Raw genomic sequence first — 397,570 nt, forward strand, 5'->3', positions numbered from 1 at the left:
CAACCCATTCCGACCCACCCCATAACAGCTACTTCCTTACCGAAGCTCAGGATTTACTCAAAATCATTGAGCAGGGGGTGTTGAGTCTGCGCTCCAATCGTACTTCAGCCAACGTTCATGAACTCATGCGGGCAGCTCACACGCTGAAAGGAGCCGCTGCCAGTGTTGGACTCAGTGCGATTAATAACGTCGCCCACGTTCTGGAAGATATCTTCCGCGCCTTCTACAATCCAGCGGTCGAAATTGATACCGAGATTGAAGGGCTGCTGTTTGAGGGCTACGAATGCCTGCGTCTGCTGTTAACGGCTCAGCTAGATGGCAGCCAGGTCGATGAGTCGGATACGCTCAACCGGGCAGCCGATGTAATCGCTCGATTACAGGAAAAGCTAGGCGATCGGTTTGACCGCGATACCCCGATTCCCTCATCAGCGGAACTGGGGTTTGATATGGTGCAGTCCATGTTTGAGATTGGTGTGACGCAGCGATTAGAAGAACTGAGCCAGGCAGTTGTTCGCCACGCACCCGATTTGGATGAGGTACTGCGATCGCAAGCTGAGATTTTCCTGGGATTGGCAGAATCTCTGGAGTTGCCGGGATTTGCGGCGATCGCCCAAACGACACTGGCCGCGCTAGAACGCCATCCCGAAGCGACTCACCCGATCGCTCAGATCGCACTCCAAGATTTCACCCAGGGACGAGCCCAGGTATTGGCAGGCGATCGCAGCCAGGGTGGCGCACCGTCTCCCCAGTTGCAGCAGTTTGCTCACTCCAGGTCTGTTGAGCCTGCTTCAATAGGGCATTCAGGTCGTGATGCCAGCACTGCCCCAGAGATGCTCAACGGCAGAATTTCACAACAGCCGAACAATCAGATTCCGGAATCAACCCAATCTGCGCTTTCCCCCACGCTCGCCTCCGCACGGGCATTTTCAGCCCAGATCAACTCACCTCTCGCTTCATTGATCAACCTGCTGCAAACGGAAATTCCCCTCGAAGCCTGGCTGCAACGTCTCAAAACCAAGATCACGTCATCGAAAACATTATCGAGAAGATTCCGTCCTTTATTCCTGCGTCCAACCTTTCTTCCTGCTTCTCGGAATACTCCTGTGGTTTCCCCCTTTGCAGAGAATCTATCTTCGGATCTGCCTCCGACCCTGCCCCTTGAAGCACTGCTCAGTAATCTTGATTCTCCATCCGCCAGTGTAGCCAATGGATTCGCGATCGCCGACTCGAACGCAGCCGAATCCGATTCACCCAGCGAGGCGTGGAACGTTTCCTTTGCAGCAAACAGCTTAGAAAATTTTGAGGAAAGCAGGAGTCCGTGGTGCATTGAAACCCCTGCACCAAACGATACATCAGAAAATATTGATTCTTTTAATCCAGAATTCAACTCGGATCGAGCTTTTGATGTTGCTATTGAACTCAATGATGTGGCTCAATCAATCGCAGAATCGTCTTCTACTTCATTTCCAAACTCATCAATCGAGCTGAATCGATCGCAGTCTCCGAGCATACTGGAAAAAGAATCTTCCCAGCGTTCCTACCCTTCCCCCACTGCGGTTTCGTTTAAATCCTCATCAGCGAATCCTGCGGCTTCCACGCTATCGACTCCTAACGCCTCGGTGCGCGTGGATTTAGAAAAGCTGGAGAAACTTAACTATTTAATCGGGGAACTGCTAATTAATCAGAATCAGCAAACTAGCCAGGATGATACCTTGCGTTTGATGGTGCAGGAACTGCTGGATCGGCTGCAAAAACAGCAGCGAACCATTGATCAGCTTTGTAGCCAGAGCGATCGGTTCCTGCTCTCGCGTCAGCCCCATAACTGCAAAAACACAGAACATGCTTCTTCCATTGTGCAGCAGTTTGATGAGCTGGAAATGGATCGATATAGCGAGATTCATATTTTGTCTCGCTCCACGCTGGATAAAGTCATGGAGCTGAAATCCATTTCAGAAGCACTGGATCAAACCATCCGGCAATCTCGCCGATCGCTAGAAGCACAGCAACGGCTGTTATTTGTCGTGGGTAACGACCTCACCGCGCTCCGAATGCAGCCGCTCGACGCCCTATTTGCTCGATTAACGCAAGTCATTCAGCAATTATCAACGTCCCATCATAAGCCTGTTGAAGTGATTGTCACGGGAACCCAAGTCTTAGTGGATAAAACGATCGTTGAAAAACTCTACGATCCGCTTTTGCATTTGGTTCGCAACGCCTTCGATCACGGGATTGAACCAGCAGAAACCCGACAAGCGATGGGGAAGCCTGCTGTGGGGCGAATTGAAATTAATGCCTATCATCAGGGACATCGCACGATTATTGAAGTGAAAGATGATGGTCCCGGCATTAACCTCCAGCGAGTTGCACAGCGGGCGGTAGAAATGGGTTGGCTTCCCGAAAAGGCGATCGCGACCACCTCTGAAAATACGCTGCTGTCGTATCTGTTTGAGCCAGGTTTTTCAACCGCAACCCAGGTTAGTAGTTTATCCGGTCGAGGGGTCGGCTTGGATGTTGTGCGCTCCCAGATCGGGGGATTCAAAGGTTCGGTTGCCGTCAGTTCTGTTTCCCAGCAGGGCACAACTTTTTCACTGCAAATTCCGCTTTCGCTCACGATCGCCAAGCTGCTGCTGTGCAAAAATCAGGGAATTAGTTACGCCTTACCGATCGACGCCATTGAACAAATTGTGTCCAAGCCTGATGCGCTTTCGCAGGTTGGCAGGCAGCAGGTGTTGCAGTGGCGCAAGGGCGATGAGGAGCAGGCGGTCGTAGTCCGTCCCCTGTCTGCCCTGGTTTCTGATCTCGTCAATGATTCTGAAATTCCACACACTCTAGCCGCAGCCCAGCCCCCTATCCCCACTCCGCTCTCAATTGTCCTGGTACGAACGGACGCTGGATTAATGGGCATTCAAGTGGAGCAGGTGTTGGGCGAACAGGAACTGGTCATTCGACCCTTCGGGCAGGCGATCGCGCCTCCGCCCTACATCTATGGCTGCTGTATTGTGGGCAATAATCAGCTCGCACTGGTGATTGATATCAGAACACTGTTTCAGCAAGTCACCAGCCTTCAGCAAGCCACAGGTTCTCAGCAGGCGACAGAGTCTGCTCGCACTTCCGTTCATCAACCTGGAATTGTACCGACTCGTTCTCCTGCTGATGCTGCTTTCGCCGCAAGCCCATCACCGCAAACTTTGGATCAAGCGTTGCCCACCTCTGCCTCTTTGACTGCCAGCACTCCTGTCGCTCCAGCGTCTAAACGTTCTCCTCGGCATTTTCACATTCTGCTGATCGAAGATTCGCTAACCCTGAGGCAAACCCTCTCGCAGTTACTTCAACAGGAGGGTTATCAAGTTTCACAGGCAAAAGATGGGCTGGAAGGATTGGCATTTTTGCAGAAGCATCCCGGGATTGACCTAGTTCTTTGTGATATTGAAATGCCGCGCATGAATGGCTTTGAATTTTTGAGCCAGCGTCATCAGCATCGCTCTTTAGCAAAAATTCCGGTGGTGATGCTGACTTCCCGCAGCAGCGCAAAATATCGCCAGTTTGCGATCGATCTCGGAGCAACAGATTTTATTACAAAACCCTATGTCGATCAAAATTTGCTATCCACGATCCATCATTTTCTTGTTCACGATAAGGTTTAACCCTAACGGAATTTAACGATGACTGCCATTCCGACTCATACCAACGCTGAGCGATCACTAGAGTCTGAAACCTGTCGCGCTGTTGTATTCACGATCGCCAATCATTTATTGGCATTGCCGCTCACTGCCGTTCTTAAAGTGGTTTCCCAATCGGTTATTCAAAACGATTATTCTAATGTGCAATCTGTTATCTACCTGGAGAATCAACCGATAACCCTGTTGAATCTACATCCCTGTCTATCTACTGTTTCTGGCAACAATGTTTCTAACAAATCAGCTTTATCTGCTGGAACTTCAGGACAGTTTTTGCTGATTACCGGATTGCAGGGGCACGCGCAATGGGCAATCCCAGTGGATCAACCGCCGACGCTGATGGATCTGCCGCTGTCCACCGTTCGCCAACTGCCGATCGCCTATCGCCAGCTCATTCAAAATCTTGCTTGCCATGTTTCAGTCCTCACCAACCAACGTGGACTTTCAACAATTCTTCTGCTGAATCTCAAGCAGGCTTCTGGGTTGGTTCAGTAAGAGCAATCGCCCCTATTCGAGATCAGTATTTTCATCAATGTCCAACGTTGCTATCAACGAAGCACAGGACGAACGACCGTAAGCGCAACAGGGAAAGAACACAAGGACGATCGCCCACTCCATTTTGCTGCCGTTGCTCAGGCTCCCAGTGCCGATCAATGGATGCAGCAAGAGAGAAACATTTGTCCTCATGGATTATTTGCCACACAACCCTTTACTTCAGGTAAGGAGTACCATGTCATTTCTCCCCGCCTGTTGGGGTAGGAACCCATCTACAACTTGCTCTCAGCTTCTCGCTAGTTCATCGGATCTCGTACGATAGGGAAGTTCTCTCAAACTTACTACGTTGCAGAGGTCTTCCAGCCTCATCTTCTAATTCACAGAAAAACAGCCCTGCCACCTGGATGCCGTCAGGAAACTGGACAATTAGCATCGGCTCACCGCCACGCATTATTTTTACGGCAACAATCGTACAATACATACCTTGATACTGAGCTGCATCGGGATGGTTCGTTGCGCTGAGCCTGAAATGATGACCAACTGCTGGGTGAAGCAGCCTTTGAACCGACCTAGAAAAAGCCATGATGAAACGTAAGTCCTTTAGTGATTAAAAAGACTGCCATAAAAACTGTTTAGGTTGAAGGGTAAAGGGTCAGGAAGCAGCAAATGTAGCAGCTAGAGGGTTCCGTAAGCTAATCCACACGCTGTACCGCTGTTTCGAGACACTAATGACCGTTGGAATCCCTTGCCCAATTAACTCACAGCCCAATCGATCAGCTTCTAGCCAATCATCGATTCTGAACTCTTTTGCCAGCCTATACAACTCGTTTCCGTACGTTAGTCCATCTTGTATAGCCTGATCCATGTAGAACTTGAACAAGGTGATTTGCTGCTCTGGGATCACATGAGGAGCAGATTCCAGAGTGGTGGTAGAGGAAGGGGTCAGGGCTAGCATCAATTGTTCCTTGCTGTAGTGATAGTAGGCAGTCAAAGGAATTTGCAGCATGGCTAATCGATAAGAAGCTGATGCTGCCAAAAGGCTAATCCAAAAGCAGGAAATGGATTATTGGTCTAGTCAGTGTTTTTAATAAAAGTCAACCTATATTTATGAACATTTTTGCAGCACTTTGAATAATCGAAGGTGCTCTTTAATACATTTATTCACAAATTTCGCTAACTTCATGCTGTATTCTTTGCTGCAATCTTTTCCTGTACTTCCCTATACTTCAATGCTGGGCTACCTGACCTGCCAGATCCCTGGAGAGAAACGTTTCTTATCAAAACTCCAATGTTTTCAAAACTTAAAAATGTTTCTTAAGCTATGTTTCTTTCGCTGTTTGGCTGGGAACTCTCGCATAGAGCAATTGCTATAGCAAGGACACTGAATCCAAAATTTGCTGGGATAGATGCTCCCATACTCAGGCTATCTAGAGGAGCAAACATACATAAATGAGTAACTCTAATCTGAAACTCTTAGGCAGATGCACGGTTGCTTTGAGCAAATGAAGCGTCTAGATAAACTGCGTGTGAAGAGATGAACCAACCAAGCCTGGAGAACGGAGTGAATAGTCCTTTTATTAAGGATAGAGCACCTAGATATACCAATTTGCCTCTATTCTTCAAATCCTTCGCTAAGAGAGCAAGCGTCCTTGTAATCCTGATTGGTTGTGTTGTTCTTCTGGGTTGGTTCTTCAATATCCCAGCATTGAAGAGCATCCTGCCAATATGGGTGACGATGAAAGCGAACGCTGCCCTATGTTTTATTCTCAGTGGCAGTGCCCTATGGCAACTTTGTAAACGTACACGACGATCTGCTCGTTATGCCCAGATTTTTGCTGCAATCGTTTTGGGTATTGCGCTCCTGACTCTAATTCAATATGGCTTTGCAATAAATCTGGGAATTGACCAACTTCTGTTTCAAGAGTCAGCAACAGCTGTAGCAACTTCTGCTCCAGGGCGGATGGCTGTTAACACTGCCCTAAACTTTTTGTTGCTAGGGTCTGCTCTATTGCTATTAAGCAAGCCACGATCGTTTCAACCCGGTATCCAAACATTTACTGGCATTGCATTTTTGCTCTCCCTCCTGGGTTTGCTTGGCTACATCTATGGCATCCAAGAGTTTTATGGCTTTGGCTCATACACCAAGATGGCAGTTCATACGGCGATCGCGTTCATCCTTCTATGCGCTGGCATCTTTTGCCTGCATCCAGATCAAGGAATTATGAGCATGATTACCAGTCAGCATGCGGGCGGTATCATGGCAAGGCGGTTGCTTCTTACTGCCATTGGAATCCCCCCCCTCTTGAGTGGAATCATTCTAGTGGGCTATCGTGCTCAACTGTATAGCAGTGAAGTGGGTTTATCACTCTCTGCCGTGCTGACCATCATCGTGTTTGCGGTTGTGATCTGGGTGAATGCGAGAGCATTAGGCGAAATAGATATTCGACGGCAGCAGGCAGAAGAACAGCGCAAGAGTGAAGCACGATTTTGCTCTCTCACCACTGCAACGTCTCAAATTGTTTGGACAACTGCTTCAGATGGGCGGGTATTAGAAGATTCTCCCAGTTGGAGAGCGTATACCGGACAAACCTTTGAAGAGTACCGGAACTTTGGCTGGTTGAACGCGGTTCATCCCCATGATCGAGAACAGGCTGCTCAACGATGGTCACAGGCTGTTGAAGCAAAGAGCTTATATGAAGCTGAATATCGTCTTCGATCAGTGGAAGGGCATTATCGATATTTCTGGGTACGCGGAGTTCCGGTGCCCGCAAAAAATGGCAGTATTCATGAGTGGATCGGAACCTGTACTGATATTTACGATCGCAAACAAACCGAAGCGGCACTGCAAGAGCAAACCAACCTGCTGCAGCTCATCCTCGATTCAATGAGTGACGGGATTGTTGTTGCCAACGAGCAAGGACAGTTTCTGGTCTTCAACCCAGCGGCCGAGCAAATGTTTGGCAATGGAGCAACTGCCACCAGCAAGGATGAATGGTCGCAGCAATATGGTGTGTTCCTGCCCGATCGGGTAACGCCCTTTCCGGCAGATGAACTGCCTCTAGTACGGGCAATCCGGGGTGAGGAGCCGAAAGATGTTGAATTCTTTGTTCGCCATGCCCAGGCACCCCAGGGTCGGTGGGTACTTGCTAATGCCAGACCGTTGAGAGATGAGTCTGGTCAGTTAAAAGGCGGTGTAGTGGTTTGCCGTGATGTCAGCGATCGCAAACAAGCAGAGAATGCCCTCAGACAAAGTGAAGAACGATATCGCTCTCTGATAAGCGCAACTTCCCAAATTGTTTGGATGGCAGATGTAGAAGGGCGCATTGCACCTAATCCCGCCTGGAGAGCTTTTACCGGACAGACTGAAGCTGAGTTTGCTGGCTTCGGTTGGTTAGATGCCATTCATCCGGATGACCGAGAACGAACGATTCAGGTTTGGATGCAGTCCGTACAGACAAAGAGTTTGTATGAAACCGAATATCGCATCCGGGCAGCGGATGGAAACTACCGCTATTTTTTGATCCGGGGCGTTCCGGTTCTGAATCAAGATGGCAGCATCCGTGAATGGGTGGGTACCTGCACTGATATCCACGATCGCAAACAAGCAGAAGCTGCGCTCAAGGAGCGGGAAGAACAGTTACGGCAATTTATAGAACACACGCCGATTGCAGTCGTTATGTTTGATCAGGAAATGCGCTACCTGATTGCCAGTCGGCAATGGCTGCAAGACTATAACCTGCAAGCTGAAGACATTGTCGGACGCTCTCACTATGAAATCTTTCCTGAAATTACCGATGAGTGGAGGCAAATCCATCAACGTTGTTTAAGTGGTGTAGTAGAAAGGCGCGAAGAAGACCCATTCCCCCGGACTGATGGCTCATTAGACTGGGTGCGATGGGCAATCCACCCCTGGTATAGAGAAGGAGACGTGGGTGGCGTCATCATGTTTACCGAGATTATTACCGAACGGAAGCAAGCAGAGCAGAAGCTCCGCCAGACGCTAGACATGCTGGATCTAGCCAGCGACAGTATCATCATTCGGGATATGAGCGATCGAATCGTGTACTGGAATCAGGGCGCGGAGAACCTCTACGGTTGGACGAAAGCAGAAGTCATTGGTGAGTATATTCATACGTTCTTACAAACCACTTTTCCAAAGCCGTTAGAAGAAGTTCTAGCAGAGTTTTTAGAGCAGGGAAGCTGGGAAGGCGAACTACAGCATATCACTTGTGACGGACAGCCCATTATTGTGGCAAGCCGTTGGACGCTGCAACGCGATGCCGCTGGGCAACCCTTTGCCCAATTAGAAATCAATAGTGACATCACTCAACGCAAAGAAGCAGAAATTGCTCTACGCCAAAGTGAAGAACGCCTTCAAGCGATTCTCGATAATTCGCCTGCGGTCTTCTACATGAAAGATCCTCAAGGACAATTCATTACCGTCAATCGTCAATTTGAATCCCTGTTTCATCGCAGTAAAGCTGAGATCGTTGGCAAGCGAAATTGCGATCTGTTTGATTCAGAACTAGCAGATATTTTTGATGCCAACGACCAGAAGGTGTTGGAAGCAGGAACCGCAATGCAATGGGAGGAAGTTGCCCCACATGATGACGGGCTGCATACCTATCTATCTCTCAAATTTCCACTTCTAGCTCCCGACGGTTCTCCCTATGCGATTTGCGGTATTTCAACTGACATTACAGAGCGCAAACAAGCGGAGATCGCACTTGAACAAACTAAAGAAGCAGCGGAGGCGGCGAATCGGGCAAAAAGTGAATTCCTGGCGAACATGAGCCACGAGCTGCGGACTCCGCTTAATGGGGTCATCGGCTATGCCCAAATTCTTCAACGTGCCAAAAGTCTGAATGAAGAAGATCGATCGCGGGTTGAGGTGATTCACCAGTGCGGCTCGCATTTGCTGACCTTAATCAATGACATTCTGGATCTGTCAAAAATTGAAGCGCGGAAGACGGAATTGTTGCCCACCGATTTTCACCTCCCGGCATTTCTGCAAGGGGTGGCTGAGATGTGCCGCATTCGCGCTGAACTGAAGGGGATTCAATTTCGGTATGAATCGGCTCCTGAACTGCCGCTCGGTATCCGGGCTGATGAAAAACGCCTGCGGCAAGTCTTGATCAACCTGTTGAGTAATGCCATTAAATTTACCGATGCAGGCAGTGTCACCCTCACAATCAGCTTTGCCAGTGAGGGAAAAATTCGCTTTGAAGTCCGCGATACGGGCATTGGTATTCCGCAGGACAAACTCCAGGCAATCTTTCAACCGTTTGAGCAGGTGAGTGATGCCAAACGACAATCAGAGGGAACGGGTTTGGGACTGGCAATTAGCCAGGAGATTGTGGAATTGATGGGAAGCACAATCCAGGTTCAAAGTGAGATTGGCGTTGGCAGTATTTTCTGGTTCGATGTCAACTTGCCTGAAGCAGCAGAGTGGGTCAAAACGGCTCAAGCCGATCGCCATGGGCAAATTATTGGCATTAAGAACTGCAAGCCCAGGATTTTAGTCGTCGATGACAAATGGGAAAACCGCTCTGTCATTTCTAAGTTGCTTAGTCCGATCGGCTTTGACGTCGTTGAAGCTGCCACTGGGCAGGAGGGCTGGCAGAGAGCGGTAGAATTTCAGCCAGACTTAATGATCACGGATCTAATGATGCCTCATATGGATGGCTTTGAGTTGATTAAACAGATTCGAGGATCAGAAACGCTTAAAGACAAGATCATTATTGTTTCGTCCGCCAGCGTGTTTGAGACAGATCAGTACCGTAGCATCGAAGCAGGTGGCGATGATTTTCTACCCAAACCTGTACTGGCAGCAGAATTACTCCAGAAATTGCAAAAACATTTGCAACTGGAATGGCTCTACGAAGAGCAGCAGTCTTCGATTAGCCCAGTGATGGACAAGGCAGAACTCATTGCCCCCCCCGCATCAGAACTAGAAACGCTGTATGAATTAGCTATGAAGGGCAGCTTTAAAGGAATTTTGAAGCAGGCAGCCCTGCTTGAACAGATGGATCAAAAATACAGCCCCTTTGCCAAAAAACTGCATCAACTGGCAAAAGGATTTCAAGACCAGGAAATCCTAGCACTTATTCAATCCTACCGGTAAGAACCCTTTAATCAGCCCAGCAGTAAAAATTATGAACTCCACCTTTGATCAAAATGCCACCGTTCTAATTGTTGATGATGTTCCTGCGAACTTAGGTGTTCTGTCTGATACGCTGGATCAAGCAGGATTAGAAGTTTGGGTAGCGCAATCAGGCAAAATTGCTCTGGAACGGGTGAAATATGCTTTACCCAGCCTGATCTTGCTTGATGTGATGATGCCGGAAATTGATGGGTTTGAGACCTGCCGCCAACTTAAGGCAAATCTAGAGACCAAAGATATTCCCGTTATCTTCATGACAGCCCTCTCTGACACCGCAAATAAAGTTGAAGGATTTCAACTTGGAGCCGTAGACTACATCACAAAACCCTTCCAGCAAGAAGAAGTGTTAGCTCGCATCAAGCTGCACTTAAAGCTAAATGACCTGACTGAGAAACTGGAAGAGAAAAATGCCCTGTTAGAGCAAAAAGTTGTAGAAGTGGGCAAAGCCTACTCTGAATTGCAACAGATGCAGCTTCAACTGATTCAGAGCGAGAAAATGTCAGGTCTAGGGCAACTGGCAGCTGGGATCGCCCATGAAATCAACAACCCAGTGAATTTTATTTATGGCAACCTCACCCATGCCAAAGACTATATTGAGGATGTTATGGGGCTTCTGAATCTGTACCAAACAGAATATCCCAATCCTACTCCTTGCATTCAGGCAGAAAAGGAAGCGATCGACCTCGATTTCATCCAGAATGATCTGCAAAAGCTTTTCAATTCAATCACTCTTGGCGCACAACGCATTCATGAAATTGTCAAATCGATGCGAATCTTCTCCCGCGTCGATGAAACTGACGTTAAGGTCGTAGACATCCATGAGGGAATTGATAGTACCCTGACGATTTTGCATCATCGATTGAAGCCGACACCAGAACACGCTGCGATCGAAATTGTTAAAGATTATAGTCAACTTCCACCCATTGAATGTTACGCTGGTCAACTGAATCAAGTATTCATGAACATTCTGTCCAATGCGATTGATGCGTTAGAGGAATACAACCAGCACCGAACCTTTGAAGATAGCATTAAACAACCCGGTAGAATTCAAATTAGCACTGAGGTTATCGGCACTAACTGGATTGCGATTCGGATTGCTGACAATGGTTTCGGTGTTGATGAAGACGTAAAAGCAAAGTTATTTGACCCCTTCTTCACAACAAAACCAGTAGGTAAAGGGACTGGATTAGGATTGTCAATTAGCTATGAGATTGTAGTAGAGAAGCACGGGGGAAAACTCTACTGCCAATCAGCACCACAACAGGGTACAGAATTTGTCATCGAAATTCCAATGCAACAACAAATCTCTCTTGCAGCTTGACCTCTTGCGGTTTGATGCGACACTATCAGGTGTGGTTGTGATGCAAAAATTTTCTATTAACGAAGATTCGTACCATTCGTGTTGCACTCAGCAGCAATTCCAAAGATAGCCTCGATAACTTTGGCTTCAGACACACTACTCCCTGGGTCAATTCTCTGCACTTGTCCTTTGCGAAGCTTATTCATCGCTTCAGTCTTGCTCAACGCGCTTCTTGCAGGATTCACGTTTTCAATTCCATCATCGGCTTCATAATGCGCTTGATGCTTTGATGCTCCCGCTTAATGATGTCATTCAAGTATTTGCTTTGCCGTAATTCAGTATCCTGGGCATTTATCTCATCGGCTTTCAACGTCTCGGTGGCTTCAGCTAAGTAAAGCTTCCCGCGACTGGATAAGCCGCATTTGCATTGAGAGTTATAACTCCTAGAGCAGCAGTGTGCTGCCCTTGCAAACCCTAGCGGGAAACCCCTGCCGCTGCCTTGCTATCCCGCTTTGCACTCCGCATCTAGCCGAAGGTATTGCCTTCTAAATGCATGGCTCGATACAGATACTTCCACGCCCCCTTGATTTTGATATAGCCCATTCAACTGTTCACGATTAAGTACTCTGGTGAGTAGGGTTATACGTGCGTTGCAACGGTTGCTTGCACCGGAAGCGTAACGACTAACTCTGCTCCTTGACCCAGTGTTGAATTGACTTCTAGGGTGCCAGCATGTTTCTCAACGACGATCGAACGCACGATCGCCATTCCTAATCCGGTTCCTTTCCCCACTGCCTTGGTGGTGAACAAATGGTCAAACATCTTCTGTTTGACTTCATCAGACATGCCTATACCATTATCTTGAATCCGAATCACAGCCTGCTGACCATCTTCAGTTATAGACGTGCGAATGGCAATTTGATTGCGATTGGCTTCGATCTCGGTAAAGCTGCGCCCTTGATTGGAATCCTCGATCGCATCGATCGCGTTACTGAGGAGATTCATAAATACCTGATTCAGTTGTCCGGCAAAGCACTGAACCAAAGGCAACTGACCGTATTCTTTGATCACTTCAATTTCAGGGCGAGTTTCGTTGGCTTTGAGGCGATGTTTAAGAATCAGAATGGTGCTGTCTAAGCCATCGTGAATATTAAAGGCAATGGGGCGATCGCTGTCAGCACGAGAAAAGGTTCTGAGGCTGGTACTAATGTCTTGAACCCGCTTCACGCCTTCCCGCATAGAACCAATGGCGGCGGGTAAGTCTTTACGGATGTAGTTTAGGTCGATCGCTTCAATCTTATTCTGAATGTCTAGATCTGGATTAGGAAACTTTTGTTGATAGAGATCGATCAACCCAAAGAGATCTTGAATGTATCCTAAAGCGGGCTTAATATTGCCGCTTAGGAAGCCGACAGGGTTATTGATTTCGTGAGCCACCCCTGTCACGAGATTCCCTAAAGCAGACATCTTCTCACCTTGCACAATTTGCAGTTGGGCTTGTTGCAGATCGGTCAACGCCTGTTGGGCTTGCTGGTAAAGCCGAGCGTTTTCCAGGGAGATAGCGGCCTGGGCACAAAGGAGATTGAGTACTTCAATGCGATCGCCTGTGAACGCCCCCGCCGTTAGATGGTTTTCTAGATATAAAATCCCGATTAATCTGCTTTGATTGAAAATCGGAGTACATAAAACGCTCTGGGGAAGCTGTTTCAGGAAATAAGGGTCTCCCGCAAAGGTGGGATGGGCAACAGCCTGATTGATGACCAGGGACTGCAAGGTATGCCTAACCCTGTTGATAACAGAAGTTGGAATTGCCTGACTGGTGTCAAGCGGAAGGGATTTTAGGATGATGGAAGGCTGTCCGATTTGAGCGATCGCCTCGATCACCCACTGATCGTTTTTAGGTAGTAGCAATACACTTCTGTCGGCTCCGGCATTTTCCATCACAACCTGGAGTAGGGCAGAAAGGAGCTTTTCTAACTCAATTTCACTAGAGAGAGCTTGAGAGGCTTTGAGGATACTTCCCAAGTCAAGTGCTGCTGAGAGACTGGTGCTGTCAGAGGTAGAGGTGCTAACGGTGTGTAATATAATCGTCTCAGTCGAAGTGAAGCTTTGCTGCCGTTGTTGCAGAATCAGGGTTAGTAATTTGGGGTATTGCTGTTCTAAAGCATCGACTTTCGCTTTAGCACCCCAGCGACCATAGGCATAATAAGCATCGATGATGTAGGACTGGGCGACTTTTTCTTTACCCCATGCCAAATAGAACTTCGCGGCAAGTTCGTTTGCCAATGCTTCTTCGTTCACGTATTCGTTTTCATTCGCAAGGCTGATAGCCCGATCGTAATGGGCGATCGCTTCTGCATAGTTGCCTAACACCCGATGACGCTCGGCTTCAACCAGATAGTATTTGTGTAAGTGATTCATCGGCGCATATTGTGCCCATTTCTGCACCACCTGTTGATGGGCTGCTACCTTCTCTAAATATTGTTCCTGCTCCAACAATGGAGCATCAGGATACAACGCCAGGAGCGCAAGGGAGTGATACAGGTTATGAGTTGCCGAAGCCAGGGTTCCTGTACCACCGCCCGCGTAGTCTACCGCAGTGATTGCATGCTGTAAGGACTGAGCATAGTCTCCGAAATGGTAAGCCAGCATTGTTTTGGCAACATAAGCGGTAAATAGGGACATACCGTTGTTTGTTGCTTTGAGATGCGCCAACATTTCGGTTTCATCGAAGCTCTCGCCAATTAACCGAATTGGCTCTGGAGACAATCCCTGAAAATTCAAAATTAACTGATGCCAAACCTTATCGTGATAAATGGTAAATTCTTGTTTGAATTTCACCATTAGATCGATATGTAATCGCTGCTTTTGTTCAATCGTTTCCAGATATTGACCAATGCTAAACGCTTTGTCGCAATACAAAAATGTGTTGTAACCTGCGAATTCAATATCACCTGTTTCTAGCCCACTCTGGATTCCTTCTAATAAGGGGAGCAAGCAGTATTTGGCATGTTCTTTCCAATGTCGAGTAAAGCCATTAAACAGACAGTAAACGTTGCTCTTAAATTCATTCGCTCTAAATTTTTCCAGGAGTTTCAAGGCAAGTTGCCCAGAGTGATAGCCTGCATCAATATCGCCCATGCCGCAGAGAATTAAGCCATAGTGACCATAGGCGATCGCCGCCACCCCGGAGTTGCCATGCTCAAGGCACAGATTGACCATCGTTAGAATCACCTGAGCATAGGTCGTAAACGAGGTGACAAATGCCGCAGGATTGATTACCATCAACAACCGCAAGGCTGCTAGCTTGTGAGGATCGCTCATCGTTGGCATCTGATCTAAATCTGCTAAGCTCGGCAACTTCGTCCATCCGTCTGGATTTTCAGGCAGTTGGTAAAGGGAAACGCCCAACTGTTTAACCACATCCAAACCCAGTTCAACTCCCTTCACCATCTGGTTTTGGGCGTTGTAAAATTGCACTTTTAGCTCATACACTCGTGTTTTATCGAGTAGCGTTTGAGCATGTTCTAAAACAACCTCAGACAGTGCTTGTGCTTCTGGAAAGTTAGTATTGAGATACTCTAATTCAACAGTCTGCACATACAAATCCAGCGTCAATGGGTATTGCACAGCCCAACTATCCTGAGCGAGTAGCTTGATTCCCTGGCGCAAATATTTGAGCGCAGGTTCATAAGCAGTTGATGCCTTTGCCTTGCGTCCCGCTGTCAGGTTCAACTGAGCAAGCTGCTCTTGTTCTGCTCGATCTGCAATCAGATCAACCGCAATGTTGAAGTGATTCACAATATCAAAAATCTTTTCTTCCACTCCTGCTGCATCGAGCGAATTCAGCAATAATTGCCCAACCTTCAAATGAGTCTGTTGCTTTTGCGATTCAGGAATCAGGGAATAAGCAGCTTGTTGCACGCGATCGTGCAGAAATCTGTAAAGAGGGTTGGCAACAGATTCAGTTACGGGTGTAGTCAATGAAAACTGCTCGGTAGCAGTAAAAAACTTGTAGATTTCAGTCGTGGGAAGAATAAACCCTTCTTGCAACGCTTTCCAGAGATCGGTTGCAGTTTCTGTCTGGGATTTTTCTAAAACGATCGCCAATGTATTGAGATCAAACTGGGCACCAATACAGGCAGCTAGTTTTAAGACTTCCTGCGTTTCAGGAGGCAGCTTCTGTAGCTGAAGTGCCATAAACTCAACCACATCATTCGTCAAGGCAGCCGCTCTGACCTGAGCAATATCACACTGCCAATGCCGAGCCTCTAAGTTAAAGGTAATCAGCTTTTCGGCATGTAACGCCTTGAGAAACTGGGTCGTGAAAAAGGGATTTCCTTGCGTTTTTTGATCCACTAATTCTGTTAGCGGTTCGGCAATTGCTAGCTCACAACTCAGCGTATCGGCAATCAATTGATTGACATCAAAGCGGCTCAACGGTTTTAGTGTCATCGTATTCACCGTTGCCCCTGTTTGCTGAATCGCATCGATCGTCACCATGAACGGATGCACGGGGGAGACTTCGTTATCTCGATAGGCACCAATAACTAGCAAATGACCTGTATCTTGCATCAGCAGTTGCATCAGCTTGAGCGATGCCGAATCTGCCCACTGCAAATCATCCAAAAACAACACTAATGGATGATCGGCGATCGTGAAGACCTGCACAAACTTCTGAAACACTAAGTTAAAGCGGTTCTGCGCAGCACTGCCAGAAAGTTCTGGAACAGCAGGCTGTTCACCGATGATATGCTCCAGTTCTGGAATCACTTCAATCAGCACTTTGCCGTTTTCGCCAATTGCAGCCAAAATCTTGGTTTTCCACTGCTCGATCTGAGCATCACTCTCACTGAGTAGCTGCCCCATGAGATCGCGAAACGCCTGAACAAAGGCCGAAAAAGGAATATTGCGCTGGAACTGGTCATATTTGCCTTTGATGAAATAGCCCCGCTGACGCACGATCGGCTTATGAACTTCATTCACGACCGCCGTTTTGCCAATACCGGAGAAGCCAGCGACCAAGATCATTTCGGTGCTGCCCGTGCTGACTCGTTCAAAGGCAGCCAGGAGCGTTTCTACTTCTGTTTGCCGACCGTAAAGCTTTTCAGAAATCAGGAAGCGATCGCATACATCGCGCTCACCTAACTCAAACGGCTTAATTTTGCCCGTTTCTTTCCACTGAAAGAGACAAGTTTCTAAATCATGCTTCAGTCCCAATGCGCTCTGGTAGCGGTCTTCGGCATTCTTCGCCATCAACTTGATCACAATCTGGGAGAGGACTTCTGGAATCTCCTCTGCCCCCTTACCTAGTTGATGCGGCGGAATGGGCTGCTTCGCTAAATGACAATGCACTAGCTCCATCAGGTCAGCAGATACAAAAGGCAACTGCCCCGTCAGCAGTTCGTAAAACGTGACACCGAGGGAGTATAAATCGCTGCGGTAGTCAATTCCCCGGTTCATCCGTCCTGTCTGCTCTGGAGACAGGTAAGCAAGGGTGCCCTCCAGCATATTAGGATTCTGAATTTCCTGACTTTCACGGGGTAGCAGCGAGGCGATGCTGAAGTCAATCAGCTTAACCTGTTTGCTGATGGGATGAATCAGGATATTGGCGGGTTTGATGTCTTTGTGGATCACTCGGTAACGAGACAGTCCATCCAAGATCACGGATAGTTGCAGTGCAATGGAGAGAAAATTTGGCAACGAGAAGCTAGACAAGCCTTCTTCCTGTTGTCCTTCTCCTTCTGTTTTTCGATATTCTGAAAGCGAGACCGCACCAAAATCCTCCATCACCAGCGCATAGGCATTTTCATGAAACTCCAGAGCCAATGGTTGGATGATGCCAGGCAGATCGAGATTTTTGGCGATCGTATATTGATTGCGGAACTGTACGAGTTCACTGAGGCTAGGAAATGGATTCCGCAGCAATTTGATGACGACTGGATGTTGATCGCCCTCCCGAACCCCCCGATAAACCAGAGTTCGAGAACCTGAGTAGAGTAGTTCGCTGATGGCATAGCCAGACAGATTAGCGATCGCATCCATGTTCTAGTCCTCAGGGCAAGAAGTCGTTCTGTAGTATGCCCATCGCTAAAGAAAAATATTGCGGTGGCAGCAATATTACTGCTTAAAGGAGGGTAGTCATGAACTGGCAATGTTAATCTCTCAGCATCATGGCTTTACCTGGCTTTCCCACGTCAAAGAAGCCATCTCCGTCACGAGATCACGGTAATCAGCCGGGCGATAATCCTGAAGCCATTCAGTGATCGGATTAGACTTGCGGTACGGATTAATCGAGAGATCACCCAGCAATTCATCGTGATAATGCCACATGTGCGTTTGCAGCAGCGAACCGCGTCCAGCAACAGGCGGGATAAAGCTCCGTTTCCAATGTTTCATTTGGGAAATCTCCTGCCACATCACCTCAGGCTCAGGCAGTTGAATCTTGCCCTTGAGCAAATGAATTAACCAGATAACCTCTAAGTGGGTCGTGAGCGAATTGGAAAATGTCGAAGCCCAGCCGATAAATGCCAAACCCGGTAAGTCAGGGTGAATTATATGGCGGTAAAGATAAGCTCCATCCTCATCCACGGTGGATTGAAATGCTGCCGGCAAAAAGCTGTAGTTGGGCTGCCAACCCGTGCCAAAGATGACAACATCACTCTCCAAGTGAACCCCGTTTGCCAAATCTAAGCCACTGGGTGTAAATTGCTCGATCGTGGTACGTTGCACTTGAATCGCGCCTTGACGCATCAATTTGTAGGTTTCGTTTCGTGGGATAAAACCATGCGCGAACACCCCTGATTCAGCCGGATGAGATGGGGTAGAGTTGGATTCCTTCAGTGAATACTGCAACTGCAATAAAAGTTCTACAAACCGCCAGAAGCCCCAAATCAGCCCGGAAAAATATTTGTGGAAATTTTTCTCCCACTTGTAGGGACGTTGATAGAGCGGTAAAAATCCACCGATTAAACGATTTAAGAAAATCACTCTAAAGTCAATCAGTCCCAACACCCGCAGGGGAACGGGCCAGTAAGCATTACGGAAAACTAAAGTGACATCTGTTGCCCATTGCACAGCATCGGTGGCAATGTCTAAGGCACTCTTGCCAAATCCCACGACTACGACTCTGCGATCCTTCAGCAGGTCAGGTGATTGATAGCCTGAGGAGTGCAAAACCTTGCCAGAAAAAACTTCTCGGTTAGGAATCGGAGGAATATAGGGGTTAGAGTAAAGCCCAGTAGAAACAACCACAAAATCAAACTCTTTTTGAATTGTTTCCCCGGTATCTTGATTCGCGTAGTGCAAAATCCAGCGATTTTCAGGAATTGGTTCAAGCTGCTTAACGATACAGTTGAAACGAATTTTGTCGAAAATTTGGAAATGATGGGCGTAATCTTCTAGATAGGCCCAAACTTGCTCACCTGATGGCAAATTAGGATAGTTTTCGGGCATGGGATAGTCAGGAAATTCATAGAACGAACGGGGAACTTGCAGCCCAAAGGCGTGATATCCTGCCGCCCATACTCCGCCCAATTTCTGGCTTTTCTCAAAAATCTCGCAAGTCAATCCAGCGTTTTGTAGAAATCTCGCGGCTGTTAATCCAGCCACACCGGAGCCAACAATAGCAACGGTTTTGATATCGCCTGAAATAATTTGCATAATTTTTGATGATTCCACTCCGTCGAAGTGATTACCCCTGAGAATACCAAACTTCACTGAGCTAGCAGGTAGTAACCGGGTGAACGGATGGGTATGTTGCAGAAAACAAGTGTGCTACGCCTTAAGCTACCCAGATCTGGAGGAGATAAGGCAGGAACAGGGTGTAGAGGTGGACCCCTCGATAATCAATAATCAATCGTTAATCAATCGTTGGATCTTGAGGTATGCAGTAGAACTGGACAACTGCATTCGATCACACTTAAAGCCCACAAACGATTCGTGGCGGTAGACAAGACTTCCATCCCAGTCAAGGGCGGTATGGTGCCATAGTTTGACCTTTTGAACGGATTGACGGTCAGTTCGGTTGCAGTGCGTGCAGTGTTCAGAAGGTGAGCTAAAAACAACGGTCATCAGTGCTGAAGACGTTGGTAGAACCATTCAGTTAATTATTGCGCCTGTTGTTCTAATGACAGCCTGCGCCCTGATTCAAAATGCGTGGCATTCCAACCGTTGCAACTGACTACAGCCCCCTGTAGGATTTTAACCTGGGCGTGTGGACGCAGGAGGCGATCGATCGCGGCTATCGTTCCCGCCTCTTTTTTTATAAACAGTCGCTTTCTATAAACGCAGTTTATTCAAATTCGAGCAGGAGATTGCTTGTATGCCAATAGAGCAAAGCCCCCGTCTTCGCTGGATTGAACTCGCTCCAACCGAAGCAGCCGTTCATGACATTGATATAATTCAGGGATTGCAGCAGGTTCCGAAAACTCTGCCCTGCCGATATTTCTATGACGATCGCGGTTCAGCCCTGTTTGAGCAAATCTGCGATCTGCCGGAGTATTATCCAACTCGCACAGAGCAGGCAATTCTGGAAGATTGTGCCTTGGAAATCGCGCAGATGACGGGGGCTTGCGAACTGGTCGAACTAGGCAGTGGCAGCTCTCGTAAAACTCGCTTATTGCTGGAGGCATATCAGCAGCTCAATCATCCGTTATACTATGCCCCGATCGATGTTAGTGCGGGCATCCTTCAAGATACTGCACCCATGCTGCTGCGCCAATACCCTACGCTGAATCTGTGCGGCTTGGTGGGAACCTATGAGCAGGCTTTATCGAATTTGCCTCCGGTACAGCTCGATCGGCGGATGCTGATTTTCTTGGGCAGTACGTTGGGCAACTTGAATCCGCAGGAGTGCGATCGCTTCTTCACCCAAATTCAACAGAGCTTGCAGCCGGGGGATTTCTTTTTGCTGGGCGTTGATTTGCAAAAGCCGATCGAGATTGTGGAAGCTGCCTACAACGATGCTCAGGGCATAACGGCGGAATTTAACCTGAATATTCTGCACCATCTCAACGATCGCTTTCAGGGGAATTTTGCGATTGATCAATTTGCCCATTCCGCATTTTATAACGTTCATCGGCATCAGATTGAGATGCACCTCATCAGCTTAAAACCGCAAAAGGTGCTGCTGCAGAAATTGGGCTACCAGACTTCGTTCTATGCACAAGAAACGATCCACACTGAAATCTCTCGTAAGTTTGACTTGCCGACCCTGACCGTTGACCTGAAACAGCGATCGCTCAACTCAGTACACATCTGGACTGATCCTCAGAAGTGGTTCGCTCTGCTATTGTGTCAGCGACAATAACCTGCTGGAGTAGCGTTGCTGAACTGAGTCTAAATTGTTGAGTTTGACATTGCTGGGCAGTCCTCTAAATCTCCCATCAATGGGGGACTTTAAATTCAGACAGAAATTGGAGCGGTTCGGCAGTTCCTCATTATTTCTTACGCAGGAAATTGGGTGGTCGTGGAACCCGATGAAACCTTTGAAAAGGGCGGCAAGAAACGCGGCTTATTTGCCCAACCGCTAGACAGATGGGTGAGCATTAATTGAAGCCGCTAGCACCTTGCGGTAAACGATTTTGTCATCACCCGTTTGATAAAAGTCGCGGATGCGTGCCTCCTCGCCATAGCCGCACTTCCGATAAAACGCTCTTGTGCGATCGAAGTCTGGCAGCCCCGATGTTTCGACGAGCAGTATCCGCCCGCCGCCTATTGCTAACCGTTGTTCAACATGATTGAGTAGGGCGGCCCCCCGTCCCTGTCGCTGGCGATCGGGTCGAACCCCAATCAGTTGTAGATTCCATGTCCCTTCGGTCATCCGCTCCATTTCACAGTAGGCAATTCCCAGGAGTCCGTCATTTTCTTCGGCATCAGTGAGCCAGAAACGATCGCTGTTGTCATGGCTGACAAAGTAATCCCCCAGCATTGTGCTAACCTCATCAAGTTGATCTGGCTGGAATAGTCCGGTTGCCTCTGCCAGGGCAATCAGAGCAGCCGTGTCATCAGATGTTGCGAGTCGAATCATGAGAACTCCACGGAATTGAGGGTGATCATCCGTTGCATCATTTATTGCATCATTGCTGGTATTGCGTCGTTACTCGCACAAGCGAATCCCGGAAAACTGCCAGCGTGTAGAAGGCGGAAAGAAATTGCGATAGCTGGCGCGAATATGGCTGTGAGCGGTGGCACAAGATCCGCCCCGCAACACCATTTGATTACACATAAACTTGCCATTGTACTCTCCCACTGCTCCTGCTGCTGGCTGATAGCGGGGATAGGGCAAATAAGCACTCTGCGTCCATTCCCATACGTCGCCAAAGAGCTGATCCGGCCGGGTACTGGCGATCGCAGTCATAGGGTGAAGCTGCCCCGTTTCGAGCAGGTTTCCCTGGATTGGAACTTGAGCTGCAGCCACTTCCCATTCGGCTTCGGTAGGGAGCCGTTTCCCAGCCCAGCGGGCGTAGGCATCCGCCTCGTAATAGCTCACGTGACAGATTGGCTCATCGGGATTCACAGGACGCATTCCACTCAGCGTCATCATCCACCAGTCGCCGTCGATCCGCTCCCAGTACAGCGGAGCCTGCCATTGTTGCGTTTGAGCGATCGTCCACCCTTCTGCCAGCCAATATTCCGGCTTACTGTAGCCGCCATGCTGCATAAATTCCAGATACTCTCCATTTGTGACTAACCGCGCTGCCAGCCAGTAGTCTTGCAGATAAACCTGATGCCGTGGAGATTCATTATCAAAAGCGAAGTCTGAGCTGTCGTGCCCGATCGTATAGAGCCCGCCCGGATAATCTAACCACTGTTCCTGTGCAGCGACCGGAGGCGGTGCGGCGAGTCGGTTCTGCTGATAGACCGGACGCAGAGGATTGATCGCGAAGATGTGTTTAATGTCCGTAAGCAGTAATTCCTGGTGCTGCTGTTCGTGGTGCAATCCCAGCTTGATTAGGGGGGCTAATTCAGGCTGCGAGAGGAGCGATCGCATCGCGTCATCCACATAGGCTCGATAGCGATAAATTTCCTCGACGGTGGGACGAGAGAGCAATCCGCGTTCAGAGCGAGGGTGTCTAACGCCAATGGCTTCGTAGTAGGAGTTGAACAAGTAGCCAAACTTGGGATGAAACACCTCATATTCGGGCAAGTTGGGCAACAGCACAAAGGTTTCAAAAAACCAGGTTGTATGCGCCAGATGCCATTTAGGAGGGCTGACATCGGGCATACTTTGAATACCGTAGTCTTCGATTGCTAAGGGCTGACAAATCTGTTCACTAAGCTGGCGCACCTGTTGATACAAGCAGGTCAGGGATTGGGTTGTAGTTTGTTGTGAGGTGGAGATAAACATTAGCGGCTTCTAAGGTAGATAGATCAATTAATTTAGTAGAGTTTTTCAAATACTGGTTATAGTCGATCAACAATTCTTCAATGCTAAAGCTTTACCAAATCGTCATCCGCTCCTGCATCCAGCCCCACAACCCGATCGCCCACTTCGTCCTTTGCAGTTAATACGGCGTTTTTCACTCCCGTAAGGCACAGCCCCTGCACCCCGTTTTTTATACTTCAATCGCCTGAACAAGGCTGTAGAATGATTGGTACTTTGTTGCCAGTCGATCGCAGTCTACGGCAGATTTCCAATCCTGTTAAACTGGGCAACGGTGGTCTGGTAACCCTCGCAGTCTAGCTCCAACTGAATAAAGCGTGCTAGCTTGGCTTCATCTTCAATCAAAAGAATAGAGGAACTCATAGATTGGAGAGGGTAACGATAAAAACGCTCAACGATGCCCGCCTGTTGCGCCAGAGGAATGCCAGCCAGAATCGTTCACTTGAATCATGGTCTGAGTTTCAGCCTGGATGAGCTTTATTATAATTGGTGCTTGCGGCTCTGAGGATTGAACTGCATTATCAATTAAGTTCACAAGTATTTGTGCCAAACGATCGCAATTGGTTTTGATATAGATATTCAGATTTATTTCAATTTCAGTCGAATGATGGATACATTGTTGACTTAACTCAGCAATTTCATGTACTAAATCGCTTCAACAAATTTCTCTTTGTGGAAGTGTAAATGACCACTATCGGCTCTTGCCAGATCTAGTCAATCCTGTAATAGCCGGATGATGCGATCGGTTTCAGCCGTTGCAATCTTTAATGCTTCTTTTTGTGACCTGCTGAAGTTAGAGCCACGGCGCAATAAGCTTTGGAGATAACCAGTGCTTGACAAAATCGTTTAGTGCTTTTAATCACTTCAAAGCCAAGCCTTGAATCGTCACGTTGCTTTATTTCCCGATGGCTTTGTTCGATCGGGTTTCCCAACCACCCTCTCACTGGGTGCTCAACGTCTGAACCCAATTCCTCACTCATTGCTCTGGGATACGAAGCTAGCCCCTTCGTTTTTAGCGATGTCCTAGGATGGGATGAGGTTGGTAAGGCTCTTCCAATCGCTGGCACTCTGCGTCGGTTAACTCAATTTCGAGAGCAGCGATCGCATCTTCCAGGTGATGCATTTTGCTTGCCCCAACAATCGGAGCCGTGATGCCCGGTTGATGCAGTAGCCATGCCAGCGCAATTTGTGCCGGAGTCACGCCGCGCTCCTGAGCTAACTGAACGACACGATCCACCACTTCAAAATCAGATTCCTGATAGTAAAGCTGATGAGCAAAGTCATCGGTTTTGGCACGCGTGGTTTCACCCTTCGTTTCCTTCTGCCGATTGCCTGCCAGAAATCCTCGTGCCAGCGGACTCCAGGGAATGACACCAATCCCTTCTGCTCGACACAAAGGCAGCATCTCCCGCTCTTCTTCTCGATACACCAGGTTGTAATGATTCTGCATCGAGACAAAGCGCGTCCAGCCGTGGAAATCTGCCAGGTACAAGGCTTTGGCAAACTGCCAGGCATACATGCTGGATGCACCAATGTACCGAACTTTGCCCAGTTTCACCAGATCGTGCAGGGCTTCGAGCGTTTCTTCGATCGGCGTTTCGCTATCCCAGCGATGGATCTGGTACAGATCTACATAATCCGTTTGCAATCGCCGCAGTGACGCATCAATGCTATCGAAGATATGTTTGCGCGACAGACCGCGATCGTTGGGGTCGTTGCTCATGGGATTAAACACTTTGGTGGCAATCACCACCTGTTCCCGTTTAGCAAATTCCTTCAATGCCCGTCCTAGAATCACTTCGCTTTCGCCCAGCGAGTACATATCCGCCGTGTCAAAGAAATTGATGCCTGCTTCCAGCGATCGAGCAATGAAGGGACGGCTCTCCTCTTCTGGCAAAACCCATTCCCGCCATTGGGGACTGCCGTAGGTCATGGTGCCGAGACAAATGCGTGAAACTTTGAGTCCAGTATTGCCCAGCCGCATATATTGCATAGAAGATTCTGTCCCTAAAGGAGACTCCAACGTTTCAAGCACTCTACAGGATATAGCACCTTCTACAATCCTGCTTCTACCTTGAGTGAAACCCTGCCACAGGACTGATCCAGGAAGCATTGCTCAACGAGGCGCGACTTTTCTGTTTAAGAGACGTTTGAAAAGTCATCATGATGACCTGAACCGCCCCCCTAGGTCTTACTTGTAATGCATGTTCAATAGAATGCAACCTAATAGCAGTTGAGCAATCCCAGTGAAAGGCTTTGGCACAGGATGACTTGTCGCCGTTTTGCTTCGGCTCGATCGATTACTTGCCGCTTGCGTTCGCCCCAGGGAAAGGTGTTAGGCAACTGAGTTGCAGTGTCGATCGCGTTTTGGGGTTCTCCCTGGGCGAGCAGATGCTCAGCCGTGTTCCAGATGTCTTCGTACTGCTGCTGAAGTCGTTTTTCTTCCACCGTTTGAATCAGCGAACTTCGGCTATGGGCCCAGAAGGGATGCTCCTTGATTTGCTGAGCCTGCATTAATGCGACATCGAACTGCTCCAGATTCAGGGCTGCGTGAGCCGTGAACCAGTGCTGGTGATTATCAGCCCAGAGTTGCCGCCACTGCTGCATTTGTGCCTGCGCCTTGGGGTAGATTGGGCTGTTCACCGGAATTGCGCCTGCGATTGTCAAAGCCTGATCAAGCTGATCTATCGGCTGCCAGTACTCGCTCCATGCAATTTCTAAAATCCGTTCTGACCATTGCTGGATGAGTTGCTGTGCCTCATTGTATTGGGCTGCACCCACTGTAATCTGGCTTACTGCTTCGATCGCCTGAGCAAATTCTCCCTGTGCTGCGTTTTGTCTCGCTTGTGCAAGCTGAAACATTGCAAGCTTGGTTTGACAGTTTCTCAGGTGGAGTTGTGTTGCCCAGTAAACATTTGCTTTAGATGACACTTGCTCTGCCTGAGCAATACACCCCTGGTAATCTCCTGCTGTTTCCAAAGCAAAGGCAGTGTTTGCGATCGCCTGCTGCTCCCGCTCGAATTGCTGTCTAGACTGTTGGCGCAAGTAAGCATCCGTAGCGATAAAGCATCCCATCAATCCCGGAATAACCGCTGCAATAGCCGCAAATGTCAGTCCGGTTGTAATGCTCATTCTGAACAGTCGAGGTACTGCATCCCAGATCATGTCCTCATTTCCCTCATGGATCGAGGTTGTGAGTTTTATTAGATGACAGAATTCGGCTGGCTTCTAGCGAAAATCTGGGAGTTAAAAAAGAACTTAAAGGAGTTGCTGTATTGGTTTAGCAACTCATGCGATTACTTAGAATTGAGCGAATTTGCACCTGAAATAACAGTGCATATTTCAGATCAGGAAAAACCATTATCTTCCGGAAATCGAGCTTAACTCCAGGTTCCCGAAGTTAAGGTCAAGCCGCAGCGATGTTGGCGACAACACGCTCATATCACTGGAGCTTGTATTAATGCGAATGCAATCGGCAGCAGGATGGGTTACCCCAATTGCTGTAAAACCCTCAAGTCAACGCTTTTGAATTTAGCTTAGAATCAGGAATAATCACTCTATTTCCTGAAGATTTACCTTGAGTTCCCAAGCTGGAGTTTATCCTCGTAAACCTCGATGACGTTTGGCAGCCCTGGACGAAGAAGACGCGGCCTCATTCTGACGACGCAAGGTCGGCACAAGCTTGAAGCAGCAATTCAAAATGCTTCCGTTCTAGAAGGAGTCAGGCGCATCTCGATCGAAGAGCTTGCTGCTCGTGCCAACCTTGATGCTGGAACGGTTTCAAGGGTTCTGGATCTAGACAAGAGCGATCGCAATTCAATCAAAAAATTATTTGCCGTATTTGCTCTGGAACTTACCCCAGCAGATTTTACAACTCCCAGTCCCCCCATCCCATTCGGGAATGCTGAGAAAAGGGTTGATTGGGGTGATGCTCCTGAAGTTAATACTTTCTATGGACGGGAAGATGAGCTTGCTGATTTGTCGAGATGCATTGTGACCGATCGCTATCGCTTAGTTACCATTATTGGCAGTGGAGGAATTGGTAAAACAACGTTGTCGGTCAAGCTCGCTGAATCAGTTCAGGAGCAGTTTGAGTTTGTGATTTGGCGATCGTTGATTAATGCTCCACCCTTAACTGAATTGGTTGTCGATCTGGTGAAAGTTTTGTGTAAACAGGAAACAACCGATTTGAGCATCAATCGACTTCAGCAGTATTTACGGGAACACCGTTGCTTAATTGTCCTGGATAATATTGAGACTATTTTGCAGGATGGACCCGAACTAGAGGACTACCCGAACGTTCGCCCTGGCTATTACCGCCAGAACTACAGCGACTACGGCAGCTTGTTTAGCTGGGTGGCGACTGGACGGCACAATAGTTGCTTCGTTTTAGCGGGTCGAAAAAGACCCGATGAGTTTGTGACCTTTGATAATGCAAGATTTCGGGTGTATCTCTTGGGAGGGTTAAGTAGCTCAGTCAGCCAACAGCTAATTCAGGATCAGGGTTTACTGGAAGATTCGGAGCAGGATTTAAGAACCCTGGTTCAACGATACACGGGTAATCCCCTGATGCTGAAAATTGTAGTCTCCAACATTCAGCAATTTTTTGGGCGCAGTATTTCCAATTTTCTCAAGGGAAGCAACTTTATTCCACCTCGAATTGGTGATTTACTGGATAAACAGTTTCAAGGACTTTCAAGCTTAGAAAAGCAGGTGATGTACTGGCTGGCGATCGAGCGTGAGCCTGTTTCCGTGAAAGAGTTATACCCCAACTTTGAACCCCCGGTCGATCTTGCAGACCTACTGGCAGCAATCCAGGATTTACAGCAGCGATCGCTGATTGAGAGTTCTCAGAACAAGTTTTTCACACTGCAGCCCGTTGTAATGGAATACGCGATAGACAAACTCAGCAGACAAGTTTGTAATGAAGTCATCACACAAAGCCCAGGACTTTTACAGACCCATGCACTCATAAAAGCGCAAACAGTCGATTATGCAAGAGATTTTCAAACCAGAACAATTCTAGGAATGCTAGAGAGTGCTCTCCTTAAAAGGCTCAGAAACACGCCGAGCATTGTAGAACATTTAACCCGATTAATAGGAACTTTGCAGAGAAATAATTTGACGATGGGCTATACAGCCGGAAATATCATTAACTTACTCTATTACTTGAAAGCAGATTTGACCAACTATGATTTTTCTGGTTTGACCGTTCGTCAGGCTTATTTGCCTGAGGTGAAGTTACACGAGGTGAACTTTGCCGATGCGGATTTAACCGAGTCCGTTTTTTCGGAAACGCTGGGACCCATTTCTGCTGTAGAGTTTAGTCCAGATGGCAAACTGCTCGCCACCGGCGATGCCATTGGAGAAGTACGGTTGTGGCAGGTTGAAAACACTAAACTTTGCTTGATTCTTCAAGGACATGAAGATTGGGTTCGATCGGTTTCGTTTCATCCGACTAAATCCCTAATGGTTAGTGGAAGCGGTGATTATACGCTGAGAATCTGGAACACTCGAACTGGTCAATGTTTAAGGGTTTGTCGTGGACACAGCGCCCGGATTCGATCGGTGAAAATTGACCCAACGGGACGATGGGTTGCCAGTGCTGGAGCGGATCAAACCATTCGCCTTTGGGATGTGGAAACGGGAGACTGTTTGAGGATTCTCGAAGGTCACAGCGATCGGGTTCGTTCAGTAGACATTGTTGCAGTAGACACTGTTGCAGATGCCCAAAATTCTCTGCTCCTGGCAAGTGCCAGTGAAGATCAAACAATTAAACTTTGGGATGCCAATACAGGAGCCTGTTTAAGAACATTAACCGGACATACCAACTGGGTGAGATGTGTTGCGTTTCATCCAGAAGGCAAGTTGCTTGCCAGTGCCAGTTCCGATATGAGCGTTAAACTGTGGAACGTCATGACGGGCGAATGTATCAGAAGCTTGGGTGGACACACAGATTGTGTGCGATCGGTGCGCTTCAGCCCGGATGGAAAAAGACTGGCTTCGGCAAGCTCCGATGAAACGGTCAGACTGTGGGACACGGATACCGGACTTCACCTGCAAACCTTGCTGGGGCACTCGAACTGGGTTCGCTGTATTACTTTTGCTCCTCAAGGTGACGTGTTAGCGAGCGGGAGTGCTGATCGCAGCGTCAAACTTTGGAACGTGGATACAGGGCAGTGTCTTCGTACTCTTCAAGGTCGCGCTCGCTGGGTTCGTTCTGTCGCTTTTAGTCCCGATGGGAATCACTTGATTGCTGGAAGTGCAGATCACGCACTGCGGCTTTGGAATGTTCAGACAGGAGAATGTGTTCGGACGTTTCGTGAACAAACCAATTGGATTCAGTCTGTTGCTTTTAGCCCAAATGGTCATGTGATTGCCAGCGGCAGCGGTGACAAAATTGTTCGAACTTGGGATTGCCGCACCGGGCAATGCTTGAGGCAATTAGAAGGACACACCAAACGCGTTTTGTCTGTGATGTTCAGTCCAGATGGGAGAATCTTGGCAAGTACTGGAGACGATCGAACCATTCGGCTCTGGGATGTACCTTCAGGGGTGTGCTTGAGAGTTCTTGAAGGACACACCGGACGCGTCAGAGCAATTGCCTTTAGCCCAGTGGCTTCTGATCAAAGCCGTCCTCTGCTTTTAGCCAGTGCTGGTGAAGAAGAAATCGTCCAACTCTGGAATGCTGAGACTGGCGAATGCCTCAGATCCTTTATCGGGCACACAAATCGAGTCCGATCGATTGCCTTCAGCCCAGATGCAACTTGGCTTGCCAGCGGTAGCGAAGATAATACGGTTCGACTATGGGATGTGATAACTGGAGAATGCATTGTCGTACTGCTAGGACATACGGGACGAGTCCGCTCTGTTGCCTTTAGCCCAATTGATCTTACCCTGGCAAGCGGTAGCGAAGATAATACAGTCAAGCTGTGGAATACTCAAACCCGTCAGTGTCTGCATTCACTTGAAGGACATACTGAAAAGGTTTGCTCTGTAGCATTCAGCCCGAATGGTCAATTTTTAGCAACTGGCAGCGGAGATGAGTCGATTCGCCTTTGGGACGTGGCTCAAGGCACCTGTTTGAAGGTTCTCAAGACCAAAAACCTCTACGAAGGCATGAATATCACCAGAGCCAGGGGTTTAACGGAAGCACAAAGGATCACATTATTGGCACTGGGAGCAATTGAAGGAAATTGAATCTTGAGCGAGAGGCTCATTCCGATCCCTCTTTTGTTACTACCATAGAAGAGAAGACGTTCAAGGCACATCAAGCTGCTTTCAGGTCTGGGATTGAAAGGATCTGGAAGGTATCCATCCAATCCATTAACTGATGTAAGGCTCGTTTGAGTCCAGGCACTGGAAAAACATGTAACCATTGTTCTAACCATGCCCATAGTAATCTGGTAGAACCGGACTGAGCGACGAGTCCCGAAGATGATTTCGCAGATATCACGGCGTTGAGTGGGCTATCCGGCTAAAGGTTGGTCGTAAGCACGCCAGCAGTTGTAGCGCACTCGTTGTCCTTTGGCATGAGCACGCCATGATTGGAACGAATTGGGACAATATAAGGCAACTTTAATTGATGTAGAACGCCTGTGACATCGCCACTTTCCCCATATCAGCTATCGGCTAACACCCGTTCAATTACAAATCCCATGGCTCGAATTTCACGAATGATCTCCACGGCTATCTGCGATTAGAGGGATCAGTTCTGACAATTTCCTCAACGGCGATCGTTTCCTATTGTTATACGGCGTTGCATAATTAGAGTATGAATTAGGGTTGGTTTTCATGCAATGTCCGGAGTGCGGCTCGACTCACATTCGTAAAAACGGCATCAAGAAGGGTAAACAAAATCACATCTGTGTCGATTGCAAGCGTCAATTTGTTGATCGCTATGAAGCCCACAAAGGCTACAGTGACGAAGTGAAACGGGAGTGCCTCAAACTGTACGTCAATGGCATGGGATTCCGTGCGATTGAGCGTGTTAAAGGAGTTCATCACACCACAATCATCACTTGGGTCAAACAAGTCGGGGAACGGTTGCCTGATGCCTAGGAACCAGAATCAACGCCCCAAGTCGCGGAACTTGATGAATTAGAAACCTTTATTGGCTCAAAAAAACAAGATTTGGCTCTGGACAGTGGTTGACCACTTCCAAGCAGGAATTTTAGGTTGGAGGTTGGGTGACCACAGTGCTGAAACGTTCCGACCCCTCTGGGCGATTGCGAAGCAATGGAGTTGTTATTTCTACGTGACTGATGGATGGAAGGTGTATCCCCAGTTTATTGACGCAGGCGACCAAATTGTGAGCAAGACGTATATGACCAGAATTGAAGGTGAAAACACAAGGTTGCGACATTATCTGGCGCGATTGCATCGCAAAACGTTGTGCTATTCCAAGTCAGTAGAAATGCTGGCACACTCAATTCGGTTGTTACAGCACTATCTCAAGTTCCACGATGTTCCGGTGCCTTGTTGAGTCATACCCTTAATAAGCAACGCCTGTTATACAATCCTCTAGATTTGCAGTGTCAATCTAGGAAGGAGAGTTTGAGGCAAAATAAAGATAAGCTCTCTAGATTTTTGAGCTCTACAAATCTTGATATGTCAATTGTGCATTTGCCCAATCTGTTTCTTCTAGAAATTGGGCAAAGGTGGTAAGAAGCCCGGGAAATGCTTCTCGTAAACGGAGAACATCCGCTTGATAGCCTTGCTTTCGATACCACTGAATTAAATCGAACAACGATTTGCGAAATAGAAGTAGGAAAACCCAGGGAGAGATTTCCTTGTAAATTACAGGACTTCCCTGTGCTCTCGAAAATGCCTCTGCCATTTGTTTAGGGGTTAATACGTCCCCAGCCAGTTCAATGGCTTGCCCCACATACTGAGAACGGTGCTTCATCACATGGGCAGCCACTCGTCCCATATCTTTTGTTGTAATCAGATGCAGCGGCTTATCGGGTTGAACTGCAAAGGGAAAAGATCCTTTAAGAATAGACGGTCGGGTGTATTGCTTCCAAAACTCTTCCATAAATAGGCAAGCTCGCAGCATTGTTGTAGGTAAGTTCGCTTGCTTTAGAATGTGCTCGACTTGATGCTTCTGCTCAATGTGGGGAATGCCAGAATTGCGATCGACTCCTCCCGCAGAATTATAGACAAAATGTCTAATATTGGCTTGCCTAGCAGCTTGTGCAACTCGCTCTGCCCTTGCAATTTCTTGTGAGTCAGGCTTGGCAGAATCTGCAGCAGTTCCATGGCAGTAAACGGCTGAAACCCCTGTAAAGGCTGCTTTTAATGAAGACTCATCATCGAGATCCGCTTCAATTAGCTCAACACCGCTGTTATGCAATTTCAACAGGGAAGGACGCTCAAGGTCAACTTTACGAGTTACAGCCCGCAGATCAGTCACATTTTGTTCAAGCAATCCTTTGACTGCATTGCTGCCCGTTCTTCCAGTTACCCCTATCAATAACACTTTACCGATTGCTGTCCCTGCAGCATCAGACTTTGAAGCGTTCATCTTCGCACACCCTCCAATGCTCTATAACCCAGTTTAGTCCTTGAGAAAAAGCTGTTCCAGGGAAATGGCATCAGAGACAATGCGGTGAGGAAATGATGCAAACTTTGAGGATCCTCGAGCCCCACTGCTATGGTAATGGCAGGCAGAGATTTACGTTTGATGTCTGAGATTAGCCCCAAGTGCAAGAGTTTGAAGGCCTCAAAGCTCTACACTTCGGGAAATAACGATTGAAACAATTGGCAGCACTCATTGAAAAAGGTCAAGGTTGGACGGACTTCACTAGGGGAGGCACAGGGCCTATCTCCGCCCGAGGACTATGCCGTCTCATCTTTCGACATAGACGCTCGCCCCTCCAGCAACAAAGGAAGCAATAAAAGTTCTACCCCAATCAGCAGCACAACAGAGATGCCAAACACGATCGTTCCAATGGCATTGAGCGAAGGGCTAAGATTGGCACCCAGGAAGGTATAGATTGACACGGGTAGCGTGGGTTCAAACCCTGATACAAACCAGGCGATGATAAATTCATCAAAGGAAAAAGTAAATGCTAGCAACCAGGCTCCCGCAATTCCCGGAATCGCCCAGGGTAGAATCACGCGGTAAAGTGCCTGCCACTCATTCGCGCCCAAATTCCAAGCGGCTTCTTCGATATCTTTTGGCATTTGAGCCAGGCGTAGACTGACTAGCGCGATCGCGGTCGGCATCAGAATGACGACATGAGTAAGGAAGACGCTCAGGATTTGCCCTTGCAGATTGAGACGAGATAGTAGCCCCAGAAATGCGACCCCCAGGATTAAGGGCGGCACCAGAATCGGCACAATGAATAGCGTAGACAAGAAGCTCTTGCCCGGAAAGTCAAATCGATTCAGGGCGTAGGCAGCAAAGAAGCCAATCGCCGTTGCGGCTGCCGCTGCCAGAGGTGACACAATCAGGCTGCGCTGAAGGGCTTGCAGCAATCGACCATCCGTCAGCAATTCCTGATACCACTGCATTGTCCATCCTGCCCAGGGCAAAGTTGGAAAACGGGCATCTTCAAAGGAAAACGCGATCAGGGTGACAATTGGCAGCATCAGAAAAATAAATCCTATTAGCAGGTAGCCCCATCCCGCGATCGCCAGCCCTAAGTCAATGCCCCGTTTCTGCGGTGCGCTCATGTTCACTGCTCCGATTCAGCCAGTTTAAATCCAGTTACCAAAATCACAATCATGATGCCAATCAGGAGGGTTGCCAGGGCAGAAGTGCGCGGCAAATTGGTAGAAGCCGCATACTCGTTCAGGATGATGGTCGAGAATAGAGGGAATTTTCCCAAAATCGATTGACCTGTACCGCCGCCCAGAATCGTACCCGATAGCACATCCCCCAGGCTGATAATCAAACCAAAAACTGCGCTGTAAACAATTCCCGGCTTGCTGAGCGGCAGCACGACCCGCCAGAAGGTTTGCCACTGGGTTGCTCCTAAATTACGAGCCGCTCCCATTAAGGTGCGATCGACGTTTCGCAGCACCAGATAGAGAATCAAAATCATAATCGGGGCAAGGTAGTGCAGCAAACCAATGCGAGTGCCCCATTGAGTAAACATGATTTGCAATGGCTCTTTGATCCAGTTCAGTTGCACAAGCAGCGAATTGAGCAAGCCGTTATTGTTGAGGATAGTTTGCCAGGCGTAAAGGCGGAGAATATAGCTTGTCCAGAACGGCGTAATTGCCAGTACCAAAAGCAATCTCTGAAGTCGTTCGGGGACTAGAAACACTAATGCCATCGCAAAGGGATAGCACAGCAGAATACCGACTGCCGCTGTGGTAAAAGCGACCCAGAGCGACTGGGCGATCGCATAGCCATAGCGCGACCGTGTAAAGAATTGACTGAAAATATCCAGGTAATTCGACAGAGAAAAGCCAGGAACTGCTCGATAATTTTCGACGCTCCAAAATCCAATCCAGATGAGAAAGAGCAGGGGCAGCAGGAAAAGAATACTGTCGTAAATAACGGCAGGTGCAAGACAAAAATATTTCAGGAGGCTGGTTTCTTGAGGCAGCCAGCGGGCGCGCGATCGCCGAGGGGAAATCGGAAGTTGCTTGGTCACAATCGTCATTTCCTCACTATTTCCTCACTGAATCCGTTCGCCTAGTAAAACGGTGTCCTGAGTTTTCCAGACGAGTTGCAATCTGGAATTAATCGGAACTGCCAGAGTGTGATCGAGGGCTTCTTGACGAATCATTCGCACTTCGTAGCCCGTGTCGGTTTCCAGAAAATAGATCACCTGCGATCCCATAAATTCAAAGCCTCGCAGTGTCGCATCAATTTTGTTTTCTAGTCTGTTTTCCACTGAACCCTCTGTGGAAGCGAGCGCAACCCGTTCAGCCGGAACCACGATCGTCACCCGGTCGCCCACCTGGTGCGGCTGCTCTCGCCAGAGTGCCTGCATCGTGCCTTGCGGACAGCGAACCGTTACCCGATCTGGACTGACACTGATCACCTCACCGTCAAACAGATTGTTGTTTCCTACAAACTCGGCAACAAAGTGGGTTGCTGGACGGCTGTAAATTTCCGCAGGCGTTCCCACCTGTTCAATCCTGCCCCCATTCATCACCACGACGCGATCTGCCATCGAAAACGCTTCGTTCTGATTGTGAGTGACATAAATAAACGAAATGCCCAACGACTGCTGGAGCCGCTTTAGTTCACCCTGCATCCGCACCCGTAGATGGGGGTCGAGGGCACTCATCGGTTCATCGAGCAGCAGAATTTTGGGTTCGGTGATCAGGGCACGGGCGATCGCCACGCGCTGTTTTTGCCCGCCGCTCAATTGGCTAATCCGGCGATCGAGCAACGGTTCCAGGTGCATCATTGCAGCAATTTCTCGCACTTTGCGCTTGACCTCTGCTTTGCGATGAGTCATCAACGTCAGCCCAAAGGCAATGTTTTGCTGCACGTTAAGGTGGGGAAACAAAGCAAAGCTCTGCCAAACCATTGGTGTATTGCGCTGATGCACCGAAAGAGCAGTAATGTCTTTCTCCTGAAGTCGAATCTCACCCGATGTCATTCCTTCCAGCCCGGCAATGATTCGCAGGAGTGTTGTTTTCCCGCACCCGCTCGGACCCATAATCGCGATGAACTCCCCTGCCTTGACCCTCAAATCGATGTTCTCCAGCACCTTGAGCGAGCCAAATTGCTTTGAGACTTCGCAAATTTCTAAATCGTGAGCAGTCGAAGCCGTTGCGCTCTCCGTTAGCGATGAGCCAAGGTTTGCCCTCGCAGATGGGTTCGATTGCAGCTCGGTCACAGAAGAATGGTTCATAGGAATAAAGATTTGATCGGATGAGGGAATTGGGGAGAAATCAGACATCAACCCGTCGCTTCAGCAAGCTTGCTCTCCACTAGCTGGTCTTAAATTCGTTGTAGAGGTCTTGCCAAACCTTTTCGGGCTGATTGACGGGCAGCTGACGGGCACGGGTGCGCTCTAGTTGCACCTCTACAAGCGTCTTGTTGGGATTGGCTTTATCTGGAACGTACCCCAGCAGTTGCTTCTCCGCATCGCTCATAAACTGAGGGGCTTTCAGGTTCGGTGCTATGCCCTTGTAAGCTTTCGCGTTTGCTAGCTTGGCTTGAGTTTCGGGCAGCGTCATGTACTGCACCCACTTCAGTGCGAGTTCCTTATTTTTGCTTGCAGAGCAGAGCGTTGCGCCTTCGCTCCAGCGAATCGATCCTTCTTGGGGAACGACTGCCGCAAAGTTTGTTTTGCCGTCTGCGATCGCATTTTGAATCAACCAGTCTCCCACGGGGCCTGCAATTACGCTTTCGTTGATAAAGGCATTGGTAATGTCTTGAATATTAGGCGTAATCAGCGCCACGTTCGGTTTGACTTTAATCAGCCAGTCCTTCACTTGCTGCAACTGCTGCTCTGTCAACGCATAGGGATTTGGGTTGTCGGGAAAGAGTGCAAGACTGGCGTTGCCCATGTTGGGAAGATACCAGTCAAAAAAGGCAACCTTACCCTTTAGTTTCGGGTTGGTGAGAAAATTCCAGCTAGTGACTTCTTCGGGCTGAATATATTTGCTGTTGTAGGCAATGCCATAGTTGCCAAAGCGAGTTCCCACTGCCATCATTTGATCTTCCAGAAAGAAGCCAGGAAATTTTTGATAGCCAGCCGTAAAGTTTTGCAGATCGGGAAAATCAGCCGGGTTAAGGGAATCGATCGCGCCTAGCTGCATGAGTTTGGTGACATATTCCCCATCGGAGATAATGCCATCAAATGTGCCGGGCGGAGACTGATTAAAGAACTGAAGCATTTGTTCGCCACCCACATAGGTTTTGAACTCAACCTTGACGTTATTGTCCTGCTCGAACTTCCCAATAATCTCCGGCTCGTCATAGCCTGCCCAGGACAAAATCCGAAGCGTGCCGCCGCCACCCGACGCAGCAGGGCTGGCTCCTGTCGAAGCTTGTTCCTGAGCGTTCGCACAGCTTGTTAGCTTGGTGGTTGCTGCGGTGAGCGTTGCCAGAGACGCATGCTGGATAAACTTACGGCGCGTAATCGACTGCAAAAAAGAGGCGTTAGAAGAATCCGAGTTTCTGTAGTTCATAGCAGTGCTAATGAGAGGAAGGATGAAATCGAACAAAACTTGTTGAACAACTTGCGGTGTTTTCTAGGGCTCAGGAAGATAGGGGTAAAATCACTTCGGCAACATTTGCAGGCGAAGGACTTTGATCGCGATAGGCCGTATTCAATCGCTGAATCGGTAATGGCTGACTCAGCATTTTTTGAAATGCCGTATCCATCATCGGACGCAGCGTTTGGCTTTGTTGATGCCACTGGTCGCGATAGCTGCGATAGGCTGCCAGATGCTCTCCCAGTTCTGCCAAAAGGTCGGACTCATTGACCGTCAAAACCTGTCCATCTTTCACAATCAGTTGTCCGTTCACATAAACCTGACGAATCGATCGCCCCCGCTCCGAATACACCAGATGAATGGGAAGTTGATTGCGCGGGGTAAAGGTCAGGGAGTTGAGGTCATACAGCACAAAATCGGCTTTCATTCCCGGCGCGATCGCCCCGATCTGGTCTTGCAGCAGTGTGGATCTCGCGCCGCCCCTGGTTGCCCATTTGAGCACATCAGCTGCCCTGGGATAAAACTTGCGATCGCCATCGGTTGCAGAATGTACTAAGCCCGCCATTTTGATTACATCAAACAGGTTAAAGCTGTCCATGCCATCAGTCCCCAGCGCAAGATTGACTCCGGCTGCCATCAACTCGCGAATCGGCGCAATTCCACTGCACAAACGATGATTACTGACGACGTTATGAACCACCGTTGCTCCGGCTTCTGCCACTAAATCAATATCCGCCTGCGATAGCCAGACTCCGTGCGCGATCGTTGTTCGGTGCGTCAAAATCCCGTGTCGTTTTGCATAGGCAACGACTGATTCTCCGTAAAATTCTGCGCCGGTCACTGCCTGCATTCGGGTTTCCAGCAGGTGCGTGTGAATGGGCACGTTGAATTCTTCTGACAGGGCGGCAATCTGATGCATCAGTTCAGGGGTAACTCGCTGCGATGCGGAGGGAGCCAGGACGGTGGTAATCAGGTCTGCCTGTCTGTGCCAGTCTCGGTAGAGTTGCCGGAAGACGGATTCCCACTCGGCTGGAGTACAGGTACTTACTGAAATAAAGCTTTGCTTCTGCTCATCGCTCAGGTGGTCAGCCAGATAAGGAACCGTTTCGTGAAGCGGCTTGTTGATGGCGTGAACCGATAAACTTGCCCGCACCCCTAAATCAACGTATGCCTGTGCCACTGCCCCAAACATTTCGGGGGGAGTATAGGGCAATGCGTAGATGTCGTCTTGCATTGTGGTTGTGCCATGCTTCACCGCTTCCAGGGCTGCGACCATTGTGCAGAGGTAATGCAGGCGGGGGTTTAGTCGCTCGTTAGGGGGCAGATACAGCATCCACTGCTCTAAAGGCAATGCTTCATAGCCACACTTTTCTAAAACTCCTACGGTCGTATGGGTGTGAGCATCCACAAAGCCAGGAATTAACAAGAGATCAGTCGCATCGACAATTTGATCGGCAGTAACGTCTAGCTCTGGGGCAATTTGGATAATACGCTCGCCTTCAATGAGCAGATCCACACAGCAAGGCGATAAATCCAAACTGCCATCCGGTTGTTGAACAAAGGGAAGAACAGTTGCGCGACGAATGAGTTTACGAAACATAGTGCCTACGAAACATAGTGCAGGGGACGACTAAAACGATGAATGGATAAAGACTGGCTAACAGCGGTTGACAGCATTTTTTCAACAGCAGGACGAATCCGCTCTGCCTGCTGCAAAATCTGCTTACGATGAACGGCGTATTCGGGCAAACGATCCTGCAACTCTGCCACGATATCGGCTTCGTTGACCGTTAACACCCGTCCCTGATCAACCACTAATTGACCATTGATAAAGACTTTGCGAATCGAACTGCCATTCTCGGCATACACTAGGTGAATCGGTAGTTGATAACGGGGAGTGAAACTGAGGGTATTGAGATCGTAGAGAACCAGATCGGCTTTCATTCCCGGTGCGATCGCCCCAATCTCGTTGTGCAGCAGGGCAGATCTGGCTCCTCCATAGGTTGCCCATTTCAATATATCTGCGGCTTTCGGGTAGCGATCGTAGGAAGTATCCATCGCCGAATGCACCAGCCCTGCGGCTTTAATTACATCAAATAGATTAAAGGAATCATTGGAACTCATGCCGTCTGATCCCAGCGCAATGTTGACTCCCGCATCCATTAATTCTCGAATTGGTGCAATGCCACTGCACAGGCGATGATTGCTGACCACGTTGTGAATCACCGTTGCTCCGGCTTCTGCAATCAGTTCAATGTCTTGTGTGGATAGCCAGACTCCGTGGGCGATCGCCGTTCGATGCGTCAAGATTCCGTGTCGCTTTGCATAGGCAACGACTGATTCGCCATACAGTTCCGGTCCGGTCATTGCCTGGGTTTTGGTTTCCAGCAGATGCGTGTGAATGGGCACATCGTATTCTTCAGATAGGGTGGCAATCCGGTGCATCAAATCAGGCGTGACGCGCTGCGATGCAGAAGGAGCCAAAACAGTTGTCACCAATCCTCGATAGCCCTGCCATTTTTGGTAAACCTGACGAAACAAATCAACCCACGCATCATCAGAAAGTCCCTGAGCCGCTTCTAGATCCTGCTTCACGTCGGCGGGCAGGAAGTCGCTCAAATAAGGAACAGTGTGGTGCAGCGGTTGGTTGATTGTGTGGAGCGAGAGACTGACTCGCATCCCGACATCAACATAGGCTTGGGCAACCGCATCAAAAATTTCTGGCGTAACATAGGGCAGCTCCAGCAAATCATCCTGAATTGTGGTTCCCCCATATTTCACCATCTCCATTGCACCGATTAGCGTGCGGAGGTAGCACAAACGCGCATCAAGGTGCTGGGATTGCAATGGCGGGTAGGTATAAAGCATCCATAGCTCCAGGGGCGATGCTTCATGGTTACCCTTCTCCAAAATTTCCATTGAGTGAGCATGAGCATTGACAAAGCCAGGAATCAAAAGGTGATTTGCTGCATCAATCACTGAGGCGGACGGCGGCGCAGATTCAATGGCAGGAGCAACCTGAGCAATGCGATCGCCCTCGATCAACACATCAGCAATCTGAGGCTCTAAGTTCAGGGAACCGTTCGCTTGTCGCGTGAAGGGAAGAACGGTCGCATTTTTAATTAAAACAGTATTTTCCATTATCCTGATCCTTACGAAGGAGAACACAGAATCGAAGCAAATGGTTTAATCGTCGAAGAATACGGTTCATGATGCACTTGAGAGAAAAGATGAATCAATCCATAGATGCTGAAGAAGAATCAGGTGGAAGTGAGATTTGGAATGAAACCGCATTGCTGCATTAGCAAGTGCCAAACTGAAGACCAAGCTGTTTCAGCCATTTTCGGTAAGCAATCGACATTTTGTCGCAGGGAAAATGGAACTCCTGCTGCAAATTGAGCGGCAGCTGAGCGATCGAGGCTGAAGTTTGAATTGAAAAAACTGCTAAGAATTTAACGAATCACTAAAATCTTAATTGCCTTAGCCTCACTGTAAAGAAAGGAGCAACTCAAAAAAGTTATTTATAATACAACCGTAACTCCCTGAACTAGAGTTGCTATTTTGGTAATTAATACATCGAAAGTTGTGTTTTTCAAAGGCCATGACTCCAACCAATTCCGTTCCTCCAGCATCGATCGCCCTCGACGATCTCGATCGCGCGATTATCGGGCTGCTTAAAACCGATGGGCGCATGTCTTTTGCTGAAGTTTCTAAACGGCTGAATTTGCCGGAAGCAACTGCCCGCTATCGGGTGCAGCGACTCTTGCAGTCCAAGATCGTCAAGATTCACGCTACGCCAAATCCAGAGCATCTGGGTACACCTCGCGTCATGATTGTTCAACTCTTTGTGGAAAACGGCAAGATTGATGCAGTTGCAGCCGCACTGGTTGAAATCGACGAAGTTCAATTCGTTGCGGTTACTGCGGGTCATCACAATATCGTGGTTGATGTTTTCTTTGGAACGCACGATGAGCTGCTCAATTTTTATGCAAAGCTTCACGAAATTCCAGGCGTGATTCGCTATGAGTCGCAGGTCGTGATGAAGCTACTAAAAGCTGAGTACAAATATGTAATGAGCTAGCGTAAATGTTACTTTGCCTTCTCAAAATTGCTCAATTGCCTACTGCATAACGTTTTGGACAACCTGTCTATCTAAAAGTCAGGAAAGCTTGATTTGTGGCAGCATCTTTTTCTTCTGCTAAGGTATTCGTAACTAAAGCAATATGTTTTTGCTAAATTCTTCATCTGAAAATGCAGAAGTATTTTTTCATTGATGAAGAAGCAAAATGAATTGTGGATTTAGTAAGATAAACTCCGATTTTGTATTGAGAGCTACATCAACTGCGGCTTCAGTGCATTTATTCTGAACTCCAAGGCAGCAGAAAACGCAGGTCTTGCAAGATCGCTTGTTAAAAGGCAGAGCTAGTTAGGCAGAGTTAGTTAGGTAGAGCCAGTTAGATTAAAATCGTTAACCTGCACTTTGGCTCTGTAATAGACGCGAAAAAAGACGCGAAGAATCAATACTTTCAGCGATCGTGATTTGCTGCTCAACAGAATTCTTGAAAGAAAGCGAGTCTTCTATGCATCCACTAATGATGGGTTCATTGAGTTGGGTTGAGTACCAGCAGCGGCTTCAGGATGGAAATGCGATCGTCCTGATTCCCTGCGGTGCCCTGGAACAGCATGGTCCTCACTTACCGCTCGGTACGGATGCATTGCTTAGCACCGCGATCGCGCAAAGCGTGGCAGAGCAAATCAGCGGTATTGTTGCGCCAACCGTCAGCTATGGCTACAAGTCGCAGCCTAAGTCGGGCGGAGGACAGCACTTTCCAGGAACGACCAGTTTGGATGGCAACAGTCTGATCCAAATGATTCGAGATGTCGTGCGCGAACTGGCGCGACAGGGGGCAGATCAAATTGTTGTCCTGAACGGTCACTACGAAAATCAGTGGTTTCTCACCGAAGGAATTGAACTTGCCGTGCGCGATATGGGCAGTGCATCAAAACTGCGGGTGATGCGCGTCGAGTATTGGGAGTTTCTGACCGAGAACATTTTGGCTCAAGTCTTTCCAGACGGTTTTCCTGGCTTTGCGCTGGAACATGCTGCTGTGATGGAAACTTCACTGATGGCGCACTATCATCCGAAACTCGTCAGACTCGACCTCATTCCTGACGTTCCCCCTGTGGAATTTCCAGCCTATGACGTCTACCCTCAGCGTCCAGAGTGGGTTCCTGCATCGGGCGTTCTCTCTTCTGCCAAAGCTGCCACTGCTGAAAAAGGGGCACTGATGGCAGACCATCTCACCCGAACCATTGCAGCCGCCGTTCAACGGGAGTTTCAATTGAGTTCAGCCTTAGCTGCATCGAACGGAATGGCTGCGCTTCGCTGAACGATTTATCCGCGCTGATTTTCTCACTTTATTCTCGATTGCCTTTTCTTCATGCAGAATCCTGATATCGTTCCGATTCAGCCGATTAGCGGCACGGTTCTTCCCCGTTATGCGGGTGCCTCTACCTTTGCTCGATTGCCCGAACTGCGCGATGTGAACCACTGCGATGTCGCGATCGTCGGTATTCCTTTTGATGCGGGGACGAGTTTTCGTCCAGGGGCGCGATTTGGACCGCAGGCAATCCGTCAAGCGTCGCGAAATCTGCGGACGCAGTATCATCCTGCCTATAACGTGGAGCCGTTTATGGTGCAGCAGGTTGCCGATGCCGGAGATATTGCCTGTAATCCATATCATATTAATCAGGCAATCGAACAGATTGAAGCGGCTGCGACCGAACTTCTAGCACAGTGTGGGGCGATTGTGAGTTTAGGGGGAGATCATACGATCGCCTATCCGCTGCTGAAGGCAATTAATCGACGTTACGGACCCGTTGCACTCGTTCACTTCGATGCCCATCTCGATACCTGGGACACCTACTTTGGTGCGCCCTACACGCACGGAACCCCATTTCGCCGCGCGGCTGAAGCAGGCTTATTTTTAGACGATGCCTCAATCCATGTTGGCATTCGGGGCCCGCTCTATAGCCGCAATGATTTGAACAAAGATAGTGAACTGGGATTCAAAATTGTCCACTGTGATGAGTTTGAAACGATCGGCATCACTGGAGTTGTCGAGCGAATTCGGGAACGGGTCGGCGATCGTCCTTTGTATTTATCCATTGATATTGATGTGCTCGATCCGGCTCATGCACCGGGCACGGGCACGCCTGAAGTTGCCGGAATGACCAGTCGCGAATTATTGGGCGTGCTACGCGGACTGGCGGGTCTTTCGGTCATTGCTGCGGACGTTGTAGAGGTTGCACCTGCATACGACCATGCAGAGATTACCTCGCTTGCCGCTGCCACAGTGGCTTACGAACTGATAAACCTGCTGGCACTCAGTCCAAAACTCAGTCCAAAACTCAATCCTCAATCAAGTCAGAATAATTCGCTCTCAAGTTCCTACCAGAGCGACGAGAACGTTTTATTGAACGAGTGAATGAATTGCAGAGGTTATTTGAAGCCATTTAATTAAAGATAGGGTGGTGTATTAAAGAATGCAGCGATCGCGGGAGCGGGTATCATTCGCTTACTTGGTTTTGAAGTGAAACAAGCAGTTGAGCAAGGGCATCTCTTGACCCTTACAAATCAAGCTTTGCTCTAACAATAGTCCCCAGGAACTTCCAACTTTGGGCGATCGCCTAAATGGTTTTAATGCAGAAATATTCCGCATTAGTTGGTGTGTTGTAATTCGCTTCAACAATCTCAAAACCTGCTCGCGTTAGCATTGCCTCGATAATCCATCCATAAGTGCTGTGTTCTTCCCGTACGTGCATCTCAAAATCTTTGGCTGTCCACCCTTCTCCAGCGGGTTTAGCAACCTGTTTAATCCAATCATTGATTGATGCTTCGTAGTCTGCGGCTGGAAAGGAGAAGATGACATCTCGCAGATAAAACACGCCGTTCGGCTTTAACATCGCCGCAATTCTCAGGAAAGCTGCCATCTTCCAAAAATCGGGGAGAATGTGCAGTGCATTTTTAGTGACGACGAAATCGACGAATTGGTCTTGATGCTCATAGCTTAGAAAGCCTGCCTGATGAAACTTGAGCGTAGTTACGCCTGCTTTTTGTGCTTTGTTTTGAGCATTGGTGAGCATCGCCTGTGAGATATCGATCGCGTGGACAGAAGCTCCCGTCAGCGCAGCTTGAATGGCAAAATTTCCTGTGCCCGCACCTAAATCAATAACCGTATGTTCCGCAGCAATTCCTAATCGGGTTACTAAAGCCTGTTCCTTTTCGGGTGTGCTCGATGTTTGATTGCGATCGTACACTGCAACCTGTGCAGCATCCTCAAAGTCGATGCCAGCCATAGTGGATTCATCAAAATACCAGGCAGGAAAAGTGGGCATCGGTTTCACCGAGTCGTAAATCGTCCCATTTCCGGCAAGGGCGAGGGACTTTGAATTTCTTTTGGTTCAATGTGGGCTGATCTGGGGTTTCTCATTCAAGATCATCTAGCCCCGATCTCCTGACTCCCGGTGAGCAGCCCGATAATGGGGAAACTGCCCCTTTCCTCCCAACCGTTGATCTGCAAAAGCGGCTCCTTTGAATACCAAAGCATCAATGAGGACAGGGATTGAGGATAGATCTCGTGGTTTTATTGGTTATTTGTCCTCAATCCGATTCAAATCCTTTTGGTTTAAATCCGGCGTTGCCGAATGCAAATACACAAAGTCACTGATTGGAGCAGGGCGGGGAAGGGCGGAAGAATAAGGGCAGTTTTTGTGTTTACACCAGGTCACTTTAATCAATGAAGTTCAATCAGGGTCAATCCATTCAATCGAATGAATTCAATTGAATCGATTCAGATCAATCAATGTTGATCGAGGTGGGACCCGATGAGGAACCGCTAGTTGCCCCTGCCGTTGCCGTGAGCGGAGCTTTGCGAAAATCTGCATAAAGCCGATCGCGCCAGTCCCAAAAAGGCTTGAGCAGCGGATCGTTGATTAGCTCGATCGTTCCTTTGCCTTTAATGGCGGCAGGCAATTCCAGATACGACCCGATCGGAAACTTCACGTACATGGTCATGGCTGCAACTGCAAAATCTGCCAGCGTCGGCTGATCGCCTAGCAAATAAGGCTGATCGCGCAGCATCTCGCTCAGGGATTCCAAGCTGCGGTGCATTTCTTTACGGGCAGACTTGATTGCATCAGGGCTAGCTCCTGCCCCAAACCCTACCAGATCGATCGCCTCACGCGGCACAGACTGAACTAAATTTCTCAAAAATCCGGGGGTTCCAGACGGCAGAGCCGAGGTCAAAAAGGTCGAATCCTGACCGACTGCGCTAATCAGCAGTTTTCGAGCATTGATGCCCACCGAATCGTCTGCCCACTGTTCTAAAATCAAACACTGCGATCGCCGCTGCGGCTCGGTCGGAATCAGCGGGCGTTCGGGATATTTGCGATCGAGGTAAAACGCGATTTCTGTAGAGTCAGCAATCACCTCGTTGCCATCCTTGAGGACAGGAACCTGCCGCTGCCCCGACATCCGAAAAATGTCAAGCTGCCCAATTCCTGGGGTGATCTCGATCTTGCGATAGGCTAAGCCCTTGTAGTCCAGAATTAGCCGCACTTTTTCACAGTAATGGGATAGCTCAAACTGGTAAAGCTCCAGCATGGTCGTCTCCTTGTTGATTGACTGTCGCTTTTAACTTAGCAAGTTTCTTCAGGATTCAGGCGACCCGTTCTGCATAATTTTTGTGCCGCTGAGGAGGAATTCAAGCGAACTTGATAGGATGCAAAGCAACAATACAAGACGAAAATGCAGCGGAAAGGCAGCACAATTCTCGTCATAAAATAAACAATCAATTTTGCGTTTAACTGAGATTTTTGTACCCTTCCCGCCGCATACAGCAAGGCACCTCTGCATTTTTTGTGATTCATTTAGCCAGTCCGGGAACAATGAACTCTGTAAACGCCAGTTTACGAAACAGAAGACACCTTGTAGGGCGATCGGTTCAGGGACAACCTATTCTGGACGGTCGCTTTTCTCACCCTATTTTCGGTCAAATTCTCGTACGGTAATCAAGCGAGCTTTGTAGAAAAACATCGGGTTTGTGCGACAATCGGGATTATTTTATCCCTAAGCAATGAAAGCCTATCTGCAAGCGAGCGAAGTGATTGATCACCAGCATCCAGAGGTTCTGGCACTTGCCAGGAAAATTGCAGCCGTACCGATGAACGAATCGATCGCTCCAGAAGGAAAACTGCTCCGCATTGCAGAAGGCTGTTTTGAGTGGGTGCGAGACGAAATCCATCATAGCTATGACTATCAGCTTAATCCTGTGACCTGTCGCGCTTCAGAGGTGCTTCGGCATCGAACAGGATACTGCTATGCGAAAAGCCATCTCTTAGCCGCACTGCTACGGGCAAACGGCATTCCAGCAGGGTTTTGCTATCAGCGACTGAGTGTGAATGATCAGGGTGCTCCCTACAGCCTGCACGGCTTTAATGCGGTTTATCTGCCCGAATCCGGGTGGTATCGGGTTGATGCCAGAGGCAATCGATCGGGGATTAATGCCCAATTTACGCCACCCCAAGAAAGATTGGCATACAAAATTCGGCTTCCTGAAGAAGCAGATTTTCCGGCAATTCTGCCAGAGCCGCTCCCGATCGTGGTCAACGCTTTGCAGTCCCACAAAACCTGGAATGCACTGCTGAAACAGCTTCCCGACGTTCCCCTGCAAGATGCAAACCGCTATGGATTAAATGCTGAATTACAGCGTTTTTCACTCTTATAAGGTACGGGGGTTCAGGGGCTGCGCCCCATTTTTTGCACTTCAATCGCCTGAACAAGGCTGTAAGCGCTGAATTTATCAAGAATGAAATCCAGCTACAGCAATGACTCAAACTCCGATCGCAACGCCTCCAGATCTGCCAGCCGTCCGACGAGCAAATTTTCACTGCCTGCCTCGGCGAGTCGTTTTTTCCAGCGATTGACCTGCTCTGCGTTGTTCAGCCAGAACTGAACGACTGTGTCCACCACCCGATCGAGGTTCCAGTTTTGGCGCATTGGCAGAGATTCGACAGATTCTAAAAAAGCGTCTAGCGTACAGTGATAGGAGCCGAAATAAGCTGCGCGTTCTGTTAGATCAATTCTGTTCTCCTGGCTCTGAAGCTGATGATTAAAAAAGTATAAAACTGGAGATACACCAATAATCTCGAATGTGTATTCCATACGAGCCTCTGTTGCTTGAGATGATGTAAGTTGTTTTTATTGTTGAGTGATTCTAACAAAGCTAAATTTAGTTTTTCTAGTTCTTCAGATACATTTTTAAATGTCAATCTTCAATCTCAATCTTTCACTCTATTTTTTACAAAAATTCAACCGATGCAGTGTTTATCTTCTAAATCAAGTCTTCTAAATCAAGCCTTCTGAAGAAAGTCTTAAATTCAGCCCGGTTTAACCCATGCCTCACCACTTGACCCTGCTACGCATCCCGCATGACGCAGCCTGACCTCCGCGCCCTCGCACAACAGGGAAATCCTCAGGCGATCGCCCTCTGGTTAAACCAGACCCTTCAGCCACGCGGAGTCACTGCCAAAGTGCTGACCAGAGCAAGCCTGCTCAAGATTTTGCTCATTGCCGATCGCCCTCTGGAACAGCAGGCATTTGTCGAACTGGTCAAGCAGCAGATTCGCGAGCTAGATTTGCCCCATCTTCAGCAGATTAAAGTTTACTGTCAGCTTGCTGGAAACGATCGTCCGACCTGGATTGCTGAGTTTTCTCCTATTCCATCCGAGTCTCAGAGCAGGGCACTCGTTCCCGTTTCTGCCAGTGTTGAGGAACCCAGACTGCCCCCCAAAAATCTTTCCTTCACGGTTCTGTTTCCCTATCGGGAGGTGTTGCGCCCAGAGCGATATCAAAGTGCGATCGTACGGCTGTTGCTGTTTTTGGGGCTTGTGCCGTTGATGATCAATCTGCTAGCGAAACAGGTAAGCCTTGCCCAAACCGCTTGGCTCACGGCAATTTATTATGCGATCGTCTGGGGTCTAGTGTTCTACCACCTGATCAAGCCGAGCCGGGTTTCCTGGGGTTATGCGATCGGGTGTGTTCTATTCACGGTGTTTATTAGTATTCCCGGGCTGCTGCTAGTGCAGCGGATTCCGCCGTTTAGCTTGCTCTATGGGGTAACAGAACAGGGGCTGCCGGGTCGTTTGATCGGGTTTGTGCTGGGGGTGGGGATTTTAGAGGAAGCTTGCAAGGCAATTCCGTTGCTTTTGCCGCTGCTGCACGCTCGCAGGCTCCCTGAGCCGCCCACGATCGCTTTTTATGGGGCGATGTCTGGCTTGGGGTTTGCCGTTGCTGAAAGTGGAGCCTATGCCGTGCAGTATGCGATCGGCTTAACGCGGGGACAGATTGATCTGGGAATGTATCTGGCAACCCATTCGATTCGCTTTGGGTCGCTGCCGCTCTTTCATGCCGTGCTGACGGGCATCGTGGGCTATTTTATTGGGCTGTCAGCTCGTTATCCCAGTCGCCGAGCCGCCCTACTGTTACTGGGTTTGACGATCGCCGCCGTTTTGCACGGACTTTATAATGCGGTTTCCGGCGGACTGCCCGGTTTAGGAGTCGTAGGTTTTAGCATTCTGCTGTTTGTCGCCTACCTCGATCGCAGTTCCCAAATCATGCAGTATCTTGAACAAATTGAGCAGGCCCGATCGCAGCGCCACTCCTTGTAGAAACTAAATGTAGAGTAGAAACTAAATGTAGAACCCCTGAGACTCCTCTAACCTGATCTAACCCTGCTCTTGCGTACAAACCACCAGCAATTCTTCGATCGCCCCCACCTTCAAGATCGGCACATTTAACGCCTGAGAAAGTTCGCTCACGGTCAGGTCATCCAGAAAGCGCTCGTCATCGTGCTTCAGCATCACCGCAGGCAGCAGAATTCCGTCCCCGAGGTCGCGTCCGCGCAGCGCGGTTAAAATGTCCTGTCCGGTAATCAGCCCTGTCACGCTGATCTGCTGTCCCCAATACTGGCTATTCAAGGCAACCAGATCAATCGTCAGTCCTTCCACCTGATTCAATCGCTGGACGATCGGCTGGAAGGCAAACTCCACTGCATTTCCCACAATCCAAGTGTAGCGGCGTGGCGTAGGCACACGGGGCGGAAGCTTTCTGGCAGCGGTCTGAAACTGCTTTAGAAATTGCTGGATTGAACCCACGCCATTCCCTAACTGCGGGTAATCTTCGTAATGCGATTCTGGCGGCAGTTCCTCGCGTCCAATCAAAAACCACTCGTCGGCTAACCAGGCAAAGGTGGTTCCTATCTGCTGACGGAATTTTGCCTGTAAGGGCTGTACCTGAGCAATCACTTCTCGCGCTTTTTCCGGTGTGACGGGCACAAGTTCATCTTCGGCAGGACGAAAGCGAGTTAAGCCAACGGGGACGATCGCCGCCGATGCCACAGTGGGAATCTCGCCTTTGTGAAACTGCGCCAGATCGTGCAAAGTTCGCTCTAGATGCATGCCGTCGTTGATGCCCGGACAAACCACCACCTGAGCATGAATTTGCAGCCGATGCTGCTGAAACCAGCGAAGCTGATCGAGCAATTGTCCGGCACGCGGATTCTTGAGCAGTCGGGTTCGTACTTCTGGCTCCGTGGCATGAACCGAGACAAACAGGGGCGAAAGGCGCATCTGAGCAATCCGATCCCATTCTTTTGAAGTCAAATTAGTCAGCGTCAGATAGCTGCCGTACAGAAAGCTGAGGCGATAGTCGTCGTCTTTCAGATACAGGCTTTGCCGCTTGCCGGGAGGTTGCTGGTCAATAAAGCAAAAGGGACAGCGATTGTTACACTGAATTAGCCCATCAAACAGCGCTGACTCAAACTCCAGTCCCAGATCGTCGTCATAGTCCTTTTCGATCTCAACGATGTGAGCTTTGCCTTTGGCATCCAGTACTTCTAGCTCCAGCACCTCATCTGCGCAGAGAAACTGATAATCAATCAAATCGCGCGGCGGCTGTCCGTTAATTGCCACCAGTCGGTCGCCCGGCTCAAAACCAACCTCGGCGGCGATCGATTCCGGCAGAACGCGGGTAATCAAAGCAGGACGCAGCGTAGACTCACTCATGGATCTTATGAAATTACACCAGCAGCAAAAATAAGCAGCCGTCAGATTCGGTTCTAGATCGACTCAAAATCCCTCAATCAAACCTTTTCCGACCTCTATTTCATAGTAGCGTTCTGGTTAGAGCGAAAGAGGCTTCTGGGCAGCCCGAATTGAATCAGTTGCTGAGTGCAGCAGCTTCCATGCGACGCCGATGCCATGCTGAAAATTAAACTTTTTGCCGAGGCCATCAATCATCGTCAATCTCTGCGGTTGATTGCGATCGCCCCAACCTTGCACCAAAAAATTCTACCGATCGCAAATCTAGCCGCTGCTTAATTGAGTAGAGACAGGCATTACAAACCTAGTTAAAACGACGGTGAGAAACATCTACAAGCTCAAATGCTTTCTTGCTTGTTGAGTAAGGCAACATCCGAGCTAAAAAAATGCCGTGAGTCAATTACTAGCGTCACGCTTTGAGTGCTAATTGACCTGATTTTTGTCAAATTTAAGGAATTTGACAGATTAAAAACGGAAAAATGCCAGTCTGTCTCCGCTCTTTCACTGCCTGTAGCAAATTCACAGCAAAATAAGAGGCTTTGCTTCAATACTTTAAAGCCTCCCGGTTCGTCAAATTACCTTGTCGGGCTTATCTTGTCAGGCTTATTTTGTCAAACTTTTCGCGTTCATCCGTCAGGATGAAGATTAGCTAGAAAAGTGTCATGAGGTTTGACAGAAGCGACCCTCCTGCCAAATTTGCTTTGCCTCAGACACTTCTCAACTTTGCAAGATTTTGTTTTCCAGAATCAAACCTTCAAGGCTTTATTCCTCGAAATCCTCGCCTTCAAGTTGCTTTAAGCGAATGTGTTTCCGACCGAGAGAGATTTCAAATTCATCTCCTGGCTTCAAATCCATTTGCTTGGTATAGGCAGCCCCAATCAGCAGATTACCATTTGCCTGAACCGTAATTCGATAGCTGGCACTGCGTCCACCACGACCGTTGCTGCCCTGCTTGCCATCGAGTTCAATCTCTTTTGCTTCCAGAAGGGCATTGTAGAACTTCATCATGTTGACGCGCTCTACGCCATTTTTGGTAATGGTGTAATAGCCACACTCTTTCGCCTTTTCTTCTTTGCTGACGTGCTCTAGTTCTTTAACCTTCGTCAGAAGGGCTTCTCCGGTTAAAGGCTCTATCTTTTTCTTTTTACTCATTCGTTTGGGCTGGATCATTGATTAGGAACGGTGGCACCTCACAGTGAGATACTGCCATGAGAGACTCCTGTGAGATACTACGATGGAATACAATTTCGCTGATAATCTCGCTATAGATAATTCTGTCATCATTCATCTATCGCTTTGCATCAGCTTTTGAATCTATATTACCGTGGTCAGTCAACTTTTTTCCATGTGATTTGTATTAAAATGCAAGCTTTTTGATCGACTCAAATGATTTTGACTTTACTAATCCTGATCGATCGTTCTAGCATTACAGAGTCATATTACAAATCTGGATCACCCTGCTCAGGAACTAAAAGGTTTCAATATAGCGCAGGTCTGAAAAAGCGGATTACTTTTTTTCTCATGAACTCAGCATCATGCTGCTTGTCCGCCCTCAATAATTTCGGTTTTAAATAGGCAGGGTCAGCGTTCACCCTAGTTCATCGATTCGCTCCAATAGACAACTCCTTGGGGCTGTCCCTTCCAATTGATAATCAAGCGAAAAAACGATTCATTCAGCCTGATCGATAATAGAGTGGCCGCAATCCGATCGCTGCCTTTTCGTAATTGAATTTTATTAAGGATGGCTTATTTAAGGATTGAATGAAGCTCACCACTCGCGGACACTACAGCGTCAAAGCCCTGCTCGACTTAAGCTTTCAGCCCCGATATCAGCCCACTTCTGTTCGGGCAATTGCTCAACGCCAGGACATTCCCGCTCCCTATCTCGAGAAACTGTTAATTGAGCTGCGGCGTGCCGGACTCGTGGAATCGGTGCGCGGGTCTCAGGGGGGCTACAAACTGGCACGTCTTCCCGCCCAAATTTCCCTCGGTCATATCCTGGAAGCCGTCGGTGAAACGATCGAACCCCTGCCGCGCCTCACACCCGAAGCCAATCAGGTAGAAGATTGGGTGACATTTACCCTCTGGCAGCGACTTCACACCAAATTAAAAGAAGCTCTCTATAGCATTACCCTCGAAGACCTGTACTACGATGCCCGCAGTCGGCAGGCAGCTCAGGGCGAATCCGCTAGCTTTGTGGTTTAATTCCGATTTAAACTTGACACTCCCCACTTCAATTCGCGAGAATGGTCTCTTGGCGTTTAATCGCTCGGACCAGGTTTAACGGCAAAATGCCCGGACTGCTTGGCGATCGCTCTGCAAAAAATGCTGAGTAAAAAATGCTGAGTAAAGCGTGTTGATAAGGGAGGGCTGATACCCTGACCGATCGCGCTCCTGGCTACCTGTACGGCAATCTTTGAGGAATATCATGACATACGCAATTATTGAAACGGGCGGCAAGCAGTTTCGGGTCGAACCCGGTCGCTTCTACGATGTTGAGCGGCTCGCCGTTGATACAGATGGGGCAGTGACGATCGATCGCGTTCTCTTTGTCGAAAACGATGGGGAGATTTCGATCGGGCAGCCAATGGTTACAGGGGCAACGGTAGAGGCAACGGTGCTGCGTCATTTTCGCGGACGGAAGGTGCTGATCTACAAAATGAAGCCTAAGAAAAAGACTCGCAAAAAGCGGGGACACCGTCAGGAAATTACGCGCCTGATGATCAATTCGATCTCGCTAAATGGTGCGATCGTGGCGGGAAGGGCAGCGGCTCAAGCAGCATCTGAGGCTGAAGCAGCACCCGAAGCGGTAGCCGCCGAATAATTCGGGCTAAACTCGATCGCAGGCAGTTCGCATTCATTCTGAATCAGGATTTATCCTGGTCAAAGTTCTACCCTAGTCAACATTCGAGGAAACGATGGCTCACAAAAAAGGGACGGGCAGTACCCGTAACGGTCGAGATTCTAATGCTCAACGGCTGGGCGTGAAGCGCTTTGGTGGTCAGGTTGTGCGTGCTGGCAATATCCTGGTACGGCAACGGGGCACGAAGTTTCACCCCGGCGTCAACGTTGGGCGCGGCAACGACGACACGCTGTTTGCCCTGGTCGATGGCGTGGTCACTTTTGAACGCAAAGGCAAGAGCCGCCAAAAGATTAGCGTTTATCCGGCTCCTGCAACGGCTCCGGTTGAAGCGGCAATGGTTTAATCCCAGGCTGTACTGGCTTAATTCTGAGAATTAAATTTCAGTTTGAAATTCAGTTTCACAGCTTGAATACTCACCGCTTGAATACATTTGACATTGGAGGGTAGGCTCATGGGTCTGCCCTTTTTTGTTTCATGAACCTTTATGACAAGAACCTTTATTCAATTTATAAATTGAACAGCCTTCCCCTCATCGCCCAACCCCTTTTCCCGGAGCGTCTACCCCTGTGCCTTGTCCTGAACCTGCGTTGATTGCAGGAAAGTGTCTAGATCCGAGAAGAGCCCGGCATAGGTTTGGGTTGGCAGATCATAACCTTTAAGATGTACCGTTTTGGGGATAAAGACTTCGGGTTTCACTCCTGCCTCAACGAGATAGCGATAGGTCGTTTCTCCTAAGGCAATATCCATCCCAATTTGCTTTGTAGAAGACTCTAGCCGAAAGGCAGCATTTACCGTGTCACCCAGGGCGGTATAGTCGGGTCGATCGCCTGTGCCCGTATTGCCGACCATTGCGTATCCGGTATTCAGCCCTGCACCAATGCGAATCGGAGCAGGAAGCGGATAGGTTTCGTGAAGCTGACTCGTCATTTTGTGTAGAGTACTGAGGGCATGGGCAACCCGCATCATTTCACCCGGACTGATGCCCTGCGCGCCGTGAATCCAAACTGCCATTACCGCATCGCCGATATATTTATCGACCCAGCTTCCATAATCGCGAATAATATCACCTGCACAGCGAAACCAGGTTCCAATTACTTCCGACAGTACTTTTTCGTCAATCTGGCGCGTCATGCCTGAAAAGTTGCGAATGTCTACAACCAGCACGGAAATCAGGCGACGGACATGCAGCGTAGCGGTAGCAGTAAATTCTTGAGAGTCATTGCCCAGAGTTGGGGCACTGGAATCAGAATTGGGAGCAAAAAACTCTAGCTCGGTTTGCCCAAACGTGAGCCGATCACCATTTTGCAGCGTCACAGGAACACTGACTCTCCGCCCATTGACAAAAGAACCATTGCGACTGCCCAGATCGATCAGATAAAAATCGCCAGTTTCCATTTGCTGAAGCAGCGCGTGGTTTCGGGAGATCCAGCGATCGGGCAAGACAAAGTTATTGTCGTCGCCTCGCCCGACTCTCCAGCAGTTGCTCCCAACAAGTGAAAAGTAGCGGTTTCCCGACTCTGTATGCAGGATTAGATGGGGAACAGACTGTCCATTCACAGCAGTTTCACAGACCGTATTGTTGCCGTGTGACGCATTCTGACGCATTTGCTCGGCTACAGGACTCTCAGCCTTTGAATTATAGAGAGCCTTGCGTCAAATATAATCCGCGTTGATCAGGATTTTTCCCCTTTAATCTAACCTACCTATCATTTAGGACTATATTTTTTCTGCGATCGGTTTGATGAGTTGCAAGACAAAGCAATCACAATCGGTTTATACCGAACTTATTGCAAAACCTGAATTATTTTGCTACACGAGCATCACAGTACGGAGATTGCAGCCAGCCAGAATAGCCCATCTACCAGAATCGTACTCAAAACTGCACCGCCTAAAGTCCACCAGTGAAGCTGTTGTGACCGCAGCGGTAAACCTCCGACCAGCAGCAGCACAGATCCCAACCCGATCGCCCAACTTATTCCCCACGGCGTTTGCATTTGAGTGATCGCGCTCTGGAAAATGGGCTCCATTAGATGAGGCTCAACCTGCACAAGCTGCCGCCACTGCGGAATCAGGTTGACTGCATAAAAATAGGCATCGGTCATGGCAGTGCCAAACAGCGACCCTAGATAAAACCAGTTACCAATGCGGTCTTGCCCGCGCCGTAAACCTGCGATCGCAAAAGGCAGCCCGACGGATTCGACTGGCAAATGCAGCAACGGCTCCCATCGCAGCCAACCCCAGTAGATCGAACCTGCTAGCCATGTCCAGGTAAAGCCCATGAGCAGATCCCCCCATTCCGCTGACCGGGGACGCGATCGCAGCCATGCACTGAGCCAGAACCAGCCGCCCGTCATTACCAAACTCAACCAGGGAGCCGATCGCACCAAGGGAGCCTGAAAAAACACCGGGATCGACACCAGGAAGGCAGAAGCCAGCAGGAATCGCCAGGTTAAGGGCAGCCGCTCAATGAGCGGAATTGAAATTGGGAGTTCTTCCAGTCCGGCAGACTCAAGCGGACTCGACAGGGAATACAGCTTTCTTGAAGACAAGGGGGACAACGGCTTTTCTAATCTTTTAGTTCAACTTTTTTAACATATCACAAATTTATCCCCCTGGGGGGCATCCGCGTGAAGATAATTTTGCGATTGCCCTTCGGATTTTTAGGCTGACCTAAAATTTTGCTGAAGACGATCGCGCAAGGCAGCATAAGTACCAGGAAGCCTGTAAGCTGAACGAGAACAGAACTGTTCTTGTACCGCTTTTGATTGCTGCTTTTGCTTGTCTATAGCTGTCCGGAGCTGTCCGGTACGTCAGAACTGATACGAGAGAACTGTTGTGGAACTAATTCAAGAACTTTTTCAAGCCGTGGTTTTGGGTCTTGTGCAGGGAATTACCGAATTCCTACCCATCAGCAGCACTGCCCATTTATTAATTGTGACGCAGTTATTTGGTTGGACTGCCCTCGGACAAAAGTATTTTGTCGATGCAATTCAGTTTGGCAGCGTGATCGCGGTCACTTTCTACTTCTGGAAAGATATTCAGAAAATCCTGTCGGGCGCATGGCAGGCATTTCAGCAGAAAGACTGGGGGCGGGAAGAATGGAAGTTGCTGGTGGGTATTGCGATCGGGACAATTCCCGCGCTGGCAGTCGGCTATGCGGTTAAAGATATTGTGCCGGAAAGCGCGGTTGTGATCGCAATTACGTCGATCGTGATGGCGTTGCTGCTGGGTTTTGCTGAGAAAGTGGGTAGCCGGAAGCGCGGCTTTGACGACCTGCAAACGCGAGATGGCATTCTGGTGGGCTTAGGGCAGATGATCGCGCTGATTCCAGGGGCTTCGCGATCGGGGTCAACGCTCACAACCGCTCTTTTTTTGGGATTAGAACGCCAGACGGCAGCACGGTTTTCTTTTCTGCTGGGTATTCCGACGCTGGCGATCGCGACTCTGTTTCAGGCAAGAAAAGCGTTTGGCAGTCTGGACAGTTTGCTGGCGTTGCTTGTCGGCATTGTCTCGACGTTTATCTTTTCCTACCTGGCGATCGCCTGGTTACTGCGGTATTTGCAGAATAAGAATACCTGGGTGTTTGTCTGGTATCGTCTGGCGTTTGGTGCAGTTTTGCTGCTCTCGGTTGCTGCTGACGTGTTGCAGCGTTAGGTTGTGGGGGTAATCGTGCCGCAGCCGATTCTACCGCCTGCATTGCCCGTCGGCTGTCCAAAATCGTCGGCTTTTTCGTGCAGGATTACGGCTCGTCCGGCGATTGGGTAGTCTCCGTTGCTGAGGGTGAGTCCGGGCAGCGTGGCGCGGTAGGTTGCCCGACCCTGACTGATTTCAACGTTGCCCAGATCCCCAGCATGGGCATTGGCAAAGCCATCCCGAACCAGTAATCCATGCTTAACGTTGTCGGGATTGTAATGTCCCCCGGCAGCATTTCCTTCGTCTGCACAGCTCCCAGACTCATGGACGTGAAAGCCGTGTATGCCGTCAGGAGCCTGAGTCAGGTTTGCTTCAATTTCCAGTCCGGCATCGGTTTCCTTAAAGTTCACAACGCCCGCAACGGTTGCGGGATCGCTTGTACCCTGAAGAATTGCCTGCGCTGTGCCTGCGTTCGGGGTCGGCTGCTGGTTGCAAGCCAGCGTCATCATTAGCAGCAGAACGGTTCCCAGTCTGGTTATCCATCTCCAAATTAAATTTGCCATCGGTTCTTCAATCCTATTTTTAGATTGGTGAACCTATTGTCGATGAGCTGTCGCAGGTTTTCAACCGGGATACCAGATCGACTCTACCTGTCGGGCAACTTGCAAGGCACGATCGCGATTGCCTTCATCGAGCAAAACCGTGACGTGACCTAATTTTCGACCAGGGCGCGATTGCGATTTGCCGTACCAATAAAGGTGCGATCGGGGAATTTGAGCGATCTGCTGCCGTTTTTCCAAGTAATCTGACGCTGCCGTTTCGTAGCCCAGCAAATTCACCATTACCGCTCCATTCACGGTCAGAGCAGGACTTCCAAGGGGCAAACCGCCAACTGTGCGAAGCTGCTGCTCAAACTGCGAGGTGATGCAGGCATCCAGCGAATAGTGCCCTGAATTGTGGGTGCGGGGAGCCGTTTCATTCACCAGCACTTTACCGTCCTGCGTTAGAAAAAACTCAATGCCCATTATGCCCACGTAGTTCAGTGCCTTCAACAGCGATCGGGCGATCGATTCCACCTGCTCCACAACGGATAAATCAAACTCGGGTGTGACAATCACGCGCTGACAGACCTGATTTTCCTGCTGGGTTTCCACCACGGGATAGACAACAATTTCCCCAGTTTGCGATCGAGCCACCATGACTGCCAACTCGCGATCGAAGGGCACAAATTCCTCCAGCACCCAGTGAGACAGCGGATTGGCAACCGAAATTTTTTGCAGGACAGCTTCTAGGACAGCTCGATCGCGGCAGATAAACGTGCCCTGTCCGTCATAGCCCAGTCGTCGGGACTTGAGAACTACGGGGTAGGCATCGGGCAATTGGGCAGGATCAAAGGCGGCAAAGGCGGGCGTGGGAAGACCCCGATCGCGCAAAAAGCATCGCTGCTCATATTTGTCCAGGAGGGGGGCAAGGGAGTCGAGGCTGGGAAAGAACCGCACCTGACTGAGAGAACGCAGTGCCTCTAAATCAACAAATTCGTTTTCAAAGGTGATCACGTCGCTAAACTCTGCCAGTTTTGCAGTTGCAGCAGCATCAGCGATCGGGGCAAAAACGGTGTGAGCGGCGATCGACACGGCAGGATCAGACGGACTGGGAGTTTGAATTGCCAGCGCGAGATTAAGTCGTTGAGCGGCATCTGCCATCATCCATGCCAATTGTCCGCCGCCGATAATGCCGATCCGCTGATTTATGGGCTGATTCACAGATTTTTCCTACTAGCGACAGCCTAAAGATTCGCGGGTCATCACTCCCGTTTTTGGATTAATGCCGCTTGCGGACTCACACAGAGCTTTAACTTGCGCCCTGTCCAGAATGGCATTGGTAAAGTCTGCTCCAGTAATGTCTACGTCCTCCAAGATCGATCGCAGCAAAATCGATTCGACTAATACGGCTTCCCGTAAAGATGCCCCTTTGAAATTCACCTGATCTGCCATTGCATTGGTCAGGTCTGCCCCCCGCAGGTTTGCCTTTGTCATGGTCGAAGCACTAAAGACCGCGCCTCGCACGTCTGCGTCTTCAAAATTGGTCTGCTCCAGGTTGGCATTCGAGAATTCTGACCCCTGAAGCTCTTGCCCGGAAAAGTCGCGCCCTTTGAGCTGAGCATTGCTAAATGACTGCGGTGCTGTCCAGTCTGCCCGGGCAGGAGAACACCAGAGCATGAGCGTCATTACAAACGTCAGCAGAGCAGAAATTAATCGCTTCGCCGTTCCCCGCAGGGGTAATTGCCACATAAAGTTTCGGGAATCAATTTTTCTATCTTGACAGATAGCGCGATCGAATTTTAGCCGATCGGTTAAAGGGAAATTTTCTTTTGCGCTGGTTCTGTCCTGGCAATATTCTAGCGACGCTGTGCCTGCTGTAAAAGCTGAGCCGCACTGTTTGCCCATTGGCGATTACCCTGCATCGAGAATAAATCGGTGGCGTACTGCAATACCCGCCGTGCGTCGGCATAATTACCCTGCCGCAGAAAAACTAACCCCGCTCCGTAGTAGGCATTGGGATAGTTGGGGTTTGCCTCTGCTGATCGCCGGAAGGCGTTGAGCGCGTCATTCAATTTGCCCTGCTGATACAGAATTGATCCCAGGCTGTACTGCGCTTCAGGATAGCGGGGATTGAGCGCGATCGCCTGCTGAAACGCTTTTAGCGCGTCGGGGGTGCGTCCCTGCTGGAGGTAAATTAATCCCAAATAGTAAGATGGCTCTGGCGCATTGGGGCTGAGTCGAACTGCCTGCTGAAAATAGGGCATTGCTGCCTGACTGTTGCCCTGCTGCCGCAGCACCAAGCCCAGATTGTAGTGCGCCAAGCCCAGATTCGGGTCAAGCTGAAGCGATCGCTGCAAATACTGCTGCGCCAGGGGAAAATTGTTGCCTTCTAGCAGAGCCGCGCCTAAATTAGCATAGGCAAGCGACAGTGCTGGATCTACCTGGATCGCCTGGTAAAAAGCGTTTGCTGCATCCTGAAGCAGTCCTTTTTGCCGATAAGCAAGCCCCAAATTGTAATAAGACGCGGCAAAGCGAGGATCAAGGGTGACAGACTGCCGGAACGCTGCGATCGCCTGATCGACCTGTCCCTGCTGGATATATTGCAACCCCAGATTAAGCTGCCCTTCGGGGGTCATGGCTGCGCCGGACTGATTATCAATGCTGAGCGTCGGCAGGGATTGCGTCAGCCCCATCGCAGGGAAAAAACTCAGGAGAATTGCACCCAGCACCGCTGCCCCTGAACTGGTAGGACGTCTGCGCGGCGATCGAATGCGCTTGCTTTGGGGGGTTGCTGAAGCGGAAAGGAAGAGAGGAGCTTGCCAACGCCGATTCATAGAGAATTTGCCTGCACTTTAAGATTGACCAGAATAATTCAAATGATTCAAATGATTCAACAGAACAATTGATCAGAAATTAATTCAGAAATTGATTAGAAACGGGAAGAGACGGTGAAGGAAAGAAAGGTTCAGGATTGCTGAGAGCAGTCGCGATTGGCGATCGATCCATCGGGCAGGGTGGTGCGGCAAAGTTTGACCGTATCAAGGCTGACGCCCTGCAAATTGACACCGCTGAGATCGGCACGCCGCAAATTAACGCCATTCAAGTTCACCCCGCTCAGATTCGCTCCGTTCAGGTTGACCCTGGCAAGATTTGCTCCTTCTAAATTTGCCCCCGATAAGTCGGCGTTACTGAGATCGGCTTCTGCCAGATACGCTTCGCCCAAGTCGGCATTGCTAAGATTGGCATTCGTTAGATTGGCACTGCCCAGGTTGGCATCGCGCAAATTCACCTTGATTAGTCCTGCCCGCGTTAAATCAGCTCTGGGAAGGTTCGCCCGCACCAGATTCGCAGCCTTGAGGTTGGCATTTCGCAAATCGGCACTGCCCAGATCGGCACGGCGCAGATCGGCTTCTTGCAGCTCGGCTCGATTGAGATTGACTTCGCTCAGGGTCGTGTCCTGCAAGTTGGCTTCTTTGAGATTCGCCCGCACCAAATTGGCACCCCGCAGGTTAGCATCCCGCAGATTGGCTTTGCTGAGGTTGCTGTCGCCCAGGTAAGCCAGGCTCAGGTTTGCCCCGGTTAGATTGGCTTCCTTGAGCAGCACACTGTTGAGGATGGCTTCGCTCAGCACTGCCCCGCTTAAATTGGCTTTAGTCAAATCTGCCTCACTCAAAATCGATCGCGTCAGCGTCCCGTTTTGCAGGTTTGATCGCCTCAGGTCGGCATCCCGCAGCGTCGCATCTTCGAGATTGACCGTTTGCAGGTCTGCCTGTTCCAAATCGGCTCCGTCCAGATCGCACTTGGGGCACGATCGATCCTTCAGCAGCGCTCGAATTCGGTAATCCCGTGCGGCTTCGCGAGAGACTGCCATTCCAATCAAACTGGCAAGCAGCAGAAAGAAAATGCCCAGAATCGAAAAGGCTCTGATATCTCGTTTGTCGATCGTGCGGGCTGCCATGAGGATTTAACCGTGAGTGGGTAGCGATTTGTACCGAACGTTGATCAGCGACGATGCCAGGAAACGAACTGAATTGTAGTCTACTGGATTAAATTTGAGACAAAATCCAGTCGATCGCCTCAGACAAATCAGCCGCTACATAGTCAGGCTGGGTCAGATGCTGATAAGTTCCCGTCAAGACTCGATCGCCAAATCCCGTCTGAACAAGAATCCCAGTACAGCCTGCGTTGTGAGCCAGATCGATATCCGTTGCTTTGTCACCAATCATAAAACTGCGGCTTAAGTCTAGATCATGCGTCCAGGCAGCCGCCACCAGCATTCCCGTATTGGGTTTGCGCCAGGTTGACCAGCGATCGAACGGAGATACAATTCCGCCTTCGGGGGGGCTGAGCGTGGGACAAAAGTAAACCGCATCGAGCTTTGCGCCCGCTTCAACATGCAGCAAATGCGCCAGGCGATCGTGCAGTGCCTCGACGTGGGAATCTGAATAATAGCCCCGCGCCGGACCCGATTGATTGGAGACGAGACAGCAAAAAATCTGGCGATCGTTTAACCGCCGCACGGCTGCCGCTACTCCCTGAATCAGGCGCAAATCCTCAACGCGATACAAATAGCCTGCTTCTTCGTTCAGCACTCCGTCGCGATCGAGAAATACGGCAGGTCGAGTCATAGAGCCATATTCCTGCCCTTATTCCATTCCGGGAAGCAAATCCAAAATTTCCCGCGCTGCCCGATCGCTCACGCCCACCTCGCCCAATTGCTGCCGCATTCGCCCATAGTCCGCGAGAATCTGACTGCGGCGATCGGGGTTCAGCAAAAATTCCAGCGATTCCGCCACAATGCAATCGGGGGTTGCCTGCCGCTGGAGCAGTTCGGGGACGATCGGCTGCATCAGCACCAGATTCACCGGAGAGATAAAGGGGGCGGCGTATTTGAGCAAATTCTCAGCAATCCAGGCAGTCATGGGATTGAGCCGATACATTACTACCTGCGGCACATTCAGCAAAGCCAGCTCCAGGTTCACCGTGCCCGATTTGGTAATTGCCAGATCCGAAGCCGCCAGCACTGCCTGGGTTTGATCCGCGACCAGCCGTGCCCGAAGTCCGTAAGATTGGATTGACTGCTCGATCGCCTCCCGGTAGGTTTCCAGCGACAGGGGAATCAAAAACTCAACCTGGGGCAGTTTTGCCTGAAGTTTTTCCTGGAGTTGACGCGCCGCCTCAAACATCACAGGCAGAATGTACTGAATTTCCTGACGACGAGAGGCAGGAATTAGGGAAATCACCGTAGCCTCTGGATCCAGGTTCAGTATCGTTCTTGCTTCTGAACGACTGGGCGCATTTTGCATTCGATCGATCAGGGGATGCCCGATCCAGGCGACCTCGCTGCCCCATTTCCGGTAGTAGTCTGCCTCCGCCGGAAAAATTGCCAGCAGGCGATCGGTGGCTCGCACGATCCGCTGGGTGTTTGCCGAACTCATCGACCAGACCCACTCCTGCGGTGCGATGTAGTAAACCGTGGGCACAGACGGAAAAAAGCGGCGCGTAAAATTGCCGATACCGATATTAGGACCAAAATAGTCAATCATCACCACCAGATCAGGCGGATTCTGGCGTAGCCATCTTTTCACCTGTCGCTGCGCCCGAATCGTCGGCAGCACGTATTGCACTGATTCTAGAATGCCGATCGAGCCGATCGCACTGGTATCCGCCAGCAGTTTCGCCCCTGCCTGGGCCATGCGATCGCCCCCGGTCGCGACAATTTCCAGATCAATTCCGGCGGATTCTGCCTGACGATACAAAGCTTCGACTAGCAGCGCACCTTGCAAGTCGCCCGATACTTCACCTGTACTGATAAAAATTCGCCGTTTGGTTCTAATCATCCTCGCGTCTCTGCATTGCCTTCCCCGGCAGCGAGCCCCGCCGCCCCAGCGAATGACTCAGCCGCAAAAACTGCCGCAGATGCTCGATCGCCTCATGATCTGGCAATAAATCAAGCTGTTCGAGCGCTTGGGTAAAGGGCAAGCCCGATCGATAAAGCGTACGGAAAGCTTTTTTGAGGGACTGCATCGTTTTGCCGCCATCTAAATCAGCAAAGCCCGCGCGCTGGAGCCCGACTTTGTTGAGCGATCGGACTCGTGCCGGATTGCCCTCAACCAGCATAAAAGGAGGCACGTCGCGATGAATTCGACTCATGCCGCCCACCATTGCCAGCCGTCCAATGTGGACAAACTGATGCACCCCCAGCACACCGCTGATTCGTGCCTGGGATTCGATATGGACGTGACCGGAAAGGGCAACGCTATTGGCAATGATTACCTGATCGCCGATCACGCAGTTGTGACCTACATGGGCATACGCCATCAGCAAATTTTGATTGCCGATAACTGTCGCTTCGCCTGCCAGCGTTGCCTGATTGATGGTGACGTACTCGCGAATCACATTGTCATTGCCGATCGTGACCCGATTCAGCGAGCCGTCGTATTTCAAATCTTGCGGTTCTAAGCCAATCGCCGCACCGGGGAAGATTTTGTTGCGTTCGCCGATCTCGGTTTCGCCGTCGATCACGGCGTGATGACTGACGATCGTACCTGCCCCAATCCGTACCCGTTCGCCAATTACCGCATAAGCCCCGACCTGCACCGTGGGATGGAGTTCGGCGCGGGGATGAATCACAGCAGTCGGATGAATCAGAGTAGTCAAGGGTTTTGAGCAGAGGGTAGGGATTGGAAGATGCAGGAGAAAGCCGTGACTCGACGTTCAGGATTGAAGGCGAAAGAATTGACTTCAAGGTCAAACTTAAAGGTCAACCAGAGAAAACATTAGTTCCCCTTCAGCGGCAAGCTGCCCATCGACTTCGGCACGACCCTGCATCCAACCAAAACGACGATGCTTGACCCGCAGCAGTTCCACAGTCATCACAAGTTGATCGCCGGGAACCACCGGACGACGAAACCGAACCTTATCGATTCCGGCAAACATAAACAGCCCTTCGGGCAGATCGGGCATCTGAGTCAGCACCACTCCGCCCACCTGCGCCATCGCTTCCACAATCAACACACCCGGCATAATCGGCTTACCTGGAAAATGCCCCTGAAAGTGCGGCTCGTTAAAGCTGACATTTTTAATGCCGATCGCCGACTTACCAGGAACATACTGAATAATGCGATCGACTAGCGAGAAAGGATAGCGATGCGGCAAAAGCTGGTGAATTTCTTCGATCGATAGCGTGGCACGCGCAGCCGGGGTGTTGTTAGAGTTAGCTTCAGCTTCCGCAGTGAGATGAGCGGTATTCGTCGGGTCGTCAGTCAAAATAGCCATGAGTCAATCCAGGTGTAAGACGGCAAGAAGGGTGAAACGCCCCAGTCAACAATCGGTTGGCAAACAGGTTAAGCAAACAAAAGAGCAGCCAGACGGGCAGCAAACTGAGTGTGTAACTGGTGGCTGGCTTTGTAGGCAAGGATATGAGCGCGGGGGAAAGTTCCCAGCAAACTCAAATCTCCTACTAAATCTAAAAGTTTATGACGGACTGGCTCATTTGAAAATCTTAATGGAGGATTGACCCATCCGTCTCGGCTGCAAACCAGAGCATTGTCAAGACTACCACCTTTGATGAGTCCCTGCTGTCTGAGGGAGTCGATCTGCTCTGCAATCCCAAAGGTTCGTGCCGGAGCGATCGCCTCCCGGAAACTTTCGCGATCGGGCGACCAACTTTGCCACTGATTACCGATCGCAGGCAAATCAAAATCAATGCCGTAGGTAAACCGCAGCTCATTTGCCGGAAATGCTGAGATAAAGGCATCGCCCTGACTCAAGGTAACTGGCTCGGTCAGCACCGATTGGGGACGCTCCGCCTCCTGAGCCATGATTCCGGCTTGCTCGATCGCCTCTACCCAGGGCAAAGCCGAACCATCCAGCAAGGGCACTTCCGCCGCGTCTAGCTCAATCCGGGCATTATCAATCCCCATGCCGCTAAGAGCTGCCAGCAGATGTTCTACGGTTCGCACGGTTGCTGTACCGCTTTCCAGTTCGGTTGAGAGCAGCGTTTGTCCCACGCAATCGATTCGGGCGGGAACCGTGGGGCGATCGGGCAGATCAACTCGCACAAAGCAGCGTCCAGATCCGGGTAGGGCAGGCAACACCCGCAGGCAAACCGAATTTCCCGAATGCAGACCAATCCCAACTCGCTCAAACGAGCGTGCCAGCGTGTGCTGAAACACCTGACCTGGTGAAGCAGGAAAACCGGAAGATAAACGAGACGTGGAGGCTTCAAGCATGTAGTTAAGCAATACAGCAATAAATCAGGCTGATGCAGAGAAATGGCTCGAAACGGAAAATGGCAGATTTTTTAGAATAGTTGGCGGCTGTGAAGTAACTCTCAGCTTGGAGGAATCCTCGTGATCTGTATTGCCTCCCTAGCGGGTCATTTTGGGGAACCGAGCCAAGGGATTTCGACTTTCAAAGTTCCCCAAAAGTGGAGGATTTAGGGGGGCAATGTGGAACATGGAACACTTCTTCGGTAGCCGCCTCCTAAAATCCCTGCCCGATGCCAAACACAATGCGGTTATCCCCCTGGTCGTTGATCGCATAATCCACTCTGACTAAGCCCAGCGGCGTTTGCACCCGAACTCCCAAGCCGTAATCGAAACCTGATCCCGGTTTATCACGAATTCCTGCTGGATCGCCTGGAACATCTGAGGCAGTGCCCAGATCAGAGCCGACATCAAGGAAGAGTGCGCCACTGACGATCGAAAAGACCGGGAAGCGATACTCTGCCGTTGCCTGTAGGAAGCTGCTGCCGCTGCCCAGGTCACCGGGTCCGTAGCCTCGCACCGAGTCTGTGCCGCCCAGCGCGAACGCTTCATAGGGTGGGAAGTCGCCGATAATCGTACCGCCCTGCACGTTGAATGCGAGCGTTTGCGGACATTGTTCTGCCGTCGGATTTTCCTGCTGGCAGCCTTCGGTCAGGCGCAGGAATCGTACTGGAAGGAAGTAGCTGTAGCTGGCGCGCACTCGGTTAAACGTAATTCCCGCGATCGGAATTGCCTGCTCTGTACTAAAGCGCAGCACCGAACCACTGGTGGTTTGAATTGGGTCATTGCGTCGATCGCGCACCGCCGAGAACTGGAGCGTCAGCAGATTATCAATTCCCGACTCGTTGTAGCTCAGCAGGTTGCCAAATTCATCGCGAGGCGTTAGCTCACCGTCTACATCGCGCACTGAGACGTTCTGATACTGCAAACCCAGACTTGCCCGCCAATCATCACCTAGCGGACGGCTGAAACTAATACCGCCACCATAGCGACGAATCCGGGGGCGATCGCCGTTCGGAAGCGTCACTTCTTCGTCGCCTCCGTCAAAGATGAGCGAGATTGACTGTCGCCCAAACGCATTAAGCGTGTAGGAAGTCCGGTTCGGGTCCCCGCCGATCCAGGGATCGGTAAAGCTGAGATCAAACAGCAAATCGCGCTCGCCAAGCTGGACTTCTGCGCTCAAGTCCTGGTCATTGCCACCCAAGTTAGTTTCCTGGAAGCTGACCGAACCGAACAGACCGCTTGCCGAGCTGACGCCAAATCCGGCTGCCAGCGACCCTGTATTTCGCTCTTCGACATTCACCGTAACATCCACAGTCCGTGGATCTTGCCCCGGATTGAGGGCAATATTCAGACTCTCAAAAATGCCTAACCCAAAGGCACGCTGGAGGTCTGCGCGAATCTGGTTCTGGTTAAACACATCCCCCGGCTGCGACTCAAACTGGCGGGTAATGATAAAGTCCCGCGTCCGTCCCTCAACCGGATTGCCTTCTTCGTCAACCGGCTGACCTTCTTCGAGAAACTGGATGCCAATTTGCTCGATCACGCCCTCTGCCACTTCCAGCGTCACTGTTCCATCCGGCAAAATTTGCGGAGCTGAAATGACCTGCGCCAGCACGTAGCCATTGTCCTGATACAGACGGTTCAGGTTTTCAATTCCCACCTGCAACTGCCGCAGATTGACGATCGACCCCACCTGATTGGCAAAAATTGTGTCAACGGCTTCCTGAAGGGGAACCTGCTCGTTTTGATAGGTGACTTCAGTACCCTGCTCTTGCAGCACGCTCCCGCTCAGCTCAACCGATTGAAACAGTGGATTCGGCTGCACCAAAAAAGTAACGCGCACACCGAGGGGGGTATCTTCGGGAACTGCCCGCACGTTCGAGAAAAATCCTGTGGCAAAAATGGCGTTGATATCCTGCTGAAGCTGCGATCGGGTGGTGGTTTGACCAGGAAGGGTCTGGATTGTGCCATACACCTCATTCAGCAAATCGCCTTCTGCCCCGGTTACCAGCACTTCTGACACTAAGACTCTGGGTTCGGGCTGCTCTGCCTGGGGTGGCGTTGCACCGCCCGGCGTTTGTTCCGTTCCAGGAGTTTGCCCGGTTCCAGGAAACGGGGGAAGGGTAGGCGTTGTGCTGTCAGGAGCTTGCTGCGTTCCAGTTCCAGGGAAAGGCGGCAGGGTGGGAATATTGGTTCCGGGAGCGGGGGCAGGGGTTTGAGCATCGGACTGAGCTGGCTCGACATCGACATCAACACCTAATCCAGGCTGAGTGTCGATCGGCACATTAAGCTGGTTGGGGCTTTCCGGCTCCGGCGTCTGGGTTCCCGGTGGGGGAGTCTCCGGGGAACTGGGCGGCTCGTCAATTTGAGCGTCCTGCTGCGAGCCGGGGTTGGGCGGAAGCTGAGAGATGCGCTGCGAAGCAGTTCCCCCTCTGAGGTTATCGGGTGCAAACTCGATTGGCGTTGCCTCAGGCACTGTTCCTGATGGGAAAACGGTAGTTCCAGCAGACCCAGGCGGCATTGCGGCAATCAGCGGCTCTGAATGGGGGGAACCCCCAGCATTGACGCTGGCAGCCTCCGCTGCATTAATCGAGGACGGGTTTGCAGCGATCGAGTTTGCAGGACGCAGGTCTGTTGCTTCGGTTTGCTCCGTAGAAGGCAGCGTTTCAGAAGCCGCTTCGGTCGTCTGCGCCCCAACCGGACGCACAAAGCTCAGGGTTGCTGAAGCAGTCAGGACTGCCAGAAAAAAGGGAGAAAAACGCATACGGGTAAAAGAGTTTGACACTTCCACACACCAGAGCATCGCTCACAGGAGTATATCAGAGCAGCAGACGATCGACTTGAGACGAGCAGCTTATCCTGCAATCAGGAGGCAAAAGCCGTCATCAGTCGAGAAGCACTCTAATGTTTCTCAGTACTGTCCCTCGCTGCCTGGTTTGACACCCTTGCTAAGGGGTTGACTTGTTTGACTGACAGAAATCACGCGAGTTCCGCACAAACGCAGCCATTGTACAGCATTCGGTTTTTTGTGCTCTAAACTGGGTGTGCCAGAACTCGCTCTAGCACCTGGCGATACGCCTCTTCCACATTGCCCAGATCGTGCCGAAAGCGATCCTTGTCCATCACTCGCTGACTGGGATCGGTTGCTGCCTGATTCCACAGCCGACAGGTATCCGGGCTAATTTCGTCTGCCAGGATTAAATTGCCTTCGGCATCCATGCCAAACTCCAGCTTGAAATCAACCAGCGTAATGCCGCACTCCTGAAAAAATGCCGTCAGAATTTGATTGACCTGAAGTGCCATCTGGCGAAGCTGTTCAACCTGTTCAGGCGTTGCCAACTGAAGGAGTCGCAGCCGATCGATCGTCAGCAGCGGATCGCCCAGTTCATCATTTTTGTAATAAAACTCAACGAGCGGCCGGGGTAGTTCCATTCCCACAGCCAAACCCGTTTCGCGGCACAGGCTCCCCGCAGCAATATTTCGCACGACGACTTCTAGCGGCACAATTTTGACTGCTCTTACCCGCATCTCGTTCGCCGCCGGACGATCGATCCAGTGAGTGGGAACGCCTTTTGCTTCCAGCATTTGAAACAGGTGGCTGGAGATGGCGCAGTTCATTTCGCCTTTGCCGACGATCGTGCCGCGCTTCTGGGCATTAAAGGCAGTGGCATCGTCCTTAAAGCGAGTCAACAAAATGTTGGGGTCGTCGGTTGGATAGAGAATCTTTGCTTTACCCTCGTATAAAATTTGAGGTTCTGTCATGGAGGTCAGCCCTGGGTGAGTAGAATCAAACGTGCGATCTAGAACAATCTGCAACAGGACACCATTTTAGCGGCGGTGGGTCAGTTGCTGGCCTTCAATTCGTCCGAACTTGTCCTGGCTGCTCAAACTCAAACTTTGCTAAATACGGGCTGCTGAATATTGGGTTACTAAATACTGGGTTACTAAAATAGGGTCGCTCGATACAGGGTGCGACCTGGTGTTTGATCGGATGTTTGATAAGAACTTTTTGCGGAACGGCTCGCGAAACGACGGCTTGGTAGCTCTCTTTCAAAAAGCAGGAATGAATTTGTTGGAAACCCGAGCGTACTCCCTTAAATTTGGGAAATCATTACTGAGTAGCAAACTTTACTAAGTTCTGTCTTTGTATCCTTTGCTACACAAAACAATCGCAGTGCTTCTTCCCAAAGAAAGAAGTATCAGATTGTTGAGCCCTGCTAGGTTCTCATGATGTTTTCACTCGCTGTTTTTAGGTTAAATTTGGGTTAAGAGCAAATCCCTGTTAGTGTCTCAATCTCCTATGTCAATTATTAGGCGGGTAACATCCGTGAGGAATACCAGCTAAAGCCAGAGCAATTTGAATGTTTAAGGAAGGTGAAGCCATGACCCATCGTACTGAATTTCTCAACGCCAAGAGCCGCTACCGGGGTGAAGTCAAGCCAGAGAATTTGGTGTTTAACGCAAACCTACAGGAATTTTCTCAGCGCGTCAGCTTCATTTCTGGCTTAGAAACCAACGGCAAGATCACGCCCGAAGAGGCATTTACCCAAGTTCGATCGCTCTGGAAGCAACTCAAACGCAGCCGCAAAGCGTTGGGCGTTGGCGAACACCCCTTTCAGTTGCCTGAAGAGTAAACGGGCATGATTTCAGCCTTATTTTTCAGTCAGCGTCCAAACCCCGTCTGCCCATTCAGTTTCAGTCGGGGGATTGGTTAACCAATGTTCACAGCGTTTCAGGTGCATCTGCGCGGCTTTGTCTTTGCAGTCAAAGTCTTCCAGAAGGGTGCCGAATGCCAGGATCGCTCTGGCGAATTTGCGGTTGAGATAAAATTCGCGCGCCTGATGATAGAGATCGATCGCCTGCTTGCGTTCATCAGCGATCGGCTCATCTCGTAGCCCGACCAGCTCATAAATGCCCACGGGCTTGTTTTTGCCCTTCACCCGAATGCAGTCTAGCTCCCTTGCCCAGATGCGATCAGCACAGGGCTTGTAAGTACTTTCGCTAATAATAATGTCGGTTCCGTACTGTTTGCTGGCTCCTTCTAACCGCGAACCGAGATTGACCCCATCCCCGATCGCCGTAAACTCCATGCGGCGGCTGGAGCCAATGTTGCCGCTGATCACCACATCAGAGTTGATGCCGATTCCAATGCTGATTCTGCGCTCTGGCTCTCGATTTTCATTAAACTTTTTCAGTCGCTCACGCATCTCGATCGCACTCTGCACCGCCATCCAGGGATGGTCTTTCAGCGGCACAAGCGACCCAAACACTGCCATAATCGCGTCGCCGATGTACTTATCCAGTGCCCCGTCGTAGCGAAAGATCGCATCAACCATCGACTCAAAATATTCGTTGAGCATATCAACGACCGCATGGGCTTCCATGCTCTCGGTCAGCGTGGTATAGCTGCGAATATCAGAAAATAGTACCGAAACCTCCTTGCGATCGCCGCCCAGTTTCAGTTCGCCGTTGAGTGCCCGCTCGACAAGCTCCTGACTCATGTAGCGCGACATGGCGTTCTTAAATCGCTTTTCCCGGCTGATGTCTTCAATCACGACCAGCCCGCCCGACACCTGTTCAGGATTGGTCGCGTCTGCGATCGGGTTGAGGGTAAGGTTGATGCTGTGGTGCGTCGTTCCATCGGTCGAGAGCAGGGTTTGATCTGCATAGTAGTACTGGCGATTTTGCTCCCTTGCTGCATCAAAGACATTGGCGAACCAGCCTGAAAAGTTGCTTTTATCAATTAGGATCAGATCCGTCACCGAGCGCCCTTCCAAGGAAGCCGATTCTGCAAAGCCGAGCAGCTTTTTCGCCTGTTCGTTGGCAGCAATCACTCTGCCTTCCTTGTCGGTTGAAATCACGCCGTTAGAGAGCGATCGCAGAATGTCGCGCTGGGTCTGCTCCTGCTGCTTCACAGTGGCAAAAAGCTTGGCGTTTTGCAGGGCAACCCCTGCCTGATCGTTAAACGATCGCATAAATTCCTGGTCGCTGCGGTTAAAGCTTGCCCGCCAGCATTCTGGAGCTTCTGGATAAGTTGCCGGATCATAGGGGAAAAAGTTGCCTGTGCGCTTTTTGTTGATGAGCTGCGTTACGGCAATCAGCTCATTATCGGCGTTAAACACAGGCATACAAAGCATACTGCACGTTCGATAGCCCGTCTTTTTGTCAGTTTCCTTCGATTTTGCTGAGTTGGGGTGGTCGTACAAGTCGAACGGAATCAGTACGGGTTCTCCGTTCATTGCGACCTGTCCAGCAAAGCCTGCGCCCATCGGAATTCGGAGTTCGCGCAGTTCCCCGTCACGGTTGGGCAACTTCGTCCAGAGTTCGTGCTTTTCGCGATCGATCAGCCACAGAGTGCTCCGGTCTGCCTGCATCAGCTCTTTCGCCTCGTCCATCACCTTTTTCAGGGTTTCTTCCAGGTCGAGGCTGCTCTGGCTGAGGGCTTTGGTTGCCTTAATCAAGGCAGAGGCGGCACGCTGTTGTTGCGTGGCCTTGTAGAACGATCGCGATGACTCCAGAATCAGGCGAATCGAGGGCGCAAAATCGGAAAACAACTGCTCGTCGTCGGAGGTGAATCCGGCTAAATCGATTTTTTGATCGAGGGAGTCGAGGGGGGCGTGTCCCGGCTTTAGCTTGTTGATAAGCTGCACGACGGCAACCAGATCTCCGCCATCGCTCAGGAGCGGCATCGTCAGCATCGTATAGCTGCGATAGTTGTTTTTCTTGTCGAGTTCCTGTGCTGCTTTAGAACGTGCGTCCTGGTAAAAGTCGTAGGGAATATTTATTGCCTGCTTGGTCGTCGCGACTTCTCCCGCAATTCCCATTGTGCGCGGAATCCGAATTTCCAGGCTCTTGCCGTTGTCGTCACCCTCAGCATGAATCGACCACAGCTCGTCTTTGTCCTCATCCAGCAGAAAAATGGTGGTGCGATCGGCATTGAGCAGTTCCCCAGTTTTCAGGGTGATCGATCGCAGCATTTCATTCAGGATCAGCTCAAACCCCCTCGCGTCGAGCACATTATCCAGCAGGGAAAGGGTCTGATTCACCACATGGAGGCGCTGTTCTACATCCGCAACGACCTGTTTAAACGTCTCCTGCTTGAGTGGAGCCAGGAAGTCTGAGAAAGACTGTTTGCGGGCAGTCAAAGCACTATTGCTGATTCGGGTTATATGACCGGGATCGGAGTTGACAACTCCTTGGGAGGGGATTCCTCCCAGGGGAATGTCTGGCAGCGTTGCTTGGGCATCACAGGGAGGCAGCACCTGATCAGGAACGACAGCCGCAGGTCGATCGATCGCTAAGTGAGGCGTACCAGGATTTGAGTTATTGCCCAGATCATTGCCCGGATCATTGCCCGGATCATTGCCCAAATTATTGCCCGAACTATTGCCCAAGCCGTTGCTCCCTGGCGAGTCCAAATGTGAGTTCAGAGACGGTGGAACGTTCATAGATGCATAAGGAAAGAGAGCGTCCGAGTTAACGATAGCGAAGCAGCCAAGTTTTCTCTAGCAAGATATCCGTGGCTCAACTAAGCTTTTTAACGACAGCCGCTTTTCCGTAGCCGTGAGGTCATACCCACTATATCCGGTTGCTCTATCGCTATCCCGTGACGAACTTAACACTTCATTACAAAACTCTAACAAAAGTTTAAAGCTGTCTACCTTTCCTAAAATTCCCAGCTTCGACCGGAAAATCAGCAAAAAAAAGCCTGAACATTTGACCGTCCAGACTTGGTGATATGCGTTTTGCTCAAGAGAGGATTTAAATTGTGGCTAGAGTTGCAGCGTTTGAGGCTTGGCAACCTAGCCAGGAAATGAGGCGATCGCTTCGACCGCGTTTCCCTTAATCAATCGCTTTCTTCACTTCTTCTTTGGCATCTTCAACCGTGTGGCGAACTTTGGCTTCACCCTGTTTCGCTTGTCCGGCTGCTTGATCTTTAGGATCTCCGGTGATGTTGCCAATGCCTTCTTGAATCTTACCTTCTACGTTTTTTGCGGTTGCTTTTAATCTATCGTCAGCACTCATTTTTATTATCTCCAAGTTTGTAAATCTGATATGAGAAAAGAATACCAATGTGAAGGCACCTTTTTCCTCTGCCAATCGAGAGATCGTTGATCCCCGCCTTTGAATGGAGACGATTGAGACGGGGATCAATCTTATTCAGCTTTTTTCAGCAAGTATAAATAATTCTACGATGGGCAAATTTTTTAGAGAGTGTTTGAAAAGGGCGAATGGCAATGCGAACCGCCTCCTTAATTCTGCAATGTTAGGGGGTTGAGCAGGAATAAAGTTGAGGAACTTGTTAAGCTCAAGTTCTCGACTCCTCCAAATGGGTTTGATTGTGGGTCAATTTCTACTTTGAGTGTTTCTGTTTCTTGCAATATCTCAGCAATAGTCTCAGCGAGGGGTTGATCTCCAATCCAAACTTCAGCCCCAGCATTTTTCCGCTCGGGTAGGCTTGCAATCTGCACAACTTGTTTTATTGCTTTACTCCGAGTTCCACCCTAGTTATTTAACTATCGTGCCTAATTGTGCCTCCTTAATAAACGGCAAGAGAGCGATCGTCCTGATCCCCCTCGTCGCACCATAATCAGTTCTGCCACAATGCTGACAGCGATTTCTTCGGGGGTGAGTGCGCCAATGTCTAAGCCGATCGGAGCATAAAGGGTTTTGAGTTTTGCTGCTTCAATGCCCGTTTGTTCGATCGCTTGATACACTTGCCGTACCCGCTTTTCACTGCCAATCATGCCCAGGTAGCAGCAGGGGATTTGTTTTTGTAGCAAAACAGTGAGGGCTTCCAAGTCAAACCGATAGCCGCGTGTGACCAGTGCCACGTAAAGCTGAGACTGTGGCTGTAAGCGATCGAGGATTTGGGCGATCGGCTCTCGGAAAATTTGATTTGCCTGCGGATAGCGGTCTGGGTTTGCCCAGTCGGGGCGATCGTCCTGCACCCAGATTTGAAAACCTGTCAGGTGAGCGACTTTTGCGAGCTGTTCGCCGACATGACCTGCGCCGATAATGAGGAGAGTGGGTGGAGGGTGGAGAGTTTCAGTATAGGTAGGTGGAGGAGTGAGAGGATGGGGCGACGGGGGAATGAGAGGGGGAGCGGAGGTAAGGTAAGGGGATTGGTGAGGAAACAGGGGGGTGGTGAGGGTAAGGGAGTGACCAGATTGGAGGAGATCGACGATTTGTTGGGCGAGGGTGAGGGATTCGCTGCCTTGCCATCGTTGGAGCCAGATTTGCATTTTGCCGCCGCAGATGCCTTCTTGCAGTTGATTGGGAGAGCCTGTGAGGTCGATTTGAACGAGTTGAGGTTCTCCGGTTTCCAGGACGGTTTTGGCTTGCTGGATGACTTTGCCCTCGCCTGCGCCGCCGCCGATCGTGAAAAAGATGCGATCGAGGGTAAGGATCATTTTTGCGCCTGCTTCTCGCGGTACAGAGCCTTTGACATGGATAACGGTTGCTAGCACTGCCGGGGTGTGGGGGAGAAGCTGCGTGAGTTGACGAAAGCATTCCAGGGACATGGTTTGCCCCTATTCAGCGCTGAGGACTGGAAGCCGTTCTGATGCCAGGATGGAGTTGGCTTTGACTTGCTCGATCGCCCATAGCGTTGCTTCAGGGGTCGCCGGAGCCGCCAGAAGGACTGCATCTGTATTGCCAAATGCCGCTACTGCTGCCCGAATCGCCTCTCGGACGGACATTGCCAGCATGAACGGGGGTTCACCCACGGCCTTGCTGCCGTAAATCACGCCTTCCTGAGCAGCCCGTTGGAGCAAATGCACCTGGAAATGTTCGGGAATCTCGCTGATCGTGGGAATTTTGTAGGTGCTGGGGGCAAAGGTTCGCAGTCGTCCCTCAGTGTCCCAGACGAGTTCTTCCATGGTGAGCCAGCCCATGCCCTGCACAAAGCCGCCTTCGATCTGACCGAGATCGATCAGGGGATTGAGCGATTCGCCCACGTCATGCACAATATCGACCTGCCGCAGCTTAAACGTCCCGGTGAAACCGTCTACTTCTACTTCGCTAACGGCTGCTCCATAGGCATAGTAATAAAAGGGTCTGCCGTGTCCTTTTACTGCGTCCCAGAAAATATTGGGTGTGCGGTAATAGCCTGTGGCAGAGAGGCTGATGCGATCGTTATAGGCACGCTGCACAACTTCATCAAAGCCCACGCGCAAACTGGGATAGCCGCGACAGAAGATCCAGTCTTCGGCAAATTCCAGATCCTCCGGCGCGTCGAGGTTCAGCAGCGGAGCAGCGACAATCGCCAGTCGAGATTTCAGGGTTTCGCAGGCATCTTTCACCGCTTGCCCGTTCAGGTCAGAGCCGCTAGAAGCCGCCGTTGCTGAGGTATTGGGGACTTTATCAGTGCTGGTGGGCATGACGCGGAAGCGATCGATCCGCACCCCCAAAGATTTTGCTGCTACCTGGAGCATTTTCGTGTGGAGTCCCTGCCCCATTTCTGTACCACCGTGGTTGAGCTGAATGCTGCCATCGGTGTAGATCAGCAGCAGTGCGCCTGCCTGGTTGTATTGGGTTTTGTTAAACGAGATGCCAAACTTGACGGGTGTGATTGCCAGTCCACGTTTCAGGTCGGGGTTCGCTTGATTGAAAGCGTTGATCGCTGCCTGTCGTTCTGCATAGTTCGATCGCGCTTTGGCTTCGTTCCAAACGCGCAGAATTCGGTTATCGACAATTTCCTGACCGTAGTGAGTCGTATTGCGATCGCCGTCCGCATCGTCTTCGCGGTAAAAATTGCGTTCGCGCACTTGATCGGGGGATAGGTTCAGCTTGCGGGCGATGCGATCGATGATTTCCTCGATCACGATCATGCCTTGCGGTCCCCCAAAGCCGCGAAATGCGGTATTCGAGACTTTGTGGGTTTTGGCAATTCGTCCCCGCACTTCCACATGGGGTAAATAGTAGGCGTTATCAACGTGTAGCATTGCCCTTAGCAGCACAGGCGGCGATAGATCCAGGCTCCAGCCTCCGTCTGCGTAGAGATCTAGATCCAGCGCGGTGATCTGACCTTCTGGGGTAAAGCCAACGCAGTATTGCCCTAAAAAGCCGTGCCGTTTTCCGGTCAACATCATGTCCTGGTGTCGCCGCAGCCGCACCCGCACCGGACGACCTGTTTTTCGGGCTGCCACTGCTGCGATCGCCGCAAATGGATTTGCCTGAGTTTCTTTACCCCCAAAGCCGCCGCCCATTCGCAGACAGGTAACAGTGACTTGATTGCTGGCAATTCCCAGGACTCGCGCCACAATAATCTGCGTTTCCGAGGGATGCTGCGTTGAGGAATAGACGTGATAGTGCCCTTCGCCGTCCGGGATCACCCAACTCGCCTGGGTTTCCAGGTAAAAATGATCCTGCCCGTTCATCTCAATTTCGCCTTCCAGCACGATGTCCGCTTGCTGAAGGGCGGTTTCAGGCTCTCCTCGGCGGATAACCTGCGGCGCATTGTGAAAGCTATTGGCGTTGATTGCCTCCTGAATTGTGCAGATCGGCTGGAGCAGCTCGTATTCCACCACCACCCTGGCGGCTCCCAGACGGGCAGCTTCTTCACTTTCCCCGGCCACCCAGACGATCGCCTGTCCCCAATAGCTCACGTCCGCCACGGGCAGCAAAACCTCATCCTGCACGATCGCTCCGGTATCGTTTGCCCCCGGTACGTCTTCTGCCGTCAGCACCGTCACCACTCCCTCGATGTCGTAAGCCCCACTCACGTCGATTCGAGTAATCTGTGCCCGTGCATGGGGAGACAGCACCGGAGAGAGCGATAGCATGCCAATCAGCGATCGCTGATCGTCGGTATAGACTGCCTTACCGCTCACATGGGAGACTGCGCTTTCGTGGCTTTTGCGTTGTCCGGTGGGCATTTGCTGACCTTCCTGATGATGTTGTGCCGATTACCCTGAAGCGAGAACTGCTTTGCATTCCACTAAGCGCCAAGGGCAACAGCTTGACGCTCCATTTCCACAAAAAACTTCTCAAACAAATTAGCAATGAGCAGCTTGCGATAGTCCGCACTGGCTCGCAGATCGGTCAGTGGCGTAAAGGCTTCGCGCAAATCGGGCTTGACCTGCTGCACCGTTTCCCTTGTCCAGGACTGACCGATCAATCGCTGCTCCACTTCGATCGCCCGCACCGGAGTTGCTGCCACTCCCCCATAAGCCAGCCGAGCCTGAAGAATTCGATCTTCAGCATCCAGATCGATCGTGAACGATGCTGCCACAATGCTGATATCGTCTGTGCCTCGCTTGCCGATTTTATAGGACTGGCTGAGGCGACGGGCTGCACCGGGCGTAGGCTGACGGGGAATTTGGATGGATCGAATTATCTCTCCGGGCTGTAGCTCAGTTTGGCGATAGCCTTTAAAGAATTGCGCGAGGGGAAGCGATCGATCTCCCGCTATCCCTGTAATTTGCACTTGTGTATCTAGAGCCAGCAGCACCGGGGGCAAATCGCCGATCGGGGAAGCCGTACCCAGGTTGCCGCCGATCGTTGCCCGATTGCGAACCTGACGCGCTGCAAACCAGTGCAGCATTTCGTCCAGACTGGGAAAGATGCCGCGCAGCTGAGTTTCCACCTGGCTCAACGGCACGGCTGCCCCAATTTCAACAAAATCCGGCGTTTCCCCAATCTGCTTAAGTTCGCTGACCGCCTCCAGGGAAATCAGGATGGGGAAAGATTGCCGATGGTGACTCATTTCTAGCCCCAGATCGGTTGCGCCTGCCACCAGAACCGCCTGCGGGTTATGCTGCAACAGATCGATCGCCTCCTGAAGCCGGGTGGGACGAAAGAACTGCTGCTCATGATCGGTGTAGCGCACTGGCTCCAGATTGGTGGTAGCCGCTACCAGCGTTTGGGAAAAGCGATCGACCGGGGTTGCCTTTGCGACTTGCTGCGCCGCCCGACGAATTGGCAGGTAGCCCGTACAGCGACAGAGATTGCCCTCTAACGCACCATCATCGAGCGTGCCATCGTAATAAGCCGCAAACAGACTCATGATAAATCCCGGCGTACAGTAGCCGCACTGCGACCCGCCCGTTTCCACCATTGCCTGCTGCACCGGATGCAGTGCCCCGTTTGCGATCCCCTCTACGGTAATAATTTGCCGCCCTGCTAGCGATCCGATCGGAATCAGACAGCTATTGACTGCTTGATAATGAGGCTGGTTGTCTGCCCCTTCTGCCACGATCGCCACTGTGCAGGCTCCGCAGTCTCCATCCCCGCACCCTTCTTTTGTGCCGACCCATCCGTTAATCCGCAGATATTCCAGGAGCGTCGTCGTAGGCGAAATGCCCTTTAGTCGAACGCGATCACCGTTAATCGTGAGCGACAAACTGGTTTCGAGCTGTTCTTGCTGTGTCACCGTTTCCCCTCCCAGCTGTCTGCAAACCTGGGTGCGATCGACTCCTGCATTTTGTTTGTCATCCCGCCCCGTACTCTCAACACTACTATCTGGACTGTAGCGGTTTCGCTCGTCTGTTGCCCAGCAGGTTAGAAAATCTTGAAATCTTGGGAGTGAAATCGAAACAGAACGGAAACTTATCGCCCAAACTCGATCGACACTCCGACGAAGTTCCCCTCACCCTTCCCATCACTCATCACTGCATAGTGTGTACGATCAAACAGACAGAACGGCTGTAACTGCTAATACAATCTACAGACGCAGATTCAAGACACAAAACGGGCAGCGAGCGGGGGAACGATGCAGCAGCTAAAGATTGTCATTATCGGGGCGGGAATTGGGGGGTTAACCGCAGGCGTTGCCCTCAGTCGAGCCGGATTTGAGGTCGAAATCTACGATCGCGTCCGAGAACTGCGTCCGGCGGGGGCAGCGATTTCGGTCTGGTCAAACGGGGTGAAGGTGCTGAATTCCCTCGGCTTGGGTCAGCCCATGGCGCAAATCGGCGGCTTGATGGAGCGCATGGAGTACCGCACTCAAAACGGCGATCTGCTCAATGCGATCGATCTCGCTCCCCTGGTGCAAACGGTCGGACAGCGACCCTATCCGGTAGCTCGAACCGATTTGCAAACAATGCTGCTGAATGCCTTTCCGGGAGAAGTGAAGCTAAACGCTCGCTGCGTTGGTGTAGAAGAAACCGAGACAGGTGTGACGGCAGTGTTTGAGGATGGACATCGCGCCACAGGCGATCTGGTGATTGCGGCAGACGGGGTGCGATCGGTTCTCCGTGAATTTGTGCTGGGGCATTCGGTTGAGCCAATCTACGGCGGCTATGTCAACTGGAACGGCTTGGTTCCCATCAGTGCCGATCTGGCTCCGTCAGACACCTGGGCAATTTATGTGGGCGACTTTAAGCGGGCTTCGATGATGCCTGTGGCAGGAAATCGCTTTTATTTCTTTTTTGATGTGCCCATGCCCAAAGAAAAAACCTCGGAACTGGGCGAGATTCGCTCGGACTTATCGCAGTTTTTCCTGGGCTGGGCAGATCCGGTACAGCGGCTGATCGAGCGACTAAATCCTGAAACCACCAATCGCGTCTTGATTCACGATGTGGGACCGATCGATCGCATGGTGCGCGGTCGGGTTGCGCTGCTGGGAGACTCTGCCCACGCTACCTGTCCGGATCTGGGTCAGGGCGGCTGTCAGGCAATGGAAGATGCTTATGTGCTCACACAGTTCCTCCTCACAACAAACCTCAGCGTTCAAGATGCTCTGCACCGCTATGAAGCCGATCGCCATCCCCGCACCTGCGCGATCGTCCAAAAAGCTCGTAAACGTGCCGAGCAAATTCACGGTAAAGACCCGGACATTACGCGTCAATGGTATCGGCAGCTTGCTACCGAAAAACCGACCGACGTGACCGATGCGATCGCCAACACGATCCTGGGCGGACCGTTGAGATAGTTGCTGAACCCTATGCCTTTCTCCATCGCTGAACTGAACGCCTTTTCTCAGGAAGAATTCGTCGCCGCCCTGGGCACAGTTTTTGAAGAAACTCCCTCGATCGCCGCTCGAACCTGGCACAGCCGCCCTTTTGCCGATCGCGCAGATCTCTTCCAAAAGCTGATCGCCACAATGCAGCAAATGACCCCAGCAGAAAAACTCGCCCTGATCCGCGCTCACCCCGATCTAGGCAGCAAAGTCAAAATGGCAGCCGACTCCGTCCAGGAGCAATCCGGCGCAGGACTCGATCGCCTCTCCCCAGAAGCATTCGATCGCTTTCAAACGCTCAACCACGCCTACAAAACCAAATTCGGCTTCCCCTTCATCATCGCCGTCCGCAACCATAGCAGAGCGAGCATTTTAGCGGAATTCGATCGCCGCCTGCAAAACTCGATCGCTGCCGAAACGCAGCAAGCCCTCACAGAAATCACCCAGATTGTTCAATTTCGTTTGGGTGATCGAGTGGTTGATTCTACGTCATAAAGAATGGTTGAGCAGGGTCATAAAGGATGTTTGAGCAGTCGCCAATCTCCTCCATCGCCCCATTTCCCTATCCATCCACCCGTACCCCGCCCAAAAAATTCAAGCCAAATTCCGTAAGATAGAAATCTCCCGTTGAAGTACCTTTTTTAACCGCTATCCTCACCTCTTCATTTCCAGGAGCGATCGTTATGCGAGTGGGTTTACAGGCAGCCTTGAGCGATGCCCATCTCAACCTGGCGCAGGCAAACCACCAAAGACAGCTTGCCGTTTCCCTGTCTGCCCTGCCCGAATCGATCGGCAGAACTGCTCCGCTTAACCTTTGCCTGATCCTGGATCACAGCGGTTCAATGAACGGGCGACCCCTCGAAACCGTCAAGCAAGCGACGCATCGCATTGTGGATAGCCTGTCTCCGGGTGATCGGCTTTCGGTCATTGTGTTTGATCACAAAGCCAAAGTGCTAATTCCGAATCAGGTGATCGATCATCCTGCTGATATCAAAGTTGAGATTAACCGCATCAAAGCCAGCGGCGGCACGGCGATCGACGAAGGAATGCGGCTCGGCATCGAAGAACTTGCAAAAGGCAAAAAAGACGCAATTTCCCAGGCATTTTTGTTGACCGACGGGGAAAACGAGCACGGTGATAACGATCGCTGCCTGAAACTGGCAAACCTGGCTGCAAGCTACAACCTGACCCTGAATACCCTTGGCTTTGGCGATCGCTGGAATCAAGACGTGCTGGAGCAAATTGCCGATGCAGCAGGCGGAACGCTCTCTTACATTCAGCAGCCCGAAGCCGCCGTTAGCGAGTTTAGCCGTTTGTTTACCCGAATGCAGTCTATCGGGTTGACCAATGCCCATTTGCTGCTAACCCTCAAGCCCCAGGTGCGATTGGCAGAACTCAAACCGATCGCCCAGGTCATTCCCGACACGATCGAGTTGCCCGTGACCCCGCAGGGTGCAGAGTATGTTGTTCGATTAGGCGATTTAATGATTGACGTGCCGCGTGTGGTTCTTGCCAACCTCTACATCGGTACGCTGCCCGAAGGCACAGAGACAATCGCCGAGGTTCAGGTGCGCTACGACGATCCACTGATTGGGGCAGAAGGGCTGCAGTCTGAACGAATTCCGATCCAGGCAATGACCCAGCAAAACTATCAACCCGCGCTCAATGATCAGGTGCAGCAGCACATTCTGGCACTGGCAAAATATCGCCAGACCCAAATCGCTGAAAGCAAGCTCCAGCAGGGCGATCGAGCTGGAGCCGCAACTCTGCTTCAGTCCGCTGCAAAAACCGCGCTGCAAATGGGCGATCAGGGCGCAGCCACTGTTCTGCAAGAAACCGCAACCCGCCTTCAGTCTGGGGAGGAATTGACCGAGGCCGACCGCAAGAAGACGCGCATTGTCTCCAAAACAATTCTTTCCTGATTGAAATTATTTCCTGATCGATCCGTTCTGGCCTACGCGCCAATCAGGTCAAAGAAGGCATCGTCGATTTCATAGCCCACCATCTGCGTCAGAAACTTTACTTTGGTGCGGTTAAAGCTGCCCTGCTGCTGGAGCCAGTCGATCAGCACAAAAACCTTTCCCATCACAAAGATTTCCAGAGCCTCCGGGTTAAACTGAATTCCCTCAGTGGGGCTGAACTGATGCGGAACCAGCATCGCCGTGTAGCGTCCCAGTTCGCCTGCTTCCCAGTCCAGTAGATAGGGTAGCCAGGGATAGCGAGCATCCAGCCGGATAAACCAGAGGCGCACTTCTGGGACCTCAGACAGCTCTCGCGGATCTTCTGGCTCACGCGGAAAGTCAATCTCAAAGCAAATCTGCTGCCCCTGAGTGCCGATCGACCCGTCTGTAATCCATTTTTCAATCACCGTCTGAGCGGGCGAGAGATCCAGCCGATTTAGGTGATTTGCATCCAGCTTAATGGTTGTACTCATATCTTTGCCTGCGAATTGTCTTTGCCTGCGAATTGAGTGAATCTTTGCGGGCACTGCCAGATAAACGCCAAGTTTTTGGGTGTAGCTTGTTGGGCGCGATCGTTGATACCTAGAGCATTATAGGGCGACAAATTGGAGAATATTAGGAGCGCGTGGCTCAAAGTTGCTCAAAAATAACTTGCGATCGGTTGTCTCAGTTCGCTACGATGATATGCTGGCAATCTTTTAATCGGAATAGAGCGTACCGCAAGCGTACAGGAAAGGCTATGGCAAAGCGTATTCAGTTGGTCTTGAATCAAGACGTAAGCAAATTAGGTCGGGCAGGCGATGTGGTAGAGGTCGCTCCCGGCTATGCCCGGAACTATCTGCTGCCACAGGGGTTTGCAGTCCGCACGACTCCCGGCATTCTCAAGCAGGTCGAGCGTCGCAGAGAAGCTGAGCGGCAAAGATTGCTCGAGCTCAGGCAAGAAGCAGAAACCCAAAAGGCAACCCTGGAAAAATCCAGCCGTTTGTCGATCTCAAAGCAGGTGGGCGAAGGCGATGCAATTTTCGGTACGGTGACGGCACAGGAAGTTGTCGATCTGCTGCAAAGCAATCTGGGTCTGGAAATCGATCGCCGCAGCATCAGTGTTCCCGACATCTCAACGCTGGGTTCCTACAAGATCGACATCAAGCTGCACCCCGAAGTCACAGCAACGATCGACATTCAGGTGGTTCCCCTGCGGTAGGGCGATTCCAAAGTTTCGCCATGACTGGTGCAGACGGGGGGCTAAAGCCCCTTGTTTTGTGCTGTTTGATATTCTGCTGTTTAACACGGAGTAAACAGACATTTGATGAATTTGCGGATCGATCGCATTCAGGCGAGCCGAGTAAGGATAGAATACTGAGTACCAAGCTGACTTAGTACGAAAGTACTGATTTTCCCTGTCCTGCTAAGCGTTCTTTCCATGTCGGGTCTGATGCACGAACTTAACTTTCAAGGCTATAGCGATCGAGTTCCGCCCCAAAACATTGATGCCGAAGAAGCCATTCTGGGCGGAATTTTGCTTGACCCGGAAGCGATCGGGCGAGTGCTAGAAATCCTGCGTCCCGAAGCGTTCTACATCAGTGCCCATCAGGAAATCTATCGGGCGGCAACCACGCTCCAGGCCCAGGGCAAACCCACCGACCTGATGAGCGTCACCACCTGGCTCTATGACCACGGACTGCTGGAAAAAATTGGCGGACAGACTCGCTTAGCCGAACTGGTCGATCGCACGGTCAGCGCGGTCAATATCGATCAGTACGCCCAGCTTGTGATGGATAAGTATCTGCGCCGCAAGCTGATTTATGTGGGAACCGAAGTGGCTCAGTTGGGCTACGACATTGCTTCTCCGATCGAAAAGATCCTCGATCAGGCAGAGCAAAAAGTGTTTAACATCACCCAGGTTCGCCCCACTCAGGCACTTATCGCCACATCAGACATCCTCACCTCCACTTTCTCTGACATTGAAAGCCGATCGCTCGGTCTGGTACTGCCCGGAATTTCCTGCGGCTTCTACGATCTAGATGCCATGACCCAAGGTTTTCAGCGATCGGATCTGATCATCGCAGCGGGTCGTCCTTCGATGGGCAAAACCAGCTTTGTTCTCAATATTGCCCGCAACATTGCCGCCTTTCACAAGCTGCCGATCGCCGTTTTCAGCCTGGAAATGTCCAAAGAGCAGCTTGTTTATCGTCTGCTGTCTAGCGAGGCACAGGTCGAGAGCGGCAGATTGCGATCGGGTCGCATTGCCCAAACTGAATGGGAGCCTTTGGGACACGCTATCAGCACCCTGTCTCAACTGCCAATTTTCATTGACGACACGCCGAATATCTCCGTGACTGAGATGCGATCGAAAGCCCGCCGCTTGCAAGCCGAACAGGGTGGAGCAATGGGTTTAATTTTGATCGACTATTTGCAGCTGATGGAAGGCTCTGGCGATAACCGGGTGCAGGAACTTTCTAAGATGACGCGATCGCTAAAAAGCCTGGCGCGTGAATTGCAGGTTCCCATTATTGCCCTGTCGCAGCTCAGCCGTGGGGTTGAATCACGAACGAACAAACGCCCAATGATGTCGGATCTCAGAGAAAGTGGTTCGATCGAGCAGGACGCCGACCTCGTGATGATGCTGTACCGCGAAGAGTATTACAACCCGGATACGCCCGATCGCGGCATTGCCGAAGTCATCCTCACCAAACACCGAAATGGTCCCGTGGGCACTGTAAAGCTGCTGTTTGAGCCTCAGTTTACTCGCTTTAGAAATCTGGCGGCTCCAACGCGATCGTAGCAATCAATCGACTAATCCTACTCAACGAAGCCGATTAAACGAAGCCCTTTAAAGAGAAAAGACGCTCGATCGAACGCCTCTCTTTTTTCTCAATGGTTTTGAGTTGATCAGGATTTCTGGAAATTTTATCGTGAGGGCAATTAGCCGATCTTCAGCAGTTCCACATCAAAAATCAGCGTTGCATTGGGCGGAATCACACCCCCTGCACCTCTTGCGCCATAGCCCAGATCCGGTGGAATAATCAAACGACGCTGACCGCCCACCTTCATCGTGCTAATGCCTTCATCCCAGCCTTTGATCACTTGCCCTGCACCTAGCCGGAACGAGAAAGGACGGTTGCGATCGCGGGAGCTATCAAACTTCGTGCCGTTTTCCAGTGTGCCCGTGTAGTGGACGTACACCGTCTGCCCTGCTTCAGGAGTCGCGCCGCTGCCCTCGACTTCATCAATATATTTCAAGCCAGAAGGCGTCGTGACAACGTTTTGATTTTCATTCGCCAGATTTTCGTCAGCCATAGCAATTATCGTATCAGGGGCAGTTACAGAAGGGGCGGTTGAAACTTGAGCGATCGTCGGAGCGTTCACTGGGCTGGATGCGGGCACGGCAATTGCCTCTGCACCTCGGTTTGTCAATTGAGCTGCAACAATGATCACCAGACACGCCAGCATCACGCCGAAGCTAATCAAAATTTCTCGCAAAGCAGTCCTCCTGTTTTTCTCAGGTTTTTTCAACGGAATGACCAAAAATAATCAATCAGGCACATTCCTCAGCCTCATCCCTCAGTTTACTGCTTGATGCCCTGGCAAACCCGCTCAAAATCGCAAATTTCTATCGCCAAAGCCGATTTTCGAGATCGCGCACCTGTCGTTCCAGGCGATCGAGCCGTCCGCGCAGTTCATCCATTTCATTTTGGCGCGGCACACCCAGATCCTGGAGCATATTGCGGAGCTGTCGCTGCATCTGGGCTTCCCAGTTCGTCTGTTCAGACTTGATCTGCTGCATAATTTCATTTGCCAGATGGGCTGCCTGCTCCGGGTCAATTCGACCGTCCTTGACAAGCTGGTCGCTCACCTCCCGCAGTTTGTCGGCAACCTGGGACGTAGTATTGATTCCCATCGCAATCAATTCTCTCAGAAGATTATTGTCCATGCTGATTCCTTGGTGTCTGCCTGAAGAGGCTAGCTAGAAGACAGTAAGCTGCCCATCGTGAAATCTGGCTGATGGCTCTCAGAAGCGCAACAAGCAAACCGTCTGCTTGCAGGAAGCCATGAGAGCATTTTTGCCCGTAGCTTTATTCTGGCAAATTTGCCACCCGGTCGAACATTGACGCTACCGTATTCCCCGAACTCTCAAACTGTAGAATGACGAAAAGATCCAGAGACGTATGCAGGATGAAAAAGGCATGGTAATTGAATGGCTGAAGTTTCGCGTCATGCCGGAGCTTCGAGAAAAGTTTGTGCAAAAAGATGATGAAATCTGGACGGCAATCCTCTCGCAGTACCCAGGTTTTTTACGCAAGGAAGTCTGGATCAGCCCTGACCAGCTTGATGAAGTGATTGCCGTCATTCACTGGGAGAGCATGGAAGCCTGGAAGAGCGTTCCTGCGGATGTCCTTGAGCAGACCGACACTCGCTTTGCAGAAGCAATGGGAGCAGGCAATCAGGAAATTGTGGGAGCGGCTCGGTATCAGGTGCGAAAGCGGTATCCTTGAAAGCGGTTTTTGGAGTTGCAGAAGATAGCTGCATTGCCTCCTAAATTCCCCAGCTTTTGACCTGCCGCTCTAAAAGGCTTTTCATCTACCGCTCTCAAAGAGCGAGGGGAGACTTTGAAAACCCAACGGCGATCGCTTCTCGCCTGGGCAATTGGGCTGAGGATAGGCGAAGATGAACTAAAGCTGAGTTTGCCCTTTTGGACTGTTTCAGAATTTCGCCCTGCCTTTGCTTTGTTTCGATATAAGTTTCGATTAAACTTTTCGCCGCTTTGCCTCTGATGCCAACTTGCCCTCGTTGTAATCAGCCTGTTGATCCCCAGGCGATCGCCTGTCCCTTTTGCCGAACCACGCTAAAAGCGCATGGACATCCGGGAATTACCTTGCATCAGGCAATTGGGTCTGAGTATCTTTGCGATAGCTGCACCTATCACGCCGACGACACCTGCAACTATCCTCAGCGTCCCTACGCCAGGGAATGTACCCTTTACCATGACGATCGCCAGCCGTTTCAGCCCGTTCGATCGGCTCGTCCCGCGTCTTTTTCGCTCTGGTTTCAGCGGTATCTGCCCCAGATTATGATTTTGGGACTATTGGGCGTGAGCTTTTTGATTGTGCTGTATCAGCAGCAGCAGCGTTAGGGGTTGGTTGAGGAGCTGCAGTGCTCCCTAAATCCTTCCTGTAAGAGGTTTATTCATCACATCCGCTTAGTCTGTAGCTTCGTTCACGGGGAAGCGATCGATCAACTGAATGGCGCGACGCGCATTTTGCTTCAGCTCATCGGCGATATACGGCACGTGAGGAACCTGCGAAAGGAAGTCTACGGTTCGCCGCAAAATTCGCACCACGTCGCCTTCGTCCAGGGTAGTGTGGCTACAAAGCTCCTGCCATTCGATGCCGAGTGCCCACTGTTCGATTAGCCCGATCCAGTCAGACTCCAGCCAGGCGGGGAAGGCGATCTGGTAGCGACGCTGAAGCTTCAGCAGTTCTCGCCGCACGCTCCAGACTTCGCTGAGTGCCTCTCCGATTTCGCCGGAAGGCTCGTAGCGAGTCCAGTTATCGGGACGGGACACTTCGGTGACGAGGGCAGCGCAGACGGCAGCAAGGTGATGGGGTTCCAGCCTGTCCAGTTCGCCCGATGCGAGTGCTAGCCCCAGCCATAGCTCATTGTCTCCCCGGATCGCGGCGGCAACCTGTCCGAGCGGCGTTGGCTTGTTGTTTGCCAGGCAGCCGAAGTGTCCCAGAACTTCCATCAAATTCAGGAATTCCTGCCAGTAGCGTTGAGAATATTGAGCAAACTTGCTTTTCCGACTTTCAAGCTCTTCTTCCAGCTTCCAGATGCGCTTTTGCCGCTTGATCAGATAGCCCGGATCGCCCAGCTTCCGCAACGGATGATTTTGCATCTGCTCCTCGATCGCTGTCACCCGTGCCTGCTGTTCTTCCACTTCTGGAGCGGCATCCTGTTCTAAGTCAACCACGGGGATTTGACGGACGATCGCCAGCGTATTTTCGTCGCTCCGCTTGATCGAACCGACTTTCGGCGGCAAATCTTCGGGCGGGGTAAGGCGATCAACCTGCGACAGACGCGGATACTCGGCATGGAGTCCGATGACATCGGAAACAGCGACAACATACCAGCGATTATCCTGCCCTAAGCAAACTAGATAGGGGAACTGTCCCGATCCCGGCACTTTCATGACCAGCGTGGCAGGCAAAGGCACAGACATTTGCTTAGTTTTCAGCGTCAGCAGCGTTCCCGATACGGCAAAAGCAACCGCCATTGCCACCTGATCCGCCTGCATTTCCATTGCCTGATGCTGCAAAGTTTTCAGGAGCCGCCGCTCTTCCCGTAACCGATCGCTCAGCTTTTCGTACTGCGCCACCAGGTCAGCATTAAGTTCTTTAATTTGTGATCGCTGAAGCTCAATTTCGGCAATCAGATCATTAATGCCCTGCTGCTGGGGCTTTAGATGCAGCGTTGCTAAATAGTGACCAAAACTGCGCTCGACCAGATTCTGCGCTTCTTCGATCGAGTGGGTTTGCAGCAGGTTCAGCACCATGCCGTAGCTGGGCGTAAACTGGCTCACCAGCGGATCAGCTTTTGATGTTGCCAGATACGCCGCCTCGGTCGCGCCTTCGTAGGGAGTTTGTACCGTAACCACATGACCCAGAAGATCCATGCCGCGTCGCCCTGCCCGTCCTGCCATTTGCAGAAACTCGGAGGCATTCAAGAGGCGATGCCCGCGATCGGTTCGTTTAGAAAGGCTGGAAATCACCGTGGTTCGGGCAGGCATATTGATTCCGGCTGCCAGCGTTTCTGTTGCAAACACGACTTTGATTAAGCCCTGCTGAAACAGCTCTTCAATCAGTCCTTTCCAGGCAGGCAAAACGCCCGCATGGTGCGAAGCAATGCCGCGATAAAGGGATTCGATGTGTCCTACCCGTCCGGCTTCTGGATTTCGCTCTAAAAATGCGTCGATCTGCTCTTTCAGTGTTGCCGCTTCTCGGTCATTGACCAGCGTGAGATGGCTAAGGTTTTCCACCGCTCGATCGCAGCCTCGCCGACTAAAGATGAAATAAATCGCAGGCAGCATATCGCGTTGCTGAAGCTGACCCAACACAAATTCGATGTAGGGAGCCTCCTGCCGTCCGCGAGGTTTGCCCCCCTTAGGCTTCAGTCGTGGGTTAATTGCCTTCTGGCTATCGTTTAGCAGCGGAAATAGCCCCTTCGGATTGCAGAAATGAAACTGAAGCGGAACCGGGCGAAAGTCCGAATAAATCAGCTTGGTGGGACCATGCACCCGATCGATCCAGTCGGTCAACTGATCACTGTTGGCGATCGTGGCAGACAAAGCAACCAACTGAATTCCAGGTGGCGCGTAGATAATTGACTCTTCCCACACCGTCCCGCGCTGGCGATCGTTCATGTAGTGGCATTCGTCCAGCACCACCGCTTCCACATCAATGACCGAAGTTCCTACCTGACCAATCGGCGTACCGTAGAGCATATTGCGGAAGATCTCGGTCGTCATCACGATAATCGGTGCGTCCCGATTCAGCGATAAGTCTCCTGTCAACAAACCGACGCGATCGGCTCCAAACTCATCCCGGAAGTCACGCAATTTCTGGTTAGAAAGGGCTTTGAGCGGGGTGGTGTAGAAAACCCGCTTGCCCTTTGCCAGTGCTCGATGGATGGCATACTCCCCGATCAGGGTCTTTCCCGATCCGGTTGGGGCACAAACGACCACAGACTCTCCCGCATTCAGCGCGGCGATCGCCTCTTCTTGAAAGTCATCGAGTTTGAACGGAAACAGGCTACGCAGATCGGGAGTTGTGGAAATATTCACAAAAACTGGCTCAACAATAACTGACGCGATCGATCGAACAGCTTAACCACTGCTCTTCCTCATCATAATTCTTATTTGTTTGTCAAGAGCTTGCAGTTCCGCTTTGGCAGCTGAGAAGGGGCTTGAGAGGCGATACCTGCGATCCGGTAATCTTTAAGGAAACCTTGCAGCAATCCCCTCAAAAATCCCTGGACGATCGGCGTTTTGCTCTCGGTTCTGCCAGCAGTCGTGCCGCTACAATGCCGCCAATAAAGCCAAACAGGTGCATCTGCCACGAGATTCCGGGCATTCCCGGTAACACGCCCCAGATTAAACCGCCATACATCAGCCCAACGACGATCGAAAACAAAATCGAGCCAATTCGCCGCTCAAAATAGCCCCGCGACAGCAGAAACCCCAAATAGCCAAAAATCACGCCACTTGCGCCAATATGCAGCGTAAAAGGTGGAGCGACCAGCCAAGTTGCCAGCCCACCGATCAGCATGACGATCGCGCTGACTACAAAAAAATCGTTTGTGCGGCGCAGCATCACCAACCAGCCCAGCACCAGAAACGGAGCCGTATTCGCGATGAGATGGGGAAAGTTGCCGTGCAGAAAAGGCGCGAACACAATGCCCCGCAGCCCAACGATCGATCGCGGCAAAATCCCAAACTGATTTAGCAAGCCACTCAGCCCCGTATCAATGATCTCTAAGCCCCACATCAGTGCAATAAAAGCAGCCAGAATGCTCACTTGCGCTTTGACTTCGTTGACGAGCCCTCGAACTTCTGACTTGCTCATAGCTGAATCTGAGATGGATTGAAATGGGCTGAATCGATCGTGAAACTAGTTCCATTCTAGTCAGAGCAAAATCAAATCAGCCCAACTTTTAGCCCAACCTTTACCCCAAACTAATCAGCCCGTATTTCGCATTCCAGCGGCGATGCCATTGATCGTGAGCAGTGCGCCGCGCAGCAGTTCGCCCCGACTGTAGCGCGATCGAATCACGCCCGAAGAACTAGACTTGTGCTGACGCAGCCGTTTCAGCAGCGATACCTGCAAAAAGCCCAGCGGCACGATCGTACTGTTTCGCAGCTGCACCGATCGCTGCAAATCGGGATCACCATCAAGCAGCCGTTTATGTCCGGTGATGATCAGCACTAGATCGCGGGTAAGGTGATACTCACTGGCAATCTGCTCAAACACGCGCTCAAATCGCTCTAAATCCTCCGGGGGCGAGAGTTCCTGGACGTATTGATGGGCGATCGTCAAATCAACTTTGGAGAGGGTCATTTCGCACTTGGAAATCACCATCTTAAAGAAGGGCCACTTGTAATAGAAGTAGCGCAACAGCTTCAGGTTTTCTTCGGGTTCTTCTTCCAGGAAGCTTTGAATTGCCGTTCCCACCCCGTACCAGGAGGGCAGCAGGAATCGGGTTTGCGTCCAGCTAAACACCCAGGGAATTGCTCGCAGCGTCGTCAGGTCTTTTTGCCCACCACTCCGACGCGCCGGACGAGAGCTGATTTGAAGCTGGCTGATTTCTTCGATCGGCGTCACGGACAGGAAGAAGTCGAGAAAGTCAGGCTGTTCATAAATCAGCTTGCGGTAGTGGATGCGCGATCGATCCGCCAACTCTTCCACAACTTCGCGCCACGGCTCAATGTCATCAAAGCCGCTCTTGAGCAGACTGGCTTGCAGCACGGCAGTGGTCACGGTTTCCAGGTTGTAGAGTGCTAGTTCCGGCAGATTGTATTTTGATGCCAGCACTTCGCCCTGTTCAGTAATCTTGATGCGTCCGTCAATGCTGCGTCCGGGCTGTGCCAGAATTGCGTCATAAGCGGGACCACCACCCCGACCTACAGAACCGCCGCGACCGTGGAAGATTCGTAGGGCAACGCCATACTGTTCAGCAATCATTTGAAGTGCCTGCTGCGCCTTGTGAATTTCCCAATTGCTGCTGAGGAAACCCGAATCTTTGTTACTGTCGGAATAGCCTAGCATCACTTCCTGAAGCGGCTTCACCGGATTAGACGATTCCGCCTCGCGTCCGGCATAGTCACCTGACAAAGAAGCCCGGTAAAACGGCAGCTCAAACAAACGCTGCATCACTGCCGGGGCACGCTGAAGATCCTCGACCGTTTCGAACAGCGGTACAACATGAAGCGTTCCGGTTCCCGTTGCAGGATCGTAGAGCCCGGCTTCTTTTGCCAGCAGCAGCACTTCCAGTAAATCGCTGACGTGATGGCTCATGCTGATGATGTAGGTCTGGCAAATATCAGTGCCAAACTCCTGCTGAAGTCGCCGCACCATCCGCAGCGTTTCGATCGTCTCCTTGGTCTTCTCCGAAAAAGGCAGCTCGCTCGGAATTAGCGGACGGCGGGTTTGCAGCTCAGTTGCAAGAAAAATAATCCGCTGGTCTTCGGGCAAATCACTATAGCCAGTTGGCAGGATTTGTAAGTAGTCAATAATTTCAGTGAGCGTATCCGAGTGGCGATTGCTTTCCTGCCGGATGTCGAGATGGGCCAGGAAAAAGCCGTAGATTTCCACCTGACAAATCAGATGATCCATCTCGCGGCAGTCTAGCCGGGTTTCCTTCAGGTTGCGCTGGATGAGCTGGAGTTCTGCCAGAAAGTCTGTGCCCGATCGATAAAAAGTGGTTGGCGTTTCCTCGATCGCTTTTGCCTGGAGATAATCGCTGTTATAAAGCTGCTGACTGCGCTCCAGCGTGTTTTCCAGCCGCTTTTGAATGTATGCCAGCTTCAGTCGATAGGGTTCCTGGCGAAACTTAATTGCGTGCTGCTCATACACTTCTGGCAACTGAACCTGATCCTGCTCTAGCGATTCCAGCAGTTCAGGCAGCACATCACTCCAGTGCAGCGACATACTCAGCAAGTTGATCAGGTTTTTGACGGAGTTGATGTACTTCGAGAGCACCAGGTTTCGCTGATAGCAAGCCGTTTTCCAGGTAATCTCTGGTGTGACAGACGGGTTGCCATCGCGATCGGAACCGACCCAGGAGCCAAACTTGCAGAAGTTGTACTTCGGCGGACGCAGATCGGGAAACGTGGCTTTGAGCGATCGATTGAAGCGTTGATAAAGCTGCGGAATCGCATCAAACAGCACTTCCTGGAAGTAGTGCAGCGCGTAGTCTACCTCGTCCAGCACCGTCGGCTTGAACTGGTGCAGCTCATCCGTCCGCCACCAGAGCCGAATTTCGTCCGTGAGTCGATCGCGCAAATCCTCGGTTTCCCAGGAAGAAGACAACCCAACCACCTTCAGATTTTCCTCAGCGCGATCGAGCTGCCGCAAAATGTTGGCAATGCGTCGCTGCTTGTCACGGATCGTGTGGCGCACAATTTCCGTGGGGTGTGCGGTGAAGACCAATCGCACATCAAGGTTGTCAATAATTTGCTGAATCAAGCGGGGCGGCACGTTGAGGGCACGCAGGCGGGGCAGCAGTCCTTGCAGGGTAACGGCTTCGCGACGTTCTGAAGAATCATGGAGCGTTCTTTCCAGCAGGTCAGCGTGGAGGTTGCTGCCGTTTGACTCTGCATCTTCGAGCGTTGAAGGAGTTGCGTTAAACACCAGGGATCTGCCCCCAGCTTGCTCGTAGGCAGCTCGATATTGCTGCTGCTGTCCGCGCTGCTCATAGTGCTGCTCAACGATATTAATCAGCTGAAAATAGAGCGCAAACGCACGGGCAGCCCGAATTGCTTCGTTTAAATCCAGGGCTTCGATAACCTTTAGCGCAGAGGATTCGATCGCTTCTTGAACGCCTTCTTTTTTCGCGTAAATCAATCGCAGCTGATGCAGCAAATCGACCAACTGCTGACCACATTCCTGCTGTAAAACTGCTTCCCACAGATCCTCCACGATCCGCAGTCGATGACGCAAAAATAAATCAGAGGCACTATCAACCGTCATATCGTCAAATTCTGCCTCGGTCAGAGTGTTAGAAGGAAAAGCGTCGTCTGAAGGATGCAGGGTGGAGCTCATAATCTATCCGCGCAAGATCATTTGATAATTCTAGGGGTTTTATTCCTGCAAATCCAGATTTTTCGCAGGTTGGCGGGGTAAGACGCAGTTCAAGTTAAGAAGTTCTAACTTTCTTAAGTTTTCTGCTCGATCGCTTAACGCTCAATCAATTCTTCGAAGGAACAATTTTATGTTGAAGCTTCACAACGCTGTGCTGTACCTAATTTTCTCCAAGCAAAAACTGCTTCGCATCGCTCTTTTTCCTCCCGATTTTGGCTACTCTATACACGACTCTGTACACAACACGACTTGTACACAGACGCTAAAAGAGCTTTTTTTTAGTCGATAAAAAGCCACAATGACCGCTTATTCAAGCATCGGCTCTGGAATCGTGCTGGCTTACGCTTACACCGATCCACTCTTTGAGGCAGTGCCCGATCGAGCGATTTGGGGCAGAACGATCGATCGCATCTATCAGGATTTGGGGGGCGCAAAACAGGCTTCCGCTGAAAGCAATCGACCGCAGCTTCAGCAGCTTGTGCGCGATTGTCAAACTGAAACGGTCGCTTGTGTGCTGGTGCGTCATCTGGAAGAACTGGGCGACAGTGTAGAAGAGGTGGGCGAGCGCCTACGGGAATTTGAGCAGCTTGACATTCCTCTGATTGCGATCGCAGAACCCATTGGATCAGTCGATCAGCCCCTACGTCGATCGGATGTGCTGCATCTGCTGCAAACGGTTCAGCAAAGCCATGCTAGCCGCAAGCTGAAGCGGGGTCATGCCCAAAATCGCATCAAAACCCTGCCGCCTCCCGGCAAAGCTCCCTACGGCTATCGGCGTGGCAAAGACCGCTACACGATCGATCGCAGTACGGCTCCCGTGGTGAAAGATTTCTTTGAGCACTTTTTGCTTTATGGCTCTTTGCGAAGCAGCGTGCGCTATCTGCAAAAGAAATACGGCAAAAAAATTTCGGCTTCCACGGCAAAACGCTGGCTAACCAGCCCGGTGTATCGCGGCGATCTGCGCTACCACAACGGAGAAACGGTGCAGGATACCCACGCGCCCATTTTGTCACGAGACGAAGCGGCTCAGGTCGATCGCCTGCTGCGGCGCAATCGGCGAATGCCTGCTCGCTCTGCCAGTGCCCCGCGATCGCTGTCGGGACTCGTCACCTGTGCCAACTGCGGATCGGCGATGAAAATCAGCCGTGTCAAAGCAACTCGCGCTCACCCGGAATATCTGTATTTGCGTCCGGTGAACTGTGAACATCAGCCCAAATGCCGCGCCATTCCTTATCAGAAAGTGTTGGAACACACGATCGATCGCGTTTGTCAGGATCTCCCTCAGGCAGTAAACACCGCACCCCTTCCCGATATTGACGGTATTCAGCAAGGCATCTCAGGTCAGATCAGTGCCAAACAAGCCATCCTCGAACAGTTGCCGTCTCTGGTGCAGCAAGATATTTTGGACTCAGAAACTGCTGACCTTCGCGCCTACAAACTGCGAACCGAAATGGCAAATCTTCAGGTAAAGCTGGCACAATTGCCTCCAGTGAACCTGAAGACGATCGCTCAAGTGGTTTCAATCCCCCAATTCTGGCTGGATCTATCCGAAGCCGAACGCCGATTTTATTTCCGGGAGTTTATTCGCGAGATTCAGATTATTCGTGAAGAGAACAATTGGCAGATTAAGCTGGTATTTATTTTTTAGAATTCCCCTGCTGGATCTCACCCGACTATACGGATTCGCTAAAGCTGTTCACGGCAAACCATCTTCAATTCGTTTCAGTGCATCTTCTGCTGCCTGTGTATTTGCGGCCTCTTTACTGCCTCCCCTGCCTTCACCAAAAACTTGCTCTCCGATATACACCCGCGCTCTATACAGGGGTTCATGATCGGTTCCTCCAATTCTTTTCGGAACATATTGAGGCAGCGTTCCAAATTTGAGCTGGGCTAATTCCTGAAGGCGGCTCTTAGGATGTTTATCTGCTCGACTTGAAAGCACTCTAAACGGCACTCCGTCAAACAGATTATGAATATGAGGACGTAGCATTCTGAGCTGTTTTTGGCGATCGAGATAGTAGGCTCCCACAACAGCTTCAAAAGTGCTGCTCAGTAATCTTGCCTTTTGCCGACCTGTTTCGCTTTCGCCTTCGCCTAATCGCATTCTGTCAGCTAGACCGATCGTGATGGCAAACTGGGCGAGCTGTGCTTCATCCACCAGGGCAGCCCGATAGCGAGTCAGTTCACCCTCTTTCAAGTTTGAAAAACGCTCATACAGATACTCGCCACTCAAAAAGTTGAGAACGGCATCGCCCAGAAACTCCAGCCGCTCATTGTCCTGCTCGCCGGGATGTTCGTTGGCATAGGAGTCATGGGTCAGGGCTTGCTGCAAAAGCGTTTCGTCACGGAATCTCAGCAGTGGGTGCATGGATGATTCAAATCTTCAAATAATGACTGCGCCTTCAACAGCATATAGCAATCGAGGGGTTGGTTAGGACAGGTGTCTAAAGGCATTATCCATCACGACGACTCGCCCTGGCTTCAACTGCCCGACCAGACACTGCTGTATCCAGGTTTCCACCAAAGCCGTATCACAGTAACCCTTGAAGGTCAGCGGTGCCACCACTTGACGATGACACCAAGCAGCAATCATACTGACCCGCTGGGTGCGGTGCCCTAACTTCAATGCCTCAACCCGCTCAGATTGAGCATACCAACGTAGGCATAGTCTTCCGTGTCATCCCCCCCTGCTTCATCGACGTAAACCAGTTGTTCTGCTGCATACGTTTGCAAATGAGCTAGGAAGGCTTGCTGTTGCGCTTCATCCCGCTCTTGATAGCCATCGCTCTTTTTTTACGAATGAAACCAATCCGCCTGAGGGCCTTGCTGATGGTGTGGTCACTAATCGATTCATGCCACTGCGCTGCCATCCCCTTCTGAGTCAAATGTCCATGCTCAGAGGCAAAGGTTCGAAATTGCTCCAAATCGGCGATCTTCCCTTGAGGACCCCGTCGGTAAGCGCGAATGGCACTAACCGAACCCGTTTCCTCCCGTCGTTTGAGCCATAAGTCGATCGTGTTGCGACTGATGTTAAACAAGCGGCTGACGTGAGTTTTGCAGTATCCGATATCAATGGCATCGAGCACTTTTTGACGCAGGTCATCGCTGTAGGGACTCGGCATGACAGGAGTGTTGAGTGAGGAGAGATACCTCTATATTCTGTCCTAATCAACCCCTCGATCGCTATATTAGTAGTCGTAGGGATTTTGCGGTTTAGGAATCGCCTGAAGCCGCTCTGCCTGGATCACAAGCTGCCGCTTATTGTCGATCGTCTCTGTAATCATCTTGCCCTCTACTCGAAACCACTGATCTGCGGGGTAAGCGGCACGGCTGCCAGCAAGCTTCACAGGCAAACCGACCGGATACACATCCGCAGCACAGCAGGTAATCACGAAGCGAGAAATCATCAGATAATCATCTGGCAAGCTGGGCAGGTGAATCGCAAATCCATCGACGTTTGCTTTTTGCCCTTTGTAAGCATCCGGTTCGGGGTACACATTCAGTGTTCGCACCCATTCGATGATCGATCGGTCTTCGGGACGCTTATTGCCGCGAAAGGCTTGGGGCTGCGATCGGGTCATGCTCAGCGTGTCAGTTACGCCTCGATTAAGAGCAACATCGCTGGCAAACGGCTGGGGCGTAAACTGCAAGCCAAACAGTGCGACAGCTAACAGTAAGCCGCTACTCCATCCCGGCGGAAACAGGGAAAAGTGAGCGGGCATTGCCGTGGGTCTAAGCCGATTCGAGCGACGCATTCGCCAGAGAAACTGCCCCAGTTTGTACAGACCCAATCCCACCAGAAAAAATCCGGCAGAATATGCCAGCCAGATATAGCCCGGATGCAGCAGCACGTTAATTTTGCCAGTCAGCCAATACTTTAGCAGCAGCGCACCCCAAGCAAGAATTGCCAGCACATCCAGCAGGGGTTGCAGCCAGAGCAAGCGAGGAGCGATCGGCTTTGAACTTAGGGTCATATCAATCGGAAAAGAGAAAACGTCTGCAACAGAAAAAGTTTGGTTCAGGGCTAGCTTTGGTTCAGGGCTAGCTAACGTAGAGATTTACTAGCAACGCTATCAGAAACGTCATTTGCCCCGCCAGCAAGAAGAGGTAAACGATCGCCCTTGTCCGAAACACCGACAGCAGCAGCGCAATATTCTTCAAGTCGATCATGGGACCAAAGATCAGAAACGCCAGCAGCGATCCAGTGGTAAACGTCGAGGCAAACGACAGCGCAAAAAAGGAATCCACTGTCGAGCAAATCGACACTATGCAAGCCAACACCATCATTGCCACGATCGAGCTAACCTGCCCCTGTCCCAGCCCCAGCACCACTTCACGCGGAACTGCAATTTGCACGATCGCCGCTACCGCACTTCCCAAAATCAAAATGCCACCCAGTTCGCGCAATTCTTGAATAATGTTATCTACCATCAGCCGCAGGCGATCGGCAAAGGGCTTTGACAAAACAGGATTCTCTGGCAGTGCAGCCATCGCAGCCAGATTGCCGTCTAAACGAAAAGGCTGCTCCTGTTGTCCCAGAATGAACGTGCCGGACTGGAGCAGCGTTGGCGTACTGTTGTCCTGATGCTTGCCTTTGCCTTTTGAGGGTTTTTCGGACGGAACGGGCATCGCACGGGCGATCGCAGGCTGCATCAGCGGACGCAAATCTGCCTGCGTACTGAACACCCAGCCAATCACCGTGGCAATCAGCAGCGAACAGCCCACCCGCAAAAACACTAGCTCCGGCTGATCGCGAAACGCTGTCCATGTTGCCCAAAACACGATCGGATTCACCGTCGGAGCCGCCAGCAAAAAGCCGATCGCCATTGCTCCTGGCGCACCTTGCACGATCAGCCGTCGCGCTACGGGAACGTTCCCGCACTCGCACACCGGAAACAGGAAACCAATCAAACTGCCCACAAATGCTGCTAGCAGCGGGTTTTTCGGCACAAGCTGAATTAACCGCCGCTCATCTACAAAAAGCAGCAGCGTACTGGAAAAAAGCACCCCCAGCAGCAGGAACGGAATCGCTTCAACCAGCAGGCTAAAAAAGAGCGTCAGAGCGTTGTTGAGCTGATTCATGCAGAAATAGGGAACCTAAAACAATGTAGAGAACTGTGATTACCCCAAGGGGAACGCCTTCGCATCGGTGAACTGCTGCTGAGCTATTCTACCCGATCGCCGAAACCAAACGGAGTCCTCCCCCTATCTCCTCACTCCGTCATCTCCCCATTTCCTCACCGCTCCACTCATCCACCCTTCTACCCCACATACTTCTGCACCGCCGCCACCAGAGCCTCCGTCCAATAATGAGTCAGCTCTGCACTCTCAGCCTCTACCATGACGCGAATCACAGGTTCCGTTCCCGATGCCCGCACCAGCACCCGACCCCGATCGCCCATTACCGCTTCTGCCTGAGCAATCTTCTGCTGAAGTGTGTCGTCCTGCTGCCAGTTGAGCCGATGCTCCCGGTCTTCCACCCGCACGTTTTTGAGAATCTGGGGATAGGTCTGGAAGCTTTGATCCACCAGTTCTGTGAGCGAAGTGCCCGCTCGCTTGATCAGCGAAGCCAGATGCAGAGCCGTTAGTAAGCCATCGCCCGAGACGCCGTAGTGAGGACAGAGAATGTGTCCTGACTGTTCGCCGCCCAGCATGGCACCCTGCTTTAGCATTTCCGCCTGCACATACTGATCGCCTACCGCCGTCCGAATCAGCGATCCGCCCTGCTTCTTCCAGGCATGCTCAAAGCCGAGGTTTGCCATCACCGTGGAAACGATCAGGTTATTGGGAAGCTGATTTGCCTGCCGCAACGCCTGACCCCAAAGATACAAAATGTAGTCACCATCTACAGTGCGACCTGTGCTGTCTACTGCCATGACGCGATCGGCATCGCCATCAAACGCAAACCCTAGATCTGCGCTATGAGTCAGAACGGCAGCTTTGAGCGATTCCAAATGGGTCGAGCCGCAGTTAACATTAATGCGATCGCCTTTGGGTTCAGCATGGAGGCTAATCACTTCTGCGCCCATTTGCTGAAAAATGATCGGAGCGACCTGAGCCGCCGCACCCCAAGCCAGATCGAGAACAATCTTCAGACCCGACAGATTCGGGTAGGACAACAGCGGACGCCGGAGCGAGGCGAGATAATCTTTCACCAGTTCAGGACGATGGTAGTGCTGTCCCCAGGATGAGGAGAGAGCTTCTGTGCCCCAGTCTGTTTCGCCGCGCAAAGCAGACTCGATCGCTGCTTGCAGTTCGGTTGCCAGCTTTGTGCCGTTTGCGCCAAAAAACTTGATGCCGTTATCTTCGGGCGGATTGTGGCTCGCAGAAATCATTACGCCGCCGATCGCATCCGTGGCATGGGTCAGCTGAGCAACAGCAGGGGTGGGACACAAGCCCAGATTCCACACTTCTAGTCCGGCAGCAGTCAAACCCGCGGACAGGGCCATCGCCAGCATATCGCTGGAGTTGCGGGAATCTTGACCTAGGATGATCGCACCGTGACTGCTGCTATGCAGACGAAGCACTTGCCCTGCCCAGTAGCCCACCTGAAGCGCAAGCGGCGCCGAAAGCAAATCTCCCACCTTGCCTCGGATTCCATCTGTACCAAACAACTTGGCTGGAAGGGTCATCGCTCCCCAATTCAAGCCAGTGCTGGATAGAGCAAAGTTAACAGGAGGCGATATTTTTCCAGACGGTACAGACGATAAAACCATAAAGACCACTCCATACATCACACTCAAAGCGGAGAATAACACGGTTGCCCGCCAGGAGGAAATTCACCTCGCGGTTTAGTTTTTCTTACATTGCGCCAAATTGCGTTCAATAGGAATCAAATTCCGTTGAAATCCTGTTGGACAAAGCTGCAAATGACCTGCTTAATCCAACCCATTGCTGCCTGATTCTTAATTGCGATCGAACCTGCACAAGCCAGATACTCTCCTGGTAGCACGGACTACTGCTCAACCGGATTTGTTTCGTTAGCTTCGTACACCTTGATAACAAAAATCCTGACAACCAAAATCTTGACAACCAAGATTTAGAACAAAGCAGCGATCGAATTCTGACTGCTCTTTCCTCTAAAAATTAAACTGCAAGATTAAGTCTCTAAGAATGCTATTTCTTTCTGAAAATACCTCAGTATATCCGGAGAAATCAGTGCAAATATTTATACCCGATCGGTTGTGAGCTAATTGCGTAGGTATAACCGTATAACTTTAAGCGTTTAACTTATTGAGGAATGAGGTAGCCTATAGCCCGATCTCCGCCAACAATTCTTCTATATCTGCTAGCGATCGCCCCTGCTCAATGTATCGAGGATTTTGTGGGTTAAAGGGTCCATACAATCGATCGATCGCCGTAATCGTCGCGTTTTCTGGTAAAACAGGCACCTCTGGATCGTAGGCAGTCGGACGCATTAGCGAACTCGAAAACCCTTTAAAGATGGCGATCTCATCCAGTTCTCCTTCAATCTCAGCATAAACCAGCAACACTTCTTGAGGACGTTTGAGCGTGTATAGTTCTAGGCGACGGGCGATCGAAGTCACAGCTTCAGCTTCAATAAAACAACTCTCTGATTGTCTAAGATTTGGGGCACGATCGGATAGGATTGCGATCGATATCGTTAGCGGCTGTATCGCAGGATCTTCTTCAAAGCAGATGCAATTCAACATCAACAATTCAATATTAGAAGATACAATCTGGCTAGCCGGAAGGAATGCACCAACCCGAAATGAAGTACTTAGGGTTTACTTGTCGTTCAATGATTAAAGGCAAAGGGTTTTTGGCGTGTACATTGGCGTACACAAAAAATTCCTTGTCCGCTCTGTAAGTTTGAATCAAGTGAGTAGGTATTGTAAGGCTTATGCTGGATTTATGGTACAAAAACACCATCATTTATTGTCTCGATGTGGAAACCTTTCGGGATAGTGATGGAGATGGTGTGGGTGATTTCCCAGGACTGACTGAATGCCTTGATTATTTATCAGGTTTGGGAATTACCTGTATCTGGCTAATGCCGTTCTATCCCAGCCCAAATCGTGATAACGGCTATGACGTGACTGACTATTACAATGTCGATTCGCGTTTGGGCACATTAGGCGATTTTGTTGAATTTACGCGGCAGGCAAATCATCGCGGCATTCGGGTGATTGTCGATCTGGTGGTGAATCATACCTCAACCGAACATCCGTGGTTTCAGGCAGCTTGCAGTGATCAACAATCAAAATACCGGGATTACTACGTTTGGAAAGAAAAAAAGCCAGAGGACGCAGACGAAGGCATCGTATTTCCAGGGCGACAATCGACCACATGGACGTATCAAGAACAGGCACAAGCCTTCTATCATCACCGCTTTTATGAGCATCAAGCAGACCTCAACATTGCCAATCCCACAGTGAGGCAGGAAATCTGCAAGATCATGGGCTTCTGGCTTCAGTTAGGTGTGTCAGGTTTTCGGGTGGATGCTGCACCTTATCTGATTGAGCTACAGGGCGTGGAAGACCAGGCAGATGTAACCGATCCTTTTACCTACCTGAGCGAATTTCGTGATTTTCTCTCCTGGCGGCGCGGCGATGCGATCGTCCTGGCAGAAGCAAATATCAGCATTGAGGAAATGCCCAAATACTTTGGCAATGGCGATCGAATGCAGATGCTATTTGGGTTTATCGTCAATCAGCAGATGATGCTGTCGCTGGTGCGCGAGGAAGCCGCTCCGCTGGTCAATGCGCTAAAGTCCCTGCCGCCGATTCCCCAGATCGGACAATGGGCAATTTTTGTGCGAAATCATGATGAGCTGTCGCTCGATAAACTCACCCCCGCTGAACAAGAGGAAGTTGCCGATCAGTTTGCGCCCGATCGCGAGCAGATGTGGATTTTCGATCGCGGCATTCGCAGGCGGTTACCGCCAATGGTGGAGGGCAACATCCGGCGGATTCAGCTTGCCTACAGCCTCATGCTGACCCTGCCCGGCACGCCTGTGCTGTTTTATGGCGAAGAGATTGGCATGGGCGAAGATTTATCGCTCGATGAGCGTAATTCTACCCGAACTCCAATGCAGTGGTCGGACGCACCGAATGGAGGATTCTCCACTGCGCCAAGCGAGAAACTGATTCGTCCTGTGATTTCCGAGGGGCAATTTGGCTATGCTGCCGTGAATGTCATGGATCAGCGGCGCGATCCCAAATCGTTGCTCAACTGGATGGAGCGGGCAATTCGGATGCGAAAAGAATGTCCTGAATTTGGCTGGGGCAAGTGGCAAATCCTGGATACGGGAAAGCCGCAAGTGTTTGCCCACCGCTGCGAGTGGCAGAAGGGTGCGGTAGTTGCGCTTCACAATCTCTCTAGTCAGCCCTGCACGGTAACGCTAAGCAGTTCGCCGGAAAATAGTCCGCCAGGAAACAGTCCGCCCGAGAACCTGCCGGAGAACGATCACCATTGGCTGGAACTGTTAGGCGACTGCCCCTATGAACCGTTAAAAGGCGCGTCTCGCGAGATTTACCTGGAGAGCTATGGGTTCCGTTGGTTTCGCGTCTGTTCCCGAGGAGCCTAGTGATTTATGAATTTAATCTATGAGTCTACAAGTGAAACAGCAAGTGAAACGGCAATCGATTGCTAGTAATAACCTGCGCTGTCGTGCTGCTTAATAGCTGCCTGATACGCACGATCGGCTAAAAGACGTGGAACGAGCTGTCCGTTTTCATCGAGCAAGCCTTCGCGCTGCATGAATTTGTAGATAATTTCGGACATCAACCGTTCAACGTGCAACGTTTCGCCTTCAAGCCATTGATGAATTTCGAGGGCTTGAGGTTCTTCTTTCGGACAATTGGCAGTGTAGTAGCGAAACTTCCGAACTTCTCGGAGCAAACCAACTAGATAAGCAGGACATTCACAGGAGATAACATCAGAGATATTGCAGATCTCTTGAAGCTCCTCATCGGAGAATTGGGGAGTGATTGCAGTCATTGGGAAAATGAATCTCCTAACACGATCCACAGGGGTTCCACAGAGACATTCTGGCAGGGCGGTTAATGTTGCCAGGATAAACGTAGATGCTTCGATCAACGTTCAAAAACAGGGACTACAGGTTGAAAGGCAAATGGAGATAGAGTGTATCTCAGCCGATCCTTAAATTGCACATCCTTCTTAACTGCACTTATAGGATACCCATTGAGGATTTGGTTTATTTTAGCTGGGAGCCACACCCGGAAAAAATACCTCTAGAGGAGTAGAAACTACGTAATTGTTAAGCATTAGAAGGTGATATTAAATACACGAATCTACTCTTAAAGGGGCACTTTGCTAATACAGTCGAGCAGCAATCGTCACAATCACGGCTCAGGAGAATTGTTGGTGAGTATCCGAGGTGCGGCATGGTTGCCCCAATTCCTGAGTGCTGCCTCAATCCCTTAATGTTAAAGGACTTTCTAGAGGACTTTAAAGCTCTCAAGCTCAGGCTTCTGTCTTGAATCAAGCTGATACAATCAATCGTATTTTCCCGCAACGCCCAATCTTTTTGCAATTCCTTTCATGACTGCAACGCTACCTCCATCTACAACATTACTCGATTTGCTACTTGGTGAAGATGACCAGATCGCGCTGATTGCGCCCAATTCTCCCGGCATTTCCTATCGCCAACTGCGGCAGCACGTCGTTGCTCTGGTAGAAACGCTGAACCAGTTTGGCATCGGTCGAGGCGATCGGATTGTGATTGCAATGCCCAACGGCGTCGAGATGATCATCACGTATCTGGCGGCGGCAATGTGCGGCACAGCAGCCCCTCTCAACCCGAAATACAAGCCTGAAGAATTTGCTTTTTACTATGAAGACACGCAGGCAGCCGCGCTGATTACCCTTAATGACGGCATCGAAGCTGCGCGGTCGTCTGTCCTGCCAGAGATGCTGCTGATTAAAGCCACAGCAAACCCAGACGGAATGCTGACCTTTGAGAAAACTGGAGGAGCCGCTCGACCCGCAAAATCGCCGGAATTAGCCGTTTCTGAAGACGTAGCAATGATTTTGCACACCAGTGGCACTACCAGCCGTCCGAAGCGAGTTCCGATTCGCCATCGCAATCTGGCAGCCTCGGCGACAAATATTATCGGAACCTACGGCCTCACCGCCGCCGATCGCGCTTTGTGCATTATGCCGCTGTTTCATGTGCATGGCATTGTCGCTTCGATGCTGTCTACCCTGGCATCCGGCGGTACGGTGATCTGTCCGAATGGCTTTAACGCAATGGAGTTTTGGAGCATTCTGACCGAATTTCAGCCAACCTGGTATTCCGCCGTGCCCACCATGCACCAGCTTCTTTTATCACGGGCAGAGCGCAACCGAGAGGCGATCGCCGCCAGCCGCCTCAGATTTATTCGATCGAGCAGTTCTTCGCTCCCGCCGATCATCCTGGAGCGGCTAGAGCAGACCTTTAACGCGCCCGTGCTGGAAGCCTACAGCATGACCGAAGCTGCCCATCAGATGACCTCGAATCCTATGCCTCCGGCAGCACACAAAGCAGGCACAGTCGGCTATGGTCACGGTGTTGAAGTCGGAATTATGAATGAGGCAGGCAATCTCCTGGCATCCGGCGAACTAGGGGAAGTGGTGGTTCGCGGCGCAAATGTCGTAGACGGCTACGAAAATAATCCAGAGGCAAACGCCAAAGCATTCACCAACCGCTGGTTTCGCACGGGAGATCAGGGCTACCTTGATCCAGAGGGCTATTTATCCCTGACCGGGCGCATTAAAGAGCTGATCAACCGGGGCGGCGAGAAGATTTCTCCGCTTGAGGTCGATAACCTGCTGCTGCGTCATTCGGCAGTGGCAGAAGCGATCGCCTTTGCAGTTCCTCATAAAATGCTGGGCGAAGATATCCATGCGGCAGTGGTGCTTAAGGGCGATCGGACGGCGAGCGAGAAAGAGCTGCGCGACTATTGCGCCGAACATCTGGCAGAGTTCAAAATTCCCCGGCAATTTCACCTTCTGACTGAGATCCCCCGTGGAGCAACCGGGAAGCTGCAACGACTCAAAATGGCAGAACTGCTGAATCTAAGCGCAGAGGGCAAATCACCATGAGAATCTGCATTGTTGGGGCGGGTGCGATCGGCGGCTATCTGGGTGCAAAGCTGGCACTTGCCGGAGAACAAGTGACCCTTATCGCACGAGGGGCGCACCTGGAAGCGATCCAGACCCACGGGCTAAAACTGAGATCGCCCAATGGAACCGAAGAAGCGGTGAAAGAAGTGTTTGCGACCCAGGACATTCGCCAGGCAGGAACCCAGGATATCGTCGTCGTCGCGTTAAAAACCCAGAGTGTCCCTGCGATCGCCCCCCAATTGCCCGCCCTTTACGGATCGGAAACGATCGTCGTCACCGCACAAAACGGCATTCCCTGGTGGTATTTCCGCAAGCTGGACACCCCTTATGCAGATTACCGGATTCGGGCAGTTGATCCTGACGGAACAGTCGAGGCAAATATTTCGGTCGATCGTGTGATTGGCTGCATTGTTTATCCGGCGGCAGAACTGGCGGCTCCCGGTGTGGTGCAGCATTTGAAAGGCGATCGGTTTACCCTGGGCGAACTAGATGGCTCCAAGAGCGATCGGCTGCAAAAACTCGCGCAAACGTTCCGGCACGCAGGCTTAAAGGCTCCTGTACGAAACCAGATTCGCAATGAGCTATGGGTCAAGCTCTGGGGTAACCTGGCGTTTAACCCCCTCAGTGCCCTCACGCGCGCTACCCTAGAGCAAATCTGTCAGTATGCCCTCACCCGTGATCTGGCACGAGCCATGATGCAGGAAGCCCAGACGATCGCTGAAAAGCTGGGCGTAGAGTTCGGCATTTCCCTGGAGCAGCGGATTCAGGGCGCAGAAGAAGTCGGGGCACACAAAACCTCTATGCTGCAAGATATCGAAGCCAGACGACCAACCGAAGTAGACGCGATCGTCGGGTCTGTTGCCGAACTGGGAAGGCTGACCCAAACGCCAACCCCTCACATTGATGCAATTTATGCCAGCGTTAAACTGCTAGAGGAGCAGTACAAATAACGATCGGATGAGATCTCCCTGAAGGAGCACCGATTATGACTCGCGATGCAGCAATTAGCCATGCCCAACTCGAACAGCTCCAAATGATTAACCGCAGCGGTGAACACTTGCTGATGCTGATTAATGACGTTTTAGAGATGTCAAAGATTGAAGCAGGTAGAACAACATTAAACGAAAATAGTTTTAGTCTATATCAGCTTTTGCAATCAAACGCAAAAGGACTGGAACTTACTTTTGAGCAGAATGGGAATGTTCCGGAATATCTCCAGGCAGATGAAGGGAAACTGCGGCAGGTCTTAATTAACCTGATTGGCAACGCGATCAAATTTACAGCAAGTTGACGGGTTACGGTTCGTACGGTTGTGAGTAATCAGTCTGATTGTTGAAGACCGATGGGGAAATCACCAGTGGCTCGATCGCCTGCTCACGCTAACAGAATTTGAATTGCGCGAAGACCAAACTGCAATTGCCCAAACTCTGAGTGATCTGGTCGATCGCCTTCAGTTTCAAGAGATTGTCGCGCTGACGCAAAATTTCGCTACCCCAACCAGTCATGAGCTAGATTAAAAAACCGTGCTTGGAGTTAGCACGGCTCATGCATTACACAAATTGAATTAAATCTGCCAGGTAAACTGCACCCTGAAAAAATAAAAATCACTGTATCTCGGTATGCACAATCAAGAATCGGTGCGAGTGCTTTAGCCCTCCTGATGGCTTGGCATCGACTCAACCGATCTGCGCTTCAATAGTTTGGCTGCTCCGATCGCACTTAGAACGATCGCCGTAGTCACACCTGGTTCGGGAACCTTCGCAGGTGGGGCTGGAGGTGGCGACACAAGAACGACAGGAGGAATATAAGGAGCCGGAACCGGAGCTGGAGCTGGAGTCGAGTCTTGAGTCGGAACTGGAGCCGGAGCCGGAGCTGGAGCCGGAGCTGGAGCTGGAGCCGGAGCTGGAGCTGGGGTCGGAGTTATGGGAGCGGTTCCCACCAGCTTACTGCTGCCCTCACGATTCGTTCCGACGCTTTGAACGCGCACCCCAAAGCTTTGATTCGTAAACAGAGACAGATCTAACTTGTGACCCAGTTTATGAGAGAGGGTAAAGACTGTCGATTGAATGTCATCACCGGCACCAATTCCTTGTGTACCAATCTCAACACCGGCATCAAAGAATTGCTTCTCACCCTTTCTACCCTCACCGTTCAGGTTGTTTCCGTTACCCAGCTCATTCACCTTACCGGCATCAAAGAGAAATTGGGATACGTTTGCTCCAGTTATGGTGAGATTCTTCAAAAGCGAATCATCACTAATGTTGAAGAAAATTCCCCGCAGATCTGCGAGATTAACGGTTCGATCGACATCCACCTTGAACTGAATGTTTCCAGCTCCGGCTGCCTGATCGTCTAGCGTGAAGTTTATTTTGGCAGGATCGCCTGTAAACGGGCTGACGCTAAAGGACAAAGAAGCCGCACTTGCAGACGAAAAGTTGCCTGCAACCAGGGGAAGAGAGACTGCGGTCAGGGCCACGGGGAGGAGCCTTGTTAAAACAATATGCTTCATGGAAATCGACTCCGCGTTGCAATAAAATAACAGAGTTACTGTATGCAACCTACACTATTTTCAAGGAAAACAAATCACGATTTCCACGCGCTTAATTGACTTTTTATTGATTGCAAAATCAATCCGAGAAAGTACGGAATTGCAAAATTTATCTCGGAAATTACCTGCGTTTTCGATCGCTCAATTTCCTTTTAATTAAGCCGTTTTGTGCGGCAAAGCCTGTACATTTACGGATGGTTGCATCGGCGGTTTACCGTTTGCTTTTGCAGTTGCAGGGGGTAGAGGTTGGATTAGATCAGATTGGGAACCATTTTGAGTGCTATTGACGCTGCTAGTTCCGTTACCAGGGTTAGGCATCCACCAAGCCATAATTCCCGTAACGCCGCCCCAATAGAGTGCCTGATAGCTATCCTGCTGGTCGGTAACTGCGAGTTTGTAGAGGCTAAATGTTAAGACGACCGTACTAAATGCGACCTGAACAAAAAACTTCCAGGTTTCCTGATTATTTTTCATGAACTTGGCCTTGAAGATAAGTGACAGCTAGGTGAAGTGAAAAGCGTGTTGAGCAGCAGAGTTTTTTCGCTGTCTTTCGCTATGAATAATCCTCAAGAGAGAGATCGGAAATTTCGTAAATCCCGAACAGCTTTATCAACCTGTTATCGCTCTATCCGCGAATTCTCTAAATTCTTCAATCCAAGCAAGACTAAAGCAACAGAAACTAGTTCCTATCCGGCATCAGCGGCGGGATTGATTCGGAGCGTGATTGGGAAGCGTAATTCGATCGCTAATTTGACGTAGATTCCTTGCCATTTCTGGATCAGCATTCTTTTGCTGAGAAATTTTCTCGCAGCTATACATCACGGTCGTATGATCCTTGCCGCCAAACACTTCGCCAATTTTTGGCAGACTCAAACCTGTATGCTGACGCATCAGGTACATTCCAATCTGTCTTGCCGTGCTAATTTCTCGACGACGCGAACTGCCCTTTAGATCTTCGATCGAGATGCCAAACGTTTCGACGATCGCATTCATCACGGCATCGGGGGAGGCTCCCACCTGGTCGCTGGGCGGATTAAGCACCGGGGCAATGTTCTCTACCGTCATCGGCAAACCGGAAATCGAAATATAGGCAACTGCCCGAATCAGTGCCCCTTCCAGTTCCCGAATGTTAGAGGTGTAGCTGCTGGCGATATATTCAATCACTTCACGAGGCAACCGCATATTCTCGTACTCTGCCTTTTTTTGCAGAATTGCCATGCGGGTTTCCAGATCGGGCGGCTGAATGTCGGCGATCAGCCCCATTGAGAACCGGGAGCAAAGCCGTTCTTGCAGACGGGGAATGTGATTGGGCGGACGATCGGAAGCGAGAACCACCTGCTTGCCTGCTTCGTGCAGCGTGTTGAACGTGTGAAAGAACTCTTCCTGCGTGTATTCCTTGCCTTCGATGAACTGAATATCGTCTACCAGCAGCACATCAACTGCGCGATAATGCTCCCGAAAGCTCTGCATACTGTCTTTCCGAATTGCAGCAATCAGGTCGTTGGTAAACTGCTCAGTTGAGACGTAGAAGATTTTCGAGCGCGGGTCGATCTCTAGCCGATAGTGCCCGATCGCCTGCATCAGGTGAGTTTTGCCCAGTCCAACTCCCCCGCAGAGAAACAGCGGATTAAACTCGCGTCCGGGGGACTCTGCCACTGCGAGCGAAGCGGCGTGTGCCATGCGGTTGTTTGCACCAACGACGAAGCGCGAAAAAATGTACTTCTGATTTAGCTCGGTATGCCGCACCCGGTTGGCAGGCGGTTCTGCCGGGGGAACTTCCGCAGGCTGCGACCATACCATTTCTGAAGTTTCGGGCAAACCCTCGGACTCTGCCCCCGGTTTTACCACAATATGGATATCCACCGATCGCCCCAAAAGCTCTTGTACGACCTCGGCGATCGTCTTGACATAGTACTTCTGGAGCCAGTTTCGAGCAAAGGGGTTGGGGGTGCAAATCACCAGACAGTGATCGTCGAGCCGCTCGGCAGTGGCAGATTTAATCCAGGTTTCAAAAGTCGGGCGACTAAGTTGGAGTTGCAGCCGCTCCAAAACCTGATTCCAGAAGTTTTCCAGGCTAATTTCCACTGCTCACCTCAATGCTCGATCGCCACAGGACAAAATGAATGCTCAAATATCGTCACGTTCACCCACCTACACTCAAATCCTGCCAGTCTATTTCATATTCTTTTCCTAAGGGAAATTATTGCTGGATGCCCAGCCCACTTCAAGCAGCCCGCTAGATGTTGCGTAGAGGATGCCCTTTCGATCAAGATGTGGTGATATTATGCAGACAAACTGCCAAGAAAGCTAGAGAGCGATTGTTCTGATTCCACCCCTCACCGTCTCATTCCCTCACTCATCCCCTAATCCACCCGCTCGAGCTGCCAAAGAATCTGATTTCCCTCCCGCCGCACTCGCGAAACAACCCAATTGCGCCACACCCAGTTATCGCCGCGACTGGTCACTGCGCTCGCGTTCACATCCATTAGGTCTGCCAGCTCGGAACTGGTAATCAAGTAGCCCTGCTGAGCAATTTCGTCTGCCATTCGCAGCGTTTCGACTAGGCCTCGCAACATCGAGACCCGGACTTCACGCGGCAGGTCTGACCCCTCAGTCAGCGCAGATGAGTTGGTGGAATCTACCATAGTTAAGTCTGAAGTTAAGTTTGATCCGGCTTGATCCGCGATCGAAAACTCGTGGGGTTGTCTGTGCGGTTGAGAGGATTGTATCGCTTCCTTCTGAGTCTGGTCAGTATTTACCGTAGCGAGATTGAGTATAGCTGGAGCTGTTGAACCGTTTTCTGGAGAAATGCGGCTCTGTGGCTCCCACTCAACAGGATCCCGCTCACTGGAACCCTGATTACCAGAACCCCGATCACTGGGACTCGGCGTCTTTTGGCTCAAGGCGGGAGTTTGTCCCAGCGAAAAGGCACGGGCGATCGTATCACACCGTTCGTTGCCTTCGTTGCCCGAATGTCCGCGCACGTACTGCCACTTAAAAGCCGGAATCTGCTGCACTGCTTTTTGATTGAGCTGATCGAGCAGTTCCCAGAGATCCTGATTCAGAACGGGCTTTCCCGCAGAAGTTTTCCAGCCTTTGCGCTTCCAGCCGCTAACCCACTTGGTAATGCCGTTTTTGACATACTCGCTGTCGGTGTAGAGCGTCACAGATTCGGTCTGCGGGGAATTGAGCAAGTATTCCAGGGCTGCGATCGCCGCCTGCATTTCCATCCGGTTGTTGGTCGTTTGGCGATCGGCTCCGCCTAGCTCATACACCGAACCGTCGTCATAATAAATCACCGTGCCCCAGCCTCCTGGTCCTGGATTGCCAGAACAGGCTCCATCGGTATAAATACGCTGAATATTGGGTTGAGCAGTCATGGAGGAAAAGGCATCGATTACAGCAGCTTATTAATATACCGTGCAAGTCGATCAGTGGATAAAAATCAGCTAAGCCTGGAGAAGTTCCCAGCAGTCCCGTGCGATCGTCCAATCTTCCTGCGTGTGGATCACCCAGACGGGAATTGCCGAATCAGGGGCAGAAATCAAGGCGTCTTCCGAAGAAACCGTTTGAGCCGGATCAAGCTTTACGCCTAGCCAGGTTAACGGCTCACAAGCAGCCGATCGCACCAGGGCAGAATTTTCGCCCACACCGCCCGTAAACACCAGTGCGTCCAGTCCTCCCAGGCTCATCAGCATTCCCCCAATTTCTCTTCGGAGCCGATGCAGATAAATGTCGAGTGCCAGCCGAGCCCGGTAGCTTCGCTGTTCCCCGGAGGGGTCATCGTTCCCAGATTCGATTGCCTGCATGACCGCTCGCATATCGTTAGATACGCCGGAAATGCCCAGCAGTCCTGATTCTTTATTGAGCAATTGATCGAGGCGATCGGCGGTGTAGCCCTCTTGTCGCATGAGATAAATCAAAATACTGGGGTCAACACTGCCTGAGCGTGTGCCCATCATTAATCCATCCAGGGGAGTGAAGCCCATTGTCGTATCAATGCTGCGCCCGTTTTGAATCGCAGCCAGCGAGCAGCCGTTGCCCAGGTGACAGGTAATCAGCTTTAGTTCGCTCAGATCTCGCGCCATCAAGTCCGCCGTGCGCTGGGCGCAGTAGCGGTGGCTCGTGCCGTGAAACCCATAACGACGAATTCCTTTTTTGATCCAGTCATAGGAACCGGGATAGATCGCGGCGGCATCGGGCATCTGGGCATGAAAGGCAGTGTCAAAGACAGCAACCTGCGGCACATCGCCTAAGATTTGCTCGATCGCCTCAATACCTTCTAAGTTGGCAGGATTGTGAACGGGCGCAAGGGTTGAGAGCCGATCGATAGTGGCTTTGACCTCCGACGTGATCCGGATGCTTGTGTGATAGTCCTTGCCACCATGAACCACCCGATGCCCGACAACCTGAACTTCTTGCGGATTGGCAATCACCTGCGTTGCCCCTGTCCAGAGGGTTTCCAGCAGACGGTTTATCACCTGAGCCCGGGGCGAAGCGGGTAATTCTGCTTTTACCTTGCCGCCTTCAGTCGTGACGCTTAGTTCTGCCACGTTGGGCTGATGCGTCCAGTCAATCTTTGCCTCCCAGAGCGGATTTGGGGGCTGTGTCGGCAGCAAATCGCCAATCTCATAAAGACAGCTTTTCTGGCTACTCGATCCGGCATTCATCACCAGAATCTTCATCAGCTCACATCCTGTGCGGTCAGAAATGATCACCAATGTTAACTATTACTGCAATTCTTCGATATAGCGTCCCGTTTTTTGGTAAAACTCCGAAACAAGCGATCGTTAATAATCAAAGGAGACAAACCCTTGTTTACTGCTCTCATCGCTGATGTTGTTGCAAGACTACCTGAGTGGACTCCCACCGTTGGTTTAATCATGCTTGCCTGTAACCTGGTTGCTCTGGCGATCGGGAAGGTGGGCATCCGCTATCCCAAAGTGGGACCCGGAATTCCCATTCTGTCAGATACGCTGGGTCTGAGTGCAGCAGCAATCCTGGCAGCGACCAGCTTTGGTCATATTATCGGTACAGGCGTCATCCTGGGCTTGACAAACGCTGGCGTGATTTAACCCAAATTTTGCTGTAATTCGTTTTATCGAACAGTTCTCTTTTTTGCTTTTATTCCGCTTAAGGCGATCGGTCAGGGTTAACTCCCTGACTTTTTTGTTGGTTCTTATCTGTTAGTTCTTATTAAAAATGTTAATTCTGGGGACTAGACCACTTGCACGAATGCGGCCCTCGCCTTAAATTCCTCTTCCAGAACGTAGAAAGACTTGAACCTTACTGAGGCTCTTTTGTCTTGCTCCCCTTCGCTCTCGGTGAGAGAAAGAGTTAAGGGATGAGGGGAAGCTTGGATTCTTGCAGGAGACATCATGATCAATCGTGCTCATCACCACGAATGAAACGCAATTTTCATAGGAGGGCTATTGTCTCAGCCTGGCAATCAAGCTGCGATAATTCTGCCTCGATCGCCGCTTAGAAGGCAAACCCTCGCGCATGAGACTATAACACTGCTGAAAGGACTCTGCTGAAAAAAGCAGGCGGTTTTGGTGAAGTTCGCAAGTTATTGGAGACTGTCCTTTAGGGCGTAAACAATCTGATCCTGCTGGAGCGGTGAAAGTTCTGGAAACATTGGCAGAGACAGCACTTCCTGCGCCATTTGTTCAGAAACGGGCAATTGACCCGGCTGATAGCCGAGCGACGCATAAACGGGCTGCAAATGCAGGGGCATCGGATAGTAGATCATGGAGCTGACCTGCTGCTCCTGAAGACGTTGCCGCACTCGATCGCGCTCATCAGACAACTTGCCCTTGCTGAGCACCCGAATGGTGTACTGATTCCAAACCGAGGTTCCGCCTGCGATCGTTTGAGGCGACTGGATACCGGGGAGGGGCTGAAGCAGTTGGGTATAGCGATCGGCGATCGTCTGACGCTGGGCATTCCACTGATTGAGATAGCGCAGTTTAATCAGCAAAATGGTTGCCTGTACTGCATCAAGGCGGCTGTTCACGCCAACTTCTTCGTAGCGATATCGCTGATATTGTCCGTGGTCACGCAGAATTCGCACCCGGCTAGCGATCGTCGGATCGTTTGTTGTAATGGCTCCCCCATCGCCGCAGGCTCCCAGATTCTTAGTTGGGAAAAAGCTAAAGCAGCCCACATGACCGATACTGCCAACTTTTGCCCCATTCCACTCTGCCCCGGTGGATTGAGCGCAGTCTTCAATCACAGAGAGGTGGTGCTTTTGGGCGATTTCCATTACCCGCGTCATATCCACAGGCTGACCAAACAGATGTACCGGGATAATGGCTTTGGTGCGATCGGTAATTGCGGCTTCTACCTGATCGAGATTCAGATTAAACGTTGCCGCATCGATGTCCACAAAAACGGGCGTTGCGCCCACTGCGCTCACTGTTTCAGCCGTAGCAACGAAGGTAAACGGCGTGGTAATGACTTCATCCCCTGCGCCAATATCGAGCGATCGGAGTGCGAGATAAAGCGCATCGGTTCCAGAATTGCAGGTAATGCCGTGAGCCGTACCAACAAACTGCGCGAACTGCTGCTCAAACTGCTCCACCGGACTGCCGCCAATATATCGCCCAGATGCGAGAACTTCTAGGACAGCAGCACCCACTTCTTCGCCAATCAGCTTGTATTGCTCAGTTAAATCAAATGGGGGAATCGAATTCACTTGCGTTTACCGGGTTTTTAAGTCGAAATGCGATTTAGCTAAACAGGACTATCTTGCCTTATCTGGCTCGCGATCGGAAGAGACGCACTTTCGTAAAAAGGATGGTTAAAGAGGTTTGAAACAGATAGCGTGCCCAAAACTGCTTCCTGCCCCCAATTCTGGAGGGAACCGAGCCAATCACGCTCACGTTCAAAGTCCTCCAAAGTTGGGGGATTTAGAGGGCAATAGTAGGATTGCCACGCCTTAAACCACCTAGAGACACGCCGCAAACCACTTAGAGAGAGTCTATGGAGTCGAACTCCGAGCATCAATCCAAGCCTGAATTCCATCTGCCAGCGCGTCAGCAAGCCGCTCCTGCTCCTGGGGATCGGTGATCCACTCAAACTCATCTGGATTAATCATAAAGCCCAGTTCGAGGAGGACAGTTGGGGAAACGGTGGGTCGAGTCAGAGCCAGATTGTTCCAGAAAGTGCCGTAGGAAGGGCGATCGAGCTTTTCTACCAGGTAATCGTGCAGAAATACCGCCAGGTCGTGGGACTGCGGGTTGTACCAGAAGGTGCCAACGCCCGCTGTGTTTTCTGCGTCTCCGTTATCGGGCAGCGCGTTGTAGTGGATGCTGAGCGCGATCGTCGGTTCTTGTGCATCAATAAAATCCATACGCGGACGCAAATCCAGATCGATATCGGCTTCTCGCGTCATAGAAACCCTTGCCCCTCTCGCTTCGAGCCGATCGCGTAGCAGGTTAGACACCACCAGAACCGCATCTTTTTCGGGGTAGCCCGTTGGACCTCGCGATCCCAGATCTTCGGGCCCGCCATGTCCGGGATCAAGGACAATCGAAACACCTTCTAGCTCTCGTCCCGTTCTCGTCGGCGGATGCCGGAATGCCAGAATCAGGGTGGTTCCCTCATAGCGCATCCGGTAGCCCCACTGCTGGTCTGACTTCAGATGAAAAACGTATTGCACCTGATTGGGGCTGGGCTGTTGCCAATCCATTCGCCGAATCACGGGATCATTGTCCATATAGATCGTGTCGGTCTGGGCAGTAGTGTTGTACAGGTTCAAGGTGAAGGTGCGATCGTCCTCTTGTACGCTCAAGGGCACGGCAACCTGGAGGGGAAACAGCACTTCTGTCCAGTCTCCGGCTTCACGCGATCGAATGCTGCGAATCAGGCTTTGGGGCGGCATCGCGTTGGCAATTACTTGAGTTTCGGAAGCGCGAATCCAGGCTCCGTAGTCTAACCGCAGCCATTCTCCAGTGCGGGCGGTAACGGAGGCTCTGGTTCCTTTCGGGAGGGGAGTCAGGCGCGAATAGTCAGTGCTAGGTCCGGTGCGGGCGGCTCCCGGATCAGCAGTCACTTCCACCACTTGAAGCTGATTCGGCGAGAGCAGTTCCACTTTGCCGCTGCCTTGTTGAGTTACGGTTTGCCCGTTCAAGCTGAGGCGAAAAGTGGGAAAGCCCAAATCCTCAGTTCCACGCGCAGGCGCGAGCATAAAACCGCTTTGAATCGCATTCCCATCGCTTAACCTCGGCTGAAGTTCAGACGGAAACGTGGTGCAGCCCTCATAGGCGATCGCCTCTGACATTGCATTCGATGAAGTCGGCTGGTTTTGCAGCGTCAGAACGGCAGCATTGGGCGGCAAACTAACCGCATTGGGCTGAGGCAACAGCGGGAGCGATCGATCCTTTAGCGTCACCGAAACAGTCGCATTCGCAGGCGCGATCGCACTAAAGCAAATCGGCTCATTAGGCAGGCGAGCAATATTTTCCGCAGGGGAGAGCGACCCTTCTGCAAAAGCAGTTCCCACAGGAGCAGGCGGCTGGCCAGACGTGCGAATGACACGCAAGGTCAGCGTTTGGGAGCTAGCCTGGAGCGTGAAAACATTCTCTCCTATCTGAAGCGGAAAGCTGGGCGCAAAATGTCCTGCCGCACTGCGATCGATTGTTTGTCCGTTGACCATAACCGTCTCGCTTGCCGGAGCCGTGCCGATAAGAAAGATGCGATCGGAAGTGGTTTCGTGCTGGTCAGGTGGATAGACCACCGAAAGCGGCTGTTCTGCACTGGCGGGCTGTTCTGCTCTAGCACTATCTACAAGAAATGTCATGCCGATCGCTATCCCAAATCCAATAGCTCCAACACCGATCAAGCGGCGGAAATTGCTCATGCGGTTGCTCATGCGAAAAACGAGAAACAAAACCTGACTTCAAAATCATCCCTTATCCTATCGAACTCAGGACGCTTATCCCGCAGAAGCCGTTCCCAGTTGCAGCCCAAACCGTCAAAGGCTCAGTCAGCCCAACATCGAGCTAAAGAATCTCTAATAACAATGCGGCGATCTCAGAATAAATGCCTACAATGAAGACAGTTAGACTAAGTACATATACACATTGCAGTTAAGCGAGCACTGGTTATGACAATGAGCGGCGAGACGCAAAATGCTGGAAGCCTTTCCGAGCGGGAACTCCAAATCGTTGAGCTGGTCGCGGCTGGTTTAACTAACCAGGAAATCGCTGCAAAGCTTGACATTAGCAAACGCACCGTAGACAACCATATCAGCAACATCCTGACCAAGACCGCAACCGGAAATCGAGTGGCACTGGTGCGCTGGGCATTGCAGTGGGGCAAAGTCTGCATTGACGAAGTTAACTGCTGTACGCTACCGATCGCCAGAGACGCGCTCCCGCCTGCCACAGAGATGCCTGAAGAAGAAATAATGGCTACCGAAGATTTGCTCTAACCGACTCCATCTTTTCGCTTTCTGAAAACCTTTCGTATCCCGAAAGTTTGTATCCCAGAAATCTGTATCTTAGAAAACACAGTGTCAGAAACCTGTGAAAGAATGGGTAATACCTGCACAAACCCATGCCCCCTCACCGAAACTGCTTGAATGAATGCCTCTTTAACTCCTGTTCGACTGGTTTGTCCCCAGTTACCGCTTGCAGTCTACTGCGAAGTTGCTGCCCACCTGAGACAGGTTGATGGGGTTGAAGCAGACTTGCTGCCGCAAACTTCTCAACAGTTCAGCTATCAAGAAAGTCAGGTCGGCGGACTCTGGCTCCGCTACACCTCAGCCGCAAATACAACTGCTCAGCAGCGCGTCGAGCAAATTCTGCGCTACTATGCCGATCGCTTTGGAGGGTGGGAACGGCTGAATTCCTAGAGGGTGGGGCGATCACCTGCCGCACGAGTTGAGCTAAGATTTATTGCTTGGGAATTGATGCAAAAGCGATGCAAAACAGTTTCCCCTGCGCGGTAATCGCCTTTTTCACTCTCTAGATCTGATCCATGAGCGGAATTCAAGCCATTAAGGGAACACGCGACATCCTGCCCGATGAGGTGGGCTACTGGCAGTGGGTTGAGTCCGTTGCCCGGACAATTCTTAGCCGCGCCGCCTATCGAGAAATTCGCACCCCTATCTTTGAGCAGACCGATTTGTTTGAGCGCGGAATCGGGGAAGCCACCGACGTGGTCGGCAAGGAAATGTACACCTTCCTTGATAAAGGCGATCGATCGATCACGCTGCGCCCTGAAGGCACTGCTGGAGCCGTGCGGGCATACATCCAGCGTAGCCTCTATGCCCAGGGAGAAACTCAGCGGCTCTGGTACACCGGACCCATGTTTCGCTACGAGCAGCCCCAGGAAGGACGGCAGCGACAGTTTCACCAGCTTGGGATCGAATCAATCGGCAGTGCTGATCCCCGTGCCGATGTGGAAGTGATTGCGCTGGCGATCGACATTCTCAAAACCCTGGGTTTAGACAACCTGCGCCTGGATTTGAACTCAGTCGGAGATCCAGACGATCGCCGCCAGTATCGCGAAGCACTCATCAACTATCTCATGCCCTATCAGGCAGACCTGGATACCGATTCCCAAAACCGCTTGGAGCGAAATCCCCTCAGAATCCTCGACAGCAAAGACCCCAAAACAAAGCAAATTGTCCAGGACGCGCCTAAAATCTGGGATCACTTTTCGCCAGACTCCCAGCAGCGATTTGAACAGGTGCAGCAGCAGCTAACGGATTTGGGCATCGCCTATCGGCTGAATCACTGCCTAGTGCGCGGTTTAGACTACTACACCCACATGGCATTTGAAATCATTGCCGACACGGGACTGGGGGCGCAAAATACAGTCTGCGGCGGCGGTCGCTACGACGGGCTGGTGAAAGAGCTGGGTGGACCCCAAACTCCGGCAGTCGGCTGGGCGATCGGCTTAGAACGGCTCATCATTCTGCTGCGACAGGCGACTGAGGCAGCTCCGGCAGCTCCGCTGGATTTTTATTTAGTATCAAGGGGCGATCGGGCAGAAGCTCAGGCAACCCAGCTTGCGCAGATGCTGCGGCATCAGGGCTTTTCAGTAGAGCTGGACTTAAGTGGCAGTGCGTTTGGCAAACAGCTGAAACGTGCCGATCGGAGCGGCGCAACTGCCTGTCTCGTTCTGGGTGATGCAGAAGCAGATAGTCAAACAGTGCAGCTTAAATGGCTGGCTTTGGGTCAGCAGGAAAAAATTACTCAAGCCGATCTCTCTACAAAGGCAGATGAGTTTCGGGAGCGGATTGCTCAAGCTAGGGCCTAGCCAGTTCGGGAACCGACACATCTTGATTCCGGTCAATTTACCCACTGATTACAATCTGGAATCAGGTTTAAGATAGAATACCCCTGTGGTGTGAATGAGTAATAATTACTAGTCCAAGTTAATGAACAGCATAATTTCTTCTAATTCTGGTGTTACCGCTGAATCGGCTCAAAGAATGGCTGCATCATCTTCATTCCAGCCATCGCCCAATCGGAAACTGCCTTACCAGGCAACTCATCAAGTTGAGTTAATGCATCTTGAGGCAGAAACAGAAGCACTCTTGCAGCATCTTCAGGCATTGAAACAGCGTCGTCAAATCGTTCAGAATGTTTCGCAACCAGCGGGACAGCTCGAGCCTGCACTGGCAATGCGCTAATCTGGCTTGGCCGAGTTTGTTTTACTGGGCCTGTCTTAACTGGTCCGTTTTAACCTGACGGTCGCGCTCACAACTGCCATTTCACAGTTGCAACCTTATGATCCGAATAAGTTTTTTGCCTGCACTCGATCGAGCTGTAGGCTTTTTTGATTTCCGCCTGTTTCTCGCCTGGCTGGCTTTGTCGCCTCAGGCCGTCTTTACTGCCTCAGAGGTTATTGGACAGTAAACAACTTGATCGAGACCGTGAAAATGGGCTTGGAGTCACACGATTTAATGAGTCTTTCCGAAGAAATAGATTAGTTTTTCTGATCTCCCATTCCCCAAAAGCTTCTTTTTCTCAAGCAGGAGCAGGCCTCGATCGCTTTTGTTAAGAAGATTTAAGCGATCTGTTCAAGCCGAACATTCTTCGAGCGCGCCCCTTGCTACAAATACTTCATCCTAGAGAAATACCTATGTAGGGGGTGGTCGCTTTGTCAAACAATTGTTATCTTCTGTAATATGCAAGTGATAACCTGTATTTGTTTAGGGAACACTGCATTCACCAGGCAGCTAGAAGCAAAAGTCTTTTTTGATGCTCTGCTCCATGCCTGAGTCCCTCGGTTCACTACTTCACTTCAACTTGGAGTTAATTATGAGTCAGCCTATCGAACTCTCACTAGAACAGCAATTCAACCTTCGTTCGTTTGAAACTCAAGTCGAGCGGATGAGCCGTGAGCAGGCTCAAGATTTCTTAATCAAGCTCTATGAGCAAATGATGGTAAAGGAAAATATGTACAAGCATTTCCTGAAGCATCAGTGGGGAATTGAGACTGCGAACCAGTACGAGTAATCGTCTGCGACCTTGTGGACGACCTCCCTCTCTTGCTTTGTTCCAGAAGAGAAAGGGGCTGGGGATGCTGGGGCGTCAACTCGGAAGCTCATTTGCTTAAAAATCTAATGATGATAGCCTTTAATCAAGCCGCAAGCCGTCTTCTGAAGAGATAGTCGATACAGTCAAAAGACACAGATAACAGGTGGCTCAGGCGTAAGTTCAAAAAGACAATGGGTCAGACTGATCGGGAAAAGTGGGGAAAGAAAAACAGCATTATTCATACCCGATCGCTCAAGACTAGACCAAAATTCAAACTTATTTCAACGATTGAACTGTTCTCAAATCGTCATTTCGAGCGATAAAGCTGCTGAAATTTCTTAGGTTCAGCAATAGAGATGACCAACCGGAGAAAGGGCATTACTGGAGCCGTTGCTCGCAAAAATCACCGCATTTAGAGAATTGAATTCCCAGCAGGAATGGTAGGTTAAGAGGAACAGTCATCCTGCTTAGTTGCTACCATGTTCCAAAGGCTTCTTATCTGCACTGATTTCATTGATGGTTTGCAGCGCATGGTGCATTTTGTACCGAATCTTGCTGCAAGCGGCATTCAGCAAATCACGTTTCTTCATGTGATTCCGCTGGACAGCGATCGGCAAATTCCCAGAATCGATTCGGACAAAGCGCGTCAGATTCGCGATCGCCTTGCAGTCGCTCAACAAGCAGTGCCAGATGGGGTTGAAGTCAGAATTGAGGTGCAGTGGGGCCGCCCCATAGATGCGATCCTGAAGACTGCCCAGGACAATGCGACTGATTTGATTTTGCTTGGAACAGCAGCCCGGAGTTTATTGACCGAAAAACTGTTTGGCAGTACAGCAGTTGGAGTGTGCCAGCGCACCTCTGTTCCGGTGATGGTTTTTCGACCACAGCTCCTCTCGACTTTTATGGTGGAAGAGTTAGCACTACGATGCCAAAACCTTTTTCGATATTTCCTGATTCCTTACGACAGTTCCAATGAAGCAGAATACCTGCTACAGCGAATTCGTCAGCTTGCTCAGTCTGGCAAGGGACCGTTAAAAGAGTGCCTCCTGACGTGGGTCGTTAGCTCTAGTGGACGGCGAGAAGTTCCCAAGGATTATCAGATCAAAGACGCAGAAACTCGACTGGCCGCTGCCAAATCCACCCTGGACTTGCCCGACCTCACGATTCACACCAGAGTGCTCGAGGGTGAACCGGTCGCCGAAATTCTGCTAGCAGCGATCGACTACGATATCAGCGCAATTACGCTAAGTTCTAAACGGTTTGGCAAGCTGAGCGAACTCCCAACCCCCAGTTTTGCAGGGGAGATGCTGCGGCGAAGCTGGCATCCCATCATTTATTTTCCGCATTCCTAAGGGATAGCCCATTCGACAAAGCCTTTAAAGCATGCTGCAGTTCTAATCATGCCGATGGACTTTTAAAGGCAGTGAAGCCACTGCTGTAGAGCGTCTCTAGCTTGGTGAGAATCTGAGGCTTGATTTTTTCTAGCTCGTGCTTTAGCAAATCCTTGCTCACCGTTGGGTTAGGCGGAATTCGAGATGCCTGTCCTACCATTGCCCATTCATGCAGCAGTTGACACTGAGCTGGGGCGATCGACACTGACTGAATGCTGGCACAGCGCATCGGATCCTCAAGGGCGAAAAACAGGATGCGGTATTGTCCAGTGGTGCCTAAGAGCGTGGCCATTTGCCGACCCGGTGGACTTTTCAGATCGAGATAGCAGGGCAACCAGCGTGGCTCATGTTCCCGGTTGTAAAGCACAGTAAGCCACAGCAGCATCGGATGCGGCATTTCCAGAAAAAGAAACTGGTTATAGCGGCTACACGTCACGCGCTTGTGAATCTCGATCCGGGGCAGCATCACCCATAGGGTTGGCAGCATTCCCTGGCTGGTTTGCATTGGCTTGGGAAAGACAATCTCCGCGATCGGCATTTGGGGGGGCCAAGTAGCGAGCCGATAGAGTTCATCGCCTTCCAGGAAGTTCGAGGGCTGAGCGGCTGGGGTGACAGGCAGGCGAGACAGGGATGCTTTAATTCGCTGAGCGACTTGCAGCCCGGTTCCAAATCGTTCTTCGAGCGGTCCAAGCGCGGTTACAATTTCGGCAACTGACTGAGGACGATCGCCCGCCGATTTTTCCAGGCAGCCCATCACCAAATTTTCAAGGACTTTTGGCACTTTGACGCTGGGGTTGACGGTAGCGATCGGCTGGGGCTTTTGAAAATGATGTGCCTTGTACCAGCCCCCAAACGAGTGGGTATCGGCGTTGAGCGGCATTTTGCCTGTCAGCATTTGAAACATCAGCACGCCCAGGCTGTAGATATCGGAACGGGCGTCAAGTTCACGTCCTTCCATTTGTTCGGGCGACGAGTAGGCAAGCGTGCCCATAAAGCAGTTGGTTTGATGACCTTCGGGCTGAAGTACCTTAGCGATACCAAAATCCAGAATTTTGACGAGTTCCCCTAAACTATCGTTCTGCGTCACCAGAATATTGCTGGGTTTAATATCGCGATGAACGATCGGGAAGGTTTGTCCCTCGATTTGGATTCCCCGGTGAGCGCACTGTAGCCCCAGACAGATTTGCTTCAGCAGATGCAGAAAGCGAGGAACCACCATCGCCTGCTGCGCGACCAAGTCGCTGAGGTTAGAGCCTTTGAGGTACTCCATCACGTAGAACGGAATGCCTTCTTCGTCTACCCCATAGTCGGTCACACGCACAATGTGAATGCTGCGCTGTCCAAGCTGGGCGCAGGTTTTTGCTTCTCGCTCGAAGCGATCGCGCATTCGCTGATTCAGCAATGCCTGAGAGAGAAATTTGATGGCAACAGGAATCCCACCCAGCGCGTCGTCATCGGCTCCGTACACGCGCCCCATCGACCCCTGACCGAGCAACTGCCGCAGGTGATAGCGATCGTGTAAAACTCGCCCGACATTAGCATCCGTCATCATCACAAAATCGCCCTTAAGAAAATGGACGCTACGACGGACATTAATCTGGGTCGTTTAACGGCTGTATTCAATCCTGAGTCGTTCACAGGCTTAGAGTGTTGCGACTGAAAGTGCTAAAACTCGACGTAGAGACCCGCCGGATTCTCAAAAGAGACTGTTGGAACCAATGGAGCAATAAAATTGTCTCGATCAAAGGAAGCTTCTTTAAGCACAGGTGGAAGTCCTTTCCAAGAGCAACTGCCCCTTCAAGCTGGAAAGCAAACCGAAGTAATGGCTATTTTAGCGATTTCATCTGTCGATTGGGGTAAGTATAAACCCTCTAAAGGGGTTCTGCTGTAGAGTGCCCTGAAACAACCCCATACACACCCGTCTACCCAGAATTTCGGCTAGCTGCTTAACACCAGGTTGTCGCGATGCACTACCGTCTCCGCCCCACCATAGCCTAAGATTTTTGGAATTTGCTCGGAATGACAGCCGCGAATCTTTTGCAGTTCACCGCTGGTGTAGTTGACAATGCCCCGCGCCACTTCCTGACCCGATCGATCGCAAAGTAACACTGCATCGTGCATCTGGAACTCGCCTTCTACCTCGCGCACTCCTGCCGCCAGCAACGACTTTCCGGCATCCCGAATTGCCACGATCGCCCCTGGGTCTAAAACCAGCTTTCCGGCAGGAACCAGACCATGAGCAATCCAGCGTTTACGGGCATTAACGCGATCGGGCTGCGGCTCAAATCGAGTGCCGATCGACTCTCCTGCAAGGATCTTGAGCAAATTTTGGGGCGATCGACCTTCGGTGATCACGGTGCGGATTCCAGCGAGTGTGGCAATGCGGGCGGCTGCAATTTTAGTCACCATGCCGCCTGTGCCCCAGCTTGTGCCCTGGTCACCCACTTCTACAAACTGGCTGAGCTGCTCGATATCTTCCACCACGGGAATCGGCTGAGCGTCTGGATGGGAACGCGGATCGGCGGAATAAAGGCGATCGACATCGGTAAGCAAAAATAGCCAATCTGCCCCCACCAAGCTGGCAACCCGCGCCGAAAGGGTATCGTTATCCCCAAATTTGAGTTCTTCGACGGCAAGCGTATCGTTTTCGTTCACGATCGGAATCACGCCCAGCTTCAAAAGTTGCCGAAAGGTGCGGTAGGCGTTGACATAGCGGCTGCGCTCCATCAGGTCAGTGCGGGTAAGCAATACCTGGGCGATCGGCTGCTGAAGCGAACTAAACAGGTCATCATATACCCGCATTAAGCGACCCTGCCCTACGGCTGCGACTGCCTGCTTCATGGCCATGCTGCGTGGACGCTCGGTTAACCCTAGCCGGGCACAGCCCACCCCGACTGCTCCCGAAGAGACCAGAATCACATCATGCCCCTGCTGCCGAAGCTGGCTGAGCGTTTCAACCAGCTGGGCGATCGTCGCCAATGCCAAAAATCCGGTGTCGGGTTGAGCCAGACTTGAAGTGCCAATTTTAACGACCAGCGTGTGACCCATGACCAAAAGAAGCAGGATAGAAGAAAAGGATCAGAAAACCAATGCGGTGTTCCAGATTCAGGATTGTATCGAATTTTGTAGGCTTCCGGGCAGGGCGGGCTTTCACCGAATTTTTATTAATCACTTACAAAACCTTCAAGACCAACTATACGGATATGCTTCTGAATCCCGTGAAATAATGCAAAGAAGGAGCGCCAATTCGTTCTTCTGATAGTTCAAGTGGTGGCTGAAGTGATCGTACGGTCAGCTCCCTTTGAGTTCACCTTGAGTTCAACAAACTGTTGACCTTTGACGTTCGAAAGCTGTTTCTCGCCAAGGTTCTGTTACGAATCGGACAGCCGATGGGAATTAAAGCTCTGTCTGCGGGAATGCTAGTTCATGACAATCTTGGATTTGACATGACGACTACTTTGACATCACAGCAGGTTCGCATGATCACGGGTTTGCATAATTATCAGAAAGCGACTTTGACCTAGAAAACGTCGCCTGACCCGGCAAATGACTGGGAAAACAATACAAGCTTGCCCCCCGGTTTAGCAAACGGTCGGGAGAACGATGAGCTTGCCAATCGTCTAAGTCCTTATACAAAAGAAAGCAGCATGACTGAACAGAAACGCGCACTGATTACGGGGATTACGGGTCAGGATGGCTCCTACTTAAGCGAACTGTTGCTCGAGAAGGGCTATGAAGTTCACGGCATTATTCGCCGCACCTCGACCTTCAATACCGATCGCATTGATCATATCTACGACGACCCCCACGAAGAGCAAGCCCGCCTGTTCCTGCATTATGGCGACCTGACCGACGGGACGACGCTGCGCCGGATTCTAGAGGAAATTAAACCCCACGAAATCTATAACCTGGGAGCCCAATCCCACGTTCGTGTCAGCTTTGACTCCCCCGAATACACCGTCGATTCTGTCGGAATGGGAGCGTTGCGCCTGCTTGAAGCTGTTCGCGATTACCAGCAGCGTACCGGAATCGAAGTTCGCTACTACCAGGCTGGTTCTTCCGAGATGTACGGCAAAGTACAGGAAGTGCCTCAAAAAGAAACCACGCCCTTTTATCCCCGCAGTCCCTACGCCTGTGCAAAGGTCTATGCCCATTGGCAAACGGTGAACTACCGCGAATCCTACGGGCTATTTGCCTGCAACGGCATTCTGTTTAACCATGAATCGCCCCGACGTGGTGAAACTTTCGTGACCCGTAAGATTACTCGTGCCCTAGCGCGAATCGTTGCAGGACAGCAGAACAAGCTGTTCATGGGCAACCTGGACTCTAAGCGGGACTGGGGCTATGCCAAAGATTATGTGCGCGCCATGTGGCTGATGCTCCAGCAAGAGCAGGCGGATGACTATGTGATCGCGACAGGCGAAACCTATTCTGTAAAAGAATTCCTCGACCTGGCATTTGGCTATGTGAATCTGAACTGGCAGGACTATGTGGAGTTTGACGAGCGGTATCTGCGTCCGGCAGAAGTGGATCTGCTGATTGGCGACCCGACCAAGGCAAAAACTAAGCTGGGTTGGGAACCGAGCGTTACCTTTGAACAGCTCGTGCATTTGATGGTTGAAGCAGACCTGAAGGCAATGGGCTTAGTGCCCCTTAACGGTCACATCCTTCAGCCTGTGCTAGATCACGCAACGGTTCGGCAAAAAGTAGTAAGCCGATAATCGTCCCCATGAAGGAGGTAGGTTGCAGGACGATCGCCAACAATGAGGTTATTCAGTGTCAAGTTGAGAAAAACCAATGAAAATTCTGAAATACCTTTTGGCGATCGTTCTACCTCCTGTGGCAATTTTGTTTACCTACGGCGTCAGTAGCGCACTGGCTATTAATATTGGGCTAACTCTGCTGGGTTGGGTTCCCGGAACTATTCACGCGCTCTGGGCAATCTCGAAGCACGAAGAAAAATTTGGCAGCGGTGTGACCAATTCATAAGCCCCACAAGTCTAGAAGTGTAACAATGGGTCGATCGCTTGCTGTTAAGATGGATTTGTTTCATTTAGCGATCGATCCAGGATTTTTGTGATAGTTAAGCCAGAGTGGTTACGAGTTAAAGCTCCGCAGTGGGAGCGGGTCGGTAACGTTAAAGAAGTGCTGCGCGATTTGGGACTGAATACGGTGTGTGAAGAGGCATCCTGTCCCAACATTGGTGAGTGCTTCAACGCTGGAACCGCTACGTTTCTGATTATGGGTCCAGCCTGCACGAGAGCCTGCCCCTACTGCGACATTGACTTTGAGAAAAAGCCGAAGGCACTCGATCCCAGCGAACCCGATCGTTTAGCTGAAGCAGTGCGAAGAATGCGGCTCAATCATGTCGTAATTACTTCGGTGAACCGGGACGATCTGCCCGACGGCGGTGCATCACAGTTTGTTCGCTGTATTGAGGCGGTGCGATCGGTTTCTCCCCAAACGACAATCGAAGTCCTGATTCCCGATTTGTGCGGCAACTGGACTGCACTGGAACTGATCTTGCAGGCGAAGCCAGAAGTTCTCAATCACAATACCGAAACGATTCCCCGGCTCTACAGGCGAGTGCGCCCCCAAGGAGACTATGCCCGATCGCTGGCAGTTTTGAGCCAGTCGCGCCAGAGTGCTCCGTCGGTCTACACCAAGTCAGGAATCATGGTGGGCTTAGGCGAAACTGACGAAGAAGTACGGCAGGTGATCCAGGATTTGCGATCGGTAGACTGCGACATTTTGACGATCGGGCAATATCTCCAGCCCAGCCAGAAGCATTTAGGCGTTCAGGAGTTTGTGCCGCCGGAGCAGTTCGACGCATGGCGCAAGTTTGGGGAAGCGATTGGCTTTTTGCAGGTGGTTTCGTCGCCGCTGACGCGCAGTTCCTATCATGCGGAGCAGGTGCGTGAACTGATGCAGAAGTATCCGCGATAGGGATTTCATAACCGAAAACTCAATGACCCGAACACCCGCAAAGCAGCGGCGCAAGCCTGGAGCGTATAATTTAGCGGACGAGTAAAAGCTTTTTGGCTTTTGAGGAGTAATGCGCTCCGCTCCGCTAAGGCATCCTAGGGCTCTGCAACTGTTCAGGAACGAGATGACCGATCAATAGCTTCAGAAACAGGGTCGGAATAAACCACTCTATGCCCGGCGTTGGGCTAATCCCGTACAGCTCGATCGCAATGACAACTAGATATAGCCCTGCGGCGATCGGTCGTTTAAGGTAACTGCGGACAGACACTACAACTAAGGTCGCAATAAGCAGGTAAGAGCTAATCAAGCCAAAATAATGCCAGTCGAACTGAGGCGAATCTCGAAAAAGCCACGAGACGATCGCTACATGGGTAAGGTGGAGCAGGACGAAGGCAAGGTGTTGAACCCAGGTCACTTCAGGTCGGTGATACCATCGCTTTGTAGTGTCAGTTGCATTGCAAACGGCTCCACCAAGGATGTCAAAACTGAGGATGGCTCCTATAACGAGATGCAGGGGGTCAAACCCTAGCCACCAAAGTCGCAGTACAGCCCCAAACGTACCCGCAATAGAGCTGACTACGATTAAAGTATTTTCGGCTGGGGTAGCACCCGGTCCAATAAGCCGATCCCACAGCCCAGCTAAGCCACTGCGGGGAACCAGAGAACCAAAATCTTTTGCCATCTCCATCTAGACTTGTATTTGCCGATTGATGTCAAGTTTAGCTGAGCAAATATTCGATGAATCGTGTTCTACTCATCGCTGCCTCTGCTGCCTCCGCTAGAACTGCCACTCCCTCCGCTACCAGATTAGCTGCCAATTCATTGTGTTTTTTGCCGGAAGAAGTAGGGGAACTTGCGGAGCTTAAAGGTTGAGTGCCTTTAGCATGTGGTAGGTGATCAGGAGCTGGGTAATCGCTAGTGGATAGCTCTGGAGCGTTTCGCCCGTAGTGCCGACGACTTTGCCGATCGTCGATTCGCTGCCTGCAATGCTGCAAAACTTACCCAGGTAAGGCACTTCGTTGCAGAGCATTCTTTCGAGCTGCTGCACCTGTTCTGAGGTAGCGTGACCGTCAATTTCTAGCAGGTCTACGGGTTTACCCATATCGCGATCGAGTCCGAGGCGCACTGCAGAGCTAACTGGAGCACCGCAGGGCAGAATATTGCAAAAGTCAGGATGGGGAATGGTCGGGCGCAACACCAGCCGTACATTCAGCAGCAAATCGTCTTGCGGAGTGCCGCTATTGGAAGGGTAAAACGATACGATGACATCTGCCCACTGTCGCTGCGGACGGATAAAAGCTTCCGAGTCGGATTCTCGCTTACGCATCTGATCCATCACCTGCTCTTCGGTGTAGCCGCGCTTGCGGGTGTCTCGCTTAATTTTCCAGTTAGTTCGCAGCTCTTCTGGGGGCGCAAGATAAACCTTGACATCGTAAGAATCACGCATTCCGCGTGTCGAGTAGCCGAGCAGCCCTTCAACAATTACAAAGCGGCTGGGTTTGATGTACTCTGGCGGATCAAACATCCCCGTCGAGTGATTATAAATCGGCTTCAGAATCGGCTGTCCGCTGCGGAGCAGGCTGAGGTGCTGCTGAATAATGTCGAGATAGTTGCAGTCGGGATGGAGCGCAGAAATTCCCAGCTCTGCCCGCTGCTGGCGATCGTAGCGGTGGTAGTCGTCGGTGCAGATTACAGTTACATCTTCTTCGCCCAATACCTGAGCGATGCCACGTGTCAGAGTAGTTTTTCCAGCTGCGCTATCTCCGACAATGCCAACAATAATCGGGCGATCAGACATCGGTTTTCCCCGCTAGTTTTCCCTGCTAGAAGTCGCTGTTTCAAATGACTAAATTTTAAGTCTTCTTATTCTATGGGTTCTGGAGATCAGAGGAAGGTAAAGTTTTTTAGCGATCGATTACAAATATCGATTACAAAACTGATTTTTGCCTACTAGGAGGGAGAGCCGGAGAAAAGAAGCAGATGAGTTTTGGCTATTCCGTAGAACCACTCATTGATTAGACCCCGGTCAAGTAGATCCACTTAACCAAACTTTGAAATTTGTATGAGGACGAGTGGATTTGGGCATAATGGGTTAGCTATGACGCTTTATTAGGATGAGCATGACATCCGAACCCTTTCTGACCATTGACGAACAGCCCATCACCATCGGGCAAATCTTTCGATATTTACAGGCAAGCCGCAAACTAGACGGCTTTATTGGTGATATTGTGCGGCAATTTGTGATCGAGCGCGAGCTTCAGGCGCAAAGCCAACAAGCCATGAGTTCGGTAGCGATCGAACAAGCCGTGATCGACTTCCGGTTGCAAAACCAGCTGACCGACCCCAACCAGTTTCAGCAGTGGCTCAACGAACACGGGCTGACCTATGAAGCGTTCCACACCCAGCTTGCGACCAATTTTCGGCTGAAAAAGCTCAAAGACGACATCACCGAGCCGAAATTGCAGGAATACTTTATCGGACGCAAGGTGTTCCTCGATCGCGTCGTTCTCTCCCGAATTATTGTTGCAGATAAGGAACTGGCAGAGGAATTAAAGAGTCAGTTGCAGGAAGGTAGTAGCTTCGAGCAGCTTGCCAAAGACTATTCGCTCACGGACGATCGCCTGATGAATGGAATGGTCGGTCCGGTCAGTCGCGGCACCATGCCCGATATTCTGCGGGCGGCGATCGATCTGGCACAGCCAGGGGAGGTCGTGGGTCCGATTGGCATGGAAGAACGCTGGGGGCTATTTCGCGTGGAGGCACTGCTTCCGGCAACGCTCGACGATCCGCAGCTTCATCAGAGCTTGCAGGATGAGCTATTTGAACAATGGCTGGGCGAGAAGATGCAAACGCTACCGATTAAGATTCAGGTGAATGCATGATTACCAATGACCTGCTTGCCAATCTCGACTGGCAAAATCCGCCCCTTTCCTGGCTGAATCCAGAGCAGCAGCTTTTGCTTAAAGGTCGGGCCAAGACCCGCTCCTGTAATTTGGGCGAAGTGATCTGGTCTACGGAAACGCCGGGCAGTCAGTTTGTGGTGCTGACGGGCAAAGTGCGGCTGGTTCCCAGCGAGGGCAGTCCGGTGCTGCTAAAAGCAGGGGATTGGTTTGGCGATTTGCTGCACCTGACCGACCAGTGGAAAGCCAGAGCCGCCGATAAAGCAGTGGTGGTTGCCGAGTGGAGCCAGTCGGACTGGGAATTGCTCAATACAACGGAGCTACGGCAGTTTTGGGCATCGGTACGATCGCGCTATCAGCCAAACTATTCCGCCGCGCCCCAGCCCATTTCCGGCTATCCGTTTGTTGCGGGCTTGAATACCGCCGCCGCCAGTCTCACAATGCTGGCACAGCACCTCGATACGCCCGTGCAGTTGGAATGGATGCAGCGACAGTTGCGCGGTCGGCGTCCCAAAAATGTGATCGACGGGGCAGAAAAAGCGGGGTTTCAGCTTCGCCGCCTGCTGATTGGCAACTGGACGGATCTGCGGCAAATCAAATTCCCGGCTCTATTACAGTGGCAGCAGCCGGAACACTGGGTCGTGGCTTATGGCGTGCGGGGCGATCGTCTAATTATTGGCGATCCGATGAATCCGGGGCGCACCTGTGAAACCGTGCCACGTGCGCTGGTCGAAGAATCCTGGGATGGGCAGCTTTGGCAAGCGGAGCTAATTCATAAGCAGGAACAGTTCAACCTGGGCTGGTTTTTGCCCGCTGTCTGGAAGTTTCGGACGCTGCTGACCGAAGTTTTGATTGCGTCGTTTACGCTTCAGCTTTTGGGTCTAGTTACGCCCGTCGTCACTCAGGTCATTATCGACAAAGTGATGGTGCAGGGCAGCATTCCTACGCTGGACGTGATGGTGTTCGCGCTGCTGGGAGCGGCAGTCTTTGAGGCATTGCTGGGCATCCTGCGGATGTTCATCTTTACCCACACGACAAACCGCCTGGATATGGCATTGTCGGCTCAGCTTTTCCGCCATTTGCTGCGCTTGCCGCTGTCTTACTTTGAGGCGCGTCGAGTTGGGGATACAGTGGCGCGGGTGCAGGAGCTAGAGGAAATCCGTCAGTTTCTGACCAGTACGGCTCTCACGGTGGTGCTGGACAGCATCTTCTCCGTGATTTATCTGGTGATGATGTTTTACTACAGCCCGACCCTGACCGGGGTTGCGCTGGCGGCGATTCCGCTGTTTGCAATTCTGACGCTGATCGCTACGCCGATTTTGCGAACCTGGCTGAATGAAACCTTTAACCGAAGCGCGGATAGCCAGTCTTTCCTGGTGGAAACGATCACAGGGATTCATTCGGTGAAGGCACATGCAGCAGAAAAAACCTCACGCGATCGCTGGGAAGGACTTTACGCCCGCTTTGTTCGTACCGGATTCAAAGCAGCCACAACGGCGAATATCAGCAACCACGTCGGCGATTTTCTCACCAGCTTTTCTGCCCTACTGATTCTCTGGTTTGGGGCGCATCTGGTAATCAAGCAGGAACTCACGATCGGTCAATTAGTCGCTTTCCAAATGCTGTCTGGTCGGGTGACGGGTCCGCTGCTGCGATTGGTGCAGCTCTGGCAGAGTTTACAGGAAGTGCTGCTCGCGGTCGATCGGATTGGCGATATTCTCAACGTTGCACCGGAAGCAGAACCAGGAACCGGACTAATGCTGCCGCCGCTGCGAGGTCAGGTTAACTTTGAGCAGGTGTTTTTCCGCTACCAGGAAGCGCAGGAGCCAATTTTGCGCGGCATTTCCTTTGATGCGGAACCGGGAATGTTTGTCGGTATTGTGGGGCGAAGCGGTTCCGGGAAAAGTACGCTGTCGAAGCTGATTCAGCGGCTCTATCAGCCCGAAGGCGGGCGAATTTTGATTGATGGATTTGATGTCAAAAGTGCAGATCTGGCATCACTGCGTCCTCAAATTGCTGTCGTGCTGCAAGAAGACTTCTTGTTTAACGGCACAATCCTGGAGAACATTACGCTGGGCAATCCGGAAGTCACTGCAGAACAGGTAGTGGAAGCGGCGCGGCTGGCTGTGGCACACGACTTTATTTGCGACCTGCCCAACGGCTACGAAACCAATGTAGGCGAACGCGGCACCTCACTTTCGGGTGGACAGCGACAGCGAATTACTCTGGCACGACTGTTTCTCTCGACTGCGCCGATTCTGATTCTGGATGAAGCTACCAGCAGCCTCGATGCCGAAACCGAACAGCAAGTCTTAGAAAACCTGAAGCGGGTTTCTCCCGGACGCACGATGTTTATGATTGCCCACCGCTTTTCGCCCCTCAAACGAGCTGACCTGATTCTGACAATGGAGAAGGGCGTGATTGTTGAGCGGGGCAAACACGATGAACTGCTTCAGCAAAAGGGACTCTACTGGTCGCTGTATCAGCGTCAGCAGGCAGCGGTTTAAAAGCTCTGCCAAAAACGATCGATCGTCCTTCATCTGAGTTCTGAAGGGCGATTTTTTATGACCAGCAGTTTGTATCCTCAATCACAAAATCAAGGATTGTAAATATTTCCGGAAGAATCCCCAATTCAACTGTTGACAAAAGCAGGAGTTTATGGAAAAGAGGCCCCCTATGGCACGAGATTCTGGAAATACGTTGCTCTCCGCCCGATCGCTGAACCTGGCAACGGGTCCAAAGACGCGCAGAGAAACGATCGGCGGCAGTAGTGATCCCCGCGACTTCTTCAAGTTCAATCTGACCAGCCGGAGCAGCCTGGATTTGAGCCTGAAAAAGCTGCGATCGAATGTTGATGTGTCGCTACTCGATAGCACCCGCAAAGTCATTGCCTCTTCTCGCCGAGCCGATCGCTTGTCAGAATCGATTAAAACCACGCTGGAGGCAGGCACGTTCTATATTCGGCTAAACACGAAGGAAGCGAGTACAGGCTATCAGCTCCAGGTTGCCGCAACACCAATTCCACTTCCTGGAATTCCAGGCGGTGGAACTCCAGGCGGTGGAACTCCGGGTGGCGGAACTCCAGGTGGTGGAACTCCGGGTGGCGGAATTCCAACCAATACTGCGCCAACGATCGGCACTAACACAGCACTAATCGTCAGCCGCAATGGAACGGGGACGATCGGACGAACCAATCTGTTCTCTAGCGACACGCAGCAAACCGCAGACCAGCTTTTGTATCGTGTCACCAGTTTGCCTGCTTCTGGATCGCTCTTCCTTAACGGAACCCCGCTTGGAGTGGGAAGTGCCTTCACGCAGACTGACATTGACACCAACAAGCTGACCTACAAGCAAAACTCTGCCAAGGACATTCCTAATGCAGGTCGACAAATATCTAGCGATGCTTTCCCACAGATTTCTGGCTCTAATGTAGTCTGGGGCGCAAAGGACAGCACTGGGGACACAGAAATTTTCTTTTACAACGGCATAAATAAAGCGATCACTCAACTCAGTGACAACACAGTAGAAGATAGTGGGCCCAAAATTTTTGGCTCGAATGTCGTCTGGGAGAGCGGCACAGGCACAGATGCTGAAATCTACTTATACAACGGTACATCTGGAGCAACCACACGCCTGAGTGACAATCCGCTAGCAGACACGAACGCCAGAATCTCGGACAGCTTTGTGGTCTGGCAACGGAGGTATCCGTCAGGAGAGCATGATATTCGGTACTATCGGCTCAGCGATGGAGCTTCGGGAGCAGTTAACAACAGCATAACCTTAAACGATATTGATCCTGCTTTATCTGGTTCCAAACTAGTGTTTCAGCGCGATAATATCGCAGGCGCATCGACAAACGCAGATGATGGAATTTTTTATTATGATCTGGCGACGTTAGGACCAACGCAAACTCAACTGAGTGTTGGAAACTCTGCTTATACCGATCGCAGAGCGCAGATTTCGGGTTCCGCTGTAACCTGGGAACGTCGGAACTCAACTGAATCCGATATTTTATATGATGCAGACGTTACCACATCAGGCGGAGTCAGTTCAATTAACGGCAGTGCAGACAACGATACTAACCCGCTCATCTCTGGTTCAAAAATTGTCTTCCAACGCAGCGGTACAGCAGGCGGAACCAACGACGGAATTTATTTGTTCACGATCGGCGGAGCTGCAACCCGAATTATTCCTCCGTCTACAACTACTGCTGATGTGACGAGCTTTGACGGCAACAAAGTTGGCTATACCAACACATCAGGAGGCGGATTCAAAGCAGCAGTTTATGACATCCTTGCAGGCAATTCCCAGGATCTGGTTGGGGGTGCAGCTGTTGAGGGAATACCTGTTGTTTCGGGCAACAATGCTGCCTGGATCGGTGGAGGGAGTCCCGCTTTGATTGACCGCCTCTTCTTCTACGACACTTCTATCGTTTCTGACAACTTTGGCTTCAGCGTCAGCGATGGCTTGCTAACGACAAACGGCACATTTAATTTCACGATCGGTTGATCAATTCGCAACATCGTTTGCAATGACCGGATCGAAAACCTGTTTAGGGCGCACGTCAGGGAGGAGTTGTTAATTCAATTCTTCCCTTTTCTATGGGGGGATTCAAGCTGAAATCAGCCACAAGCTGCATTTTATGAAAAATATCAGCTTGTACAATTGCGAAGGATTTTCATTCCTAAGTTAGTGCAAGCGAAAACCACAGCATAGAAAAGAAGCCGTCTTTTACTCCGGTCTTAACTGCCTGCGCTTGTTACTTAAATCGGTATGACGTAAAATCGATTGCTTCACAGTTCCCGGAAGGGGGATTCGCCTTATGAAAGAACTTGATCTCCAGGCTGCCACTAACACCCTCAATGCCATTCTCGAAGCCGAATTAGCAGGCGTGGTTCGCTATACGCACTATTCGCTGATGGTTACTGGACCGAATCGAATCCCGATCGTCGCATTTCTGAAAGCTCAGGCAAGCGAATCGCTGCTTCATGCTCAGCAGGCAGGTGAAATTATTACGGGATTAAACGGACATCCCAGTTTGAAAATTGCGCCGATCGAAGAAACCTATAAACACGAAATTTACGATATTTTGTTGGAAAGTGTGAATCACGAAAAAGCAGCTCTTGCACTTTACAAACAGCTTTTAGAAGTTGTGGAAGATGCCAGCATTTATCTTGAAGAATTTGCCCGCACGATGATTGGTCAGGAAGAAGCACACGGTATGGAATTAGGCAAAATGCTGCGCGATTTTCGTCCGTCATAGAGGGACAATCCCTAGACATCGAGCGGCACAATTTCCGCCTCAGCCAATGTGCCTGTAATTTGAAGCTGGGCGATCGTCACAGGTAGCTTGAACCTACGGGGTCCGGCACTGCCTGGATTAAGAAACAGGACTCCGTTCAAATCTTGAATGCTGGGCTTGTGAGAATGGCCGCTAATCACAATTTGCACCCCCGTCGTGATGGGGTTGAAGTCGAGTTCAGTTGCAATGTGCAGCAAATGAACAGACAGCCCTTCGATCGCGATTGTTTCCCGTTCGGGAATGGCGTTTGCCCACGCTCCTTTATCATTGTTGCCGCGCACAGCGATCACGGGGGCGATCGTTTTCAATTCCTCCAGCACTTCGGGCTTGCCAATATCTCCGGCATGAAGGATTAGCTCAGAATTTGCCAGGGCAGCGATCGCCTCAGGACGAACTAAACCGTGAGTGTCAGAAATAACGCCAACTTTCATGTTGTCTCATACTCATGGGATAACAAATGAATAACAAAAATTTTCACGTTTTCTCCCATCCGTTTTTTCCATTTATTCTTTTTTCGTTCATCATAGTGATAATTTCTGATGGTCAACATCATTCTTGAGACTGTTGCATCAACGTGAACTCCCTAGAAATGAAACCGATCGCTTCAGAAATTGATAAGGTCGTATCATTCAACCCGAACGCGTTGCAGGTAGAACACGTAGTTTTTGGGGAAAAGATGCGGAAATAGAACGCGGAATAAATTGGAAAATAGCAATAAAGAGCCGATAGATAGCCTAAAGAATGCTATAGCTCAGTTGAAACTACATTTCAAGGATTATCCTGTTTAAGAAATAACAGAAATCTTTTAAGCTTTTTGACGCACTTATCGCAGTTACTTTTCCTAATTAGAGCATCACTCTTGAGATGGTTGTGCGAGCAGGAGCAAGATGCTTTAGTTATCACTTCATGCTATTGGGAAACCATTTCATAAACAGTTTTTAGAATCTGTACCTTTATTTACAGAAATTTGAATAAGCATCTTGAATTAAATTACAAGCTAATGAAAAGTGAAACGTGATTCAAGCTCCGCACACCCTGATTACAAACCGCCTTATCCTCCGTCGTCTGCTGCTCAGCGATGCTGAAGCGGTCTTTGAGTATGGCAGCAATCCTGAAGTAACCCGGTATATGATCTGGCGCAACCATACCGCTATTCAAGATGCAGTTGCTTTTCTAGAACAGTGTATTTGCTCCTGGAATACAGGCAAAGAGTTTTGCTGGGCAATAACCGTTAAGCCAGAAGATCAAGCAGTTGGCACAATATCATGTCGAATTGAGCAGTCTGAGGCGGATTTTGGCTACGTGCTAAATCGGAAATACTGGGGACAGGGCTATGCAACCGAAGCGGTTCATTCTGTCATGTCTTGGTTGATGAACTTACCAGATGTCGATCGCATTTGGGCAACCTGCGATATTGATAACCGAGCATCGGCAAGGGTTTTAGAGAAAAGCAGTTTGCAATACGAGAAAACTGTACCTCGCGCGATGATACGTCCGAATCTGGCTTCGACTCCGCGAGATACGCTGGTTTTTAGCCGGGAGAGAGCAGAAGGACTTTGGTAAATTAACGGCTCATGCGCCTTATCAAACAACCTTCTGCCCTTAACTGCTAGTATTTTCGCTCCTGTGGCTGGAACATGGTAATCGTAACCGGACGATAGCGGATATCAATTCCGGCGGACGAGAAGTATGCCTGAGTATGTTTGAGGAAATCGGTGTCGTTGCGATCGACAAAATCTTCTCGTGAGTGTGCCCCCCGGCTTTCCTGGCGATTGAGGGCACTGGTGAGGATCATTTCACCCACAATCAGCAGGCTTTGGAGTTCCAGAGCTTCGATCAGTTCGGTGTTCCAGAGTTTGCCTTTGTCATCCAGATAAACTCGCTGTGCCTGCTGCCGAATCGTTTGAAGTTGGCTCAGTCCTTCCCGCATCAGGGCATCAGTGCGAAATACGCCGCAGTATTCGGTCATGCAGTCTTGGAACCTTTGCCGAATCTGGTCGATTCGATATTCTCCAGGCTGCGCTATCAGGGCTTGAATCTGCTGTTCTGCTTGCGTGATGTACTTTTTCTCATCAACTTCGGGCAGTTTGCGATCCTGCACGTAGCGGGCGATCGTTGCTCCGGTTCGACGACCGTACACCACACATTCCAGCAGCGAATTGCTGCCCAGACGGTTTGCCCCATGCACCGAAACACAGGCAGTCTCTCCCGCTGCAAAAAAGGCTTCGACTAAGCCCTCGGCACTGCTGCGAACCTGTCCCTCCGTATTAGTGGGAATGCCGCCCATCGAGTAATGCACTGTGGGACGAACCGGAATCGGTTGATTGACCGCATCCACGCCGACCAGACGATGCGCCTCTTCCCAGCAAAACGGAATCCGGCTCATGATTTTTTCTTTACCCAGGTGCCGCACATCCAGATGCACAAGGGGTCCGCCTGCGCTGCCGTCGGTGTGAATGCCGCGTCCAGCCCGAATTTCTCTGGCGATCGCCCTGGAAGTAATATCACGTGGCGCAAGCTCCATCCGGCTGGGAGCATAGTCTTCCATAAAGCGTTTCCCTTCGCTATTAACGAGATATGCGCCCTCCCCCCGGACTGCCTCTGAAATGAGAACCCCTACCGGATAAAGACCTGTCGGGTGAAACTGGACAAATTCCATATCTTCCAGCGGCAGCCCAGCGACGGCAGTCATTGCCAGTCCGTCTCCTGTGGAAGCGTAGTCGTTAGAAGTGGTGTTGTAAACGCGCCCGTAGCCGCCCGTCGCAAACATTACTGCCTTTGCTCGTACGACTGCCAGCTTGCCGTCCCGAATGCGGAACATGACTAAACCCTTTGCCTGTCCCTCTTCCAAAATCAAGCGCATCACGTACCATTCGTCGTAAATGTGAACCCCATAGCGGCGCAGGTTGTTCACCAATTCGTGCAAAATGGCGTGTCCGGTTTTGTCGGCGGCGTAGCAGGTGCGTTTGTGGGAATGTCCACCAAAAGCTCGCTGGGCAATACGTCCGTCTGACAATCGGGAAAACAGCACGCCCATGTGCTCCAGGTCGATCACCACATCAGGAGCTTCACGGGTGAGAATTTCGACTGCATCCTGATCTGCCAGATAATCAGAACCCTTCACGGTATCAAAGGCGTGTGCTTCCCAAGTGTCTTGATCGTCTACGTTTTTTAGGGTTGCTGCCATGCCGCCCTGTGCTGCGACCGAGTGCGATCGAATCGGGTGGGTTTTCGCAATGACTGCCACACTGAGACGGGGATCGGTGCGAGCAATTTCTACCGCAGCTCGCGATCCTGCCAGTCCTCCCCCGACGATCACCACATCATGTTCAATCATGTCCAGCCTTGTCTGAATGACTTCTGGATCTATCGTGGCGCAGATGACAAAGGTTTGGGGGGAAAGGTCGATACTTCTTTATGTTTTTTGGAATAGGGACATGGAGAGTAGGTGAGGGGACGAAGGATTAGAAGATGAGGGGTTAAAAGAAAAGGTAGTGCATCAGGTCAGCGGTGCGTTGGGGGGAAAGGTGAAGGCGCTGCTGGAGATCGGGGAGATTGCGGTAGGGGTGAGATTGCCGGTGTTGAACGATCGCCCTTGCCAAGGCGGTGTCGATCGGGGGCAGGCGCATAAGTTCCTCTAAGGTAGCGGTATTGGCGTTGAGGCGAGGAAGGGCATCAGGACGATCGGGGGCGTAATAGCAAAATTGCAGCACAGGTTCCAGAGGGCGGAGGCGGGAAAGGGGGACGTTGAGAGCTGCGGCAATGTCTTCCAGACAGTGAAACGCAACGCCGGATTGGGTCAGGGCAACGAGCGATCGAGCCTGATGAATCGAGAGTCCGGGCAGGCGCAGCCAGTCGTCTACCGAGGCTTGATTCACGTCGATCCGAATCCCTAGAGCGGCAGCCAGACGCACTTCTTCAAGGGACTGCATTCGGTAGTAGGGATCGTTGAGCAGGCGCGATCGAAGGGGGTGCAGCGCGTTTTGCAGCGGCTTGCCCTGCGTCATACCATTGAGCCAGTCTGAAAGTCCCATTGCTTGCTTTCCTCTGAATCTTCTGAATCTTCAGATTTAAGATGATTGCCTGAGGCAGTATCCAGGCACGATCGCCCCGAAAGGGGAGCTACTTGGCATCGAGCAACTGTCGCCGCTTTTGTTCAAATTCGTATTCTGAAATCAGTCCTTCTTGCCGTAGGGTGTCCAGCTCTCTTAGCGCATCACCAAATGCCGTGACCTGCTGTGGATGAATTGCGGCTGGGTTAGAAGGGCGATCGAAGCGGGGGGAGGGCAGGGAAAGCGATAAACTCGATTCCGCATGTTCCCCATGAAACAGATACCAAACTGCCTCGATCACACTGGCAATACGGGGAATCGGATTCCAGGGATTGACCAGTGATAGGGTGAAATAAAGACAGCCCCAGCCCGGTTGTCCCAGGTAGAACTTATGCCAGCCAGAGATGGGAGAGACGGCTCCAGCCAGTGCCAGCAAGGCAGCAACGCGACGGTCTTTCGGTTTTTTCAGCATGGAGCAAACTCGCCTTTAAGTTAAGTCTTCCAGAAAATACTGCAAGTTCATCAAAAGTTTCGATCGCGTCACAAGAATTGCCATTCTATAACGCTTAGCGGAGACAAAATAAACATCCGAATCGATCGTCCATTCCTCCGTATTCTTCAGCCTACTTGACAGAGTTATCCCTGGAAATGCACACCGATCAAGCCTTTAGGCAGATTTGCATTCTAAAGATACAGTAAATTTCTGGATCAGGCGTGTCATGCAGGAATAAAGAGTTGTAGACTACGCAAAGATACGGAAATACCAAGCAAAGTTCACTCAGTGGTTCCACCCACTAAGTCTACCCAGTAAGTGGTCTATCCAATGAGTGTCTACCCGGTAAATCCGCTCGGTAAATACGCTTGGTTACTATGCTGCTCAGGAGGAGTGCTTGTCTAAAATGATGGTCTGAAACAATGATGGTCTAAAGCATCGTCTGTAAAAAACTAATTTATTGCTGAATTAGCAATTTACCTTGTGTGCTGAAAGTTCTTACAGCAAATATTTACAGCAAGCGTAATTTGCAAGGGTAATCTACAAAATCTTAAAATTCATTTTAAACCTGCATTTGCGAGGGCAGCCTGAGCCGTGAAGCCTAGCCTGTAGTGTGTGAATTAGGGTCATCGAAAAAGCAAAGTCGAGAAGTTAAATTGTGAAACTGCCGATTTACATCCTTTTCTGAAGCATAATTGCCTTAATTGCTTCTCACCAGGCGTATTCAGTCATTACGGTCGCGCATCTAAAAAACATTTGCTGACTTTGCCTCCGGTATCCCCACTGCATCAGTGTTGCTTGACTTGACCATGTCTTTTGCCGAATTTGGGGTGGTTTGATCACACGGCTTAAAGCTTCACTCAAGCTGTTCTTCTAGCGTCGTTTCTGATTTGAGCCTTTAAAGGGTCTTCTGCATCTACTGGATTAGCTGGGTGACTGTTGCGAGTCTGTTCAGCTCCTTGATTTGGATATGCTTCCAGCACGACGGCTGTTCGATCGTCGGCAGGTGAGCGAAACAGGAGTCAGACTTACTTAATAGCAATCAGTTCATCAATTTTTCCTAATCCATTTTTGGAATTTCTACTGCTTCTTCCATTTATTGCATCTCAACTATCCGAGAATCGATTCCATGTCGCAGACTTCTTTCTCCCCTGACTGGCTGACGCAGTTTTCAGATCCCTATGCGGTTCTGGGTCTGTCCGTGACTTCAGACGATCGCCGAGTTTTGAAGCGATATCGCACCATCGCAAAATTGCTTCATCCCGATAGCTATACTCAGTCGGTCAGCGATCGAAACTTTGCGACTCAACTGCTAGCTCGTCTGGTTAACCCTGCCTATCAGCAGCTCAAGCAGGAGAAAGGCAGAGCCGATATGGTGGCAACCCTGCGCTTCCGGGTACGCCGTATTAATAAAGACGAACCACTCTTGCCCCAGACGGAAGTGGGACAACGCCTGATCAAAACGCCCGTGCCCCAGGTTGATGTCTTTTATGAGCAGGCAGTCACCCGGTTGTCTGAATCGCAATTTCTACCGCTCAGTGATTTTGAGTCTGTGACCCAACAGCTCACTGAGCTAAATCTCATCTATCTGTATCTCAAAATGGGCGAACTCCTGATTCTCGAAAAACGGACTGGAATTATTTCCGCGCCGATCGAGCGTCCGACCAAGGCGGCTCTTAAAGAAGAAATAAACGCAACCGAAGATAACTACGCTCAGCGACACTACCAGCGAGCGCGGGAGTACGGCAGAAAGGAAAACTGGTCTCAGACAGTGGCAGAACTGCGGGATGCGATCCGGCTGGAGCCAAACCGAGCTGAATTTCATTCGCTGCTGGGGAAAGCATACCTGATGCAAAACCTGGCAGGCATGGCGAAAGTTCACTTCCGGCAAGCCCTCAAGTTTAATCCACAAGACCCCCTGGCAGTGTACTACGCTGAAAAGCTGAAAATTTCCCTAGAGACCCCAACTGCAAATAGCTCAGCAAAGCCAGCGAATAGAGGGCTCTTTAGCCTCTTCGGACGGAAACGCTAGAGCAATTCTCTCTTAGACAGTTCTTTCGGGCAGTCCTTTTAGACAGTCCTTTCAGACAGTCTTTGCCCCATGCAGTACAATTTTGAAGATCCGCTTGGGGAAACTGAGTATGACGACAGGGTGGACGCGCCGCCACATTATTTCCCTGGCTGACTTTCAACCGTCTGAGTACGATGTGGTGCTACAAACGGCTGCCAGCTTTCAGGAAGTGCTGTCTCGACGCACCAAAAAAGTGCCTGCTCTTCAGGGACAGGTGGTTGCCAATCTGTTTTTTGAATCCTCAACCCGCACCCGCAGCAGCTTTGAACTCGCGGCAAAGCGACTGTCTGCTGATACGCTCAACTTTGCTCCCGGTACGTCTTCGCTAACTAAAGGCGAAACGATTCTGGATACGGCAAAAACCTACCTGGCAATGGGCGCAGACCTGATGGTAATTCGCCACAAGGAAGCAGGCGTTCCCCTGGCGATCGCGCAAGAAATGGATCGGCTGCAAACGCGAGTAGGCATTCTCAACGCTGGGGATGGGCAGCACGAGCATCCCTCTCAAGCATTGCTGGATCTGTTTACCATTTGCACGCTGATTGATCCTGAAACGCCCAAACTTTCGCTGCTGAAGGATAAGAAAATTGCGATCGTCGGCGATATCCTGCATTCACGCGTAGCGCGATCGAACCTGTGGAGCCTGACGGCAAGCGGTGCAGAAGTTCACCTGGCAGGTCCACCCACACTACTGCCCAGGCAATTTTCAGACTTTGTACAATCAGAGTCTACTCCAGCGCTGCCGCGCAAACTGATCATTCACCGATCGCTTGGCCCCGCCCTGAAAGATGCCGATTTTGTCATGACCCTGCGGCTTCAACGGGAGCGCATGACCCAGCATTTGCTGCCCAGTCTGCGGGAATATCATCAGCAGTTTGGCATCACCCTCGATCGGCTGAAGCACTGTCAGCCCGGCGTGCGCGTCCTCCATCCAGGTCCAGTGAATCGCGGTGTCGAAATTAGCTCCGAACTGATGGACGATCCGCAGTTCAGCCTGATTTCCCAACAGGTGACAAGCGGCGTTGCGGTGCGAATGGCACTGCTTTATCTGATGGCAACTGGAAAAAACGCTTCTGTTTCGGCAACGGGCTGAGCAGGTTGGACGATCGCTGTTGGAGTTTCGGTCACACTGCGGGGCGTGTAGCGTCCGAGCAAGCCGTAAGTCACGAAGCCAAAGCATTCTCTGACGACTAGAAATGCCGTTTTACGTTCGGGGAATTGCGGCGGCAGGGGGCTGGCATGGGGAATTACCTCAAAGCCTAAACTGCGGAAGGTGAGCCACGATCGCCGCAAATGGGGCAAATCTGTCACCAGCAGAATTCGGTGAATGCCTCTGGGCTGAAGCAAGGCAGCCGTGAATTGAGCATTTTCCTCGGTGGTGCGCGAGCAGGGTTCGCCGTCGATCGCTGAAGCAGGAATGCCGCCTTTTTTCAGCATAGCAGCGATTTCTAGGGCATCGCCTCTGCCGCTGGCAAAAATCAGGGGAGCGCGATGACCCACCTGGGAAAACTGCTTCACATCATTTCGCCACAGCGCTGCCGCCGTCTGAACACGCTGGGGTCTTAGCTCCCTTCCGCGCCCCAAAATCACGATCGCCTCAACGGGTTCGCCTGAATCTCCGGGAAATGCCCCGGTGAGAAACCGTTCTCCCAAATTTGCCGTAAGCGGCGATCCGAGCAGCAGATAAACCAGCAGCAGCACCGCACCCGTTCCGCTATACAGCCATTTGCGCCGAAAAATTCGCAGCAGCCAGGGCAGAATGATCCAGATCATCAGGGGCGGCAGCACCCACTGAGGATTCATCAGCAGCCTGACCAGAAGAGACGTTGAGCGAGTCCACAAGCTGACAGACTCAGCAGTACAAAGAGCCGGATCCATCATGGCGAGCGCAGTAGCACAGTTTACAAAAGTTCAATTTCTCAGAGGCTAGTGTACTCATCCCTCAGCCGATCATGCTGTGATATAGACCACCTTCGGCAGAATCGGTCAGGGGGGTTTGAGCAGGGTTCCCTGTGCTACCTCGCTCGCTGAGTTGCCCGGAAATGGGGGCTTTGAAACTTGGCAGAAAGCCCGGTTTCCCGAGGATAGAAGGCTAAGGGCAGTCCGGGTGACAATCAGGACTTTTCAAACACCCTATCAAACGCGGTGCAAAACGTCTTGTAGAAGGATTGGGAGTCGCTCGGATTTTAATGGTTAGGGCTGCAAGATTATTCCAATCCTTCTGTTTGCCGCGCAGCAATTCTCAATTCGATCGATGATTCAAAAAATCATTTACAAAGTGAAATTAAGAGAAACGACGCTTCATATTTATTAACGGTTAAAGATACAGTCCTTTATTTAGAATCAAGCCTGAATCAGAGCTGAGATGACAGGGCTATTTGCACTTTGACGGGTCGATCGCTTTACTTTTTCTAACAGTTTGCAGTGAGACGATCGACCTCAAATGCCCCCCTCGTATGCGAATCTAGAAACAGTCAACGTCGGTCAACGGAGTTTAAACAGAATGTCACAAAGTCAGAAACCTACGGTGATTATCACCGGAGCCTCTTCAGGAGTTGGGCTTTATACCGCCAAAGCAATGGCTCAGCGTGGCTGGTTCGTGGTGATGGCTTGTCGAGATTTAGCAAAAGCAGAAAATGCTGCCCAAACCGTTGGCATCCCGAAAGATAGCTATACGATTCTTCATATCGACCTTGGCTCTTTAGAAAGTGTGCGGCAGTTTGTTAAGGACTTTCGGGCAACGGGCAGAACGCTCGAAGCTTTACTATGTAATGCCGCAATCTATATGCCGCTGATCAAAGAGCCCCTGTGGAGTCCAGAAGGCTATGAGCTGAGCATGGCAACAAATCACCTGGGACATTTTCTGCTGTGCAATCTGATGTTAGACGACCTGAAGCAGTCCCCCGCGTCCGATAAGCGACTGGTCATTTTAGGCACGGTGACGCACAACCCAGATGAACTGGGCGGCAAGATTCCTCCGCGTCCCGACCTGGGCAATTTTGAAGGATTTGAAGCCGGATTCAAAGATCCGATCACGATGGCAGATGGCAAAGCCTTTGAACCTGTCAAAGCATACAAAGACAGCAAGGTGTGCAACGTGCTGACCATGCGCGAACTGCACCGCCGTCATCATGATTCCACCGGAATTACCTTTAGCTCGCTCTATCCCGGCTGTGTGGCAGATACGCCGCTGTTCCGCAACCACTACAAGCTGTTCCAGAAAATCTTCCCGCTGTTCCAAAAATACGTCACGGGCGGCTATGTATCGCAGGAGCTGTCCGGTGAACGGGTGGCAATGGTGCTGGCAGACCCGGCATACCGTCAGTCGGGCGCGTATTGGAGCTGGGGCAACCGCCAGAAGAAAGACGGCAAATCATTTATTCGTCAGGTTTCGCCGCAGGCACGCGATGACGAAAAAGCCGAGCGGATGTGGATTCTGAGCGAGAAGCTAGTCGGGCTGGCATAAGGAAAACAAAAGATAAATAACGTGGCTTGGTTGCATTAGCGATCGTTTCTTATGATTTTTTCATGTTGAGAAGCGAGGCTGCTAAGGCGATCGAGCCAATTTTAGTTTTTTCCGGTTCTGCTGATAAGGTCAACGGTGAACGGGAGAGATGCAGTGACTAACTTGAGGGAACCACTATTTCAGATACTCAACGATCGGGTTCAGGATCGGGGCATTGCCGGGATTGCCGTTGCCCTGAAGCCAGGCGCAAAGCCTGAATCAGTTTGGCTGCCAGCTTCGATCCCAGATGAGCCTACTTTCCTGGCATACAGCATTACCAAAACCTTTACGGCGGCTCTATTGCTTCTGCTGCAGGAGGAAGGACGGCTATCGCTCGAAGACCCTCTGGTGCGGTGGTTTCCCAACATTGCTCAAGCCGATTGCATTTCTCTGCGCCAACTGCTCAACCATACTGCCGGAATTCCAGACTACGGTTCTTTGCAGGCTTACCACGAGGCAGTACGCACTTCTCCATCCGTGCCCTGGTCGTTTGACCAGTTTGCAGCCGCCACCTATGAGCAGGGGCTATTGTTTGCGCCAGGAACAGGCTGGGCGTACTCGAACCCCGGCTATCTGCTCTTAAAACGCATTGCCGAAGCCGCAACGGGTATTTCCTTTCGCAATCTCATCTTCAATCACATTGTTCGCCCCCTGGGGTTACGTCAAACGTTTGTACCAGAATCGATCGCGGAACTTACCTCCCTTGCGCCAGCCTTCTCTCGCGCCCTGGCTGCCGATAGAACAGCTCGTGATGTTCGCCACTTCTATCATCCTGGCTGGGTATCTCACGGTGTGATCGCATCAACTCCTGCTGAGATTGTGCTGTTTTTGAATGCTGTGTTTGGCGATCGTCTTCTTCCAGGACATTGCGTTGAAGAAATGGCAATCCTTACACCCGTTCCGATGCCAGATACCAGCAATTCACCTCAGGCAGAGTCTCCGCGCTGGGTCAAGCCAAGCTATGGACTGGGCCTTATGGGAGATCCAGCATCAAGATGGGGCTTAGTGTTAGGTCATAACGGCGGTGGACCCGGTTATAACACCAGCGCATTTCACGCTCCTGAACTGGGAGGGGTATCGGTCTGTGCAATGTGTGCAGTGGAACAGAGCATTCAAGCTGAGGAGCTTGTTTTCGCGGTACTGGATTGGATTGCATCCTGAAGCACCAAATGAAGCAGCAGACCTCCGGCTCCGGCTTTTCTGCTTTTTTGCTTGCCTCGAATAAAACTGATATTGAGGTAAGGTAAAGTCTTATGAACAAAAGTACATACTCTTTAGTAGAATAGCGACATACAAAGGTAAGTATTTTTGCTCATTACCATGACAGCCGATCATTTTCCCTGGCTAACTGCGATCGTCCTGCTCCCCCTCGTAGCTTCCCTCCTCATCCCCGTGCTGCCCGACAAAAACGGCAAGCAGTTGCGGTGGTATGCCCTGGGCGTAGGTCTCGCAGATTTTGCTTTAACGTGTTACGCCTTCTGGAAGCATTACGATCCGAGCAGTGCAACGTTTCAACTCGCAGAAAGCTATTCCTGGGTTCCCCAGTTAGGTCTGAACTGGGCAGTTTCGGTTGATGGAATTTCTGCCCCACTGGTTCTTCTGGCTGGATTTGTAACTACGCTGTCGATCTTTGCCGCTTGGCAGGTCGATCGCAAGCCAAGACTCTTCTACTTCCTGCTCCTGGTGCTGTACTCCGCACAGATTGGCGTGTTCGTGGCTCAAGATATCCTGCTGCTGTTCATCATGTGGGAGATTGAGCTGGTTCCCGTCTATCTGCTGGTTTCGATCTGGGGCGGGCAAAGACGACGCTATGCGGCAACGAAATTCCTCCTTTACACGGCAGCCGCTTCAATTTTCATCCTGGTTGCGGGTTTGGCAATGGGTCTGTATGGCGGCACAGACATTACCTTCAACATGGCGGAGCTGGGTCTGAAAGACTATCCGCTGACGCTGGAACTGCTGCTGTATGCAGGTTTGCTGATTGCCTTTGGTGTGAAGCTAGCGATTTTTCCCCTCCACACTTGGCTACCGGATGCTCACGGTGAGGCATCTGCTCCCGTCTCAATGATTCTGGCAGGCGTGCTGCTGAAGATGGGCGGCTATGGTTTGATTCGCCTGAATCTGGAACTGCTGCCCGAAGCGCACATTTACTTTGCCCCCATTCTGGCAGTGCTGGGCGTGGTAAACATCATCTACGGTGCGTTTAATTCGTTCGCTCAGTCCAATATGAAGCGGCGGTTAGCCTATTCCTCAATTTCGCACATGGGGTTTGTGCTGCTGGGCATTGCTTCCTTTACCGATGTCGGAATTAGCGGCGCAATGCTGCAAATGCTGTCCCACGGTTTGATTGCGGCAGCTCTGTTCTTCCTGGCAGGCGTGACCTACGATCGCACCCACACCTTGGCAATGGAGGAAATGGGCGGGATTGGTAAGGCAATGCCCAAAGTGTTTGCCCTGTTCACAGCGGCATCAATGGCATCTCTAGCCCTTCCTGGCATGAGCGGCTTTGTCAGCGAGATTTCGGTCTTTGTTGGCGTGGCAACCAGTGATGTCTACGGTTCCACTTTCCGCACCGTGACGGTGATTCTGGCGGCGATCGGACTGATTCTGACTCCGGTTTATCTGCTCTCGATGCTGCGTCAGGTCTTCTATGGTGTCACCGTTCCGCCTTCCTGTGATATTAGTGGAGCGGGTGTGGCGGCGGCGGGCACTCAAGAAGTGGTTTGCTTTGGCACGAATTGCGTTTTGCCTGCGGATGCGGTCTTTAGCGACGCGAAACCGCGTGAAGTCTTCATCGCTGCCTGCTTCCTGGTGCTGACGATTGGCATTGGCTTCTATCCCAAGCTGGCAACCCAGATGTACGACGCAAAGACTGTGGCAGTAAATGCCGGACTCAATCAGTCCTATAGCCAAATTGCTCAGCGAAATCCCCAGATCTACGCAAAAAGCTTACTTCCGAGGTTCTCGCGACCCGAAGCGGCTCCAGTTGTCGGGGTGATCGAATAGCGCGATCGCGACAAGCTATTCATCCGCGTTCAATTGCACGGTTCAATTACACGATACCTACACCGTATGCATTAACCATTCAAGGGGCGATCGACTCGCCCTTTTTCTTTTGCAAGTTTTTTGGGTGTTGCTGAATCGGAGTATGATACGCCCCCCTAGCCCCCCAACTTTGGGGGAACCAGAATTCAAAGTCCCCCAGTATTGAGGGATTTAGGGGGCGATACAGAAGCTAAATTTGCACCCTTCCTATCCCGATTCAGCAATGCCGTTTTTTGCAGATGTTCAGCTCAGTTCCGTTAAGGGACAATTTGAAACCGCTCACCACTTAAAACCTCTCACCCTAAAGGCAAGAGGCTGGGTCATACGATCGCCTGACGATTCGCCTGATAATTGGCTTACACCTAGGCGGGGGGAGCAAACAGTTCCTCGTATTCTTCAGAGAAGTTGGCTTTTACGTCTGCAAATTCGCCGGGGGTAACGGCAGCGTTAAGCACCGCAAAGACAGCTCGGCAGTAAGTAGGGGCGAGCGTCAGTTCAACGCCTGCTTTTTGAGCCACGCGCTCGTAGAATTCTCGCAGGGAAAAGTAGGTTCCGTTTTGTCCTTCGCGTCCGTACAGGTACTCACCAAGCTGTTTGGGAAGCTGGGCAGCAAGCTGGTGTGCCTCATCGCCCACAATACGGTCTGCGATCGTTTCTAACACAGCTCCAGTGGCGGTTTCGGCAGCCTCACGGGAATCGAGTTGAGCAAAGCTCTGGACATGCTTAATAAACTGGTCGTACTGCATAAATCTTGCTTCGGGTGAATTAACAAAAGTTGTGCTTATTCTAAAAAGCAAAATCTGGGTTTCCCCTCTCACAAAAGAACGTGATTCGATCGCATTTGGTCCCTCTTTTGAATCACGCTAATCGCCACCCAGTTCCACCAGTTTGCCGATGTTGAAGTCAATTCTGACCCAGCGTTTTTGACGTTGCAGCGCGTTGAGTAATAGCAGCGGGATATGCCAGTGATGCACCATGAGAAACGGCAGCGGATCGGCGGCCTGAAGAATAGCGTCTTTGCCGCGCAGCAAAGAATTGAACCACTGGATAAAATCACTGGATGAGCGAATTGCGGTCAGCCGCCAGAGTTCATGATACGTCCAATAAGTCGGCTTACTGCTAGGCAGGGGTTGAAGCGGCGCGTCTGGGAGCGGCTGTTTGCTGAGATAGGCATCGGCAACGCCAGGATGATTGTAAAACAGGGTAATTGCCGAATGGGTACGGGGATTGCATTCGATCGCATACACTGTGCCATTCTGTGCTTCGATAAAGTCGAACGAGATTTGTCCCGTGAGCTGATAGGCTTCGACAAATCGCGTCACCCACTCAAGAATTTTGGGATGATCGACCTGCTCGTAATTCACTTGAAAGGCAGACGATCGGGAACAGCAGTGAAGCTGAATTTTGCCGTTTTGCACTGTGCTGTGGGTGCAGTATTCCTGCCCCGGGATAAACTCCTGGAGAACCCAGGGATTGTCTGCTCGAATCGGCAAACCTTGAAGCTGTGCCTGAGCAGCCTGCCGGGATGCCATCGGATACTGGGTCATGTCCAACCGATGCACCGCATCATAGGCAATATTTTTGAAAATATAGCGGCTGCTGTCCGATGGAAATTCAAAATCTAGAAGCTGCTCTGGGGAGGTGATGCGGAACGTACGGGGAACGGATAACCCGATCGCATTTGCCATCTGAGAAAATTCATATTTGTCATCCAATCGACGAATCAAATCCGTATCAAACTGAAAAACTTCACAGGACGACGGCAGTGATGATTTTGCTAATGCTGTGTAATAGCTTTCATTAGCAGCAGTGACGGGAACCAAAAAGTTAACCTGCTCTTGTTTAACGATCGCGGTAAGATCCTGAAGAAATGCTTCTAGATCTGTTCGGGGTGAGGCTACGGTATAAAAGCGATCGACTGCTTTCGAGAACCGATGTCCGGTCATCCAGTATTTATCAATTTCAACCAAAATCACACGATGTCCGGCAGCATGAAAAGAACGGGCAAGCTGCAATGCTTTAGTCATTTTGCCGCCCGTAATTAAAACAGTTCTTTGATTAGATCCTGAATTAATACGAACATTCGCAGAATTTGTTTCGGAATTAGCTTGCGAATTTAACGTATGAATAATCAGTGTAATGGCAACAATAATCAAATTAACTGGAAAGACGACATACAATAATGCCAGTGTTGCTAAATTTTGCAGCTCAGCTAGAGTGCGATCGGATATTGATTGAGAATTCATCGTTTAGGAATTAGCACACCGCAGGATGGGCATAAAATATGAAAGGCGAGGCTCAAACCAAACAATGCTGGTCAGAGCCGTCGCACAGGAAGGGAAACTTGAGACTACAGGCGGCGGATCACCGTGATGCCATCTCGCAGCGGCAACAGCACTTGTTCAACTCGCGGATCGGCAGCAACGGTTTTATTGAATCGATCGATCGCCTTTGCATTTTCTGATCGATCAGCTTCTGGCAGATAAACCTGTCCCTGATACAAAGTGTTGTCCACACAGATATAGCCGTTTTGCGATAGAAGGCTGCTGTCCATCAGCTTTTGATAGTACTGAACGTACTCTTTCTTATCGGCATCAATGAACACAAAATCAAACGATTCGCCGCTTGCTGCCAGCTCGTCTATAATTTCCAGGGCTGCCCCCAGCTCGATCCGAATCTTGTCTCCGTGAGGTGACTGATCCAGCAGCGTATGGGCAAACTCTGCCACGTAGGGATCGACCTCGCAGGCAACCAGATAACCGTCGGGAGGCAGGGCCTCTGCCATTGCTAGTGCCGAGTATCCGGTAAACATGCCAATGTCGAGAATGCGGCGCGATCGCGTCATCTGCACGAACAGTTTCAGCGTTTGTCCCTCGACGTGACCCGACAGCATTTCCTGCTCTAGCTGCCGTACTGTTGCACCACTGGTATATTTTGCCTGCCACGGTTCCAGATGAGTTTTCTGGGCGATTCGGGTTAGTGCGGGCGATTCGGGCGTGGTGCAGGCTCCCAGATAAGGGTCGAGTCCGGCGATCAACATCGTGGCTTGCTGAAGATGAAGCGCGAGTTCGTCGGGAACATCTTTCACCTGGGTCAGCATTGCCATTGCAGCTTCTAAGTGGCTGGCGGCGATTCCTACAGGCGTGATCGGGCGGGGCATTTCAGCAACTACTTGATTGACAATTCCCTGGGTCATAGATTGCTCCCTACCAATGCTGGCATTTCAACAGAGGTCATCGACTCGCGATCGCCCACATAAGCATCGACGCCGGCTCCCTCACGCGGATAGGAGGCACAGAGATCTTTGTGCGCTTTGATGCAGCCATCTAGCTCGTCGCGAGTCAGATCGCTGATAAAGTAACACTCACCGATCGGACAGGGAACTGCCGCACGGAGGAGACCATCGCGGGTGAGCGTAATCGATTGGGTTGCTTGCCACATCAAATCGCTTTCCATCATTGGATGGTCGAGTGCCAGCCCTAGTCGGCTCATCAGTCCCAGGATGCGATCGCGATCGGCAGTTGAGATATAGCCTCTTTGGGCTGCCAGCGTTGCCGACAAAGCCATGTCGATATTGACCGCATGCCCGTGGAGCAGGGGCGGTTCGGGTGCAAGTTCCAAAGTTGGGCTCCAGGTGTGACCGTAGGCAATGACGCGATCGAGCATAATCTCATGCAGGTTGCAGGTTTCAAGATCCAGCATGGTTTTGATCGATTCGTAATTGACCTGATTGCCGATCTCTTGCAGCGTTGCGTCGTTATCCTGATAGCCAAAGTGCGTGTAAAGCAAATCTTCGCCGTGGCGATCGAGTAAATCGAAGACTTCTGCGTTGGCAACGACAGCAATTTTGACCAGTTCTGCCATGCCGTTGCGGATTTGATCGACGGGCAGCGTTTTGAGGAACGAAAAATCCAGGAAGATTTCCTTGGGCGCGTGGTAGGCGCCGAGGCGGTTTTTAAGTTTGCCGTGATTCACTGCCACTTTGATCGCAATTCCAGCATCGATTAAACCAATCAAGGTGGTGGGAATGCGAATATAGTTTGTGCTGCGGCGATAGGTAGAGCAGGCAAATCCGGTGACATCCAGCACTAAACCGCCGCCGATCACCAGTACAGGTTCTTTGCGTCGCAGGTTAAAACGACAAAATGCATCAATGATTGTCTCAAACGTATCGATCGTCTTATCGGGCTCCTCAATCACAACCGGAAACACTGTCAGTTCAATTCCGTAGTGCTGAAAGTAAGCTTCGAGCTGCGGCCCATAAAGACGATGAACATTGTGATCCACGATCGCTAAACAGCGTCCCAATACTTTGTAGTGAGCTGCCAGATCGGGCTTCTGGATATCAAACATTCCATCGACGAATTGAAAGCCAAAATCGATTTTTTCGTAGCCTTCAACCCGAAATCCCGTATCCGTTGTGTGCAGTTGGGCTTGTACGTTGCTCATAGTTCTTTGCTCGGTCGTTAATAAGTCTGGGAATGGTGAATCAACATGAAAAGGCGATCGTCTTCAGCCCAACGCGTGCAAACTTGCTGATCACAGGAGACATCACTGAACTGATGCAGTCTCAAACCGGAAACAGCAAATTCACAAAATCGCTGAGCGTTCTCTTAAGCAGGTCAAAACCTTGCTGTTTAGAACCTGATAACCGCGAACATCTTGTTTAGTTAGAATGATGAATTTCTGGTTAGCCTTGGGCAAGGACAGCCCAGTCTGTTGCGAGAAAGTACGAACAGATAAAGACGCGAATTCGGATCGATTTGGCGAACTCCCAGAAAATGATGTAACTAAAAATACCGTTAGCCTGAATCATTGAGGAGCATCACCCTACAACTGCAAGTAGCCTAATCAGTCTGTGGGATAGCTAAACACTGTCGAAAGTGAGAGAGCCTTTCTACCCAAAGGTAGAGAAACTCTGAAAGGTGAAAAATACGTTAAGTAGAGAAACAGAGCTAGTAAACTTCGGTGAACTGCCTTCTCTAAGGGTTAAATCAGTAAACCGCTGATTTACAGATGTCAGAGTAAAACTATCAGACTATTATCGTAAAACGATAAGAAGTTTTCTAAACAAAGCTGCGTTTCCCCAATAAAAACTAAAGGATTACAAGCAAAACTCTAATTTTTTTAATTCTCTTTGTTTAATCCTCTTTGAATCGACCATTCGAAAACGTTTTGCCTCTACGCCTCGATCGCCCGCAGCCCGCTTCGATAGATTCCCCCACCGGACTGATTGTGGAGCTGCATACTAAGCAAGTGAGTTTGAGCGTGTACAGTGTTAATAAATCGTAAAATTTGTCCTTTGCCCTTACCTACTCCCGATGCGCTTTCCCTTCACCGTTCGCTTTTTGATGGCGACGATCGCTCCCCTAGCAGCTCTCGGTTTATTAACGGGCTGCAATATTTCCCAGCGGGCAGACGCTCAATCCCAGGCTTCTCAATCTCGTCCGGCAAATGCCCCGACTTCGGTTGAAACTGCGGTTGCCGAGACAGGTTCGCTGCAAGATGCGATCGCCTACACGGGTACAACCCAACCTGCCAAAGAAGTCGCACTGCGATCGCAGGCAGAGGGACGACTGCTAGATCTGGCAGTGAATGTGGGAGATGCGGTCGGACGCGGACAGACGATCGGGCAGGTAGACGATCGCTTGCTGGTGGCACAGGTGAATCAAGAGCGGGCAAATCTGGCAGCCCTTCAGTCGGAGGTCGCCCAGGCGCAGGCAGAAGTCAGCGATGCCCGAACGCAGGTTGAACAGGCACGAATCGAGCTTCAGCAGGCCCAGGCAGACGCCAATCGGCTTGAATTGCTTGCTCGGGACGGAGCCATTACTGCTCAGGCAGCAGAACAGGCACGAACCCAGGCAAACACGGCACAGCAAGCATTGCGATCGGCCCAGGAGCAGGTGAGAACTCAGCTTCGGGCAGTGGAAGCGGCTCAGGGTAGGGTTGCGGCACAGCGAGCCACGTTAGCCGAAGTGCAAGCCCGCCAAAATTACTCGGTGCTGACAGCTCCGATTAGTGGAACTGTTGTGCAGCGGACAGTTGAACCGGGAGATTTGGTACAGCCGGGGGGTGAAGTGGTGCGGCTGGGCGATTTTAGCCAGGTCAAAGTGGTGGTGCAGGTGTCGGAGCTAAAGCGAGGTCGGCTGCGGGTGGGGCAAACGGCAAATGTGCGGCTGGATGCTTTTCCCAATCAGCAGTTTCGGGGGGAAGTGATTCGCATTTCGCCGGCAGCAGATCCGACGGCGCGACAAATTCCGGTCGAGATCGTGATTCCTAATCCTAATGGGGCGATCGGCAGTGGATTTTTGGCGCGGGTGCAGTTTCCCACAGGTGACAACAGTGGCGTGATCATTCCTGAAAGTGCGCTGAGCGTGAGCGGAGAAAGCGATGCAGCGCAGGCAGCAGCCGGATCGAAAGTGACCTTATTTGTGGTGCAGGGCGAAGGACAGGACGCAACAACCGTAGCGCGATCGATTGAAATTGGCAGCCGGGAAAACGGTAAGGTTGAAGTGCGATCGGGTTTAAAGCCGGGTGAAGCCTTTGTGGTGCGGAGCAGCCAGCCGCTTAAGGAAGGGCAGCCCGTGCAGTTCAGTATTTTGTCAGAAAGGGGACAGTCGCAATGACCCAGGATGGACGATCGCCAAATTTCCAGCCTTCGCGGAAAGCCTTTAGCATCAGTTCGGTTTCAATCCGGCAACATGTTGGCACCCTGATGCTGACGCTAATGGTAATTGTGCTGGGCGTGTTTTTCCTGGTGCGGCTCCCGGTTGATTTGCTGCCGTCGATCACTTATCCCCGGGTGTCAGTGCGCGTGCAGGCTCCGGGCATTTCGCCGCAGGTGGCAGTGGATGAAATTACCCGCCCGCTGGAGCAGGCTCTTTCGGCAACCGATGGCGTGGAGCAGGTTGTTTCTCAAACGCGAGAAGGGCAGGTCAGCGTGGACCTGTACTTTCAGCCGGGAGGAAACATTGACCAGGCTTTAAATGATGCGACTGCTGCTGTCAACCGGGCAAGAGGGGATTTACCCGATACGGCGGAGCAGCCAGAGTTATCTAAGTTTGACCCGTCTCAGTCGCCGGTTTACGAGTTTGCCCTTACGTCCCAAACGCTTCAGGGGGTTGATTTGCGCGTCTTCGCTGATGAAGAACTGGCGCGAGAACTCACGGTTGTTCCGGGCATTGCCAGCATTGATGTAGCAGGCGGACTTCAAGAAGAAGTGCAAATCAATCTGGATCTCGATCGCCTACAAGCGTTAGGAGTCGGTCTCAACGATGTGCTGACGACTCTGGAAGACCGTAACCAGGACACCTCCGGCGGACGCATTTCCGGCGGCAACACCGAATCCCTGACGCGAACGATCGGACGTTTTCGCACGGCAGATGAAATTCGCAATTTGTCGTTTGATGTGAATCGTCCAGCATCTCAATCCGGTTCACAAAACGCTTCACAGGGAAATTCACAAATCAGCTCACAAACCTTTCCTCAAACTGTCTCTCAGCGTGTCTATCTACGTGACTTTGCTCAGGTCAACGACAGCACAGAAGACCAACGCGTTTTTGTCACCCTTAATGGAGAACCTGCGGTTAAAGTCAGTGTTCAGAAGCAGCCGGATGCAAACACCATTACCGTGGTCGATGGCCTCAAACAAAAGATTGAATCGCTGCGATCGTCTGGTGTAATTCCTCAGGATTTGCAGATTACAACAACGCTAGACGAGTCTCGCTTTATTCGCAACTCGATTTCTAACGTGACCTCTTCCGGTCTGAGTGGGGCAGCATTAGCGGGAGTTGCCGTGCTGCTGTTCTTGGGGTCGCTGCGGCAAACGTTGATCATCGTGCTAGCGATTCCTTTGGCGTCGCTGGTAGCCATTATGCTGATGGGAGTGTTTGGCTTGTCCATGAACGTGTTCAGTCTGGGAGGGCTGGCGTTGGGCGTGGGAATGGTGGTTGACAACTCAGTCGTAATGTTGGAAACCATTGTCAAAGGGGTTAGTACGTCTCGCAACAGCGGAGATTCCCACGGAGAGGAGAATGGCAACGGACATCACCCTGCCCCTTCCAAGCAGTCCCGTGCCCAGATTATTGATGAAGCAGAGCGCACCAGTCAGCAGCTTGAGTCAGCTCTGCTGGCTGCCACCACCACAAACCTTGTTTCCGTGATTCCGTTTCTGCTTATTGGCGGCTTTATTTCGCTGCTATTTAATGAGCTGATTCTAACCGTGAGCTTTGCAGTGGCGGCTTCGCTGGTCGTGGCGTTGACGGTCGTGCCGATGCTTACCTCTCGCCTGCTGGCGGTGCGGTGGTCGAGTCGGGTGGGCGACTTCTGGCTGCTGCGAAATTTTCGGCGGCGGATTGAGGATGCAACGGTGCTCTACGGTCGCTTTCTGGGGCGGGTGCTTCAGCATCGCGTGGTCGCGATCGTCCTTGTTGTTCTCTTACTCGGCGGTGGTAGCGTGCTTATGGCAAGGGGAATTCCACAGGAAATCTTGCCGCGCATCAATACTGGACAGGCAAGACTCATTGCTCAGTTTCCGCCGGGAACACCTCTAGAAGACAACCGCAAGGTCATGGAGGCAGTGAACGAGCTGATGCAGCAACAGCCGGAGACGCAATTTGTGTTTACCACTTCGGGCGGTTTCCTCTTTGGCAGCAACACAAGCGAGAACCCTTTGCGCGGCTCCAGCAGTATTACGTTGAAACCGGGAACTGATATTGAGGCATTTGTCGATCGCATGAACGGCGAACTCCGAAAGCTCAATCTGGTCGATACGCGGCTAAGGCTATCCCCAGACTCAGTGCGGGGTCTGGTACTGAACAACTCTCCGGTGCGCGGCGGCGATATTGACTTGGCATTGCAGGGAGACAATGAACAAACGCTCAGGCAGGCAGGGGCGCAAATTCTAGCTGCCCTGGATCAGCAAGCAAAACTAGCTCGCTATCGCCCGGATGCTGACCCACCTCAACCAGAAGTGCAGATTCGCCCAGATTGGGAAAGAGCTGCTGCTCTGGGGCTTTCGGCACGGGATATCGGTGAAACCATTCAGACGGCGATTGAAGGCAGCATTCCCACGCAGCTTCAGCGGGGCGAACGGTTGGTTGATGTGCGGGTGCAGATCCCATCTGATGCAATCCAGCGACCAGAAGCACTGCGGGGCATTCCTTTATTTACAGAAGACAATCGCCTCGTACGTCTGGAAGAAGTGGCAACGATCGAGTCCGGGCAAGCTCCGGGACAGATTCAGCGCATCAATCAGCGGCAGGTGTTTCTCATTGCCGGAAACCTTTCGGAAGGGGCAAGCCTGGGTGATGCCATTGCTGAGAAAGATGCAATTATCGGTCAGCTTCAGTTGCCGGAAGGCGTGTCGTTCCTGCCCAGTGCCAGTGCGGAAACATCAAAGCAAATTCAGGACGCGGTAATTCTATTAGGTGGACTAGCTTCTTTCCTCGTGTTTACTGTGATGGCAGTGCAGTACAATTCGCTGATCGATCCGCTGGTGATCATGCTCTCGGTTCCGCTGGCTCTGGCGGGCGGTATCCTGGGCTTGTTTTTAACGAATACGGCGATCGGCGCGACGGTAGCTGTGGGAGCCGTACTGCTGGTGGGAATTGTGGTGAACAGCGCAATCATTATGCTCGACCTAGCGAACCAGATCCGCGCTGAGGAGGGAGCTGACCCCTATACGGCAATCCTGCGGGCTGCACCAGAGCGTCTTCAGCCGATTCTGATGACCACCATTACCACCGTCATCGGGATGTTTCCCTTGGCATTGGGCATTGGCGAAGGCTCAGAATTCTTGCAGCCATTAGGCGTCGTCGTGTTCGCCGGACTCACCGTTGCCACTCTGCCCACGCTAATCATCATTCCCTGCTTCTACACCCTGTTCCACGATATTCGCTGGCGAACCTGGCGTAAACGGCGATCGATTCAGGCACTCCAGGGCGTTTCGGAACCAATCTCTCAGCGGTAATTTCCTACTCCGTTGGGACAAGCTGCTCAAGAAGCCGCCTAACAGTTAGCACTCGAATTGGGGAGGCAGCGAAACGTAAATCGCGCGTCACGATTGCATCCAATCTTCGGTCGAATGCACAGGCAATTTGCACAGCATCCTCAAAATCTGGGATTTCAAATTCCAGAGCATGTCGCAGAACAGCACGATTAACTGGACAAATTCTCATTACTGCCAATATTGTTCTAACCGCTTGTCTTGCTCGCTCAATGCTTTGAGTATGGCGCCTTGCAATGTAGAAAATATTGGTCAAAGTAGTCGCTGTCGCATAGCCAATCGCCAGTCCTGATTCAATTGCCTGAAACAAAGCGGCTGCATCCTCCAAAAACGGCTCCCTTTCAAGCAGAAAATCCAGAATGATGTTTGTATCTACCAAAATTTTCATTGCAAGTATTTTTCTATCCGTCGTTCCTCTAGCAGCTTTTGAACTTCAGCATCAGTAGGAGTTGGCTGGTCGGTTTTTAAGAGTCCGCCCATCTGGCGAATTGCAGCCGCCCGTCGTGCTTGACTTTTTGTTGAAGCAGTACTCCTCACAAGAGCCTCGATCGGAGCTAATGATGCCGATGAATCATTTGGATGCTCAGGCACATCCTCAAGTGACTCGGTAATGAACTGCAAGAGAGTACGCCGATCGCTCGCCGATAATTGCAGGGCAAGCTCTTGAACTTCTTGCAGGGAGATTTTTGGCAGAGACATTGTAAGACTTATTGGAAGCTCAGTATTTAGATTTTAATTCCCAGGCACAAAGACGCGAATCGCCTGGGGAATCACCTTAAACTGAGCCGGGGTTTCGGTCGTAATTTCGCCATCGGTATCGAGCGCGGTTGGAATGCGGGTGTAAATCATGAATTCTTGGCTATGCAAAATCCGAACCCCGCGTCCTGCAGCATATTGTCCGCGTGTGAGGGCAGGCAGTAGCCAGAAAATTTGCCACCAGTGCTGAAGTTCCATGCTGCACAGGTCGAGTCGCTGGTCGTTGATTGCTGCATCTGCCGCTACGGTTAAACCGCTGCCGTAATATCGCCCGTTGCACACAGTAATCTGGTAACTCTTGACGCGAATTACTTCGCCATTGCAGTGAATTTCAGCACGGAGCCGTCGCTGTTTCAAAATGAGCTTCAGGGCAGTCACCGCATAGGCAACCACGCCCCATTTGCGCTTCAGGTGTTTCTCGACCTGGCGATTAATGCTGGCACTCAGCCCTATCCCTGCCACGTTAAAAAAGTAGTGCCCATTCACCCAGCCCAGATCAATTGCCTGAATTCGACCCTGAGCGATCGTCCCACAGGCTTCCGTCAAATCCGTCGGAATTCCCAGCGTTCGCGCCAGATTATTGGCTGTGCCCAGCGGCAATACTCCCACAGGCAACTGAGTTTGCAGCAGTCCTTCGATCGCCGCATTCACGCTGCCATCTCCGCCGCCGATCACCACGCAGTCCACCTGATGCTGATATTGCCGAATCACGTCTGGAAAGCGATCGGGCGTGGCTTCAACCGGAGTCAAATCAAGATTTTGCGCTTCGAGCGATCGTTTGACCTGTGCGCTAGATGCCGCTCCGCGACGAGCGTGAGGATTAATTAGCAGCAGTGCCCGTTGTGTCACGATCGTTCTTGCCTCATTTTTCTTGCCTCATTGTTTCCGCCTCATCGCTGTTGGCTCTCAGTTAGCTCCTTTCATTATGGTTCTACTAAGATAGTTTTCATTATGGTTCTACTGAATCGTTTTCCTCAGCTCTCAAGCCCTGGATTCTTAAAACACTCCCCTTGTAAATTTTAATTTTTGCAACCGATCATCCCACCTGCGTAAGAATTTTTAACACAAACGCTCATCAAATCAGTTTACTGTAACAATCTAGGTGCGCCTTTCGATATAGTTTTTCCTTCAAGCACCTCGTGTTCTCAGGTGCAGTCACCGAAATTCGGTAACCCGTTTATCCATATCAAACCTTAATTGAGACGTTGAGTAGGAACTTTAGCATGAGCAGTAATCTCGCAACAAAGCTCAGAGAGGGTACGAAAAAAGCCCATACGATGGCGGAAAACGTCGGTTTTGTGAAGTGCTTTCTCAAAGGCGTGGTAGAGAAAAATTCCTACCGCAAGCTCGCAGCAAACTTCTACTTCGTGTATTCCGCGATGGAAGAAGAAATGGAGCGTCACCGGGAACACCCTATTGTTTCTAAAATTTACTTTTCTGAGCTGAACCGCAAAGCGAGTCTGGAACAAGACATGCGCTACTACTTCGGCAACAACTGGCGAGAGCAAATCGAGCTTTCCCCTGCAGGCGAAGCTTATGTGCAGCGCATTCGTGACATTTCCAACAACAGCCCCGAACTGCTGATTTCCCACTCCTACACGCGCTATCTGGGCGACCTGTCTGGTGGACAAATTCTCAAGAACATTGCGCAGCGCGCTATGAACCTGGCTGAAGGTGAAGGCACGGCTTTCTACGAATTCCAGGACATTTCCGACGAGAAGGCATTCAAGGCAAAGTATCGCCAAACACTGGACGAACTGCCCATCGATGAAGCAACCGCCGATCGCATTGTGGAAGAAGCCAATGATGCTTTTGGTATGAACATGAAGCTGTTCAACGAGTTGGAAGGCAACCTGATTAAGGCGATCGGTCAAATGCTGTTTAACTCGCTGACTCGTCGCCGGACTCGCGGCGCAACCGAGCTGGCAACCGCTGACTAGGGCGAACAAATCAAGACATTGGCTCATTGAGTCATCAGGTGTCAGATTTCAGGTTTTTTCACACCGTCATCAGGCAAATCGTTTGTGATTGGGTGAAAGAGACTTGAGAACTGGCACCTTAGTTGTTGGTCAAGTTTGGGGCGTTGCTGAATTTAAGTATTGATTCGCCCCCCTAGCCCCCCAAAGTTGGGGGGAACTACTCTTCAAAGTCCCCCAGCATTGGGGGATTTAGGGGGCGATGCAGGAGCTCACTTGGGTTCTTCATATTTCGATTCAGCAACGCCAAGTTTTGTTAGTCGAGTTTTATTTAGGGTCAGATCCAGACCCGGTTCTTCCAGGTTTTCAGTAACTGAATTAATTGCGATGAAGCACAGCATGGTTTTCAGAAAACTGAGCCAGCTTTGCAGACACTTCCGGGTTATAAATTCGTAGATAGTTCCAGTAGTTTTCTAATACCGAAGTAACATACCCCTTAGTTTCGGGATAGGGAATGCGTTCAATAAACTGATCAGGATCGATCGCCCCAAATTCCTGCACCCACTCGGCAACAGCACCCGGTCCCGCATTGTAGCTGGCAACGGCAAGCAAAGAGTTGTCTTGATATTCGCGATGGGTGTAGTTGAGATACCAGGTTCCGATTTTGATATTGTCGGTTGGATTCTTGAGATTGTAGTTTTTGAGGTTAATCTGGCTTGCCACCCACTCCGCCGTTTCCGGGATGACTTGCATTAAGCCGATCGCCTCTGCCACAGAAACAATTTCCGGTTCAAAGCGGGATTCCTGGCGCATCAGGGCAGTGATCAGGAGCGGGTTGATTTGCTGCTGTTGGGCGGCTTGCTCGATCGGCTTCAGATATGGGAACGGATAGAGTGCTTGCCAGTAAGCGGGCTGCTGCTTGATTGCTTTTGCCTCTGCTTTTTCAGCAGCGGAGTCACGCCACCCCAGACTGGAGAGCATATAGATGCCGTCTAGATTGTCGTTCACACCAAGGCGCAGCAGTCCATCGGTAAATTGTTCTGCCACAGTGGGCTGACGATAGTTCGTGAATTCCACTTGCCACTGCGACCAGGCGTCGCGTTTTTGACCCAGCCGATATAGTTCTTTAGTCGCGTCTGAGCCTGCCAGCAAATCGGGACGAATTTCGGGTTTGACAACCTGGGGCTGCTTGGTGCGAACCGAGGAAAAGTCGCCTACGTTCTCCCAACCCAGACTACTTGCCGATCGCCACGCATAGTAGGATTGCGGGTACTGGCTCAGGGTGTATTCAAACGCTTTCGCAGCTTCTTGCGGTTTGCCCAGTGTAGTTGCCCACTTTCCGACCCAAAAAGAAGCTTCAGGGGCGAGTTCGCTGTCAGGATTTTGCTCTACAACCTGCCGCGCCCATTCCCAGGCAGCCTGAGCATCGCCCTTTTTGGCGTTAAGTTCTGCCTGCTCCCAACGGATTTCGGCTGCCGTCTCCGATGCACTGTACTGCGTGAGAATCGACTGTCGGGCTTTTAGAGCCGATTCATTGCTGCCCATCGCTTGCAGCAGCTTTGACTTTTTCAGCAGAGCTTCCGCTGCTTCGTTGGGAAACTGGTTGATGGCTCGATCGAGATAGCCGATCGCCGCCTGCGGGGTTTCTGCCAGGTCAGCCAGACGCACCAGTGCCATCCCGGTTTCCTTCGCATCGGGAAAAGCCTGAACCAGGCGATTATAGAAATTGTAAGCAGTTTGCCCCTGTTCGTTAAGCTGCGCCCCTCGTCCCGCCCGATAGAAATTCAGCGGCGTATTTGGAGCCTTGGCATAGGCAGAAGCCGCACTGCCATACAGCCCATTTTCCCAGGCAGCAAAGCCGATCGCCTCCCAGTCTTCAGGCTTGAGTTGACGGGCGTACTCGGTTCTTAGACGATCGAGAATGCCGCGAATATTAGGCAGATAGACTGCGTGACGTGTCAGCAGCAGAAGCATTCCTGGCTGGTTGGGTTCTTTCTCTAATCGCGTGATCGCAATTTCAACGCTGCGGGGGTGGGCCGGAAACTGGTCAAGCGCCTGATCCCAAAACTGCGGATTTTGCTTGCCCAACTGAAACAATGCTTCTGCAGCGATCGGAGCTTTAGGGTATTGCTCGACAAGCTGCTTCCAGGTCGCTTCAGCTTGGGCAGAGTTCCCAGTTGCGCGGTAAGCCTGCGCCCGCTTTGCCAAAATCTGCGCTGCCAGCACAGGGTACTCTTTTTCCAGTCCCTTCAGCCAAGGCAGTGCCTTACCGCCATGATCCTGCTGAATCAAATCGCTTGCCAGTAAATAGCGGGCACGACTTCGATCGATCGAAGGGGAACCCTTAGCAATTGCTTCCAGCTTTGCCGCCCGTTCTGCCGCCGCTTGAGTTGCCAGAGGCAAAACCGCTGAGTCCTGCGCCGAAGTCAAATTGAACGAAGCCGAATTTAATTGTGCTGGAATCGACTCAAAAGATTGAAACCAGGAGCTGATCAAGGGTACATGGCGAATTTTTCCGGTCAGCGTCAGGGCGGAGGCAGTCGCACCTGTCAGCACGGTTAGACCGATCGCCGTCAGCAGCACTTGCTTTTTGGGGAGCTTGAGCATGAAGCTGGGGGAAGAGGACAGTTAAACTTCAGTCACTTTAACAAATGCTGAGCGAATCGCGGTGATGTTTACGAAGCGGATATTTGAAAACTAAAGCTGCGATCCGAACTGCCCCCTCACCCTCCATTTCTACCGGGGAAACGAGAAGTTTTTGGGTTTAGTGCTTGAGGTTTGCTGGCTCCCTAAATCCCTCAATTCTAGAAGGCTTTGAACGATCGGGAAGCCTATTCCAATCAGGGCAATGCGGGCCTAGGGGCAATGTGGGACAGTTGCGACCGCTTAACCAATCTGTAAGCAGAATTTTGTTGATTGATAACGATGAGTTCTGTTGGTTCACGAACGAGGTTCAAACGGAGATCCAAACTCAAAACAATACGCAATACTGGAGGAAAGTTCTTTTCAGGTGATGTCAAGCATGGAGCTTCGAGGAATTGACACACCCCGGCTAGAGTGGTCGGGCGATTGTTTAGTGATTGGCTTGTTTGAAGACGACGTTGAGCTATCTGGCGATTTGGCAGAACTCGATCGCAAATTTAACGGCGTCCTGTCTGAGCTAATTGCTGAAGTCGAGTTTAAGGGGAAAGAAGGCAGTACGGCAGTTACGCGCACCGGAACATTGCCTAAAAAAGTCGCGATCGTTGGTTTGGGCAAAGCAGACGGACTAAAGCTAGACACCCTCAGGCGATCGGCTGCCGCTGTGGCTCGGTTGGGCAAGCGGGAGAAAGCAAAAACGCTAGGAATCAGTCTGCCCGTCTGGAACAGCGACCGTGTACAAACCGCACAGACGATCGGCGAAGGCATTGAACTGGCACTGCATCAGGACAATCGGTTTAAGTCGGATACCGAAGAGAAAGGATCAAAGCTGGAGACGATTGAGCTATTGGGTTTGGGCGGTCAAGACGCTGCCCTGACTTGTGCCCGCCAAATTGCCTTGGGCGTGATTCTTGCCCGTGAACTGGTTGCCGCTCCCGCAAATATTGTGACGCCGCCTGTGATGGCAGCAACCGCCGAAGCGATCGCCCGTGAGTACGGCATGGACATCCAGATTCTGGAGCAGGAAGACTGCGAAAAGCTGGGAATGGGTGCATTTTTGGGAGTGGCAAAAGCCTCTGACCTGCCGCCTAAGTTTATTCACATCACTTATCGTCCCGAAGGTACGCCCCGGAAGAGAGTGGCGATCGTCGGCAAAGGACTCACTTTTGATAGCGGCGGCTTAAACGTCAAAGGGGCAGGCAGCGGCATCGAAATGATGAAAACCGACATGGGCGGGGCAGCGGCTACACTGGGCGCAGCTAAGGCGATTGGCGCACTCAAGCCAGATGTGGAAGTGCATTTCATCAGTGCCGTTACCGAGAACATGATCAGCGGTCACGCCATGCACCCCGGCGATATTCTCACTGCTTCTAACGGCAAGACGATCGAAGTCAACAACACCGATGCCGAAGGTCGCCTAACGCTAGCAGACGCGCTGGTGTACACCGAGAATCTAGAACTGGATGCGATCGTTGATCTGGCAACCCTGACCGGAGCCTGTGTGATTGCTCTAGGCGATGACATTGCCGGAATGTGGACAGCCGATGAGTCGCTCGCCAATCAGCTTGCCCAGGCGGGCGAAACCGCAGGCGAAAAATTCTGGCGGATGCCGATGGAAGAAAAATATTTCGACGGGCTGAAGTCAGGCGTTGCCGACATGAAAAATACCGGACCCCGACCGGGCGGCGCAATTACCGCAGCACTCTTCCTAAAGCAGTTTGTCAAAGAAACCCCTTGGGCGCACCTGGACATCGCTGGACCTGTCTGGGCAGACAAAGAAAACGGCTGCAATAATGCTGGAGCGACAGGATTTCCGGTGCGGACGCTGGTGAGTTGGGTGTTGAGTTAGGGTGAGGGGATGAGGAGGTGCGAATTTTCAATTGTTCAATTGTGTTCAATTGATAGATAAAGCGGTGAAGGGGGCGATCGACGAGGTTCAAGAACTCAGCGTAATGTCTGATCAACAACCTTCCGATTCCCCATTTTCCCACCTTCCCATCTCTCATCTCCCATCTCACCGAGTTTTCTTTGAACCACTGCTTAAGTATCTTTGCATCAGGAAGGATTACGGGTATCGAACTTATCTTTTAGCAATCGCGAATGTCAGTGGGGTTCCAGAAGTTTATTCTTGGCTGGAGTACTGTTTAATTTTCTGAAATTCATAGGCTCCCATCACTGCGCCCCACAGTGCCTGTCCTGTGGTTGAATCAACGCCCCGATCGAGACTCAAAAAGCGATCGACACTGACTTCAAACCCTAATACGACCTGACGAGTTTCGCCGTTGTACTGAAAGCAGCATTTTGTGTCCGGTTCTGGGCTAGCTGTAAAGCAGTCATTCTGAAACTGAATGCTGAGGCAACAGCCAGGAAGGAGCTCCAGATCCTCTAAAGTAATTCGCTTCAAAAGTTCAGGATTTAATCCTGCGCCGCGCACGCGATCGGGCTGACGAAAGCCAAAATACTGCGCCTGAAACTGGGCGGGCTGCTCGGTCGGTTTCAGCACCCACACCCGCTGCCGGTAGGGATTGTTGAGATACAGTGCGTTTGCCTGCTCTGCAAAAAGGGTGGGATGTCCGTCAATGGCGATCGGAAAAGGGCGATGCCACAGCCGCAGATGCACAAACCAGATTGGCTGATTGAAGGCTTGAGCCTGATTGTCGAATTCTCCTGTCAACCACTGGGTCAGCGTCGCTAAGGTAGACATAAAAAAGGCAATAAGAATTCTCTGTTTTGAGTGCTCTGTTTATGATTGTGTAGCAAAATAAACATTCTGGCAGCCATTGGACAGGGTAATTCGATCAGACGAGACGGTGAATACAATCGGGAATGCCAATGTCAGCGTGAAGTTGATGCAGGAAGGACGATCGCACTAAGGACTAAACGACATATTAAACGCCTCGATCGATGGCAGAATGAGGGCTGACGCACGATTGAGATGAATTATTTAACGGAGAACAAATATGTGGCGGGTAATCATTCAGTGTTCTGCGGCAAGCTGGCGTGACCATGGCACTGAGTTTAAGACGATCGCCGAGCAGTATCCAACAACACTACTGGCTTCTAAGAAAATGAAAGATGATGAGCGGCGAATTATGGAATATCAGCTTGAGAACGTCAATGATGTCGAAGAATTTATCGAAGCCTGCATGACGCTGGACGGATTCACGGCAACCTTTGAGGCTCTTTAACTTCCAACCCTGATTCAACCTTCAACACGGATGGGGTTCGATGCTCTGTCACCAAAGTAAGACTGCTCCAGCCGCCCTGCGCGTCGTAGCTGCGAATCATGCGCTGTCTCAAATTTGGCTCAATTAGCCAGCCTGCCTCTAGCAAGAAGGGCTTATCTCTGGGAACCGTGAGGGGCGTATTAGAAGAAGCTCCATCCGGCAGCAGCAAAACCTGAATCGGAAAGCTTCCCTGGTCAAACAGCAACCGTGAACCCTGAATCGCTGCGCTGGAGGCAATTTCAATTTGGGGCAGGGTCAATTTTTGGTGCAGTCTTTCCGCTTCTCGCCAGATCGAGAGATGCGTTGGATAGTGATCGGGGCTACGCCAGTCCGGGTAAAGGGTAACGGCTTCGCCCTGCCAATTGCCCAGTAAAGCGTCAACCGTCAGCAGCGGACGATGACCGGGGGAAGTGTTCTGCCGATGTTCGCGAATCAGCGTCAGCCTAGAAAGCCGACTGTCCTGGTCAAAAAGCTGCACCAGCCGTAACCGTCGATCGCCCAAAATGAAGCCTAACTCCGCTCCAAATTCTGCAAAAGGACCAAACTGAAGCGACCCCTGTGAAAAGGCTCCGTCTTCAAAAAACAGTGTACTGCGGTTCAACGAAGAGTATTCCAGGACTTTGTTTTGCTGAAGTGTTCCGTCTGCATTAAAGTGCTGAATCGTTTGGCGAACGGTTTGATTGTTGTTGATTCCATCTAGCGTAATGATCGATCGCACATCTTCTTGTACGCTACCATCCGTCTGAAGACGGGTAAATGATCCTTCCCAAACGCCCAGATTCAGCAATAATCTATCCCATTGAGAAGTTGCGTTTAGATGTGACATTTTTTAATAATCTCTAAGAACGTTAGGAAGAGATTTTTGTGAAAGGAGAGTAATTGATTAGAATGGTTTATGTTGACTCCTATGTTGACAGCCCGTACTTCCTAAAATTATGGTCTCAATTATGGTCTTCGATGTGAAGCAGTTTATTGAAGGAGGTACTGGTTCCGTAGTCTCTTTATTAAATTTTACAAAATTCGCTTAACAAGCTTAATTCTGTTTTTGTCCTGATTCCATCTGCGTGAGTTCCTAGCGCTCATCTACCGCAGCATTCACTGTTTGATTCATGAATTTGTTTTCCTGGTTGTGGATTGTTTCCTGGATTGGTAGTTGTTTATTTACACAGGCTCTATTGAGAGCAGCTCATGCCTCTCCCCCAGTGCCTCATGCATCGGTTTCAAGTCAATATAGCTCCCCGTTGGTTGCCGTTCTATTACAGGCTCCGTCTACGGTGAAGTCTCCACTGGTAAAGCCTCCGCTGGTAAGGTTTCCGGTGAAGGAATTAATGTTGCACAGCAGTTCTTCTGATAGGGCAATTGATTCGCTCTTTTCCCAGTCAGCCCTACCTCACTCCACTGCTCTATCAAGTTCCTTTCTATCAAGTTCCTTTGCTTCGGCTGCTTCGGCAGAAGGCGTCACAAAAATCACGGCTGCTTTTGCGTTGCCTGAGCTGAGCAATTCAGTTGCCCAACTCCCCTTTGATCTGCTTCAGACTCATCCCGTCACTGCGCCCACTTATCCTGCTAACAGCACCGTATCCCATCGCCTGCTGCAACTCGTGAACCACCTCTCGCGCTGGACAAAGGGTATTAGCGAAGCACTACGCCTGGTTCCCCTGGTGACTGTGGTGCAAATCAATCCGCCGCCTCTAGAGGTCGATCGCTGGAATGTGCTGGGATTGGACGATTTGGGTGTTCCTCCTGCTGAGGCTGCCGATTTTCCCCAACCGTCTTGTTTGGGCGAAGCAACAGAAACCTTTCCATCCACCCTGACTTCGCTGTTTCAGGTGCAGGTGCGCGGCAAGCCGATCGCCGAATTTCCCACGCAGCAGCAAGCAGAACAATGGGCTGAACGCCTGCAACGGGTCATTCAGATGGACAACTTTGACCCACAAACGCTAAAACCTGTCCTGCTCGACGGCACACCGGGCGGTAAAGCAGGTGAAGTGCCGATCTTCTGGGTTGAACCCGAACTAGCGTTGCAGCTCGATCGCAGTGCTGAGCTATTAGCCATCACCTGGATTAACAATCTGAGAACGGCACTCAATGTTCCCGCCCTGAGCCTGGTCGAGTCTCAGAAACAAATGCACGATCTGGTGGTCACCGACGATCGCCTGGAAGGAACCGCGTCCTGGTATGGTCCCTATTTTCACGGTCGGTTAACTGCTACAGGCGAAACCTTTGACCAGACTGAGCTGACTGCCGCCCACCCGTCGCTGCCTTTTGATACTTACTTGAAGGTAACAAACCTGGAAACGAGCAAAGCGGTGATTGTACGCATTAACGATCGCGGTCCCTACTTTGAAGATCGATCGCTAGATCTGTCTCGTGAAGCGGCGCGCTGCCTCAACAGCGAAATTTCTGGCGTGGTTTCCTACGAGGCAATCATTATGAAGCGTTCTTCTGGGGCGTTTGATGCAGCTTCTGTCGAGGAAGTTCCGACTGACAGCCCGACTGATGCAACGGATCAAATCGCAGCGAACGACTCTTCTCAAACCGCAGCCAGCCCAGAGGAACAACTGCAACCCGTAGATTCCTCTAGCAGCGCAGAAACCCCGGCATCTTCAGAGACAGCAAACCCCTGACAACAAGCTGTGCTCCTATAAGCGTTGCAGCAGGCTCATCCCGTGCGTATCTGTACCGCAGCTATTCAGGAGTCCACATGCTTGTCCCAGAGCTTGCACCTCTGATGTTTGGCGGGGGCTGGACTGCCAGGGAGAAGGATTTTCATAAGCATAAAAGGTTTCAATCCCATCAATTCCCGCCTGTGCGGCTGCCGGAATCAGCTCTTTGGGCGATCGCCGATAGCGGGCAGGATGGGCCAAAACTGCCAAACCTGCTGCCCGGTGCAGTGCTTCAATCACCTGTTCTGCCTGATACCCTTCTCCCCCAACCGTTGCGCGATTCAGGTAGGGGGCGATCGCCGGATGCTGCGGGTCAAAGGCATAGCCCAGAATATGAACTTCCACATCCAGCAGTCCGGCGTTAATCTCTACCCCAGTCCAGAGCCGAGGCATCGCCGCTTCCGAGTCAGTAGTGCGCCGCTGATCCAGCCATCGCTGCGCGACCTGATAGCCGCCAACGCTGTGATGATCCGTAATCGCCAGTCCTTGCAGCCCAATCTCGATCGCCTGCGCAATCACTTGCTGAGGCTGAAGCCGCCCATCTGAGTGAACGGTATGCATGTGAAAATTATAGGATCGGGGACAGCTTGTTACAGTCAACGATTGAAACACTGTCCGTAGCGCGTCTCTATCCTGTGCTGAAACACTCGAACTTAATGCCAGGTCGATCGCCATAGTTTTTTCCACGATCTATCTTCACGATCGTTTACGTCCGCTTTCTACTATAGCGAACCCCCCGATCGTTATGTCTAACCCCGCACTGTTCAAGCCGATTGCGACTCAAGCAGACCCATCTCCCTATCCCCTCATCCCCCTCACTCACCCATCCACCCTTATTCCCGAATTAACAACGCCACCGCATAAGCCGCAATCCCCTCTTCCCGCCCGATCGGTCCTAGTTTCTCATTCGTCGTGGCTTTAATGCTGATACAGCCGGGGTCAAGCTGGAGCACAGTTGCCAACCGATCGCGCATCGCGGGAATGTGGGGTTTAATCTTCGGACGTTCTGCCACAATCACCGAATCCAGATTATTAATGCGCCAGCCGCGTGACTGAATTAGCTCATTCACTTTTTGCAGCAGTATCAGGCTATCTGCGCCTTTCCACTGTGGATCGGTCGGCGGGAAATAGTGCCCGATGTCCCCTAAGTTCAGAGAACCGAGGAGCGCGTCCATAAGCGCATGGGTTAGCACGTCAGCATCGCTATGACCGAGTAGCCCTAAATGATGGGGAATGTGAACACCGCCCAGGATCAAAGGACGATCGCTCACAAGCTGGTGAATATCGTAGCCGTTGCCTATTCTGAGATTCATGAATCGATTGAGACGTGCCCGAAACTACTTATAGCAATTGGCATCATAGCAATTGGCATTGCGATCCATCGCTGGCGATTGGGCGGCTATTGGGTCTGCGCGGCTTTGTCCAGCGCAATCTGACTGTTTTGCCGATACTGTTCAACGCGATTTTGAGCCGTGGCATAGCGCGAATCCGTTGAGGCAACCTGAGCCATTAAATCGGACGCTTTTTGCCAGCGACTCGCCACTTCTAACCATTCTGCCGAAGTTTGAGTAGTCCGGCTAGAAGCAGCCGTTTGCTCAGCCAGCCGGACTGCTTCCGCAAAAGGGTCGGATGAGGCTGAGTTAGCCACCGATGGGCTGGCAGGAGCCGAGGGTGAGGAAGTCGAGATCGAAGTAGAGCCTGCCGCAGCCGGACTTGCCGAACTAGTTTGGGCTGACGAAGCAGGGGACGACGCACTGACCGCACGATCGAGCACAAGACGCTCGTACAGAAGCCAGCCAATAACCAGCACGCCCAGGCTAAGCACAGCTCCACCCAGCAACCCACGCCAGAACTGCTGCTTTTCTCGTGAGAGGCGGCTGACCGAAGCTTTTGGTAATGTGGGTTTCGACGGGTCGGGCTGATTGTCCTGCCAGTCTCGCGCAACTCGCTGGAAGAAGTTGGGTTTCTTCAGGGTAATTTCTTCTGCCCACAGCACTTGTTTATTGCGATCGCGGCTGATTTCCTCCAGCCAGAGCAACTGCTGTTCCCGCACAATTCGGCTATTGATATTAACCCGACGAATGTGCTTCGGTTGAATAGACTCTAAAATCTGCTGCACCTGGGGAACCAGAATTGACTGCTCAAGCTGCTCTGGCTTTGCCGCCTCACACAAAAGCTGCAAAACCCCTTGAGCTAGAACGGCTCTAGTTCTCACTCCAGAACTGGCTAACTTCTCGTTCAGAATCTGAATGATTGCGGAGACGCTGCCTTGGCGTGCTTGTCTTGCAATGTCATCCATCGTATTTTCTACCGTAATAAATGGAGATTGAATCTGGGCAATTAATTCGGGCGATTAACTTGGGCAAATCAATTGCTCAAGAAACGTGAATCCATTGCAATCCTGCTCGATTCCGATTGATTTCGACTCACACTGACCAACCCTAGCGACTGAGAACTCTCCTGATTCGATCGGAAATCTTGCTGTGCAATTCTACCGAATTTTGTCGCCTTCTCATGCAAACCGCTCATCAAATTCACTAAATTAATTTTCCTCCATCAATCTATAAGGGAAAAATCAATAAAAAAATCAATTGAATGGAGATGCTCTAAACAGGGTTGGACGCTAGATGGTGATGGTCATTAAAGCGGCGAATTTGCCATAAATCCGTGTTAAAGCGGTTTTGGTCGGTGCGATGCCAGCGCGATCGATCGATCCAAAATTCAAACAGTGCGGTATTGCGGGGATGCAGTCTCCAGGAGCGATCGCAGCCCAGAAGTTCGGCTATCAAGTGCTGCATAATCCAGCTATGGGTAACGATCCAGATTTGTTCTCCGTCCTGGTGGCGATCGAGCAGTCGCAGCATAAACGCACGGGAACGACTGCGAGCGGCTTCGAGCGATTCTGCACCAGGGATTTGAATCCAGTCGGTCGAGTTTTCAAGCTGTTCACAAAGCTCAGGATATTTGGCTTTGGCTTCTGCCCAGGTTAAGCCCTGAAAAATACCGTTTTGAAATTCGCGCAGTTCGTCGGCATATTCCACGGGAATCGATTGCGTGGTTGAGAGAGCGATTCCAGGCTCGATTGGATCGAGTAGATCATCAACCAGATCGCTCACCACCGCAGGCAGCGGCTCAGCCAGAAACCGCGACAGTAAGATTTCGGTCGTCTGTACGGCGCGTTTTTGAGGGCTGCTGTAGACCCAAGAGGGCTTCCAGGCTTCGTTTAGGAGTCGATGCGCTAGCTTTTCTGCCTGTCGTTTGCCTTCTGCCGAAAGCTCAAATTCGCCGTGCCCCTGCATGCGTTTTTGTTGATTGCCCACCGACTGAGCATGACGGATAAACAGCAGCTTGAGCGGCTTCATGGCCTGATTCCTCAATTTTTTTCTGAGGATACCTCAATTTTGCTGACTTGCTGGCGGCGGTCAGGATTTTCAAATGGATGCTTCGAATATATGATAAGCTGACTAAGTTTTGTGACAGAATGCCCGTCCTGAAGGACGACTGGCGTTTGCTTGTTTTTGCCGCCTGATTTTTGTCACAATATACGCTAATTCAGGATTGCCTGCTCAAATTTTTGTGGGGCAAGCTGATTCCTGCTACTTGTTTTTCCCTTCTTCTAACAATTGCATGACCCTATCGACTAACCCGCCTGAACAAATCTCGTCTATTCCGATCGATGCAAAGCAGCTTCCCCTCAAGGACAATCCTTTGCGTCTGAAGCACATCCTCAAAACTCTGCCCAGGGAGTGCTTTCAAAAAGATATGCGGCAAGCGTGGTCTGCTCTTGGATTTAACGTGTTAATGGTGGGTTTGGGCTACTGGGGGTTGAGTGTCGCTCCCTGGTTTTTGCTGCCTGTACTGTGGGTATTTACTGGGACTGCCCTCACTGGGTTCTTTGTTCTGGCGCATGACTGCGGACATCGATCGTTTGCAAAGCAGCGTTGGTTAAATGATTTGGTGGGACACACCCTGATGCTGCCGCTGATTTATCCTTTTCATGCCTGGCGGATTCTGCACAACCACCACCACAAGTACACCAACAAAATGGACGTGGACAATGCGTGGCAACCTTTTCGTCCAGAGGTTTACACCCAGTTTGACTTTGCGCTGCAGTGGATCTATCGTCGGGTACGTGGTCGTTTCTGGTGGCTTGGGTCGATCGGCCACTGGGGTAAGCTGCATTTTGATTGGCGGCAATTTCAGGGTAAAGCCAGAGAACAAGCCAAATTTTCGGTGCTGGTGGTGATTGGGTTTGCGGCGATTGCATTTCCCGTGCTGTTTGTGACAACGGGCTTCTGGGGCGTCGTGAAGTTCTGGCTAATGCCCTGGCTGGTGTATCACTTCTGGATGAGCACCTTTACGCTAGTTCACCACACAATGCCCGACATTGCCTTCCAGGAGCCGGATCAGTGGCACGAGGCACTGGCTCAGCTTTCGGGTACGGTTCACTGCGAGTATGCTTTCTGGGTGGAATGGCTCTGCCATCACATTAATGTGCATGTGCCGCACCATCTCTCAACAGCAATTCCGTCCTACCGTTTGCGAATGGCACACGAGAGCCTGCGGAAAAACTGGGGCAGCTATCTCTACGAAACCGAGTTTTCCTGGGCACTGATGCAAGAAATTACCGATCGCTGCCATCTCTACAGCGCTGATCAGGGCTATCAGTCATTTCAGGACTATCACAGCCGCTAGATTTAAGGCGATCGAATTGGTGGCTTAAAAAGTCATATAGCCTTTCCAGGAGGATGGATAACCATCCTCTTTTTTTTGGCTTTATTGGCTTTGTTGGCTTGATTGGCTTGATTGGCTTGATTAGCTAAGTTAGCTCTGCTCCGAAGCAGTCTTACTTGAATGAGGAGATTGCTTGCGATCCGTTAAACTGCGACCGTACAGCCCTCCCACAATTGCTAGAAACAGGATATAACCGATCGCCTGCGCTAGATAGAGCGTTTGCGTATAGCCAAAGAGTGCCTTCAGCAGAATTCCCGGAAACTGACGATCGGGCAGAATGCTACTCAAATCCCATACAAGCGGACCCAGCAGACAGGATGACCCCTGACCAATACACCAGTTTGTATCAGGATTGATTTGCGCCAGCAGTCCGATTGCCCGATCAAAATGGCGCAGCGCAGACACGACTAAGCCCGAAACGATCAGCAACAGCAGCACCCCCATGGTTTGAAAGAATTGCCGCAGGTTAATCTTGACACCCAGCCGAAATAGCAAAACGCCGATCACCGTTGCGCCTGCTAGCCCTGCCACGGCTCCGACTACCGGAAGCCAGCCCTGCTGAAATTTTGCCGCGATAAACAGAACCGTCTCGAAGCCTTCGCGCAGTACGGCGATCGCAATCAGTCCAAACACGCCCCAGCCTGTACCAGTTTCGCCGTTTTCGCTTTTGCCAAGCGCAGAAGTAATTGCGCCTTCCACCTCGGACTTCAAGGCTTTTGCCTGCTGGGTCATCCAGATCAGCATCCAGCTTAATAAGCCGATTGCCAGTAAACTAAATCCGGTTTCCAGTAGTTCTTTAGTGAGTTTGGCGCTGGGCTGATTTGCCGTTTCAAGTGCCGCCAAGACGCTGCTCAAGACAATGCCGATCGCCACGCTCGCCGCAACGCCAGCCCCAATTCCCGCATAGACCCAGCGATTCAGGCGAGACTGCCCTGCTTTGCTGAGATACGCCAGCACAATGCCCACGACAAGAGCCGCTTCAACGCCCTCGCGGAGCGTTACCACAAACGTCGGCAGAGCCGCACTCCAATCCATCATGCGTTTTCCTGAGAGCGATGAGAGAAAAGTTCTACCCTTTTAGCGTAAAGGTTCCAGCGCGAAATTCAAGGGAGCGAACCTGCGCACCCCTCATCAACCCATCGACCCCTCCCCTCATTCCCGGCTTTGACTAATCGCCTCTGACAAATAATCTGCCGCCGCTTCGACCATCGCGATCGCATTTTCATACACCATCCGAGTAGGCCCTAGCATTCCGACGCTGCCGACAGGAATGGAGTTGCGCTGGTAGGTAGCAGATACTAACGCACAGGAGCGCATCGGCTCCAGCGGATTTTCTGCCCCAATTCGTACCGAGACTCGCTTACCCGTTCCTTCCGAGTCTGCCGACTCAAAAATGAGCGACCAGAGCTGATCCTGCTCAGATTCCAGCAAATGCACGATCGGCTGAACCTGCTGAAGCTCAGAAAATTCGGGCTGTCGCTTCAGGACTTCGGCAACACCGTTGATCAAAATCTGCGTAGAGAGGGAGAGGCGACGACGCTGATTCAGCTCCAGCAGCGAGGTTTGCAGCAGGGTGGCGTAGCGATCGAACTCACGCCCCAGTTCTGTCCAGTCTAGCGTGGCGATTTCGCTCAGCGTTCTCCCCCGCAGTTCGCTGTTGAGGAAGTTGGAGAGAATTTGCAGCTCTCGGTCGAGGCGATCGCTGTCGGTCTTTTCATCCTCAGAAAGTGGCAGATCAACAAGGGTCGATTGGGTTTCGTAGGTGTCTAACACCACGATTAGCATCAGCCGCGCTGAATCAAGCTGAACCAACTGCAAATGCTTCAGCTGGGCTGTGCTGGATTGGGGCAACGTCACCAGGGCAATATAGCCGCTTAGCGTCGATAGGATCTGAGCAGCCCCCCGTAGCAGTGACTCCAGGCTCATTTCTTCCCAGTTCAACTGTTCAGTTAGCGTTTGGGCAACCTGACGAGCCAGTGTGTCCGAAGGCGTGACCAATTGATCCACATACAGCCGATAGCCCGAATCGGAGGGAATCCGCCCGGCAGAGGTGTGAGGCTGATACAGCAAGCCTGCTTTTTCTAAATAGCCCATCGCGTTTCGAATCGTCGCTGAGCTAACTCTGGGGTTAAATTCTTCTAACAGCGCTTCTGAGCCAACAGGCTTAGCAGTCGCAATGTAGTAGCGAACTGTTGCGCCAAACACCTGCTGCTGGCGCGAGTTGAGTTTCACAGGGAAGGACATAAGAGCAACGTCGGAGCAACCGATAGAATGAATGGGAATAGAATGAACGAAAACTGAAGACAGTCCAGAAATCGTCTAGAAATCGGGAAGTCAATTAATAGCGCGGAACCGATCGATCGACTCTCAGAGAATAGGCGTCGATGCCGCCCGTGACATTCTTTACTTGAGAAAAGCCCTGATGCTGCAACCACTGGCACATTTGCGCTGATCGAATTCCATGATGGCACAGCACGATCGTCTCTGTCTGTGGGTCAAACTGGCTGAAGATTTGCCCTGACCACTCGTTAAACTGGCTCAGCGGCAGGTTCAAAAAACCCTCCAGGGAGGAGAGTGCGACTTCTTCGGGCTCACGAACATCGATAAGCTGCGCTGAATCATCCTGTGACTTGAGCCGCTCTGCCAGTTGCTCAACTGTAATCGCATCAAAGGTTGGGTTAAATTGGGCTGTCATACTTTAATACTTCTTCAATACTTCAATTTCAATACTTCAAGGTAGTGAGCCGCTGTGAAAGTGGGGCATGAGTGAATTCCAGACTATTCCACTCATCTGGTAAAGGATCACTTAAGTGAATCCCCGACAAATCAAGCAAGATCTGCTCTTAAGCTAAGATTTGTTAAGAAGATATTTTCAAAATCTTAAGTTCAAATTACCCGGAACCCTCGACTTCCGCAAGCCCACTCTGAACGAAAGGCAAGGGGCACATCATGCATAACCTGTCTCGCCAACCTGTTCCGCTGAGCTCCCGCTGACCTGCTTACCTCCTCACTTCCTCTCCCTCTAATCCTCCCCGGGGGGACATCAGCACGATCGCGGAATTCTCGCATCTTCTTTTTGAAAACTTCAAACAGCCAGTCGGTAAACTGCTGATGTGAATCGGGAAGATCCTGTCAACAATATCTTTCAGAGACGTCAGATGTGAAGGAGAGAGCCGATGACCGTCAGAGTTCCTGAAAGAAACAACGTTGCTGCCCGCTGGACTCAAGCAACTGCCATTACCTTTGCACTGTATCTAATAATGAGCCAGTCTCAATCCGCGTTCGATGCAGCACCAGAGTGGCGATCGACCTCAGATCAGGCTGGGAGGGTTCAGCTAATTAGCGAGTTTCCGACGCTGCCGTTTCGGTAACGATCGCCAACCCAGCGTTTTCCTTCTGAGGATTGCCGCATTCTACGCCGCCCTCCAGCAGAAGGTTACTGGCTCAGCGTTTGAATCTGCGTATTGAAGTAATCCACCTTATACCGGAGCTGCTGAGCCAACTGTAGCCCCTGCTGGAAGGCGACGAGTGCCTGGGGCTGGTTTCCCCGCTCCTTCAGCAATTGACCGATCTGATCGTAGGTATTCATCATACCCAACGTGTTGTAGGACTGCTGCTCGACATCCAGCAAGAGTCGGTACGCTGCCAGGGCTTCATCGAAGCGGTTTTGAGTGCGGTAAAGCGTAGCAAGTCGCTGAAGCGCATCGCTGGCATAGGCAAGCTGCTGTACCGATCGCGCTACGGCAAAAGCTTCCTGGTAGTTGGCGATCGCAGCATCAGTTTGTCCCAGGGCAGCAAATCCTTCACCCATTGCCAGTTTAAGTCCGGGAACAGGCTGCAGGTTGCGCTGGCTGCGATATAACTCAACGAGCTTCTGCTGACTGGCAATCGCCTCGGTCGGCTGATTGTTTTCGGTGTAGATGCGTGCAAGTTGCTCAAGTGCCGTTGCTTGAGTGGTGCGATCGCCTTTTGCCTCGGCTACCTGACTAAGCTGCTCATAGGCGGCGGCTGCGCTGGGATACTCAAACCAGGACAAATGGAGATTGCCCAGGGCGGTGAGCAGTTGAATTTGGCGATTCACGTTCTGCTGCTGCTGTGCCTGGGTCAGCAGTTTAGTGTACAGTGCGACTGCCTGATCCTTTGCCCGGATGGTTTCATACGCTTCAGCCATGCGGAAGGGCAAATTAGGATTGCCTTCGGGTCTTGCCTCAATCTGCTGTTCGATTTGCTGAAGCCGCTCGGTGATTAGCCGCAGTTCCGTTACTTGACTCTGCCGCCAGGCGACTGCACCCACTCGGCTCAAAGCCGCTACTTCTTCTGGAATGCTGAGATATCGCCGCAACCGCAGTTCTCGATTAAAAATTTCAAATGCGCCCGGAATATTGCCTGCCTGAAGCTCGGCAAGTGCCTGATTTTGGAGTTCAACCAGAGCCGATCGCAGCACGTCTTTTTCCGGCGGACTCAAGGGACGATCGACCGTCATGGCCGGCAGCAGCGGGTCGGGCTGAGGCTCCAGCGCATTCTCTGGAATGGCTGTTTCTGGGGCAGTTTCTGATTCTGGGGTGGTTGAGGCTGCGCCTTCTGGAACTGCATTTGGAGCTACATTCTCCGGGCTAGCAGGCGTGGAAGCAGGCGTTTGTGCCAGAGTGCTGAGGGGAAACGTCAGCAGCATTGCGAGTCCCAGCAAGCAAGTACGCCAGTTGCTCCGCAGGGGAAACTGTTGCGCATCGCCCATGAGTTTAATCAACCCGTTCATAAACCTCTCCTGTTATCCTGCCTGTTCATCTGCCGTCAATCAGTTGCCGACTGATCAGCCGACTGACCAACATGATGGTTGTCTTGCACGGTTTGTTTCTAACCAGCTTACTTAGCTTTCCTGACGCAAACCGGAACACCAGACCCTAGTTTACTCGCTGTCCGATGAGCAGATGGAGATCTGATGGTTGAGAATCTACTATTATTTATTATTATTAAGAGTATATTTTTTACTCGTAAGATGAAATTTGCAATCAATGCTGCGAATTTTCGTGCCCTGAGAATAGAGCAGGCGATGCGAAGCACTTTCCCCCGGGGTAGTCGGTAGAATCAGGACATCGCAGTTGATATGCAGTTGACATGAGGTTCAGTCAGGTTGCTCAATCAAGATTGAAATTTACGGGCAAGTTCTTTGTAAGGGTGAGTCAGGCGTGAAAGTTTTAGTCATTGGTAATGGCGGGCGCGAACACACGATCGCCTGGAAATTGCTCCAGTCCAAGCGGGTGCAGGAAGTGTTTTGCATTCCGGGGAATGGGGGCACGGCAAAGCTGGCAAGATGCCGAAATCTCGCGCTGTCGGTCACAGATTTTGAGGGCATTGGACGATTTGCCCTGGTCAACAACGTCGCGCTGGTGGTCGTCGGTCCAGAATTACCCTTGGCGGCGGGCGTCACTGACTATTTGCAAGCGCAGGGGCTCACGGTGTTTGGTCCAGTGCAAGCGGGCGCACAAATCGAGGCAAGTAAGGCATGGGCAAAAGCCCTGATGCAAGAAGCTGAAATCCCCACTGCAAAAGCGGCAGTCTTTACCGAGGCGACAGCAGCGATCGATTATGTGAAGGCACAAGGTGCGCCGATCGTGGTCAAAGCAGACGGGCTGGCAGCCGGAAAAGGGGTCACGGTCGCAGATACGGTTGAAGCAGCAATCGAGGCAATCGAGGCGGCATTTAACGGACAGTTTGGCGCAGCCGGACAAACCGTTGTGATTGAGGAATGCCTCAGCGGGCAGGAAACCTCTGTGCTGGCGATTACCGATGGAATCACGATTCGCCCCTTGGTTCCCGCCCAGGATCACAAGCGCATCGGCGAGGGCGACACCGGAGCAAATACGGGCGGCATGGGGGCTTACGCACCTGCCCCGATCGTTACGCCTGCCCTGATGGAGCGGATTCAGCAAGAAATTCTGGAACCGACGATCGCTGCCTTGAGAAAGCGCGGCATTGACTACCGAGGCGTCCTCTATGCAGGACTGATGATCACGCCCGAAGGCAATCCCCAGGTGGTCGAATTTAACTGTCGATTTGGCGACCCAGAAACTCAGGCAGTACTACCCCTGCTGGAAACGCCCCTGGAAACCGTTTTGCTGGCCTGCACTCAGCAAACCCTCGATCGGTTGCCGCCCCTGGAATGGCATGCCGGAGCGTCGGTGTGTGTGGTCGTGGCGGCAGAGAATTACCCAGAAAGCTACCGCAAAGGAATGCCGATTCAAGGCATCGAGCAGGCAGAGGCGGCTGGGGCGATCGTCTTTCATGCAGGAACTAAGTTCAATCAGCAGGTCATTGCCGACGGCGGGCGAGTGCTGGGCGTAACGGCGATCGGCGAATCTTTGCAAGATGCGGCTGCGAAGGCTTATCAAGCGGTGGACTGCATTCAGTTTGAGGGTATGTATTACCGGCGCGATATTGGGCATCGTGCTCTGCAATAAGCAACTAGAAGGGCGAGCGATGCAGGTTTGACAAAACTTTGTAAAAATTAAGATGTGAGGAGTTAATCTAGGGATAATCCGCCCGAAGCCATCTCCCAAATCTATCTCCTGAATCTATCTACAGTCTCTTGTGACAAGTTGAGCGACCCTTGCTGAAGCTGCTTTATCGAATTAAGGCAATCATCGATCGCTGGTGGTCTGAGTTCACACTTCAGACTCGCCTGATGGCGGCTGCCACGCTGGTCGTATCGCTCATTATGAGTGGCTTAACCTTTTGGGCAGTGAACACTATTCAGCAAGATGCCCGCCTGAACGACACCCGTTTTGGTCGGGATTTAGGGCTACTGCTAGCGGCAAACGTCGCGCCCTTGGTGGGCGAAAATAACCGCACGGAGCTTGCCCGCTTTTCCCACCGCTTTTATAGCAGCACTTCCAGCGTTCGCTATATGCTGTATGCCGATGAGGATGGCAATATCTTTTTTGGCATTCCCTTCTCAGAGTCCGAGGTGCAAAATTCGCTGACGATTCGCCGCCGGATGCAGCTTCCCGAAAACTATGCAGCAAATCTAGATGCGCCGATGGTACGCCAGCATCTTACCCCTGCTGGAGAAGTCACCGATGTCTTTGTACCGCTCAATCACGACGGAAAGTATCTGGGCGTGTTGGCGATCGGCATCAATCCGAATCCCACGGTGGTTAACTCCTCGCACTTGACGCGGGATGTGACGATCGCTGTATTTGTCTCAATCTGGGTGATGGTAATCCTGGGAGCGGTCTTTAACGCGCTAACGATTACTAAGCCAATTAAAGAATTGCTGGTTGGCGTGAAAAACATTGCTGCCGGAAATTTTAAGCAACGAGTTGATTTGCCCCTGGGTGGCGAACTGGGGGAGCTGATCCTTAGCTTTAACGAAATGGCAGAGCGGCTTGAACGCTATGAAGAGCAGAATATTGAGGAGCTGACCGCCGAAAAAGCCAAGCTGGAAACCCTGGTTTCGACGATCGCGGATGGAGCCGTGCTGCTGGATACCAATATGCAGGTCATCCTGACTAATCCGACGGCTGAGCGGATTTTTAGCTGGGAAGATGCTCAGGACGTGCTGGGTCAAAACGTGCTGTACCACCTGCCGAATGCGGTTAGTGCCGAATTAACCCGTCCCCTATATCAGCTCGCTTCCGGGCAGCCTCCAGCGGAGATGCGGGATGGGGCAGAGTTTCGGATTACGATCCCGGAGCCAATCAACCGAACGGTGCGAATTTTGCTGACGACAGTGCTGGATCAGTATCGCGAAGCGGTGAAAGGCATTGCGATCACGGTGCAGGACATTACCCGCGAAGCCGAACTAAACGAGGCGAAAAGCCAGTTTATCAGTAACGTCTCCCACGAGCTGCGGACTCCTCTGTTCAACATCAAATCCTTTATTGAAACGCTGCACGAGTACGGTGATGATCTGAGCGAAGTCGAACGGCGCGAATTTCTCGACACCGCAAACCGGGAAACCGATCGCCTCACCCGCCTGGTCAACGATGTGCTGGATCTGTCTCGACTGGAATCCAACAAACGATACAGCATGGAACCCGTGGAGATTGTGCAGCCGATCGAGCAAACGCTGCGAACCCATCGCCTCAATGCCAAAGACAAAGGTATCGAGCTGTGTCAGGACATTGAACCAGATTTGCCGCCCGTTTTTGGCAACTACGATCTGCTGCTGCAAGTGTTTTCTAACCTGATGGGCAACGGTCTGAAGTTTACGCCCGCAGGCGGTAAGGTGATGATTCGCGCCTATCTCCTTCAGTCAAAGGACGAACAGCCCCCCAGCCATGTACGGGTTGAAATTTGCGATACGGGTATCGGCATCGACCCTGAAGATCAGGAAGCTATTTTCGATCGCTTTTTCCGCGTCGAGAACCGGGTGCATACGCTGGAAGGAACCGGACTGGGACTGTCGATCGTTCGCAATATTATCGAGAAGCACCATAGCCGAGTCTATCTGGTGAGCGAAGTGGGCATGGGGACGACTTTCTGGTTTGATTTGGCAGTGTTTAAGGAAGGCGCAGCGCTCCCCCACGAGTTGACCCCCACCGAGCATCGGATAAAAGAAGTTAAGACGGTCAGCATTGCTGCCAGTCCGGTTTCCAGCGACGCATAGCACATCGAGAGTTCCGTCCTGGGAGACTGGTGGCATCAAATTCACGCTGCTTCAATTTCCAGCTAGTAGCCCTGTACACCGGGAATCCAGCTTGTGCCTGCTAAAGGCAGCTTTGCCATTGCCGCCGCTTCGACCGTCAGTGCAACCAGATCTTCCCGCTCCAGGTGATGCACGTTTTGCTTGCCGCAGGCGCGGGCGATCGTCGTCAGTTCCATATTCAGCGTTTTCAGATAGTTTTTTAGCCGGTGCGCTCCGACTTCTGGCTCTAGCCGCTTCTCTAAAATCGGGTCTTGAGTCGTGACGCCAACCGGACATTTCCCGGTGTGACAGTGATGACAGTAGCCGGGAGCCGTGCCAAGTTCCAGATAATCGTCGATCGCCGGATGATGCTCTCCGTTCTGAATATAGCTTTCGCTGTTGCAGCCCAGAGCCATCAGCACCGCCTGACCGATCGACACGGCATCCGCGCCCATTGCCAGAGCCTTTGCCACATCTGCTCCAGTCCGAATGCCACCGGACACAATGAGCTGGACTTTGCCTTTCATGTCCATTTCTTCCAGTGCCTCAACCGCCTGCCGCAGAGCCGCCAGCGTGGGAATGCCAACGTGCTCAATAAACACCGTTTGGGTAGCAGCCGTGCCGCCCTGCATTCCATCCACAACGACGACATCTGCTCCGGCATGAACGGCGAGCTTGACATCGTTATAAGTGCGGGACGCTCCCACTTTGATATAAATCGGCTTTTCCCAGTCAGTGAGTTCGCGCAGTTCCTGAATTTTGATCGTCAGGTCATCGGGTCCGGTCCAGTCAGGATGACGACAAGCCGATCGCTGATCCACGCCTTCGGGTAACGTTCGCATTGCCGCGACCCGCGGATTAATTTTTTGACCCAACAGCATTCCGCCACCGCCCGGCTTTGCGCCCTGACCAATCACGACTTCGATCGCATCTGCCTTCCGCACGTCGTCCGGATTAAAGCCATAGCGAGACGGAAGGCACTGATAAACCAGCCTTTTAGAAGACTGTCGCTCCTCCTGAGTCATGCCGCCATCGCCCGTCGTGGTGGATGTGCCCATTTCAGTCGCGGCGCGTCCGAGGGCTTCTTTGACGTTGGCAGAGAGAGAACCAAAGCTCATTCCGGCGATCGTAATTGGAATGTCTAGTTCGATCGGTTTGCTGGCAAATCGGGTACCTAGAACGGTCTTGGTAATGCACTTTTCTCGATAGCCTTCCAACGGGTAGCGAGTCAGTGAGGCTCCCAGGAAAACCAGATCGTCAAAGTGGGGCAGGCTGCGTTTTGCGCCCAGTCCTCGAATTTCATAGAGTCCGTGGGCAGCGGCGTTCTGGATGTAGTGGAGCGTGCGGCGATCGTATCCGGCGGATTCTTCGCGATAGATGTTGGAGGTCATGGGGAGAGGGGAGGGGGGAGAGCTTTTGCGGTAATGGGTCTAAAAGGGAATTGAGATTTTTGTTGAAAATGGTTTGCCTTTCCGGTAAGGGTTATTGCCATTTTCTGGATGAGGGCGATCGATCAAAGCCTTAAAACGAAATACGATCGCTTGCTCTAGCTTGAGCAATTCTGAATTCGCATTAGTACTAGGCGTTGCTGAATCGGGATACGAACGGTGCAAATTTAGCTTCTGCATCGCCCCCTCAATCCCCCAATGCTGGAGGACTTTGAATTCTGGTTCCCCCAAATTGGGGGGCTAGGGGGGCGTATCATACGCTTATTCAGCAACGCCTAGTATTCCTGGTTGGCGTCAGCATTCCAGTGATAGAGCTGGCGGGCGGAGGCGATCCGTTTGAAATCCTGGGGAGTGTGGGGGAGGCTGGCTTGGTCAAGGAGGGTTTGAACGATCGCATAGTCCTCCTCGGTCATCGGTTCAAATTGAGCATCTGCGCCCAACGATTTCACGGTTCCTCGGATATAAATGACGGCTTCGTAGAGCGAATCGCCCAGCGCGTCTCCGGCGTTGCCGCAAATTACCATTCTGCCTGCCTGCGCCATAAAGCCGGAAAAGCTGCCGACACTGCCGCCCACCACAATATCGGCTCCTTTCAAGGAAATGCCGCAGCGCAAGCCTGCATCGCCATCGATGACTAATAGCCCACCGTGGGCAGACGCACCTGCCGACACCGAAGCAAAACCCTTAACGTGAACCCTGCCAGACATCATGTTTTCGGCGACTCCGGTCCCAGCGTTACCGTAAAGGGTGACGATCGCCTGTTTATTCATGCCTGCCGTGTAGTAGCCCGTATGCCCGTGGATCTCGACTTCGATCACCGTATCGATGCCCACCGCTAGATTATGCGCTCCGTTGGGATTGACGATCGCCACTTTGTGTCCATTGGGCAATTCAGAATGGTGCAGGTAGGCGTTCACCGCTCGCACAGGAGTTTGGCTCAGATCAAAGGTGTGGGTTTCGGTTGGGGAAGCAATGATTACACTGTCCATACATACATCTCCTCTGGAGCGGGTTCGTAGAGGTTTGCCTGATTGACGTCAGGCAGATGGGCAAGCGATCGAAATTCAGAAGCGATCGCCACATAGTCATCGGTTTCGGCAACGATCGCAGGTTTGCAGGCAAAAGGATCGCGAACGAGGGCAAGTTTATCTGCGGTTCCCATCAGGAAGGTATAAAAGCCGTCCAGTTCCTCAAAGCCGTTTTGAATCGCCGTTTCCAGATCATCGCCTTCCTGCATCCGCCATTCCAGGAAACGGCAGGCAGCTTCGGTATCGTTGTCGGTCTCAAAGTGAATGCCACGTGGTTCTAATTTCCGCCGAATCTCGTTCGGGTTCGAGAGCGAGCCATTGTGAACCAGACAAAAATCTTCGCCTGCGGTGAACGGGTGAGCGTGTGCCGGAGTGACGGCAGATTCGGTTGCCATCCGCGTGTGCCCGACAGCATGAGACCCTTTGAGCGATCGAAATTCATATCGGTCAGACACGGCGATCGGTGTCCCGGTATCTTTGTACAAATCGATTGTGCGTCCGGCAGACAGCAGGTGAAGCTGCGGATAAGCCGACTTCAGCCACGCTCTAACCGTCTGCGGCGGCAGATCAGTCATGAGGACTGCCTGATTGCCATGGGGGTCGATCGTTGCCTTGCCCAGTTCGCTCAATGATTGGGGGAGAGCTGACCAGTCAATCGCCTGATTGCCCGCGTAGAGGCTGTATTTGCGATAGGGATCGGGGAGGGTAGCGGTGAATACTGCAAGTCCGGCGGAGTCAGGTCCACGATCGCTCATGCCAACCAGCATGGGGACAAGCAGTTCGCCAAGGGAATCGCGCAGGGATGGGGTTTTGATCAGGAGTCCGACGATACCGCACATAGGGGGATAAGGGGGGAGGGGTAAGGGAGATGGGGCTAGAAGAATTCCAGGTAGCGATCGACTTCCCAATCTGAAACATGGCGGCAGTATTCGATCCATTCCATGCGTTTCAGATTGATAAATTCGGGGGCGAGTGGACCAAGGGCGGATTGGATTACAGCGTCGGATTCGAGAGCGTCGATCGCCTCGCTTAGAGATTGGGGCAGGGTGCCGATGCCTTTTTCTTCGAGCTGTTCGGGAGTGAGGTCGTAGAGATTGCCGTTGAAGGGTTCGCCGGGGTCAAGTTCGCGTTCGATGCCGTCTAGCCCGGCTGCGATCACGGCGGCGGTTGCCAGATAGGGGTTGCAGGAGCCATCTGCAAGGCGCAATTCGAGCCGTCCACCAGGAATACGCACCATGCTCGATCGGTTGTTGTCGCCGTAGCTGATGTAAGCGGGTGCCCAAGTTGCGCCACTGAGCGATCGTCCCACTACCAGTCGCTTATAGGAATTGATCGAAGGGGCACAGAGAGCAGTCAGAGCATGGGCATGGGTCAGCAGCCCGCCGAGGAAGTGGTATGCCAGTTTTGAGAGTCCCAGTTGGTGCGGGTCGCTGTGGTCTTCAAAAAGATTGGTGTTGCCTTCGGCGAGCGAGCAGTGAATATGCATCCCTGTTCCGGTGCGGTTGGAGAAGGGCTTGGGCATAAAGGAGCAGATTAGCCCCATGTCGCGGGCAATCTCTGAGGCTGCCATCTTGAAGAAAATATAGCGATCGGCGGTGGTGAGGCAGTCGGTGTAGGTGTAGTTGATTTCAAACTGTCCGTTGGCGTCTTCATGATCGACCTGATAGATATCGAAACCAACCTGTTGCAGGTTATCCACCAGCTTCTCGATGTAGCCAATGCTGCGCGACAATCCTTTGTAGTCGTAGCAGGGCTTGTCGAGGGTGTCGGTGAAATCATAGGGGCGAAGGTTGCCGCGTCGGTCTTTTTTGAGCAGCATGAATTCGGGTTCGACTCCCGTGTTGAGCGTCCAGCCGTGCTGTGTGAGGCGATCGATCTGCTGCATTAGCACGTAGCGGGCATCGTAGGGGTAGGGTTTGCCTTTGACATGACCCACGCAAACAATTCGGGCGAATCCGGGCATCCAGGGAACCAGAGAAAGCGTGTTTAAATCACCAACTGCCAGATAATCTGGGCTGTTCGGTTCCATGCCCAGTCCCCAGACGGCAAATCCGGCAAATCCGGCTCCCGGATCAAGAATGTCTTCCAGATGGGAGGCAGGAACGGCTTTGGTTTTGGCAACACCGTGAATGTCTACGAACTGAGCGAGGATGAATTTGATTTGATGGGCTTCGAGAAACTGTTTGGCTTCGGTAAGGTTCATGGGTTCTGGGGAAGGTAGAGATTGTTGGAGGAATAGCAGCGGTGCAACATCGTCCCCTCAATTCCCCAAGGTTCGGGGATTTTGAGCAGTTCAACCTTTCTTTTGCAAAAGAACTGCCTGCATCGGCTCAGTTTCGCCCGAAGTTGGGGGGTTAGAGGGACGGTTCGGCGAATTATCGTAACTTCTTCGATTTTTAGTGAGAGAACTGTTTGCGTCGCTACCTAATTCCGCAGCAATTTCATTCAGAGTTTGCCAAACATAGTGGCGGTAAGTTGTGTCGCACCACAAACGGTATTGGGGAATTGGAGCCTCTTCGATCGCCACAATCACGGATACGCCGATCGCCGAGGTCAGCACAATAGGACGATCGCTAGAATTAAACGATCGAAAACTGACGTTGCAGATTTGAGCAAATAGATCGTGAACCGCTTTACCTGAAAGAACGATCGCCAGATCTTGCCGCAAGACGGGATAAACCTGCGGCGGCAGATTTGAATCAGCCCGAAGCCGATGCGAAGCACTTTTCCCTTCGGGGTAATCGCCAATCTCTCCATCGTCCTCGATTAGAAATTCTGTCAGTCCCAGTCGGGCGATGCGTCCACCGTTCGCCAAAGGGAGCCAGGAATTCGGGCGATCGGGAATTGGGAATTCGTGCGCTTCCAGCCATGCCGCCGCACCTGCTCCTTTTACGCCGAATCGGGGGAGCGCAGAGACATCAGCTAAATCGACTAAATCATCTGTTTCAGAAATCAAGGGGATGATTGCGGCAGGCTTTTGCTCAAGCTTTTGCTCAAGCTTTTGCTCAAACTCAAGATGGCTTGCCTCAGGCAGCGGCGATGCCGTTTTCTGGCGGGTGTTTGCTGGGTCATAAAACGGAGTTGGGGTCACGGTGGCAGTGATCAGGAAACCATCCGATCGCCTCACCGTAAATTGACTTCCCACTTGAGATAGCTCTGGTTTGACATACGCCAGCCCAATATGGCGAGCGAGTGAGGGACTGTAAGCAATGCTGGTAATCCGTCCGGCAATGTCGCCGTTGTGAATCACCAGATGGCATTCCTGAGGCGGCGTGCCACTAAACTCGTTGAGGGTAAAACCAATCAGGATTTGTTTGGGCGAGCGATCGGCATGAATCTGGAGGCTGCGCTGGCCAATGAAGAAGGGTTTGTCAGTTTTCACTGCCCAGTTGAGGTTCGCTTCATAGGGTGTGGTGAGTCCGTCCGTGTCCTGTCCGACGATCAGGTGTCCTTTTTCCAGCCGCAGCAGCCTTTGTGCTTCCACGCCGAAGGGTTGAAGGCTGTAGGGCTTACCTGCCCGGGTTAGGGCGTCCCAAAGGACGGGGGCATTTTCGGCAGGAACGTGGATTTCGTAGCCCCACTCGCCCACAAAACCGACGCGCATGAGGAGAGCTGGAATGCCTGCCACCGTTGCCGATTGCACTGCGAGATAGGGAAACGCCGCGCTCGACAAGTCCAGATCGGTAAGCTGGCTCAGCACAGCACGGGAAAGCGGACCCGCGAGATTCACTGCCGATTGCGCCCCGGTCAAATTGACTAAACCGCAGTCCATTCGCCACATCGTATTCAGGCGAGACAGCTCGCGATAAATTGAAGCGGCGTTAGAGGTCGTCGTTGTGAAATAGAAATGGTCTTCGCCCAGCCGGGCAATCACGCCATCGTCGATCACCACGCCCGACTCGTCCAGCATCAGCGCGTAGCGGGTCATCCCGACTTTCAGATTTGCATAGCGTCCGGTGTAAACGCGCTCTAGAAAAGCGGCTGCGTCCCGTCCGCGAATCTCCAGCTTGCCCAGCGTTCCCACGTCGATCAACCCAACGCGCTGCCGCACGGCGAGAACCTCGTCCTGGATGCAGGCTTCCCGGTTTTTGTTGGGCTGCTGATAGTATTCTGGTCTGCGCCACTGTCCGGCAGACATCCACTTGGCGTTGAGGGCAAGGTGGCGATCGTGCAGCAGTGTTCTTCGCTCTGGCGTGAATCCGCGTCCGGCGAGGTGCGACATCGGCACAGGATGAAAAAATGGTCGCGCCGTCGTGGTTCCGACCTGTCCTGGTGTTTTGCCGGTCAGCTTCGCCAGAATTCGCAGCGCATTCACATTAGAATGTTTGCCCTGACTTGGACCCATTCCCACGGTCGTAAACCGCTTCAATAATTCAATATTGTCAAATCCTTCCTGAATTGCATTCGGAAAATCTTTGTATTGCAGATCTTCATCGAAATCGACAAAGTTTTTACCCTGCGGGTGAGGCACGATCGCCCAGGGATGGGACGGTGATTCTGATTCTGCGGGGAGATTGATCGCCACCGATTCCCCACCGCTGAGAAAAGCAATCGCCAACCGTGCCGCCCGTTCTCCGTCGCGTCGTTTATTCTCCGGCTGATACACCCCATTGACCCGACCGCAAGCAAATACACCCGGCGGCAGCAAATCCGGCACAAACTGCTGAATTCGGTCATCAAAACGCATCTTTGCCCCTGCCTGATAAAGCAAATTTGCCGCTCCCGCCCAACCCACACTCATGAGAATGCCATCACAGGCGATCGTCTGACGAGATGCAATTTGCGGCTGTCCGTTGGAGTCGATTACCCCAAAGGGGGAACTGCTTCGCATCGGACAAATCATTGCCGCACAAACGCCATCGCCTTGAGGATTTGCTTTTGCCTCATAAATTGCCTGTCCGGGATAGATTGGAACGCCTCGCTCACGCACCGTCTGTACCACTGTCGAACTCGGAATATCCGATCGCAAATCTACGATCGCCCCGACTTCCATCCCATGCGCCAGCAAATCCAGAGCCGCCCGATAACCATCCTGATTTGCCGTAAAGACGATCGCCCGGTGCATTGGCTTAACCGCATAGCGATAAATAAGCCGCTGTGCCGCCGAAGCCATCATGACGCCTGGCAAATCGTTGTTGCGAAAGACCGCAGGCTGTTCATAAGCCCCGCTTGCCACGATGACTGACTTTGCCCGCATTTTCGTCATGCGTGTGCCGTCTACTAGGGGAATCCAGAAGTCGGCATAGTAGCCTGCTGCTACTGTACCGGTGTAGAGCCGGATGCGGGGATGGGCTGTGACTGACTGAATAAGGGATTGGGTTTCGGCGGCGATCGATCGATCATCCCCAAGCTGGTAGAGTCCTGCGCCGCCCGGTTTCGCGTTCTCATCCACAATCACCACATCTGCGCCTGCTTCGGCTGCGGTGAGTGCAGCAGTGAGTCCAGAAATGCCTGCGCCAATTACAAGCAAATCGCAAAAGTCATATCGCTTCGGGGTGCGTATCCAGGGCGTTTTGAAATCGACTTGCCCCAGCCCAGTTGTGCGACGAATCAGGCGTTCCCAAAAGGGAAAAAGCTTTTTGTTGTTGAACGTTTTGTAATAAAACCCAACCGGCAAGAAGGGCGATAAAAAGTTGAGAAAGCTAGCGCGATCGTGCTCCACACCTCCGAACGTATTGACTGCTTGCAGCGACATTCCTGGCTCAATTGCCGTCACGTCTGCCCGCACATTCAGCTTCTCGCCGGACTGCATCAGGGTATTCACATCATGATTCGCCAGGCTGAGAATTCCGCGTGGGCGGTGATATTTAAAGCTGCGTCCCAACACCTTTTGACCCGAAGCCCATAGCGCAGCAGCGATCGTATCTCCTGCATATCCGGTCAATACTTTCCCTTCAAACGAAAACTGAATGATTGTATTGCGATCGATCCATTCCCCAGGAATTGGCGGTAGACGATAACTCATGACTCGCCTCCGTATAAATAGGTTTGTGTCACTTCGTCAGTTAATGTATTTCGCTCTGCAATAAACCAGGTGTTGCTGGGTGCGTGACACCACCATTCGCGTTTGATGCCCGGAACATTATTTCGATAAAAGATGTAGGCTGCCCAAGTTTGATCATCTACGGAGTTAGGGTCAGGCATTTCGCGATACTCGCCGCCATACACAAATTCGCTGATCGATCGCGTACCATTAATGGGACAGGTCATTAACTTCATCGCTGCTTTTCCTGTTATTTATTAATGGGCAACTGATGCCGCGCCTTTTTCACCAATCAATTCATACCGGGTAAATCGATCGATCGAAAAGTCTTGGATTAATTCGTGCGCTCGATCGTTCGCGACGGTGTATGCCATCGTTTTGCCGCAAACTGGAGTCGCCTTAAAGCCCCAGGTTCCCCAGCCTGCATCCAAGTAAAATCCGGCGATCGGCGTTTTGCCCATCATCGGAGCGAAATCAGGCGTCATGTCTGCCATGCCTGCCCACTGGCGCACAATTTTGGCGTGAGAGAGGAAGGGAAACAGATCAAGCATGTGAGCCGCTAATTCTTCGGTGAAATCCAGCGTCGATCGCGTTGAATGCAGCTCATAGGGGTCAAGCGACGCGCCCATCACCAGTTCGCCCCGCGCCGTTTGGCTGACATAAACGTGCAAATTGCCAGACACAATAATCGGGTCAAGCCAGGGCTTCATCGGTTCGCTCACCAGAGCTTGCAGCGGATGGACGTAGAGGGGCGATCGAATTCCCACCATTTGCAGCAAACGCGGCGTAAACCCAGCAACGGCACAGAGGACACGCGGCGTTTCGATCGTCCCTCGTGAAGTTTCGACTCCGGTAACGCGATCGGACTTCACCTGAATTCCCAATACTTCCGTTTGCTGATGAATTTCTACGCCGCGCTGATCTGCCCCTCGCCCATAGCCCCAGGCGACCGCATCGTGTCGAGCAATGCTTCCCGGCGCATGATACAGAGCACCCAAAATCGGCGCGTGACCGTTACAGGTCAGATCCATTTGCGGGCAGGCTTCCTGAATCTCATCAGGACTGACCAACTCACTGTTCACACCGATATGCTTATTGGTTTCCGCCCGCCAGCGCATTGTTCGCAAGGTGGCATCGGTATGCGCCAGGGTGAAATGTCCCCGCGTCGAGTAAAACAGATTCAAATCAAAATCCTGCGACAAATCCTGCCACAAGCGCACCGACTCATCGTAAAACTTCACTCCTTCCGGCGTGAGGTAGTTCGATCGAATAATCGTCGTATTTCGTCCCGTATTGCCGCCGCCCAAATAGCTTCTTTCCAGCACCGCCACATCGGTCATGCCATAGTCTCGTGCCAGATAGTAAGCGGCTGCTAAGCCATGTCCACCCCCGCCAATAATTACCGCGTCGTAGCTCGACTTCAGGCGATCGGGCTGGCGAAACATTCGCGGTTCTGGATGGTCTTTAGTAAGGGCAAAGCGCAGCAGATTAAGCGGCATAAAACGATAGATGCATGAATTTCAGGATGAACTTAAAAGAAATATCTTTTGAGGCGTGCTAAAGGGGATACATTGCCCTTTTCAAATCTCCTTTAACGAAATACAACAGTCTTATTTCCGTGAACCAGAACGCGATCCTCAACGTGATACCTTAGCCCACGCGCCAGAACGGTTTTTTCGATATCTCTGCCGTAGCGAATTAAATCTTCCACAGCATCCGAATGGTCAATCCGAATCACATCCTGCTCGATAATGGGTCCTGCATCGAGTTCAGATGTGACATAGTGACAGGTCGCACCAATTAATTTGACGCCGCGTTGATGCGCCTGGTGATAGGGTTTTGCGCCAATAAAAGACGGCAAAAAGGAATGATGGATATTAATAATTCGACCAGGATATCGATCGCACACCTCCGACGACAACACCTGCATATAGCGTGCCAGCACCATCACATCGCCATTCACCGACTCAAACAGGTGCATGATTTTGTCGTAGGCGATCGTCTTCGTTTCCGGTGTAACGGGCACATGATAGTAAGGAATACCGTGCCACTCGACCAGCCCGCGAAATATTTCGTGGTTAGAAATGACGCAGGGAATTTCAATGTCGAGTTCTCTGCTCTGCCAGCGGGCCAGCAAATCATAGAGACAGTGGTCGGATTTGGATACTAGAATCACCACCCGCTTTTTCTGCGCCGAATCCGTTACCTGCCACTGCATTTTGAATTCATCGGCGATCGGCTGAAACTGCTCTCGCAACGCTTCGATTCCAAACGGCAGCGAATCAGCAAGAATTTCCTGCCGCATAAAAAATCGCTGAAAGTCCTGATCGGCGTGGTGTTGCGCCTCCACGATCCAGCCCTGATGACTGGCGATAAAGGAACTCACCGCCGCGACAATGCCAACGCGATCGGGACAGGACAAGCTAAGCGTATATCGGCGGGAAGAAGACACGAGACCAAATTCCCATTCGGAAACTTCGTTGAATATCATCCAGCATTGTTTCCTGTCTGTCAACATTGTTTCCTAGCATGATTCACCTGCTATGATTCATAGGGGCGCACCGCAGGAGAATTGCTGCATGGCAGAAACCGTTCCCTCACACATTTCCTCAGACGTTTCCTCGCAGAAGCTGGAGCATCCCGGACTGGAGCATTACCTGGGCAATACGATTCGTGACCTGCGCCAGCAACATGGGCTGACGATCGCAGAAATCGCCGATCGCGCCGGAATTTCTCGCGGAATGCTCTCTAAAATTGAAAATGCTCAAACTTCCACCAGCCTGGAAACTCTGGAGAAACTGGCAAATGCGCTGGGCGTTTCCCTGTCTACCCTGTTTCGCAAATACGACATTCCCGAAGGCGGAGCGCAGTTGGTCAAAAACGGTAAAGGCATGGAAGTCGTGCGGCGCGGCACCAAACGTGGACATACCTACCAGCTTCTCGCCTACGATCAGGGACCAACCAAGCGATTTGAACCCTTTCTGATCACAATGGATGATGCTTCCGAAGTCTTTCCCACCTTCGAGCATCCCGGCATCGAGTTTATTCACCTGCTCGAAGGCAAGCTGGAATACCGCCACGGACGACAAACTTACCTGCTCGAACCGGGCGACTCCCTCACCTTTAGAGGCGACATTCCCCACGGACCCGAAAAGCTGATCACCCTGCCAATTCGGTTCCTGACTATTATTTACTACGACAATTTTGCGATCGACGCTCGGGCAGAGTAAGGGATTGGCATACTACATTCGCTCAAGTTCTACCCAACTCCCAAATTCAAGTTGTAGCGAGTTGCGTTGCTGAAGGTATTCACTTCAAGGAAATAGGTTCCTGTTTGCAGCACTCTGGAAATTGTTGAGTTATCACTGCCGCTCGTCACCCATTCGCCGCTATCAATCAATCCATTATTGTTAGCATCAAAGTACAAAGTAACAGAAGCCGTTGCTGCTAGACCATCGATATTGACATTCAGAGTACGGGCTGTATTCAATTTGAATTTGTAGTAATCTAGCTCATCAAAAGCCCCAACGAAATCTTGTATCGTTTGATTTTCTAAAGGGGTACCCAGGTCGTATGCGATAGCGGCTCTATTGCCCGGATCGACAGGTAAATTACCAGGATTAGGTTTCGCTTCTACAATAAGATCATAGCGAGTTGCAGAACCAAAGCTATCTACTTCAAGATAATAAGTACCGGGTAGAACGGTTCTGGCAATAGTATCATTGTCGCTGCCGCTCTCCAATCTTTCGCCGCTGTCAATTAATCCGTTGTTATTAGCATCAAAGTGTAAATTTACAAAAGTAGTTCTCGATAAGCCATTGATATTCACATTAATGTCGTTAATTTGAGGCAATGTGAATTTGTAATAATCCGAAGAATCAAATGTACCTACAAAATCCCTCGCCGTAGCCGGAAAGGTTGAAAGATTGAATGCTGTACTCGCTGTATTGCCCGGATCAGTGGGAAGATTACTCGGATCAGGGGCAGCAGCGATCGATAGATTGTATTGGCTTGAAGAACCGAATAAGCTTTCTACTTGAAGATAATAAGTGCCGGGTAGAACAGTTCGGGCGATCGTATTCCCATCACTACCACTATCGAACTGCTCACCGTTATCAATTAAACCATTATTGTTAGCATCAAAATATAGACTGACCAAAGCAGGTGATGATACACCGTCAATATTCACATTAATATTGCTGATCTGTGACAGCGTGAATTTGTAATAGTCCAGTCGGTCGGAATTGCTAACAGATTCTGAGAGCCTCATGTCACCCGAGAGGATGCCTAGATTTCGAGCGATCGCAGTTGTTTCACCTGGTTCAGCAGGAACAGAAGAAGCACGAAGGCTGTAGCGCGTACTGCCTCGACGACCAGGAAGCCGTACCTGAATGTAATAGGTTCCAGCCTCTAGGGTCGTAATAATTTGCTCTGTCTGAAAACCTGTTTGATCTGAGACTCCGACCGAAACGCGCCTTCCATTGAGTAACTTAACGCGGGCGTCTGCCTGTAGATTATTCAGCGTTAGGTGAAAGTTGATTGGACTAGAAGCTTTAAATTTGTAGAAGTCAACTCGATCGCTGTGCCCCAACGCACCGCCAGTGGCTCGATTGAGCTGAAGATTACGCGCACCCTGAAATGTATCATCAGAACGACGACGCACCATAAATATCCTTCAATATCCTTTAAGATTCACAGGCTCTTATTTTTCCCTGCTTAACCAATCGATGAACAGCTTGTAGTGACTTGAGCAAGAGCGCAATTCCTCGAAAAGACCAAACGATCGATCGCTATATTCAATCGCTACCTTGAAATCGCACTGATTCCGTCACCTGCCTTTGTTAGGATAGTTGAGCTTATTTACCTTTCCGAATCTCTTTTTCTAAGCCCCCATGAGCGAAACCACCCTGCCTGCCCTGATTCAGCAAATGCTGCAACCGGAGTTTTATCCTCATGCAGTGCGATCGCCGATTCAGCTCATTCAAACCCACATTTCCTATGTGCTGCTGACTGGAGACTATGCCTACAAAGTCAAGAAGCCATTGAATTTTGGGTTTCTAGATTTTTCAACGCTGGAGAAGCGGCTGCATTTCTGCCAGGAAGAACTGCGGCTCAACCAGCGCGGCGCAGGGGCACTGTATCTAGAAGTTTTGCCGATCGCGCAAAATGGGGAACGGCTTGAGCTTGGCGGCAGCGGCGAGCCGATCGAGTATGCGGTGAAGATGCGGCAGTTTCCCCAGGACACTCTGTTGACGGAGCTGTACGATCGCGGCGAACTGGGCGAGGAACTGCTGATCGAGCTGGCAAAGACGATCGCCACCTTTCACCGAGAAACGGACACCAACGACTATATTCGCAGCTTTGGCAAAGTCGATCAGGTGCGGCAGGCATTTGACGAAAACTACGAGCAAACCGAACAGTATATCGGCGGACCCCAGACCCAGCAACAGTTTGACGACACTCGCGCCTATACTGATCGCTTTTTCGCTGAGCAGCAGGCGTTATTCGATCGGCGGATCGCGCAGGACAAAATTCGTGAATGTCACGGCGATTTGCATCTGCGAAATATTTGCCTCTGGCAAGACAAGCTGTGGCTATTTGACTGCATCGAGTTTAATGAGCCGTTTCGCTTTGTGGATGTCATGTACGACATTGCCTACATCGTGATGGACTTAGAAGCGCGGCAGCGACCCGATCTCAGCACGGTTTTTCTGAATGCCTACGCGGAGCAAACCGGAGACTGGGAAGGTTTAGAAGTGTTGCCAATTTATGTGAGCCGTCAAACCTACGTCCGGGCAAAGGTCATTTCCTTTATGCTGAATGATCCGGCAGTTCCGGCAGCAGAGAAAGACCAGGCAAAAGCCACTGCCTCGGACTATTACCGTCTCGCCTGGGAAGGGGCACAGCCCAAACAGGGAAGTTTGACTTTAATGTGTGGATTATCTGGCTCCGGCAAAACGACCACAGCAAGATTGCTCGCCAAGCGACTGTCCAATCAATCAGGTACGGTTCACATTCGATCGGACGCAGTCAGAAAACATCTGGGCGGCATTCCCCTCGATCAGCGCGGCGGGGATGACCTGTACACAAGCGAAATGACTCAGAAAACCTATGCCCGATTGCTGGAACTGGGAATTTCGCTGGCAGACCAGGGTTATGCTGTGATTCTGGATGCGAAATACGATCGCCAATCCCTCCGCCAGCAGGCGATCGATCAGGCAAAAGCACATCATCTGCCGCTGAAAATCATTTATTGCACTGCCCCGGTTGACGTGCTGCGCGATCGGCTGATTCACCGAACTGGAGACATCGCTGACGCCACGGCGGATCTGCTGCCCCAGCAATCAATGGAACCGTTTACTACAGCAGAGCAGGCGTATGTACGGGCAATTAATACCACACAGGATGTCGCTTCGCAGCTCAACCAGGATAATGAGTAAAGACCGAATTTTTCGTAGGATGTCTTAGGCAAAAGCGCATTCATGGAATTGATGCGTGACGATGTGCTAACACATTCTGCATAGTACGCACTTAGAGGCAAATCTGGAGGCTGACAATTCATGTACCGCTTCCCAACCGATGTCGGCATTCAGTTTGCTTTGCGCGTCTGGATTGTGTTCATTCTGGTGTTCTGGCTAGTGCGGTTTCGGGCAGAGCTGGCAATTTTGCTGGGCGCGCTGGCAGGGGTGATGGCAGGCATTCTGATGACTTATTGGAAAGCACAAAAGCTGCCTGACGCCCCGCCCCCTGCGGAACGCCCTGACCATCCTCTGTTTCGGGTGAGTGACCGAATTGCAAAACGGCTCAGGCGATCGACCGAGAAGAACAATCTCGAACAGCAATCGATTCGTAAGCCGCGCCGCCGTCGGTTGGGGAAGGCGCCTAACTGGAAGCGGTAGACTGTACTTCTACGGAAGGCTGGGAACTGCGGTTGAGCTGTCCATCTAGCTGCTGAAGTTCATAGAGCTTGACGCCGATCTGGTATTCGTACTGACTTAGCAAGCAGCCATAAACATATCCGGCTCGTCCATCCAGGAAACCCAGCCGCACCAGATAGAACCAGACAAACCGCAGAAGAGGCTTAAACGGCAGCCGTACCCAAATTTTCTTCAGAAACCGCTTGCGCTGAACTGCGTCTCCGGTCAAACTCGCGCCGATCGTTCCGCGATCGTCCATGCCGTTGAGCAGGTTGTAGTACACTCTGGCTTCCCAGTTGGAATAGCGATTGTGTCGCGCCAACCAGTGATAAACATCGCGAAAATCGATGTGCAGCATATCTTCTTTTAGATAGCCAACATTGCCGTTGAGAATCACGTGTTCATGCACTTCGTTGTCGCCTGTATTGGGAATGCCCTCGGTTTGCAGGGTTTCGTAGCGTCCCTTGGCATGACGAAACAGGCGCAGATTCCAATCAGGATATTTGCCGCCGTGCCGAATCCACGTCCCCAGGAAAAAGACGCGGCGATTCAGGTAATAGCCGTCATAATCTGGATTTTGAATTACTTCTGCAATTTCATCCCACAGTTCTGGCGTGATTCGCTCATCGCAGTCTACAATCAGCACCCATTCATGCTGAAACGGTACATTGTCGAGCGACCAGTTTTTCTTCTTAGGCGATCGTCCGTTGAAGTGAAACTGCACAACTTTTGCGCCATAGCGTTCGGCAATTTCCACGGTGCGATCGTCGCTCTGGGAATCAACCACAAAGACCTCCGCTGCCCGTGAAACGCTTTCCAGGCAGGCAGGAAGGTTGGCTTCTTCGTTTTTAGCGGGAATGAGGACGGAGATGGGGAGTGACATAAGCGTGAATGAGTAGAGGGGTGGATGGGGGGATGAGAAGATGCAGGGGTGGGGGTTAGGTATTCTTGGTTGCGTTTAGCATTCCCTCGATCGCCGCTTTTAGATAGCCCAGTTGACCGTAGGCGTATGTAAAGTTGTCAAATCGTTGGGCAGGGTCGTTCCAGTGCTGGAGCGATCGGTGGAGTCCGCGCAGCAATCGCTCTGTGCCTCTGGTCAGTTGGGGAAGTCCTGACCGTCCGGCAAGCTGTTCCCGATAGCATTCGCTGATGCCCTGCCACCAGCCCCGTCGCAAAAACCACTGCTGGCAAAGGCGTTCGGGCGCGACATGATGGGCAACGAGGGCATCGGGCAAATAGGCAACTTTCCAGCCTTGCGCGAGTGCTAGTTCGGTCATGTGCAGTTCTTCGTTCGACAGCAGATTTTTGCCGACTCGTCCCAGAGCGCGATCGAATCCGCCGACCTGCTCTAGAAAACTGCGACGAATCGAGTAGTTCAAGCCTCTGGGGGTTTGTCCTGGACGATCGATCCAGATGAGCTGATTGCCCAGATCGTATGCGCCCAAATTTTCGCTCAGCCCAGTTGATAACCATTGCGGCGGCGAAGCATCCTGCCAGAGCAGCGTCACTTTTCCTCCGGCGATCGCCAGTTTGTTCCACTGCTGGTAGGCATCCCAGAGGTTTTGCAGCCAGGCTGGACTGGCAATGGCATCGTCATCCAGGTAAGCCAGGATGGGGCTATGGGCAAGGTTTGCGCCTGTGTTACGGGCAACCGATAACCCTAAAGTTGGCTCGTAGCCGTAGCGCAAAAGCGGATTTTTCTGACGGGATTCGACGACTTCACGAGTGCGATCGGTTGAGGCATTATCAATGACCAGCACCTCATACGCCCCAGAGAAATTCTGATCTAACAAACTATCGATCGCTTTGCCGAGATAGTTTTCCCGGTTGTGTGTGCAAATAATGGCAGAGATCTGCGGATCGGGCATTGCGGTGTTGAATGGAACGATCGCTGTTAGAGTGCCCGAATTCGCATGGCGATCGATAGGGGAGAGTGGAGGGGGGTTTTTAGGGGCGGGTGATTTTTAGCATTTGGTTGCCGCCTTTTTGCAGTTCGTAGCTAACTTGCTGGATTTCACAGCGATAGCCCTGGGCGGTGAGGGTTTCCAGAACGGGCTGGAGGTGGGGAGAAGGGTGGAGCATCAGGGTCAGGAGGGGGAAGATTCTGACCTCGTGGCAGACGCGCAGCATTTCGGCGATCGATCGCAGGTGAAAGTCCGTATCAAACTGATCCGAGTAGAGAAAGAGGAAGTGGGAGCATAAGCCCAGCTCGTATTGTCCGTCTTCAGCATTCAGGCGGGGAAGTGCTCCGGGAGTATAGCGATGCTCCGCTTTGCCGGTCTCAAAATCGGCACAAAACCGCGCTGCAACCTGCAAGCGATGCTGCTTCAAATCATTGGGCGATCGATGATACGTCCAGACCCAATCCTTCGGGGTCGCTTTGATCTGGTCAATAATACCGTCTACGACGGCAAGGACGCGCTGCTGAATCTGTTCGGCAGAAAAGATATAAATCGGATCGATCGAGTGAATGTTGTAGCCCTTTGCAGTTCCTTCAGCATTAAAGCTGGCAGGTCCATCGCCAATGCCCAGCATGGACTTCTGTAAGTCTCGATCGCTCAAGTTAAATAAATGAATATACTCATCTAGCGATCGACCAAACGGAACGACCTGATCGAGCTCCATTGCCATAATCACTTACTGCTTATTGCTAAGGGTGAAGGCGCGGAAATACTTTGCCTGCTGCTCGATCCGGGAGGCAAGCCGATCGCAGACAAGATTGCACAGCTCAAAGATCAGGTCATCGGCAACGCTGTAATAGGCAGACGTGCCCTCGCTGCGGCGGTTCAGAATGCCCGCTTGTAGCATTACTTTTAGGTGCTTGGAGACGTTCGCCTGACTGGTTTCAGTAGCTTCGACCAGATCCTGAACGCACTTTTCGCCGTCGCGCAGCACATTGAGAATGCGGAGGCGCATCGGTTCGCTCAGAACACTGAAATAATCCGCGACCTGCTGAACCACCTCACTTGGTACAGATTCCGCCGTTTTCATGCTGTCTTACCCCGCAAGCTGTAATCCCGAAAGCTGTGGCTGCCCAAGCCTCGATCGCCTAAATTCTAGCACTTTACTCTTTTATGCCAATAGAGTAATCATCTTAGCGATCGGCGGGGGAAACCTCAAGCTTTGGCAGCATCCGCGAAGCGAATCTTCAAGTAATCTTCCTCCATTTTGGCTCCAGCAGGTTGCAGGGCAGCAAGTGCTTGGGGCAGAACAAGGTTGCGGCGATGGTTGCCGATGCGAATATTCAGTTCATCGCCCGTCTTGCTTAGCTCCACCTGATTTTTGGGGATACCTGGCAGGTACACTTCCAGGCTGTACTGGTTTTGCTCCTGCACGACCCGCAGCGTCGTTTCTTTGTAATAGACCTGTGCCGGGTCTTCGTTGGCATACAGCGTTTCCTTCAGGCGATCGAGTGCCGCCATACCGCACATTTCTTCTGAAAACAGAGGCACTTCCTTCACAGGCAAAGGCCGGAAGTTATCGTGAATCTCCTGGCGATACTGCTGCTGATTTTCTTTCCACCGCTGGAAGAAAGGGTCGGTCACCTGATCGGGAATGATCCGGTTTGCCACCACCATATCGGTCGCGACGTTGTACAGGCTCAGGTAGGCATGGGCACGCAGCGATTCTTTGATCACCATTTTTTCGGGGTTTGTCACCAGCCGCACCGAAGTTTTGGTGTTGTCGGTCAGGACTTTTTCCAGAGCTTCGATCTGCTCGTAAAACTCGTAGGGCGCGTCCATTACTTCTTTGTTGGGCAGCGAGAATCCGGCGATCGGGCGAAAGATAGGTTCCACAAGCGGACGCAGCGCAGCCGAAACCGCCTGAAGGGGCTTGTAAAATCGCCGCATATACCAGCCTGCTACTTCCGGGAGGCTCAAGAGCCGCAGTGCCGTGCCTGTGGGAGCCGAGTCGATGATCAATACATCAAATTCGCCTTCGTCATAGTGCCGCTTCATTCGCACCAGGCTAAAAATTTCGTCCATGCCGGGAAGGATCGCGAGTTCTTCTGCCGCGACACCTTCCAGTCCGCGTGCCTGCAACACTTGAGTAATGTATCGCTTTACTGCACCCCAGTTCCCTTCTAGCTCCATCAGCGCGTCTAGCTCTGCGCCCCAAAGATTCGGTCGCACTTCACGAGGGGCGTGTTCTAGCTCCAGATCAAAGCTGTCTGCCAGCGAGTGAGCGGGATCGGTGCTCAGCACCAGCGTTTTGTATCCCAATTCGGCACAGCGTAGCCCCGTTGCTGCGGCGACGGATGTTTTCCCTACGCCACCTTTTCCCGTCATTAGAATTACGCGCATTGAGGCTAACTCCTTCCTGAGAAACCGTTATACTCCTTTACCTAATGTATCGGGTTTTCCCATTGTTCGGAAGTTCGGGTTATGGACTCGATTTAGGAAAGTGCTGCTTGACGACATCCCAAACGGAGCAGTGCCAGTAGTCGCTATGGGCAACGATGAGTTCCCGATCGTTGAGTTGCAGTTCGCTCCAGCCATCGATCGCAATCCGGGGTTGCCACGGCAGCGGGGTGATCCAGCTTAGCGTCCAGTCGGTGCGAATCTGGTTACCGTGTCGCTGAATCTGGTGCAGGTCGAGCCGGGGCTGGCGAAACCAGGCTTGGATAAAACCAATCATCCGACGGTAGCGATCGCGCCCCTGAAACTGATTAAGCGGATCTTTAAAAAGAACATTTTCTGCGTAAATCTCATAGGTCTGGTTCGAGGGAAAGTTGCGATAGTCAGCCTGCAAAACTTCTAAGATGTCCATAGCAGTACTTATTAGAAAGGGGAGAGACTGGATCATTTTGCGGTGCAGAAGTCGCACTGCCTAAGCAAAAACTCACTCGTAAGAAAGCGTAGAATCAGACCGTAGGACTCTGTATTTTGGCGGTTGGTTTCACTTTTTGGATTCCGTTAGAGTTCAATTATTGCCTGGGAATGATAGGAAATGCAGCTTTGTTCTCGGCTTAAACGATCCCGGCTAGGGAATTCTGCTTATCGCGATCGATGTAAGCTGCTGTAAGACAATGCTTATAAAACTGCATCTTAAAATCGTCTGCTGACGTTACTGTTCTTTCACCTGCCATAACAACTGCTATGGAACCGACTCCTATCCTTTCCCACAAGCTTGTCGATCGCTGTCATGTGATCCTGCCTGACACGCCAAAACCGATCGGCGCAATCTACTACGATAGACAGTATTACGCTTATGTCAAATGTTTCCCGACCGTAGAAATTGCTCGCCGTAAAGCGGAACTCATGACCCAGCGCGGCAATACGGTGTTGCTCACTCGGATTCCCAAAGGGCTAGTGCTCTGGGTGCTAGAGCCGGATGCAAAGCCAGTTCCAAAGCCAGTTCCAAAGTCAGCGTCGAACCCAGTTCCAAAATTAGCTCCAAGGTCAGCTCCAAGGTCAGCTTCAAGGTCAGTGAGTCAAAGGTTCATTGTTTAATTTCTGATTTGCAGGTAGATCTTTTGCCAAGTAGCCAGACCGGCTCAGTGGGTCTTAACCCAGTCAAAGCCCCTTTTGAACTAGTGTCTAATGCAGAGAGTGTGCGATCGTGAGTGCTAAGCGTTTGCCCCAAACTACCGCCTATGTAAGGATTACTCATCAGTCCTGGCAGCAGGGCAAGATCGAAGGTGAAGTGCGAGCCAGTGAGTATGAGTGGCATTTTCAGTGGCGGTTTAAGCAGGGCATTTTGTCGGTCGAGCCTTCTCTGGGACGGGCGTTAATTAAGGAGCCGCTGAGCCGATTTTTAGAAAGCTGTGACTACCAGCTTGAGCCGGGTGGGGACTATTCGTTTACAATCCGAGGTGAAATCTAGGTTTCGTCACGGCTGCTCTCAACGGTTCTTGAAAACGGAAGTGGGGTTTGGCTGTACTGCGATCGATTTGCCTACTCTCACCGATTGCCTGCTCTCCCTTACTGCGTGGTGAATCACTACCTTCTTATTAAATCAATCAAAATAGGATGAAAAATTAAGCTGTAGATGTTGTTCTATCTATAGGGTTGAAGTCTGAGGGTTGAAATCTGTAGGGTTAAAATTGCTCGATCGGTTAAGCAAACGATCAATTAGATTTCCTTATTTTATTTTTAAGCAAAAGCGTCCTAGTCTCAAAGGCGATAAGCCTTCACAGACGAGCGAATCCAGGATAAAAAATTCGATTTCTGGCGTTGCTGAATCGGGATATGAACGGTGCAAATTTAGCTTCTGCATCGCCCCTAAATCCCCCAATGCTGGGGGACTTTGAATTCTGGTTCCCCCGAACTTTGGGGGGCTGGGGGGGCGTATCATAGGCTTATTCAGCAACGCCCGATTTCCCTTTATGCTGCAATCTAAAACGATCGAACATTGATTCATCGCACTTTGACAAAAGCCGATAGCAAGAGTCGATGCTTCTGCAATTCAAGGGCGGCTCACTCACAAGTTAAGCCGGTTTAATGTAGTCTATCCTCAGGTTAGCCGCAGGAGCCATCCATAAGAACTTGAAACAGGCGGCAGCTTCCAGAAATTTTTGTTCGCCTTAAGTTGTCTTCTCAAGATACGCCAGAAATTAGAGTAGTTTTTCACGATAAAAATACGACATTCTAATTTTAGCTTGCGCCCTAGAAAAATCGGGTTCTTTGTCAGAGTTTGCTGAAATTTATGAAGGAAAAACTCAGTTATATTGATGAACTTATTGCTTTTAGCATATATCTCTTAGATATATTCTCTTCGGGTAACTTTGCAGATGGCGCAGCAGTTCCAATCGTCCAGACGAAAACGAGGAGTGATTCTAAGCTCTAGAGGATGGCAGCGAGTACAAAGTGCTGAGCAAAAATCAGCAGAGCAGGACAACGGGAGCCGTGCCTATACGCTCGATCAGCTCAGCGAACGAACGGGCTTAAGCCCGAATACCATTACAAAAGTTCGACGACGCCGATTAGCAGTCGATCGACAAACGCTGGAGTTCTACTTTAGTGCAGTGGGTCTAGAACTCACCCCTGAAGACTACATCAGCCTTGATCCTGACACTGCAAATGTGTCCCGTTCTCAAACTCCTCTACAGGGGCAAGTTCCGCTTGACTCGCCCTACTACATTGAGCGCCAGCCAGACGAGCAGATTGCTTACGAAGAGGTCTTGCAGCCCGGTGCGCTGATTCGGATCAAGGCTCCCCAGCAATCTGGGAAAACATCTTTGATGACCCGAATTCTTGCTTCTGCACGGGACAAAGGAATGCGAGAAGCCGTTGTCAGCTTACAGCTTGCAGATTCTAGTGTTCTCACCGATTTCAATCGCTTTCTTCGCTGGTTTTGCGCCGTTGTCACCCACAGCTTGCACCTGCCGAACCGGGTCGATGAGTATTGGAATGAGGTTTATGGCAGCAGCTATAACTGCACCAACTATTTTGAGCGGTACTTGCTGACTGAAATTGACAATCCAATCGTTCTAGCGTTGGATGAAGGCGATATTCTGTTCAAGCATCCTATTCTGGCGAATGATTTTATGGCAATGGTGCGTGCCTGGAATGAAAAATCACGCTATGGCAATGATGGCAGCGAACTGTGGCAGCAGCTACGCCTTGTCGTTATCCACTCCGCTGAATCGCTGGTTGGTTTACCGTTTAATCTAAACCATTCTCCCTTCAACATTGGGCTGTCGATCGAATTAAAGAACTTTAATCAGGAACAAGTTCAGGAACTCATCCAGCGTTACGGCATTAATAATCATCAGCGAATTGCACCGGATTTGATGAGCTTTTTAGGCGGTATTCCCTATCTCATTCAGCTGACGCTGCACCACATTAGCAATCGTGAGGTTTCATTCTCTCAGATTAAGGAAGAAGCAATTTCGACAAACAGCATCTTTAGTTCTCATCTTCGTAACCTATTCGCAAAACTACAGCAATCCTATCCGCAGCTTATTCCACTGTTACAGCAAGTAGTCAATGCATCAGAGCCGATCGTTCTAGATCCGATCGATGCTTTTAACTTGCAGTGTGTTGGACTCATTCGCTCAATAAATTTACACGTCGAGCCAAGCTGTATGCTGTATCAGCAGTATTTCTCCCAGGTGCTACGGCGTTTCTAGTCCGCACTTAAGCTACACTACTTTTTGATTTTTTTAATCATCAGGTCGCATCTTTATAATTATCAGGCTGCATCAATCATATCTCCGTAGCCATCTTCTTAAAACAGTTCTGCTTGCCTGAATTTATAACAATTAAGCTTATGTCAATCAAATTATCAACTAGATCTACAGCAATTCAATCTACAGCAAATTTACAATCAAAAAGGGTGAGCCGTTCACCCACCCCAATAATCGGTTGATGTTTCTGTAGTTTTCGCTGCAGGTTTGTAATCGATCGACGATCGGCTAATTGACCAGCATATTCATCATTTCGTTCGCTATAGATCCACCAACCCATCCATTAATGCTTACGAAAAGCATGAGGAAGAATTAAACATCCGTGCGGGCAACGACGGTGCGGGGGCTACGAGTGCCAATCGACGAACCAATCAAAGCCGAAATCAGACCGAGTAGCGAACCCAGTACAAATGACCAGCCAACCTTTGCGGCATTTCCTGCAATATCGCGAGCTTCCTGCGGATTAACGTTCGGAGCCTGATCCGGCAGATTTGTCGCTGCTCCAGGAACTTGCTGAAGCACGTCGCCTGCATTAGAAGCCACTACACCAAACGCACCAGATACACCGCTGGACAATAGCCAAGCGCTAGCGGCCAAAGTGGTCGCCCACAGAATTGCACCATTCAGTAAAGCAGTGCTGCGATTCATTGGACCACAAGAACGAGCCGTTACCCAGCCGCCCAAAAACAGGGAAATCAGTAGGCTGATAATTGACCAGATGCCAACTGCCGTCCCAACATCACCCGCAGCCGCACCGGGAGCACCCGCACCAGCCAGCGAAGACAGGCCGATCGCTGCACCCAAAGCACTTAGAACAAGCTGGGAGGCGATTGCAGTCATGAGTCCAGCCAGAATCGGACCCCAACGAACACGATCATGATAGTCTGCGGCAGCGACTACAGCAGGGCGATCCATTACTCTACTCACGGGGTCATTGTTGTATGCCATACGTTATTTTCTCCTGATAAGCACGAGTATCGAAACTAAATATCAAACAGTGCCGTTTTTTCAAGCGTTATTCACGTCCGCAAGTAGACCTATGCATTTGCATACATTAGAAGCCATGAAAGAAGCTACAAACGCAGGAGCACTTCAAACCTTGAAACCGACACGAATGATTAGCAATAACTTAAAAATAGGCAGTAAAGATAGATGTTACACCTATCTTGAGAGGTAAGTTTTTCTTGGTAGATTAATTGATATTTCCTCATTAGATAATAATCTTAGCATTTGAAGTAATGGTCTTAAAACGCTCTTAACCAGGCGATCGAGTAAAGGTAAAACTTAAGTAAATTACAGAACTGACTAAAGACGAGGGTGAACTAAGCCGGTAGGAGGAGGGTGTTTCCTTCTCCAATGTTTAGTGTTTACATATAGCTTTGTTTGAAAAATTGAGGAAAAACTGATATGGCTCTCTACAAGATTAAAGACTTTTATCCCGACTACCGCGAACACTTTGGCGACCACGATGTGATGGGATACGATCTGTATTCCGGCACGGATAAAGTGGGTTCTGTGGATAACCTGCTGGTTGATGATGAAGGACGCTTTCGTTACCTGATCATTAACACGGGTGCATGGATTTTTGGTAAGAAGGTGTTGCTGCCGATCGGTCGTGCTCGTATTGACTACAACGATCGTCATGTCTATGTAGATGGACTGACCCGTGAACAGGTTGAAAATCTGCCTGAGTACGACGGTTCTGTGCCTGCTGACTTCGATTACGAAGAGCGTGTTCGTGGCGTGTATCGTTCGCCCTCCAGTGGCACATCCATGGGGACTGGAGCGATGGCTGCTGGTGCAATGGGTTCGACTGCTGCTGCAAGCACCAATCCGATCAACACCGCAACGCCGCTGGACACTCCGACCGCACTCACCGATGTTTCCGCAACCAGCGACGTGAGCCGTCGTGATGTTGTCGCCGATCGCGATGTAAGCTCCAGCAAGAATCCGATCGAGCGTGCCGGCGATGCAATTGGCAACACTGTTGATCGGGTTACCAACCGCGACAGCTATCGCTACGACGAGCACGATCGCGACCTATATGCCTTGAACGATCAGCATCACCAAACCCTGCGCCTCTATGAAGAGCGGCTGATTGCGAACAAGCAGCGTCAGAGAACGGGCGAAGTGATCGTGGGCAAGCACGTTGAAACCGAGCAGACTCAAGTTAATGTGCCGATCGAGAGAGAGCGTGTTGTTATTGAGCGCACCACTCCAGTAGACCGGGTTGTTTCTGGCACAGACGTTAATGCCTTTAACGAAGGCGATGTCGTTCGGATGGAAGTGTACGAAGAAGTACCCGATATCCGTAAGGAAACGGTTCTGCGTGAAGAAGTGACCGTTCGCAAAGAAGTCGATCGCGATACCGTGACAGCAGATGAAACGATCCGCCGTGAACGTCTAGACATCGACAAAGACGGCAACCCGAACATCAATAACACAGATCTGCCGAACGTGTAATTAGCGCATTCTGCTGAACAACTAATGATTAGCAGATGATTAATGGAGTGATGCGATCGATGAAGAATCAGTGAAAGCTGAGGAACCTCGATTGCTCACTCTTGTTCCATTCATAGCGGAATTACATAGGTGAAAATTATGACAAACTTTTTCAGACTCAAATCCTCTGATCCAGACTTCCACCGCTTATTTGACAGAAGCAATATTGATCACTTTAAGGTTTACACCAGCGATCGATCGTTGATTGGTCAGGTTGCTGATACCTGGGTTGACGAAGCAGGACGATATTACTTACTGATCGATCGCAATCTTGAGCCGAATGCTCCCAATCGGAATGAGCAAGTTTTAGTGCCGCTTAATCGATTCCAGATTGATTCTCATGCTCATCAGATTCACACTGAAATTAGCGCAGCACAAATCTCTGGCTTACCGATCGTCACTTCCGAAGGAATCGTCCGGGGTGCGGGTCAAACGGTTGCTAATCAGGCGATCGGCACTTCTACGGTAGAAAATTCGGCCGCAAGTGCGGCAGTTCGTCCTACGTCTGTATCTGATGCTGCCACAATGCGCACCTTTGCTCCGCTTGAGGCTTCCTCGCCGCTTGAAGGGGCTGCTCCGCTTGACATTCCCTCTCCAAGTAAAGACGTGCAGCGTGTCGTCATGCCGAACGTGGCAATGGCAAATCCAACGGTTTCTGCACCTGCTCCCACCGCGCAACCGATTCAACAAGCTGTTGAACAACCAACGATTGCCCCTGCACCTGTGGCTGAAGTGCTTGCTAGCCCGGTACAGCCTACGCCGGCTAAAACGTCTGTCCGCATTGCTCAGGAAGAGAAGATTCAGCTGCTGGAGGAACGGCTCGTCGTCAATGCTCGTAAGCAGAAAATTGGCGATGTGATCATGCGAAAGGAAATCGTCACCGAGATGATTCAGGTTCCAGTTCGGCGCGAAAAACTCATTGTTGAGCAAATTAGCCCAGAGCATCGAAAACTGGTAGAAGTTGATTTGAATCAGGGCGATCGCTCGACGATTGAACTCATTGAATCACTCAATGCCAACTCAAATCTCACAAGCTCTCAAGTCGGTCAGCCCATCGGTCACGGCACAAACGGACAGGGTTCGCTGATGTCGATTCAGGCGGCTAGCCAACTGCTGGCAGAATTGGCAAATCGTCCAGAATATCAGGGAGCAAACGTCAGAATTGAATTTGCTGACCCTGGACTCCAGGCAGATTATCAGCTCCGATCGCGGCAGTTTCCAACGAATTCTTACTAAGCAAATGAATTAGGTCTATCCGGTCTGGATAGAACTGTAATGCGTGGGCTGCTATGCAAAAGCTGAAAATGAAGAAGTGGTTGGCTATTTGTTTATCATGCCAGCCCTTCTTGTTTTGGGGACATTTTTTGTACTGCTGATTCTTTACTCTATTTTTCTATCGTTTCAGAAGGTTCAACTTCTGGGCAATACTCAATATCAGTTTGTTGGTTTGAGAACCTTGACGATTGCTGGAAGACGATCGCGTTTGGATCGCGCTAAAAAGCACGGTTCAATCGGTAGCGATTGTGGTTCCAGAACAGGCTATTCTGACATTGACGCTTGCGGTTACTCTAAACGCAGGAATTCGAGGAAAAGCGGTTGATTGGCTGAATTCTGATCAGGGCATGATTGCTGCTGTTTAACCCGGCTTGATTCCCCATTTACTCAACCGCCCTGTAACATTTTCCTGAGCATCCGCTGAAGGAGAGATTTTTTGACAGCTTACGATTGTGAATAACGTCACAGCAGTTAATAGAAATCGTTGAATCCCTCTGCGGAACATTGCAACTTCTTTCAGAGGGAGGGTGTGTCTTAACAACCCTCAATTTATCTTTGTAGAAACGATTACCTGTGCAGGTATGTTGAGAATGCAGCAGATTGTATCGCTCGATTCCTCACAGGTTAAGCAGTGTCGAGTCAGTGTTTCATCGCTTCTATTTACTGAGGTTAGCAGTGGATTCTTTGTCTATCGATACCGTTTCTTCAGAAAATTTTGAGCAGGCTGCCACAATGAGCCAGCTTCCAACGGTTACCCCTTTAGGGAACTGCGAAGCAACTGAAGTTATCCCATCGAATGAACAACTTTCCCCGAAAACCTCAAAGAACGTTATCCGTAGAAGTCTGAGAGCCTCGACGCTCGATGGCGTGTTTGCGACTGTTTTTTCTAATACAACGGGCGGAGTTCTTCTAAGCAATTTCATTCTCAATTTAGGAGCAACTTCAACCCAGATTGGCTTGCTCGCATCCATTCCGATGCTGGCAAATTTGTTGCAGCCGATCGGAGCTTATTTCTCTGAAAAAACAACGAGTCGCCACCTTTATTGCCTCTGGATCTACGGCATTTCTCGCTTGCTGTGGGTCGTGTTGGTAATTGGCATTTTTCTCACAAGCTGGTATCACTTTGATGCACAAGCCCTCATTTTTTGGACGCTGGGAATCTCGCTGGCAACTCATCTTTTGGGCGCATTGGGCAGTGCATCTTGGCTAAGCTGGATGGCAGTGCTGGTTCCCCGTCGCTTAAGAGGACGCTATTTTGGCTTTCGTAATAGTGCTGCAAACCTGACCAATCTGATTAGCATTCCGCTACTGGGTTTGATTATCTCTCTCTGGTTCAGAGGCACGCTCGAAGGATTTGCCATTGTTTTGGTGCTAGGAATTGTTTTTGGCATTGTGAGTCTGGCATTTCAGTTTCTGATTGTGGATGTCAATCCTCAAATGCAACATTTAATCTCAAAAGATAGAACTCAAGATATACAAAACCGGAAAGAAAATCAGGGGGATCAAAATCAGAAAGAGAATCAGGAGGAACGATCGCAATTTTCCCTAAAGCAATCTTTTCTTGACATCTTGAAGGACACGAACTTTCTGATGTTTCTGCTGTATTTCAATCTGTGGATGTTTTCGGTTAATTTATGTGCGCCTTTTTTTAACTTATATTTGCTAGATAATTTGAAGCTTGATATTAGTCAGGTCACGCTTTACAACAGTCTCACTGCGGCAGCTAACCTGCTGATGCTGCTCTTTTGGGGGAAGGTCGCCGATCGCATTGGCAATCGTCCGATTTTGATTGGCGTTGGCATTCTGGTTGCCGTCACGCCGCCGCTCTGGCTGTTTACAGGAGCGAATGAACTCTCGGTCTGGCTCTGGCTGCCACTGCTGCATATTTTAGGGGGGGCAACCTGGGCGGCGATCGATCTTTGCACCAATAACTTGCAAATTGGAGTCGCGCCGGTGCAGAACCAATCTGCTTACTTTGGAATTGTGGCCGCAGTAGCAGGGGTGAGCGGAGCACTGGGAACGCTAGCGGGCGGATATTTAGCGCAGGTAGATGGATGCGGCTTGTTTGGTATTTTTGCCCTGTCTGGGGTTCTGCGTCTGGTTGCCCTTTTACCGCTGGTGTTTGTTCATGAGCAGCGCAGTCAGCCGTTACATCAAGTAATGCAGCTTATTTTTCCCACAGCAGAGGAATCTTCGGTTTGAATCTCCTTTTCGATAGATGGATTGGCAGTAAGGGTGAGTCAAGGTGAAAAAGTGACACCTCAAGAGGATTTCATTATGACTACTAACAACAACAGCAGAGTTATTAACGACCTAGAATACGATTTGCTGGCAGTTCTGAAGAACAAATCGGATGCGGTTCAGCTCTACGATACCTACGTGAAGGATGCCGAGTCGGCTGGTTCTCAACCCTGTGTTGAACTGTTGAAAAAAATTCAAGAAGAAGACAGAAAGCACGCCGAAGAAGTTCGGAATCACCTGAAAGAAGTCATGCAAAAAGGCAAAATGTAATTTACCCTTGCTTTTGATGATTGAACTTGTTCGATCGCAGCTTGATCCCGAATGAATTCGATCGAGAATTGCATCATTAGAACGATTTCACAGGTTGCTAAAAATGGATAGAGTGCTGCTTTGTGAATCAGCAGGGCAGCACATTTTGTCGAGTAAATATTACTACTAAGCAAATATTACTACTGATAAGGTTGCTACTGGTAAATATTGCTACCGGAAGTGTTGGAGGATATTTGAGTAGTATGAGCGGTTTTACAATACCCCCTAAATCCCGCAACTTTTGACTTGCCACTCTCCAAGAGCAAGGGGGGACTTTGAATGTAGGCGAGGTGGCTCGGTTCTTTCCAAGGTTGTGGGGCTAAGGAGGCTGTTCGGGACGCATTTCGGTCAATCAGGTCAATCAGTAGGTTCAATCAGTAAAAACTCATGAAAAACGCCCGTGTTGCTGAAAAACAAGCTCAGCGTTCTTCACACAAAGAATCCTCTTCCCGGCTGGTCTGGGTTGAGGGAATTCGGGTGTTTGCGGCAGTCATGGTGCTGCTTTATCATGCCCAACTATTGTTTACCGACTATGGCTACACCCCGCAGCCGACAGGCTTGATCGATAACCTGGGGCGAATTGCCTATGCCTCCGATCGCCTTGGACCGGGCATTTTAGGAAAGGCGTTGAGCGTGCCGATCTGGTTTGGCTATCAAGCCGTAGATCTGTTTATTCTGCTAAGCGGCTTTACCACGGTTCTCTCGCTTAAGGGTAGACCGCTGGAACCTGTGCAGTTTCTTCGCCGTCGATTTACCCGAGTTTTGTTTCCCTACTGGACGATCGCCTGGTGCAGCTACCCGATTCTGTGGCTGATTGGACGACTGACCAATCGCTACAGCCCTGACCCCTGGAATATGTTTACAGGAGCCGTGTTTCCACTATTGTTTGAGTTTGATGGCGAGCAGCTCCTTGCCACAAGCGGTCCCTGGTGGTTTGTACCCCTGATTCTCAGCTTTATTTTGATCTTTCCGCTGCTGTGGAAGCTGCTGCATCGCTGGGGCGCGCGTCGGCTGCTGCTGGTGAGTTTAGGACTTACGATCGCCTATCGCACGATGGCAGTTTACTGGTTTGGCGGGCATCCAACTTATGTGGTGTTCGAGACCAGTCACGATTGGCTACCGTTTGTGCCGTTTTTAGCGCGGCTCAGTTCCTTCGTGGTGGGTATGGTGCTGGCTCAGGCATTTTTGCAGGGCAGAGGCGTTTTGTTCTGGCGGCTGCGGCGGGTCGTTCTGCTGAGTAGCATGGTGTATGCGATCGGCTGGCTGTGTCAGTTCAGTCGTTTTGGTTGGATTTTTGCCGATTTACTGTTGCCGATTGGCTTGGCAGGGCTTTGCTATGCCATCTGCCGCTGGCTGCAAAAGTCAAGGCTGCTGGAAGCCGCGATGGGCAGGCTGGGTCGCCACACCTATAGCTTTTTCTTAATTCATAACTTCGTAATCGATCGCACAATTCATCTCTCAGTTGGAAATTCTTTGCCGTCCTACTCCCGTCTCTTGCCACTCCTGGTAGTAGGAACCTTGATTTTGTCTGTTCTTGCAGATTACACTACTCCACTGATCCAGCAGTTGACGATGGCATTCCTGCGGAGCGTGGATCACGCTTTGATACCCGCCTCAGGGCAGCAGCAAACTTGGGGGTTCCAGGTCGGCGATCGGGTTCGCTATGGCGACGAAGGTGGCTGGACGATCCTCCAGGTGGGACGATTACTTGACGGTAAGCGGCTCTATCTGTGTCAATCTGACTACAGAAGCAAAACCCAATGGGTCACGCAGCAGGAGCTTGAACTCGATAAATCGTCCCCAGGCGAGAAGTCGCATCACAATCTGTCAGCTAGATCTCCCACAAGGGGGCAGATGTGAGGCATCCTGTAGCCATTAGCAACTCATTGTTCAGTGAGGAGGGTAACGTAAGTGAGGAAGTGGACGGTCGAGCTACGCAAGGCATTGGTTGCCCATGTCGTGCTGATTGGTTTTCCAACGATCGTGTTTTATTGGATGCGGCTAGAAGGCTGGAGCGTCACCAGTCTACATCTGCTGATTGCCACGTTCTATGTGATTAGTGGGCTGATGCTGCTGGTGGAATCGACCAGTGCGATCGCTCGTCGTTTCGCCACGGATGATTATAAGGCTGAGCGCAATCGCTTTCGTCGATTTTATTACCGTTTTAAATCTCGTTTGGGGCTGGGGGGCGCAAGACAGCCTTATCCCAAGTTGCCCGTTCCTCGCTGTTCCTTCCTGCTGGCTGCCTATTTGCCCAATGAGCAAGAAATCATCCTGGAAACGCTGGAACATATTCTGCTGAACGTGCAGCGTCCGCCAGACGGAATCGAGGTCGTGCTGGCATACAACACCCCCCACGACTTATCGATCGAGGAAAATTTGCGAAGGCTTGCCCAGGTTTACCCAGAACTCAAGCTCTTGCGGGTGGAGGGAAGTCGATCGAAAGCCGAAAACCTCAATGCCGCCTTTGATCTGGTTACTGGAGAAATTACCTGCATTCTGGACGCGGATCATCACCCCGCGCCCGATTGTTTGTTTCGGGCATGGCACTGGATCGAGCAGGGCTATGACGTAGTGCAGGGACGCAGCATTATTCGCAACCACCAGGAGAATTTGCTGACCCAGACGATCGCCATTGAGTTTGAAATGATCTACGGCATTGTTCACTCGGCAAAATCTTTTCTCACGGATTCCAGCATTTTTGGCGGCTCCAACGGTTACTGGCGAACTGAGGTACTGAAGCAAATTCGCTTTAATGCGGCAATGCTGACCGAGGATATTGATGCCTCAATGCGAACCCTGCTCCAGGGCTATCGGATTTTGCACGATCGCAGCATTATCAGCACCGAACTGGCTCCAGTGGATTTGAAATCTTTCTGGTTTCAGCGCAAACGCTGGGCGCAGGGCTGGCTGGAAGTAGCACTCAAATATCAGCGACAGCTCTGGAATTCCGATAAGCTCAGCTTAGTGCAAAAGGCTTTCTGGATTTATTTGCTTTATTACTGTGAGTTTTATTCGCTGGTTGCTATCCAGATTATTCCGATCGTCCTTAGCCTGTCGCTATCCGATGGCACAATTCCCGATAACCTGAATAACTATCTGTGGTTCAGCACAATGATTTCGTTTATCGGCGGAGTCTATCAAACGCTAGCAACCGCGAAAGTGGCTCAGGTACGCTATCCACTCTACTACTACGTCAATCACGTCCTGATGCTGGTTCCCTATATTTTCTTTAAGAATATTATTGCGATCGTGGCAATCTATGACCATGTGCGCGGACACTCAAGCTGGCTCGTGACTCCACGCGGCAAGCAGCCCTACTACATTTCAAATCTGCAAAAAGAGACTGTTCCTCCTTCTCCCTCGGTCTTGAATTCAACTAAATCGTAAGCCGGGGGTCATCGCGGAACCCCCAACCGGAAACTGGATTGGGATTCCCCTACTTGTCGGGGTTGGGAGGCTAAAGCAGGACTGCTGATACTTCCAAACTATGCCTCCAGCCTGCGTTCTAGCAATTGTCATCTGCGTCTGACAAATTCGCTCGGGTTCAAGGCTCATTCCTGATCGAGTTCGCTAGACTAAGGTCATACGCCAAAACAAATAAATTCAGTGGTTCCCAGGCATATCCTGGGAATTTCTGTTTTCAGCTCGCGTTTTCGATCGACTTGGATACAAAATCAGCATTTGCCCCATGCAGGTTCTTCATAAATGGTAATATTTTGTATTCAGCGATACTGGATTCCGCATCGGTCACGCCTATTGTTCTGTTAAAAGCACAAGGTACAAGGCTTTAAAGACACCAGTTTTAAGACACTAGTTCTCAGACCCTCGTTAAGACGCAAGTTTGCCCAAGCAGTACTCTCCTCATCCCCTCTCCTGCATGAACGACGACATCACCCTGCCGAATCAGTCGATTTTCCGGTCTGCCGCTTCAGTCTCCAGTCACGAATGCTCTAATCCGATCGCCCCTTCCGTGGGCAAAGTTTATCTGGTGGGCGCGGGTCCAGGCGATCCGGGCTTGATGACGCTGAAGGGCAAGGGACTACTCGAACACGCTGATGTGGTGATTTATGATGCGCTGGTAAGCCCGCCGATCCTGGCAATGATTAATCCTGACGCTGAAAAAATCGATGCAGGCAAGCGGCGGGGACGACACTCCCTGGTTCAGGAAGAAACCACCCAGCTTCTCGTCGAGAAGGCGCAGCATCACGCGATCGTCGTGCGGCTCAAAGGCGGCGATCCCTTTGTCTTCGGGCGGGGCGGCGAAGAAATGGAAGACCTGATGCAGGCAGGCGTTCCGGTGGAAGTTGTACCGGGTATCACGTCTGGGATCGCGGCTCCGGCGTATGTGGGCATTCCGCTCACCCATCGCGCCTACAGTTCGTCGGTCACATTTGTCACAGGTCATGAGTCAGCAGGCAAATACCGTCCGCAGGTGAACTGGCAGGCGATTGCCCACGGCTCAGAAACGATCGTGATTTACATGGGCGTTCATAACCTGCCCCATATTGTGCATGAACTCACCGCCGCAGGTTTAGACCCTCACACGCCGATCGCCCTGATTCGCTGGGGAACCCGTCCCGACCAGGAACAGCTCATTGGTACACTAGAGACGATCGCTCAGCAGGTCGAAGAAACCGGATTTGAGGCTCCGGCGATCGCCGTAGTGGGTCGTGTGGTCGATCTGCATCAAACCCTGGCGAATGTAATGCTTCCGCCTGTCGTTTTGTGATTGAGCAATGGTCGCCCTGCCTGCCTGGTTACGTTCCCTTCTCTGGAAACTGGTCAAGCGTTCAATTCGGCGCAAGTTTCCCCAGGTGCAGCCGATCGATCCCGCAACCCTGACAGCGCAGCTTCAACAAGAGCCAAAACCCGTTTTACTCGATGTGCGATCGGCTTCGGAATACGCCGTGAGCCACCTGCCAGCAGCACAGCAGATTGATCCCGCCACCAAAGACTTCTCTGATCTCCCTTACCCGCCCGATACGTCGATCGTCTGTTATTGTTCGGTCGGCTATCGATCGGCACGACTGTGCGCTCGCTTGCAGGCAGCAGGCTATCAAAATGTTCGCAATCTGGAGGGGTCGGCTTTTGAGTGGGTCAATCAGGGCTATCCGGTGTATCGAGAGGAGCAAAGGGTGCGATCGATCCATCCGTATAATGCTCAGTGGGGACTGCTGTTAGACAAGGCTGATGTTGAAAAAACAGAGCGTGAACTGCCTCCCTAGCTTCCCAATTCTTGGGGGAACCGAGTTAGCCTCCTGTTGGGTTTCAAAGTGTCCCCTAAAGTTGACCTGTTTCGGGGGCAATGTAGACCCTTAAACACTCGTCAAACAATTCCTAAAATTTATCAAAAAGCAAAAGGTTCATTCTCGCCCAAAAAGCAAATTTACAGCTTTTTTTTGGGTTAAATCCCTCTCCTGATAGTTTAATTAAGGCAGCTTTCCATCGATCGTCTAATTAGCATTTTGCTTGAGGTGCGGGATGAAAGTTGCGGTTTTTAGTACCAGGGAATACGATCGGCAATTTCTTGAAGTCGCGAACTATGACCATGAGCATGAACTCGTCTTTTTTGAGGTGCAGCTCAATCGCAATACGGCTTCTTTAGCAAATCGCTATCCGGCAGTTTGTATCTTTGTGAATGATGTTGCCGATGCAGCGACCTTAGAAATTTTGGCATCGCATGGAACAAGTCTGATTGCGCTCCGCTCTACCGGGTTTAATCACGTCGATCTCAAGGCTGCGGCACGACTCGGAATGCAGGTTGTGCGAGTTCCGGCGTATTCGCCTTATGCGGTCGCAGAACACGTCGTTGCGATGATTCAAACGCTAAACCGCAAAACTCATCGTGCCTACAATCGCGTTCGGGAAGGTAACTTTTCCCTTGAAGGACTGCTCGGCTTTGATCTGCATGGTCGCACGATCGGCGTAGTGGGAACTGGCAAGATTGGGCAAATTTTCGCTCAGATTATGAACGGCTTTGGCTGCCAGGTATTGGGCTACGATTTGTTCAAAAAACCCGCATTTGAAGCAGTTGGTCAATATGTCGATCTGCCCGAACTGCTGTCTCAGTCGGACATCATCTCACTGCACTGTCCCCTCACGCTGGAAACGTATCACCTGATTAACCCAAAAGCGATCGAGCAAATGAAGCCGGGAGCCATGCTAATTAATACCAGCCGGGGGGGGTTGGTTGATACCGAAGCAGCGATCAAAGGCTTAAAGTCAAAGAAGATTGGCGCCTTGGGTTTAGATGTGTACGAGCAGGAATCTGACCTGTTTTTTGAGGATTTGTCCAACGAAATTATTCAGGATGATTTATTTGAGCGATTGACTACATTTCCGAATGTTTTGATTACGGCGCATCAGGCATTTTTCACCAAGGAAGCGTTAGAAAATATTGCCGAAACAACGATGCAAAATATTTCTGATTTTGAGAACGATCAGCCGCTCAAGAACGAAGTCAAAGCAGAGGAAAAAATCGTCTCCAAATCACCCGCACCTCGCAGTCGCCCATGATTTGCGCGAAAGGGAATGTGAGGGCTGTGCCCCGGCAAAGGCAGCCAGAGAGATCTTCCAGCATCCCAAACACCCACCCGCTACTTCTCCATCATCCTTCTAGACAGAATTATTCAGCGATCGGTTAAACTTGCTCTGATGCATCATCTATCCCTTTTTGTCGAGTTTCTGTTTCGCTTTAAATCTGTTTCGCTTTAAATGTTTAGCTTTAAAGAGGATGCCAAACCTCCGCTCAAATTCCCGTGAAAAGCATTAATATTCGCACCGTTGCTACCACGCCGTATCTAGATCAGAAACCCGGCACTTCGGGACTGAGAAAGCCCGTCCAAACCTTTCGCCAGTTTCGCTATCTGGAAAACTTTGTGCAGGCAATCTTTGATGGTTTAGACTGCGCAGGGCAACTGCTGATACTGGGCGGCGACGGACGCTACTATAACCGAACTGCAATCCAGATCATTCTGAGAATGGCGGCAGCAAATGGATTTGCGCGGGTCAAGGTGGGGCAGGGCGGCATTCTCTCGACTCCGGCGGCTTCTGGGATGATTCGCAAATTTGGCGCAGTTGGCGGCATCATTCTGTCTGCTAGCCACAATCCGGGCGGCGTGAACGGCGATTTTGGCATCAAGTTCAACAGCAGCAATGGGGGACCCGCTTCTGAAACGGTTACGGATGAAATCTACCAGCGGAGCCGCACGATCGATCGCTTCAAACTCATGGAAGTTTCAGATGTTGATCTCGATCGCTTGGGCGAAACGCAGCTTGGCGAAATGCTCGTTGAAGTGATTGATCCGATCGCGGACTATATGAGTCTGATGGAGAAGATTTTTGACTTCGATCGAATTCAGTCTCTCTTGATCTCCGGCAACTTTCGCATGTGTTTTGATGCAATGCACGCCGTTACAGGTTCCTATGCCCATGCGATCTTTGAGCGGCGACTGGGCGCATCGGTTGGAACCGTGCAAAATGGCATCCCGCAAGAAGATTTTGGCGGCGGACATCCTGACCCCAACCTGGTGTATGCCAAAGAACTGGTCGATCGTCTGTTTGGGCATAACGCGATCGATTTTGGTGCCGCCTCAGACGGAGACGGCGATCGAAATATGATTTTAGGACGGCGGTTTTTTGTGACGCCTAGCGATAGTCTGGCAGTGTTGGCGGCAAATGCTCATCGGGTTCCGGGTTATCGAACCGGATTGGCAGGAGTAGCGCGATCGATGCCCACCAGCGTAGCCGTCGATCGGGTCGCGGCAAAACTTGGAATCGACTGCTACGAAACCCCGACGGGCTGGAAGTTTTTTGGCAATTTGCTGGACGCTGGGAGAATCACACTCTGCGGCGAAGAAAGCTTCGGCACTGGCTCAAACCACATCCGCGAGAAGGATGGACTGTGGGCAGTGCTGTTCTGGCTCAATTTAATTGCCGTACAGCAGCAGTCGGTGGAACAAATCGTACAGAATCACTGGCGCACTTACGGACGCAACTACTACTCACGGCATGACTATGAAGGCATTGAAACCGATCGCGCCGAAACCTTAATTGCCCAGCTGCGATCGAAACTGCCCAGTCTCAAAAGAGAAAGATTTGGACAATACGAAGTCCAGTACAGTGATGACTTTGCTTATCTTGACCCGATCGATGGCAGCATCAGCCAACAGCAGGGCATCCGAATCGGATTCACGGACGGCTCGCGCATCGTGTTCCGGCTATCCGGCACAGGTACTCAGGGCGCGACACTGCGGGTTTACCTGGAACGGTACGAACCCAACATCAACTGCCAGAGCTTCGAGGTACAGCAAACGCTAACGGACTTTATTGAGATTGCCGATCGCCTTGCCCAAATTCGATCGCTCACAGGGATGGCTCAACCCACAGTGATCACTTGAAGGAATATCCTTATCCCATCAAGCCGCAGGTTCGTCGCGCTCAGGCTTAGGCGATTGGGCTTGAAGCAGGCGCGTCAGGCGATCGGCAGACCACTGCTCAGACGGATAAGCCACTGCAACAATTTGCGATAGGCGGATCAGCCAGGTGGTAGACAGGCAAGGTTCACTGGAGGATTCGGTTTTATCAGGGGTGTAAATGCACAGCACCTCGACAAATTCTGAATCCAGATAAATAGGTCTTCCTGCATAGCGATCGCCTGGAACTTCGATCCAAACCTTGCTGCCGCTTTGCAGGGCTTCGTTTAACCGATCAAAAAGCCGATTCGAGAGCCGATTCTTTTCCAGCATAGTTTTACTCCTACCTATAAGGAGGCATCAGCGACTACAACGGATGCGATATGAATTTCTGAACAATATCACAGCCTGCTGACGTAATGTTGCCCTAGATAGATGGCAAATCTTCTGTATGACCAGTGGATGACCCAATTGATGACAAAGAGGCGATTAAGCGACGACCAGCGTAAAATTACGCCTCCTGTCTACTGCGGTTCTGCCCTGATACCGATTCTCAAGCCAAACCGCTCCTGATCTCCGTCAATTTGCGTAAGTCCATGTTCTGAAAGTTGCGTGAAGCTTTTCTAATTGCGGCACAAGCGGGTTATCATGTCGGGTAGCAATGTCCAATTTATTGGCATTGATGTTGAATTCTGTTTTCTCTATGGACCGAAGTCCATTCCCCCACAGTACATAGCCCTTGCACGGTAAGCCATTGCACGTCTGACCTAGCGAGTCTGACCCAGGATGAGTTTCCCGGCGCGAGGGAAATTCATAGGAGGTTCTTAATGCTTACCCAGGAACGCAAGCTTGCCCTGTCGGAATTTTCTGTGGGCGATCGGCTATCTGACTTAAACCGCCTAAAAGCAGAACTCACCGAACTGCAATCGGTAGATATCAGCGAGTATATTAGCGAACTGCCCTCAGAACAAAGAGCGATCGTTTTCCGGCTGCTGCGAAAACAGCAGGCAACCGATGTGTTTGAATATTTGCCTACCGACATTCAGGAATCGCTGATTGAGTCTTTGCACGCGGTGGATGTGCGGCAGTTAGTGAACTCAATGCGTCCAGACGATCGCGCTGAACTGTTTGACGAATTGCCCGCTCGAATTGTGCGCTTGCTCCTTCAGCAACTTAGCCTCGAAGAACGTCAGGCAACCGCGATTATTCTCGGCTATCCCGAAGGCACTGCCGGACGGATTATGACTACCGAGTATGTGAAGCTGCGCGAGGGCTTGACCGTTGGACAGGCGTTAGAAAAGATTCGCCGCACAGACGAAGACAAGGAAACCATTTACTACGCCTACGTCACCGATGACTCGCGCCGCTTGATGAGCGTTGTTTCACTGCGTCAGTTGCTGTTTACCTTCCCAGATGTGCTGATTCGCGATATCGCCAGCGATCGGGTGATTAAGGTCTACACCGAAATGCCTCAGGAAGAAGTGGCGCGGCTAATGCAGCGATATGACCTGCTGGCGGTTCCCGTGGTCGATCGCGAAGATCGCCTGGTTGGAATTGTGACGATCGATGACGTGATCGACGTGCTGCAACAAGAAGCCACCGAAGACATCCAGAAACTTGCTGGAGCCGGAGGAGATGAGGCTGCGCTGTCGCCGCCCATCGTCACCATTCAAAAACGTCTGCCCTGGCTGCTGCTCAACATTGCGCTTTACGTGGGGGCTGCGAGTGCGATCGCACCGTTTCAGTCAGTGATTTCGCTGGTTCCGGTGCTAGCAGTCGTGATGCCCATTCTGTCTAATACGAGCGGCAATGTGGCAATTCAGGCACTCTCGGTGACAGTACGCGGCTTGGGCATTGGAGAAGTTACTCACGCCGATACGTTCAAAATCCTTCGCAAAGAGCTGCTGGCAGGACTGGGAACCGCTGCCGGGCTGGGATTCGCGCTAGCGATCCTGTCGCTGCTCTGGGCAGTTCCGGCAGAAAGATGGGTGTCGTTCGTGGCGGGTGGCGTCATGATTGTGAATGTCTTTATTGCCGCTAGTCTAGGAACCTTACTGCCGATGGGACTGAAGCGAGTTGGACTCGATCCGGCTCTGATTAGCGGTCCACTGCTGACGACCACCCTGGATGCTGTCGGATTTTTCACCTTTCTAAGTTTGGTCTCGATCGCCCTTAAGTTCTTTGGTTAGAGGGATTCTGGGAAGTTGGGTCTAGCGGGATTGCTGAATAAGTGTTTGAGGCTTCCAGCTCCCCAAATATCCCTTAATGCTGGAGGACTTTGAAATGAGCAAACTTGCTTTTGTTTGCCAAATTTCTTGTCACGCACCAAGTGCAGGATTTACAGTTTCCTATTTCTAGCAAGATTTATGAGTTTAAGATAGGTGATTAAGTATGAGTTTAGATTGATACATCATTAAGCAACGATCGCGCTAGCTCACAAAATCCTTCTGCTTCTTCTGCCTGCGTAATGTAAGTGGGTTTGTGAGTGAGGCGGTCGCCATAGTGACCAATATTTGCCACACCAACAGAATGCGGGAAGAAACAAGCATCAAACAAGCTCTCGTCGTTGGGACTATCGCCGATCGTGATCACCTGATCAACTGAGATATCGGAAAACTGCTGACGAAGCACCTGCAACAGTCCGGCTGCTTTGTTCTGCTCCAACGGCAAAATGTGACACTGCACGGTGCTGTAGGTAAATCCCCAGCCTTGCTGCTGACACCGATCGCTTAACTGCTGAAGCTCTGCCTCGGATAACTCCCCGATGTCAAACGTCCAGTCTGTTATCCGAAACCGATTGTCTGCAGACTCTTGAATGTGAGGCACGATCGTCTGCAACTCACCAAACATCTGCGCTAATTTTTGCCGATGCAGCGCAATCTCAGGAATCGAAACGATCAGCTCGAGTTTTGGATGATCTGCCTTGTAGAACAGCCCTCCGTTCTCTGCGATCGCAGCAGCCACAGGCAAATAGCTCACGATCGCATTTACCCATCCTGCCGATCGCCCAGTCACAATCACTACTGGAATTTGAGCGTCTTGTAAATCGGTCAGAACTTGCAGCAGGGGGGCAGTGAATTTGCCCGATCGGGTAAGAGTTCCGTCCATGTCGGTTGCAATCAGGCGAATTGATTTGGGGGAAGGAAGGGAAAGCATCGGAGTTAAGTGGATAGGTAATCGCTTAGGTAATTGTTGAGGCGATACGAATACAGATTGTAGAAGAGACGATAACGTTAGAGCGGGTTGGGATGGAATGAGCCGCAAGTTTGAGAACGTATGGAGTTTGCTTTGATGACGCTGCCAGAGGAACTGCTTTCGATCGACCCCCTCAAGGAAATTGCTTTGCAGTCACCCGTGATGAGTCTCCTTGTTCTCATAGGAGCAGCAGGGCTGGATTGCTGGATTGGCGATCCGTGGGGCTGGCTTCATCCGGTGCAAGTGATGGGTTGGGGAATTCAGCAGTATAGCCGATGGGCGTTGGGGTTCAAATCCACGATCGTTCAGCGATCGGCAGGGGTGGGCTTGGCGATCGGGATAATAGGTCTGAGTGCGCTGACTGGCTGGCTGGCAATCGCAGGAGCAATCTGGCTGCATCCGCTGTTTGGGGCAATTACGGCGATCGTTCTTCTGGCAAGCTGTTTTGCGGGGCGTAGTCTGCGACGGGCAGCAGAAGATGTGCTGGCTCCTTTACAGGCAGGCGATTTAGCAATGGCACGATCGCGGCTCAGTCTTTATGTCGGGCGAGAGACGGCTGATCTAGATGAAGCAGAAATTTTGCGAGCCGTGCTGGAGACCGTGACTGAAAATGCGGTGGATGGCGTGCTGGCTCCTTTGTTTTACGCGATCGTCGGGTCGTTTTCCCCTATTGGGGCTGTTCCACTGGCACTGGCATACAAAGCGGCAAGCACGCTGGACTCGATGGTGGGCTACCGGGAAGCCCCCTATCAAGATCTGGGCTGGTGCAGTGCCCGATTAGAAGATGGCTTAACCTGGGTTCCCTGTCGGCTGACAGTGTTGACGCTGGCATTACTGTCGGGTCAACCGCGAAAAGTCTGGCAGATTTGCTGCCGAGATGCGCCTCAAGATCCAAGTCCTAATGCAGGCTGGAGCGAATGTGTTTATGCGGCAGTGCTGGGGGTGCAGGTGGGCGGCAAAAACCAGTATCACGGTGTAATCAAAAACAAGCCGCTGTTGGGAGATCCCATTCATCCCATTACGTACGATCGCATCCAGCAGGCGATGAACTGGACAAGACGAGTTTTTCTGCTGTGGGTGGCGATCAGTGTCGCTGCCACGCTATGCGTCACGAACCTTCTCTAATCCTCTACGAGCATGGAGGGACTCGAACCCCCGACCCTCAGAACCGGAATCTGATGCTCTATCCACTGAGCTACATGCCCTCGAACCTTCCCTATCATAACAGCTCAATGATTCATCAGCAAACTTTGTGGTTTCAGGAATTGGTGATTAAGCAAATTAAAGCTTTCGTCGCTCCGAGCTTGAGCTGCGAAGGTTTTGGGGATGCCACTGCATGAAGTCGAAATTGTTGATGCCGATCGGGTTCCAGTTTGCCAAACCCGGCAATTACGCCATTCTCATCTGCACCAATTCTCATCTGCACCAATTCTCATCTGCAACAACGGTGAAACGTTGAAGCCCTGATTAACGGTAGCCTAAACTTCTGCGATCGTCGCTGACAAATTGCTATGCTCATCAGGTGATTGACCCATTTCCATTCCCATCATTTCGGGTAAAAGTCTATGTCTGTACCTGCTTGTGATTTGCTGCTGCGTCGGGGCAAAATTCTGTGGCAAAATGCACCTGCCGAAATTGCCGATATTGCGATCGATCAGGGTCAGATTGTGGCGATCGCGCCTCAGTTGAACCATGCCACACAGCTTGAGCTAGATTTGCAGGAACAGATCGTCAGTCCGCCTTTTGTGGAGTCGCACATTCACTTAGATTCTGCATTGACTGTTGGAGAACCGCGCTGGAACCAAACCGGAACCCTGTTTGAAGGCATTGAAATCTGGCGAGAGCGCAAGCAGAATTTGACGATCGAAGATGTAAAGCAGCGGGCGATCGAAACCCTGAAGCAGCAGGCAATGCAAGGCGTTCTCTTTGTTCGTTCTCATGCGGATGTCAGCGAGAAAAATCTGGTTGCGCTGAAGGGCTTGCTAGAAGTGCGCGATCTGGTAAAGGATTGGATGACGCTTCAGGTGGTCGCTTTTCCGCAGGACGGAATTTACGGCAGTCCAGACAACGAGGCGTTGATGGAAGAAGCCTTGAAGCTGGGCGTTGATGTGGTCGGGGGTATCCCACACTACGAGCTGACCCGTGAGGATGGCGTGCGATCGATTGATCGAATTTTTGAATTAGCGCAGCAGTACGATCGGCTGATTGACGTGCATTGCGATGAGATTGACGATGATCAGTCTCGTTTTTTGGAAGTGATTGTGGCAAACGCAATTCGATCAGGCATGGGGTCGCGGGTGACCGCTAGCCACACCACTGCGTTTCATTCCTACAACAATGCCTATGCGTTTAAGCTAATGGGCTTTCTTCAGCGCACATCGGTTAACTTTATTGCCAATCCGCTGATCAACATTACGCTTCAGGGACGCACTGACACCTACCCCAAACGGCGCGGCGTGACGCGGGTAAAGGAATTGTGGCAGCAGGGGCAAAACGTCAGCCTCGGACATGACTGCATCTGCGATCCGTGGTATTCGCTCGGTACAGGAAATATGCTGGATGTGGCAAGTATGGCTCTGCACGTCTGTCAGATGACCGGAACCGAAGAAATGAATGCCTGTTACAACATGGTGACGTGGCACGGGGCAAAAACGCTGCACGTTGAAGACCAGTACGGCATTGAGGTAGGCAAACCAGCAAACTTAATCGTGCTGGAGGCTGACAGCCGCTATGATGCAATTCGCCGCCGTGCTGCCGTCCGGTACGTCATTTCACGCGGTAAGCTGCTCAGCATAACGGAGCCTGCCCGATCGCACTGGAAGGGCGAAGCCTAAGCAATAACTGCAAAGCGATTTCTGGCGTTGCTGAATAAGCGTATGATACGCCCCCCTAGCCCCTCAAAGTTGGGGGAACCAGAATTCAAAGTCCCTCAGTATTGAGGGATTTAGGGGGCGATGCAGAAGCTAAATTTGCACCCTTCATATCCCGATTCAGCAACGCCAAAAAAGGAGCCACAGGCATCTTCAAGGGAAGCATGTCGTGACTCCTAAATCACTCTCATTAAAAAGCAAAGCGGTGAATAGACCGCTCACCAGAAACGATCGCCGACTTTAGCAAAAGCTGAAATCGTTAATGTTGCGATCGCAGAACTTTTTACCACAGTCCTCGAACAGGGGCAGGAGTCTGGGTAGTCGTTGCTCTGGTGGTTCCGGTGGTACCAGTGGTTTGGGTTCTGACGGTTCCGGTCGTGCCAGTGGTTTGGGTTCTGACGGTTCCCGTGGTCTCAGTCGTTTGAGTTCTGACGGTTCCCGTGGTGCCAGTTGTCCCCGTAACGCCAGTCGTTCCCGTTGTGCCACTAGTTTGGGTTCTGGTCGTTCCGGTAACTCCAGTTGTCCCCGTAACACCGGTGGTTCCGGTCGTGCCGCTGGTTTGGGTTCTGGTCGTTCCGGTCACTCCGGTCACTCCGGTGGTTCCCGTGGTTCCCGTGGTTCCAGTAGTTCCCATTGTGCCAGTGCTTCCAGCAGTCTGAGTTCTGGTGGTTCCAGGGGTTCCGGCAGTTTGAAGGCGGTCGCTCAACTGAGAGGCAATCGATTGTGGAACAAGAACTTCATCGATCGCATGAATCACGCCATTGCTGGCTTCTACATCAGGAGTCGTCACCGTTGCGTTATTCACCGTAACGCCAGAAGATGCAGCCTGAATATTGAGTGGGCCGTTGAGACTATCCACTGAACCACTACGAATCTGGCTGGAAGGTAGCTCACCCGAAACCACATGGTAGGTAAGAATCTGCGTTAGCAAATCCCGGTTTTGCGGCTCAAGCAATGCCTGGAGCACGCCAGGAGGAAGGGCAGCAAACGCCTCATTGGTTGGCGCAAAGACGGTAAGAGGTCCGGGTCCAGATAGGGTTTGAACTAATCCTGCTGCCTGCACCGCTTGAACCAGGGTACTGAAATTAGGATTGGCAGCCGCTACACCCACGATCGTATTAGAAGCTTGCGTTGCAGTTGCGGGAGCGGAGGGCTGAGAATTTGTGGACTGAGCCATTGCCGCAACAGGGGCAAAACTTCCTGCACTGATAGCAAACACGATTGCCAGTGCCTTAGAACTGATTTTTATAGTCATCGTTCACTCCTTAATCGTGCTTCGTCCAATATTACCCGATTTGTGAAGAAAACTTAAAGCACGGCATCACATATAACAAATGACAATGATAAATAAATTAATGATTGAGGAATGATTGAGGCGATCGGCAAAGCAATTCACCCTTTGGCAATCGACCTCAGGAAGGGCTAGGAAGCAGCGGCTCCGTCTCTTTTCGCTCTTCAAGGGATTGAGCCTGATGAGACAGAGTAACAGCCGGAGATTTTCCGCTCATCCCCGTCATTAGCTTCAGTGCGAGAAATCGCAGCGGGCGGATTGCTCCCATTACGTGTAAACCTAACCGCCGCACCAGCACGATCGGCAGCACAGTATTCGAGAAAAAGCGATCGAGAAAATCGGTGAACCCAAGAATCATTAGATTTTCAAATTTGCGCCAGCGTTCATATCGCCGCAGAACTTGGAGACTGCCTACATCCTCGCCGCGCTGATAGGCCGTTTTGATCACCTGTGCCAGTGCCGCCGCATCGCGAATGCCCAAATTCATGCCCTGTCCACCCACTGGATGACAGCAGTGAGCCGCGTCGCCCACAAGTGCCAGCCGAGACAAGGTATATCGATCGCTCTGCATCAGCTTCACCGGAAACAGAAATCGATCGCCCAGCAATTCAATCTTGCCCAATTGCCCATCATACCGACGCTCCAGCTCTGCCAGAAACTCAGATTCTTCGACTTCCAACCATTTTTCAGCTTCCGCATGGGGAGCAGTTAAGACAATCTGACAGCGATTCTCCGGCAGAGGCAGGGTCGCAAACGGACCACTTGCCCAGAAATGCTCGCGCGCGATGTTGCCGTGGGATTTCTCAGGACGAATTACCGCCGTAATACAGGACTGCCAGTATTGCCAACCTTGGGTCTGAATGCCTGCGGCTTCACGGAGAGGCGATCGAGAACCATCTGCGGCAACCAGGAGGCGTGTTTGCACCGTCTGAAGCTCTCCTGCAATCGAGAGCGTGAGCGTGACGCGATCAGTCTGATAATCCGCCTGCTGCACTTCCGCCGGACAAATCCAGGTGATTGACTCTGCGCCTTCCAGCCGATTCAGCAATGCCTGCACAATCACATGATGTTCGCCCACGTAGCCCAGTTCATCGGTGCCCAGGTCTTCAGGCTGCAACCTTACAACCGCAGGATAATGCTCATCGGCAAGGGAAATCTGCTGAAAGGTGGTAATCTGCGGCAGAATCTCGTCCCAGATGCCCAGCCCTGCAAAGATCTTGCCAGACATTAATGTAATCGCGTATGCCCGACGAAACTGGAGTCCTGCGTCACGCGGCTTTGCCTCAATCAGGGCAATCTTTAAGCCCGTGTCTTTGAGGGCACAAGCCAGAGTTAAACCGACAATGCCGCCCCCCACGATCGCCAAATCAAACAGAGCAGGCAGGGAGCCAGAAGAGGAAACCGAAGCAGACTGAGCCAGAATCATTCGCGACAGCAATAGAAATTACAGGCAGAAAATTACAGGCAGATAAGTCCCAAACTGATTGACTTTAGCAATCAATTCAGGTTATGAGCCGCAATACTTTTATTCTGCCGCGACCGACTAAGAGAAGCAAGGCAAACCGAACATTGCAGAATTATTGTGCAGGGGAAAGTAAAATAAGCTGCTGGGACTGGAGCGATCGCACCCTAGCCAAATCTAAATCTACAGTTTGTAGAATTTCTCGAACCGATCGCGTCTGATTGCCGTCTGCGGCTTTGAGAAACTGCCATTCGGCTTCGCTCAGGTTCACAATCTGGTAGTCGTAGTTAAATAGACAGCGACTATCCCACCCGTCCATACAAGGGCTGCGATCGGGCATGGCAGACAGCAGCGTTTCGTCGTCCGACCAGTCCGGTTTCGGAAGCGGCTCGCGTCCGAGGAAAAATTCGTAGTGGGTAATAGTTTCCGGGTCGAGCAGTTCGAGCAGGCGATACCGCTGGCGATCACTAAGGTGGGCGGCACGATCAAGTAAATCTGGGGCTTTGTGAAGAAGGCGATCGAGCTGCCAAACACGGGGATTTGAGAAACCAATGAACTCTAGCCCCGAAGCGTCGATCAGTTCAAATAATGTATCAATGTTGTAATCAATCTCCTGAGGGTGAACGTACATATCTGCAAAGCATTCGTCCTTCTGGTTTTCCAGCGACCAGCGTTCTTGCTCTCGCTTCACCAAACGGTTGTTTTCTGGCAATGCACTCAAGATTTTGCGTCCAACCTGAACGCCGTCTTGATAGTTGCCGCGCTGGTCTCCCTGAAGGAGGGCGATCGCCTGCTGCATCAGCTTAATTTCCCAGCGTCCTAATTCTCCATAAACAAAAATGTGCATAATGCCACCCGGAGCTAGCTTTTTTGCCAAAGCTTGAATGCCGCGAATTGGGTCAGGCAGGTGATGCAGAACGCCAACGCAATTAATAAAGTCAAATTCGCCCGAAAGCTGCCCTACATCATAAAGACTCAGGTGATGAAACTGAACTCGACTCGCGCCGCTCCGCTGACATCGCTCCTGGGCGACAGCAAGAGTTCCGGCACTGAGATCAATTCCAGTGACTTGCGCTTCAGAATTGAGATGCACCAAATACTCGGTTCCTACACCTGAGCCACAGCCCGCATCCAGAATGCGAACATCCTGCCGGGAAGGCTTCTGTCCGGTGCAAAAGTTGTAGGCAGCGAGCCAGTTCCATCGCCAGTTGTAGCCAGGGGGCGGCTCATCCAGCAGGGGTTCCGGTGGAAAAGGGTAAGTGTCGTAGAGTTTGGCAACAGCAGCGGAAATTGCAGAATCAGACATAGCCTCAGGAGTTGCAGGGGTGAGAGGGCAGCAAATTTGAGTGTATCGAAAAGGGGGACAGCGATGGGGACCTAAATACTCGTGATGAGAAAGTAACAAAACTTATACACATCCTCAGGTATGCTGCCTCGATCCCCTATGATTTTCTGTGTGGCACTCTTCGGTTCTCTACATGGTTCTTAATAATTTCATGTGGAACCCCGAAACGTTCTAATTTAATACTTAGCCAGTTGACCCTGGGCAGTCGTTCTGGTGAGCTTTATTGGAGGTCGTAGACGCTGTGAACCCGTAAACCGTGAACACAGTCAAGCGATATTTCATGAGCGGCACTTAGGGGCAGGTCTAAATGCAATCACTATATAAGGGAGCTTTTGAAATCCAATGAGTGTTAAGGCGAGTGGTGGAAGCTCTGTTGCGCGTCCGCAGCTATATCAAACCGTACCTGTCGCAACCATTTCTCAAGCTGAGCAGCAAGACCGTTTTCCGGGACGGGCAGAGCTAAATGAGCTTTCCGGCTACTTCAACTCTGGTTTGAAGCGGCTAGAAATTGCACAAATCCTGACCCAAAACTCGGAGCTGATTGTCTCTCGCGCTGCCAACCGAATTTTTGTGGGTGGCTCTCCGATGGCGTTTCTCGAAAAGCCTACGGAAGAAGTGCCCGTCATGATGACCATGGGCGGTACAGCACTGGATACCAAAGAAGCCATGAAGCTGGGAACCGCAACCTATGTGTCGAGCGGTGGTGGTTTCCTCGAAGGAATTCGATCGCTCTTTAGTGCATCGGGCAGCGGTCCTACCCCAGCAGGATTCCGTCCGATCAACGTGGCTCGCTACGGTCCGCGCAATATGCAAAAGTCGCTACGGGACATGAGCTGGTTCCTGCGCTATACGACTTATGCGATTGTCGCGGGTGATCCCAATATCATTGCGGTCAACACCCGTGGTCTGCGAGAAATTATCGAAAACGCCTGTTCCGGCGAAGCAACCCTGGTGGCACTGCAAGAAATGAAAGCGGCTGCGCTGGGCTATCTGCGTCAGGATGAGGCGGGTTTGGCGATCGTGACTCAGTACTTCGATGTATTGATCAACGAATTCAAAGCCCCTACGCCTTCTAACAAGGTGCGTCAGCGTCCGTCGGGCGATCAACAGGGCTTGGAACTGCCGCAAATCTACTTCAACGCGGCAGAGCGTCGTCCCAAATACGCGATGAAGCCGGGATTGTCGGCAACTGAGAAGAACGATGTGGTGAAAGCCGCTTATCGTCAGGTGTTCGAGCGGGATATTACGCGGGCTTACTCGCTGAACATTTCCTATCTGGAATCGCAGGTGAAAAACGGCGATATCTCGATGAAAGGGTTCATCCGCCGCTTGGGTAAATCGCCCCTCTACCGCAAGAACTTCTACGAGCCGTACATTAATAGCCGAGCATTGGAACTGGCATTCCGTCACTTCCTGGGTCGCGGTCCGTCTTCGCGGGAAGAGGTGCAGAAGTATTTTGCGATCGTCTCCAACGGTGGTCTGCCTGCTCTGGTGGATGCCTTGGTCGATTCGCAAGAGTACTCGGATTACTTCGGTGAGGAAACCGTTCCTTATCTGCGCGGTCTAGGTCAGGAAGCGCAGGAGTGCCGCAACTGGGGTCCGCAGCAAGACCTGTTTAACTACAGCGCACCCTTCCGCAAGGTTCCGCAGTTCCTCACAACCTTTGCGCGGTACAATCAACCCCTGCCCGACCAGCACGTTTACGGCTCCGGCAACGATCCGCTGGAAATTCAGTTCGGTGCGATCTTCCCGAAAGAAACCCGTAACCCCAGCACCAGCCCTGCTCCATTTGGTAAAGACACCCGCCGGATTCTGATCAATCGCGGTCCAGGCATCAACAACCAGGTGAGCAATCCGAGGGCGCAAGGCATCGCTCCGGGAACGCTGGGTCCCAAGGTGTTCAAGCTGGATCAAATTCCCAGCTACACCGGAACTTTTGCGAAGCGAGGCAGCGGCACTCAGGGCATCAGCACCAAGTTCTCGGAAAGCTCGACCCAGAAGGTGATCAAAGCGGCTTATCTGCAAGTCTTTGGGCGCGATGTCTACGAAGGACAGCGGTTGAAAGTTTCAGAAATCAAGCTGGAGAACGGCGAGATTACGGTGCGGGAGTTTATTCGTCAGTTGGCGAAGTCTGACCTGTTCCGTAAGCTCTACTGGACTTCGCTGTACGTCACCAAGTCTGTGGAATACATCCACCGTCGTTTGCTGGGTCGCCCCACCTACGGTCGTCAGGAAATCAACAGCTACTTTGATCTGTGCGCGAAGAAAGGCTTCTATGCCCTGATCGACGCGATTATCGACAGTGAAGAGTACAACAAGGCGTTTGGCGAAGACACTATTCCCTACGAGCGGTATCTGACTCCGGGCGGTCTGGCACTACGAACCAACCGGGTGGGCAGCATCAGCGACAAAGCAACGCGAATTGACGTTGAAGAAACGCCGAAGTTTGTCGAAATGGGTGCGGTGAAGGAAACCCGTACCGAACCCGACGTGCAGTTCCGCGTCAGCCAGGGGGTCAGCAAGCGGCGTGAGCAAACCAAGACCTTTAAGCTCACCACCCTTGATCCGACTGCGACAAACACCGTGATCCGGGCAGCCTACCGCCATATTTTTGAGCGCGATATCGAACCGTACGTCGCACAAAATGAGTTCACGGCACTGGAAAGCAAGCTGACCAACGGCGAGATTAACCTGAAGGAGTTTATCGAAGCTCTCGGTATGTCTCGGCTATACATTAAAGAGTTCTACGCGCCGTACCCGAATACGAAGGTGATCGAACTGGGAACCAAGCACTTCCTCGGACGTGCCCCGATCGATCAAGTCGAGATTCGCAAGTACAACAAGATCCTGGCTTCGGAAGGTCTGGCTGCGTTCATTCGCTCGATGACCAATAGCCCAGAATACGCAGAAAACTTCGGCGAAGACACGGTTCCGTACCGCCGCTTCCCGTCACTGCCTGCCGCCAACTTCCCGAACACGCAGAAGCTTTATAACCAGCTCACCAAGCAAAATGATGATCTGGTTGTGCCTAGCTTTGAGCCAGTGAAGACTCGGATGGACATCACAAAGATGCCGCTGATGAGCAAGGCGATGGCTGATCTGGAGAAGCAGGCGCGCCAGCCCGACCTCAGCAAACCGAGATTTGTGGAACTGGGTCGATCGTTTAGCAACGGCAACGGTCAATCCGTCGAAGTGGGCGTAGGAACGGCTCGCCGTAAACCCTCCCGCATCTTCCGCCTGAACCCAGAAACTAGCGGCTCTGAGAAGGAACTGGTAATCAACGCGCTCTATGTGCAGGTGATGGATGTGTTTAGCGGTCAGGTGCCGTCCGAAATCCGTCGCTCTGACCTGGAAAGCAGGCTGAAGAACGGTGAAATCTCGGTGCGCGAGTTTGTCAAGTCTCTGGCTAGCTCGGACATCTATGTACGCCGCTTCTACACCCCGTACCCCAATACGAAGGTGATTGAGTTCCTGTTCCGTCACCTGCTGGGACGCGCTCCGGCAACCCAGGCTGAGATCCGCGAGTACAACAAGATTCTGGCGGATCAGGGTCTACGGGCTGCGGTAGACACAATGGTTAACAGCGCAGAGTACAGCCGCTACTTCGGTGAAGACGTGGTTCCGTACAAGCGGTATCCGTCACTACCTGCCGGAAACTACATTGGTAGTGTGAAGGCAGAAGAGGATCTGGTGAAACAGTCCTGGTCAGGCTACTCGCCTTCCTATCTCACCGGACGGAGCTAAATAGTTGCGCTAACAAGAGCTAAACGGTAGAAGGTTCTGAGTCTCATCGTCCCTTGATTGGCATCTGCGATCAAGGGACTTTTTGTTGGAGCTTGACTTTTTGTTAAAGGATCTTTGAGGAGAAGGATGTTTGGAAGTGCAAACGCAAATAGCAAAATTCCCTCATCTATACAGACAAGGGAATAAAAACTTATAACAGTTCCCCGCAACGCCGTCTTACCTCAGTTTTTGACCTGGTATAAACCAGGTGGGAACTACTCGCCCAGTTTAAAGTTTCCGAGTACAAGCCCGGTCTACTGCCACTGGAACTCTTCGGCTCCCTTATTCAAAAAGCATAGATCATAAAACATTATTGGCAGTCACCAACGTTGCAGTAGAACCTTCCCTTATTCTAACGATCGATCGGCGATCGATCCACTAATCTTATAAGACTCAATCCAACTAAGCCGTTTCAATCCCCTTCCCCTTTAACTTAATTCCTCCCTGCACACTCCACAAACCCCGTTAAACGACCAACTTCCCCACTTACCTCCAAACGAACTACAAAACCCCTCCCCAGCCCTATTTCTTCATCTCTTCATTCCCCATCCGCCCCTCTACCCCCTGTCACCCACCCACCTTCACAGGCGATACTGGAATGAATCCTCCATTACAGTCCTGCAATCGTCCGGTTTGCAATACTATTTTGCGAAATCATTATCATTATGCTCAGGTATCCGTTCTCCAAAAAGAAAGCTCAAAGGGGTCAGACCAATCTGCTTCAGGAATCGCCTGACCTGGAAAAGTTGGCGCAGTCGCTTCAGCCAGTGCTTCAAGCTCAAATCATGGCGTCTCAGCTTCAGGTACGCTGTGCGATTCGGCAGAGAACGCTGTTTATTTTGATCGAACATCTGCTGCATGTTGAGCCAAGCCCCCAGCAGGTCTTTGTAGAGCTTGAAGCGATCGTTCGGAAAAATACGGCAGAGCACGTTCAAGACCCGTCTTTTGCAGCGATTCAAGGAACCAACTTACCTGTGCGGCTGTTTCTTCGGATTGCAGGGCACCAGCAACCTTATCAGTTTCATACGTTTTCGGTCAGTTTGATCTCAGTCGATCAGGGAAGGTCGATCGCTACCGAGAACGATCGCGGCATCCAGCAGATTTCTGCCTTTGTTGAGCCGTCTACTGTGCAAAGCAGGTCTTCTGACTCAGTAATCGAGGAAGGATTGGCAGCAGAAGCCGCACCCGTCAATGCATCAGGGGAAGCAACGACTGCCGTGGGTGAAGCAGCTCCCGAACCTGCGATCTCAAGCAATGAACCGATCGAACGATTAATCGCAGCAGCAGTTGAGGCTGTACCCGAAGTTAAATCCGAGGTTAAAGCAGTTGAGGCTGTACCCGAAGTTGAGATTGTACCCGAAGTTGAGGCTGGGTCAGAACCCGAGGTAGAATCTGTCGCGATCGAGTCTGCTGAGATTGAATCTGTCGAAGTGGATTCAGTAAAGGTTACCTCTGCGGAATTGGTTGGGCTGGCTGCGATCGAATTGATTGAAGTTGGGTCAGCCCATGTTGAACTCGAAGCTGAACCTGAGGCGACTGAAGCCCATTTAGTTGACGTTGAAGCTGAAGCGACTGAACCTGTTTCAGTTGAATTGATAGAGATCGATTTTGTTGATGTAGAACCTGTCCCGATCGAAACGATTGAAGCTGTTGCAACCGAACCTGTCGCGATCGGATCGATTGAAGACGATTTTGTTGACACTGTCCCTCAAGCGATTGAAGCTGGCTTAGTCGAACCTGTCTCAGTCGAGCCTGTCTCAGTCGAACCTGTCTCAGTGGAACCTGCCGAAGTTAATAGCACTGAAGTTGAGCCTGATGCCGAGGTTACGGTTTCCACGATACCGCCTGGAGCAGAGGTTGCTGAAGTCGAGTTAGTTGCAGATCAAGAATTGATATCGATCGAACCTGTCGCAGCAGTTCCTTCAGCGAGTGAACCACAGGAAATTATTGCAGCGGATGATATAGAAAGCGATCGACAATCTGAAGCGGCAGGAAGCGAACAAACTTATGCAGCGATCGAGTTCACTCATCCTGATCTTGATAGTTCTAATATTGCTAATATCGCTACGGATTTACAGCAGGATACTGCAATTTGTGAAGATCTTGACGAACCGTTCTTGGATGAAGTAACCGAAATTAAACCTGATACCGTTAACGCATCTGAGTACATATCTGAAAACGCTGAATTTGCAGCCGAGACCGAATTTCTACAGTCTGAATTTGGGGTGGAACTGGAATCCGATCGATCAAGTCTTGTTGAACCCATCTCAGAATTAATTTCGGAACCTATCTCTGGACCAATCTCAGAACCGATTGCGGAACCTATTTCTGAATCAGTCTCAGAATTAATTTTAGAATCTCCGGTTGAGGCATCTGTAGATGAGCTGACCGAAACAGAACTCCAGGAATTGGAATCATCTGTCGCCTTGTCTGAGGAGTTTTCCTTAGTACCAGAGCCATTAGCACCAGAGCCATTAGTACCAGAGCCGATCGAGCCTGTGGTTTTGCAAGCTGCTGAGCCTGCACTTCCAGAAGCGAGATTAGTAGAAACAGAAGCCTTTGAGCCTCGTTTGCCTGACAAGGCGGATGAGCCGCAGGACAGAGCGCAAACGATCGACGAGGAGAACGAGAATCAATTTGCTGAGCAATCTTTAGAATTACCAACTGAATCGATCGCTGCTTTATCAATCGATCAAGCAAATGATCAAGCAACTAATTTATTTGCAGACGAATTCTCTGATGAGTTTATTACTCCATCGACCGACAGACCAGAGACACTATCAGATAGTTTGTCTGAACAATTAGGGAGACTAGAACACCAGGAACCAGAGATTGCTCCAGAAACCATTGCGATACCAGAGACAGCAGAGCCGTACTCGATCGATTCTTCTGCAACCGTTGCCTTTATAGAAGACACTGCTTTGCCGCAAGCGGATACGCCTTCTGCGATCGAATCAGAAATTCAAGAAGATATTTCCCAAGAAGATATCTTGCAGGAAGATATTCCTCAAGATGATCTTTTCCAAGAAGAAGTAATTCAGGAGAACGTTTCTCAGGAAAATATCTCGCGGAATGCGGTTGATGATAGAGCTGAGAATTATATCGATGAAAATTATCAATCTCAAAGTTCTGCACAAGTTGTTAGTCCAATTGTTAGCTCAATTGTTAGCCCAAATTCCACGTCACCAGATTTTGCGGCGGTAAACGACCCAGCCCCGAACCGGGCCGCTGCCGAGACAAGCCCTGAAACCAAAGGCCTCTCTTTCTCGGAAGTGTTAGAGCTAGAAGCGTGGAGCGATCGGCAATCGTTTCTAAGGCGGATGTCGATTTCTGCCTGGATTTTTGCAGGCACTGTGGGAGTGTTTGGCGTTGTGACAGGCATTTACGCACTGACTCGTCCCTGTGTGATTGGAGGCTGTCTACCGGTTGAGCAGGCACAGCAAATCAGCGATCGGGCACTGAATACGATCCAAACCACTGAGTCTGCCCTGGCGATCGTGGATGCCCATAATCAACTTCGGGAAGTTAATGCGCTGCTGAGCCCGATTCCGTTTTGGTCGCCGCACTACGAGTCTGCTCAGCAAATTATGAAGGTGAGCGAAGCCAGAGCCAGCCGAGTTGCCCAGATTGTGAACGCGCTTGAGAAGGCAAACGCAGCAGCCCAGAAAAGCCTGAATCCGCCGCATCCGCTGGCGCAGTGGCGTGAGATCCAGTGGCTCTGGCGGGATGCGATCGCCGCTCTGCAAAAAATTCCGCCGGATAGTCCTGTCTACGACCTGGCACAGCGCAGGCTTCAGGAATATGAGACCAGTTTAAATGGCATCAATCAGCGGGTCGCGACCGAGCAGAACGCCCAGGAGCGGGTGAATGCAGCTCGTAGAACGGCAGAAGTGGCAGAGGCACAGGCAGGCATTGCAAAATCTGCTCAGGATTGGCAGCAGTCTTACGCCGCATGGCAGGCAGCTGTGAAGGTTCTCGATCAAATTCCGCAGGGAACGGCAGCGTATGCTGAAGCCGAGCAGCTTCTCGCACTGTATCAGCCGCGCTTGCAGGAAGCCAACCAGCGCCAAGGGCAAGAGACGATCGCCGAAAATGCCCTGCGTCAAGCCAATCAGTTGGCAGAGCAAGCCCGCAGCCTGGAGCAGCAAAACCAGTGGATCGAAGCAAAAACGATATGGCAGCAGGCAGTTACCAATCTTCAGCGGATTCCTCAAGGGAGCGTTTACTCGATGCAGGTGCAGTCTACGCTTCAGTCCTACACCGCAGCAATGACTCAAGCAGAAAAGAATGCCGCCCGTCTCACGGCAATGCAGGCTGTCCAGCCAGATCTCGATCGTACCTGTGCCGGGATGGTTCCACTTTGCACCTATTCCTTCGCGCCGCAGGCAATTCGGGTGCAGATTACCCGCAGCTACGACCAGGCGACCGAGCGCGTGATGACTTCCACTCAGAGCGGTTCGATGCAGGCAGTGATCACCACTCAGGTGAACAATCTGCTGCGATCGCTTGCTGCCATCAGCGAAACGGCTAAAGTGCCGATCGAACTTTACAATGCAGACGGCTCCCGTTTTGGAACCTACTCCCCGGAAGCCTCTGGATTTGTGGCGCAGTAAGGCAACTAGCTCAGCAAGTTGGGCTGAAACGCCTTATCCACATGGCTGAGAATTTTCTCAATCCGGTTCTCCCAGGAAAATTGCTGCACAAAGTTAATGCTGTGGGCATAGCCTTCGAGCTTCCGGGGATAGACTGCCAGCGTATGAGCAATGCAGTTGACCAGCGCAAAGGGACAGTCGGGCGCACACCAGCCTGCGATGATGCCAGCCAATTGAAACAATCGCAGCGGGGGAATCTCAGTCGCGACGATCGGCGTACCGGAGGCTAAATAGTCAAAAAACTTGAGCGGAGAGGTGAAGGAAGCTTCTTCGCCCGATCGATGGGGATGCAGCAGGACATCAGCGGCTTGAAGCAGGCTGGCAAGCTGGTCGTGCAGCACATAGCCCAGAAAAGTCACGTTTTGCAGTCCCAGCTCGATCGATCGCTGCTGATAGCTTTGCACTTTTGCCTCAGACCCGCCCGCAAACGCAAACCTAACCTGGGGCATCTCCTTTGCGACCTCCAGCAGCAGATCTACGCCCTTAAACGCATTCAGCCCGCCAGAATAGACTGCCAGAGAAGTGCAATCGCCTAAAAGCTGCTGTCGCCATTGTGCCGCTGCATCGGGTTGTCGGGTGGCAAAAGACTGGTTAAATCCGTTGTGAAGTTGAATTACTTTATCTGGCGGCATTCCTTGAGCGATCATGCTTTCCCGTACTGGATCGGCAACCGTGACCGCAAGCTGAAACATCGGATGATGGACGATTTCCGGTTCAAACTGTTTCTGCTCATGGTGATGATGCTCATAAATTGCAGGAATCCTATTTTGAACGGCAGCTTTGATAAAATTCCAGTCGCGGCTATGAACAATCTGAACACGGGAACGAATATGAAACGGGAGATAATATTTTGAAACGATCGTACTCGGATGCGTCCATTTCGACTGACCTTTGAAGCGATCGGGAATCGGCAATCCGGCAACTTTTAGCCTGCGGTGCAAATTGTAAAACCGGGTCAGCTCCCCATCAGGAATCTGTGGACGAAAGGGCAGTAGCCAATCGATCGGCGAACTGATCTGGGGCTTCAGGTAAGTGAGAACAGCAGCATAGCCCAGATTTGCGGCAGCATTGGCACAGTTTGCCACCTGCACCAGATCGGCTCTGGGTTGAGGCAGTGTGTTGCGCGTAAAGAAAAGATAGTGTCGATTCATGAGTGTTCCTCGATCGCTTCAAGTTGCTTGACTAGATCCAGAGCTGACCGATAAGCCGTTTCGGTGTATTCCTGTTGTTCTTCGGGATACTGGACGACTTCATGCACAATCAGCCCTAACGAACCAATCACAATGTTGAGCAGCGATCGGATGTGATAAGAGAAATTCGCCGTTCGTTTGCGATGGTTGGGCTGCGAGAGTTCTGCAAACTGCTGGGCAAATTGCTCGGTAAACTGCATTTGACAGAGCCGAGCATAGTGACCCTGTTCTGCCAGCAACGATTGATGAGTGCCCAGTTCGACCAGTTTGCCCTGTTCTAAAACCGCAATTTGATCCGCCTTTTGCACGGTAGACAACCGATGGGCAATGATAATCGTGGTTCGGTCGCGGCTGAGTCGATCGATCGCTTCCTGCACCAGTTTTTCAGAAACGGTATCAAGGGCACTGGTCGCTTCATCTAGAATCAGAATCGGCGGATTTTGGAGCAGTGCTCTGGCAATGGCAATGCGCTGTCGCTGCCCCCCAGAAAGCATTACGCCCCGATCGCCAATCACCGTTTCAAACCCGTGCGGCAATTGCAGAATAAATTCTTCGGCGTTTGCCTGTTTTGCCGCAGCAATAATTTCATCATCGGTTGCAGCCGGACAGCCGTAGGCAATGTTGTCTCGCACCGAAGCGTTAAACAAAAACGTCTCCTGGCTCACAATGCCCATTGCCCGCCGCAGCGATTGATAGTCAAATTCGCGTAGGTCTTGCCCGTCTAGCAAAATGCAGCCCTCGCTGGGGTCGTAGAGTCGCGGCAATAAATCCACTAAGGTCGATTTTCCTGCCCCTGATGCTCCCACGATCGCCAGCGTCGTCCGACAGGGTAAATCAAGGTTGATATCGTGAAGAACGTATTTTTGTCGTCCTGGATAGATAAACGAAAGATTGCGAAGCTGAATTCCGGTTTGCAAAGTTTGGAACGGCAGCGTTCCGTTTTGCATAAATGGTTTATTATCACGACGGAGAAACTCGCTAGCAATTTCCAAACTGGGGGCAATACTTGCAAACTGACTGCGAGCGTTATTAAGCTGACCAATCAGGGGCAACGTCCGAAACAGCAAAAAAAGATAGGTGAGCAATACCGCAGAGAATGCCTCGAGCTGCGCTGCCAGAAAGGTACGCCCGATCGCCACAATTAGCAGCAGTGCAATTACGCCCGCCATTTCGTTCACAGGCTCAATCAGGGCAGAAACTGCCTGCGTTCGGAACTCTGCCTGCTCTCGATCGCGAATTAAACGAATCATTTTTTCATAGGCGGCGGGTTCGGTGGCAGTGGTGCGAACGAGCCGCATTCCAGACAGCAGTTCTAAAACACTGGTCGAATATTGCTTTGACGTATCCGAAAGCTGCTTGCCAAACTGCTTTGCTTGATGAATGCTCGACTGATTCACTAGCACAACGATCGCTAACAGCGCGGTTGAAGCCAGCGTTAACTGCCAGGACAGTGACACCAGCAATCCCACAAACACCAGCACCGTAATGACAACTGTGACCGATCGCGTAATGCTGCTAATTGCGCCTGCGGCACGAGAGACTTCGTTATTGAGCCGATTCACAATATCGCCAATTCCCGTGCGGCTAAAAAAATCAAGGTCAACTTCCAGCAAAAGCCGCAGTCCCTGCTCTCGCAAATCATTGGTGAGGATGCGCTTCAGGCTTCCGGCAACCAGCGCATTGCCATAGCCCGCCAGGTTTTTGAGCAGCAGCAGCAGGATAATTGCCCCCGCGAGCAGCGCGATACGAGGACGACCATCGATTTGAAATGGAGACAGCAGCATTCGCAGAACGGGCACTTCGCCCTCCAGCGCGATCGGCTGTCCCAGAAAGCTGAGCAGAACGGGCATGATCAGAGCGGTACTGACCCCGTTAAACACCGCACCCGAAAATCCCAGCCCAATATTAAGCAGGATCAGAACAGGGTGTCGGTGAACCAGGTACAGTAACAGTTGACGCGGAGAGCGGAAATTTGACATAGCATCAGGCAGCATATTCGATCGCGTGAAGCGTTTTCTTCCAGCAGGAAACGTTCTCCTGTAGAGTGCCCGAAGCGATCGGCTGTCCAACATCACAGGTGGAAGATTTGCAGTTCGCTAGGGCGATCGAAATGACTATTCTTCGATGCAAAAACATCGCGCAGCTTAACTTTCTACTCCTTTGGGGGTCTGTCTTTAGGAGCTAACAGAAGCTTGAAAAATTCTCTAGCCTTGTGAAGAGCAGTCAATCAAGCTTGAAGGAAAATTTTATGACCACGAGTGTTTCGCCGGACATGAACCGGAGTTCGAGGAATAGCCAGCTTTGGAGCGCAATTCTGCTGATCGCGCTGGGTCTAATTGCCATTATTCTGCCGCGTGTTTCAACGCTGGTCGCAGAAACCTGGATCTCCCTGATTCTGATTTCTTCGGGAGCCACCAAACTCTTTAACGCATTCCAGACTCGCCAGCAGGGCGGCTTTATCTGGAAATTGCTGCTGAGCATCCTGTACATCGGCACAGGGATCATGCTATTTGTGAATCCGTTCGGCGGTACGATTACGCTGACTCTGCTGCTGGGTAGCTTCCTGCTAACGGAAGGCACGTTTGAGCTGATTCTGGCATTCCGTGTACGTCCCCAAGAAGGCTGGACTTCGGTGCTGGGAAATGCACTTGTGACTCTAGCACTGGGAGCAATCGTCTGGTTCCAGTGGCCCTTCAACGCACCCTGGCTCTTGGGAACTGCCGTCGGCGCAAGCATTATTTCCACCGGACTTTCGCGTCTGCTGCTGGCTCAGAACTCGCAAGCAAAGATGGCTTCCTCGACGGGAACACCTGCCAATACTGCTTCCAACCCTTCAAGCTCCACCAACGATCCGGCGGCAACGGTGTAGGTTTCCTCTATTCCGCGGCGGTTCCTCGTTCTGTTAATAATCCCCTGTCTGCCGATCGATTCTGGGCAGCCGGGGGATTTGTTCTTGTAGGATGCCTGATTGATTTGTTTTGGAACAAAATGCAGGGACGAATCCAGGCAATATTGCTCTCTTCGGTGCGATTTCATACGCAATATCAGTATGTTAAGTTGTCCAGGATTTGCGATCTTGACGAGCAGGGGAGTTCCTGAGATGCAGAAGAGATGGTGGAAAGAAAGCGTCGTCTATCAAATCTATCCGCGCAGCTTTAAGGACAGTAATGGCGACGGGGTCGGCGATCTCCGGGGGATCATCAAGAAATTAGACTATGTGCAAAAGCTCGGTGTTGACGTGGTCTGGCTCTGTCCCGTTTATCAATCTCCTAACGATGACAATGGTTACGACATCAGCGACTATTACGACATCAACAACGAGTTTGGCACCCTGTCTGATTGGGAGGAGCTGCTCGCAGGATTGCACGATCGCGGCATCAAGCTAATGATGGACCTGGTGGTTAACCATACCTCCGACGAGCATTCCTGGTTTGTCGAAGCGCGCAAATCCAAGGACAATCCGTATCGGGATTACTATATTTGGCGATCGGGTAAGGAGGGTCGCGAACCCAATAACTGGGCGTCCTTTTTCGGTGGGTCAGCCTGGCAGTACGACGAGGCAACCGATGAGTATTACCTGCACCTGTTCTCTCGCAAGCAGCCCGATCTCAATTGGGAGAATCCGAAGCTGCGTGCCGAGATTTATACCATGATGCACTGGTGGCTGCGGAAAGGCATCGACGGCTTTCGCATGGATGTCATCAATGTGATCTCGAAAGTCCCTGGCTTGCCGGATGCTCCTGTAGTGACGAGCGATCGCTACCAATTTGGCGGACAGTATTTCGTCAACGGACCGCGTCTTCACGAGTTTCTGAGTGAAATGAAGCAGGAAGTGCTATCTCACTACGATATTGTCACCGTCGGCGAGACACCGATGCTGACCACCGAGCACGGCATTGCACTCACCCATGAGGAGACGGGGCATCTCAATATGCTGTTCCAGTTCGAGCACATGGTCATCGACGAAGACCCCAACAGTGCCTTACCGCACCGGAGCGTTCAGCCGTGGCGACTACACGATCTCAAGCAAGTGATGACACGGTGGCAAAAGGATTTGGAAAGGAAGGGCTGGAATAGCCAGTACCTCACGAACCACGACACCCCACGGGCAGTCTCTCGGTTTGGGGATGATGGTCAGTACCGGGTTGAGTCAGCCAAATTGCTCGCCACGTTTCTGCATCTGCTGCATGGCACGCCCTATGTCTATCAGGGCGAAGAGATCGGGATGACCAACGTCAGGTTTGAGTCGATCGAGGATTACCAGGACATTGAGACGCGCACGGTCTATCACGAGTTGGTGGAGGAAAAAGGCATTGCTCCCGATGCTGCAATGGAAATTATTTATGCCAGAAGCCGTGACAACTCACGCACACCGATGCAATGGGACGGCACCCTGTACGCTGGATTCACCACTGGCACTCCCTGGCTCAAGGTCAACCCCAACTACCGCGAGATCAATGTTCAACAAGCACTGACTGACCCAAACTCGATCTTTGCCTACTACCAGCAGCTCATCCGGTTACGCAAAGCTCATCCGGTCATCGTTTACGGCACGTATGACCTCATCCTGGAATCGCATGAGCAAGTTTATGCGTTCACGCGAACCCTGAAGGACGAGCGTTTGCTGGTTTTGCTGAATTTCACCCAAGACACGCCCGTTCTTACCCTGCCAGACGAAGTATCCTTTGACAGCCAGGAACTATTAATTAGCAACTATGGAATGAACAACGTAATGGACAATAATGAGGCAGAGGGGAGCGAGGAGATTCGCCAACTCACGCTGCGTCCTTTTGAGGCACGAGTGTACCGATTGCAGTAGTTTGCTGAGGAACGCGATCGATTGGGTGTCCGTCGCCTGAGAGCAAAAAACTTAGAGCAAGAAACAACGTTAAGCCCCAGAAGTTAAGCCCTAGAAAAAGAAGGGGATTCGATTAACGGTATAAGCTTTAAAGGATTTAGCGAAAGACAATCGAGTAATCCCACTATTCGTAATAGAAAAAATCCGATTACCTGCAGATTGCAGAGCCAAGAAAAGAGCTAGCCAAACAATTACAAATCTAAGCTGACGGAGTTCGTTACACAATGGACTCTTCTTATAAATTCCGACTAAGGTTATTCCGAAATATCTATCTTGGGATAGAAACAAAGCAAATATTCAAGATACGTAATACATAAAGGATTTACTTTTCTTAATGTATTGCTATATCCAATAGCAGAGGCGATCGCGCCGCAGAGCTTGATAGATCTAAAAGTCAAGTGAGGTTTGTATTTCTGAAAACAATCCTGCAATTCTCTTTGCAAACATTTGTGTTTCAGGAATTACGAAACGGTGGAAAAAAGGGCTTGCTTCTTTATTAGCACTCTTTTGTCCAATGATTGCATGGACAAGATGACTAAAACAAAGGGTAGTCAGCGTTGTCTTCTCTGAATTCTCCTCAGACATAGAGCAAGCTTCACAGTCTAGCAATCGAGAAGTTCAGGGTCATAAGCGCAAGGCGGAGGCAAACTCCAGCCGGGTCTTTTGCTTTCTGTGCTTTGTTCCTCGTTCTGTAAATCTCTCTGTAAATCTCTTTTCTCTCGAACTGTTCGATCTCGTTGTTTTTGTGCGAACTGTCAGCGAACAATGGCAAACCTGTTTTGTTTAGTTTCTTACTTAACTGTTTAGCCCCGTGACCCTAGCAATGATCGATGATTCAAACTTTTATAACCCATGAGTACTGATTCTTCAACTCACAACCTGCATCACTCTTTTAATCGCTGGTTGCTGCGTCGCTGGCGATTTCTTGCTACGGCGATCGTCGTTTGTCTAGGCGTGATTTTCTACAGTGTGATGGCACTGTCGCAGCAGCCAGTTCACATCGCAATGCTGATGACTGCACTGGACGTGGCACAGGAGCAACACATTATTGAGGCATTTGAAGCCCAAAATCCCGATATCAAAGTCGATGTGATCGAAGGTCCGAACGCCACGAATCTGGTCGAGGATTTGTACACATCCTCTTTCTTGCTGGGTAGCTCGCCTTATGATGCCGTGATTATGGATGTCGTCTGGCTACCTAAATTCGCTGCTGCGGGTTGGCTGATGGATTTGACCGATCGCATTCCAGAATCCGAGCTGAAAGACTTTATTCCCGAAACCGTGGAAGGGAGCCGCTACCAGGGAAGACTTTACCGAATGCCCTACCGCACCGACTCCGGGTTGCTTTATTACCGGGAAGACCTGTTGCAAGCGGCAGGCGCACAGCCCCCCGAAACCTTTGAAGACCTGATCAATATTTCCAAGCAAATTCAGCAGTCGCAGGGTGCAGACTGGGGCTACGTCTGGCAGGGACGGCAGTATGAAGGACTCGCTGCGATGTTTGTCGAGGTGCTGGAAGGCGCAGGTGGGTTCTGGGTCAATCCCCAAACCCTCGAAGTCGGACTCGATCGCCCCGAAACGCAGAAAGCCATTCAGTTCCTCAGAACAACGCTCGATCAGGGCATTTCCCCTCCTGGCGTCACGACTTATCAGGAAGAAGAAGCCCGCCGATTGTTTCAAAGCGGCCAGGCAGTGTTTATGCGGAACTGGCCCTACGCGCTGCCCCTCGCCGATGCTAACGACTCTGTGATCAAAGGCAAAGTTGGATTTAAGCCGATGGTTCACGCGCCGGGTCAATCCAGTGCCGGAGCATTGGGCGGCTGGGGGATTGGCATTGCCAAATCTTCTCCCCACCCTGAAGAAGCATTGCGGTTTGCTCAGTACTACGCCAGCGAAGAGGCACAGCGTAACCTGGTGCTGAAAAATGGCTATCTGCCCACCCGTCGATCGCTATACACTGATCCGCAGGTGGTAGAAAAATATCCTTACTTCCCCCGGATGCAAGCGGTAGCAGAAAGTGCAGCCCTGCGTCCGCCGATCGCCCAATATGCTCAGGCATCGGATATTCTTCAGCGATACCTGAGTGCTGCCCTGACGGGTCGAACCGATCCAGAACAAGCAATGCGTGATGCTGCCAAGGAGACGCGCAATTTGCTTCAACGCTACTCTGCCCGCTGAGCTGTATCCCATTAGGAGTCTTTCATGGCTGACACAATTCGTTCAAGAGAACAGCGCACGGGCTGGCTGCTGCTGCTTCCGGCAATGCTGGTGCTGCTGCTGGTTTATGCCTATCCGATCCTGCGATCGATCTGGCTAAGTCTGTTTACGCAAAACCTGGGAACGCAGCTACAGCCTGTGTTTACGGGATTGGACAACTACGGACGCATGGCACAAGACGGTCGCTTCTGGCAGACGATCGGCAATACAACGGTCTTTACCCTCTCGTCCCTGGTGCTGGAGCTGATTTTGGGGATGGCGATCGCGCTGGTGCTGAACCATGCCTTTCGGGGACGGAGTGCGGTGAGGACGATCGCGATTTTGCCCTGGGCACTGCCGACGGCTCTGATTGGCACGACCTGGGCATGGATTTTTAACGCCGAGTTTGGCGTCTGGAACGACATTCTGCTGCGGCTCGGCATTATCGATACGGGCGTCAACTGGCTGGGCAATCCGACCCTGGCGATGATGTGCGTGATTGCGGCGGATGTCTGGAAAACGACTCCGTTTATCTCGATTTTGCTGCTGGCAGGCTTGCAGTCGATTTCGGGCGACTTATATGAGGCTCATGCGATCGATGGTGCAACGGCATGGCAGAGCTTCCGCCAGATTACCCTGCCCCTGCTGATGCCCCAAATTCTGATTGCCGCGCTGTTTCGATTCGCTCAGGCGTTCGGCATTTTCGATTTGATTGCGGTGATGACAGGCGGTGGTCCTGGTGGCGCAACGGAAACGGTGTCAATTTACATCTACGCCACTATCATGCGCTATCTGGACTTTGGCTACGGCTCTGCGCTGGTCGTAGTGACCTTTGTGGTGCTGATTGCGGCAGTGGGGCTGGCTGCCTGGCTGCTTTCGAGAACTCGTACTGCTTTGAGAGGAGGTTAAGCCATGACGACGATTCAGCCGCCCGTTCGATCACAGGAAGCTCCACCCAGACAAACGCCCCAGAAGCGATCGGTTTCAATTCAAAATATTTTGTTTCTGATCGCCGTGCTGCTGGTGATTTTGTTTAGCCTTGCGCCGATTCTCTGGCAATTGCTCACCTCGTTTAAGGTGAATCAGGACATTGCCGCCATTCCAAACGTTTATTTTCCCAGTCGCTATACGCTTCAGCACTACATTGAGATTTTTAATCGCCGCCCGTTTTTGAACTATATGCTCAACAGCGCGTTTGTGGCGATCAGCTCCACGCTGCTCTGTCTGGCACTGGGCACACCTGCCGCTTATGCACTGGCACGACTGAAGGTCAAAGGCGAACGGATTATTCTGGCGATCGTCCTAATTGTGACGCTATTCCCCTACATTCTGCTGTTTATTGGTTTGTTAGAAATCGTTCGCACCTTTGGACTCGCGAATAACTATTTAGCGTTAATCATTCCGTACACGGCGATTAATATTCCGCTAACCATTCTGGTGATGCGAAGCTTCTTCCAGCAGTTGCCTCGCGATCTGGAAGACTCCGCTAAGGTAGACGGCTACAACACCTGGGGAATGCTGACGAAAATTCTGCTGCCCCTGACTACGCCTGCCCTTGTCACCACCGGAATTCTCGCCTTTATCGCCGCTTGGAACGAATTCATTTTTGCTCTCACGTTTATCACTCGTGAATCAATGAAAACGATTCCGGTTGCCGTTGCCCAGATTAGCGGAACCGCTGTATTCGAGATTCCCTATGGAGCATTAGCCGCTGCTACGGTGATTGGTACGCTGCCTCTCGTCGCCCTGGTGCTGCTGTTCCAGCGTCGAATTGTGCAGGGCTTAACCGCAGGCGCAGTCAAAGGCTAACGACTTACCCACTGATCTACTTACCCACTGAATCTACCCCACTTAACTCTCCCAACAAAACCATGCCAAAACTCGAACTCATTCACCTCAACAAAACCTACTCGCCTAAAGTCGTCCCCGTGCGCGATCTTAGCCTGGGCGTGGACAACGGCGAATTCCTCACACTGCTGGGTCCGTCGGGCTGCGGCAAATCCACGACGCTGCGAATGATCGCCGGACTGGAACAACCCACCCGCGGCGAAATTCGGATTGCCGATCGCAATGTCACAAATAAAGCAGCAGGCGATCGCAATATTGCAATGGTGTTCCAGAGCTACGCGCTGTATCCGCATATGAGCGTGTATGACAATATGGCTTCCGGGCTACGGCTGCGCCACATGAAGTCAGACGAAATTCGGCGGCGGATTCACGAAGTCAGCGGCTTCCTGGGTCTGGAAGAACTAATGGAGCGCAAACCGGGACAGCTCTCCGGCGGACAGCGGCAGCGCGTTGCCTTGGGACGAGCACTCGTACGCCAGCCCGACGTGTTTCTGCTCGATGAACCGCTCAGTAACCTAGATGCCCTGCTGCGGGAACAGGTGCGAGCCGAGCTAAAAGAAATTTTCACCTCGCTAAATACGCCCATAGTCTACGTGACCCACGACCAGACCGAAGCCATGACCCTGTCCACGCGAGTCGCCGTCCTGAATGGCGGCATTTTGCAGCAGCTTGACCCGCCCCGCCGCATCTACACCCATCCCGCAAACCGATTTGTAGCAGGCTTTATCGGCAGCCCGCAAATGAACCTGCTTGATCTGAAGTGCGACGGGCGATCGGCGGTCTTCGGCAACTATCACATTCCCCTGCCCGATGGCTTTGTGCCGCCGCCAGAAATCACGCTGGGCATCCGTCCAGAACACGTCCATCTTGCCGATTCTAATCAGCACAGTGCTTCGACGGTGCAGGGCAGAGTCGTGCTGTCGGAAAACCTGGGCATGAGCGAACTGATTACCGTCCGAGTCAGAGGCGCAGAAACGATGATCTTCCGTGCTTTGATTTCCAGCGACAACCCCTTCCGGGGCGAAGAAATCACCCTCACCCTGCCGCCCGAACACATCCACTGGTTCAATACCCAAACGGGGGAACGTCTCCCCGCTAAAGTGCTTCAGTCTGTGGGCGATCGAAATCATCTGGGGTAAGCCCCAGTAAGCGTTAGTTTGAGAAGTCGCCAATGCCCTAGATTACCTCCTGAACCCCCTCCCCCATCCACTCACCACCCCTCTACCCCTCCACCTCTCCAGCCCCCTGGAGTTTTTTTTGCATTTCCGGGAACGCTTTGGAATCGATCGCAGTCCTGTGGAGGGTAGGCGAAAAGAATGCAATTGAGCCATGCGAATGAGTACCCCTTCGGGTTATTGATTCGTGAAGGTTTGCAGTGAAGGGAGACGGGTATGATTAACTGGATTGCGCTGGGTCTAAGCTTGTTTAGCGGTGGTACGATCGGCGGCATTAAAATTGGGGATGTCGTCAATGGCGTGAAGTTTATTGGGGATGTCTTTGGCTTTAATAGCAATGAAAACAAAAACATTCTGGAAGATCCTAGTTTTGGCAGTAACCTGCTAGGAAATCTGTTTAATACTCTCAGCAGCAGCAACTTTTTAGGCGGCATTGATCTGGGAGATATTTTCACCTCAACGATCGGCGGAGGCACTTCTGGCTCATCGGGTTCAGGCAACAGAGGCTTTAACTTAGGTAATATCTTTTCGGGCTTAGGCAATAATAGTTCCTTTGATTCGATCAATCTGGGAAGCTTGCTGAATACGATCGTAGGTTCAGGTTCTTCGAGTTCAGTGAATAGCTCTTCTCTGGGCGATCTGTTTGATAACCTGGGCAGCCTGTTTGGCAATATTGATCTCGGTGATCTGTTTGGTGGGCTAGATGACGATTACTATTACGTTTTTAGCCCCATGCCTATTACCAATCTCTTCCAGAACTTGAGCGGTAACGATGTTCTCAGTCGCCCTGCTAGCAAGTTTGATGAAGTTGATTTATTAGACGGCTTGGGCACATTTTTAAACGTGCTGGGTGAAGCAAATGTCCTGAATGGAATGGGCGTGCAGGATGTGACACGCGGCAATGTCGTGAACGATGCGCTGACGGGTAAAGCGAACAACGATCTGCTGATTGGCCTAAACGGCAACGATCGCCTTGCGGGTGCACTCGGTCGCGATATCCTTAACGGCGGTGAAGGAGACGATCGCTTGAATGGCGGTGATAGCGATGATGTCCTCGTAGGTCGCCTTGGCAAGGATATGCTGATGGGCGGTCGCGGCAAGGATGTGCTGATGGGCAACGAAGGCGCAGATATAATGAGCGGTGAGCGGGGCAGTGACCTGTTTGTGCTGGACTACAAGTACGGCATGAAAGACAGCACCGACCTCATCCAGGACTTCAAGAAAGGCATCGACCTGCTGGGATTGCCCAAGGAAATCAACTTCAAGCGGCTGAAAATTACTCAAAAAGAAGACGATACGGTAATTAGCCTGGGTCGGACTTCGATCGCTGTTCTGAAAAATGTGGATGCCGATCGCATTGGCGCATCTGACTTTCTCAGCTTGGTGCAGCAGTCAGATCGCTAAAAGGTTTCAGGCTTGCTTCAGCTAGTGGATTCCAGACTTCTCAACTCCTAAAGCTTTTTAACTCCTAAGGCTTTTTAACTCCTAAAGTTTGCGGGCAAAGTTTGTAGAGGGTAACGTTCAGGGTGCATCTTTATCTAAGTATTATCTGAATATTGCACGACAATCTTATTTTCTTATCGTTTCATTTCCGCTTCGGTTTTCCAGCATTGCTTCGCAGTACAATTCAGCCCTTCAAGATTCATCCCTTCAAACTGAGGAGCGCAGATTCACTCAACGGTGGGTTCAATATCCTCTGTGCCTCCTCAGTTCCCCAGTCATTCCCCGATCGTGAAGGACTTTAAATCGATCGTCAGTTCCCCCTCTGAGAAATTGAGAGAAATTGGGGGACTATCAGGCTTTTAAAGCACGCCCTAAGCCTCTACGAGCACCGACAGCAAGCCCTTAAACAATCCTAGCCCGTCCGTGTTGCCCAGAGCCGGGTCGGAAGCGCGTTCTGGGTGGGGCATCATGCCTAGCACATTGCCCTGTCGGTTGCAGATGCCTGCAATATTATTGAGCGAGCCGTTTGGATTTGCATCCGGCGAGGGGTTTCCTGCGGGGGTAGCATAGCGAAAAAGCACCTGCTGGTTGTCCTCTAGCTCTGCTAGAGTGTCGCGATCGGCGTAATAACAGCCTTCTCCATGAGCGATCGGCAACGTAATGACCTGTCCCGACTGGTAGTGCTGCGTCCAGGGCAAATCATTGCGTTCAACTTTAAGCGGCACTCGATCGCAGACAAAGTGCAGATCCCGGTTTCGCATGAGTGCCCCTGGCAGCAGACCCGCTTCGGTCAACACCTGAAATCCGTTGCAGATGCCCAGTACAAATTTTCCCTGCTTCGCGTGTTCAATCGTGGCTTGCATCGCTGGAGAAAATCGAGCGATCGCCCCACAGCGCAAATAGTCGCCGTAGCTAAATCCACCCGGCAGGATCACCACATCCAAATCAGATAAATTGCTGTCTTCGTGCCAGATCATCCGCGTTGGCTGCTGAAGCAAATCGCGGCTCACCATTGCTACGTCACGATCGCAGTTTGATCCGGGAAAGACAATTACGCCAAATTTCATGCTGCTGCTCCTGATTCTGCTCTTGATTCTGCTTTTGGCTGTGCCCCTTTTATCATGGTATCAAGGCGAAGCGGCATCCCGTGATAGGAGTTCGTCATTTGGAGTTCGGCATGCGGAATGACAAATTAATTTGCGGATGCACGCGATCGGTCAGAATCAGAGAAAGAGATCTAAGCAAGCAGTTTCCAGCATGGACATTAACGACGGATTTGTTGGTGCAGTCGGCAATACTCCCCTGATTCGGCTGCACAGTCTCAGTGAAGAGACCGGGTGCGAGATTTTGGGCAAAGCAGAGTTTCTCAATCCAGGTGGTTCCGTAAAGGATCGGGCAGCCCTCTACATTATTCAAGAAGCAGAAGAGCAGGGCTTGCTGAAACCGGGCGGCACTGTTGTTGAAGGCACGGCAGGCAATACCGGAATCGGACTGGCACACATTTGCAATGCTAAAGGCTACAAGTGTCTGATTATTATTCCCGACACTCAATCTCAGGAAAAAATCGATTTGCTGCGGACGCTGGGGGCAGAAGTTCGCCCGGTTCCGTCAGTGCCCTACCGCGATCCGAATAACTACGTGCGGCTGTCAGGCAGAATTGCGGAAGAGTTAGAAAACGCGATCTGGGCAAACCAGTTTGACAATCTGGCAAACCGTCGCGCCCACTACGAAACCACCGGACCCGAAATCTGGCAGCAAACCGAGGGCAAAATCGATGCCTGGGTTACAGCCACAGGAACAGGCGGCAGCTACGCAGGCGTTTCGCTTTATCTGAAAGAGCAAAATCCAAACGTGCGCTGTGTCCTGGCAGACCCGATGGGCAGCGGACTGTATAGCTATGCCAAATTTGGCGAAATTAAAATCGAAGGCAGCTCCGTCACCGAAGGCATCGGCAACAGCCGGGTCACTGCCAATATGGAAGGCGCACCGATCGACGACGCTATCCAGGTACACGATCAGGAGGCACTGCGGATGATCTACCAGCTTCTTCGCAAAGATGGCTTGTTCATGGGTGGTTCGGTAGGCATCAACGTGGCCGCAGCCGTAGCCTTGGCTAAACAACTGGGTCCAGGACACACGATCGTCACCCTTCTGTGTGATGGGGGGGCACGCTATCAGTCGCGGCTGTTTAACCCAGAGTGGCTGGCAAGTAAAGGGTTATCGGTTCCGGCTGCTTAGGATCGCCTGTCGTATCCCCGATCGCATTCAAGGTTTTGCAGCCCCCTCAATCCCCCCTCGTGACTTGCCGCTCCTAAAAAGCGAGGGGGGACTTTAAACAATTTGGGAGTTTCCCCCTCTGTAGAAGCTTGGGGCGATCAAAATGACGCTTAGCCACGGCTGAACCCAGAGTGAGGGTGTTCTTACTGGCCTGGAGAAAATGCCCATCCTACAGGCTCCCGGCATTGCCATCATCAGCGATTAATCCCGCCGCCCATCATCCCGCAGCACAAACGTCAGAACAGCCGCCAACAAACAAACGCCTGCCAACCCAACTAAAAGGGGCATAACGCCGATCGACGTTTGCAGAATCGGTAAGCCAAAGGTTCCCAGAACGGCTCCCGCTTTGGCAACGGCAGCAGCAAACCCGGCTCCACTTGCCCGAATCGACGTGGGAAACACTTCACCCGACAGCAAAAAGGTGGTTGAATTCGGTCCGGCATTCATCGTCAGGTTAAACACAAAAAAGCCCAGAAAGACGATCGCCGTATTCCAGGCACTGGCTGAACTGCTCCAGCCCGAACCCGCCAGAATCAGTAGCCCGATCGCCATTCCCACAAAACCCAAAATTTGCAGCCGAATTCGCCCCACCCGCTCGACGCAAACCACCGCAATCAAAAAACCTGCAATCAGAAACAAATCCACGATCGCAGACCCTTTTGCCGATGCCAGTTCCCGGTTGAGCAAATCGGTACGATCGGCGTAGGCAAGGGCAGCAATAATCGTCGGAGTAAAAATGCCGATGCCGTAAGTGGCAATATCCTGCAAAAACCAGGGAATCGAGGCAAGTAGCGTACGGCCACGATAAGCGACCGAAAACAAATCGCGATAGGACAGGCTAGATTCGGCCTCTGGCGGATCGGTTTCGGGCGTGAGGACGATCGGGGTTTCGAGCAGGGTTGAGGCTGCCTTCGATGCGGCTTCGTAGTCTCCTCGTGCTAGATAATAGCGCGGACTTTCCAGCAAGAAGTTGAGCCGCAAAATTCCAACGCCGATCGCCAAAATCAGCCCCACACCCAGCATCCCTCGCCACGCATACTGAATCGCAGGCTGCACGATATCGGGATAAAAAGCTTGAAACGCCGCAATAATGCCGATTCCAGTGATTGCCCCTAGCAGCGCCCCAACTGCCTGAAACGTAAACGCCCCAATCACCATCCGTCCGCGTAGCCGAGCCGGAACGTTTTCGGTAATGTAAGAGACGCTAATCGGATAATCTGCCCCGATCGCCACCCCTACCAGAAAGCGAAACCCGAGCAGCGAAATCGCATTCCAGGCAAAAGCCGTTCCTGCCGTCGCAATGACAAATAAGGCAACGTCTACCAGCAGCATTCGCTGTCGCCCAATCCGATCGGTTAACGGTCCCAGGGTAAGAGAGCCGAGCAGGGAACCGACGATCGCCGCCACTGCCACCGCGCCAATTTCAGCCGACCCCAGGTTAAAGTCACGCTGAAGAAAGGGAAGCGCAACGCCAATAATAAAGAAATCAAAGCCATCCAGCACGATCAGCCCTGCCGAGAGCCCCCACAGAAGCCACATGACGCGGGTGAGATTAGATTCATCGAGCTGCTGTTCAAACGATCGAAGCTGAGGCGGGGCAACCATAGGGCAGGGGTCTGTAAAGAACTATTGGTCAAGAAATAAACCTGCTTTTAGTATCACCATTTCTCGATCGCGTTTATGCTGAAAAAGTGCTATGACCCCTTACCGATGAACCTGACTCAGATCGATCGCCGGATGAATCGAGGGAAAATACTGCCCGTGAAACTGAAATGGAATCACATGGGGAACTTCTGCTCGTGCCAGTTCGCTCATGGATTGAGCATCGAGCATGAGGAGGAAAGACTGTTTGCGATCGGCATCCAGCACCACAGAAAGCAGAATTCCTTCGTCTTCGGCTGAGGCGTTGGGCGCAGAAACAAAGACAGGTTCACCTGGATAGCAGTTTTCGTCTGACCAGAAGGCAGTCTCGCCCGTATTCACATTGATTTTAACCAGCTGATCGTTAAAGTTATTCAGAATTTGATTGCCTACGCCATACACAAACTGATAGGGTTTCGCGTTTGCCTGTCGGTAATGGATTCTCGGAAGCTCGATCGTTTCATCGGATAAAGTTTCACCGATCGCATCACCTGAATTGAGATTGAGGCGATATCGCTTCAATTTTCCGGCGGCATTGCCCGATCGTCCGGTTCTTAACGGCTCTAAATATAAATCATCAATAATTTTGCCGTCGGGATAAGCGATCAAATCGATCAACAATTCATCATCTTGTTCAAATGCATTTACGTGATGAAAGGCGAAAAAGGGTTCGCTCTCGCAGGTTTTTACAACTTCCCCAGTCGATTTATCGACTACCGTGAAATGGGTGCCGCGATCGGTCTTCCAGCGATAGTTTTCAATAAACGGTTTGCCGCTAGTCAGTAGACCGAGCAAATTCAGCCGCAGGGGAAACTCGGTGAGAATAATGTATCGATCGCTCATGGCGAAGGTGTGCATATAGGCGGGTTCCTTCACCGGAATCGAGGCAACCAACTCGCGGCGGCTGTTGTGGAAACCCATGCGGTAAATGTTGTATTTGCTGGGCGAACCAAAGGCAATTAGATAGTTGAACAAACACTGGCGATCGAAATCAAAATGCGGATGTACAGTCGTTGTCTGTCCCAAAATGCGGTCGTCAAACGGAAACTTATCCAGCGTTTCTAGCGTATCGGGGTTAAACACGATCGGCTGCGGGACTTCAGTAGTGCTGACGAGTCGATCGCCCAACGGCAAGATATTCACGTTGGCGTTATCGGTTGGGCGCGGCAGCGGATCGCGCAATCGTTTCCAGAAAGAAGTCCGAGCAGTTGTGCCAAATTCACCCCGGCTGATTTTGCCTTTCTCGTGTGCCTCTTGATAAGAATCGCTGGCAAGGAATCGATTCACATAGCTCACTCGCCCCGCCTGAAACGAAAACCGCGACAGCATCGCCAGTCCATCAAACCAGTGGCGATAAGGCTCTCCGCCAATGTCGAACTGAGCCGGACCCGTGCGAATCAGCGTTCCTGTTAGCCATTCTGGCAGCGTTCCGGTCAACGGCAAAGCATCGATCGTCGCTTCTTCAGTTGCCGTCTTAAAACCGATCGCATAGGGAGGAGTGGTTTGCGCCGCAGGTTGGGCTTCAGGCTGAATTCCGGGGCGAGTGTGCATAAAAGACGCTTAAACAGAAACCTTTTTATTGTGCGAACATTCGCGATCGTTTAGACCCGTCCCAAGAGAGAAGCTTCTACTGTGCTGCCGCCTTCTGATAAATTGGCTCACCCGCTACATACGTTGCCGCGATCGATCGATCGTCTCCCAACATCATCGTGCCAAAAAGCTGTGACTCGAGTACATCCAGCGATCGGGCAGGAACGGCTCCGTTTCGGAGCGCCAGGATTGGCGTGGCGTGGAGATCCAGCACTGTAAAATCGGCTTCTTTGCCAGGGTCGAAACTGCCGATCTTTTCTGCAAGCGAAAGCGATTTTGCTGCGCCCAAGGTTGCCAGATAAAAGGCTTGAAAGCTAGATAAATTTTGTCCCTGAAGCTGAGCAATTTTATAAGCTTCGCTCATGGTATGCAGCATCGAGAAGCCAGTGCCGCCACCCACATCCGTCGCCAGTCCCACACCCACGGGAGAATGAATCGACTTCGCCCGATGCAGCTTAAACAAACCGCTCCCCAAGAATAAATTCGAGGTGGGGCAATAGGCGATCGTTGCACCTGCCTGAGAGAGCCGCTCAAACTCAGACTCGCTTAAATGCAGCCCATGAGCAAAGATCGATCGATCGCCCACTAAGCCGTACTGCTCATACACTTCAAGATAATCGCTAGTGTTGGGAAACAGTTCCGAGGTGTATGCAATTTCCTGTGCATTTTCCGACAAATGGGTATGCACATAAACATCAGGAAATTCTGCCTTTAGTTTTCCGGCAAACTGCAATCCGGCTTCTGTTGAAGTAATCGCAAATCGAGGGGTAATCGCATAAAGCTGTCGTCCTCGATTGTGCCATTTTTGAATTTGTTCGCGGCTTTGGTGATAAGTCTCGATCGCATCATTCAGCAAAAAATCCGGCGCGTTGCGATCCATCCACATTTGTCCGGCAATGATTCGCATATTGCGGCGATCGGCTTCCTCAAACAGGACTTCGACCGACTGCGGAAAAATTGTAGTCAGCACGACTGCCGTGGTTGTGCCATTTTTTAGCAGTTCATCCAGAAAGAACGTCGCGATTTGCCGGGCATAGTCCGCATCCTGAAACTTTGCCTCGGTGGGAAAAGTGTATCGCTCCAGCCACGTTAAAAGCTGCTCCCCGTAGGCGGCAATCATTTCGGTTTGCGGATAATGAACGTGGATATCGAGAAAGCCGGGGATGATTAATTGACCGGGATAGGTCGTAACGGGAATTTCCTCGAAGCGGGGGGCGATCGTTTCATAGGCTCCAAAGGCTTCAATGCTGCCGTTTTTTAGCACCAGTAGCCCGTCTTCGAGGTAGCGAACGCTGTCCCGCTCGTTGCCGTAAAACGGATCGCCTACAAAGTCTAAAAACGCGCCCCGAATTGCTTTAGCTTTGCTGAAAGTTTGCATTTGGTTTGCCTGCATAATTTGCCCCTTGATGAGGTTAGCTGATTAATTTCAGAGATCCTGCATTGCCCCCTAAATCCCCCATCAATGGGGGACTTTGAAACTCCTCGAAAGGCTCGGTTTCCCTCAGAATTGGGGGGTGGTTCGGAGCACAATTCAGACTTCTCAAACGTCTTCTAACCCAAATACCAATATAGAATCCCTTTCAAGAAGGCGATGACACTCACCCCAATTAATCCTTCGCTCGCTCCCAGTGTTTCGCCCGATTGACTGCCTCTTGCCAGATTGCAAAACATTTGATCGCACGAGCAGAGCTGCTCCCAGGTTCAAACACCCTATCGACCTGACGGCTTGAGGTCTGGAAATCTTGACCAAAGCCGATCGTCTGACCCGCAGCAAAGGCAATGCCCTGAACGGTCGTTTCCTGCACCAGGGGACGCTCAACCGGAATGCCCAGCACATCCGCCTGAAACTGCATCAGGAAATCATTGTTACACGCGCCACCGTCTACCCTGAGCCGATCGATCGACACGCCCGATTCTTGAATTGCCTGCACTACTTCTTTCACCTGAAAGGCGATCGACTCCAGCACCGATCGCACCAGATGGGGACGCTTTGCGCCGCCTGTAATCCCGAAAAATGCGCCCCGTGCAGTCATATCCCAGTGAGGCGCACCTAAGCCGCTCAGCGCAGGCACAAAGTAAACGCCGCCGTTGTCCGGCACTTGCTGAGCCAGCATCTCGGTTTCGGCAGCGGATTGGATCAGCTGAATGCCGTCGCGCAACCACTGAATGCAGGCTCCCGTCGTGAACATACTGCCTTCCAACGCATAGCCGCAAGCTTCAGAATCAGCTTTAGTCCAGGCGATCGTGGCGATCATTTGCTGGGGCGATCGAACAATCTCCTGACCGGTATGGGCAACCAGAAAACAGCCAGTGCCATAGGTGCATTTCACCAGCCCCGAATGATGGGCAGCTCCGCAATAGGGAGAATCGCACCCGTGCCCGAACAAAGAAGCCTGCTGATCGCCCAGAATTGCAGTTACAGGAATCGCTGCACCCAGAATTTCAGGATCGATCGTGCCAAACTGACTCAGACTCGGCTGAATCCGCGGCAGCCAGTGAGCGGGAATCTGAAACAGATCGAGCAGAGCAGCATCCCACTGTCGCGTTTCAAGGTTATACAGCATTGTGCGGCTGGCGTTGCTGTCGTCAGTGGCGTGAATTCTGCCCCCGGTGAGGTTCCATAAAACCCAGGTGTCAATCGTCCCGGCTAGAACGTTCGCCGCATCAATCCCTGACGGTTTAACAACATACTGATGCAGCCAGGAAAGCTTCGTGGCGGAAAAATAGGCATCAATCACCAGCCCGGTTCGCTCAAAAATCTCTGCGCTGTAGCCCTGCTGTTTCAAATCGTCACAGTGGGCAGCCGTGCGCCGATCCTGCCAGACGATCGCTCGATGAAGCGGCTCTCCTGTCGTTTTATTCCAGACCAGACAGGTTTCGCGCTGCACCGTTAGCCCGATCGCCTGAATTTGATTCGCGTGAATCTTTGCCTGCTGAATCGCCGATCGCATTACCTCACAGGTTGTCCGCCAGATTTCGATCGGATCATGCTCTAACCATCCGGGCTGCGGGTAGTGCTGCGTGAGTTCCCGATATGCCTGACTGACAATCTGCCCTGTCGCATCAAATACAAAGGCACGGTTGCCCGTCGTTCCTAAATCCAGCGCCAGAATGTAGCCTGATGCGGTCATAGGCAATACTCAGAATCAATGCTCAAAATCGTATTCTCACTGTACATCGGGCGCGACGAGGAATAATTTTTATCTGTCTAGGAATAGGAATGTGATTTAGAAATGCGATTGTGCAAAGCATGAATTCCGGCCCTATGCAGGGGTGAGCGTTTTTGAGAAATGGGAAACAGGGTAGAGTAAATAGACGAATGAATCGAACGCTGAACCACCAAGATTAGAAACAGATTAAAAACCTATGAGTAGCGCGATCGAATGGACGACTGAAGCAGAAGCTCGCCTGAAGGAAGTTCCGTTTTTTGTGCGTCCGGCGGCTCGCAAAAAGATCGAGAAGTTTGCTCAGGACGCAGGCTTAACGCAGATCACCGTGGAAGTTTACGAACAGGCAAAGCAAAAATTTGGCTCATCCTGATTTGGTCTCTAGAAACACGGTTAACAGATGACGATCGATCGCTTTGCTGTTTCCCAGGAAGGTAGCTGTCTCCAGGTCGGTACTTTACGCAATGCTGCGCCTGCCGATGTGCCTGCGATTCATGCCATGACCCAGATCGCCTATGCTGGCTACCGCGATCGGCTTCCCTACAGCAGCCTGTGGCAGGAAACCGAAGCCGATGTCGCGCAGGAGTTAGCCGCAGGAATCATCGTGCTCTGTGAAACTGCAGGGCAGATTGGGGGCAGCGTTCGGTGTCAGGTGCGGAACGATGTCGCAGCGTGTCAGCCGTTTGTCTATGTTCATCGATTGGCGGTGTTGCCCCAGTATCAGCGTCAGGGCATCGGGCGGCAATTAATGCAGGCAAGTTGAGGCATTTGCTCAGGAACATCAGGTGAATTGGGTGCGGCTAGAATATCGGCTGGCACAACCTGAAAACGCGCTGTTTTACGATCGGTTAGGCTATCACATGAGGGAAACCAGCCGCTTCTTTGCTGATGGAAGCCCGCGATCGAGGTGGATGTTTAAGCAAATTTCGCTGCCTTAAAGCCAGACGACAAGAGGCAATTCACTCTTTCACACCGTTCTTTCACACCGTTCTTTCACACCGTTTCAAAACACCCTCTGAAAAGGCGAGCAGTTGCTATTTTGTTTTAAATAACTTATTTAAGTATTTCAGTATCGCTTCACAAAAAAGATTTTTTGCCAATCCTTTTACAAGGCTTAATATCACTTCATGAACCTGGCTTGTATTGAATGGGAATCAGTTTATCCTTATTCTGAATGATGTCTTTTTTCAGCGGAAGTGACTAAGCTGAATTGCTATTGAAAAACGCAGGATTTTTATTCTTGTAAAACGCTTCTTAAAGAATAATGAAAAGCTCTGAAGTTAGAGTATTTCGGGTTGTTTTTAATAGGTTTTTCCAGAGGAAGAAAAACTTAACTCCCTTTCGTCTCTTCATATCTCGCGTCGCGTAAAACTATACCCCTATGTTTAGAAGAAATCAGTCTTTAAGTAGATTTTTTGCATTCTTCTTAGGTAGCTTTCTTTTCTTCAACGCGTTGACTGCCTGTAGCCAAAATGCGTCAGCTCCTAACGGAAATACGGCACAAAATCAAAATCGCCCAACCACAAACGCCTCGACTGCGTTTCCTGCTGCCCAGGGCTGTAAGAATATTGGAATCTTGCTGCCCGAAACTGACACTTCAACCCGCTGGGAAAGCTACGATCGCCCCCTGCTAGAACAGGAAATCAAAAAGGCCCTTCCTGATGCTCAGATTCAATATGCAAACGCCAACAATAACGCCGATGCCCAGCAAAACCAGGCAGAATCCGCTTTAACACGAGGAGCCTGCATTTTAGTAATTGGTGCGAACGATAGTCAAAAAGCTTCGGCGATCGTGCAGTCCGCGAAAACCACTGGCGTTCCGGTGATTGCCTACGATCGACTGATTCAAGACAATGACCTTGCTTACTACGTTTCGTTTGATAACGTGCGCGTTGGTGAAATGCAGGGGCAATACATTATCGATCAGTATAAAAAAGGAGCCTACGGACTGAAGCGCGGTGCAAACGTGGCAATGCTGAATGGCTCCCGCACCGATAATAATGCGTTGCAGTTCCGTGAGGGTGCGCTGAAAGTCCTGCAGCCGTATTTCGATCGGGGGGAGTTGAACCTGGTATTTGATCAGTACACGCCGAACTGGGATCTGGCAAAAGCGCAATCGCTCACCGAAGGCGTACTGACCCGCGAAAAAAACAACGTTCAGGCAATCTACGCTGCCAGCGATATTCTCTCGACGGGAGCGATCGCCGCACTGCGCGCCCAAAACCTCAACGGTAAAGTGCTGGTGACAGGTCAGGATGCCAATGCCTCCAATATTCAGGCGATTCTGGCAGGCGATCAAAGCATGACCATTTATAAGCCGCTCATTAATATTGCAACAGCAGCGGCTCAAATTGTGGCGGCTCTGAGCAACGGCACGGATACTGCCTCGTTGACCAATGCGACGACGAAAACGACTGAGGGCGGTCAAATTCTCTCTGCGCTCTCGAAGCCGCAGCTTGTAGATGCCAGTAATATTCAAGACACGGTGATCAAAGATGGCTTCCTGACTAAGGAACAGGTTTGCCAGGGATTGCCGACAGGAGCGGGTAAGGATCTTTGCTCCTAAAGCGTTTGTGCGGTGAGTGTCTTATCTGCGGGTGGGGCACTCATCGTTTTTAAAGGCGATGTAAAACTTGAAACACTGCTCAAACCATCTGCGGGGATAGGGGAAGGCAGTCCCCATGCTACAGAATTCGTTAGGACAAATACTTATTCAAAAAGGGCAAAATTCCCTCAATCAGTTCCTCTGGATATTCCTCATGCAGTCCAAGCGAACCGGGCATCCGGTAGACCTGCACAGCGGTAAAGTGTGCCAGCACTTCCATCTCGGCTCTTGATTTAGGTGGCGTTTGTTCGCCGATCACCATCAGTACCGGGACGGGCGGCAAAGGCTGAAAGTAGTCCATAAATTTGCTGCGGTTCTTAACCGAATCCAGTGCTCCCGTAACGAAAGCAACCGAGGCGTGTCTCGCTCCCCAGCGTTGCGTCGTGCGCCATTTCTGCCCAATGAGCTTCCGGGTGACATTTTTGCCGTTGCCGTAAACGTGGCGACGATACATCAGTGCCAGAAAGGGCGGCAGCGTATTCAGAAAATAAAGCAACTGTCCCAGCAGCGGCAGGCGAACGATCGTCTTAAGCAGCTTATAAAACCAGCGATGCTCACCAAAGGCAGCCGGCAGCGGTCCGCGCCACGTAGGGGAAACCAGCACCACCCAGGACCAAGGCGGATTCGGCTGCTGGGTCAGATCCATCACGTATCCGGCTCCATGTCCTGCCGCAATCACGACCACGGGTTCCAAGAACATCGATCGCACAAAGTCGCGCAGCAGTGCCCGATAGACCGGGGGCGTGTAGTTCAAAAACGGACGGGAAGATTCGCCAAAGCCCAACCAGTCGATCGCCACCACCTGATACTGCTGGGCAAGCCGTTCAGCAATTCCCCGCATTTCGCCCCGCGATGAAACGCTGCTGAGGGCAGGCAAGAGCAAAATCGGTTTGCCCTCTCCCATCACTTCATAGGCGATCGTGACGGACTTTTTCTTCCAGTTCCAGTGGTACTCTCTGGCAGCACCACCGATAGTCGAGGTAGGGGTAGATCGTGACACAACACTTGCTCTAGACGCTGAAGAACTTTTCTGCCCTGATATTAAATCACCAGCCTAATAAGAGCTTAGGTTAATCTGGTTCCGCTTTAGAAAATTCGCGAAATATCGGTTACTTTGCAATATCTTCTGCTAGAGTTTTTTCTGCCTGCCACAATTCAAGATAGGACAAATGTTCATCCCTCACCACGCTAATTCATTTCATGACTGATCTGATTCTGTTCTGGCATCGTCGCGACTTACGAACGGTTGACAATATCGGACTGGCGGCTGCCCGTCAGAAAACGCCTAGAGTCGTCGGGGTCTTTTGCCTCGATCGCCTGATTCTCGATCGTGATGATGTTGCTCCTGCCAGAGTCACTTATTTGATCGAAAGCCTGCGAGAGTTACAGCAGCAGTATACCCAGGCAGGCAGCCAGCTCTTGATTCTGGAAGGCAACCCGATCGAGCGAATTCCGGCACTGGCAAAGGCTCTGAATGTTAAAGCCGTTCACCTAAATCGCGATGTCGAACCCTACGGACGGGAACGCGATCGAACCGTAGCAGCCGCTCTGCGCGAAGCGGGCATCGAAGTTCAACCCTTTTGGGATCAGCTTTTGCACGCCCCTAGGGCAGTGATCACCGGATCGGGACAGCCCTACACCGTCTTCAGTCCGTTCTGGCGCAACTGGAGAAGTCAGCCCAAAGCAGCTCCGGCTCTGAATCTGGAAGGAGCAACGGGTCTGACCGAAGCTGAACAGCAGGCCGCTCAAGCCGTCGGGACGATTGCCTCCGGCAACAGCGAAGCTACCGCCCTACCCAGCGCGAAGGATCTGGGCTTTGTCTGGGATGTAGACGTTCTTCCCCTGGCTCCGGGCACGAGTGCGGCAATGGCGCGACTAGAAGAATTCTGCAACGACTCGCTCACGGAATACGGCGAACAGCGCAATTTTCCCTCGGTGCGGGGCACGTCTCAGCTCAGCGCGGCGTTGAAATTTGGCACGATCGGCGTGCGAACCATTTGGGCAGCGACCGAGCAGGTTTATGACCAGAGCCGCAGCGATGAAACGCGGGAAAATGTGCAGTCCTGGCAGCAGGAGATTGCCTGGCGAGAGTTTTATCAGCACGCGATGTACAGCTTCCCGGAACTGGCAGACGGCGCATACCGAGATTCGTTCAAAAACTTTCCCTGGGAAAACCGGGACGATTACTTTCAGGCGTGGTGCGAAGGGCGAACCGGATACCCGATCGTCGATGCTGCCATACGTCAAATGAATACGATCGGCTGGATGCACAACCGTTGCCGCATGATTGTTGCAAGCTTCATGGTGAAAGATCTGCTGCTCGATCCGCGATTGGGCGAAAAATATTTCATGCAAAAGCTCGTAGACGGCGATCTGTCTGCGAATAACGGCGGCTGGCAATGGACGGCATCAAGCGGTATGGATCCAAAGCCGCTTCGCATTTTCAACCCCGCAAGCCAGGCACAAAAATTTGACCCAGAAGCCGACTATATCCGCGAATATCTACCGGAACTGCGGAGCATCGACACAGCCGATTTAGTCACAGGCAAGATTGGCTCCTACGATCGCGAACGCTGCGGCTACCCAGAACCGATCGTCGATCACAAAGTGCAGCAAAACCGCTTTAAGCAAATTTATCAGCAGCAAAAGGAAGTCACTGCCCTGAGCTAAAAACGATATCAATTCCAGAGGTGAGATGTAGCGGGCGATCGGTACTAATGAAGCCCTGTCAGCATCTTGCTTTTCAGCAGGTCAAGCAAGGCAAAGGCAGGTGGCGTCAAGAGGGATTGCTTCAGAATGGCAATACTGATGATTCTGTAGAGCGGTACAGGCAGGCTATAGACCTGCACTTCTGCTGGAATTGGTTCTGCGGCAAGGCGAGGGCTAATTGCAGCTCCCAGCCCTTTCGCCACCATATTCACGATCGTAGAATCCGATCGAACTTGATACATTGCGTTTAAGACCGCACCGTACTTTGCGCCGTGAGCATAAACCATCGCATCACAACCATCTCCATCGGGAGCCATAATTAACCCGTAGTTACTGAGTTCATCCCAGTTCAACCGATTGCCCGATAGCTTTGTGTCAGGTGGAAACAGAACGACGAACTCGTCTCGCATCAGCTCCCAGGTTTCAAACTCCTCGCCTGTGGGCAGGTAGGTAATGCCAATATCCGCCCGCCCCTTGCGTAAATCATCCTCAACATCATCGCGATCGTCGTATTCTGCAATGCGAACGGCAACGGCTGGATAGCGACGGCAAAATTCAGCGATTGCGTCAGGCAGAATGTGGGTAGCTGCACTGCGGAAGGCAGAAATTCGTACCTGTCCGCCTCGTAAGCCTTTGGATAAATCTGCCTGCTTGGTAATGTCGTCGATCAGGTACATAATCTGACGAGCGCGATCGACAATCTGTTCGCCTACTGGAGTCAGAATCGCACCGTAACGTCCCCGCGAAAATAAACTGACGCCTAAATCTGCTTCAAGGGCAGAAATGGCATGACTAATTGCAGACTGTGACATCTGGAGCTGCAATGCTGCCTCGCTAAAACTGCCGCAATTTGCGATCGTAATCAGCACTTGCAGTTGAGAGAGCTTCAATTGGCTTTGACGGCTATATCCCACGACGGTATCCCACAATGTCTCGTCTCGATCTGCCTGGATTATCGCAAAACCAACTTCAGTAGGGGGTTAATGATCCATGAGTGCGATCGATAGATGCCTATTAAAGCAGCAGATTGTCGCATTTGACCGTTAACCAATAAGGTGAAATAACCCATGAATTCGGGCAGCTATGACATTCACGCTTCGTTCAGCGCACAGCAAAGGCATTCTCCTACTGATTCTGACGACGATCATCTGGGGAACGTCTTTTCCTCTGCTCAAACATACTTTAAGCAGTCTCTCACCAGGAGTTATTCTTGCGGCTCGATTCAGCATTGCAGCCGTAGCAGTTTTCCCCTGGCTTCGCAAACTCGATCGTCCTCTCATTCGGGATGGAGTGCTGCTAGGATGCGTTTATTTTGCAGAATGTGCCTGTGCTTTGATCGGTCTAGAAACCATTTCTGCGAATCGATCCGCCGTTATCATCAGCTTGAATGTCATTTTGGTTCCACTGCTGGCTGGCTTAATGGGTCAGCGTTTGTCGAGCAAAGTGCTGCTTGCTGCGGCTGTTGCGATGCTAGGCATTGGGGTGATGTCCTGGGAAGGAGGCGGACTCAGCCAGGGAGACGTTTTAACGATCGTCTGCGCCGTTGGAATTGCAGTTTATATTTTAATGTTAGAGGCGATCACTCCTCGTCATCCAACCCTGCCGCTGGTTGCGGTGCAGCTCGTTACAACGGCACTTTTAGGACTGTTTTTTTCAGTTTCAGAGTTAGCAGAGGCAGCTAGAGCAATTGGCAGTCAGTTCAGCAGCTTGCTCTACCTGGGTCTAGTCGTTACGGCAACGCCAATCTGGACACAGGCGATCGCTCAACGCTGGGTTGCTGCTCATGAAGCCGCTCTGCTCTACACATTGGAACCAGTGTTTGCGGCAGTGTTTTCTTTCTGGTTTCTGGAAGAAGGATTTGGCATTCAGGGACTAATTGGAGCAGGGTTGATCCTCGCCGCGACTGCTTATAGCCAGCGCCTTCGCTAATGCAAAATCATCCAAGACAACTCAAGCGGAATTCGTTACCCTGACCTTAGCGGCTCCAGTACAAGTTGGGGGAAAGATGGCGCAGCTTCGGGAAACTGCACAGGAAACTGTTAAATTCTGGCGCGATCCTGCACTGGAAAATTTGGAGATGCTGCGGGCAACTTATGTGACGCATACCTTCTCACGCCATACTCACGAAGGGTATGCGATCGGCGTCATCGAGCAGGGCATCGAAGAATTCACCTATCAGGGCGCAACTCATCAGGCTCCGGCAGGCAGCATTGTGGTAATTCACCCTGGCGAAGTGCATACGGGACACGCCGCAAATTCTGATGGCTGGACTTATCGAATGCTGTACCCGGATGTCTCTCTGATGCAAAAGGCGGCAGCCGAATTTACCGGACGACTAACGCTTCAGGAAAGTGCAAAGCAACCGATCGAAGTGCCCTACTTCCCCAATCCCGTGATGGATGACCCCCAGTTAGCGGCGCTGCTTCGGCAGCTTCATCAAACAATTGAGCATTCGCGATCGGTTTTAGAGCGAGAGTCACGCTTTTTGTGGCTATTTGCCCAGCTCATTGCCCGATATGCCGATGTTTGTCCTCGCTTTACTCCCATTGGCAATGAGATCCAGGTTGTCCGGCAGGTTCAGGATTATCTGAAGGCAAACTATATGCACAGTATTACCCTGGAGCAGCTTGCCCAGCTTGCCCAACTCAAACCGCTCCGGCTACTGCGTTTGTTTCAGAAGCACGTTGGTTTGCCGCCGCACGTTTATCTGGTGCAAACCCGCGTCATGAATGCGAAGGCACTGCTGCGATCGGGAGTTCCCTTAGCGCAAGCCGCTGTCGATACCGGATTCACAGATCAAAGTCACCTGAATCGCCATTTCAAACGACTGGTTGGAGTTACGCCAAAGCAGTATGCGATCGGCTGCAAAAACGTCCAAGATTTGCCAGAAGCAGTTTTCCTAGAATAGGACGGTTGTAATTCATTCAATTAGGGTTCACTCACAGGAATGCTTCACTCTACTTCCGTTTCGGCGGGTCTACCCACACCTCGATCCGAGTTTTGGGCAGGCAGTCGAGCCATGTTTCCGCTCGTGGTCGGGGCAACGCCGTTTGGAATCTTGTTTGGAACGCTGGCAGTCAAGAGCGGACTCTCGATCGCCGGAACGCTGGCAATGTCTGCTTTCGTGTTTGCCGGGTCAGCGCAGTTCATCTCGCTAGGCTTACTGGCCGTTGGAACGCCTTTACCGCTAATTTTGCTCACGACGCTGGTCGTCAACCTGCGCCATCTGCTGTACGCGATCGGGTTGCTTCCTTATGTGGGAAAACTGGCTCACCGATGGCGATTGGCAATGGGCTTCTGGCTCACCGATGAATCCTTTGCGGTGGCGATCGCCCGCTACTATCAATCTGATCCGTCGCCCTACAAGCACTGGTATTACCTGGGAGCCGCCCTGTTTATGTATGGGAACTGGCAATTCTGGACGGCGATTGGCATCTGGCTCGGTCAGCAGCTTCCTGATGCAACACAGTGGGGTCTTGATTTTGCCATGTCGGTCACGTTTATTGGCATGGTCGTTCCCTACGTCATCACCGTTCCCATGCTCATGACCGTTCTGGTTGCAGGTGTAACTGCGTTGCTTGCCCATTCTCTGCCGCATCAACTGGGCTTGTTAGTTGCCGCTTTAGCAGGGGTAGCCGCCGGATTCGCTGTAGAGCAGTTTTTTAGTCAGGAGACAAAATGAACGAATTTTATTTAATTGCTGGCATGGCGGCAATCACGTTTGCAATTCGCTATGGGCTGCTGGCACTCTGCGGACGGATTCGCCTGTCCTCAAAACTCACGCAACTGCTGCGATACATTCCTCCGGCAGTGCTGACAGCGATCGTGGTTCCTGCGGTGCTAATGCCGACGGGGAATGAGCTGCAAATCACGCCAACCAATGCTCGACTGGTCGGGGCAATTGTCGCGGTTCTGGTCAGCTACAAAACCAAAAATCTGTTGCTTACGATCGGACTGGGAATGCTGTCATTTTTCCTATGGCAGTGGTTTTTGCAAAGCAGCTTTCACTGACCCGCTCATTCTTTTATCTCCCTTTTGTTAGTTCCTATGTACTAGAATCAATACCCTGAGATAGACGGCACATCGATCGTTGCTGCTTATAACAGGAAGAGTATGGATTCTTGAACCGGGAAACCGATATGGCACTCGAAGAACTTCGGAAAAGCGAAATGATGGCGCATCTGCTGGATGCCCTCAATGAAGGCAAAGACATTGGACATTACGGCAGACTGACCTTTGCCATGATTGCGCGTCATTTTATGACAGAAGACGAGCTGATTGAATATCTGCAAAAAGACTCCGATTTCAGCGAAACGGAAGCTAAGGCACTGGTGAAGCAGGTCGAGGGCAAAGACTATAATCCGCCCAAGCGCGATCGCATCTTAGACTGGCAGCAGCAGCAGGATTTCCCCATTTGCCCCAATCCCGACGATCCCGATAGCTGCAACGTTTATCGCGACCTCCAGTTCCCCGATGAAGTCTACGAGCATATCTCCAGCTACTACGAACACAAAGTCAGCTAGGGAATTTATAAGGGTGATTTAAAACATTCCCTTGAAAGTACCAGCATTCCTGCATTCGCCCCCAGTTCCCATCCGTAGGAGACTTCCGATCAAAGGTTCAGTTCAGAATTCCTCAACCCAAGGACTTCAAACTTTACTCCGGCTCAAAGTCTCCCCTGAATGTGGGATTTAGGGGGCGGTTCGATCGCCCTTTCAAAACCTCTGTATGATTCCAACACCCTTTATGAGCCGCAGGGAGAACTCCCCTGATACAGCTTCAGCGTGCCAAAGTTAAGGCTTAGCGCGATGTTAAGGTTCTCGAGCGATTGAATCAGCCAGGTTACAGCATCGCTGGCATAGGTTTCATAGTGCTTAAACAAAATCGCCAGACGTGCTTCCAGGCAGGGCTTCACCTTGCGGCAAATCAAGACAATCTTCAGCAGCAGCCCGATCGTCGTTGTAATGCCCAGATTGCCCGTCAGATCGACAAATAAACTGTGGTTGAGCTTCTGAGGACTGTCTACGACCAGGAGGTTCAGCAGACGGCGGCAGGTTTGCACCATCAGCACATCGGAAAACGGGTCGGCGTGATGCTCTGGCAGCGTTTCCTTTAAGAACTGGTGCAGGCGCGAATTAAACTGGCAATTGCCATATTTTGGATCGATCGACTCCACCAAATACTCGTAGAGGTCATCCTTAAACGATCGATAGGACGAAGTGTGACTGGTATAGGTAACAAAGCGATGTGCCCGATCGCGGTAAGTATTAGAACCATCGATCTTGCCGCCGAAGTGGAGCAGTGCCCGATCGATCTGGCGATCGCTAAGTAGGGTCGGGTTTTGCAGCGATGCACAAGAGCCATTGGGCTGGGGCAATCGACCATCCTGCCGCACATCAGGCTGAACCTCATTGGATTGAAGGCTGAAGCTGTTGCCGATCTGTCGATGGGTAGCATAGCAGGCGAGGTCTCGCTCAAACTGACGCTGCACTTGACGGCGAATCTGGCGCACCCGACGACGCTGCTCGTCTGAACTGTCCCTAGTCAGCAGGTTTGCTTCGTACAGGCAGGGATAGCGGCGAATCAGCGTTCTCAAGGGTCTGGAGCCAGTGTAGTTATCTGGCGTTTGACTAACCACCTGTGCCAGGCGTTGCAGGGCGGCATACTGCTCGGTGGATTTAAACTGCTTCACAAGCTGCCGAAGGCGAAGGGTTGTTCGCGATCGAGCATGACTGTTTGAAACGCGATCGAATTGGTTCACTAACTCCGAGATCGCACTGTGGAGCCGGGGCTGCATTAGCCAGTGGTTAATCAAAATGTGACAGCTTCGATTGAGAATGAACTTAAAATCCTTCTCAACGTAGGGTGAGTCAATCACGCACTTGAGTGCCAGCCAAATTTCATGATTTGGGTAGCCTGCGCCATCAATGAACAGCATCCAAAAGCGCTCGATCAGCGCATCGGGTGATTCTACCCTGGCACAATCGAGAAGATGGCTGTAAAGTAACTGCTCCTGCAAAAGATTGGGCTGAACTTGGATGGTCCGACGCTGATAGTAATCTGACCAGGAATCCATCATGCTTGACGACTTCCTAAATAGTGCTATGAACGTAAGCGAAGCGCCCGAGGCAATCGGTTTATTTAAGGCGATCGGGTGAACTGTCGAACAGTTGTACAGTCAGCTATCAGGGGGCAGGACAGCAAACAGCACGATGAAGCAATCCAGGGAAACACGGCACAGGGGACACAATGCAGGGGATACAACACAGGGAACACGATGCAGAAAACAATTCCAGGTAACACCTGCAGCAGAAGTATCACATTTATACTCTGACTACAAGTGCCCAAGGACAGGTTCCTGCGAATCGTTTTTTCTGCGATCGGTTTTCCTGCAATCTTTTTCCTGTAATCTCTCTTCTTCCTATGGTTTCCTAAGACTCCTATTTATGAATCCCAAAAATGAGTATCGATATGAATCCTAAAAGTGAGTATTGATTAATTTTCTCAGTGTCTCTCTTTGCTAAAGTGGCTTATTGGTACCTGATATTAATCTAGCTTCTCAGTGAAATTGCTGAAATCAGTATGAACCTTTAACTTCATTTGCAAAGCTGGCTCGTCGAATAAAGTGAAATGGTCCGGCAATCGATCCCCACACTAGCTCGTTGGTGTCTGGATCAAGCCCGCGATCGAGGCTGATAAACTTCTGCTCGTCAATTTCAAATTCGCTGTCTAGATAAGTTGCCTGCCCTTTACGATGCACAATACAGCCTTTGCCGGGTTCCACCGAACCTTTAAAGCTATGCCCAGTCCATTGGACAATCATGTTACAGCCTGGAAGCTTCTCAAGCTGGTCTGGTCGCAGCGTTTGCAGTCGATTTAAATCGCGAGACGCACCATATAGAGCCGTTTCGTCTTTGACGACATAGTTTTCGATTTCAATGCGATCGCCTTTCGCGATCAGCTTGAGAACGCGCACCCGGTAAGGATCATTCAGCATATAGTCGTACGCCTGCTCAACAAAGAGACTCGTACCCGATAACAGATCAACGGGTAGCGGACGCATACAAACCCGAATGTGAGCGAAAAAGGGTGGATTTTCAAATGCCTGCGCCTGGTTGCTAAAGTCGGCTGCCATCCAGCGGGCAAGCGTCGCGATGTCGGTGGTGTGGGTCATGCCGGGATTAATACAAAGAGATGTAATAAAAGATTCAGACGATAATTTTCCCTATTCTATGAGTTTTTGAACGAGGTTTAACCCAGCAGGATCAGGAGAAACCCACAAAAGTTTCACCTTGCTTCAGGAATTGTACTTTCAGCGTTCTCCCAGAATTCCCGCCAAATTCTCTTTGAGGGATGCTACTGAGCAGGTGCGGCAACTTTCCTTAAACCGTGCAAAATCGGCATTGCCAGCAGTCCCCAGCCAACGCCTGTGATTAGTCCAAACAGGGTCATGACGCCCTGGTTGACTTGCCAGCCCGCAAACATCTGCGCTCCATACTCAAATCCATAAGCCATCATCAGCCCACTGGCAAAAATCGCCCCGCCCCAGCCGTACTGATGCAGCCAGTAAAATCCTCTGCCTTTCGTCATGCCATAAAGCAATCGCGTTACGAATAAACCCAGAACCGTACCATAGCAGCGCATACAAACTGCCATCATCCAAGGGGGCGACAGGGCAAGACCCAATTCGGGCTGCGGGCAGACGTGACGACCCATGAAATAAATGATGTTAGCCACGATCGGTACACCCAACAATCCTGACCCTGCCAGAAACGGAGCCATCAGCGGACCCACAACCATTCCCGCTAGTAAAAAATCTGCCGTCCCGCCGGCCCAGTTCCGGGACGATCGCGGTTTTCTTGAGGCAATCTCCATTCAAGCTCTCCTCTGCGTCGCTGTCATTTATTCTAAAGGTCGTGGGAGCTGACTGTGAGAGGAAGCCAAACGATCGCACTCCGCTCGCGAATCAATTCAGGCATGCTGAAGCAACCGGACGATCGCCCAGGCAAACCGAGTTTAAGCGCAGCCAGGCTAAGCCATGCTGAAGAAACAGCCTTTTGCTTCTACGACATCAGGGCTAAGCGGGCGTGTTCAATGCAAGTGTCCAGCACCTTCAGAAACTCTGCCAGCCAGCGCGGAGGGGGAACCAAGCGGGAGCCGTAACCCGATTGCCGTCCACAACCGTTGAGAAGCCATCATTCGTGCCCGAACTGCCCTGTAAGTTGAGGAAACGGTCAAGGTAAGGTGAAACATTACAAAATCGAAATCTAGGATTTTGGAAAAAATATTCTGACTGGAAAAGAAACGTTAAAGCAGCTCCTAATTCTCCCAAATCCTTCGAAGCAAAGCATTTCCGCTTTTGTCATGAAATTGCTAAAGACTGTCTGTAACCAGTGTTACTACGGAAGCGATAACATGGTCTTTCTGTAAAGAAGCACCTTTAACCAGTGTTACTACGCAACCGATAATATGTTCTTTTTGTAAAGAAGCACCAAATGCGGATGTTCGCAGCTTCTAATTCTCCCAAATCCTTCAAGGCAAAGCATTTTGCCTTTGTCATAAAATTGCTAAAGACTGCCTGTAACCAGGGATTACTACGCAATCGATAATATGTTCTTTTTGTAAAGAAGCACTAAATGCGGATGTTCACCGAGGTGGTATGAACTTAAATGATGCTGATGGTGCATCGCTTCAAGATTGTTAGCGAATTAGGGTTCTAGCGAACAGAAGATCCTTCATCCCTTGGAATCTCTTTTTCCAAGGAGCTTAGATAATGCTGATGGTGCATCGCTTCAAGATTGTTAGCGAGTCAGGGTTTTAGCGAACAGAAGATCCTTCATCCCTTGGAATCTCTTTTTCCAAGCTTTATAGCCTTTGCTCATCGACAGAAAGAGTATCAATTGTCGGAGCAATGATGGCTATCAGCATCACGTTTTTGAATTAAGGAAAAGGACAAACCTAATCAAACCAAACCAGAGAAACGAGAGGTTTCCCAACATGGGTTCTCTCTTAGTTTTTCCATTTCCTGCTAACTAGATCCATCTGTTTTTGTACCGACGTAGCTGATGCTTCGGTGTGTTCTTGCTGCGCTTCCTGGCTCTAAAAGAGTAAAAGGATCGGGCAAAGTCTAGTGTCTACTTTATTTTTTTGCATTGGAGAATCGCATGAACAAGGTAACAGTAATTATCCCTGCTTATGGAGTAGAAAAGTATATCGCTTCAACGATCGAATCTGTTCTGGCACAGAGTTATCAGAACTTTGAACTGGTGATTGTTGACGATGGCTCACCGGATAGAAGCGTTGAAATTTGCCAACGGTTTAAAGATCCTCGAATCAGAATTCTACGCCAGGAGAACCAGGGACCTGCCGCTGCTAGAAACCTTGGAATTGCGAACTCTAGCGGAGAATATATTGCCTTTCTCGACGGAGATGATTTGTGGCAACCTGACAAGCTCGCCAAGCATGTAGAACATCTCAACAATGCTCCTGAAGTTGGTGTCAGTTTTTGCCGATCGGAGTTGATCGATGAGTTTGATCGATCGCTGGGAATGTATCAGGTCATCACCAAGCTAGAAGACATCACACCACTCGATTTACTTTGTCGAACACCGATCGGCAATGGCTCTGTACCTGTGATTCGACGTAGCACTTTAGAAGATATCAAATACACCCTTAATCAAGGTGAAACAGAACAAACTTGCTTTTTTAACCCCGATCGAAGCATCCATCCTTCTGAAGATGTGGAGTGTTGGATGAGAATTGCTTTGACAACGTCTTGGAAAATTGCTGGAATTTCAGATGCACTAACGCTCTATCGAGTGAACTCAAGAGGATTTTCTGCCAACCTTGAGAAGAAATTAGCTTCCTGGGAGCGAATGCTTGAAGCGGTAGAGCAGTACGCTCCAGACGCTTGCCAGAAATGGATGCGCCCTGCTATGGCTTATCAGTTGCGTCATTTAGCTCGACGAGCTGTTTCGCTACGTGATGGACAAATGGCGATCTCTTTTTCACACAGAGCGATGTCAGCCTACAGCCCCATTTTGACAGAAGAACCCTATCGAACGTTTCAGACTTTTGCTGCTGCGTATTCAGTTCGCTTCTTCCCGATCGAGCTGTATAAAAAGCTCGAAAAATTCATGATGCAGAAGAACGGTATTGTTCAAAGCTATGTCGCAAAAACTTCTGAGTAACAGAGGAGTCGTGGCGTTCGCTTGCTTCAGCAAAGATGGCTGAGAAGATATCTGAGAAATAGTAACAGCGATCCGAAGTGCCCTCTAGCTCCCAACAAGGTGACAGACCTGGATCTCTTGCCGGGTTCAAAGTCTTCTGGAATTGAGGAATTTAGGGGGCAATGTAGAATCTCTGGCAAGTAGCAGGACATCATTCAACCAGAGATAGGCAGGTCAGCAGAATTAAAAGGCTCTTCGGAGAATGGGTTATCACAGCGTCAGTATCATCGTCAGAAATGCTGGAGATGAACGGGTTACCGCTTTGTTTAACCCATCCTTCGTTGTAATGATGTCCATCCACTGGCTACAACACCAACAAAAAGAGGGATCGATCGACCCCTCGCAGCTTGCAATTTTTAAGTTAGAAACTCAATTTTTTAAGTTGAAAACTACAGATTAAGAGCGAATATTAACCTTCTCGTCTTAGAGCCGCTTCGACCTGATTAAATTCAATTTCCAGACGGTCCTTTAGTTTTTGAGGGACAGGGCGATTGGGATAGGAGCTGTAGTGACCTGCAAGCGAGTTCAGAGCAGTTCTCATCGTGGTAAAAGAGCTAAGCTTCAGCAGCGAACCGTCGCGGCGATAGCGAGCTGAGAAATCGTTAATCTTTTCACGCGCTTCTACCTGTGCTTCTATCTTGTCAGGCGAATCATTTGGCAATTCTAGTGCCCCTTTGAGGCTTTCGATCAGTGCCAGGGTATCTTGGCGATAGTTGCCGCTGAGTCCGGTTGGCGACGATGAGCAGCCCATCAAACCAACTACCAGAACCAGCGCGAGAGCAAATACACGAGACAGAAATCTGTTCATAAAACCTCAGTAGTATAGAGCGCAGTATGGATAGTGTCCGATCGAACAATTCAACTGGATTCGACCCGTAATGCTGATTTTATCTTGTCTGGGATCGCTTTAACCTGATCCCTTACAGAGGCAGGTGCAGAGCAAAGCGGTGGGCAAAGACAAGGAGTACCTGAGTTTCAATGAAGCTAATTTACCCTCCGAGGAAAGCCTCTTCGCACCATCGCCAGTCCTTCTCCTAAACTGCTTTTATGCTTCTTCCTGCGTCTGCTTTTTCCGTTCATGCAGCTTTAGCAGCATCTCGGCGTGTTTCTCGCGAGTAATGGGATAGAAATAAGCCAGCACCATGCCGCAGACCAAAGCCGCTGTGGGAAAGGGCCCGATCGCCAATCGAATCGCCTGCACTGCGGTTTCGGGCTGAACAGGCGGCGGTTGTCCGGGAGTGGTTGCCAAAAATCCGGCGCGGTCGAGCGATTGCCCCACGAGAAATAGCCCTACCGCAAGTCCAAGCTTTTGCAGCAGCACCATGAAGCTGTAGAAAATGCCTTCCCGTCGCTGTCCGGTTCGCAGTTCATCGAGTTCGATCACGTCGGGAATCATCGACCAGGGAATTAAATAGGCGATCGACACTCCCGCGCCTGCCATGACTGCCAGCGGGTAAACCAGAGAAACCTGATCGGGACGCAAGCCAAACAGTAAACCCTGAGCAATCATCCATAGCACCATGCCCATGAAGTAGGTCGCTTTTTTGCCGTAGCGATCGCTGACTCGTTGCCAAAAGAACAGCAGCACCAGAGCCGTCGCCTGCACGATCAGCGCGATCACCGTGAAATTTGCCGAGGGCAGCCTGAGCGCGTCTACCACATAGTAGGGCAGGATTGAAGCCGTGACTTGAACTGCCATCCAGGAAAACAGGTAAATACCAATCACATACAGAAACGGCACATTGGTGAAAGTGACGAGAAAATTGACGAGCCAGCTCTTCTGCCGCCATTGTTCTCCCTGCGTGGAGGTGAGCCATCGCTGAAGCCACTGAGGAAGGGCGTTCACGGCGAGGCTGAGGTTTTGGGCGGTGGGGGTTGCGGCATCTGTAATGCGGGCAACGACTTTCGATCGCGCCGATGTGCCAAACACACACCAGTAAAGCGGAATTGTCGAAATCACAGCGCAAATGCCCCCCAGAATCAAATACTGCTGCTCTGGGTTGGGAAACGCCTGAAAAATCAGCAGTGCCAGAATCAGTGAAAAGATACTGCCGCCGATCGAAAACGCAAACCGATAGCTGTTCAAGCGGGTGCGCTCGTTGTAGTCCTGCGTTAGTTCAGCAGTCAGTGCCGTGTAGGGCAAGTTGACCATTGTATAAAAGCTATTAAACAGGATGCCGATAATGACGTAGTACCAGAACAACGCCTGCTGATTTGCGCCCGGATCTGCACTGAAGCGAGGAACCAACCACAGCAAAAAGAAAGTTATCCCAAACGGAATCGCGCCGTACAGCATCCAGGGATAGCGTCTGCCTTGGGCTGACTGCGTTCGATCGCTCAATAGCCCGACGATCGGATCATTCACCGCATCCCAGATTTTGCCAACCAGCAGAATGCTACCCGCAACGGCGGCGTTCAGTCCGGCAACGTTCGTGAAAAAGACGAGCGAAAAGAATGCCAGAACATTCGCGGTAATCGCCGGGCCCAGATCACCTGCGCCATAGGCAAGTCGAGTGCTGAGATTCATCGGCGGGGTTTGTCCAGTGGGACGGTCTGGCATCGGCGGGGAATTTGCGTCAGGAGAACTCATGGGATATGCACGTCAAACGGTAAAGTCTACTCTGCCACGATCGCAGAGGATTCTATTCAGGACGCAGGAATTCTTTAGCTGAGTTCCAGGAGGAGGCAGGGGGTCGGTTAGAAAAGTTCGAGCTGGGTAGATTGAGGCGGAGTAGATTCGTTCAGGCTGATTTGCTCCCAGGGAAGGGGCGGCACAGAGACTTTCTGCTGTGCTAAAAGCTGCTGAAATAAGCGGGCATTTTGCGGCGAGTGAACTTCGACTGGACAGTGAACGAAGAAATACACTTGCGTTCCCTGGGTGAGCCACTCGCGAACTTGCTCGGTCCAGGTGTTGAGATAAGACAGGTTAAAATCGCGATCGGGATGGCTAATATAGCGAATCAGCGTGAACGGAGCCGTCACCACCGGCTGAAGCGGAACCGGGGGCTTGCGTCGCTCCGAGCGCAATTGCGGATCATCGGGGCAGTCATAAATGGGGCGCGTATCGAGCAGAACTCGTCCGATCCCCAGATCAGTTAACAGCGCGTTGAGATGGCTAGCGTATGGCTCTTTGAACCAGTCGGGATGGCGCACTTCCAGAGCAAGGGGCGTTTGGCTGCGCGGAAAAGCGGTGAGAAATGCGGTCAAATCTTCCAGGCGAGCCGGACTGTAGCTGGGCGGGAGTTGGGCAAACATCGGACCCGATCGCTCCCCCAGAGGCTCCATGCGTTTCAGAAAGGCGATCGTCCCCGGAATGGCAGCCGTCAATAATCCTTGATGGGTCAAATCACGCGGAAGCTTCAGGCAAAACTGAAAATCAGCAGGCGTTTCGGTTGCCCATCGCTGCACAGTCGGCGAGTCGGGGATCGAATAAAAGGTCGTATTGCCTTCCACCGTAGTAAATCGACGGCTGTAGAGCCGCAAAAACTCAGACGATCGACTGCCAGAGGGAAACAGCGAGCCGACCCACTCTTTATATGCCCAGATTGCACAGCCTAAGCGGAAATTCATGTTTTGATTCTACAGGTGGGCTGCTTCTTAAAGGAGGTTTGATAGGGATGAGGGTTTCTACATCGCTCCCTAAATCTCCCAATTGTTAATCTCCCAATTGTTAATCTCCCAATTGTTAATCTCCCATTTGTCACCTGCCGCTCTAAACGAGCTTTGTCACCTGCCGCTCTAAACTAGCGAGGGCGGACTTCGAATCCTTGTAAGGGCTCGGTTCCCTCCAAAATGGGAGCTAGGGGAGCAACCCAAATCGCGTTATTCAGCGGGTAGGCATAACCAGGATTGCAGACAAAACGGTTCCGATCGGTTTCAGTCGGGAGAGTTCCTCTAGGATGGGTAGAATCGACAGATGAACTGCGGACAGCAATGGTACGCTTTGCAAAAGGGCGATCGGCGTAATTGCAGTAAAAACTGCCTGGGGCATGGGTAAGGTCATCCAACGGTGGAAAGCCGGACTTGACGGAAAACCTTACCGTGTCCATCATCAGTAGCAAGATAGAATGGATTGGCAACCATTCTCAACATTTCGCATTAAACAGGCGAGGAGCTTCGCAGTTCATGGGAAAAGTCGTTGGCATTGACTTAGGAACCACCAATTCAGTTGTCGCAGTGATGGAAGGCGGCAAGCCCATTGTCATTGCCAATGCGGAAGGAATGCGGACGACCCCGTCAGTCGTTGCCTTTACAAAAGATGGCGAAAAGCTGGTCGGGCAAATGGCGCGGCGGCAGTCCGTCCTGAACCCTCAGAATACCTTTTACGGCGTGAAGCGGTTTATGGGTCGTCGCTACACCGAAGTCAACCCAGACGCTAAGCGCGTACCCTATACAATTCGCAGAGACGAAACGGGCAGCGTCAGAATTGTGTGTCCGCGTCTGAAGAAAGACTTTGCGCCCGAAGAGATTTCGGCAATGGTGCTGCGAAAACTGGCAGAAGAAGCGACGCGCTATCTGGGTGAATCCGTGACAGGTGCAGTGATTACGGTTCCTGCCTATTTCAACGACGCACAGCGACAGGCGACCCGCGATGCCGGACGCATTGCTGGACTGGAAGTGCTTCGCATTCTCAACGAACCCACGGCGGCAGCTCTGGCGTATGGACTTGATCGTGCCGACAATGAAACGATTCTGGTCTTTGATCTGGGCGGCGGCACATTTGATGTTTCAATTCTAGACGTGGGCGATGGTGTATTCGAGGTGAAAGCCACCTGCGGTGATACCCAGCTCGGTGGTAATGATTTTGATAAGCGCATCGTAGACTGGCTGGCGGATCAGTTTTTAGAGCAGCATGGAATTGATTTAAGGAACGATCGCCAATCCCTTCAGAGACTGATGGAAGCGGCTGAGAAAGCCAAGATTGAGCTATCGGGAACTACTGTCACCGAGATTAATCTGCCGTTTATCGCCGCCACCGAAGACGGACCCCTGCATCTCGAAACCCGATTGACCCGATCGCAGTTTGAAGGCTTTTGCAGCGACTTGGTGAACCGTCTACGTCAGCCCGTTAAGCAAGCCCTGACAGACGCTCAGCTATCGCCCGCTCGGATCGATCAGGTGGTGCTGGTGGGGGGCGGTAGCCGCATGCCTATGGTAAAGCAGTTGGTGCGATCGCTGATTGATCTGGAACCCAACGAAAACGTCAACCCCGATGAAGTCGTCGCTGTTGGAGCCGCAATTCAGGCAGGTATTCTCACCCAGGAAGTGCGCGATATCCTGCTGCTTGATGTTACGCCACTGTCGATCGGTCTAGAGACGATCGGGGGAGTCACCAAAAAGCTAATTCCCCGCAACACTACAATTCCGGTACGGCGATCGGATGTGTTCTCCACATCGGAAAATAACCAGACGATGGTGGAAGTCCATGTGGTGCAGGGCGAACGCGAAATGGCAAACGATAACAAGTCGCTCGGTCGCTTTAAGCTGATGGGCATTCCGCCTGCGCCACGCGGCATTCCGCAGATTCTGGTGTCATTAGACATTGATGCAAACGGGATTCTGCAAGTCACTGCGCTGGACAAAACCACCGGACGCGAACAGGGCTTAACGATTCAGGGAGCTTCAAACTTGAACGAAGCCGAAGTGCAGCGCATGATCCAGGAGGCAGAGAAGTTTGCTGACCAGGATCGGCAGCTGCGCGATCGCATCGAGAAACGTACCAAAGCAGAGGCTCTCACCTTTGAAGCAGAGCGGCAGTTGCGGGAAGTGGCACTCGATTTTGGCATGCAGTTTGCCAGCTCTTACCGTCGCCGGATCGAAAATCTGGTGCAGGAATTGCGCGGCTATCTGAAGCAAAACGACGATCGCGGCATCGACATCACTCAAGCAGACCTGCGCGACGCAATCTACGAATTGCAGCAGGAAGTCTATTCCCTTACCCGCGACGACGAAGACGAGAAAGATTTCTTCGGCTCAATTCGCCGCACTCTGTCCAGCATTGGCGATGACCTGTTTGGCGACGATGACGACTATTACTACGACGATCGCCGGGATTATGGACGCGACCTCTACGGGCGCGATTCCCGTCAGGACTACGGACGCGACTATCGCCAGGACTATCGCCAGGATAACGGCAGTCGTAATAACGGTCGCGATGCCTTTGGTAGTGGCGGCAGTGACTATTACAGTGGTCGAGAGGATTATAGAAAAGACACTGGCAAAGATAGCCGCAACAATCTCGGCAGAGAAAGCTTTGGTCGAAGTGACTATCGACAGGATGATTACCGGCAGGATGATTATCGCCGCAACGATTCAAGCAGGGAGAACTTAGGCAAGCCTGGCAGGGATGACTACGATCGAGCCGATCTCGGCAGGGGCAATCAGGGCTACCGGGATGAAAATCCCCGTGATTTAGACCCATTTTCCTCCCGCAATAGTCGGCGCGCCCCCGATGCAGACAACTGGGAGCAGCCGCGTGACCCAAGTCGGCGGGAACCGCGTGACCCCTATGGGGATGAGCCTCGATCGCCCCGTAATGCCGGACGCGGAGAGGTGGATCGACAGCGTGAGCCTTATGCTGAGAACGATCGCTATCTAGAAGATCGGTATGACGCAGATCGATCGCGTCCCCGTGACCCTTATGCTGAGGACGATTACCCCCAGGGGGAAAGTGCTTCGCAACGCTATCGCCGAGATGCCCGCCGCTCCTATCCGCCCAGCGATCCCTACACCAATGCGGCGGATGACGATTGGGACGATGACGACGAGTGGTAGAGGACACCGCAATGCAAAACTTCCGAAACTATTACGCGATTTTGGGAGTTTCCGCCGATGCCACGGTCGAAGAGATTAAAAAGACTTTCCGCCAATTGGCGCGGCAGTATCACCCGGACATGAACCCCGGCGATAAGGTCGCAGAGGAAAAGTTCAAAGATCTCAACGAAGCCTACGAGGTTTTGTCGGATACAACCAAACGCGCACAGTACGACAAATACAAGCGATTTTGGGACAAGGATGGCGGCAGCAAACAGCGCGGCTGGGGTAACTTTAATCGTGCTCCTGAAGACATGGACTTCGGGCAGTTTCGCGACTTCAACTCGTTCGTCGATCAGTTGCTAAACCGCCGAGACCAGCCTGCTGACCCCCCGCCTGCCCGCGACCGCGATCCCTTCCGCCCTGGCACAACCAAAACAACCTACACCGTTCCTCGCTCTGGACCCAAACCCCGTAATGCGGAGGCAACCCTCACGGTTCCCCTTGATCGCGCCTACACCGGGGGACGGGAGCGGATTCGCCTGGAAGACGGTCGATCGCTGGAAGTGAATATGCCTGCCGGAATGTTTACCGGACAAAAGGTGCGCCTGAAAGGACAGGGCATCAACGGCGGCGATTTGTATCTGACGATCGAAGTGTCACCCCATCCGTTCTTTCAGCTCGACGGAGCCGATATCTATTGTCAGTTGCCCATTACCCCTGCTGAAGCAGTGCTGGGCGGACCGATCGAAGTTCCCACGCTGGATGGCTTAGCCCGCATGATGATTCCACCGGGTGTGCGATCGGGTCAACGGTTGCGGCTGGGCGGCAAAGGATATTTGATTGACGGCGATCGAGGCGATCAAATTGTGGAAGTTCAGATTGTCACACCCAAGGATCTGACCGAGCAGGAGCGAGAGCTATACGAAAAACTGCGGCAGATCGAGACATTCAATCCGCGTGCAAACTTGCCGATTTAGTCAGGGAATAGCACAACCAGCTGTCATCTCGAATCACCACGATAAAATAGCGATCGCTCAGTCTTTTCTAGCTGCAAGGAAAATTCGATCGCTTCACCGCGCTTCGGCAATCTGACTCTCACGGCTGCACAAATTTTACAGGGGCGTTCGTGAGCCAAACTCAGAAAACTTGATTAATGGCTCGACATCAAGGACACTCCTTAAAGCACAGGTTTTAACATAACAGTACAAAGTTTTAACTTTGACAGCATGGCTAATTCGTTGAGTCGTCTCAAATCGCTTCGTCAGCCGATCGATCGCACCGCAATTGTGCTGATTTTGGCGTTAACGCTGGCAATTGGCGGACTAATCATTAAAGGCGATCGGGCAATGGCACGAGTGCGCGACTTTAGCTGGGCGGGGCGGCAGGTCGGCGCAGAAGATACAGCATTTATTCTCACTTTTAGCCGTCCGATGGATCACAGCAGCGTGGAAAGTAACCTGAAGATCGATCCACCGTTGCGCGGCAAGGTGAGCTGGGCAGGCAGACGCATGGCGTACACACTAGAAACTCCGGCTCCCTACGGAGAAACTTATCAGGTGACGCTGAACGGCATTCGCGATCGGTTTACCCCTGCCCATGATCCCCATGCCGGAAACTCGCAGTTTAGCGGCACGTTTCGCACCCGCGAGCGAGCGTTTGTTTATCTGGGTGTAGCGGGGGAAGAGAAAGGGCGACTGGTGCTGCAAAATTTGACCCGCCAGGAAAAGCGCATCCTCACGCCGCCAAACCTTGCCGTAATGGAGTTTGAACCGTATCCGCAGGGCGATCGCATCTTATTTTCGGCGACGGACTCGGCTCAGAATATGCAGAACGTGCTGGATCAGCAGCTTTACACGGTCAGCACTGGAATTCAAATTGCATCTCCTGCCAGCACCCCCACCGAACTGAAGCAGGGTGTTGCGCCTGTCGCGGTTCCGGTGAAGCCTGCGGGCACGATCGATCTCATCCTGGACAACAAAGACTATCAAAATCTCAAGTTTGACCTGTCTCCCGATGGAGAGTCGATCGTCGTTCAGCGCGCCAATCGCAAAAACCAGGCTGAGTTCGGCTTGTGGATGCTGAAAACCGGGGCAGCCCCGCAGCAAATTAAAACCGAGCCGGGCGGTGATTTTTTGATCGCGCCCGATAGCCGATCGCTTGCCATGTCGCAGGGTCAGGGAATGGCAATTTTGCCGCTCGCAACGGATGCTCAGCGACTCGACTTTCTGCCCCGGTTTGGCATGATTTTGAGCTTTTCTCAGGATGGCTCGGCAGCAGCGATGGTGAACTTTAACAGCACGCCCGGTAACCCGTCGCGATCGCTGTTTTATGTCACGAATCAAGGCACTGAAAAAGAGCTGCTCAAAACCAACGGTTCGATTCTCAAAGCACAGTTCGATCGGGCAAAGCAGACACTCTACTGCCTCTACACCAAACTGCTGCCAGGAGATTTATACCTGGAAGAACCATACATTGCCGCAATCCATTTGGAAACCGGAAAGCTCACCGATTTGCTGCGGCTGCCGCTCCAGCGCGATATTCAGGTTAGCCTCGCTCCCGACGGGCTGGGAATTCTGTTTGACCAGATTGTCGCGACCAATGACCAGAATCAGTCTGGTTCAGTTCAAACTCAAGCAGGCACGACGATCGCCAGCAGTCAGCTCTGGTTTTTGCCTGTGGTGCAAGACGATCGAGGCAATCCTGTTCAGGCACAGCCCCAAGCACTCAACATTGCCGGATTACGTCCACGCTGGCTTCCCTGAGTTCGGTATTATGGCAGGATGACTGAAACTGACAGTGAAGCTTCATTTAAATCCCTTACGAAAAGTAGATTCCATGAAAAGAATCCGTCACTTTATCATCATGCCCCTGCTGGCTTTGGTCACGGCGGGCATTCTGATTGCCTGCGCGACGGGCGGCAATAGCAGCAACAATCAAACTCCGATTCGGGTTGGCTCCAAGGACTTTACAGAGCAGTTTATCATCGGCGAAATGTATGCCTCGGTGCTAGAAAAAGCTGGGCTTCAGGTCGAGCGCAAGCTGAACCTAGGCGGAACGCCCGTGGCTCAAAAAGCACTCGAAAACGGTGAAATTGACGTTTACCCGGAATATACGGGAACCGGACTGCTTACCGTCCTGAAACTGCCGGCGAATAGCGATCAAAAAGCGGTCTTCGACACCGTTTCCCAGAACTACAAGGAGAAATTTAATCTGGTGTGGCTGGAGCCTGCTCCGATGAACAACACGCAGGCTTTGGCGATGACGACTGAAGGTTCTCAAAAGTTTGGAGTAAAAACTATTTCAGACATGGCGGCAAAAGCCAGCGAACTCACGATGATCGGTCCGCCCGAATTTGAAGTGCGCGAAGATGGGCTTCCCGGGATCAAGCAAAAGTACGGTAACTTTCAGCTTGAAGAATACAAGGCAGTCGATCCCGGTTTGCGATACAAGGGATTGGTTGACGGCGAGGCAGATGTCACCGTTGCCTTTGGTACAGACGGCGAAATCAGTGCCTTTAAGCTGATTGTGCTGGAAGACGACAAAAAGCTGTTCCCGCCCTATCAAATTGCGCCCGTGGTGCGACAGGCTGCGATCGAAAGCCACCCCGATATGCAGAAGGCGTTAAATCAGCTTGCTCCTTTGCTGACGAATGAAACTATGCAGCGACTCAACTACGAAGTCAGCGGCAAGCAGCGCGAACCCGCAGAGGTGGCAAAAGAATTTTTGCAGCAAGAAGGACTGCTGTGAGCCAGATCCGCTTTGATCAGGTATCCCTGCGGTTTCCGGGGGCGACTCGTCCGGCGGTCGATCGCTGTAGCGGCACGATCGAATCTGGCGAACTGGTCGTGATCCTGGGACCGTCGGGGTGTGGCAAAACCACACTGCTGAAGATGGTTAACCGTCTGTATGAGCCGACATCGGGCAGCATTTATCTGGGCGATCGCGATATTCGCCAGGTTTCGCGGACTGCCCTGCGGCGACAGATTGGCTATGTAATTCAGCAGGGGGGCTTGTTTCCCCACATGACCGTTGCCCAAAATATCGGGGTCGTGCCAAAGCTGCTGGGCTGGTCGCGTCCCCGCATTCAGGCAAGAATTGATGAGCTATTGATACTGGTCGAACTACCACCTCAGGAGTTTCGTCGTCGCTATCCGGCACAGCTCTCGGGCGGACAGCAGCAGCGGGTCGGCTTAGCCCGTGCTCTGGCAGGCGATCCGCAAGTGATGCTGATGGATGAACCCTTTGGGGCGATCGATGCCATCACACGCACAACACTGCAAGATGAAATTTTGCGGCTCCAGCGTCAGCTTCAAAAAACAATCCTATTTGTCTCCCATGATGTCGAAGAAGCGTTACGCCTTGCCGATCGCCTGTTAATTATGCGACAGGGACAAATTATCCAGTTCGATACGCCCTTTCGCGTTTTGACCCAGCCTGCCGACTCCTTTGTGCGAGAGCTGGTGGGCGCAAACGATATGGTGCGTCAACTGGGACTGCTGCAGGTGCGATCGGTCATGTTGACCACTGCTGAACCCTATCCAATCTCATCTGAGTTGACCCTTTCCCCAGACGATACGCTGCGCCGGGCACTCTCACTCATGCTACAAACCGGAGCGGAAAAGCTGATGGTCGTCGAGCAAGGTCGTGCGATCGGCTTCATTACCTTAGACGAAATCAGGCGATCGAGCCAACCACAACCTATCAAAGAAATGTAATTCTGGTATTGTAATTGACCTGCAATCGATCGATTCAGGCGATCGTCCCCATTGACTTAGTGCAAATGTACTTGCTATTATCGCTTCAAAGTTTAATCTTGAATCGAATCTGACGAGGGTTTATGGAAGATAGCCCCAGTATTCTTTCGCACGTTTCGATCGGCACAAACCATTTTGAACGGGCAGTTGCCTTTTACGACAGCGTGTTGCCAACGTTAGGCTGCAAACGAATTATGGAACATCCGGGCGCAGTGGCTTACGGAAAGATGTATCCCGAATTTTGGGTGCAAACGCCGATCAACGGTCAGCGCGCAACCGTCGGAAATGGTACGCACATCGGGTTTATCGCACCTACTCCAGAAGCAGTCCATGCGTTTTATGAAGCCGCGTTAGCCAATGGAGGAATCGACGAGGGCGCGCCGGGAAGCAGACCTGAGTACGGTGAACCTTACTACGGCTGCTTTGTACGCGACCCGGATGGGCACAAGGTTGAAGCGTCCTACTGGGATGAGCAGCTCATTCAAGAGCTTTATATCGACACATAATCTTTGAGCGCGGTATTACGAAGTGCAGTACAGCATTTAGAGAACATTGAGCTAGGGGACGTTCATCTAAAAAACATTCATCTAGAAAACATTCATCTATTGGCAGCAGATCGATCTAAAATGACAGCCCCAATGAATGAAAGATCTACAAATGAAAGATTTACGAAAGACTACTTGCTTGAACGGTCAAACAAATTAGACTGAGGAAAGAACTGGGGAACTTTCTTAAATTCGTTGCTTAAATCGTTGTTAACGAAAATGCTGCGGCTTTGTTCTCCGGGAGAGAAACTCAATATAACCGTCTTTGAGAATTGAGACGGATAAAGGAGTTTATAAATTGGAACAAGCTTTCGCCCCAGTCAATCTTGATGCTTATTTTCAGCGGATTGGCTATCGCAACAATGCAAATGGATTCTCTCTTGAGAATAATTATGCTCCGACGCTGGATACGCTCAAAGCAATTCATCAGCGACATCCCGCAGTCATTCCCTTCGAGAATCTGAATCCGCTGCTCCAGCAGCCCGTTCGACTTGATTTGCCATCGCTTCAGCAAAAGCTCCTTGAGCAGGGTCGAGGGGGATATTGCTTTGAGCAAAACTTGCTGCTGCGATCGGTTTTAATCACCCTTGGATTTCGCGTGACCAGTTTAGCGGCACGGGTTCAGTGGAATATACCCGAAGGAACGATGATGCCCCGAACCCACATGCTGCTGCTGGTTGACATTGACGAACAGCCCTATATTGCCGATGTGGGATTTGGCGGATTAACGCTGACTGCCCCGCTACGTCTAGTTCCTGACATCGAGCAAAGCACGTCCCATGAGCCGTTTCGATTTATCGCCGACAACCACACCTACACAATGCAGGCTAAGCTCGGCGAGGCGTGGAAGCCGCTCTACACCTTTGACCTTCAGGAGCAGCATTTGCCCGATTACGAAGTATCAAACTGGTATGTCGCAAGCCATCCTGATTCTCTGTTTGTCAATCACCTGATTGTTGCCCGACCTGATATCGACTGTCGCTATTCTCTGCGAAACAATCAGCTTTCAACGCATTATCTGAACGGACAAACCGAACAGCGCGTCCTCAAAACCGTTGATGAATTACGCACCGTACTGGAGGATATTTTTCGCTTGACCTTACCTGCGATCGATTCTTTAGATAGCACGCTCCAGCAAATCGTAAACCCCGTCAACAAGCTGTAGGGCAATCGCGGATTGATTCGATGATTGATCTGAATCATCTCGCCAGTTCTTGATCTGGTCATTCAGCCGATCGCAGGAGTGGATTTGCGGTGCTGCACCAGCGTCAGCAGTTCGTCTGGAGTCAGATTGCATTTCATTTGGGTCGATCGCAGCCGGACTGCATCGAGAATCATTTGGGTTTCCTGAGGGGCCAGGGTGATGCCGTGCTGCTGCAATAAATTGATCAGCGAATGCCGTCCCGAATGTTTGCCGATGACGAGACGATGCTGCCGCCCAATTTCTTGCGGATCGTAGGGCTGATAGGCGATCGGGTTTTTCAGAATGCCATCGGCGTGAATACCAGATTCGTGTACAAAAGCATTCTCGCCCACGATCGCTTTCCAGGGTGGAATACAGCTTCCAGAGGCTTTCGCCACAAGCTGAGAAAGTTCAATCAGCTGATGAGTTGCGATTCCCGTTTTAATTCCATAAATTTGTTTCAATCCCATCACCACTTCTTCCAGCGGTGCATTTCCGGCACGTTCTCCCAAGCCATTTACCGTTGTATTCACCGAAACGGCTCCGGCTTTGACTCCGGCTAATGCGTTTGCCGTTGCTAATCCCAGATCGTTATGCGTGTGCATTTCGATATCCAGTGCAGTAGCAGCCATTAACTCCCGCACTTTTTCATAAGTGGCAAACGGATCGAGAACGCCGACTGTATCACAGAAGCGAAAGCGGGACGCACCCCACGCTTGTGCCTGAAGCAAAACATCGAGCAGAAAGCCGGATTCGGCTCTGGAGGAGTCTTCGCCGCCGATCGCCACGTATAAATCGTGATCTTTGGCATAGGCGATCGTGTCTCGCAGTCGAGTAAGCATTTGCTGACGATCGCCCTGAAACTTAACCGCGATTTGAATTTCAGACACAGGAACCGAAATATGCACCCGCGTTAAGCCACAGGCCAGAGATGCAGTAACGTCTGCAATCACGGCTCGATTCCAGCCAATCAGCTTTGCGTTAAGCCCAAGGTGACGAACGGCAGTAATCGCCTGAATTTCGGCATCGCCCATTGCCGGAATCCCGACTTCGATTTCGGGGACGCCGATCGCGTCTAAGAATTGGGCAATTGCTACTTTTTCTTCCAGGTTAAAGGCAACTCCCGCAGCCTGTTCGCCATCGCGTAATGTAGTGTCATTAATCTGGATGAGGGGCATCAGTTCACTCCTGAAGGAAATCGAGAACAGAAACAGCGACAGAATCTTTGAGAATCGCCTTGCTCCTATTCTGATTTGAGTTGCGCCCCGCAAAAGCCGCCGTCTCAGTTCTTTTCAATTCCTCTCAAAACGTCACGTTCGATCGAAACAATGGCGTTCGATTGGGATGAAGCTACTTAAACAGGTTCTTTTGCTGCAAAACTAAACCGACGATCGAACTGCATTGAGAAACAAGTCTTGCAGTCTGCGATCGTCGGCAGTGAGGAACAGGTTAATCGGCTGAATTTCAGCAGTCTAGACAGGCACTTTTTCCAGCAAAAGCTTCGATCGCTTCACATGTTCAGGCACAGCAACAGGGTAATCACCTGTAAAGCAGGCAGAACAAAAGCTTGCGGGATCCTCACCCGTCGATTTCAGCATTCCTTCCCAGCTCAGGTACGCCAGGCTATCCACGCCGATTTGCTGCCGGATTTCTTCGACCGATTTCGTGGCAGCAATGAGCTGATCTTGAGTGTCGGTGTCAATGCCGTAAAAGCAGGGATGAGTGACAGGCGGCGAGGAAATTCTCATGTGAACTTCGGTGGCTCCCGCATCGCGCAGTGCCTTCACAATCTTGCGGCTGGTGGTTCCGCGCACGATCGAATCATCCACAATTAAGACTCGCTTCCCGACCAGCACATCCTTTAGCGGATTTAGCTTCATGCGAATGCCCGACTCACGCATCGATTGCGTAGGCTGAATAAAAGTACGCCCGACATAGCGGTTTTTGATCAAGCCTTCTGCATAGGAAATACCCGACTCTTGCGAAAAGCCGATCGCCGCCGGAATGCCAGAATCTGGGACGCCCATCACCAAATCGACATCAGCAGAAGATTCCTTTGCAAGCTGTCTGCCAATCCGCATCCGGTAGGTATAGAGGCTTTCTTCGTTCATTACGCTATCGGGACGGGCAAAGTAAATCATCTCAAAGATGCAGAGTTTCCGCTTGGTTTGCGGTGCCCACTGAACCGAACTCAGCCCTGTTTCGGTGATCCAAACTAACTCTCCGGGCTGCACATCGCGCAAATAGTCCGCGCCGATAATGTCGAGTCCGCAGGTTTCTGATGCCAGGACATAGCGAATTCCGGCATCTTCAGTTTCAAGTGTGCCGATAACGAGCGGACGAATCCCGTTGGGATCCCGCGCCCCAATAATGCCCTGCGGAGTGGCAATACATAAGCTAAAAGCTCCCTCACAACGTTTGAAGGCAGCGACCGCCCCCTGAACCCAGTCACCCAAATCACTCACAGCTTCTGCCATTGCGTGAGCGATCATCTCAGAGTCGGTCGTGGTCTGCAATTGAGCATCGGTTCGCAGCAATTCTTCGCGAAGCCGGGGCGTGTTGACCAAGTTGCCATTGTGAGCCAGAGCCAGGGTGCCCAGGCGAGTTTCAACGACTGCGGGCTGAGCATTTACCACTCGGCTCGATCCGGTCGTGGAATAGCGCGTGTGCCCAACTGCCAAATAGCCTGGAAGCTGTTTCAAAATCTGTTCGCTAAACACCTGCGATACCAAGCCCATGTCTTTGTGCAGGTGCATTTGCTGACCGTCAAAGGTCGCAATTCCTGCCGATTCCTGTCCGCGATGCTGAAGCGCATACAAGCCAAAATAAGTGAGTTTGCCGACATCTTCGCCAGGAGCATAGATACCAAATACGCCGCAGGCTTCTTCGGGCTTATCGGGTCGGGGGTCAAGGCTAGAAGATGCCATTGTGGGCTGGTCGGCAACCTGATCGGCGTGATCCGCAGAATTTGGCAGCATGGGCGCGTTTGATTCCTCCGTGGATGGGGTATTAATGGGCGATTGGTAATGTCAGGTAATTTTGTTAGGTTGCGATCGCATGGAATCGCGTCAGATTGAGCGCAAAAGCCAGGGGACTTTTTTTGAACTAGGAGCTGGGCAAAGCTGAACTAGGACACTGGACGAAAACGCTGGACTAAGACTTGGTTAAAATTGCTTAATGTCCCCTTTAACAGTAGCGTACTCTTCGAGCGTCTTGCTAGCGGAATAAAAGATGGGTCATCCGAACTCCAGAGATGCAGATATCAATCCTTGAATTGGCCTTGAATTGGATTTGGGTAGGTCAGAAGGCGATCGGGGTAGGGAATCAGGAGAATTAGGGTAGAGAACAAGGAGATAGAGGAAGGGCGAGAGATCCTGCATTGCCCCTTCTGCTTCTCTTTCTGACCCCAATTCTCAGAGGCTGACCCCAATTCTGGGAGGACTGCGAGCCGCGGAGAAAGCTTAATTTCCACACCGATTAACCTAACAAATTAACCTGTACGGGATAGCTAGCCTGTCCGATGCTCAAGCGAATGGCTCAATCCTGCTGCATTCGACGCTCGATCGCATAATTCCATCGATCGCTGATTTGTTCAACCGGGAGATTGAGGAGTTCCGGGGTATTAGAGGTGGTCAGGCGCAAGCTTCCCCCTGTTTGGTTAACTTGACCGATCGCCTGCCAGCAGCCGTGGAGGTGCTGATTCAGATAGTCTTCCCAGGCTTGTACGTGATCGGGGGCGATCGAGACAATGATTCTGGCTCCGCCTTCGGCAAACAGCAAATGATCGAATCGCTCCGACAAAGCATTTGCAATTTGAATCTCTGCGCCCCGGTTGCCAGCAATACAGCACTCAGCTAACGCAACCGCCACCCCTCCCTCTGAGCAATCGTGCGCCGATCGCACCCAACCTTGCTTGATCCCAGTACGGCAGGCAGTTTGAACCTTGCGTTCCAGGTCAAAATCCACGATCGGGGGAAGTCCGGCGATCGTATTGTGCAGTGTTGCTAGGTATTCCGAGCCGCCTAGCGTTAGTGCGGGAGAGGCTTCTGTCATGAGACCCAGCAGATAAATGCGATCGTCTTCCGCTTGCCAGCCCTGCCCGGCAATTTTGCCTAAGTCCTGGACGAGCCCGACCATACCCACCACCGGAGTGGGATAAATTGCTTGGGGGTTGCCTGCGGGGTCGAGGGTTTCGTTGTACAGCGAGACGTTGCCCCCTGTGACGGGCGTACTGAATTCCTGACAGGCTTCCGCGAGTCCCCGGCAGGCTTCTGCAAGCTGCCAGTAGCCGATCGGCTTTTCGGGGCTACCAAAGTTGAGGTTATCGGTAACGGCAAGCGGTTCTGCACCCACACAGCTTAAATTCCGGGCGGCTTCAGTCACTGCCATTTTTGCCCCTTCGTAGGGATGAAGGTAGACATAGCGGGGATTGCAGTCTACGGTGGCGGCAACACCCTTGTTGAACGCGGCAGGGGCGTTGAGGGAGAGACGGGAATCAGGGGAAGCAGCAGGAAGTTGAGGACGGAGGCGGACGATCGCGGCATCTGCTCCACCGGGAAGCAGGACGGTGTTGTTTTGTACCTGATGGTCGTACTGGTGATAAACCCAGCGTTTTGAGGCGATCGAGGGCGTATCCAGCAGCGTCAACAGAACCTCATTCCAGGTGTAATTCTTGCTATCGATCGTAATGCCTTGTGCGGTGCAGGGCGGCAGCTGAGACTCGTTCCACTTCCAGGCGGTTTGGGCATATTGGGGCGGTTCGGGCGGCAGTTCCCGGTGATAAATGGGCGTGTTGTCTGCCAGTGCCGTAGCGGGAATTTCGGCGGCAATTTCACCTTTGAAGAGGATGCGGACGATCGGCTCCTCGATCACGGTTCCAGCGACGACCGCATGAAGTCCCCAGCGATGGAAAATATCGATGAGTTCCTGTTCGCGTCCTATGTGGGCAACAAACAGCATTCGCTCCTGCGACTCGGACAGCAGATATTCGTAGGGAATCATGCCTGTTTCGCGCACTGGAATTTTGTCCAGGTCTAGCTCAATGCCAACTCCACCTTTGGCTGCCATTTCCGATGTAGAGCAAGTGATTCCGGCAGCTCCCATGTCCTGCGCGGCAACAACTGCCCCAGTTTTGAATGCCTCCAGACAGGCTTCAATCAGGGATTTCTCCAGGAACGGATCTCCCACCTGCACGGCCGGGCGATCGTCAATCGATTCATCGCTTAATTCTGCACTGGCAAAACTCGCACCGCCCATGCCGTCTCGTCCGGTCGTAGAACCTACATACAGCACCGGATTGCCACTGCCATTCGCGCCCGATTTGACGATTTCCGGCGTTTCCATTAAGCCGATCGCCATTGCATTCACTAAAGGATTGCCCGAATAGGCGCGATCGAAGTACACTTCACCGCCGATCGTAGGAACGCCAACGCAATTACCATAGTGTGAAATTCCCGCGACCACGCCGCTAAATAGCCTTCTCGTCCGGGCATCTTCTAGATCGCCAAACCGCAGCGAGTTAAGAACAGCGATCGGACGTGCACCCATCGTGAAAATATCACGTAAAATGCCACCCACTCCGGTTGCAGCTCCCTGAAAGGGTTCAACGGCAGAGGGGTGGTTGTGTGACTCGATCTTAAATGCCAGATGCAGCCCGTCGCCCATGTCTACTACGCCTGCATTCTCACCAGGCCCCACCAGGATGCGGTCACCTGTAGTCGGGAAATTCTTGAGAAGAGGGCGCGAATTTTTATAGCAGCAGTGTTCTGACCACATCACCCCAAACATTCCCAGCTCTGCTTTGTTGGGATGCCGCCCCAATCGCTGCAAAATCTCCTCGTATTCTTCGGGCTTAATGCCTTCGGAGGTAATTTCTTGCAGCGAAAAAGGAGCGTTGGCGATCGAAGGAGCATCAGACATGAAGGCTTGCACCGTAGGGCGAAACAGAACAAGCTTTATTGTATCGGGTCGATCGGCTAATTGAAGTCCAGGTGGTGATTGAGATGCATCAGGTGGGGCGGCTGCTTGTGGTTAATGAGTTGGCGCAGAAAGTTGCGGGCGTATTCCAGCGAGAAATGGCGCGGCTTGCCTTCATAGATGATTTGATATTCATTGCTGGATTCTCCGTTGCCGTAGCCGGAGATTAAATGACGATGAAAGGCTTCCTCTGCTAATCGCTCAATCTCGTTTTTCAAGTTGGCTTGAGGACGGTTTGTCATAATTGACATTACTTAAAACTCAGCACTCCATTAGTTATAGAATCTTGATGGTTTTATTGCACCACTCATCGGTCATACGCCGATTGATAGTGAGAGAATCATTAGGATGAAATTGCCTTGGAAGATTAAGGAAAGCTTGAGAATCCTTTATAAGGAAATGCTAAAAGAGTGGGTTCAGAGAATATTGAAAGAGCGATCCCTGTGACTGGAACTGCCCCGCGCTGCGGCAGAAATCTAGCTCTCCCCATGATTTCAAAGTGTCTGCTTCTCTTAGGACGAAAAGTTTTGTGTCGTTCCAATGGGATTAGAACAAAAGATTCATTTGTGAATTTGCGCGTTTAACACTGCTCAAACAGCCTTTGAACTCCGATATTTTTATGTCATCGGATCAGGGAACGGCTTATCTAGAGATAGAGGTAAGTCCCGCATTCCCGTTATAAAGTTTCTCATGATGTGAAAGAGAAAACGATCGCCTCATGGTACTCAACCCAAGCCGGGGTTACAGTCAAGAACCTCATTTCGACCGTGGCTTCGATGCTTCCGACCTGTCTCCCGTGAATGCACGCCGAAGCGATGCCTTTGATATCTTTAATTTTCGTCATATTGAAGGTCCAAATCCTTATTTAGAAACGGCTGCTTTTGTCTTCGATTTTGCGCTAACCGGAGCGGGTGAACCGCTTGCGATCGAAGACTATCTGGATGAACTGAGCCAGCGGTATCCGCACCTGCGCGACGAGCACTATCCGTCCCATGCCCATTTGTTTGCACGGACGGCAGCCGAAGTGAACAAGCTGGAAATGGGTTTGCACTTCGAGCGCTGGTCGGTCCTGCTTCAGGACGAAAAGGCGCAGGGCGACAAAGCAAGAATCGCAATCGAGTGTCTTCATGCTCGCACTTGTCGGGAAGTGGTGTACTGTGTCTGGGACTGGTTTGAGGCAATTCGCCAGGACAAGCCTTTCTCGCTCGACGATTCGCTGGAAGTGATGCAGGGGTTATTCCGGCGATCGGTGTACGGTGGTCCCACCGTGTACGCGCTGCTGCGGACAGCTCATCAGAAGGGAATTCCTGCGTTTTACCTGTGGGATGAGGGCTTAATGCAGTACGGCTACGGACGCAAGCAGGTGCGAGGCATCGCAACCACCTTTAACCACGATAGCCATCTGGATTCTGACTTCACCACGCGCAAAGACGACTGTAAAGCTTTTCTGGAAACGCTGGGCTTTCCTGTGCCCCGGGGTCAGGTGGTGCGATCGCTGCAAGACGCACTCAGAACTGCTGATCGCATTGGCTATCCTGTAGCGGTAAAGCCTGTCAGCGGACACAAAGGCATCGGTGTGACGGCAGATGTGCAGGACGACGCTGAGCTAGAAGCTGCCTATGAGCGGGCGGTACAGGCAATCGAAGAAGATCAGCCCGTGCGAATTATTGTGGAAACCAGCATTTCGGGACGCGATTATCGCTTGCTGTGTGTGAATGGGCGATTTGTGGCGGCAACCGAGCGACAGCCAGCCTCGGTGAAGGGCGATGGCAAATCCACAATTGGTGAACTGATCGATCGCGAAAACCGGTCGCCCCTGCGTGCGGATACTCCAACTTCACCAATGGGCAAAATCCAGGTTGATCAGGCAATGCACCTGTATCTGGAGCAGCAGAACCTCTCGCTGGACTCGGTGCTAGACCGCGATCGCATCGTGTATCTGCGAAAAGTGGCAAACCTTTCGGCGGGCGGAGTCAGCATTGACGCAACCCACAGCGTCCACCCAGACAATATCATCCTGGCGCAGGATATCGCCCAGCATTTTCAGTTGACCTGTTTGGGAATTGATGTGATCGCGTCGGATCTGGCAACGTCCTGGCGACAGGGCAATCTCAGCATTATCGAAATCAATGCGGCTCCGGGCGTATATATGCACCTGCGTCCGTCGATCGGCTCCAGCGTTGATGTAACGTCTCCGATTCTAGAAACGTTTTTTGAGTCAGGCGAAGCGGCACGAATTCCGACGATTACCTTCAACCGGGTGTCGGTGAAGGAGTTGGAGGAACTGATCGATCACATTCTGCTGCATCACCCCAACTGGACGATCGGGGCAGTCTGCCGAGAAGGTGTGTTTGTGAATCGCTCCGAAAAGATGATGCACTCGGATTACAACACTAACCTGATGAGCCTGGTGCGAAATCCGCGTCTGGATCTGCTGATTACAGAGTATCCGGGCGAAGTGCTGGAGCAGCAGGGAATGTTCTACTACGGCAGCAATATGGTGATTCTGGACAATCCTACCGAAGCCGAGAAAATGCTGAGCCGCGATGTATTTCATGAATCGATCGTCGTCACCCGTGAAGACAGCACGATTTCGATTTACCGGAATGGATTAATCGAGCAGTATCATCTCAGCCCAGAAGAGCCGTTTAGCCGTGTCTTCCTGAAGGAGGTTGCTGTAATTCTGTAATCAGACGATCGGCATGGGCTGGTTGTTCGAATCCAAGGCGATCGATTCTGCCCGCTCCGGGTAAATCATGCCTGCCGCTCCTAAGAAGGAATTGGAGGCTTGCTTATCCCTCCTCCCCTATCCCTTATCTCGTCATCCACTTACCGAGAACGGCTCTGCCAGACCTGGATCTGCTGCTGCGCACTCTCATAAATCGATGAGCTTGACGGAATGCTCTTGGCAATGCGAATTGCGCCCGTCACATCATAAAGTGCCTGGGATTCAGCCCTTTGCAGAATCTCCTGGCTCCACTGGTCGACCATCCGATCAGCTTCTGCGCGGGCGAGGCTACCGGAGGGGATGCGGTTTGCGATGCGAATGGCAGAAATCAGCATTCGGGTGCTTCCGGCACTGGCGGCGCGGTATGCCTCCTGCATCTCGCTTTGTCCCTGCGATTGCTGGCTCCACTCTTGAATGTCAGACTGTGCCTCGTCATAAAGCGACCGACCGCTGCCGATCTGGGTGGCGACCTCGATCGCATCTCCGTATCTGCCCTGGTTCGCCAACTGCCTTGCCCGATCGAGCAAAGGCTTATCTATCGAATCTTCAGCCCGATCGCGCCAGGTACGAATTTCGTCCTGAGCTTCAGCGTGAAGCGATCGACCATTGCCGATCTGACTGGCAACCTGGATCGCGCTGTTCCAATCGCCACCCGCCGCCAACTGCCTTGCCTGATCGAGAATTGGTTGATCTTGAAACTGCTCGACCCGATCACGCCAGCCACGAATGCGATCCTGTGCCTCGCCGTAGAGTGCCCGACCGGACTGGATTCGACTGGCTTCGTTAATGGCAGCCTGGAGCGCGGCAATATCACCATCGTTGGCAAACTGGTCAGCGCGATCGAGAAAAGGCTGGTCTTCGGTGGTTTCAATCTGCGTTCGCCACTCATTGATCTGATCTCTGGCTTCCGTGCCACGCGGGTTGCTGCGGGGAATCAGCTGCGCTTCAGCAATAGCAACTCGCAAATCATCGAGGGTTCCACCTGCCGCCAATTCTTTCGCGCGATCGAGAATGGTGACATCTTTGATTTCAACCTGCCAGCGGCTGATCCACTGTTGTGCTTTGCTGTAGAGCGGGCGATCGGACTTGATGCGCTGTGCCCCAATGATCGCCGCTTCCAGATCGTCCACTGTGCCGCCCCATGCCTGAGACTGAGCCATTGCCAGGGTATTGAAGTCCTGCACTTCCGACTGTAATTTGGCAGATTCGGGAATCAGACTGGTGATGTTCATTGCCTGACTGTAATCCCGGCGATCAAGGGCGGCTTCTGCCAGCGCAAACAGTTCGCGTCCCAGATCGGGCAACATTTGCTGTGCTTTGCCGTAGACATAGCTAACAGGCTTGATTTCCTCGATCAGCTTCAGAGCAGCCAGCAGGTTATCCACACCGCCCCGATCAATCAGTCCTTTTGCCCGGTTGAGTTTGCCGATGTCGTCACGGGTAATCGTAATCAGGTTGCTGAGTTCCTGATATTTAGTGGTTGCCCAGTAGCGATTATCTACGTCCGACAGACGACTAGTCAGCAGAAATGCCTGCCGCACGTTTTGCTGCTTTAGCGCGGCTTCTGCCTGCTTGTATAGGGCTTCTGCCTTAGACCAAACGGTTTGCCACAGCTTGACCCGATCTTCAACCAGCTTGTGCGCTGCCGTGTTCGATGGAATTTTACGGGCAGCATCAACGGCTTCATTCAGTTTTCCCGCCTGAAAAGACCCCTCCGCTAAATCAAGAATTTCGCTTGCCCAGGCTTCAATGCTGCGATCGATTTCGGGACGCAAGGGGTGATCCGCAGGCAAGGCATGCACCAGATCGATCGCTTCCAGCAAATCCTTCAGGGTTCGCTTCTCGGCGGCGACCTGAGCGCAGTAGAGCCGTAAAGACGCAGAAGCCGTCGGCAAAAACATTTCCGGACAGTTGGGCAGAGAGGGCAACCTCAGCAGGGCGATCGCAGACAAAATGCCAATTCCGCTCAAGCCAAAAACCAAGATCACTGCCCACCAGTGCAAATGGCGAGCCGAAAGTTTGAACCAGAAGGGGCGGGTCGTCACTGGCTCCTTGCTAGCAGGACGGCTCGATCCGTTTACGAAGGGAACGGCTGAAGAAACGGTCGATGCCAGGATGTTTTCCTTAAAGCCGTCTTCTTTTAGATTGTCTGATCCGGAATCTGAACGATGATTTAAATCTGAATCATTTTCGATCGCCTCGGCTTCATCCCAAAGCAGCGAGTCTGGCTCCTGTACAGATTTTGCCGGAATCGGATCGCGCGGCAAAGGGGCGGCTGAAGAGGGATTGGGCAACACGGCTCTTGCAGGAGAACTGCTCGGCGCAGGCTGAGGCGGCTTGCTCGGCGGAGCAGCATTTTGCGGCACGGGCGGCAACTTCAGGGGTGGAATTGTTTTGGGCGGCACATGCCCCGGTCGGCGATTCGATCGCTCTGGCGGTTCTGGCGTGCCATAAGTTCTCGTCATACCTTACCCCACACGACGCTAACCCACTCTACCGCATCTCGGAAAAATCACTCTATCTTTTAATACCAGAGAAATCAATCACGAGCAGGTAAAAATCATATCAAATCGACTGAAATCTCCCGAACGGAGAAGAACGATCGATTTCATTCCCCTATGCAGCTTACCCGAACGAAAGATTAGCAAAGATAAAAGACTACCCTGCACGAAAGAACGGATTCAGGCTCACTGACCACCCTACTACCAGCCCTGTAAAAGAAACGAGCGTCAGAACGATTAACGACTGCACGCGATTGCACCCCATATTTTGCAGATCAAGCCGCGCCAAAATTTCTGCTGCAAGCACCACCAGGCAATAGCCAAACGCCCGAAACCAGACGAGTGCAAACGTGACGCTAATCGCCGCGATTAAAACTAGGCAAAAGTAGCCCAAGTCTGACTGAAGCCACCGTCGCGCAAACAGCCGCAGCCGCGCAAACAGCGTGGTGAGCAGAAGTGCCTGGAGCAGCGTAAAGGTAATCGCCAAACTCCAGGTCAGCCAGGAAACCGTTGTGCGGGCAACAAACCAGCTAAAAGACGTATAGGCAATAAACAGCAGAAAAAGCGATAACCAGGGCAGCTTTCGCATGAAATTTATAGGGTTCATCCAAAATTCTGAGCGGGCAGCAATATCAGACTGCGCTAGCTCATTCTTTAATATCCTGACCCTTTTATTATGAAGTCATCGAAACTGCTTCGCCGCACACAGAGCACAGGCAGACCAGCGAACCAACTCGCCTTCTGGGGTGGGACAGTGGCAGGTGGGGCAAAGAGGCAAATGCTGCGATCGGCTTCGCATCTGTTGTGCCCAGCTTCGGAAAGCCGTTTGCGGATCAGTCGCGGCAGCGGAAGTAAACGGAGTCGGATTCTTGAGGCGGCTGGGGTGGCTCTGCCAGAGGGAAAGGCTATCGGTTTTAAACAGACGATCACCCATTTGCCACTGCGCCGCCGAAAAGCGGATATCTTTTAGCCCTAGCGCGAGGCGATCGTTGAGCTTGGTGAGAATTAAGTGCCGCTCAAAGGCAAGGTTTTGCGCCCAGGCAGGACTGGATGTGGCGACCTGCAAAACTTTGCGCTGAATTTCAACCGGGCGAGTCTGGGCAGCGACAGCAAGCCCCACCACCTCATTCCAGCAGGCAAGCAGCTTTTGAAACTGACGACGACTTTGCCAATTTTCCTGATGCTCGATCGCACCCAGGACATGATTCAGCGAGTTAAAACGATGACTCGGCATTCACTCATCCTTCTTCTAAAACAGCAGGCTGAGAAAATTTAAGACGGAAACAAGTATTTTTTCAAAAATTGGTTATGATATGCCAGTAGAAATCTGGCAACCGCTGTAGACTCTACTGATAGAGTTATATCAGCAGATTAACTGGATCTCAACTCCAAATCTAGATACTAGATAAATGTTTTTCCTCTAGATCGGGTTGTCCATCGCTTGAGCTATAGGCAACCGGAGTCAAGCTCAGTCGCAGTTGCATGAGTAGAACAGGCGATCGTGTCACGATTGTATCCCTAAAATCTCTGCAAATCTCTGTCCGCAGATTTATAAACTGAATTTTTTGTTTGATTTGATTTTTGTTTGATTTGTTGTTTTGGCAGGAGTACCGCTATGAGTCAACAATCCCAGAGGGGGAACTGCGTCGCACCGTCCTCCCAGACGATTTCCTCGATCACTGCGTCATCCGCTTCTTCGCTGCATCCGCTCTTGCAGGCTGCCCTGGAGAATCTTGATGTGCAGCTTGAGGAAGAGTTGACTCGCTATCGGCGACAGCAACGCCTACAGCCAGAAACCATTCGGCGTAAATCCAGTTTTGCCAGCTCGAAACTGCTTCAACAGCCAGCAGGTCTTCAGCTTCCGCAGGTTCCTGCCCCAACGCCGGCATCGCCCGATGGGACTCCTCTTGTACCAAACGGTTCGCCCATCAGCATTGCCCCATCCATTCCGATCGACCCTGCTGCTGTCGACCCCGCTGCCCCGGAATCCCCCACTGCTCCCTCAGCAGAAGTAGCTCAGCTTGCGACCTTAGAAGCAGGGTTGAGAACCGATTCGCTCCAGTTGCCCGATGCAGAGCCATCCGCCCCCGAAGACTATCTCGCCTCCAGCGAAGAACTGCTTCGCAGCATTGCCGAAGAAGATCCACAGCAGCGCGTTGCTCAGCCCGATCGTCTGCTAGATACCCTGCTCACGCCGCTGGGCATTGGGTCACTGCTGCTACTGCTACTCTCCACCGCGACGCTGGGCTATCTGGTAATGAACCCAACCAGTCTCGGCTTTCTCTCGGCTCAAAAGCCAGCCGCAGATTCACCTAATGCTACCCCTAATGCTGCTCCCGCCCAGCCGTCTCCGGTTCCCGGCGTAATTGTCGCACCCTCTCCAAACCTAGCTGCAAAAGAGTTTGTTGAACTGAACCTGAACACGCTCAGCACACTACCCAAGCCTAGCCCAACCGCCCCGCAGAAACCGTCTGCCAGCCCTTCTCCCCAGGCTGCAAACAGACCCTTAGAACCGCTCATTCCACCTGCAACAAATCGCTCTGGAACAGGCAGCTCTGGGGCAAGCAGCAATGAGCTAGCCACAGTCATCGTTCCACCTGAGCCTGCGGTGATGGCTCCTGCTCCCGCTGAAAATTTCCGTCCTGCTGCATCCAGCCCCCGGCGGTCGGCTTCTGCGCCATCCCAGTCTTCCGGGCAATCATCGCTTCGGGAAACTGCAGAGCAGCCGACTTCACCTGTTGCCCAACCCGCTGTATCGGCTCCTGCTCCTGCTCCCGCCAGTGAACCTGCCCCCCGTGCTGAAAGTCCGGCTCCTGCGGTGGCAGCCAATCCTTCGTCCGGGCAATCGAATTACTACTATGTTGTGACTCCCTACCGCAGCGACTCTGACCTAAATCAGGTACAGGAAGCCGTTCCCGATGCCTATGTGCGGAACTTTTCTGATGGAGCCAGTGTGCAAATGGGGGCGTTTAGCGATCAGTCTAAGGCACAGGAGCGAGTTCAGGAACTTCAGCAGCAGGGGATTGAGGCGGAGGTGAAAGCGCCGGAGTGAGAATGGATGGGTAGGATAAGGGGCAGTGTAAAAGCTTTCACGCTATTCAAACTGTCTCTAATATAGGGGAAGTTTTTAGGTCGGCGATCGTCCTCGTGCCGGTACAAAATAAAACGGTGGTTAGCTCTGCTTTCAGGGCTGTGACCAGTTCTTGTAGGGCAGTTTCTGAGTCGGCGGCGGCTTGCAGGAAGGGCAGGGCTAGACCACCCAGATCAGCACCCAGGGCGATCGTTTTTGCCACGTCGAGTCCATGACGGAGTCCGCCGGAAGCAATCAGGGGCAGGGTGGGAGCGATCGATCGGACGGCGAGAATGCAGTCTGCGGTGGGAATGCCCCAGTTGGCAAAGGTTTCGCCCAGACGACGCTGAAGGGGGTCTTTGGCGCGTCCACTTTCGACTTTTGCCCAGGAGGTTCCACCTGCCCCGGCGACATCGATCGCCCCCACTCCGGCTTCGAGCAGCCGCTTTGCCATTGCCGCAGAAATGCCGTTGCCGACTTCTTTCGCAATCACAGGAACGGGCAGTTTGGCGCAAAGCTGGGCAATTTTGTCGAGCAGTCCGTGAAAGTTGGTGTCACCTTTGGTCTGCACCGCCTCCTGGAGCGGATTGAGGTGCAAAATCAGCGCGTCGGCTTCCAGCCAGTCGATCGCTTTTTGGCATTCTTCAATCCCGTAGCCGTAGTTCAACTGAACGGCTCCCAGGTTAGCAAACAGCAAGATATCGGGGGCAACCGATCGCACGGCAAAACTCGATCGCACTTCTGGCTTTTCGATCGACACGCGCTGCGACCCTACGCCCATTGCCAGCCCGTATTCCTGCGCGGCTTCCGCTAAGCGATAGTTAATCGTCTGTGCCAGCTCGGTTCCCCCGGTCATTGAGGAAATCAGCAGCGGTGCGCCCAGCGTTTTACCTAAGAAATTTGTCCTGAGGTCAATCTCACGACGATCGAGTTCAGGCAGACAGCAGTGAATAAAGCGATAGCGTTCCAGTCCGGTCGTCTGGCGAAACTGCACATCGTCTTCCAGACAAACCCGCAGATGATCCGCTTTACGTGCCTGAGTGATTTCAGCTTCTGCGGGAGCTGCACTGGGAGAAATTTGACGGTTGGGGTGAGAACTGCGAGATAAAGTCACGATCGTTGGAAACTGCGAGAAAACGTTGGCTTTCGCTAGTGTCTCACAGGATTAGAGCGATAAACCCCGTATCTTTTTTTTACGGTATTTGCAATCTTGAAAACGCTAAACTCCGCGTCGAGTCGTCAGCTCCACCGCATCGCGTCCATCGATCGCCTGAAGATAGACCTTGACCTGCTCATCTCTAGAAGTCGGCAGCTTTTTGCCCGTGAAATCAGGGTGGATCGGCAGTTCTCGATGCCCACGATCGACCAGCACTGCTAGCCAGATTGCTTCGGGTCTGCCATAGTCATGCACTGCATTTAATGCGGCTCGAATCGTGCGTCCTTTAAAAATCACATCGTCCACCAGCACCACAATTTTTCCCGATAGGTCAAATGGGATCTCGGTTGTCTCTGGCGTTCGCAGATCGTTGCGATCGAGGTCATCCCGGTAAAAGGTAATGTCGAGTGCGCCGATCGGAACCCGCACCTGCTCCAGCACCTCGATCTGACGCGCCAGCAGCTCCGCCATCGGCACACCTCGCGTATAAATGCCCAGAAGCACCAGCTTCGACAAATCATCTGCCCGCTCCACAATCTGAGAAGCCAGACGAGTTAGGGTGCGGCGCAATTCGTCAGCAGAAAGGATTTCGACCAGTTCGGAAGACATGGGGGTGGGGAGTGGGGGACTTGTGAATATTTTAAGGGGTGCGGGGATGGGGAGTAGAAGCGTAGGAGAGTAGAAGCGTAGGGGGCGGGTAATATTAAAACCTGGAGATTGCATAATGGCATAGTGGACTGAGACCCACGCTCCCCCTTCACGCCCTCACCCACTCACCCCTGCTCACGCACCCCCCACTCATCCACCCCGCCACCCTCCAACATGACCGCCCTCCCCGATCGCCCTACTCCCGATTCTGAACCATCGCTCCAGGGTTTAACGCAGCAAGAAGTCATTGCACGACGGGCTGCGGGACAGGGCAATGTTGCGCCGCTGAAAACGAGCCGCTCCTATAGTCAGATTCTTCGCGAGAACTTGTTTACGGTAATTAATTTCATTTTCTTTGCGATCAGCCTGGTGATGTTTCTGCTGCAGCGGGTAGGGGATGGAATTTTGGTGGTGGTGGTGATTTTTGGTGGGGTGCTGGTGAGTATTTATCAGGAAATTTGGGCGAAGCGGCAGCTCGATCGCATTGCACTGTTAAACCGTCCACAGGCAACGGTGATTCGGGAAGGGCAGGAATCGGAAATTGATCCGAGTGAGATTGTGCTAGGGGATATTTTGATTGCGCGTCCAGGCGACCAGTTGGTGGTGGATGGGGCGATCGTCGGTACGGGACGCATGGAAGTCGATGAATCGCTGCTGACAGGCGAATCGGATCTGATTCCTAAACAGAAGAATGCTCTCGTATATTCGGGCAGCTTTTGTGTGAGTGGCACTGCCTGCTACGAGGCGCAAAAAGTGGGGAGCGAGACGCTGGCTTATCGGCTAATGGCAGAGGCGCGAGCATTTCGGCGACGGTTTACGCCGCTTCAGGTGGAAATCAATGTGGTGATTCGCGTGTTTATGCTGATCGCCTGCTTTTTGTGGGTGCTAGTGGGCATTAGCTTTCTCAGCAGCCGCTATTCGCTAAATGAGATTGTGCAGCGGTTTGCGGTGATTGCCGGACTCGTGCCTGCCGGACTGCTGCTAGCAATCACGCTGGCGTATGGGTTAGGCGCGGTGCGAATGGTCGGTCAGGATGTGCTGATCCAGCAGGCGAACGCGGTGGAATCCCTTAGTAATGTAGATACGCTGTGTCTCGACAAGACGGGAACGCTGACAACTAATCAGATCCAGCTTGAGGAGGTTTATCCGGTGGCTTCATCGTTGGGTGAAGGGATCAGTGCTGATCAGGGTTCCGAAGGGGGGATTGCTCCGCCAAATAAAGCCGAGCCAGATAAAGCCGAGCTAGATAAAGCAGAAATTGTGGCACAGCTTGCCGACTATGCTGCCAGTGTCACCGCTGGAAACCGCACCAGTGAGGCGATCGCCTTGGCATATCCCGGCAAAACCCGATTGCTGAAAGCCGAATTGCCCTTTTCGTCTGCCCGTAAGTGGAGTGCGATCGCGTTGGATGATGAGATGCGCCGGGGAATTTACGTGCTGGGTGCGCCAGAGGCACTGTCTCGCTATCTGACGTTGACAGGTGAAATGCTGGACTTTATTCAGTCGGGAGCAGAGCAGGGGTTGCGGGTGGTGCTGTTTGCCTATTATCCTGACCCGACGCTGCTGAGTGCGGATGTGGCTGAGCTGCCGATCGGGTTACAGCCTTTGGCTCTGCTGCGGTTTAGCGATCGGCTGCGTCCAGAAGCGTATGAAACGCTGGAAGGATTTGCCCGTGCCGGGATCGAAGTGAAGATCATTTCGGGAGACAATCCGCACACGGTGGCAGCCCTGGCAAAACAGGCGGGTTTACGCGAAATTCGATCGGTGTCGGGCGCGCAGCTTGCAGAATTAGATGAGGCGCAGTTTGCCCAGGCAGCCCGAGAAGGCACGGTGTTTGGCCGCGTTACGCCAGAACAAAAGGCGTTGCTGGTGAAGCATCTGCGGCAATCGGGGCGCTATGTGGCCATGATCGGGGACGGGGTGAACGATGTGCTGTCACTGAAGCAAGCAGATCTGGCGATCGCGATGGAAAGCGGCAGTAAAGCGACTCGCGGCGTTGCAGATATTGTGCTGCTGAAAGATTCGTTTGGGGCGTTGCCCCGTGCCTTTCGGGAAGGACAATGTATTCGTAACGGCATTCAAGATGTGCTGAAACTGTTTCTGGTTCGTACGTTTTGCGTCACGCTGCTGATTTTTGCAACGGCGATCGTCACCGAAAGCTTTCCGCTGCAAAACAAGCAAAGTGCGATCGTGGCTTTAATCGGTGTAGGGTTTCCCACTATGTTTCTGCCAATCTGGGCAAAGCCGGGACTGCTGCCGCGCCGGAGTATGGTGCGATCGATGCTGCATTTTGTGATTCCTTCGACGCTGACGCTCACCCTGGTATCGCTGCTGGTCTATCTCTTTTATCTGGTGGTTGCGGTGCTGAATCTGCCGCCTGGATCGGACTTAACCCAGGTGAACTATGCAATTCCGCGCAGTGCCCTGGTCACAATTTTGATTATGGGTCAACTGCTGCTGCTGCCTTTTCTGAAGCCGCCTAACCGTGCCTGGGTCGGAGGAGAACCACTGAGCCGCGACTGGCGATATTCGATCGTGTCAGGGGTGCTGCTGATAGGATACTTCCTGATCGTGTCAATCCCATCGCTGAGCCGCTTTTTTGAGCTTTATCCGCTGGGGGCAGTCAACTATTTGTTTATTGGGCTGGTGGCGATCGAGTGGTGTTTTATTTTGCGATCGATCTGGCGCAGTCGATTTTTCGATCGATTCCTGGGGATTGATTTGAGCTGAAAAAGAATTTGAGCCAGAAGAAGGATTTGAGCTAGCAAGATAAGGGGATCAAGCGATCCCACGACTTCCCTTCGCGAATCTATCGTAAAGTGATGAGTCAATCATCCCAATGGCAGAAACTAAGGAAATTTGGATTGATTAAACTGAACCCATTCAAAACTGCTTAACGGGTATCAAAAGTTCGTCAAGATACTTAATTAAGTTTCAAAGTTCTTTTGGCAGAGTGGGTTTATGGTGAGGATTGCAATTGTTGATGACAACGAGGGCTGGTGCTTTGCGCTAGAAATTGCGCTGCGTCGGCGGGGCTATGAGACACAGGCGTTTTGTGATCCCTGGCAGTTTCTTCAGTGTGCCGATCAGTTTGATGTGGCGATCGTAGACTTTTGCATTCCTGCGCCACGATATCAGCTTGAGTTAGATGGGATATCGCTGATTCGGCAGGTCAAAGAAAAGTTTGTTCATTCCCCGCTGCTGCTGCTGATTTCCTCTTATTTTCCAGATGATGCTGGCGAAACGCTTGGGGCGTTATGTGAAGAGGCGGATCGGATAATGCCTCGTCCCTCCGGGATTGATCAATTGCTGGACCCGGTTGAAAAACTGCTTGCCCAGCGGTCGGCTTCTCGCTCTCGTTCCTCGGTGGCTTAGAGCTTCTGCGGCTTAACTCCCTTGCAGCTTGAAGCCTTTGCAGCTTAAAGGCTTTTGCCACGCTACAAATGCAGCAGCTTTCTCAGGCGCGACTCTAGCTCAGGCGTAATCACTCGATCGCCCCGCTCCAGCTTGCCGATGTAGTCTGCGCTGAGGTCAAGAAATCCGCCTAGCTCCTTCCGGCTCCAGCCCAGTTGCTCTCTAGCAATCCGCACTTGATCGCCCGTCAATTCTTCTACAGGGGGCAGTTCAAGCAGTTTGGGCTTGCGGGGTTCTTTCATTTTGCCCAGCAGTTCCGGGATCGGGTGAGGCGGTTTGATCGTGAGCTTGGCTTGCAGCAGGCGATCGATCACTTTCACTTTGCGCCAGTCGTCGGGTTTGGGGGCAGTGCTGCCGGGTTGCAGCCAGTCGGGATAGGTAGCGGGATCGTATTCAATTTGCCAGCCCAGGCTAAGCAATAGTTTAATGGCGCGGTTCCAGCGGTTTTTGAGGTCGCGTGCCCGGTGTTTGTCCTGCAAAGCTTTTTCAATTTCGGTGCGAGGCAACACTTCTTCCAGCAAGCTGACCACGCGATAGTCGTAGGGATTTTGATTATGTACCCGAATCCGCGCATCCAGCGTTAATTGAATTGCCAATCGCAACGCCATCTCGTGATGATAGGGGTCGATTTTCAGAATATCTTTTGCCAGGTAGCCAAACTGATGCAGGGCTTCTTTGGCTCGGCTACCAGCACGGTTCAGAAAATGCTTGGTCCACAGTCCCGGGCTGACCGTGATATACACTTCGTCCGGCTTCTCAATCTTGCCGCTCACCCAGTCAAACTGACCGTGCAAATCGATCAAGACATCCCACATACGACCGATCGGCGTACTAGCATCGATCGGTCGTTTGCCCCGTCCCTCGATCCACACCGATTTCACCAGCAAACAGGACAGTGCGTAGGCAGTCGTCGCTACGGCATTGCGCTTATCGGGCAGGCTAGTGCTGTGGTTGCGATCCCAGCCCAACAGATGAATCATATCGCTGGCTTTCAGCGTAAAGGTGCTCTTCCACGGCTCATCTTCTTCCATGGTGCGGGCGGCAAAAATAAGCTGAAGCTTGACGGTATCAAAACCGAATTTGTTGATAATTTGCTCGGCAGCTTCCCAGGGCAGCAATGCAATATCACCAGGATTAGTAATGTAATGTTCAATGTAGTTATTCGGATTGGTTTTGCTGCGGTAGCGAAAGACAGCAAGCCGCTCAGCGTTTTCTTCCCAGAGGTCGGGGCGCAACTGAGCACGAATGCTGCTGGCGATCGGGATCGCGGTTGGAATCACCGAAATCGGGTCAAGGGTCAAACGGGTGCTGGTGATTAAAACGGGCTTTTGCCGCAGACCCAGCAGCTTATCCATTTCCTGGAGCGAACAGTTGGGCAGATTGAATCCCTGAAGAATCTTTTTAGTAATCTCCTGACAGTAAATTTGTCCGAGTAAGCTAATGCGCTCTTGCAAAAGCGGCGGACATTCTAAAAGCTGCGTTTGAATTTGTGCAACAAGCTGAGCCTGATCGGTCACGTTTTGTTCTACAAACTTATCTAGATTTTCGGCAATCCAGATCATCAAATTTGTGCCGATCGTCTTTGAAAAATCCTCCCAAAAGCCTGCATAGTTAAAAAACTCATCCAGTGAACTTTTCAGATAAGCATGAATCTTTTCCCGATTCAGATTTAGCTCAATTTTCTTTTCTCCGGTTTTGCGCTGCGTGATTCGCTTAAAGTGGGGCAGACTGCTATCGATCGCGTCGATTCCCTGCGTTTGAACTGTCACCTCAACTTTGTGCTGATACACCCGCAAAAGCTGCTGAAATAAATGCTCTGTGACTAAATCCGGCAGCGAAGATCGATCGCGCAAAATCATGATTAACTGATTCAGCGTCTCGACCGTTAACACCTCCTGCGTTAGACTTGCCCAATCAATCCCTGAGCGAACTTTGGGTAAAAGTGGCTCAATCGCGATCGCTGCTGTGCCCAGGGCGATTGGCGTAGCCTTGACTGAGACTGGTGCATCTTCAGGTAAACTCTCTTCAGGCAGACTCTGCCGGAAAGCCAGGGGTGGCTCGTCCAAAACCGTCATCTCCGGCTCGAAGATATACAGATTTTCCCCAAACGGGCTGACTTCTGCAAAATTTTGTGCCATGTCGATCGCCTCGCACTCTTCCAAAGGGAAAATCGCCCTGTTCTGCCTCTGAATACCTTACCGCAAGCTTCGAGCGATGAAACAAGAGTGGAACTCGATCGCGTCTGTGTCTAGCGCGTCTATGTTTAGCGTCGAGAACCGCAAGAGTCTATCGCAAGATAGCTGAATTTCACCCTGGGACTGCAACTACACTAGAGCGCAACACGAGAATACAACCTGAAACACAACTGTTGTAGAGCGTGATTATTTCAAGGGAGAACAGTGAGTATGACGGTCAACGAATCAAGAAACGTGACTGAGCAAGTTGCTGAGGAAGATTGGTTTAGCCGGGGCAGAGCGGATGCGCTTATGGGATATTCCAAACAACCGCCTGAAACCGACCCAGAGCAGTCAAGCCTGTATGACCTGGGCTACGGGGAAGGCAGTATTCAGCACTCGCTTGCCCAGAGGACGCTGGAGTCAGAAGATTCAGAATCCATTACTTCCGGCGATTCACCAAATTAGTCACTACCGTAATCAATCGGGCAGGCTCGATCGGCTTTGAAATATGAACGTCGAATCCGGCGTTGATTGCCTGCACCCGGTCTTCCTCGCGGGCAAAGGCAGTAATTGCGGCGGCAGGAATTTGTCCGCCTCGATCGCTCGATCGCTGCCGCACCTGTCGAATTAGCGCGTAGCCATCCTCGGTAGGCATTCCAATATCGCTGAGCAGAATGTCGGGCTGCGATCGATCCAGTTTTTCCAGTGCCTCCTGAGCAGATGCTGCCGTCAGCACCCGTACGCCATATTGCTCCAGAATGGTCATCAGCAGCTCGCGCACATCTGCCTCGTCATCCACCACTAAAGCACAGATGCCCTCTAAATTTGCAGCAGCGGGAATAATGCTTGGAGGCGCATCTTCGGGATTGGTCAACTGGGTGGGCAGCAGCGGCAGATACACCGTGAATGTCGCTCCCTTTCCTTCGCCATCGCTCTCTGCCTGAATAAAGCCGCCGTGCAGCTCGACCAGATTGCGAACGATCGCCAGTCCCAGCCCTAAACCCCCTTGCATTCGGGTGGTTGCACTTTCTGCCTGCCGGAAGCGATCGAATACCTGAGGCAGAAATTCTGCGCTGATGCCTCTCCCCGTATCGATGACCTGAACCTGAGCATAAGCAACATCAGGCATAAGGGTGGGCAGCTCAGAAGCGTTGTGCTGCGAGCCAGCCTGGAACTGCGCCTGCGTGACGATCGACAGCCGAGCCGTGACCCGACCAGCATTAGGCGTAAATTTAATGCCGTTAGAAAGCAAATTCCAGATTACCTGCTGAAGCCGATCGGGGTCGCCAGAAACTTTGACCGGGGAACGGACATCCATCTGCAAATTGAGCGCGATCGATTTGGTGTCTGCAGTGGGGCGGACGGTGTCGATCGCCGCTTCGATCACCTGCACCAGGTTCACCGGACGAGTATAAAGCCGCACTTTGCCGCGAATAATCCGCGAGATGTCGAGCAAATCTTCGATGAGTTGGGTTTGCGCCTGAGCATTGCGCTCGATCGCTTCCAGTGCCTTACGAGTCGTGGTTGCGTCCATTTCGCGTGTTACCAGCAGGCGCGACCAGCCCAGCATTGCACTCAGGGGCGATCGCAGCTCGTGGGAAACGATCGCGAGGAATTCATCTTTCGTACGGCTGGCGGCTTCTGCCTGTTTGCGGGCTGCCTGTTCTCGCGCCAAAATTTGGGCACGTTCCGATTCGATTCGCTTGCGTTCGGTCAGATCCAGCACATAGCCCACGCCTTCCCCATTGCCGATCATCGCGCCGCCAATTTCCACCCAGATGCGGCTGCCATCTTTGCGAATAAACTCTTTCTCAAACGGGGTACAGGTTCCGAGCGTCCTGATTTCTGCGGCTCCGGTCTGCATCCGATCGAAATATTCAGGCGGGGTAAGTTCTGCCCAGCGCAGTTCTCCCTGTTCCAGGTCTTCGCGGCTGTAGCCTGTAATTTGCAAAAATGCTTGATTTGCGTCGGTAATAGCTCCTTCAAGCGACCCAAAAAATACGCCAATCAAATTGGAATCAATCACGCTTCGCAGGCGAACTTCACTGGCTTTCAGGGCTTTCTCTGCCTGCACTCGCTCGGTGACATCCAGCAGCAATCCATCCCAAATAATGACGCCATCGGTTCGCCGTTCGGATTTTGCCCGACCCTGCACCCACTTCAGCTTGCCCGAAGGGGTAATAATGCGCCACTGACAAGACCACTCACGGTTTTGCTCAACGGCATCCGCAAGCGACTGCCGGAACGCCTCCAAGTCATCAGGATGAATTACACTCCAGGTTAGAGCTGTATTTTGCAGCAGAATATCGGCTTCCACCTCATAGAGATCGACACAGGCAGAGCTGATGTAGTTAAACCGATCGCTACTGTCTGGGTGCATCCAGTACTGATAAATCACGCCCGGAACGTTCTCTGCCAGTCGAGAAAAGCGTGTTTCGGACTGACGCAGGGCGGCTTCGGCTTTCTGACGTTCGCGCTGGGCAGCATCCTGCTCGGTGATATCCTGAATAATCACCATGCCGGCAGTAATGTCGCCCCGATCGTTCTTCACAGGTACTCCATTCACCAGATAAAGGCGATTGCCATACCAGACTTCTTCCAGCGAGGAAACTCCTTGTAGCGCGCTGCGATAGAGCGGCTCAAGCTGGTCGAAGGCTTCCGGCGGCATCACGTCCTGCATCAGCTGATTTTCCAGGTCTTTGCTGCTAAAACCTGCTTGCTCAATCGCAGATCCCTCTGCCAGGGTGTAGCGCAAATCGCGATCGAACATCAGCACCGCCCCGTTAGGCAAATTTCTCAGCACCGTGCGAGATAGCTCCTCACTGCGACGCAGGGCAGCTTCAGTTCGCTTCAGGTCGGTAAGATCTCGCGTCACCCCCAGCACCGTCTCAACGGCATGATTCACGTCAAATTCTGGCACAAATCGAGCCTGATAATAGCGATCTTCCCCAGTCGGGGCAGACAGCTCAAACTCGATCGTCTGTTCCTTTCCGGTTTCAAAGGCGCGCCCGATCGCCGAGCGCCAGAGCTGAGCTTCTTTGCTAGAAAACCCTAACTCCAGATAATCTTTGCCGATAAAGTCTTCCGACTGAATTCCGGTAACGCGGGTGATCGCAGGATTGATATAAACGTGGCGCAGTTCAGCATTCAGGCGAGAAACGATATCCGGCGAGTTTTCCACCAGTGCCTTAAACTCCTGCTTACGGCGAAATAGCTCGTCTTCAGCTTCTTTGCGATCGGTAATATTGCGCCAAGTTGCAGCAATGCCATCGCCTAGCTTAACTGCACGGAGCTCGAAGGCGCGCCGCAGGTATTTGCCATTGTAGTAGTCGGCATAAACGAGCGAATCTTTGACCAGGGGTTCTCCCGTTTCCACCACATGACAATACCTGTCAAACAAGCCCGACGCTTTGTAATTGGGCAACAGCTCACATAAGCCTCTGCCAATTTGCTCTTCTTTCGTCATCTGGTTATTGTCACAGGCAGCGGGGTTCACATACTCCGTCCTGAAGTCCACAATCTGTCCTGACTCGTCCCGAATCGTCGAGTAAATGGCAAAACAGTCGAGCATATTCTCAACCGAGGTACGAAACCGCTCTTCGCTCTGCTGAAGCTGCTGGTTGGCTTCCGTAAGCGAGTAGTTGAGCTGCACCAACTGTTCTGCCAGCAATGCTCTTGCCTGACTTTCTCGGGTTCGTACCCGTTCTACTGCCAGTGCCACCTGCGCCGCTGCCCGCTCGGTCATTGCGGTTCCCACAAAGAGGCTCACCGCACACTGCACCAGCAAACTGAACTTGTGAATATTAAAAACGCCCATCAAAACGGGAAAGCTGGGCAACAGAATTACATTGGGATAGACCACCAGATAGGCAAGCAGCGTCAGGATGACACACAGGCTGGCGATCGTCATGCCACCCGTTGCACCGAACCGCGCCGCTGCCCAGAGAATCGGCACAAAGCTTAGCAGCGAGAAAAGCTGAAATGAATAGTCCGCGTGTTGACTTTCGAGCACGGTCAGCACTGCTGTAGTTGCACAGGTAAGCAGCAAAAACAGCAGCTCTGTCCAGGGGGCAGCGCGCACAATTTGAGACAAGGAAAACGGAACAGGATCATCGGAAGCAAACAGCTTGGACTCCAGCATAAAACTGGACTTCGCCAGCCAGCCCGATCGATACAAAACAGGCGTAATGAGCAGCAGTGCCGTAGGAACGATCGCCATCGTCCCGATCGCATTGCCCAACCACCATTTGCCAATAACGCCTGCAAGTTCATCCCCCGGAATGCGCCCCAGCCCCACCAGCACCGTTGAGCTAACGATCGCCGAAGCAGCGCAGGCAATCACCGGGGCACTCACCAGAAACGCAACCACATTCCGTAGACCCCTGAGAAACAGTGACCCCTGAAAAAACTGGCGATAAAGACACCAGGCAAGCAGAGGCTCGATCGCATCAATGAGTCCAACCAGCCGATACCAGCCTTCACTGCCCCACAGCGGAGCCATGACGACTGAAGTCAGCCCGGCCAAGATTGCCCCGATCGGCCCCAGCCACAGCGTCAGAACGATCGCTACCCCAGACGGCGGAAACCAAAGCGACACCGCAGGCTGTACCCGAAAAAGCAGTGCTGTTCCATGCGCCAGGAACAACAGCAGAAATGCAAAAGGTAAAGCAATCCACCAGCGCTTGGAGGTGAGAAACGGAACGCGAGACAGAGATGGCACAAAAGTAACCAACAGAATTGAGAATTTAAGGGCAAGTATAGCTGCAAATCGCCTGAGCCAGTCGCGTTAGCCCAGCCAATGCAAAGCGTTTGATTGAGATTTAATTGAAAAAAGTAAAAAAGCTTTATTTAGAGCAATAAAAACCGAATGCGTTACGGCGGATGTGTCGCGGCGAGCGCAAGAAATTGATTAATGGAAAATCAATCGGGAATCAGTAGGGAATCAAAAGTTTGTATCACTTCAGTATCACCCTCTGAAGTCGGCTTCGAGTATCCCTCCTAAGGGAGATTCGTGGAGGTTTGAATTTATGCAATCCCTCTCAAGAAACAAATCTCCGGTAAATTCTCGCTGTAACGCTCGCCAGCAATCTTCTGTTACAGAAAATGCTCCCTCTTGGGAGCGAAACCCTAGTCCCGCCTTGCTCCACTGGGAATAGATAGTGATGTGAATCAACAGTGAATAGATAACGATGCACGAATCCACTGCTGGGTCAGGAAAGACGATCGCAAAAAAATTGCCATCTGTTCCTACCCTCAACAACAATAAGAAGCGGTATCCCCTCTGTGACCCTGCGCTTGATAGACATCCTTTCGCACCGGATGGTGTAATGCCACTGCTGGTAGATGATTAGTGGATGATTAATAGTAAGAGCGCAGATGATTCAGTGGGGATTTAAGTCCTTATGATTGGAGCTGCTATGACCTTTCGTTTCAAAACTTGTGCTGCTTTGCTCACTGCGCTAAGTCTGTTTTTTCCCGCTGCCCACGCTGCGCCGACTAGCCAATTAACGGTAAATATCGATGGACTGAGAAATCGCCAGGGACAGGTCTGCCTCAATCTGTTTGCCGACGATGATGGGTTTCCTACAGAAGGCGATCGAGCCATCCAGCAGCAGTGTGTGGCATTAACAGGACAGCCCATTCGAGTGAACTTTAGCGGCTTGTCCCCAGGAACCTACGCGGTTGCGGTACTGCACGATTCCAACAGCGATGGACAGGCAAATCAAAACTTTTTGGGGATTCCAATCGAAGGCTTTGGATTTTCGGGCAATCCAACGATTCGCCTGGGTCCACCCAGCTTTAACGAAACGGCAGTAAGCGTCTCTGGCCCCGCAACAGCGATCGAAATAGAGATGCGCTATCTGCTTTAGAGCATTTTTTAGAGCATTCGTGAATTAGATAGGAATGTAGGTAGGAATTAAGCAGGAATCAGCAGTGAATCAGACGGAGATAAGCTACTCGTAATCCCATCTCCTCATCCCACCATCTCCCCATTTCCCATCCACTCACCCACCCATTCCTCCCGCTCTCCCTGCCGCACCTGATGCCCACAAACTCCGTTTGAGTCCCATTGCAGTTCGGCAATCAAATACACACTACAGCCAATGACAATGCCCGTCGTTAAGGGCTGCCAGGATGCCACATAGGGCAGAATCCCGATCGCGACTAGATGCAGCAACGCCGCCAGAAAAAACGCCCGTGAGCGCATTCCGATCGCCGTAATTAAATAGCCGATCGTGCTGAGGCTCAGCCAGAACGCGCAGATATGAGTGAGTACAGGAAGCCAGCTCAAAAGAATGCTCAGATCAGTGACAATCGCACCAAGCAGCATCAACCCCGCCCAGGCAAATAGGACGATCGCCAGCCGTCGTTCTGCGGTGAGATACCAGGTCAGGTAAATCATGCCCGCGATGCCCACCAGTGTGACACCAGAAGCAAAGATTGCCTGCGTAATCCAGCTTACGGGCAGGAATTGAGCAATCACAAAAATACTACCCGAAAGCAAGCTCCACAGCAGGCACGCTTGGTCGTGTTTTGTATAAAAAGAAGAATGAATTGTGAACTCGCCAATCTGCCAATGAATTCGCAGCAATCCAGGAGCAGGAGCGATTTCAAGTGCCGATTTCTTCTTAGAAATAACAGGTATATCAGGATTGAAAAAGTTCATGGCTAACAGAATCTGCGAACTAAAAAGAAGCCAATGGTTTGTTACCATCAGCTTCTCTCAGCCCTTCTGATTTAGAATCTGTCAGCAGAGCAACGTCAAGTTATTCGAGGATCTACCTATAGAAACAATTGAAATAAATTCACCCAATCCTTCATACCAAGCAGGCAGATAGAAGATAAGCGTAGACAATACAGCTAATCGGCAGAAAGCTCTTGCGCAGCTCTGGGTTCTAAACTGGCGGTTTCCAGGTCAACGGGTTCGGCTACACTTGCAGTCATTTCGGAGGGTGCGATCGTTTCTTTTAAAGCATTGCTTTGGGTCGGCTCTTCTACGGCTCGCTTTGAGAAACCCCAGGCAAAGATCAGCGCAATTATCGGTACCATCAGCCATTCAGGCGGCACAAAAGACGGATTAACTACCCGCACTAGCAACCTTAAGCCCACCAACGCCACCGTCACAAAGCCAGCATCCTCCAGATGCTCATAGACTTTTAACCAGCGAATAAACAGCCCCGCCATAAAGCGAAGGGCAACAATTCCAATTAATCCACCCGTTAACACTAGCCAGAGATTCTGGGAAACGGCGATCGCTGTCGTGACGCTGTCCAGCGAAAATGCCAGGTCAGTGAGGGCAATCATGGGGATCGCCTGCCACAGGGACTCAAAACGGGGACGGTGAACGGAATGCGTTTCACCAGAGGCCTCATCGTCTCCTGCCGAGAAGAAATGCTGATACACCAACCACAGCAAATAGCCTGCGCCCAGCAGCTCAAATTGCCAGTAGCGAATCACCCAGGTTGCTGTCAGGATCAAAATCACCCTTAAGCCAAAGGCTGCGACTAAGCCAAAATTTAGAGCGCGTTGCTGAAGCCGCTGTCCGTTTAACCCCTGAGCAATAGCTGCCAGGGCGATCGCATTATCGGCAGATAAAACTGCCTCCAGCGCGATCAAAACCGGAAGGAGAATAAGCGTATCACTCCCAAAGTTGGGGGATTGATCAAGCAGTTGGTCTAGCATTAATTGGCAACAAGCAAGAGAAGAACAAGGCGATCGGCGAAGCGCAAAATCTGTATTGAAGACAATTGCCCTTCAAGCCTATCTTAAACTATCGTCTTTCCCCAGCTTAGCTTGCTTCCTCCTACTCAGGAGACGAACGCTTCGCCTCTACCGCGATTGCCTCTATCGCGATTAGTTGTGGCAAAATGCAAATTTTGAAAGGTAAGCTATACTAGCTTTCCATCGATCGCAATTCTAATCCCCGCACTACTCAATTACTTCCAAAGCACTTGCTGCCTGCCACTGGGCATTCCTCACAATTTCCAGACTTTGCCGCGTCACCGCTATTACCGCTATGTCTTTATCGCTGCCTGCGCTGATTACCCAACTTCATACCACTTACCCGGCTGCTAGCCTAATATCCGAACTGCTAGCGGTCGAGTCAAATCGATTTGTGGTACGTGCCCTGATTCAAATCGGTTCGGTGACGTTAGCGACGGGGCTAGCTGCCGCTGCCGAGGTAGAAGCCGCAGAAGATCGGGCGAAATGTCGGGCGATCGAAACCCTGCTGCCGTCTGCGGTCAACGCTTCAATCCCTTCCCCGGCCATCTCTGCGGTTGAGCCTACCGCCGCTCCCTCGCCCGGTCGAGCTGCCAATCTTTCTGAAAGAACTGGTTCTCCTGCAATTTCACCCCTGCCTTCGCTTACCAGCACTGTTTCCAGTCCGATCGCCCCGAAGCCAGAACTGCTCCGCACCGCCGCTTCCCCGATCGCAGACCTATCGCCTCAAACAAATTCGCCTCAAACAAACTCGTCAGGCAGCACCGATTCCTCAGATGCCCTGACGGATTGGGATGATCCTCTGCGATCTTCTCCCAGCTCAAATCTCGATCTCGATTTTGACCTGAACAACCTGTTGCAGGACAGCCCCCCGCCAGAGGCTCTCCCCGATGCTCCGATCGAGGAAACTTTCCAACCTGCCGCAGCCGATCTTTTTGCAGCCGTCAATTCCGATCTGACGACTCCGCTCGATCCACCAGTCAGCCTGGCTGACTTAAATCTGACGAAATTAACGCTGCCCAACACCGATCCGTCTGAAGCCGCAGCCTCTGCTGGAGCAGCAAAATCAGCCCGACGCAAAGGCACAGCTTCCACAATCACTCCCCCCGAACCAGAGCCTCTTCCGATCGCTCCCCCTGTGGAAATCGATCGCTCTGGGGAAATTGCTCGCATCGGAGTCGAGATGAAACGGCTGGGCTGGGACACCAAAAAAGGACGCGACCATTTGCAGAAAACTTACGGCAAACGATCGCGTCAGGAATTAAATGATGATGAGCTGATGGATTTCTTGCAATACCTGGAAACGCAGCCTTCCTCGGCGCAGATGCCTTTCTAGCTGATTTGCCGAATCAGTGTGAGCTAGACCTGGCTTGCAACCGCTATCGGACGACCCCCGATCGCCTTTCGATCGATCACCTGATCAATCAAGCCATAGTCAGCCGCTTCCTTCGCAGACATATAAAAGTCGCGCTCGGTGTCTTGCTCGATTCGCTCAAGCGGTTGTCCGGTGTGGTCAGATAGGCACTCATTCAAACGCCGCTTCAGGTAAAGGATCTCTTTTGCCTGAATCTCAATATCTGTTGCCTGACCCTGTGCGCCACCCAGCGGCTGGTGAATCATAATCCGCGAATGGGGCAAGCTCATCCGTTTGCCTTTTGCACCCGCACTCAGCAGAAACGCACCCATGCTGGCAGCCAGACCGACGCAAATGGTAGATACGTCAGGGCGGATGTGGTTCATTGTGTCATAAATGCCCAGTCCTGCCATCACCGAGCCACCGGGGGAATTAATGTAAAGATAGATATCCTTCTCGGGGTCTTCGGCTTCCAGAAACAGCATTTGCGCCACGATCAGGTTTGCCAGATCAGAGTCGATCGGCTGTCCCAGAAAGATAATGCGTTCGCGCAGCAGTCGGGAATAAATGTCAAAGGCGCGTTCGCCGCGACCAGACTGTTCGATAACGGTAGGAATCATGCTTGCTCTCTCTGATTTTTCCTACCATTCTAGCGATTTCGGTTCGGCTGGAGAACATGAGGAGTGCGGATTACCGCCAGAAAGGGAGTTTCCGAGAATGCGGTTAATCGTTTCCTGATCAGCCACAGGCAGTTTTTTCAGAAAAGCCTGGAGTTTCATACGGTGGATATAGGGCCAGCCGCCATTGGCTTCGATATCGCGCAGGAGGGCATAAAGGGCTTGACGGTTTTCTGGCAGAGCAGATTGAAATAAGCCATCTCGGATTTCCCGGTGTAGTGCCTCTAGCTGTCGCAGCAGGGCGAGCAGCTCAATTCCCTGTCCCTGATGTTGTTGGGCAACAGCACGAACCACCGCAGCCAGCATGTCAAGCTGATCAGCGATTCCTCCTTCGAAAGACTGCGAAGCAATTGATTCTGTTAATTCGACTCGCGCTTCCAATTCCAGCTCTGAGTGTCCATTTTGCCATTCTGCCATGTGCCCTCCTGTTTTCCTTGCGATGTCCGAACGAATGCTTGAACAGATTACCAAGTTCGAGTTTCAGCCCAAAGCACCCAAACGGATTCAATAACCCTTTCGACCACCTTTTCGCTTTCCGACAGCCCTGTCTGTATCAGGAGATGCGATTTTTCTTTGCAGCCTAAGCTTGCGATGCGAAGCAGTTTCCCCAGTGAGACGATCGGCTCGATCGACTTCCATACAGACTCCAAAATCGTGAGACACTCTGGCAGCATTGAAGCATCATCAAAAAAGCTCACTTTGCGATCGCAATCCCTGAGTTCCTCACATTCCCAAATAACTAGAGCTGCATGAGTAAGATTAACCCCCTGCCCCAGCCACAGTTACCACACCTGTTTATGCCCAGCTTTCTTGCAAATGCCATAGCAACTAGATTGCCATCGCATCAGAACGGGAAGCAGATACCGCAACAATTAGCAATTCATTTCTCATTTGCATCTCTCATCTGCGCTGTGTCACCCCATCATCACCGTCCGCGTCGCCACCCAATTCAAACGACTTTTACAGATCTTCTGTCCCTCGACAGGGAATTTATGAGATTCTGCAAAAGAAAGGTAACAAGGTCTTGTAGAATTCAGTATGAACGGGATTGACCCGCTTGTCATAGATACTCCTTAACAAAATACTGTAAGGTTTTCACAATTAGAAGCTAGAGGTTGACCATGAGGTATCGCGCTTTCATCGCTGCATTCCTGGCTGTGTGCATAGGGCTGCTCACGGCTTGCAGCGATAGTTCTTCCAATGCGAACGTTGCACTCACTTACGAGCAAATTAGAGGCACGGGTCTAGCAAACACCTGTCCTCAGCTTTCCGAAACGAGCCGGGGTGCAATTCCGATCGATTCCAATCAAACCTATGTTATATCCGACCTGTGCTTGGAACCCACTAACTTCTTCGTCAAAGAAGAATCAACCAACAAGCGTCAGGCAGCACAATTCGTCACCGGAAAGCCCTTGACCCGGTACACCTCATCGCTAGACCAGGTGAAAGGCTCACTGAAGAGCAACAACGGTAAGCTAGTCTTCTCCGAAGAGGATGGCTTCGACTTCCAGGCAATCACCGTGAAGTTGCCGGGTGGCGAAATGTATCCGTTCCTGTTTACGGTGAAGGGATTGGTTGCAGCAGCACAAACACCAGACAGCATCAATACTTCCACTGACTTTGAAGGAGAGTTTCGCGTTCCGTCTTACCGCACGTCAAACTTCCTTGACCCTAAAGGGCGTGGCTTAACAGCAGGTTATGATACTGCGGTCGCGCTGCCTTCTCGCGGAGACAGCGAAGAGCTGCTACGGGAGAATATGAAGTCTTTCAAGACCGGACAGGGCAAAATCTCGCTGCAAATCGCAAAAGTGAACAGCGCGACAGGCGAGATCGCAGGAACCTTTGAGAGTGTTCAGCCCTCTGATACAGATATGGGCGGCAAAGAACCCGTTGACGTGAAAATTCGGGGACTGTTCTACGGCAGAGTTGAGCCTGCTCAAGCTTAATTCAGCAAAGAGTTTGCTCAAAATAGACTGGCTCAGGGCGTATGTTAACGATATGCCCTGATTTTTTGTTTCAAGACACCTTGCTCTTAAAATTTTGCATAGCAAGAAATTGAAGGGTGATGTAGAACACTTGCTACTGGTCAAGCACCTCTAAAGCGAACCGATCAAACTGATGCAATCGATGAATTGATTAGAGAATTTGCACGCAATCCATAACACACATGTTTTTACTACCATGCTCGACTAATTAATTCTGCCAATCTTCAAGACCTTTTCACAAATAAGCAGAGATCTTCTATTTCTCCTTAAGTTTTTCCGGGTTGTTTATCTGTAGAATTCGCAATATTCATTTAAAAATGAGGTTTTCTACGTAACGCGAACTTCAAAATATTTCCGCTTAAAAATTGTGCCTGTGCAAGTGCTGCTGGTAAATTGACTTAGAGACTTGTGAAGGGAGACTGCAAATTCAGGCTTCCAGATGTTCCGTGAAATTGCCGTTGTGATTACTTTGTCCAACCGAATACCTTGTGGAATGCAGGTATGGAAGTCGGTCTCGGTTTGAACAATTGCCCCATCTAAAATGTGTGTTCCTGCTTTAATTGGCTGATGACTCGGGTTAAAAAGGGTGCGATGTCTAACGTGATTATTTAAGAGACGGCTTCTATCTCTGTACTCCAAAGATCTGCTTGCTGCCGCTCCTGAGCGTGCATTTTGGCGGGTGTTGTGAGTTGATTCAGTTGTCTGCCTCATCTACCCTGAAACTCGTCATGCAAACTCCTGTCGCTACCGAACTTAAAAGTGAGAGTCTGCAACTGCTGCGGGAATATCAAAAATCGCCCTCTGCTGCACTCCGCAATCGATTGGTTCAGTTAAACTTTGGCTTAGTCAGAAAAGAAGCTCACCACTGGGTTAATCAATGCACTGAGAGCTACGAAGATCTGCTTCAGGTGGGAAGCCTGGGCTTAATTCGAGCGATTGAGCGGTTTGATATGTCAAAGGGTCACGCCTTTAGCTCATTCGCCATTCCCTACATTCGCGGTGAAATTCAGCACTACCTGCGTGATAAAGGCTCACCCGTGCGAATTCCGCGTCGCTGGCAGGCATTGCAGCACCAGGCTGCTAACATTACTCGCCAATTGCAAACCGAGCTGAACCGCCAACCAACCGATGCCGAACTCGCAGACGCACTGCAAATTCCCCTAACCGAATGGCAGGAAATCAAGCTGGCTTATCGCAATCGTGCGCCGCTTAGCCTCGATGCCCCGATGCGCGACGAAGAGGAAGGTTCAACTTCTCTGGGCGATCTGGTTCCTGATGCACAATACCAGAGTTTTCAGCTCGCGCAGGAAGACCAGATTCGGCTTCAGCAAGCACTGCATCAGCTTGAGAACCGCACCCGCGAAGTCCTGGAATTTGTGTTTCTATACGACCTGACCCAGAAAGAAACGGCAGAACGGCTGGGGATTAGTGCAGTGACGGTATCTCGCCGGGTTAAGCGAGGGCTGAAGCTGCTCAAAAAGTTGATGGTAACTGCAAACTAAGGATTGCAGATCGAATTTTTGCTGGGTGTTCTCTACCAAACTAGACGAGCAAGATGTCCATCCCACAAGAAGGACTGTGGATTAACTCTCGTTCTACGGAAAACTTGGCTGGAAGCTCAGCGGAAAAAGAGCAAGGAGAAAAATTATTATGATGAAGGCACGGCGATGCCTCTCGTCGCCTAATGAATCCTTCATTTGATAATCTCTTATGTCCGATGTTTCCCTCAGCGATCGCTATACTGCTCTGATTGAGCAAATCGTGCAGATGACCCTCAAGGGCAACATTCGCTCGAAAGAGCAAGTTCTGCAAATGCTGGCCGAGGGCATCGAGGCAGGCACAGGCGAACTGTTTGAGCGATGCTTGAGCGATCGAATCACGGCAACCGAGCAGCAGGCAGCCTCCGGCAATGAGCTAAAGCAGGCAAAGGCGGGGCGAATTCTGCGGGCACTCCAGACGATTCGCAGCGAGTGGGAACGCTGGCAGGTGCAGAATCAGGTAAATGCTGCCCTGGAAAGTGCCGTTCAGCAAATCGTAATGGCAAGTGGCGCAGAAACTGAAGATGCGTTGCGGGAGCTAATTCGCGTCACTGATCCGAACCGATCGCAGCCCTTAAGTCTCTCGCAGTGGCAGCAGCTTGGCAAACGGCTCCGGCAGTCACCTGACACCGAGGATTTGCAGCAGCTTGGGCAGGGCTTGATTCAGGGGCTGGAATCTTGGCAGCGGTTAGAAAATCATCTGGTGAGCTGGATCTATGACCAGAGCCAGGGACAGATTGGGTTTGAGGGCGTTCCGGGGCAGCGCGGACCCTGGAGGGTGTGGGCAAAGCAGGTGAATCGATCGCATCCGGCGAGTTTGTTTAATGCGCTGGCAATGAGTCAAGCCCCGATCGAATGGGCAGAGTCCCAGCCGACAACGCTGGCGGATTTTGTAGAGCTGGTCGTGATTTTGCGCTGCCTTCAGCAAGGGCTAGTGAACTGGTTTGATAAGCTGGTCTATAACTCAAAGGTGGGGGCAAAGCTCTCGATCGCCACATTCCTCGGATTTTCCCTGATTTGGTCACAGCTTGGGGATGGCTGGAGTCGCGCTTCATTTGCCGGACATCACCGCCTGATGCAGGCATCTTTTCAAATCACGCTGCAAATTTTGCGAACGTTTGCTCAGCAGTCTTACTTTCCGCTCTATGGCGGCATTTTTGCGTCCTTTACAGGTGAATATCTGCGGGATGCCCTCAGCTATCTGGATGAACCGCTGCGGCAGGCAGAAGGAACCCAGGAAAAAGCCCGAATTTTAACGCTGTTAGGATCTTCTGCAAGGGCAATGGGGCAGGTCGATCGGGCGATCGAGTTTCATCAGCAGGCGTTAGAGATTGCGCGAACTGCAAACGATACGATCTGCGAAATTGCCAATCTGAATCATCTCAGTCGCACCTATGTCGCGCAGGCAAACTTCAACGAGGCAATCAACTACAGCCAGCGTGCCGTAATCCTGAGCCGTCAGGCGGGCGATCGATCAGGAGAAGCAAATGCTCTGGCAAATTTGGGCTTTAGCGAAGTGTTTCAGGCAAGACAGCAGGAATACGTTGAGCCAGAGGTTTACGAAATGGCGATCGAGCGGCTCCAGCAAGGACTTCAGCTTACAGAGCGGTTAGGCGATCGGCAGAGCCAGGCGTTGTGCTACAGCAGTTTAGGCATTGCTCAGGTATTGGCAGACCAGCCGCAGGCAGCCCTGGAAGACCTGGAAAAGGGAATTTCCGCCGCCCAGTTCACGGGCGATGTTTATTTGCAGGGCATTAATCTGGCGTACCTGGCAGAGGCACACTATCGCCTGCAAAACTTTAGCAAAGCGATTCTCACGGGTTCACTGGGGATGTATCTGCTCGAGCAAATTGGCTCGACAAGCTGGCGACAAACTGCCGGACTGCTGATTGTGATTCGCGGACAGCTTGGGAAAACCGAGTTTCACAACCTGCTGGAGCAAGAGCGGCGATCGATCGTGGGGGTGATTGGGGTGGATGGATTTGATTATGTGCCGGAGCTGTTAAAGCGTTATCAGGAATAGTGGTCGTGAGATTTGGGAGGTTATTTGAGGAGTGGCAGTTCTCCTACATTGCCCCCTAAATTCCTTAACTTTTAACTTGCCGCTCTAAAAGAGCGAGGGGGGACTTTGAAACTTAGAAGAAGCTAATTTTCTCCAGAGTTGAAGGGCTGTGAGCAGTTTGGGCAAACCTCAATATCTTTCAATTGTCTGTTTGAAGTTAAAGGGTCATGGGGGCGATCGGCTCAATGTCAGGATCGTTGCCGCCGATTTGATTGGTTCGCAGTACCCAGACCGAGGCTCCTTCGCGCAGGAAAACCCGGACGACTGCATCGTTTGCCAGCCGGGGCAGCAGGGTACGCCAGCTCGTTAAACCCATCCAGAGGTTACGGAGGGGGCTATCTTCCAGGGTGCAGCCGAGGTTGTATTCGCCGCGTTTCCAGTCCGATCGCGCATCGCCTAAGGGCTGCAATTGTCGCTGGAGTGCTTTGCCGAGTCGGATGAGCTGGTCGTAGCGATCGGCTTGTGCGGGGTGAGTCTCGATCCATGCCTTGATAATGTCTGGATTGGTCCGTACGACGTGCTGAATGGCGCGAATACTGGCAAACAACGCTTGATTAGAATCTTGGGAGCAGTTGTTGGCAGGGCCAACATAGGTTCCGCCTGTGCCGTCGCCGATGCGATAGCGAGCGGTCATCACCTGGAGTTGGCGCAGCATAGTATCGAGCGGGGAAGGCTTTGTGCCGTTGTAGTCAAAATAGCCCGTAAATGCCTCCAGCTTGATCAAAATATCGCAGACCGGACGCACCCCCACCCAGCCAAACTGACGATCGCCTAGATATCTTGACCAGTGCAGCGTTCCGGCAATCAGTCCGTCGGTGTTGTGGGTGTAGACCTGATGATAGCGAATGTCAAACCGCAGCTCGTCAGCTAAGGGATCACGAACCACTTCTGCGACGCCATAGGCAAAGTGCCCGAAGAAGATCGGTGTTGCTGCCGCTGGCTCTCGCTTTTTGCCACCGATGCCGCCATAGCTGTGCAGCACGAGTGCTCGATCGCCTGCTTTCCAGGTATTCACCGCATCCTGAATTGTTCCGTCTTTAACTTCCTCGGACGCCTCAAGCAGCACAGAGCTAATTTTGCCTTTCTGTGCCTTGACATCTGCCCAGGCTTCGCGGTGGATATAGCGATAGGCGCGATTTCGTCCAAATAAAACGCGATCGGGCTGGAGCCGCAACAGCGATCGAGGGGCGATCGACTGCACGACAAACATTCCGGTCTTGTTCTGTGCCCCGTAGATATACCAGCCGGTTTCGTTCAGGTAAGACTGTTCGATGCCTTGAGTCGTGGAAGGAAAGCAGCCGTTTTGATCAGCGATTACAGGCGGCATTCTGACAATTTCGGTTCCACCGTCAAATTGGCGTGAGGCGCGGTTAAAGTGAACAACCTGGAAGCAATCGGTTCCGGCAATGGGCTGGATAAATTGGACGAGTGCGTAGAAGCGACCTGTAATCTGGACGGGTTGGGTGCGGATATAGAGGGTGGAGGTGGATGTAGAGGGGAGGGGATGCGGGGATGCGGGGTTGGGAGGGCTAATTTGGACGGGGTCGATTTGGACGGGGTCGTTGAGGAGGACGATAACATCATCGGCTGGATGCGAGCCTGGGATCGATTCGAGGGGATCGACTTGCTGCCAGTGGTTGAGGCGTTCGGGGTGGACGAGTCCGCCATATTCGCTGCTGAACTCGGCGTTGGGACTGAAGTGAACGTCGCGGGTGACTCGTTTGACGAACTGCTGGACTTCGGGATCGGTTGACCAGCGCAGTTTTACCCGTTGTCCAATGAGCGATTCATACTCTGGGGGCGTGTGATAAACCTCGAACCAGACGCCGCGCACCTGCTGCCGTTCGGAATGCTGAGGGAGGATGAGCCGTCCCATCCAGTTGCCGATCGGCTGATAGCGATCGAGATCGAGGGATTGCTCAATCGGGTAATAGTCGGGCGAATTAAAGGGGGCGCGTTTGTATCGTTGATAATTGCTGAGCTGATGTGGAACTCGCTCGATCGCCGGAATGAATTCACCGCGCAGGATTTTGAGAATCGATGCGATCGTTTGCTGAAGGCAGGTTTGCCCATCGGGAAGTAAAGCCTCCGGGTCCATCATTCCGCCCGGAATTTGATGCGCCATTGCCCCCATCGAGATCATGCTGATTTTGCCCTGCCGCTTTGCCCGATTCCAGTAGGACAAGAAAAATAGCTTCCAGCGACCGGGAAACATGACAGGACCAATTCGCTCGACAAAATCCTTATCCCCCACCAAATGGTAAAGGTGTTCAAGGACGAGGATATTATTGTTCGCGCTCATTACGCCGCCAAGGGAAATGACATCGATCGGTGCGCTCGTGGCTCTGGTCAGATACGGAGCGGCTGCAATCGACATTTCCCCGCCGCCGCTATAGCCGATCAGCGTAATCGGAACCCCGCTTCCGACGACATAGCCTCGCTCCTGTAAGCCGTTAAACAGCACTTGAGCAATGCCCTGGTTGTAGATCGGTCCATAGCGTTTGTCGGCGGAAACCGCGACGATGAGTACATTGCGGAGGTTAAGCAAAATTCCCAGCAGCGCAGTCGGATTGCTGAACCGCACCTTATCCGCCAACTGCCAGAGAAACGCGAGGGGACGGTCTTCGTTCAGCGGCTTGTTCAATACCGAGTACATCATCAGCCCCCGCACTAGCATCACGTCCCTGGGCAGGGCAGATTCCAGGGCATCTAGAAAGTCCATCACGTCCGGCGTGTATTCGTCGCCCGATTGCCCGATGCCATCCAGATAAACGATGTAGCGCGAAACGTTTGGGGCGGCTGAAGCCGTGTCCGCTGTTTCCGGTTCTCGCAGTGCGGTATTGCCAGAACTCGTGTCTAAATCATCGCCATACCAGCCAGCCCACCAGCCCAGCGTTTCCAGAGGAGCCAGGATTCCAGCAAAGACGATCGCCACTACGCCAATCCAGAGCAGGTCGACCAGAAAAATCAGCAAACTGGGCAGCGTGTTATACCAGCCAAACAGGGCTTCTTTGACCGGACGCAGCAGGATCGCAATGACGACAAACAAAATCGCCATTGCCAGCAGCGACAGCAGCTTAATTTGCTGAAATGAACTTTGTGCAGAAGATTGCGGCTCACTCGAGCCGATCGCATTTACCGCCATCGGTTCTTCGATCGAGAACGGTTCCCGTGCTGGCACATTCCCTTTAAGAGACTGGGAAGCCACGATTGCCGATGCTTGAGCCGCCTCTGCCAGCGATCGAACCCGATCGGGTTCTACTCGATTGCCACGTAGCCTGGTAACGCCCTGCTGAATTGGCTGCTCCTGATTTGCCTGTGGTGTTCGAGCTGCCGGGATTATCGGGGAGGCTGCCTGGGAAAAGCTCGACCGCACCAATTCTATTAGCTCTGCCTGCCTCAGTCGCAGCGGTACACCTGCCACCCGCTCGGCGAGCAGCTTTCCTAATCGGGCAATGGGCTGTCCGATCGTTCCTTCTAGGAGCTGAAGCACAATCCACCCGATCGCAACATAGCCAAACCCGGTTCCTGCCGTCACGCCTGCCACTGCCGAGAAGCCTACCACCGCAGACAGCAATCGCCACACTGACAGCACCGTGAGAATTGGAACCCCTAGATAGGGCAGCGCGCCCAGGAAGCTAAATAGCAGCGGCGCGTAGCTGAGTCCCAGCACTTTAATCAGGGTCAGGAGCGGGAAGCTCACTGCCCAGGAGACCCAGCAAATCAGCCAGGTACTTGCCACCAGAAACAAAAAGCCAAACGTAAACAGAATGGCATTCAGCAGCAAACTAAACACAAAGCGGGCAGGCTGCACCCGATTCACAAACAGAACGATCGCCTGCCCCAGTGACAACGACAGACCCGCTAGGAGAACGGTGAGCAGGGCAATCCAGAATTCGCTGGACAAAGACAGCGGCAAAGCGAGTGCGTCTATAAACTGACTGACGCTACGGTATGTCTCAGAATTCAGGCTTAGAGCTCCGCTCAGTAATTTTCCTGCGGTTTGCAACCCTTGAATTTCAGCACTCGACATAACGCTCGACATAGCAGCGGATTCAATCAGAAGATTTTGAGGAAAGATTAATCTAAGTCAGTTTAGCGTACGGCATCCCTACCCACAGATCGCCTGCAATTGGGGATAATTTTGCTGGAGACTCCCATCCGCCACTCGTAATTTCACAACCCATGCTCTCTTCGCGCTTTGTTCGATTCTTTCTGCATATTAATTTTCGCAATCTGCGTCAGGTGCTTCAAGAAGTTGGCGATCGACGGCTGTTTGGACTGTCGGCAGAGATGGCGTACAACAATCTGTTGGCACTGTTTCCCATGCTGCTCGGCATCTTGGCGGCGATCGGTTCGCTGAAAATTCCTCAAGATCGGGTCGATTTTGTGGCGCGTCAGCTCCTGCCCGTTGCGCCGCCCGAAGTCATCTTTCTGGTTCAGGGGTTTATTAACCAAACTCGGCTACCGCAGGGTCGAGTCGTCATTTCAATCAGTATCATTATTGCCCTATGGATTGCATCAGGGGCGGTTAGCGCGGCAATGAACGCAATGGATCAAATTTATCAAACGCCGCCTGCCGTGAAGCGATCGTTTTGGCAAGCAAAGGTAGTCGCCCTCATCCTGACCGTCGTTATGCTTGCTTTTACAATGAGCGCGTCCTATCTGGTGATGATCAGCGATTGGCTGCTGCGGTTGGGACTGGAGCGATACAATACATCGGCGGTAGTGGAGGCGTTTAGCACACTGATTGGCAGCTGGATGCGCTGGCTGGTAGCGTTGGGAATTGTGACGATCGCCTTTAGCATTTTGTATCGTCAGGGACCGAGCCGCTGGCTACCCGGCACGCCGCTATTACCCGGAGCGATGATTGCTGCTTTCCTCTGGGCATTAATGTCGCAGACGTTTAATCTCTACGTTCGCCACTTTGCCAATTTCAACTTCACCTACGGAACCCTGAGCGCGGGGATTGTGCTGCTGCTCTGGCTGAACTGGAGTTCGCTCATTGTGCTGCTGGGGGCACAAATGAATGTGACGATCGGGAAGGCAATGAGCAATCGATCGCGCAAATCTTCGCGGCAGGTGGGGTAGACCTGACTTGAGAAGTTGAGGCGATCGACTGAAGCGGGGTTCAAATGAGGGTTGACTTGAGAAGTTGAGGCGATCGACTGAAGCGGGGTTCAAATGAGGGTTTAGGATAAGCGCGATCGTTTTGAAATGGTTATCCTCAATCCGTCTGCTGCCAATGAAAGCAGAATAACCAGAATATTATTTATTCATTACCTAACCCAGATTAGGACTCTGTGCTAATAAATTTGCCAATCAATATTAGAAGCTTGCCGATTAGTTTTAAGTTTTTAGATTGGTTAAAGGATTGATTCCCGAATTTCCATTTTCATCCGTGATTGTTTTCTTTCGTATTGTAGTTTCCTAATTTAATGATTAGTCAATTTTCTTCCGGGGAATATCTGAATTATCACTAATCTCCGACGCTGCCCCCGCTATTTCCCGTTATCCCCAACCGTGAGGGACTTTGGAACCCAGAGTGAGCAAGGTTTTTCCCCGGAACTTAGAGGCTAGAGCATTTGTTCGAGATCTTAATAGTTCCCCAAACTTTCGCCAGTTCAAGTCTCCAGACCCGTTTTCTTGATTGATGGACAATTTGGGAAGGGCGATCGATTCCGTAACTAATTCCTCAATCAATTCCGCAACTAATTCCGTAGTTTAGTCAGGCGAGGAACCGTGCAAGAAACCATGAAAAAGACTGTGCAAAAGACTGTGTGAGGTTTCAAAAGACATCCTTAGAAAGCAGTTTGCTTCTAAGAAACAATCATTTTGTATTGCTCATTTCATCCACTTTGCTAACGCTGCACAGAAGGAGCAGAAAAAGTACAGAGAAACGAATTAGGGTCAAGTTGCTTAAAATTTCGCAAAAAGCCTGCCCCAGAATCGGGAATTCGGACGAAGATATTAGAAGGTAAAGCTACGGCTTGACAGCACTGATCGAAGAGGCTTTGCATGGACATCTACTGTACTCGTCCCAGTTGTCCAGATCCGGTCAACTCCTTCTCTGCGCTCGACAACAGTGTCACATTCAAGGCGGTGCAGCAGCGGTATTGTGCAGCCTGTACGATGCCCTTGATTCTGGACAATCGCTATCTGCCCCTGAAGCGACTGGGACGGGGAGCCTTTGGCCTGACTTTTCTGGCACTTGATCTGCGATCGGCAAAGCGGCGGCAGTGCATTGTCAAGCAGCTTCAACCCACAGGCGAACTAACTCCCAGCCAACTCGAAGCCGTCAAACGCGCCTTTCGCCGAGAAGCCGAAACCCTGGAAACCCTGGGCGATGAGCATCATCAAATTCCGTCGCTGTATGCCTACTTTGAGCTGACGACCCCTGAATTTATGGGGATGAAGTTTCACCAAACAGCGTCCAGCTATTCAGAAGAGTATTTTTATCTAGTTCAGGAGCGCATCGATGGGCAAGACTTGACTAAAGAAATTAACCAGAAGGGCCCATTGTCCGAGGCAGAAGTGCTGGAAGTCTTACGGCAAATTTTGCCCGTGCTTCAGTTTATCCATGAGCATGATGTGATTCATCGAGATATTAAGCCAAGCAACATCATGCGCGACCAAAATAACCGCATCTTTCTGATTGATTTTGGGGCAGTCAAGCAAGTTACCACTGGGATGCCGATGCAAAACTCGATCGTCTTCGGTACGCTGGGATTTGCTCCACCCGAACAGGTTGCAGGGCGACAGGTCTTTCCTGCCTCAGATTTGTATTCGCTGGCAGTGACGCTGCTCTGTTTGCTCACAGCCCGCGATCCCCAGGAACTCTTTCAGCCCTATGGCAATCCGCTAAGCTGGCGATCGGCACTTAGCGCAACCTCCAAGGAATTGCACGTTCAGGTGAGCGATCGGCTGGGAGAAGTCCTCGATCGAATGCTTCAGCCCATGCCCAAGCAACGGTATCAAACTGCGATTGAAGTCATGGGGGTGCTGTTTCCAGAGCTGTTGCCCTGTCACGGTCAGTCAATGGTTCAGGCTAAAAATCCAGCAGCTTTGCTCAATGCTGGGGATACAACTTTGCCCTTTCAAGACGACAATGCCACAATCGTGGCTCAGTCTACGAATGGTGCTGCCCATCCCTTGCCTAGCCCGGTGGCGAATCAGGCAGTTAATCAGGCAACCAATCAAAAAGCCAATCAGGCAACCAATCAAAAAGCAGAAGCCCCTGTCGATCCAAATGCCACGATCGTCAAACCTCCTGCAACCTCATTCCAGAAACCAAAACCGGAGATCATTCCCCCGAAAGCCCCACCGCCCGTGTTGCCAACAACAGTTCAACCGCAGGGTAATCCTCTGCCACCTGAGGCTCCTCTGACTCGGATTGCTGCTCCCCAATCAGGACTGACCGCAGATTTTCTGGTGCGCTGCCGGGAAGCTCTGGCCTATTACATTGGACCGATCGCCGGATTTGTCGTTGAGGAGGCACTGGAGCAGGGCAGCTACAGCTCTCAGCATCAATTTGTGGAAACACTGGCACAAGAAATTCCCGACCCTCAGGAAGCCCAGGAATTTAAGCGTCGCTTATTCTAGATGCTAGGGGTTTGGGTTAAAAGCAGGGTAGTTGATCAGAGAAGACGGTCGCATTCTAGCGAATAGCTGAACGCGAGTGCGGTGATATAAAAATGCAGATTGCATTGCAACTCGCTTTGCTGAACGTTGAAGAAGATTGTGATTTCCTTGTTCAATGCTGCTTTGCTGATGAAAATATTGTGCTTTTGCTTCTGGGGTCGATTGACCTTCTCTAATTCTCACTTTTTCGATTCTGTCATCAAAGAAATCTAAGCCTTTCATCTCGCTATGATGAATTGGAAATCCGCTTTTAATTGCTGCTAAAGCCATCGCGTAAGTTGGATGCTGATGCATTCCTAAAGTATCAGCGTAGATTGCTAGTTCGCCCCAAATCTTCAAAAATTCAAGTTCACGCTCCTCGCAGGCATTCACGGTAAACAAGAATTCATTAATGAACTTCAAATCCGGGCGATCGATATCAACACCGACTCGACGCGCCATTCTTTCAATTACAGATTTTTTATAGTGAAGCTTAGACGAGTTAGGATATTTATTAAACTGTTCCTGAATGTGTTTCTGAAAACTTCCACAGCTGCGTGCGGTTAAGCCGGGAAGAAAACTCAGGGTTTTAGGCACGGGGGCACAAATTCTTACGTCTGCATCTAAATATATGACTGTGGAAGCGATCGAGAGCGCGTGCCAGATCGCAAATCTTCTTTCGTGATAAGGCAGTACGCCCCGGCATGAATGTTTCACTGCACAAACATTAGAATTGCCTTCAAACCAATGAGGTCTATCTGTATAAATCACAAAGGAAGCATCTGGAGCAAACTGCTTCAAATCCTGTGCCAAAAGTTTTGCCATCAGATTATATTTCTCACCGAAGGCAGACGTACAAAAACAGAGAGAATCGATCGCCTTGCTGCTTTCAGCCATCGCTAAACTACACTCATTCGGTTTACAAAATTAACATCCAAGTATTCCGAAGAGGTTTCGGGGCAATGACAGCTCAAAACTCATCAACCCCAAAACTCATCATCGATACGGGTCAAGTATTCCCGAAACCAGGATGTAAGTATCTGGCATTCCGCAGGTAGACGAGAGGATCAGTGAAAAATCGATGCAAAGCAGAATCTAGGCGCAAATGAATCGTGCGGTCAGGATAAACCCAGGTTTGATCGCGATCGCCGCTTCGATTCGTCCCCCAGATCAGGAATTGGAATTAGAACTGATTTCCTGACTCATATCCTTGCCAATTTCTCTGCCCTTATCAGCCCGATTGAGCCGTCGCAGTGCCATTTCCAGACTCAGCTGCATCCGACGAAATGCGCGAGTTAAGCTGCCGATCTCGTCGTCAGACAGTTGCTTGAACTCAACGCCTGTCTGTCCGGTGCTCACTTCTTCGGCAAGTCGGGTAATGTGTTTGAGCGGACGAATGACATAGCGATTGAGCAATAGGTTGATCAAAAGAATAATGCCAATGAACGTAGCAAACACGATCGCAAGAATCAGCAGTGAAGATTGATTGGCTTTATGAATTACCGTATCTGCAGGAACCGAAATCATTTTCGCGCCTACAATTTCGTTGAGATGCCAGCCAAAGCCATTGCCCGAGCCATAGCGTTCGATCACTGTTGGGGGAGCAGCTTCAGGGGTGCTATGGCACTGAAGACAGCTTGCCTTACCAATCACGAGGGGACGCGCAATATAAAATGTTTCTCCACTTGCAGTCGCTCGAAAGCCGCTCAGCTCTTTTAGCTTGTCGTTAGCTCTAAACTGTTCGACCAGCTTGGCTTCAAAAGTATCTGCCTTGTCGCGCAGATTAGTGGGATTTAGCGTCGCTTCTTTGTAAAAGAAATCGCGGTATTCCGGATTTTTTCGCAGCAGTTCAAACACTTCTCGCGCCGAGTAGGCCGGTATGGTTTGCGGCAGGAATTTTTCGTCTAGCTGTTGAATCAGCTCTGGGTTGATTTGATTGGTAGTGTAGTCCCGAACGGAGGACATCGTTTCCAGCAAAATCAGCGCAGTTGAAGTGATATCGCGACGGGCGTTTTGTCGCAGCACTGCCGAGAGTGCCATGCCGCTGAGCACCAGTCCGCCCAGGAGGATGACGAGGAGGAGGGCAGTAAATTTTTGGCGGAGTTTGAGTTTTTTGAGCATGGGAGGGGTAGGGGCTGGGTTAAAGGCGGTTGATTAGGGTGATGGGGGTTTGTTTGATGTCGTCTTCGAGGGGGCGAATTTTGGCAACGAGCTGAATGAACTGGTCATAGTTAGGAAGTTTGCCGATCGATAAGTAGCCCGCATCAGAAACAATATCGGAAGGAGCTTCGAGCATTGCCTGCTGAATCTGCTGCTGAAGGGCAGGATCAAGGCTGGGGTTAATCAGCACGACTCCGGGAGGAATCCAGCGGCTTTTGTGCAGGACGCGGAAGGGGGTGGTGGGGAATTCTCGGTGATATTGCTCGAAGTCTTTTTCAGAGAGGGCAACGACATCAACGGATTGATCGTTGAGCCAGGTTAGGGCATCTTTGGGCGTTGGGGCAAACTTAACTCCGGCAAGGGTCAGCCCATATAGATCATACAGGGGCAGATAGTAGCCTGCGGCAGAGCCAGGTTGTCCAAGGGCGACGGTTTTTTGGGAGATGTCAGCGATCGCTTGCATCGGGCTATCTGCGCGCACAATCAAAAACGAGCGCTGCGTGTTGCTCAAGCCTTCGAGCGGAAACAGGGGTTTATACTGCTGTTCTCGAATCGCGATCGCTGCCAGACCGGGTGGGGCAAAAACCACATCCCATCGTTGACCTGTTACCTGATCGATCGCCTGGAGTTCGTTATAGGCAGGTTCAAGCTGGATAACTGCTTTGGTACGTTCTGCCAGATATTCCTGAAACCGCTCGTACTTTGCGGTCGAAGTTGCGATTTCGCCATAGCTGACCATGCCGATCGTAATTTCTTCAGACAGCACCGACTGATTGCCGCTACAGCTTGCGACGATTAGCCCCAGCAGGAAGCACAGAACCAGACGAACCAGACGTGATCTCATACTCCAAACTCCAGGTAGAGCGCAGATGAACTAGGATGAAACACCAAAATCAGAGCGAGACAGAGCCGCATCGGGCGATGAGAAATTGCTGAGCGTGGCAAATAAACCGCCTGTCCCAAAGCCTGCTGCCGATCGATTTTCGTTGTAGTAGAGATTACCGGACGAGCGAACGTAGGTGATCAGGGCGTTGCTGTTCTGTGCCCTGGTTTCGTTTCTGACGGTAGCAAAAGAAATTCTTCTGTCCAGTTGAGTAAAGGTCGTGCGATCGAGAACAATTTTATCTTTACCGCGCCTAAAATCTGTAATCACATCAACACCCATTGTCACTGCATTAAACGGACTGTTGATATCAAATATGAATCGGTCTTTACCGCTCCCACCCGTGAGTTGATCATTGCCTCCGCCACCTGTGAGCCGATCGCGCCCTCTTTTTCCGAAGATGTAGTCATTTTCTAATCCTCCAACAAGAATGTCAGGGGCATCTGTACCCATAAGGATTTTTTCATTATCAACAACGGTCAGGGTGGTTTGGGTTGTTGCACCTAAAGTCGCTCCTCCGGTTGGGTTGGTTAGCGTGAAGAGAGCAGTTTCGTTGCCTTCCACCAGGATGTCATTAACAATGGGCACGCTGACAACTTGTTGAGTTTCTCCGTTAGCAAAATTAACCGTTAGCGGAGCTGCAAGATTATAGTCAAGCAAGTTTTGGGCAGTGCCACCAGTTGAGTTGAGCTGAACACTCACTGCGCCACTGCTGCCGCCTGTGCGAGTCAGAGTAATGCTAGCCGTTCCGTCTGCTTCATTCACTTGAATCGTATTTGAACCAAACTGAATTTGACCAGAGTTTGGAGGGGCAATGTCATTATCAACAATGGTCAATGTGGTTTGGGTTGTTGCGCCTAGAGTCGCTCCTCCGGTTGGGTTAGCGAGTGCAAAAAGAGCAGTTTCATTTCCTTCCACCAATGCATCATTAACAATGGGAACACTGATAACTCGCTGGGTTTCTCCATTAGCAAAGTTAACGGTCAGTGGAGCTGCAAGATTATAGTCAAGCGAGTTTTGGGCAGTGCCACCGGTTGAATTGAGCTGAACACTCACTGCACCACTGCTGCCACCTGTACGAGTCAGAGTAATGCTAGCTGTTCCGGCTGCTTCATTCACTTGAATCGCATTTGAACCAAACTGAATTTGACCCGGAGGAGGAGTATCCAGCACGACGTTGAACGCATAGGCTGTGTTTGCTCCAGTTTCCTGATACCACACTGAGTAAGTGCCCGGACCAAGCTGACCTGTTCCAGCAGGACCAGCCGCCACTCCTACCGATGGCTCAAGCAAGTCTTGCCCTATCTCATCGGTATCAATTAACTTGCTCACCGAAAAAGTACTCGCGTCTGTGAGTGAAGGGAACGCGCTACCCGGAGTTAGAGCAAAGTAGGAGTTGCTTGCTCCGCTATAGCTCTGTAAACCAATCGCAGTGACCGTAGAGCCAGCAGGAACCACAAACGTAAAGAAATCTCGATCGCCTGGCGGATTGCCCCCGCCTATTGTGGTTCCGGTAATCACGTTAGAGCCGGGAGACAGAGCGATATTCGTTGGTACTGCCGAATTACTAGACAAATCCCCATTAATAGCTTCGTTATAGTCTGTCATTTTCTTTCACCTGTTTAGATCATTTTGCCAATGAAGCGATGTACAGGAAATTAAGCAAGAATCTGTTAAGAGAAAATACATTAAGCGAAATAGACTGCACGAAAGAGTAAAAACGATCGGCTTAATGGGTAGATGAACAGCTAATTGACAAGCCGTAAATGACTGAAGCACAAAACAATGAACTTATATTGGTTGAATCAAGGAATGCGATCGCAAACCAGGAGGAAAAGATTTTTCAGAGACGATCGCAAACCACTAGCAAGCACATTAAGCAGTGAAACAATCTGAAGCCGAGAACACCAGAGGGAAAACGATTTCAATCAAACACACGACTGCCGAACCCATCTAAAAGCAACATCAAACTAAGCTCTCCGCCATTTGCCCATCCATTCACCACCGCGAAATCGCCAGCGCGGAAACAGCAGGCGCATCACCATCCAGGAGGTGAGATAGACCGCCAGCCAAACTGCGCCATAGTGCAGCACAAATGGTCTGAAGTGAAAAGCAGCGCGATCGAGATGGGGCAAAATATCAACTTGAAACAGAATTGCAATCAAAATTCCTTCGGCAATGCCCGCGAAAAACTGAAGCAGTCCGGGCCAGTCGTGATCCCAAAGATATTGCTGCAAAAAGTTATACAGCACGTCCCAGGCTAAGCCAATGATGCCGACGTAGAGCAGCACCCAGTAATAGATTGAGCCTGCCGGAGTGCCCGCCCAGCCTGAAGCAAAAATCCAGGTGACGAGTAAGCCGATCGTGCAAAGGAGGAAGATTCGAGTTTGCCAGCGTCCGTAAAGGGTGGGGGTCATAGGAGGAGGGAGGTAGAAGATAGCAGGGGAGTAGGGATGGGGGCAAGCTTTGCTGTTTGTTCTGGAAATTTTGGGAGAACTGGGTTGCTGAACCTGCCCGTTTAAGCCTGAGGGAGGAGGAATTTAGAGAAATTAAGGGGATTGGTTGCCGAGCCATCGGAGCCATTGCACGATCGAGTTAAGGCCTTCGATGTAGTGAACTCCGGGAGCGCGGTGGCGAGCAAGGGATTCGATCGAGCGATGAGCAGCGTACTGCAAGCCTAGAAACGTATCGACGGGGGCGTAGGGTCCACCAAGGGTAATCACGCCTGCCGCGTACATTTTGGCGCGATCGTTCCGCATTTGCTGAATCTCGAAATCGTTGGCAACGTTCAGCCGTTTTTGCGGATTGAGATCCAAGTTGTAATGGGTGATCAAATCATTCAGCAGGGGGTGTTCTTTGGGATCGGAGATCAGTCCGGTACAGTCAATCACAAAGTCTGCTTCGATTTTGTCGATGCCGTCGTAGTCGCGGCTGCGGATGTAGGTCATCACTTTGCCGTCGGGACTGCGATCGACCTTATCCACTTGACCAAACTTGATCGTGTACCAGCCTTCCTGTAAGCCTTGCTTGATCGTGCGTCGCCAGGGTCCACGACTGGCAGTGGTGGTTCCGCCCCAGGCCGTTAGCAGTTCGCGTCGACGAAGGGGGTCGGCAGCTTCCAGCATCGATCGCATATCGCCACCCCAGGTTCCTTTGGGCCAGTTAAAGGGCTGAAACTCCCAGTGGTTTTCGACTTTGCGCTTTGCCCGTCCAAATTTGTTGCCCGAACGCGGCGATCGGCTCAGATGAACCACCGCAATGCGCGGATTCACTTTACGGGCTTTGGCAATGCGATCCATGATTTGCGACCCCACAATACCAAATCCGCGAATTACTAGCGTCCCGCCTTTACGTTCGAGCTGCTCAAACACATGATCGTGTGGCTCGTAGCCATGTACCACTGATTTTGTATCGCCTGTGCGTTCGCGGTATTCTTGCAGATCGTCTAGCAGTTTGATTGCCGGATAACCCGTGCAAAGATGCACATACTTTGCCAACAAAAAGCGATAGTCGGGTGCGCCGGGAGGTCGGGTAGCCGAGTAAGCGATCGCATAGCGTCCGTCTTCGGTTTTGCGAATGCTGCGAATACTGCCATAGCGCACCATCCGATCCCAGCCAATCCGCTCAGCTTCTCGATCCATTGATTTGAACACATTATCCGCGATCGGCGTATAGGTATCTGCCGCGACGGGTTCTGCAAACACCTGCCATAGATAGCCCAGTGCTGCACCTACTCGACCGGAGAAGGTATCGCGCCATGCCTCACGCAATGCGTATCCAGGGAAACCCCAGATATTATCTGGGCAAGAATCTGAACCCGATCGAATTCGCTTATAGCGGGGAATTTGGCAGTTATTCAGCAGGGTTGCGTAGCGTCCGTAGGGTTTTTTCTGAATGCTGAGAACGGCAATGCGATCGGGCTTCACGCCTGAAACTCGCAGCGTATCCACCCAAACAAACGATCCCATTCCACCACCGAGAGCTGCATAATCAATTTCCTCAACTGGATAACCCGTGGCGTGCAGCGCAGAAATCGAAACCCGATCGGCGGCAAACACGTCGGCGGGAGGAAACACATTGCGCGTCGTCACCGTAGGACGAGACGGAGTCACGTTCGATTCAACGCGAGATTCAATGCGATCGGTTTCTGGATTAAAGATAATGGTCGAGAGTCGCGCTGGGGCTGGGGGAACCGGAATGGAAGCTTCCTGCGGATTAATAATAATCGTAGACTGGGGGGCAGCAAGCGGTGGATTAATGACTTGAGTCGGAGCAGCAAGGCGAGCAAACGCGATGGTGATCAGATAAGCACCAATTTGCAGCCTGTCGCCCGGATAGAGCCGGAGCCGATCACGGGAGATAGACTGTCCATTCACGCTGGAGCCGTTGGTGCTGCGATCTTCATAGATGACCTGTCCTTCGACTTCGAACAGCAAGCCGTGATACCGCGAAACTTCGTGATCTGCGTTGAGCAGCAGTAGCGGAAAAACGGGCTGGTCGTCCAGCATTGCGGGCAAAAAGGGCTGGTCTCGTCCGATCGCGATCGGCAAGCGTGCAATTTGCTGCTGAGGCTCTGAAGTAACAGGATCATTCCAGGTTAGTTGGATTTCCATTGCGGTTCACCAAAAAAGGGGGCGATGAAACGGGGACTATTCTTGTTCAAAAATGAGCGTTGCACCGAGGATGGCACGTCCGCAGACTTCGCAAGTCAGCTTTTTGTAGTCCATCGGGAAAAAGTGGGACTCTCGGACATTGCTGCATCGCAGGGCATATCGTGATTGAGGCGGACGCGAGGGAGATGCGCTGACTTGAGCAAGCTCTACTTCGATCGTTTTGACATGCAGCAGCATCTTGCCCAGCTGAATATGACTGCCCGAATGAATCGGCAACTCCTGACCAATCACAGTCTGTCCGTCTACCAAAACCGGATTGGCGGCACTGGGGGGCTGACGATCGCGTGTTAAATTTCTTACGCAAAACTGATTGGAACGAGGATCAAAAAAGATTTCTGCATGAAGTCCAGAAACTGTTCTTTCGATCGCCGTATCAGGATGTTTCAAAACAACATCACATTTTGTTTCATCCCGACCAATCCGAATTGATCCCGGCTCCTTTGTGTTTTCAGTTGGCGACAGCGTTTGAGAAAGGTTCTGGCTTAAAACGCGCCACTCTAGGGTGAGGTGAGACATAAAACTAAAACCAGTGGAGGCTAAAGAGAATGGACGAACGACGACTCGAAAAAACGCTCAGAGTTTGCTGTTTTGTACCCGCCCGCTCAATTTCCCACCGTTGGAAAAGTTAAATCTAAATTTGTAGGACAAACTTTCCTCCAAACTGGAAGCTGAGATGAGAAATGTACTTTTTGATCAAGCAAAGAACCTGATCAAATCAAAACAACAAAATCGATCGTTTTAATCTTTTTGTTTCAAGACATTTACACTGCTCGGAAAAATATCTTGCCTGGAAAACATTGAGCTAGAATCGATCGAGTGCCAAAAAACAATTCAGGCAAATGCTTTCGATACAGTGCTTCAAGCAGAATGTTCCAAGCAAAGCATTTCAAACCAGGGCAGCAAGAAGTTTGCGGACAAGCAATTACTGAACTGCCTTGTTTCGATTAGGAAAATAGACTAATAATTGATAGTAAATATACCAATTACTAGACGAATTGATCTAAACGAAAAATGAAACTTTACTCTGGATCTGCTGTTTTTGCGAGGACGATCTATAACATTTTGTAAACCTTGCAAATCATCATAATCGCAGGAGCCCGGTAAGCCATTCCCCTAAAAGGAAATCTGCTTTACAGAAAACGGTAAGGGGGCTGACGGCTTTTCGAGCGAGAGAACGGGAGTGAATGTGCTTGATATCCTAAGTAACAATCCCCCCTGCTCCAATTCCGTAAGAAAGGCAGTCGATTTTATAATTTGAACAATTTTTTAAGCGATAGATAGAGCCAGAATCCGAACTGGCACTTGGATTAAAAGAAACAATTAAGAAAAACGATCGCCCTCAATTCTCCCTGATTTGGAAGCTACTGTTCTGTTGCGGGCAAGCTAAACAAGTTCAGAGAAAATGTTCATGATTGCTGTTACAAAACGCAAACTTCTAGGGATGAGTTGGGGGCGATCGATGATTAACGTGCAGTAGAGACATTTACTGTCCTTCGCCCTTTGCAATATCTAGAGTGAGCAATGCCTGTACTCATTGACTGACCACTAGACTACAAAACCCGGTGGGCAATGCCTTGGGTTATACAGCAAAGCTTAAAGAAGCTGCGATTGAATTTCACCTAATGAGCGTTAGTAATTTAATTGCAAGGACTTCATGATGCTGATGACTTGCGAGGGAATCGGGCAATAAGGAATCAAGGGCTACATCAACGTTGATTCTATGACGATAAGAATTCAACGAGGATTGCTTTTGGGTTTTTCCTTGTAACTGGTTTGATCCAGCTTTTGATCGATCGAATTGATCTATATCAGAGGGTGGATCAGGGTCGGCGATCGGAATCATTGAAATCAATGCTGATGTTGCAGCATGCTGGCTTGCTTCTTTGGTTTCAGTAGTTTCAGTTGCCTGAGCGATCGTCTCTTGCTGCTGCCACTGGGCAAAAATTATGTCTCGTCCGTCTTCAGGTTGGCGATACTGATAAACTCTCAACCCTCCTCGTCGCCCATCTTGCGCCACATCGCGCCCTACACAGGTTAATTTCAATCCCAGTTTGCCTAACAGCGCCTGGATAACCTCGATCGGTTTCATTTTGTTTGAAATCGTCAGGTTGAGAATGGTTTTGATGTCGTGACGGTATTGGTTAGCGCGTTCGTAAAGCTGCTGCACATCGGTATCGGTTGCGCGAACTCGGCGATCGGAATCAAGGAAATTTAGAATGCCTAAAACTCGCAGGGTTTCAACCTGGGCTGTGAGCAGTTTTACGTCCTGGAGTGCTACCTTGCCATTGCCGTGATCGAGGTGTTCCTGCAATTCCTTCAGGTCGCGCAACTGCACAAAGCTCAAATCGTGACTCAAGTAATAATGCAGTCGAAGCTGAGCGTACCATCCCTCGTCGTCTTTAATTTTTAGCTCTGGCGTTACTGGAATGGGATAGCGTCGCTGCAATTCATGTTTAGTTTGGGCATAGCGTTCGGCGATCGTCTTCGATCGCTGGTCTTTGAGGCGATTGTATTCTGTAAAAGTCAAATCGGCTGCCCTGGAGATTGCCTGTGCTTCTCTGAGCCGGCTCTGCTGCTGAATTGCTTTGATTTGTGCAAGGATTTCTGCAATGGTCTGTTTTGCGATCGCCTCATCATTTTGTTCTTGTAACGGTTCGCCTCCAGACAGTTTCAACACATTGCCTTGGGGGTCTTCCTGAATAATTTGTTCGATCGATTGGGTTTTAGATTTTTCAGTTTGTTGGGAATTAAACTGTTTGGAATCGAGTTGCTCGATGTCAGGCTGTTCGGTATCAAATTGCTCAGCATCAAGCGATCGAATGTCAGGTGGCAGGTTCAGGGAATCGTCACTGATTGTGGTAACTTTGTGTCCTTCCATGACCAAGCCATTGTGAAACTCGTTGCGATAGCTCCACAGTGATAAGTTGACCCGCGCTGCCATTTTTGCCCAGCTTCGCAATGTAATTGGATCAGTCTGGACATCAATATCAAAATCAACTTCTTTCAGTAGCGCAATGTTGTACTTTACCGCTTTCGTTGTGGAATGAATGACATCCTGATAGCTGCAACTGCCGTTACCGACTTTTCGAGGACCAAAGCGGGCTGCCCAAACCAATCGGGGAACTGGCTCCCGCACCCGTGCTAATGCTTGCCGTGATTCTGTGTCGGATGTAACGCCCTGAAAGATGCCGAAAACGGCTTGAAAGTGCCCTTTAATATCGATCGAAATTCCCGTTCCGATCGTTGGTGTTGCCAGCACAATATCGTAGGTGGAAATCACCTGATTCAGCCGCTTCAAAATTTCATAGGCAGGATGTAAAGGGTCGGCAACGCTCTCGGAGTCAATGCGAAGAATGCGCTTGTGTGGGTAGCAGGATTGCAAATAGGTTTCGAGGTTTTTAGAACTCCATTTGCCGCTGACCTTTTGGGAATCTACTGCAATATAAACTGCGCCCTTCTGGATAAACTCGCTCACCTGAGACAGCAGCGGAGCTGGATTTTTGGTGTCGTAAAACGAGACTGCCCATCCGGTTTCTGGCTTCCAGTCATTGACAACAATCCAGGGATCGATCGATTCATCAACCAATCCTTTCAAATAGTCAATGCTGACATCCGATAAATCGGCATCCTGAGCAATGATCAATCCTCCGCTGCTTAGCACAACCTGCACCAGCTCTCGCAGCGTCTCCAGGATTTTGATTCGATGTTGATAGCAAGTGCTGGAGTTGAGAACGTGCCATAACACCTGCTCCACCTCATCTAGAATGACGATCGCGCCTTTCCAACTCTGTGGGTTAAAGCGTGCCTGAGACGTTGGATGGAGTGAATCAATACAAAGTCCATATCCTGATAAATTTTGTAGATTTTGGATCTCCAATCCTTTGATTTCTTCGATCCAATCAATCCCAATATCTTTGCAAATCGCACGTCCGAGCTGAATTCGGTGGCTGATCACCAGCACTTTGCGTCCGGTGCTTGCTGCTTTTTGAATGAGCGGCTGGAGTGCAGTGGTCTTGCCTGTTCCCTTAGCACTTTTGATGCAGGCTAACCCCGAATCAGGATAGGGCAGATCGCTCACATAAGGAGTGTTCAGCGCGATCGCCGCAGGATAAGTCAGTGCCCAAAGTCTTGATGCCAGCCAGAACTGAAGCGGCAGCGCAACCTTATAGAGATCCTCAAAGGATTGCTGCCCGTGCGCGACGATAAAATCATCCACGCCTTTTTGTGAACCGGGCAGCGTGATCACCTGAACCGAGCATCCAGCAGCATCAAGCAGTGTGCCAAGCTTCGTGATTGCCAGGTTGATATTTTTAATGATCTTGGGCTTGGTTTCGTAGTCAAAGCAAATATAAATCGATCGATCGACCGTCGCAAAATAAGCCAGTTCGGGAATAAGCTGCTGAGTTTCTTTGCGATAGCCGCTGAAAATTCCTGGCAGGGCGATCGCTGCATATCCCTGCGTCAACAAGCAACCTGCCTTCTTTTCCCCTTCGGTGACGATAACGGGAATATTCCACTTCCAGACCCAGCACCAGAATCCGCAGGGGCGATCCGCAGGGGTGATCGGAGTGTTGTAGCGTTGAGCAACCTTATCCCAGATCGACTGCGGTACATCCAGCAGAACAAGGCGACTAGACCCAGCACCGAGCCGGGGACTGAGGTATTTTGCGGGTTTGCCTTTGGTGCGATCGAGCACAGGCGTTGCAGCATCGGGTTTGAAGCGTCCCCATGCCATGCGCTGCCAGGCGTTGAAAGGGTCAACTCCGCTCACCCACCAGCCGCGCAGATGCGATCGGGTTTTCTGTCCAAATCGGGTAATGTTCCAGTTCAGTCGCTCGGCGATCGGAAACAGGCTCTCTGCGTAGCCATTGACGGCAGTATCAATCAGCGTTTCGACATTAAGCGCAATAATGCCGGGGTCAACTCCGCTATCCAACCACTCTTGAACATGGTCTGCTGCGGTCTTGTGACTCCAACAACTTGTCTCAATCGATCGTAAATTTTGCAGGCTTTTAATGTTTGCCTGATTGCTTGCCTGATCGTTTACCTGATCATTTAACCCGATCACAGAATCATCCTAATTGCGATCGGATCGGTTATATCAGACTCAAAAATTATAGTTCGCCTTGAGATCGCCGCATTTGTAATCAACCTGATTACAAAACTATCTTCTTAAAAGGACTCAACGCCTTATTCTGTCGATCGTGTCCGCTGAGATCAGAGGGGGGGATCTAGAAAGTTGAGGGGCAGGGATCTAGAAAGTTTGGGTCAGGGATCTAGAAATTCTTGTAATCATTTTGGGGGTGTAGTTCTAGAGCCTTTTGTAATCACAGGCTTGGGGGCAAGGTTCTAGACGGCTTTGTAATCATACCGGGTTGGTGCAACCTGAAACCCTTGCAACATCAGGAAGAGCGGCTCAGGAACCGTTGTAATCAGCTTAGAGATAGAGTGGATTTTGCGGGAAATGGGAAAGGGTTCTGGGAAGTGTTGTAATCAGTTTGAGCTGGAATCGTGAAGAAGGGATGGGGATAGGCTCCTAGAAAAACTGTAATCACAAATTAGGAATCACAAATTAGGGTTAGGGTTCTAGAGCCGCATGTAATCAGGAAGCCGGGTAGACAACCTGACTATCTTTCTTCAAGTCTCAAAGATGGGCTTAAATTCTCAAAGACAGAACCATGACGAATCGCTCCCGCTCTAACCCCTTCTGATGATGTTAATTGCGATCGAACGACTGCTGATGAGACTGCTGAATTTGCAGGGAAGTGACTGCCGCCAGAATCAATCCGCTACCTAGAATTTGCAGAACGGTGAGCGTTTGACCCAGCAGGAGCCAGGCGAGAATTGCTGCTATTACGGGTTCCAGCGTTGCGGCGATCGTGCCCCGTTCCACCGAGACTTGCTGAATGCCCCAGCAAAGCAAACAAAACGGAATCAGCGTGCCCCCAATGCCCGTGAACACAATGCCGGGAAGATTGCTGGGCTGAAAGACTGCCTCTGGAACGCCCTGGCTGAACTGAACGCCTAGCCAGAACAAGCTGGAGATCAAAAAGCCGCGAAACATCACCCCGATCGCCCCGTAATCATGCACCATCGCTTCGCTAAACAGGGTGTATCCGGCAAAGAAAATCGCGCTGAGAACTGCCGCAATCAGCCCCAGTGTATCGAGCTTGAGTTCACCCGCACCTACACCCGACACCAGCGCAACCCCCAGCAGCGCAATCCCCGCCGCGATCAACATGGTGAGGTCGGGCAGTTTTTGCTTCCGAAGGGCACTGGTTAAAACCACGATCGCCGGAGCCGTGTACTGAATCACCAGCGCGATCGCCACCGAGAGCCGATCGATCGCCACATAATAGGTAAACGTCACCATTGCCAGTGAGATTCCTAAACCGATCGATCTCGTATCCCACTTCAGTTTTTGCCCTCTCCAGGTGAGGACTGCTAAACCAATCACCGCGATCGTTGCCCGCGCAGTCGCAAGCTGAACCGGAGTCACCCCCGATCGAAACAGATTGCTTGCCACAATTGCCGCCACTGACCAAAGAAAAGCTGCCAGTGCGATCGCCGCCAAGCCTAACCCACCCGATCGAGGGGTGGTAAGAGAGTTTGACAAAATCGTTGCCTCGTATCAGGAGAAGTTACTCTTCACCATAGAAGAAATCCGAGGCGAATACCTGCCGAAACCTGAGCGACTTAACCTAAGTGAGTTTACGAAATGCCAGCGCGATAAATGTATAGTCCCGGTTGTACCAGCTTACGGGTGGCTCTTGACAGGCAGGGAAGGCAGTTTCTTGAATCAGGCTGAGTCCGTGTGGTTGGGCGAGATCGATCGCCTCCTGAATCTCCTCTTTTGAAAAAATCTGCCAGGACAGCCCAAAGGGCTTGATCGCGGAATCAATCGGAATTTTAGTTTCCCAGTAGTCTGTGGTAACAAACAAGATGCCGTTGGGTTTGAGCAGCCGATCGGCTTCTGCAAAGAAAGCGTCTAAATTTACACCATGTTCAATCACGGAAATACTGGTCAGAACATCATAGGCGGCATCTGCAAAAGGTGTGTGCATCAGATCGCCCTCAAAAAGCTGATAGCGATCGGAGACTTGTGGCTCCTTGATGTGCAGATCAATTCCGTGCAAATTTGTGAACCCCAGTGCTGCTAAAAAGTTCAATGTGCAGCAGTCACCGCAGCCCATATCGAGAATGCTGATCTGGCGATCGAAGGGTTCAATAAGCTGAGCTAGCAAACCCTGATCCCAGTTTTTTTGCGGTGTCAGGTGGGTTGGTAAGCCTCGTTGCTGAAGCTTTTCCGTTACCGCTTGCACCGTTTGCCAATCAGATAAAACTTGAATCACTGCCGGTTTCCCTCACCCTACGACTGACCTAACTGATCCTGGTAATAGGATTGCAGCATCATCTCCAGCTCATCCTCTGAACAAATCTCGACCAAATCCCCAAATACTTCCAGCAGTTTCGCTGCCGTATCGCCCAGCGTCGGACTCATGCCCCACACATCCTGCACCCACTCGTCAGGCGGATCATCAGCAAAAATCAGACGCTCAAGGAGCTGTCGGGCTTCAGATTTAGAGATCGGCATAGGATTTGTCAATAAAACTTGCTAGCAGTAGAAAAATTGGTTTGTATGGATTCTACCGACTTCTCGATCGCCTCAATTACCCCCAAAGAGAGAACTCAGAGGGATGGATTGCTAGGTCGATCGCTAGCCTGCTTTTACAGGAAGTTATGTGAGAATTTTCTAACAAATGGGCAAGCAACGGCAGAAACTAGCCGATTTTCCAGGATCAACATTTTGAGAGATTCGCTAAGGTTGCACTAGTCTCTACTAGGAGGAAAGCAGGCTCATGAGCAACAGCGGACTAAACAATAAAGCTGGATTAATTACAGGCGCAAACAAGATAGGCGCAAATAGGGCAGGTTCAAACAAGACAGGCGCAAACAAGAGATTTAGTTCTGTTCTGGCTTCTTGCTGGGCTTCAGTCGTTTTGTCTGGCGTAACGCTCATTGCTTCAACCCCACTCTTGCTCCGACCTGGTTTCGCCCAGTCCGCCCAATCCTCAGTGCAGCTTGTTCCTGCCCAAACGCTGGCAAGCTACCCGGAGGGATCGTTTCTAGAGAGCATTGTGATCAATTCGTCTGGAACAATGTATATCTCTCGGCATGAAACGGGGGAAATCATTCAACGATCGCCCAACGGAACGCTTTCAACTTTGGCAGCCATTTCTAACGGAATGATTGTTGGATTAGCCCTGGATAGGGACGAAACGCTGTACGCCGTGGGAGGGCAAAAAGAACAGCCCCTGAAAACGGTTTATCGCATCGGTGCAGCCGGTTCAATGGAGCCGCTGATGACCATTCCTGACGCAAAATTTCTCAATGGTATGACGCTACTTCAGCCCGGAGTATTTCTGGTGGCAGATAGCACGGTTGGAGTCGTGTGGCGTGTGGATGTTGGAAGTCGGACTGCAACGGTTTGGTTGCAAGATGAATCGCTCAGCCCACAAACTCCCGATAGCCGCTTTCCCGGCGCGAATGGGATCAAGATTTTTGACGGTGCGGCTTACGTTTCTAACTCCGATCGCAGACATATTATGCGTGTGCCAATTCAGGCAGATGGAGCCGCCGGACAGCCCGAATTATTTGCATCAGATACGTTCGCTGATGATTTTGCCTTTGCCCCAGATGGCACCCTTTATCTTGCAACCCATCCGACAAACACAGTGGTTGCATTTTGCCGTGATGGAAGCCGTCGTGTGATTGCAGAGGCAGCACAGGGAGTCGTGGGCAGTACAGCCGTTGCGTTTGGTGTAGGAAGCGATCGTAACCACCTCTATGTCGTGAGCAATGGGGGTGTTTTCGCTCCCCTTAATGGAGAATTGCAGCCTGCAAAGCTGGTTCAGCTCACCCTAAGTGAATCGGTCTGTCGCTAGGGACGATCGGTTATCCCTAATTCGCCACAACCCCAGGACTGAACCGATCCCCAGAGGTTCACGATACTATGGTAGAAATAAAGCCGCGCTCAACTGCACGCTATGTCACCGATTAAAGCTGTTCAATCGACTTATTACGGAGGAGATTCCTTTTACCGGACTCCGCCGCCAGACCTCCCTTCCCTGCTGCTGAAGGAGCGGATTATCTATCTCGGCTTGCCGCTGGTGTCGTCTGATGATTTTAAGCGACAGATGGGCGTCGACGTGACCAAGCTGATCATTGCTCAGTTGCTCTATCTGCAATTTGACGATCCCGATAAGCCGATCTATTTCTACATTAACTCTACCGGAACTTCCTGGTACACCGGAGACGCGATCGGCTACGAAACCGAAGCATTTGCCATCTGCGACACGATGAGCTACATCAAGCCTCCGGTTCACACCATCTGCATTGGTCAGGCGATGGGAACTGCCGCCATGATTCTCTCTGCCGGAACAAAGGGCTTCCGCGCTAGCTTGCCTCACGCCACGATCGTCCTCAACCAGCCGCGTACAGGCGCACAGGGTCAGGCAACGGATATTCAAATTCGGGCAAAAGAAGTGCTGGTGAACAAAGCCGCGATGCTTGACATCCTGGCTCACAACACAGGTCAGACTTCAGAAAAGATCGCCAAAGACACCGATCGGATGTTCTATATGACTCCAGCAGAAGCGAAGGAATATGGACTGCTCGATCGAGTTCTGGAAAGCGTTAAAGACCTGCCGAAACCGATCCCTGCTCTGACCTAACTGGCAAACTTTATTGGCAAAGCTCTATGTCCGTTGATCCTATTTTGCGCGTTCCCTATAACATTCCGGGCAGTCCGAACTGGCAGTGGGTTAACATCTACACGCGCATGAGCCAGGAGCGGATCATTTTTCTGAATCAGCCGATTACGGACGGTTTAGCAAATTCGATCGTCTCGGCACTGCTCTACCTGGACTCCGACGACCAGAACAAGCCCATCTACCTCTATATCAACTCGCTGGGCGACCCGCTTGCCGCAGGCATGGCTTCGATCACGGCAGGCATGATTTCGGTGACGGCGGGGCTGGCAATCTACGACACGATGCAGCACATCAAATCGGAGATTATCACGATCTGTATGGGTCAGGCAGTCGGAATGTCTGCGCTCTTGCTGTCTTCGGGAACCAAGGGTAAACGCGCAAGCCTTCCCCACGCCTCGATCGCCCTGATGCCCACTCGCACCGGAACTCAAGGACAGGCAACCGATATTGAGGTCACTGCCAGAGAAGTGCTGGGCAAGCAGTCCCTGATTCTAGACATTCTCTCGAAGAACACCGGACAGCCCGTTGAGAAACTTGCTAAAGACACCGATCGCATCTTCTATATGACGCCTCATGAGGCAAAAGAATACGGACTGATCGATCGCGTTGCCGAAAGCAATAAAATTGCTCAACCCCAAGCTGCCCTGGTGTAACCCACTCACCCATCCACACCCCTACCACACATCCCCTATGCCCATTGGAATTCCCAGCGTCCCCTATCGCCTCCCCGGAAGCTCCTACGAGCAGTGGATCAGCATTTACGAACGGCTGTTCCGGGAGCGGATTATCTTCCTAGCTGAAGAAGTCGATGATGCCATTGCGAATGCGATCGTCGCCTATATGCTCTATCTCGACTCCGAAGACCAGAGTAAGCCAATTTATCTCTATATCAACTCGCCCGGTGGTTCTGTCACCGCAGGCATGGCAATCTACGACACGATGCAGCACATCAAGTCGGAAGTCGTTACTATCTGCGTTGGTCTGGCTGCTTCGATGGGGGCATTTCTCTTGACTGCAGGCAACAAAGGCAAACGGCTCGCCCTGCCCCACGCTCGCATCATGATTCACCAGCCTCTCGGCGGCACGGGGCGCAGGCAGGCAACTGATATCGACATCGAAGCTAGAGAAATCCTGCGAACCCGGACTCGTCTGAATGCGCTGATGGCGTATCACACAGGCAAACCCGTTGAGCAAATTGAGCGGGATACCGATCGCGATAATTTTATGTCGGCTCAAGAAGCGAAAGAGTACGGGCTGATCGATCAGGTGATTGAAAGCCAGGCACTTGTTCGATAAGGGATTGTTGGATTCGTCTCAGAAGTCTTACATTGTCCCCTGAATCCCCCAATTTTGGGGGACTTTGAGTTTTTAAAGAGAATTACGTTCTGCTTAGTTCTACTTTGAGGGGGGCTTTTGTAACCACAGGTCATTGGCATTATCCAATTGCCTGGTGAACTGCCTTCTAATTTGCGATTTTGGTACCTGCGATTTTGGGAAAACCGATCGTTCAAAGCTTCCTGGGGCGGTAGGTTTAGGGGTTAAGATCAACCTTCTTTAGCGATTCGATCGATTTTTTGAAAGAAATAAAAAGCGGGATTTCACTATCAAGGTCTATCTATTTCCCGCAGTCAGTGGCAGAATCGAAGTAACTCTGCCTTTTTTGTATCGTTGTTCCCAATGGAATTGGCTGATTGCTATCGCGTACTGGGCTTGAGGAAGGGTGCTTCTCACGACGAAATTAAATCGTCTTATCGTCGTTTGGCAAGACAGTATCACCCAGATGCTAATCCGAGCGATCTAATCTTTGCGAAAGAAAAATTTATTCAGCTGACCAATGCCTACCGATTGCTGATTAATGCCGTTCCCCCAGGTCAGTCTGATACGCCCACCGTTGACTTGAAGCGAGGGCGCGAGCATGCCCAGAGTGGAACGGCTTTCAGGCGGCAAACTCGATCTGGGGCTCAATCATCCACTGCCAAACCATCGGGTCGAACCTCTGCTAAACCCACTGCCCACCCCGATCGCCCTACAGCAAACAATCTTTCTGAGCCTGCCGCCGAAAACTCTGCCCCACCTTCACCGCTGCAGAATGACCCCAATTTATCCGTTGTCGATCGCAAGCTGAAGGAACGAATCTACGAGCAGCTTCAGCAGCTTTTGCGCGATCAGCGGTTTGCAATGGCAGTGACGGTGATCGAAGGTTTGGCGCAGCGATTGCCTAACGACGTGGAAGTTCGGCAGTGGCAGGCAATTACCTATCAGCGGTTTGGACGATACCTGATCAATGACAAGCAGCCCGACAAAGCCCGGATTTACCTGCAAAAGGCACTCCGCACCGATCCTCAGAATCGATCGCTCTGGTATGAGGTCGATCGGGAAATGCGCCGAATAGACCAGATTGAAGTGCTTTGATCCCCCGAATTCTATCGCCCGAATTCTTAAGCCGATCGCTTCGACTTTTGCTCAAACACCAATCCGCTATAAAGCTGAAAGGCAGTATCCCAGGCAGTCGGGGCTTGGCGAAATAGATCGATGTGGGAAGGCAGTCGCACCATTGCCAGAGACTCGATCGCACTTTCACCAAAGGCAGGAAAGTCAGACCAGACCGGGACATTCCCCAGAGCAGCCTCGATCGATCGCACAAGCTGATTCCACTTCAGGCGATTGCTCGTCAGGGGGGTCGATCGAACTGCGTCAAACGGGGCAGCTTCTTGACCCTGCTCAAATTGATAGCTCCAGTCGCCAAAGCGCAAAATGCTATTTCGGTGCGGCAGATGCAGATCAAGCACCTGAGCGTAGTCCTGCGTTTGTTCTTTTCGGACGAGCTGATTGTGGATGTTTTTATCCACGACCTGTTCAAAAATCGGCAGTCTACCCTCGACTCGACCCGCAACTTCTGACCAGTTAAACCGCAAAGCCCCTTTCTGGTTCGTCTCACTCTGGCAAATTACCGTTGCCTGCTGCGAAGTAGATTGAAGCGACTCGACTCGAAATACGCGAATTCTTTGAATGGCAGTCAGCGGAAGCCAAAATACGGGAATTTCGGCGGCAACGAGCTGTTGACCCCATTCTTCTAACTGGTCGATCACCCCCAGCCGATAAAGCCGCCAGCCGCGACTGGGCAACAGTAAACGTGCCGCATAAGTATCCAGCCGCATAATGCGGGCAAAGTTTTGGGCAGCGGTTTGTCGTGCCTCTGGGGAAATGGCTTCTAGCACCAGTGCTCCGTTCACTGGATTCGCTAAATCAGCTTTTGCTTCTGCGATCGTCGGATGAGACGGAGTCTGATGAGCCTCGGCTTCTAAACGGTGTAAGCCCTGCCGCGCCTGAAGCGCAATTTTGGGATGGGTAGTGTCTCGCAGCAGTGTACGATAAATCTGCTCTGCCGAGGCAAACTGACCGCTCACTTCCTGAAGCCGCGCTACATAAAGCTTCACCCAGGGGTGATCGGGAGACTGCTGTTGCAGTTGCTTCACCAAACGGGCAGCCGTTTCATAATCCTGACGGGCAAAGGCAGCAGCCACCTGATCGAGCATGAGCAATAATCCCTTTAGATCTAATGGGAAAATCCCTTCTTTAGCAGTGTAGCGGACGTATTAGGGCTACGGGGCATTCACAAGTCGATCGTGCTAACGTTCCAGGTTTTGCAGTCAATCCCTCATTCATAATGAGCTTTAAAGCCTAAAAGAGAGCTAGATTCCGTCCAGAATTGACTCGTCAAGGGAGCGGTTTGGGTGATCATCCTTCTCTAAATCTCTTACAACCAACTCGTTTGCTTCTATCACAGCCCCCACCAGCGATAAAGCCACGATCGGCGCGGTGACTGCCCGCAGAATTCGTGCCCCCAGCGACACGGGCTGATACCCTGCCCCGACCGCCTCCTGCACTTCAGCTTCAGTCCATCCGCCTTCGGGACCGATCGCCAGCGTCACAGCCGGGAGCGGATTGAGTTGATTGATTAGTTGAGATTCCAGGTAGGAGAGCAAATGAGGACGGTTGCTTTGCAGTTCCCCAGAGGGGGAATCGCCTCGCGGTTCGCAGAGGTAGCAGCCTGCCTTCTGCCACTGTTGTAAAGCTTCTTGCCAGCGATGGGGCGGCAAAATGGCGGGAACGATCTGTCGTTCAGACTGTTCGGCGGCTTCCTGGGCAATGCGCTGCCAGCGATCGAGCTTTTGCGGACTGGGATTGAGCAGGCTACGAGCACTCAGGATCGGAACAATCTGGCTTACGCCCAGTTCAGTCGTTTGGCGAACAATGTCATCCATTCCAGTTTTGGGCAAGGCAATCAGCAGCGTTACAGCGATCGGCAGCTCGGTTTGTACTGAAATTGGCTCCAGCAAATCGGCTTCTGAACCCGCTCCTCGTAGAGCCGCAAGCCACCCATGACCTGCCCCATCCATTGCAATAAAACGATCGCCAGCCTGCAAGCGGAGCACCCGCCCCAAATAATGCTGCTGACGATCGGTTAATAGAATTCGATTGGCTTCAATCTGACTTGGAGAAACAGCAAGACGCTGAAGCTGAGTCATGTAGGGAATACAAATAGACGCGATGAGTTAGGGTGGCAGAAATGGAATTTGGCTTGGTTATTGGTCATGAGCCGTTTGAACAGGCGGTAACTCGTGGCGAGTAACCGATAATAATTCTATCTGCCGTCTAATCTTATCGAATTGACTGGAAAATGGACGTTCTTTCCCAGTAATCAACGACCATTCCCACGTTACTAAACACAGTTTTTCCTGGCAATTTAGTAACTATCGTCTCCGGCAATGCGATCGCCAGATTGAGATTCAGTGCTTTGAGCAAGAGCCGCGATTCGGATTGCTTGCCACTGTTGAAACAAGTCCTGATTCCATTCGCTGTTACGGTAGCGATCGATCGCCTGTTCGAGTTCCTGAAGGGTTTGTGGAATGGAAACCGAACGAATTGAATCAAGCATCGGTCAACCTCCTGAATTGGATTGCTTACTGTTCTAAGGCAGAACGGTTTGGATGCCCCTATTATGACTCCGATTTTATGAAAGGTATTTGATGATACAAAACTATTTTCGGTTATTTGTATGAAATTTTAATCAAGGTTGGGCGATCGTCCGTAGATTCAATGAGGGATAAAGGCGGAATTCTCAGTGAAAATACGAATAGAGAGACTGAACCTGCACTTTACTTGCCCTGGTTCTTGTTCTGATCAGAGCCTGTTTTGTTGGAGCCTGTTAGAGAAGCGACAAATCTCCTACGGTGCCTCCTAAAGCATTGCCCCCTAAAGCCCCCATCAGAAACCGTGGATACGCCAGCCTGGAGAGCAGGGAGACAGGTTGGGCAACGATCGCTACTCCTCAAACCTTTTCTGAGGATTAACTTCTTGGGATGAACTGCCTAGAGCGAACTGCCTTGAATTGGCAGAGTAAACCAAAACTGTGATCCGGTTCCCGGACAGCTGGTTACGCCCATTTTTCCTTGATGTGCCTGGATGATTTGCTGACAAAAGGGTAGTCCCAAACTTAGCCCGATCCGCTTGCGCTCGTCGCAGCGACCCAGCCGCAGGTCAAACAGTCGATTGCCCTGGTCTAAGGGAATTCCCTTGCCGTTGTCGGTCACGGTGCAGAGCAGGTGTCCGGCTTCGATGCCCGCCTGAATGACCACTTTGATTCCGGGCGGATTGTGTTTTGCAGCGTTGGTGACAAGCTGATGCAGGACGCGCCGCATCTTATCGCGATCGATTTTCACAGCAGGCAGATCGGAGGGAATGTGTTGGCACAGCGTTACCTGATTTTGCAGCAGGATGGGTTCGCTTTCTTCGATAACCGATCGCACCAGATCCGCTAGATCGACCTGCTCCCAGTGCAGCACCACGTCCTGCGTCTGGTTCTGGTAGACCTCCAGCAGCATATTCAGCTTGCTTAACTGCACCTCACCCGACTGAATCATGCGCTCTAACAGCGATCGGCTCACTGAAATGGCATCTCCGGGCTGTTTTTGCAGCGTTTGCAGCACCATCAGTGTTCCCATCACGGTGGTTCGCAGGTCGTGCGATACAGCGTGAATCAGCACATCGCGTAACTGGTTGAGCTGCTCCAGTTCTGCCATGTTGTCCTGAAGCTGAAGCGTTCTTTCCGTGACTTGCTGCTCCAGGGTGGCGTTGAGCGACTGCACCTGTTCATAAAGCTGGGACTGCTGAATCGCGATCGTGACCTGCGTTCCAAGCTGTTCGATCAAATCAATTTCGGTCTGCTCCCAGTGGCGCGGAAAACTGCACTGATTCACAATCAAAATGCCAAACAGACAGGGTTGATTTTGAGCCACAGACTTATTCGGGGGAATCTGCCCTGGAGAAGACTGAGGGCAAACGCTAGACTGTGCATCTACAAACAGCGGCACGGCAATTCCAGCTTTCACCCGATAGCGATCGTGATAGCTCTGAATAAACGGAGAGGCGTTAATCGATCGGGTATCATCTATCACGCTGATCGGGCATCGTTCAAACAGGTCTTGCAGTTCGGCATAAGTGCTTGGTGCAGTCGTCCATTGCTCTGCGGATGCCCAGCCAGGGATAACTGATTCGGCAACTACTCGTCCGCCGCCATCGGAGTCAAACCGACAAATAAAGACGCGATCGGCTTGAAGAAACTGCCGCACTTCCTGCACGGTGGTATTGAGAATGGTGCTTAAATCCAGCGATCGACGAATTCGGAGGGCCATTTCGCCAATCAATCGATTTCGTTCTGCGGTGAGCTGCAACTGTGCCTCTGTCTGTCGCCGCTCTGCCATTGCTGCCGCCAGAATCAGGGCAGTAATTGTGACGACGCCCATAAACGCCTGAAGCAGCAATACCACCTGACTCGAATCCTGTGCCTTGGTCACAAACGGACCCAACCCGGACACCGTGCCCCCGATTGCAATCGCAGACAGCAGCAAACTGGCAATGATAGTGTAGGTCTGCCCCAGCCGCAATGCTGCCCAGACCACGAGCGGAAACGGCGCGTATTCCAGAGGATATTGAGCAATCGCCTCGGTCGGACGGGAATAAAACACAAAGGCACTGATCAAAATCAGCAGCCCTGCCCAGATACTTTGCTCTAGCGCAGACTCCGCCGCAAAAAACTTCTGAATTCGATCGGTTGCTCTGCGAAGGTCATTCCTCTGAAGCGGCTCTGCGGAAAGACTGTGAAGCGGCGGTCTTGCGGTAAGGCAGTGCGCGACGTTTAGCAATAGCGGTGTAAAGACCAAAATGCCCATTCCATCCCCCAGCCAAACCGTCCACCAGTTGCGGCTAACCTGGCTCCAGTCAAGATAACCCACACTGTAAGCCATCAAGGAGCCGATCGTCGCATTAACCAGCGGTGGAATCAGAACGCCCTGCGCCACAAAATGGAGTGCATCTCGCGATCGATCAAGGGTTAAGCTCACCCTAAAGCGACGCAGCAGGTAAACGCCGACCAGAGCTTCCAGGGTGCTTCCAGCAATCGACCCCAGCGACAGCAGCCAGGGAGCCGACAGCGAGTAATTCAGCAGCAAAGCACCTAGCGCAACCCCAAGCCAAACTCGTTCGCCAAACCACAGCAGTGCGGCTAGGGCAATTCCAGCTGGAATCCAAAGCGGTGAGGCATCGACTTGCAGATTTAAAAGTCCAAGGCAGAGTTGAGCCGTCCAGCAATAAAGCAGGGCGATCGACCCAATCACTAGCCAAAAATTCCATCTCAACAAGTGATAAAAACGATGGGAAGAGCTTGCCGTAATATCTACCACCTCAAACGCATCCATTGCTGATGGGCAGGTTTGCATCTGTTTCTGCTAACGCTGATCGTGCCGCTGGAATGATGCTAATGATGCTTCAGTGAGTGCTCAAATTTCTGAAGTTCTGCATCTTTGCCTAGCGTGGCTCACCTGCCCTGATTCCTACTTCCCCCAGGCGGATGAACTGATTGGATTTGCCTTCTGTATAAAGACCAGGTGAAGATTAGTGTCGAATTCTGTCACCAAGAATGGTAGATTTAGCGGAGTATCCGTAAGCAGATCAACTCAGCATGAAAGTCCTAGTTATTGGTGGCGATGGCTATTGCGGTTGGGCAACCGCGCTCTATCTGTCAAATCGCGGCTACGAAGTCGCTATCCTCGACAACTTGATTCGTCGGCATTGGGACAATGAGCTTTGCATCGAAACCCTGACCCCGATCGCCTCCATCCAACAACGTATTCAACGCTGGAAAGACCTCACAGGCAAAACGATCGATCTCTTCATTGGCGACATCAACAACTACGAGTTTCTCAAGAACGCCATGCTGCGGTTTGAGCCAGACTCGGTCGTTCACTTTGGCGAACAGCGGTCGGCTCCTTTCTCAATGATCGATCGCGAACACGCCGTGTTGACTCAGGTGAATAACGTTGTCGGCACGCTGAATCTGCTCTACGTGATGCACGACCATTTCCCCGACTGCCACCTGGTGAAACTGGGCACAATGGGCGAATACGGAACCCCCAATATTGATATCGAGGAAGGCTACATCACGATCGAGCACAACGGTCGCAAAGATACCCTGCCTTATCCGAAGCAGCCCGGCTCGTTCTACCACCTCAGCAAGGTTCACGATTCGCACAATATCCATTTTGCCTGCCGGATTTGGGGTCTGCGTGCGACTGACCTGAACCAGGGGGTGGTCTACGGTGTGCTGACCGACGAAACGGGCATGGACGAAATGCTGATCAACCGCCTCGACTATGACGGCGTATTTGGAACGGCACTGAACCGCTTCTGCATTCAGGCGGCGATCGGACATCCGCTCACGGTCTACGGCAAGGGCGGACAGACACGCGGCTTCCTGGATATTCGCGATACCGTGCGCTGTATTGAATTGGCGGTGAACAATCCTGCCGATCGCGGTGAGTTTCGCGTGTTCAACCAGTTCACAGAACTCTTTAGCGTTGGCGATCTGGCAAACATGGTGCAAAAGGCCGGAACCTCAGTGGGCTTGAAGGTCGAAATCAACCACCTGGAAAACCCCAGAGTCGAAAAAGAAGAACACTACTTCAACGCCAAAAATACCAACCTGCTGGATCTGGGCTTGCAGCCGCACTTCCTTTCCGATTCGTTGCTCGATTCACTGCTTAACTTCAGCATCAAGTACAAGCAGCGTGTAGACGAAAATCAAATCCTGCCCAAGGTGAAGTGGAAAGGCTAACCGCATGGGTTTGCGAGTTTGGGTACTGCTGCTGTTTGCGGTACTGCCCGGTGTATTCTTTGCTGGTATAAGTGCCTATTGGCTGTTTCCCGACTGGGCACAGCTTCAGGTAAGCCAAAAACGCTATGCCGAACTTGCAAATCGCCCTGCTGTGACTGCAACAGATCTCATGATTGCCGAGGCCGCCGAAAACCGACACCGCATCAACTGCTTTGCTGAGGGCGTTGGAGTGTTGTTAGGCAGTACAATTTTGGCGATCGGCATTCACGGAATTTGTACCTTGCCCGATCGATCGCGATAAATTTCTGTTCCCTGAGTCCTGTCTTCACATCATCACCCTATGAAGATCGCCCTCTTCACCGAAACGTTTCTACCCAAAGTTGACGGCATTGTGACGCGCCTCAGCCACACGGTTGACCACCTGCAACGGATGGGCGATCGGGTGCTGGTGTTTTCCCCCGAAGGCGGGCTCTCTGAATATCGGGGCGCCAGGATCTGCGGTGTTCCGGGCTTCCCTCTCCCCCTTTACCCCGAATTGAAGCTGGCTCTGCCCCGTCCCTCGATTCGGCAGGCGTTAGAAGACTTTCAGCCTGATCTGATTCACATTGTTAATCCCGCAGTGCTGGGACTGGGTGGCTTGTACTATGCCAAATCGCTGGAAGTACCGCTTGTTGCTTCCTACCACACCCACCTACCAAAATATCTGGAGCATTACGGGCTGGGAATGCTGGAAGGGTTAATGTGGGAGCTGCTGAAAATGGTGCACAACCAGGCACAAATCAACCTCTGCACCTCGACTGCAATGGAAGAAGCCCTCACCAGTCATGACATTGAGCGGGTGGAAGTCTGGCAGCGCGGCGTCGATACTGAACTCTTTCGCCCAGATCTTGCTAGCCAGGAAATGCGATCGCACCTCTCACAAGGAAACCCGGACGCGCCTTTGCTGCTCTATGTGGGGCGACTGTCGGCGGAGAAAGAAATCGATCGCATTAAACCCATTCTGGAAGCAATTCCCAACGCAAGACTGGCTCTGGTGGGCGACGGCCCTTATCGGCAGGATTTAGAGCGAATTTTTGCCGACACGCCAACTCATTTTGTGGGATATCTCACGGGCGAATCTCTGGGAGCAGCGTTCGCTTCATCGGATGCGTTTATCTTCCCTTCCCGCACTGAGACATTAGGACTGGTTTTACTGGAAGCAATGGCGGCAGGCTGTCCCGTGATTGCAGCAAACGCAGGCGGCATCCCCGATATCGTTACTGACGGGGTAAATGGCTATCTATTTGACCCAACCGATGATCAGGGGGCGATCGTCGCCACGCAACGCCTTCTCGCCAACCGGGAAGAACGGGAACTGCTGCGCCAAAATGCCCGCCAGGAGGCAGAACGCTGGGGTTGGGCGGCCGCGACTAGACAACTTCAGGGCTTTTATCGATCAGTGTTAGCCGCGCATTCGCTTCCCTCAGCAGCGTAGCATGGTATTTTTGGCCGCAGAATTATTTAGCGCAGGCAATCTGGAAACGCTGAAGCTGTTACTGCCTCTTGCCGGATCGCTGCTAGGAGTTTTGCTGACAGGGGCGATCGGTCTAGCAACCTACTCTTGGCAGGAAAATACCAAACGCAAGTCGGAACTGGTAGAGCGGCGACAGAAGCTGTATGAGGATCTGAACAGTGCGCTGTTTGGGCTGATCCTGGCAAAGGCGATCGAGGACCGGCGACGCATTCTGGCAGAAATCGAAAAGGGCTGGCTGTTTGCTTCTGATGAAGTGCTGGCAGCCCTATTTAAGTATATGGAGACCTACGATCGCCACTGGACAACAGCATCAGGAGACATCCAGAAGCTGATTCGCGAAGACGAAACTGTGCGGCGCGATATCGAACAGGGCATGGCAGAGATTTTCCTGGCAATGCGGCGTGATTTGCGCGATACTCGCCTTTCTGATGCGATGGCAAAGAACTATATGCACTTTTATAACTGCGGGATGCTAAGCCAGGAATCTGATGCACTTTGAATCACGACTATCCACCAAACTCTGATTTGCCCAGCGAAGAAGCAAGAGGACATTGATAGCGCGTCACAATCATTGTTGTAGACAACTGCTCATTAAGCGCCCCAGAAATTTTCATCGCTGAATCACGATCTAAATCTATATCAAACTCCAGACTTTGAAGGCTTGCAGAACTCAAAGTCCCCCATAATTGGGGGATTTGGGGGGCTAAAACACCTGAAATCTTCAAGAAACAGTTTGCATCTGATCCTGGCGCATCCTCTGCAGGAAGGTCTTGAGTCGATCGCTTTGGGGGTTGGTCAGCACGGCTCTGGCATCGCCTTCTTCGGCAACTCGTCCCTTATCCAGGAACATGACGCGATGAGCGACTTCGCGGGCGAATTGAATTTCGTGCGTCACGACCACCATTGTCATGCCATTTTCGGCAAGCTGCTGCATTACGGCAAGCACTTCGCCGACCAGTTCTGGGTCGAGAGCAGAAGTTGGTTCGTCAAATAGCATAACGCTGGGTTCCATACAAAGCGATCGGGCGATGGCAACGCGCTGCTTCTGTCCGCCAGAAAGTTCGTCGGGATAGGCGTCTGCTTTCTCCGACAGTCCGACTTCTTCCAGGTAATAGTGCGCCCGCTCCACGCACTCGCGCTTGGGTCGTCCTAAAACTTGCTGCGGAGCCAGCGTCAGGTTGTGAACCACCGACAGGTGCGGAAACAGGTTGAACTGCTGAAACACCATGCCGACCTGCGAGCGAAGCTGCCGAAGCTGGCTACTGCTCAGGTTGGGATGGGAAAGATCCATGCCGTTGATCTCAATTCGTCCGCCGTTAATGGTTTCTAAACGGTTGAGACAGCGTAGCAGTGTACTTTTGCCGCAGCCCGAAGACCCGATCACAGCAAGGACTTCGCCTCGGTTGACATATCCACTAATGCTTTTGAGAACTTGAAGAGCACCAAAGTTTTTTTCAACTTGGTCGAATTGAATTGCGCGGGTAGCTGTCAGGCTATTTGTCATAACAATTACTCAAATGGGTTCACTCAAACCTACGGCAGAAGCAATTTGGACTTTAGACGGAGTAAAGTTTTTTGCTATTAGACCATTTATAGAAGAAGTAACTGATGATTTCGATCTTCTGGAAGGAGGATTTTGAGAGGATTTTGATCAGTTTTTCAGGTAATGATGACGATTTTGTCGTTGCCTGTTTTGGTCTAAAGGGCGATTGAGGATCGGTTGAAACCGTTGCTGTACCTCTACTCTGTATCAAATTAAACAAAACGAATTCTATGAAAATTAAAGGATTGAATCGCTGGCGATCGCTTCTCTCAGGGTTGTGCTGTTTCCTGCTCATTTTAGTTGTAGGAACGGCTCATGCAACTGCGCCACGCTCCTTAACCGTTGCCATTGAACCTGTTTATGCTCCGTTTGAATTCACATCACAATCCGGTGAACTTCAGGGATTTGATGTTGATGTGATTCGGGAAATTGGAAAGGCATCAGGATTTGATGTCGAGTTTCAAAATATTGCCTTTGACGGCATGATTCCGGCTCTACAAGCTAAATCAGTTGATGCCGCGATTGGGGCAATGACGATTACGCAAAAACGGGCGGAATCCGTTGATTTTTCTCGCCCTTACTTTAAGGCAGGTTTGGCAATTGCCGTCAAAGAAGGCACGCAGGATATCACCCGTCTTGAAGATTTAGACGGCAAAAAAGTAGCCGTGCAAATTGGCACAACCGGAGCCGAGGAAATCAAGAAAGTGCCAGGGGCACGGGTCAGCACGTTTAATGGCTCTGCTCTGGCTCTACAAGAGTTGAGTAATGGCAACGTGGATGCGGTGGTAGCGGATGCGCCGATTATGCTCTTTGCTCTGAATACAGGGAATATCAATGGACTAAAACTGACGGGCGATTTGCTCAGTGAGGAGTTTTACGGTATTCCCACACCGAAAGGATCAGAAAACCTTCAGCTCATTAACCAGGGATTAGGCAAAATTCTTCAGAACGGAGCCTATGAGCGAGTCTATCGCAAATGGTTTAACACCGCGCCGCCCCAATTGCCGCAAGTAGCTCCTGTTCTTGCCGCCGCGCAGCAGGCAGGTTCCCAGCAGCAGGGTGGGTCACAGCAGCAGACCACCCGATCGATCGGTTGGCTCGGGACAATCCTGAATGCGATGCCGACGCTGCTGGCAGGTGCGGTGGTGACGGTTGCGCTGGCTGCTATTTCAGTGGTTGTAGGGCTAGGGTTGGGGTCGCTGATTGCGATCGCTCGTCTCTCGAAGGTGAAGCCGATTCGCTGGCTCGCCAGAGCATATATCGATTTCTTCCGGGGCACACCGTTGCTGGTGCAGCTTTTTATGGTGTATTTTGGCATCCCGGCAGTGCTTCAGGGCTTGGGCCTTCAGTTTTCGTTCGATCGATTCCTGGCGGCGGTCGTAGCCCTAAGTCTCAACGCGGCAGCTTATATGGCTGAAATTGTGCGCGGTGGCATTCAGTCGATCGAGGTGGGTCAAACCGAGGCGGCTCAATCGCTGGGGCTAAACTCAACTCAAACCATGCGCCACATTATCTTCCCGCAGGCGCTGCGGCGGATGCTGCCTCCACTGGGCAACGAATTTATTACCTTGCTCAAGGACACCAGCTTAGTCGCCGTAATTGGTTTCGAGGAACTGTTCCGGGAAGGACAGCTCATCGTAGCGACCACCTATCGTCCGTTTGAGATTTATGCTGCAGTTGCGCTGATTTATCTGCTGCTGACGCTGCTGTCGTCGCAAGCGTTCAGCTATATCGAGCGAGCAATGAATCCCGTTGCCCGTAGACGTGCCCAGCGCGAGAGAACCGATCGAGTTCCGGCTGGGGCGGTGCGTCAGCGTTAGGGGTGGTTTAAGAAAGGGTGGGGAAGGAGTGGATGAGCGTGAGAAGTGCTGGGAACTCCCCCTACCCTCCCTTAAAAAAGGAAACCGAATTGATGCAGGCATTCCCGTGGCAACAGAACGTTCTAACGTCTCAAAGTTCCCTGGTGGAAGGGGGGATTTAGGGGGAGCTCAAGCCTTTAAACTCCAACTGAAAGCCTGCTTAAACAGCCTTCTAGATACACGGCTTTCAAAGTCACCTTGTCACCTTATCCTGCTTTTTATCTCCATGATCTAAGGTGAAGATAATTTTCTATCAGGCATTGCCATGATCGATTTGTATTACTGGCCCACTCCCAACGGTCACAAAATCACTATCTTTTTAGAAGAAGCAGGATTGGAGTATCGCATTATTCCAATTAATATTGGTGCGGGCGATCAGTTTCAGCCAGACTTTCTCAAAATTGCGCCCAATAACCGAATGCCTGCGATCGTGGATCACGCTCCTGTAGACGGCGGTGAACCGATTTCTTTATTTGAGTCCGGGGCAATTTTGCTGTATCTCGCAGAGAAAACCGGACAGTTTATTCCGGCAGAGCTGCGCGGACGAAAGGCAGTTTTAGAATGGCTATTCTGGCAAATGGGCGGATTGGGCCCAATGGCAGGTCAAAACCATCACTTTGTACAGTATGCCCCGGAAAAGTTGCCCTACGCGATCGATCGTTATGTGAAAGAAACGCATCGGCTGTATGGGGTTCTCGATCGTCAGTTGGCGCAGCACGAATTTGTGGCGGGGGCTTACTCGATCGCCGATATGGCTTGCTATCCGTGGATTGTGCCCCACGAGCGACAGCAGCAAAACCTGGAAGAGTTCCCCAACGTGCAGCGATGGTTTAACGCAATTCGCGATCGAGCGGCGGTGGTGCGTGCCTACGAAAAAGGGCAACCCTTCAGCAATCCGAGCGCAATGACCGAAGAAAGCAAAAAGATTTTGTTTGGTCAGACCGCAAAATCTGGGCAATCGGAGCAGTAATGCTTCCAAAGATCACAGCATTTCCAGAGCCACTGGACGAGACGGCGGCGGAAAGAGGGCATCGAGTTCGTGCAAATCTGCGGCAGATAGCCTCAGGTCAAGTGCGGCTCGATTTTGCTCAACGTGGGCGAGATCGCTGGCTTTGGGAATGACGATCACATTATCCTGGTGCAGTAGCCACGCGATTGCCACTTGAGCAGACGTAACGCCTAACCGTTCCGCAATTGCCGCAAGCTGTCGGTTTTTCAGCAAGCGACCCTGCTCAACAGGCGAATATGCCATGATCGGAACGCCGTGCTGCTGACACCAGGGCAACAGATCCCATTCAATGCCGCGTCGCATCAGGTTGTACAGCACTTGATTGGTGGCAATCGATTCTCCACCCGGCAGCGATCGAGCTTCTTGCATATCAGACAGATCAAAATTGCTCACGCCGTAATCTCGGATTTTTCCGGCTTGCTGAAGCGTCTGCAATGCGGCCAGGGTTTCAAACAAGGGAACTGAACCGCGCCAGTGGAGTAAGTAAAGGTCTAAATAATCAGTTTTGAGACGGCGCAAACTGCGTTCACAGGCAGCGATCGTTCCTTGACGGCTGGCGTTGTGCGGGTAGACTTTGCTCACTAGAAAAACCTGCTCCCGACGACCCGCGTTAGCTTTGCTCCACGACGTGAACGCTTCTGCAATCACTTCCTCTGCGCTACCTTCGCCATACATTTCAGCCGTATCAATCAGCGTAATTCCCAGCTCTATGCCGTGCTTCAGGGCATTTATTTCGGTTTGGCGATCGCGCGATCGCTCTCCCATCTGCCAGGTTCCCATGCCTAAAACGGGAATCGATTGACCTGAAGGCAAAGCAATAGCTTTCATGATTTCTCTCCGATTGGTGGATTGCTTGCTGAATCGCTGAACTTTTAGAAGAAAGGTAGAACAAAGGAAAGGGTTAAGACGTATCGATCGGTCTTGAGTGATTCTAGGAACGATAAATGTTTGGATAAATCATTTGATCGCACTTGAGACAGTAAAATCGCGATCGAAATTCTGAGTCCTTCTAGAGAAGTTTTTTTCTGCCTATTCCCTAACTATGGATAGAGGTATTGTTTTACTACTAGCCTTTAGTTTATAGGAACACCGAATAAACCAAGCCAGGTTATATTCATGTTTTAGCCTCTGCCTGTAGGTGGGGGCTAAATTTTTATGGAAAAAGCAATTGTTATAAAAACAATCATTATAAAAAATCAACCACAATATTAATTGTTTCTAAGTTATTGAGCTCGCGACATTGCATACATTGGCATTGTGTTGAGCCTATGGTATTGTGTTAAGCCTAAAAAAATATCTACTTTTATCTGGAGCACAAAAATATAAACAAAATAAAGGAACAATTCAAAGCAAAAGCCCCTGCAGTTGCAGAGGCTCCAGTTATATTATTGCTGAACTATTATTTATCTAAGCTGTTACTGAATGTGGCTGAAGTAGACTGCTAACCCTTGACATCTGCAGGATATGCTGCGTAATTGTTACGCATGATGTTCTGGTTCGTTTTTATTCAGTCCGATTCAGCATTTGAGTGGTAAAGCTCAATTTCGCTTAGTAAGCACCACGACGAGCGATCGAGTAGTAGATGAACAGAGCAATAATCGCGCCGATGATTGCAACAATGACACCAGGGATGCTCAAACCTGCTGCGGTAAGGGAAAGCGATCCAGTCGTGAGCAGATTGTAGACGCTGCCGCCAACAAAAGCACCAATAATTCCCAAAATCATGGTTCCCAGAATGCCGCCGCCCTGATGACCGGGATAAATTGCTTTAGCCAGTGCGCCAGCGATCAAACCTAATACGATCCAAGCCAGAATATTCATCTTGATTCTCCTTGTGAAAACGAGTAATGAAAGATTGAACTTTTGCGTTTCATTACACATAAATTTAACAGCTACCGAGTGCTGTCTGAACTATCGGAAGAAATAAAACCCTTCCCACAAGAGGGATAGTTGCAGTGAGTCCGTTCTCTATCAAAACACTGAGTAATAACGGGGTGGGAAAGGCTGCTCTATTCACAAAGAAGGATGGAAATCCAGACGAGACACAAAATTCGGTTTGTGCAGGGGAAAAGACGAATTCAGGGGAATGGCAGTTTACCGAATCAGCATCGCATGATCATTCTGCTTAGCATGACCATTTTGCCTGGCATCATAATTTTGCCTGGCGTTACAATCCTGCCCATTGAATCAGCAACGCCAGACCGATCGCCACAACTGCGCCAATGAGCGTATTGAGAATGTTCACCAGTTCATTGGTGAGCCAGTCAAATTTAGTTTGCAGCGTTGCGCCGATCACGCTTTCTAGATTAGTTGCAATCAGGGCAGCAACCAAGCAGATCGGGATGCCAATCAGCGGAATCAGCGATAAGCCCCAACCGACTGTTGCGATCGCAGCAGCACCCAGAATTCCGGCGATCGTTCCTTCCAAGCTGACGGCTCCTTCGGTTCCACGAGCAACGGGCTGAAAGGTGGTAATGAGAAAGGTGCGCTTCCCATAAGCCTTACCGACTTCACTGGCGCAGGTGTCTGACAGTTTGGTACTCATGCTGGCAACGTAGCCCAAATACAGCAGCAGCACGGTATTTCTAACCCACAAATCGCTGTGATCGGCATAAAAGGTTGTCATCGCGTAAGTTCCTAGTGCGCAGAGGGTTGCCACCAGAGCCGATCCCCAAACGTTTTCGGGTCCTCTTGCGCCCGATCGCTTTTCGGCAATTCCGGCGGCTTCTTTTTCTGCCATGCCAATACGTGTGACGGCTGACCCCACCAGGAAGTAAAACAGCATTAGCCCATAGCCGCGCCAGCCTAGCGTGCCCCATAGCGCAACCCCCAGCACCCAAGCATGAACGTATCCCGCAGGCGTGAGCAATTTTTTGGGCAGCAGCCATGCCACACCGAGCAGCAGCGTGTTGATCAGGATTGCGACCAGCCAGGGCATTAGCGTATTGAGCAGAACAGGGGAAATTGCCATGAGTTGTTTCCTTGAGTGCTTCTTTTGGTCGATCGCCTAACGGGTTATCAAACTCATTTTGGCTACAGAATGACCTGATGAATAAGCTTAGAATAATTTTTTGAGTGAGTTTTCTGTTCTAAAGAAATGTAAGACAGCGTGTGCTCTTTAGAACAGCAGAGTCAAGAACAGCAGAGTAAGCAATCTGATTGCCTGAATTCCCCACCCTTTTAATCAGGAGTTAACCCGATGGATTCTGTCTTATTTCACTTGGCATTCCCTGTCGGTAATCTTGCCCAAACGAAAGCGTTTTATGTCAGGGGTCTGGGCTGCACTGCCGGACGCGAGAATGCTCAATCGATCATTTTGAACCTTTATGGACATCAGCTTGTTGCTCATCTCACTGAAGAACCACTGACTCCGCAGAAGGGTATTTATCCACGACACTTTGGCTTGGTCTTCATGCAGGAGTCTGACTGGGAAGCCTTGCTAGAGCGGTCACAGCAGCAGGGGCTAATGTTTTATCAGCAGCCAAAGCACCGTTTTCGAGATTCGCTCCTAGAGCATCGCACTTTCTTTTTGCAAGATCCCTTTCATAATCTGATGGAATTTAAGTATTATGTTCATCCTTCTGCGATTTTTGGTGAGGCGCAGTTGGCTCGAATCGGCGATCGATGATGACGCGCTCTTTGAACAGCAGCCTAGAGCAGGTTGCCTGGTAAACTACTTGGCAAGCTACTTGGCGATCTGCGGATAAGTAAAAAGACATCATTTAATCAAAAACAATGAAATTGCCATCTGCAAGGGCGATCGTCTTGATCGTCATCAGAACTGGTATTATCAGTCTGCATTCATTCGCTGTATTGATTTGGGGTGATGCTGGACTGCAAATCTGCAAGAGATCCTGAAACGCCAGCTTCTGCCAGTGATGCCTCTGTTCCATGAAACTGCAAATAACGGAACTGCGAAAAACGGTTCGCTTTTATTTAGAAGACATTGAAACTGCGATCGGTAAAGCAATTAATTTGACGATCGTGGGGCTAGTGCTGTTGTCTTCCGCCTGCTTTGTGGCAGAAACCTATCCAATTCCCCAACCGGTGCGGCTAAAGCTGAATTTCCTTAACACGGCGATCCTGATTCTGTTTACGATCGAGTATCTGTTGCGCCTCTGGAGTGCCGAGCATCGCGTTCGCTTTTTCTTCAGTCTTGCGTCTTTGATTGATTTAGTCGCGATTCTACCGTTTTTGTTTACGGCGATCGATATTCGATTCATCCGCATTTCTCGCTGGTTTCGGATTTTACGCCTCCTGCGGTTTGTTGAGGGGAAGACAATTTTTGGTTATGTGAGCCGCGAAGACAGCGTGATTTTTGCTCGAATTTTGCTCACGCTATTCACAATTATTTTTATCTTTTCTGGCTTGATTTACCAGGTTGAACATCCGCTCAATCCCGATCGCTTTACGACCTTTTTAGATGCAGTGTATTTTTCGGTAGCAACGATGACAACCGTGGGATTTGGTGACATCACGCCGATTTCTCAGACGGGAAGATTGCTGACGGTGCTGATGATCCTGACCGGCATCGCGCTGATTCCCTGGCAGTTAGGCGATTTGATCAAACAGTTGATTAAAACGTCTAATCAGGTTGAAACAATTTGTGCAGCGTGTGGTTTAGAGAGCCACGATCGCGATGCGAAATTCTGCAAAAATTGCGGTCATTCGCTAATGCAGGTGAAATCTTCTCAAGCTCACTTTTAACGAGATGCCATTCCTTAAACGCTAGCTAGGCGATCGTCTCCTATGGGATTTGCTCTCCTTCTCAGCCTGCTCCTGCTGCTCTCCTGTTGGGGGCGAGGAACCCTGGACCTGGATCCCGACTCTTGCTTCTAAGGGGAGAAGGAGTCGGGTTCTGCGAATAAAGGACAAACTGCAAATTGATGTCCGTCTATTGAATCATTTCTAAATCAATTAAGGAAGGTTTCCTGCAAAGACGATCTCTGCCCAGGGTGCGGTTATCCCTTGAATCTCTATTTGTTAACTTCAGCACAGATTGACAGGGCGTTTTTATTTCCGTCTTTCTGTAATTTTTTTGTAAATGAATCAGGAGATGATTTATGACTTTTACCGCCGACCAGCAAACGAATGAAGCATTACAAATGTTCCAGGGTTTTGATGCTGATACTCAACTCGCGCTGTTGTGGTATGGCTACCTTGACCTGAAAGATCAGCTCACCCCGACAAACGACCCGGCTCAGCACGCGATTTCTCGATCGCTGGTGGATCAAATTCAGGCTCTCTCTCCCGAAGAGCAGCTCGAAGCCCAGCGCAATATTATTGCTTGCGCCGATACGGATGTCAGCCATGCTTACAGTGCGCTCAGCTCCAGCGCAAAACTTAGCTTCTGGCTCCAGCTTGCTCAGGCAATGGATGAGGGTTCTGTGATTCAAGTTCCTTCGGATTATCAGCTTCCTTCTGAAACCGATCGCTTTAGTGAATCGATCAAGAGCCTCGACTTTGAGCAGCGCATTAACTTTTCCCGCAGTGCAGTGGTGGCAATGGGCGCGCAGCCGATCGATAGATAATGTAGAAAGAATATAGTGCGAGAGGATGTAGCGCGTTTTTGATTAAAGGGGGAAATTCCTGATACCGACGAAAGCCGGAATTGGGTTTCCCCCGATTTTTAGTTCAGATTTACTCTTCAAATACATCCCTATCCTGCGGCTGATGCACCTTTCCTGCCCGCTTCAGTAGCTCATCAGCGCGATCGGGATGCTCAAAAATTAAGTCCAGCAGGTCATATTCATGCAGTCCGGCTTTGTGGGCGTAGTAGCGCACCTGAGACATAATGCGCGGCTCGGACTGGCGTAGATACATACTAAGGCAAGCCAACGCCTGTGCAGAAAGACTGCGTCCTAAAAAATAGGCGAGAGCAGTCAGGAGCTTGAGTTCGTATTCCGGTGGCGGGTTTAGCGTGAGAGGCTGGGAGTTGGGCTGAGAGTTGGGCTGAGTCATAGGTGAATTGCGTCAATTTGAATCAATCTTGCTTTTAATCATCCTGCGATAAGTTTGGCTTTGAGCAAAGCGATCGAATTTCTTCTTGCAGTGCCTAAATTTATTCATGCAAAGATTCATGCAAAGATTCGATCGATGTTGACCTAGCAATCTCGCCGCTATTGCTTTCGGCATTTTTACACTCTGTTCTGTGCGCTCAGCAGGACGTTGATAACAGAACGTTGATCGATCGCTTGATGCATATGATGAGTGGAAGAAATGGCATTTTGTGGGTTTACAGGATGCTGGCTCATGTTAATTCAATAAATTACCCTCGCAATTCACCCTTGTAATTTAAAGTAATCGACGTTGATGAGTCTGGCTTCCTTTGATGAATTAAGCTGTAACCGTTCGATTGTTACAATTTCTCAACCACGGGCAGAGGCTTTTGCGGATTTGAAGCGACACACTAACCCATAGTTACTCTGTGAATGTGTAAGTTGAGTAAAGCAATGCAGACCTTTCACAATTTCATGGACTTGATGCCGCAACACGCGGAAATTGGAGAGCAACAGTCCGATGGCTACCGTCCGGTTCAGCTTACGCTCAACAATACAATCATTCACTGTCAATACTATGCTGCAAAAACAGATGCCGCAAAAACAGACAGTGCCGACGAAGCGGTAGAAAAAACAACTCAGGGAGTAATTTGGGTTGGTGGTGTAGGTGGCGGTTGGGACAGTCCGGCACAGCAGCTTTATCCGCGACTGGCGCAGATTTTATTGCGATCGGGCATTGATTCTTTGCGGGTGCGCTACCGTCAGCCAACTCAACTCGACCTCTCGGTAATGGATGTGCTGGTGGGAATCCGATTTTTGCAGGATCAGGGCATTGAGGCGATCGCCCTCGTTGGACATTCATTTGGCGGAGCGGTAGTCATTCAGGCGGCGGCGGCGACATTGGCGGTAAAAACGGTTATTGCCCTTGCGCCCCAGTCCTACGGCACGGAAGCGGTTCCCGAACTGGCATCGCGCTGCTCGCTGCTGCTGCTACACGGCACGGCTGATCCAGTGCTGTCTCCTACCTGCTCAAAGCAGATTTATCAGCACGCCCTTGAGCCAAAGCAGCTCATTCTCTACCCGGACGCTGGCCATGGTTTGGATGAGGTTGCGGATGAAGTTGAATCAGTCGTTCAACATTGGCTGATCGAACAGCTTAATCAAAATATCGAGTAGCCACCCTAAACTGCGAACAGCAGCACGAATGAAAATCTATTTTTGAGTCAGACGATGATGGAACTAAGATGGGGCAGCAGCGATCGAGCCAAAGACCTTTTAAAGGGGCAAACCGCTCCTTACGCCAGCGGCTTAATTGGCGCGGAGAGCCTGCGCTTGCTTTTGCGCCGACGGCAGTAGTTTCAGGTGTGCTTGCTTTTGTCGAAGTGCTGTCCCAGTAGCGGCTACTGTTTGCATCTCTGGCATTCAGCGCGTTTTTGATTTATCTCGATCCACAGCACGGAACGAATACTGTTCGCACCCTGACCATTTCTCACTTAATGGCAGCCATGATCGGCTGGGTATTGTTGCTCTGCTTTGGTAGCGGATATCTTGCGGCAGGAATTTCTCTGGTGATGACCATCGTGCTGATGATTGTTCTTGATGTTGTTCATCCGCCTGCCGTTTCGGCTTCCCTCAGCTTTGCTCTTCGTGCCCACAACGAAACGCACCTGATTCTATTTTTTCTGGCGATTGCGGTGACGGCGACACTCGTTTTACTGGAACGAATTACGCTTTGGATTCTGCCAGCATACGATCGTTCTTCCTGAACCCTCAAGATACAACTTCCATTTTGTCCCGGCTTCTAAGCAGAGATGGCAAGTCTATCTTCCTTTTTATCATCGGCGATTCAAATTTATCTTGTTGCCGATGAAACTTTTGTGTTGAAAATGTTTCACACTTTTGCTGTTTCACCATAGAATGATTGACATATCACTTCATTTCTGGTTAATCCAATATGACAGCAGCAACCCGTGGACGATCGAAAGCCGTGAATGTGAATAAACAGTCTGTTGAACAAGCAGGGTCGTATCTTCAAGAATTGCCGGAAAAACCGAAAGAGAATTTGTCGTTGCGTGAGGCAGTCGGTCAATTGCGTGACCAAATTCAGGCGGCTCTGGCAAAAGGCTACAGCTACGATGATTTAGCAAAAATGCTGACTGAGAAAGGAATCGAAATTAGCGCGACCACGCTCAAGAGCTATGTACCCGCAGGTAGGCGGCAGTCCAACAAAGACAAAACTGCTGCTCCCAAAACCCGCACACGCCGCACTCGCAAAACTGATGATGCAGAGATAGATACTTCAGAGGCAGCCGAAGCGGAAACAGAAACTGCTGCACCTGAAGAGACTGAGGAAGCTGAGCGGAAACCGATTCGTCGCCGCACTCGCACTGCAGCTGCCAGTGCAAAAGAAGGTCAGAGCAGCCGTGCAACTGCCAGTAAGCCAGCGACTCGTTCTACGCGGGGTCGGCAAAAGCGCAGCTAAGCCTCACTTTATTTCTTCAATCAGGCCTGAATCATGGCAACGGATCTCTCCCCTGCTGCGATTCCCGACTTTGTTCATGTGCTATCGCAGGCAGCAAAATCCTATCGTGTGTCCGCTCAACCGACTGCAAATCAGCAAGCGGAGCCTTCTGGAGAAACTGCGATCGATCGTCCCCCAGCCGAGGCAGTGGTTCAAGCATTGCTTCAGGCAGAACTTGCTGCAAAACAGCAGCGACTTCAGTATCCGTTCGCGGATTTGGTGGGGGAATGGCGGCTCTGTTTCACCACTGGCGTAAAAAAACGCTCGCCCTCCAAGGGACAAACGAAAGGACAAACACGAGGCGGCACTCGCTTAAAAAAAGGAGTTTACCTGCCGCAGTGGACTCCTGCTCAGATTGGCTTTTTTGCTGCTCCAGAAGCAGTGGCAGCGGGATTTGGGCAGGGCATCATCACGAATCAAATCAGCCTGGGTGCAGTGCGGCTCCGGTTTACAGGTCCAGCAAAGTATCTGGGCAAGAAAAACTTGCTTGCCTTCGATTTCACGCAAGTTGCCATCGATTGTTTTGGAAAAACAGTCTTCCAAATCGGATTTCGCGGCGGGCAAACCAAAGCCGCAGAGTTTGAACAGAGGCCTATTGCCAAGCTGCCGTTCTTTGCCTTTTTCAGCGTAACGCCAGACTGGATCGCAGCGCGAGGACGAGGCGGCGGTTTAGCCCTATGGATTCGCGAAGATTCGAGCAGTAGCCATGATTGATTCAACTGATAATCATCTGCGGCAAATCCTCACGCAGACGCAAACGATCGCCGTTGTAGGGCATTCCGATCGCCCTGATCGTCCCAGCTATCAGATCGCCCATTTTTTACGTCAGGCGGGCTATCGCGTCTACCCGGTGAACCCGGCACTTAATGTGATTGAGAATCAGCCCTGCTATCCCACGCTCAAAGCAGTTCCAGAGGCAATCGATCTGGTGAATGTGTTTCGGCGATCGGAATTTCTGCCAGAGGTGGTGCAGGAGGCAATCGAGATTGGCGCGAAAACAGTTTGGGCACAGTCGGGAATTTCTAACCCTGTCGCGGCTCAGATGGCAGCCGACCACGGACTAACCTGCCTGATGAATGCCTGTATCAAAATTGAATATTTGCGTTTGGGGCTGAGTGGGCGATCGCGTTAGTGTTCCGCTTGATGTTGTAGCCGCTATCGCTCTAGCGCTGAACCGTTGGGCAATACAGTTTTGTCTAAAATGGCATGACTTAAATTAAGGTCAGCGGGAGTGACATGGCTGAGCGATGCCCATTTCAAAATCGTTTTTGTGAATATTGTATCTGTCAAATTGGCACGAATCAGTAAGGCAGCACTGAAATCTGCCTCGGTTAAATCTGCTCTGCTCAAGTTTGCATTCGTTAGGCCTGCACGATCCATCAGGACGTGGCTAAAGTTGACCCGTTCTAAGTGCAATCAATTCAACTTTGTGCTGCTCAGGTTTGCTTAATCAAAATTTGCGTCGTTGAGTACAAGGTCTGCAAGATTAGCACCTGCTAAATCTACTCCGGTAAAATCCCGTTCACCTGCCTGATATCTTTTTTGTAATTCAACAGCGTCCATAGTGAATGCGTTACGACTTCTGGCTCATCCTAATATTTATACTGACTAATGTTTATACTGAACCCCTCCTATCCACTGGTTCAGCTAAAAAACTGATACAGTCAGGAAGATGTTCTTGCAGCTTTGCACGGCTCTGATAGTTTTCTGATTATCGGGCAAGTCAGCGGCGAAGCGCTGTCTATCGGGGCAGGGTATCTATTGGGAGCAGGATGTTGAGCAATGCGAAACAGTTTCCACTTCAGGATAATTAGCTTATGTTTCGTCTGTTCTATTTTCCTTTGCTCATCCTACTGTGCCCCGCCCTTGATCAGCGTTCACTGACACTTCTTTTGTTTCTCCCCAATGATTCCAGCCAATGATTCCAGCAATCAATCTAACTGAATATCCCTATGCTTCGGGTCGGCGAGTCGTGATGGGCTGCAACTATGCGGCAGCAACTAGTCAACCGCTTGCGGCTTTAGCAGGCATGGAAATGTTTTGGGCAGGCGGTAATGCGATCGATGCGGCAATTGCAATGGCGATTGCTCTCACCGTTGTAGAGCCGACTTCTAACGGCATTGGTTCAGATGCGTTTGCGCTGGTGTGGGATGGACAGCTTCACGGGCTGAATGCGTCGGGCAGAAGTTCGCAAAATCTGACGATCGATCGCTTTGAGGGCATGACGCAAGTGCCGGATTTGGGGTGGTTGTCTGTCACCGTGCCGGGAGCGGTTTCTGCCTGGAGAACGCTGTGGGAAAAGTGGGGCAAACTGCCGTTTGAGCAGTTATTCGCGCCTGCAATTCGCTACGCCGAATCGGGTTTTCCTGTGTCCCCGGAAACTGCCCGTGCCTGGAAATGGACCGAGTCGCTGTTTGCCCACGCAACCGAACCGGAATTTCAGTGGTTTAAGCAGATGTTTTTACCCCAAGGACGATCGCCCCGTGCCGGAGAAATTTGGGGCAGTGCGGCACATGCAGAAACGCTGCGCGACATTGCAGCCACCGGGGGCGAAAGCTTTTATCGCGGGAAGCTGGCTGAGCGAATTGCGGCATTTGCTTCCGATACGGGCGGCTTGCTTACGCAGGAGGATTTGTCGCAGCATCGCGCAGATTGGGTGCAGCCTATTTCCACAGATTACCGGGGAATAACGCTGTGGGAAATTCCGCCCAACGGACAGGGAATCGCCGCGCTGATGGCGTTGAATATTCTGGAAGGATTTGATTTATCAAAACAGCCCCGCGACTCGGTAGACAGTTTCCACTGGCAAATCGAATCGATGAAGCTAGCCTTTGCCGATGTGCATCAGCACGTCAGCGACATTGAAACTATGCAGGTGCAGCCGCAGGACTTGCTGGATAAAACCTATGCGGCGCGGCGACGTCAGTTGATCGGCGATCGTGCCCTATTTGCCAGCGCTGATCTGCCTAAGGGTGGCACGGTGTATCTGGCAGCTGCCGATCAGGATTTCATGGTGTCGTTTATTCAGTCGAACTACATGGGCTTTGGCAGCGGCATTCTAGTTCCCGAAACGGGCATCGCGCTGCACAATCGCGGCAGAGGCTTTACCCTTCAGCCCGGACACGCAAATCAGGCTGCCCCCGGGAAGCGTCCGTTTCACACGATCATTCCCGGTTTTCTAACGCAGGGCAATCAGCCGATCGGTCCGATGGGCGTGATGGGGGCGCACATGCAGCCACAGGGACATCTGCAAATGATGGTCAACCTGAGAGACTATGGCATGAATCCGCAGGCTGCCCTCGATGCCCCGCGCTGGCAGTTCACAAACGGCAAAACGGTGTGGCTAGAACAGACCGTAGCCCGATCGATTGCTCTGGGATTAACCGATCGAGGGCATGACATTCGCCTGACCGCAGAAGGCCGAAGTTTCGGCAAAGGACAAATGATTGTGCAGCAAAATGGTGTGCTAATTGCTGCTTCTGAACCCAGAGCAGACGGATTGGCACTAGTGGGATGAAGCGGGCGGGACGGATTGCGGTGATGCCTAGGGAACGGGTTGCGGTGATGCCTGGGGGAATCTTGCTTCGACTGCTTTGAGGCGATCGTCGATGGCTTTTACCTGCTCACCTAGCTCGATCACCAGTGTGGCAAGGCGATCGAACTGGGCAGAATTCGTCTGGGCTTGGGAAGGAGGAGCAATGCGAGGAGCCGATGTCACCGGGGCACGGCTGACGCTCCCGCCTATCTGAGCCTGAAGCTGACTCACCTGAAGCCGCAGGGCAGCCACCTCTGAGGAAAGCTGATTCAGCCGAAAATCCGACAGTCCAAATTGTGCCGGGGCGGGCGATTGCCACAGCAGGGTCAACAGTGCTGCAAGGATACTGATCACCCCAACAAAAGTCCACTTCTTTTGCGGTAATTTCTTTTTCATTGTCCTGGTTCTAAGTCTTGTTCTGTAGAGCAGGCATTGCCCAATAAGAGCCACAGGTGAAAAACTAGAAATTAGAAAAACTAGAGATTAAAAAAACTGAAGATTAGAGTGCAACTATAGCAAGCCTGCACAACCCAGGACATCTCTCTGTTGTAAGGTACTGTTGCAAAGCACTGTTGTAAGGCAATCGAATAAAACACAGCGTTAAATAAAAACACAGCGTTACGGGTAAATTCAGAATTAAGTAACCTGTGCCCAACTGCAAAAAATCTTCAATCGATCGACTGACCATCCCGCCTGCCCAGCTCATACACGCCGCAGCCAATACAGGCCAGAATGCCCACACTGATCGCCCAACTGCGACCTAAGCTCAGCTCCATCAGCCAGTTACAAATTCCGCCTGCGCCCAAAAACGGCACAATACTCAGCAGTGATGCATAAAAGGCATTCTGGGATTCGCGTCCTTTACGGGTGCGCTCGTATTCAGCCGAGGTGTAGAGCGATCGATCGGCAAAGTTCATCCATCGGGTCAACTGCTCCATTACCCATTCGCCCACCGGAAAGAAGCCTAGATAAAGAGCCAGCGACCAGAGCGCAATTCCAGTTAAAAGGACAGTATCGAGACGAATCGGAAATGGCAGCAGATCTGACAGCATGGCTAAATCAATCTTGATAAACAGCAATCAATCCGGCAAATTTCTTTATGAGTTGTAATTATCTTAGCTCGATCGCTGCGATCCCCCGCTCAAAATCTGCTTTAATTTCGCAGTTCGATCTGCGCGACCACCTGACCATGATCCGACTTCCAGACCTCTACAGGATGATCCATTAAACTTTTATCCATCAAATGATCATTCAGCACCGAGACATATTTGACGTGCCCGATGTGCCTGGGATTTTGCAGCATAAACTCCTGACTCACCAAAATATGGTCCAAACTTTCATAGTGGGCATCGTGTATATGCGTGTAATAAAAGTCGCCGCGAGTCTGTCTTGCCTGAATCTCTTTTGCAGAATAAAGCAGCACATCCCACACGGCCTCTTTATACTCATGCTGCCAGTCAGGGTCGGGGGGGTCTCCTGAGATCAGGCGCGATGTCACTGCTCGATCGCCATCATTAATGTCGCCCATCAAAATGACCGGATGCCGAGTTTTTTGCAGGACTTCAACCAGCAGCACCCGCAATGCAATCGCCTCAGCTGCTCGCTGAATTAGGGCACGGGTTTGTCCTTTCACAATTTCGATCGGATCATGCCGATCTTTTCCTTCTGAAATCACAGGACGCTTCGACTTGAGATGCACCACGATGACGGTACAAACCAGGGAATTGGTAATTGCAACCTCAGCCTGAATTACCGGACGCGCGAAGCGATCGAGCGGAATCAGTATGTCTTCTAAATCAAATCTTGCAGCCGCCGGAAAGCGATCGATGACTTCGTATCGAAGGACGGGAAACCGAGAAACCAGTGCAACTCTTGGCTTTTCTCCGTTAGGATCGCCTGTGATCAGCGCTGCACCTTCGTAAGTTGGTATTCCTGTCAGGACTTCTTCTAAGGCCTCCTGATGAAACACCTCTTGAAATCCTACGATGTCTGCCTGCATCCGGTTGAGCTGTGCCGCAATCCATTGCTTTTTCCGCTCATATTCGGCGATGCTATAGCGACGGTTTTCGTAATAAGGAATGTTGGGCAGTAGCAGATTATAGAGATTAAAGGTTCCAACGCGAAAAGAATGACGCATGGGGTGGCTTCAGGCAGGTTCACTAGAGATTACTATAGCGAACAAATAAAGCTCATACCGAATCCACGCACCGGGTCTTATTCGATTTATCTGATTGAGCTTCAGTTCTAATAGGACGACCCCCAGCTACTCGCTAACCGGGGGCACTTCGTTTTTACAATCACTTGTTGTGCGTGAATTATGGCAATTCGATCGCCAGAAGACAATCTCACCAAAGAGAGAAAGATTGTTCAACCTACAGCGAATTAGCATGAAAAAACCATATATCGGTATACGTTCCAAAAGCATTCCAACATTATTTCAAAATCATTGGATAACGATCATTCCTGCTTCTACTTCATCAAACGTAATCTGCCCCTTTGGATAGTTGGTACTTCTTTCAGCATTCTTTAGCATCAAAACGCAGCCAAATTCCCCTCAGCGTGGTTTATTGCATGATTGTGGTTTTGAAAGTGCGTTTCACAAACCCGTTCATTTGCTCATTCGCTGACCAATCCATTGACTAATTCGCTCACTGATTCAAAGGCTGATTCACGGCTGTTTCGCAAACCCTTACTTAAGTAAAGACCTCTATCTAAGGAGCTGGCATGGGCTTTTCCGCTTTATTCTGGATTTTCATTGTTATTTCAACCCTTCAACCCATCATTCAACGCAGAGTTGTGGAGTCCCGTCGGCTAGGCTCGATCCAAACCTTTCAACAGAAGCGGCAGAGCCGTACGATTCTGCTCATTCATCGGCAGGAATCCATCAGTCTGTTGGGAATTCCTCTTTCGCGCTACATCACGATCGAAGACTCTGAGCAAATTTTGCGGGCGATTCGCCTGACCCCGCCTGATGTGCCGATCGATCTGATTCTGCATACGCCTGGAGGACTGGTGCTTGCCACCGAACAGATCGCTAGAGCCTTGATTCGCCACCGGGCAAAAGTCACCGTCTTTATTCCCCACTATGCAATGAGCGGCGGCACGATGCTGGCTCTGGCAGCCGATGAAATTGTGATGGACGAAAACGCAGTGCTGGGTCCGGTCGATCCGCAGCTTGGCAGCATTCCCGCAGCCAGTGTAATCAAGGTCGTTGAAGAAAAGCCGATCAGCGAAATTGATGATCAAACCCTGATCACGGCAGATATTGCGCGTAAAGCGATCACCCAGGTTCAGCGATTTGTTCGCACCCTTCTGGCAGACGAATTTCCTCAGAGAAAGATCGCCCCGGAACAAGTCGAACGAATTATTGATGCCATTACGACGGGCAAAGTTACCCACGATTATCCCATTACGGTCGAAGAAGCAAAAGACATGGGATTACCGATTACCGTTGGGCTGCCCAAAGAAATCTATCAGCTCATGGATCTTTATCCACAGCCGATGACAGGTCGCCCCTCAGTGCAGTATGTTCCTCTGCCGTTCCAACCCCGCCCGATGCCCCTTCCCGAAGGCGCAGGTGCAAGAGCCGATCGCTAACAGGGTCTTGCTTCATAACAGGGTTGCTGATCCAAAAACCCCTAGATTCTTAGAGAGACAGATCCAGGTCGGGCAGCTCTCGCTCTCGGTAGTGTAAACATTCCTGGCATGGACCCATCGGATTCACGGCGCAGCGCATATAGCTCGATCGGGCATTAAACTGACAAGTCAGGTCGCCAATCATGTAGCCGATGCCCTCGACGTAGTGATGGTCGGGGGAAAGTCCCAATTTGGGCAGCCCGCGTGTTGAAACCGATTCCATCGCCAGTTGCAGACGTTCCTGTGCTTGAGCATCTGCCCGACGCAAAATCCAGAGAGAAGCAAGAAATGGTGTTAAACCCACAATAAAAATGAAGAGTGTGACTATCACAGCAGTTTTTAAAGTGGTTGGATAAGTTGATGTAGCTTATTTACAGCTTAATCAGCAAATTGAGTCTGTCAATCCGGCGGATGGATGAAGGAATGGGGAGATAAGGGGAGGGGTCAGGAGTCAGGGAAAAGGATGTTATAGGACTTGGTTTTGGTGGATGCATTCAGCGTAGTAGTGTGCGCTAGCTTTTGGGATACGTCGCTGAGTAGGGTAATCAACGTAGACAATGCCAAAGCGACGATCGTATCCCCACGCCCATTCAAAGTTATCCATTAAGCTCCAAACAAAGTAGCCTTTGAGCGGATAGCCTTCTTGGGTGGCGCGGTGGGCGGCTTTAAGATATTGGCGCAGGTAAAAGATTCGATCGCTGTCCATCACTTCGCCCGACTGCACCTGATCCTCTGCAGCGCAGCCATTCTCGGTAATCAAAATCGGCAGGTTGGGTCGGTTAAGAGTTTCGCTGATGTGACGCACGCCCCAGTAAATGGCGTCGGGAACGATTTGCAGCCAGGGCATATTCATTCGCGGATAACTATGAGGGAAGGGCAAAATTTCAAAGCCGGGAGCCCGATCGATCGCCCGCACATAGCTTCCCGTGTACACATTAAAGCCAAGCTGATCAATGGGCTGATGAATGATTTGCAGATCGCCCGATTGAATCCGAGGCGCATTTTTGCCTAACTGCCGTAGAAACTCAGGGTGATACGCTCCGGTGAGAGCCGGATACAGAATGCCACCATTTTGCCAGCAAAAGGGAAGAGCGGCCTGGGCAGCGGCGATGTGTTCGGGCGTTTCCATTAAGGGAACCGACACGGCAAAATTGTCTACCAGCGACACGCTACAGGGTACAGGGGAAGCTGATCGAATTGCCTGACAAGCCATACCGTGAGCAAGCAGCGCGTGATGGGAAGTTTGCCAGACTTCTTGCTGAGTTTTAACGATCGTTCCCGGTGCATGGGGCGGCACTTGTTTTATGCCATAGCCCAGGTGCGTGAAGCAGGGAATTTCGTTGAGCGTGATCCAATGGGTAATGCGATCGCCCAATCGCTCCACGGTTGCAGACACGTAATCCGCAAAATCTTGGGCAATCTCGCGGCTGCGCCAGGAACCATACAGATCTTCTAACCTTTGGGGGCTGTCCCAGTGAAACAGGGTGGCGTACGGCGTAATACCGTGTTCCAGCAGGCAGTCTACCAGTCGGCGATAAAAATCTACTCCTGCCTCGTTGACGGCTCCCCGTCCGTCCGGCATAACACGACACCAAGAAATGCTGAAGCGATAATGCTTGATTCCCAGCTCTGCCAGCAGCTTGATATCTTCCCGATAGCGATGATAGTGATCGCAGGCAGGTTCTCCGCTGTTGCCATTCAGCACCCGTCCCACGATCGCGCTAAACGTATCCCAGACGCTTGGCTTGCGCCCATCGATCGCTGTGGCTCCCTCAATCTGATAAGCCGCCGTTGCCGCACCCCAAAGAAACTCATTGGGAAATTGATACTTTACGGTCATGCTAAACTGCTCCCGTTTTATAAAAAATATCCCCAGAACGAGGTTCGATCGCCGCGACAGCCGCTAGAGTAGGTCTAGTCATCATTCTCTACTGTCAACTGGGTTACAGCCATGACTTTATACGAACTGGATCTCGATCCCGCAGCAAATGCGGCTGGCGGAGAAGACACTGCCGTTACGCTGAACTATATCGAGGTCATCGAAACGGTGATTGCCAGCTTGCAGCAAGATAACAGCGCGATGGTGAACCATACCGAGGGTGGTGGGTATCTGTGGAAGTTTAAGTATGGCAGCGTTGAAGTCTTTGTGCAGCTTCCCGGCACGTCTGAAGAAGACATTCTCACCGTCTGGTCAACCGTGCTGAAACTGCCTGTCAACAACGAAGCGGGTCTGCTGCGAAGGCTGATGGAAATGAACTGGGGCAATACCTTTGAAGCCCGGTTTGCCATCTCGGAAGATCAGGTTGTAATCTGTGCCCGCCGTACGCTAGCAGAACTGTCTCCTGGTGAGATCTCGCGGAATATTACGATCGTCGCTACCCTGGCTGATGACAACGACGAGGCTCTGCAAGCCGAATTTAACGCTGCCTGAGCGCTTCTAAGCATTCCGTAGGATGGGTCAACGCAGCGTCAGGCATTCTCCCTTAGCCCCTGCCTCCATGCGTTACGGTTTTTCGCCTCCCTATCCTACGAAGCATTACCGAAACTGTCTCACCCCCATTCAGTTTACTTTTTCCGATCGTTCTGGGAATGCTCAACATCGTAGGATAGTCAGTTGAATCTGCTAAAGGAGCCTCTGCGATGCCAAGAACGCCCAACGAATTTGCGGTGCACATTTTGATGGAAGGGGGACATCGCGAAGAAGTGCGGTTTCCCACGATTCAGGACTTCCAGAAGTGGTATAGCGGGGAACTTGTGCCCAAGTCCGGCTCCAGCGATTTTATCAATGTGCCCATCAAAAACATTCAAGGCGAATATATGGTGGTGCGTCCTTCTCGGGTGATTGCGCTGCGCGTCGAGCCTGTCTTCTTTGGAAGTGTTGACCGCGATTTCTAAATTCGTTTTGAGATGGATTGATCTAAAGGTTGATGAGGCGATCGCTCACCCAGTTACTTCGCAAAGGAAACGGCTTTGCATTGCTCCTGTTTTGCCTCGGCTTGCTGCTGAGCCTGCTGCTGGGGCTACGGGTTTTGCCTGCCCAAACGCAGCCTGTTACTCCACCCGTTTCCTCGCCATCCGTTCCGCCGCCCACGAATCCCGTTCAGATTATTCCTTTAAACTCGGTTGAGTCGGCTCCGATCGAGGGTGAAGTCGGGATCGATCGCCAGATCTGGGGAACTGGGGGAATCGCCGCCGATCGCCGGGCACTGCTGCAAGCGATCGACCACTCGCTGACTTATCTCGATACGCCTCAGGCAGAAACGGCTTATGCCAATTATGCGATTTCAGAATTCACTCGCGATCGGGTTCGGCGCAGTCTGATTCGATTTCGGCAGTTGGTTCGCACAGTGCGATCGCCCGAAGCATTGCAGGCAGCCGTCCGGCGCGAGTTTGATCTGTATCAGTCGATCGGCTCAGACGGTCAGGGTTTAGTTAAATTCACGGGATATTTTGAGCCTGTGTATGAAGCGAGCCGAGTGCAGACTGCTGAATTTCGCTATCCGCTTTATGCGCTGCCGCCGGATTTAGCTCAGTGGACGCGACCTCATCCTACCCGTCGTCAGCTTGAGGGAATGGATGGACTGCAAGGGAGCCAGGGAAGGCTACGCGGATTGGAGTTGGTTTGGCTGCGCGATCGACTAGAGGCATATCTGGTGCAGATTCAGGGATCGGCTCAGCTTCAGCTTACCGATGAAACGCGAATCAGTATTGGCTATGCGGGACGCACCGATTATCCTTATGTCAGCATTGGGCGCGAACTAATCAACGCAGGTAAGATTCAGCCGGAGAATCTCAGCTTGCCGATCGTGATTCAGTATTTTCGCGACCATCCGACGGAATTAAGCGAATACCTGCCGCGCAACGATCGCTTTATTTTCTTCAAAGAAACGACGGGAACTCCGGCAACGGGCAGTCTTCGCGTACCTGTTACTGCCGATCGATCGATCGCGACGGATAAATCTTTGATGCCGCCCGGTGCGCTGGCTTTGATTCATACCGAGATTCCGCTTGCCAATGCTCAACGGCAAATTGTGCCCCAAACGGTGAGCCGCTATGTGTTGGATCAGGATACGGGCGGAGCAATTCAGGGTGCAGGACGGGTGGATATTTTTATGGGAACGGGACAGCTGGCAGGCGATCGAGCGGGACTGACGCTGGCAGCGGGTCAGCTCTATTACCTTCTTTTGAAGGAATAGAAATCGGAGAGCGATGCCGTCAAAAGCAGTAGTACAAAGATTCCAGGCTATGATCAGGCAAAGGAATTTTTACGAACTCCTGGCTAAGATATCGATGAAGTGAACGCCTGATAACCTCCGATCGAGCGGTGAACTGCATAAAAGGATTCTATGGATGCAGATGCGTTTAAGCTAACCTTGCAAATCGTTCTTGCCGTTATTGCAGGAATCGGGGCGCAGGTTATCGCAGAATATCTCAGAGTTCCTGGCATTGTCTTGCTGCTGCTGTTTGGCATGGTGCTGGGAGCAGACGGGTTTGGGCTGCTGCATCCCAACTGGTTTGGCAACGGGCTGGAAGTCATTGTGTCGCTGTCGGTTGCGCTGATTTTGTTTGAGGGCGGACTGAACCTCAACCTGCGCGAACTGGATAAAGTGTCCGGCAGTCTGCGGAATCTGGTAACGCTAGGCGTGTTGATTACCCTCCTCGGCGGCGGCATGGCGGCTCATTGGCTGAGCGAGTTTCCCTGGACGATCGCCTTTCTTTACGCGGCCTTGGTGGTGGTGACGGGTCCAACGGTAATCAGTCCGCTGCTGAAGCAGGTCAAGGTCGATCGATCGGTTGCTGCACTGCTGGAAGGCGAAGGAGTGCTGATCGATCCAGTGGGGGCAATTTTGGCGGTCGTGGTGCTGGATATTATTCGCAGTGGGGATGCTGATCCGGTGCTGATTTTGAGCGGAATGCTGCTGCGGTTAGGCATTGGGGGTGGCATTGGGGCGATCGGCGGCTGGCTACTGGGACAAATCTTGCGACGGGCGACCCTTCTCTCGGATGATTTGAAAAATCTCGTTGTATTGGCGGGCGTCTGGGGACTTTATGGCTTGGCGCAGTTCATGCGAAGCGAGTCGGGACTGATGACGATGGTGGTGGCTGGGGTTGTCCTGGGTGCGCTTGAATTGCCTGCGGAACGCCTATTGCGGCGATTTAAGGGACAGCTTACGACGCTGGCGATCTCGGTGCTATTTGTGTTGCTGGCAGCGGATTTGTCGATCGCAAGTGTATTTGCGCTGGGCTGGGGTGCGTTGCTAACGGTCGCGGTGCTGATGTTTCTGGTGCGTCCGCTAAATGTTTGGCTCTGCACCTGGAACAGCGACCTGAACTGGCGACAAAAGCTGTTTTTGTGCTGGGTCGCGCCGAGGGGAATTGTCTCTGCTTCGGTGGCTTCGCTGTTTGCGATTCTGTTGACCGAGCGGGGCATCAACGGCGGTGACGCAATTAAAGCCCTGGTGTTTCTGACGATTCTTTCGACCGTATTTTTGCAGGGCTTGTCTGCAGGTTGGGCAGCGCGGCTTTTGGGCATTACCTCGACGCAGGCAACGGGTGCGGTGATTGTGGGCTGCAATGCGCTGAGTGTGCTGATTGCGCGATTGTTTCGCGATCGGGGCGAGTCGGTTGTTTTGATCGACACCGATGCGGATGCCTGTAAACTGGCGCAGCAGGAAGGCTTTCGGGTGTTTTCCAGCAGTGCGCTCGATACCCATGTGCTGGAGCAAGCAGGGCTCGATCGCCTCGGAACTTTCCTGGTCATGACTAACAACAGCGAAGTTAATCTGGTGCTGGCACAGCGAACCGCCGAAGAGTTTGCTCCGCCCCGCGTCCTGGCAGTGTTTCCCAGCGAGGCGCAGTCGATGCTGACCAGCGATATGAGCCGCGTTCAGCAGGCATTTACCGATCAGATCTCGCTCAAAACCTGGAATGGTTACCTGAAAGACAATGCGGTGAAATTAGGCGAAACTACGCTGCGCGAGCCTGAATTGCTGTTTCAGCAAGCACACCTTAAAGCACTGATTCGATCGGGTGATTTGATGCCGCTCCTGGTCGAACGCGACGATCGGCTTCAGGTCCTCCCTGTAGCAGAGGAATGGCAGGCGGGCGATCGGCTGATTTACCTGCTGCACGACCCGCGCCCGCAACTGCTAAAGCAACTTGCCGGGAATAACAACAAGCCGCTCGTAATTGAGAAACTGCCGGAAGTGGAAGAAATTCCCTTTAGCGTGTCACTTTAATAAGGATGAGCTTTTGGGCATGAGGACGGCTGCACCTATGCCAAATTGCTGATCGTCTGCATCGCCATGTCCATGAAAATTGCCTGGGCACTGCGTTCTGGTTCGCCTGCTTTGGGCTGTCGCTGCTTGTAGGAGCCGTCCGGCTGTAGCTCCCAGGCTTGGCGATTATCCGTCAGCAGAATGCCCAGAATTTCTTGCAGATCTTTGGCAAGCTGCGGGTCTTCGATCGGGGTAATCGCTTCTACCCGACGATCGAGGTTGCGAGGCATCCAGTCTGCGCTGCCAATGTAGACTTCTTCCTGGCCGTTATTGTGGAAGTAGAAAATTCGGGAATGCTCCAGGAAACGACCAATAATGCTGATGACGCGGATGTTTTCGCTCACGCCTTCCACACCCGGACGCAAACAGCATACACCCCGAATAATCAGATCGATCTGGACGCCGGATCGCGAGGCTTCGTAAAGGGCAGCAATAATCTGCGGATCAACCAGCGCATTCATTTTGGCGATAATCCTTCCTGGCTGTCCATTCTTGCAGTGGTCAATCTCTCGCCGAATCAGTCCCAGCATTCGATCGCGCAAATTCACCGGAGCCACCAGCAGCCGACGATACGATCGCTGATGCGAATAGCCTGTAAGGTAGTTAAACAAATCCGTCAAATCCGCGCCCAGCTCTTCCCGGCAGCTCAGGAGTCCCAAATCTGTGTAAATTCGGGCAGTGCGGTGGTTGTAGTTGCCTGTGCCGATGTGGACATAGCGACGAATCCGATCGCCTTCCTGCCGCACCACCAGCACCACTTTCGTATGCGTTTTTAGCCCCACCAGACCGTAAACGACGTGAACGCCGGATTCTTCCAGTCGCTTAGCCCATTGGATATTATTCTGTTCGTCAAACCGAGCTTTTAGTTCAACCAGCACGACCACCTGTTTGCCTTTTTCCGCCGCCGTAATCAGAGCATTCACGATCGGAGAATCTCCCGATGTGCGGTAAAGCGTCATTTTGATCGCTAATACCTGCGGATCATTGGCTGCCTGAATAATAAATCGCTGCACCGAACCCGAAAACGAATAATAAGGATGATGCACCAACAAGTCACGGCGCCGAATCACCGAAAAAATATCAGATTCATCGTGGGAACTGCTGTTGCCGGATGATCGCCCATCACCGACCGATCGCAGCCCCGGCAATACTACGGAAATACGAGGCAAATCTTTCAGTTCAGGCACGGGTAGTGACAGCAGGGACATCAAGTCTTTGAGATTCAGCAGTCCTTCCACTTCGTAAACATCGCTGTCCTCCAGCTCCATTTCCTGCATCAGCGTCGATCGAATCGAAGCCGGAATCGTGCTTTGAACTTCTAACCGCACCACTGAACCGCCCAGTCGCCGCTTGCGAAGTTCCTGTTCGATCGCTTCCAGCAGGTCTTCTGCCTCGTCTTCCTCCAGTTCCAGATCGGCATCACGGGTAATCCGAAACAGATGATATTCCTGGATATTCATTCCCGGAAATAGTGCCTCCAGGTTGTGGGCGATCACCTGCTCTAGCGGAACGCCCGTCCAGAGGCTCGGCTTACCATCCTGGTGCTGAAGCTCTGCCGGAAACACCACAAAACGCGGCAGAATTTTGGGCACTTTCACCCTGGCGAAATGCTCTCGATTAGTTTCTGGGTTTTTGACAACCACTGCCAGATTAAGGCTGAGATTAGAAATAAACGGAAACGGATGCCCCGGATCGACGGCAAGTGGAGTCAGTACGGGAAAAATTCGCCGCTCAAAAAAGTCCTGGAGGAAAAGCCGCTGTTCCTGATTGAGGTCGATGTAGTTCAGCAGGTGAATTCCTTTTTCTGCCAGTGCTGGACGCAAGACCTGCTCAAAGTGGCGATGCTGCTCCATCACCATAGGGCGCAAAACCTGAGCGATCGCCTCAAGCTGCTGCTGTGGGGTGCGTCCATCTGGGCTGAGCGAGCTAACCTGTGCCTCGACCTGCTGTTTTAGCCCGGCAACGCGCACCATGAAAAATTCGTCCAGGTTTGCGCTAAAAATCCCTGAGAATTTGAGCCGCTCCAGCAGCAGCGTGCGCTGATCAAACGCCTCCTGCAGGACACGACGATTAAACTCAAGCCAGCTTAACTCTCGATTGAAATAGAGCTGGGCTTGGTTCAGGTTGACTTCGGTGGGAGTTTCTTTCGCTTTCGGCATAGCATTCTGGGCACTAAGTACTGCTCATCCTCTCAAAAATTACCCATGAAGAAAAGTATTCTGCACAACGCCCGATCGCAGTAAGTACCTCAGGATGGACTTTGCCAATCAGCAATCCTACTCAAGCAACTTAAGCAAAACGAGGAACACGACCACGAAGCAATTTTGGGGCATCGAGCTGACTGAACTGCCCGGAAGAACTGCATCATTCAGGCAATTTGCTTGCAACCTATCCTTCTTGCTTTTCGTCCTGCTTAAAGGAATGGTTAACCTCTGTGTTCTTGCTCGATCGCAATAAAATCCGTTTCGGTTATGGCTTGTTTGGGTCTGGCTACTCCGATCGCATCTCAACCGATCACAAAGCCTTCGTAAAGCTGCCTCGGTAATAATAGGTATCTTTCGAATCTGTGTGGGAGAATTTAAGGAAATCAAGCCCTTTGATGAGGACACCTGTAAGAGGAGATGTGAAAAGGAACATCTATGAGCTGAACTGCCTCCTTAATCAAAAAGGGTGTAATATCAGCGAGGATTGCCTGGGCTGCTTAAATTCGGCAAATTGGTTTGTCGTTCTAATGCGACCGAATCCTAACAAAGACGATTTTGATGAATTTGATGAAAATGGCAATGTCTCAGGTAATTGAACGGAAACCCTCTGAATTTGAAAGCCGCTGAACTTAGCAGCAATTCAATTTAGAAGCGATTTAAAGGCGATTCAATTCAAGTCATTCTCGTTCGATTTACTGTTACTCTTTCCTTTCCCTGTCCTTGGTTCTCTGGTGTAGCTTTAGCGATACAAAGTGGTTCTTTCACGGGAGAAATTATGCAGTTTTTCCTGGTAGCCCGTTTCGCTGTTTGCATATTGTCTGGGAACTCTCGATAAAGCTGTGATTGCGCTGGTCTCTCATGAAGCATATCCTCAAGCCTGTTGGACACTGTTTAGCCACAGTTGTCATTACCTCATCGATGCTCAAGGTCTATCCTGCCTCGGTCGCCGATGCTTCTATTCCCCCTGAAGTTCCGTCGTCTACCGCTAGTGAGGAATCAGTTCAAGATTTGTCTGATCCCTTATCGGATGAATCGTTGGAGCCGTCTGCTTCTGTGGTCAGTCCTTCAGCCCCGGTGACGGTGGAGTCGATCGTCGCGCCTGAAGTGGCGGGTGTCATCGTTCCCACAACCCCGATCGCGCCTGAGCCGTCTCCACAACCTGAGCCTGCTGCGATCGCTCCCGCTCCCTCAACGCCTTCTCCTGCTTCCCCCGCTGAACCGACTTCTTCCTCAACTTTAACAACAGATTCAGCGACGACTCCCCAGTCAAAACCAAGCGGCACTTCAAAACAGGTAGTTGTCAAGCAGCCTGCTGCTCAGCCCCAAACGCTTGGGGCAATGCGCCAACAGCTTGATGAAAAGTTAGCGGCGATCGTGGCGCGAGATCAGGCAAGCCGAGAAGCTCAGCTTCAGCAAAATTTGATGCGAATTGCGCTGAATTATGCCGAAGTCGGAGCCTTTGAGCCAGCCCGCGAGGTTGCCCGCCATCCTGCCCTACCGCTTGAACTACAAACGGCACTGCTTGCCCAGATTGATCAGCTTGCGGCTCAAGTACCAGGTCAGTCAGGCACTCAGTCTTCTCCTGTTGCGGCAGCCCCATCTGCGTCTGCTCAAGCTTCTGGGAGAACGGTTCCCGGTGATGCGATCGCGTCGATGCCTGCCTATACACCCGGCTATGCGCCGATCGGTCGCGCTTTGCCAGAAACCTTTGCAATTCCGCAATGCTCGGCTGCCGATGCGCCTGCTGCTCAAGCCGCTGTTCGCCCTTCCCAGGCTAACGAGAAGAAACCGCTTCCCGGCTTTGGGAATCGAGTTGCTGCAACTCTGGCATCTGCTGTTAAGCGACCTACCGCGCAACCCGTTCGCTCTGCAGATGCGAAGTCATCGGCTGCAAAATCAACTGCCGCAGAAGCGATTGAGCAGAAATCATCGACTGCGAAGCCCATCGCCAAGCAACCGGTTGATAAACCCACCGCTGCTGAATCTGTAACTGCTTCTGAAAAGGCAGCAACTCCGGCTCAGCCTCGATCGCTTGCGGTTCGCCCCGATTTTTCTGCGGATTCACCGTCGGCTGATTTATCTAAAAATCTCAAAAATTCTACTGCTCAGGCTCGAAATCTCGATCGCTTCAACCTTCAGCCTGCATCGCCGATCGAGATCATGGGCTACTGGCTCAGTAAACCGCTAAAAGAAGCTGGAATTCGTCTGCCCTTTGTACCTGTGCACTCTCAACCAGAACCCGAAACCCAGATAGAAGTCCAGATAGAAGCCCAGATGATCGAAACGGGAGATGAAAATTCTGCGGAGTCTGCTGCGGTGCCTTCCTTGCTGTCCTCGACTTCTGAACAGTCGGCTCGATCGCTTGATTTGCTTCAGCCTGCCCTCAGCGTCAGTCCTTACCTGCTCGACCTGAAGCAGTCTTTGGCGGATTTCCAGCTTGTGGAGAAAGATGCAGTTAAGCTTTCCCCACCCGCAGTCAGCGTTACTCCCCCGCCGAAAGCCCAGACCGTCAGCCAAAAAACTGTGACTCCGCAGACGGCTCCGCTGGATTGTTTCTCGCCCCGCGCCGAATCCACTAGTCTCACGGTTTCGCCTGCTCTAGCAAGACAAATGGGATGGGGAAATTTAGTCTTTCCGTTGCCAATTCCAGCCGTGCTGACTTCGGCATTTGGCTGGCGAATTCATCCCATTTCGGGCGATCGTCGCTTTCATGCAGGCGTTGATCTGGGTGCGCCGATGGGAACTCCAGTGGTGGCGGCAATGGCAGGGCGCATCGTGGCAGCAGATTATATGGGCGGCTATGGATTAGCGGTAATTGTCGAAACAGCAGCCGGAAGCTACCGCAACCTCTACGCTCACCTTTCAGGAATTGCCGTTCGTCCTGGAGCGATCGTTCAGCAGGGCAGCGTCGTGGGCTGGGTCGGCAGTACAGGTAACTCTACTGGACCGCACCTGCATTTTGAAACTCATATTCCAACCGAGAACGGCTGGACGGCGATCGATCCGCTTTCTGCTACGGCAAAGACGATCGCGAGCCGGGAACTGGGGCAGGGGGGAGGCGAGTGATGAGGTAAGGTAGGCCGATGAGTGGATGGGTAGGTGGAGCTTCTCAAGGAATGGGGTTTTGAAGGCAATAGCGTTTTATTTCTCTTTTGCCTTGGTCACTTACCCCCGACCTGAGTTAGCACAGATTTAACATGGACAAACCAAGGGCATCTTTATCCACCCGCTTACCCCTCCACCCCTTCCCTGATCTACCCGTGATCTACCCATCAATCCACACTCTTCTCCCGATTGACAGAGTGCTTCTTTATACACTTAGTTAAGATTGAATGAGACAGATGAATTATCTCCGGTTACGGGGGTGCGCTACCGCGTTTGAGTATATAAGCCCTTAACTCATTGTGCGGAGCAACTGTATATGAGCAGTGTTTGTTCAAGTCGTGTTCGTTCTAGTCATGGTATCCTCACTGCCGTTCTAGTGGCAAGTACTGTTTTTTCTGCCATGACTTTGCCCCTGGTGATGCAGCAGCCAATTCCGGTGCTGATGGATTTTCCGCCTCAGTGGAGTGAGACCCCGCCTTCGCGAATGGATCGCGAAACGAGAAACAGTATTATTCGCTATTTGGGGATTGCGATCGTTTCTAGCGTAGGAAGCGGTCTGGGTGCAGTCGAACTGTTGAGGCGGAAATATCGGGCAAAGCAGCGGCTCCAACAGGCAGGATCGGGATTGCAAGAAGGAATTGTTTTACCGGATCGCGCTCTGGAGCCTGCATATGTGCCGTTCATGCCTGTTGCTGAACCCAATTCCTTTTTTGCAGAACCTGCTCAATCGAGTGTTAGCTCTGTCGCCTCTGAAGAACTGCTTGTTTCGCAGAGTGCTGCTTCAGAGTCTCCGATCGAACCCTCGGGTTTTATTGCTGAAAGCTAAACCGTGGAGAGCTAAGTTCCGCAGCTGCCAAATCTGCATTACGTGTTCGCTTGGTTGTGAGTCGCTCGATCGCATTTAAGCTATCGATTCGCTTCAATTTGTCATGCTTTAATCTACCACTGCTGTCACTGCTGTCACTGCTGCCATTTGAGCGCAGGCAAAAGGAGAGCGGGCACTGTCTCTGCGTTTGGAGATAACCTTGCGCCTGGTCTTCATGCGCTGGCAATGTGCTTTATCCATTAGAGTTGTCGGGAAATAAGAACAGAGCTAGCCAATGCGACCTTTCAAGTTCTTCCTATGCCGCAGTCAGGTAGAAGTTCCATAATCCTGCTGCGGTTAGCATAAGGTGATCATCAAACTCCGCTTTTCGATTGCGATAGATAGCGCTCACCGCATTGTAACGCTTGACTCCAGCAAACGCATTTTCACAGACCACTCGCGATT

318 protein-coding genes, 1 tRNA gene, 1 other RNA gene and 11 pseudogenes (1 of these 331 running past the window's edge) are annotated in these 397,570 nt (G+C 51.3%); 153 read left to right on the plus strand and 178 right to left on the minus strand.

Going from position 1 to position 397,570, the window contains the following annotated elements:
- A protein-coding gene (locus tag NDA02_RS05835) for a hybrid sensor histidine kinase/response regulator (protein WP_190794492.1) crosses the window boundary here: on the plus strand, positions 1-3,644 show its 3' portion. The gene continues 22 nt to the left of window position 1, outside the view; 3,644 of the gene's 3,666 nt are visible here — the last part of the coding sequence; the start codon falls outside the window, past its left edge; its stop codon occupies positions 3,642-3,644.
- A gap of 18 nt (positions 3,645-3,662) precedes the next feature.
- On the plus strand, positions 3,663-4,172 hold the full coding sequence (locus tag NDA02_RS05840) for a hypothetical protein (RefSeq protein WP_190794491.1): 510 nt from the start codon (positions 3,663-3,665) through the stop codon (positions 4,170-4,172).
- A 652-nt stretch (positions 4,173-4,824) separates the two neighbouring features.
- On the opposite strand, the gene NDA02_RS05845 is transcribed toward NDA02_RS05840, so the two are convergent.
- Positions 4,825-5,208 carry a hypothetical protein gene (locus NDA02_RS05845; protein WP_348254600.1) on the minus strand — a complete coding sequence of 128 codons (384 nt, stop codon included), beginning with the start codon at positions 5,206-5,208 and terminating at the stop codon, positions 4,825-4,827.
- A gap of 699 nt (positions 5,209-5,907) precedes the next feature.
- Between NDA02_RS05845 and NDA02_RS05850 the strand changes: the two genes are divergently transcribed.
- Together NDA02_RS05850 and NDA02_RS05855 are read left to right on the plus strand one after the other, a co-directional pair.
- Entirely contained in the window at positions 5,908-10,296 is a 4,389-nt protein-coding gene (locus tag NDA02_RS05850; RefSeq protein WP_348254602.1) for a PAS domain S-box protein, read from the plus strand.
- Positions 10,297-10,327: 31 nt separating this feature from the next.
- A complete protein-coding gene (locus tag NDA02_RS05855; RefSeq protein ID WP_190789635.1) occupies positions 10,328-11,656 on the plus strand; it encodes a response regulator in 1,329 nt (442 codons plus the stop codon).
- 618 nt (positions 11,657-12,274) lie between these two features.
- Here NDA02_RS05855 and NDA02_RS05860 read toward each other — a convergent pair.
- Together NDA02_RS05860 and NDA02_RS05865 are read right to left on the minus strand one after the other, a co-directional pair.
- Entirely contained in the window at positions 12,275-17,680 is a 5,406-nt protein-coding gene (locus tag NDA02_RS05860; protein WP_348254604.1) for an AAA family ATPase, read from the minus strand.
- Between the two features lie 126 nt (positions 17,681-17,806).
- Complete coding sequence (locus NDA02_RS05865; RefSeq protein ID WP_348254605.1) at positions 17,807-19,297, minus strand: NAD(P)-binding domain-containing protein; 1,491 nt, start codon at positions 19,295-19,297, stop codon at positions 17,807-17,809.
- Positions 19,298-19,958: 661 nt separating this feature from the next.
- Here NDA02_RS05865 and egtD point away from each other — a divergent pair.
- Complete coding sequence (gene egtD, locus NDA02_RS05870; protein WP_190790279.1) at positions 19,959-20,945, plus strand: L-histidine N(alpha)-methyltransferase; 987 nt, start codon at positions 19,959-19,961, stop codon at positions 20,943-20,945.
- Between the two features lie 219 nt (positions 20,946-21,164).
- Here the strand turns inward: egtD and NDA02_RS05875 are convergent, their stop codons facing one another.
- The 5 genes and pseudogenes from NDA02_RS05875 to NDA02_RS05895 form a co-directional block, all read right to left on the minus strand.
- On the minus strand, positions 21,165-21,665 hold the full coding sequence (locus NDA02_RS05875) for a GNAT family N-acetyltransferase (protein WP_190790280.1): 501 nt from the start codon (positions 21,663-21,665) through the stop codon (positions 21,165-21,167).
- 69 nt (positions 21,666-21,734) lie between these two features.
- Complete coding sequence (egtB, locus tag NDA02_RS05880) at positions 21,735-22,985, minus strand: ergothioneine biosynthesis protein EgtB (RefSeq protein ID WP_190790281.1); 1,251 nt, start codon at positions 22,983-22,985, stop codon at positions 21,735-21,737.
- A gap of 67 nt (positions 22,986-23,052) precedes the next feature.
- Positions 23,053-23,384: pseudogene (locus tag NDA02_RS05885) on the minus strand (hypothetical protein); the annotation flags it as partial.
- Between the two features lie 649 nt (positions 23,385-24,033).
- Positions 24,034-25,014 carry an aldo/keto reductase gene (locus NDA02_RS05890; protein ID WP_190790553.1) on the minus strand — a complete coding sequence of 327 codons (981 nt, stop codon included), beginning with the start codon at positions 25,012-25,014 and terminating at the stop codon, positions 24,034-24,036.
- Between the two features lie 230 nt (positions 25,015-25,244).
- Complete coding sequence (locus NDA02_RS05895; protein ID WP_348254607.1) at positions 25,245-26,186, minus strand: hypothetical protein; 942 nt, start codon at positions 26,184-26,186, stop codon at positions 25,245-25,247.
- A 450-nt stretch (positions 26,187-26,636) separates the two neighbouring features.
- Between NDA02_RS05895 and NDA02_RS05900 the strand changes: the two genes are divergently transcribed.
- Positions 26,637-30,221, plus strand: a complete 3,585-nt coding sequence (locus NDA02_RS05900; RefSeq protein WP_190790555.1) for an NB-ARC domain-containing protein — start codon at positions 26,637-26,639, stop codon at positions 30,219-30,221.
- A gap of 594 nt (positions 30,222-30,815) precedes the next feature.
- Positions 30,816-31,506: pseudogene (locus NDA02_RS05905) on the plus strand (IS1 family transposase).
- A 111-nt stretch (positions 31,507-31,617) separates the two neighbouring features.
- Here NDA02_RS05905 and NDA02_RS05910 read toward each other — a convergent pair.
- The 8 genes and pseudogenes from NDA02_RS05910 to NDA02_RS05945 all read right to left on the minus strand — a co-directional run bounded on the left by NDA02_RS05910 (position 31,618) and on the right by NDA02_RS05945 (position 40,298).
- A complete protein-coding gene (locus NDA02_RS05910) occupies positions 31,618-32,547 on the minus strand; it encodes an NmrA/HSCARG family protein (RefSeq protein ID WP_348254609.1) in 930 nt (309 codons plus the stop codon).
- Positions 32,548-32,630: 83 nt separating this feature from the next.
- Positions 32,631-32,810 (minus strand): annotated as a pseudogene (locus tag NDA02_RS05915) (IS701 family transposase); the annotation flags it as partial.
- Positions 32,811-32,861: 51 nt separating this feature from the next.
- A complete protein-coding gene (locus NDA02_RS05920) occupies positions 32,862-33,701 on the minus strand; it encodes an ABC transporter permease (protein WP_348254610.1) in 840 nt (279 codons plus the stop codon).
- A 2-nt stretch (positions 33,702-33,703) separates the two neighbouring features.
- The gene (locus NDA02_RS05925) at positions 33,704-34,630 is read right to left on the minus strand and encodes an ABC transporter permease (protein ID WP_348254612.1); all 927 of its coding nucleotides are present in this window, start codon (positions 34,628-34,630) and stop codon (positions 33,704-33,706) included.
- A 24-nt stretch (positions 34,631-34,654) separates the two neighbouring features.
- Positions 34,655-35,845 (minus strand): ABC transporter ATP-binding protein, encoded by a 1,191-nt coding sequence (locus NDA02_RS05930; protein ID WP_348254614.1) that lies wholly within the window; start codon positions 35,843-35,845, stop codon positions 34,655-34,657.
- A gap of 79 nt (positions 35,846-35,924) precedes the next feature.
- Positions 35,925-37,130, minus strand: a complete 1,206-nt coding sequence (locus tag NDA02_RS05935; RefSeq protein ID WP_348254615.1) for an extracellular solute-binding protein — start codon at positions 37,128-37,130, stop codon at positions 35,925-35,927.
- 70 nt (positions 37,131-37,200) lie between these two features.
- Positions 37,201-38,757, minus strand: a complete 1,557-nt coding sequence (locus NDA02_RS05940; RefSeq protein ID WP_348254617.1) for an amidohydrolase family protein — start codon at positions 38,755-38,757, stop codon at positions 37,201-37,203.
- Positions 38,758-38,762: 5 nt separating this feature from the next.
- The gene (locus NDA02_RS05945) at positions 38,763-40,298 is read right to left on the minus strand and encodes an amidohydrolase (protein ID WP_190790562.1); all 1,536 of its coding nucleotides are present in this window, start codon (positions 40,296-40,298) and stop codon (positions 38,763-38,765) included.
- Between the two features lie 460 nt (positions 40,299-40,758).
- On the opposite strand from NDA02_RS05945, the gene NDA02_RS05950 reads away from it, so the two are divergent.
- The 3 genes from NDA02_RS05950 to speB all read left to right on the plus strand — a co-directional run bounded on the left by NDA02_RS05950 (position 40,759) and on the right by speB (position 43,645).
- Entirely contained in the window at positions 40,759-41,238 is a 480-nt protein-coding gene (locus NDA02_RS05950; RefSeq protein WP_190790563.1) for an Lrp/AsnC family transcriptional regulator, read from the plus strand.
- Positions 41,239-41,737: 499 nt separating this feature from the next.
- Complete coding sequence (locus NDA02_RS05955; protein WP_190790564.1) at positions 41,738-42,547, plus strand: creatininase; 810 nt, start codon at positions 41,738-41,740, stop codon at positions 42,545-42,547.
- Positions 42,548-42,598: 51 nt separating this feature from the next.
- Positions 42,599-43,645 (plus strand): agmatinase, encoded by a 1,047-nt coding sequence (gene speB, locus NDA02_RS05960; protein ID WP_348254619.1) that lies wholly within the window; start codon positions 42,599-42,601, stop codon positions 43,643-43,645.
- Between the two features lie 202 nt (positions 43,646-43,847).
- On the opposite strand, the gene NDA02_RS05965 is transcribed toward speB, so the two are convergent.
- Entirely contained in the window at positions 43,848-44,555 is a 708-nt protein-coding gene (locus NDA02_RS05965; RefSeq protein ID WP_190791439.1) for a class I SAM-dependent methyltransferase, read from the minus strand.
- A 460-nt stretch (positions 44,556-45,015) separates the two neighbouring features.
- Positions 45,016-45,822: a glutathione S-transferase family protein gene (locus tag NDA02_RS05970; protein WP_190791438.1), complete on the minus strand. Its 807-nt coding sequence runs from the start codon at positions 45,820-45,822 to the stop codon at positions 45,016-45,018.
- Positions 45,823-46,294: 472 nt separating this feature from the next.
- Here NDA02_RS05970 and NDA02_RS05975 point away from each other — a divergent pair, with 472 nt between their 5' ends.
- Entirely contained in the window at positions 46,295-46,945 is a 651-nt protein-coding gene (locus NDA02_RS05975; protein ID WP_190791437.1) for a transglutaminase family protein, read from the plus strand.
- 92 nt (positions 46,946-47,037) lie between these two features.
- Here NDA02_RS05975 and NDA02_RS05980 read toward each other — a convergent pair whose 3' ends face one another.
- Positions 47,038-47,382, minus strand: a complete 345-nt coding sequence (locus NDA02_RS05980) for a hypothetical protein (RefSeq protein ID WP_190791436.1) — start codon at positions 47,380-47,382, stop codon at positions 47,038-47,040.
- A gap of 266 nt (positions 47,383-47,648) precedes the next feature.
- On the opposite strand from NDA02_RS05980, the gene NDA02_RS05985 reads away from it, so the two are divergent.
- Positions 47,649-48,887 (plus strand): PrsW family glutamic-type intramembrane protease, encoded by a 1,239-nt coding sequence (locus tag NDA02_RS05985; protein WP_190791435.1) that lies wholly within the window; start codon positions 47,649-47,651, stop codon positions 48,885-48,887.
- Positions 48,888-48,944: 57 nt separating this feature from the next.
- Here NDA02_RS05985 and NDA02_RS05990 read toward each other — a convergent pair whose 3' ends face one another.
- Complete coding sequence (locus tag NDA02_RS05990; protein ID WP_190791434.1) at positions 48,945-50,282, minus strand: TIGR03279 family radical SAM protein; 1,338 nt, start codon at positions 50,280-50,282, stop codon at positions 48,945-48,947.
- Positions 50,283-50,447: 165 nt separating this feature from the next.
- On the opposite strand from NDA02_RS05990, the gene NDA02_RS05995 reads away from it, so the two are divergent.
- Positions 50,448-50,597 (plus strand): hypothetical protein, encoded by a 150-nt coding sequence (locus NDA02_RS05995; protein WP_206755058.1) that lies wholly within the window; start codon positions 50,448-50,450, stop codon positions 50,595-50,597.
- Between the two features lie 483 nt (positions 50,598-51,080).
- On the opposite strand, the gene NDA02_RS06000 is transcribed toward NDA02_RS05995, so the two are convergent.
- Positions 51,081-51,470 carry an AbrB family transcriptional regulator gene (locus tag NDA02_RS06000; protein WP_190791433.1) on the minus strand — a complete coding sequence of 130 codons (390 nt, stop codon included), beginning with the start codon at positions 51,468-51,470 and terminating at the stop codon, positions 51,081-51,083.
- Between the two features lie 609 nt (positions 51,471-52,079).
- Here NDA02_RS06000 and NDA02_RS06005 point away from each other — a divergent pair.
- Entirely contained in the window at positions 52,080-52,523 is a 444-nt protein-coding gene (locus tag NDA02_RS06005; RefSeq protein WP_190791432.1) for an Rrf2 family transcriptional regulator, read from the plus strand.
- Between the two features lie 75 nt (positions 52,524-52,598).
- On the opposite strand, the gene NDA02_RS06010 is transcribed toward NDA02_RS06005, so the two are convergent.
- Positions 52,599-52,748, minus strand: a complete 150-nt coding sequence (locus NDA02_RS06010) for a hypothetical protein (protein WP_190791431.1) — start codon at positions 52,746-52,748, stop codon at positions 52,599-52,601.
- Between NDA02_RS06010 and rplU the strand changes: the two genes are divergently transcribed.
- Together rplU and rpmA are read left to right on the plus strand one after the other, a co-directional pair.
- A complete protein-coding gene (gene rplU, locus NDA02_RS06015; RefSeq protein WP_190791430.1) occupies positions 52,747-53,142 on the plus strand; it encodes a 50S ribosomal protein L21 in 396 nt (131 codons plus the stop codon). The genes NDA02_RS06010 and rplU overlap by 2 nt on opposite strands.
- Positions 53,143-53,236: 94 nt before the next feature.
- Entirely contained in the window at positions 53,237-53,524 is a 288-nt protein-coding gene (gene rpmA, locus NDA02_RS06020) for a 50S ribosomal protein L27 (protein ID WP_190791429.1), read from the plus strand.
- A 215-nt stretch (positions 53,525-53,739) separates the two neighbouring features.
- On the opposite strand, the gene NDA02_RS06025 is transcribed toward rpmA, so the two are convergent.
- Positions 53,740-54,786 (minus strand): adenylate/guanylate cyclase domain-containing protein, encoded by a 1,047-nt coding sequence (locus NDA02_RS06025; protein ID WP_190791428.1) that lies wholly within the window; start codon positions 54,784-54,786, stop codon positions 53,740-53,742.
- A gap of 215 nt (positions 54,787-55,001) precedes the next feature.
- Positions 55,002-55,664 (minus strand): DUF3120 domain-containing protein, encoded by a 663-nt coding sequence (locus NDA02_RS06030; RefSeq protein WP_347277858.1) that lies wholly within the window; start codon positions 55,662-55,664, stop codon positions 55,002-55,004.
- A 352-nt stretch (positions 55,665-56,016) separates the two neighbouring features.
- Between NDA02_RS06030 and NDA02_RS06035 the strand changes: the two genes are divergently transcribed.
- Positions 56,017-56,835, plus strand: a complete 819-nt coding sequence (locus NDA02_RS06035; RefSeq protein WP_190791427.1) for an undecaprenyl-diphosphate phosphatase — start codon at positions 56,017-56,019, stop codon at positions 56,833-56,835.
- On the opposite strand, the gene NDA02_RS06040 is transcribed toward NDA02_RS06035, so the two are convergent.
- The 12 genes from NDA02_RS06040 to purC all read right to left on the minus strand — a co-directional run bounded on the left by NDA02_RS06040 (position 56,832) and on the right by purC (position 69,391).
- Positions 56,832-57,377 (minus strand): superoxide dismutase family protein, encoded by a 546-nt coding sequence (locus NDA02_RS06040; RefSeq protein WP_190791426.1) that lies wholly within the window; start codon positions 57,375-57,377, stop codon positions 56,832-56,834. The two genes, NDA02_RS06035 and NDA02_RS06040, sit on opposite strands and share 4 nt — an antisense overlap.
- Before the next feature lie 60 nt (positions 57,378-57,437).
- The gene (locus NDA02_RS06045) at positions 57,438-58,577 is read right to left on the minus strand and encodes a 5-(carboxyamino)imidazole ribonucleotide synthase (protein WP_347277857.1); all 1,140 of its coding nucleotides are present in this window, start codon (positions 58,575-58,577) and stop codon (positions 57,438-57,440) included.
- Positions 58,578-58,589: 12 nt separating this feature from the next.
- Entirely contained in the window at positions 58,590-59,105 is a 516-nt protein-coding gene (locus tag NDA02_RS06050) for a pentapeptide repeat-containing protein (protein ID WP_190791425.1), read from the minus strand.
- Between the two features lie 107 nt (positions 59,106-59,212).
- On the minus strand, positions 59,213-60,190 hold the full coding sequence (locus tag NDA02_RS06055) for a tetratricopeptide repeat protein (RefSeq protein ID WP_199296483.1): 978 nt from the start codon (positions 60,188-60,190) through the stop codon (positions 59,213-59,215).
- Between the two features lie 131 nt (positions 60,191-60,321).
- Complete coding sequence (locus tag NDA02_RS06060; protein WP_190791424.1) at positions 60,322-61,314, minus strand: pentapeptide repeat-containing protein; 993 nt, start codon at positions 61,312-61,314, stop codon at positions 60,322-60,324.
- An 88-nt stretch (positions 61,315-61,402) separates the two neighbouring features.
- The gene (locus NDA02_RS06065; protein WP_190791423.1) at positions 61,403-61,984 is read right to left on the minus strand and encodes an HAD family hydrolase; all 582 of its coding nucleotides are present in this window, start codon (positions 61,982-61,984) and stop codon (positions 61,403-61,405) included.
- Positions 61,985-62,002: 18 nt separating this feature from the next.
- A complete protein-coding gene (gene lpxB, locus NDA02_RS06070) occupies positions 62,003-63,196 on the minus strand; it encodes a lipid-A-disaccharide synthase (protein ID WP_190791422.1) in 1,194 nt (397 codons plus the stop codon).
- Positions 63,189-64,016: an acyl-ACP--UDP-N-acetylglucosamine O-acyltransferase gene (gene lpxA, locus NDA02_RS06075; protein WP_190791421.1), complete on the minus strand. Its 828-nt coding sequence runs from the start codon at positions 64,014-64,016 to the stop codon at positions 63,189-63,191. The genes lpxB and lpxA overlap by 8 nt, the downstream gene beginning before the upstream one ends.
- Before the next feature lie 96 nt (positions 64,017-64,112).
- Entirely contained in the window at positions 64,113-64,634 is a 522-nt protein-coding gene (gene fabZ / locus NDA02_RS06080; protein ID WP_190791420.1) for a 3-hydroxyacyl-ACP dehydratase FabZ, read from the minus strand.
- Between the two features lie 68 nt (positions 64,635-64,702).
- Complete coding sequence (lpxC, locus tag NDA02_RS06085) at positions 64,703-65,533, minus strand: UDP-3-O-acyl-N-acetylglucosamine deacetylase (protein ID WP_190791441.1); 831 nt, start codon at positions 65,531-65,533, stop codon at positions 64,703-64,705.
- 310 nt (positions 65,534-65,843) lie between these two features.
- Positions 65,844-68,393, minus strand: a complete 2,550-nt coding sequence (locus NDA02_RS06090; protein WP_190791419.1) for a BamA/TamA family outer membrane protein — start codon at positions 68,391-68,393, stop codon at positions 65,844-65,846.
- A gap of 269 nt (positions 68,394-68,662) precedes the next feature.
- On the minus strand, positions 68,663-69,391 hold the full coding sequence (gene purC, locus NDA02_RS06095) for a phosphoribosylaminoimidazolesuccinocarboxamide synthase (RefSeq protein ID WP_348254622.1): 729 nt from the start codon (positions 69,389-69,391) through the stop codon (positions 68,663-68,665).
- Positions 69,392-70,011: 620 nt separating this feature from the next.
- Here purC and NDA02_RS06100 point away from each other — a divergent pair.
- Positions 70,012-70,263 (plus strand): hypothetical protein, encoded by a 252-nt coding sequence (locus NDA02_RS06100; protein ID WP_190791417.1) that lies wholly within the window; start codon positions 70,012-70,014, stop codon positions 70,261-70,263.
- An 18-nt stretch (positions 70,264-70,281) separates the two neighbouring features.
- Here NDA02_RS06100 and NDA02_RS06105 read toward each other — a convergent pair whose 3' ends face one another.
- The 5 genes from NDA02_RS06105 to xdhA form a co-directional block, all read right to left on the minus strand.
- Positions 70,282-73,077, minus strand: a complete 2,796-nt coding sequence (locus NDA02_RS06105) for a GAF domain-containing protein (protein WP_348254624.1) — start codon at positions 73,075-73,077, stop codon at positions 70,282-70,284.
- 394 nt (positions 73,078-73,471) lie between these two features.
- Positions 73,472-73,654: a CsbD family protein gene (locus tag NDA02_RS06110; protein WP_190791415.1), complete on the minus strand. Its 183-nt coding sequence runs from the start codon at positions 73,652-73,654 to the stop codon at positions 73,472-73,474.
- Between the two features lie 500 nt (positions 73,655-74,154).
- Positions 74,155-75,153, minus strand: a complete 999-nt coding sequence (locus NDA02_RS06115) for an XdhC family protein (RefSeq protein WP_348254626.1) — start codon at positions 75,151-75,153, stop codon at positions 74,155-74,157.
- Positions 75,154-75,162: 9 nt separating this feature from the next.
- Complete coding sequence (gene xdhB, locus NDA02_RS06120; protein ID WP_190791412.1) at positions 75,163-77,508, minus strand: xanthine dehydrogenase molybdopterin binding subunit; 2,346 nt, start codon at positions 77,506-77,508, stop codon at positions 75,163-75,165.
- A gap of 62 nt (positions 77,509-77,570) precedes the next feature.
- Positions 77,571-79,004 (minus strand): xanthine dehydrogenase small subunit, encoded by a 1,434-nt coding sequence (gene xdhA, locus NDA02_RS06125; protein WP_348249596.1) that lies wholly within the window; start codon positions 79,002-79,004, stop codon positions 77,571-77,573.
- A 339-nt stretch (positions 79,005-79,343) separates the two neighbouring features.
- On the opposite strand from xdhA, the gene hpxO reads away from it, so the two are divergent.
- The 3 genes from hpxO (at position 79,344) to NDA02_RS06140 (ending at position 82,453) form a co-directional block, all read left to right on the plus strand.
- On the plus strand, positions 79,344-80,504 hold the full coding sequence (hpxO, locus tag NDA02_RS06130; protein WP_190791411.1) for an FAD-dependent urate hydroxylase HpxO: 1,161 nt from the start codon (positions 79,344-79,346) through the stop codon (positions 80,502-80,504).
- 12 nt (positions 80,505-80,516) lie between these two features.
- The gene (uraD, locus tag NDA02_RS06135; protein WP_190791410.1) at positions 80,517-81,026 is read left to right on the plus strand and encodes a 2-oxo-4-hydroxy-4-carboxy-5-ureidoimidazoline decarboxylase; all 510 of its coding nucleotides are present in this window, start codon (positions 80,517-80,519) and stop codon (positions 81,024-81,026) included.
- Between the two features lie 188 nt (positions 81,027-81,214).
- A complete protein-coding gene (locus NDA02_RS06140; RefSeq protein ID WP_190792754.1) occupies positions 81,215-82,453 on the plus strand; it encodes a VWA domain-containing protein in 1,239 nt (412 codons plus the stop codon).
- A 32-nt stretch (positions 82,454-82,485) separates the two neighbouring features.
- Here the strand turns inward: NDA02_RS06140 and NDA02_RS06145 are convergent, their stop codons facing one another.
- Positions 82,486-82,965, minus strand: a complete 480-nt coding sequence (locus NDA02_RS06145; RefSeq protein WP_190792755.1) for a CRR6 family NdhI maturation factor — start codon at positions 82,963-82,965, stop codon at positions 82,486-82,488.
- Positions 82,966-83,231: 266 nt separating this feature from the next.
- Between NDA02_RS06145 and rplI the strand changes: the two genes are divergently transcribed.
- Positions 83,232-83,693: a 50S ribosomal protein L9 gene (rplI, locus tag NDA02_RS06150; RefSeq protein ID WP_190792756.1), complete on the plus strand. Its 462-nt coding sequence runs from the start codon at positions 83,232-83,234 to the stop codon at positions 83,691-83,693.
- A 228-nt stretch (positions 83,694-83,921) separates the two neighbouring features.
- The gene (gene dnaB, locus NDA02_RS06155) at positions 83,922-85,274 is read left to right on the plus strand and encodes a replicative DNA helicase (RefSeq protein WP_190792779.1); all 1,353 of its coding nucleotides are present in this window, start codon (positions 83,922-83,924) and stop codon (positions 85,272-85,274) included.
- 140 nt (positions 85,275-85,414) lie between these two features.
- Here dnaB and NDA02_RS06160 read toward each other — a convergent pair whose 3' ends face one another.
- Both NDA02_RS06160 and NDA02_RS06165 read right to left on the minus strand, forming a co-directional pair.
- Positions 85,415-85,972: an FKBP-type peptidyl-prolyl cis-trans isomerase gene (locus tag NDA02_RS06160; protein WP_190792757.1), complete on the minus strand. Its 558-nt coding sequence runs from the start codon at positions 85,970-85,972 to the stop codon at positions 85,415-85,417.
- Between the two features lie 130 nt (positions 85,973-86,102).
- Positions 86,103-86,423 carry a phasin family protein gene (locus NDA02_RS06165; RefSeq protein ID WP_190792758.1) on the minus strand — a complete coding sequence of 107 codons (321 nt, stop codon included), beginning with the start codon at positions 86,421-86,423 and terminating at the stop codon, positions 86,103-86,105.
- 253 nt (positions 86,424-86,676) lie between these two features.
- On the opposite strand from NDA02_RS06165, the gene NDA02_RS06170 reads away from it, so the two are divergent.
- Together NDA02_RS06170 and NDA02_RS06175 are read left to right on the plus strand one after the other, a co-directional pair.
- On the plus strand, positions 86,677-86,985 hold the full coding sequence (locus NDA02_RS06170; RefSeq protein WP_190792780.1) for a TIGR03792 family protein: 309 nt from the start codon (positions 86,677-86,679) through the stop codon (positions 86,983-86,985).
- A 278-nt stretch (positions 86,986-87,263) separates the two neighbouring features.
- Positions 87,264-87,623, plus strand: a complete 360-nt coding sequence (locus NDA02_RS06175) for a zinc ribbon domain-containing protein (protein WP_190792759.1) — start codon at positions 87,264-87,266, stop codon at positions 87,621-87,623.
- 66 nt (positions 87,624-87,689) lie between these two features.
- Here NDA02_RS06175 and NDA02_RS06180 read toward each other — a convergent pair whose 3' ends face one another.
- The 3 genes from NDA02_RS06180 to ppc form a co-directional block, all read right to left on the minus strand.
- Positions 87,690-90,329: a DEAD/DEAH box helicase gene (locus NDA02_RS06180; protein ID WP_190792760.1), complete on the minus strand. Its 2,640-nt coding sequence runs from the start codon at positions 90,327-90,329 to the stop codon at positions 87,690-87,692.
- A gap of 178 nt (positions 90,330-90,507) precedes the next feature.
- The gene (locus NDA02_RS06185) at positions 90,508-91,110 is read right to left on the minus strand and encodes a rhomboid family intramembrane serine protease (protein ID WP_190792761.1); all 603 of its coding nucleotides are present in this window, start codon (positions 91,108-91,110) and stop codon (positions 90,508-90,510) included.
- A 114-nt stretch (positions 91,111-91,224) separates the two neighbouring features.
- Complete coding sequence (gene ppc, locus NDA02_RS06190; RefSeq protein WP_190792762.1) at positions 91,225-94,305, minus strand: phosphoenolpyruvate carboxylase; 3,081 nt, start codon at positions 94,303-94,305, stop codon at positions 91,225-91,227.
- A gap of 337 nt (positions 94,306-94,642) precedes the next feature.
- Between ppc and NDA02_RS06195 the strand changes: the two genes are divergently transcribed.
- Positions 94,643-95,992 (plus strand): recombinase family protein, encoded by a 1,350-nt coding sequence (locus NDA02_RS06195; RefSeq protein ID WP_348254628.1) that lies wholly within the window; start codon positions 94,643-94,645, stop codon positions 95,990-95,992.
- Positions 95,993-96,040: 48 nt separating this feature from the next.
- On the opposite strand, the gene rnc is transcribed toward NDA02_RS06195, so the two are convergent.
- The 6 genes and pseudogenes from rnc to glmM all read right to left on the minus strand — a co-directional run bounded on the left by rnc (position 96,041) and on the right by glmM (position 101,060).
- Positions 96,041-96,712 (minus strand): ribonuclease III, encoded by a 672-nt coding sequence (rnc, locus tag NDA02_RS06200; RefSeq protein WP_348249603.1) that lies wholly within the window; start codon positions 96,710-96,712, stop codon positions 96,041-96,043.
- 63 nt (positions 96,713-96,775) lie between these two features.
- A pseudogene (locus tag NDA02_RS06205) lies at positions 96,776-96,988 on the minus strand (transposase); the annotation flags it as partial.
- Positions 96,989-97,082: 94 nt separating this feature from the next.
- Positions 97,083-97,466, minus strand: a complete 384-nt coding sequence (locus tag NDA02_RS06210) for an IS630 transposase-related protein (RefSeq protein WP_348254630.1) — start codon at positions 97,464-97,466, stop codon at positions 97,083-97,085.
- Between the two features lie 66 nt (positions 97,467-97,532).
- The gene (locus NDA02_RS06215; RefSeq protein ID WP_190792768.1) at positions 97,533-98,318 is read right to left on the minus strand and encodes a TIGR03943 family protein; all 786 of its coding nucleotides are present in this window, start codon (positions 98,316-98,318) and stop codon (positions 97,533-97,535) included.
- A gap of 67 nt (positions 98,319-98,385) precedes the next feature.
- Entirely contained in the window at positions 98,386-99,426 is a 1,041-nt protein-coding gene (locus NDA02_RS06220; protein ID WP_190792769.1) for a permease, read from the minus strand.
- Positions 99,427-99,605: 179 nt separating this feature from the next.
- Positions 99,606-101,060 carry a phosphoglucosamine mutase gene (glmM, locus tag NDA02_RS06225; RefSeq protein WP_190792770.1) on the minus strand — a complete coding sequence of 485 codons (1,455 nt, stop codon included), beginning with the start codon at positions 101,058-101,060 and terminating at the stop codon, positions 99,606-99,608.
- Here glmM and NDA02_RS06230 point away from each other — a divergent pair.
- Positions 100,996-101,139 (plus strand): hypothetical protein, encoded by a 144-nt coding sequence (locus tag NDA02_RS06230; protein ID WP_348246426.1) that lies wholly within the window; start codon positions 100,996-100,998, stop codon positions 101,137-101,139. The two genes, glmM and NDA02_RS06230, sit on opposite strands and share 65 nt — an antisense overlap.
- A 455-nt stretch (positions 101,140-101,594) precedes the next feature.
- On the opposite strand, the gene NDA02_RS06235 is transcribed toward NDA02_RS06230, so the two are convergent.
- The gene (locus tag NDA02_RS06235) at positions 101,595-101,891 is read right to left on the minus strand and encodes a hypothetical protein (protein WP_190792771.1); all 297 of its coding nucleotides are present in this window, start codon (positions 101,889-101,891) and stop codon (positions 101,595-101,597) included.
- A gap of 317 nt (positions 101,892-102,208) precedes the next feature.
- Between NDA02_RS06235 and NDA02_RS06240 the strand changes: the two genes are divergently transcribed.
- Positions 102,209-103,894, plus strand: coding sequence for an alpha-amylase family protein (locus tag NDA02_RS06240; protein WP_190792773.1), 1,686 nt, complete (start codon positions 102,209-102,211; stop codon positions 103,892-103,894).
- Positions 103,895-103,956: 62 nt separating this feature from the next.
- On the opposite strand, the gene NDA02_RS06245 is transcribed toward NDA02_RS06240, so the two are convergent.
- Positions 103,957-104,307, minus strand: coding sequence for a hypothetical protein (locus tag NDA02_RS06245; RefSeq protein ID WP_190792774.1), 351 nt, complete (start codon positions 104,305-104,307; stop codon positions 103,957-103,959).
- Positions 104,308-104,871: 564 nt separating this feature from the next.
- Between NDA02_RS06245 and NDA02_RS06250 the strand changes: the two genes are divergently transcribed.
- From NDA02_RS06250 to NDA02_RS06265, 4 genes and pseudogenes are all read left to right on the plus strand, one after another.
- Positions 104,872-106,413 carry an acyl--CoA ligase gene (locus NDA02_RS06250; protein WP_190792775.1) on the plus strand — a complete coding sequence of 514 codons (1,542 nt, stop codon included), beginning with the start codon at positions 104,872-104,874 and terminating at the stop codon, positions 106,411-106,413.
- Positions 106,410-107,384 (plus strand): 2-dehydropantoate 2-reductase, encoded by a 975-nt coding sequence (locus NDA02_RS06255; RefSeq protein ID WP_190792776.1) that lies wholly within the window; start codon positions 106,410-106,412, stop codon positions 107,382-107,384. The genes NDA02_RS06250 and NDA02_RS06255 overlap by 4 nt, the downstream gene beginning before the upstream one ends.
- Positions 107,385-107,416: 32 nt before the next feature.
- Positions 107,417-107,722: pseudogene (locus NDA02_RS06260) on the plus strand (hybrid sensor histidine kinase/response regulator); the annotation flags it as partial.
- Between the two features lie 106 nt (positions 107,723-107,828).
- Positions 107,829-107,951, plus strand: coding sequence for a hypothetical protein (locus NDA02_RS06265; protein WP_277879190.1), 123 nt, complete (start codon positions 107,829-107,831; stop codon positions 107,949-107,951).
- Positions 107,952-108,082: 131 nt separating this feature from the next.
- Here the strand turns inward: NDA02_RS06265 and NDA02_RS06270 are convergent, their stop codons facing one another.
- The 5 genes from NDA02_RS06270 to NDA02_RS06290 form a co-directional block, all read right to left on the minus strand.
- Positions 108,083-108,943: a hypothetical protein gene (locus NDA02_RS06270; protein ID WP_190792778.1), complete on the minus strand. Its 861-nt coding sequence runs from the start codon at positions 108,941-108,943 to the stop codon at positions 108,083-108,085.
- A 195-nt stretch (positions 108,944-109,138) separates the two neighbouring features.
- Entirely contained in the window at positions 109,139-109,456 is a 318-nt protein-coding gene (locus tag NDA02_RS06275) for a hypothetical protein (protein WP_348246388.1), read from the minus strand.
- A gap of 222 nt (positions 109,457-109,678) precedes the next feature.
- Positions 109,679-111,067, minus strand: coding sequence for a chromosomal replication initiator protein DnaA (gene dnaA, locus NDA02_RS06280; protein WP_190792699.1), 1,389 nt, complete (start codon positions 111,065-111,067; stop codon positions 109,679-109,681).
- 278 nt (positions 111,068-111,345) lie between these two features.
- Positions 111,346-112,362 (minus strand): ribonuclease HI, encoded by a 1,017-nt coding sequence (gene rnhA, locus NDA02_RS06285; protein WP_190792698.1) that lies wholly within the window; start codon positions 112,360-112,362, stop codon positions 111,346-111,348.
- Between the two features lie 69 nt (positions 112,363-112,431).
- Positions 112,432-113,667: an acetate kinase gene (locus NDA02_RS06290; RefSeq protein WP_190792697.1), complete on the minus strand. Its 1,236-nt coding sequence runs from the start codon at positions 113,665-113,667 to the stop codon at positions 112,432-112,434.
- Between the two features lie 129 nt (positions 113,668-113,796).
- Here NDA02_RS06290 and psaK point away from each other — a divergent pair, with 129 nt between their 5' ends.
- Positions 113,797-114,057, plus strand: a complete 261-nt coding sequence (psaK, locus tag NDA02_RS06295) for a photosystem I reaction center subunit PsaK (RefSeq protein WP_190792696.1) — start codon at positions 113,797-113,799, stop codon at positions 114,055-114,057.
- A gap of 494 nt (positions 114,058-114,551) precedes the next feature.
- On the opposite strand, the gene NDA02_RS06300 is transcribed toward psaK, so the two are convergent.
- Together NDA02_RS06300 and NDA02_RS06305 are read right to left on the minus strand one after the other, a co-directional pair.
- Positions 114,552-115,679, minus strand: coding sequence for an aminotransferase class I/II-fold pyridoxal phosphate-dependent enzyme (locus tag NDA02_RS06300; protein ID WP_190792695.1), 1,128 nt, complete (start codon positions 115,677-115,679; stop codon positions 114,552-114,554).
- Between the two features lie 285 nt (positions 115,680-115,964).
- Positions 115,965-117,785 carry an N-acetylmuramoyl-L-alanine amidase gene (locus tag NDA02_RS06305; protein WP_348254726.1) on the minus strand — a complete coding sequence of 607 codons (1,821 nt, stop codon included), beginning with the start codon at positions 117,783-117,785 and terminating at the stop codon, positions 115,965-115,967.
- Positions 117,786-118,091: 306 nt separating this feature from the next.
- Here NDA02_RS06305 and NDA02_RS06310 point away from each other — a divergent pair, with 306 nt between their 5' ends.
- From NDA02_RS06310 to NDA02_RS06335, 6 genes are all read left to right on the plus strand, one after another.
- A complete protein-coding gene (locus NDA02_RS06310; RefSeq protein ID WP_190794293.1) occupies positions 118,092-118,418 on the plus strand; it encodes a helix-turn-helix transcriptional regulator in 327 nt (108 codons plus the stop codon).
- Positions 118,419-118,568: 150 nt separating this feature from the next.
- Entirely contained in the window at positions 118,569-118,841 is a 273-nt protein-coding gene (locus tag NDA02_RS06315; RefSeq protein ID WP_190794292.1) for a hypothetical protein, read from the plus strand.
- A gap of 125 nt (positions 118,842-118,966) precedes the next feature.
- Positions 118,967-120,253, plus strand: a complete 1,287-nt coding sequence (hisS, locus tag NDA02_RS06320) for a histidine--tRNA ligase (protein WP_348254631.1) — start codon at positions 118,967-118,969, stop codon at positions 120,251-120,253.
- Between the two features lie 175 nt (positions 120,254-120,428).
- Entirely contained in the window at positions 120,429-120,629 is a 201-nt protein-coding gene (locus NDA02_RS06325; protein WP_190794290.1) for a hypothetical protein, read from the plus strand.
- Positions 120,630-121,260: 631 nt separating this feature from the next.
- Positions 121,261-121,458, plus strand: a complete 198-nt coding sequence (locus tag NDA02_RS06330; protein WP_348246378.1) for an NblA/ycf18 family protein — start codon at positions 121,261-121,263, stop codon at positions 121,456-121,458.
- Positions 121,459-121,958: 500 nt separating this feature from the next.
- Positions 121,959-122,831, plus strand: a complete 873-nt coding sequence (locus tag NDA02_RS06335) for a universal stress protein (protein ID WP_190793341.1) — start codon at positions 121,959-121,961, stop codon at positions 122,829-122,831.
- A 46-nt stretch (positions 122,832-122,877) separates the two neighbouring features.
- On the opposite strand, the gene NDA02_RS06340 is transcribed toward NDA02_RS06335, so the two are convergent.
- Both NDA02_RS06340 and proB read right to left on the minus strand, forming a co-directional pair.
- The gene (locus NDA02_RS06340; RefSeq protein ID WP_347277904.1) at positions 122,878-124,422 is read right to left on the minus strand and encodes a serine/threonine-protein kinase; all 1,545 of its coding nucleotides are present in this window, start codon (positions 124,420-124,422) and stop codon (positions 122,878-122,880) included.
- 386 nt (positions 124,423-124,808) lie between these two features.
- Complete coding sequence (gene proB, locus NDA02_RS06345) at positions 124,809-125,918, minus strand: glutamate 5-kinase (RefSeq protein ID WP_190793342.1); 1,110 nt, start codon at positions 125,916-125,918, stop codon at positions 124,809-124,811.
- Between the two features lie 599 nt (positions 125,919-126,517).
- On the opposite strand from proB, the gene gmd reads away from it, so the two are divergent.
- From gmd to lipA, 3 genes are all read left to right on the plus strand, one after another.
- Positions 126,518-127,591, plus strand: a complete 1,074-nt coding sequence (gene gmd, locus NDA02_RS06350; RefSeq protein ID WP_190793343.1) for a GDP-mannose 4,6-dehydratase — start codon at positions 126,518-126,520, stop codon at positions 127,589-127,591.
- A gap of 76 nt (positions 127,592-127,667) precedes the next feature.
- Entirely contained in the window at positions 127,668-127,859 is a 192-nt protein-coding gene (locus NDA02_RS06355; protein ID WP_190793344.1) for a YqaE/Pmp3 family membrane protein, read from the plus strand.
- 87 nt (positions 127,860-127,946) lie between these two features.
- Positions 127,947-128,816: a lipoyl synthase gene (gene lipA / locus NDA02_RS06360; RefSeq protein ID WP_190793345.1), complete on the plus strand. Its 870-nt coding sequence runs from the start codon at positions 127,947-127,949 to the stop codon at positions 128,814-128,816.
- Between the two features lie 124 nt (positions 128,817-128,940).
- Here lipA and NDA02_RS06365 read toward each other — a convergent pair whose 3' ends face one another.
- Both NDA02_RS06365 and NDA02_RS06370 read right to left on the minus strand, forming a co-directional pair.
- Positions 128,941-129,543, minus strand: a complete 603-nt coding sequence (locus NDA02_RS06365) for a hypothetical protein (RefSeq protein ID WP_190793346.1) — start codon at positions 129,541-129,543, stop codon at positions 128,941-128,943.
- A gap of 174 nt (positions 129,544-129,717) precedes the next feature.
- Positions 129,718-130,653: a phosphoribulokinase gene (locus NDA02_RS06370; protein ID WP_190793347.1), complete on the minus strand. Its 936-nt coding sequence runs from the start codon at positions 130,651-130,653 to the stop codon at positions 129,718-129,720.
- Between the two features lie 322 nt (positions 130,654-130,975).
- Here NDA02_RS06370 and NDA02_RS06375 point away from each other — a divergent pair, with 322 nt between their 5' ends.
- The 4 genes from NDA02_RS06375 (at position 130,976) to NDA02_RS06390 (ending at position 137,018) form a co-directional block, all read left to right on the plus strand.
- The gene (locus tag NDA02_RS06375; RefSeq protein WP_190793348.1) at positions 130,976-131,737 is read left to right on the plus strand and encodes a peptidylprolyl isomerase; all 762 of its coding nucleotides are present in this window, start codon (positions 130,976-130,978) and stop codon (positions 131,735-131,737) included.
- On the plus strand, positions 131,734-134,262 hold the full coding sequence (locus NDA02_RS06380; protein ID WP_190793349.1) for a type I secretion system permease/ATPase: 2,529 nt from the start codon (positions 131,734-131,736) through the stop codon (positions 134,260-134,262). The genes NDA02_RS06375 and NDA02_RS06380 overlap by 4 nt, the downstream gene beginning before the upstream one ends.
- A 169-nt stretch (positions 134,263-134,431) precedes the next feature.
- Positions 134,432-136,264, plus strand: coding sequence for a cadherin-like domain-containing protein (locus NDA02_RS06385; RefSeq protein ID WP_348254634.1), 1,833 nt, complete (start codon positions 134,432-134,434; stop codon positions 136,262-136,264).
- Positions 136,265-136,577: 313 nt separating this feature from the next.
- On the plus strand, positions 136,578-137,018 hold the full coding sequence (locus tag NDA02_RS06390) for a ferritin-like domain-containing protein (protein WP_348254636.1): 441 nt from the start codon (positions 136,578-136,580) through the stop codon (positions 137,016-137,018).
- A gap of 11 nt (positions 137,019-137,029) precedes the next feature.
- Here NDA02_RS06390 and NDA02_RS06395 read toward each other — a convergent pair whose 3' ends face one another.
- Entirely contained in the window at positions 137,030-137,488 is a 459-nt protein-coding gene (locus tag NDA02_RS06395; protein ID WP_348254638.1) for a metallophosphoesterase family protein, read from the minus strand.
- 583 nt (positions 137,489-138,071) lie between these two features.
- Here NDA02_RS06395 and NDA02_RS06400 point away from each other — a divergent pair.
- The gene (locus tag NDA02_RS06400; protein WP_348254639.1) at positions 138,072-138,620 is read left to right on the plus strand and encodes a GNAT family N-acetyltransferase; all 549 of its coding nucleotides are present in this window, start codon (positions 138,072-138,074) and stop codon (positions 138,618-138,620) included.
- Between the two features lie 46 nt (positions 138,621-138,666).
- On the opposite strand, the gene NDA02_RS06405 is transcribed toward NDA02_RS06400, so the two are convergent.
- The 3 genes from NDA02_RS06405 to NDA02_RS06415 all read right to left on the minus strand — a co-directional run bounded on the left by NDA02_RS06405 (position 138,667) and on the right by NDA02_RS06415 (position 141,581).
- Positions 138,667-140,394 (minus strand): succinate dehydrogenase/fumarate reductase flavoprotein subunit, encoded by a 1,728-nt coding sequence (locus NDA02_RS06405; protein WP_348254641.1) that lies wholly within the window; start codon positions 140,392-140,394, stop codon positions 138,667-138,669.
- 142 nt (positions 140,395-140,536) lie between these two features.
- Positions 140,537-141,091 (minus strand): ComEA family DNA-binding protein, encoded by a 555-nt coding sequence (locus NDA02_RS06410; protein WP_348254643.1) that lies wholly within the window; start codon positions 141,089-141,091, stop codon positions 140,537-140,539.
- Positions 141,092-141,179: 88 nt separating this feature from the next.
- Positions 141,180-141,581 carry an SHOCT domain-containing protein gene (locus tag NDA02_RS06415; RefSeq protein WP_348254644.1) on the minus strand — a complete coding sequence of 134 codons (402 nt, stop codon included), beginning with the start codon at positions 141,579-141,581 and terminating at the stop codon, positions 141,180-141,182.
- A gap of 1,150 nt (positions 141,582-142,731) precedes the next feature.
- Here NDA02_RS06415 and NDA02_RS06420 point away from each other — a divergent pair.
- Complete coding sequence (locus NDA02_RS06420) at positions 142,732-143,634, plus strand: J domain-containing protein (RefSeq protein ID WP_190792572.1); 903 nt, start codon at positions 142,732-142,734, stop codon at positions 143,632-143,634.
- Positions 143,635-143,743: 109 nt separating this feature from the next.
- Complete coding sequence (locus NDA02_RS06425) at positions 143,744-144,766, plus strand: aspartate carbamoyltransferase catalytic subunit (protein ID WP_190792571.1); 1,023 nt, start codon at positions 143,744-143,746, stop codon at positions 144,764-144,766.
- Here the strand turns inward: NDA02_RS06425 and NDA02_RS06430 are convergent.
- Positions 144,718-145,554 carry a YdcF family protein gene (locus tag NDA02_RS06430; protein WP_242067401.1) on the minus strand — a complete coding sequence of 279 codons (837 nt, stop codon included), beginning with the start codon at positions 145,552-145,554 and terminating at the stop codon, positions 144,718-144,720. The genes NDA02_RS06425 and NDA02_RS06430 overlap by 49 nt on opposite strands.
- A 622-nt stretch (positions 145,555-146,176) precedes the next feature.
- On the opposite strand from NDA02_RS06430, the gene NDA02_RS06435 reads away from it, so the two are divergent.
- The 3 genes from NDA02_RS06435 (at position 146,177) to NDA02_RS06445 (ending at position 150,184) form a co-directional block, all read left to right on the plus strand.
- Entirely contained in the window at positions 146,177-147,139 is a 963-nt protein-coding gene (locus tag NDA02_RS06435) for a protochlorophyllide reductase (protein WP_190792570.1), read from the plus strand.
- 153 nt (positions 147,140-147,292) lie between these two features.
- Positions 147,293-148,339, plus strand: coding sequence for a serine hydrolase domain-containing protein (locus NDA02_RS06440; protein ID WP_190789761.1), 1,047 nt, complete (start codon positions 147,293-147,295; stop codon positions 148,337-148,339).
- Between the two features lie 159 nt (positions 148,340-148,498).
- Positions 148,499-150,184 carry an NAD(P)H-quinone oxidoreductase subunit 4 gene (locus NDA02_RS06445; RefSeq protein WP_348246351.1) on the plus strand — a complete coding sequence of 562 codons (1,686 nt, stop codon included), beginning with the start codon at positions 148,499-148,501 and terminating at the stop codon, positions 150,182-150,184.
- A gap of 401 nt (positions 150,185-150,585) precedes the next feature.
- Here the strand turns inward: NDA02_RS06445 and NDA02_RS06450 are convergent, their stop codons facing one another.
- The 4 genes from NDA02_RS06450 to NDA02_RS06465 form a co-directional block, all read right to left on the minus strand.
- On the minus strand, positions 150,586-150,969 hold the full coding sequence (locus tag NDA02_RS06450) for a DUF2267 domain-containing protein (protein ID WP_348254646.1): 384 nt from the start codon (positions 150,967-150,969) through the stop codon (positions 150,586-150,588).
- A 117-nt stretch (positions 150,970-151,086) separates the two neighbouring features.
- Complete coding sequence (locus tag NDA02_RS06455; protein ID WP_348254648.1) at positions 151,087-152,469, minus strand: ATP-grasp enzyme; 1,383 nt, start codon at positions 152,467-152,469, stop codon at positions 151,087-151,089.
- 104 nt (positions 152,470-152,573) lie between these two features.
- Complete coding sequence (locus tag NDA02_RS06460) at positions 152,574-153,419, minus strand: class I SAM-dependent methyltransferase (RefSeq protein WP_348254649.1); 846 nt, start codon at positions 153,417-153,419, stop codon at positions 152,574-152,576.
- A complete protein-coding gene (locus tag NDA02_RS06465) occupies positions 153,416-154,672 on the minus strand; it encodes a sedoheptulose 7-phosphate cyclase (protein ID WP_348254650.1) in 1,257 nt (418 codons plus the stop codon). Before NDA02_RS06465 ends, NDA02_RS06460 begins: the two co-directional genes overlap by 4 nt.
- 702 nt (positions 154,673-155,374) lie before the next feature.
- On the opposite strand from NDA02_RS06465, the gene NDA02_RS06470 reads away from it, so the two are divergent.
- Genes NDA02_RS06470 through NDA02_RS06480 form a run of 3 tightly spaced genes read left to right on the plus strand, consistent with a single transcriptional unit; the run spans position 155,375 to position 160,193 of the window.
- Positions 155,375-155,515 (plus strand): hypothetical protein, encoded by a 141-nt coding sequence (locus NDA02_RS06470; protein ID WP_348254652.1) that lies wholly within the window; start codon positions 155,375-155,377, stop codon positions 155,513-155,515.
- Between the two features lie 29 nt (positions 155,516-155,544).
- Positions 155,545-156,849 (plus strand): efflux RND transporter periplasmic adaptor subunit, encoded by a 1,305-nt coding sequence (locus tag NDA02_RS06475; protein ID WP_348254653.1) that lies wholly within the window; start codon positions 155,545-155,547, stop codon positions 156,847-156,849.
- Entirely contained in the window at positions 156,846-160,193 is a 3,348-nt protein-coding gene (locus NDA02_RS06480; RefSeq protein ID WP_190794451.1) for an efflux RND transporter permease subunit, read from the plus strand. Before NDA02_RS06475 ends, NDA02_RS06480 begins: the two co-directional genes overlap by 4 nt.
- Before the next feature lie 4 nt (positions 160,194-160,197).
- Here NDA02_RS06480 and NDA02_RS06485 read toward each other — a convergent pair whose 3' ends face one another.
- From NDA02_RS06485 to NDA02_RS06495, 3 genes are read right to left on the minus strand one after another with little or no spacing between them, the layout of a single operon-like run.
- Positions 160,198-160,617, minus strand: coding sequence for a PIN domain-containing protein (locus NDA02_RS06485; protein WP_190794452.1), 420 nt, complete (start codon positions 160,615-160,617; stop codon positions 160,198-160,200).
- Positions 160,614-160,913, minus strand: coding sequence for a hypothetical protein (locus NDA02_RS06490; protein WP_190794465.1), 300 nt, complete (start codon positions 160,911-160,913; stop codon positions 160,614-160,616). The genes NDA02_RS06485 and NDA02_RS06490 overlap by 4 nt, the downstream gene beginning before the upstream one ends.
- 48 nt (positions 160,914-160,961) lie before the next feature.
- Entirely contained in the window at positions 160,962-161,834 is an 873-nt protein-coding gene (locus tag NDA02_RS06495) for a lipid kinase (protein WP_190794453.1), read from the minus strand.
- A 374-nt stretch (positions 161,835-162,208) separates the two neighbouring features.
- On the opposite strand from NDA02_RS06495, the gene NDA02_RS06500 reads away from it, so the two are divergent.
- Positions 162,209-162,925: a heme oxygenase (biliverdin-producing) gene (locus NDA02_RS06500; protein ID WP_190794454.1), complete on the plus strand. Its 717-nt coding sequence runs from the start codon at positions 162,209-162,211 to the stop codon at positions 162,923-162,925.
- Between the two features lie 354 nt (positions 162,926-163,279).
- Here NDA02_RS06500 and NDA02_RS06505 read toward each other — a convergent pair whose 3' ends face one another.
- Positions 163,280-165,508: a transglycosylase SLT domain-containing protein gene (locus tag NDA02_RS06505; protein WP_348246334.1), complete on the minus strand. Its 2,229-nt coding sequence runs from the start codon at positions 165,506-165,508 to the stop codon at positions 163,280-163,282.
- 415 nt (positions 165,509-165,923) lie between these two features.
- On the opposite strand from NDA02_RS06505, the gene NDA02_RS06510 reads away from it, so the two are divergent.
- A complete protein-coding gene (locus NDA02_RS06510) occupies positions 165,924-167,390 on the plus strand; it encodes a leucyl aminopeptidase (protein WP_190794456.1) in 1,467 nt (488 codons plus the stop codon).
- Positions 167,391-167,663: 273 nt separating this feature from the next.
- Here the strand turns inward: NDA02_RS06510 and NDA02_RS06515 are convergent, their stop codons facing one another.
- Positions 167,664-168,245 carry a chromophore lyase CpcT/CpeT gene (locus NDA02_RS06515; RefSeq protein ID WP_190794457.1) on the minus strand — a complete coding sequence of 194 codons (582 nt, stop codon included), beginning with the start codon at positions 168,243-168,245 and terminating at the stop codon, positions 167,664-167,666.
- Between the two features lie 256 nt (positions 168,246-168,501).
- Between NDA02_RS06515 and NDA02_RS06520 the strand changes: the two genes are divergently transcribed.
- Entirely contained in the window at positions 168,502-168,729 is a 228-nt protein-coding gene (locus NDA02_RS06520) for a hypothetical protein (RefSeq protein WP_190794458.1), read from the plus strand.
- On the opposite strand, the gene NDA02_RS06525 is transcribed toward NDA02_RS06520, so the two are convergent.
- A complete protein-coding gene (locus tag NDA02_RS06525) occupies positions 168,704-169,594 on the minus strand; it encodes a DUF3598 family protein (RefSeq protein ID WP_190794459.1) in 891 nt (296 codons plus the stop codon). The genes NDA02_RS06520 and NDA02_RS06525 overlap by 26 nt on opposite strands.
- Positions 169,595-169,970: 376 nt before the next feature.
- Between NDA02_RS06525 and NDA02_RS06530 the strand changes: the two genes are divergently transcribed.
- Positions 169,971-171,395 (plus strand): septal ring lytic transglycosylase RlpA family protein, encoded by a 1,425-nt coding sequence (locus tag NDA02_RS06530; RefSeq protein WP_347277931.1) that lies wholly within the window; start codon positions 169,971-169,973, stop codon positions 171,393-171,395.
- 15 nt (positions 171,396-171,410) lie between these two features.
- Here the strand turns inward: NDA02_RS06530 and NDA02_RS06535 are convergent, their stop codons facing one another.
- From NDA02_RS06535 to NDA02_RS06550, 4 genes are all read right to left on the minus strand, one after another.
- Positions 171,411-172,109, minus strand: a complete 699-nt coding sequence (locus NDA02_RS06535) for a PHP domain-containing protein (RefSeq protein WP_190794467.1) — start codon at positions 172,107-172,109, stop codon at positions 171,411-171,413.
- A gap of 158 nt (positions 172,110-172,267) precedes the next feature.
- Entirely contained in the window at positions 172,268-172,747 is a 480-nt protein-coding gene (ispF, locus tag NDA02_RS06540; RefSeq protein WP_348254656.1) for a 2-C-methyl-D-erythritol 2,4-cyclodiphosphate synthase, read from the minus strand.
- 86 nt (positions 172,748-172,833) lie between these two features.
- On the minus strand, positions 172,834-173,733 hold the full coding sequence (locus tag NDA02_RS06545; protein WP_190794461.1) for a hypothetical protein: 900 nt from the start codon (positions 173,731-173,733) through the stop codon (positions 172,834-172,836).
- Positions 173,734-174,040: 307 nt separating this feature from the next.
- A complete protein-coding gene (locus NDA02_RS06550) occupies positions 174,041-174,796 on the minus strand; it encodes a histidine phosphatase family protein (protein WP_190794462.1) in 756 nt (251 codons plus the stop codon).
- A 265-nt stretch (positions 174,797-175,061) separates the two neighbouring features.
- On the opposite strand from NDA02_RS06550, the gene NDA02_RS06555 reads away from it, so the two are divergent.
- The gene (locus NDA02_RS06555; protein ID WP_190794463.1) at positions 175,062-176,129 is read left to right on the plus strand and encodes a fatty acid desaturase; all 1,068 of its coding nucleotides are present in this window, start codon (positions 175,062-175,064) and stop codon (positions 176,127-176,129) included.
- A 129-nt stretch (positions 176,130-176,258) separates the two neighbouring features.
- Here the strand turns inward: NDA02_RS06555 and NDA02_RS06560 are convergent, their stop codons facing one another.
- From NDA02_RS06560 to NDA02_RS06570, 3 genes are all read right to left on the minus strand, one after another.
- Entirely contained in the window at positions 176,259-177,203 is a 945-nt protein-coding gene (locus NDA02_RS06560) for an FTR1 family protein (RefSeq protein WP_348254727.1), read from the minus strand.
- A 117-nt stretch (positions 177,204-177,320) separates the two neighbouring features.
- Positions 177,321-178,412, minus strand: a complete 1,092-nt coding sequence (gene hrcA, locus NDA02_RS06565; RefSeq protein ID WP_190792367.1) for a heat-inducible transcriptional repressor HrcA — start codon at positions 178,410-178,412, stop codon at positions 177,321-177,323.
- Between the two features lie 94 nt (positions 178,413-178,506).
- Positions 178,507-178,863 (minus strand): rhodanese-like domain-containing protein, encoded by a 357-nt coding sequence (locus NDA02_RS06570; protein WP_190792368.1) that lies wholly within the window; start codon positions 178,861-178,863, stop codon positions 178,507-178,509.
- Between the two features lie 481 nt (positions 178,864-179,344).
- Here NDA02_RS06570 and NDA02_RS06575 point away from each other — a divergent pair, with 481 nt between their 5' ends.
- On the plus strand, positions 179,345-179,539 hold the full coding sequence (locus tag NDA02_RS06575; RefSeq protein WP_348246323.1) for a hypothetical protein: 195 nt from the start codon (positions 179,345-179,347) through the stop codon (positions 179,537-179,539).
- Positions 179,540-179,604: 65 nt separating this feature from the next.
- On the opposite strand, the gene NDA02_RS06580 is transcribed toward NDA02_RS06575, so the two are convergent.
- Complete coding sequence (locus NDA02_RS06580; protein ID WP_348254657.1) at positions 179,605-180,924, minus strand: tetratricopeptide repeat protein; 1,320 nt, start codon at positions 180,922-180,924, stop codon at positions 179,605-179,607.
- Positions 180,925-181,354: 430 nt separating this feature from the next.
- Between NDA02_RS06580 and purD the strand changes: the two genes are divergently transcribed.
- Together purD and nblS are read left to right on the plus strand one after the other, a co-directional pair.
- Complete coding sequence (purD, locus tag NDA02_RS06585; protein ID WP_348246319.1) at positions 181,355-182,626, plus strand: phosphoribosylamine--glycine ligase; 1,272 nt, start codon at positions 181,355-181,357, stop codon at positions 182,624-182,626.
- Positions 182,627-182,775: 149 nt separating this feature from the next.
- Positions 182,776-184,776, plus strand: coding sequence for a two-component system sensor histidine kinase NblS (gene nblS / locus NDA02_RS06590; protein WP_348254659.1), 2,001 nt, complete (start codon positions 182,776-182,778; stop codon positions 184,774-184,776).
- A gap of 62 nt (positions 184,777-184,838) precedes the next feature.
- On the opposite strand, the gene NDA02_RS06595 is transcribed toward nblS, so the two are convergent.
- The 8 genes and pseudogenes from NDA02_RS06595 to purU form a co-directional block, all read right to left on the minus strand.
- A complete protein-coding gene (locus tag NDA02_RS06595; protein ID WP_348254661.1) occupies positions 184,839-186,185 on the minus strand; it encodes an FMN-binding glutamate synthase family protein in 1,347 nt (448 codons plus the stop codon).
- Between the two features lie 332 nt (positions 186,186-186,517).
- A complete protein-coding gene (locus tag NDA02_RS06600) occupies positions 186,518-187,231 on the minus strand; it encodes a protein glxC (protein ID WP_348254663.1) in 714 nt (237 codons plus the stop codon).
- Positions 187,219-188,109, minus strand: a complete 891-nt coding sequence (locus tag NDA02_RS06605) for a class II glutamine amidotransferase (RefSeq protein ID WP_348254665.1) — start codon at positions 188,107-188,109, stop codon at positions 187,219-187,221. The genes NDA02_RS06600 and NDA02_RS06605 overlap by 13 nt, the downstream gene beginning before the upstream one ends.
- 35 nt (positions 188,110-188,144) lie before the next feature.
- The gene (gene glnT, locus NDA02_RS06610) at positions 188,145-189,473 is read right to left on the minus strand and encodes a type III glutamate--ammonia ligase (RefSeq protein ID WP_190793871.1); all 1,329 of its coding nucleotides are present in this window, start codon (positions 189,471-189,473) and stop codon (positions 188,145-188,147) included.
- An 843-nt stretch (positions 189,474-190,316) separates the two neighbouring features.
- Positions 190,317-193,235: pseudogene (locus NDA02_RS06615) on the minus strand (2Fe-2S iron-sulfur cluster-binding protein); the annotation flags it as partial.
- The gene (locus NDA02_RS06620) at positions 193,232-193,489 is read right to left on the minus strand and encodes a sarcosine oxidase subunit delta (protein ID WP_190793869.1); all 258 of its coding nucleotides are present in this window, start codon (positions 193,487-193,489) and stop codon (positions 193,232-193,234) included. The pseudogene NDA02_RS06615 and the gene NDA02_RS06620, both read right to left, overlap by 4 nt.
- A gap of 21 nt (positions 193,490-193,510) precedes the next feature.
- Positions 193,511-194,752, minus strand: a complete 1,242-nt coding sequence (locus NDA02_RS06625; RefSeq protein ID WP_190793868.1) for an FAD-dependent oxidoreductase — start codon at positions 194,750-194,752, stop codon at positions 193,511-193,513.
- A 92-nt stretch (positions 194,753-194,844) separates the two neighbouring features.
- The gene (gene purU / locus NDA02_RS06630) at positions 194,845-195,705 is read right to left on the minus strand and encodes a formyltetrahydrofolate deformylase (protein WP_190793867.1); all 861 of its coding nucleotides are present in this window, start codon (positions 195,703-195,705) and stop codon (positions 194,845-194,847) included.
- A 127-nt stretch (positions 195,706-195,832) separates the two neighbouring features.
- On the opposite strand from purU, the gene NDA02_RS06635 reads away from it, so the two are divergent.
- Positions 195,833-196,483, plus strand: a complete 651-nt coding sequence (locus NDA02_RS06635; protein WP_190793866.1) for an XRE family transcriptional regulator — start codon at positions 195,833-195,835, stop codon at positions 196,481-196,483.
- A 29-nt stretch (positions 196,484-196,512) separates the two neighbouring features.
- Here NDA02_RS06635 and NDA02_RS06640 read toward each other — a convergent pair whose 3' ends face one another.
- Complete coding sequence (locus tag NDA02_RS06640; protein ID WP_190793865.1) at positions 196,513-197,919, minus strand: PPC domain-containing protein; 1,407 nt, start codon at positions 197,917-197,919, stop codon at positions 196,513-196,515.
- Positions 197,920-198,145: 226 nt separating this feature from the next.
- Here NDA02_RS06640 and NDA02_RS06645 point away from each other — a divergent pair, with 226 nt between their 5' ends.
- Positions 198,146-199,693: an AAA family ATPase gene (locus NDA02_RS06645; RefSeq protein WP_190793864.1), complete on the plus strand. Its 1,548-nt coding sequence runs from the start codon at positions 198,146-198,148 to the stop codon at positions 199,691-199,693.
- A 120-nt stretch (positions 199,694-199,813) separates the two neighbouring features.
- The gene (locus NDA02_RS06650) at positions 199,814-200,152 is read left to right on the plus strand and encodes a hypothetical protein (RefSeq protein WP_190793863.1); all 339 of its coding nucleotides are present in this window, start codon (positions 199,814-199,816) and stop codon (positions 200,150-200,152) included.
- Here the strand turns inward: NDA02_RS06650 and NDA02_RS06655 are convergent.
- From NDA02_RS06655 to NDA02_RS06680, 6 genes are all read right to left on the minus strand, one after another.
- Complete coding sequence (locus NDA02_RS06655; RefSeq protein WP_190793862.1) at positions 200,136-201,053, minus strand: glycosyltransferase family 2 protein; 918 nt, start codon at positions 201,051-201,053, stop codon at positions 200,136-200,138. The genes NDA02_RS06650 and NDA02_RS06655 overlap by 17 nt on opposite strands.
- Before the next feature lie 55 nt (positions 201,054-201,108).
- Positions 201,109-202,038, minus strand: a complete 930-nt coding sequence (locus NDA02_RS06660) for a glycosyltransferase family 2 protein (protein ID WP_348254668.1) — start codon at positions 202,036-202,038, stop codon at positions 201,109-201,111.
- Positions 202,039-202,117: 79 nt separating this feature from the next.
- Positions 202,118-202,801: an SAM-dependent methyltransferase gene (locus tag NDA02_RS06665; RefSeq protein ID WP_348254670.1), complete on the minus strand. Its 684-nt coding sequence runs from the start codon at positions 202,799-202,801 to the stop codon at positions 202,118-202,120.
- A gap of 6 nt (positions 202,802-202,807) precedes the next feature.
- Positions 202,808-203,161: a metalloregulator ArsR/SmtB family transcription factor gene (locus NDA02_RS06670; protein WP_190793859.1), complete on the minus strand. Its 354-nt coding sequence runs from the start codon at positions 203,159-203,161 to the stop codon at positions 202,808-202,810.
- A gap of 125 nt (positions 203,162-203,286) precedes the next feature.
- Positions 203,287-204,474, minus strand: a complete 1,188-nt coding sequence (locus NDA02_RS06675; RefSeq protein ID WP_190793858.1) for a TRC40/GET3/ArsA family transport-energizing ATPase — start codon at positions 204,472-204,474, stop codon at positions 203,287-203,289.
- A 79-nt stretch (positions 204,475-204,553) separates the two neighbouring features.
- Entirely contained in the window at positions 204,554-204,940 is a 387-nt protein-coding gene (locus NDA02_RS06680) for a DUF2358 domain-containing protein (protein WP_348254672.1), read from the minus strand.
- A gap of 329 nt (positions 204,941-205,269) precedes the next feature.
- On the opposite strand from NDA02_RS06680, the gene NDA02_RS06685 reads away from it, so the two are divergent.
- The 3 genes from NDA02_RS06685 (at position 205,270) to NDA02_RS06695 (ending at position 208,244) form a co-directional block, all read left to right on the plus strand.
- The gene (locus NDA02_RS06685; RefSeq protein ID WP_348246297.1) at positions 205,270-205,623 is read left to right on the plus strand and encodes a hypothetical protein; all 354 of its coding nucleotides are present in this window, start codon (positions 205,270-205,272) and stop codon (positions 205,621-205,623) included.
- Between the two features lie 109 nt (positions 205,624-205,732).
- A complete protein-coding gene (locus NDA02_RS06690) occupies positions 205,733-205,996 on the plus strand; it encodes a DUF3146 family protein (protein ID WP_190789643.1) in 264 nt (87 codons plus the stop codon).
- A gap of 907 nt (positions 205,997-206,903) precedes the next feature.
- Entirely contained in the window at positions 206,904-208,244 is a 1,341-nt protein-coding gene (locus NDA02_RS06695) for an AAA-like domain-containing protein (protein WP_348246295.1), read from the plus strand.
- A 369-nt stretch (positions 208,245-208,613) separates the two neighbouring features.
- Here the strand turns inward: NDA02_RS06695 and NDA02_RS06700 are convergent, their stop codons facing one another.
- A complete protein-coding gene (locus NDA02_RS06700) occupies positions 208,614-209,249 on the minus strand; it encodes a hypothetical protein (protein WP_190789645.1) in 636 nt (211 codons plus the stop codon).
- Positions 209,250-209,708: 459 nt separating this feature from the next.
- On the opposite strand from NDA02_RS06700, the gene NDA02_RS06705 reads away from it, so the two are divergent.
- The 11 genes and pseudogenes from NDA02_RS06705 (at position 209,709) to NDA02_RS06755 (ending at position 223,030) form a co-directional block, all read left to right on the plus strand.
- On the plus strand, positions 209,709-210,764 hold the full coding sequence (locus tag NDA02_RS06705) for a DUF2382 domain-containing protein (RefSeq protein ID WP_190789646.1): 1,056 nt from the start codon (positions 209,709-209,711) through the stop codon (positions 210,762-210,764).
- Positions 210,765-210,902: 138 nt separating this feature from the next.
- Positions 210,903-212,039, plus strand: a complete 1,137-nt coding sequence (locus tag NDA02_RS06710; RefSeq protein ID WP_199296361.1) for a DUF2382 domain-containing protein — start codon at positions 210,903-210,905, stop codon at positions 212,037-212,039.
- Positions 212,040-212,136: 97 nt separating this feature from the next.
- Positions 212,137-212,407: pseudogene (locus NDA02_RS06715) on the plus strand (sugar ABC transporter permease); the annotation flags it as partial.
- A gap of 346 nt (positions 212,408-212,753) precedes the next feature.
- Complete coding sequence (locus NDA02_RS06720) at positions 212,754-214,280, plus strand: MFS transporter (protein WP_199296360.1); 1,527 nt, start codon at positions 212,754-212,756, stop codon at positions 214,278-214,280.
- A 75-nt stretch (positions 214,281-214,355) separates the two neighbouring features.
- Entirely contained in the window at positions 214,356-214,589 is a 234-nt protein-coding gene (locus tag NDA02_RS06725) for a hypothetical protein (RefSeq protein ID WP_190790320.1), read from the plus strand.
- A gap of 426 nt (positions 214,590-215,015) precedes the next feature.
- Positions 215,016-216,488, plus strand: coding sequence for an acyltransferase (locus NDA02_RS06730; RefSeq protein ID WP_348254674.1), 1,473 nt, complete (start codon positions 215,016-215,018; stop codon positions 216,486-216,488).
- Positions 216,489-216,539: 51 nt separating this feature from the next.
- Positions 216,540-218,018 (plus strand): glycosyltransferase family 2 protein, encoded by a 1,479-nt coding sequence (locus NDA02_RS06735; RefSeq protein ID WP_190790318.1) that lies wholly within the window; start codon positions 216,540-216,542, stop codon positions 218,016-218,018.
- A 490-nt stretch (positions 218,019-218,508) separates the two neighbouring features.
- The gene (gene cobA, locus NDA02_RS06740) at positions 218,509-219,360 is read left to right on the plus strand and encodes a uroporphyrinogen-III C-methyltransferase (protein WP_190790317.1); all 852 of its coding nucleotides are present in this window, start codon (positions 218,509-218,511) and stop codon (positions 219,358-219,360) included.
- A 7-nt stretch (positions 219,361-219,367) separates the two neighbouring features.
- The gene (locus tag NDA02_RS06745) at positions 219,368-219,856 is read left to right on the plus strand and encodes a rhodanese-like domain-containing protein (protein ID WP_190790316.1); all 489 of its coding nucleotides are present in this window, start codon (positions 219,368-219,370) and stop codon (positions 219,854-219,856) included.
- 256 nt (positions 219,857-220,112) lie between these two features.
- On the plus strand, positions 220,113-221,147 hold the full coding sequence (locus NDA02_RS06750) for a 2-hydroxyacid dehydrogenase (protein WP_190790315.1): 1,035 nt from the start codon (positions 220,113-220,115) through the stop codon (positions 221,145-221,147).
- A gap of 251 nt (positions 221,148-221,398) precedes the next feature.
- Positions 221,399-223,030 carry an alpha-D-glucose phosphate-specific phosphoglucomutase gene (locus NDA02_RS06755; RefSeq protein WP_348254729.1) on the plus strand — a complete coding sequence of 544 codons (1,632 nt, stop codon included), beginning with the start codon at positions 221,399-221,401 and terminating at the stop codon, positions 223,028-223,030.
- 18 nt (positions 223,031-223,048) lie between these two features.
- On the opposite strand, the gene NDA02_RS06760 is transcribed toward NDA02_RS06755, so the two are convergent.
- On the minus strand, positions 223,049-223,378 hold the full coding sequence (locus NDA02_RS06760) for a hypothetical protein (protein WP_190790314.1): 330 nt from the start codon (positions 223,376-223,378) through the stop codon (positions 223,049-223,051).
- A 102-nt stretch (positions 223,379-223,480) separates the two neighbouring features.
- Between NDA02_RS06760 and NDA02_RS06765 the strand changes: the two genes are divergently transcribed.
- Complete coding sequence (locus NDA02_RS06765) at positions 223,481-223,618, plus strand: hypothetical protein (protein WP_348254676.1); 138 nt, start codon at positions 223,481-223,483, stop codon at positions 223,616-223,618.
- 254 nt (positions 223,619-223,872) lie between these two features.
- Complete coding sequence (mgtE, locus tag NDA02_RS06770) at positions 223,873-225,234, plus strand: magnesium transporter (protein WP_348254677.1); 1,362 nt, start codon at positions 223,873-223,875, stop codon at positions 225,232-225,234.
- A 208-nt stretch (positions 225,235-225,442) separates the two neighbouring features.
- Here mgtE and NDA02_RS06775 read toward each other — a convergent pair whose 3' ends face one another.
- Entirely contained in the window at positions 225,443-226,201 is a 759-nt protein-coding gene (locus NDA02_RS06775; RefSeq protein ID WP_190790312.1) for an HAD family hydrolase, read from the minus strand.
- A 201-nt stretch (positions 226,202-226,402) separates the two neighbouring features.
- On the opposite strand from NDA02_RS06775, the gene cbiB reads away from it, so the two are divergent.
- Positions 226,403-227,365, plus strand: a complete 963-nt coding sequence (gene cbiB / locus NDA02_RS06780) for an adenosylcobinamide-phosphate synthase CbiB (RefSeq protein WP_348246417.1) — start codon at positions 226,403-226,405, stop codon at positions 227,363-227,365.
- Between the two features lie 7 nt (positions 227,366-227,372).
- Here cbiB and NDA02_RS06785 read toward each other — a convergent pair.
- Together NDA02_RS06785 and NDA02_RS06790 are read right to left on the minus strand one after the other, a co-directional pair.
- Positions 227,373-227,445, minus strand: a tRNA-Arg gene (locus NDA02_RS06785).
- 53 nt (positions 227,446-227,498) lie between these two features.
- The gene (locus NDA02_RS06790) at positions 227,499-227,660 is read right to left on the minus strand and encodes a hypothetical protein (RefSeq protein WP_190790311.1); all 162 of its coding nucleotides are present in this window, start codon (positions 227,658-227,660) and stop codon (positions 227,499-227,501) included.
- A gap of 145 nt (positions 227,661-227,805) precedes the next feature.
- On the opposite strand from NDA02_RS06790, the gene codA reads away from it, so the two are divergent.
- Positions 227,806-229,074 carry a cytosine deaminase gene (gene codA, locus NDA02_RS06795; RefSeq protein WP_348254679.1) on the plus strand — a complete coding sequence of 423 codons (1,269 nt, stop codon included), beginning with the start codon at positions 227,806-227,808 and terminating at the stop codon, positions 229,072-229,074.
- 319 nt (positions 229,075-229,393) lie between these two features.
- On the opposite strand, the gene NDA02_RS06800 is transcribed toward codA, so the two are convergent.
- From NDA02_RS06800 to NDA02_RS06810, 3 genes are all read right to left on the minus strand, one after another.
- The gene (locus NDA02_RS06800; protein WP_348254681.1) at positions 229,394-230,365 is read right to left on the minus strand and encodes a fasciclin domain-containing protein; all 972 of its coding nucleotides are present in this window, start codon (positions 230,363-230,365) and stop codon (positions 229,394-229,396) included.
- A gap of 157 nt (positions 230,366-230,522) precedes the next feature.
- Complete coding sequence (locus tag NDA02_RS06805) at positions 230,523-231,827, minus strand: FAD-dependent hydroxylase (RefSeq protein ID WP_348254682.1); 1,305 nt, start codon at positions 231,825-231,827, stop codon at positions 230,523-230,525.
- 151 nt (positions 231,828-231,978) lie between these two features.
- Positions 231,979-233,169 (minus strand): class I SAM-dependent methyltransferase, encoded by a 1,191-nt coding sequence (locus NDA02_RS06810; protein WP_348254684.1) that lies wholly within the window; start codon positions 233,167-233,169, stop codon positions 231,979-231,981.
- A gap of 381 nt (positions 233,170-233,550) precedes the next feature.
- Here NDA02_RS06810 and NDA02_RS06815 point away from each other — a divergent pair, with 381 nt between their 5' ends.
- The gene (locus tag NDA02_RS06815; protein WP_348254686.1) at positions 233,551-236,952 is read left to right on the plus strand and encodes a phycobilisome rod-core linker polypeptide; all 3,402 of its coding nucleotides are present in this window, start codon (positions 233,551-233,553) and stop codon (positions 236,950-236,952) included.
- Between the two features lie 197 nt (positions 236,953-237,149).
- Here the strand turns inward: NDA02_RS06815 and ssrS are convergent.
- A non-coding RNA gene (gene ssrS, locus NDA02_RS06820) (6S RNA) lies at positions 237,150-237,332 on the minus strand.
- A gap of 324 nt (positions 237,333-237,656) precedes the next feature.
- Here ssrS and NDA02_RS06825 point away from each other — a divergent pair.
- On the plus strand, positions 237,657-241,604 hold the full coding sequence (locus NDA02_RS06825) for a hypothetical protein (protein ID WP_190792785.1): 3,948 nt from the start codon (positions 237,657-237,659) through the stop codon (positions 241,602-241,604).
- A gap of 5 nt (positions 241,605-241,609) precedes the next feature.
- Here the strand turns inward: NDA02_RS06825 and NDA02_RS06830 are convergent, their stop codons facing one another.
- From NDA02_RS06830 to NDA02_RS06840, 3 genes are read right to left on the minus strand one after another with little or no spacing between them, the layout of a single operon-like run.
- Positions 241,610-242,794, minus strand: a complete 1,185-nt coding sequence (locus tag NDA02_RS06830; RefSeq protein WP_190792786.1) for a glycosyltransferase — start codon at positions 242,792-242,794, stop codon at positions 241,610-241,612.
- Positions 242,791-244,812, minus strand: a complete 2,022-nt coding sequence (locus tag NDA02_RS06835) for an ABC transporter ATP-binding protein (RefSeq protein ID WP_190792795.1) — start codon at positions 244,810-244,812, stop codon at positions 242,791-242,793. Before NDA02_RS06835 ends, NDA02_RS06830 begins: the two co-directional genes overlap by 4 nt.
- A gap of 4 nt (positions 244,813-244,816) precedes the next feature.
- Positions 244,817-244,969 (minus strand): hypothetical protein, encoded by a 153-nt coding sequence (locus NDA02_RS06840; RefSeq protein WP_348254687.1) that lies wholly within the window; start codon positions 244,967-244,969, stop codon positions 244,817-244,819.
- A gap of 112 nt (positions 244,970-245,081) precedes the next feature.
- Between NDA02_RS06840 and NDA02_RS06845 the strand changes: the two genes are divergently transcribed.
- Entirely contained in the window at positions 245,082-245,702 is a 621-nt protein-coding gene (locus NDA02_RS06845; protein ID WP_190792787.1) for a DUF308 domain-containing protein, read from the plus strand.
- A 231-nt stretch (positions 245,703-245,933) separates the two neighbouring features.
- Entirely contained in the window at positions 245,934-247,652 is a 1,719-nt protein-coding gene (locus NDA02_RS06850) for an alpha-glucosidase (protein ID WP_190792788.1), read from the plus strand.
- A gap of 426 nt (positions 247,653-248,078) precedes the next feature.
- On the opposite strand, the gene NDA02_RS06855 is transcribed toward NDA02_RS06850, so the two are convergent.
- Positions 248,079-248,276 (minus strand): hypothetical protein, encoded by a 198-nt coding sequence (locus tag NDA02_RS06855; RefSeq protein ID WP_190792789.1) that lies wholly within the window; start codon positions 248,274-248,276, stop codon positions 248,079-248,081.
- A 267-nt stretch (positions 248,277-248,543) separates the two neighbouring features.
- Between NDA02_RS06855 and NDA02_RS06860 the strand changes: the two genes are divergently transcribed.
- The 5 genes from NDA02_RS06860 to NDA02_RS06880 all read left to right on the plus strand — a co-directional run bounded on the left by NDA02_RS06860 (position 248,544) and on the right by NDA02_RS06880 (position 254,314).
- The gene (locus NDA02_RS06860) at positions 248,544-249,869 is read left to right on the plus strand and encodes an ABC transporter substrate-binding protein (protein WP_190792790.1); all 1,326 of its coding nucleotides are present in this window, start codon (positions 248,544-248,546) and stop codon (positions 249,867-249,869) included.
- A gap of 24 nt (positions 249,870-249,893) precedes the next feature.
- The gene (locus NDA02_RS06865; protein ID WP_190792791.1) at positions 249,894-250,796 is read left to right on the plus strand and encodes a sugar ABC transporter permease; all 903 of its coding nucleotides are present in this window, start codon (positions 249,894-249,896) and stop codon (positions 250,794-250,796) included.
- A 3-nt stretch (positions 250,797-250,799) separates the two neighbouring features.
- Complete coding sequence (locus tag NDA02_RS06870; RefSeq protein WP_190792792.1) at positions 250,800-251,696, plus strand: carbohydrate ABC transporter permease; 897 nt, start codon at positions 250,800-250,802, stop codon at positions 251,694-251,696.
- 62 nt (positions 251,697-251,758) lie between these two features.
- Positions 251,759-252,874, plus strand: coding sequence for an ABC transporter ATP-binding protein (locus tag NDA02_RS06875; protein WP_190792793.1), 1,116 nt, complete (start codon positions 251,759-251,761; stop codon positions 252,872-252,874).
- Between the two features lie 252 nt (positions 252,875-253,126).
- Positions 253,127-254,314 carry a hypothetical protein gene (locus NDA02_RS06880; protein WP_190792794.1) on the plus strand — a complete coding sequence of 396 codons (1,188 nt, stop codon included), beginning with the start codon at positions 253,127-253,129 and terminating at the stop codon, positions 254,312-254,314.
- Between the two features lie 410 nt (positions 254,315-254,724).
- Here NDA02_RS06880 and purQ read toward each other — a convergent pair whose 3' ends face one another.
- The gene (gene purQ, locus NDA02_RS06885; protein ID WP_190791157.1) at positions 254,725-255,420 is read right to left on the minus strand and encodes a phosphoribosylformylglycinamidine synthase subunit PurQ; all 696 of its coding nucleotides are present in this window, start codon (positions 255,418-255,420) and stop codon (positions 254,725-254,727) included.
- Positions 255,421-255,610: 190 nt separating this feature from the next.
- Here purQ and NDA02_RS06890 point away from each other — a divergent pair, with 190 nt between their 5' ends.
- Complete coding sequence (locus tag NDA02_RS06890) at positions 255,611-256,591, plus strand: cysteine synthase A (protein WP_190791158.1); 981 nt, start codon at positions 255,611-255,613, stop codon at positions 256,589-256,591.
- 240 nt (positions 256,592-256,831) lie between these two features.
- Here the strand turns inward: NDA02_RS06890 and NDA02_RS06895 are convergent, their stop codons facing one another.
- The 4 genes from NDA02_RS06895 to glpK form a co-directional block, all read right to left on the minus strand.
- On the minus strand, positions 256,832-258,235 hold the full coding sequence (locus NDA02_RS06895) for an MFS transporter (protein WP_348254691.1): 1,404 nt from the start codon (positions 258,233-258,235) through the stop codon (positions 256,832-256,834).
- Positions 258,236-258,334: 99 nt separating this feature from the next.
- A complete protein-coding gene (locus NDA02_RS06900) occupies positions 258,335-259,822 on the minus strand; it encodes a carotenoid oxygenase family protein (protein WP_348254693.1) in 1,488 nt (495 codons plus the stop codon).
- Positions 259,823-259,898: 76 nt separating this feature from the next.
- Positions 259,899-261,239 carry a guanine deaminase gene (guaD, locus tag NDA02_RS06905; RefSeq protein WP_190794385.1) on the minus strand — a complete coding sequence of 447 codons (1,341 nt, stop codon included), beginning with the start codon at positions 261,237-261,239 and terminating at the stop codon, positions 259,899-259,901.
- 229 nt (positions 261,240-261,468) lie between these two features.
- Complete coding sequence (gene glpK / locus NDA02_RS06910; RefSeq protein ID WP_348254695.1) at positions 261,469-262,992, minus strand: glycerol kinase GlpK; 1,524 nt, start codon at positions 262,990-262,992, stop codon at positions 261,469-261,471.
- 235 nt (positions 262,993-263,227) lie between these two features.
- On the opposite strand from glpK, the gene NDA02_RS06915 reads away from it, so the two are divergent.
- From NDA02_RS06915 to NDA02_RS06930, 4 genes are all read left to right on the plus strand, one after another.
- On the plus strand, positions 263,228-263,401 hold the full coding sequence (locus NDA02_RS06915) for a PCP reductase family protein (RefSeq protein WP_190794383.1): 174 nt from the start codon (positions 263,228-263,230) through the stop codon (positions 263,399-263,401).
- A gap of 27 nt (positions 263,402-263,428) precedes the next feature.
- Complete coding sequence (locus tag NDA02_RS06920) at positions 263,429-263,791, plus strand: GNAT family N-acetyltransferase (protein WP_190794382.1); 363 nt, start codon at positions 263,429-263,431, stop codon at positions 263,789-263,791.
- 22 nt (positions 263,792-263,813) lie between these two features.
- On the plus strand, positions 263,814-263,966 hold the full coding sequence (locus NDA02_RS06925; RefSeq protein WP_190794381.1) for a hypothetical protein: 153 nt from the start codon (positions 263,814-263,816) through the stop codon (positions 263,964-263,966).
- 515 nt (positions 263,967-264,481) lie between these two features.
- Positions 264,482-265,594, plus strand: coding sequence for a substrate-binding domain-containing protein (locus NDA02_RS06930; protein ID WP_242067576.1), 1,113 nt, complete (start codon positions 264,482-264,484; stop codon positions 265,592-265,594).
- Positions 265,595-265,724: 130 nt separating this feature from the next.
- Here the strand turns inward: NDA02_RS06930 and NDA02_RS06935 are convergent, their stop codons facing one another.
- A complete protein-coding gene (locus NDA02_RS06935) occupies positions 265,725-266,633 on the minus strand; it encodes an alpha/beta hydrolase (protein WP_347277928.1) in 909 nt (302 codons plus the stop codon).
- 200 nt (positions 266,634-266,833) lie between these two features.
- Between NDA02_RS06935 and NDA02_RS06940 the strand changes: the two genes are divergently transcribed.
- Positions 266,834-268,303 carry an FAD-binding domain-containing protein gene (locus NDA02_RS06940; RefSeq protein ID WP_190794379.1) on the plus strand — a complete coding sequence of 490 codons (1,470 nt, stop codon included), beginning with the start codon at positions 266,834-266,836 and terminating at the stop codon, positions 268,301-268,303.
- Between the two features lie 44 nt (positions 268,304-268,347).
- On the opposite strand, the gene NDA02_RS06945 is transcribed toward NDA02_RS06940, so the two are convergent.
- Complete coding sequence (locus NDA02_RS06945; RefSeq protein ID WP_190794378.1) at positions 268,348-269,256, minus strand: LysR substrate-binding domain-containing protein; 909 nt, start codon at positions 269,254-269,256, stop codon at positions 268,348-268,350.
- A gap of 169 nt (positions 269,257-269,425) precedes the next feature.
- Between NDA02_RS06945 and NDA02_RS06950 the strand changes: the two genes are divergently transcribed.
- From NDA02_RS06950 to NDA02_RS06970, 5 genes are all read left to right on the plus strand, one after another.
- A complete protein-coding gene (locus NDA02_RS06950; RefSeq protein ID WP_190794377.1) occupies positions 269,426-270,271 on the plus strand; it encodes a DMT family transporter in 846 nt (281 codons plus the stop codon).
- 76 nt (positions 270,272-270,347) lie between these two features.
- Complete coding sequence (locus NDA02_RS06955) at positions 270,348-271,250, plus strand: AraC family transcriptional regulator (RefSeq protein ID WP_190794376.1); 903 nt, start codon at positions 270,348-270,350, stop codon at positions 271,248-271,250.
- Between the two features lie 39 nt (positions 271,251-271,289).
- Positions 271,290-272,024, plus strand: a complete 735-nt coding sequence (locus tag NDA02_RS06960) for an AzlC family ABC transporter permease (RefSeq protein ID WP_190794375.1) — start codon at positions 271,290-271,292, stop codon at positions 272,022-272,024.
- Positions 272,021-272,353: an AzlD domain-containing protein gene (locus NDA02_RS06965; protein ID WP_190794374.1), complete on the plus strand. Its 333-nt coding sequence runs from the start codon at positions 272,021-272,023 to the stop codon at positions 272,351-272,353. The genes NDA02_RS06960 and NDA02_RS06965 overlap by 4 nt, the downstream gene beginning before the upstream one ends.
- A 128-nt stretch (positions 272,354-272,481) precedes the next feature.
- Positions 272,482-272,865: a hypothetical protein gene (locus NDA02_RS06970; protein ID WP_190794373.1), complete on the plus strand. Its 384-nt coding sequence runs from the start codon at positions 272,482-272,484 to the stop codon at positions 272,863-272,865.
- Positions 272,866-273,086: 221 nt separating this feature from the next.
- Here NDA02_RS06970 and NDA02_RS06975 read toward each other — a convergent pair whose 3' ends face one another.
- From NDA02_RS06975 to NDA02_RS06990, 4 genes and pseudogenes are all read right to left on the minus strand, one after another.
- On the minus strand, positions 273,087-274,421 hold the full coding sequence (locus NDA02_RS06975) for a hypothetical protein (RefSeq protein WP_348246224.1): 1,335 nt from the start codon (positions 274,419-274,421) through the stop codon (positions 273,087-273,089).
- Positions 274,422-274,919: 498 nt separating this feature from the next.
- Complete coding sequence (locus NDA02_RS06980; protein WP_190794372.1) at positions 274,920-275,516, minus strand: chromophore lyase CpcT/CpeT; 597 nt, start codon at positions 275,514-275,516, stop codon at positions 274,920-274,922.
- A 182-nt stretch (positions 275,517-275,698) separates the two neighbouring features.
- Positions 275,699-276,217 (minus strand): DUF2085 domain-containing protein, encoded by a 519-nt coding sequence (locus tag NDA02_RS06985; protein ID WP_348254699.1) that lies wholly within the window; start codon positions 276,215-276,217, stop codon positions 275,699-275,701.
- Positions 276,218-276,405: 188 nt separating this feature from the next.
- Positions 276,406-276,524: pseudogene (locus NDA02_RS06990) on the minus strand (protease); the annotation flags it as partial.
- Positions 276,525-277,506: 982 nt separating this feature from the next.
- Here NDA02_RS06990 and NDA02_RS06995 point away from each other — a divergent pair.
- A complete protein-coding gene (locus tag NDA02_RS06995) occupies positions 277,507-278,532 on the plus strand; it encodes a glycosyltransferase family A protein (protein WP_190794369.1) in 1,026 nt (341 codons plus the stop codon).
- A gap of 448 nt (positions 278,533-278,980) precedes the next feature.
- On the opposite strand, the gene psb27 is transcribed toward NDA02_RS06995, so the two are convergent.
- The 4 genes from psb27 to NDA02_RS07015 all read right to left on the minus strand — a co-directional run bounded on the left by psb27 (position 278,981) and on the right by NDA02_RS07015 (position 282,562).
- Complete coding sequence (gene psb27, locus NDA02_RS07000) at positions 278,981-279,379, minus strand: photosystem II protein Psb27 (protein ID WP_190794368.1); 399 nt, start codon at positions 279,377-279,379, stop codon at positions 278,981-278,983.
- A 237-nt stretch (positions 279,380-279,616) separates the two neighbouring features.
- Positions 279,617-281,131: an MFS transporter gene (locus NDA02_RS07005; protein WP_348254730.1), complete on the minus strand. Its 1,515-nt coding sequence runs from the start codon at positions 281,129-281,131 to the stop codon at positions 279,617-279,619.
- Between the two features lie 137 nt (positions 281,132-281,268).
- The gene (locus NDA02_RS07010; RefSeq protein ID WP_190794367.1) at positions 281,269-282,141 is read right to left on the minus strand and encodes a DUF72 domain-containing protein; all 873 of its coding nucleotides are present in this window, start codon (positions 282,139-282,141) and stop codon (positions 281,269-281,271) included.
- A gap of 256 nt (positions 282,142-282,397) precedes the next feature.
- Positions 282,398-282,562 carry a hypothetical protein gene (locus NDA02_RS07015; RefSeq protein WP_190794366.1) on the minus strand — a complete coding sequence of 55 codons (165 nt, stop codon included), beginning with the start codon at positions 282,560-282,562 and terminating at the stop codon, positions 282,398-282,400.
- Between the two features lie 134 nt (positions 282,563-282,696).
- Here NDA02_RS07015 and dnaK point away from each other — a divergent pair, with 134 nt between their 5' ends.
- The 7 genes from dnaK (at position 282,697) to NDA02_RS07050 (ending at position 291,791) form a co-directional block, all read left to right on the plus strand.
- Positions 282,697-285,345, plus strand: coding sequence for a molecular chaperone DnaK (gene dnaK, locus NDA02_RS07020; RefSeq protein WP_190794365.1), 2,649 nt, complete (start codon positions 282,697-282,699; stop codon positions 285,343-285,345).
- 11 nt (positions 285,346-285,356) lie between these two features.
- Positions 285,357-286,304, plus strand: coding sequence for a J domain-containing protein (locus NDA02_RS07025; RefSeq protein ID WP_190794364.1), 948 nt, complete (start codon positions 285,357-285,359; stop codon positions 286,302-286,304).
- 249 nt (positions 286,305-286,553) lie between these two features.
- Positions 286,554-288,089, plus strand: a complete 1,536-nt coding sequence (locus NDA02_RS07030) for a hypothetical protein (RefSeq protein WP_348254701.1) — start codon at positions 286,554-286,556, stop codon at positions 288,087-288,089.
- A 73-nt stretch (positions 288,090-288,162) separates the two neighbouring features.
- The gene (locus NDA02_RS07035) at positions 288,163-289,074 is read left to right on the plus strand and encodes a glycine betaine ABC transporter substrate-binding protein (protein ID WP_190792528.1); all 912 of its coding nucleotides are present in this window, start codon (positions 288,163-288,165) and stop codon (positions 289,072-289,074) included.
- The gene (locus NDA02_RS07040; RefSeq protein ID WP_190792527.1) at positions 289,071-290,042 is read left to right on the plus strand and encodes an ATP-binding cassette domain-containing protein; all 972 of its coding nucleotides are present in this window, start codon (positions 289,071-289,073) and stop codon (positions 290,040-290,042) included. The genes NDA02_RS07035 and NDA02_RS07040 overlap by 4 nt, the downstream gene beginning before the upstream one ends.
- Before the next feature lie 122 nt (positions 290,043-290,164).
- Positions 290,165-290,587 carry a VOC family protein gene (locus tag NDA02_RS07045; protein ID WP_190792526.1) on the plus strand — a complete coding sequence of 141 codons (423 nt, stop codon included), beginning with the start codon at positions 290,165-290,167 and terminating at the stop codon, positions 290,585-290,587.
- Positions 290,588-290,924: 337 nt separating this feature from the next.
- Positions 290,925-291,791, plus strand: coding sequence for an arylamine N-acetyltransferase (locus NDA02_RS07050; protein ID WP_199296618.1), 867 nt, complete (start codon positions 290,925-290,927; stop codon positions 291,789-291,791).
- 62 nt (positions 291,792-291,853) lie between these two features.
- On the opposite strand, the gene nifV is transcribed toward NDA02_RS07050, so the two are convergent.
- From nifV to NDA02_RS07070, 4 genes are all read right to left on the minus strand, one after another.
- Positions 291,854-292,987, minus strand: a complete 1,134-nt coding sequence (gene nifV, locus NDA02_RS07055) for a homocitrate synthase (protein WP_190792525.1) — start codon at positions 292,985-292,987, stop codon at positions 291,854-291,856.
- Between the two features lie 294 nt (positions 292,988-293,281).
- Positions 293,282-294,787, minus strand: coding sequence for an amidophosphoribosyltransferase (purF, locus tag NDA02_RS07060; RefSeq protein WP_190792524.1), 1,506 nt, complete (start codon positions 294,785-294,787; stop codon positions 293,282-293,284).
- Positions 294,788-295,346: 559 nt separating this feature from the next.
- On the minus strand, positions 295,347-297,728 hold the full coding sequence (purL, locus tag NDA02_RS07065) for a phosphoribosylformylglycinamidine synthase subunit PurL (protein WP_348246203.1): 2,382 nt from the start codon (positions 297,726-297,728) through the stop codon (positions 295,347-295,349).
- Positions 297,729-297,784: 56 nt separating this feature from the next.
- Positions 297,785-298,036: a hypothetical protein gene (locus NDA02_RS07070; protein ID WP_242067478.1), complete on the minus strand. Its 252-nt coding sequence runs from the start codon at positions 298,034-298,036 to the stop codon at positions 297,785-297,787.
- Between the two features lie 467 nt (positions 298,037-298,503).
- Between NDA02_RS07070 and NDA02_RS07075 the strand changes: the two genes are divergently transcribed.
- The gene (locus NDA02_RS07075; RefSeq protein ID WP_190793358.1) at positions 298,504-300,474 is read left to right on the plus strand and encodes an acetate--CoA ligase family protein; all 1,971 of its coding nucleotides are present in this window, start codon (positions 298,504-298,506) and stop codon (positions 300,472-300,474) included.
- A gap of 140 nt (positions 300,475-300,614) precedes the next feature.
- On the opposite strand, the gene NDA02_RS07080 is transcribed toward NDA02_RS07075, so the two are convergent.
- The 3 genes from NDA02_RS07080 to NDA02_RS07090 all read right to left on the minus strand — a co-directional run bounded on the left by NDA02_RS07080 (position 300,615) and on the right by NDA02_RS07090 (position 304,248).
- Complete coding sequence (locus NDA02_RS07080) at positions 300,615-302,978, minus strand: chromosome segregation ATPase (RefSeq protein ID WP_190793357.1); 2,364 nt, start codon at positions 302,976-302,978, stop codon at positions 300,615-300,617.
- 193 nt (positions 302,979-303,171) lie between these two features.
- Entirely contained in the window at positions 303,172-303,603 is a 432-nt protein-coding gene (locus NDA02_RS07085) for a hypothetical protein (protein ID WP_190793356.1), read from the minus strand.
- A gap of 93 nt (positions 303,604-303,696) precedes the next feature.
- A complete protein-coding gene (locus tag NDA02_RS07090; protein ID WP_190793355.1) occupies positions 303,697-304,248 on the minus strand; it encodes a DciA family protein in 552 nt (183 codons plus the stop codon).
- 381 nt (positions 304,249-304,629) lie between these two features.
- Here NDA02_RS07090 and NDA02_RS07095 point away from each other — a divergent pair, with 381 nt between their 5' ends.
- Complete coding sequence (locus NDA02_RS07095) at positions 304,630-306,066, plus strand: SPOR domain-containing protein (RefSeq protein ID WP_348254705.1); 1,437 nt, start codon at positions 304,630-304,632, stop codon at positions 306,064-306,066.
- A 46-nt stretch (positions 306,067-306,112) separates the two neighbouring features.
- On the opposite strand, the gene fni is transcribed toward NDA02_RS07095, so the two are convergent.
- Together fni and pyrR are read right to left on the minus strand one after the other, a co-directional pair.
- Positions 306,113-307,162, minus strand: coding sequence for a type 2 isopentenyl-diphosphate Delta-isomerase (fni, locus tag NDA02_RS07100; RefSeq protein WP_190792248.1), 1,050 nt, complete (start codon positions 307,160-307,162; stop codon positions 306,113-306,115).
- Between the two features lie 141 nt (positions 307,163-307,303).
- Positions 307,304-307,849 carry a bifunctional pyr operon transcriptional regulator/uracil phosphoribosyltransferase PyrR gene (gene pyrR / locus NDA02_RS07105; RefSeq protein WP_190792246.1) on the minus strand — a complete coding sequence of 182 codons (546 nt, stop codon included), beginning with the start codon at positions 307,847-307,849 and terminating at the stop codon, positions 307,304-307,306.
- 213 nt (positions 307,850-308,062) lie between these two features.
- Between pyrR and NDA02_RS07110 the strand changes: the two genes are divergently transcribed.
- Together NDA02_RS07110 and NDA02_RS07115 are read left to right on the plus strand one after the other, a co-directional pair.
- On the plus strand, positions 308,063-310,618 hold the full coding sequence (locus tag NDA02_RS07110) for an HAD-IC family P-type ATPase (protein ID WP_190792245.1): 2,556 nt from the start codon (positions 308,063-308,065) through the stop codon (positions 310,616-310,618).
- 231 nt (positions 310,619-310,849) lie between these two features.
- Positions 310,850-311,263 carry a response regulator gene (locus NDA02_RS07115; protein WP_190792244.1) on the plus strand — a complete coding sequence of 138 codons (414 nt, stop codon included), beginning with the start codon at positions 310,850-310,852 and terminating at the stop codon, positions 311,261-311,263.
- A gap of 62 nt (positions 311,264-311,325) precedes the next feature.
- Here NDA02_RS07115 and NDA02_RS07120 read toward each other — a convergent pair whose 3' ends face one another.
- On the minus strand, positions 311,326-313,440 hold the full coding sequence (locus NDA02_RS07120) for a helix-turn-helix domain-containing protein (protein WP_348254706.1): 2,115 nt from the start codon (positions 313,438-313,440) through the stop codon (positions 311,326-311,328).
- Between the two features lie 267 nt (positions 313,441-313,707).
- Here NDA02_RS07120 and NDA02_RS07125 point away from each other — a divergent pair, with 267 nt between their 5' ends.
- Entirely contained in the window at positions 313,708-313,944 is a 237-nt protein-coding gene (locus NDA02_RS07125) for a hypothetical protein (protein WP_348246188.1), read from the plus strand.
- Here the strand turns inward: NDA02_RS07125 and NDA02_RS07130 are convergent.
- Positions 313,919-318,199 (minus strand): PAS domain S-box protein, encoded by a 4,281-nt coding sequence (locus NDA02_RS07130; protein ID WP_348254708.1) that lies wholly within the window; start codon positions 318,197-318,199, stop codon positions 313,919-313,921. The two genes, NDA02_RS07125 and NDA02_RS07130, sit on opposite strands and share 26 nt — an antisense overlap.
- A gap of 469 nt (positions 318,200-318,668) precedes the next feature.
- Between NDA02_RS07130 and NDA02_RS07135 the strand changes: the two genes are divergently transcribed.
- On the plus strand, positions 318,669-318,830 hold the full coding sequence (locus NDA02_RS07135; protein WP_190789702.1) for a hypothetical protein: 162 nt from the start codon (positions 318,669-318,671) through the stop codon (positions 318,828-318,830).
- A gap of 66 nt (positions 318,831-318,896) precedes the next feature.
- Complete coding sequence (locus NDA02_RS07140) at positions 318,897-319,349, plus strand: DUF2141 domain-containing protein (RefSeq protein ID WP_348246184.1); 453 nt, start codon at positions 318,897-318,899, stop codon at positions 319,347-319,349.
- A 104-nt stretch (positions 319,350-319,453) separates the two neighbouring features.
- Here NDA02_RS07140 and NDA02_RS07145 read toward each other — a convergent pair whose 3' ends face one another.
- Positions 319,454-320,146, minus strand: coding sequence for a hypothetical protein (locus NDA02_RS07145; protein WP_190789704.1), 693 nt, complete (start codon positions 320,144-320,146; stop codon positions 319,454-319,456).
- A 194-nt stretch (positions 320,147-320,340) separates the two neighbouring features.
- The gene (locus NDA02_RS07150) at positions 320,341-321,162 is read right to left on the minus strand and encodes a hypothetical protein (protein ID WP_348246182.1); all 822 of its coding nucleotides are present in this window, start codon (positions 321,160-321,162) and stop codon (positions 320,341-320,343) included.
- A gap of 334 nt (positions 321,163-321,496) precedes the next feature.
- Between NDA02_RS07150 and NDA02_RS07155 the strand changes: the two genes are divergently transcribed.
- A complete protein-coding gene (locus NDA02_RS07155; protein WP_190792909.1) occupies positions 321,497-322,537 on the plus strand; it encodes a hypothetical protein in 1,041 nt (346 codons plus the stop codon).
- Positions 322,538-322,560: 23 nt separating this feature from the next.
- On the opposite strand, the pseudogene clpP reads toward NDA02_RS07155, so the two are convergent.
- Together clpP and NDA02_RS07165 are read right to left on the minus strand one after the other, a co-directional pair.
- Positions 322,561-323,178: pseudogene (gene clpP, locus NDA02_RS07160) on the minus strand (ATP-dependent Clp endopeptidase proteolytic subunit ClpP); the annotation flags it as partial.
- An 18-nt stretch (positions 323,179-323,196) separates the two neighbouring features.
- The gene (locus NDA02_RS07165; RefSeq protein WP_347277896.1) at positions 323,197-323,538 is read right to left on the minus strand and encodes a hypothetical protein; all 342 of its coding nucleotides are present in this window, start codon (positions 323,536-323,538) and stop codon (positions 323,197-323,199) included.
- A gap of 815 nt (positions 323,539-324,353) precedes the next feature.
- Between NDA02_RS07165 and NDA02_RS07170 the strand changes: the two genes are divergently transcribed.
- From NDA02_RS07170 to NDA02_RS07180, 3 genes are all read left to right on the plus strand, one after another.
- Positions 324,354-325,178: a photosystem II manganese-stabilizing polypeptide gene (locus tag NDA02_RS07170; RefSeq protein ID WP_190792911.1), complete on the plus strand. Its 825-nt coding sequence runs from the start codon at positions 324,354-324,356 to the stop codon at positions 325,176-325,178.
- 767 nt (positions 325,179-325,945) lie between these two features.
- Complete coding sequence (locus tag NDA02_RS07175) at positions 325,946-326,719, plus strand: RNA polymerase sigma factor SigF (RefSeq protein ID WP_190792912.1); 774 nt, start codon at positions 325,946-325,948, stop codon at positions 326,717-326,719.
- A 208-nt stretch (positions 326,720-326,927) separates the two neighbouring features.
- The gene (locus NDA02_RS07180) at positions 326,928-328,778 is read left to right on the plus strand and encodes a tetratricopeptide repeat protein (RefSeq protein ID WP_190792913.1); all 1,851 of its coding nucleotides are present in this window, start codon (positions 326,928-326,930) and stop codon (positions 328,776-328,778) included.
- 196 nt (positions 328,779-328,974) lie between these two features.
- Here the strand turns inward: NDA02_RS07180 and NDA02_RS07185 are convergent, their stop codons facing one another.
- Entirely contained in the window at positions 328,975-332,862 is a 3,888-nt protein-coding gene (locus NDA02_RS07185) for a CAAX protease (protein ID WP_242067430.1), read from the minus strand.
- 140 nt (positions 332,863-333,002) lie between these two features.
- Here NDA02_RS07185 and NDA02_RS07190 point away from each other — a divergent pair, with 140 nt between their 5' ends.
- Both NDA02_RS07190 and NDA02_RS07195 read left to right on the plus strand, forming a co-directional pair.
- Entirely contained in the window at positions 333,003-333,908 is a 906-nt protein-coding gene (locus NDA02_RS07190; protein WP_190792914.1) for a YihY/virulence factor BrkB family protein, read from the plus strand.
- Between the two features lie 927 nt (positions 333,909-334,835).
- A complete protein-coding gene (locus NDA02_RS07195; RefSeq protein ID WP_190792915.1) occupies positions 334,836-336,419 on the plus strand; it encodes a serine/threonine-protein kinase in 1,584 nt (527 codons plus the stop codon).
- A gap of 3 nt (positions 336,420-336,422) precedes the next feature.
- Here the strand turns inward: NDA02_RS07195 and NDA02_RS07200 are convergent, their stop codons facing one another.
- From NDA02_RS07200 to NDA02_RS07255, 12 genes are all read right to left on the minus strand, one after another.
- Positions 336,423-337,334 (minus strand): hypothetical protein, encoded by a 912-nt coding sequence (locus NDA02_RS07200; protein WP_190792916.1) that lies wholly within the window; start codon positions 337,332-337,334, stop codon positions 336,423-336,425.
- A 273-nt stretch (positions 337,335-337,607) separates the two neighbouring features.
- On the minus strand, positions 337,608-338,558 hold the full coding sequence (locus NDA02_RS07205; RefSeq protein WP_348246172.1) for a DUF3365 domain-containing protein: 951 nt from the start codon (positions 338,556-338,558) through the stop codon (positions 337,608-337,610).
- A gap of 19 nt (positions 338,559-338,577) precedes the next feature.
- Positions 338,578-339,441: a PhnD/SsuA/transferrin family substrate-binding protein gene (locus NDA02_RS07210; protein WP_190792918.1), complete on the minus strand. Its 864-nt coding sequence runs from the start codon at positions 339,439-339,441 to the stop codon at positions 338,578-338,580.
- Positions 339,442-339,471: 30 nt separating this feature from the next.
- The gene (locus NDA02_RS07215) at positions 339,472-341,088 is read right to left on the minus strand and encodes a Calx-beta domain-containing protein (protein WP_348254711.1); all 1,617 of its coding nucleotides are present in this window, start codon (positions 341,086-341,088) and stop codon (positions 339,472-339,474) included.
- Between the two features lie 362 nt (positions 341,089-341,450).
- Positions 341,451-341,897 (minus strand): hypothetical protein, encoded by a 447-nt coding sequence (locus tag NDA02_RS07220; protein WP_190792920.1) that lies wholly within the window; start codon positions 341,895-341,897, stop codon positions 341,451-341,453.
- Between the two features lie 132 nt (positions 341,898-342,029).
- Positions 342,030-344,093 carry an FHA domain-containing protein gene (locus tag NDA02_RS07225; protein ID WP_190792921.1) on the minus strand — a complete coding sequence of 688 codons (2,064 nt, stop codon included), beginning with the start codon at positions 344,091-344,093 and terminating at the stop codon, positions 342,030-342,032.
- A 36-nt stretch (positions 344,094-344,129) separates the two neighbouring features.
- Complete coding sequence (locus NDA02_RS07230; RefSeq protein WP_190792922.1) at positions 344,130-344,669, minus strand: FHA domain-containing protein; 540 nt, start codon at positions 344,667-344,669, stop codon at positions 344,130-344,132.
- 1,099 nt (positions 344,670-345,768) lie between these two features.
- Positions 345,769-349,221: a plasmid replication protein, CyRepA1 family gene (locus NDA02_RS07235; RefSeq protein ID WP_348254712.1), complete on the minus strand. Its 3,453-nt coding sequence runs from the start codon at positions 349,219-349,221 to the stop codon at positions 345,769-345,771.
- Between the two features lie 648 nt (positions 349,222-349,869).
- A complete protein-coding gene (locus tag NDA02_RS07240; protein ID WP_199296662.1) occupies positions 349,870-350,769 on the minus strand; it encodes an EamA family transporter in 900 nt (299 codons plus the stop codon).
- Between the two features lie 85 nt (positions 350,770-350,854).
- On the minus strand, positions 350,855-351,505 hold the full coding sequence (locus NDA02_RS07245; protein ID WP_190792923.1) for a class I SAM-dependent methyltransferase: 651 nt from the start codon (positions 351,503-351,505) through the stop codon (positions 350,855-350,857).
- 17 nt (positions 351,506-351,522) lie between these two features.
- Positions 351,523-351,747: a hypothetical protein gene (locus NDA02_RS07250; protein WP_190792924.1), complete on the minus strand. Its 225-nt coding sequence runs from the start codon at positions 351,745-351,747 to the stop codon at positions 351,523-351,525.
- 246 nt (positions 351,748-351,993) lie between these two features.
- The gene (locus tag NDA02_RS07255; RefSeq protein ID WP_190792925.1) at positions 351,994-352,173 is read right to left on the minus strand and encodes a hypothetical protein; all 180 of its coding nucleotides are present in this window, start codon (positions 352,171-352,173) and stop codon (positions 351,994-351,996) included.
- A gap of 16 nt (positions 352,174-352,189) precedes the next feature.
- Here NDA02_RS07255 and NDA02_RS07260 point away from each other — a divergent pair, with 16 nt between their 5' ends.
- The 5 genes from NDA02_RS07260 (at position 352,190) to NDA02_RS07280 (ending at position 356,338) form a co-directional block, all read left to right on the plus strand.
- Positions 352,190-353,098: a gluconolactonase gene (locus tag NDA02_RS07260; RefSeq protein ID WP_190792926.1), complete on the plus strand. Its 909-nt coding sequence runs from the start codon at positions 352,190-352,192 to the stop codon at positions 353,096-353,098.
- Positions 353,099-353,200: 102 nt separating this feature from the next.
- The gene (locus NDA02_RS07265) at positions 353,201-353,887 is read left to right on the plus strand and encodes an ATP-dependent Clp protease proteolytic subunit (RefSeq protein ID WP_190792927.1); all 687 of its coding nucleotides are present in this window, start codon (positions 353,201-353,203) and stop codon (positions 353,885-353,887) included.
- Positions 353,888-353,913: 26 nt separating this feature from the next.
- The gene (locus tag NDA02_RS07270; RefSeq protein WP_348246154.1) at positions 353,914-354,579 is read left to right on the plus strand and encodes an ATP-dependent Clp protease proteolytic subunit; all 666 of its coding nucleotides are present in this window, start codon (positions 353,914-353,916) and stop codon (positions 354,577-354,579) included.
- Between the two features lie 37 nt (positions 354,580-354,616).
- Positions 354,617-355,222 carry an ATP-dependent Clp protease proteolytic subunit gene (locus tag NDA02_RS07275; protein WP_190792929.1) on the plus strand — a complete coding sequence of 202 codons (606 nt, stop codon included), beginning with the start codon at positions 354,617-354,619 and terminating at the stop codon, positions 355,220-355,222.
- Positions 355,223-355,603: 381 nt separating this feature from the next.
- Positions 355,604-356,338 carry a J domain-containing protein gene (locus NDA02_RS07280; RefSeq protein WP_190792930.1) on the plus strand — a complete coding sequence of 245 codons (735 nt, stop codon included), beginning with the start codon at positions 355,604-355,606 and terminating at the stop codon, positions 356,336-356,338.
- Positions 356,339-356,364: 26 nt separating this feature from the next.
- Here NDA02_RS07280 and NDA02_RS07285 read toward each other — a convergent pair whose 3' ends face one another.
- The 4 genes from NDA02_RS07285 to NDA02_RS07300 all read right to left on the minus strand — a co-directional run bounded on the left by NDA02_RS07285 (position 356,365) and on the right by NDA02_RS07300 (position 361,704).
- Complete coding sequence (locus NDA02_RS07285) at positions 356,365-357,462, minus strand: tetratricopeptide repeat protein (RefSeq protein ID WP_190792931.1); 1,098 nt, start codon at positions 357,460-357,462, stop codon at positions 356,365-356,367.
- Positions 357,463-357,618: 156 nt separating this feature from the next.
- A complete protein-coding gene (locus tag NDA02_RS07290) occupies positions 357,619-358,455 on the minus strand; it encodes a 16S rRNA (uracil(1498)-N(3))-methyltransferase (RefSeq protein WP_190792932.1) in 837 nt (278 codons plus the stop codon).
- A gap of 218 nt (positions 358,456-358,673) precedes the next feature.
- Positions 358,674-358,865, minus strand: a complete 192-nt coding sequence (locus NDA02_RS07295; protein WP_190792933.1) for a hypothetical protein — start codon at positions 358,863-358,865, stop codon at positions 358,674-358,676.
- Positions 358,866-359,298: 433 nt separating this feature from the next.
- Entirely contained in the window at positions 359,299-361,704 is a 2,406-nt protein-coding gene (locus NDA02_RS07300) for an MASE1 domain-containing protein (protein WP_190792934.1), read from the minus strand.
- Between the two features lie 242 nt (positions 361,705-361,946).
- Between NDA02_RS07300 and NDA02_RS07305 the strand changes: the two genes are divergently transcribed.
- From NDA02_RS07305 to NDA02_RS07320, 4 genes are read left to right on the plus strand one after another with little or no spacing between them, the layout of a single operon-like run.
- Positions 361,947-363,098 (plus strand): NAD-dependent epimerase/dehydratase family protein, encoded by a 1,152-nt coding sequence (locus NDA02_RS07305; RefSeq protein ID WP_190792935.1) that lies wholly within the window; start codon positions 361,947-361,949, stop codon positions 363,096-363,098.
- Between the two features lie 4 nt (positions 363,099-363,102).
- Positions 363,103-363,399: a hypothetical protein gene (locus NDA02_RS07310; protein WP_190792936.1), complete on the plus strand. Its 297-nt coding sequence runs from the start codon at positions 363,103-363,105 to the stop codon at positions 363,397-363,399.
- A 39-nt stretch (positions 363,400-363,438) separates the two neighbouring features.
- Positions 363,439-364,572 carry a glycosyltransferase family 1 protein gene (locus NDA02_RS07315; protein WP_190792937.1) on the plus strand — a complete coding sequence of 378 codons (1,134 nt, stop codon included), beginning with the start codon at positions 363,439-363,441 and terminating at the stop codon, positions 364,570-364,572.
- 1 nt (position 364,573) lies between these two features.
- Entirely contained in the window at positions 364,574-365,110 is a 537-nt protein-coding gene (locus tag NDA02_RS07320; RefSeq protein WP_190792938.1) for a hypothetical protein, read from the plus strand.
- A gap of 7 nt (positions 365,111-365,117) precedes the next feature.
- Here NDA02_RS07320 and NDA02_RS07325 read toward each other — a convergent pair whose 3' ends face one another.
- Both NDA02_RS07325 and NDA02_RS07330 read right to left on the minus strand, forming a co-directional pair.
- On the minus strand, positions 365,118-365,336 hold the full coding sequence (locus tag NDA02_RS07325; RefSeq protein ID WP_190792939.1) for a hypothetical protein: 219 nt from the start codon (positions 365,334-365,336) through the stop codon (positions 365,118-365,120).
- Entirely contained in the window at positions 365,333-366,115 is a 783-nt protein-coding gene (locus NDA02_RS07330; RefSeq protein WP_190792940.1) for an amino acid ABC transporter ATP-binding protein, read from the minus strand. Before NDA02_RS07330 ends, NDA02_RS07325 begins: the two co-directional genes overlap by 4 nt.
- Before the next feature lie 269 nt (positions 366,116-366,384).
- On the opposite strand from NDA02_RS07330, the gene NDA02_RS07335 reads away from it, so the two are divergent.
- Positions 366,385-367,974 (plus strand): ABC transporter permease subunit, encoded by a 1,590-nt coding sequence (locus NDA02_RS07335; RefSeq protein WP_348254716.1) that lies wholly within the window; start codon positions 366,385-366,387, stop codon positions 367,972-367,974.
- A 304-nt stretch (positions 367,975-368,278) separates the two neighbouring features.
- Entirely contained in the window at positions 368,279-368,983 is a 705-nt protein-coding gene (locus NDA02_RS07340) for a glutathione S-transferase N-terminal domain-containing protein (RefSeq protein ID WP_190792942.1), read from the plus strand.
- 12 nt (positions 368,984-368,995) lie between these two features.
- Here the strand turns inward: NDA02_RS07340 and NDA02_RS07345 are convergent, their stop codons facing one another.
- The 3 genes from NDA02_RS07345 to NDA02_RS07355 form a co-directional block, all read right to left on the minus strand.
- Positions 368,996-369,850 (minus strand): aldo/keto reductase, encoded by an 855-nt coding sequence (locus NDA02_RS07345; RefSeq protein WP_348254717.1) that lies wholly within the window; start codon positions 369,848-369,850, stop codon positions 368,996-368,998.
- Between the two features lie 720 nt (positions 369,851-370,570).
- Positions 370,571-370,843 carry a GlsB/YeaQ/YmgE family stress response membrane protein gene (locus tag NDA02_RS07350; protein WP_190792944.1) on the minus strand — a complete coding sequence of 91 codons (273 nt, stop codon included), beginning with the start codon at positions 370,841-370,843 and terminating at the stop codon, positions 370,571-370,573.
- A gap of 346 nt (positions 370,844-371,189) precedes the next feature.
- Positions 371,190-371,993, minus strand: coding sequence for a TIGR00297 family protein (locus NDA02_RS07355; protein WP_348246134.1), 804 nt, complete (start codon positions 371,991-371,993; stop codon positions 371,190-371,192).
- A 228-nt stretch (positions 371,994-372,221) separates the two neighbouring features.
- Here NDA02_RS07355 and NDA02_RS07360 point away from each other — a divergent pair, with 228 nt between their 5' ends.
- The 3 genes from NDA02_RS07360 (at position 372,222) to NDA02_RS07370 (ending at position 374,553) form a co-directional block, all read left to right on the plus strand.
- Entirely contained in the window at positions 372,222-372,650 is a 429-nt protein-coding gene (locus tag NDA02_RS07360; RefSeq protein WP_348246132.1) for a VOC family protein, read from the plus strand.
- A 263-nt stretch (positions 372,651-372,913) separates the two neighbouring features.
- Complete coding sequence (locus tag NDA02_RS07365) at positions 372,914-373,729, plus strand: ion transporter (RefSeq protein ID WP_348246130.1); 816 nt, start codon at positions 372,914-372,916, stop codon at positions 373,727-373,729.
- A 356-nt stretch (positions 373,730-374,085) separates the two neighbouring features.
- On the plus strand, positions 374,086-374,553 hold the full coding sequence (locus NDA02_RS07370; RefSeq protein WP_190790617.1) for an orange carotenoid protein N-terminal domain-containing protein: 468 nt from the start codon (positions 374,086-374,088) through the stop codon (positions 374,551-374,553).
- Positions 374,554-374,662: 109 nt separating this feature from the next.
- Here the strand turns inward: NDA02_RS07370 and NDA02_RS07375 are convergent, their stop codons facing one another.
- Positions 374,663-374,983 (minus strand): hypothetical protein, encoded by a 321-nt coding sequence (locus NDA02_RS07375; protein WP_190790618.1) that lies wholly within the window; start codon positions 374,981-374,983, stop codon positions 374,663-374,665.
- Positions 374,984-375,474: 491 nt separating this feature from the next.
- On the opposite strand from NDA02_RS07375, the gene NDA02_RS07380 reads away from it, so the two are divergent.
- The 6 genes from NDA02_RS07380 to NDA02_RS07405 all read left to right on the plus strand — a co-directional run bounded on the left by NDA02_RS07380 (position 375,475) and on the right by NDA02_RS07405 (position 378,674).
- A complete protein-coding gene (locus NDA02_RS07380) occupies positions 375,475-376,197 on the plus strand; it encodes a dienelactone hydrolase family protein (RefSeq protein ID WP_190790619.1) in 723 nt (240 codons plus the stop codon).
- Between the two features lie 54 nt (positions 376,198-376,251).
- Complete coding sequence (locus NDA02_RS07385; protein ID WP_277879046.1) at positions 376,252-376,377, plus strand: hypothetical protein; 126 nt, start codon at positions 376,252-376,254, stop codon at positions 376,375-376,377.
- A 59-nt stretch (positions 376,378-376,436) separates the two neighbouring features.
- Entirely contained in the window at positions 376,437-376,787 is a 351-nt protein-coding gene (locus NDA02_RS07390; RefSeq protein WP_277879048.1) for an HPP family protein, read from the plus strand.
- Between the two features lie 188 nt (positions 376,788-376,975).
- Entirely contained in the window at positions 376,976-377,503 is a 528-nt protein-coding gene (locus NDA02_RS07395; RefSeq protein ID WP_190790620.1) for a hypothetical protein, read from the plus strand.
- A 33-nt stretch (positions 377,504-377,536) separates the two neighbouring features.
- Complete coding sequence (locus NDA02_RS07400; RefSeq protein WP_348254719.1) at positions 377,537-378,256, plus strand: hypothetical protein; 720 nt, start codon at positions 377,537-377,539, stop codon at positions 378,254-378,256.
- Positions 378,249-378,674 carry a CoA-binding protein gene (locus NDA02_RS07405; protein ID WP_190790622.1) on the plus strand — a complete coding sequence of 142 codons (426 nt, stop codon included), beginning with the start codon at positions 378,249-378,251 and terminating at the stop codon, positions 378,672-378,674. Before NDA02_RS07400 ends, NDA02_RS07405 begins: the two co-directional genes overlap by 8 nt.
- A 23-nt stretch (positions 378,675-378,697) precedes the next feature.
- Here the strand turns inward: NDA02_RS07405 and NDA02_RS07410 are convergent, their stop codons facing one another.
- The gene (locus NDA02_RS07410) at positions 378,698-378,958 is read right to left on the minus strand and encodes a pentapeptide repeat-containing protein (RefSeq protein ID WP_277879047.1); all 261 of its coding nucleotides are present in this window, start codon (positions 378,956-378,958) and stop codon (positions 378,698-378,700) included.
- Between the two features lie 502 nt (positions 378,959-379,460).
- Between NDA02_RS07410 and NDA02_RS07415 the strand changes: the two genes are divergently transcribed.
- Positions 379,461-381,059, plus strand: coding sequence for a gamma-glutamyltransferase family protein (locus NDA02_RS07415; RefSeq protein WP_348254720.1), 1,599 nt, complete (start codon positions 379,461-379,463; stop codon positions 381,057-381,059).
- Between the two features lie 27 nt (positions 381,060-381,086).
- Here NDA02_RS07415 and NDA02_RS07420 read toward each other — a convergent pair whose 3' ends face one another.
- The 3 genes from NDA02_RS07420 to NDA02_RS07430 form a co-directional block, all read right to left on the minus strand.
- On the minus strand, positions 381,087-381,473 hold the full coding sequence (locus tag NDA02_RS07420) for a hypothetical protein (protein ID WP_190789754.1): 387 nt from the start codon (positions 381,471-381,473) through the stop codon (positions 381,087-381,089).
- Between the two features lie 272 nt (positions 381,474-381,745).
- The gene (locus tag NDA02_RS07425; protein WP_190789755.1) at positions 381,746-382,129 is read right to left on the minus strand and encodes a hypothetical protein; all 384 of its coding nucleotides are present in this window, start codon (positions 382,127-382,129) and stop codon (positions 381,746-381,748) included.
- A 101-nt stretch (positions 382,130-382,230) separates the two neighbouring features.
- Complete coding sequence (locus NDA02_RS07430) at positions 382,231-383,214, minus strand: endonuclease/exonuclease/phosphatase family protein (protein ID WP_190789756.1); 984 nt, start codon at positions 383,212-383,214, stop codon at positions 382,231-382,233.
- Between the two features lie 587 nt (positions 383,215-383,801).
- Between NDA02_RS07430 and NDA02_RS07435 the strand changes: the two genes are divergently transcribed.
- A complete protein-coding gene (locus tag NDA02_RS07435; protein WP_190793030.1) occupies positions 383,802-384,674 on the plus strand; it encodes a hypothetical protein in 873 nt (290 codons plus the stop codon).
- A 49-nt stretch (positions 384,675-384,723) separates the two neighbouring features.
- Here the strand turns inward: NDA02_RS07435 and NDA02_RS07440 are convergent, their stop codons facing one another.
- Both NDA02_RS07440 and NDA02_RS07445 read right to left on the minus strand, forming a co-directional pair.
- Entirely contained in the window at positions 384,724-385,044 is a 321-nt protein-coding gene (locus NDA02_RS07440; RefSeq protein ID WP_190793029.1) for a DUF6464 family protein, read from the minus strand.
- A gap of 135 nt (positions 385,045-385,179) precedes the next feature.
- Positions 385,180-386,553 (minus strand): GH1 family beta-glucosidase, encoded by a 1,374-nt coding sequence (locus NDA02_RS07445; RefSeq protein ID WP_190793028.1) that lies wholly within the window; start codon positions 386,551-386,553, stop codon positions 385,180-385,182.
- A gap of 111 nt (positions 386,554-386,664) precedes the next feature.
- Between NDA02_RS07445 and NDA02_RS07450 the strand changes: the two genes are divergently transcribed.
- The 4 genes from NDA02_RS07450 (at position 386,665) to NDA02_RS07465 (ending at position 390,952) form a co-directional block, all read left to right on the plus strand.
- Positions 386,665-387,144 (plus strand): YbjN domain-containing protein, encoded by a 480-nt coding sequence (locus tag NDA02_RS07450; RefSeq protein ID WP_190793027.1) that lies wholly within the window; start codon positions 386,665-386,667, stop codon positions 387,142-387,144.
- A 209-nt stretch (positions 387,145-387,353) separates the two neighbouring features.
- Entirely contained in the window at positions 387,354-387,608 is a 255-nt protein-coding gene (locus tag NDA02_RS07455) for a hypothetical protein (RefSeq protein WP_190793026.1), read from the plus strand.
- A gap of 32 nt (positions 387,609-387,640) precedes the next feature.
- Positions 387,641-388,909 (plus strand): murein transglycosylase A, encoded by a 1,269-nt coding sequence (locus NDA02_RS07460; protein WP_348254722.1) that lies wholly within the window; start codon positions 387,641-387,643, stop codon positions 388,907-388,909.
- Between the two features lie 150 nt (positions 388,910-389,059).
- Positions 389,060-390,952 carry a sodium:proton antiporter gene (locus NDA02_RS07465; protein ID WP_190793024.1) on the plus strand — a complete coding sequence of 631 codons (1,893 nt, stop codon included), beginning with the start codon at positions 389,060-389,062 and terminating at the stop codon, positions 390,950-390,952.
- A 35-nt stretch (positions 390,953-390,987) separates the two neighbouring features.
- On the opposite strand, the gene ppk1 is transcribed toward NDA02_RS07465, so the two are convergent.
- Positions 390,988-393,150 (minus strand): polyphosphate kinase 1, encoded by a 2,163-nt coding sequence (gene ppk1, locus NDA02_RS07470; RefSeq protein WP_348254723.1) that lies wholly within the window; start codon positions 393,148-393,150, stop codon positions 390,988-390,990.
- 2,667 nt (positions 393,151-395,817) lie between these two features.
- On the opposite strand from ppk1, the pseudogene NDA02_RS07475 reads away from it, so the two are divergent.
- Together NDA02_RS07475 and NDA02_RS07480 are read left to right on the plus strand one after the other, a co-directional pair.
- Positions 395,818-396,261, plus strand: a pseudogene (locus tag NDA02_RS07475) (M23 family metallopeptidase); the annotation flags it as partial.
- A gap of 415 nt (positions 396,262-396,676) precedes the next feature.
- Entirely contained in the window at positions 396,677-397,126 is a 450-nt protein-coding gene (locus tag NDA02_RS07480) for a hypothetical protein (protein ID WP_348254724.1), read from the plus strand.
- Positions 397,127-397,421: 295 nt separating this feature from the next.
- Here NDA02_RS07480 and NDA02_RS07485 read toward each other — a convergent pair.
- Positions 397,422-397,570, minus strand: a pseudogene (locus NDA02_RS07485) (IS5/IS1182 family transposase); the annotation flags it as partial.

The sequence above is a fragment of the Leptolyngbya sp. ST-U4 genome (genome assembly GCF_039962215.1).
GTDB lineage: Bacteria > Cyanobacteriota > Cyanobacteriia > Elainellales > Elainellaceae > Leptolyngbya_A.

What these genes read in the sequence shown, in the direction of transcription:
- NDA02_RS05840 (WP_190794491.1), top strand. Translation starts at nt 3,663, where the DNA reads ATGACTGCCATTCCGACTCATACCAACGCTGAGCGATCACTAGAGTCT.
- NDA02_RS05850 (WP_348254602.1), top strand. Translation starts at nt 5,908, where the DNA reads ATGAAAGCGAACGCTGCCCTATGTTTTATTCTCAGTGGCAGTGCCCTA.
- NDA02_RS05855 (WP_190789635.1), top strand. Translation starts at nt 10,328, where the DNA reads ATGAACTCCACCTTTGATCAAAATGCCACCGTTCTAATTGTTGATGAT.
- NDA02_RS05860 (WP_348254604.1), bottom strand. Translation starts at nt 17,680, where the DNA reads ATGGATGCGATCGCTAATCTGTCTGGCTATGCCATCAGCGAACTACTC.
- NDA02_RS05865 (WP_348254605.1), bottom strand. Translation starts at nt 19,297, where the DNA reads ATGCAAATTATTTCAGGCGATATCAAAACCGTTGCTATTGTTGGCTCC.
- egtD (WP_190790279.1), top strand. Translation starts at nt 19,959, where the DNA reads ATGCCAATAGAGCAAAGCCCCCGTCTTCGCTGGATTGAACTCGCTCCA.
- NDA02_RS05875 (WP_190790280.1), bottom strand. Translation starts at nt 21,665, where the DNA reads ATGATTCGACTCGCAACATCTGATGACACGGCTGCTCTGATTGCCCTG.
- egtB (WP_190790281.1), bottom strand. Translation starts at nt 22,985, where the DNA reads ATGTTTATCTCCACCTCACAACAAACTACAACCCAATCCCTGACCTGC.
- NDA02_RS05890 (WP_190790553.1), bottom strand. Translation starts at nt 25,014, where the DNA reads ATGCAATATATGCGGCTGGGCAATACTGGACTCAAAGTTTCACGCATT.
- NDA02_RS05895 (WP_348254607.1), bottom strand. Translation starts at nt 26,186, where the DNA reads ATGATCTGGGATGCAGTACCTCGACTGTTCAGAATGAGCATTACAACC.
- NDA02_RS05900 (WP_190790555.1), top strand. Translation starts at nt 26,637, where the DNA reads ATGACGTTTGGCAGCCCTGGACGAAGAAGACGCGGCCTCATTCTGACG.
- NDA02_RS05910 (WP_348254609.1), bottom strand. Translation starts at nt 32,547, where the DNA reads ATGAACGCTTCAAAGTCTGATGCTGCAGGGACAGCAATCGGTAAAGTG.
- NDA02_RS05920 (WP_348254610.1), bottom strand. Translation starts at nt 33,701, where the DNA reads ATGAGCGCACCGCAGAAACGGGGCATTGACTTAGGGCTGGCGATCGCG.
- NDA02_RS05930 (WP_348254614.1), bottom strand. Translation starts at nt 35,845, where the DNA reads ATGAACCATTCTTCTGTGACCGAGCTGCAATCGAACCCATCTGCGAGG.
- NDA02_RS05935 (WP_348254615.1), bottom strand. Translation starts at nt 37,130, where the DNA reads ATGAACTACAGAAACTCGGATTCTTCTAACGCCTCTTTTTTGCAGTCG.
- NDA02_RS05940 (WP_348254617.1), bottom strand. Translation starts at nt 38,757, where the DNA reads ATGTTTCGTAAACTCATTCGTCGCGCAACTGTTCTTCCCTTTGTTCAA.
- NDA02_RS05945 (WP_190790562.1), bottom strand. Translation starts at nt 40,298, where the DNA reads ATGGAAAATACTGTTTTAATTAAAAATGCGACCGTTCTTCCCTTCACG.
- NDA02_RS05950 (WP_190790563.1), top strand. Translation starts at nt 40,759, where the DNA reads ATGACTCCAACCAATTCCGTTCCTCCAGCATCGATCGCCCTCGACGAT.
- NDA02_RS05955 (WP_190790564.1), top strand. Translation starts at nt 41,738, where the DNA reads ATGCATCCACTAATGATGGGTTCATTGAGTTGGGTTGAGTACCAGCAG.
- speB (WP_348254619.1), top strand. Translation starts at nt 42,599, where the DNA reads ATGCAGAATCCTGATATCGTTCCGATTCAGCCGATTAGCGGCACGGTT.
- NDA02_RS05965 (WP_190791439.1), bottom strand. Translation starts at nt 44,555, where the DNA reads ATGCCCACTTTTCCTGCCTGGTATTTTGATGAATCCACTATGGCTGGC.
- NDA02_RS05970 (WP_190791438.1), bottom strand. Translation starts at nt 45,822, where the DNA reads ATGCTGGAGCTTTACCAGTTTGAGCTATCCCATTACTGTGAAAAAGTG.
- NDA02_RS05975 (WP_190791437.1), top strand. Translation starts at nt 46,295, where the DNA reads ATGAAAGCCTATCTGCAAGCGAGCGAAGTGATTGATCACCAGCATCCA.
- NDA02_RS05980 (WP_190791436.1), bottom strand. Translation starts at nt 47,382, where the DNA reads ATGGAATACACATTCGAGATTATTGGTGTATCTCCAGTTTTATACTTT.
- NDA02_RS05985 (WP_190791435.1), top strand. Translation starts at nt 47,649, where the DNA reads ATGACGCAGCCTGACCTCCGCGCCCTCGCACAACAGGGAAATCCTCAG.
- NDA02_RS05990 (WP_190791434.1), bottom strand. Translation starts at nt 50,282, where the DNA reads ATGAGTGAGTCTACGCTGCGTCCTGCTTTGATTACCCGCGTTCTGCCG.
- NDA02_RS06000 (WP_190791433.1), bottom strand. Translation starts at nt 51,470, where the DNA reads ATGAGTAAAAAGAAAAAGATAGAGCCTTTAACCGGAGAAGCCCTTCTG.
- NDA02_RS06005 (WP_190791432.1), top strand. Translation starts at nt 52,080, where the DNA reads ATGAAGCTCACCACTCGCGGACACTACAGCGTCAAAGCCCTGCTCGAC.
- rplU (WP_190791430.1), top strand. Translation starts at nt 52,747, where the DNA reads ATGACATACGCAATTATTGAAACGGGCGGCAAGCAGTTTCGGGTCGAA.
- NDA02_RS06010 (WP_190791431.1), bottom strand. Translation starts at nt 52,748, where the DNA reads ATGATATTCCTCAAAGATTGCCGTACAGGTAGCCAGGAGCGCGATCGG.
- rpmA (WP_190791429.1), top strand. Translation starts at nt 53,237, where the DNA reads ATGGCTCACAAAAAAGGGACGGGCAGTACCCGTAACGGTCGAGATTCT.
- NDA02_RS06025 (WP_190791428.1), bottom strand. Translation starts at nt 54,786, where the DNA reads ATGCGTCAGAATGCGTCACACGGCAACAATACGGTCTGTGAAACTGCT.
- NDA02_RS06040 (WP_190791426.1), bottom strand. Translation starts at nt 57,377, where the DNA reads ATGGCAAATTTAATTTGGAGATGGATAACCAGACTGGGAACCGTTCTG.
- NDA02_RS06050 (WP_190791425.1), bottom strand. Translation starts at nt 59,105, where the DNA reads ATGTGGCAATTACCCCTGCGGGGAACGGCGAAGCGATTAATTTCTGCT.
- NDA02_RS06055 (WP_199296483.1), bottom strand. Translation starts at nt 60,190, where the DNA reads ATGAATCGGCGTTGGCAAGCTCCTCTCTTCCTTTCCGCTTCAGCAACC.
- NDA02_RS06060 (WP_190791424.1), bottom strand. Translation starts at nt 61,314, where the DNA reads ATGGCAGCCCGCACGATCGACAAACGAGATATCAGAGCCTTTTCGATT.
- NDA02_RS06065 (WP_190791423.1), bottom strand. Translation starts at nt 61,984, where the DNA reads ATGACTCGACCTGCCGTATTTCTCGATCGCGACGGAGTGCTGAACGAA.
- lpxB (WP_190791422.1), bottom strand. Translation starts at nt 63,196, where the DNA reads ATGATTAGAACCAAACGGCGAATTTTTATCAGTACAGGTGAAGTATCG.
- fabZ (WP_190791420.1), bottom strand. Translation starts at nt 64,634, where the DNA reads ATGGCTATTTTGACTGACGACCCGACGAATACCGCTCATCTCACTGCG.
- NDA02_RS06090 (WP_190791419.1), bottom strand. Translation starts at nt 68,393, where the DNA reads ATGCGTTTTTCTCCCTTTTTTCTGGCAGTCCTGACTGCTTCAGCAACC.
- purC (WP_348254622.1), bottom strand. Translation starts at nt 69,391, where the DNA reads ATGACAGAACCTCAAATTTTATACGAGGGTAAAGCAAAGATTCTCTAT.
- NDA02_RS06100 (WP_190791417.1), top strand. Translation starts at nt 70,012, where the DNA reads ATGACCCATCGTACTGAATTTCTCAACGCCAAGAGCCGCTACCGGGGT.
- NDA02_RS06105 (WP_348254624.1), bottom strand. Translation starts at nt 73,077, where the DNA reads ATGAACGTTCCACCGTCTCTGAACTCACATTTGGACTCGCCAGGGAGC.
- NDA02_RS06110 (WP_190791415.1), bottom strand. Translation starts at nt 73,654, where the DNA reads ATGAGTGCTGACGATAGATTAAAAGCAACCGCAAAAAACGTAGAAGGT.
- NDA02_RS06115 (WP_348254626.1), bottom strand. Translation starts at nt 75,153, where the DNA reads ATGTCCCTGGAATGCTTTCGTCAACTCACGCAGCTTCTCCCCCACACC.
- xdhB (WP_190791412.1), bottom strand. Translation starts at nt 77,508, where the DNA reads ATGCCCACCGGACAACGCAAAAGCCACGAAAGCGCAGTCTCCCATGTG.
- hpxO (WP_190791411.1), top strand. Translation starts at nt 79,344, where the DNA reads ATGCAGCAGCTAAAGATTGTCATTATCGGGGCGGGAATTGGGGGGTTA.
- uraD (WP_190791410.1), top strand. Translation starts at nt 80,517, where the DNA reads ATGCCTTTCTCCATCGCTGAACTGAACGCCTTTTCTCAGGAAGAATTC.
- NDA02_RS06140 (WP_190792754.1), top strand. Translation starts at nt 81,215, where the DNA reads ATGCGAGTGGGTTTACAGGCAGCCTTGAGCGATGCCCATCTCAACCTG.
- NDA02_RS06145 (WP_190792755.1), bottom strand. Translation starts at nt 82,965, where the DNA reads ATGAGTACAACCATTAAGCTGGATGCAAATCACCTAAATCGGCTGGAT.
- rplI (WP_190792756.1), top strand. Translation starts at nt 83,232, where the DNA reads ATGGCAAAGCGTATTCAGTTGGTCTTGAATCAAGACGTAAGCAAATTA.
- NDA02_RS06165 (WP_190792758.1), bottom strand. Translation starts at nt 86,423, where the DNA reads ATGGACAATAATCTTCTGAGAGAATTGATTGCGATGGGAATCAATACT.
- NDA02_RS06170 (WP_190792780.1), top strand. Translation starts at nt 86,677, where the DNA reads ATGGTAATTGAATGGCTGAAGTTTCGCGTCATGCCGGAGCTTCGAGAA.
- NDA02_RS06175 (WP_190792759.1), top strand. Translation starts at nt 87,264, where the DNA reads ATGCCAACTTGCCCTCGTTGTAATCAGCCTGTTGATCCCCAGGCGATC.
- NDA02_RS06185 (WP_190792761.1), bottom strand. Translation starts at nt 91,110, where the DNA reads ATGAGCAAGTCAGAAGTTCGAGGGCTCGTCAACGAAGTCAAAGCGCAA.
- ppc (WP_190792762.1), bottom strand. Translation starts at nt 94,305, where the DNA reads ATGAGCTCCACCCTGCATCCTTCAGACGACGCTTTTCCTTCTAACACT.
- NDA02_RS06195 (WP_348254628.1), top strand. Translation starts at nt 94,643, where the DNA reads ATGACCGCTTATTCAAGCATCGGCTCTGGAATCGTGCTGGCTTACGCT.
- rnc (WP_348249603.1), bottom strand. Translation starts at nt 96,712, where the DNA reads ATGCACCCACTGCTGAGATTCCGTGACGAAACGCTTTTGCAGCAAGCC.
- NDA02_RS06210 (WP_348254630.1), bottom strand. Translation starts at nt 97,466, where the DNA reads ATGCCGAGTCCCTACAGCGATGACCTGCGTCAAAAAGTGCTCGATGCC.
- NDA02_RS06215 (WP_190792768.1), bottom strand. Translation starts at nt 98,318, where the DNA reads ATGACCCTAAGTTCAAAGCCGATCGCTCCTCGCTTGCTCTGGCTGCAA.
- NDA02_RS06220 (WP_190792769.1), bottom strand. Translation starts at nt 99,426, where the DNA reads ATGAATCAGCTCAACAACGCTCTGACGCTCTTTTTTAGCCTGCTGGTT.
- glmM (WP_190792770.1), bottom strand. Translation starts at nt 101,060, where the DNA reads ATGGTTTTATCGTCTGTACCGTCTGGAAAAATATCGCCTCCTGTTAAC.
- NDA02_RS06240 (WP_190792773.1), top strand. Translation starts at nt 102,209, where the DNA reads ATGCTGGATTTATGGTACAAAAACACCATCATTTATTGTCTCGATGTG.
- NDA02_RS06245 (WP_190792774.1), bottom strand. Translation starts at nt 104,307, where the DNA reads ATGACTGCAATCACTCCCCAATTCTCCGATGAGGAGCTTCAAGAGATC.
- NDA02_RS06250 (WP_190792775.1), top strand. Translation starts at nt 104,872, where the DNA reads ATGACTGCAACGCTACCTCCATCTACAACATTACTCGATTTGCTACTT.
- NDA02_RS06255 (WP_190792776.1), top strand. Translation starts at nt 106,410, where the DNA reads ATGAGAATCTGCATTGTTGGGGCGGGTGCGATCGGCGGCTATCTGGGT.
- NDA02_RS06270 (WP_190792778.1), bottom strand. Translation starts at nt 108,943, where the DNA reads ATGAAGCATATTGTTTTAACAAGGCTCCTCCCCGTGGCCCTGACCGCA.
- NDA02_RS06275 (WP_348246388.1), bottom strand. Translation starts at nt 109,456, where the DNA reads ATGAAAAATAATCAGGAAACCTGGAAGTTTTTTGTTCAGGTCGCATTT.
- rnhA (WP_190792698.1), bottom strand. Translation starts at nt 112,362, where the DNA reads ATGACTGCTCAACCCAATATTCAGCGTATTTATACCGATGGAGCCTGT.
- NDA02_RS06290 (WP_190792697.1), bottom strand. Translation starts at nt 113,667, where the DNA reads ATGAAGATTCTGGTGATGAATGCCGGATCGAGTAGCCAGAAAAGCTGT.
- NDA02_RS06305 (WP_348254726.1), bottom strand. Translation starts at nt 117,785, where the DNA reads ATGACATTTCTTGTAGATAGTGCTAGAGCAGAACAGCCCGCCAGTGCA.
- NDA02_RS06310 (WP_190794293.1), top strand. Translation starts at nt 118,092, where the DNA reads ATGACAATGAGCGGCGAGACGCAAAATGCTGGAAGCCTTTCCGAGCGG.
- NDA02_RS06315 (WP_190794292.1), top strand. Translation starts at nt 118,569, where the DNA reads ATGAATGCCTCTTTAACTCCTGTTCGACTGGTTTGTCCCCAGTTACCG.
- hisS (WP_348254631.1), top strand. Translation starts at nt 118,967, where the DNA reads ATGAGCGGAATTCAAGCCATTAAGGGAACACGCGACATCCTGCCCGAT.
- NDA02_RS06325 (WP_190794290.1), top strand. Translation starts at nt 120,429, where the DNA reads ATGGCTGCATCATCTTCATTCCAGCCATCGCCCAATCGGAAACTGCCT.
- NDA02_RS06330 (WP_348246378.1), top strand. Translation starts at nt 121,261, where the DNA reads ATGAGTCAGCCTATCGAACTCTCACTAGAACAGCAATTCAACCTTCGT.
- NDA02_RS06335 (WP_190793341.1), top strand. Translation starts at nt 121,959, where the DNA reads ATGTTCCAAAGGCTTCTTATCTGCACTGATTTCATTGATGGTTTGCAG.
- NDA02_RS06340 (WP_347277904.1), bottom strand. Translation starts at nt 124,422, where the DNA reads ATGATGACGGATGCTAATGTCGGGCGAGTTTTACACGATCGCTATCAC.
- proB (WP_190793342.1), bottom strand. Translation starts at nt 125,918, where the DNA reads ATGGGTCACACGCTGGTCGTTAAAATTGGCACTTCAAGTCTGGCTCAA.
- gmd (WP_190793343.1), top strand. Translation starts at nt 126,518, where the DNA reads ATGACTGAACAGAAACGCGCACTGATTACGGGGATTACGGGTCAGGAT.
- NDA02_RS06355 (WP_190793344.1), top strand. Translation starts at nt 127,668, where the DNA reads ATGAAAATTCTGAAATACCTTTTGGCGATCGTTCTACCTCCTGTGGCA.
- NDA02_RS06365 (WP_190793346.1), bottom strand. Translation starts at nt 129,543, where the DNA reads ATGGAGATGGCAAAAGATTTTGGTTCTCTGGTTCCCCGCAGTGGCTTA.
- NDA02_RS06370 (WP_190793347.1), bottom strand. Translation starts at nt 130,653, where the DNA reads ATGTCTGATCGCCCGATTATTGTTGGCATTGTCGGAGATAGCGCAGCT.
- NDA02_RS06375 (WP_190793348.1), top strand. Translation starts at nt 130,976, where the DNA reads ATGACATCCGAACCCTTTCTGACCATTGACGAACAGCCCATCACCATC.
- NDA02_RS06380 (WP_190793349.1), top strand. Translation starts at nt 131,734, where the DNA reads ATGATTACCAATGACCTGCTTGCCAATCTCGACTGGCAAAATCCGCCC.
- NDA02_RS06385 (WP_348254634.1), top strand. Translation starts at nt 134,432, where the DNA reads ATGGCACGAGATTCTGGAAATACGTTGCTCTCCGCCCGATCGCTGAAC.
- NDA02_RS06390 (WP_348254636.1), top strand. Translation starts at nt 136,578, where the DNA reads ATGAAAGAACTTGATCTCCAGGCTGCCACTAACACCCTCAATGCCATT.
- NDA02_RS06395 (WP_348254638.1), bottom strand. Translation starts at nt 137,488, where the DNA reads ATGAAAGTTGGCGTTATTTCTGACACTCACGGTTTAGTTCGTCCTGAG.
- NDA02_RS06405 (WP_348254641.1), bottom strand. Translation starts at nt 140,394, where the DNA reads ATGATTGAACATGATGTGGTGATCGTCGGGGGAGGACTGGCAGGATCG.
- NDA02_RS06410 (WP_348254643.1), bottom strand. Translation starts at nt 141,091, where the DNA reads ATGGGACTTTCAGACTGGCTCAATGGTATGACGCAGGGCAAGCCGCTG.
- NDA02_RS06415 (WP_348254644.1), bottom strand. Translation starts at nt 141,581, where the DNA reads ATGCTGAAAAAACCGAAAGACCGTCGCGTTGCTGCCTTGCTGGCACTG.
- NDA02_RS06420 (WP_190792572.1), top strand. Translation starts at nt 142,732, where the DNA reads ATGTCGCAGACTTCTTTCTCCCCTGACTGGCTGACGCAGTTTTCAGAT.
- NDA02_RS06425 (WP_190792571.1), top strand. Translation starts at nt 143,744, where the DNA reads ATGACGACAGGGTGGACGCGCCGCCACATTATTTCCCTGGCTGACTTT.
- NDA02_RS06430 (WP_242067401.1), bottom strand. Translation starts at nt 145,554, where the DNA reads ATGATGGATCCGGCTCTTTGTACTGCTGAGTCTGTCAGCTTGTGGACT.
- NDA02_RS06435 (WP_190792570.1), top strand. Translation starts at nt 146,177, where the DNA reads ATGTCACAAAGTCAGAAACCTACGGTGATTATCACCGGAGCCTCTTCA.
- NDA02_RS06445 (WP_348246351.1), top strand. Translation starts at nt 148,499, where the DNA reads ATGACAGCCGATCATTTTCCCTGGCTAACTGCGATCGTCCTGCTCCCC.
- NDA02_RS06450 (WP_348254646.1), bottom strand. Translation starts at nt 150,969, where the DNA reads ATGCAGTACGACCAGTTTATTAAGCATGTCCAGAGCTTTGCTCAACTC.
- NDA02_RS06455 (WP_348254648.1), bottom strand. Translation starts at nt 152,469, where the DNA reads ATGAATTCTCAATCAATATCCGATCGCACTCTAGCTGAGCTGCAAAAT.
- NDA02_RS06460 (WP_348254649.1), bottom strand. Translation starts at nt 153,419, where the DNA reads ATGACCCAGGGAATTGTCAATCAAGTAGTTGCTGAAATGCCCCGCCCG.
- NDA02_RS06465 (WP_348254650.1), bottom strand. Translation starts at nt 154,672, where the DNA reads ATGAGCAACGTACAAGCCCAACTGCACACAACGGATACGGGATTTCGG.
- NDA02_RS06475 (WP_348254653.1), top strand. Translation starts at nt 155,545, where the DNA reads ATGCGCTTTCCCTTCACCGTTCGCTTTTTGATGGCGACGATCGCTCCC.
- NDA02_RS06480 (WP_190794451.1), top strand. Translation starts at nt 156,846, where the DNA reads ATGACCCAGGATGGACGATCGCCAAATTTCCAGCCTTCGCGGAAAGCC.
- NDA02_RS06485 (WP_190794452.1), bottom strand. Translation starts at nt 160,617, where the DNA reads ATGAAAATTTTGGTAGATACAAACATCATTCTGGATTTTCTGCTTGAA.
- NDA02_RS06500 (WP_190794454.1), top strand. Translation starts at nt 162,209, where the DNA reads ATGAGCAGTAATCTCGCAACAAAGCTCAGAGAGGGTACGAAAAAAGCC.
- NDA02_RS06505 (WP_348246334.1), bottom strand. Translation starts at nt 165,508, where the DNA reads ATGCTCAAGCTCCCCAAAAAGCAAGTGCTGCTGACGGCGATCGGTCTA.
- NDA02_RS06510 (WP_190794456.1), top strand. Translation starts at nt 165,924, where the DNA reads ATGGAGCTTCGAGGAATTGACACACCCCGGCTAGAGTGGTCGGGCGAT.
- NDA02_RS06515 (WP_190794457.1), bottom strand. Translation starts at nt 168,245, where the DNA reads ATGTCTACCTTAGCGACGCTGACCCAGTGGTTGACAGGAGAATTCGAC.
- NDA02_RS06520 (WP_190794458.1), top strand. Translation starts at nt 168,502, where the DNA reads ATGTGGCGGGTAATCATTCAGTGTTCTGCGGCAAGCTGGCGTGACCAT.
- NDA02_RS06525 (WP_190794459.1), bottom strand. Translation starts at nt 169,594, where the DNA reads ATGTCACATCTAAACGCAACTTCTCAATGGGATAGATTATTGCTGAAT.
- NDA02_RS06535 (WP_190794467.1), bottom strand. Translation starts at nt 172,109, where the DNA reads ATGGCGATCGACCTGGCATTAAGTTCGAGTGTTTCAGCACAGGATAGA.
- ispF (WP_348254656.1), bottom strand. Translation starts at nt 172,747, where the DNA reads ATGAATCTCAGAATAGGCAACGGCTACGATATTCACCAGCTTGTGAGC.
- NDA02_RS06545 (WP_190794461.1), bottom strand. Translation starts at nt 173,733, where the DNA reads ATGGATGACATTGCAAGACAAGCACGCCAAGGCAGCGTCTCCGCAATC.
- NDA02_RS06550 (WP_190794462.1), bottom strand. Translation starts at nt 174,796, where the DNA reads ATGAAGCCGCTCAAGCTGCTGTTTATCCGTCATGCTCAGTCGGTGGGC.
- NDA02_RS06555 (WP_190794463.1), top strand. Translation starts at nt 175,062, where the DNA reads ATGACCCTATCGACTAACCCGCCTGAACAAATCTCGTCTATTCCGATC.
- NDA02_RS06560 (WP_348254727.1), bottom strand. Translation starts at nt 177,203, where the DNA reads ATGGATTGGAGTGCGGCTCTGCCGACGTTTGTGGTAACGCTCCGCGAG.
- hrcA (WP_190792367.1), bottom strand. Translation starts at nt 178,412, where the DNA reads ATGTCCTTCCCTGTGAAACTCAACTCGCGCCAGCAGCAGGTGTTTGGC.
- NDA02_RS06570 (WP_190792368.1), bottom strand. Translation starts at nt 178,863, where the DNA reads ATGACAGCCCAATTTAACCCAACCTTTGATGCGATTACAGTTGAGCAA.
- NDA02_RS06575 (WP_348246323.1), top strand. Translation starts at nt 179,345, where the DNA reads ATGACCGTCAGAGTTCCTGAAAGAAACAACGTTGCTGCCCGCTGGACT.
- NDA02_RS06580 (WP_348254657.1), bottom strand. Translation starts at nt 180,924, where the DNA reads ATGAACGGGTTGATTAAACTCATGGGCGATGCGCAACAGTTTCCCCTG.
- NDA02_RS06595 (WP_348254661.1), bottom strand. Translation starts at nt 186,185, where the DNA reads ATGACCTCCAACATCTATCGCGAAGAATCCGCCGGATACGATCGCCGC.
- NDA02_RS06600 (WP_348254663.1), bottom strand. Translation starts at nt 187,231, where the DNA reads ATGGACAGTGTAATCATTGCTTCCCCAACCGAAACCCACACCTTTGAT.
- NDA02_RS06605 (WP_348254665.1), bottom strand. Translation starts at nt 188,109, where the DNA reads ATGTGCGGTATCGTCGGACTCCTGATCAAAACCCCATCCCTGCGCGAT.
- glnT (WP_190793871.1), bottom strand. Translation starts at nt 189,473, where the DNA reads ATGAACCTTACCGAAGCCAAACAGTTTCTCGAAGCCCATCAAATCAAA.
- NDA02_RS06620 (WP_190793869.1), bottom strand. Translation starts at nt 193,489, where the DNA reads ATGAAGTTAATGACCTGTCCCATTAATGGTACGCGATCGATCAGCGAA.
- NDA02_RS06625 (WP_190793868.1), bottom strand. Translation starts at nt 194,752, where the DNA reads ATGCCGCTTAATCTGCTGCGCTTTGCCCTTACTAAAGACCATCCAGAA.
- NDA02_RS06635 (WP_190793866.1), top strand. Translation starts at nt 195,833, where the DNA reads ATGGCAGAAACCGTTCCCTCACACATTTCCTCAGACGTTTCCTCGCAG.
- NDA02_RS06640 (WP_190793865.1), bottom strand. Translation starts at nt 197,919, where the DNA reads ATGGTGCGTCGTCGTTCTGATGATACATTTCAGGGTGCGCGTAATCTT.
- NDA02_RS06645 (WP_190793864.1), top strand. Translation starts at nt 198,146, where the DNA reads ATGAGCGAAACCACCCTGCCTGCCCTGATTCAGCAAATGCTGCAACCG.
- NDA02_RS06650 (WP_190793863.1), top strand. Translation starts at nt 199,814, where the DNA reads ATGTACCGCTTCCCAACCGATGTCGGCATTCAGTTTGCTTTGCGCGTC.
- NDA02_RS06655 (WP_190793862.1), bottom strand. Translation starts at nt 201,053, where the DNA reads ATGTCACTCCCCATCTCCGTCCTCATTCCCGCTAAAAACGAAGAAGCC.
- NDA02_RS06660 (WP_348254668.1), bottom strand. Translation starts at nt 202,038, where the DNA reads ATGCCCGATCCGCAGATCTCTGCCATTATTTGCACACACAACCGGGAA.
- NDA02_RS06665 (WP_348254670.1), bottom strand. Translation starts at nt 202,801, where the DNA reads ATGGCAATGGAGCTCGATCAGGTCGTTCCGTTTGGTCGATCGCTAGAT.
- NDA02_RS06670 (WP_190793859.1), bottom strand. Translation starts at nt 203,161, where the DNA reads ATGAAAACGGCGGAATCTGTACCAAGTGAGGTGGTTCAGCAGGTCGCG.
- NDA02_RS06675 (WP_190793858.1), bottom strand. Translation starts at nt 204,474, where the DNA reads ATGCGCGTAATTCTAATGACGGGAAAAGGTGGCGTAGGGAAAACATCC.
- NDA02_RS06680 (WP_348254672.1), bottom strand. Translation starts at nt 204,940, where the DNA reads ATGGACATCTTAGAAGTTTTGCAGGCTGACTATCGCAACTTTCCCTCG.
- NDA02_RS06685 (WP_348246297.1), top strand. Translation starts at nt 205,270, where the DNA reads ATGGAACCGACTCCTATCCTTTCCCACAAGCTTGTCGATCGCTGTCAT.
- NDA02_RS06695 (WP_348246295.1), top strand. Translation starts at nt 206,904, where the DNA reads ATGGCGCAGCAGTTCCAATCGTCCAGACGAAAACGAGGAGTGATTCTA.
- NDA02_RS06700 (WP_190789645.1), bottom strand. Translation starts at nt 209,249, where the DNA reads ATGGCATACAACAATGACCCCGTGAGTAGAGTAATGGATCGCCCTGCT.
- NDA02_RS06705 (WP_190789646.1), top strand. Translation starts at nt 209,709, where the DNA reads ATGGCTCTCTACAAGATTAAAGACTTTTATCCCGACTACCGCGAACAC.
- NDA02_RS06710 (WP_199296361.1), top strand. Translation starts at nt 210,903, where the DNA reads ATGACAAACTTTTTCAGACTCAAATCCTCTGATCCAGACTTCCACCGC.
- NDA02_RS06725 (WP_190790320.1), top strand. Translation starts at nt 214,356, where the DNA reads ATGACTACTAACAACAACAGCAGAGTTATTAACGACCTAGAATACGAT.
- NDA02_RS06730 (WP_348254674.1), top strand. Translation starts at nt 215,016, where the DNA reads ATGAAAAACGCCCGTGTTGCTGAAAAACAAGCTCAGCGTTCTTCACAC.
- cobA (WP_190790317.1), top strand. Translation starts at nt 218,509, where the DNA reads ATGAACGACGACATCACCCTGCCGAATCAGTCGATTTTCCGGTCTGCC.
- NDA02_RS06745 (WP_190790316.1), top strand. Translation starts at nt 219,368, where the DNA reads ATGGTCGCCCTGCCTGCCTGGTTACGTTCCCTTCTCTGGAAACTGGTC.
- NDA02_RS06750 (WP_190790315.1), top strand. Translation starts at nt 220,113, where the DNA reads ATGAAAGTTGCGGTTTTTAGTACCAGGGAATACGATCGGCAATTTCTT.
- NDA02_RS06760 (WP_190790314.1), bottom strand. Translation starts at nt 223,378, where the DNA reads ATGCTGGAAAAGAATCGGCTCTCGAATCGGCTTTTTGATCGGTTAAAC.
- NDA02_RS06765 (WP_348254676.1), top strand. Translation starts at nt 223,481, where the DNA reads ATGGCAAATCTTCTGTATGACCAGTGGATGACCCAATTGATGACAAAG.
- mgtE (WP_348254677.1), top strand. Translation starts at nt 223,873, where the DNA reads ATGCTTACCCAGGAACGCAAGCTTGCCCTGTCGGAATTTTCTGTGGGC.
- NDA02_RS06775 (WP_190790312.1), bottom strand. Translation starts at nt 226,201, where the DNA reads ATGCTTTCCCTTCCTTCCCCCAAATCAATTCGCCTGATTGCAACCGAC.
- cbiB (WP_348246417.1), top strand. Translation starts at nt 226,403, where the DNA reads ATGAGTCTCCTTGTTCTCATAGGAGCAGCAGGGCTGGATTGCTGGATT.
- NDA02_RS06790 (WP_190790311.1), bottom strand. Translation starts at nt 227,660, where the DNA reads ATGAGAATTGGTGCAGATGAGAATGGCGTAATTGCCGGGTTTGGCAAA.
- codA (WP_348254679.1), top strand. Translation starts at nt 227,806, where the DNA reads ATGTCTGTACCTGCTTGTGATTTGCTGCTGCGTCGGGGCAAAATTCTG.
- NDA02_RS06800 (WP_348254681.1), bottom strand. Translation starts at nt 230,365, where the DNA reads ATGACTATAAAAATCAGTTCTAAGGCACTGGCAATCGTGTTTGCTATC.
- NDA02_RS06805 (WP_348254682.1), bottom strand. Translation starts at nt 231,827, where the DNA reads ATGATTCTGGCTCAGTCTGCTTCGGTTTCCTCTTCTGGCTCCCTGCCT.
- NDA02_RS06810 (WP_348254684.1), bottom strand. Translation starts at nt 233,169, where the DNA reads ATGTCTGATTCTGCAATTTCCGCTGCTGTTGCCAAACTCTACGACACT.
- NDA02_RS06815 (WP_348254686.1), top strand. Translation starts at nt 233,551, where the DNA reads ATGAGTGTTAAGGCGAGTGGTGGAAGCTCTGTTGCGCGTCCGCAGCTA.
- NDA02_RS06825 (WP_190792785.1), top strand. Translation starts at nt 237,657, where the DNA reads ATGCTCAGGTATCCGTTCTCCAAAAAGAAAGCTCAAAGGGGTCAGACC.
- NDA02_RS06830 (WP_190792786.1), bottom strand. Translation starts at nt 242,794, where the DNA reads ATGAATCGACACTATCTTTTCTTTACGCGCAACACACTGCCTCAACCC.
- NDA02_RS06835 (WP_190792795.1), bottom strand. Translation starts at nt 244,812, where the DNA reads ATGTCAAATTTCCGCTCTCCGCGTCAACTGTTACTGTACCTGGTTCAC.
- NDA02_RS06840 (WP_348254687.1), bottom strand. Translation starts at nt 244,969, where the DNA reads ATGTTTTTGCATCGAAGAATAGTCATTTCGATCGCCCTAGCGAACTGC.
- NDA02_RS06845 (WP_190792787.1), top strand. Translation starts at nt 245,082, where the DNA reads ATGACCACGAGTGTTTCGCCGGACATGAACCGGAGTTCGAGGAATAGC.
- NDA02_RS06850 (WP_190792788.1), top strand. Translation starts at nt 245,934, where the DNA reads ATGCAGAAGAGATGGTGGAAAGAAAGCGTCGTCTATCAAATCTATCCG.
- NDA02_RS06855 (WP_190792789.1), bottom strand. Translation starts at nt 248,276, where the DNA reads ATGTCTGAGGAGAATTCAGAGAAGACAACGCTGACTACCCTTTGTTTT.
- NDA02_RS06860 (WP_190792790.1), top strand. Translation starts at nt 248,544, where the DNA reads ATGAGTACTGATTCTTCAACTCACAACCTGCATCACTCTTTTAATCGC.
- NDA02_RS06865 (WP_190792791.1), top strand. Translation starts at nt 249,894, where the DNA reads ATGGCTGACACAATTCGTTCAAGAGAACAGCGCACGGGCTGGCTGCTG.
- NDA02_RS06870 (WP_190792792.1), top strand. Translation starts at nt 250,800, where the DNA reads ATGACGACGATTCAGCCGCCCGTTCGATCACAGGAAGCTCCACCCAGA.
- NDA02_RS06875 (WP_190792793.1), top strand. Translation starts at nt 251,759, where the DNA reads ATGCCAAAACTCGAACTCATTCACCTCAACAAAACCTACTCGCCTAAA.
- NDA02_RS06880 (WP_190792794.1), top strand. Translation starts at nt 253,127, where the DNA reads ATGATTAACTGGATTGCGCTGGGTCTAAGCTTGTTTAGCGGTGGTACG.
- purQ (WP_190791157.1), bottom strand. Translation starts at nt 255,420, where the DNA reads ATGAAATTTGGCGTAATTGTCTTTCCCGGATCAAACTGCGATCGTGAC.
- NDA02_RS06890 (WP_190791158.1), top strand. Translation starts at nt 255,611, where the DNA reads ATGGACATTAACGACGGATTTGTTGGTGCAGTCGGCAATACTCCCCTG.
- NDA02_RS06895 (WP_348254691.1), bottom strand. Translation starts at nt 258,235, where the DNA reads ATGGTTGCCCCGCCTCAGCTTCGATCGTTTGAACAGCAGCTCGATGAA.
- NDA02_RS06900 (WP_348254693.1), bottom strand. Translation starts at nt 259,822, where the DNA reads ATGCACACTCGCCCCGGAATTCAGCCTGAAGCCCAACCTGCGGCGCAA.
- guaD (WP_190794385.1), bottom strand. Translation starts at nt 261,239, where the DNA reads ATGCAAACTTTCAGCAAAGCTAAAGCAATTCGGGGCGCGTTTTTAGAC.
- glpK (WP_348254695.1), bottom strand. Translation starts at nt 262,992, where the DNA reads ATGACCGCATCAGGCTACATTCTGGCGCTGGATTTAGGAACGACGGGC.
- NDA02_RS06915 (WP_190794383.1), top strand. Translation starts at nt 263,228, where the DNA reads ATGAGTAGCGCGATCGAATGGACGACTGAAGCAGAAGCTCGCCTGAAG.
- NDA02_RS06920 (WP_190794382.1), top strand. Translation starts at nt 263,429, where the DNA reads ATGACGATCGATCGCTTTGCTGTTTCCCAGGAAGGTAGCTGTCTCCAG.
- NDA02_RS06940 (WP_190794379.1), top strand. Translation starts at nt 266,834, where the DNA reads ATGACTGATCTGATTCTGTTCTGGCATCGTCGCGACTTACGAACGGTT.
- NDA02_RS06950 (WP_190794377.1), top strand. Translation starts at nt 269,426, where the DNA reads ATGACATTCACGCTTCGTTCAGCGCACAGCAAAGGCATTCTCCTACTG.
- NDA02_RS06955 (WP_190794376.1), top strand. Translation starts at nt 270,348, where the DNA reads ATGGCGCAGCTTCGGGAAACTGCACAGGAAACTGTTAAATTCTGGCGC.
- NDA02_RS06960 (WP_190794375.1), top strand. Translation starts at nt 271,290, where the DNA reads ATGCTTCACTCTACTTCCGTTTCGGCGGGTCTACCCACACCTCGATCC.
- NDA02_RS06965 (WP_190794374.1), top strand. Translation starts at nt 272,021, where the DNA reads ATGAACGAATTTTATTTAATTGCTGGCATGGCGGCAATCACGTTTGCA.
- NDA02_RS06970 (WP_190794373.1), top strand. Translation starts at nt 272,482, where the DNA reads ATGGCACTCGAAGAACTTCGGAAAAGCGAAATGATGGCGCATCTGCTG.
- NDA02_RS06975 (WP_348246224.1), bottom strand. Translation starts at nt 274,421, where the DNA reads ATGATGGATTCCTGGTCAGATTACTATCAGCGTCGGACCATCCAAGTT.
- NDA02_RS06980 (WP_190794372.1), bottom strand. Translation starts at nt 275,516, where the DNA reads ATGACCCACACCACCGACATCGCGACGCTTGCCCGCTGGATGGCAGCC.
- NDA02_RS06985 (WP_348254699.1), bottom strand. Translation starts at nt 276,217, where the DNA reads ATGGAGATTGCCTCAAGAAAACCGCGATCGTCCCGGAACTGGGCCGGC.
- NDA02_RS06995 (WP_190794369.1), top strand. Translation starts at nt 277,507, where the DNA reads ATGAACAAGGTAACAGTAATTATCCCTGCTTATGGAGTAGAAAAGTAT.
- psb27 (WP_190794368.1), bottom strand. Translation starts at nt 279,379, where the DNA reads ATGAACAGATTTCTGTCTCGTGTATTTGCTCTCGCGCTGGTTCTGGTA.
- NDA02_RS07005 (WP_348254730.1), bottom strand. Translation starts at nt 281,131, where the DNA reads ATGCCAGACCGTCCCACTGGACAAACCCCGCCGATGAATCTCAGCACT.
- NDA02_RS07010 (WP_190794367.1), bottom strand. Translation starts at nt 282,141, where the DNA reads ATGAATTTCCGCTTAGGCTGTGCAATCTGGGCATATAAAGAGTGGGTC.
- NDA02_RS07015 (WP_190794366.1), bottom strand. Translation starts at nt 282,562, where the DNA reads ATGCCCCAGGCAGTTTTTACTGCAATTACGCCGATCGCCCTTTTGCAA.
- dnaK (WP_190794365.1), top strand. Translation starts at nt 282,697, where the DNA reads ATGGGAAAAGTCGTTGGCATTGACTTAGGAACCACCAATTCAGTTGTC.
- NDA02_RS07025 (WP_190794364.1), top strand. Translation starts at nt 285,357, where the DNA reads ATGCAAAACTTCCGAAACTATTACGCGATTTTGGGAGTTTCCGCCGAT.
- NDA02_RS07030 (WP_348254701.1), top strand. Translation starts at nt 286,554, where the DNA reads ATGGCTAATTCGTTGAGTCGTCTCAAATCGCTTCGTCAGCCGATCGAT.
- NDA02_RS07035 (WP_190792528.1), top strand. Translation starts at nt 288,163, where the DNA reads ATGAAAAGAATCCGTCACTTTATCATCATGCCCCTGCTGGCTTTGGTC.
- NDA02_RS07045 (WP_190792526.1), top strand. Translation starts at nt 290,165, where the DNA reads ATGGAAGATAGCCCCAGTATTCTTTCGCACGTTTCGATCGGCACAAAC.
- nifV (WP_190792525.1), bottom strand. Translation starts at nt 292,987, where the DNA reads ATGCCCCTCATCCAGATTAATGACACTACATTACGCGATGGCGAACAG.
- purF (WP_190792524.1), bottom strand. Translation starts at nt 294,787, where the DNA reads ATGCTGCCAAATTCTGCGGATCACGCCGATCAGGTTGCCGACCAGCCC.
- purL (WP_348246203.1), bottom strand. Translation starts at nt 297,728, where the DNA reads ATGTCTGATGCTCCTTCGATCGCCAACGCTCCTTTTTCGCTGCAAGAA.
- NDA02_RS07070 (WP_242067478.1), bottom strand. Translation starts at nt 298,036, where the DNA reads ATGTCAATTATGACAAACCGTCCTCAAGCCAACTTGAAAAACGAGATT.
- NDA02_RS07075 (WP_190793358.1), top strand. Translation starts at nt 298,504, where the DNA reads ATGGTACTCAACCCAAGCCGGGGTTACAGTCAAGAACCTCATTTCGAC.
- NDA02_RS07080 (WP_190793357.1), bottom strand. Translation starts at nt 302,978, where the DNA reads ATGACGAGAACTTATGGCACGCCAGAACCGCCAGAGCGATCGAATCGC.
- NDA02_RS07085 (WP_190793356.1), bottom strand. Translation starts at nt 303,603, where the DNA reads ATGCGAAAGCTGCCCTGGTTATCGCTTTTTCTGCTGTTTATTGCCTAT.
- NDA02_RS07090 (WP_190793355.1), bottom strand. Translation starts at nt 304,248, where the DNA reads ATGCCGAGTCATCGTTTTAACTCGCTGAATCATGTCCTGGGTGCGATC.
- NDA02_RS07095 (WP_348254705.1), top strand. Translation starts at nt 304,630, where the DNA reads ATGAGTCAACAATCCCAGAGGGGGAACTGCGTCGCACCGTCCTCCCAG.
- pyrR (WP_190792246.1), bottom strand. Translation starts at nt 307,849, where the DNA reads ATGTCTTCCGAACTGGTCGAAATCCTTTCTGCTGACGAATTGCGCCGC.
- NDA02_RS07110 (WP_190792245.1), top strand. Translation starts at nt 308,063, where the DNA reads ATGACCGCCCTCCCCGATCGCCCTACTCCCGATTCTGAACCATCGCTC.
- NDA02_RS07115 (WP_190792244.1), top strand. Translation starts at nt 310,850, where the DNA reads ATGGTGAGGATTGCAATTGTTGATGACAACGAGGGCTGGTGCTTTGCG.
- NDA02_RS07120 (WP_348254706.1), bottom strand. Translation starts at nt 313,440, where the DNA reads ATGGCACAAAATTTTGCAGAAGTCAGCCCGTTTGGGGAAAATCTGTAT.
- NDA02_RS07125 (WP_348246188.1), top strand. Translation starts at nt 313,708, where the DNA reads ATGACGGTCAACGAATCAAGAAACGTGACTGAGCAAGTTGCTGAGGAA.
- NDA02_RS07135 (WP_190789702.1), top strand. Translation starts at nt 318,669, where the DNA reads ATGCACGAATCCACTGCTGGGTCAGGAAAGACGATCGCAAAAAAATTG.
- NDA02_RS07140 (WP_348246184.1), top strand. Translation starts at nt 318,897, where the DNA reads ATGACCTTTCGTTTCAAAACTTGTGCTGCTTTGCTCACTGCGCTAAGT.
- NDA02_RS07145 (WP_190789704.1), bottom strand. Translation starts at nt 320,146, where the DNA reads ATGAACTTTTTCAATCCTGATATACCTGTTATTTCTAAGAAGAAATCG.
- NDA02_RS07150 (WP_348246182.1), bottom strand. Translation starts at nt 321,162, where the DNA reads ATGCTAGACCAACTGCTTGATCAATCCCCCAACTTTGGGAGTGATACG.
- NDA02_RS07155 (WP_190792909.1), top strand. Translation starts at nt 321,497, where the DNA reads ATGTCTTTATCGCTGCCTGCGCTGATTACCCAACTTCATACCACTTAC.
- NDA02_RS07165 (WP_347277896.1), bottom strand. Translation starts at nt 323,538, where the DNA reads ATGCTGGCTGCGGTGGTTCGTGCTGTTGCCCAACAACATCAGGGACAG.
- NDA02_RS07170 (WP_190792911.1), top strand. Translation starts at nt 324,354, where the DNA reads ATGAGGTATCGCGCTTTCATCGCTGCATTCCTGGCTGTGTGCATAGGG.
- NDA02_RS07175 (WP_190792912.1), top strand. Translation starts at nt 325,946, where the DNA reads ATGCAAACTCCTGTCGCTACCGAACTTAAAAGTGAGAGTCTGCAACTG.
- NDA02_RS07180 (WP_190792913.1), top strand. Translation starts at nt 326,928, where the DNA reads ATGTCCGATGTTTCCCTCAGCGATCGCTATACTGCTCTGATTGAGCAA.
- NDA02_RS07185 (WP_242067430.1), bottom strand. Translation starts at nt 332,862, where the DNA reads ATGTCGAGCGTTATGTCGAGTGCTGAAATTCAAGGGTTGCAAACCGCA.
- NDA02_RS07190 (WP_190792914.1), top strand. Translation starts at nt 333,003, where the DNA reads ATGCTCTCTTCGCGCTTTGTTCGATTCTTTCTGCATATTAATTTTCGC.
- NDA02_RS07195 (WP_190792915.1), top strand. Translation starts at nt 334,836, where the DNA reads ATGGACATCTACTGTACTCGTCCCAGTTGTCCAGATCCGGTCAACTCC.
- NDA02_RS07200 (WP_190792916.1), bottom strand. Translation starts at nt 337,334, where the DNA reads ATGGCTGAAAGCAGCAAGGCGATCGATTCTCTCTGTTTTTGTACGTCT.
- NDA02_RS07205 (WP_348246172.1), bottom strand. Translation starts at nt 338,558, where the DNA reads ATGCTCAAAAAACTCAAACTCCGCCAAAAATTTACTGCCCTCCTCCTC.
- NDA02_RS07210 (WP_190792918.1), bottom strand. Translation starts at nt 339,441, where the DNA reads ATGAGATCACGTCTGGTTCGTCTGGTTCTGTGCTTCCTGCTGGGGCTA.
- NDA02_RS07215 (WP_348254711.1), bottom strand. Translation starts at nt 341,088, where the DNA reads ATGACAGACTATAACGAAGCTATTAATGGGGATTTGTCTAGTAATTCG.
- NDA02_RS07220 (WP_190792920.1), bottom strand. Translation starts at nt 341,897, where the DNA reads ATGACCCCCACCCTTTACGGACGCTGGCAAACTCGAATCTTCCTCCTT.
- NDA02_RS07225 (WP_190792921.1), bottom strand. Translation starts at nt 344,093, where the DNA reads ATGGAAATCCAACTAACCTGGAATGATCCTGTTACTTCAGAGCCTCAG.
- NDA02_RS07230 (WP_190792922.1), bottom strand. Translation starts at nt 344,669, where the DNA reads ATGTCTCACCTCACCCTAGAGTGGCGCGTTTTAAGCCAGAACCTTTCT.
- NDA02_RS07250 (WP_190792924.1), bottom strand. Translation starts at nt 351,747, where the DNA reads ATGCCGATCTCTAAATCTGAAGCCCGACAGCTCCTTGAGCGTCTGATT.
- NDA02_RS07255 (WP_190792925.1), bottom strand. Translation starts at nt 352,173, where the DNA reads ATGAGCGTTACGCCAGACAAAACGACTGAAGCCCAGCAAGAAGCCAGA.
- NDA02_RS07265 (WP_190792927.1), top strand. Translation starts at nt 353,201, where the DNA reads ATGTCACCGATTAAAGCTGTTCAATCGACTTATTACGGAGGAGATTCC.
- NDA02_RS07270 (WP_348246154.1), top strand. Translation starts at nt 353,914, where the DNA reads ATGTCCGTTGATCCTATTTTGCGCGTTCCCTATAACATTCCGGGCAGT.
- NDA02_RS07275 (WP_190792929.1), top strand. Translation starts at nt 354,617, where the DNA reads ATGCCCATTGGAATTCCCAGCGTCCCCTATCGCCTCCCCGGAAGCTCC.
- NDA02_RS07280 (WP_190792930.1), top strand. Translation starts at nt 355,604, where the DNA reads ATGGAATTGGCTGATTGCTATCGCGTACTGGGCTTGAGGAAGGGTGCT.
- NDA02_RS07285 (WP_190792931.1), bottom strand. Translation starts at nt 357,462, where the DNA reads ATGCTCGATCAGGTGGCTGCTGCCTTTGCCCGTCAGGATTATGAAACG.
- NDA02_RS07290 (WP_190792932.1), bottom strand. Translation starts at nt 358,455, where the DNA reads ATGACTCAGCTTCAGCGTCTTGCTGTTTCTCCAAGTCAGATTGAAGCC.
- NDA02_RS07295 (WP_190792933.1), bottom strand. Translation starts at nt 358,865, where the DNA reads ATGCTTGATTCAATTCGTTCGGTTTCCATTCCACAAACCCTTCAGGAA.
- NDA02_RS07300 (WP_190792934.1), bottom strand. Translation starts at nt 361,704, where the DNA reads ATGCAAACCTGCCCATCAGCAATGGATGCGTTTGAGGTGGTAGATATT.
- NDA02_RS07305 (WP_190792935.1), top strand. Translation starts at nt 361,947, where the DNA reads ATGAAAGTCCTAGTTATTGGTGGCGATGGCTATTGCGGTTGGGCAACC.
- NDA02_RS07310 (WP_190792936.1), top strand. Translation starts at nt 363,103, where the DNA reads ATGGGTTTGCGAGTTTGGGTACTGCTGCTGTTTGCGGTACTGCCCGGT.
- NDA02_RS07315 (WP_190792937.1), top strand. Translation starts at nt 363,439, where the DNA reads ATGAAGATCGCCCTCTTCACCGAAACGTTTCTACCCAAAGTTGACGGC.
- NDA02_RS07320 (WP_190792938.1), top strand. Translation starts at nt 364,574, where the DNA reads ATGGTATTTTTGGCCGCAGAATTATTTAGCGCAGGCAATCTGGAAACG.
- NDA02_RS07330 (WP_190792940.1), bottom strand. Translation starts at nt 366,115, where the DNA reads ATGACAAATAGCCTGACAGCTACCCGCGCAATTCAATTCGACCAAGTT.
- NDA02_RS07335 (WP_348254716.1), top strand. Translation starts at nt 366,385, where the DNA reads ATGAAAATTAAAGGATTGAATCGCTGGCGATCGCTTCTCTCAGGGTTG.
- NDA02_RS07340 (WP_190792942.1), top strand. Translation starts at nt 368,279, where the DNA reads ATGATCGATTTGTATTACTGGCCCACTCCCAACGGTCACAAAATCACT.
- NDA02_RS07345 (WP_348254717.1), bottom strand. Translation starts at nt 369,850, where the DNA reads ATGAAAGCTATTGCTTTGCCTTCAGGTCAATCGATTCCCGTTTTAGGC.
- NDA02_RS07350 (WP_190792944.1), bottom strand. Translation starts at nt 370,843, where the DNA reads ATGAATATTCTGGCTTGGATCGTATTAGGTTTGATCGCTGGCGCACTG.
- NDA02_RS07355 (WP_348246134.1), bottom strand. Translation starts at nt 371,993, where the DNA reads ATGGCAATTTCCCCTGTTCTGCTCAATACGCTAATGCCCTGGCTGGTC.
- NDA02_RS07360 (WP_348246132.1), top strand. Translation starts at nt 372,222, where the DNA reads ATGGATTCTGTCTTATTTCACTTGGCATTCCCTGTCGGTAATCTTGCC.
- NDA02_RS07365 (WP_348246130.1), top strand. Translation starts at nt 372,914, where the DNA reads ATGAAACTGCAAATAACGGAACTGCGAAAAACGGTTCGCTTTTATTTA.
- NDA02_RS07370 (WP_190790617.1), top strand. Translation starts at nt 374,086, where the DNA reads ATGACTTTTACCGCCGACCAGCAAACGAATGAAGCATTACAAATGTTC.
- NDA02_RS07375 (WP_190790618.1), bottom strand. Translation starts at nt 374,983, where the DNA reads ATGACTCAGCCCAACTCTCAGCCCAACTCCCAGCCTCTCACGCTAAAC.
- NDA02_RS07380 (WP_190790619.1), top strand. Translation starts at nt 375,475, where the DNA reads ATGCAGACCTTTCACAATTTCATGGACTTGATGCCGCAACACGCGGAA.
- NDA02_RS07385 (WP_277879046.1), top strand. Translation starts at nt 376,252, where the DNA reads ATGATGGAACTAAGATGGGGCAGCAGCGATCGAGCCAAAGACCTTTTA.
- NDA02_RS07395 (WP_190790620.1), top strand. Translation starts at nt 376,976, where the DNA reads ATGACAGCAGCAACCCGTGGACGATCGAAAGCCGTGAATGTGAATAAA.
- NDA02_RS07400 (WP_348254719.1), top strand. Translation starts at nt 377,537, where the DNA reads ATGGCAACGGATCTCTCCCCTGCTGCGATTCCCGACTTTGTTCATGTG.
- NDA02_RS07405 (WP_190790622.1), top strand. Translation starts at nt 378,249, where the DNA reads ATGATTGATTCAACTGATAATCATCTGCGGCAAATCCTCACGCAGACG.
- NDA02_RS07415 (WP_348254720.1), top strand. Translation starts at nt 379,461, where the DNA reads ATGATTCCAGCAATCAATCTAACTGAATATCCCTATGCTTCGGGTCGG.
- NDA02_RS07420 (WP_190789754.1), bottom strand. Translation starts at nt 381,473, where the DNA reads ATGAAAAAGAAATTACCGCAAAAGAAGTGGACTTTTGTTGGGGTGATC.
- NDA02_RS07425 (WP_190789755.1), bottom strand. Translation starts at nt 382,129, where the DNA reads ATGCTGTCAGATCTGCTGCCATTTCCGATTCGTCTCGATACTGTCCTT.
- NDA02_RS07430 (WP_190789756.1), bottom strand. Translation starts at nt 383,214, where the DNA reads ATGCGTCATTCTTTTCGCGTTGGAACCTTTAATCTCTATAATCTGCTA.
- NDA02_RS07435 (WP_190793030.1), top strand. Translation starts at nt 383,802, where the DNA reads ATGGGCTTTTCCGCTTTATTCTGGATTTTCATTGTTATTTCAACCCTT.
- NDA02_RS07445 (WP_190793028.1), bottom strand. Translation starts at nt 386,553, where the DNA reads ATGACCGTAAAGTATCAATTTCCCAATGAGTTTCTTTGGGGTGCGGCA.
- NDA02_RS07450 (WP_190793027.1), top strand. Translation starts at nt 386,665, where the DNA reads ATGACTTTATACGAACTGGATCTCGATCCCGCAGCAAATGCGGCTGGC.
- NDA02_RS07455 (WP_190793026.1), top strand. Translation starts at nt 387,354, where the DNA reads ATGCCAAGAACGCCCAACGAATTTGCGGTGCACATTTTGATGGAAGGG.
- NDA02_RS07460 (WP_348254722.1), top strand. Translation starts at nt 387,641, where the DNA reads ATGAGGCGATCGCTCACCCAGTTACTTCGCAAAGGAAACGGCTTTGCA.
- NDA02_RS07465 (WP_190793024.1), top strand. Translation starts at nt 389,060, where the DNA reads ATGGATGCAGATGCGTTTAAGCTAACCTTGCAAATCGTTCTTGCCGTT.
- ppk1 (WP_348254723.1), bottom strand. Translation starts at nt 393,150, where the DNA reads ATGCCGAAAGCGAAAGAAACTCCCACCGAAGTCAACCTGAACCAAGCC.